General features: G+C 55.9%; 290 protein-coding genes, 7 tRNA genes, 1 rRNA gene and 4 pseudogenes (1 of these 302 only partly in view). 114 read left to right on the top strand and 188 right to left on the bottom strand.

Going from position 1 to position 350,562, the window contains the following annotated elements:
* The 19 genes from rrf to der form a co-directional block, all read left to right on the top strand.
* Window positions 1-72 (top strand): 5S ribosomal RNA (gene rrf, locus JMN36_RS11060); the annotation flags it as partial.
* Between the two features lie 347 nt (window positions 73-419).
* Complete coding sequence (locus JMN36_RS02945; RefSeq protein ID WP_204088400.1) at window positions 420-1,340, top strand: tetratricopeptide repeat protein; 921 nt, start codon at window positions 420-422, stop codon at window positions 1,338-1,340.
* 67 nt (window positions 1,341-1,407) lie between these two features.
* Window positions 1,408-2,511 (top strand): HAD-IIA family hydrolase, encoded by a 1,104-nt coding sequence (locus JMN36_RS02940; RefSeq protein WP_204088401.1) that lies wholly within the window; start codon window positions 1,408-1,410, stop codon window positions 2,509-2,511.
* Window positions 2,502-2,708 carry a hypothetical protein gene (locus JMN36_RS02935; RefSeq protein WP_204088402.1) on the top strand — a complete coding sequence of 69 codons (207 nt, stop codon included), beginning with the start codon at window positions 2,502-2,504 and terminating at the stop codon, window positions 2,706-2,708. The genes JMN36_RS02940 and JMN36_RS02935 overlap by 10 nt, the downstream gene beginning before the upstream one ends.
* Window positions 2,701-3,531, top strand: a complete 831-nt coding sequence (locus tag JMN36_RS02930) for a TlyA family RNA methyltransferase (protein WP_414017592.1) — start codon at window positions 2,701-2,703, stop codon at window positions 3,529-3,531. Before JMN36_RS02935 ends, JMN36_RS02930 begins: the two co-directional genes overlap by 8 nt.
* Entirely contained in the window at window positions 3,528-4,442 is a 915-nt protein-coding gene (locus JMN36_RS02925; protein WP_204088404.1) for an NAD kinase, read from the top strand. The genes JMN36_RS02930 and JMN36_RS02925 overlap by 4 nt, the downstream gene beginning before the upstream one ends.
* An 89-nt stretch (window positions 4,443-4,531) precedes the next feature.
* Window positions 4,532-6,241: a DNA repair protein RecN gene (gene recN, locus JMN36_RS02920; protein WP_204088405.1), complete on the top strand. Its 1,710-nt coding sequence runs from the start codon at window positions 4,532-4,534 to the stop codon at window positions 6,239-6,241.
* A 111-nt stretch (window positions 6,242-6,352) separates the two neighbouring features.
* Window positions 6,353-7,546 (top strand): putative cytokinetic ring protein SteA, encoded by a 1,194-nt coding sequence (steA, locus tag JMN36_RS02915; RefSeq protein WP_204088680.1) that lies wholly within the window; start codon window positions 6,353-6,355, stop codon window positions 7,544-7,546.
* Between the two features lie 28 nt (window positions 7,547-7,574).
* Window positions 7,575-8,534, top strand: a complete 960-nt coding sequence (locus JMN36_RS02910; protein WP_204088406.1) for a copper transporter — start codon at window positions 7,575-7,577, stop codon at window positions 8,532-8,534.
* A 222-nt stretch (window positions 8,535-8,756) separates the two neighbouring features.
* Complete coding sequence (locus JMN36_RS02905) at window positions 8,757-10,421, top strand: CTP synthase (RefSeq protein ID WP_204088407.1); 1,665 nt, start codon at window positions 8,757-8,759, stop codon at window positions 10,419-10,421.
* Window positions 10,422-10,557: 136 nt separating this feature from the next.
* A complete protein-coding gene (locus JMN36_RS02900) occupies window positions 10,558-11,217 on the top strand; it encodes an NUDIX domain-containing protein (RefSeq protein ID WP_236881925.1) in 660 nt (219 codons plus the stop codon).
* Window positions 11,218-11,356: 139 nt separating this feature from the next.
* Entirely contained in the window at window positions 11,357-12,259 is a 903-nt protein-coding gene (locus tag JMN36_RS02895; RefSeq protein ID WP_204088682.1) for a site-specific tyrosine recombinase XerD, read from the top strand.
* A gap of 286 nt (window positions 12,260-12,545) precedes the next feature.
* The gene (locus JMN36_RS02890) at window positions 12,546-13,445 is read left to right on the top strand and encodes a ParA family protein (protein WP_204088408.1); all 900 of its coding nucleotides are present in this window, start codon (window positions 12,546-12,548) and stop codon (window positions 13,443-13,445) included.
* A 17-nt stretch (window positions 13,446-13,462) separates the two neighbouring features.
* Window positions 13,463-14,278 carry a segregation and condensation protein A gene (locus JMN36_RS02885; protein WP_204088683.1) on the top strand — a complete coding sequence of 272 codons (816 nt, stop codon included), beginning with the start codon at window positions 13,463-13,465 and terminating at the stop codon, window positions 14,276-14,278.
* A gap of 66 nt (window positions 14,279-14,344) precedes the next feature.
* Complete coding sequence (gene scpB / locus JMN36_RS02880; RefSeq protein WP_204088409.1) at window positions 14,345-14,929, top strand: SMC-Scp complex subunit ScpB; 585 nt, start codon at window positions 14,345-14,347, stop codon at window positions 14,927-14,929.
* Window positions 14,930-14,944: 15 nt separating this feature from the next.
* The gene (locus JMN36_RS02875; RefSeq protein WP_412728568.1) at window positions 14,945-16,279 is read left to right on the top strand and encodes an adenosylmethionine--8-amino-7-oxononanoate transaminase; all 1,335 of its coding nucleotides are present in this window, start codon (window positions 14,945-14,947) and stop codon (window positions 16,277-16,279) included.
* A gap of 67 nt (window positions 16,280-16,346) precedes the next feature.
* Window positions 16,347-17,039, top strand: coding sequence for a dethiobiotin synthase (gene bioD, locus JMN36_RS02870; RefSeq protein WP_204088411.1), 693 nt, complete (start codon window positions 16,347-16,349; stop codon window positions 17,037-17,039).
* Between the two features lie 250 nt (window positions 17,040-17,289).
* Complete coding sequence (locus tag JMN36_RS02865) at window positions 17,290-18,126, top strand: pseudouridine synthase (protein WP_204088412.1); 837 nt, start codon at window positions 17,290-17,292, stop codon at window positions 18,124-18,126.
* Window positions 18,127-18,222: 96 nt separating this feature from the next.
* On the top strand, window positions 18,223-20,577 hold the full coding sequence (gene der, locus JMN36_RS02860; protein WP_204088413.1) for a bifunctional cytidylate kinase/GTPase Der: 2,355 nt from the start codon (window positions 18,223-18,225) through the stop codon (window positions 20,575-20,577).
* Between the two features lie 6 nt (window positions 20,578-20,583).
* Here the strand turns inward: der and JMN36_RS02855 are convergent, their stop codons facing one another.
* The 3 genes from JMN36_RS02855 to rraA form a co-directional block, all read right to left on the bottom strand.
* Window positions 20,584-21,438 carry a class I SAM-dependent methyltransferase gene (locus JMN36_RS02855; RefSeq protein WP_204088414.1) on the bottom strand — a complete coding sequence of 285 codons (855 nt, stop codon included), beginning with the start codon at window positions 21,436-21,438 and terminating at the stop codon, window positions 20,584-20,586.
* Window positions 21,439-21,537: 99 nt separating this feature from the next.
* Window positions 21,538-21,611, bottom strand: a tRNA-Pro gene (locus tag JMN36_RS02850).
* Window positions 21,612-21,669: 58 nt separating this feature from the next.
* Window positions 21,670-22,206, bottom strand: coding sequence for a ribonuclease E activity regulator RraA (gene rraA / locus JMN36_RS02845; RefSeq protein ID WP_221923803.1), 537 nt, complete (start codon window positions 22,204-22,206; stop codon window positions 21,670-21,672).
* Between the two features lie 186 nt (window positions 22,207-22,392).
* On the opposite strand from rraA, the gene secA2 reads away from it, so the two are divergent.
* From secA2 to JMN36_RS02815, 6 genes are all read left to right on the top strand, one after another.
* A complete protein-coding gene (gene secA2 / locus JMN36_RS02840) occupies window positions 22,393-24,642 on the top strand; it encodes an accessory Sec system translocase SecA2 (protein ID WP_204088416.1) in 2,250 nt (749 codons plus the stop codon).
* Window positions 24,643-24,872: 230 nt separating this feature from the next.
* Window positions 24,873-25,613 carry a CDP-alcohol phosphatidyltransferase family protein gene (locus JMN36_RS02835; protein WP_236881924.1) on the top strand — a complete coding sequence of 247 codons (741 nt, stop codon included), beginning with the start codon at window positions 24,873-24,875 and terminating at the stop codon, window positions 25,611-25,613.
* A gap of 283 nt (window positions 25,614-25,896) precedes the next feature.
* Window positions 25,897-26,328 (top strand): oxoglutarate dehydrogenase inhibitor Odhl, encoded by a 432-nt coding sequence (odhI, locus tag JMN36_RS02830; RefSeq protein ID WP_012731510.1) that lies wholly within the window; start codon window positions 25,897-25,899, stop codon window positions 26,326-26,328.
* A 5-nt stretch (window positions 26,329-26,333) separates the two neighbouring features.
* A complete protein-coding gene (gene ftsR / locus JMN36_RS02825) occupies window positions 26,334-27,047 on the top strand; it encodes a transcriptional regulator FtsR (protein WP_012731511.1) in 714 nt (237 codons plus the stop codon).
* A gap of 64 nt (window positions 27,048-27,111) precedes the next feature.
* A complete protein-coding gene (locus tag JMN36_RS02820) occupies window positions 27,112-27,768 on the top strand; it encodes a bifunctional nuclease family protein (protein WP_204088418.1) in 657 nt (218 codons plus the stop codon).
* Window positions 27,769-28,123: 355 nt separating this feature from the next.
* Window positions 28,124-28,657 (top strand): MerR family transcriptional regulator, encoded by a 534-nt coding sequence (locus tag JMN36_RS02815; RefSeq protein WP_221923835.1) that lies wholly within the window; start codon window positions 28,124-28,126, stop codon window positions 28,655-28,657.
* A gap of 41 nt (window positions 28,658-28,698) precedes the next feature.
* Here the strand turns inward: JMN36_RS02815 and JMN36_RS02810 are convergent, their stop codons facing one another.
* The 5 genes from JMN36_RS02810 to gndA form a co-directional block, all read right to left on the bottom strand.
* Window positions 28,699-30,381 (bottom strand): vWA domain-containing protein, encoded by a 1,683-nt coding sequence (locus JMN36_RS02810; RefSeq protein ID WP_204088419.1) that lies wholly within the window; start codon window positions 30,379-30,381, stop codon window positions 28,699-28,701.
* Between the two features lie 9 nt (window positions 30,382-30,390).
* Window positions 30,391-31,323: a 3-methyladenine DNA glycosylase gene (locus JMN36_RS02805; protein WP_221923834.1), complete on the bottom strand. Its 933-nt coding sequence runs from the start codon at window positions 31,321-31,323 to the stop codon at window positions 30,391-30,393.
* Window positions 31,324-31,388: 65 nt separating this feature from the next.
* On the bottom strand, window positions 31,389-32,447 hold the full coding sequence (locus JMN36_RS02800) for a hemolysin family protein (RefSeq protein ID WP_204088420.1): 1,059 nt from the start codon (window positions 32,445-32,447) through the stop codon (window positions 31,389-31,391).
* The gene (locus tag JMN36_RS02795; RefSeq protein ID WP_221923802.1) at window positions 32,448-33,845 is read right to left on the bottom strand and encodes a hemolysin family protein; all 1,398 of its coding nucleotides are present in this window, start codon (window positions 33,843-33,845) and stop codon (window positions 32,448-32,450) included. It lies immediately after the preceding gene.
* A gap of 68 nt (window positions 33,846-33,913) precedes the next feature.
* Complete coding sequence (gndA, locus tag JMN36_RS02790; protein WP_204088422.1) at window positions 33,914-35,377, bottom strand: NADP-dependent phosphogluconate dehydrogenase; 1,464 nt, start codon at window positions 35,375-35,377, stop codon at window positions 33,914-33,916.
* A 67-nt stretch (window positions 35,378-35,444) separates the two neighbouring features.
* On the opposite strand from gndA, the gene JMN36_RS02785 reads away from it, so the two are divergent.
* The gene (locus tag JMN36_RS02785; RefSeq protein ID WP_204088423.1) at window positions 35,445-35,966 is read left to right on the top strand and encodes a PaaI family thioesterase; all 522 of its coding nucleotides are present in this window, start codon (window positions 35,445-35,447) and stop codon (window positions 35,964-35,966) included.
* Here JMN36_RS02785 and JMN36_RS02780 read toward each other — a convergent pair.
* Window positions 35,932-37,368, bottom strand: coding sequence for an NAD(P)/FAD-dependent oxidoreductase (locus tag JMN36_RS02780; protein ID WP_204088424.1), 1,437 nt, complete (start codon window positions 37,366-37,368; stop codon window positions 35,932-35,934). The two genes, JMN36_RS02785 and JMN36_RS02780, sit on opposite strands and share 35 nt — an antisense overlap.
* A gap of 394 nt (window positions 37,369-37,762) precedes the next feature.
* Here JMN36_RS02780 and JMN36_RS02775 point away from each other — a divergent pair, with 394 nt between their 5' ends.
* The gene (locus JMN36_RS02775) at window positions 37,763-39,040 is read left to right on the top strand and encodes an SAM-dependent methyltransferase (protein WP_204088425.1); all 1,278 of its coding nucleotides are present in this window, start codon (window positions 37,763-37,765) and stop codon (window positions 39,038-39,040) included.
* Here JMN36_RS02775 and JMN36_RS02770 read toward each other — a convergent pair.
* The 3 genes from JMN36_RS02770 to JMN36_RS02760 form a co-directional block, all read right to left on the bottom strand.
* Window positions 38,979-39,746 carry a DedA family protein gene (locus JMN36_RS02770; protein WP_221923801.1) on the bottom strand — a complete coding sequence of 256 codons (768 nt, stop codon included), beginning with the start codon at window positions 39,744-39,746 and terminating at the stop codon, window positions 38,979-38,981. The genes JMN36_RS02775 and JMN36_RS02770 overlap by 62 nt on opposite strands.
* Window positions 39,747-39,899: 153 nt before the next feature.
* Window positions 39,900-40,436: a phosphoribosyltransferase gene (locus JMN36_RS02765; protein ID WP_012731523.1), complete on the bottom strand. Its 537-nt coding sequence runs from the start codon at window positions 40,434-40,436 to the stop codon at window positions 39,900-39,902.
* Between the two features lie 207 nt (window positions 40,437-40,643).
* On the bottom strand, window positions 40,644-41,966 hold the full coding sequence (locus JMN36_RS02760) for an MFS transporter (protein ID WP_236881922.1): 1,323 nt from the start codon (window positions 41,964-41,966) through the stop codon (window positions 40,644-40,646).
* 322 nt (window positions 41,967-42,288) lie between these two features.
* Here JMN36_RS02760 and JMN36_RS02755 point away from each other — a divergent pair, with 322 nt between their 5' ends.
* The 4 genes from JMN36_RS02755 to JMN36_RS02740 all read left to right on the top strand — a co-directional run bounded on the left by JMN36_RS02755 (window position 42,289) and on the right by JMN36_RS02740 (window position 46,672).
* Entirely contained in the window at window positions 42,289-43,674 is a 1,386-nt protein-coding gene (locus JMN36_RS02755; RefSeq protein ID WP_204088427.1) for a TrkH family potassium uptake protein, read from the top strand.
* Window positions 43,675-43,775: 101 nt separating this feature from the next.
* Window positions 43,776-44,462, top strand: a complete 687-nt coding sequence (locus JMN36_RS02750) for a potassium channel family protein (RefSeq protein ID WP_204088428.1) — start codon at window positions 43,776-43,778, stop codon at window positions 44,460-44,462.
* A gap of 1 nt (window position 44,463) precedes the next feature.
* The gene (locus JMN36_RS02745; RefSeq protein ID WP_221923800.1) at window positions 44,464-45,963 is read left to right on the top strand and encodes a SulP family inorganic anion transporter; all 1,500 of its coding nucleotides are present in this window, start codon (window positions 44,464-44,466) and stop codon (window positions 45,961-45,963) included.
* A 13-nt stretch (window positions 45,964-45,976) separates the two neighbouring features.
* The gene (locus JMN36_RS02740) at window positions 45,977-46,672 is read left to right on the top strand and encodes a cation efflux transmembrane domain-containing protein (RefSeq protein WP_330927125.1); all 696 of its coding nucleotides are present in this window, start codon (window positions 45,977-45,979) and stop codon (window positions 46,670-46,672) included.
* A gap of 21 nt (window positions 46,673-46,693) precedes the next feature.
* Here the strand turns inward: JMN36_RS02740 and JMN36_RS02735 are convergent, their stop codons facing one another.
* From JMN36_RS02735 to JMN36_RS02710, 6 genes are all read right to left on the bottom strand, one after another.
* A complete protein-coding gene (locus JMN36_RS02735) occupies window positions 46,694-47,860 on the bottom strand; it encodes an ABC transporter permease (RefSeq protein ID WP_204088431.1) in 1,167 nt (388 codons plus the stop codon).
* The gene (locus JMN36_RS02730; protein ID WP_221923799.1) at window positions 47,857-48,741 is read right to left on the bottom strand and encodes an ABC transporter ATP-binding protein; all 885 of its coding nucleotides are present in this window, start codon (window positions 48,739-48,741) and stop codon (window positions 47,857-47,859) included. The genes JMN36_RS02735 and JMN36_RS02730 overlap by 4 nt, the downstream gene beginning before the upstream one ends.
* A gap of 94 nt (window positions 48,742-48,835) precedes the next feature.
* Window positions 48,836-49,330, bottom strand: a complete 495-nt coding sequence (locus JMN36_RS02725; protein ID WP_204088433.1) for a pyrimidine dimer DNA glycosylase/endonuclease V — start codon at window positions 49,328-49,330, stop codon at window positions 48,836-48,838.
* Window positions 49,331-49,608: 278 nt separating this feature from the next.
* Window positions 49,609-49,794: a hypothetical protein gene (locus JMN36_RS02720; RefSeq protein WP_204088434.1), complete on the bottom strand. Its 186-nt coding sequence runs from the start codon at window positions 49,792-49,794 to the stop codon at window positions 49,609-49,611.
* Window positions 49,794-50,477, bottom strand: a complete 684-nt coding sequence (locus JMN36_RS02715; RefSeq protein ID WP_306421632.1) for a YceI family protein — start codon at window positions 50,475-50,477, stop codon at window positions 49,794-49,796. The genes JMN36_RS02720 and JMN36_RS02715 overlap by 1 nt, the downstream gene beginning before the upstream one ends.
* A gap of 27 nt (window positions 50,478-50,504) precedes the next feature.
* On the bottom strand, window positions 50,505-50,867 hold the full coding sequence (locus JMN36_RS02710) for a hypothetical protein (protein ID WP_012731534.1): 363 nt from the start codon (window positions 50,865-50,867) through the stop codon (window positions 50,505-50,507).
* Between the two features lie 203 nt (window positions 50,868-51,070).
* Between JMN36_RS02710 and JMN36_RS02705 the strand changes: the two genes are divergently transcribed.
* Window positions 51,071-51,460, top strand: a complete 390-nt coding sequence (locus JMN36_RS02705; protein WP_046202337.1) for an RNA polymerase-binding protein RbpA — start codon at window positions 51,071-51,073, stop codon at window positions 51,458-51,460.
* Between the two features lie 86 nt (window positions 51,461-51,546).
* Here JMN36_RS02705 and JMN36_RS02700 read toward each other — a convergent pair whose 3' ends face one another.
* From JMN36_RS02700 to cobN, 3 genes are read right to left on the bottom strand one after another with little or no spacing between them, the layout of a single operon-like run.
* On the bottom strand, window positions 51,547-52,365 hold the full coding sequence (locus tag JMN36_RS02700) for a polyprenol monophosphomannose synthase (protein ID WP_204088436.1): 819 nt from the start codon (window positions 52,363-52,365) through the stop codon (window positions 51,547-51,549).
* A gap of 22 nt (window positions 52,366-52,387) precedes the next feature.
* Window positions 52,388-54,373, bottom strand: a complete 1,986-nt coding sequence (gene lnt / locus JMN36_RS02695) for an apolipoprotein N-acyltransferase (RefSeq protein ID WP_221923798.1) — start codon at window positions 54,371-54,373, stop codon at window positions 52,388-52,390.
* Window positions 54,374-54,429: 56 nt separating this feature from the next.
* Window positions 54,430-58,149, bottom strand: a complete 3,720-nt coding sequence (gene cobN, locus JMN36_RS02690) for a cobaltochelatase subunit CobN (protein ID WP_221923797.1) — start codon at window positions 58,147-58,149, stop codon at window positions 54,430-54,432.
* 193 nt (window positions 58,150-58,342) lie between these two features.
* On the opposite strand from cobN, the gene JMN36_RS02685 reads away from it, so the two are divergent.
* From JMN36_RS02685 to cobJ, 3 genes and pseudogenes are all read left to right on the top strand, one after another.
* Window positions 58,343-59,566, top strand: coding sequence for a nitrite/sulfite reductase (locus tag JMN36_RS02685; RefSeq protein WP_204088438.1), 1,224 nt, complete (start codon window positions 58,343-58,345; stop codon window positions 59,564-59,566).
* Window positions 59,559-60,335, top strand: a complete 777-nt coding sequence (locus tag JMN36_RS02680) for a precorrin-8X methylmutase (protein ID WP_204088439.1) — start codon at window positions 59,559-59,561, stop codon at window positions 60,333-60,335. Before JMN36_RS02685 ends, JMN36_RS02680 begins: the two co-directional genes overlap by 8 nt.
* Window positions 60,332-61,875: pseudogene (cobJ, locus tag JMN36_RS02675) on the top strand (precorrin-3B C(17)-methyltransferase). Before JMN36_RS02680 ends, cobJ begins: the two are co-directional and overlap by 4 nt.
* Before the next feature lie 18 nt (window positions 61,876-61,893).
* Here cobJ and JMN36_RS02670 read toward each other — a convergent pair.
* From JMN36_RS02670 to JMN36_RS02610, 13 genes are all read right to left on the bottom strand, one after another.
* Window positions 61,894-62,616: a cobalt-precorrin-6A reductase gene (locus JMN36_RS02670; RefSeq protein ID WP_204088440.1), complete on the bottom strand. Its 723-nt coding sequence runs from the start codon at window positions 62,614-62,616 to the stop codon at window positions 61,894-61,896.
* Between the two features lie 62 nt (window positions 62,617-62,678).
* On the bottom strand, window positions 62,679-63,455 hold the full coding sequence (gene cobM / locus JMN36_RS02665) for a precorrin-4 C(11)-methyltransferase (protein WP_204088441.1): 777 nt from the start codon (window positions 63,453-63,455) through the stop codon (window positions 62,679-62,681).
* Between the two features lie 54 nt (window positions 63,456-63,509).
* Window positions 63,510-64,823 (bottom strand): precorrin-6y C5,15-methyltransferase (decarboxylating) subunit CbiE, encoded by a 1,314-nt coding sequence (gene cbiE, locus JMN36_RS02660; protein WP_204088442.1) that lies wholly within the window; start codon window positions 64,821-64,823, stop codon window positions 63,510-63,512.
* 13 nt (window positions 64,824-64,836) lie between these two features.
* Window positions 64,837-66,072, bottom strand: coding sequence for a M24 family metallopeptidase (locus tag JMN36_RS02655; protein WP_236881917.1), 1,236 nt, complete (start codon window positions 66,070-66,072; stop codon window positions 64,837-64,839).
* A gap of 36 nt (window positions 66,073-66,108) precedes the next feature.
* Window positions 66,109-68,976 carry a DEAD/DEAH box helicase gene (locus JMN36_RS02650; protein WP_204088444.1) on the bottom strand — a complete coding sequence of 956 codons (2,868 nt, stop codon included), beginning with the start codon at window positions 68,974-68,976 and terminating at the stop codon, window positions 66,109-66,111.
* A gap of 119 nt (window positions 68,977-69,095) precedes the next feature.
* Entirely contained in the window at window positions 69,096-70,343 is a 1,248-nt protein-coding gene (gene tatC / locus JMN36_RS02645) for a twin-arginine translocase subunit TatC (protein WP_221923796.1), read from the bottom strand.
* 220 nt (window positions 70,344-70,563) lie between these two features.
* Window positions 70,564-70,839 (bottom strand): Sec-independent protein translocase subunit TatA, encoded by a 276-nt coding sequence (gene tatA, locus JMN36_RS02640; protein ID WP_221923795.1) that lies wholly within the window; start codon window positions 70,837-70,839, stop codon window positions 70,564-70,566.
* An 84-nt stretch (window positions 70,840-70,923) separates the two neighbouring features.
* Window positions 70,924-73,011: a WYL domain-containing transcriptional regulator gene (locus tag JMN36_RS02635; protein WP_204088447.1), complete on the bottom strand. Its 2,088-nt coding sequence runs from the start codon at window positions 73,009-73,011 to the stop codon at window positions 70,924-70,926.
* A gap of 18 nt (window positions 73,012-73,029) precedes the next feature.
* The gene (gene pafA, locus JMN36_RS02630) at window positions 73,030-74,463 is read right to left on the bottom strand and encodes a Pup--protein ligase (RefSeq protein ID WP_236881916.1); all 1,434 of its coding nucleotides are present in this window, start codon (window positions 74,461-74,463) and stop codon (window positions 73,030-73,032) included.
* Window positions 74,460-74,648 carry a ubiquitin-like protein Pup gene (locus JMN36_RS02625; RefSeq protein WP_046202329.1) on the bottom strand — a complete coding sequence of 63 codons (189 nt, stop codon included), beginning with the start codon at window positions 74,646-74,648 and terminating at the stop codon, window positions 74,460-74,462. Before JMN36_RS02625 ends, pafA begins: the two co-directional genes overlap by 4 nt.
* Window positions 74,649-74,765: 117 nt before the next feature.
* Window positions 74,766-76,328, bottom strand: a complete 1,563-nt coding sequence (gene dop, locus JMN36_RS02620; protein ID WP_204088448.1) for a depupylase/deamidase Dop — start codon at window positions 76,326-76,328, stop codon at window positions 74,766-74,768.
* The gene (gene arc, locus JMN36_RS02615; protein WP_204088449.1) at window positions 76,318-78,036 is read right to left on the bottom strand and encodes a proteasome ATPase; all 1,719 of its coding nucleotides are present in this window, start codon (window positions 78,034-78,036) and stop codon (window positions 76,318-76,320) included. Before arc ends, dop begins: the two co-directional genes overlap by 11 nt.
* A gap of 152 nt (window positions 78,037-78,188) precedes the next feature.
* Window positions 78,189-79,025 carry a tRNA (adenine-N1)-methyltransferase gene (locus JMN36_RS02610; protein WP_204088450.1) on the bottom strand — a complete coding sequence of 279 codons (837 nt, stop codon included), beginning with the start codon at window positions 79,023-79,025 and terminating at the stop codon, window positions 78,189-78,191.
* Window positions 79,026-79,139: 114 nt separating this feature from the next.
* Here JMN36_RS02610 and JMN36_RS02605 point away from each other — a divergent pair, with 114 nt between their 5' ends.
* Window positions 79,140-79,952, top strand: coding sequence for a RecB family exonuclease (locus JMN36_RS02605; RefSeq protein WP_204088451.1), 813 nt, complete (start codon window positions 79,140-79,142; stop codon window positions 79,950-79,952).
* Window positions 79,953-80,005: 53 nt separating this feature from the next.
* Here the strand turns inward: JMN36_RS02605 and hisG are convergent, their stop codons facing one another.
* The 6 genes and pseudogenes from hisG to JMN36_RS02575 all read right to left on the bottom strand — a co-directional run bounded on the left by hisG (window position 80,006) and on the right by JMN36_RS02575 (window position 88,204).
* Window positions 80,006-80,860, bottom strand: coding sequence for an ATP phosphoribosyltransferase (hisG, locus tag JMN36_RS02600; protein ID WP_204088452.1), 855 nt, complete (start codon window positions 80,858-80,860; stop codon window positions 80,006-80,008).
* A 90-nt stretch (window positions 80,861-80,950) separates the two neighbouring features.
* A complete protein-coding gene (locus tag JMN36_RS02595) occupies window positions 80,951-81,214 on the bottom strand; it encodes a phosphoribosyl-ATP diphosphatase (protein ID WP_204088453.1) in 264 nt (87 codons plus the stop codon).
* 41 nt (window positions 81,215-81,255) lie between these two features.
* On the bottom strand, window positions 81,256-81,945 hold the full coding sequence (locus JMN36_RS02590) for an HAD family hydrolase (RefSeq protein WP_204088454.1): 690 nt from the start codon (window positions 81,943-81,945) through the stop codon (window positions 81,256-81,258).
* Window positions 81,946-82,043: 98 nt separating this feature from the next.
* Entirely contained in the window at window positions 82,044-85,706 is a 3,663-nt protein-coding gene (gene metH / locus JMN36_RS02585; protein WP_204088455.1) for a methionine synthase, read from the bottom strand.
* Window positions 85,707-86,154: 448 nt separating this feature from the next.
* A pseudogene (gene mshC, locus JMN36_RS02580) lies at window positions 86,155-87,342 on the bottom strand (cysteine--1-D-myo-inosityl 2-amino-2-deoxy-alpha-D-glucopyranoside ligase); the annotation flags it as partial.
* 34 nt (window positions 87,343-87,376) lie between these two features.
* Window positions 87,377-88,204 (bottom strand): undecaprenyl-diphosphate phosphatase, encoded by an 828-nt coding sequence (locus tag JMN36_RS02575; RefSeq protein WP_204088689.1) that lies wholly within the window; start codon window positions 88,202-88,204, stop codon window positions 87,377-87,379.
* 439 nt (window positions 88,205-88,643) lie between these two features.
* On the opposite strand from JMN36_RS02575, the gene JMN36_RS02570 reads away from it, so the two are divergent.
* On the top strand, window positions 88,644-89,828 hold the full coding sequence (locus tag JMN36_RS02570; protein WP_221923794.1) for a YncE family protein: 1,185 nt from the start codon (window positions 88,644-88,646) through the stop codon (window positions 89,826-89,828).
* Window positions 89,829-89,830: 2 nt separating this feature from the next.
* A complete protein-coding gene (locus tag JMN36_RS02565; RefSeq protein ID WP_204088458.1) occupies window positions 89,831-90,991 on the top strand; it encodes a quinone-dependent dihydroorotate dehydrogenase in 1,161 nt (386 codons plus the stop codon).
* Between the two features lie 7 nt (window positions 90,992-90,998).
* Here the strand turns inward: JMN36_RS02565 and JMN36_RS02560 are convergent, their stop codons facing one another.
* The 4 genes from JMN36_RS02560 to JMN36_RS02545 form a co-directional block, all read right to left on the bottom strand.
* Window positions 90,999-91,601 (bottom strand): YbhB/YbcL family Raf kinase inhibitor-like protein, encoded by a 603-nt coding sequence (locus JMN36_RS02560; RefSeq protein WP_204088459.1) that lies wholly within the window; start codon window positions 91,599-91,601, stop codon window positions 90,999-91,001.
* Window positions 91,602-91,640: 39 nt separating this feature from the next.
* On the bottom strand, window positions 91,641-92,144 hold the full coding sequence (locus JMN36_RS02555; RefSeq protein ID WP_221923793.1) for a hypothetical protein: 504 nt from the start codon (window positions 92,142-92,144) through the stop codon (window positions 91,641-91,643).
* Window positions 92,145-92,313: 169 nt separating this feature from the next.
* A complete protein-coding gene (locus tag JMN36_RS02550; protein WP_221923792.1) occupies window positions 92,314-93,246 on the bottom strand; it encodes a hypothetical protein in 933 nt (310 codons plus the stop codon).
* 190 nt (window positions 93,247-93,436) lie between these two features.
* Window positions 93,437-93,976 carry a hypothetical protein gene (locus JMN36_RS02545; RefSeq protein WP_221923791.1) on the bottom strand — a complete coding sequence of 180 codons (540 nt, stop codon included), beginning with the start codon at window positions 93,974-93,976 and terminating at the stop codon, window positions 93,437-93,439.
* A gap of 509 nt (window positions 93,977-94,485) precedes the next feature.
* On the opposite strand from JMN36_RS02545, the gene JMN36_RS02540 reads away from it, so the two are divergent.
* Window positions 94,486-94,571: transfer RNA gene (locus tag JMN36_RS02540), tRNA-Leu, on the top strand.
* Between the two features lie 72 nt (window positions 94,572-94,643).
* Here JMN36_RS02540 and meaB read toward each other — a convergent pair.
* From meaB to JMN36_RS02525, 3 genes are all read right to left on the bottom strand, one after another.
* The gene (gene meaB / locus JMN36_RS02535) at window positions 94,644-95,786 is read right to left on the bottom strand and encodes a methylmalonyl Co-A mutase-associated GTPase MeaB (protein WP_204088461.1); all 1,143 of its coding nucleotides are present in this window, start codon (window positions 95,784-95,786) and stop codon (window positions 94,644-94,646) included.
* 312 nt (window positions 95,787-96,098) lie between these two features.
* Window positions 96,099-98,348 (bottom strand): methylmalonyl-CoA mutase, encoded by a 2,250-nt coding sequence (gene scpA, locus JMN36_RS02530; protein WP_221923790.1) that lies wholly within the window; start codon window positions 98,346-98,348, stop codon window positions 96,099-96,101.
* 23 nt (window positions 98,349-98,371) lie between these two features.
* Window positions 98,372-100,234 carry a methylmalonyl-CoA mutase family protein gene (locus JMN36_RS02525; RefSeq protein WP_204088463.1) on the bottom strand — a complete coding sequence of 621 codons (1,863 nt, stop codon included), beginning with the start codon at window positions 100,232-100,234 and terminating at the stop codon, window positions 98,372-98,374.
* Window positions 100,235-100,583: 349 nt separating this feature from the next.
* Between JMN36_RS02525 and JMN36_RS02520 the strand changes: the two genes are divergently transcribed.
* Window positions 100,584-101,423, top strand: coding sequence for a TVP38/TMEM64 family protein (locus tag JMN36_RS02520; RefSeq protein WP_236881914.1), 840 nt, complete (start codon window positions 100,584-100,586; stop codon window positions 101,421-101,423).
* 13 nt (window positions 101,424-101,436) lie between these two features.
* Window positions 101,437-102,042: a MarR family transcriptional regulator gene (locus JMN36_RS02515; RefSeq protein ID WP_204088464.1), complete on the top strand. Its 606-nt coding sequence runs from the start codon at window positions 101,437-101,439 to the stop codon at window positions 102,040-102,042.
* On the opposite strand, the pseudogene JMN36_RS02510 reads toward JMN36_RS02515, so the two are convergent.
* The 3 genes and pseudogenes from JMN36_RS02510 to JMN36_RS02500 all read right to left on the bottom strand — a co-directional run bounded on the left by JMN36_RS02510 (window position 102,043) and on the right by JMN36_RS02500 (window position 104,609).
* Window positions 102,043-103,231 (bottom strand): annotated as a pseudogene (locus tag JMN36_RS02510) (SPFH domain-containing protein).
* Between the two features lie 60 nt (window positions 103,232-103,291).
* Entirely contained in the window at window positions 103,292-103,726 is a 435-nt protein-coding gene (locus JMN36_RS02505; protein ID WP_204088466.1) for an NfeD family protein, read from the bottom strand.
* A 52-nt stretch (window positions 103,727-103,778) separates the two neighbouring features.
* Window positions 103,779-104,609: a DUF3097 domain-containing protein gene (locus JMN36_RS02500; RefSeq protein ID WP_204088467.1), complete on the bottom strand. Its 831-nt coding sequence runs from the start codon at window positions 104,607-104,609 to the stop codon at window positions 103,779-103,781.
* Between the two features lie 81 nt (window positions 104,610-104,690).
* Here JMN36_RS02500 and JMN36_RS02495 point away from each other — a divergent pair, with 81 nt between their 5' ends.
* Window positions 104,691-105,470, top strand: coding sequence for a hypothetical protein (locus JMN36_RS02495; protein ID WP_204088468.1), 780 nt, complete (start codon window positions 104,691-104,693; stop codon window positions 105,468-105,470).
* A 39-nt stretch (window positions 105,471-105,509) separates the two neighbouring features.
* Here JMN36_RS02495 and JMN36_RS02490 read toward each other — a convergent pair whose 3' ends face one another.
* Both JMN36_RS02490 and JMN36_RS02485 read right to left on the bottom strand, forming a co-directional pair.
* Entirely contained in the window at window positions 105,510-106,691 is a 1,182-nt protein-coding gene (locus JMN36_RS02490) for a ferrochelatase (protein WP_236881913.1), read from the bottom strand.
* 156 nt (window positions 106,692-106,847) lie between these two features.
* Window positions 106,848-109,295: an NlpC/P60 family protein gene (locus tag JMN36_RS02485; RefSeq protein WP_237786128.1), complete on the bottom strand. Its 2,448-nt coding sequence runs from the start codon at window positions 109,293-109,295 to the stop codon at window positions 106,848-106,850.
* 1,016 nt (window positions 109,296-110,311) lie between these two features.
* Here JMN36_RS02485 and acnA point away from each other — a divergent pair.
* From acnA to JMN36_RS02460, 5 genes are all read left to right on the top strand, one after another.
* Window positions 110,312-113,101 (top strand): aconitate hydratase AcnA, encoded by a 2,790-nt coding sequence (gene acnA / locus JMN36_RS02480; protein WP_012731579.1) that lies wholly within the window; start codon window positions 110,312-110,314, stop codon window positions 113,099-113,101.
* A 30-nt stretch (window positions 113,102-113,131) separates the two neighbouring features.
* Complete coding sequence (locus JMN36_RS02475) at window positions 113,132-113,692, top strand: TetR/AcrR family transcriptional regulator (protein WP_046202311.1); 561 nt, start codon at window positions 113,132-113,134, stop codon at window positions 113,690-113,692.
* Window positions 113,693-113,870: 178 nt separating this feature from the next.
* On the top strand, window positions 113,871-114,140 hold the full coding sequence (locus JMN36_RS02470) for an ACT domain-containing protein (protein WP_041629296.1): 270 nt from the start codon (window positions 113,871-113,873) through the stop codon (window positions 114,138-114,140).
* 12 nt (window positions 114,141-114,152) lie between these two features.
* Window positions 114,153-115,511, top strand: coding sequence for a PFL family protein (locus tag JMN36_RS02465; RefSeq protein WP_204088470.1), 1,359 nt, complete (start codon window positions 114,153-114,155; stop codon window positions 115,509-115,511).
* A 68-nt stretch (window positions 115,512-115,579) separates the two neighbouring features.
* Window positions 115,580-116,320: a glutamine amidotransferase gene (locus JMN36_RS02460; RefSeq protein ID WP_204088471.1), complete on the top strand. Its 741-nt coding sequence runs from the start codon at window positions 115,580-115,582 to the stop codon at window positions 116,318-116,320.
* On the opposite strand, the gene JMN36_RS02455 is transcribed toward JMN36_RS02460, so the two are convergent.
* Window positions 116,300-116,971 carry an NAD(P)H-binding protein gene (locus JMN36_RS02455; RefSeq protein WP_204088472.1) on the bottom strand — a complete coding sequence of 224 codons (672 nt, stop codon included), beginning with the start codon at window positions 116,969-116,971 and terminating at the stop codon, window positions 116,300-116,302. The genes JMN36_RS02460 and JMN36_RS02455 overlap by 21 nt on opposite strands.
* Before the next feature lie 54 nt (window positions 116,972-117,025).
* The gene (locus JMN36_RS02450) at window positions 117,026-118,654 is read right to left on the bottom strand and encodes an ABC-F family ATP-binding cassette domain-containing protein (RefSeq protein WP_204088473.1); all 1,629 of its coding nucleotides are present in this window, start codon (window positions 118,652-118,654) and stop codon (window positions 117,026-117,028) included.
* Between the two features lie 150 nt (window positions 118,655-118,804).
* Between JMN36_RS02450 and JMN36_RS02445 the strand changes: the two genes are divergently transcribed.
* Window positions 118,805-120,139, top strand: coding sequence for a lycopene cyclase family protein (locus JMN36_RS02445; protein ID WP_221923788.1), 1,335 nt, complete (start codon window positions 118,805-118,807; stop codon window positions 120,137-120,139).
* Here JMN36_RS02445 and JMN36_RS02440 read toward each other — a convergent pair.
* The 7 genes from JMN36_RS02440 to JMN36_RS02410 form a co-directional block, all read right to left on the bottom strand.
* Window positions 120,136-120,597, bottom strand: a complete 462-nt coding sequence (locus JMN36_RS02440; RefSeq protein ID WP_204088475.1) for a metal-sulfur cluster assembly factor — start codon at window positions 120,595-120,597, stop codon at window positions 120,136-120,138. The genes JMN36_RS02445 and JMN36_RS02440 overlap by 4 nt on opposite strands.
* 136 nt (window positions 120,598-120,733) lie before the next feature.
* The gene (sufU, locus tag JMN36_RS02435; RefSeq protein WP_204088476.1) at window positions 120,734-121,234 is read right to left on the bottom strand and encodes a Fe-S cluster assembly sulfur transfer protein SufU; all 501 of its coding nucleotides are present in this window, start codon (window positions 121,232-121,234) and stop codon (window positions 120,734-120,736) included.
* Window positions 121,231-122,502 carry a SufS family cysteine desulfurase gene (locus tag JMN36_RS02430; RefSeq protein WP_204088477.1) on the bottom strand — a complete coding sequence of 424 codons (1,272 nt, stop codon included), beginning with the start codon at window positions 122,500-122,502 and terminating at the stop codon, window positions 121,231-121,233. The genes sufU and JMN36_RS02430 overlap by 4 nt, the downstream gene beginning before the upstream one ends.
* A gap of 105 nt (window positions 122,503-122,607) precedes the next feature.
* Window positions 122,608-123,366, bottom strand: coding sequence for a Fe-S cluster assembly ATPase SufC (gene sufC, locus JMN36_RS02425; RefSeq protein WP_204088478.1), 759 nt, complete (start codon window positions 123,364-123,366; stop codon window positions 122,608-122,610).
* A 57-nt stretch (window positions 123,367-123,423) separates the two neighbouring features.
* Window positions 123,424-124,686 carry a Fe-S cluster assembly protein SufD gene (gene sufD / locus JMN36_RS02420; protein WP_204088479.1) on the bottom strand — a complete coding sequence of 421 codons (1,263 nt, stop codon included), beginning with the start codon at window positions 124,684-124,686 and terminating at the stop codon, window positions 123,424-123,426.
* Window positions 124,687-126,141, bottom strand: coding sequence for a Fe-S cluster assembly protein SufB (gene sufB, locus JMN36_RS02415; protein ID WP_204088480.1), 1,455 nt, complete (start codon window positions 126,139-126,141; stop codon window positions 124,687-124,689).
* A 75-nt stretch (window positions 126,142-126,216) separates the two neighbouring features.
* Window positions 126,217-126,951: a helix-turn-helix transcriptional regulator gene (locus tag JMN36_RS02410; RefSeq protein WP_204088481.1), complete on the bottom strand. Its 735-nt coding sequence runs from the start codon at window positions 126,949-126,951 to the stop codon at window positions 126,217-126,219.
* A gap of 449 nt (window positions 126,952-127,400) precedes the next feature.
* On the opposite strand from JMN36_RS02410, the gene mptB reads away from it, so the two are divergent.
* The 4 genes from mptB (at window position 127,401) to JMN36_RS02390 (ending at window position 132,327) form a co-directional block, all read left to right on the top strand.
* Window positions 127,401-129,248, top strand: coding sequence for a polyprenol phosphomannose-dependent alpha 1,6 mannosyltransferase MptB (gene mptB / locus JMN36_RS02405; protein ID WP_204088482.1), 1,848 nt, complete (start codon window positions 127,401-127,403; stop codon window positions 129,246-129,248).
* 53 nt (window positions 129,249-129,301) lie between these two features.
* Window positions 129,302-130,300, top strand: a complete 999-nt coding sequence (locus JMN36_RS02400) for an ABC transporter ATP-binding protein (RefSeq protein WP_204088483.1) — start codon at window positions 129,302-129,304, stop codon at window positions 130,298-130,300.
* Window positions 130,301-131,158: an ABC transporter permease gene (locus tag JMN36_RS02395; RefSeq protein WP_221923787.1), complete on the top strand. Its 858-nt coding sequence runs from the start codon at window positions 130,301-130,303 to the stop codon at window positions 131,156-131,158.
* A gap of 125 nt (window positions 131,159-131,283) precedes the next feature.
* Window positions 131,284-132,327, top strand: coding sequence for a COX15/CtaA family protein (locus tag JMN36_RS02390; protein WP_046202298.1), 1,044 nt, complete (start codon window positions 131,284-131,286; stop codon window positions 132,325-132,327).
* A gap of 189 nt (window positions 132,328-132,516) precedes the next feature.
* Here JMN36_RS02390 and JMN36_RS02385 read toward each other — a convergent pair whose 3' ends face one another.
* Complete coding sequence (locus tag JMN36_RS02385) at window positions 132,517-133,542, bottom strand: heme o synthase (RefSeq protein WP_275414851.1); 1,026 nt, start codon at window positions 133,540-133,542, stop codon at window positions 132,517-132,519.
* Window positions 133,543-133,967: 425 nt separating this feature from the next.
* On the opposite strand from JMN36_RS02385, the gene tkt reads away from it, so the two are divergent.
* From tkt to pgl, 5 genes are all read left to right on the top strand, one after another.
* Window positions 133,968-136,043, top strand: coding sequence for a transketolase (tkt, locus tag JMN36_RS02380; protein WP_221923833.1), 2,076 nt, complete (start codon window positions 133,968-133,970; stop codon window positions 136,041-136,043).
* A 74-nt stretch (window positions 136,044-136,117) separates the two neighbouring features.
* Window positions 136,118-137,326 (top strand): transaldolase, encoded by a 1,209-nt coding sequence (gene tal / locus JMN36_RS02375; RefSeq protein ID WP_221923832.1) that lies wholly within the window; start codon window positions 136,118-136,120, stop codon window positions 137,324-137,326.
* Window positions 137,327-137,656: 330 nt separating this feature from the next.
* Window positions 137,657-139,138, top strand: coding sequence for a glucose-6-phosphate dehydrogenase (zwf, locus tag JMN36_RS02370; RefSeq protein WP_412728574.1), 1,482 nt, complete (start codon window positions 137,657-137,659; stop codon window positions 139,136-139,138).
* 61 nt (window positions 139,139-139,199) lie between these two features.
* Window positions 139,200-140,396, top strand: coding sequence for a glucose-6-phosphate dehydrogenase assembly protein OpcA (locus JMN36_RS02365; protein WP_204088486.1), 1,197 nt, complete (start codon window positions 139,200-139,202; stop codon window positions 140,394-140,396).
* A 62-nt stretch (window positions 140,397-140,458) separates the two neighbouring features.
* Entirely contained in the window at window positions 140,459-141,307 is an 849-nt protein-coding gene (pgl, locus tag JMN36_RS02360; protein WP_204088487.1) for a 6-phosphogluconolactonase, read from the top strand.
* 216 nt (window positions 141,308-141,523) lie between these two features.
* Here pgl and secG read toward each other — a convergent pair whose 3' ends face one another.
* Entirely contained in the window at window positions 141,524-141,757 is a 234-nt protein-coding gene (gene secG, locus JMN36_RS02355; RefSeq protein ID WP_012731604.1) for a preprotein translocase subunit SecG, read from the bottom strand.
* 178 nt (window positions 141,758-141,935) lie between these two features.
* Between secG and JMN36_RS02350 the strand changes: the two genes are divergently transcribed.
* Window positions 141,936-142,943, top strand: coding sequence for a PI-PLC domain-containing protein (locus JMN36_RS02350; protein ID WP_221923786.1), 1,008 nt, complete (start codon window positions 141,936-141,938; stop codon window positions 142,941-142,943).
* Between the two features lie 94 nt (window positions 142,944-143,037).
* Here the strand turns inward: JMN36_RS02350 and tpiA are convergent, their stop codons facing one another.
* The 28 genes from tpiA to pyrR form a co-directional block, all read right to left on the bottom strand.
* Window positions 143,038-143,820, bottom strand: a complete 783-nt coding sequence (gene tpiA, locus JMN36_RS02345) for a triose-phosphate isomerase (RefSeq protein WP_204088489.1) — start codon at window positions 143,818-143,820, stop codon at window positions 143,038-143,040.
* An 83-nt stretch (window positions 143,821-143,903) separates the two neighbouring features.
* Entirely contained in the window at window positions 143,904-145,115 is a 1,212-nt protein-coding gene (locus JMN36_RS02340) for a phosphoglycerate kinase (RefSeq protein WP_046202292.1), read from the bottom strand.
* Between the two features lie 99 nt (window positions 145,116-145,214).
* Entirely contained in the window at window positions 145,215-146,219 is a 1,005-nt protein-coding gene (gene gap / locus JMN36_RS02335; RefSeq protein WP_012731609.1) for a type I glyceraldehyde-3-phosphate dehydrogenase, read from the bottom strand.
* Between the two features lie 242 nt (window positions 146,220-146,461).
* Window positions 146,462-147,466, bottom strand: a complete 1,005-nt coding sequence (whiA, locus tag JMN36_RS02330; protein ID WP_221923785.1) for a DNA-binding protein WhiA — start codon at window positions 147,464-147,466, stop codon at window positions 146,462-146,464.
* Between the two features lies 1 nt (window position 147,467).
* Window positions 147,468-148,571 carry a gluconeogenesis factor YvcK family protein gene (locus JMN36_RS02325; protein WP_204088491.1) on the bottom strand — a complete coding sequence of 368 codons (1,104 nt, stop codon included), beginning with the start codon at window positions 148,569-148,571 and terminating at the stop codon, window positions 147,468-147,470.
* A gap of 63 nt (window positions 148,572-148,634) precedes the next feature.
* A complete protein-coding gene (rapZ, locus tag JMN36_RS02320) occupies window positions 148,635-149,588 on the bottom strand; it encodes an RNase adapter RapZ (protein ID WP_012731612.1) in 954 nt (317 codons plus the stop codon).
* Window positions 149,589-149,598: 10 nt separating this feature from the next.
* Window positions 149,599-151,716: an excinuclease ABC subunit UvrC gene (gene uvrC / locus JMN36_RS02315; protein ID WP_204088492.1), complete on the bottom strand. Its 2,118-nt coding sequence runs from the start codon at window positions 151,714-151,716 to the stop codon at window positions 149,599-149,601.
* A 3-nt stretch (window positions 151,717-151,719) separates the two neighbouring features.
* Window positions 151,720-152,283 (bottom strand): PH domain-containing protein, encoded by a 564-nt coding sequence (locus JMN36_RS02310; RefSeq protein WP_236881911.1) that lies wholly within the window; start codon window positions 152,281-152,283, stop codon window positions 151,720-151,722.
* A 65-nt stretch (window positions 152,284-152,348) separates the two neighbouring features.
* Window positions 152,349-152,828, bottom strand: coding sequence for a 6,7-dimethyl-8-ribityllumazine synthase (gene ribH, locus JMN36_RS02305; RefSeq protein WP_204088494.1), 480 nt, complete (start codon window positions 152,826-152,828; stop codon window positions 152,349-152,351).
* 100 nt (window positions 152,829-152,928) lie between these two features.
* Window positions 152,929-154,314: a bifunctional 3,4-dihydroxy-2-butanone-4-phosphate synthase/GTP cyclohydrolase II gene (locus tag JMN36_RS02300; protein ID WP_236881910.1), complete on the bottom strand. Its 1,386-nt coding sequence runs from the start codon at window positions 154,312-154,314 to the stop codon at window positions 152,929-152,931.
* Window positions 154,315-154,339: 25 nt separating this feature from the next.
* Window positions 154,340-155,056 (bottom strand): riboflavin synthase, encoded by a 717-nt coding sequence (locus JMN36_RS02295; RefSeq protein WP_204088495.1) that lies wholly within the window; start codon window positions 155,054-155,056, stop codon window positions 154,340-154,342.
* Window positions 155,057-155,114: 58 nt separating this feature from the next.
* Window positions 155,115-156,188, bottom strand: coding sequence for a bifunctional diaminohydroxyphosphoribosylaminopyrimidine deaminase/5-amino-6-(5-phosphoribosylamino)uracil reductase RibD (ribD, locus tag JMN36_RS02290; RefSeq protein ID WP_204088496.1), 1,074 nt, complete (start codon window positions 156,186-156,188; stop codon window positions 155,115-155,117).
* Window positions 156,188-156,967 (bottom strand): ribulose-phosphate 3-epimerase, encoded by a 780-nt coding sequence (gene rpe, locus JMN36_RS02285; RefSeq protein ID WP_204088497.1) that lies wholly within the window; start codon window positions 156,965-156,967, stop codon window positions 156,188-156,190. Before rpe ends, ribD begins: the two co-directional genes overlap by 1 nt.
* A 9-nt stretch (window positions 156,968-156,976) precedes the next feature.
* Window positions 156,977-158,551, bottom strand: coding sequence for an RsmB/NOP family class I SAM-dependent RNA methyltransferase (locus tag JMN36_RS02280; protein WP_204088498.1), 1,575 nt, complete (start codon window positions 158,549-158,551; stop codon window positions 156,977-156,979).
* Window positions 158,548-159,585: a methionyl-tRNA formyltransferase gene (gene fmt / locus JMN36_RS02275; protein ID WP_204088499.1), complete on the bottom strand. Its 1,038-nt coding sequence runs from the start codon at window positions 159,583-159,585 to the stop codon at window positions 158,548-158,550. Before fmt ends, JMN36_RS02280 begins: the two co-directional genes overlap by 4 nt.
* On the bottom strand, window positions 159,585-160,121 hold the full coding sequence (def, locus tag JMN36_RS02270; protein WP_204088500.1) for a peptide deformylase: 537 nt from the start codon (window positions 160,119-160,121) through the stop codon (window positions 159,585-159,587). The genes fmt and def overlap by 1 nt, the downstream gene beginning before the upstream one ends.
* Window positions 160,122-160,254: 133 nt before the next feature.
* Window positions 160,255-162,369, bottom strand: coding sequence for a primosomal protein N' (locus JMN36_RS02265; RefSeq protein ID WP_204088501.1), 2,115 nt, complete (start codon window positions 162,367-162,369; stop codon window positions 160,255-160,257).
* Between the two features lie 79 nt (window positions 162,370-162,448).
* Window positions 162,449-163,651 carry a methionine adenosyltransferase gene (gene metK / locus JMN36_RS02260; RefSeq protein WP_204088502.1) on the bottom strand — a complete coding sequence of 401 codons (1,203 nt, stop codon included), beginning with the start codon at window positions 163,649-163,651 and terminating at the stop codon, window positions 162,449-162,451.
* Between the two features lie 112 nt (window positions 163,652-163,763).
* Entirely contained in the window at window positions 163,764-165,059 is a 1,296-nt protein-coding gene (gene coaBC, locus JMN36_RS02255; RefSeq protein WP_412728575.1) for a bifunctional phosphopantothenoylcysteine decarboxylase/phosphopantothenate--cysteine ligase CoaBC, read from the bottom strand.
* A 151-nt stretch (window positions 165,060-165,210) separates the two neighbouring features.
* Complete coding sequence (rpoZ, locus tag JMN36_RS02250) at window positions 165,211-165,498, bottom strand: DNA-directed RNA polymerase subunit omega (RefSeq protein WP_012731626.1); 288 nt, start codon at window positions 165,496-165,498, stop codon at window positions 165,211-165,213.
* Window positions 165,495-166,070 (bottom strand): guanylate kinase, encoded by a 576-nt coding sequence (gene gmk, locus JMN36_RS02245; RefSeq protein WP_204088504.1) that lies wholly within the window; start codon window positions 166,068-166,070, stop codon window positions 165,495-165,497. Before gmk ends, rpoZ begins: the two co-directional genes overlap by 4 nt.
* 3 nt (window positions 166,071-166,073) lie before the next feature.
* Window positions 166,074-166,400, bottom strand: coding sequence for an integration host factor, actinobacterial type (gene mihF / locus JMN36_RS02240; protein ID WP_012731628.1), 327 nt, complete (start codon window positions 166,398-166,400; stop codon window positions 166,074-166,076).
* 205 nt (window positions 166,401-166,605) lie between these two features.
* A complete protein-coding gene (gene pyrF / locus JMN36_RS02235) occupies window positions 166,606-167,634 on the bottom strand; it encodes an orotidine-5'-phosphate decarboxylase (RefSeq protein WP_221923784.1) in 1,029 nt (342 codons plus the stop codon).
* 54 nt (window positions 167,635-167,688) lie between these two features.
* Window positions 167,689-171,162 (bottom strand): carbamoyl-phosphate synthase large subunit, encoded by a 3,474-nt coding sequence (gene carB / locus JMN36_RS02230; RefSeq protein WP_221923783.1) that lies wholly within the window; start codon window positions 171,160-171,162, stop codon window positions 167,689-167,691.
* Complete coding sequence (gene carA, locus JMN36_RS02225; RefSeq protein ID WP_204088507.1) at window positions 171,163-172,410, bottom strand: glutamine-hydrolyzing carbamoyl-phosphate synthase small subunit; 1,248 nt, start codon at window positions 172,408-172,410, stop codon at window positions 171,163-171,165.
* The gene (locus JMN36_RS02220) at window positions 172,410-173,774 is read right to left on the bottom strand and encodes a dihydroorotase (RefSeq protein WP_204088508.1); all 1,365 of its coding nucleotides are present in this window, start codon (window positions 173,772-173,774) and stop codon (window positions 172,410-172,412) included. The genes carA and JMN36_RS02220 overlap by 1 nt, the downstream gene beginning before the upstream one ends.
* A gap of 1 nt (window position 173,775) precedes the next feature.
* Window positions 173,776-174,732 carry an aspartate carbamoyltransferase catalytic subunit gene (locus JMN36_RS02215; protein WP_204088509.1) on the bottom strand — a complete coding sequence of 319 codons (957 nt, stop codon included), beginning with the start codon at window positions 174,730-174,732 and terminating at the stop codon, window positions 173,776-173,778.
* Window positions 174,729-175,382: a bifunctional pyr operon transcriptional regulator/uracil phosphoribosyltransferase PyrR gene (pyrR, locus tag JMN36_RS02210; RefSeq protein ID WP_204088510.1), complete on the bottom strand. Its 654-nt coding sequence runs from the start codon at window positions 175,380-175,382 to the stop codon at window positions 174,729-174,731. Before pyrR ends, JMN36_RS02215 begins: the two co-directional genes overlap by 4 nt.
* A 534-nt stretch (window positions 175,383-175,916) precedes the next feature.
* Between pyrR and JMN36_RS02205 the strand changes: the two genes are divergently transcribed.
* Window positions 175,917-176,975 (top strand): phosphatase PAP2 family protein, encoded by a 1,059-nt coding sequence (locus JMN36_RS02205; protein ID WP_236883121.1) that lies wholly within the window; start codon window positions 175,917-175,919, stop codon window positions 176,973-176,975.
* A 720-nt stretch (window positions 176,976-177,695) separates the two neighbouring features.
* Here JMN36_RS02205 and nusB read toward each other — a convergent pair.
* From nusB to aspS, 19 genes are all read right to left on the bottom strand, one after another.
* A complete protein-coding gene (gene nusB / locus JMN36_RS02200; protein ID WP_204088511.1) occupies window positions 177,696-178,274 on the bottom strand; it encodes a transcription antitermination factor NusB in 579 nt (192 codons plus the stop codon).
* Between the two features lie 11 nt (window positions 178,275-178,285).
* Entirely contained in the window at window positions 178,286-178,849 is a 564-nt protein-coding gene (gene efp, locus JMN36_RS02195; protein ID WP_204088512.1) for an elongation factor P, read from the bottom strand.
* A gap of 147 nt (window positions 178,850-178,996) precedes the next feature.
* Entirely contained in the window at window positions 178,997-180,058 is a 1,062-nt protein-coding gene (locus tag JMN36_RS02190) for a M24 family metallopeptidase (RefSeq protein WP_204088513.1), read from the bottom strand.
* 39 nt (window positions 180,059-180,097) lie between these two features.
* Window positions 180,098-180,559, bottom strand: a complete 462-nt coding sequence (gene aroQ / locus JMN36_RS02185) for a type II 3-dehydroquinate dehydratase (protein ID WP_204088514.1) — start codon at window positions 180,557-180,559, stop codon at window positions 180,098-180,100.
* A complete protein-coding gene (aroB, locus tag JMN36_RS02180; RefSeq protein WP_204088515.1) occupies window positions 180,549-181,748 on the bottom strand; it encodes a 3-dehydroquinate synthase in 1,200 nt (399 codons plus the stop codon). The genes aroQ and aroB overlap by 11 nt, the downstream gene beginning before the upstream one ends.
* On the bottom strand, window positions 181,745-182,320 hold the full coding sequence (locus tag JMN36_RS02175) for a shikimate kinase (protein ID WP_204088516.1): 576 nt from the start codon (window positions 182,318-182,320) through the stop codon (window positions 181,745-181,747). Before JMN36_RS02175 ends, aroB begins: the two co-directional genes overlap by 4 nt.
* Window positions 182,321-183,541: a chorismate synthase gene (gene aroC / locus JMN36_RS02170; protein ID WP_204088517.1), complete on the bottom strand. Its 1,221-nt coding sequence runs from the start codon at window positions 183,539-183,541 to the stop codon at window positions 182,321-182,323.
* A gap of 138 nt (window positions 183,542-183,679) precedes the next feature.
* On the bottom strand, window positions 183,680-184,186 hold the full coding sequence (locus JMN36_RS02165) for a prepilin peptidase (protein ID WP_204088518.1): 507 nt from the start codon (window positions 184,184-184,186) through the stop codon (window positions 183,680-183,682).
* A 119-nt stretch (window positions 184,187-184,305) separates the two neighbouring features.
* The gene (locus JMN36_RS02160) at window positions 184,306-185,286 is read right to left on the bottom strand and encodes a shikimate dehydrogenase (RefSeq protein WP_275414846.1); all 981 of its coding nucleotides are present in this window, start codon (window positions 185,284-185,286) and stop codon (window positions 184,306-184,308) included.
* The gene (gene mltG, locus JMN36_RS02155) at window positions 185,276-186,442 is read right to left on the bottom strand and encodes an endolytic transglycosylase MltG (RefSeq protein ID WP_221923782.1); all 1,167 of its coding nucleotides are present in this window, start codon (window positions 186,440-186,442) and stop codon (window positions 185,276-185,278) included. Before mltG ends, JMN36_RS02160 begins: the two co-directional genes overlap by 11 nt.
* A 159-nt stretch (window positions 186,443-186,601) precedes the next feature.
* A complete protein-coding gene (gene ruvX, locus JMN36_RS02150; protein ID WP_204088521.1) occupies window positions 186,602-187,138 on the bottom strand; it encodes a Holliday junction resolvase RuvX in 537 nt (178 codons plus the stop codon).
* Complete coding sequence (alaS, locus tag JMN36_RS02145; RefSeq protein ID WP_204088522.1) at window positions 187,104-189,764, bottom strand: alanine--tRNA ligase; 2,661 nt, start codon at window positions 189,762-189,764, stop codon at window positions 187,104-187,106. The genes ruvX and alaS overlap by 35 nt, the downstream gene beginning before the upstream one ends.
* A 312-nt stretch (window positions 189,765-190,076) precedes the next feature.
* Complete coding sequence (locus JMN36_RS02140) at window positions 190,077-191,045, bottom strand: glycine betaine ABC transporter substrate-binding protein (protein WP_422387125.1); 969 nt, start codon at window positions 191,043-191,045, stop codon at window positions 190,077-190,079.
* A 107-nt stretch (window positions 191,046-191,152) separates the two neighbouring features.
* Window positions 191,153-192,004 (bottom strand): ABC transporter permease, encoded by an 852-nt coding sequence (locus tag JMN36_RS02135; RefSeq protein ID WP_204088523.1) that lies wholly within the window; start codon window positions 192,002-192,004, stop codon window positions 191,153-191,155.
* On the bottom strand, window positions 191,997-193,259 hold the full coding sequence (locus tag JMN36_RS02130) for an ABC transporter ATP-binding protein (RefSeq protein WP_204088524.1): 1,263 nt from the start codon (window positions 193,257-193,259) through the stop codon (window positions 191,997-191,999). Before JMN36_RS02130 ends, JMN36_RS02135 begins: the two co-directional genes overlap by 8 nt.
* A 2-nt stretch (window positions 193,260-193,261) precedes the next feature.
* Window positions 193,262-193,903 carry an ABC transporter permease gene (locus JMN36_RS02125; RefSeq protein ID WP_204088525.1) on the bottom strand — a complete coding sequence of 214 codons (642 nt, stop codon included), beginning with the start codon at window positions 193,901-193,903 and terminating at the stop codon, window positions 193,262-193,264.
* 150 nt (window positions 193,904-194,053) lie between these two features.
* Window positions 194,054-195,442: a replication-associated recombination protein A gene (locus JMN36_RS02120; RefSeq protein WP_221923781.1), complete on the bottom strand. Its 1,389-nt coding sequence runs from the start codon at window positions 195,440-195,442 to the stop codon at window positions 194,054-194,056.
* Between the two features lie 19 nt (window positions 195,443-195,461).
* Window positions 195,462-196,739: a phosphotransferase family protein gene (locus JMN36_RS02115; protein ID WP_221923780.1), complete on the bottom strand. Its 1,278-nt coding sequence runs from the start codon at window positions 196,737-196,739 to the stop codon at window positions 195,462-195,464.
* Between the two features lie 86 nt (window positions 196,740-196,825).
* Window positions 196,826-198,619: an aspartate--tRNA ligase gene (gene aspS / locus JMN36_RS02110; RefSeq protein WP_221923779.1), complete on the bottom strand. Its 1,794-nt coding sequence runs from the start codon at window positions 198,617-198,619 to the stop codon at window positions 196,826-196,828.
* 162 nt (window positions 198,620-198,781) lie between these two features.
* On the opposite strand from aspS, the gene ypfJ reads away from it, so the two are divergent.
* Both ypfJ and JMN36_RS02100 read left to right on the top strand, forming a co-directional pair.
* Window positions 198,782-199,627, top strand: a complete 846-nt coding sequence (gene ypfJ, locus JMN36_RS02105) for a KPN_02809 family neutral zinc metallopeptidase (protein WP_204088529.1) — start codon at window positions 198,782-198,784, stop codon at window positions 199,625-199,627.
* A 113-nt stretch (window positions 199,628-199,740) separates the two neighbouring features.
* A complete protein-coding gene (locus JMN36_RS02100; RefSeq protein ID WP_221923778.1) occupies window positions 199,741-201,201 on the top strand; it encodes an FAD-binding oxidoreductase in 1,461 nt (486 codons plus the stop codon).
* Here the strand turns inward: JMN36_RS02100 and hisS are convergent.
* Window positions 201,190-202,470, bottom strand: coding sequence for a histidine--tRNA ligase (gene hisS / locus JMN36_RS02095; protein ID WP_221923777.1), 1,281 nt, complete (start codon window positions 202,468-202,470; stop codon window positions 201,190-201,192). The genes JMN36_RS02100 and hisS overlap by 12 nt on opposite strands.
* Before the next feature lie 90 nt (window positions 202,471-202,560).
* Window positions 202,561-203,274 carry an MBL fold metallo-hydrolase gene (locus JMN36_RS02090; RefSeq protein ID WP_221923776.1) on the bottom strand — a complete coding sequence of 238 codons (714 nt, stop codon included), beginning with the start codon at window positions 203,272-203,274 and terminating at the stop codon, window positions 202,561-202,563.
* 135 nt (window positions 203,275-203,409) lie between these two features.
* On the opposite strand from JMN36_RS02090, the gene JMN36_RS02085 reads away from it, so the two are divergent.
* Entirely contained in the window at window positions 203,410-204,267 is an 858-nt protein-coding gene (locus JMN36_RS02085) for a peptidylprolyl isomerase (RefSeq protein WP_221923775.1), read from the top strand.
* A 141-nt stretch (window positions 204,268-204,408) separates the two neighbouring features.
* On the opposite strand, the gene JMN36_RS02080 is transcribed toward JMN36_RS02085, so the two are convergent.
* Both JMN36_RS02080 and JMN36_RS02075 read right to left on the bottom strand, forming a co-directional pair.
* Complete coding sequence (locus JMN36_RS02080) at window positions 204,409-205,074, bottom strand: MBL fold metallo-hydrolase (protein ID WP_221923774.1); 666 nt, start codon at window positions 205,072-205,074, stop codon at window positions 204,409-204,411.
* 2 nt (window positions 205,075-205,076) lie between these two features.
* On the bottom strand, window positions 205,077-206,213 hold the full coding sequence (locus JMN36_RS02075) for an S-(hydroxymethyl)mycothiol dehydrogenase (RefSeq protein ID WP_221923773.1): 1,137 nt from the start codon (window positions 206,211-206,213) through the stop codon (window positions 205,077-205,079).
* Window positions 206,214-206,435: 222 nt separating this feature from the next.
* Between JMN36_RS02075 and JMN36_RS02070 the strand changes: the two genes are divergently transcribed.
* Window positions 206,436-207,245, top strand: a complete 810-nt coding sequence (locus JMN36_RS02070) for an Fpg/Nei family DNA glycosylase (protein WP_221923772.1) — start codon at window positions 206,436-206,438, stop codon at window positions 207,243-207,245.
* A gap of 5 nt (window positions 207,246-207,250) precedes the next feature.
* Here the strand turns inward: JMN36_RS02070 and JMN36_RS02065 are convergent, their stop codons facing one another.
* From JMN36_RS02065 to JMN36_RS01960, 22 genes are all read right to left on the bottom strand, one after another.
* Window positions 207,251-209,521 carry a RelA/SpoT family protein gene (locus tag JMN36_RS02065; RefSeq protein ID WP_221923771.1) on the bottom strand — a complete coding sequence of 757 codons (2,271 nt, stop codon included), beginning with the start codon at window positions 209,519-209,521 and terminating at the stop codon, window positions 207,251-207,253.
* The gene (locus JMN36_RS02060; RefSeq protein ID WP_221923770.1) at window positions 209,514-210,065 is read right to left on the bottom strand and encodes an adenine phosphoribosyltransferase; all 552 of its coding nucleotides are present in this window, start codon (window positions 210,063-210,065) and stop codon (window positions 209,514-209,516) included. The genes JMN36_RS02065 and JMN36_RS02060 overlap by 8 nt, the downstream gene beginning before the upstream one ends.
* Window positions 210,066-211,979 (bottom strand): ABC transporter substrate-binding protein, encoded by a 1,914-nt coding sequence (locus JMN36_RS02055; RefSeq protein WP_221923769.1) that lies wholly within the window; start codon window positions 211,977-211,979, stop codon window positions 210,066-210,068.
* Between the two features lie 245 nt (window positions 211,980-212,224).
* Window positions 212,225-213,466, bottom strand: coding sequence for a protein translocase subunit SecF (secF, locus tag JMN36_RS02050; protein ID WP_221923768.1), 1,242 nt, complete (start codon window positions 213,464-213,466; stop codon window positions 212,225-212,227).
* Window positions 213,466-215,412, bottom strand: coding sequence for a protein translocase subunit SecD (secD, locus tag JMN36_RS02045; RefSeq protein ID WP_221923831.1), 1,947 nt, complete (start codon window positions 215,410-215,412; stop codon window positions 213,466-213,468). The genes secF and secD overlap by 1 nt, the downstream gene beginning before the upstream one ends.
* A gap of 235 nt (window positions 215,413-215,647) precedes the next feature.
* The gene (locus JMN36_RS02040; protein ID WP_221923767.1) at window positions 215,648-216,106 is read right to left on the bottom strand and encodes a preprotein translocase subunit YajC; all 459 of its coding nucleotides are present in this window, start codon (window positions 216,104-216,106) and stop codon (window positions 215,648-215,650) included.
* A gap of 118 nt (window positions 216,107-216,224) precedes the next feature.
* A complete protein-coding gene (ruvB, locus tag JMN36_RS02035; RefSeq protein ID WP_221923766.1) occupies window positions 216,225-217,349 on the bottom strand; it encodes a Holliday junction branch migration DNA helicase RuvB in 1,125 nt (374 codons plus the stop codon).
* Between the two features lie 3 nt (window positions 217,350-217,352).
* Entirely contained in the window at window positions 217,353-217,976 is a 624-nt protein-coding gene (ruvA, locus tag JMN36_RS02030; RefSeq protein WP_221923765.1) for a Holliday junction branch migration protein RuvA, read from the bottom strand.
* A gap of 59 nt (window positions 217,977-218,035) precedes the next feature.
* A complete protein-coding gene (gene ruvC, locus JMN36_RS02025) occupies window positions 218,036-218,554 on the bottom strand; it encodes a crossover junction endodeoxyribonuclease RuvC (RefSeq protein ID WP_221923830.1) in 519 nt (172 codons plus the stop codon).
* A 121-nt stretch (window positions 218,555-218,675) separates the two neighbouring features.
* Window positions 218,676-219,428: a YebC/PmpR family DNA-binding transcriptional regulator gene (locus JMN36_RS02020; protein ID WP_221923764.1), complete on the bottom strand. Its 753-nt coding sequence runs from the start codon at window positions 219,426-219,428 to the stop codon at window positions 218,676-218,678.
* 126 nt (window positions 219,429-219,554) lie between these two features.
* Window positions 219,555-220,190 (bottom strand): pyridoxal 5'-phosphate synthase glutaminase subunit PdxT, encoded by a 636-nt coding sequence (gene pdxT, locus JMN36_RS02015; protein ID WP_221923763.1) that lies wholly within the window; start codon window positions 220,188-220,190, stop codon window positions 219,555-219,557.
* Window positions 220,191-220,195: 5 nt separating this feature from the next.
* Entirely contained in the window at window positions 220,196-221,155 is a 960-nt protein-coding gene (gene pdxS, locus JMN36_RS02010; protein WP_082089835.1) for a pyridoxal 5'-phosphate synthase lyase subunit PdxS, read from the bottom strand.
* 121 nt (window positions 221,156-221,276) lie between these two features.
* Window positions 221,277-221,777, bottom strand: a complete 501-nt coding sequence (locus JMN36_RS02005) for an NUDIX hydrolase (RefSeq protein ID WP_236881902.1) — start codon at window positions 221,775-221,777, stop codon at window positions 221,277-221,279.
* Complete coding sequence (locus tag JMN36_RS02000; RefSeq protein WP_221923762.1) at window positions 221,774-222,919, bottom strand: glycosyltransferase family 4 protein; 1,146 nt, start codon at window positions 222,917-222,919, stop codon at window positions 221,774-221,776. The genes JMN36_RS02005 and JMN36_RS02000 overlap by 4 nt, the downstream gene beginning before the upstream one ends.
* Window positions 222,920-222,934: 15 nt before the next feature.
* Window positions 222,935-223,831: a phosphatidylinositol mannoside acyltransferase gene (locus tag JMN36_RS01995; RefSeq protein WP_221923761.1), complete on the bottom strand. Its 897-nt coding sequence runs from the start codon at window positions 223,829-223,831 to the stop codon at window positions 222,935-222,937.
* A 9-nt stretch (window positions 223,832-223,840) separates the two neighbouring features.
* Entirely contained in the window at window positions 223,841-224,494 is a 654-nt protein-coding gene (pgsA, locus tag JMN36_RS01990; protein WP_221923760.1) for a phosphatidylinositol phosphate synthase, read from the bottom strand.
* Window positions 224,495-224,503: 9 nt separating this feature from the next.
* On the bottom strand, window positions 224,504-225,091 hold the full coding sequence (locus JMN36_RS01985) for an ATP adenylyltransferase (protein WP_180962455.1): 588 nt from the start codon (window positions 225,089-225,091) through the stop codon (window positions 224,504-224,506).
* Entirely contained in the window at window positions 225,078-227,069 is a 1,992-nt protein-coding gene (gene thrS / locus JMN36_RS01980) for a threonine--tRNA ligase (protein WP_221923828.1), read from the bottom strand. Before thrS ends, JMN36_RS01985 begins: the two co-directional genes overlap by 14 nt.
* Before the next feature lie 241 nt (window positions 227,070-227,310).
* Window positions 227,311-228,579 carry a Dyp-type peroxidase gene (locus JMN36_RS01975; RefSeq protein WP_221923827.1) on the bottom strand — a complete coding sequence of 423 codons (1,269 nt, stop codon included), beginning with the start codon at window positions 228,577-228,579 and terminating at the stop codon, window positions 227,311-227,313.
* A gap of 378 nt (window positions 228,580-228,957) precedes the next feature.
* Window positions 228,958-229,635: a copper chaperone PCu(A)C gene (locus tag JMN36_RS01970; RefSeq protein WP_221923759.1), complete on the bottom strand. Its 678-nt coding sequence runs from the start codon at window positions 229,633-229,635 to the stop codon at window positions 228,958-228,960.
* A gap of 100 nt (window positions 229,636-229,735) precedes the next feature.
* On the bottom strand, window positions 229,736-230,410 hold the full coding sequence (locus JMN36_RS01965) for a copper resistance CopC family protein (protein ID WP_221923758.1): 675 nt from the start codon (window positions 230,408-230,410) through the stop codon (window positions 229,736-229,738).
* A gap of 343 nt (window positions 230,411-230,753) precedes the next feature.
* Window positions 230,754-230,825, bottom strand: a tRNA-Val gene (locus JMN36_RS01960).
* Between the two features lie 263 nt (window positions 230,826-231,088).
* Between JMN36_RS01960 and JMN36_RS01955 the strand changes: the two genes are divergently transcribed.
* From JMN36_RS01955 to msrB, 6 genes are all read left to right on the top strand, one after another.
* Window positions 231,089-231,161: transfer RNA gene (locus tag JMN36_RS01955), tRNA-Gly, on the top strand.
* An 81-nt stretch (window positions 231,162-231,242) separates the two neighbouring features.
* Window positions 231,243-231,317, top strand: a tRNA-Val gene (locus JMN36_RS01950).
* Between the two features lie 57 nt (window positions 231,318-231,374).
* Window positions 231,375-231,450, top strand: a tRNA-Gly gene (locus tag JMN36_RS01945).
* Between the two features lie 92 nt (window positions 231,451-231,542).
* Window positions 231,543-231,613, top strand: a tRNA-Cys gene (locus tag JMN36_RS01940).
* Window positions 231,614-231,685: 72 nt separating this feature from the next.
* The gene (locus tag JMN36_RS01935) at window positions 231,686-232,588 is read left to right on the top strand and encodes a dihydrofolate reductase family protein (protein WP_221923757.1); all 903 of its coding nucleotides are present in this window, start codon (window positions 231,686-231,688) and stop codon (window positions 232,586-232,588) included.
* 153 nt (window positions 232,589-232,741) lie between these two features.
* A complete protein-coding gene (gene msrB, locus JMN36_RS01930) occupies window positions 232,742-233,173 on the top strand; it encodes a peptide-methionine (R)-S-oxide reductase MsrB (protein WP_221923756.1) in 432 nt (143 codons plus the stop codon).
* Window positions 233,174-233,256: 83 nt separating this feature from the next.
* Here the strand turns inward: msrB and hemQ are convergent, their stop codons facing one another.
* The 3 genes from hemQ to hemE all read right to left on the bottom strand — a co-directional run bounded on the left by hemQ (window position 233,257) and on the right by hemE (window position 236,763).
* Window positions 233,257-234,018, bottom strand: coding sequence for a hydrogen peroxide-dependent heme synthase (hemQ, locus tag JMN36_RS01925; RefSeq protein ID WP_236881944.1), 762 nt, complete (start codon window positions 234,016-234,018; stop codon window positions 233,257-233,259).
* Between the two features lie 127 nt (window positions 234,019-234,145).
* Complete coding sequence (hemG, locus tag JMN36_RS01920; RefSeq protein WP_221923755.1) at window positions 234,146-235,615, bottom strand: protoporphyrinogen oxidase; 1,470 nt, start codon at window positions 235,613-235,615, stop codon at window positions 234,146-234,148.
* Window positions 235,609-236,763 (bottom strand): uroporphyrinogen decarboxylase, encoded by a 1,155-nt coding sequence (hemE, locus tag JMN36_RS01915; protein WP_221923754.1) that lies wholly within the window; start codon window positions 236,761-236,763, stop codon window positions 235,609-235,611. The genes hemG and hemE overlap by 7 nt, the downstream gene beginning before the upstream one ends.
* A 430-nt stretch (window positions 236,764-237,193) precedes the next feature.
* Between hemE and JMN36_RS01910 the strand changes: the two genes are divergently transcribed.
* Complete coding sequence (locus JMN36_RS01910) at window positions 237,194-237,775, top strand: DUF3000 domain-containing protein (protein ID WP_102215147.1); 582 nt, start codon at window positions 237,194-237,196, stop codon at window positions 237,773-237,775.
* Window positions 237,717-239,165: a ribonuclease D gene (locus JMN36_RS01905; protein ID WP_221923753.1), complete on the top strand. Its 1,449-nt coding sequence runs from the start codon at window positions 237,717-237,719 to the stop codon at window positions 239,163-239,165. The genes JMN36_RS01910 and JMN36_RS01905 overlap by 59 nt, the downstream gene beginning before the upstream one ends.
* Before the next feature lie 112 nt (window positions 239,166-239,277).
* On the opposite strand, the gene JMN36_RS10970 is transcribed toward JMN36_RS01905, so the two are convergent.
* From JMN36_RS10970 to dut, 4 genes are all read right to left on the bottom strand, one after another.
* Window positions 239,278-240,669, bottom strand: coding sequence for a class I SAM-dependent RNA methyltransferase (locus JMN36_RS10970; RefSeq protein ID WP_221923752.1), 1,392 nt, complete (start codon window positions 240,667-240,669; stop codon window positions 239,278-239,280).
* 9 nt (window positions 240,670-240,678) lie between these two features.
* A complete protein-coding gene (locus JMN36_RS01895; protein WP_370659518.1) occupies window positions 240,679-241,374 on the bottom strand; it encodes a DUF3159 domain-containing protein in 696 nt (231 codons plus the stop codon).
* On the bottom strand, window positions 241,358-242,335 hold the full coding sequence (locus JMN36_RS01890) for a DUF3710 domain-containing protein (protein ID WP_221923751.1): 978 nt from the start codon (window positions 242,333-242,335) through the stop codon (window positions 241,358-241,360). The genes JMN36_RS01895 and JMN36_RS01890 overlap by 17 nt, the downstream gene beginning before the upstream one ends.
* 129 nt (window positions 242,336-242,464) lie before the next feature.
* Entirely contained in the window at window positions 242,465-242,950 is a 486-nt protein-coding gene (gene dut / locus JMN36_RS01885; RefSeq protein WP_221923750.1) for a dUTP diphosphatase, read from the bottom strand.
* A gap of 254 nt (window positions 242,951-243,204) precedes the next feature.
* Between dut and JMN36_RS01880 the strand changes: the two genes are divergently transcribed.
* Complete coding sequence (locus JMN36_RS01880; RefSeq protein WP_221923749.1) at window positions 243,205-243,714, top strand: DUF3093 domain-containing protein; 510 nt, start codon at window positions 243,205-243,207, stop codon at window positions 243,712-243,714.
* A 154-nt stretch (window positions 243,715-243,868) separates the two neighbouring features.
* On the opposite strand, the gene JMN36_RS01875 is transcribed toward JMN36_RS01880, so the two are convergent.
* Both JMN36_RS01875 and JMN36_RS01870 read right to left on the bottom strand, forming a co-directional pair.
* Window positions 243,869-244,165 carry a DUF4193 domain-containing protein gene (locus JMN36_RS01875; protein ID WP_041628833.1) on the bottom strand — a complete coding sequence of 99 codons (297 nt, stop codon included), beginning with the start codon at window positions 244,163-244,165 and terminating at the stop codon, window positions 243,869-243,871.
* A 230-nt stretch (window positions 244,166-244,395) separates the two neighbouring features.
* Window positions 244,396-245,490, bottom strand: a complete 1,095-nt coding sequence (locus tag JMN36_RS01870) for an inositol monophosphatase family protein (RefSeq protein ID WP_236881943.1) — start codon at window positions 245,488-245,490, stop codon at window positions 244,396-244,398.
* 38 nt (window positions 245,491-245,528) lie between these two features.
* On the opposite strand from JMN36_RS01870, the gene ppgK reads away from it, so the two are divergent.
* A complete protein-coding gene (gene ppgK, locus JMN36_RS01865) occupies window positions 245,529-246,284 on the top strand; it encodes a polyphosphate--glucose phosphotransferase (protein WP_221923823.1) in 756 nt (251 codons plus the stop codon).
* A 476-nt stretch (window positions 246,285-246,760) separates the two neighbouring features.
* Window positions 246,761-248,575, top strand: a complete 1,815-nt coding sequence (locus tag JMN36_RS01860) for an RNA polymerase sigma factor (RefSeq protein WP_221923822.1) — start codon at window positions 246,761-246,763, stop codon at window positions 248,573-248,575.
* A 137-nt stretch (window positions 248,576-248,712) separates the two neighbouring features.
* On the opposite strand, the gene JMN36_RS01855 is transcribed toward JMN36_RS01860, so the two are convergent.
* Window positions 248,713-250,440: a DEAD/DEAH box helicase gene (locus tag JMN36_RS01855; RefSeq protein ID WP_221923748.1), complete on the bottom strand. Its 1,728-nt coding sequence runs from the start codon at window positions 250,438-250,440 to the stop codon at window positions 248,713-248,715.
* Window positions 250,437-250,676 (bottom strand): DUF3039 domain-containing protein, encoded by a 240-nt coding sequence (locus JMN36_RS01850; protein WP_012731701.1) that lies wholly within the window; start codon window positions 250,674-250,676, stop codon window positions 250,437-250,439. The genes JMN36_RS01855 and JMN36_RS01850 overlap by 4 nt, the downstream gene beginning before the upstream one ends.
* Before the next feature lie 145 nt (window positions 250,677-250,821).
* On the opposite strand from JMN36_RS01850, the gene JMN36_RS01845 reads away from it, so the two are divergent.
* The 5 genes from JMN36_RS01845 to JMN36_RS01825 all read left to right on the top strand — a co-directional run bounded on the left by JMN36_RS01845 (window position 250,822) and on the right by JMN36_RS01825 (window position 255,746).
* Complete coding sequence (locus tag JMN36_RS01845; RefSeq protein ID WP_221923747.1) at window positions 250,822-251,295, top strand: DUF3099 domain-containing protein; 474 nt, start codon at window positions 250,822-250,824, stop codon at window positions 251,293-251,295.
* Window positions 251,296-251,464: 169 nt separating this feature from the next.
* The gene (locus JMN36_RS01840; protein WP_221923746.1) at window positions 251,465-253,066 is read left to right on the top strand and encodes a DUF7782 domain-containing protein; all 1,602 of its coding nucleotides are present in this window, start codon (window positions 251,465-251,467) and stop codon (window positions 253,064-253,066) included.
* Window positions 253,063-253,539 carry a D-aminoacyl-tRNA deacylase gene (dtd, locus tag JMN36_RS01835; protein ID WP_221923745.1) on the top strand — a complete coding sequence of 159 codons (477 nt, stop codon included), beginning with the start codon at window positions 253,063-253,065 and terminating at the stop codon, window positions 253,537-253,539. The genes JMN36_RS01840 and dtd overlap by 4 nt, the downstream gene beginning before the upstream one ends.
* Window positions 253,540-253,919: 380 nt before the next feature.
* On the top strand, window positions 253,920-254,900 hold the full coding sequence (locus JMN36_RS01830) for a sigma-70 family RNA polymerase sigma factor (protein ID WP_204088561.1): 981 nt from the start codon (window positions 253,920-253,922) through the stop codon (window positions 254,898-254,900).
* Between the two features lie 171 nt (window positions 254,901-255,071).
* Entirely contained in the window at window positions 255,072-255,746 is a 675-nt protein-coding gene (locus tag JMN36_RS01825) for an iron-dependent transcriptional repressor DtxR (RefSeq protein WP_012731706.1), read from the top strand.
* A 121-nt stretch (window positions 255,747-255,867) separates the two neighbouring features.
* Here JMN36_RS01825 and JMN36_RS01820 read toward each other — a convergent pair whose 3' ends face one another.
* Window positions 255,868-256,467 carry a neocarzinostatin apoprotein domain-containing protein gene (locus JMN36_RS01820; RefSeq protein ID WP_221923744.1) on the bottom strand — a complete coding sequence of 200 codons (600 nt, stop codon included), beginning with the start codon at window positions 256,465-256,467 and terminating at the stop codon, window positions 255,868-255,870.
* A 351-nt stretch (window positions 256,468-256,818) separates the two neighbouring features.
* Between JMN36_RS01820 and JMN36_RS01815 the strand changes: the two genes are divergently transcribed.
* From JMN36_RS01815 to JMN36_RS01805, 3 genes are read left to right on the top strand one after another with little or no spacing between them, the layout of a single operon-like run.
* The gene (locus tag JMN36_RS01815; protein ID WP_236881941.1) at window positions 256,819-257,907 is read left to right on the top strand and encodes a heme/hemin ABC transporter substrate-binding protein; all 1,089 of its coding nucleotides are present in this window, start codon (window positions 256,819-256,821) and stop codon (window positions 257,905-257,907) included.
* The gene (locus tag JMN36_RS01810) at window positions 257,901-258,992 is read left to right on the top strand and encodes a FecCD family ABC transporter permease (protein ID WP_221923743.1); all 1,092 of its coding nucleotides are present in this window, start codon (window positions 257,901-257,903) and stop codon (window positions 258,990-258,992) included. Before JMN36_RS01815 ends, JMN36_RS01810 begins: the two co-directional genes overlap by 7 nt.
* 38 nt (window positions 258,993-259,030) lie before the next feature.
* Window positions 259,031-259,798: a heme ABC transporter ATP-binding protein gene (locus JMN36_RS01805; RefSeq protein WP_221923742.1), complete on the top strand. Its 768-nt coding sequence runs from the start codon at window positions 259,031-259,033 to the stop codon at window positions 259,796-259,798.
* Window positions 259,799-259,985: 187 nt separating this feature from the next.
* Here the strand turns inward: JMN36_RS01805 and JMN36_RS01800 are convergent, their stop codons facing one another.
* Complete coding sequence (locus JMN36_RS01800) at window positions 259,986-262,448, bottom strand: neocarzinostatin apoprotein domain-containing protein (RefSeq protein WP_221923741.1); 2,463 nt, start codon at window positions 262,446-262,448, stop codon at window positions 259,986-259,988.
* A 642-nt stretch (window positions 262,449-263,090) separates the two neighbouring features.
* Here JMN36_RS01800 and galE point away from each other — a divergent pair.
* Entirely contained in the window at window positions 263,091-264,083 is a 993-nt protein-coding gene (gene galE / locus JMN36_RS01795) for a UDP-glucose 4-epimerase GalE (protein WP_221923740.1), read from the top strand.
* Window positions 264,084-264,149: 66 nt separating this feature from the next.
* Here the strand turns inward: galE and JMN36_RS01790 are convergent, their stop codons facing one another.
* Window positions 264,150-265,889: a hypothetical protein gene (locus JMN36_RS01790; protein ID WP_221923739.1), complete on the bottom strand. Its 1,740-nt coding sequence runs from the start codon at window positions 265,887-265,889 to the stop codon at window positions 264,150-264,152.
* 338 nt (window positions 265,890-266,227) lie between these two features.
* Here JMN36_RS01790 and JMN36_RS01785 point away from each other — a divergent pair, with 338 nt between their 5' ends.
* Together JMN36_RS01785 and JMN36_RS01780 are read left to right on the top strand one after the other, a co-directional pair.
* Complete coding sequence (locus JMN36_RS01785) at window positions 266,228-267,295, top strand: PAC2 family protein (protein WP_221923738.1); 1,068 nt, start codon at window positions 266,228-266,230, stop codon at window positions 267,293-267,295.
* A gap of 22 nt (window positions 267,296-267,317) precedes the next feature.
* Complete coding sequence (locus JMN36_RS01780; RefSeq protein WP_221923737.1) at window positions 267,318-269,870, top strand: DEAD/DEAH box helicase; 2,553 nt, start codon at window positions 267,318-267,320, stop codon at window positions 269,868-269,870.
* A gap of 41 nt (window positions 269,871-269,911) precedes the next feature.
* Here JMN36_RS01780 and JMN36_RS01775 read toward each other — a convergent pair whose 3' ends face one another.
* Window positions 269,912-270,868, bottom strand: a complete 957-nt coding sequence (locus tag JMN36_RS01775; RefSeq protein WP_221923736.1) for a hydrogen peroxide-inducible genes activator — start codon at window positions 270,866-270,868, stop codon at window positions 269,912-269,914.
* A 119-nt stretch (window positions 270,869-270,987) separates the two neighbouring features.
* Here JMN36_RS01775 and JMN36_RS01770 point away from each other — a divergent pair, with 119 nt between their 5' ends.
* From JMN36_RS01770 to hrpA, 8 genes are all read left to right on the top strand, one after another.
* Window positions 270,988-271,584: a peroxiredoxin gene (locus tag JMN36_RS01770; protein ID WP_012731717.1), complete on the top strand. Its 597-nt coding sequence runs from the start codon at window positions 270,988-270,990 to the stop codon at window positions 271,582-271,584.
* Window positions 271,585-271,659: 75 nt separating this feature from the next.
* Window positions 271,660-272,184, top strand: a complete 525-nt coding sequence (ahpD, locus tag JMN36_RS01765) for an alkylhydroperoxidase, AhpD family (RefSeq protein ID WP_012731718.1) — start codon at window positions 271,660-271,662, stop codon at window positions 272,182-272,184.
* A gap of 274 nt (window positions 272,185-272,458) precedes the next feature.
* On the top strand, window positions 272,459-273,292 hold the full coding sequence (locus JMN36_RS01760; protein ID WP_221923735.1) for an ATP-binding cassette domain-containing protein: 834 nt from the start codon (window positions 272,459-272,461) through the stop codon (window positions 273,290-273,292).
* Window positions 273,283-274,020 (top strand): ATP-binding cassette domain-containing protein, encoded by a 738-nt coding sequence (locus JMN36_RS01755; protein WP_221923734.1) that lies wholly within the window; start codon window positions 273,283-273,285, stop codon window positions 274,018-274,020. Before JMN36_RS01760 ends, JMN36_RS01755 begins: the two co-directional genes overlap by 10 nt.
* A gap of 1 nt (window position 274,021) precedes the next feature.
* Window positions 274,022-275,386, top strand: coding sequence for an MFS transporter (locus tag JMN36_RS01750; protein WP_221923733.1), 1,365 nt, complete (start codon window positions 274,022-274,024; stop codon window positions 275,384-275,386).
* A complete protein-coding gene (locus JMN36_RS01745) occupies window positions 275,383-276,927 on the top strand; it encodes an ABC transporter substrate-binding protein (protein ID WP_221923732.1) in 1,545 nt (514 codons plus the stop codon). Before JMN36_RS01750 ends, JMN36_RS01745 begins: the two co-directional genes overlap by 4 nt.
* 61 nt (window positions 276,928-276,988) lie before the next feature.
* Complete coding sequence (locus JMN36_RS01740; RefSeq protein WP_221923731.1) at window positions 276,989-278,740, top strand: ABC transporter permease subunit; 1,752 nt, start codon at window positions 276,989-276,991, stop codon at window positions 278,738-278,740.
* 77 nt (window positions 278,741-278,817) lie between these two features.
* Window positions 278,818-283,044 carry an ATP-dependent RNA helicase HrpA gene (hrpA, locus tag JMN36_RS01735; protein WP_221923730.1) on the top strand — a complete coding sequence of 1,409 codons (4,227 nt, stop codon included), beginning with the start codon at window positions 278,818-278,820 and terminating at the stop codon, window positions 283,042-283,044.
* Between the two features lie 30 nt (window positions 283,045-283,074).
* Here hrpA and nrdR read toward each other — a convergent pair whose 3' ends face one another.
* On the bottom strand, window positions 283,075-283,527 hold the full coding sequence (gene nrdR / locus JMN36_RS01730) for a transcriptional regulator NrdR (protein ID WP_012731725.1): 453 nt from the start codon (window positions 283,525-283,527) through the stop codon (window positions 283,075-283,077).
* A gap of 788 nt (window positions 283,528-284,315) precedes the next feature.
* Between nrdR and lexA the strand changes: the two genes are divergently transcribed.
* Complete coding sequence (gene lexA, locus JMN36_RS01725; RefSeq protein WP_221923729.1) at window positions 284,316-285,047, top strand: transcriptional repressor LexA; 732 nt, start codon at window positions 284,316-284,318, stop codon at window positions 285,045-285,047.
* Between the two features lie 120 nt (window positions 285,048-285,167).
* On the opposite strand, the gene ptsP is transcribed toward lexA, so the two are convergent.
* Window positions 285,168-286,850, bottom strand: a complete 1,683-nt coding sequence (ptsP, locus tag JMN36_RS01720) for a phosphoenolpyruvate--protein phosphotransferase (RefSeq protein ID WP_221923728.1) — start codon at window positions 286,848-286,850, stop codon at window positions 285,168-285,170.
* A gap of 320 nt (window positions 286,851-287,170) precedes the next feature.
* Between ptsP and JMN36_RS01715 the strand changes: the two genes are divergently transcribed.
* From JMN36_RS01715 to JMN36_RS01700, 4 genes are all read left to right on the top strand, one after another.
* Entirely contained in the window at window positions 287,171-287,950 is a 780-nt protein-coding gene (locus JMN36_RS01715) for a DeoR/GlpR family DNA-binding transcription regulator (protein WP_012731729.1), read from the top strand.
* A gap of 92 nt (window positions 287,951-288,042) precedes the next feature.
* Window positions 288,043-289,197, top strand: a complete 1,155-nt coding sequence (locus JMN36_RS01710; RefSeq protein WP_221923727.1) for a 1-phosphofructokinase family hexose kinase — start codon at window positions 288,043-288,045, stop codon at window positions 289,195-289,197.
* Complete coding sequence (locus tag JMN36_RS01705) at window positions 289,194-291,461, top strand: PTS fructose transporter subunit IIABC (protein ID WP_221923726.1); 2,268 nt, start codon at window positions 289,194-289,196, stop codon at window positions 291,459-291,461. Before JMN36_RS01710 ends, JMN36_RS01705 begins: the two co-directional genes overlap by 4 nt.
* A 283-nt stretch (window positions 291,462-291,744) precedes the next feature.
* The gene (locus JMN36_RS01700; protein WP_221923725.1) at window positions 291,745-292,014 is read left to right on the top strand and encodes an HPr family phosphocarrier protein; all 270 of its coding nucleotides are present in this window, start codon (window positions 291,745-291,747) and stop codon (window positions 292,012-292,014) included.
* Between the two features lie 86 nt (window positions 292,015-292,100).
* Here JMN36_RS01700 and JMN36_RS01695 read toward each other — a convergent pair whose 3' ends face one another.
* From JMN36_RS01695 to JMN36_RS01675, 5 genes are all read right to left on the bottom strand, one after another.
* Window positions 292,101-293,402 (bottom strand): uracil-xanthine permease family protein, encoded by a 1,302-nt coding sequence (locus tag JMN36_RS01695; protein WP_221923724.1) that lies wholly within the window; start codon window positions 293,400-293,402, stop codon window positions 292,101-292,103.
* Between the two features lie 82 nt (window positions 293,403-293,484).
* Window positions 293,485-294,891: a GTPase HflX gene (gene hflX / locus JMN36_RS01690; RefSeq protein ID WP_236881947.1), complete on the bottom strand. Its 1,407-nt coding sequence runs from the start codon at window positions 294,889-294,891 to the stop codon at window positions 293,485-293,487.
* Between the two features lie 222 nt (window positions 294,892-295,113).
* Window positions 295,114-295,539: a FeoC-like transcriptional regulator gene (locus JMN36_RS01685; RefSeq protein ID WP_221923722.1), complete on the bottom strand. Its 426-nt coding sequence runs from the start codon at window positions 295,537-295,539 to the stop codon at window positions 295,114-295,116.
* A 40-nt stretch (window positions 295,540-295,579) separates the two neighbouring features.
* Window positions 295,580-297,679 (bottom strand): ferrous iron transport protein B, encoded by a 2,100-nt coding sequence (feoB, locus tag JMN36_RS01680; protein ID WP_370659542.1) that lies wholly within the window; start codon window positions 297,677-297,679, stop codon window positions 295,580-295,582.
* 177 nt (window positions 297,680-297,856) lie between these two features.
* The gene (locus JMN36_RS01675) at window positions 297,857-298,141 is read right to left on the bottom strand and encodes a FeoA family protein (protein WP_221923720.1); all 285 of its coding nucleotides are present in this window, start codon (window positions 298,139-298,141) and stop codon (window positions 297,857-297,859) included.
* A 310-nt stretch (window positions 298,142-298,451) separates the two neighbouring features.
* Here JMN36_RS01675 and JMN36_RS01670 point away from each other — a divergent pair, with 310 nt between their 5' ends.
* A complete protein-coding gene (locus JMN36_RS01670) occupies window positions 298,452-299,267 on the top strand; it encodes a hypothetical protein (RefSeq protein ID WP_221923719.1) in 816 nt (271 codons plus the stop codon).
* A 2-nt stretch (window positions 299,268-299,269) separates the two neighbouring features.
* Window positions 299,270-299,935: a hypothetical protein gene (locus JMN36_RS01665; protein WP_221923718.1), complete on the top strand. Its 666-nt coding sequence runs from the start codon at window positions 299,270-299,272 to the stop codon at window positions 299,933-299,935.
* Here JMN36_RS01665 and dapF read toward each other — a convergent pair.
* Genes dapF through JMN36_RS01650 form a run of 3 tightly spaced genes read right to left on the bottom strand, consistent with a single transcriptional unit; the run spans window position 299,899 to window position 302,669 of the window.
* Complete coding sequence (gene dapF, locus JMN36_RS01660; RefSeq protein WP_221923717.1) at window positions 299,899-300,879, bottom strand: diaminopimelate epimerase; 981 nt, start codon at window positions 300,877-300,879, stop codon at window positions 299,899-299,901. The genes JMN36_RS01665 and dapF overlap by 37 nt on opposite strands.
* A 9-nt stretch (window positions 300,880-300,888) precedes the next feature.
* Window positions 300,889-301,848 (bottom strand): tRNA (adenosine(37)-N6)-dimethylallyltransferase MiaA, encoded by a 960-nt coding sequence (miaA, locus tag JMN36_RS01655; RefSeq protein ID WP_370659517.1) that lies wholly within the window; start codon window positions 301,846-301,848, stop codon window positions 300,889-300,891.
* Window positions 301,824-302,669 (bottom strand): hypothetical protein, encoded by an 846-nt coding sequence (locus JMN36_RS01650; RefSeq protein WP_221923716.1) that lies wholly within the window; start codon window positions 302,667-302,669, stop codon window positions 301,824-301,826. Before JMN36_RS01650 ends, miaA begins: the two co-directional genes overlap by 25 nt.
* A 113-nt stretch (window positions 302,670-302,782) precedes the next feature.
* Here JMN36_RS01650 and JMN36_RS01645 point away from each other — a divergent pair, with 113 nt between their 5' ends.
* Entirely contained in the window at window positions 302,783-304,105 is a 1,323-nt protein-coding gene (locus tag JMN36_RS01645; protein ID WP_221923715.1) for a DUF349 domain-containing protein, read from the top strand.
* Window positions 304,106-304,236: 131 nt separating this feature from the next.
* Here JMN36_RS01645 and JMN36_RS01640 read toward each other — a convergent pair whose 3' ends face one another.
* Window positions 304,237-305,025, bottom strand: coding sequence for an Rv2732c family membrane protein (locus JMN36_RS01640; RefSeq protein WP_221923714.1), 789 nt, complete (start codon window positions 305,023-305,025; stop codon window positions 304,237-304,239).
* Between the two features lie 50 nt (window positions 305,026-305,075).
* Window positions 305,076-306,692, bottom strand: coding sequence for a tRNA (N6-isopentenyl adenosine(37)-C2)-methylthiotransferase MiaB (miaB, locus tag JMN36_RS01635; protein WP_221923713.1), 1,617 nt, complete (start codon window positions 306,690-306,692; stop codon window positions 305,076-305,078).
* Window positions 306,693-306,976: 284 nt separating this feature from the next.
* On the opposite strand from miaB, the gene JMN36_RS01630 reads away from it, so the two are divergent.
* Genes JMN36_RS01630 through JMN36_RS01615 form a run of 4 tightly spaced genes read left to right on the top strand, consistent with a single transcriptional unit; the run spans window position 306,977 to window position 310,325 of the window.
* Window positions 306,977-307,705 carry an amino acid ABC transporter ATP-binding protein gene (locus tag JMN36_RS01630; protein WP_221913179.1) on the top strand — a complete coding sequence of 243 codons (729 nt, stop codon included), beginning with the start codon at window positions 306,977-306,979 and terminating at the stop codon, window positions 307,703-307,705.
* A gap of 15 nt (window positions 307,706-307,720) precedes the next feature.
* Window positions 307,721-308,689: a glutamate ABC transporter substrate-binding protein gene (locus JMN36_RS01625; protein WP_412728546.1), complete on the top strand. Its 969-nt coding sequence runs from the start codon at window positions 307,721-307,723 to the stop codon at window positions 308,687-308,689.
* Window positions 308,690-308,697: 8 nt separating this feature from the next.
* The gene (locus JMN36_RS01620) at window positions 308,698-309,387 is read left to right on the top strand and encodes an amino acid ABC transporter permease (protein WP_221913013.1); all 690 of its coding nucleotides are present in this window, start codon (window positions 308,698-308,700) and stop codon (window positions 309,385-309,387) included.
* Window positions 309,387-310,325 carry an amino acid ABC transporter permease gene (locus JMN36_RS01615; RefSeq protein WP_204088595.1) on the top strand — a complete coding sequence of 313 codons (939 nt, stop codon included), beginning with the start codon at window positions 309,387-309,389 and terminating at the stop codon, window positions 310,323-310,325. The genes JMN36_RS01620 and JMN36_RS01615 overlap by 1 nt, the downstream gene beginning before the upstream one ends.
* Before the next feature lie 12 nt (window positions 310,326-310,337).
* Here JMN36_RS01615 and JMN36_RS01610 read toward each other — a convergent pair whose 3' ends face one another.
* Complete coding sequence (locus JMN36_RS01610) at window positions 310,338-310,961, bottom strand: regulatory protein RecX (RefSeq protein ID WP_204088596.1); 624 nt, start codon at window positions 310,959-310,961, stop codon at window positions 310,338-310,340.
* Between the two features lie 23 nt (window positions 310,962-310,984).
* Complete coding sequence (gene recA / locus JMN36_RS01605) at window positions 310,985-312,124, bottom strand: recombinase RecA (protein WP_204088597.1); 1,140 nt, start codon at window positions 312,122-312,124, stop codon at window positions 310,985-310,987.
* A 481-nt stretch (window positions 312,125-312,605) separates the two neighbouring features.
* On the opposite strand from recA, the gene JMN36_RS01600 reads away from it, so the two are divergent.
* Genes JMN36_RS01600 through JMN36_RS01590 form a run of 3 tightly spaced genes read left to right on the top strand, consistent with a single transcriptional unit; the run spans window position 312,606 to window position 314,544 of the window.
* Window positions 312,606-313,103, top strand: coding sequence for a biotin transporter BioY (locus JMN36_RS01600; protein WP_236881946.1), 498 nt, complete (start codon window positions 312,606-312,608; stop codon window positions 313,101-313,103).
* On the top strand, window positions 313,103-313,831 hold the full coding sequence (locus JMN36_RS01595) for an energy-coupling factor ABC transporter ATP-binding protein (RefSeq protein WP_204088599.1): 729 nt from the start codon (window positions 313,103-313,105) through the stop codon (window positions 313,829-313,831). Before JMN36_RS01600 ends, JMN36_RS01595 begins: the two co-directional genes overlap by 1 nt.
* Window positions 313,832-313,836: 5 nt before the next feature.
* Window positions 313,837-314,544: an energy-coupling factor transporter transmembrane component T family protein gene (locus tag JMN36_RS01590; RefSeq protein WP_204087075.1), complete on the top strand. Its 708-nt coding sequence runs from the start codon at window positions 313,837-313,839 to the stop codon at window positions 314,542-314,544.
* A 58-nt stretch (window positions 314,545-314,602) separates the two neighbouring features.
* Here the strand turns inward: JMN36_RS01590 and JMN36_RS01585 are convergent, their stop codons facing one another.
* The 10 genes from JMN36_RS01585 to dapB all read right to left on the bottom strand — a co-directional run bounded on the left by JMN36_RS01585 (window position 314,603) and on the right by dapB (window position 327,276).
* Window positions 314,603-315,517 (bottom strand): PspA/IM30 family protein, encoded by a 915-nt coding sequence (locus JMN36_RS01585; protein WP_204087076.1) that lies wholly within the window; start codon window positions 315,515-315,517, stop codon window positions 314,603-314,605.
* Window positions 315,518-315,619: 102 nt separating this feature from the next.
* Entirely contained in the window at window positions 315,620-316,033 is a 414-nt protein-coding gene (locus JMN36_RS01580; RefSeq protein ID WP_412728576.1) for a helix-turn-helix domain-containing protein, read from the bottom strand.
* A gap of 73 nt (window positions 316,034-316,106) precedes the next feature.
* Window positions 316,107-316,706, bottom strand: a complete 600-nt coding sequence (locus JMN36_RS01575) for a CinA family protein (RefSeq protein ID WP_328145396.1) — start codon at window positions 316,704-316,706, stop codon at window positions 316,107-316,109.
* Window positions 316,707-316,756: 50 nt separating this feature from the next.
* Window positions 316,757-317,434, bottom strand: a complete 678-nt coding sequence (gene pgsA / locus JMN36_RS01570; protein WP_390885157.1) for a CDP-diacylglycerol--glycerol-3-phosphate 3-phosphatidyltransferase — start codon at window positions 317,432-317,434, stop codon at window positions 316,757-316,759.
* Window positions 317,435-317,518: 84 nt separating this feature from the next.
* Window positions 317,519-318,541 (bottom strand): TerC/Alx family metal homeostasis membrane protein, encoded by a 1,023-nt coding sequence (locus JMN36_RS01565; RefSeq protein ID WP_046202209.1) that lies wholly within the window; start codon window positions 318,539-318,541, stop codon window positions 317,519-317,521.
* Window positions 318,542-318,886: 345 nt separating this feature from the next.
* A complete protein-coding gene (locus JMN36_RS01560; RefSeq protein WP_204088715.1) occupies window positions 318,887-321,988 on the bottom strand; it encodes an FtsK/SpoIIIE family DNA translocase in 3,102 nt (1,033 codons plus the stop codon).
* A 661-nt stretch (window positions 321,989-322,649) separates the two neighbouring features.
* Window positions 322,650-324,809 carry a ribonuclease J gene (locus JMN36_RS01555; protein WP_204087077.1) on the bottom strand — a complete coding sequence of 720 codons (2,160 nt, stop codon included), beginning with the start codon at window positions 324,807-324,809 and terminating at the stop codon, window positions 322,650-322,652.
* On the bottom strand, window positions 324,809-325,714 hold the full coding sequence (gene dapA / locus JMN36_RS01550; protein ID WP_204087078.1) for a 4-hydroxy-tetrahydrodipicolinate synthase: 906 nt from the start codon (window positions 325,712-325,714) through the stop codon (window positions 324,809-324,811). The genes JMN36_RS01555 and dapA overlap by 1 nt, the downstream gene beginning before the upstream one ends.
* A 38-nt stretch (window positions 325,715-325,752) precedes the next feature.
* The gene (gene thyX / locus JMN36_RS01545) at window positions 325,753-326,523 is read right to left on the bottom strand and encodes an FAD-dependent thymidylate synthase (RefSeq protein ID WP_204087079.1); all 771 of its coding nucleotides are present in this window, start codon (window positions 326,521-326,523) and stop codon (window positions 325,753-325,755) included.
* Window positions 326,524-327,276: a 4-hydroxy-tetrahydrodipicolinate reductase gene (dapB, locus tag JMN36_RS01540; RefSeq protein ID WP_221923712.1), complete on the bottom strand. Its 753-nt coding sequence runs from the start codon at window positions 327,274-327,276 to the stop codon at window positions 326,524-326,526.
* Between the two features lie 307 nt (window positions 327,277-327,583).
* Here dapB and JMN36_RS01535 point away from each other — a divergent pair.
* The 4 genes and pseudogenes from JMN36_RS01535 to JMN36_RS01520 all read left to right on the top strand — a co-directional run bounded on the left by JMN36_RS01535 (window position 327,584) and on the right by JMN36_RS01520 (window position 333,164).
* Window positions 327,584-328,567: pseudogene (locus JMN36_RS01535) on the top strand (ABC transporter permease).
* Window positions 328,568-329,428 (top strand): ABC transporter permease, encoded by an 861-nt coding sequence (locus tag JMN36_RS01530; protein WP_204087082.1) that lies wholly within the window; start codon window positions 328,568-328,570, stop codon window positions 329,426-329,428.
* Window positions 329,425-331,362 (top strand): ABC transporter ATP-binding protein, encoded by a 1,938-nt coding sequence (locus JMN36_RS01525; protein ID WP_204087083.1) that lies wholly within the window; start codon window positions 329,425-329,427, stop codon window positions 331,360-331,362. Before JMN36_RS01530 ends, JMN36_RS01525 begins: the two co-directional genes overlap by 4 nt.
* Before the next feature lie 14 nt (window positions 331,363-331,376).
* On the top strand, window positions 331,377-333,164 hold the full coding sequence (locus tag JMN36_RS01520; protein ID WP_236883130.1) for an ABC transporter family substrate-binding protein: 1,788 nt from the start codon (window positions 331,377-331,379) through the stop codon (window positions 333,162-333,164).
* 45 nt (window positions 333,165-333,209) lie between these two features.
* Here JMN36_RS01520 and JMN36_RS01515 read toward each other — a convergent pair whose 3' ends face one another.
* The 4 genes from JMN36_RS01515 to JMN36_RS01500 all read right to left on the bottom strand — a co-directional run bounded on the left by JMN36_RS01515 (window position 333,210) and on the right by JMN36_RS01500 (window position 338,205).
* On the bottom strand, window positions 333,210-334,082 hold the full coding sequence (locus tag JMN36_RS01515; RefSeq protein WP_204087084.1) for a YwiC-like family protein: 873 nt from the start codon (window positions 334,080-334,082) through the stop codon (window positions 333,210-333,212).
* A 112-nt stretch (window positions 334,083-334,194) separates the two neighbouring features.
* Window positions 334,195-336,477, bottom strand: a complete 2,283-nt coding sequence (locus JMN36_RS01510; protein ID WP_236881796.1) for a polyribonucleotide nucleotidyltransferase — start codon at window positions 336,475-336,477, stop codon at window positions 334,195-334,197.
* Window positions 336,478-336,752: 275 nt separating this feature from the next.
* Entirely contained in the window at window positions 336,753-337,022 is a 270-nt protein-coding gene (rpsO, locus tag JMN36_RS01505; protein WP_012731767.1) for a 30S ribosomal protein S15, read from the bottom strand.
* 217 nt (window positions 337,023-337,239) lie between these two features.
* Entirely contained in the window at window positions 337,240-338,205 is a 966-nt protein-coding gene (locus tag JMN36_RS01500; RefSeq protein WP_204087085.1) for a bifunctional riboflavin kinase/FAD synthetase, read from the bottom strand.
* A 310-nt stretch (window positions 338,206-338,515) separates the two neighbouring features.
* On the opposite strand from JMN36_RS01500, the gene JMN36_RS01495 reads away from it, so the two are divergent.
* Window positions 338,516-339,526: a tRNA pseudouridine synthase B gene (locus JMN36_RS01495; RefSeq protein WP_221923817.1), complete on the top strand. Its 1,011-nt coding sequence runs from the start codon at window positions 338,516-338,518 to the stop codon at window positions 339,524-339,526.
* A gap of 40 nt (window positions 339,527-339,566) precedes the next feature.
* Here JMN36_RS01495 and JMN36_RS01490 read toward each other — a convergent pair whose 3' ends face one another.
* From JMN36_RS01490 to rimP, 8 genes are all read right to left on the bottom strand, one after another.
* A complete protein-coding gene (locus tag JMN36_RS01490) occupies window positions 339,567-340,316 on the bottom strand; it encodes a 4'-phosphopantetheinyl transferase family protein (protein ID WP_204087086.1) in 750 nt (249 codons plus the stop codon).
* 5 nt (window positions 340,317-340,321) lie between these two features.
* The gene (locus JMN36_RS01485) at window positions 340,322-341,668 is read right to left on the bottom strand and encodes an MATE family efflux transporter (RefSeq protein ID WP_236883129.1); all 1,347 of its coding nucleotides are present in this window, start codon (window positions 341,666-341,668) and stop codon (window positions 340,322-340,324) included.
* Entirely contained in the window at window positions 341,665-342,732 is a 1,068-nt protein-coding gene (locus tag JMN36_RS01480) for a DHH family phosphoesterase (RefSeq protein WP_204087087.1), read from the bottom strand. The genes JMN36_RS01485 and JMN36_RS01480 overlap by 4 nt, the downstream gene beginning before the upstream one ends.
* Window positions 342,722-343,189, bottom strand: a complete 468-nt coding sequence (rbfA, locus tag JMN36_RS01475) for a 30S ribosome-binding factor RbfA (protein WP_204087088.1) — start codon at window positions 343,187-343,189, stop codon at window positions 342,722-342,724. The genes JMN36_RS01480 and rbfA overlap by 11 nt, the downstream gene beginning before the upstream one ends.
* 99 nt (window positions 343,190-343,288) lie before the next feature.
* Window positions 343,289-346,396 (bottom strand): translation initiation factor IF-2, encoded by a 3,108-nt coding sequence (gene infB / locus JMN36_RS01470; RefSeq protein WP_221923711.1) that lies wholly within the window; start codon window positions 346,394-346,396, stop codon window positions 343,289-343,291.
* A 219-nt stretch (window positions 346,397-346,615) separates the two neighbouring features.
* Window positions 346,616-346,945 (bottom strand): YlxR family protein, encoded by a 330-nt coding sequence (locus JMN36_RS01465; protein ID WP_275414836.1) that lies wholly within the window; start codon window positions 346,943-346,945, stop codon window positions 346,616-346,618.
* A gap of 156 nt (window positions 346,946-347,101) precedes the next feature.
* Entirely contained in the window at window positions 347,102-348,088 is a 987-nt protein-coding gene (gene nusA, locus JMN36_RS01460) for a transcription termination factor NusA (RefSeq protein WP_204088720.1), read from the bottom strand.
* A gap of 113 nt (window positions 348,089-348,201) precedes the next feature.
* Window positions 348,202-348,771 (bottom strand): ribosome maturation factor RimP, encoded by a 570-nt coding sequence (gene rimP, locus JMN36_RS01455; RefSeq protein WP_204087091.1) that lies wholly within the window; start codon window positions 348,769-348,771, stop codon window positions 348,202-348,204.
* A gap of 70 nt (window positions 348,772-348,841) precedes the next feature.
* Here rimP and JMN36_RS10965 point away from each other — a divergent pair, with 70 nt between their 5' ends.
* Window positions 348,842-349,987, top strand: a complete 1,146-nt coding sequence (locus tag JMN36_RS10965; protein ID WP_204087092.1) for a DUF4439 domain-containing protein — start codon at window positions 348,842-348,844, stop codon at window positions 349,985-349,987.
* Between the two features lie 27 nt (window positions 349,988-350,014).
* On the opposite strand, the gene JMN36_RS01445 is transcribed toward JMN36_RS10965, so the two are convergent.
* On the bottom strand, window positions 350,015-350,562 hold the end of the coding sequence (locus JMN36_RS01445) for a proline--tRNA ligase (RefSeq protein ID WP_204087093.1). Its footprint extends 1,225 nt past the window's final position; the window shows 548 of its 1,773 coding nt (coding positions 1,226-1,773); the start codon falls outside the window, past its right edge — the gene reads right to left on this strand; its stop codon occupies window positions 350,015-350,017.

Raw genomic sequence — 350,562 nt, 5'->3', positions numbered from 1 at the left:
CCGGAAGCTAAGCCTGCCTGCGCCGATGGTACTGCACCTGGGAGGGTGTGGGAGAGTAGGTCGCCGCCAACCTTGACGTTGGAATAATAGAATATGGCGTGTTTGTGTTTGTGTGTGGTGCGAGCCCGAACCCCCTGCGCGGGGATCGGGCCACACCACACACATTTTTGTATAGGCACACCCGAGGTAAGTGCATCATTTAAGAAAACCAGGGGGATAAAGTTTTCTACCCATTCGGTGCGTATTCAATCCGCACAGGTTTCAACGTGATTCCGTCCACCATCCGTTCCGCTGAAAGTACTCTTTTAACCTCTGCTATTATCTTTTCGGTTAACCCATTGCTGTCATCGGTGCTTCAGCACATCAAACACAGTGATGACACCTGTTTTACGAAAATCTGTTAAGAAGTGAGCAGTACTATGAACGAATCCGAATCAAATAAACGCCACAGCGGGTCTGCTGCCCACCGGAAACACGGTTCGGGTGGATTCAGCGGTGGCGGCAATCGCGGAAAGCGCTACGACAAGTCCGGTTCTAGTGACAGGAAGCACCGCGGCAATAATCGCGACTTTAATAAAAAGATCTCCCACCGCGGCAACAATCATAAGGCGAAGTACGCGTCAGGACGTTCGGGTCCGAAGAAGAGCGGTTACCGGGAAGAGCGGTCAAAGAAGCACCTCAATGAACCGTCACTTCCACCCGACATCTCTGAACGCGATTTAGATCCGACCGTCCGACAGGACCTTCGCAGCTTATCGAAGCAGAACGCTGAGGTCGTGGCGAAACACATGGTAGCCAGTGCCTTAGCCATGGAAGAGGATCCCGAGCTCGCTCTTAAGCACGCTCGCGCAGCGAAAGACCGAGCAGGACGAGTGTCCATTGCCCGTGAGACCTGTGGCATCGCGGCTTACCATGCCGGCCAATGGAAAGAGGCTCTTTCCGAGCTCCGCGCGGCGCGTCGAATCTCCGGGGGACCGGGCCTACTCGCCGTCATGGCCGACTGCGAACGCGGACTAGGACACCCCGAGAAAGCCATCTCCCTTGGCACATCGGATCAGGCGAAGCTCCTTGACTCAAACTCCGCCGAAGAACTCGCGATCGTCGTGGCTGGTGCCCGTCGAGACTTAGAGCAATACGACGCAGCCGTCGTCGGGCTTGAACAAGAGAATCTCGATGAGAAGCGGAAAGATGAGGAAGCTCCGCGGTTGTTCTACGCTTACGCCGATTCGCTAGCTGCTGCAGGGAGAACTGCAGAAGCGAAGGCCTGGTTTCAAAAGACAATCGATCATGACCCCGACGAGCTTCTCGACGCAAAAGAACGCTTAGCTGAGCTCAATTAAGATAAACACACCGTACGGTGTCGTTATGCACTGATCTCTACGGATGATATCCAGTAAGGAAGATTTGATGGCCGCCTCAAGCAATGACAGCGCTGGTACGTCTGAAGAGCGTTTGATCGACCGCACCGACGCGTTACTCCTCGATCTCGACGGAACCGTTTACCACGGTGCACGACCAATTCCGGAAGCAGTATCGGCTCTTAATAAGGCCCGCTCCCACGTCGGTTTGAAGTACATAACGAACAATGCGTCCCGCTCACCTAGCGCCGTTGCCGAGGCTCTGCAGGAGATGGGTATTCCCGCCTCTGAGGACGAAGTCTTAACCTCCGCGCAAGCTGGAGTAACGCTGCTGACCAGCAAAATTCCCGCAGGCTCGCGCGTCATCGTATTGGGATCAGACTCACTCAAAGAACTCGTCAGCGGAGCCGGGTTTAGCGTCGTCACGTCGGCCGACGATCGACCAGCTGCTGTGATTCAAGGCCACGCGACGACGACAGGCTGGCCCCAAATGTCAGAGGCTGCACTGGCAATTAATAACGGTGCGGTCTACGTGGCGACGAATATGGACACCACGTTGCCCACTGAGCGTGGCTTGACCGTCGGAAATGGGTCGATGATTGCCGCGATTACCACGGCAACGGGAGTGACCCCTGATTCTGCCGGAAAACCAGCCGGTGACATGTTTACCCAGGCGGCCGAAGAACTCCATTCTGATTGCCCCTTGGCTGTGGGCGACCGTCTTAACACTGACATTGCCGGAGGTGTTGCGGCTGGAATCCCATCCTTGATGGTCATTACCGGTATATCAGGGCACAAAGACCTTCTGACTGCGGATCCTGCTGAGCGTCCCACATATATCGCCGCCGATATGATGGCCTTGTTCGACCCGGTCGATAGCTCGATGCCTGGGCCGAAGGCAGGGTGGAAAGCAGAGCTGGCGTCGGATGGCGTTCTGCAGCTTTCGTCCGTTGACGGCGAGGTTTCTGGGGGCTCGTCCGAAGAATCCCTGGGTGGTGCGGATTCATCTCAGCAAGCTCGCTTTTCTGATCGACGCTCCCACGACGCCTTGTTGACTGCGATTGCTGCAGCATGGGAAGAAGGAGCTCCCGCCGTGACGCAGGTTACGGCGACTGATTCGACTGCGCAAAGCGTGATCGATACATGGCGATAACACCCGGCGACGTCCAGCGTCTCAGGCAGGAACGTCTGGCTGAAGCGAATAAAACGCTCGAGGAATTAAACGCCGAATTATCAGCGCGCATGTACGAAATCCTCGACGGAGACCCCTCTGATCTCTTTGCAGAAGCTGAACGTCTCGAGAAGGCTCATGATCTTCTTCATCAGGCCTTGGAGGATTCCCGTGACTAAGCAGCCTAGTCGACGCCGCCTCGACGCTGAGTTAGTAAACCGTAAAGTTGCGCGATCACGTGACCAAGCCGTAGAGATGATTCGCAACGGCCGCGTTATGGTTAACGGATTTCAAGCCACCAAGCCAGCAACCCGAGTTGAACCGGGTATATCCATCAAAGTGGAGAAAAGCGTCGACGATAATTGGGCATCGCGTGGGGCTCACAAACTTCTTGGCGCGTGTGATGCTTTTGAGCCCGAAGGCCTGTCCTTCGAGGGACGTCGGGTTTTAGATGCGGGAGCCTCAACAGGAGGGTTTACCGACGTTTGTCTCAAGCGCGGAGCTCGCGAAGTCGTCGCTGTTGACGTCGGCTATGGGCAGTTGATCTGGCGTCTACAAAATGATGACCGAGTCCGTGTAGTAGACCGGACGAATGTACGACACCTGACACCGGAACTGACAGGGGGACCATGTGATCTGATGGTGGGGGACCTGTCGTTTATCTCTCTGAAATTGATTCTCCCAGCGATCGTTGAGTGCATGGGTGAGGGAGCAGATCTCCTACCCATGGTGAAGCCACAGTTTGAGGTAGGGAAAGACCGTTTAGAGCACGGTGGTGTGGTCCGCTCGGAAAGCCTGCGGACGAGCGCAACAGTGGATGTCGCCCAGTATGCTCAAACTCTTGGGCTATCACTCCGTGGTGTGGTTGCCTCGCCTCTGCCGGGGCCCAGCGGCAATGTGGAGTATTTTTTATGGCTTGTTAAGGATGGTGGGGTCCGGGCCGTAGAACCCGGTAAACTTGAATCCATGGTGTCGGCAGCAGTGCAGGAAGGACCTCAATGACGGAGAAGAATCGGGAAATTCTGCTTGTTGCAAACACAGGGCGGGATTCAAACTTGGCAGCGGCAGCGGAAGCTGCTGAATATCTGAAGGACGCAGGACTGACCGTCTGGGTCCTCGCCAGTGAGTCGTCGGACCCCATTACGAAGCACCCGGTCCTCGGCGCATTTCCGATTTTTCGATCAGGAGAAGTTGATACGGCTCGGATTGAGCTAGTACTCGTCCTCGGGGGCGACGGAACCTTCTTACGTGCCGCCGATATTGCTCATGCTGCCGATTTACCCGTTTTGGGGATCAACCTTGGTCACGTCGGTTTCTTGGCTGAATGGGAGCAGGAGTCCCTGCCCGAGGCGCTTCAGCTTGTTATCAACCATAGCTGGCGTGTCGAAGATCGTATGACGCTCTCGGTCAGTGTTCATGGTCCCGACGGACGGAACCTCGGCCGTGGGTGGGCCCTTAACGAAGTGGCCGTGGAGAATGTAGATAGACAAGGCGTTCTCGACGCAGTGTTGGAAGTCGATCAACGCCCTGTGAGTTCCTTCGGGTGCGACGGAGTGTTGGTTTCTACTCCCACCGGGTCCACCGCATATGCGTTCTCAGCCGGCGGTCCTGTTCTATGGCCATCGCTGGACGCCATCCTTGTTGTTCCGAATAACGCCCACGCACTGTTCGCAAGGCCTCTGGTGGTGAGCCCCTTCTCCGAGGTCGCCATAGAGACGAACACATCGACGCAGTCGGCGACGGCGAACCTAGATGGGATCAGAAGAATCCCTATCCCGCCCGGATCCAGGGTAGAAGTGCGCCGCGGCGATCAACCTGTCAGGTGGGTCAGGCTAGATGCGGCACCTTTTACGGACCGTTTAGTGTCGAAGTTTCGCCTGCCTGTGTCCGGGTGGCGGGGGCCGAAAAAGTAGCACACGAGCCTTGGTCGGCAGAGCTGGGAGACGATGCGGATGTCGAAAGAGTATTCGGCCGGCACGCACGTGTATGAAAGGGGAAACTAGTGCTCGTTGAACTCAGCATTGAGAACCTGGGAGTTTTGCCTAGCGCTACCGCATCATGGGCACCCGGCCTTACTGTTCTCACTGGTGAGACCGGCGCAGGTAAAACCTTTTTGCTGTCAGGCCTCAAACTCATTCAGGGGGCACGGGCGGATTCATCGCGCGTCAGGGAAGGCCAGTCCCAAGCATTCGTCGAGGGCATCTTTGACTTTTCAGAGATTGACGACGCCGATCGTGCTGCCATCACGGACGAAATCGAAAACGTCGGCGGGGATACCGAAAACAACGAAGTCGTCGTGTCCCGATCAGTTTCGTCAAAAGGTCGTTCACGTGCCCACGTCGGCGGGCGGACCGTCACCGCAGGACGGCTGGCTGCCGTTGTGGATAATTTGCTAGTTATCCATGGTCAAAATGATCAATTGCGTTTATTGTCGACGGATCAGCAGCGGGATGCCCTCGATTCGTTTGACCCCGAGATCGCGACCATTAAGTCGCGCTACCAAGTGTTGAGGGACCAGTGGCGATCAGTGACGCGAGAGCTCACTCGGCGCCAACAGCACCGTCGAGAAATGGCCCAGGAAGAAGATCGGCTCCGATTCGCCCTCGACGAGATTGAGGCCGTGAGCCCCTCGCCGCACGAAGACGAACTACTCGTCGACAAGGTTAAGCGACTCCAGGATGTTGATTCGCTCCGAGACTCCGCGGGGAGAGCTTTTCAGGCCTTGAGTTCCGACGATACCGAGGAAACGTCATCGGCTATCGACCTCCTGGGGGAAGCCCAATCAGCGTTGGCATCCAGCGGTGATTCGCAGCTGGTTAACCTGGGAACGCAAATTCACAACCTGCTCGAACAGGTAGGAGACATTTCATCTGACCTCAGCAGATATTTGGGCGGGCTCTCATCTGACCCCGGTGAACTCGATGCTGCACTTCAGCGCCAGGCACAGTTAAATGAGTTGACGAGAAAATATGCAGCGAACATTGACGCGGTCCTGGAATGGCGTGACAACGCCTACAAGCGGTTGGAAAGCCTCGATACCTCCACCGAAACAATTGAAAAACTAGCCAAGGAAGCAGAAGAAGCAGGCACCAAGACCCGCGAGATCGCCGAAAAACTAACCGCTGCTCGCCGACGTGCGGCACGGAAACTCGAACAAGCGGTCACCGAAGAAATGAGAGGCCTTGCGATGCCGACCTCGTCGCTCGACATCGCAGTAACAACAAATACCGTCTTCCGAAAAAATGGGACCGATGAAGTCGAATTTCGACTGCGATCCTATGACGGCGCCGAACCCCGTCCACTGACACAGGCGGCTTCGGGCGGTGAACTATCCCGAATCATGCTCGCCCTTGAAGTTGTCCTGTCCGCTGAACGACGCGGCACCACGATCGTCTTCGACGAAGTTGACGCCGGCGTGGGAGGACGCGCCGGGGTGGAGATTGGTCGACGTCTTATGCGGCTATCGCGACAGTGCCAGGTGATTGTTGTTACGCACCTGCCACAAGTAGCGGCTTTCGCCGATCAACACCTCGTTGTCACGAAAAGCGTCGATGCCTCTGTGGCAGCGACGTCGGGCATCAAAACCCTAGTGGAGAGCGAGCGCGTTGAGGAGCTTGCACGAATGCTCGCTGGTTTGGACCACACTGATACTGGACGTGCACATGCCGAGGAATTGTTGGCCACCGCAGCCCGCGAACGCTCGCAAGCGTGAGAAGTGTCCGTGAGAAGCGTCGGATTTATAATCCCCGTACCAGCAGATATCTGTCCGAGATGATCCTTTAGTCGGCGCGCCTCTGTGCATAACGGTTGGTAATCAGGAATGATGGCTCCCATGAAACTGTTCTCTCGGTCGCAGTCGGATCTGCCGGGGCTTAACGCCACGGTTCGAGATATCGCTCATTCCCCCAAAGAGCTGCGCAAGCTTGCTGAAGGCGATATTGTCATCATTGATGGGCCCGAAATCCCTCGAGGCCTGGCCCAGCGCCTTATTGACATGCATGTTTCCGCAGTCGCGACAGAGGTAGAAACAGAGCAGGGGAGTATCCCTCGCTTCGGCCCCCAGATGCTTATCGACGCGGGCGTTGTTTTTATCGACGGTATCGGCTCCGATGGGCGGCAGGCTCTCCAATCTGGGAAGAAATATCGCCTCGACGAAGGCACCTTCTACCGAGGAGATGACGAAGTCGCTCGCGGTAAAGAAATTACTCTCGACCGGGCCGTAGCGGTCTTTGAAGATTCCCGTGAACAGCTTGCGGATCACATGGAAGCGTTATCCGGCAATGTGACGGAATTCGTGCGTTCCGAATCGCCGCTCTTCATCGATGGTTTAGGCATCCCAGATGTCGATGTCCCCATCCAAGACCGAAAAGTTATCGTCGTCAGCCCGTCTGCCGACGTCGAGTCGCAGCTTAAAGACTTGCGCTCGTTCATTCGCGAATATGATCCGCTGCTTATCGGTGTGGAAAATGCAGCTGACGTCTTGGTGGAGAAGGGATACAAACCGTCGATTATCGTCGGTGATCCTGAGCTCATTAACGACCGTGCGTTACGCTCCGGAGCGACGGTGATCTTGCCCGCCGATCCTGACGGGCACGCTGCAGGCTTGGAGCGAATCCAGGACCTGGGCATCGGCGCGATGACCTTCCCAGCGGCCACAGACTCAGCCACGGATTTGGCGTTGCTCATCGCCAGCTATCACGGCGCCTCACTCGTCGTTAATTGTGGTTCGCCCTTTGATATTGAGACATTGTTCGATGAGAATCAGCGGGATGCTGCTCCGTCAGCTTTGCTGACTCGTGCGCGTGTCGGTACCCGTTTGGTCGATGCCTCCGCCGTGAATGAGCTTTATTTGGTGCGGTCGTCGGGCTTGGGATGGGTGTGGGCAGTCATCGCCGTTATTATCGCCCTCGTCACGATTATTCTTATTTCGGGGTTGTCAGGTGATGATTCATTTATCAACAACCTGATAGATACGTGGAACAGTTTTGCAATTAGTGTTCAGGATCTGTTCAAGTAAGGCATTTTTACAGCCATAGGAGCGCAGTTTGTCTCACAATCGATCAGGCATTGCAGTTGCTGGCGCGGCGTGCGGAATTGCGCTGGGAACCGTCTTCGGTGTGTATGTCTTAGGCCCACACTCGGGCGCGAGCAGCCACATTACCCGGCACAATGTTGATACCGAACGCAAGGTCGACTCAGTCACCGCGGAGCGTAACCAGGCTAATAAGAGTGTTCAGGCGGCCGATCAACTCGGGGTGACCCTTGCACCAGATGCGGTCAGAGGGCGTTTGCAGGATAAGGCTGTGCTGATCATCACCACACCTGACGCCAATAAAGATGACGTGAAGGCCGTTAACGGCCTCATTGAGCCTTCGGGTGCCCACGTCGCTGGCACTATTGGGCTGAAAGACAAATTTGTTTCTCGCGACGGTGGCGATGACCTCAAGTCCATCGCCGCGACGACGCTACCGGCAGGCGTCCAACTCTCTGAGAGAAATTCGTCACCTGGCTGGCATATCGGACAACTGATGGGCGGTGCCTTCTTGAAGAAGAGTGAAGGCGCAGATAATGCTGAAGAGCAATCGACAGGCCCGGAAAGAAAAATAGTCAGGGATGCGCTAACTCAGGGAGATTTCCTGACTGCCGACGGCCTGGATGAGCCGGCTGATGTGGCTATTCTCATCACCGGGGGGTCTGATGGCAAAACGGGAAACCATGATTATGTAGCAGGCTTCCTCCGTGATTTCACTGAAGGCCTTGGCCACAATGGGTCCGGTGTCGTTGCCGCCTCCCGTCCCGGCGCGGCCGAAGACAACGGGGTGATCGCCCGACTTCGCGATTCCCACGATGGGCAAGAGGGCTCCCAAGCCAAGATCTCCACCGTCGATGACATTAACCATGTCACGGGGCAGGTTAGTGCAATTCGTGCCTCAGCTGATGTCATCACAGGGAAAACTGGCTCTTACGGAATTATGGATGGTGCAAAGGCGGCCGTCGCGCAGTAAGGCCTCTTCTTGGCCAGTGTCCCCGCGGCTGTGGCTGGTTGTGTACCGCGACATGACGATGGTGAAAGTTTCGTGTTAGGCTGAAGTCCCGAGGGATTGTGGATATCTACCGATAATTGCCACTTTGACCGATGGATTTTCCGTTAACTGGCTAGCCCTAAGAAACCAGTTGCGGTTGTCCTGCATTGATCACCGTCTATCATCGATCCTCGGGAGAGCATAGTGTCGCAATCGCGCGCCGAGCATGTCACCAAATTTGTATTCGTCACCGGCGGTGTTGCCTCATCGCTGGGTAAAGGATTGACAGCATCCTCATTAGGTCAACTGCTGACGGCACGTGGCCTGAAAGTCACCATGCAAAAGCTTGATCCCTACTTGAACGTGGATCCGGGGACGATGAATCCGTTCCAGCATGGGGAAGTGTTTGTGACCGACGATGGTGCGGAAACCGATCTTGATCTCGGGCACTATGAGCGTTTCTTAAACCGCAACCTGTCGGGGAACGCGAATGTGACTACTGGTCAGGTCTATTCCGAGGTCATTGCCAAGGAGCGCCGTGGGGAATACCTCGGGGATACCGTGCAGGTTATTCCCCACATTACGGATGAAATCAAGCATCGTATTTTGACGATGGACCGTCCGGATGAAAATGGCGTTCGCCCCGATATCGTTATTACGGAGATCGGTGGAACTGTCGGTGACATCGAATCTCAGCCATTCCTTGAAGCTGCACGTCAGACACGGCACGACGTGGGGCGAGAGAACATCTTCTTCATCCACGTCTCCCTTGTTCCGTATCTTGCGCCATCCGGCGAGTTGAAGACCAAGCCGACACAGCATTCAGTGGCTGCCCTGCGATCGATCGGTATTGTTCCAGATGCATTGGTTCTTCGGTGTGATCGTGAAGTTCCGGAGCCGCTCAAGGCAAAGATCGCTTTGATGTGCGACGTTGATCAGGAAGGCGTCATTTCCTGCGCTGACGCCGACTCCATCTACGAGATTCCGAAAGTTTTGCACCGCGAGCACCTGGATGCGTTCCTCATTCGTCGGCTAGATTTGCCGTTCCGCGATGTTGATTGGGAAGAGTGGGACTCGTTGCTTCGGAAGGTCCACGAGCCGGAGCACGAATTGACCGTGGCTCTGGTGGGCAAGTACATCGATCTTCCCGACGCGTATCTCAGCGTGACAGAAGCTATCCGCGCAGGTGGATTTGCGAATAATGCTCGTGCCCGCGTGAAGTGGGTCCCCTCGGATTTGTGCCAGACCGAGGAAGGCGCAGAAAAAGAGCTTGGAAACGTGGACGCCATCGTCGTACCGGGTGGCTTCGGTATTCGTGGAATTGAAGGCAAGATCGGCGCGGTCCGCTACGCACGTACCCATCGCATTCCATTCTTGGGCCTGTGCTTGGGCTTGCAATGCATGGTGATTGAGGCTGCGCGTGCGGCGGGAATTACCGACGCGTCCTCAACCGAGTTCGATCCCGAGACGACAGAACCTGTGGTCTCAACGATGGCCGAGCAGATGGCTGCGGTCTCCGGCGAAGCGGATCTTGGTGGGACCATGCGTTTGGGTGCTTATCCTGCTGTGTTGGACAAGGGTTCGGTGGTAGCCGAGGCCTACCAGACGCTAGAGGTCTCGGAGCGTCACCGCCACCGTTATGAGGTCAACAATGCGTACCGTCAGCGGATTACCGATGGTGTTGGACTGAAGTTCTCTGGTACATCTCCCGATGGGAAACTTGTTGAGTTTATTGAGTATCCGGACCATCCATACATGGTCGCGACGCAGGCTCACCCGGAATATAAGTCCCGTCCGACAAAAGCTCATCCATTATTTGCTGCCCTGATTAAAGCTGGGTTGAAGCACGAGAATGATGAGGAAAAGTAGTTACGGTAAGTGAGGAGGACTAGCCACGAATCCGTCAGACAACACATCTGATTCTGGCTCATTAGATGAGGGCGCGAACCCGTCGACTCAGAGCCGTCCGGGGTCGTATGACTTCACGGTAGAGAAATCTACGTATTTGCTCGACAAACCGATTATTGCGGTTCGGCAGGATACTGTCTCTATGCCGGGTGGATTATCCGCACGACGTGAAATCGTCGAGCACTTTGGTGCCGTCGCCGTGGTGGCTTTCGATGGGAAACGCGTGAAGTTGATCCACCAATATCGGCATAGCGTGGGACGACGGCTGTGGGAATTGCCTGCTGGACTCTTGGACGCTGCAGGTGAGGACCCTCTTCAGGCTGCGTCCCGTGAGCTGCAGGAAGAAGTTGGCCTAGCCGCCGAGCGTTGGGACCTGTTGTCGGATCTTGTGTCGTCGCCAGGATTCTGCGAAGAAGCCGTCCGGATATATCTTGCGCGGGATCTTAGCAACGTCGATCGTCCAGAATCGGATGATGAAGAGGCTGATTTGACGTCGGCGTGGGTGGATCTGGACACTGCCATTTCTCAGATCATGGATGGGACGATTTGTAATGCGATCGCTACATCCGGAATCTTGATGGCTGCACAGGTTATACGAAACGATGTTTCCACACGGAGCGTCGACGAGCCCTATACGTTGCGCCCGTATCGATTGGCTGAGCGCCGTGAAGCGCAGTTGCGCGAAGCGGGGAAATCGACTGCGGATCTCAAGGTGACCGTTACAGATAAACTGCCCGGAGACACCCACCATGCGTGAGTGCGACTCACGCATGTAGTTGAGTTCTCTGCGCACAACGAAGTGTGAGGTTATGTCTTCTACGTCGACTCCAGGGCCGCTTACCCCCTCTGCGGATGAGCCTCACGGGGGGCGGAACCCGGGAGCGGACGCGTCCCACATGGTGGCTGCTTATATCGATCACCTCGCGGTGGAGAAGAACGCGAGCCCGAATACGTTGTCGAATTACCAACGTGATTTGAATAAATATGTCGCGTGGCTGGATCTGCATAACCTCAGCATCGATAGTGTCGATGAACCTGCTATCGAGCAATTTATTGCGGATTTACGGCGAGGGGACTCGACGTTGGGGTGGTCGCCTCTGGCCGTATCGTCTGCTGCACGTGCGACCGTCGCCGTTCGTTCTCTGCATCGGTTTTCCCACGAGGAAGGGCAACTAGCTCGGGACGTCACCGCAGGAGTAACTGTTCCGCGGGCCGGTCAATCGTTGCCTCATGCTCTGACTGTGGAACAGGTCAATCGGCTCATTGAGGCGTGTCCGGTGAATGAGTCGAGTGACCCGATTGCTCTTCGCAACCGTGCCGTCATTGAGCTGCTGTATGGCACGGGCATGCGAATTAGCGAGGCTCTTAATCTCGACGTCGATTCGATTGATCGGAATCACGCGTTTGTCCGTGTTGTGGGAAAGGGGAGGAAGGAACGACTCGTTCCGATCGGTGCGCCGGCACTTCACGCTATTGATGCCTGGCTAGTCCGTGGTCGCCCCTCGATGGTCAAACGAAGCGATAAAGCGTTATTTTTGAATGCCCGGGGTAACCGTTTGGGCCGGCAATCTGTATGGAAGTTTCTCCACGCAGCAGCGGAACGCTGTGGGCTCGGCGATTCAGTGGGGCCTCACACGTTGCGACACTCGTATGCGACTCACCTTCTTCAAGGTGGCGCAGATATTAGGGCGGTTCAGGAACTCTTGGGGCACGCAAGCGTGACGACGACCCAGATCTACACCGCCGTGTCTATTGATAATCTTCGGGAAGTGTATGCGACGTCTCATCCACGGGCATAAGCCGGCAGTGGAATAGTCTCGACCTTGACTCTACGTATGTTCTTCGTCGTTGGCCCGTTTTTCGGCATAATGCCACGTTAAGTTCTCAATACGAACTTGAATTATGTCAAGCTTTAATCCTTGACATCTGCGCCATAGCCCCTTCGTATTGTAGAGTAATAGTCGAATTACATCGATGATTTTCATCGTTGCTGCACGGTACGCATGATGACCGAATGCATCGCATTGCTCCAGACAATGGCCAGCGTGCGTGTATCGACGACAAGTTCCGGAGGAAGGATTGACTGTGGTTGCATCGTCTCCACATGAGTCGGATAAGGGTGATGGTCTTTTCGACGACCCGACGCCCGAGCTGGGCCTGACTGGTCGCCCACGCCGACAGATTCCGGAGCCACCTCAGCTTGATCGCCATGGTCCAGCAACGATCGTCTCGATGTGTAATCAGAAGGGTGGCGTCGGCAAGACGACGTCGACCATTAACTTGGGAGCTGCTTTAGCAGAATATGGGCGACGGGTCCTCCTCGTTGATCTCGACCCTCAGGGGGCACTGTCAGCTGGCCTGGGTATTCCACATGATGAATTAGATCTCACGGTATTTAACTTGTTGGTGGATCCGTCGACGTCGATTCTTGAGACCATCCATCGGACTGCTGTCTCGGGCTTGGATTTAGTTCCTGCCAATATTGACTTATCCGCCGCGGAAATCCAGTTAGTCAATGAAGTGGGCCGCGAGCAATGCCTGGGCCGCGCTCTTCGGCCGGTGATGGGCGAATACGATTACATCATTATTGATTGCCAGCCGTCACTTGGTTTGCTCACGGTTAATGCCTTGGCCTGCTCGCAGGGAGTCATTATCCCGATGGAATGTGAGTATTTTTCCTTGCGTGGCCTTGCTCTCTTGACCGATACCGTTGATAAGGTTCGCGATCGACTGAACTTTAACCTGGAAATTATCGGAATACTGGTTACGATGTTTGATCGACGAACTCTTCACGCGCGGGAAGTGATGGAGCGCGTGATTGAAGTCTTTGGAGACCAAGTTTTCGATTCCGTTATTACACGGACCGTCAGATTCCCCGAGACGTCAGTAGCGGGAGAACCTATTACGACCTGGGCGCCGACGTCGGAAGCTGCGGAACAATATCGGGGCGTTGCCAGTGAAATGGTGGAGCGTCTGAGTAAGTGACCGACGCGGATGCTGCGATGCCCACTAACGGTCAGGGCGTCCAAGAGGAAATCACAGGTTTCCGTGTGGCCCTCGCGAATTTTACGGGCCCGTTTGATCTCCTCCTTCAACTCATTCACAGTCACAAAATGGATGTGACCGAGGTTGCTCTTGCCCAGGTCACGGACGAATTTGTCAGCTATACGCGGAGCCTGAGTAAAACTGAGGACCTCGATGAGATCACGGAGTTCCTCGTTATTGCGGCGACCTTATTGGATTTGAAGACGGCGCGCTTGTTGCCCCGGGGTGAAGTCGATAGCGAAGAAGATCTGGCGCTCTTAGAAACCCAAGATCTGCTGTTTGCTCGATTGCTTCAATATCGTGCTTATAAGGAGATCGCCGACGAGTTGCGCGTGCGGCACGCTCATGCAGCCCGACGTTATCCGCGGGCGGTTGGGATGGAAGAAAAATTCGCGTCTCTGTTGCCGCCGGTACGGATTGATCACACCCCGCAATCGTTTGCAGAAATGGCGGCAGCGGTGTTCCGCCCCCGACCACCTGAGACAGTTAATACATCCCATGCCCACTCTGTGGCCGTGTCTGTCCCGGAGCAAGCCGGGCGCATCCTTTCCATGCTGCATTCCGTCGGTGCGTATTCGTGGTGCTCATTTGAGCAATTGACCTCTGACTGCACGGTATCGATGCAAGTCGTTGGTAGGTTCTTAGCATTGTTAGAGTTGTTTAAAGCTCATGCCACTGACATCGACCAAGAAGAGCCTTTGGGAGAAATGTTAGTGGCGTGGACGGGTCTTGAGGTTGATCCAGCAGTCGTCGCGGCCGCGAACTGGGAGTAGTTTTCGGTCCGAGACTAGGGGTCAGTACCTCACACACGAGGATTGGCAGACACGAGGATCGGCGAAGTGACAGATAACACCACGAACCCGAATATTTTACCGAAGATCTCTGCGCTTCGTGCGGCAGTGGAGTCGGTGATGTTGGTGTTGGACGATCCTGCCCCTATCTCTGACATTTCCCGCGCGGTGGGTGCGTCGGAGGAAGACACGCGCGCGGTCATCGACGAGTGGAGGGACGAACTCGATCAACGGGGCAGCGGCATTGAACTGCGCCACGTCGGCGATGGGTGGAGGCTCTACACCCGGGCTGAGCACGCGCCCGCCGTCGAGGCATTTTTGCTGGACGGAGCACAAACAAAGTTGTCGCGAGCAGCACTGGAAACCCTCGCGGTGGTGGCCTATCGTCAGCCAGTCACTCGCTCCCAAGTCGCAGCTGTCCGCGGCGTGAATTGCGACGGGGTCATGCGAACCTTAGCGCTGCGTGGCTTGGTGAAGGAAGTAGGGGAGGAACAGACCTCGGGGGCCCACTTATATGCCACAACTGAGTTGTTCTTAGAGACGATGGGCCTGTCGGATGTCTCTGAACTGCCAGACTTGGCACCTCTATTACCTGATGTGGAAGCGATTGATGAGGCCATCGCAGATTACTGAACACTGTTCAGTAGGGTGGCAAGTATGGAGGATCTTGCACGTTTCGACCAAGAACATATTTGGCATCCATACGGCCCGATGCCAGCAGCAGTCCCTTCCATCCCTGTGACGTCCGCGGAGGGAGTTACGCTGCATCTTGACGATGGTCGAAACATCATTGACGGGATGAGTTCCTGGTGGGCTGTAGCACACGGACATCGCCACCCGCACTTGGTTGAGGCCGCGCACAGGCAAATTAATCAGATGCCGCATGTGATGTTTGGCGGGCTGACTCACAAACCGGCGGTGGATTTAGCCGAGTGGCTGGTAGATATCACGCCAGAGGGTCTTGACCTGGTTTTTTATTCTGATTCGGGATCGGTCTCTGTTGAGGTCGCCATCAAGATGGCCCTCCAATATCAGATGGGGCATGGCCACCCAGAACGGAACCGGCTCGTGACGTGGCGACGTGGGTATCACGGCGACACTCAGGGGCCCATGAGTGTGTGCGACCCCGAGGGCGGCATGCACTCACTGTGGCGGGGCACCTTGGTGGAACAAGTTTTCGCCCCCGAACCTCCAGCTGATCCACGATGCGACGTGGACTATTCTTCCGGTGACGACGGTGACGGTGGTGTGCGCCTCAGCGACGATGAGATCGAGTCTTATCTACGTGAATTTGCAACATATATCGACGACACCATCGCGGGAGTGATTATCGAGCCTGTCGTGCAGGGGGCCGGCGGCATGCGATTCCACGACCCACGATTGGTTGCTGGCCTTCGCCGCGTGTGCTATGACCACGACATCCTCCTCATTGCCGACGAGATCGCCACAGGTTTCGGACGCACGGGAAGCCTCTTTACCTGCGAGGCGGCCACGATCACCCCGGACATTATGTGCGTCGGCAAAGCCCTGACCGGGGGAATGATGAGTTTTGCCGCCACGCTGACCACCCGGCGCGTGGGCGAGGTGATTTCGACACCCCAGGGTGGCGGAGCTTTGATGCACGGGCCGACTTTCATGGGCAACCCACTGGCATGCTCGGTGGCTCGCGCCGCGGGCGACCTCATTGATGACGGCTACTGGCGATCGACAGTTCCCCGTATTGAACAGGAATTACGCCACGGTTTGGCCCCGCTTGCCGATGCCGAACAGGTGTCATCAGTGCGTGTCCTGGGCGCTATCGGCGTCGTCGAACTAGCTCAACCTGTCGATATGAAGGTCGCGACGAAGGTAGCCGTGGAGTCGGGGGTGTGGCTTCGACCTTTCGGAAAACTGGTTTATAGCATGCCGCCGTTTATATCGACCAGCAGTGACATCGAAAAAATCTGTGCAGCGATGCGGAACATTGTCGCTGCGTCGGCCTAAGTGACCGGAGTCATCACAAAGGTTTTCGGTCAGGATTATTCACTGACCTAATGAGAGGAGATTGACAATGAGCATTGTCATTATGACGGGAACAGGGACAGATGTTGGCAAGACAGTCGCTACCGGAGCAGTTGCCTGCGTCCTTCAGAAAGGGGGATATGAACCCTTCATTGTGAAGCCGGCGCAAACTGGCGAACCCGAAGGCAAAGGCGACGCTCCCCGTATTACCGCCTTGACCGGTATTGATAATGCGGAGACGCTATACCGGTTCCCCGAACCGCTTGCCCCAGCGACGTCGGCGCGCCGGGCGAATATGCCATACCCCGAGCTCACAACCGTTGCTGAGAAGATCAAGTCTTTTGACAAGCCTGGCCGCGTCGTTCTCGTCGAGGGGGCTGGTGGGCTCCTTGTACGTATTGGTCAGGACTGGACCATTGCTGATTTAGCTCGAGAACTGGGTGCCCCGGTTATTGTTGTGTGCTCAACAGGCCTCGGAAGTTTGAACGAGGCTGAATTGACGGTGGAAGCTGCCGCGCGCCGGGGTCTGACCGTTCTTGGTTTAATTGGTGGGTCCATTCCGGATTCCCCAGATTTGGCGACGCGGTGTAATAAGGAAGACTTGCCGGTGGTTACCGGGACCGATGTCTTGGGCTACATACCCGAGGGAGCGGGCGGGTGGTCTCAGCAGCGGTTTGTACAGGAGGCACCGGGGTTTTTCGTACTAGATGTTGTCGATCGGGTGACTCGTGAGAGTGATTAACTGCTAGAGGTTGACTGGCGACGTCACCGCGTTTGTCGCCCGGTGAGTGTGCGCTCGGCAGATCTGCTGCAGTGCGATTGCGTCGCCACGCTCGTCAAGATGATGACACGAGTAAAGAACGTGATAGACTCACCGGTCACCATATGTTTTCCGTGGACGGCCGCTTATTTTTCATGCTATGAAACGGCGCCACGTTATCCTCTGTTTTTCAAAAGTGTAAATAACGCATAAATACGGAAAGGTCCACATCGTGGCTTCTACCGCTCGCCGTGACGGCACACCGGAATACGTACCCAAGGCCAAGCCCGCCCGCCATCAACACGTCAAGGGCACATCACCCGCCCATCATTCAGGCGAGGGCATTCGCCTGCAGAAGGTCTTGGCTGCTGCTGGCGTCGCCTCGCGAAGGATGTCTGAAAAGCTCATCGACGAGGGACGCGTCGAGGTCAATGGGGACATTGTGACCCGTCAGGGTGTTCGCGTAGATCCCGATCATGACGTAATTCGTGTTGATGGCAGCAGAGTCGTCGTCGATGAAACGATGCAATACTTCGCGTTGAACAAACCACGCGGTGTTCAGTCCACCATGCACGATGATATGGGCCGGCCCTGCGTCGGCGATATTGTTGGTGAGAAAGTAGACGCTGGTCAGAGGCTTTTCCACGTCGGTCGTTTGGATGCTGCGACACAGGGGCTTCTCCTCTTGACCAATGATGGCGAGCTAGCGAACCGGTTGATTCATCCCAAATACGGAATCAAGAAAACCTACCTCGCGACTGTTCTCGGCGAGGTCGATAAGAAAGATCTCCGACGCCTGACGCAGGGGATTGAATTGGACGATGGCATCGCTCGCGCCGACGACGCCGACATCATCGACGTCTGGCAAGGCCGTTCGCTCGTGAAAGTGGTTCTTCACGAGGGGCGCAAGCACATCGTGCGACGGATGCTCAAAGCAGCTGGTTTCCCGGTGCAGGAGCTGGTTCGAACCAAAATCCATACGGTGCAGTTGGGAGAACAAACTCCGGGAACTCTGCGTGCGCTGAACCGTTCGGAACTGACCAGCTTGTTTAATGCTGTTGATATGTAATAACCCGTACTATGTAGAGCTTTCGCGTCCAGTCTCGTGTGATCCGATGTGACAGGGATTATGCAATGGCAGAACGGATTAATTAGGAGTTTAGTGATGTCAACTACTCGTACATCGGATGACTCAACACTCGCCAACACTCCAGAGGGAGGGTTGATCGTCGCGGTCGATGGACCATCCGGCACAGGCAAATCGACGGTCTGTCGTACCGTCGCCTCGCGATTGAACGCGTCCTACTTAGACACCGGAGCCATGTACCGCGTGGCCACCCTCCACGTTCTTAATGCCGGAATCGACCCCGACGACTCGGACGCTGTCATCGAGGCAACGTCTAGCCTCCCCATCACCATCAACGACGACCCGCACTCCACCGAAGTCATTCTCGACGGGACGAACGTGGCCGATGACATCCGGACGGCACGAGTGACTCGGGCCGTTTCGTCGATCGCAGCGATCCCTGAAGTCCGCCAGAACCTCGTAGCACTGCAACGCTCATTGGCCCACAAGGCCGGACGATGCGTAGTCGAAGGACGAGATATCGGCACCGTCGTTCTAGCCGACGCACCCTGCAAAGTCTTCATGACGGCTGAGCCGAGCATCCGGGCCCAACGCCGGTACGACCAGGATCGTGAAGCCGGCCGAGACGTCACCTTCGACGAGGTTTTACGGGACGTTCAAGAACGCGACCGTAAGGATTCATCGCGGGCAGATTCGCCGCTCATGCCAGCCGACGACGCCATCGTTGTTGACACGAGCCACCAGGGCATTGATGACGTCGTCGAGACCATCATCTCCCTTGTTCGCCAATCGAGCAGCGATAACGACCGAGCCGACGACGACCGGCCTGATGAGGACGGTTCACTCGATGACCTCGTCTTCACCACGACAGAAGGCCAGGCTATTGCCGACGAGGACAGCGCCGACACGGGGGAACAGGCTAGCCCCGAACAGGCTGACTCTGAATACGACCGAGCCGACGACGGCGATGACACTGACCAAACCAGCGGCGATGCAATCGACGGTGACATCACCGACGATGAGGTCAACAACCTCCTCGTCACCTCCGACAGTGACACCGATTGGCACTCCGTAGAGGAAGCATTCGGTGTCTTCGACGACGCCGGATACACCTCCGAAGCACTGTGCACAGTCGCCATCCTCGGTCGGCCCAACGTCGGCAAATCCACACTCGTCAATCGCTTTATCGGACGCCGTGAAGCCGTCGTCGAAGACTTCCCAGGAGTCACACGCGACCGCATCTCATACCTCGGCGAATGGAACGGCCGACGCTTCTGGGTACAGGACACCGGCGGATGGGACCCCGACGCTAAAGGCATGCACGCGGCCATCGCCCGCCAAGCCGAAGGTGCGATGAAAACAGCCGACGTCATCGTCTTCGTCGTCGACACCCAAGTCGGCATCACCGCATCCGATGAAATGCTCGCCCGCAAACTACACCGCGCCGAGCAACCCGTGGTCCTCGTCGCCAATAAATTCGACTCGCCCACGCAGTACGGCGACCTCGCAGAATTCTGGGCACTCGGGCTCGACAACCCCTACCCGGTGTCGGCCAAACACGGCCACGGCGCCGCCGATGTCCTCGATGAAGTCATCCGACTCTTCCCGGACAAACCACGGCAAGAATCCATCACATCGGGGCCGCGCCGGGTCGCCCTCGTCGGCAAACCTAACGTCGGTAAGTCGAGTTTGCTCAACAAAATGACAGGGGAGGATCGGGCCGTCGTCGATGATGTTGCGGGCACGACCGTTGACCCTGTGGACTCGCTCGTTGAACTTGATCAAAAGACGTGGACCTTCGTCGATACTGCTGGTATTCGGAAGAAAACGAAGAAGGCAACGGGGCACGAGTATTACGCGGGCCTGCGTACCCGGGGAGCGATCGATGCGGCGGAGGTCGTTGTCTTCATTGTCGACGCCTCTGAGCCGGTGACTGAACAAGATCAGCGTGTCCTACGTATGATCTTGGATTCCGGCCGCGCGCTCGTGGTTGCCTACAACAAGTGGGACATGGTTGATGAGGATCGACGGGATATGCTCGACCGCGAGATTGAGTTGCAGCTCTCGCACATCCCGTGGGCCCGGCGTGTGAACATCTCGGCGAAAACCGGGCGGGCGATTCACAAGCTCGAGCCCGCAATGATCGAGGCCCTAGAGAGCTGGGATGGGCGTGTTCCTACAGGTCAACTCAATACGTGGCTGCGGGCGGTCATTGCTGAGACGCCTCCTCCGATGCGGGGTGGTCGTTTGCCGAGAGTGTTGTTTGCGACGCAGGCATCCACACGGCCGCCGGTTATCGTGCTGTTTACCACTGGCTTCTTGGAACACGGGTACCGACGTTTCCTCGAACGGAAGTTCCGGGAAACCTTCGGCTTTATAGGCTCGCCCGTGCGCATTGCTGTGCGTGTACGGGAAAAGAGAGGGAGGAAGTAGTCCCTGTCACGCCTCGTGCTGGCGGCGCATAATGAATGCGTCCGTCCTATAGGGCAACTCGATTGGCTGATGTTGAGGTAGTTCAAGGTGCTGGTAGAGATACCAGCGAAGATTATTATCGACGTGCTCGCGCGTTGTTTCCGTGGACCGTAACCAATAGGACCGGGTATGGGCCAGGTGGATAATGTTGTGTGCCGTGATGGCCTGGTTGAATGTACCACGCCATTCGTCAGTAATAGTCCATGGTGGCGCGACCTGAGGGATGAAACCGGGGCGCAATATATCCCCTGAATGCATAATCCTCGCTAATCGATGCACCCAGGGGACACCGACATCGAGTGTGTTCCATACAAGCAGACACACCCCGCCAGCAATCAGAACCCTGTCCAGCTCACGGCATGCCTGGTCTGTATCGAGCCAATGCCACGTTTGTGCACACGTTGCCGCAGTGAGGCACGAATCGGTGAGCCCAATCGTCTCCGCACGAGTTCGAAGGACCGGGATATGGGGGAGACGCGCCATACATAAATGGGTCATCTCAGGCGAAGGATCGGATGCGAGGACGCCACCTGGAAAACGTTCGTCAAGATCTATTGTCAATGAGCCCGGGCCTGCGCCTATGTCCAGTATCCGCAGTGGAGCGTTGAACTCGCGGTAATCGGCCTTGCCAATGTGGCGCGCGAGGAGATCAACAACATCAGCGGGGTAGCCAGGCCGCACAGAACCATAGTCCGAAACGCCACGATGAAAGGAGTTGGCAGCTTCCACGCGGTTCTCAGATGAGACAAAGGCAGGGCGATTACGTTGAGATCGGGTAGGAATCTGCTGGCCGGGAGAATACGCCGGCCTAGATGGTGTCATGGCGGGCGAATCACCATCAAGAGAGTGAGAAGAACCGCGTCCATCAGGGTCTATATGCACAACACATCCCCATATGTAACGGTCCAAATTGTTATCGTGTCGGACTGACAGGATTTGAACCTGCGACCCCTTGACCCCCAGTCAAGTGCGCTACCAAACTGCGCCACAGTCCGATCACCCCATGAGAGGCAACCACTGCAGCATACCGCAGCTGGTTGCGACCGCAAAAAACTAGGTCTGAGGTGGGGAGACAGGCCTCTCAGTGACGACGATCCCATCGGCATCGCATGTCACATACTGGCCAGGAATAAAATCCACTCCGCCAAAGTTCACGACAACATCGCGCTCACCATCACCAGTTTTGCTGGATTTCCGCGGATTCGTGCCCAGAGCTTTCACACCGAAATCCATATCCTTGATCTCCGCAGAGTCACGGATAGCGCCATAAATAATGATCCCAGACCAACCATGATCATGCCCAAGTGCAGCGACGTTATCCCCCATCAACGCTGTGTGGACGCTTCTGCCACCATCCACAACAAGCACACGACCGTCTCCGGCAGTACCCAACACAGATTTAAGAAGGGCGTTATCCTCATAACACCGAACCGTCGAAATCTGGCCGGCAAACTCAGCGCGGCCGCCGTAGTTGAAGAATTGCACATCACACGAGCGCACCGACGGGCCAACAACGTCGACAATATCGGCTGTGGGAATAATCTCCTGGGCGCCCGCACTGTCATGAGCGGACTCACGTTTACTATTCATAGCCAGAAGATTAACCCGAATCGTTCCCACCTGGTGGGACTTTGCCAAGAAACGACTCCCCATCGCCACCACCATCTAGACTACGCTGGGTGGACGGCCCGGTCTCACCGGACACGGAACATGATGCCAAATAAAAAACGCTAACGTAATCACCCGTAATCTTTTCACGTAGCAAGGACGACCTCTATGGCCACATGGCTTCGGAAACTCACCGGTTCCCGGCGAAAAAACACAGCTGAGCTCTCTCGCGCCACTACGCTAGGAGACCACACAGCCACACTTACCGACGCCGACCTCCGAAGAACCTTCGACACCGCGCTACGGGACGAAGACCATGCCACCATGTTCGCAACGCTCCGAGAAGCCTCCACGCGAACAATCGGACTCACCCCATTCGACTGCCAACTCCGAGGAGCCCAGGAACTCCTTAAAGGTAATGTCATACAAATGGCCACCGGCGAAGGAAAAACACTCGTCGGGGCACTGGCGGCGATCATCTATGCCCATCAGGGGCGAAAAATCCATTGCATCACCGTCAACTCCTACTTAGCAGGACGCGACGCCGACTGGATGGGACCACTGTTCGATTTCTTTGACGTGACCGTCGGTGCCATCCAAGAACACATGACCGCGGACCAACGCCGCGCCACATACTCTAACGACATCGTTTTCGGATCAATCAATGAAATAGGATTCGACGTCCTCCGCGACCACTTGATCACACGCCGACAAGACCAAGTACAGCCCACACCAGACGTCGCCATCGTCGATGAAGCCGACTCAGTCATGGTCGACGAAGCCCTCGTTCCTCTCGTCCTGGCCGGCAGCGCACCCGGTCACGCCCCTACCGGCCGCATTAGTGAAGTCGTCCGACGACTGATCAAAGACGAGGATTACAGCGTTGACGACGACCAACGAAACGTGTTCCTTACTGACAAAGGCGCTCACACCGTCGAAAAACGTCTCGGCCTCTCATCGCTCTACGACGCAGAAAACATCAGCACCACGCTCGTCCAAGTCAACGTCGCCCTCCACGCCAAAGAACTCCTTGTTAAGGATGTTCACTACATCGTTAGGGATGGGAAAGTCGCCCTCGTCGACAATTCAAAAGGGCGCATAGCCGACCTCCAACGCTGGCCGGACGGACTACAATCCGCCGTCGAAGCAAAAGAAGGACTCGACGTCACCGACGGTGGGCGAGTGCTCGACACCATCACCATCCAAGCGCTCCTCGGCCGCTACACCAACCTGTGCGGAATGACAGGAACGGCCACCGCCGCCTCCGAACAACTCCGCCAATTCTATGGCCTCGGCGTTGCCGTCATTGACCCCCATGTTCCCTGTATTCGCGACGACGAAGCAGACCGAATCTTCAGCACCGCCGACGACCGACGCCGCGGCATCATCGAACACATCCAACAACTCCAACAAGCCGGCCGCCCAGTCCTCGTCGGAACCCACAACGTCGCCGAATCCGAAGACATCCAAAACGCACTCCAAGACATCGGAGTCGACTGCGTCGTCCTCAACGCAAAAAACCACGAAAAAGAAGCACGCATCATTGCCGACGCCGGACTCCCCGGACGCGTCACCGTATCCACACAAATGGCCGGACGAGGAACAGACATCAAACTCGGCGGAGCACACGAACAGTACCGCGACGACGTCGTTGCAGCCGGAGGCCTCGCCGTCGTCGGATTCGGACGCCACCGCAGCGCCCGTCTCGACGACCAACTCCGCGGCCGCGCCGGGCGGCAGGGCGATCCTGGGTCCAGCGTCATTTTCGTCTCGCTCGAGGACGACGTCATCGCAGTCGGTGGAGCGGGCGAATCCATCAATGCAATTCCCGATAACAACGGGCAATTGACGCAGAAAAAGGTGTATTCCTTTGTGGATCACTGTCAGCGTGTCACTGAAGGACAAATGCTTCAGATTCACGCTAATACGTGGAAATATAACAAGCTCATCAATGAACAACGGGTCATTATTGACGAGCGGCGTAGCGATATTCTCGATTCCGACGTTGCCTTGAAGGAATTACAGCGCCGTGCTCACCGCGATTTGACGGTGCCGCATGATGTCCAAGTTCAGGCGGCCCGTGACGTCGAGCTCTTTCACCTCGACGAACATTGGGCACGGCACCTCGAATATCTGGATGACATTCGGGAGTCTATTCACCTTCGCGCACTCGCCCGAGAGAATCCGGTCGATGAATTTCACCGAATGTCGATTGCCGAGTTTAAGAATCTTGCCACCGGAGCCGTTGATGATGCGGTTGAAACGTGGAGGCATGTCACGATCGATAACAATGGTGCCGATCTCGGCGAGCGCGGTCTTCGTCGGCCTAGTTCTACCTGGACTTATATGGTTAATGACAATCCTCTGTCCGGGAATAATGGATCGGTCGTGGGGTCAGTTGTTAACTTATTCCGATAGGCTTGCTTTACAACCGTGGTATGTAGGGCAATATCGGATGAGCAATGAAATGCTGACAGCCGGCCACATATAGCTACATTTAGCAATGAGTACGTAACGAGAGGATAAGTCCGATGGAGTATGACGAGCATCGTGATAACCCCGAAACCCCTCGTTATGAACAACCTGTTGGAACCAAAAAACAAGGAACTCAGAGTGCTCGGAAGTCGCGTCCTACTCGGAGTACGCCGGTGAGCAAAGTAACCCGCGAAACCCGACTCCGGGTGGAAGCGCGGATGGACAAGATGCTTCCCACACCGGACGGGCACACTGCCCGGGCAGTACCGCCTGGTATGGAACCGCCGGGTATGCGGGAACAAGTGACAGTTCACCCCGCGGGATACTCGCGGATCCTGACCGTTCCCAACATCCTAAGCATCGTGCGTATCTGCCTGGTGCCCATTTATGCCTGGTTCCTCATCGGCCCGGGAGAGTATGGGTGGGCACTCGCCATCGTGGCTATTTCGTCGTTCACCGACTGGCTTGATGGAAAAATCGCGAGGATCTGGGGCCTGACCACGCGGATAGGGCAGTACCTCGACCCAGCCGCCGACCGATTGTTTATCCTTGTCACCCCCATTTGTTTCGCTATCGCGGGGCTGCTGAGTTGGTGGTGGGTGGCAGTTCTCTTCGCTCGTGACCTTATCCTTTTCCCGACGATGCTCATCTATCGGAATCGTGGAATACGACCGAAGGTTATGTACCTCGGAAAAGCTGCGACGTTCGCCCTCATGTGGGCGTTCCCGCTGTACTTAGCGTCGGCTGCAGCGTGGTCCTTTTCACATTTCTTTACCCCCTGGGCGCGAGCTCTTTTCCTGTGGGGGACAGTTTTGTACTTGTGGACAGGGGTTTTGTATTTGTACCGGGCAGTGCTTGTATCGAGGCGATTTCCTGTTACGAGGGGGTGGAATCGCCCCACTGGTTCTTCATGATAAAAAGAGTCTTTGGGGGTGATACTTACCCGCACCGCGCGCATGCCACCATCCTATGGATTAGGCTGGGGGAGTGAATATAACATGCCCCTCGGCACTATGTGGAGGGGCATAAACGGCTACTATGGGCGCTAAATCTGTATAACCCAGTGGAAGCGGTTCTCAGCTAGTTTAGTGGCAGGCAACCGCTCGAGCGTCTGGCTATCATCTCTATATGAGATAGTCGGTCGCACAGGGCAGTGGCTAATACGAACCGTTGGTCGAACTTAAGGAGGCAGAATCGATGAGTGACAATAGCGATTTTTCAGAATCTTCGGTGGAAACTACCTCGGTCTTCCGTGCCGATCTTTTGAAAGAAATGGAATCGGGTGCGTCCGATTCCTCAGCCCCAGGCGTTGATGGTTTACCCGAGGGCTCCGCATTGCTCGTCGTCAAACGTGGTCCGAATGCAGGATCCCGATTCCTCCTCGACCAGCCGACGACAACAGCAGGCCGTCATCCTGATAGCGATATCTTCTTGGACGACGTTACCGTGTCCCGTCGTCACGCTGAATTCCGCAAGAATGATGACCAATTCGAAGTCGTCGACGTGGGATCTCTGAACGGCACGTATGTCAATCGTGAGCCCAAGAACTCATCAGAGCTTTCCAATGGTGATGAAATCCAAATTGGTAAGTTCCGCCTCGTGTTCCTCAACGGTCAGAAAGATTCTTAAGAACAGTGTCAGCTCTACGGAAAACGGGCCCGCTGCCTGAAGTCCGTCATGACCGCCCTTCCACGTTGTCGATCGGGGCGGTTCTTAAGCAACTTCGTCGCGAGTTTCCCGATGTCACGGTCTCTAAGCTCCGCTTTTGGGAGTCTGAGGGGCTTGTCTCCCCGGCGCGTACAGAGAAGGGTTACCGACGCTACTCGTCCGCTGATGTTCAGCGCCTACGTTATATTCTGACGACGCAGCGTGATAACTATCTGCCTCTGAAAGTTATTAAGCAGCGCCTGGATGCGATGGACGAGGGCAACGTCACCCCTGTTACGGGATTGATTTCTGCCGAGCAATTCAAGCAGGAAAATACCCGCTTGACCCATTCTGATGTGTGTGCTGCTGCTGAGATCGATGACACTTTCCTCACCCAACTTGCCAAGGCGGGTTTTGTTAATGCCGACAGGTCAGGCCTCTACTGCCAAGACGATGTGTCGATCGCGCGGACAGCGAGCCAATTGGTCGGGTTCGGGCTCGATGAGCGGCACTTAAAAACGCTGCGAGCTACGGCCCAAAGGTATGCGGGGGTGATTACTCAAGTCAGCGGCCCGCTGGGCCATGCCAAGAGTAGTGATGCGAAGGCCAGATCAGAAGAGACAGCCCGCGAGCTTTCTGCATTAATCGTGAGCTTACAAGCGGCGTTTATTAAAGCTTCCCTGCGCGGCGAATTCGATTAGAAACTGAGTGCCGTTGACCGATTGAACCGATTGGTCGGAATGAGGATGGAGGCCACATATCATCATGGTTGAACTCGAGTATTTAGGGTTGTTTCTCCTCGGCCCAGATCGCGATCCGGCAATAGTGTTTTTGTGGCCCCAGCGCCGACGCATCATGACGGTGTTTGTCGGTGCATCTTCCGCAGCCATTCTTTCGGGCAAAGACATCGGCGTAGAGCCGCGGCGGCCGACGTCGACAAGTGTTATTGTCGACGTTCTAGAAGCGCACGATGATGCGGTAGTGAATATTTCTATCGATGCCGTCAACCACGGCACTTTCTACGCAACGATCCATTGCGAGTCAGGGAACAACTTTGACATCCGGGTATCGGACGCCATTGATCTTGCTCTTAATGAAGACGTGACCATTTACGCCGAGGAATCGATTGTCAAAACCTGGTCGGTTCCGGTCACGGCTGAGGTCGTTGAGCACCTTGATAGTTCGAATCAGGCTTTGTCTGGACGACGCGAATCGAGCCTATCGTTGCTGGCTGACATGACGGGAGACAATTCCGAATCAGAGGGCAATGATCAAGAGCATCTGTCGGAAGACTTGGGTGATCTTGCCGTCGGCGATGCTGATTTCGAAGAACTCATGGGGCACTTGGGTATGAGCGAGAATGATCTTACCCAAGGCAGTGATGATGATCGCCGTGGTGAGAACGGTTCTGAGGATTCGTAGGCACGACGTCGTCGACACGAGATTGGCAGATATTAGATCGGCAGAGACTGCTGGAGTGTGAACGGGACAGTCCGTCGGCTGAATGAGCGTGAGCACAACTTGACAGTGTGACTAGTGTGAAAGTTGTTAATTACAATATAGTAAGTTAAGCATGTGATTTGATGGACGCATGTGAAAAATGTGCCACATGTGTTGCGTGTCGCGTTGACTCGAAAGAATATTGGCATAACCTAGACGTCATCGAACTACATGAGTGTGAGTATTCCCGCTCTCTTGCTCAACACGTACGACCACAGAAAGCGAGCCTGCAGTGAAACAGGAACAGGCACCCGTCCAAGGCGCACTCTTTGACGTCATGGATTCGGACGATGAAGTCGGCTACCGCGTTCCCATCGCTTGTCAGGTAGCGGGGATAACTTATCGGCAGCTTGACTACTGGGCTCGTACAAAGCTCGTCCAGCCATCCATTCGATCCGCACACGGATCCGGAACCCAGCGGCTGTACTCGTTCCGCGACATCCTTGTTCTCAAGATCGTTAAAGGTCTGTTGGACACGGGCATTTCGCTGCAGAACATCCGGCGTGCCGTAGAAAAGTTGAGCAACTTGGGCGTCGATGATCTTTCCACGATTACGCTCGTTTCTGACGGAACGACGGTGTATGAATGCCGTTCCAGCGAAGAAGTCTTTGATCTTTTGACCGGCGGACAGGGCGTATTCGGAATTGGGGTTCCGGGTATCGTCAAAGAACTTGCCGGGACGATTTCAGAATTTCCGGCGGAAAAAGTTGTCCGTGCGGGAAGTGCCGACGACAGCGCTGAAGGAGCTTCTCAGCACAACGTCGCTGGTTTCGACGAACTCGCAGAACGTCGGCGCCGTAAAACCAGCTAGTTAGCTGGCTAGAGCGTTTGGCTTTTCAGTCAGCTACGAATCTAACCTGCCAGGGCGTCGGTCATTGCTTGGGGGAATGATTTGTCTGTGGCATTCGGGATAGCGTGGTAACGACCGTTGGTTAATTGGCTCACTTCGCGGAGCCACGGGTCCACCTTGTCGCCGAGAGCGATGACATCGACTTGTACAGAGGATTGCTTGTTGATGATATCGGCCTGAAGGCGAGCGTTAGCTGCGTTCATGGACTGTCCCGCATTCGTTGACCCCGTCACGATAACGACGCGCTTGGGAGCAGGTCCGCTAATTGACGCATTGAGCATCGCTGCGACGGTCGATTCATACAGGAACGGGGTGCCGCCCGTCGTGAGCCCGTTAACCATCGACGCACTCCGAGCCCCGTGGTCACCGATGCTGAGGTCAACATGGTTTCGATAGGGTTGGACCCTTTCCATGGGCGAGGAAAAACTCCATAACGACGTCACCCGCCCGTACTGTCCCGCTTCTTGCAGGCTTCGGGCACTCTCGCGCTGGATAACGCCAAAATAGTTGCGCATAGATTCCGACGTGTCGATCAGCAGTAGTGTCGACGCCGGGGCAGGACGTTGTTGATTCGCCTTATCAGGTTTTTGTTCGGACTTAGCCTGGTCCTTTGCCGCGTCCTTCTTTACTGGGGACTGTTGAGCGGTCGCTTTATCGGTTGTGGCCTCGCCATCAGTGTTCCCTGAAGCCTGACTATTCATCTCCCTCGTGGTGGAGTTAGTCACTGTCACCGGTGGAAGCTCGCCACTGACCTGGTTCGACGCAGCGTAAGCCAGTTCTTTGGTGTCGTTCGATAGGGAACCATGGGCAGGAGTTTTCTCAGCAGCCTGCGATTCCGAATGAGAGCGGGCGAATTCTGAAAAATCCGCGGCAGCCCGTGCTTGGTATTCGGTAACCCGAGGGCTAGAGCTCATTGTCAGAAGTGGGAAATCAACCGTCGCGTCACCGATCGGTGAGAACGCCGTGTTGTCGCCCCCAAGCGACTGCGGAGCCGCTACAGAAGAATTTCCCTTCCCACTTGAGACGGACGAGACCGCATCCGAAAGAGAAGTGGGGGAAAGGGTGGCAGCAACTTCACGTGCCGACGCATCACGCGCTTGAGGATCCATGCCGGCTGGATGATCTTTAGCGAATTGGGCACTAGCCGCATAAGCAGACCACGTCGAGTCGCGCGGATACGCCGGTGCGCCCGGTGCTTTGTCTTGTGCCGAGTTCTTGGAGTGGATCGCCCCCAATTGTTGGCGATCAACGAGCACCGACGAATCGATTTCTGCTTCGCTGCCGTCCAAAGCGGTCCCACCGGGATTATCCTGCGTTGAACCCGGGAGGCTACCAGCGGGTATCCACGCCGCGGGGAGATCCCCCTCGGGCGAATGGAACAAAGCTATCGTTTGCGCTGTATTCGCATATGTGATCTTCGGTGTGATACACGAATCATGGGTGGACGGATTCGACTTCGAATAGTCCGACGTCAACTTCTCAGCCGTAGCCTTGGCCGAAGGGTCAGCAATGACGTTGAGAACCGTCGACCGGTCACACTCAGCAGCGTTAGACGACGATTTATTCCGACTGACGAAAACCACAGACAAGGCAGCGAGAAGTGCGAGCACGATGACAATAACAAAGGCCACCCACACCCATCGTGCAAAGCGTAATTGCCGTGTTCCTGATCGATGATTCGCCATAACGCAATGTTACAACGTTAAATCTGAGGTGCGAATGATATCAATGAGCTTCGTCCGTAGGTCGGAGGCGCGCTGAGAAAATTCGCGTTGGGCAGCGACATATTGTGCTTTCCCCTCGGGCGTCTCAATGGGCACCGCGGTAAAACCCCACTCGGTGAGGTCATAGGGTGAGGCTTCCATATCCAGTTTCCGGATATCGCATGCTAAACGGAATGTATCCAGCCAGAGTTCACCCGGCACGAGGGGGCCTAATTTCGTTGCCCATTTATATAAATCCATGTTTGCGTGCAAGCATACGCCCTGTTCACACAGTGGTTGTGTTTCCCGCGATGGGTGGAACTTATTGCGGGGGACGGCGTCGGGGGTGAAGAATCGAAAAGCGTCATAGTGCGTGCACCGCACGGAATGAGTTTCAACCACCCGGTTCGTCGCCTCTGGTCCTAGCCTGAGCGGTTCCGGGTGCCGAGGTCGTCCTCGATAAACCATCGCCCATTCGTGGAGGCCAAAGCAATCAAAGTGCGTGGGGTTGGACAGTGTTTGGGTCAGCAGATTCTCAATGTAGCGGAACGTCGAGCCTCGATCTGCCCACAACGCAGCAGTGTCCAATGTCGTGACGGTATGGCCATGGAGCTGATCCGCAATGATACCAGCGTCCTCAAGCGCAACGGTGGGGATAGATTCGCTATCAACTGCGGTGAAATACTTCATAGCAGGAGCATCAACGAGATACACACCGTGGCCAGGTGACCAATGACTGAGTTTCCCTGGGGTGACAGGGTAGTAATGGAAGATAAAGTCCCACACCGGATGCCGTTGTCCGCGAGAGGCGCGTTCAAGGTGATCTTTAGTCAACCTTGTGACCGTGTCCTTATGAGCATTCCGACGCATTACCCACTCTGATGGGAAAAGAATGGTGGGGCGAAATGTTGTCCAAGTCAGCATAATGTCTGAGGTCGAATTCCTTTGCTGTCGTGGGGTAGTAGCCACGTCGGGGTTAGTCGTCTGCCTTAGTCATCGTGGGTACTATCGCGCACGGTTCCTACATATTCCTCGATCAAATCCTCGAGGGTCACGATTCCGTATTGATGCCCGCCATCTACCACTTGCGCAATATGACGAGAGCGTCCACGCATGAGCCGCAGCGCTTGGTCCATAGGAGTAGAGGGGGAGAAGGTGATGAGCGGTCGGATTTCCCTGCGCGCTAACACCGTTTTCGGGTCAGAGTGGGGTGGGATTTCGCGGTCCAAAATGTCTTTGACGTGGACGTAGCCTAAGTAGGTGCCATCTCTGCCTGTCACGGGGAAACGTGAAAAGCCAGTATCGGCGACGGCCTTTTCCACATCGCCCATCATCGGACCACTGCCGCGCAAAGGCACTGTACGGACTTCGTCGGCAGGGATGAGGACCTCGTCGATATGCCGACGTGGGGACGCTAAGGCCTTGTTCAGCCGAGAGTGCTCTTCTGCGTCGATCAGGCCTTCCTGACGTGAATCAGCGATCATGCGCGCTAGTTCCGACGGGCTAACAGTGGTGTCCAGCTCATCCTTCTGTGTGATGCCAACAGCTGCCAGCGTGATACGTGCTACCCAGTTGAAGAAAAGAATGATGGGACGCGTTATTTTCACGAACATAACGTGGATAGGCACGAGCCACATCGCGACGTTTTCTGGGCCTGCGAGCGCAATATTCTTCGGCACCATCTCGCCCAGAATGATGTGAAGAATAGAAACCAAGAGTAGTGCGAGCGCAAATCCAATGGGATGTAGTAACTCGTCGGGGACGCCGAGAGCCGCTGCGGGGGTTTCAATGAGATGGGAGACGGCTGGTTCGCCAACCTTGCCGAGCAAGAGGCTAGCAACAGTGACGCCGAATTGAGCTCCGGCTAGGTTCATGGATAGGTGCTCGGTGGCATTAATCACTGCGCGTGCTCTGGTATCCCCGGACTCGAGGATCGATTCCAGCCGGTCTTTACGGGAAGAAATGAGGGCAAACTCTGCTCCCACAAAGAATGCGTTCAACGCGATAAGGAAGAGGGCGAATACGAGAGCCCATAGGTCGCCGATCATTTATTCCCCCTCTCGCAGTGGCAGATTGTTGTTGTTTTCTGCACTTGTCATCGCAGATGCTTGTTCGGGAGCGATGGGGGTAAGAAGCACCCGATCTACTCGTCGGTCATCCATCGATGTCACTCGGGCCGACCAGGATAAAGGATTAGTTTCGACAACATTGGTGTCTGGATTTGGCAAAACGATGATGTCGCCCTCGACGGGAATCCGTTTGAGGTTCGTCATGACTAGGCCACCCAGAGTTTCATAAGGCCCCTCCGGGGCCTTATAGCCAAGCCGAGACTCCAACTCATCAATGCGCACGAGCCCAGAGCAATCCCACGACGTTCCCGATTGCCTTATCTCCGTCTCAGTTTCGGTGTCATCGTGTTCGTCGAAGACAGCGCCGAGGATTTCTTCGACCATGTCCTCAATAGTGACGATGCCGCTCGTTCCGCCATACTCGTCGGCAACCATGGCCATTTCGCACCCTGATTGTCGAACAATTTTCAGGACACTGTCACCGTCGAGACTAGTGGGCACGACGGGCGCAGGATCGGCGTAATCGATCACTAATGTTGAATCGCGTTGATCCGTCGGAAAGGTGAATGCCTTTTTAACGTGGATGACGCCGAGAGTGTTATCGAGATCGCCGTCTGTGATGGGGAAGCGAGAGTGCCCTGTCTCCATGGCGAGGGTAAGCAAATCTGTCATTGAGGCGTCTTTTTCGAGAGCCTCGACTTTGGCACGAGGAGTCATAATTTCGTCGGCCGAGACATCGCCGAATTTGAGCGATCGGTCAATGAGTGTGGCTTGATTTTTTGACATACCTCCATGAAGAGCCGAGTTTCGCACCAGCGCACCCAGCTCCTGGGGTGAGCGTGCCGACGCTAGCTCGTCGGCGGGCTCGATCCCCATTTTTCTCACCAAATGATTGGCGGACCAATTCAACGTTTTAATGAATGGCGAGAAAAACCGGTTGAAATACACGACTGGCCGGACCGTGATCTTAGCGGCTTTCATGGGATTGGTGATCGCTATATTCTTTGGAACAAGCTCACCATAAACCATGGACAGAAGTGCCGCGATAATCATCGCGATAATCAACGCGATGGACTGCGAGGCAGAGGGGGAAATCCCGACCACTTCAAGTAGCGGAGTAATAAATGTGGACAGCACCGGCTCTGCTAAATAGCCTGTGGCCAGCGTCGTTAATGTAATACCGAGCTGTGCCCCGGACAAATGAAAGGAAAGGTTTTGATGTGCCTTTCCCACCAGTTTGCCCAATGGGGAGGTGTCTTCCTGAATAGTGGAATTTTCCAGACCAGTGAGCGCGAATTCCACCGCCACGAATACTCCCGTGCCGGCGGTCAACGCGATGAAACCGATAATGCCCAGAATACTTAATGCAATGTCCATAGTTGGTAGCTAGTGTAGATCCGCCAGACGACGGGAGTAATCCCGACAGGGGAGTGACCGGTCGTCAGTTACGCTTCAACCTCTGAGCGATCGCCCGACCACAGCGTGTGGAAGGAACCATCTTTGTCGATCCGGCGGTAGGTGTGGGCGCCGAAGAAATCACGCTGTGCCTGAATGAGTGTCGCGGGAAGCCGCTCAGCACGGAGCGAATCATAGTATGACAATGACGACGCGAAGACGGGGATAGGTAGCCCCATTTGCGTCGCAGATACGACAATGCGTCGCCAGGAATCCACCAGGTTGGACATCTGTTCCGTGAAGTATGGATCCAAGAGGAGGAGCTGGAGATCCGGGTTCTGGTCATACGCTTCGCGAATTCGGTTGAGGAATTTCGCGCGAATGATGCAGCCGCCTCGCCAGATCGTTGCTAAGTCACGGGGATCGACGTTCCATTCGTGCTCTGCTGACCCGGCCTTAATTTCATCGAAACCTTGGGCATAGGCCACCATCTTCGATGCGTAGAGTGCCCGTCGCACATCCTCGATGAAGCTCTCCCGTTCCTCAACAGAAATGGGTGAGTGGAGAGAACCGCTGGGGAGATTCCCCTGTGTGGCGGTGCGTTGTGCAGTAGCGCCAGACAACGCGCGTGCGAAGACCGCTTCGCCGATACCTGTGACAGGAATTCCCAGGTCAAGGGCAGCTTTTACTGTCCAGCGGCCGGTTCCCTTCTGGCCTGCGCTGTCAACGATGACGTCAACGAGCGGTTTCCCGGTTTCACTATCAACATGGGAGAGGACTTCTGCGGTGATTTCAACCAGGTACGAGTCCAGATCACCCTTGTTCCATTCCCGGAAAACGTCGGCGATCTCTGCTGGTTCCATGTTCGCGCCGTAACGGAGCAGGTGGTAGGCCTCGCCAATGACCTGCATATCGGCATACTCAATGCCGTTGTGGACCATCTTCACAAAGTGGCCCGCACCATTAGGACCGATGTGTGTGCAGCACGGTGTGCCGTCAACCTGTGCGGCAATAGATTCCAGTAACGGGCCGAGAGACTTATATGACTCTTCTGGGCCACCAGGCATGATGGAGGGGCCGTTGAGAGCGCCTTCTTCGCCACCGGAAATTCCAGCTCCGACGAAGTGCAATCCGCGAGCAGCAATTTCCCGTTCGCGGCGGATGGTATCCGTGTAGAGAGAGTTACCGCCATCAATAATGATGTCGCCTTCCTCCATAGCATCGGCCAGCTGTGAAATGACGGCATCGGTCGCCGCACCAGCTTTCACCATGATGAGGGCGCGACGCGGGCGCTCAAGAGAAGCAACGAATTCTTCAATCGTCGACGACGCAATGAATGAACCAGTGTCACCAAAGTCCGACATAAACGCGTCAGTTTTTTCGTGAGAACGGTTGTACACCGCGACCGTGTAGCCGTGCGATGCAAAATTACGGGCAATATTTGAGCCCATCACTGCGAGCCCGACGACTCCGATATTGGCTAGGTTGCCTTGTGCTGTGGAGGTATCACTCATGACCCCTGAGTCTAGCGTGTTCTATTTTCGACGTCTGACAGTGCATATATCAGTACGATGGTGATCTATGAGTTTTGTCGAAAAATTCGGAATTTCCACGCAGCGTCAACTAACTGATGAGGAATTAGCTGAGCTCAATGGCGGTGCCGTGTACGGAGAGGAAACTCCTGAAGCAGGATCGGGCTCTGCTCTTCCGCACGGTTTAGACCAAACCCTGGGCATGACCTTTACTGCGGTGGGTCCCGAAAGGGTTGAGGGCAGGATCGTGATCGATCAGCGCCACGTTCAGCCATGGGGTGTGACGAATGGTGGCGTGTACTGCGCGATTGGTGAGTCTATTGCGTCTATCGCGGGATTTATCGCCGCTGGGGGACAGGCAACTGTGATGGGAGTAAATAACAACACAGATTTCTTTCGCCCGTCGCGCCCAGGGGATATCTTGCGCGCGATCGCCAGGCCGGTGAACCTTGGCCGAACTTTCCAGGTATGGGAAGTCCTTATCGCGAATGAACGCACTGAGAAGCTTGTTGCTCGGACAAACCTTCGAACGTCGGTTATTCCGCAGTCTTCCACTTCTCAGCAGGGTTAGGGGTACCCAGTTTCCGGGTCTCCCGGACCTCTGCAGCCTTGGGGGATTCGACCGCTAGTTTGTCGAGCCCGTTGCGTGCATACAGCTGCTGTTGCGTGGTGTCCAAGTGCCACCGTTTGGGGGAGATGGAATTGAGTCCCCAGCTGACCATCGATACTAGCCTGTTGCGGAAGCCCACAATGAAGGCCAGGTGAACCAGCAGCCACGTGACCCACCCAAAGAATCCAGCGAACTCAACTTTATCCAGTTTAACGACTGCCTGGAACCGGGAGACTGTGGCCATGGAGCCCTTATCAAAGTACTCGAAGTCAGGGCGCTCCTCGTACGACCGTCCCCGTGTTTCTTGGGCGATCTGTTCGGCAGCATACTTGCCCCCCTGGATAGCCACCTGGGCGACACCGGGAAGCTTATCGAGTGACATCATGTCGCCGACGACGAAGATATCACGATGATTGCCCACGGTGAGGTCAGCATTGACGGGTACACGCCCGGCGCGGTCAACGTCGACACCACTTTGTTTTGCGATGATGGCACCCAGGGGAGAGGCTGCCACGCCGGCAGACCAAATCTTGCATGAGGCCTCGATGGTTGTCTCTTCGCCTGACTCGAGATTCTTGTACGTCAGACCGCGCTTATTGACGTCCGTCACTATTGAGCCGAGAATAATTTCGACTCCCATACGCCGTAGCTGATTAGCGGCTTTTCTACCCAATCGTTTGCCAAACGGCGGAAGTACTTGAGGTGCTCCGTCAATGAGGATGATGCGCGCGTCCGCAGGGTCGAAGTTGGAGTATTCTCCCGTCAGAGTCCGGTTCGCCATCTCGGCAACCTGCCCGGCTAGCTCCACACCGGTGGGACCTGCGCCGACAATGGCGAAGGTGAGAAGGCGATCGCGCTCACGCTGATCGGTCGTCATCTCGGCACGTTCGAATGCGCTAATAATGCGGGAACGGATCTCAAGGGCATCGTCGATGCTCTTCATCCCCGGTGCGTACTTCGCGAATTGGTCGTTGCCGAAGTAGGACTGGCCTGCGCCCGCCGCCACAATTAAAGAATCGTAAGGAAATACTAACTCGTGACCATCTTGCGACGCTGTGACGGTCTTCGCTTCTGCGTCGACATCCTGGACTTCGCCTCGAGCAACATGAATGTTGGGATCGGCATGGAATATTTGCCGAATCGACGAAGCGATTTCACCTGGGGAGAGAATGCCGGTTGCCACTTGATACAGCAGTGGTTGGAAGACGTGGGTATTGTTTCGGTCAATGATTGTGACGTCGACATTTTCGTTGGCAAGTCGCTTCGCCGCGAAAATCCCGCCGAACCCGGCGCCGATGATAACGACGCGGTGTTGAGAATCGTGGGAAGCGGGGGTGTTGTGGTTCGTTGTTTCGGAGGGCATAGGTCTCCTTCGGTGGGATATATCGTGCTTGGTCAGGGGATCACGAAAAGTGTCGCCACACATCAGTGTATGTCGGATCACACAGTATGTAACCAATCACACTATAGTGTCAGGCGTAAGTGTGGTAATTGCCGGGTTCATTCGCGAAGCTAGTCAATGGTTACTTAGTAACTCATGACGGCCCGCGGGGACGTGTGGCGTGGTGCAAACCACCAAGCCCTTATCCGCGGTAGTTTTAGGGCGGGTAGAAAGTAGACAAAAGGCGCATATACCAGCACTAAATGGGGTCAGCGTCGGCACGAAGAGTCGGAAGGGAGTAGCCGCACAGGTGAAAAACAAAGGGCATATTGACCCCACAACGTGGCCTAACCTCGTCCGAGAACCCTCCGCACCCATGATGGGGGCGAGAGCTAGTGCAGTCCACGATCGACTCGAAGAATTCCTCGACTCCGTAGATATTTCTGTGCCGGACGAACCCATCGGAATTGGAGACATCGATCCCGAACCACCTATTGCCTACAACCCTGAAGCAATATTTTCGTCGGAACCGATGCGGATGTCGGTCTATGACCCCAATGTCATGAACCGCATGGTCGACTCCGGTTTCCTCGGACTCGGCGAGGGATATGTCGCGGGAGAATGGGACGCGATACCTCTAGCCGACGTACTAGCAACGCTGCTCGACCACGACATTGAGGCCGGATGGGGGAAAATGCTGTCCCGATGGTCGCGGAACAAAGTGACCGGCGTACCCCGTGCAGGTGAACTGCCCCTCGAACTCATCGAACTGTGCACCGGCCCCTCAAAAACATGGGGAAGCCCCCTGTTCGCGACGAGCTCGCGAACATCGGTCACCGAGACGTTGAATTGGAAAAACAAAACCACCATTGTCGACGTGACACGGTACGAATCGCCGCAGTCAGTGTCATATGACGATATCGAGTCCGCCCAGTACCGACGCGTGAACCAGATGTTGGATGAATGCCGCGTCGGACCTGGCTCGCGGGTGCTCGAGTTCCCGGCTTCAAGTGCGACGCTTGCCGTGACTGCTGCTCGACGAGGCGCCACCGTCGATGTTCTCACCTCGGACCCCGTTTACGCTGAGGATATACGGCGCATTGTGCGGGAAGAGAAGCTGGCGGGCGCCGTTCACGTGGAAACCATCAGTGGGCCGATACCGAGCCCGCGGCAATGGTCGGGTGTGTATGACGCCATCATGTCGGTTGAACGCATGGAAACGATGGGAATAGGAGGCTTGCGCCCGTTTTTGCGAGCAATCGGTCGGATGCTGTCCCCCGGTGGTCGGGCGTGCATACAGAGCGTTATTAACACTGGTCTGTCGGAGAACTCTCTCCAAGCTCTTGGGATCATGCGGGGCTATGTGTGGCCAGCGTTGGAATATCCGACGGTGGAAAACGTCCGTGATGCGTTAATGCGGTATACCGATCTGGTGGAACGGGCGGAAGTTCATTGCGGCGATCATTTGCGTGTCACGCTGCCCCTATGGCGACGTGAATTCGCAATTAATCGCGATGCTGCAGCAGCTGCTGGTTTTGATCGTGTTTACCGACGTTTGTGGTTCTATGTCTTAGCGCTGCAAGAAGCCTTGTTTATGCGCGGTGAATTGGATGTCGCTCAGTTTGTTCTTCTAAAGCCGAAGAAGAGCGAGTAGAGGAAGAGGCGTTGGAAGGCTCGGCAACGAATTCCGACGCAACGTCTGCGGAGTCTTCCTTAGCGTCCTGGGTGCCTTGGGCATTCTGATCGGTCTGATCCCGATTACTGCGGTGCTTCCTCCACGCGAGTTGGGTGGCCTTGACCAAAGCCGGTATGACGACGGACAACAGTCCAAGGACAATAAACCAGTGAACGTATTTGTCGATTAGAGGAATACCCCCTAACCAGTACCCAATTGCGATCACTCCTGCGCCCCATACCGTGCTACCGATGACGGACCAGAGAGTGAACGTTCGGTGTTTCATGCCAGAAACGCCCGCAACGACGGGTGTCAGAGTGCGCACCACGCCGATGAAACGCGCGAGCATCACGGTGGGAGCGCCGAATCGATCAAAGAAATGATGGGTGCGATCAAGAGCTCGGGGCCCCATCCAGGTCATCGCTCTGGATTCGAGAATTCGTGGGCCAACCTTGCGCCCAAACAAGAAGCCGACCTGGTCGCCTGCGATTGCGGCGAGGGGAACGGTGAGCATGAGTTGCCACACGTGCGCGAAGGGGTGAGGCTGGGCTGCCAAAATACCCGCGGTGAACAGCAGAGTATCACCGGGGAAGATGAAGCCAATGAGCATGCCGGTTTCCATGAAGATGATGGCGAGGACGCCAATGAAGCCGAAAGCATTGATCAGCATATTGACGTCGAACATGCTTCGCTCACACCCCAATCAACTCAGATCGTGTAGTCGTCGACGGGAGCCCCGCCATTAGTCTTGCTCTCAAGCGCTCTAGGCTACTCCATGTTGCCTGCGACGCGCAGTGGAGCTGCTACGGCGAGCATCCCGTTGCTCATGGGGCAAGGATTACTTGTTAGTGGGCTTAACCGGGGGCAGAGTCGACCACGGGAAATTAATCCACTTATCTGTGTATTTCCATACGTAGTCAGATTTAATGACGGACTGAGGCTTTTCGTAAATAACCGCGGTGCGGGACTCTTTGACCGTTTCTTTGCAGAATTCCTGCACGAGCTCCAGTGTTTTTCCAGTATCGGCGACGTCGTCGGCAATGAGGACTTTCATTCCCGTGAGATCTACCGCGTCCGGAGTGGGTGGCAGCATGATGGGCGTTTCAAGACGCTCATTGATGCCGGTATAAAACTCGACGTTGATGACGGATACGTTCTTAATCCCCATGGCGTATCCCAGCGCGCCACCGATCAGGAGACCACCGCGCGCGATGGACAAGATGAGGTCAGGCTCGTAGTCATCAATGACCGTTTGAGCGAGCTCACGCATGGCGCAACCGAACTTTTCGTATGTCAGCTCCTCGCGGTCGCCTTCGGTTGCTCCGTCGATAACTGGGCCCTTGTTTTTGTCTGATGAGTTTGTTGACGCCGTCATATCCTTGTCCTCGTTGTCGCAGGGAACTGATCCGTGCCAGCACGTCGGCCACATGATCGACGAGTCACACTGGCTCCGGCTGAAAAGCCGTGTACCGATTGTAAAACAGACCGTCGCGTCACCAGGAATAGGAGAGTGGGGGAGAACGAAACGTAGAGGCCGTTGGACTACGTCCCTCTACGTCACTTTATGTCCCACTATGTTTCACTACGTTTCGCTCATGTCTTTGTGCTTGGTTTCTGGGATCACCCAAATCGCAATCATGGATATCACGGTGGTGACAGCGAGGTATACACCGACCATGTCAACACTGAACCGTGTGACCAGCCATGTCGCGATGAAGGGTGCGATGGCAGCTCCCAGAATCGATGCAAGATTGTACGCGATTCCCGAGCCGGTGTAGCGGACGTTAGTGGGGAAGAGTTCCGGCAGAACTGCGGACATGGGGCTGAAAATGCACCCCATCACGCCCATTCCCACGATGAGGAAGATCAGTACCGTCATTTTGTTCGCTGACTCGGAATTCAGTAACACGGGGAACAGAGCCGCGAAAATGAGCATGGCGATCGATGACGTGAGTAGCGATTTCCGACGGCCCCGTTTATCGGCGCCCAGGGCTGCAAATGGAATGGTTCCCATAAACATCAATACTGAGATGAGCTGTAGAACAAGGAATTCTTCGTAAGGAATTCCCAGCCCAGCTGAATCCTCGGGTTTTCCAATGCCGTACGACAAAATCCACGTCGTAATGAGGTAGAAGAGTGTGTAGCAGGACACCATAACTAAGGTGCCTTGGATGATTTGGACCCATGACGTCTTGAAGACTTCCGCGAGTGGTGCGTCGACCCGCTTGCCGGATTCAACGGCTTTCTTGAAGACGGGGGTTTCTTCTAATGAGAAGCGAACCCATAGCCCGATGATGACCATGACTGAAGAGAAGAGGAACGGAATACGCCATCCCCACGACATGAATGCGCCAGACGTGTCACCGATGGTGTAACCCAATGTGGTTGCGAGGATGAGGAAGGATCCGTTGGCCACCAGGAAACCAATCGGTGCTCCCAATTGCGGCCACATCGCAGCCCACGCTCTTTTATCTTTTGACGCGGTTTCTGTGGCCAGAAGTGCTGCCCCCGACCATTCTCCGCCGAGGCCGAGCCCCTGGCTGAACCTCATGAGTGCTAAAAGTGCAGGCGCGAATAAGCCGATGGTCCCATACGTCGGTAATAAACCAATGATAAATGTCGCTATACCCATGGTGAGTAACGAGGCGACTAGCGTTGCTTTGCGGCCGATTCGGTCGCCGAAATGCCCAAAGACGACGGAGCCCAGTGGCCGACCGAGAAAAGCGAGCCCGAACGTCGCAAAGGATGCGAAAAGTTTAACGGTCGGGTCGTCATTATCTGGAAAGAATAAATAGGGGAAAACAGCTACCGCAGCTGTGGCGTAAACATAGAAATCATAAAACTCGATTGTTGTTCCCACCATGGATGCGACGATAATTTTCCGACGCATCGACGGGTCTGTCATTGGGGAGACTGTACCAGGGGAGACGGTAGTGGAACCCGGCGCTCGGGTAGCAGAAGTCACGCGAATAGTCCTTATTACTCAATACACGCTTTAGGTATGTACATGCTTCACGTATTTATGGGCAGATGACTGATATAGCAAAGAGGTTGGCTATAGGACCTTGGATGACTAGTAGGCAGGGGTGGCGCCATCTAGGCACGTCAAGTAGGCATAGAATACTTTCCCGAAATATGAAAAACAAGTCTCATATAATGGAATTATCTGCTAGGGCTTTGTGGATCCGACTAGCACCTAGCGGCATGCAGGCCTACTATTCCCTCTCGTGGCAAAGAGAAGGATAGGTGGGCGCTCCCTTAATCCGACACAGTTAGTGTCCATCGGGTTCTTTGGGCTCATCGTGATCGGCGCTCTAGCGCTGATGATGCCGTTTTCCAGTGCTACGCACACGGTGACGGACCCATTAACAGCAATTTTTACGTCGACGTCGGCGGTCTCGCTGACGGGTCTGACCGTCGTGGACACGGGAGGTCATTGGAGCATTACGGGCAAGATAATAATTGCCACCCTCATTCAGCTGAGTGGTCTGGGAATCATGAGCTTGACGTCTCTAGCCGGGATGATTCTCACGGGCCGGTTCGGTCTACGACTGCGGATGAATGCTGCTGCGGAAGGGCGCACATTATCCATTGGTGACGTGAAGTCCACTCTCATTGCGACTCTTGGTTTCACAGCCTTGGTAGAAGGCGTTGTGAGTCTGATGTTGGCATCGCGATTTGCCAATAAGTACGGAATGTCGGTTGATCGCGCGATGGGGGAAGGCCTCTTCCATGCAATTTCATCATTTAACAACGCGGGCTTTGGCCTTCGAAAAAATAATCTCGTTCCGTATGCCGCGGATGCGTGGATCCTCCTTCCTCTGGCTGGTGCCATCATCATTGGCGGATTGGGCTTCCCGGTCCTCCGCGAACTCGTCACGAGGCTGAGGATTCGTGTGTTACGAGGCTGGAACTGGTCAAGCAGAGATAAGCGACTAGGCCATCTCAGTGTGACTTCCCGTCTAGCTCTAATTGGAACAGCCGTTTTGGTTCTAGGCGGCTGGTTTGTGATTGGTGTCCTGGAGTGGAACAAAGCCATGGCTGGAATGCCGATCGGTGAAAAAATTCTCACCGCTTTTTTCCAATCCGTAACCCCCCGTACCGCAGGTTTTAACTCAGTAGATTACGGGCAGTTTCATCCGTCGACACTTTTTATCACTGATATTTTTATGTTCATCGGTGGTGGTTCGGCAGGAACCGCGGGTGGCATTAAAATTTCAACGCTTCTTGTTCTCGTGGCAGCGATGATTGCAGAATTCCGTGGCGAGACCGACACCGTCATTGGCCACCGAAAAATCTCCTATTCGGTTGTCCGGCAGGCGATGACAGTATTCGCGTTGGGAATCATGTTGGTCGCGGTCGGTGTCATCTCGTTGATGTTGATCGAAAACAAGTTCACTGGTTCCCAAATTCTGTTTGAAGTCACCTCAGCATTCGGCACTGTCGGTTTGACGACCGGTATCACGCCATCGTTGCAGGGCTCGTCGCAAATTATTTTGTGCTTTATTATGTATCTGGGGCGCATTGGTCCGATCACCTTGGTGACTGCGCTAGCCGGTCGGGATAAAGCGCGGCGCTTTTCCTATCCGGAAGAACGGCCGTTCATTGGCTAGACGCTGGGACGAGAGTAGTTTTTAAAGTCCTGGTGAGGTGGAATAGCGTCGTCCACCCGCGTCAGGATTAGTAAAATCGCAACTAGGGGAGGACAATCCCGATGGTGCATTTCATTTCATCAACAACCCGTCCAAGGATGAATCTGGCGCCGGTAGTTATTGTTGGCTTAGGCCGCTTCGGCTCTGCAATGGCTAGGGAACTGACGGACCACGGTGTCGAAGTGATGGGAATAGACAGTAGGCAGCGGATGGTCCAGAACGCGGCCGATATCGTCACGAATACTGCCGTCGCTGACGCTACTGATATTGAGGCCCTTCGTCAGTTGGGTGTTGATCAGGTTGGCCGAGCTGTTGTTGCGATTGGATCTAATCTTGAGGCCTCAATCTTGACCGCATCGAATCTGATGGAACTAGGGGTTAAGGATGTGTGGGCCAAAGCGGATTCTAAGGCCCATGGACGAATTTTGACTCAATTGGGAGTTCACCACGTGGTCCGCCCAGAGGCCGATACCGGCCGTCGGGTAGCGCACATGTTAGGGGGCCATATTCAGGAATTCGTCCAGTTCGACAAGGGCTATAGCATGATTATGACGAAGCCGAATAAAGTGCTTCTTCGCGATCCATTGGACAACCGTCGCTTGTGGGAGGATTACAAAGTGCACGTCGTCTCAGTTCGGAGCGATGGTGGCCAGTGGGTTCCGGCGACTGATGGTCGTGATTTTGAATCTACGGATGCACTCATCGTGGCAGGAAGTCCAGAGCGGATTGAAACATTTGCTCGGAAATAGTGTGAAGGATGCTATTACCGACCATCCAGTGACGATCGGTTCTTTCCGGTCGGCTTTGTCCTCATGGGATCGGTTCCGTACGGAGATCTTCGGCGGGCTGGTGACCTCACTCGCTCTTATCCCAGAAGTGATTTCTTTCTCGATCGTTGAGGGTGTTGATCCGCGAGTTGGCTTATTCACATCCTTCGTCATGTGTGTGGCGATCGCTTTTACCGGCGGCAGGCCCGCGATGGTCACTGCGGCGGCAGGATCAGTGGCATTAGTCGTGGCCCCGCTGGTGAAAAACCACGGAGTGGAGTATCTGGTCCCCGCGGTGTTGTTGGCGGGGATGATTCAGATTGCTCTGGGGCTCGGCGGCGTCGCCAATTTAATGCGCTTTATTCCGCGAAGCGTGATGAACGGGTTCGTGAATGCCCTGGCTATCCTCATTTTTCTCGCTCAACTCCAGCATGTCATTCATGTGCCGGGGATGGTCTACGTGCTGGTTGCCATAAGCCTTGCCATTATGGTTATCTGGCCGCGCGTGAACAGAGTCATTCCAGGTCCCTTGGTGGCCATTGTGGTGGTAACAGCGTTGGCCATTCTGGGGCATATCGACGTTCCCACCGTCCGTGATCAGGGAGAACTGCCCCATGGGGTCCCGTCGTTGATCATTCCGGATGTGATGTTCGGCTTTCGCCATTTCGGGGTTATCGCGCCGTATGCCCTGGGCGCTGCCATCGTTGGGCTGATCGAGTCGTTGCTTACCGCGAAACTTGTTGATGACATCACAGACCAACACTCTGATAAAACGAGGGAGTCATGGGGACTGGGGATCTCGAATGTCGCTAGTGCCTTTGTCGGAGGTCAGGGTGGCTGTGCGATGATCGGGCAGACGATGATCAATGTGCGGCATGCCCAGGCTCGTACGCGCTTCTCGACCCTTCTGGCTGGCATATTTCTTCTCGTGCTTGTGGTTTCACTCGGGGAGATCGTCGGACAGATTCCGATGGCGGCATTGGTCGCTGTGATGTTCGTCGTCGCCTTTTCGACGATGGACTGGCACTCGGTCGATCCGAGAACGCTCAGGAGGATGCCGCTGAGTGAGACGGCGGTGATGGGTGTGACGATTATCGCGACAGTGGTTACCAACAACCTAGCTGTCGGAGTCGTGTGCGGGGTAGTGGGTGCCAGTGTGATGTTTGTTCGTCGCGTTGCCCATATGGTGACCGTGGAGCAGGTGGACAATTCCTCCGACACCAGTCGATATCGAGTTCGGGGACAGTTGTTTTTTGCGTCGAGTAACGACGTGGTGTTCAGCTTTAATTACACTGACCCTGCGAAAATTATTGAAATCGATGTCTCCGAGGCCGAAGTGTGGGATTCTTCCGCCGTATCTGCTTTGGAATCCATCGCCTACAAGTACCGTCAGCGCGGTAAACATGTTCACGTCGTTGGAGCAACGGGCGCCAGCTTAGAGCGTCTGCGTCGATTGTCCTCACTGGCGATCGCTGAAGAGTAATCATCGCAGGCAGGTGGGGTGCGGATGTGTCGTTTCCGGCCGAGGAGCGCACAATAAAGCTGTGAATGAAATAGGTAGTTCCCGCCGTGTTCACCAGTTACAACGTCGTATTCGTTTTATAGTCGCGTTTACGATTGCATACAACATAGTCGAAGCTGTGGTAACAGTGAGCGCGGGACGGCTTGCCTCCTCGGGCGCGTTGGTGAGTTTCGGTCTCGATTCGACGATTGAAGTTGCCTCTGCAGTAGCAATCGCGTGGCAATATAGCCGACGAGACCCTGAGCGGTGGGAGAAACCCACGCTGCGGTTGATCGCATGGTTGTTCTTCTTACTGGCCGCGTACGTCGCTGTGGAGGCAGTGATCACTTTGGTGAATCATCGGGAACCTGATCACAGTGCTGTCGGATTAGGCATGGTGATAGCAAGTGTCATCATCATGCCCTTGGTGTCATTCCTTGAAAGAGACGCAGGCCGGGCCTTAGGTTCCTCGAGCGCGGTGGCTGACTCTAAACAAACTTTGGTGTGCGCGTACTTGTCAGTGACTGTGCTGGTCGGATTGCTTATGGATTGGCTCTTCGGATGGTGGTGGGCCGATCCTGTAGCTGCATTGGTCGTGGCTGCTCTTGCTCTTCATGAGGGAAAGGAAGCGTGGGAAGGGGAATCGTGCGCTGCCTCGTCACATGAGGCGCTTGCCGCCACTGAGGGATAGCAGTTTAGAGGTGAGTCTCTTTTACTCATTCCGCGCACGCAGGGCCTGGGACCACTTAATAGCCTGCCCTGTACGAAGGATCGAGGGCTCATAGATAGCCGACGCGAACCAGATCGCCAGTGCGGTCGTCACAAGCAGGATACCGAGGGAGAGCAGATGATCCCAGATCGTACCCTGGCCCAAGAACACGCGTAGTGGCGTTGCCACGGGGGCAGAGAAGGGGATAAGCGCCATGATCTGCAGTGCCTCTGGGTTGTCATTGAAGAAGATCACCGCGAAATACGGGATCATAATCAGCATCATCACGGGCATCGACGTCGAACCGATGTCCTCCTGACGAGAAACGAGAGAGGCGGCCGCGGCGTACAGGGAAGCGACCATCACGAACCCGATCGCGAATAACACCACGAACCATAGGATCGGTGCTCTGAGACCATCGAGTGGCAGAACAGAGTCGTTGAACCGCATACCCAGCAGGAGAACACCGGCGATCAGCACCACTTGCAAGAAAGCCATCACGGAGTTACCGATGACTTTGCCGGTCATCAGGGCCTTCGCCGGGATTGCCGCGAGAAGAATCTCTACGATGCGAGACTGTTTTTCCTCGATCACTGAGACTGCGATCTGTTGGCCGTAGATGATAGCGATCATAAAGAACGCGATTCCGAACCCGAGGGCGATGAGATATCGTACCCCCGGGTTAGGAGCGTCCGGATCCAACAACTCTACATGTGGAGATACTGACAGAGCCTGGACCATATTCTCCGGCGTGGAATCCAGCCCGACGATGGTGATGCCGGCAGGGGATGCCTTATCCGTGATCACCGCGGCGTCCGCGTCGCCGTTACGTACGGCATCCTTTGCGGCTTCCGTGGAATCTACGACCTGAGGTTTGGAGGAGTCGCCAAGGCCTTGTACCACCTGGGAAGTTTCGGCAGTCACGGCCACCTTCTTCCCGTCGCCATCGAAGAGATCTCCCAGGCGCGGAGCCAAGAGTACGCACAGCATGAGCAGGCCGAGCACGATCACCGTGGTCACTACGAACGCTTTGGACATCATCTTGACTTTCATCTCACGGCCGGCCACAAGGCCAACGGCAGTCCAGAACGACGTACGTTCGGCACTGCCGGAGGTGAGATGACCATTCTCATCGGCGGGGGAAGAGTCAGTCTGAGCTGGGACGTTCATCGGGTGACCTCCGTGAAAATCTCATGCAGGGAATGGCGGACGGGGCCGAAACTGTGGATGGGGCCGCGGGAGGTGGCCTCTCGGAGAACCTTGTTGGCGACGTCCACCGAGTCGGCGTGGAATCGGACCTGCCCCTCGTCGGCACTGGTCATGTCCGCGCCGGGTACGGAGCGAACCCAGTCGGTGTCCGTGGTGGTGACGAGCTCCCACTCGGCCTCGGTGTGTTGCTCGATGAGCTGATCGCGGGTGCCGCTAGCCACCACGCGGCCGTCGGCGAGAATGATGAGCACATCGCAGAGCCGTTCCACTACGTCCAGCTGGTGGGAGGAGAACAGGACGGGAATACCGGTGTCGGCAGTCTCCTGCAATACCTGCAGAGTGATGTCCACCGCGTGCGGGTCCAGGCCGGAAAATGGTTCGTCTAGGACAAGAGCGCTGGGCTCGTGTACTAAAGCGGCAGCTACCTGGGCGCGCTGCTGATTACCGAGAGAAAGCTCTTCGAGCTTGTCCTTGGCACGGTGGTCGAGGTCCAAGCGTTCTAGCAGGTTCATTGCTCGGGCCTTCGCACCCCTTGCGGAGGATCCATGTAGACGAGCAAGATACACGAGCTGGTCGATCACTGGCATTTTTGGGTAGAGGCCGCGTTCCTCGGGCATGTAACCGATGCCCGCACGGTAATCGCTGGTGATGGGTTCTCCATCCACGAGAATCTCACCTGAATCGTGGGAGAGTACGCCAAGCAGGATGCGCATAGTGGTGGTCTTGCCAGCACCGTTGCCACCCACGAAGCCTGTCATTAGTCCAGGCTTAATATCAAACGATAAATCGTGGAGGGCGCGCTTGCCGCCAAAACTCTTATTGAGCCCTCGGACGCTGATCATGTCGCCAGGGTACAGGACGGGTCTAGGCCCGGCCACCGGACGACGGCGAACCAGAGGGCACCAGGCTAAAGGTAAAAATACCTAGTTTTGTAGGTCAGATATCTTTAACCTTTTCCCATGATTCGATGGGGCCTTCAATAACAGTGAATAGCGGATGAGCTGGGGGAATGGCTAGATTTTCGTCACTGTCAGTGGGCTGGAGATAACTGTTGAGAGTGGACGACAACCACTCGGGATCTCGTCTGGCCACCTTTGTACCGAGAAAACGAAGTTCGTAGCAGAGCTGGCCTGTTGTTACAGGTATTGAATTCTGAGTTTCCGCGGTCGGGGCTATATCGTCTGAGTTATAAGCGATACGGTCGCGGTTGAAGTTATAGCCACGAGAGTCAGCTTCGTCAGCGAGCCCGTGTAAATATCGTGCAACCGATAACGCTGGATTGGCGGTAGCTTTAAACCTTTCCAGTTGCGGATGGTTCGTGTAGCCCTTAGTGAGTTCACGAAGAACTTTTTGCGCTAGTAGAGTTTCCCGCCAGCACGCAACGAGTCCGCGACGGTCGAGCAGGCTGGGGTGTAGCGACCAGATACGCATAGTTTCAGTGTTCCTCGCAATTACAGTATGGAGTATTGGACCGTGGCAACGAAGTATCCGTAAAGTGACATAATGTAGATTATCGGCTAAATATGTAGTGGCGTTTTACCGCGGGGTGTGAACGATACGCGCCTAACCGGCCTCGACGACGAATATCCCTTCACGACTCTCCCTAACGCTCTTTCTGTCACAGTGACTTAATAATCGTGTGTAACGAGATGTCGTACTCGCACGGCCACGCATCACCAAAGCGCGCAACATCAAGACTTCGGAGATCGTCATTGAGCGGGCCGCTGCTTATTCTTCGAGCGATACACCTGGCGCAGCTGGACGATGGTGAGTACGAACAACACCGCGAAGACAACCAATATGATCCACAACTCCTGAATAAGCGCGATCACGATGAGAACGGCCAAGACTGCTAATCGCAGCCACCGTGTCCAAATTAGTGTTTCGTCACTCATTACTGCTTCTCCATAGTCAGCAGCAGATTGATCTCGCCTGTTTCGTCAATCTTGGCTGCGACGAATTGTGGCGATTCAATGTCATAGTCGCGCCTATTGATCGGAATAGTACTCGAAACAATCAGTTTCTTACCCGTACGCAGTGCTTTTAGTTTGACGTCGATGTCTTTTTTCACACCGTGAATTTCCATGGTCCCCGGCACAGTAATTTCATCAGCGTGCCCGTCGCCTGGCAACGATGAAACGTCGACTGGGCCTGTGATTGTGAACACGGCCTTCGGGAACTCGTCGGTGTTTAGGATGGTTCGTCGGACGTTGATATCGCGTTTCTCAACATCACTGGAAATCGACGTCAGATCAGTAGTTGCTGATCCTTCTGTTAACTTTTGATCCGACACAGTAAATGATCCGTCAACTTTATTCGTTGATCCGCTTGTTTCCTTGGATTTACCAGGAAGAATCTCGTGGAACGTATATCCGGCAGACGTTGCGTTCTTCCCTGAGCCCCGCACAATCTTCCAACTGCCGTTGATATCTGTGCTTGCTGCCTTGGCATCACCGTCTGTGAGCGATTCAGTTTTTGTCCCCCGGTCGGTAGCCGCTTTATAAACGACCGGCCCAACAGATGCTAAGACAATGGTGACAATTGCTATGACAACCAATGTGATCCAAGGCTTCTTCATAAGCGCCATGGTACTAGCCGCAAATATTTATGTATTAGCTTGCTCAACACCCAGGCGGATGGACTCGATATCTCGCGCTAAGGACACAAGATCCCCAGTCATAGCGGCAAGCTCACTTGACGTTGCACCTTCTTGTGCCGCCGTGTTGATATCCTCTGCAGCGCAGCGTAACTCAAAGAGTGAATCGAAGAGGTATTGTGCTTTCTTGCCCCGCAAGACGATGTCTGAGTCTGATATTCCGACGCCACGGCCCTCATGGCGCTGCTCGTAGGCTCGTTGTCGGCAGGATCGTGAGCAGTATTTAGGTTTGCGTCCACGCCCCGAGTACTCGACTGGGTTCCCGCACCACTGACAACGGACTTCCTGTGTTGAACGTTCCTTTTCCATCATTATCTTCCATCATTATCCGTGGTCTATGACGCTTAATGATCGACGCTATGTACCAATCATGGAACAGATCTGCCGCTAACATCGTTATATCTAACGATGGTTATAATGAGTAACTGGTTTCTTTAGACCTTAGCGCGAAATTACGCTCAAGTTGTAAAGCTTTACCAGTACGTACCCCAATGACGTAAGGACTGATTCCCCGCATGGCAGATCGTGTTCTCCGTGGCAGTCGAATGGGCGCCGTTTCCTACGAAACGGATCGTGACCATGATCTAGCCCCTCGGCAGCTTGTCAAGTACCGCACCGAGGACGGAAAGATATGGGAAGTTCCTTTTGCCGACGACGCTGAAATCCCAGGTGAATGGCCGTGTCAGAACGGCAAAATCGGTGAGCTCGTAGAAGGTGAAGGCACAGAGGCTAAGCCCGTCAAACCACCCCGTACACACTGGGACATGCTTCGCGAACGTCGCAGCATCGATGAGCTCGAAAAGCTTCTCAACGAGCGTCTCGACATGCTCAAACAGCGCCGTCGTATCGCGGCCAAGATGATGAAGGAACAAAAAGAAGCCGAAGAGAAAGCCAAGTCGAAGTAACTCGGCTCCCCCTCGCCTTTCACAAACGGATCCGGCCCCCGCAAATATACGCAGTCAGGGGCCGGATCCGTTTTTCGTTGGGACGTTTACGAGTTGAAACGTCGCTTTTGCTTTTCGATTAACTCATGCACTTCGTGCTTGATCAAACGCTTCGATGACGTGAACAGCTCTTTCGCTTGCTCGGCTCGATACGCCGCTCCCCACTTGGTTACTTCGAGGAGGGAATCTTTCACGAAATTCCCCGAGAGCTTTGACTCCCCCAGCTCGCGCTCGGTGAAGGTAATCGGCACCTCCCGAACATCGTAGCCTTTCTGGAGAATCCGCCAGGCAAGGTCCGTTTGGAAGATATAGCCTGCATTACTCAATTCGTCGAGATCCACGGCCTCGAGCACAGACCGTCGATAAGCCCTGTAACCAGCGGTAATGTCGCGGATCCCCGCCCCCAAGACGACATTGATGTACGTGTTTCCACCCCGGGAAAGGAATTGGCGATACGCGGGCCAATTCACGGTTTCCCCGCCCGGCACATACCGCGAACCAATCGTCAGGTCCGCACCATCATTGACCGAGTCGAGCAAAAGATGGAGTTGTTCAGGCGCGTGGGAGCCGTCCGCATCCATCTCACAGATCACGTCGTAATTCTGATCAAGCCCCCACCGGAAACCAGCGACATACGCTGCGCACAGGCCTTCTTTCCCCTTGCGGTGCAAGACATGGATATGGGAATCTTCGGATGCCATCTGGTCGGCAAGATCACCAGTGCCATCGGGGCTATTGTCATCGACGACTAAGACGTCTACGCGGTCAGGCTCTGCTTTGCGCAAACGGCCCACGATGAGGGGCAAATTATCCTTTTCGTTGTACGTCGGGATGATGACCAACGTGTTGTCGCTCGGTTGAGTCAACGGTGATCCTCTCTCTTGATAACTACTTTGACTTTACCCGTTGTGGCTTCCGTTGTGAGATAGCGGCGCCCAGAGCCACGACAACACCAAGCCCGCAGAGTGTCCACTCGATGATCGTGGCCGAGTATGAAGCAATGGTTCGCGTCGAACGGAGTGGAAGCTGGGCATGCAGAATCCCCTCCGTGAAAATCTGGGTGCGCTCAGACACTCGACCGTCTGGCCGAATGATAGCGGACACGCCGGATGTCGCGGCAACGACCGTGGCGCGGTCATATTCCACAGAACGCAATCTGCTCATCGCCAACTGTTGGTAGGACATGTCCGTAAAACCAAAGGTCGCGTTATTCGTCGGGACTGTGAAGATTTGCGCACCACCCTCCACAGCATGTTGGAATGCGCCATCAAACGCGACTTCATAACAAGTGCCGACGCCCACCGGGATGAGAGCATTCGTTTTGCCCGACCGAACATGAACGACGCCGTTATCGTCGCCAGGGCTGAAATTCCCCGCCATATCCACGTATGACGAGAAGTGCCGGAAAAAGCCCCGCCATGGCATGTACTCTCCGAATGGTTGGAGATAGACCTTATCGTGCCTCTCCCCTGGCCCGGTTTCTGGATCCCAGACGACGACGGTGTTGCGCTCCTGATCACCCGGGTGCGTGAGCGTACCGACGAGAATCGGGACCCCCACAGCTTCCGCTGCTTGTTGAATCTCATCCCGGGCAAGCGGATCGAGAAAAGGATCGACGTCCGACGAATTCTCCGGCCACACAACAAAATCTGGCTTCGGCGATTTATGGTCCTCAATGCGACGCGCCAAGGCCAGCGTGGCGTCACGGTGATTCGCCAACACGGCACGCTGCTGGTCATTGAAATCGAGCCCCAACCGCGGAACATTTCCCTGCACGACCGCAACCGTCACGAGATTCTCGGGTGACGACGAATCGCTGGCCTGGTAGTAGGTGATACCTGATTCTTTGGACACCATTTGTATCGATTGTGCCTGGGTGCCTGACTCGTGGGCTTGTGCCCCGTTGTCTGCCCCGTTGTCTGCCCCGTTGTTCGATGCCGCGACATCGTTCGACTTCGCGAAAGAATCGATGCGCTCGGTCGACGGATTCGGGCCCGCGTCCACCTGCGACCAGGCCAATCCCGCAACGATCGGGATAACAAGAGTAATGACCAAGCCCGGGATCCATATCCGACGGAAAATGATGGCTATTCCGACACCCATCGTCACGGTTGCCACAGTGATCAATGCGGGTCCACCAATTCGGGCAAGAGAAAGCAAGGGGCCAGAAACTTGTCCCCACGCAAGCCGGGTCCATGCGAAGCCACCGAAGGGCCAATGCGACCGTGCATACTCGACGGCGAGATACCACGTAGGAATCCCGATGACAGTAAAGAGGAACTCGTTGGCGGTAATCGTACGATGGACGCGAACACGGCCACGACCACTTAAACGATCCTCCGACGAGGAACCCTTCTTCGACGTCGAGCTCTCTCGGGCAGCCTTCGAGCTCCCATTCTGAGAGCGAGCAGATGATACACGCGGCTCCCGCTTCCGGGCAGCTCGCCCGGCGCGGAGGAGAAAGACAGTTCCCGCGCCGAATGCCAGTGAATATAGGGCTTCGACGATGGATAAGGCGATCCACGGTAGTGAACCGACGTATTCCCCGATCCAGGGCAGGTAGAAGAGGTAGGTGATGAGGCCTTGGGTGAAGGCGATGAGGGCGCCGAGCCATGCGCCGGGTGCGGGTGATTTATCGCCCCATGGTTGGAGGGCGATGATCAGCAAGGCAATGCCGAGTGGGGCTGCGAGCCATAGGCCGTTTGGTTCGTATGACGCGTAGACGCACAGCCCTGCGAATGCGGCGAGCGAGAGTCGTATGACCGTGTAGAGGAATCGCTTGCCGCGGTCGGCTCTGTGTGTGGCTTCGTACAGGCCGGGTGTGTGCGCTGCCTCGTCCCATCGGGGTGTTGATCGTGGGCGCGGTGTAGGCATGGCGTCAAGATTACTACTTGGTGGGCCTGTACTTGGTTATCTCGGTGGCGGTATTTTTAGCGGTCTTCCATTTCTCCTTCGGTTTCTAGTAGGGCTTCGGTGAGTGCGTCGAGGCGGTCTTGGTCTGGGTTTTTCCATAGTCCGCGTTGGGCGGCTTCGAGGAGTCGTTCGGAGATGTCGTGGAGTGCCCATGGGTTGGATTGGCGGAAGAATTCCCGGTTTTCTTCGTTTTCGACGTATTCCTGGGTGAGTTGTTCGTACATCCAGTCGTCCATCATTCCGGCGGTGGCGTCGTATCCGAAGAGGTAGTCGACGGTGGCTGCCATTTCGAATGCGCCTTTGTATCCGTGGTTGCGCATTGCTTCGACCCAGCGGGGGTTGACGACGCGGGATCGGAAGACGCGCCGGGATTCTTCGTGGAGTGTGCGGGTGCGGATGGTGTCGGGGCGGGTGGAGTCGCCGATGTAGGCTTCGGGTGATTGGCCTGAGAGTGCTCGGACTGTGGCGACCATGCCGCCGTGGAATTGGAAGTAGTCGTCGGAGTCGGCGATGTCGTGTTCGCGTGTGTCCGTGTTTTTTGCGGCTACTTGGATGCGTGTGTAGGCCTGTTTCATGTCGTCGGCGGCGGGTGCTCCGTCGACTCCGCGTCCGTAGGCGTAGCCTCCCCAGGTGCTGTAGACCTCGGCGAGGTCGTCGTCGCTGCGCCAGTTCCCTGCGTCCATGAGCTCGAGGAGGCCTGCGCCGTAGGTGCCGGGTTTTGATCCGAAGATGCGGCGGTGGGCGCGTTCGGCCGGGGTTCCGTTGGCTGTGTCTTCGTTGACGTGGGTGGCGACGTAGTTCATGTCTGCGGGTTCGTCGAGGGCGGCGACCATTTGGACGGCGTCGTCGAGAAGGGCGACGACGTGGGGGAAGGCGTCTCGGAAGAAGCCGGAGATGCGGACGGTGGTGTCGATGCGGGGCCGTCCGAGTTCCTCGAGTGGGATGACTTCTAGCCGTGTGACGCGTCGGGATACTTCGTCCCATATCGGTCGGACGCCGAGGAGTGCGAAGACCTCGGCGATGTCGTCGCCGGAGGTGCGCATGGCGGAGGTGCCCCAGGCGCTGATGCCAACGGATACGGGGTATTTTCCGTCGTTGTCCTGCTTGTAGCGTTCGATGAGGCTGTCGGCGAGGAGTTGTCCGGTGTCCCAGGCTAAGCGTGAGGGAATCGCTTTGGGGTCGACGGAGTAGAAGTTTCGGCCGGTGGGCAGGGTGTTGATGAGCCCGCGGAGGGGTGATCCGGATGGGCCGGATTCGATAAATTTCCCGTCGAGTGCTCGGAGGACTTGGTCTAGTTCTCGGCTTGTTTGGCGCAGCCGCGGGACGATCTGCGTGGTGGTGAAGTGCAGGATGTCCCGGACGGCGTAAACATCTGCGCTGTCTGGGAGGCCGAGCTCGCGGCGAATGTCGTCCAGGACCGTGTCGACGGCGTTATCGTCCCAGTTGTGGTCTGCCAGGGAGGTAACGAGTGCCGAAGCGATGTTCTCGATGTCATCGGTGCGGTGCCGTGTTTCCGAACCGTCTTCGTTGAGGCCGAGGGCCTCGCGAAGTCCGGGAAGAGTGTTGATTCCGCCGAAGATTTGTCGAGCGCGCAGCATGGCCAGGACAGTTTCGACGAGCTGCTTGCCTTCGGGCGCATGCGAGAGGATATGCAGCCCGCCGCGAATCTGGGCGTCCTTGATTTCGCATAGCCACCCGTCGACGTGCATGAGCATGTCGTCGAAGACGTCTTCGTCGGGGCGTTTCTCCCAACCCAGGTCCTGGTCCATTTTTGCCGCAGTCAGCAGTGTCCAGATTTCTTGCCGAATAGCCGGTAGCTTCGCGGGGTCCATGGCGGCGATGTTGGCGTGCTCATCGAGGAGCTGCTCGAGCCGGGTGATGTCCCCGTAGCTTTCGGCGCGGGCCATGGGTGGGATGAGGTGGTCGACGAGGGTGGCGTGGGCGCGGCGCTTCGCCTGAGTGCCCTCCCCTGGGTCATTGACGAGGAAGGGATAGATCAAGGGCAGGTCGCCGATGGACTGGTCGGTGCCGGAGTCTGGCCCGAGGGCGACGGTCTTGCCGGGCAGCCACTCCATGTTTCCGTGTTTGCCGACGTGGACGATCGCGTCGGCACCGAAGCCGTGACGGTCCGGGGTGCGGCGGATCCACTCATAGGCTGCTAAGTAGTGGTGGTTCGGGGCCAGGTCGGGGTCGTGGTAAATGCCGACTGGGTTGTCGCCAAACCCGCGGGGTGGTTGCACCATCACAACGATGTTTCCGAAGCGTAGCCCGGCTAGGTAAATGTCTTTTGTCTCTGGGTGGACGTAGAGGTCTCCGGGGGCTTCTCCCCAGGTCTCAATCATGTCTTTTTGGAGGGATTCCGGAAGAGTGTCGAAATACTCCTGGTAGTCGGCTGCTGAGAGGCGGAGCTCATTGGCCGCCATCACCTCGTCGGTGAGCCAATCGGGGTCTTGGCCACCAGCGTCAATGAGCGCATGCATAAACGCGTCCGAGTTCTCGCTGGTTTCGTCGCCCGAGTCAAGCCAGCCGGGGATCTTCGACGTATCCCCCAGGTCGTATCCCGCGTTGTGGAGGGCGTGGAGTAACACCAACACAGAGGCCGGAGTGTCCAGGCCGACGGCGTTACCGATCCGGGCGTGCTTCGTCGGGTACGCCGACAACATCACGGCGATGCGCTTGGAGGCATTGGCTTTATGCCGCAATACCGCATGTCGATCCGCGATGCCCGCCAGACGTGCGCACCGCTCCGGATCGGGGTTATACGAAATGAGGCCGTCGTCGCCAATTTCTTTGAATGAGAAGGGGACAGTAATGATGCGCCCGTCGAACTCCGGGACCGCGATTTGAGTAGCAACATCCAATGGTGAGGCACCGTCATCATTGTCTTCCCATGTGCTGCGCGAACTGGTCAGAGCGAGCCCCTGGATAACGGGCAGATCGAGCTCCGCCAATGCAGAGACATCCCACGCTCCGTCGTCGCCGCCGGCTTGTGCAGTGGCAGGCTTTGTTCCACCCGCCGCGAGAACCGTCGTGATCAGAGTGTCCATCGTCCCGAGGAACTGGAGAAGATCATCGGACGCCTGACGAAGCGACGCCGTGAAAATCGGAACCGGCACTGCCCCACGGTCGGCAATGGCCTCGCACAGCGCGTCGATATAACGGGTATTACCAGCTAGATGCTGCGCACGGTAATACAAGACAGCAATGCGTCGAGTATCAGACTCCCCCTCAGACTGAAGGCCTGCCGTGCGGCTATCTTCCCAGCCTTCCAGTATTCCCCATTCAGGCAGATGGATCGGGGCGTCGAAACCCAGGCCGGTGAGAAGCAGAGTGTCGGACAGGAAATTATGAAGGTTGATGAGGTTATTTTTCCCGCCCTCAGCAAGATAACGGTGAGCGGTGGTGACCACATTCGACGGCGCAGTGGAAAGCTCTGTGAGCTCTGCGTCCATAGTCTGTTCACCAGAAACAGCGATAGTCGGGATACCCGAGGCGAGAAGCTTATTCAGCCCTTCTTCCCAGGCTCGCCGTCCACCTAAGAGCCGGACGATAATGATGTCTGGCTGGGAATCCGTAGCCCCACCGGATCCCGGAATAGGTGTGCCAGCGAGGAGAGCATCAACATCGTCAAGCATCAATCGCGCCGGATTAGCCCAGCGGAACTCCACGTCGGGGTGCTCATTGGCCGCTTTTGCAGTAAGCAGATCGGTGTCAGAAGTGGACAGCAGAAGAATCATGTTTTCCTTTCCGGATACCGCGCCGGACGTTGTTCATATACGGGGTCTGGCTTGACAGTGGCGCGACCGCTCCCTGAGGGATTCCCGTTTCCCGCAACTATCTTAGAGGTCGGGTTGACTATCGGTGGCTGCGACCTTTCATCGAGGTCTCATAATACTTTGACGCTGCGTGCACGGGGGTACGGTAGAAACCATGCACAGTGACGGTACTCAGACGACGACTCGGAATCGGGGAGACATGTGCCCCGGTACATTGCGTCTTTTTACTGCATCCGACGGGATGATCGGCCGCGTTCGGTCCCCCGGCGGGTATATCCAGCCGCACCAATGGACGGCATTAGGCGCTATGGCTGACGACTTGGGGGACGGCGACGTCCACATCACGTCGAGGGGAAATATCCAGATCCGTGGTGTGGAATCGGTTGATGACTTTGCTTCTGCTGTGACTCAGGCAGGATTGCTGCCATATCCACGGCATGACCGGATGCGTAATTATCTTGCCTCTCCCCTGTCAGGGCGATCTGGTTCTGTGGGCGATGTACGTTCCTTGGTCCGCGCTGTGGACCGCGAACTCATTCAGTATGACGACACGGCAGATCTCCCTGGCCGAACCCTCTTTGCTTTCGACGACGGACGTGGCGACGTGATTGCCGAGCGCCCGGATTTCGGTGTCATCGCGACGACGAAGACGCGACCGTCAGATGCTCATGACTTCTTCGACGTCGTGATCGGAGGAGATTACCTGGTGGGGTCACTTCCCCGGGCGCGCGTGGTCGATAGCGTCGTCGAGTTGGCGCGCCAATGGCAGGCTCGGCGCGGGAAGAATTGGCGGATCGAGGAGACCCCCGGCGTGGCTGAGGATCTTGCTCGGTGGACTCGTGAGAACCTTGTGGGCCTGGAGGATCCGGTTCATGATGTGCTTCCGGTGTATGAGGAGTCTGCGGACAATGAGTTGGGCTTGCGTCAGCCGATGGGGTGGATTGATCAGGATGATGGGCGCGTGAGTTTGGCTTGTGTGTTGCCTTTTGGCCGGATGGATTCGGCGTGTGCGCGTTTGTTGGGTGCTGTGGGTAAGCCTTCGACGGTGACGTGTTGGCATGGTGTGGTGGTTCATGATTTGACCCCTGCTGAGGCGGATGAGGCTGTGCGTTTTTTGGCTCCCCGCGGTTTGATCTTTGATGCGGCGTCGCCGTTGGCTCGTGTGACAGCGTGTACGGGCTTGCCTCAGTGTCGGAAATCTCGTGATGATGTTCGTTCTGATGCGGTGCGGGCCATTAATGCTGGGTCCCTGCCTGGTGGGCGTGTGCATTTTGTGGGGTGTGAGCGTCGTTGTGGTGCGCCGAATATGGATTACACGGAGTTCCTCGCTGAGGGCGATGGTGTTTATGAGACGTCGGAGGTGACTCATCATGCCTGATGTCGTGGGGTCGGCACGTTCGGAGAGGACTGGTGGTGCGGTGTATAGCCGGGATCGCTATGTTTCGCTGGGGAATGATATTTATCGACGTTCGTTCGCGATTATTCGTGACGAGAGTGATTTGAGTCGTTTTTCTCCCGACGAAGAGACAGTGGCGGTGCGGATGATTCACGCCGCCGGGGATGTGTCCTTGGCCGACGACATTGTGTTTTCCGACGGTGCTGTCCAGGTGGGGCGTGCTGCCTTGGAGTCGGGTGCGCCGATTTTTACGGATGTCCGGATGGTGTCGAGTGGTGTGACGCGTCGGCGTCTTCCAGCGGATAACGACGTGGAGTGTTTGCTGAATACTCCGGGTGTTGCGGAGAAGGCGCGTGAATTGTCGACGACGCGGTCGGCGGCGGCTATTGACTTGTGCGCGGATCGGTTGGGCCGCGCGGTGGTAGCGGTGGGGAATGCTCCTACTGCGTTGTTCCACTTGATGGATGTGTTGGCCGCGCGTCCTGATCTGAAGCGGCCGGCGGTGATTATCGGCATTCCTGTTGGTTTTGTGGGTGCGGCTGAGTCGAAGTCTGAGCTGGAGGAACGTGCCGAGTCGCTGGGCGTTGAGTTTATTACTGTTCGTGGGCGTCGTGGTGGTTCTGCGATTACGTGTGCTGCGATTAATGCTTTGGCCCGGCGGAATGAGCTCATGGATGAGCCTCAGACTCCGACGAAAGGCGCGGCGGATAGTAACGTCGCCGCCATGAAGGGTGAGGCGGAAGACCGGTGACAGAGTCGGGGCATTTGTATGGCGTAGGGCTAGGCCCGGGAGATTCAGGCCTGGTCACGGTGGCGGCGGCGAAGATCATTGGGTCGGCCGATGTGGTGGCATTCCATGCTGGCACGCATGGCCATTCGACGGCGCGGAGTATCGCCGCCCCGTATTTGGGCAGCGACAATCCAGATCAGATCGAGGAGCTACTCACCTATCCGGTCACGACGGGCGTTGCTGACCATGCTGGTGGCTATGCAGGAGCTTTAGGAGAGTTTTACGCCAGCGCCACCGCTCGTTTGGCTCAGCATCTTGACCAGGGGCGCTCCGTCGCAGTTCTCAGTCTCGGGGACCCCATGCTCTACAGCTCCTACCAACATCTTCATCGTGCTTTAGCAGACCGTTACCCCACTACTGTTATTCCTGGGGTCACATCGATCACTGCTGCCGCAGCCTCCGTCGGGCGGCCGTTGGTTGAAAAGGATGAGACGCTGGGGGTTGTCCCAGGAACATTATCTGAAGATGAGCTGGTGCAGCGGTTATCGCAGTCCGACGGTGCCGTCGTTATGAAGTTGGGGCGAACTTTTCCAACGGTTCGTCGGGCACTTGTGCGCGCTGGCCAGGCTGATCGTGCCTATGTTGTTGTGCGGGCCACAATGGAGGGTGAGCAGGTTATTCCTCTGCTGGAGGTGGACCCTGCCGCTGTGCCGTATTTCGCTGTTGCGGTGGTGCCGTCACCGACAGATAGTGAATTGCGGCGATTGACAGAAGGAAGTAAATGATGATGGAACACACATCAATGGGAGAGGTCGTTGTTATTGGGCTTGGGCCCGGCAACTCTGACTGGATTACTCCGGAGGCGTCAGAAGAATTGGCCCAAGCCACCGATGTAGTGGGCTACTCCACATACGTCAAGCGTGTTCCTGAAATTCCAGGCCAGCGACGGCATCTCTCGGACAACAAAGTAGAAGCGGTTCGGGCGGCAATGGCTTTGGACATGGCCCGACATGGCAGCCGGGTGGCTGTGGTGTCCTCTGGCGACCCTGGAGTGTTTGCCATGGCTGCTGCTGTTCTAGAGACGGCAGATGATGATCAATGGCGTGACGTTCCGGTGAGAATTGTGCCGGGAATGACCGCAGCCCAAGCGGTGGCGAGTCGCGTGGGAGCACCACTGGGCCATGATTTTGGCATGGTGTCACTGTCGGATCGGCTAAAGCCGTGGGATGTGGTGGTCAAACGCGTTCGCGCTTTGGCGGGCGCGGATATGGCCTTTGCTGTCTATAACCCGGCGTCGAAATCGCGGCGGTGGCAGGTCGGCGCCTTGCGGGATATCGTGCTGGATTTTCAGAAGCCAGATACCCCGGTGATCGTGGCCCGGGCAGTGGGGTCTGCGGATGAATCAGTGACCGTGACGACGTTGGCGGAGCTAGACCCTGATGTCGTGGATATGCGGACGATGCTGATCGTGGGAGCATCGACAACGCATGTGTACGACGGGCCGGATGGTCGTCGCGTCTTTACTGCTCGGCATTATGAGGCGCCCGCTACAGACGACTGAGTTCCCACGCCAGGGGCATCAAAGATGACTGAGAGCCTCGACGGCTTCATCCGCTGAGGTCACAACCCATGAGGCCGGCAGTGGTGGCCGATCAACGATAATGACCGGAATATTAAGGCTCCGCGCGGCCTCAAGCTTGGGATAGGTTGATCCCCCGGAGTTCTTGGTGATGACAACATCGATTTGGTTGTCAATGAGCGTCTTCTTCTCCGAGGAGAGGCTGAAGGGGCCGCGGTCAAGAATAATGCGGTGCCGGGCGGGCAACGGCGCTGACGGCGGTTCAACGCTGCGGATGACGTAGAGGTTATCCGGGTCGTCGGCAAAGGGAGCGAGCTGCTGCCGGCCAATCGTCAGAAATACATGAGCGAAACGCTGAGCTTTCTGCGCTGCCTCACGCATGGTGGAAACGTGAATCCATCGATCCCCCGACTGCTCCTCCCAGGCGGGGCGATGAAGCGCCAATAAGGGAACGTGCGTCGCACGAGCCGCCTCATAAGCGGAGGTACTAATGCGCTCGGCGAAGGGGTGCGTGGCGTCGACAATAACGTCAACTTTTTCGTCGAGTATCCACCGTGCCAGACCGGATGGCCCACCGAAACCACCGATACGGACCTCCCCCGCGGGAAGTCGGGGATGTTTCACTCGCCCAGCTAACGACGTCGTGATATGCCACCCTTTATTGACTAAAAGAGTAGCGAGTTCTCGAGCTTCAGCGGTTCCACCAAGTATGAGAGCGCGCATAGGTGAAGAAGTGTCCTTAACAGTCATTGAGCCGGAATCTGATCCGAGGGCTCGGTGCCGGTTTAGTCGTGGCTACAGGGGATGGTACGTCCGTGGGCGTCGCGGGGTCGGTCGTCAGAATAAAGGAAGCTATCGGGGAACTCGTCTGCGGCCAACGTCTGCCCCACGGTAATGACCGCGGTCCGCGTGATGCCTTCCGTGGCAATATCGTCGGGAAGTTTGCCGAGGGTCGTGCGAAGAACACGCTCATTCGGACGAGAAGCGAACGCAACAACAGCCACAGGACAATCGGCGCCGTATGTTGGGGTGAGTTCATCGCTGATGCGCTGGGCGTCGTGTGCCGCCAGATGAATACACATCGTCGCACCATGTGAGCCCAATTCCGGCAACGACTCCCCCTCCGGCATCGATGATGCACGGCCCGAGATCCTCGTCAAGATCACCGATTGACCAATGGTGGGAACGGTCAGCTCATGGCCTAATGACGCAGCCGCGGCAGAGAAAGCCGGAACCCCCGGAACGATTTCATAGTCAATATTCCGCTCCACGAGTCGACGCGCCTGTTCGGCCAGGGCAGACCAGAGCGAGGGATCTCCCGATTGCAATCGAGCAACGTCCTTGCCTTCACTATCGGCCTTCGCGATGGTCTCCACGATGGCATCCAGAGGCATCCGTGCAGTGTTAATCACATCGGCACCTTCGGGGCAATGCTCCAGAACCTCGGGCGGGACGATAGATCCGGCGTAGAGGCACACCTCGCAACGCCGGATCAACGCATCCGCTCGAAGGGTGAGCAGGTCAGCCGCGCCGGGTCCGGCACCAATGAAATAAACAGTCATGAGAACACACCTTTTCAACCAGTAGTGATTCGTCAGCGGAAGCACCGCTGCGCCCTACACCGCCGGTTTTGTTGTTACGAAACGAATAATCGGAAGGGCGGGCCGCCACGCATGGAACGACCCCAAGGCTGAATGATGAGAAACCTCAAAGCGCGTTAACGAGCCACCCCACTTTTCCTGAAGCTGGAGCACCATCTGCTCCGACTCCACCGTGACAGCGTTGGCGACAAACCGCCCACCAGGGCGCAACGCCTCCCAAGCACGGTCGACGACACCGGGGTGCGTCAGTCCCCCGCCGATGAAAACCGCATCGGGGGACGGTAAATCGTCAAGAGCTTCGGGCGCCTTCCCGTGTACGACAGTGACCGGGTAGCCCAGTGAATTTGTCGTAATCCGTGCAGCTCTCTCATGGACGTGCTCAATCACATAGGACTCTGCATTCCGCGCGAGCCGGCACCACTCGACGCTGACCGAACCCGATCCCCCACCGATATCCCAAAGAATCTCTCCCGGATGCGGCGCTAGGGCAGCCAAGGTCAGCGCGCGAATGTCGGACTTAGTTAACTGACCATCATTTGCATAGGTCTCATCCGGTCTACCCGGTGCACGACTGAGCCCAGCTTTCGTGGGCGTGACTGCGACAATGCACAAATTCGACTGGGCATCGAGCGCCTCAGGCTGACGCGCCGTAGAGACCGTATGAGTCTCATGTGACGAGCCCAAATCTGACAGCAGATCAACCCGCGCGTCACCCAGCCACCGCGAGCACAGATAGTCGCAGATATCCGCCGGTGAATGGCTATCGCGGCAAAGGACGAGGAAAGGGATTCCGTCGTCGCATAGTGGGCCGAGTATTTCTACGGGCTTGGTCAAGAGGCTCACGACAGGTGTTGTGTTAAGCCCCCACCCTAAACGCGCACATGCCAAACTTGCCGACGATGCTGCCGGGATCACAGTGAACGCATCGGGCCCGAGAATCCGCGCCAGCGTCGTACCGATGCCGAAAAACATCGGGTCGCCACTGGCCAGGACAACAACCCGGTGATCCGCGAGGGAGTCAAACAATTCCGCAATGTGCGGAACCAGCGGTGACGGCCACGGTTTCTTCGTTGCCTGACAACTATCCGGAACGAGTTGAAGCTGCCGCCAGGATCCGACGACGACATCAGCGTTCGTGATGGCCCGGTGGGCGCGCTCGCCTATGCCGTCCATTCCATCGGCCCCAATGCCGACGACGATGATCCATCCACTGCCGTCGTGCCCCAATAATGGGTTACGCCGGTGCGGATTGATACCGGATAGGGGCGAATCTGAATCGTCGCCATCGGGTGGCGGAGTGTCTACCGCCCGTAGAGGTGAGCTTGTCATGACAGTGCGCTCATTATTTTTCAGTTCGAACGAGGTCATGGGTTTGGTTATTGACTGACGTGGCACCGTCGTCGGTAATGATCAGAATATCCTCGATGCGGGCACCCCACTCGCCTTCCAGGTAAATCCCGGGCTCCACCGAGAACGCCATTCCGGGTTCCAGGACCAATTCATTGCCTGTCACGATAAACGGTTCTTCGTGAGTGGACAGGCCTATACCGTGGCCGGTCCGGTGAATGAAGTTGTCGCCATATCCCGCCTCGGTGATGACATTTCTGGCAATGGCGTCAATTTGGGAGGCGGATACACCGGGCTTCGCCGCTGACACGGCTTCTTTCTGTGCCTGGTGGAGGACATCGTAGATTTCTTGTTGCTTCTCGGTTGGCTCATCCACAACATATGTGCGTGTGCAGTCCGAGTGATAGCCATTAAGTGTTCCGCCAATATCGACAACTACGACGTCGCCCGCGGAAATGATGCGGTCGGAGTATTCGTGGTGTGGATTCGCACCGTTCGGCCCTGATCCGACGATGATGAAATCGACGGCTTGGTGCTCTTTGAGGATGAGCCGTTCGATATCGCGAGCGACGTCACGCTCAGTGCGGCCGTCGCGGAGTAGGCCCGGGACTGCTGCGTGGACTCGATCGATGGCCTGGCCCGCTGCAGTGAGCTGCTCAATCTCGTAGGAATCTTTTCTCATCAATAATTCGCGGAGCACGGGGCCGGCCAGTATCCAGCGATAGCCGCGGTCCTGCAGAGGGAGAAGATGATCAGCAGTCATCGTAGAGCCGACACCCACTGTCCCTGACGGGGTCTCCCCTTCGTCATTGCGGGGGTTGCTCGATGTCAGCACATTAATAACCAGGTCATGAGGATCTTGTCCATCGACCCAATAGTCGACGGTGACCTCAGACCGGGGAACGTAGCTGTCCTCAATTTCTCCGCGTTCGACGGCCGGAGCCACCAGAACGGCACGATCTCGCGTAATGACCAAAGCAGTTAGGCGCTCATGTGAAAACAATGGCGTCCCGATGAAATATTCCAACTCGACGCCTGAGCCGAAAACGAGGCCCTCCAGCTGGTTGTCTTTCACCAACCGACGGGCACGCTCGAGGCGGCTCGCGAACGCCGCGTCACGATCGTGCTCACTGTTCGTGCCCGACTGCGCTGCTGGAGAACCAGCCACGTCGCTCGATGAATTGTCGTCAGAGGAAACGTCGTTTGTCGTTTGCGAAATCGATTGAGTCATATCTAAGACACTACTAGGCATTTTCGGTGATCGCGCTTAACTCCCCATGGCAACGACGCCTCGACGCATGGTCTCCACCGCTTGCCGAGCATGTGCGCGAATATCGTTGGAATATCCTGCTGTTTTAATTTGATTAAGCACGTCGATGACTTGTCGACACGATCGGACGAAATCACCTGGTGTTAGTGATGTCCCGTTCGCGGCGGCGGCTTGAACGCAATACGCCAAAGGTGCGCCGGCCGTCCACTGATGCATCGCCGTGGCCAGCTCGGTCTCGATAGGCCTGGTCATCGGGAGATGATGACGCTCTTCATCTGTCACGATCTCCTCCCAGAGACGCTCAGTGTTCTCTATCGCCGTGGCTAATGGCTCCGTCGGGACCTCAACGTCTCCCGGAACCGACTTACGATTCTCGAAGACGCAGGTGCTCACCACCCCTGCTAGCTCAGCGGGGTCCAAATCATCCCAAATCTTCCGTCGCAAACACTGAGCAATGAGCAGATCGGACTGATTGTGAATACGTGCCAGACGCAGGCCTTCTTCGGTCAACGACAAGTCAGGGGTGCCATTGGAGCCTTCCTGGGCAGCGTCGCTGGAGGCCACAGCATCGGATTCGTCATCGATGGGCGGATCCACATAGTCCATCTCACGCAGCAGCGCGATCATCCTATCGAAGGTAGAGACCAGGGTATCCGCATCGAGCACTCTTCCAGACGCGCCCGAACCCGACTGTGTGTCCGAATGATCTGCTATTTTCTCCCGCGTGTGTGCCAATCGGGCATAGGCACGGACGAGTTCCTCCCGGTTCTCCCACTTGTGTACTGGGTGGGCACGCAGCTCTTTCCTCAACGACTTGATCGTGGCGTTCTTTCTCACACGGGCTTTGGGCTTGAGAGATCGAGGCCGATGAAAAGATTGTCGACGGAACTCAGAGCGGACAAGTGAGCGTGCCCGCTTGGGATGGCGAGACACATCTCGAGGAAGACGCATCCGCCCAACCGTCATGGGCACATTGCCCAGCTCATCTGCATGAAGCTGCCCCACTCGCCCATCTTCCGTGATCACCATCGGCCGTGGATCCTGACCGTCCATGTCTGGGTTTTCACGGTCATGGTGTCGACGGCGGCCGCGGTAGCGTCGCGCCGAATCGTGACGGTGCTTCTCTTTAGATGATGCCTTACCCGCTCCAGCGGCTCTGACGCACACCGCCAATGCGGGGTTGCGCCCCTCCGGAAGTGCGATCACATCACCTACGGTGAGCGAACGGAGGCAACGAGAGATTTCTTTAAACCGTTCTTTCCGGTTCTCAGCCTGGGCTTTCTTCTCTTCATGGGAGAGGTTTTTGCGAATAGCGACGTATTCTGCCAGTTTGTTTTCAGACCTGTGTCCGAGGAGGCCCAGGAGCTCATCATGCTGAGAATCTGCGTGACGTTGATGAGCGCGTCGCTCATGAGCACGAGCAACCACGTCCTCATTTGCTAAGAACTGAGCGAATGATCGCTCCAAAAGGCGGTGTGATTTCTCAACCCCCAGCGTATTGAGCAGATTGACGGACATGTTGTAGCCGGGGCGGAACGTCGAAATCAGCGGATAGGTTCGTGTCGACGCCAACCCGGCGACAGCTTCTGGATCCATCGACGGCTGCCATAACACCACCGCGTTTCCCAACACATCGATACCGCGACGCCCGGCGCGGCCGGTGAGCTGGGTGTATTGGGCAGGGGTGAGATCAACGTGGGCTTCGCCGTTGAATTTGACGAGTGATTCGAGGACGACGGTGCGGGCAGGCATGTTGATCCCGAGCGCCAGTGTTTCTGTGGCGAAGACGACTTTGAGCAGGCCACGCACGAATAGTTTTTCGACGATGTGCCTGAAGGCGGGCAGCATTCCTGCGTGGTGTGCCGCAATTCCCCGCGAGAGGTTGGTCCGCCACCGGCGGAACCCCATGAGGTCCAAGTCTTCTTGAGGGATGTCAGCGGTGTCGGCGTCGATAATGGAGAGAATTTCGCGTGCTTCGTCGCGCGTGGTGAGTTGTACTCGCGCTGTGTAGCACTGGGCTAGCGCTCCTTCGCAGCCTGCTCGGGAGAAGATGAAGATGATCGCGGGGAGCATGGATGCTGCCTGCAGCTGCCCGATTACGGCTGGGCGGTGTGGGCGTTTACGTCGGCCGTTACTCCGTCGTTCCGCGGCCGCGCATCGTGAGACTAGTTCTGGGTTGATCGGGGCTGATAGTTCCTGCGTAGCGTCGTCATTGTCTCGCGAAAATAGCGGGATAATTGAGTTTCCTAGCAGCATGTATTGGTGAAGTGGGACGGGGCGGTGTTCCCAGACGATGATGTCGGTGTCGCCGCGGGTCATCTTTATCCACTCACCGAATTGTTCGATATTGGACACCGTGGCGGAGAGAGCGACGATGGATACCGACTCGTCAAGGTTGAGGATGATTTCTTCCCATACTGGGCCGCGTTCGGGGTCGGCAAGGTAGTGAACCTCATCCATCACCACGTGGGAGAGGTTGTCCAGGGAGTCCGCGTCGGCGTAGATCATGTTGCGCAGGACCTCAGTGGTCATAACGATGACGTCGGCTTCCCGATTGATGGAGACGTCCCCGGTCATGAGGCCCACTCGGTCATCACCGTAGGTGGCGCGGAGATCGTTGTATTTCTGGTTCGACAGTGCCTTGATAGGCGTGGTGTAGAAGCAGCGTTTGCCTGTTTCTAGTGCGAGAAATACGGCAAATTCCCCGACGATTGTTTTTCCGGAGCCTGTTGGTGCGCTGACGAGTACTCCGCGGCCGCGTTCGATGGCGTGGCATCCGTCAATTTGGAATCGGTCGAACGGGAAATCGTGCTGGTGGGCAAAGCGGTGGAAAATAGGAAGGTCCTCGGCTGACGCTTCGGTCACACTTCTCCTTATCGATTGTCACTGTCGATTGTTACTTGTTAATTGTGGTGTCGGTTACGAGGTTTGTGGTGTTGTGCGGTCGCTGCGCATCCACGATGTTCGTGTGCACAATGTAGCCGTTAGAGGACGTCGTCGAAACTGCTGGATTGGATTGTGTCATGCCCGGGCTTACCGTCGTTGTCTACAGTGGAATCGTTCCGTGAGCGCGGGCCCCGACGGAGCACTGCTGCTGGTGGAGCGTGGTGTGAGCCTGAGGTCGGAGATGCGTCAGACGGTGCCGGGCTCGGCGTCGGCGTGGGCGGCTCACCGGCCGACGGGGCGCCCGATGGAGCTGTCACGGGCGAAGGCTTTGGTATGGGCCCTGACCCTCCCGCGGGGTGGGCATCTGCCCCGCCGGCAACACCTTTCCGCTGTCCGTCGTAAATTGATTCGGCTGCGGGGATCGACGAAGGAGCAACCTTCAGTGGGGAGGCTTCGTCGTCGCTCAGTCCCTCCCACTCGGACACGTGACGGGCAGCGCGGCGGTCATGGATTCGGGTGAATTGCAGGGCTAGCTCCATCAGGACAACCAGTGTGAGGGCGAGCACCAGCATGGAGATCGGATCCTGTCCTGGTGTGGCGATGGCAGCGAAGATGAAGATCACGACAATCATGATTCGCCGCTTGTCCTTGAGCTGCTCATAATGCACGACCCCAGCAAGGTTAAGCATGGCCGTAAAAAGTGGTACTTCGAAGCTCAAGCCGAATACGAGTATCAGCGCGATAACGAAGTTGAAGTATTTCTCACCGGTCAGTGCGGAAATCTGAGTGCTATCGCCCAAATGAAGCAGAACATCCAAGCCCATGGGAAGGACGAGGTAAGCAGCAACAACGCCCAAGACGAAAAGAAACCCAGCGATGGTTCCGACGGACAAGGTCCAGCGTCGCTCGTTTTTCAACAGTCCCGGGGTGATAAAGCGCCATATTTCGATAAGCCAAATGGGGCACGCCATGACAAGTCCTGCCAATCCGCCCATCTTCATACGAAGCATGAACATTTCGAAAGGACTCGTGGCAAGAAGACGGCACTCGTTATCCGCAGAAAACGTTGCCCGGGCCGACGGGGGTAATGAACAGTACGGCTCTTTGAGAATCTCGCCGAGACTAGGGAGCCGCGGTACGTGGAGGGGTCCGATGGCCCAGGCCGGGATGCCGTGTTCGTACCAGATAAATCCGATGATTGTGGTGACGGCAATGGCTGCGAGAGCCCGCAATAGCCGTGTACGGAGTTCGCGCAAGTGATCGACGATGGACATGGTTCCATCTGGATTCTTCTTGGCTTTGCGAGACACGCGTCCACCCTTGCTTACCGACGTTGATTGAGTCACGAGCACCTTGTCTTCCCGTGGTTCTTAACGCGAGCGTCCGCGCCGGGATGCACGTCGTCATGAGCACGACAGCCAATCTCTTTATGCGGCGAATACACCCGGCATCGGTCACTGCGCGGAAAACAAGGGTCTCTCATGCTCCAGCTATTGGGAACAGCTGTAGAAAACAGCTACAGAGAACATAAACGTGACAGTGTTATGACAATACTGTTGTGTGCCTTTAGGCGGGATGCTTCTTTTCGTCGTTGTACTCCACCGTCACCGTTGGCTGAGGTGTGTCGGTTGACGATGCTGAGGTGATCTCATCCGTCTTGGTCGACGCGGCCGAGGTCTTTTCTGCCTCTGCTCCATCGTTCTTCATTTCTGAGACCTCAGATTTGAAGATACGCATGGAACGACCAACTGAACGCGCAGCGTCAGGAAGTTTCTTCCATCCAAAGAGGACGAGTATGACGACTGCGATGAGAACGAGTTCTGGAAACCCTAGGTTAGCCATGGTGTACACCTTACGACGTGTCGGTGAGTAACGCAGAAGCCACCCCCGCAGCTTTGTTGATGCGCGGGAGCGACTGGACGGTGCCTAACGATACCGGAGTAATCCGTCTTCTGCACGGTCTCTGACGGAATCGCGCAGGTCCGTCGGTTCAAGGGGAATGATCGATCCTCCGTGCCTGAGTATGAAGCTGTGAATCCACTCGGGACGCCCGGGAACGTCGATAATAAGGCCGCCTTTGAATTCAGAAACAGGCCACACATGTTCGTAGTCGACAACCCATCGCGCCTCAGGAGCGACCCACACTCGAGCCCAATGCGGGCTTTCCCGAAAACCGAAGGGGTCAAGCGGATTAAGCCTGGAGCGTAATCGGTCTCGCTGTTTAGCACTCAGTGTCGACGGTTCCCGTTGCTCCAGTGATTGGATTCGGTCGATGCGGAAGTGTCGGATCCTGTCTCCTTGAGCCTGAGCCTGAGCTTCGCCCGTGGACTGGTTGTCCCCCGCGTCTGCGTGGTCGTGCGCGCCAGTCAGGGATAGTCCTCGGAGATAGCTCACTCCATCGACGACCATAATCGAGAGCGGATCGACGAGACGTGGTGTTGCCACCGCATCGCCGAGGGAATCGGCGTACGTGATGGCGATGGTTGTGCGCGTGTTTACAGCGTCGGCAAGGTCGTTGACCAGCGAATTGCCACCGCCTTGTGTCGCGCGGGCAATGGCGTCGGCATGATTGCCGGCCATCGTTCGCAGCTTGTCTTCGGTGCGATGAATGACGTCGGCGTCGGCAATCCCCGGAATAGAGTCAATAGTCTCCAACGCCATGAGGATCGCGCTGGCCTCTTCCATCGTGAGCCCCACCGGCGCGGTCAGGCCTTGATCCGCCCACAACGAAATGTGCCGGGGATCGGCGTCGATGTCGATCAAGTCCCCGCCGGATAATCCAGGAAGGCCACAGAACGTGAGTGTGGTGATATCGTTCTTCAGCTGCGTCGGCGACATCGCCAGGTCATGCGCTGCCTCAAAGAGAGTGACACCGGGGTGCTGCCGAAGATAAGGAACAATCGTGAGGAGACGTAATAGTTCCGTGTGGTGCTGATCCGAAATACTCACCGCAGCTGGCGCGTCGACGGAATGGTCGGTCTCGTCGAGCGCGGGCACAGTCGACGGCAGGGTCCACTTTGCGGAGCTCGTTATCTCCGTGACCAGGGATTTCAATTGGTTCGCGATGGTGACCCGGTAATCCTCAGGCTCCTCGATGACGATCTCCGGCACCTCTGCGAGGGCACACGATCGGAGCTGCCCCGCGTCATCAGTAATGACCCAGCGCGTGTCAGTACGTTTCTCCGCATGAAGGTTGTGCGAGCGCAAGAGCTCAATAATTCGCCCGCTAACATCTGGCGACACGCTGATCACTGCGTGGGTAGATCGACCATCGCCGTCGCGGTGAAGCTGCGACCGGACAAGCTCACTAGGAGCAATAGCGGCCCGTTGATCGGTGTGAGTGGCCGGTGTGTTGGTTTCCTGAATGGAGTTAATTCGAGCGAGTCGGAAGCTACGTGGCTTCTCGCGTTCACGGTCGAAGCACGCGAGGTACCACCGTCCACTCTCAGGCACGAGTGCCCAAGGCTCAACAGTGCGCAGCGAGGGCTCGTCTTCGATCGACGGGTAGTACAGGAAATTAACGACGGTGGACTCCGTGATAGCCCGCAACAACGTGGAAAAATCAGGCCCCGTCAGGTCGGTACTGTCCGGCACTCCATGTATCGGCGCTACCGTCCCCAGTGATCCTGCCGCCGAAAGTTTGACCCAGGCCCGCCGCCCCAGTGCGGCTAGGTCCCCAGACAAGGCGAATTGGCTGGCCAGAGCGATGACTCCCATCTCTTCTTGTGTGAAATGGATGTCGACAGTTTGGGTGAAGTCCATCAAGTAACCGTCATCGGTGGCGTCGATATCGAATCCGAGCTCGCGGAGTTGGGCAATGTCGCGGTTGAGCTTCCTCCTGCGCGACTCCGGCGATCCATCTTCATAACCGCTGACATGCTCAATGAGCCACTTACCGTTGAGAGGCCGGGAGGAATCCTTGAGTGCGAGCACGAGGTTGATGAGCCGCTCGTAGGTGGCTTGGTTGCGTCGGGACGTCGAACTGGTCTGAGAGCGGTCACTCAGTGGAGTCATGGCTAATCGCCTCGTACCTTATTGGTCAACAATCGAACTGATCATGTCATCGACCCGCGAATCGTGCGCGGCAAAGGGGTCGAGGAGCGCAATGTCGTGGGGTTCTGGGCGGTTGATTTTCAGCCGTGTCCAATCGACAGACACATCGGCATCGTTCTCCTGAGCAACACAGAGAAAATCTCCCCGCATTTTCGCTCGTGTGGTCTGCGGCGGTGTATCGGCTGCATCGGTGATAGGTGAATCCGCACCGTCCAGCCACCGTGAGACACGGCCACGCTCTTCAAGAGTCCGGAAAATACCTCTACCAGGCCGAATATCGTGATACGCGTAGTCGATCTGTTGGAGTTTCGGATGGGTAAGGTCCCAGCCGAACTTGTCTTGATATCGGTCAATAATGTTCTTCTTAATCACCCAGTCAATATCTGCTGCGATCGACGAGGTGTCCCCAGAATCAATGGCAGTGAGAACTTTCTTCCACAAGTCGACGACGCGCTGCATGTCGGCATTGGGTGTACCGTGCTGCTCCTCGGAGCGCTCGTCGAGCCACTGCTGAGCTTTGTCAGCAAAGGCCTGTTGGATCTCAAGAGCGCAGCTCATCCGCCCCGACCGGAGCAGAACTTCTGCCCGTCCGGTGAGATTACGGCTGATATCGCGAATAGTTTTTGACGGGTTAGCGATTTCCCACTCGTCGAAAGAGTAGCCAGCTTCGAGCATTTCGAGGACGAGGAGCGCTGAACCGATCTTGAGAGCAGCCGTTGTCTCCGACATGGACGAATCCCCGACGATGACGTGAAGACGTCGGTACATTTCGGAATCGGCGTGAGGTTCATCGCGGGTATTGATGATGGGTCGTGAACGGGTTGTCGCCGACGACACCCCTTCCCACACGTGGTCGGCACGTTGGCTGAGCTGATACACAGGGGTGGTGTCCCCATCGGAAAACCGCGAATGAGGGCGCGCAATGTGCCCGGCGCCGCAGATTAATTGCCGGGTAATGAGGAACGGGAGGAACTCTTGCCCCAGTTTCTTCAGAAGAATCGCCCGGCCCACAAGGTAGTTCTCGTGACACCCGTATGAATTCCCGAGGGAATCTGTGTTGTTCTTCATCAAATGGATCGCGCCCTCAATGTGTTGGTCAGCGAGGGCGTGTTCTGCCTGGTCAGCGAGCCGGTTGAGCGTCACTTCCCCAGCCCGGTCATAGATGAGCAGTTGATTGAGGCTGTCGCACTCCGGGGTGGCGTACTCCGGGTGCGAACCGACGTCGAGATATAAGCGTCCGCCGTTGAGCGTGTAAATGTTGGAACTACGGAAACGGTCGACGATCGGCCGAAAAAGTTGACGCGCGATGTCGTCTGGAGCAACTGCTTGTACTCCGTCATGAGTACAGGTAATCCCGAATTCGGTTTCAATTCCCATGATCCGGCGGGTGAAAACGGCCTTGTCAGCGCTCACTGTCCACCCTTTTGAACGTAGGAACGAACGAATTCTTCTGCGTTCGATTCCAATAAGCCGTCGATTTCGTCAAGAAGATCGTCGGCACCCTGTCCCCTAATCTGTGACTGGCCGGCGGCGTTCTCGGGCTCATCGGCGTTGTCGTCGCCGGGCTTGGAGCCGTGAATCTGCGATGATTTTTCCATGCTTAAAAGCCTTCTTAAGTGTTCTCACTATGTGTGATCCATTATAATCTGACGATCTCAGTGCCCGTTATAACCTTATGGCGAATGAGTGGCCCAAAACTGCCTATGACTCACAGATTATGGACTCGGCAGCGGAGTGACGTCACAAATATCCGACGACGTGAGATAACGCGTCACATCATCGATGTTCTGAGCGCTTTCGGTGATGTCGTAGGTCGTCGTGGCGTTGGCGGCTGTCGGTGAGCTCAGGTCGATTCGTTGTGGGTGGGCTGGCGTGACGATGAGATTATCCCAGTTCGCCGCGATGACCTCACTGGAAAAACGGTCCACCAATCGTCCTCTGAGCCACGCCCGTGTATCGGTGGGCGGCGTGTCGATCGCTGCCGTCACGTCGTCGGGGTCAACGAGTGTTCGAATCTTCCCCCGTCGTATCAGGGCATAATAGAGCCCCTTCTCGGGATCACAATCGCTGTATTGCAAATCAATGAGGGCCAGACGGGGATCATCCCACTCCCCTGTCCCGCGCTGTCGAAAACCATCCAACAGCGCATATTTCGCCGTCCAATCGAGACGATCCGCCGTCGACAAGGGGTCTGACTCCAAGTCATCAAGTATCTCGCCCCAGACCTCTATCACTTTCTTTTCGACGTCGCTCAGGCTGATGGCCCCGCGATCGGCCGCATCCATCACCCGATCCCGGTAGATACGCTGGATGTCGATGGCTGTGCGCTGGGTCTTTCGATCCTCCCCGCGCAGGGTCGCAGTGCAGGTGAGGTCGCGTGAGATGCGATAGACGTCGTCGACCGGTGATTCGAGGGCGAGATCGGAGAAATCAACACCGGCCTCGATGGCGTCGAGAACAAGTGACGTGGTGCCAACCTTGAGGAACTGTGAATACTCGGACAGGTTCGCGTCCCCAATGATGACGTGGAGGCGTTTCCATTCGTCGGCATTGGAGTGCGGCTCGTCGCGGGTATTGATGATGCCCCGGTTCAGCGTGGTCTCAAGCGATACCTTGGTTTCGATGTAGTCAGCACGCTGCGAAATCTGGAAGCCGGCGGTATCCCCCTGCTGCCCGAGGCCGACGCGACCAGACCCGGTCATGATTTGTCGAGTCACGAAGAAAGGGATCAGTCCTTGTTCAATCGTGGCCATATCGGTGTCGCGGCGGTACAGGTAGTTCTCATGGGTTCCGTATGAGGCACCCTTGCCGTCCACATTGTTCTTGTAGGTTTTGAGAGCCCAATGCTCTTGATCTTGACCAATTCCGGCCTGTGTGGCAGCGCGCGCCGCCCGGTGCATAATGATCTCTCCGGCTTTATCCCAGATCACCGCCGACAACGCATCTGTGACCTCGGGGGATGAATACTCCGGGTGCGCGTGATCCACGTAGAACCGTGCGCCATTGCGAAGGATAATATTTGCCGCGCCCATGGCATTGGGTTCCAACACGGGCGCGTGATTCATAGCGTATCGACGAAGATCAAACCCTCGTGCGTCACGAAGAGGCGATTCAGGCTCATAATCCCAGCGCGTCCGCCGAGCACCGAGCCCCAGCGCGTCGGCATACGACATGACAGCAGCCGTCGATGTCAAAATAGGGCTGACTGCGGGGTTCTCGGGACACGAAATCCCGAATTCGGTTTCTGTCCCTATCACTCTGGGTTGGTTATGAAGCATCGGTATGTCCTTTGCCCGAATCGGTATCTTCTGGCTCGGTATCTTCTGGCTCGGTTGTGGTCTTCCGGTTATGGTGCGCCACCGTTACCTCTGTGACACGCTGGCCAGTCCGCCCAGAGATCCGTGCCCATTCGTCGGGATTAGCGGTGTTGGGCAGGTCATCATTTTCGGTGAACTCCTGGTCAACTGCCGTTCTGACATCCTCGAGCGAGACACCATGATTATCAGGCTGCCCCGACGCTAACGCCCGCTTCAGCGCATTCTTCTTTGCACGGTCGACGATATTGGCAATCATCGCGCCAGAGGCGAAGTCACGGTAATAGAGCACCTCGCGGCTACCATCCACGAAAGTGAGCTCAACAAATTCATTATCCGAGTGTTGCGCATACATCCGACTACTGAGCTCATCGATCAGCGCAGCCACAGCAGCATGGCGGTCTCCTGTGTCCTCAACCAGGTCCGGATCCAACGGAAGCGTATCCACCAGATACAGCTCTGCAATTTCGCGAGCCGATTTTTCATCGGGACGCTCAACGCGGATCTTCACATCCAACCGACCCGGCCGAAGAATAGCCGGATCGATCATTTCCTCACGGTTGGAGGCGCCAATAACGATGACATTGCGCAGATCCTCAACCCCGTCGATTTCAGACAGAAGCTGCGGAACAACAGTGTTTTCCAGGTCGGAGGAAATACCCGAGCCACGAGTCCTAAAGATCGCATCCATTTCATCGAAGAACACGATGACCGGCCGCCCGTCCTCAGCGATCGATCGAGCACGGTCGAAAATCTGCCGAATCTGCCGCTCCGTTTCGCCCACAAACTTATTGAGCAGCTCCGGGCCCTTAATGTTCAGGAAGTAACTCTCTCCTCCGCTCCCCATTTTTTCCGCTAACGAATGGGCCACAGCCTTGGCAATTAAGGTTTTGCCACAGCCAGGTGGGCCATAAAGCAAAACGCCTTTCGGCGGCTGGAGATCAAACTTCCGATACAAGTCAGGATGAGTGAAGGGCAGCTCAACAGCGTCATGAATCATCTCAATTTGGTTGTGCAGACCCCCAATGTCCTCATAGGACACCTCGGGGATCTCTTCCAAAATAAGATTTTCGACGTCGGCCTTCGGGATGGATTCGAAGGCGTAGCCCGCCCGATAATCAACCAGCACCTGATCCCCCGCGCCGACGTTCTTCTGCGACCACAATTCGTAGAGCGGTGCGGCAATCTTGAGGACTCGCAAATCGCCCATCGTGTCGGCGACGACGACCCTCGAGCCGCCGGGGAGAAACTCCTTAACCACGGCGATATCGCCGAAATCACTGAAACCACAATGCTCGACGACTTCCTGCCCCTCCCCCAACCGAACAAGCGCGCCGGGCGTTAATTGTGAGGTATCCACCCCGGGAGCAACCACTAAACGCATTCGTCGATTAGATGTAAATACTTCGGCGGAATGACCACCGGGATTGAGTTCGAGGAGGGTGCCGTACGTACTCGGCGGGTCGGATAAGGCCCTAATTTGTTCATTAAGAGCGTCTAATTTGTCGCGTGATGCCTTCAGCATCTCGACGAGTTTGGCGTTGCGTGTCCCTAAGGTCCGATTGGCTAATTGTAATTCTTTCAGCGACGGGGTCGCGTCGTTATTGTTGCTCTTTCGCGCGGTGCTCGATGCCGTGTTGTGGGATGAGGTTTGTTGTGAAGCTCTCGTCATAACTCCCAGTCTACAAAGACGATCAAGCTCCATACTGGTGTCGGTTCTAACCTCTTTGAGGGCGAATGCTAAGCCCAGGCTCACCTGGATTTATGACCTCGTCATCCACCCTCATCGCGTGCTATTCCCTGAGGCAGGTACCTCTGAGATAACTACTTTTGGGGGCGACGCTTGGGCTTGGGAGGAACAGTGCCATCAGCCAGACGACGCGCCCATACCAAGAATGCCGTGTGCGCATTCATCCGATGCTCGGGACGGGTCGCCAGCCCATCGACCTTCCATTCGCGAACCAACGATTCCCACGCTCGAGGCTCCGTAAAACATCCGCGGGCCCGAATTCCCTCCATGACCTTCATCAATTGGGGCACCGTCGCTACATAAGCCATCAACACCCCACCAGGCAGGAGCAGATTCTGGCACGTTTCCAAACATTCCCACGGCTCCAACATGTCTAGAATGATCCGATCGACGGGGCCATCGAGGTCATCGACGGTCACGTCGCGAAGATCGCCGAGCCGAGGCTGCCAATTATCCGGCGCCGACCCCATGAATTCGGAGACATTCGACAACGCGTACTTCAGGTGATCGTCGCGAATTTCATAGGAGAACACCTTCCCGTGCTCCCCGACAGCGCGAAGAAGGGACAAGGTGAGCGCTCCCGAACCAGCACCTGCTTCAAGGACTCTGGCACCGGGGAAGATGTCCCCCTCAATCACTATTTGAGCAGCGTCTTTGGGATAAATAACTTGTGCTCCACGAGGCATGGACAGAACATAGTCCACCATCAGGTGCCGGAAACATAGATATTGGCCACCTTCGGTAGAAACAACCACCGTTCCTTCGTCCTTACCGATGATGTCGTCGTGAGCAATGGCCCCCATGTGCGTGAAGAATTTCTCCCCCTCCGCCAGCTCAATGGTGAAATGACGACGCTTCGCGTCGGTAAGTTGAACGCGATCTCCGGGGCGAAAGACACCCGTATAAGCCATTGAGCAAGCTCCTTCACGAAGAGAAATGACGGTTGTGTTAGCAGTCTCACGGTAGTTCACGGATAGTCTACGGGGTGCATAGGTGATGACGGTGATGCGCTAGGGTCATGGATCATGAGAGCTCGACGTCGTATGGCTTTATCCCCTTCCCGGGCAGGAGATTACCGGCAGTGCCCTCTGCTGTACCGGTATCGTGCCATTGATCGGCTCCCTGAGCCGAAGACGATTGCGCAGGTCAAGGGGACTTTAGTGCACGCCGTACTAGAGAATATGTACGGCCAACCACGTCCAGAGCGCACGTACCCCAAAGCCACCAAAATGCTCAAACCACAGTGGGCAGAGATGGTTGATAAGGATCAGGACCTACGAGAGCTTGTGCCCGATGACAAGCTCCTTCCCTTCTTAGTGGAATGCCGGTCCCTCTTGAAGGGGTATTTCGCCATGGAAAACCCCGAAAACTTCGACGCTGACGAGTGCGAAATGTTGGTCGACACCACGCTTCCTAATGGCGTTCCCGTGCGAGGGTTCATTGATCGTGTCGACGTCGCTCCGACGGGAGAAATTCGCGTGGTCGATTACAAAACTGGCAAGAAACCCATACCGCGTTTTAGTCAGCAGGCCGTATTTCAGATGCGGTTTTACGCGCTCGTGTACTGGCGTTTGTTCAATGTCATCCCGACGCAACTGCGCCTCATGTACCTCAAGGTGATGGATTCTATGTACCTGGCCCCCTCCCAGGTCGAGCTGGAGTACTTTGAACAAGACGTTGGCGACCTGTGGTCGAAAATTACCCGCGATGGCAAGACTGGCCGGTTTCTGCCTAAAGAATCCAAACTGTGCGATTGGTGCTCTTTTCAGTCTCTCTGTCCCGCTAAAGGTGGAACGGAACTGCCCTATCCGGGTTGGCCTGACGACGCGCGGAGCTAGCGCCACGCGCTGTGCACATGTCCGCCCGATCACTGAGCCACATATGGGCGTTTCTACCGAGTAAGGCGGGCAATACGAATATCCGTTGCCAAAATTGCTTCAGCGCCCAATGCAGATAACCGGTCCATAAGCTGGTTAGCGTCCTTGCGCGGAGCCATCGCGCGGACAGCGACCCAGTCGTCGTCGGCAAGTGGTGAAACCGTGGGCGCAGATAAGCCAGGTGTGAGCTTGGTAGCCTCAGCCAGAAGTGACTTCGGGCAGTTGTAATCAATCATGAGGTAATTCTTCGCGTGCAGAATGCCCTCAATCCGTCGCAACAGGATCTGGTGTTCATCGGTGACCGGCTGATTGTGCCGGCCAACAATGATCGCTTCGGACGTACAAATCACGTCCCCGAACGGCGACAACCCCTGTTGACGCAACGTCCGTCCCGTAGAGACAACATCGGCGATGATGTCAGCTACCCCGAGGCGAATAGAAATTTCGACTGCCCCATCCAACCGGATAACGTCGGCCTGGATGCCCCGCTTCGCAAGGTCAGCACTGACGAGATGCGGATAGCTCGTCGCGATGCGCTTTCCTTCGATCTTGTTAAGATTCCACTCCTCATTGTCGGGAGCCGCGTAGCGGAAGGTCGACGCACCGAAGCCAAGGGCAAGGAGTTCATCCACTCCATTCGCAGCAGAATCCGCAGCTAAGTCACGGCCGGTTATTCCCAAGTCAAGGTGGCCTTTAGCGACGTAGATGGCGATATCTTTGGGGCGGAGGAAGAAAAACTCCACGTCATTTTGTTCGTCCCATGACGTGAGGTCTTTGGAATCTCGGCGCATCCGGTAGCCCGCCTCCTCCAAAATGTGGGTAGCAGTCTGAGACAGAGAACCCTTGTTGGGAACGGCGACGCGAAGCATGGAATAAAACTCCTGAAGGAAAGAAAGAGAAAGTGGACAAGGGGGCGAAGCGGAGTCGCTGTGGTTGCTGAATAGCTATAGGTCGGAGGACTACAGATACCGGTAAATATCGTCCAAGGACAGACCACGTTTAACAGCGACAACCTGTAGCCAGTAGAGCAATTGGCTGATTTCCTCAGACAGTTCGTCGTCTGACTGATATTCAGCGGCTAACCACACTTCGCCGGCTTCCTCGACAACTTTCTTTCCAAGGAAGTGGAGGCCCTTGTCCAGGGCTTCAACAGTTCCTGAGTCTTTGGGGCGCTGTTGTGCGCGGTCGGTGATTTCAGCGAAAAGCTCATCAAAATTCTTCACAGTCGTCATTCTTTCATATGCTCGTCGTGGCGTACGCACATCTAGAGTTCGTTCCACAGCTCTTGGAAATCGTCAATCCTCCACGGATGCCCATCGCGGGGAGCAAAGCTGGTCACTCCGCGTAGTTCATGGAGGGTTTTAATTCCCTCAGGCAGCTCTAAGCCTGGCTCCACCGGAACACCGAGGACACGACATCCTGCCGCACGAGCTGCAGACATTCCTGTGGGTGAGTCTTCTATCACGAGGACGTCGTCGGGATTGACGTCCATCAAGTCGCATGCTCGCGCGTATCCGTCGGGATAGGGCTTTCCGCGAGGAACTTCGTCCCCGGCTACCGACGTCGCAAAAAACTCGTCGCCGATAACGGGTAAACAGTGGTCGACCAATGCGCGGGCCGTGTTGGTGACTAGTGCCTGGGGGATACCTGCGTCGTGAATATCGTGCAAGAGCGCGGGAAAACCAGGCCGAAAGTCGAACCCTTCGGAAAGAATCTCGCCCATTCGCGCGAAAAACCACGTTTTCCAGGTGTCAATGAGCTCCGGGTTCGGAGTCTGCCCAGCGAATTCCAGGCATGTTGAAATGGTGTGTTCCGCAGTTCCGCCGACGGTGACCGCTCGTTGTTCGGGTGTGAGGTCTACGCCCATCAACGTGGCCATCTCATAGGTGGCTATCCCCCACCGCGGTTCAGTATCGACAAGGGTTCCATCCATGTCCCAAGCAATCGCACGCATGCAACACAGTGTACGGAGTGGCACTGCACCACAGTGCGAGGAGTTCACGCAGTGGCGCGTCGTGTGGCTTTCACGACGGTCACAGTCGCGGCAACGAATTAGACGTTAAAGTACTTTGCCTCCGGGTGGTAGAGCACGAATGCGTCGGTTGACTGCTCAGGGTGCAATTGCAGTTCCTCAGACAACTCGACGCCAATCCGTTCGGGGCGCAAAAGGTCCACCAACGCCCGGCGCGATTCGAGGTCGGGGCATGATCCGTAGCCGAAGGAGTAGCGTGCTCCTCGGTATTTGAGGTCGAAGAATGCCCGGTCTTCGGTGCCGTCGTCGTCGCCGGCATGGGTGCCGTCGGCGAGGGCGAGTTCGGCTCGGACGCGGGAGTGCCAGTATTCGGCGAGGGCTTCGGTGAGTTGGACGCCGATGCCGTGGAGTTCGAGGTATTCGCGGTAGTGGTTGTCTTTGAAGAGGACGTTGGCTTTGTCCGCGATGGGTTGCCCCATGGTGACGAGCTGAAGTGGGAAGACGTCGGTGCGCCCTGTGCGTTGGGCCTCTTCGCGTGAGCGGATGAAGTCTGCGATGCAGAGGAACCGTCCTCGTTGTTGGCGTGGGAACTCGAATGATGTTACGGGTTGTGCCGCGGGATCTGGTTCTTCTGCCTCGTTGGGCACGGGCAGGATGTGGACGGTGTTGCCTTCTGAGACGGCCGGGAAGTAGCCGTAGACGACGGCTGAGTGGTTGAGGATTCCCTCTGCTTTGAGGTCGTTGATCCATGCTCTGAGCCGTGGGCGTCCTTCGGTTTCGACGAGTTCGTCGTAGGAGGGGCCGTCGCCGCCGCGTGTTCCGCGTAGTCCCCATTGGCCCATGAAGAGGGCGCGTTCGTCGAGGCAGGTGAGATAGTCTCTGACGGGGAGGCCTTTGACTATTCGTGTGCCCCAGAATGGTGGAATTGCGATGGGGGTATCGGTGGCGACGTCGGAGCGATCAGGGATGACCGCCGGGGCGCTTTCTGCTTTCCGCTTTGCCGCGATTTTCCGTGAACGTTCGTGCCTGGCTTTCCGTTCTTCTTTCTTCTTTTGTGCGCGGGTGGCGGCGGCGATTTGTTCCTCGGTGAGTTCGCGCTGTGAGCCGCGCTTCATGGACATGATCTGATCCATCAAGTTGAGTCCTTCGAAGGCGTCGCGCGCATAGTGGACATCGCCCTGGTAGAGCTCATCGAGGTCATTTTCGACGTAGGTGCGCGTCAGTGCTGCTCCGCCGAGGAGAACGGGGTAGTTGGCTGCTCCGGCGGAGTTCATTTCGAGGAGGTTGTCTTTCATGACGACCGTCGATTTCACCAGGAGTCCGGACATGCCGATGACGTCAGCCTGGTGTTCCGATGCGGCGTGGAGAATGTTGGAAATGGGTTGCTTGATGCCCAAGTTAACCACGTCGTAGCCGTTATTGGACAAGATAATGTCCACGAGGTTTTTCCCGATATCGTGGACGTCGCCTTTGACCGTGGCCAGGATGATCTTTCCCTTGGACGCGGAGTCGTCGGTGGCCTCCATGAACTGTTCCAGGTGGGATACGGCGGCTTTCATCGTTTCAGCTGACTGCAGCACGAAGGGAAGCTGCATCTGCCCTGAACCGAAGAGGTCTCCGACGACTTTCATCCCTGCGAGGAGGTCTTGGTTAATGATCTCGAGGGGGTCTTTCTCATCGCGGGCGAGGTCGAGATCAGCTTCAAGTCCGTTCTTTTCGCCATCAATGATGCGCTGCGCCAGCCGCTTAAAGAGCGGGAGCGCCTGCAGGGCTTCTGCCCGTGCGTCCTTGGCGTCGGCGGCGGACACGCCTTCGAATAACTCCATGAAGGTTTGCAGCGGATCGTAATCCTCGTCGGCTGTTCCGCCTCGTCCTTCCGTTCCGCGGCGGTCATAGACCATGTCCAGGGCGACATCGCGTTGATCGTCGTCGATGCGGTTCATCGGCACGATCTTGCTGGAGTGAGCAATGGCCGTATCCAGTCCGGCCTCGATACATTCATTCAGAAAGACCGAATTCAAGACTTGGCGTGCTGCCGGATTGAGACCGAACGAAATATTTGACAGGCCCAGAGTGGTGTGGATGTCTGGATGACGCGAGGTAATTTCCCGAATGGCGTTGATCGTCTCGATGCCATCGCGCCGGGTTTCTACTTGACCAGTCGAAATCGGGAAAGTAAGGCAATCGACAATGATGTCGCTTTCGCGAAGCCCCCAGCGCGTGGTGATGTCCGCAATGAGGCGTTCAGCGATCTCGACTTTCTTCTCCGCTGTCCGCGCCTGCCCTTCTTCATCAATCGTAAGGGCCACGACCGCCGCACCATGCTTCTTGACCAGCGTCATAATCCGGTCATAGCGTGACCCTGGGGCGTCACCGTCCTCAAAATTCACCGAGTTAACCGCGCACCGGCCACCCAGGTGCTCAAGCCCCACACGGATGACATCGGGCTCCGTCGAGTCCAACATGATCGGCAGCGTCGAGTTCGTCGCCAAACGGCTTGCAAGCTCGGCCATGTCTTGGGTGCCGTCACGGCCTACATAGTCGACGCACAGGTCGATCATGTGGGCACCGTCGCGAGTCTGGGCCTTAGCGATATCCAGGCACTTATTCCAGTCGCCCTCGAGCATCGCTGTGCGAAAAGCCTTTGACCCGTTGGAGTTCGTCCGCTCCCCAATCATGGTGATCCCCGTGTCCTGAGTCAGCGGCACGGCTGAATAGAGGGATGAAACATTATCGTCGAAATCGTGGTGGCGCGCCGGGCGTGTGACGGCAGGAGACTCCGAGGCGTCCTGTTGTGAGGATGGCGAACCGATCACGGCGTCGCGAACGGCGGTAATGTGCTCCGGGGTTGTCCCACAGCAGCCACCAACCATGGAGAGTCCATAATCACGCACGAAGTGGACACTGGCCGCGGCAAGTTCGTCGGGAGTCAAGGGGTAGACAGCCCCGTTGGCTCCGAGCTCGGGCAGGCCAGCGTTCGGCATGACTGATACCGGCATGGGGGCATGTGCGGATAAGTACCGCAGGTGTTCATTCATCTCGTCGGGGCCGGTTGCACAGTTCATCCCGATGACATCAATGCCCAGGCGTTCCAGGGCGGTGAGGGCTGCGCCGATTTCTGACCCCAGCAGCATTGTGCCGGTGGTTTCTACCGTCACGTGGCACATGATCGGTAAGGTTGTCCCGCAATCGTCGAAAGCCTGCTGGACGCCGTGTACCGCGGCTTTGACTTGCAACAGGTCTTGCGCGGTCTCGATCAGGATGGCGTCTGCCCCACCGCGGACTAATCCGCGGGCTGCTTCCGTGTATGCATCGCGAAGATCTGTGAACGGAGCATGGCCGAGAGTCGGGAGCTTTGTTCCTGGCCCTAATGATCCAAGAACGAAGCGTCTCATGCCTTCTCGGCCAGGCCCCATGTCATCAGCAACCGACCGAGCGATCTGGGCGCCTGCGTAGGCAATCTCCTCAATGCGATCTTCGATACCGTAATCGGCAAAGTTAGGGAGGTTGCAGCCGAAGGTATTTGTTTCGACGGCATCGGCCCCCGCCTCAAAGTATCGGCGGTGAATGTCGGCCAAGATATCGGGGCGGGTGATGTTGAGAATTTCATTGCAACCCTCGAGCCCGTGGAAATCTGCATCCAAGTCAAGGTCAATGGCTTGAAGTTGCGTCCCCATGGCTCCGTCACCGATCAGCACCCGGTCATGGAGGGCCTGGAGAAACTCGGATTTCGTAGGATTCAAAGGTTGACGCTCATCATTCACAAATAGACAGCTTAGTCTATTGTTGGGGTGCTCGACCAAATCTGTCGGTGACCTACAGTTTTAGCCCCAGTAGAGCATCAACACACCCTGCAACGAGTGCTGCAGCGGGCGAGAGATGAGAATACAGGGCCGAAGGGTTCTCTCCGCGCTGATGGGTGGCGGGCAACAGGTCTACCGTAAGCTCCCCTGAGGCATGCGAGTGGGCCCCGCACCGCTGGGTACCCGCCGTTGCAGACGCAAGCTCCACAGACTTGGCGTCCGCTTCGCTATCTTTCCCGTCGTCGAGAATCGTGATCTTCCCTTGAGCAACACTGAGCTTGTCATCCGTCGCTGGCGCTGCGCAGGGAACGGGGACAGAGAGGGACTCATGGGCGTTCTTCCCGTCAACACCAGGCAGATCCCAAATCTTCTCCTTGTCGACGATCCCGCCCGCCCATTCGTCGATGAGATCGACAGCAGCTGGCGTGTCCAGATCAGTGGCGAGGGCCTGGCGTACGTCGTCGACTAATCGACGAGCTCGCGCTTCAGAATCAGCATCGTTATGAGTATGAACTGTTTCGACGGCTGTGCGCCACAGAGCCAAACGTCGTGAAGCGGCAGCCAAAAGAGCATCCGACCAGTTGCGCTGATCACGATAATGCCCTGCGTAGAGGGCTAAACGGATGGACGATGGGTCAGTTCCGGCATTACACAACCGGGATACAAACACAAGGTTGCCCAACGACTTGCTCATCTTGACGCCGCCCAGAGCGATAAGCCCGGTGTGCATGTAATGGTCAGCCATGCGCTCCACGCCGCATGCCGCTTCCACGTGGGCGGCAGAGTATTCGTGGTGGGGGAAAATGAGGTCCTCTCCCCCGCCTTGGACATCAAAATGGCTGCCCAAATACCGCGCTGCAATAGCGGCGCACTCGATGTGCCACCCGGGCCGTCCGCGTCCAAAGGGTGAATCCCATGCTGGTTCACCGGGTCGCTCTGCGCGCCAGAGCAGGGAATCTAACGGATCTCGCTTGCCAGGACGGTCTGGATCGCCACCTCTCTCCGCGAAGAACTGCTCCATCGTGGCTTCGTCGTACCGCGACTCGTAACCGAATTGCGGGGTCGCTGTTCGATCGGCATAGACATCCGGATATGTGGGATCATCCACAACATAGGCTGACCCGTTGTCGAGCAACGTGCTCACCATGTCGATGACATCGGGAATGGCCTCAACTGCACCGACATATGACGTGGGTGGGATCACCCCAAGGTTCGCCATATCCTGGCGGAACAGATCGGTTTGCTCCTCCCCCAGCTCCTGCCAATCCACTCCGTCGCGTTGGGCTCGCTCGAACAGCGGATCGTCCACGTCAGTGACATTCTGCACGAAGTTCACGCGGTGACCATTCGCCAATAACTGCCTATTCAAAACATCAAAGGTGACGTAGGTGGCAGCATGACCCAAGTGCGTCGAATCATAAGGGGTTATTCCGCAGACATACACCGTCGCCTCGTCGGACGGTGTGAGAGGGGTGACTTCACGGGACGCCGTATCCCACATGTGGAGAGGAACCGGTTGGTCCTCCCCGACGACGGAACGGAAATCAGCAACAAGGGGTTTTTGCCACGACTGCATGAGCCTTAGTCTACGGCCCTCCTGGCGATATGGCTTAGGCGGCTGCCATCACGCCCGTAGCCAGGAGAATCATCACGATAATCCCCACCGGGATGCGGTATGCAGCAAACCAGGCAAATGAATTATTGGCGACGAACTTGAGCAACCACGCAATAGAGACGTAGCCCAGAGCAAACGCGATTAACGTGCCCACCAACAGCTGCGGGCCGGAAGCGATTTGCCCGTCGGTCGGATGAAAGGCATCAGGCAGGGAGAAAAGCCCGGAAGCCAGGACAGCAGGGATAGCTAGCAAGAATGAAAAACGTGTCGCGGCCTCGCGGTCTTGATTAAGGAAGAGCCCCGCGGACACGGTGCCACCCGAACGAGAGACGCCGGGAATGAGCGCAAGGCACTGAGCGAACCCCATGATGACGGCGTCACGCATGGTCAAGTCTTTCTCTGTCCGTGTGTGACGTCCCACCCGTTCGGCCCAAATGAATACGAACGAGAACAGGATGAGAACCGCGGCAGTCACCCACAAGTTGCGGAAATTGTCTCGGATGAAATCTTTGAGGACGTATCCAAGAATTCCCACGGGAATGGTGCCCACAATCACCATCCACCCCATGCGGTAGTCGGCCCCGCGCTTGGTTTTATCCATCAGACCAGCGAACCATCCAGTGATGATGCGCCAAATGTCCTTGGCAAAAAACACCAATACTGCCGCTTCTGTCCCCAACTGAACGACAGCGGTGAATGAGGCACCCGCATCTTGGTTCCACAGAAGTTGGGACACGATCCGGAGGTGGCCCGACGATGACACAGGCAAGAACTCTGTGAGGCCCTGGATGATCGACAGGATGATCGTTTGTATCCAACTCATGTGAGTTTCGGTGCCGGCGGCCGCAAGATCACTGGCCACGTGGGCATGGCTAGCAGCGTGGGCGGATGCGCCCGTCTGGCTCAGCCACGAGGCTGGCGACTGCGCTAATGAGGATGCGGTTTCGTGGATCCTTCCCGTCGCTGATCCAAGAAAACCGTGAGCCTGATGGAGTTGATGGACGTGCGTGAACGCGTCGTGAACTACCCCTGAGATAGAGGTGAGTGCCGAATTGGCCATAGAAACTACCTGTCGTGTAGCCCGGACCAGGAGCCCGGAAATGGATAGAGACACGGCAAGTAGGCTAGCAACTTTATGGCCTCACCGTTATCTTCCAGCGTATGGGTCATTCGTGGAGACAAGAAAGCGCGTGAGAATCACTGCCCATCCCCGGCAGTCGCCTCGGTGTCTTAGCTCCGTGACCTGTAGTAGCGTTACGAGAGTGATTTCCGACGGTACTCCTGGTCAATCGATTCGTACTGGTACATTGCTGACGCAGCGCAAACAACGACGCCTCGGAGCGCGAGTGTTAAGCGTCGCGTGTTGTAGTGGGCTGGCCGTCACGATGCTGGCGGGTTGCTCACGCAGCGATGATCAAGAAGCACTGTCGAAGGCAGAAGACGTTTCTCCGACGTCGGTACCTGCCGCGGAACTCCCGTCGGGAGATACTCGCGATGTCGATCTTCCCGGTGACGGTATTTCCGATGTGGTGGTAAGCGGTCAATCCGACTCGCCAGTCATTGCCGGGCTGTCCGGTGGAAAAATGGTGATTGGGACGTCCTCGGATTGGACGAACGGCAAGCCTAAGTCGGTGGATCTTGGCAAGGATTGTAAAGATCTGTCTCGCGCTGCGGGCGGCGGTTTTTCTGTCGCATGCGAGAACCATGTGCTCGTTTTCGATGGACAAGGCAAGAAGGTTCACGATCTCGAGGTCGACGGCACCGCGACGACCGCAGCTGTGACCAACGATGTTGCCAGTGTGACTTTCGCCGGTGAGAAGAAAATCAAGTACTTCCCTCTGGACGGTTCCGATAAGGATGGGGAGTCAACTGTTTCGATCGGCGAAGGAGCGATCCAATCACTGATTGTGGATCCTGATCCTAAATCTGGGTCAGATAAAGAGATGTCAGCGGTGTTCGACAAGAAGCAGTCGAGTTTAACGGGTGTCTATCCCGGCGAGAACAAGGAAGGATCGTCGCTGCGGATCGGCCAAGGTGCTGGGAAAATTGCCGGTGGGCAGGATGGCGTCGTCGTAGCGTCGTCAACCAAGTTGAACTCGATTGAAATTTTCACGGCCGACGATATTTTGAGGAAACACCAAACAATCCATACTGATTCTGTCCCGTGGGGTGTGGCGTGGGATGCCAACACGCGCACGGTATGGGTGACGTCGACGGGTAAGAACACTGTCATTGGGTATGACATCTCGTCGGGTGTCCCGGTCAAAGTGGCGACGATGCACACGATTCCCGATGCTCAGTCGGTTGTTGTTGATGGCGATGGGGGCTTGTTGATTGCGTCGCCGCAGTCCTCGACCGTGCAACACATATCGAAGGATCAGGTGAGCGAGGCACGACATGAGGAGGCCTCGAGTGAGCCGAGTTATCCCGTGAAGAAGGAAGCATAATTATGCCGTTGACCAGCACTGATAATATTGATGACGATCTTGAGGATTGCCGAAAATCACACCCCGTACGGAGCGCTATCTACTCTTGGTCGTTGCGGCAAATGTTCCGCTTGGACCCTGAGACTATTCATTCATTAATGACGAAGGCCTTGGGCATTTTTCAGCGCATGCCGATAGCTAATCGGGCTCTTGAACGATGGTGGGCTGTGCATGACACAGCGCTGGAACAGACTGTTTTTGGTGTGAACTTCCCTCGGCCCTTGGGCTTGGCTGCCGGGTTTGATAAGAGCGCAACGTCCCCGGATGTGTGGGCTCCTTTGGGGTTTGGATTCGCAGAGCTGGGTACTGTGACGGCGGAAGGGCAGCCTGGTAATCCCTCCCCCAGGCTTTTTCGGTTGCGACGTGACCATGCGATTTTGAATCGGATGGGCTTTAACAATGAGGGTGCCGTGTTGTGTGCGCGGCGGATTGCTCGCCGCCGAAGCCGTGATGTGATTGCGGTCAATATCGGGAAGACGAAGAAAACTCCGATTGATGAGGCTGCGGAGGATTATCGCTTGTCGGCTCGTTTGCTGGGGCATCACGTCGATTTCGTGGTGGTGAACGTGTCGAGCCCGAATACTCCAGGGCTGCGAGATTTGCAGGCTGTGGATTCGTTGGAGCCAATTGTGGACGCGGTTCTTGAAGAGGTTGACGGCACACCCGTGTTGGTGAAAATCGCCCCTGACCTGTGTGATGATGACATTCTCGCGGTCGCGGATTTGACCCAGGAGAAGGGGCTGGCCGGGATTGTGGCGACAAACACAACTATTTCACGTGAGAGTTTAACGACGCCGTCCTCTGAGGTTGAGGCGATGGGCCCTGGTGGTGTGTCGGGTCGCCCGGTGGCGGACCGTTCCCTGGAGGTTCTGCGTTTGTTACGCAAACATGTGGGCGAGTCGTTGACTCTTGTCTCTGTCGGCGGAATTGAGACCCCGCAGCAGGCATGGGAGCGTATCGGTGCCGGCGCGAGTTTGCTCGAGGGGTACACTGCGCTGATTTATGGTGGCCCCGATTGGATTCGCGATATCCATCGTGGTTTGGCACAGCAGGTTCGACGCCATGGGTTGGGCTCGATTGCTGATGCTGTCGGCCGGGAGCTCCCCTGGATCCCGGCCTCGTAGCGGCTTCTTAGTTTTCTGCCCAGCCCCAAATTATTGAGCGTGCGAGGGTGTGGAAGTTGAGGTTGAACCCGAGGATTGTGGGTGTTGAGTCCTCGGGGATGTCGAGCTTGTCGACGTCGACGGCGTGGACGGCATAGAGGTAGCGGTGTGGACCGTGCCCTTCTGGAGGCATTGCGCCGTAGTACCCGCGTTTCCCTGAGTCTCCCTTGAGTGTTTGGGCGCCTTCCGGGAGGGATGGTGTGTCTTCGGATCCGGCGTTCTTGGGAAGCTCTGTGAGATCTGCTGGGAGATTGAATACTGCCCAGTGCCAGTACCCGGAGACCGTGGGGGCGTCGGGGTCATAGACGGTAACTGCCAGTGATTTTGTTCCTTCGGGGAGATCGGACCACGACAGTTGGGGTGAAACGCCGTCGGGTCCTTGTAAGTCAGCTGGTAGCTCATCGCCGGACGAGAAGTCGGCACTGCTCAGCGGAAATGTCGGCACGTCCGGTAGGTATGCGTATGGGTCCGCGGCTTTGAATCGCGGGTCAACGTAGCTTGGCGTGCTGGTCGCTGTGGTGCCAGAGGTGGGTTCTTGCGTGTTGTCGGTTGCCTGTTGTGAATCGCTCATGACACCAGTATGCCCGGATATCTGTTCCGGTGCAGTGGTTCACCTGTTTTCCCGCAGTTGCGCGCCGATGACGTGTGGTGTGGTGAGACCAATATCTCCCCGGAGTTGCCGCAGGTTGTATTCGGCCTCGAATTCGCTGGTGATGGGCTTGTATTTCCCTTCCGGTTCTTGTTTTTGGTTTTTAGAGGAGTTGCCGTAGCCGCCCATGGGTGCGATGCCCGTCCTGCCCATCGCCGGGCGTGAACCGTCGTGACCGGTGGGATGTGAGGAGTTACTTCGTCCCGGTGAATGTTCGTTATGGCCGTAATTTCGATCGTTGTATGGGTTTCCACGGTCCGTCGTGTCACTGTGTAAAAACTTATTGCGGTCGTTGCCGTGGGATGGGCCGTGGTCGTGAGGACCGGGGTGCACTATGACGCTGCGCGGCCGAGGTTCGTTGGAAGGACTCGAAAGGCGTCCACCGGGATGAGATGTTGTTGTGCCCGGCTTGTAGTAGTCGCCGGCGTTCCTCCGGTTCCACGGATCTTGGGACCTGGGCATCATTGTGGGATTGTTGCGGCCACTGTTATACGAGGTCCGTGGGGTGTGAGGTGCGGTGGCACGTGGCGACTGATTGACCGCGTTAGTGGTCGGCGGCCCATACGGCGTTGGTGTGTGGGTATGTCCGGATACTCCGGGATTGGTGTGCGAAAGGGGTAAACCGTTCGTTTTCCTAGGCGGTCGGAATTGTGAAGGGACCGCTGCGGGGATGGTATTTGCCGAGTTCGGTGGTGTGGTGGGGCTGCCAACTACCCCTCCGCCCGCTGGTCCTCCGCCTGTGCTGGTCGTTGTTCCTCCGACCGTTGTTCCCGGTCGTCCCGACGGCTGGTGTCCCGTGTGCGGCGCTCATGACGCTAGTAGGGGCAACTTCGGCTGCACTGGTGTGTATGGGTGTTGGTGCATGTGCAGTGAGGTGTCCTCCTCCCTGGCCGACGTTGGGTCGTTCGGCGAGATTGCGTAGTGGTGGTACCGCCGCGGTGAGCATGGCCTGATAAGGGCCGGTCATGAACTCTCGAGTGGCTGCCCGTGCTGCTTCCCCGGCTGCGCGAACCCCAGCAGGGTTGGTGGCTGCGGTGACAGCTGCAGTGCGTTCGGCTTCGATGGCAGCGATCTGGGCGCGGGCAGCCTGCCGAATATGAGGCAGTTGGGAGACTGACGCGTGCATGGCGGTGGCGTTATCGGCGAAGGATTGGGCCGTGGCCATCACCTGGGTGCAACACGAGGCTGCTGCATCAACGGCTTCTCCTGTGTTTTCTTCCAATTGGGTGCGGGCTCGTGCGAGGGCGTCGACAGTCTTGTTTAAAGAACTGGACAGGCTGCGCCAATAGTCGGCAAGAGCATAAATGTCGCTATCGTTCCCGGCATCGAGCATGGCCACGATAGCTGCCGGGTCATCGGTGCCACCGTGAGTGGGGTCAGTGAAATCAAAGGGGCTAAATGCTCCATCTGGACGTGTCGGGAAGGTGAATTCTGTGTCCTGTAGCGACTTCAGCCCGCATAGTATGGCTGCTGAGGCATCGTCTTGGCCGACGAAAGCACCTCGCATCGCCCTCGTGCCCTCAGCCAACCAGCGGATGAGATGCCGGAGCTGCCGCAAAGTCTGCATCGCGCTGCCGGTTTCACCGTCAATTACCTGACAATGTTGCTCCCCCAACATTCGCAACCCAGGCTCACCAGTGTAATCCCCAGATAATTTTCTAGAATATGAGATGTACTTTCTATCAGATATATCCTTTCCAGTCTCTAGGAATTCTAGAGCCCTATCGAGGGAACAGGTATCAATCGAAATAGTCACTTTAAGTTAACCTCCCATTCATTTCCTGCACTAACTCACATAATTCTTTTTGGCTCAAAGTGCGTGTCTCATCTATAGCTTGAACTGCGACACGTCCGAGCTTGGTTTCGGTGTAGACCACGCAATGGGGATCTCCTACTACGCTTCCCCAACGTGTAAAGGTTGTAGGATTCTCGTTCTCAACCCTTTTTCCTGGGACTTCTTTTCGACTTCGTCTATCGGTTCCGAAATTGATCAACAAGGGTTGTGTTTCGTATACCCTTTTCAAAAGGCAGTCATTAAAATGCAAAAATTCATCTTTGTCGGATGATTTCTTTATGAATCCCCTACTCTCCCAATACCCTGGTGGAGCATCTTCGCAGAGGTCGGCGTTCTCAAAACGTGGGTCTGAGTAGTCATAGGAGCCATCGGTGTTTTTCGTTGCTTTCACCGGATATTTAGCCAATATTTCCGGGCGCTCCCATAATGGAACCTCATCATTATTCTTCTTTGATCCATATTTCCCTACAGGTGATTGTGAAGAAATGGGAGGATGCGTCATTGCAGAACTACTCACCGTCGTCTCGGAAAGGCCCGAATTTATTTCACTGCTCTTGTTAGTGGTTGTGTGGCACCCCGCTAACATCCATACGGCCGCAGCGATACAAATAAGCTCAGCGAGCCTTTTCTTGCATTGGTTGTAAGGCGGTAGCGACGCTGCAGGCACACGATATCTTTTAGAACTTCGATTGAGTGATGAACACGCCATCGTGGATAGAGCCCCCAAACTTTATTCCCCCATTGCGCTCCACTTGCCTGTCCCCCAGGGTACGGTGCGAATCTGGCCTAATAGTAGCGCACTAAGGTGCCCTTGCCTAGCATCAATCGGTGGATGAACGGTCATCGATTGGCCCCGATGCGCAGGGGAAAGTAAATTCCATTGCCGCGGGTCCGGAACCGCGTGGGACCTTCAAGGGGTGTGTCACGAATTGTGACCAGCAGATTTGTGTACAGACTTCGACACAACTAGAGTATTGCCTCGTGCTCAGCTAATTGCTGACTGTTTACCCTGTCCGGGTGGCGGAATGGCAGACGCGCTAGCTTGAGGTGCTAGTGCCCTATTAACGGGCGTGGGGGTTCAAGTCCCCCTCCGGACACAGAATAAGCCCGGTTTCTCATCAATTCCTGATGAGAAACCGGGCTTTGCGATGCTCGGAACACTGCCCTAACTACTCGCGTTTATTCAGCTGACTGTCAGTCGTCTCTCCGGTATCAAAAGCCTTGAGGATGCGCTCCGCTGCAATTGTCGGCGTTACCTGCCCGGCGCGAAGCTGCCTTTCAATCAGCTTCTTCTCCTGCTTCACTGCCTCAGATGTGTTCAACCGAGTCAGTAAAGTTTCATGGACCATTTGCCATGTCCAGCCAATTTGCTGGTTTCTCCGTTGCTCATCAAATCGGCCCTCGGCCACCATTTGATCGTGGTGCTCTTCGACCACTTTCCAGAATTCTTCGACACCATTGCCTTCAGCGGCAGACATCGTCATTGTCGGAGGTTTCCATGATGCATTTGCTGGTCGAACCATGCGCATCGCTGCACCTAGTTCTCGTGCAGCCCTCTTTGCACGGCGAACATTATCCCCATCTGCTTTGTTGATGGCGACGAGGTCGGCGAGCTCAAGAATGCCTTTCTTGATGCCCTGCAGCTGGTCCCCGGCGCCTGCTAGAGCTAGGAAGGTGAAGCAGTCGACCATCTCGCTAACAGCGACCTCCGACTGCCCCACACCAACAGTTTCGACGAGGATGACGTCATATCCGGCGGCCTCCATGACAATCATCGTCTCGCGGGTTGCTTTAGCGACACCGCCGAGTGTCCCGGCGCTTGGGGATGGTCGAATGTAGGCGTTCTCGCTTTGCGAGAGCTTCGTCATTCGGGTTTTATCTCCCAAGATTGATCCACGTGAACGGGTTGACGAAGGATCAATGGCGAGCACCGCGACTTTGTGGCCGTTTTCCACAAGGTACAAACCGAGGCGTTCGATGAATGTCGATTTACCGACGCCGGGCACGCCCGTAATACCTACTCGTAATGCCTTTCCGGAGAAAGGCAGCAGCTTCACCAATAGTTCTTGGGCCAAGACGTGATGCGCCGGCGCGGAAGACTCAAGCAAAGTGATGGCCCGAGCAAGCTGGGTTCGCTCATTATTCCGTACGGAGGTGAACAAAGCATCCACGTCAATGCGGTGGCGGGCTCGCTTAACCGCTTCCGGAGCAACTGCTGATTTTCCTGGAACTTCGGTCCCCGCAGTCGTCGTTAATGACCCGAGGGTTGACTCGAGAAACTCATCTCCCCGCGCTTGGCTATCGGAAGACATTGATATCTCCGCCTTTCTACGAAGAGCTCGTAACAAAAAGTAGTTTTATAAGTAAATTATTTAATTAATTATGTATTTGTTTGAAAACTCGACAGACCGCACGACGTTCGACAGACTGTGAGTTGCTCGACGAATCGCGTGACGTTTGACGTTTCTGTCTCCATAATGCCCACCATGAGGACAAAGCGCTCCCTTCCCCACCCCAATTGGCCGGGAAAAGAGCGCTCATCATGCAGCTAAGGAATCTCGGAACATCCCGGAAGAATCACAACCGGGAAGAATAGTGGTGCCGTAATTCCGTCGCTTTATGCCTTAGGCCTCCGTTTTGTCCTCAGCCTCAGAGTCGTCCGATTTTTCATCGTCATCGACATGAAGCTCGATTCCCATGTGCGCCGACAGTTTGGTCAGCATGTCGATCACAGAATCTGCGATAACAGTGCCCGGCGGGTAAATGGCGGCAGCACCGTCGTCGTACAGTTCTTGGAAATCTCCTGGAGGAATGACGCCACCCACGATGATCATGATGTCTTCGCGGCCCAGCTTCTTCAATTCCTCGCGAAGCTCGGGAACAATCGTCAAGTGGCTAGCTGCCAGCGACGACACGCCGACGACGTGAACGTCGGAATCGACAGCAGACCGAGCAGCTTCGGCAGGAGTTTGGAAGAGTGGTCCGACGTCAACGTCCATGCCTAGGTCAGCATAAGCGGACGCAACGACTTTCTGTCCGCGGTCGTGACCGTCCTGGCCGATCTTCGCAATGAAAATACGTGGCCGGCGACCTTCCTCCTCGGCGAATGCATCCGCCATAGCGGTTGCTTTAGCGACATTACCCACGGTACGGTCCTTACCTACCTCGTCTTTGTACACACCCGAGAGCGTGTGGATCTCTGCCTGGTGGCGACCGAATACCTTCTCGAGAGCATCAGACATCTCGCCGACGGTGGCCCCAACACGGGCAGCGTCGACAGCAAGCTTGAGAAGGTTGTGCTCGAGATTGCCGTGGGATCCATCCATGCCTGCAGCTCCGGTTAGAGCATTCAGAGCTTGGTCGACGGCACCTTGATCACGCTCAGCACGAAGCTTCTCTAGCTTGTCATGCTGTTCTTGGCGAACGCGGCTGTTTTCAACCTTCAGGACTTCGATGGCTTCATCCTCGACGCCCACGTACTTGTTGACACCGATGAGAGCCTGACGGCCTGAGTCAATACGGGCCTGAGTACGTGCTGCAGCCTCTTCGATGCGCAGCTTCGGAATGCCTTGCTCGGTGGCCTTCGCCATGCCGCCGGCTTCTTCCACTTCGCGAATGTGCTCGCGAGCTTCCTCGACCAACTGGTTGGTCAACCATTCGACGTAGTAGGAGCCAGCCCACGGATCGACCGGGCGAACCGTATTGGACTCTTGCTGCAAAATCAGCTGGGTGTTACGGGCAATACGAGCCGAGAAATCTGTTGGGAGCGCGAGAGCCTCATCCAGAGCATTCGTGTGCAGTGACTGCGTGTGTCCCTGCGTTGCCGCCATAGCCTCGATGCAGGTACGCCCAACGTTGTTATAAACATCCTGAGCGGTGAGCGACCATCCCGATGTCTGAGAGTGCGTACGCAGAGCGCGTGACTTCGGATTTTCGGGATTAAACTTGCTGACGATTTCGCTCCACAGAATACGGCCAGCACGGAGCTTCGCAATTTCCATGAAGGTATTCATCGAAATGCCCCAGAAGAACGAAAGGCGAGGTGCGAAAGCGTCGATGTTAAGGCCAGCATTCAGTCCAGCGCGAATGTACTCAAGGCCGTCCGCCAGGGTGTAGGCCAACTCGAGGTCAGCCGTCGCTCCAGCTTCCTGAATGTGGTAGCCGGAAATCGAAATGGAGTTCCACCGTGGCATCTTGTTAGAGGTGTATTCGAAGATCTCCGAAATAATCCTCATCGACGGCTGCGGAGGATAAATATAAGTATTACGGACCATGAACTCCTTCAGAATGTCATTCTGAATCGTTCCGGCCAGCTTCTCCGGAGGAACACCCTGCTCTTCGGCGACGATAATGTACAAAGCCAAAATCGGCAGGACAGCACCGTTCATGGTCATCGACACGGACACGCTGCCGAGGTCAATTCCCTCGAACAGCTGCTTCATATCCAGGATTGAGTCGATGGCCACACCAGCCATACCGACGTCGCCCTGAACACGCGGGTTGTCTGAGTCATAACCACGGTGAGTGGGCAGGTCGAAGGCCACCGACAAACCCTTCTGGCCGGCGGCCAGGTTACGGCGGTAGAACGCGTTCGACTCTGCTGCTGTGGAGAAACCCGCGTACTGGCGGATTGTCCACGGGCGGTTCGTATACATCGTGGGATACGGACCACGCATAAACGGCTTAATGCCGGGATACGAATCGAGAGGATGCCCCGCCTTGAGGACGTGTTCCCTATCCTCGCCGTTGTAGACGCGTTTGACGTCGAAACCCTCGGGGACTGTCCATGTCCCCTTATCTTCTTCAGCTGATGTCGTCGCTGCCTTCTCTGTAGCTCGCGAAACATCGGCAAAATTCGGAATACTTGTGCTCATTGTTGTCACAGTCCTAACAGCGATTATGCGCCGAGCTCATCGAGCAGGCCCGACAACGTCGAGACTGCATCAATCTTCATGTTCAGGTAGTCATCAGGCTTCGAAGAATCATCGAGATTCTCAACGGCCTTCGGAGCGCCCGCCAGGAGAACTTTCTTCACTCCTGCAGCTCGTAGGGCATCGATTGCGGAACCAGCGTTCTCTGCATATTCCGCATCCGTACCGCAGACGACCACGATGGGGGCGTCCTTGAACTGAGTTGCGAAGCTCTCGTCGTCCGGGGTGACTTGACCTGGGTTATCCGCCTGGATACCGCCAGAGGCCAGGAGGTTGGTGGTGAAACCAGTGCGGATATTGTGCTTGGCCAGCGGACCAAGAGGTGCCAATTTAATGACAGGCCGCTTCTCTTCCTTCTCGAAGAACGCATCCGACCTGTTCCTCAGTGCCTCAAAATCAGCTCCCCAACGGCGAACACCTGTTGGCTCGATGCGCAGATCAGCCGCCAGCGGCTTTTCCGCCAAGTTCGGGAACTCGTTGATCGCTGTGACTTTGGTGCGGCGGTGGGCAATATCGTCGCGCCGCTTTTCATACGACTCATCGAGGAGCTTTTGAATATCGCCGTTATCAGTTTCAGCGATGAATCCATCCTTAGATTCGACGTCCGTCAAGACGCCCCATGCCTTCTCCTCGAGCTGATCGGTGAAGAACTCAGCGTAGTACGAGCCACCAGCAGGATCAGCAACAAATCCCAAGTGAGACTCTTCCAAAAGCAGAAGGTTGATGTTTCGCGCAATGCGATGAGCGAAGCTGCGTCGAGCTCCCGGCAACCCATTCTTGATTGCATAGTCGAAGGGGTGAACCAGCACACTCGTGGCCCCGCCGACGCCCGCCGCAAATGAAGCGATCGTGCACCGAAGGATATTCGTGTACGGGTCACGCTGAGCGAACATCACCGGCGCTGTTTCCGCGTGGATCGCGGGCAGAGGATGATCCACAATGCCCAGCACTTCCCACACCCGCGCCAGAAGTGACCGCAGTGCACGGAACTTACAGATCGTCGAGAAGAAGTCGTCGGTTGCAGCGAGGCGGATCGAAATCTGATCGACTGCGTCTTCAACAGAGAGACCAGCGTCGGTAAGCTTCCGCAGGTACTCCAGTGTTGCAGCCAGAACCAGCCCAATCTCCTGGGAATCGGTAGCACCCTGGTTGCTGAGCGAGACACCATTCACAGTGATGGCATGCACTGCCCCAGGAAGTTCAGACGCTTCCTTTGCCCATGCAACGGCCGTGTCGAGATCAACACTCTGCGAGGAATCGAACCCTGCCGTCAGCGGTGAAGCGCCGAGGTCAGCGGTCGTCTTCTCATCGCCATTGGACTCGAGGAAATCGAGGAAAGCATCTCCCAATTCTTTCGAGGGAGTAGCAAGCGCGATCGGGGCAAGGTCAAGATAGACGTCGTTGAGCACTCCCGGGATGTCCGTGGGCTGGATTCCCTTGAGCTCAATGACTGTGGTCCCAACATTCAGTGCGTGAAGAATTCGCTTGTTGATGTCTTTTGCACTCTGTCCGCCGGCAGTTGCATTAACTTCGACGGCAGGTCCGAAAACCTCGCGAATTCCCCATCCGGCATTGTCGGCCTCAAGGAGCTTGGCTCCACGTGTGTATGGGAATTCACCGGGAGCAGATGGTTCTGGTCCTTGATCGGTCCGCATATAGAGCGGTTTGACATCTATTCCGTCGTAAGTCGGCTTGATGAGCTTCTTCCACACATCATCCGGAACGTCGGAAGGATCCTGCTTGCGGGTTCGGGCAAAAACTTTCGCAACTGCCCGATACCATTCGTGCTGCAGGGCGGCATCTTCCGTGCCAACCTGTGAGTCAGTCACAACTGACCCTCCGTCCTGGTCGTTCAAAGTAGATTAATCATTTCAGGTGAACCGGTGCAGTGGTCTAGCTCAGCGATGTTGTGGCAACACCATACATAACGGTTATCTTGCAGGTGTTTTCGTTAAACACAACGGAGCCTGCACGTCGTCCACTCCCTTCTCAGGGTAGTCCCCATTGGTTGATATTTTCCCGACTACACGTCGTTATCGCCCGCTTGATAGCGATTTATCTGTCAATTTCAGCGCGATGTGACGTACTTCTCCCCTATGTGTGGTGAATAGTGTGAGCCACAGTCTGGGGTCACCTTTCTCATCCACCGAGTCACCAGAAGGTAGGCTTGCCCACGTTATGCAACGACGTGACGTGGTGACTCAACCCGATCCTCAGGCCGAACCACCTAGCCGACGATCCTGGATTCATCGTGCCGTTACAGCAACGTCACGAGCATTGGCGCAGTTCCTCAACATCATCGGCGTCATCATTCGTGACGTGTGTCATGGGTGGTTGCGCTGGACGCGTCTCAATCAAGTACTGAGTGTTGTCATCCTTGTTGTACTGGTGGCAGCGCTATTCGTCGTTCCACTTCCCTCGGTGACCACCTTCAGGGATTGGTCCGTGGGAGCTGGATGGTGGTTTCCCTTTGCCTTTTCGACTGTTTATATTCTCGCTACCCAATTTCCGATACCCCGGACGGTTTTTACCCTCAGCTGCGGCGTGCTCTTCGGTCCACTCATTGGCATAGGTGTCGCGCTGATATCGACGGGGTGCTCAGCGTTATTATCCCTACTCATTGTCCGCCGCCTCGGACGAGACTGGGTGCAGTCCCGTCTCACCCACCCCGCTGTCGACGGGGTTAATGCCCATTTACGACGCCGGGGCTGGCTGGCGGTTGGCTCCCTCCGTATGATTGCCGCCGTCCCATTTTCCGTCCTGAACTACGTGTGCGCTCTGTCGTCGATCAAAGCGCTTCCCTTTACTTTGGCGACGATAGTCGGATCCGCTCCTGGCACGATCGCCACCGTTCTCGTTGGCGACGCCGCGGCGGGACAAGGTAGCCCCTTAACGATTTTGATCAGCGTCGTACTTTTTGGGGTCGGCCTGACCGGCTTGATTACGGACATCGCGCGGCCGCCACGTGTGAATACTGACGACACGACGACTGGAACGCATATGAATAGGACAAGCTAGTATCCTTGACTCCATGGCAATGGCTCACACGCGAGGAACGTCGGCTCGATCACTTTTTGCAGTGCACGCTCGGTTCCGTGGACGGACAATGAGACGGGCGGAATACGTGAAGAATAGTGCTCAGGCTATGGAGCACCTGCCGGGCGTTCTCAAGTCCACCGTGGAAGGCGTGGAAGAGATTTCGCTCCTTACTCGCGACGCAGAATCTGAAGCCCAAGTAGTGATGGCTTTCCTGTCTGCCGGTGAGTGGGCCATCGGGATTGGGATCGGAGGGCACGATCCGTCCGTTGTCGCCCGTAGCTGTACAGGTAAACGTGCCGGTACGGTGGGCGCGTCAATAGCCACGATCTCCCAGAACTCTTCCATCGCAAGTTCAGAGCTCGCTTCAGATATTTCCGCGGCGTTTTCTTTGATCGGCCATGTGCTAACCCGGAGGACTGAGGAAGGCCGAGAAGCAACAGCGCTTATGCGGCAGGGATATACACAAAACGACGCTGCGGCAGAGCTCGGTATCTCTAAGCAAGCAATGTCACAGCGTCTCGTTGCCGCGGGCTGGCAGGCAGAACAAGCAGGATGGGACCTTGCCGTCCACCTCTTAACCCGGGCAGAGGAACTTTAACTACTTCTCCGACGTGTCCTCCGGCGAATCGACGTTCGGTTGATCCTCAGAATCGGCAACGTCGATGCTCTCTGAACCCGCAGTGGAAGGATCTTCTCCCAGCTTCTTCGCCGTGTTTCGCTTAGCGGCCAAAGCGCTGTCTAATGGATCATCCACCGTTTTGTTCGCGACCGCATTTGCCTCAGCGACGGCTTTGGCGATTTCAGGGGCAGACTGAGTGGTAAACCAATCGTCATCCTCATCCGTCGCTGCCTCAGCCTTGGTCTCCTCGTCGACACTAGGAGCTTCATAGCGGAATACCCCATCGGAATCCTTGTCCGAGAACTGCTTGGTGAAGGACTCCAGGGCATCACCGAATTGCGACGGAATCAACCACATCTTGTTGGCAGATCCTTCAGCCATCTCAGGAAGCTTTTGGAGGTATTGGAAAGCGAGAACATCCGGCGTGACCTGCGAGGTTTTGATCGCAGCATTCACCTTACGAATGGAGCGCGCTTCACCCTGTGCGCGTAGGTAACGGGCTGCTCGCTGTCCTTCGGCGCGAAGGATCTCAGCCTGGCGCTCGGCTTCCGCTTGCAAGATGGCAGCATGCTTTTCGCCTTCGGCGGCAAGGATACGAGCTTGTTTTTCACCTTCGGCAGTCTTGATATCAGCCTCGCGCTGACCCTCCGCAGTCAAAATCATGGCGCGCTTTTCGCGGTCTGCTTTCATCTGCTTTTCCATCGACTGCTGAATCGACGGTGGCGGATCAATCGCTTTAAGCTCGACTCGACTAATACGCAGCCCCCACTTTGTCGTGGCGTTATCCAGTTCACCACGGAGCCGTCTATTAATGACCTCGCGCGACGTTAAAGTCTCTTCCAGCGTCATCCCACCCACGACATCACGAAGCGTCGCCGTCGTGGTCTGCTCAACACCGGTGAGGTAGTTATCCACGCCGTAGATGGAGTGCATGGGGTCGTTTATTTGGAACGTCACCACGGTGTCAATTGCCACGGTCAAGTTATCCTGCGTAATCACCGCCTGCGGCGGGAAGCTGACCACACGTTCGCGAGTATCCACACGGGATCGAACACGGTCGACAAATGGAATGAGGAACGTTATCCCCCCCTTCGACAGTTTTGGTATACCGCCCGAGCCGTTCAATAACTGCCGCTGTCCCCTGTGGGACCAACTTGATAGACATCATGATGATCAGGACGATGACCACAATGATGGCTGCGATCACGATAGTGCCAGCGCTCATGAACTAATCCCTCCTTTCTAAGACAAAAGCTGTGTTGCCTTCAATGCGGCTCACCACGACGGTGTCACCAGGTTTGAAAACGTCGTCATGAAAGGCACTTCGAGCGGACCAGAAATCCCCATTGAGCCGAACGATCCCCGATGACGACGAAATCTGCTCGACGGTCTCCCCTGTTGTTCCCACCAAGGCTCGCGTTGAGAAATCCGCTGTTTCGGTCTTTTCAGTCAGTTTGCGCTTTAAAAACGGACGAAGAACGAACATGAGCGTTAATGACACAACAGCGAAAACAACGACTGAGACCCAGAGTGGGGCCTGGAAAAAGGACACACCTGCTGCGGCGAGAGCACCGCCGGCCAACATCAGTAGTGCGAAATCGCCACCGAAAAGCTCCAGCACAGCCAGAAGTACCGCACCGATAAACCACACCAAGGCATTCACGGTGTCCAGCGTACAGAAAGGCTATGACAGAAAACAGGGTTGTAGTTTCTGCCTACTTGGGTCCGACGGTGACAAAATCGACCAGTCGTTCAACTGCGCCAATGAGCGATGAATCGACGTCTCGGAACGAATTCACGCTGTTATAGACGCGGTTCCACCCCTCTTTGGGATCCGACCATCCGAGCCGTCGGCACACACCCGTCTTCCAATCCTCACCATAAGGAACGTCGGGCCACGCCTTGATACCGATGGAGGATGGTTTGACGGCCGCCCAGATGTCGATAAACGGGTGACCAGTCACCATGACATGCGGACCGAGCTCCCGGGTCAATAGCGATTCCTTTGAACCCTCAACTAAGTGGTCGGCGAGGATACCGATACGACGCTGGGCGGTGGGATGAAATTCTTGTACCCGTTGTGGTGCATTATCGAGCCCCTCCAGATACTCCACGACGACGCCTTCTACGCGAAGATCATGGCCCCATATACGCTCCACAATTGCTGCGTCATGGACGCCTTCGACCCAGATTCGTGATGGCGCAGCCACTTTGGCACGCAAATTTTCTACACGCCGTGATCCGGATGCGCTCCGTTGTTGTCGAGGACTTTTTGGTGGAACATAGTGGACTAATGTGACGGGTTTTCCCTCGTAGAGGAACGCGCCTTTGCGCATTTTGAACAGACGCGTTCGTCGGTATCGGTCCTCCAACCGAACGAAATCTCCGTCGTATGTCCGCTCAAATTCGACGATCGCTCCCACATAACCACTGGCGATATCTTCAACCACTAAGCCAGGTTTAGCTGGGAGTACGGGGAACTCGCGCGGCTTGGAGTGCGGATGCCCGGCATAGATGTCACCTGAATAGCGGTCGTGGAAACTCATACCGAGGAAGTGTACTGAGGTGACGCGAACCTGATGAGATGAGGACACGGTATTCCGTGCGAGGTGCTATGGTGGCACGCCATGAATGTGTCAACTATCTCGGGCCTATGCAATGAGTGGGCGCGCATCCACCGTCTAGCAGCATGGACAGCGTTTTGGCTCATTGGTGAGGCGTCGACGGACGACACTATTGATGCGTGGCATGATCTTTATTCACTTCCGCGCAACGAGATGGTCCACTTCTTGGGTGAACTCCGACAGGCCGCGTCGGATTATTCGGATCACACTGCCGACGACCCGCTCGTCCGTATAGTTTTGGCAGCGCCCGGTGATCCTCCGCACGTGCCCGGTCATTCGGATGACCAGAAGGCTATTTCCCGCGCGGGAGCGGGATTGGTGATTTCGTCTGGGGATCCAGATTCGCGCGTATTGGTTATTCCCTCTCGTTCCGACGGGATCCCACGTTTAACGGCGTCGTCGATTGGGGAAGACGTGCCGGCTCCTCCGGCACCAGCGATTGGTGAAGCTGATTTAGCTCTTTCTGAGGCTACGAGGAACGCTGCGTCGATGATTACATCGATGCGAGCAGCTATTGCTGATGTCCCGGATGTGCGGCTTCGGGTGGGAACTCTGACGGATTTTTATGACTCCGCTGGTTTTCCTGCAGGTTTTAATCCGAGAGCAGAGAAACTCTCTGCGCGGGCTGATCATTTGTCAGCAATTATTGATACCGCGCGCGCTACCGACAATGGAGCAACGTGGGACGAACACGTCCTCCCCTTGCTCAGGGTTATTCGGCAGGCGCGGATAGCCTCGCTGGATTACGCTGTCCGCGAGATGCTTCGTGCGGTACCTAGGTAATCGATACCAAGATGATCGATCCCTAGGTAATCTCTGTGGCTATTTGTGGTGCTTATGCTTTGCTGGGGGAACACAGCAGTTATCAAAGCACGGGACTCCGTTGAGGCTGCACCCATGCTGGGGCTCGACGCCGAGGCGGAGAGGCTCTCTGCCTTCGATGTATTCATCGATCAAATCGATGATCATCCGGGTGAATCGCTGCGTTGGCCCCACCGTTGCTGCCCGCTCGATGGCCATATCAAAATCTTTTGCCTCATGAGCAAGTTCAGTGTCAAGGTCCCATGCCACTTCTACGTGGTCCGATACGAACCCAATAGGAGATACAACCGCAGCCGGAATCCCCTGGTCATGGAGTGCTGAAATATGATCCACAATATCGGGTTCCAACCACGGGATGTGTGGGGGGCCGGAACGCGATTGCCACACGAGGTCGAAATCATCGTCCGACAGTCCAAGTTTGGCGGCAGTTAAATGTGCTGCCTCATAAATCTGTCGTGAATACAGGTAGTCCCCATCACCTGGGTTTCCGGACGTCTTATCCGCGGAGACCGGAATAGAGTGAGCTGTGAACACTATTCGACAGTTCTCTCTCTTGTCACTGGGTATTTTGGCGAGTGCCTCTTGGACCGCTTCTGCCTCAGCCTCGATGAACTCTGGGTGGTCATAAAACTGACGCAGTTTCGTTAAATCCGGGGGCGTAATCCCCTGCTCCTGGCAATGACGCCGTGCTTTTTCAATGTCCTCGTCGTATTGACGGCATCCCGAGTACCCAGCCCATGCAGAGGTGGCAAATACAAGCGCATGGCGAATTCCGTCGTGAGACATCTTCTCGATGGTCTCATTCCAGAATGGATGCCAATTGCGGTTAGCGAAATACACAGGGAGATTGCGCCCCTGCTTTTCAAGTTCTTCTTCGACGTGTCTAATGATTTCGCGGTTTAGACCGTTCAGAGGGCTGATGCCGTTGAAGTGGTGATAGTGCTCTCCCACTTCGTCGAGACGCTCGGGAGGGATGCCACGACCCCTGGTTACATTTTCGAGAAAAGGACGAATATCGTCCAGCCCCTCCGGGCCACCGAATGAGGCAACAACGATAGCTTCAACGGGATACTCACTGGTCTGTGAGTTGCCACAATTGTTGGCGTTGATCTGGTTGTGTGCCGGTCGATCGTCCTTCCGGCCAGGCCGTTCTGTCAACGCCGGGGCATCGTTTATGGCCATCTCAACAGTCTCAATTCTCAGTAGACAATGGTGTTAACGGCAAAAGCCACACGCTGCGCTCGTGCCGTGCCAGTACACGACCGTACCGGCAAGGTGATCCCCGCGTCGATAAGGACGCGAGTGAGCAGTGCGTGTGGAGTGCAGACCTAGCCTAGTTTATGAGATGAGCCGGACAACGTTCGGAGTCATGCCACCATAGCGAACTGGGCTGATCTTGACGACTGAGCCGGACTCAGGTGCCTCAATCATCTGGTCGTTGCCCAGGTAGATCGCGACGTGCTGGCTAGCGTTAGGACCGTAGAAGATCAGGTCACCGCGCTTCATCTGGGAAGCGGGATACTGAGTTCCCGATTGGTATTGCGCTCCTGTGTAGTGCGGCAACTTGAAGCCAGCGATGTAGAAGGCGTACAGAACCAGGCCGGAGCAGTCGAAACCAGCGTGAGCGTAATCGCCGTATTGGTCAGCGACTCCACCATCCCTAATGCCGACGGTCGGACCGTAGTAGTTTCCGCCACCCCAGGAGTAACGCACTCCTAGCTGTGATTGCGCACGAGCGATGACGGCGTTAATCCGGGTTTCTGCAGAACCACTAGTTGCGGTTTGTGCATTGTCGCCCGTGTTGGTCGTTCCTGTCGTGGAGCTATTTGCTGAGTTTCCTCCGCCAATTGAGGTAGCGAGTGATGCTTGGTCAGTACCGTCGGTCACTCGGTTCAAGGCGTCAGAGTTGTTCTTGAGACCGTTGACTAGTTGCGAAGTAGTCGACGTGGATTCGTCGTCTGAGTCGGATCCATCACTATTGGTATCAGTGCTGGTTGAGCCAGTGTTACCCGACGATGTTGAGCTGCCGCTCTGATCATTACTCGAGTTGTCAGACCCTGTCGTACTGGAACCAGAGGTTGTGGACCCACTGTTGTCGCTACCGGTGCCACTGCCAGTGGTGCCCGTTGCAGTAGACGCAGATCCCGAGCCGGTGTTAGTGCTACCGGTGTTGCCGCTGTTATCCGACTGATTCTGAATCTGGTTCCACGCTTGGCGCGCTTCCTGACGTCCGCCATTAACAGCGGCAGCAACCGGGTCGTTTCCTTCCTGGCCTGCCTTCAGGCCGGCTGCTAAGGCCGCCAGACCGCTCGACGTGAGTCCGATGAGCGCCTTGTCAGCGTCGTTAGACGAGGAATCAAATGCAGCACCCAGAATCTGCCGCAGCTTTTCGGTCAACTCTTCTACACGCTTGACCGCCTCAGAAGCGATCGTCGCAAGGTTGGCTGCATTTTGACGTGCCTGCTCAACGGTTGGATCGCCGTTGTCTTCCTTCTCCTTGGCATCCTTGGCGGCAGCTAAAGCGTTATCAGCTTTCTGTTTCGCGTCGGCGGCAGCTTCGGACCGCTCTTTCTCGGTTTGGTCTGCAGCAGCGTAGTCGATGCTCTGGTCAGCTTTAGCGCCCTGGTCGTCCGCATTATCTGCATCACTGGAGCTGTCTGCCTGGTCATTCTGCGCAGAATCCTGCTGATCCTGGGCAGAGTCCTCCGACGAAGCCGTGGCTGGCTCATCCGAGGATGACTGGTCTGACCCACTAGCAGTTGCATCCGACGAGGGCTCGGTGGATTCCTGTGTGGGCTCGCCGGTCCCCGCATCAGCGTCATTAGCCGTGTCGTACGCTAATTGCTCCGTTGTAGGCGCAGAGCTTGTGCTCGATTGGTCGTCAGACGAAGCACCGTCCGACGAGTTGTCCTGGTTGTCAGCAGCGTTATCAGCTGATGGCGCAGAATCCGAAGCCGGTTTGTTGTCCTGCGTTGCCGAAGCAGAGGTGGAAGGACCTGCCACACTTGTGTCACTGGCGTTGTTCTGAGCCGGTGCCGCAGGTGAATTGCTAGAGGAACCAGTCTTGTCGCCCTTTACTTCGTCGAGGCGTGACTGGATCTCATTCTTGCGAGCTTCAGCTTCCTGGATAGATTTCTGCAGGTCTGCTGCTTTTCGTGACGCTGTCTGAATCGCTTCAAGAGCCTTATCCTTGGATTCCTTCGCGTCCTTACGCTTAGCGGACGCGTCGGCAAGCAGCTTGCGGAGAGAGGACTCCTCATTAGCAGCTTGAGTACGCACCTTGTCTAACTGCGAGACAACTTTGCGCTGCTTCGCTGCCTCTGTGCGCAAGTATGAAGCGCGGTCAAGAGTATTAGCGACGGCATCTTCCCCAGCTGCCATCGTTACCGCATTGGAATCCTGTCCCTGCGTGTACTGCGAACGCGACAGGGAATTTAACTTGTCCTGGGCTTCCTCGACATCCTTTTGGGACTTATCGAGCCTCGCCCGTGCTTGGACAACCTTCTCCTGTGCATCGTTTGCATCGCTGGTGGCCTCATCCAGCTCATACACAGTTTTATTTGCTTCTTGACGGATGCCGCCTTGTTCATTTTGCAGCTCAGTCAGCTTTTTCTGTGCCTGAGTTAAATCGTTGGCAAGCGACGCGACAGAATTGGGGTCGTCGTTCGGCGCTGCCATGGCATGTGGAGCAGAGGTTACCCCAAGCCCGGCACACAGCAAGACGGCCGCAAGCCGAGTGCGTGCATGTCGCGGATGGGACGTCCGGAAGGCCCTGCGGTCTACCACGCCATTTCTCCTTTGATCGGAAGCATTCATCGTCTGAGCTATGCCTGAAGCCGTCAGTCAATAGAGGTAGAAACCCGATAACCAGCCTTGTTACGGAACCTAGTGACCCACGGAAGTGTTAACAGGAAAGTCAAGTTTTAAAGCTTGACGATTTTCTGCCCGCTGTAGCCACGTCGGCGTGCCGATCCTCTCACCTTCTGTCAATCGGGCATACTTCCCCGCATGCCCGGTTGGTCAATGGTTGAAGAGTCTTCTCTAGCCTCAAGGGTTGACTCGTATCGACTTTGGTTGCACAGCTTTATTTTTTTGAACAGTGCCACCGTAGAGCACGTGAACATCGGAAGAAACTCTAATCACATAAAAAACAAGTTTCACATCCTGACACGAGTCTCGATTAAAGGCTTGACCAGGGATGATAACGGAATAATTACGAAGTGTGATTTACGCCACGTTTTGAATATTCTCGGCGTGTCAACTTGAACCTCAAGTTGAGGTTGAAGGTCACGGAACACCGTGGCGCTTCCCCTTAGCTTGTGGATGAGCTAATAAATGCGCCAGAAAAGGGCGCTCTCGGGCCTCTTTAAGTCCTCTACCCTAACCCGGAAGTCGCCGACTGTTACGCGATAGCAAGTGCTCTATTTGTGGCGCACATCTTTAATTCTTCCATGCGTTTGTCGACGCTGCGTCCCGCGTTGTAAGTGAAAAGAATCGATGCTTCACAAGGGGCCTCCCGATCTACCGGGATTAACTCTCGGCCCCGGAAGTAACTTTTGGGGGTGAATAACGCCCCAGATTCGCTTACAGTACGTCTGTACTGTTAGAGTTTGGGCTGCAATATGCTGGGCAAACCCCCTTGTCGTGGGATTCTGAGAGCAAAGTTCAAGGTATTGCGCGCAGGCGGCCTTGAATGCTGCCACAATGGATCATGAGGAATCACGACGTTGTGCAGCTTTGTCAGTAGTTTTCTGACAGCTGTAACCCCTGAAAGTCGAAAGAGAAGAGGACTGGAGCTCGCTGTGTCAGAAAGTAAGAACTCCTTTGATGCCAAATCGACGTTGAAGGTTGGAGATAAGTCGTACGACTATTTCCGTCTTTCCGCCGTTCCTGGCATGGAAAAATTACCGTACTCCCTCAAGGTTTTGGGAGAGAACCTCCTCCGTAACGAGGATGGCAAGAACACTACTGTTGACCACATCAAAGCTGTTGCAAACTGGGAACCGAGCGCAGAGCCCGATACTGAGATTCAGTTCACCCCAGCCCGCGTCCTTATGCAGGACTTCACGGGTGTCGCCTGCATCGTTGACCTCGCTACCATTCGCGACGCGGTGGTCACTCTGGGTGGTAAGGCAGAATCGGTTAACCCACTCAACCCTGCAGAGATGGTCATTGACCACTCAGTGATTATCGAAGCATTCGGCTCTGAAGATGCCATCGAGAAGAACGTCGAAATTGAGTACCAGCGCAATGACGAGCGCTACAAGTTCCTCCGTTGGGGCACTGGCGCCTTTGACAACTTCCGGGTTGTCCCCCCGGGAACAGGCATTGTTCACCAGGTAAACATCGAGTACCTCGCCCGCGTCGTGTTCGACCGTGACGGTCTTGCCTACCCGGATACATGTATCGGTACTGACTCCCACACGACGATGGAAAACGGCCTCGGAATTTTGGGCTGGGGCGTCGGCGGTATTGAGGCTGAGGCTGCCATGCTTGGCCAGCCGGTGTCGATGCTGGTGCCACGTGTCGTTGGATTTAAGCTTACGGGCGAGATTCCCGCCGGTGTGACCGCAACGGACGTGGTCCTCACGATTACTGACATGCTCCGCCAGCATGGCGTCGTCGGTAAGTTCGTTGAGTTCTACGGTCAAGGCGTTTCTTCGGTGCCGCTCGCGAACCGTGCGACCATCGGTAATATGTCGCCAGAATTCGGATCGACGGCGGCCATCTTCCCGATCGATGAAGAGACAATCAGGTATCTACGCTTGACTGGCCGCTCTGAAGAGAAGTGCGCTCTCGTCGAGGCTTACGCTAAAGAACAAGGCATGTGGCTTGACGAGAATACTCCGGAGGCAGAGTACTCCGAATACCTCGAATTGGATCTGTCGACGGTCGTAGCATCCATCGCTGGACCTAAGCGCCCACAGGATCGCATTGAGCTCACCGATTCGAAGGCCCAGTTCCGCAAGGACCTTCACAACTACAGTGATGGCGAAGTCAAGGACGTCGTCGAAGCAGACGCTCCTGCTAAGGAAGATGTCGCCGACTACAACGAGTCCCGGCCTGGCCATGGCGAATCTGCCGCCGAGGGCGCTGAGGGTCGCCCCTCGTCCCCGATCGTCGTCAAGTCCCCTGAAGGTGGCGAATACACTCTCGACCACGGCATGGTGGCGATTGCGTCGATTACCTCGTGTACTAACACCTCCAACCCTTCAGTGATGGTTGGTGCAGGTTTGCTCGCGCGTAAGGCTGCTGAAAAGGGACTGCACGCGAAGCCATGGGTCAAGACCATTTGTGCCCCTGGTTCGCAGGTTGTTAATGGCTACTTCGAGCGCGCTGACCTCTGGAAAGACCTCGAAGCCCTCGGTTTCTATCTCTCTGGCTTCGGTTGTGCAACCTGTATCGGTAACTCCGGTCCGCTGCCCGCCGAAATTTCCCAGGCCATTAACCAGGCTGACCTTGCCGCAACGGCTGTGCTGTCCGGTAACAGGAACTTCGAAGGCCGTATCTCGCCAGACGTCAAGATGAACTACCTTGCATCGCCCATCTTGGTTATTGCTTACGCAATTGCCGGGACGATGGATTTCGATTTTGACGAGCAGCCTCTTGGCCAAGATCAGGACGGTAACGACGTCTATCTCAAAGACATTTGGCCCTCGACGGATGAGATCGAATCTACGATTGAGTCCAGCATTTCTCGCGAAATGTACGAGACTGACTACCAAGATGTCTTCGCAGGCGACGAGCGCTGGAAGAACTTGGATACGCCGGATGGAGAAACATTCGCGTGGGATGATGAGTCCTCCTACATTCGCCGTGCTCCCTACTTCGATGGCATGTCTGTCGAACCGGATCCGGTTGAGGACGTGAAGGGTGCTCGAGTCTTGGCGCTGTTGGGTGATTCAGTGACCACTGACCACATTTCCCCGGCATCGGCAATTAAGCCCGGTACCCCGGCGGCCCAGTACCTGGACTCCATGGGGGTGGCCCGTAAGGACTACAACTCATTGGGATCCCGCCGTGGTAACCACGAAGTCATGGTTCGCGGTACGTTTGCCAACATTCGTCTGCAGAACCAGCTCCTTGATGGGGTTTCCGGTGGATACACCCGAGACTTCACCCAAGAAGGCGGACCGCAGTCCTTCATTTACGACGCTGCCCTGAACTATGAGAAGGAGAAGACTCCTCTCGTCGTCTTGGGCGGTAAAGAATACGGCACCGGTTCGTCCCGTGACTGGGCAGCTAAGGGCACCCTGCTGCTGGGTGTTAAGGCCGTCATTGCCGAATCCTTCGAGCGTATTCACCGCTCCAACCTGATCGGTATGGGTGTCATCCCGTTGCAGTTCCCAGAGGGCGAATCCTGGAAGTCGCTGGGGCTCGATGGTACGGAGACCTACGACATCGAAGGCATCGAGAAGTTCAACGATGACACCATCCCGAAGACGGTCAAGGTGACCGCCACGAAGGAAAACGGTGAAACCGTCAACTTCGATGCAGTTGTTCGTATCGACACACCCGGTGAGGCGGACTACTACCGGAACGGAGGCATCCTCCAGTACGTCCTACGTCGGATGATGAAGGAAGACAGCTAAGGCAGACTGCCTTCGCAACAGGTATCGGTCATGCCTAAAGTCAGTGACGTTGACCTCGAAAGAAGAAGGTCACAGATTCTCGACGCCGCGCGTACATGTTTCGCCGAATACGGCTACGAAGGCGCAACAGTACGACGGCTCGAGGAGGCGACCGGACGAACCCGCGGAGCTATCTTCCACCACTTTGGCGATAAGCAAGGTCTGTTTTTTGAACTAGCGCGCGAAGACGCGATTCACATGGCAGACATTGCGGCCTCTCACGGACTGATCGACGTCATGCGAAACATCGTCGACAATCCTGATGGATACCAATGGGCATTAACCCAGCTCGAAGTGGGAAGACTCGTCCGTACTGACCCATCATTTCGTTGTCGTTGGAATAGCGAACACAAGCGTATCGACGATGCGGTGCGGCGACGGGTTTCCCAGCAGATAGACGACGGTGTCATGCGCACCGACGTCAGCCCGGAGGTCATTTGTTCGTTGCTGATCGTCGTTTTTGATGGGGTGCTCTCTGCCGTTGGTGCAGGTGATACTGCTCCGGAGTTACCCCTCGCTCTTGATGTCTTGGAAGACAGCTTGCGCAAATAGGTCGTGATAGCCATACACAGAGGTGCTGCGTTACGTAGCACCTCTATTTCATACCTTCATGCCTTTGACGGTGCTGCGTGAGACTTCCAGGTGCGAGCAAGAACTCCACGCACGAGGCACGTATGAGAGCGGAAGCACAGTTGTTTTCCTGCTATGCCTTCCCGCTATTCTGTATAACATGATCGCGATCATGACCGTCACCGGGTTAGATCACACCGGAATTATTGCTGCTGTGGCCACACAATTGGCAAAAGTAGACGCGAACATTACTAACGTGTCTCAAACAATTATGGGTGATTATTTCACCATGATTCTGCAAGTAGATTTTGATGAGAATTCTCAAAGTCTCGATGCTCTACAGGATGCTATGAAACCCGTAGAGGTAGAGCAGAAACTCAAGATACGTCTTCAGTCGGAAGCTATTTTCCGTGCCATGCACGAGTTATAGGCCGGTATTGGTATGGATACAAAGCATAATATTCTCGAGACCATTTCCATGATTGAGGAGCAGCGTCTCGATATTCGCACCGTGACCATGGGGATCAACATTCTCCACTGCGCGAATTCTGATATCGACAAAGCTGCCACTCATATTTACGACACCATTACGGCGTGTGCTGAGCATCTCGTTCCGGTGACCGAAGGTATTTCCCGAGAACTCGGAATACCTATTGTCAACAAGCGCGTATCGGTCACCCCCGTGTCTCTCGTCGCCGCTGCCTCAGACTGTGTGGATCCGACACCCCTCGCCCACGCCCTGGATAAAGCAGCGAAAACCACCGGTGTGGACTTCGTGGGCGGCTATTCTGTCCTCGTCGAAAAGGGAATGACGAAATACGATCGGGCGCTTATTGATTCCATTCCCGAAGCTCTAGCATCCACCAGGTTGGTATGTTCGTCGGTCAATATTGGCTCTTCGCGTGCAGGGCTGAATATGGACGCCATCGGGCGGATGGGTGAAGTGATCGTTGAATCAGCACACTCTGACACGGAGAACTCGGTATTGGGGCCAGCCAAACTCGTCGTCTTCTCCAACGCTGTTGGGGACAACCCCTTCATGGCCGGCGCATTCCATGGAATTGAAGAGCCCGATTGTGTGGTTAGCGTCGGCGTATCAGGCCCCGGGGTTATCCAACGTGCCCTCGCAAAGGTGCCTGATTGCTCATTTGATGATATGGCGGAGGTCATTAAAAAGTCCGCTTTTAAGGTGACTCGAATGGGCCAGCTCGTAGGGACACTAGCTGCAGACCGCCTAGGCAAACGTTTTGGAATTGTCGATCTCTCCCTCGCCCCCACTGCTGAAATCGGCGATTCAGTCGCTCACATTCTCGAGGAAATGGGGCTTGGCAAGGTCGGGACGCATGGCACGACGGCTGCCCTGGCTTTGCTGAACGATGCGGTCAAGAAGGGCGGGATGATGGCCTGCTCGCATGTCGGTGGTCTATCAGGTTCTTTCATCCCGGTTAGCGAAGATGCTGGCATGATTGATGCAGCCCGTGAAGGGGCTATCACCCTAGATAAACTCGAGGCAATGACCTCGATTTGTTCAGTGGGCTTGGACATGGTGGCGGTCCCCGGCGATACTCCTCCGGAGACGATTTCCGGAATGATTGCCGACGAAGCTGCAATCGGTATGATGAACCACAAAACAACTGCTGTACGAGTTATTCCGGTTCCCGGGAAGACTGTGGGAGACGACGTCGATTTCGGTGGCCTTCTAGGGCGAGCCCCGATCATGCCCGTTCATAGAGCATCGTCAGCAACGTTCATTCGTCGTGGCGGTCAACTCCCTGCGCCTGTTCATGGCTTTAGGAATTAATCTCTGGCATTGTTTGGCCTTGAAAAGCGAATTTACAAGATCTACGGATATAGACTAAGCTGTCTGCTATGAATTTTGTGCTGTTCTCGCCTCGTCACGGAGCTGATGTTGCCGCAAGCGAACTTTATGACTTCATGAGCGCTAGCGGCCTCCAACCTCACGAGCTTGAACAGCGAATGCTTGATAGCGAATCCGCCGAATTGGGAGACCTCCACGGGATCGATGGCATCTTCGTCGGTGGATCGCCTCATACAGTGACTAATCCCCAGAAAGACGAGGAGCAGAAGCACGTCGAGCGCCTTTTGAGAGCGCTCACTGGGACCAGGATTCCTGTCATAAATATCTGCTTCGGCGCCCATGTCCTAGCGGATACTCACGGCGGAACTATTGCCCGCCTCCACCCCGAAGATTCCGGGCCAACGCAGGTTCGATTGACCGACGCTGCCGCGTCGGACCCGCTGTGCCGGTCGCTTCCATCAACGTTCCAAGCGTTTACCGGGCACACGGAAAACATCGAGATCCTCCCTCAGGACGCCACCCTGTTGGCATATGGCGATGCCTGCCCAATCCAGATTTTCCGGGTTGGTCAAACACAGTGGGCGACGCAATTCCACGCGGAAATGGATGCGTCGGGGCTGCGCCAGCGGATGGAGTTCTATCGCAACTACGGTTACTTCGGCGTCGACGAATTCACGTCCATCGTCGACGCTACCGCGAAAGTCGATGTATCCCCCGCGCGGCAGATTCTCGCGAACTTCGTCGACTTCTGCCGCTCATACTCCCGGGAGCTATCCCAGAGCGTCGCCTAGCTGCGAATCACCGTCGGCGAACGGAATGATCTTATTCGGTGCGGTTGGTGCCTCAACCTCATACGCTGCTACGTGAGCGACGAGCTCTCGGGACGTATCGGCGGGGCGCTCTTGGTTTGCGGTGTCCTCTACGGTGTGGACGTCGATTCCCTTGGCGCGGTCCATAGTGAGTGCCGTCGGTGCCAGGACGGCGAAATCTAATGAGGAATCCAACAGATGTTGGTCCGCAGCACGCTTGGCTAACGAATAGTGATAGAGCGAGTTGTCCTCGGGCAGGTCGACGGTTGTTGAGCCCCAGAAACTCACCATGATGTAGCGCGGGGAGCTCTCTGCCCGTTGAGCAGCATCAATCGACGCTATTGCCGCGTCACGGTCGACGGCATAGGTCGCCTCGGTGCCACCTTTTCCACCAGCTCCGGCGCTCCATACGATCGCGTCGACACCAATGAGAAGCTCATCCCATTCTTCAGTGGTTAAGGAGGTGACATCTTTAACAACCGGGTTTGCGCCAGTTTTGGTGATATCTTCCCGCTGATCTGGATTCCGAATGAGTGAATGAACGCTGAAGCCATCTCTCACCAGCAGAGGTGCGAGCTTCAGCGCGACTTTACCGTGTCCACCAATGATTAGTACATTCTTCTTATCAGACATACATCCACTCTAAGGACTATCTTCTGATTCTGCCAGGGTGGTGCGCCCAGCCATCTACGTGAGCTCCACGATCTCCATGTATTCGTCATTCCACATGTCCTCGTCACCATCGGGAAGGACAATGACACGCTCTGGATTAAGAGCTTTGACTGCTCCAGGATCGTGTGTGACGAGGACAACGGCACCCGTGTATGTCCGTAAAGCCGCAAGGACTTGCTCACGTGAGACAGGATCAAGGTTGTTCGTCGGCTCATCTAAGAGCAAGACGTTCGCGCGAGAAGCAACAAGAGCCGCCAGCGCAAGCCGGGTTTGCTCACCACCGGACAAGGTGCCAGCCGGCTGCTGAAGCTGATCGCCCGAAAACATGAAAGCACCAAGGAGACCGCGCAGGTCTTGTTCACCGGAATCGGGACACGCCTGAACAGTGTTTTCCCACACGGAGGCGTCGGGATCGATCGTGTCATGCTCCTGCGCGAAATAGCCGACTTTAAGCCCGTGGCCAGTAACAATTCCTCCTTCCCCATCGCTTCGTTCCACACCTGCGAGGAGCTTAAGCAGCGTCGTCTTTCCTGCGCCGTTATAACCCAAAATGACGACGCGGGATCCTTTATCGATGGCTAAGTCCACCCCAGCGAACACTTCGAGAGACCCGTACATCTTCGTTAAGCCGTGGGCATTGAGCGGAGTTTTACCGCAATGAGCAGGTTCAGGAAATGAAATATGCGCAACTTTGTCCGAAACATGAACCTCATCGAGTTCGCTGACGATGCGGTCTGCGCGCGCTAGCATCTGCTTGGCAGCAGCTGCTTTTGTTGCCTTCGCCCCGAACCGTGCAGCCTGAGCCCGTAGCGCCGCGGCTTTCTTTTCCGCATTCGCCTTTTCACGTCGACGACGAGTCTCGTCGGTGGCGCGTGCCTGTTGGTATTTTTTCCACCCCATGTTGTACACATCGGCTTCAGCCCGCGTCGCATCCAGGAACCACACCTTGTTACACACGGCCTCGAGCAAGTCGACGTCGTGGGAGATAACCACTAAACCGCCGTCATGCTTGCATAAGAAATCGCGCAACCACGTGATGGAGTCTGAATCCAAGTGGTTCGTTGGCTCGTCGAGGAGCAGCGTAGTGTCGGATTTTCCACCTCCGGTGGACGCTGCGAAGAGGATCTGTGCTAATTCGACGCGACGCCGCTGACCACCGGAAAGGGTCTTGAGAGGCTGATCCAACACGCGTGCGGGGAGGCCGAGAGCGTCGCAAATCCGCGCGGCCTCAGCATCAGCTTCATACCCGCCTAACGAGTGATAACGCTCTTCGAGGCGCGAAAACTTGCGGATCGCTGCATCGCGACGAGCGTCGGTACCGGTCTCCATGATTTCCTGCTGCCGATCCATGGAAGAGCGAAGCCGATCGAGCCCACGGGCAGATAGCACTCGATCCCGCGCTGACTGTTCGATATCGCCTTCTTTTGAATCTTGGGGAAGGTACCCAATATCGCCGGACCGGATAACAGTTCCACCGTAAGCCTGTGTTTCTCCCGCCAAAATACGCATGGTCGTTGTTTTGCCTGCACCATTGCGGCCCACAAGACCGATGCGATCCCCGGCTTGGACGCGCAGATGGTGTCCAGGTGCTGTCAGAAGTGTTCGCGCGCCGACGCGAACGTCAAGATCCTCGGTGGTAATCACAAGCCGGCAGTATATCGCGTGGAAGCGGCTTTGTTCACACCGTCGACTGCCCTCTCACTCCTAGTGAACTACTCGGTGGTTCACAAACGGTGCTGTCCCACGTGATCGCTCGTTGCAGTTTCGACGATGCTCTGACGATACAGTGAGGTTATGCATTTTTCGGTGGTCGGGTTAGGTCCTGCAGGAACAGCAGCGTCTGTTGCTGTGCTCCGTTCCGGTCATTCGGTCGAGTGCTGGGACCCCCATGGCCCGCATTACCCGCCGACGATGGGTGCGTGGACACACCAAATACCGCAGTGGCTAGTTCAGCATCCGCAGCCATATCTTTCCCAGGCTCGGCCACGCGTGTGCGGCGACGGGTGGGAAGCCGTCCTTCCGGAGACCTATGTCATTCTCAATCCGGAGACGTTACGCGACCAGTTGCGGAACATGGGTGACGCGCAATCCCTCTCTATCCACGACCAGTGGTATGACGCCACGAATGACGACGCGCGCGTAGTCATTGATACACGTGCTTCGAGCAGTGGTTTCGCCCCAGTCCGTCAACTCGCGGTAGGGCTAGTCCTCCCTGAGCGCCTTCTTCCCAACGACCGCCGTCAACCAGTGCTGATGGACATGCGAACAATACCCGGCACTCCTTCAACCCACCCGACATCTAACGACGGTGTATCAACGACGGCCTACCCCGCAGCCGATGCACCTTGCCGTATGACGTTCAACTACCGGATGCCAGTGGGACAAAGCCAATGGCTAATCGAGGAAACAATTGTCGCAACACTGTGCCGAGGTCCCGAGCGCTCGCCCCATTCTGAAACAGCACAATTGGAATACTTGCGGTGGGCGCTGGATAGGAGACTCGAGCAGCTCGGTATTGATCCAGAAATCGCGCGTCGGCACGCTGTTCGAGAGGAAGTCGTGAGTTTTCCCGTCGCACCCCTACGCCGACGGCTCCCGCACGTAGTACGTCGAAACAATGGTGTGACAAGCATTTTTCCATGGGGTTCGGCTTCGGGATTGATGCACGCTGCCACTGGATACAGTATCGGATCTGCGGTAGATCGCGCTGATGAGGAAATCAGCTGGGCTGCCCATTGGGCCCGATACCCGGGCCTTCTTCAACGCATCGTCGGAGCGATGCACGGGCCACCCGGAGGATGGGTGGCAGGATGGCTTCAACGCCGTGGTTTGGGCGCAACTCTCCAACTGGAACCAGATGAAATGCGCCTGTTTTACCGCGAGTTTTTCGCCATGTCTCCGCCACGGATTCGCGACTACCTGACGTCCTCTCACGGGTTGGATATCACGCGGTCCATGGTATCCGTCGTCGCTCGCCTTATTTGGGTGATGATTAAACCGGACGGACATTCGCGACAGGAACGTAGAACTCAACGTTCACTGGCCCGGCGCACGTTCATGTCTTTGTTGCGTGGGAGTGTGACCCCGCTCCCACGTCGGCAAGAAATGCCCGAACTCAAGCCGGGTTAGACAGCGAACCCGAGGGCACGGAGTTGTTCTCGGCCTTCTTCAGTAATCATGTGTGGCCCCCACGGCGGAGTCCACACCCATTCGATACGCATATTGTCAGCAATACCCCGGCCGACAACGGCATCCGTTGACTGGTCTTCCAGCATGTCCGTGAGTGGACAGGCAGGAGAGGTCAAAGTCATGTAGACCACAACACTGCCCTCCTCGTCGACCCAAATGTCGTAAACCAACCCAAGATCAACAACGTTGATGCCCAGCTCAGGGTCGACGACATCGTACAGACTGTCCTGGACAGCATTAGCAATTTTCTGCTGATCATCGCCCATCGGCGGTAGGTCAGGAACGCTAGGGACGGATCCGTCCATTCCTGTGCCCGGTCCGGTTACTGAACCTGCGTCGTCATAGGATTCATACGAACTGGCAGCTTGATCTTGTGTGGTCGTGTCGTCTTGTGCCATTGGAACTCCTCGTTCTTCCTGAGTATGCACTGTCTACGGGGATCACCCGGCTGTCATTGTTTCCACTTACCGCTTTGTCCCATGATGCATCGATGATGCCCGGCTTGGCATAACCACTAGCCGCTATCAACCGAAACTAGGAACTTGTTGTTGGCGACGATGAGTTCAGCTGTGCTGCGGCTTTGTCGTGTCCCGCATCAGCCATCGCCTCAGTGGCAGCGGCTTGAAGAGCTTTCCACGCTAACAGCGCGCACTTCACGCGAGCAGGATATTGAGCAACACCGGCAAATGCGATCCCGTCTCCAATGAGATCCTCATCGCCCTCAACCTGCCCACGGGACGTCACCATGCGTTCAAACTCAGCCAGTTTCTTCGACGCGTCGTTAACACTTTGACCGATCAATTCCTCGGCCATCACCGACGTCGACGCTTGGCTGATCGAGCACCCCGACGCCTCGTAGGAGATGTCTTGGATCGTTGACCCATCGTCGGAGAGCTGGACACGCAGAGTTATTTCATCACCACAGGACGTGTTGACGTGGTGTACCTCTGCATCAAAAGGTTCCCTCAAGCCTGCATGTTGCGGATTCTTATAGTGGTCCAGGATCACTTCCTGGTACATGGATTCGAGTCTCATCGCGTCACCCCAAAGAAGTCTCGTGCACGACAAATAGATTCTGCCAGCTTATCCACTTCGTCGAGAGTGTTGTAAATATAGAACGACGCGCGTGCCGAAGCCTGGATCCCCATCCGACGGTGGATGGGCCACGCGCAATGGTGACCAGAGCGGACAGCGATGCCGTCGTCGTCGAGAACCTGGCTGAGATCGTGAGGGTGGACCCCCTCGAGAGAGAAGCTCACCGAACTACCACGGTGCTCCGGCGTTGTCGGGCCAATGATGCGCAGCCCATCAATATCGTTGAGTTTCTCCAAAGCATATTCAGTGAGCATGTGCTCGTGCTTTTCGACAGCGTCCATACCGATGGCCTGGAGGAATTGCACGGCAGCCCCGAGACCGACAACTTGGCTGGTCATCTGTGTTCCAGCCTCGAATCGCTGTGGTGGCTCCGTGTATCCAGAATGGTCCATCTGGACTGTCGTAATCATGGAACCACCAGTGAGAAAGGGCGGCATCTGGGCAAGGATGTTCGCCTTACCGTACATGACTCCTACCCCATTCGGGCCCAGCATTTTATGTCCCGAAAACGCCGAAAAATCGACGTCAAGCGCGTGGAAGTCCACTGCTTTGTGCGGTACGGACTGGCATGCATCGAGCACCGCCACGGCCCCAACACTATGGGCACGCGACACCAGCTTTTCGACGTCGGGCTGTGCACCAGTCACATTCGATTGATGCGTAAACGCGACAACCTTTGTGCGGTCGCTCAACGTCAGGGAATCGAGGTCCACCCGTCCATCGTCGGTTGCTGAATACCACTTCAGGTGGGCACCTGTACGGCGGCACAATTCTTGCCACGGAATCAAGTTGGCGTGATGCTCGATTTCCGTGACAACGACTTCATCGCCCTCTTTAACCTGGAACTCCCCGGCGCGGTCATCGCCTAGAAGGTAGGCGACTTCATTGAGCGCCTCTGTGGCGTTCTTGGTGAACGCAATTTCTGGTTCATCGGCCCCGACGAAGTGAGCGATGCGTTCACGCGCATCCTCATAGGCTTCTGTCGCTTCTTCCGCGAGTTGGTAGGAGCCGCGGTGAACGGGCGCATTGGTGTGGGTGAGGAAGTGAAATTCTTCGCGCAGCACACGTTCCGGTCGTTGTGATGTGGCACCGGAGTCTAAAAAGATGAGGGGTTTATCGTCGCGAACAGTACGGTGCAGGATGGGGAATTCCGCGCGTACTGCGTCGACATCCAACACCCCGTTTCGTGTGAGCTCTGGAATTTCCACCGTCAGTAACCTTCCTCCTGCAAGCTTTCGCTGGTTGCATCTAAAAAGTGTGTGAATAAAAAGTGAATGGCGACGTCGTCATGATCGCCATTCACTATGGGCTGGTTAGCCTACGAAAGCGTCGTAGCCCTCTTCTTCGAGCTTGTCGGCAAGCTCAGGGCCACCCGTCGTGACGACGCGGCCGTTGGCGAAGACGTGCACAAAGTCAGGGCGCACATAGTTCAGAATGCGCTTGTAGTGCGTAATGAGCATGATTCCGCCGTTGTTCTGCTCTTTGTAGTCGTTGATCCCCTGGGACACGATCCGGAGGGCGTCGACGTCGAGTCCAGAGTCTGTCTCGTCGAGAATGGCGAACTTGGGCTTGAGCAACGATAGCTGCAGAATCTCGTGACGCTTCTTCTCGCCGCCGGAGAACCCTTCATTGACGGCACGCTCGGAAAATGAGGTGTCGATTTTGAGCTCTTTTTGGGCGTCTTTAACTTCCTTGATCCAGTCACGTAGCCGTGGAGCTTCTCCACGTACCGCGGTTGCGGAGGTGCGGAGGAAGTTAGCCATGGACACGCCGGGAACCTCAACCGGGTACTGCATGGCGAGGAACAAACCGGCTCGGGCTCGTTCATCCACAGACATGTCGATGATGTTTTCGCCGTCTAACAGCACTTCCCCGCCGGTGATTTCATACCGCGGATGGCCGGCAATCGTGTATGACAGGGTCGATTTGCCCGAACCATTGGGGCCCATGATCGCGTGGGTCTCACCTGAGTTGATGGTTAGGTTGACGCCGTTGAGGATTTGCTTTGGCTCTTCCCCTGGTTCGGTGGGCTTGACGACGGCTTCGAGGTCGCGAATTTCGAGGGTACTCATTGTTCTCCTTGTGTTTGATGATCCGTGAGATACAGCTTGTGACGCACGGTGGATGGATTAGCTCAGTGAATTCAGCTCGTCGAGGCTGACAGTGTCGAGTTCCTCGGAGACGCGTTTTTCGAGTTCATCTTGGACGGCCGGTATCGGGATTCGTGAAATGACTTCGGTGAAGAATCCGTGGACGATAAGGCGTCGAGCAACGGGCTCGGGGATCCCACGGCTCATCAGGTAGTAGAGCTGTTCGTCGTCGAAGCGTCCGACGGTGGCCGCGTGACCAGCGCCGATGATTTCGCCGGTGGCGATCTCAAGGTTCGGAACGGCATCTGCGCGGGCGCCCTCGGACAAGACGAGGTTCATGTTTTTCTCGTACGTGTCCGTGTTGTCGGCTTGTGCGCGGATGAGTGCGTCGCCAACCCACGCTGTGCGTGTTTCGGGGAGATCTGAGTTGGGATCGCCTTGGAGTGCTCCTTTGTACATCACGTTGGAGCGGCAATTCGCCTCAGAGTGGTCAACGAGTAGGCGTTGCTCAAAGTATTGCCCGTCGTCGGCAAAGTACACACCGGAGAGTTCGCAGTCAGCCCCGGGCGCTTTGAACGCTACGTGGGAGATATTGCGAACCACGGAGCCACCGAAGGCGCTGTATCCATGGCGCATGACGGCGTCACGATCCAGTCGGAGCTGCTCATTGGCCAGGTGGACGGCGTTGTCCTCCATGTCGTCGATAATGGCGACGTTGATATGCGCACCTGTTCCAATCGAGTATGAGTGGAAATCTGCGTAGTTGCCATGCCCCTCGAATCGGAGGACGACGTTGGCTTCGGCATGTTCACCAGCGACGACGGCGAGCGCGCCGAAAGACGTGGTGTCGGGGCCAGTACCCGTGAATGTCAACGTGATGTCGCCGTCGACAACTGTGTTGTCGTCGATGGTGAGGACGGTTCCGCGTTGAAGGCTGGCGAAGACCTGTGCACCGACGCGATCGACCGGGGCTCCGGCTACGCGAAGGCGGTCATCGTCGGCCGGAACTTCTTCTACGTGTATGCCGGATGTTCCCTCAGGGATATTTGCAGTGACCGGGTTCGGCGCGTGTTCACCGGGAAACGACCCGTCGTGAAGCCCGTTGAGCCGTCGCAAAGGAGTGAAACGCCAATCCTCGTCGCGGCCGCGAGGGACGGAGAAATCGTCGACATTGAACGACGTGAAGACGTCGCCTTTGGTTTTTGCCCCTGTGGTGTTGGTTGTGTTGGCGTCGAAAGCTCCGACTTCTTTTGCCTTGTCGGCGGCAGCTTCGACATCCTCGGCCTTGAGTACGTCAGTCATCTATCCCACGGATCCTTCCATTTGCAATTCAATGAGGCGATTGAGTTCGAGGGCGTATTCCATGGGCAACTCTTTCGCAATGGGCTCGACAAAGCCACGGACAATCATCGCCATGGCGTCGTCTTCAGCGAGGCCTCGGCTCATGAGATAGAAGAGCTGATCCTCAGACACTTTGGAGACCGTAGCCTCGTGACCAAGGGATACGTGGTCATTGCGGATGTCATTGTATGGATAGGTGTCCGACCGCGAAATCTTATCGACCAGCAAAGCGTCACATTCAACATTGGCCGTGCAGTGATGCGCGTTTGGGTTGACTTTGACTAGGCCACGGTAGGCCGCACGTCCGCCACCACGAGCGACCGACTTCGACACAATGTTGGAACTCGTGTGAGGAGCCATGTGCACCATCTTGGCGCCAGTGTCCTGGTATTGGCCTTCGCCAGCCATCGCGACGGAGAGGACCTCGCCGCGGGAGTACGGCCCAGTCATCCACACTGCAGGGTATTTCATCGAAACCTTGGATCCGATGTTACCGTCGATCCACTCCATGGTGGCACCCTCTTCGCACTTCGTGCGCTTGGTGACCAGGTTGTAGACGTTGTTAGACCAGTTCTGGATGGTCGTGTACCGGCAGCGACCGCCTTTTTTAACAATGATCTCGACGACAGCTGAGTGCAGCGAGTCCGTCTTGTAGATAGGTGCCGTACATCCCTCGACATAGTGGACATAGGCATCTTCGTCGACGATGATCAACGTGCGCTCGAACTGGCCCATGTTCTCCGTGTTAATGCGGAAGTAGGCCTGAAGCGGGATTTCGACGTGGACGCCCTTCGGCACGTAAATGAATGAACCGCCTGACCACACCGCGGTGTTCAGTGCAGCGAATTTATTGTCACCGGCTGGAATAACGGTCCCGAAATACTCTTTAAACAATTCGGGATAGTCTCGCAGAGCCGTGTCGGTGTCAACGAAAATGACGCCTTGTTTTTCCAGATCCTGGCGGATTTGGTGGTAGACAACCTCAGATTCGTATTGTGCAGCAACGCCAGCGACGAGGCGCTCTTTTTCCGCCTCCGGGATACCAATGCGATCGTAGGTGTTCTTGATGTCCTCCGGGAGGTCATCCCACGTCGCGGCTTGCTTTTCTGTGGAGCGGACGAAGTATTTGATCTGGTCGAAGTCGATTCCGGACAGGTCAGCACCCCAGTTGGGCACCGGTTTCTTTTGGAAGATGGACAGAGCCTTGAGACGGTTCTTCAACATCCATTCCGGCTCACTCTTTTTTGCTGAGATGTCCTTAACAACATCTTCATCAATTCCGCGCCGCGCGGAGGCTCCGGCTGCATCGCTGTCATGCCATCCGTAGTTATATCCACCTCCGATGGATTCAATGATCTCTTCATCACTTTGGGGTGATGATTGTGGCCCGGCAGGAGCTGTCGGTGTTTGGGTCATGAGCTGTGACTCCTCTTATGTTGCGTGTGATGATGGTCAATTTTCCGGAAGTGAAAATTAAGGCAGATTATGGACTCATGGTGATGTCGACGAAGCTGGCTGGCGTCCACCGCCACTCCCCTTGTCGCGTTTCTGATTGATAACGGGTTCCAGGGGGATGTGCGTTGTGCACACCCCGTTCCCGTCGACGATGGTGGCTAAAGGTTGAGTGTGGTGGCCTAAGACCTCGCGAACCGCCTGATGTTCAGCGGCGCACATCTCAGGAAAGTGCTCGGCGACTCCTTGAATAGGGCAATGATGGCGACAGATTTGGATTCCACCACCAGCTTTGTCCACAGTTGCTGCATACCCGTGTTTACTCAGGGCATCGGCAACTTTGGTGACCATGGCCTCGACATCGTCGGGGTCGGTAAGGTCGGAAACCTCGTCATCCAGCCCCGCTTCGCGAAGAATATCGCTCATCCGTTGCTGGGCGAAGTGAATAACAGCGTTAGGACCACCGGCATCTCGTAGGGCCTCGAGAGCTAGTACCGCGACGCGGTCATAGTCGTAGCCGAAGTTGCCTCGTCCTTTATCCGTTAACCGGAAAACGCGGGCTGGGCGGCCACGTCCGCGAGGCGCTCCACCTGTTGCTGGGGCCTCTTCCGCTAAGCCGTCTGACACCAGATTGTCGACGTGGCGTCGAACTCCTGCAGCGCTTAACTTCAGCTCTTTGCTTAGCTCGGATGCGCTCATTGTTCCGTGGTGAAGGAGGAGGGACATGATGCGTTGACGAGTCTGACCCTCTGGTCCGGGGGCATGGTCGTTCATAGCGCCTTCCTCTCTCACGAAAACGAAGCATCCGACAGGGCGGAGTTTCGTCGCTGCTTGTCATCCGGTGTGTAAGCCCAGGATCGCTTTGTGTTTCACGCCGTCACACGTGAAGTGTCGTGAGTATGAGGCCACACACGGAGGTCTCTGCCCACGACGGTGCATAGCGTGGGGCTGTCCCCACCTGCGCTATCACACTTTACACAACATTAGTGTGTCGGAATTCTATTCCTATACAGAGGGGGTGGATTACGGTTTGTTTTGCTAGTCCGGACGGGGGGATATAAAAACAGTTCAGCCGGCGACGTTGACTACACTCGACGTGATGGCAATGGCTTGGAATAGGCCGTGCTTGAATGTGTTGGGCTCAACGCGCTTGAACGTGCAGCGCGCGGGCCTTATGCACTGATGGTAAGAAGCTGATGGGGAACTGATGGGAGGACCTACACATGGGCACTCGTGGACCATCGATCTTCCATCGACTCCTGGACATTAGCCGGCGTGAAATATCCTCCGTCGTCCCGGAGTTTGGGGTTGCTGGTTCACGATCTGCAGAAGTTTTTCATGGTGAAGGCCCGGCGCGGCCCCGCCTCAAGCGTTTCGGGGTTTCCGATCTTCGTCGATTCGCGCTTTTGCGGTGGCTTGGCAGCTTCGGATCCGTCTTAATCATGATTGGCGGCTGGGGTGCAGGTGCGATGCCTGTGGTCGACAACACGCTCTGGGACTTCCCCATTGCTAACCTCATGGGACGAATGCTGTTGATGTCGACTGTCCTTGTGTTCGTCGGCATCGGTTTTCTTGTCACGGCGTGGGCACTCATGGGTTATTTCGCGTTAGCCGGGCCACGAGAGCAGGGTCATGGTTGGGCTACTGCACCGGTGATGGTTCGAACTTTTGTTGCGTGGGTCATCCCTCTGGGTTTTACCGCTCCGCTTTTTACCCAGGACATTTATTCGTACATAGCTCAGGGTGCGATTGCAGCTCGAGGGCTCAACCCGTATCAAGGTGGTCCGGTTGATTTATTAGGCGTGGCAGATCCTCTTGCCCGTTCAGTGCCTTTAGTGTGGTCCCATTCGCCGTCCCCCTATGGGCCCGTCGCCATCATGGGGGGTCAAGTGATCTCGTGGTTAACCAACGAGAACATTATGGCGGCTGTTTTCCTCTACCGGCTGGTGTCAATTATCGGCCTCACGCTGTGTGCGTGGGCTGTCATCAAGCTTGCACGCCGCTGTGGTGTGGAGGCATCGGCTGCGCTGTGGCTTGGCGTGTTAAACCCGTTATCGCTTCTTCACCTCGTCGGCGGTATCCACAACGAGTCAATCATGCTTGGTTTGTTGATGGTTGGCATGGAATGGTGCTTCAGGGCTTTTGAACGCCCACTGGACGAGTCCCCGTCCGGGTCCGAGCTCCCCTCCCTAGTTTCTGCAGAGCCGACGACGTCGGCGTCGACACTGTTCACGCGCCGAAGCATACTGTATTTCGTTGCCGGCGTCGGAGCGATCTGTTGCGCGATCATGGTCAAAGTGACCAGCATTGTTGCGCTGGGTTTTGTCTGGGTCACGCTCATCCGTTCGATTCATCGCAAACATGCGTGGCTCCTCGCCACTGTGATCGTCGGGTCCCTGTTGATGCTCTTCGTCGTCGGGCTCTCTTTTGCCTCTGGGCTCGGCCTCCAATGGCTGACGGTGCAAGGTGGAGCAGCCGATATCGTCAGCTGGATGTCGATTACCACGCTTCTCGGTATTTTTGCTGGGTTCCTAGGAAGTTTGCTCGGGCTGGGTGACCACACCGAGGCAATGACGTCGTTTATTCATGGCGTGGGGTTGGCTGTTGCTGCGCTGTGGATGGTTCGCATGCTCGTGGCTACTTATCGCGGTCGCCTCCACCCCGTCGGCGGATACGGAGTCGGGATGCTCGTGCTAGTCCTTCTTTTCCCCGTTGTTCACCCCTGGTACGCATTGTGGGCCATTATTCCGCTAGCGGCGTGGGCGAACCGCGCTCTATTCAGAAATACGGCCGTCATCTATTCCATCATTCTCAGTTTCTTCGTTCTGCCTCGCGGACTGAAGTTGCCTGCGTGGAGCGTGACACAGACATATATCGTCGCCGCAGTGAGCTTCGTCGTCTTGGCAGCGCTGGGGTATTTCATCCTCAAAGTCATCGAGGTTCGATCCCCAGGGATCGTGCTCGGCCATCAGGATCCGGCCCACACCCCTAAGGCCAAATTCTCACGAAGCACCCACCACAAGACCACGAAGAACACGGACAATCGTGACCGGTCGCGTTCACTGCGGTAGCTACCGCTGAGTCTCTCTGTCGGTATCAGTTCGTCGCGCTACACTCGTACCCTGTGACTCACTCGAAAAATTCGCGTGGTGATGCGTTAATCCTCGATTCCGTCGTGCGGACTTTCAAGTCCCGGCGGGCCGTCGATGGCATCAGCTTTTCAGTTCGTCGTGGCGAAGTTTTCGCTCTGCTAGGCCCAAACGGTGCCGGTAAAACCACGACGATCGAAATGTGTGAGGGATTCCAGACTCCCGATTCCGGATCGATTGAGCTCCTGGGAATGGACCCGTCGACGCAAACTGACGAGATTCGTGCCCGGATCGGCATCATGCTCCAGAACGGGGGTTCGTACCCAGGCATACGGGTCAAAGAGATGCTCTCTCTGTTGGCGAGTTACAGCCAGAATCCGTTAGATCCCTCCTGGCTCCTGGAGATCGTCGGGCTGACTGACCATGCTCAAACGCCGTATCGTCGGCTCAGCGGTGGTCAGAAGCAGCGGCTCTCGTTGGCATGCGCATTAGTTGGCCGGCCGGAAGTGATCTTTTTAGACGAACCCACTGCCGGTTTGGACGCTCAGTCACGATTGGCTGTGTGGGATTTAATCAGCTCACTCCGTCGCGATGGGGTGACCGTATTGCTTACCACCCACATGATGGATGAGGCGGAATCATTAGCGGATACCGTGTTGATCATTGACCATGGTCGCGTCGTCGCCCACGGGACCACACAGGAATTAACGAACGCAGATGACGCACGAATTTCCTTAACGACGTCGGGCGCGCTGGATTTGTCGGCTGCCAACAGTTTCCTGGCAGAGAACACCCACACTGGCACTACCCACGCAGGGTCCGATGACGCGCCGACAGTGAGCCAGCCACCACTTCGTGTCTCGGCTGTGCGCCCACAGCATTACCGCGTGGATGGACAGGCGAACCCAGAAGCAGTGAGTGCTATCGCAGCCGCTGCTAGTGCTCAAGGAATCCTAATTACCGATCTAACGGTGGACCATCGGAGTCTTGAGGACGTCTTCTTGGATATCACCGGACGAGAGATGAGGTCCTAAATGATGGCAGACAATCGCGGCACAAAGTCTCTTACTGACGCCCAATCCCTCACTGAGGCCTCTACTCGAGACGCAGAGACCACCGAGGATTCGCGCTTCGCGCCGGGGACGTTTGAACCACAGCCCCGTCGAGCGTCGACGACGAAGCTTGTCTCTGCTCAAGCAAGAATGGAGACTCTTCTGTTCTTGCGTCATGGTGAGCAGCAGCTTCTCTCGATGGTTATCCCCATTGCGATGCTCATCGGCTTCACATTGATGCCGTTTCTCGACCTCGACGATCCGATCGCGCGGCTGTTCCCCATGGTCTTAGCCGTCGCAGTGATGTCCGCAGGATTTACGGGTCAGGCGATTGCCGTCGTCTTCGACCGTCGATATGGAGCCTTGAAGCGAATGGGAGCCTCGGCCCTCCCCAAGTGGGCGATTATTGCGGGTAAAGCGTGTGCCGTTGTGGTCGTGGTGTTACTGCAAACCCTGGTTCTGGGTGCGATCGCCATGGTCATGGGATGGTCGACGACTCCCCTCGGCGTCGTGATGGGGATTGTTTTCCTCGTTGTGGGAGCTGTCGCGTTCACCGCGCTAGGGCTGTTATTGGGCGGCACCCTACATTCTGAGGTTGTTCTAGCGCTGGGGAATCTCCTGTGGTTCGGGCTCATGGGTGTTGCGGCAATTGTCGCCATGGAGCCGGGAATCCGCGAGGGGATCCATGCACTGCTCATGCTCTTCCCCTCGGTCGCCTTGACTCAAGGACTTATCGACGCGTTCCACGGGAGTTTCAACGTCTTTGCTCTCGTGATCATGCTTATGTGGTCTGCTCTCGGCGGTTTCGCTGCGAGCAAGCTGTTCCGTTTCACCGCGTAAAACGTCGCCGTCGTCGGCTAGATCTGGATGATCGGAGACCTGCAACTTCGCGTGAGCATTTTCGTGAATAACCCCACGTGTGTGCGATCGTGGTGTTCGACGTGCGGGCTGTAGGCTGGAGAATCGTGAGTGCAATTCAGACTAATGATGCTCGGCGTGACGAACCGACACAATTAGGTCCCGGCTCCCGTGAAGATGCGACTACTCCTCCATCGACGGCAGGAGGATTCGTCCGCGGCTGCTATTCCTTTGCTCGTCGTACCCGCTTCCCTGTGTGTACTGTGGCCCGCCAGCGATTGTTTGCACTGGCGTTGTTAATTGCCCAGATCGGCATCACATTCACGGGCTCGATTGTTCGTGTGACAGCTTCAGGGCTGGGGTGCCCGACATGGCCCGAGTGCCAACCGGGATCGCTGGTTCCAGAATCTGGATCAATCCCATGGGTTCACCAGCTCATTGAATTCGGAAACCGCACGCTCACCTTCGTTCTGACCATTTTCGTCATTTTGGCGTTTCTCGCGGTGTCGCGTGCCAAACGGCGTTCAGAAATCATCGTCTTGGCGTTCATCCAAGGAATCGGTGTGATAGCCCAGGCGGTCATCGGCGGTATTTCCGTGCACCTTGATCTGGCGTGGTGGATGGTTGCCCTGCACTTTTTGCCCTCGATGGTGCTCGTGTGGCTGGCTGCCTTGCTGTGGGTTCGCATCGATGAACCCGACGACGGTAAAGCTCAGGTGATGTACCCGCAGCCTTTGCGGTGGCTGGCTCTCATGTCGTCCATCGCCATGGGGATCACCTTGATCACAGGAACCATGGTGACGGGTGCTGGCCCTCACGCAGGCGACTCGGAGGTTCCGGCCGATTCCCGCCTTCAAATCCCACTTGATCTGATGGCACACCTGCATGCGCACGCGATGTACCTGTACCTGGGCCTCGTAGCAGGTTTATTGTTTGGGCTTCTCACTGTTCGAGCTGACCGCGCCATCATGAAGACGACACAATGGTTGGTCGTCTTGATTGTTCTTCAGGCTGGGGTTGGCATCGTCCAGTACTGGCTGGGTGTTCCGCGGTGGACTGTTCCGCTTCACGTTATTGGCTCTGGTGTGATTTGTGCTGTGACAGCTGTGTTGTGGGCACAGGGCAAACGGCGCGCTGCCCCAAGGATTTAGGCTAAAGATTTTAGGAAGCCCGCTGCGCATTGGCGGTTTCCGTTGATCATTCTCTTGTCCGCCGAGGACTCCCCACCTCCCCGTGGAGGTGTCACTGGTTTATGTGTATCGGGGGTCCCGGCGGACTTTGCTTTGTCTACTACGCGAATTCTTTTTGTTGTATAGATGATTGTGCTCGGTGATCAGACCTTAAAAACCGAGAACTTCGTGAAGCGGTTGTAAATTGATCACCGCATCAATGGAGAGACCAACGAATAACAACGACAAGTAGTTATTCGACAAAATAAATAACCGAATAGGTTTTACTGGTTTACCAGTAGAAATTCGCTTGTAGAGGCGAGTGGCACTGATAATGAACCATGCCCCTGCCCCAATTGCGGTGAGAGTGTAAAACCACCCAGAGGCGAAAATAAGGGTGAAGGAGGTGAGGACAGTAAGCCAGGTATAGAGAAGTATTTGTTTCGCAACCTGAGCTCGCGTTTTCACTACTGGCATCATGGGCACCCCGGCGCCGCGATAATCCTCTTCATATCGCATACCTAGAGCCCACGTGTGCGGCGGTGTCCAGAAGAAGATGATCATGAATAGCGCGACTGCTTGTAGCCATCCAGTCACCGAATGATTAGACGTGTTATCAGCAATAACTGCCCAGCCGACAATGACGGGCATGCACCCTGCTGCCCCGCCCCAAATCACGTTCTGCCAGGTCCGGCGCTTCAGCCATTTCGTGTAGACGAAGATATAAAAGAGGATGGTCAGCATCACGAAAACTGCTGCTAAGAGCGAATGGCACAAGAATGTGAGAAACAAAAAGCTCAGCACAGTCATCGATGAGGCAAAAACCTTGGCCTCCGTAAGAGTCAGCCGTCCGTCCACCAAGGGACGGTTCTGCGTCCTCTTCATAACCTTGTCAATGTCGCTATCGACGATCATGTTGAAAGAGTTGGCAGCCGCAGCTCCCATCCATCCCCCGACAAGCGTTAACAAAATGAGCCAGAGGTGGATAGTACCGCGATCCGCCTGAAGCATGGCGGGAATCGTTGCGACCAGGAGAAGCTCAATTACCCGTGGCTTCGTAAGCGCCACATACGCCTTTATCTTCTCCACTTGCCTCTTTTTCCTCCATGTCCGCTGACAGTCCTCATCGCTGACTGATCGTTCATGCTTGTCTCGGCACTGGTGATGGGCATCTGTGCGTCGTAGCCATGACCATATTTAGGACAGTCACCGCCCTAGTCTAACAATCGCGATGTTATTCGTTGACTTGCCACGGGATTTTTACGTGAGGAAGAAACTCCATCCTGAACACGCGACACCGACGGGGCTCGGAGGCGCCGTGTTCCATCAGGCCGCGCTGCCCCTCTGAAGAGGGTGCCTGAGGCGGGCATGAGAGCCTGCAAAGATACCCTTTGAATAGCTTCGTAGACCGCGATGAAACTTCAGCCTAAACTGGTGTTCGTTTACTCCGAGGAGTTTTATTCCGCGGGAATGTTGCTTCAGCGGGAACCAACTTAGCGGTCGGTACTTAGACGGTAAGCATGTCTACGGCACGCGCACAGAAAGGTGATCAGAAGGTGATTGATAAGACTTCGGCAGTCATCAAGCGATATGCAGAAGCTCGGGAGCTCGTTCCCGACCATATCCGCAGAGCCGTGGAACCAGCTTTCCCCAAAGACTGGGATGAGATCGACTCGCGATCAGTCGACACAGTCCGCGTCTTAGCTGCAGATGCTGTTCAGAAGGCAAAATCCGGTCACCCCGGCACGGCGATGAGCTTGGCTCCCCTGGCCTACACCTTGTTCCAGCGAACAATGCGCCATGACCCCTCGGATTCCGACTGGGTAGGCCGCGACCGATTCGTCTTATCCTGTGGGCATAGTTCGATGACTATTTATGCCCAGCTCTTCTTGGGCGGATTTGGCCTAGAGCTCGACGACCTCAAGCAGCTCCGTACCTGGGGATCCTTGACTCCCGGCCATCCGGAGTACGGGCATACGGCAGGGATTGAAATTACGACCGGTCCCCTCGGGCAGGGTTTGGCCTCATCCGTCGGTATGGCCATGGCCGCTCGCCGCGAGCGAGGGCTTTTTGACCCTGATGCTCCGGCAGGACAGTCACCCTTCGATCACTTCATTTATGTGATTGCTTCCGACGGTGACCTTGAAGAAGGCGTGACCAGCGAGGCGTCATCACTTGCAGGGACGCAGAAACTCGGCAACCTCATCGCTTTTTGGGATGACAACCGCATTTCGATCGAGAACGATACGACGATTGCGTTCAATGAAGACGTCTGTGCCCGGTATGAAGCCTATGGATGGCAAGTTCTTAATGTCGAGTCCGGTGAAGATATTCAGGCGCTTGAAGCCGCGATCACGTTAGCTCAGCGCGAAACTGATCGTCCGACGCTCATCCGCGTTCGAACCGTTATCGGTTATCCGTCCCCCACCAAGATGAACTCCGGCGCTGTTCACGGAGCAGCACTGGGTGATGATGAAGTTGCCGCCGTTAAGCGCATCTTAGGTTTCGATCCTGATCAGACCTTTGAAGTCTCTGATGACGTTCTTTCTCATACGCGGTCACTCCGTGAACGAGGTGCCCGCGCTCATGAGGCCTGGTCGGCCGACTTTGACCGGTGGGCCAAGGAGAATCCTGATCGGAAAGCCCTATTTGATCGCCTGTTCGCCCGGAAACTTCCCGATGGCTGGGATGCTGATTTGCCCGAGTGGGAGGCTGATGGTTCCGGAATTGCGACGAGGAAAGCCTCGGAGCTCACTCTTCAGTCGCTGGGTGCGACCCTACCGGAGCTGTGGGGAGGCTCTGCCGACCTAGCCGGATCGAATAACACAACTATTAAGGATGCGGATTCGTTCGGCCCGTCGACCATTTCTACTGATTCATGGAATGCGCAACCCTATGGCCGGGTGCTTCACTTCGGTATTCGTGAGCATGCGATGGGTTCTATTCTCAACGGGATTGCTCTCCATGGGCCGACGCGCCCCTATGGCGGCACTTTCATGGTCTTCTCCGACTACATGCGCCCTGCAGTACGTTTGGCTGCGTTGATGAAGACTGACGTGTACTACGTGTGGACACACGACTCTATCGGGCTGGGCGAAGACGGCCCCACTCATCAACCTGTGGAACATCTTGCTGCCCTGCGCGCCATCCCCGGCCTTGCAGTCGTGCGTCCTGCCGATGCGAATGAGACTGTCTCCGCATGGCGAGCAGCGATTGATTCGCCGGCAGGACCTAAAGCGCTGGCATTGTCCCGCCAGAACCTACCCGTGATGAAGGGAACCAAGGAACTCGCTCGGGACGGTGTCCGTCGTGGCGCGTACGTCCTGGTTCGTGAGTCGGCGGAAAGCCCACAGGTCATCGTGATGGCCTCGGGTTCGGAAGTCCAGCTCGCTGTCGAGGCTGCCAAAGTTTTGGAGTCTCGCGGTGTAGCAACACGTGTTGTGTCCGTGCCATGTATGGATTGGTTCTTGGAACAAGACAAGTCATATCAGGACGAAGTCCTTCCTCACGACGTCACCGCCCGCGTATCAGTGGAAGCGGGCATCGCAATGCCGTGGTATCAGCTTCTCGGTTCGCACGGTAAAGCCGTCAGCCTTGAACACTTCGGAGCATCAGCTGCCGCTAGTGAGCTCTTTGAAAAGTTCGGCTTTACCGTCGACGCCGTCGTCGATGCTGCCACCTCTGTTGTAGAGAACTAAGACCATCTACGTCATATCTGCGCGTTACGTGATGAAAGGATTTGATCGTGACCTCTGATAACGCACCCCACGTACTGGGAGGCGATTCGAGTTTTCCCTCCGAGTATCTCCCCTCCTCAGCCAATGAGAATGTCCGTCAACTAGCCGACGCAGGCACGTCGGTGTGGCTCGATGACCTTTCTCGTGATCGTCTGAACTCTGGGAATCTGAACGAGCTCATTGCCGACGCGGGAATCGTCGGTGTGACGACGAACCCGGCGATCTTTTCGAAAGCCATGACTGTTGGCACCGCGTATGACGACCAGCTAGCGACTCTGAGTTCGCAGGGGCGTTCGGCGTCGGAAGCGGTCTTTGATATGGCTATCGACGACGTCCGTGATGCCTGCGAAGCCTTCAAAGATGTATATGAGGCATCGCAGGGGCAAGATGGACGCGTATCTATTGAGGTCGACCCCCGTTATGCGCATGACCCTGAGAAAACGGTGGCACAGGCTAAAGAGCTGTGGGATCGCGTGGGAAAACCCAACGTGATGATCAAAATTCCTGCGACAAAGCAAGCTCTACCGGCGATTACGGATACTATCGCCGCGGGAATAAGCGTGAACGTCACCCTTATTTTCTCAGTGGAGCGATACAAGGAAGTCATCAAGGCCTTCATTGACGGTCTTGAACGCGCTCAGTCGGCCGGCGAGGATCTGTCCTCTATTCACTCCGTGGCTAGTTTCTTCGTCTCTCGGGTCGATGGTGCCGTCGATCATAAACTTGCTGATATCGCACCAACCGCATCTGGTGATGTAGAGACGCTCAAGGGAATGGCGGGTATTCATAATGCGCAGCTAGCTTATGAAGCATTCCGTCGTGTTTTCGGAGGCGACGACGTTGAAACCAGCGCCGCTGCCAATAACAACGATCTCTCGTCAGAGGCTGAGCGTTGGCAGAAACTTGCGGGTGCGGGGGCTAACGTCCAACGGCCGCTATGGGCGTCGACCAGCGTAAAGAACCCGGATTACACACCCACGTTGTACGTCACTGAGCTTGCCGGTGCTTGCACCGTCAACACCATGCCAGAGGGGACGCTGGACGCTCTTCAATCCGATGGTGGCGTTCACGGGGACGCGCTCACTGGCACAGGAGATGACGCCCGAGCATATTTTGACGATCTCGAATCACTGGGCATTGATTTCGCTGACGTGGTGAATGTGCTTGAGGATGACGGCGTCGCTAAATTTGTGGATAGTTGGAATGAATTGATCGCCAATATTGATTCTCGCTTATCCAGCTAACCACTCAGCGAGTTGTTTACCGAAAGTAGCTGTTGCTCCCCCAGCATGGTGACACTGCCGAGTCGGGGTCAACCAAGGACCTGATGAGAAAGGCATGGACAATCGACCGTGAATAATCCCAACGCGGCCGCCGCGTCACACCGGCAGACCTACACCCCAGAAGGAGAAACCGACAACGACGTGAACAAAGGTCATGCTGCGGCTCATCAGGAGCCATCCGCCGAAGAGCAGCTCAACCGGGTGACAGTGGAGTCCAATGAAAACCTGCTGGACACTAGCGGTTTTCCCGATAACTGGACTAATCCGCTCCGCGACCCCAGGGATAAGCGGATGCCCAGGATCGCGGGACCATGTGGGCTCGTCATCTTCGGTGTCACAGGCGATCTAGCACGAAAGAAACTTCTCCCTGCGGTATATGACCTTGCCAACCGCGGCCTGCTCCCCGCGGGATTCACCCTCGTGGGATACGGCCGTCGTGACTGGACCAAAGAAGATTTCATTAAAAAGGTGTACGACGACGTTCGCGTGGGATCTCGTACCCCCTTTAGGCGATCGGTATGGGAACGCCTGGCTGAGGGGCTGATCTTCGTCAAAGGCACTTTTGACCAAGATGAGTGCTTCGATGCGTTAGCCGAAACTCTGGCGGAGGTCGATCACACTCGTGGCACCGCCGGAAACTGGGCCTTTTATCTCTCTGTTCCTCCTGCCTATTTCCCGAACGTGTGTCACCAACTTCAACGATCAGGCCTCGCTAAAGATAGTGCTGGCGGTTGGCGTCGTGTGGTTATTGAGAAACCTTTTGGCCATGATGAGGAATCAGCTCGAGAGCTGAACCGCATTGTCAACAGCGTTTTCCCTGAACGCTCAGTTTTCCGTATCGACCATTACCTGGGCAAGGAAACAGTCCAGAATATTATGGCCTTGCGCTTTGCGAATCAGCTGTTTGAGCCGCTGTGGAGCGCATCCTTTATCGACCACGTCCAGATCACCATGGCCGAGGACATTGGTCTAGGCGGACGGGCCGGTTATTACGATGGCATCGGCGCTGCGCGGGACGTCATCCAGAACCACCTCATCCAGCTTCTTGCGTTAATCGCCATGGAAGAGCCTCTGGCCTTCACGCCCCGCGATCTGCAGACTGAAAAGATAAAGGTTCTGAGAGCGACCAGTGCTGTTCCCCCGTTCTCCAAAACGACAGCCCGGGGCCAGTACACCGCAGGATGGCAGGGCTCTGAATTTGTCGGCGGTCTTCGTGATGAAGAAGGATTTGCCGAAGACTCGAAAACTGAAACCTACGCGGCCTGCACATTGGAGATTAATTCTCGACGCTGGGCGGGCGTCCCATTCTATTTACGCACTGGCAAGCGACTGGGCCGACGAGTGACGGAAATCGCTTTGGTGTTCAAAGATGCGCCCTATCTTCCTTTCGACGCTGATGAGACGACTGCTCTTGGCCCCAACGCGGTCGTTATTCGTGTGCAACCCGACGAGGGAGTGCTGATGCGCTTCGGCTCGAAGGTCCCCGGTTCCGCTATGGAAGTTCGTGACGTCAACATGGACTTCGCCTACTCGGAGGCGTTTACCGAGGCATCCCCCGAAGCCTACGAGCGTCTGATCCTCGATGCTCTCTTGGATGAAGCTAGCCTCTTCCCCACCAATGAAGAGGTTGAGCTCTCGTGGAAGATCCTTGATCCCATCGTCAAGTATTGGGCTGAACGAGGACGTCCTGACGATTATCCGGCGGGAACGTGGGGCCCTGAAAGTGCTGATCGCATGCTTTCGCGGTCAGGACGCACCTGGCGGCGCCCGTAAACCTATCACCGCTCGTCCTCACATCACACGCTCCATTTTCAGGGAATGAGAAAACCGACGCATGATCATTAACCTCCCCAATACAACAACCCGCGACATCTCTAAACGCCTCGTCACCGTCCGTGAGTCGGGTGGCGAAGTCACGACCGGCCGTGTACTCACTTTGATCATCGTCGCGTCAATTAACGACGATTACGAAACGTTTATTACGGCGGCAAATGAAGCCTCGCAGGAGCATCCGTCTCGTATTCTCGTGTTGCTTACGGATGATTCCTCCTCAACCGCGAGCCAATCTGATAGTGATGACAACGGCAATTCGCAGACTGGGCTTGCGGACTATGAGAATCTCGAAGAGTTTGAGCGTGCTCTCGACGCGATGCCCACCACGACGCAACCCGGAACGTCCGACGAGGAAACCGCGCAGTCAAGTGCCACAGACGACGTAACGTCCAGCGGGCGCGTTGATGCCGAAATACGCATGGGAGGCGACGCTGGTGCCGCAGAAGTCCTCGTCATGAAGTTGTATGGCGCTGTTAGTCAGCATCTCGCAAGCGTTGTGATGCCGATTCTGTTGCCAGACACTCCGATTGTGGCGTGGTGGCCGGCCAGCCGTCCTCCAGTCCCCGCGACCGATCCGATCGGTCGTCTTGCCGGACGACGAATTACTGACTCCCTATCGTCAAGTATTGAAGACGGGATCTTTAGGTGCCGATCGTCGTATGCGCCCGGTGATTCCGATCTTGCCTGGTCGCGTATCACGCAGTGGCGTGGAATTTTAGCGTCAGCACTGGATCAGCCTCCGTTTTCTCCCATCCGCGGAGTAACTATTGCTGGCCCATCGGAAGACCCGAGCGTTGATATAGCTGGTGGATGGCTTGCGGACCGTTTAGGGATGAATGTCACCCGTGAATCCACGGACTCGCCCAAGGTGCCTCTTGATTCCGAAGGTCGACCGACTATCGGCGTGCAAAGCGTGACGATCCATCGTGATAGTGGCGATCTGATCCTCCGCACCTTTAGCGCACATACGCTGACGATCACACGCGAAGGATCAGGCCGCGAAAGTCGCGTCGCCCTCACACGACGCGGAACAGCTGACTGCCTCGCGGAAGAGTTGCGTCACCTTGACCCAGATGTCATCTACGCACAAGCTCTCCGAGGGCTATCCAGAGTTCACCGCGTCGACGCGTTCGATTCAGACGAACCATACTCGCCTGACGACGCGAACGACATTGTCGTCGAAACAGACCGTGAATAGGCCGTAGGCAGTGCAATAAACCCCATCGTTGTGTGATAGACCGCAAGAAGAAAGGCGTATGGATGAGCGAAAAGTCTTGTTCTGATTCAGATGTCCGTATTGTCGCGTGTGCAGATCAAGCAGAAGTGGCTATGCGAGCAGCCCGCGATGTTGAAAATGTCATAGTCAGTATTCAGGAAGGACGTGAGGGTGCTAGTAACACCATCGGGGTTACCCCGGATGGGTACGCCCGGCTGGTGGTCACGGGTGGAAGCACGGGTATCGCGGTCCTCCACCAGCTGTATATCGATAGTGAAGCCGGTAACGCTGGTATTGACTGGCACCGCGTCCACGTGTTCTTCGGTGATGAGCGCTGGGTGCCTGCAGACCATCCGGAGCGGAATGACAAACAGGCAACGGAAGCGCTCTTCAGCAACATCGATATCCCGCAAGAGAATCTCCATCGCTTCCCTGCCCCATCATCCGACAGCGCGTATGGAGAGACCGAAGGATCTCACAGTGGGAACGTCGACGTCGCGGAGCTCAAGGATGCTGCTGCATCGTATGCGGACACCATCACTACGTACGCTCCCGATGGATTCGACATCCACCTCTTAGGAATGGGGCCGGAAGGGCACATTAACTCCTTGTTCCCCCATACGCCTGAGTTGACGAGCGATGACACCGTCGTATCGGTAACTGATTGCCCCAAGCCACCGCCCACGCGTTTATCGCTCACCCACCGTGCGTTGAATTCATCGACACGTGTGTGGTTCGTCGTTGCTGGTGAAGCAAAAGCTGAGGCCCTCGGGCACGCAGTCTCAGGCGACGATGCAGACATGTGGCCAGCTGCGGGTGCACGTGGGCAAGAAGATACTGCCGTCTACGCCGACGCACCGGCCTTATCTCAGCTGCAGGACCCATCTTCATAGGCCACCAAAAACTGCCGACGAATACAGCGCATCTCTACTCGGTCTGAATAAAGATTGCGGTGTCCGTCGGCAAAAATAAGTAGGCCCTTCGCGTGATACGCTATAGGGCCTCTTTTACGCGGCATTGTTGCCGTCGCTAGATTTCATCCACCGCTGGATTCCACCCACCTTAAGCTCGTCAGGGTTGGGAAAACGTGGAGGGCTAACCGTCGATGATTATCCGTACGCCTGAAGTAGATTCAGACCGATCACTGCAGCTAACCAGATAATTGCGCAGACGATGGTAATGCGGTCGAGGTTCTTCTCTGCAACCGTCGATCCCGAAAGATTGGATTGCATTCCGCCACCAAAAAGGCTGGACAGTCCGCCGCCCTTGCCTTTGTGCAACAGGACGAACAGCCCCATGAGCAGGCTGAACACAACCAAAACGATTTGCAACGCGAGATGCATTGGTGTGGGTGCTCCAATCAGGAAGTAATGTCACCGACCGTTAATAACCACACCAGTGTAACGTACTGACGCCGTGGAGTGAATGTGCCCCACTCCATGTGTCACATGAAGCCGCAGCACTGGGTTGCGTAAGGCCCACGAGATTCGTTCGCGGACAGGGGAAGGCATAATAGGGATTGTGAGAACTCGAGCTCGCCTACTTTCTTTGACGGACCACTTTCATGCTGCAGCTCAGGGGGTTGGAGTAACCGTACATGCCATTGCCGACGCACTCATTCGTCGGTTGCATCTTCAGCGGGTGGTAGGTGCACTTCCTTTTATTCCGCCTGGGTTACGAGCTGCTCTCGGCTACCTGGTTCCGCTGAAGCCGGCGGATCTTCCAGAGCGCCTCCCCCATGTACACGCGCATAACGACAGTTCCCACAGGTTTCCTCTCCGCGAGGCACTGCTCCGCGGCTTTGCCTCAGTGGAGGCTGATGCCACCCTGTACCGCGGGCGATTTCTCCTGGGCCACAGTGTTTTAGAAAAAAGCCGGGGTTTGGATTTAGAAAGAGACTATCTCGAACCACTCGCCACTATGGCGCGACTAGGGCCCCTCTTCCCCACTGAAAGCAATGACACCAGCAACACCCTGGCAACTCCGCAACCAGGTAATGAGGAACCGGTTTGTGTCCACGTTGATATCAAATCGGCCGGGCTCCCTGCGTTGAAACAACTCGAAGCTATCGCGTCCCGCTACTCGGATGTGCTGAGTGAATGGACCGGGGAAAAATTTATCCCCCGACGCCTGATTCTGATTGCGACGGGAAATAGCCTGAGAGCGGCCGATGAATGGTGGACACAACCACCGACGAAAGACCACCATCGTCGGGTATTCCTCGATGGCCGCCCGGAAGATTTGGCTGCCTGTCCTCCAACGTGGCTGATGCCCATCGTGAGTACTGATTTCACGCACTTGTCAGCGTGGCGGGGTTTCCGCACTATCGCGGCCTCGGAAGAAGCTGCGGTGAGGGAATTCGTGTCCTCTGTACACGAGCAAGGGCGCCAGGCACGGTTATGGGGTATTCCGACGTGGCCCTACGCCCACCATGCACGAGTAAGCCGGTGGCTCCTCAATGCCGGACTCGATTGGGTGAGTGTCGACAATTTACGAGGAGCACACCGGCTCATTCATTCGGCGCTTTAGTACAAAGACTAGCACGAGCACTAACTAGCATTCGCGTTAGCGCCGTGACCCGCCTCCCCCGGAGCTACGTTGCTCCGAGTAGGCAGAAGAGGTCTTAAACGCTACCGTCGGCAGCGAGGGCAGAGAGCTTAGCGAAGTCTTCACCATCGAGTGAAGCACCACCAACAAGTCCGCCGTCGATATCCTGCTCAGCAATCAGTTCAGAAACATTGCCCGTCTTCATGGAGCCGCCGTACAGGACGCGGATTGAGGACGCCGTCTCCTCGTCTGTCAGCTCGGCGAGGGCACCACGAATAGCGTGGCACACTTCCTGTGCATCCGAGGCAGATGCGGTCTTACCCGTTCCGATCGCCCAGATGGGTTCATAAGCGATAACAGACTTTGCGATTTCGTCCTTGCTCAACCCGGCAAGTGACTCTTTGACCTGGTCGACGACGAAGGAGACGTGCTTGCCTGCCTCGCGAACGTCGAGAGACTCACCGACACAAACAATCGGGGTCATACCGGCGTCGAAAGCCTTCTTAGCCTTCGCAGCAACGATCTCGTTGGTCTCGGAGTGGTAGTCGCGGCGCTCTGAGTGCCCCACGATAACCCACGAGCAGCCCAACTTGGACAGCATCGACGGAGCGATTTCACCGGTGTACGCACCGGAATCGTGGGTCGAGATGTCTTGAGCACCATAGGTGACGCGCAGCTTGTCGCCATCCACCAAGGTCTGCACCGAACGAATATCGGTGAACGGAGGAATGACCGCGACATCAACCTTGTCGTAGTAGTCCTTGGGGAGTGCAAAAGCGAGTTTCTGTACCACAGAGATGGCCTCAAGGTGGTTGAGGTTCATCTTCCAGTTACCAGCAATAAGTGGTTTACGAGCCATGAACAGTCCTTTCGTACAAAGGTGAGCCCCGGGTTAACAGTGGTGTCAACCGGGGAATAGAAATTCGCCTAGCAGTCGAGTGCTTAGCGGTCGAGTACAGCAACACCCGGAAGGGTCTTACCCTCGATGAGCTCAAGTGAAGCTCCGCCACCTGTGGAGATGTGGGAGAATGCTTCGTCAGCGAAACCGAGGTTACGGACGGCTGAGGCGGAGTCGCCACCACCAATCACGGAGAACGCTCCGTTCTTGGTTGCCTCTGCAATTGCCTCAGCAAGACCCTTGGTGCCATTAGCGAATGCTTCGAACTCGAACACACCCACTGGGCCATTCCAGAAAATGGTCTTGGCCCCGTTCAGACGCTCGCCGAAGGTCTTAATCGACTCTGCGCCAGTATCCAGGCCCATCCAGCCGTCTTCGATACCGTCGGCAGATACTGTCTTGTGCTCGGTGTTTGCATCGAATTCCTTGCCGACGACGATGTCTGACGGCAAGACGATCTTGTCCGAGTACTCGGAGAGAAGGTTCTTGCACTCGTCGATCATGGACTCTTCGAGTAGGGAGTCTCCGACGCCGTAGCCCTTGGCCTTGAGGAATGTGTAGCACATCCCGCCACCGATAATGAGGGTGTCAACTTTCGGTGCGAGGGCTTTAATAACTCCGAGCTTGTCGGAAACCTTCGATCCGCCGAGGCAGACCGCGTAAGGATGCTGAGGATCATCGGTACACTTCGAGAGCTGCTCGAGCTCCTTCTCAACGAGGTAGCCGACGTACGCCGGCAGTTTCTTGGCGACGTCGTAGACGGAAGCTTGCTTACGGTGGACAACTCCGAAGCCGTCAGAAACGAAAGCGCCATTATCGCCCGTCAGAGCTGCGAGCTCAGAGGCCAGTTCCTCACGCTCAGCGTCGTCTTTGCTCTTCTCACGAGGATCGAAGCGAACGTTTTCGAGGAGCAGGACGTCGCCGTCATTGAGACCGTTGGCACGTTCGTGGGCGTCTTCGCCGGAAACATCCGATGCCAGTGCAACGTACTGGTCTAAGCGCTGGGACAGAGCCTCAGCAACAGGTGCCAGTGAGAATTGGGTGTCCTGCGGTGATTTCGGCCGTCCTAAGTGAGCCGCAACGATCACACGCGCTCCTGCTTCAGTAAGAGCCTTGATCGTCGGGAGGGACGCGTCGATGCGACCGGGGTCGGTAATGACCTTATCCTTGAGCGGAACATTGAGATCGGCGCGTACGAGGACGTGACGTCCTTCGACACCTTCCTTGAGTAAATCAGCGAGTTTCTTTACTGCCATAACAACTCCTCGTTAGTTTTATTGATATATAAAAAGACGGGCCGACGGCGTGCCGTGGCACAGCCCCCGGCCCGCTAGTTCACTCGGGCGAGTGGAGGATTAGAGACGCTGTCCGATGTAATCGGTCATGCGAACGAGCTGGTTGGAGTAGCCCCACTCGTTGTCGTACCAGGAAACAACCTTGACCTGGTTGCCGAGAACACGGGTCATCTCAGAGTCGAAGATCGAGCCGTGCGGGTTGTGCTGGATGTCAGTGGAAACCAGCGGCTCGTCAGAGTACTCGAAAGCAACGCTGAGCTTCTCGTCCTCGGAAGCCTTCTTCATCGCAGCGTTAACTTCCTCGACGGTGACGTCCTTCTTCGGAACGAAGGTGAGGTCAACGAGCGATCCGGTCGGTACCGGTACGCGAACAGCGAAACCATCGAGCTTGCCGTTGAGGTCCGGAAGAACCAGTCCGACAGCCTTAGCAGCACCGGTAGTGGTCGGAACGATGTTCAGAGCAGCGGCACGGGCACGACGCAGATCCTTGTGAGGAGCATCATGCAGACGCTGGTCACCGGTGTAAGCGTGGACGGTGGTCATCAGGCCAGACTCAATGCCGAAGGCATCGTCGAGAGCCTTAGCCAGCGGAGCCAGGCAGTTGGTGGTGCAGGATGCGTTCGAGACGACGGTCATGTCGTCGGTGTACTCCTCGTGGTTGACACCGTAAACGAAGGTGCCGTCAACCTCCTTACCAGGAGCCGAAATAATGACCTTCTTGGCGCCTGCCTCGATGTGAGCCTTGGCAGCTTCGCCCTTGGTGAAGAAGCCGGTGGACTCGATAACGATATCGGCGCCTAGCTTGCCCCAGTCGAGGTTCTTCGGGTCCCGCTCTGCGGAAACCGCGATACGGTGGCCATCAACGGTGATGGACTCGTCATCGTACTCGACCTTCGCGTCCAGCGGTCCCATGATGGAGTCGTGCTTCAGAAGCAGGGACAGGGTGCGGTTATCGGTCAGGTCGTTGACGCCAACAACCTCGATGTCTGCACCCTGCTCACGGATAGCGCGGTAGAAGTTACGGCCAATACGACCAAACCCATTAATACCGACACGAACGGTCACGGTAATTCTCCTTAGCTATGTAGCTGTCTAGGTTAAGGACGTAATCAGGCGATCTTCGTATAGCCTTTCCGTCCTTGCACTGACTACTTTACAGCTGAACTGAGATATATGCAGCAGTCAGAGCAGAATGAGACAAACAACACTTTTGTATAACCGGACATTTGATCCCACGAAACGGACATGAACGCACATTTGGTGCTTAGCGACGGAGCTCTAGCCGCACAAAAGAGCCAGTGACGCGACTAATCCTCGTCAAAAAGGTCACTCGTCACGGCAGAAAAAGTATCGGGAACTCCTAATTCAGCTGCTCGTCTATCCGCCAAAGACAGCAGACGCCGAATCCGTCCCGCAATGGCGTCCTTACTGATCGGAGGATCGGCCAGTTCACCGAGTTCTTCAAGCGACGAGTGACGATGCTCTGTGCGCAACCGCCCGGCAGCCGCAAGATGCTCCGGGATGTCATCGCCCAGAAGCTCAGTGGCGCGCTGAACTCGGGCCGCGGCCGCAGCAGCAGCCCGGGCCGAGCGTCGTAAATTGGCGTCATCGAAATTCGCCAACCGATTCGTCGATGTATGGGCCTCACGACGTTTGCGCTGCTCGCCCCATTCGATCCGTGTGCGATGAGCCCCCATCCGGCTTAACAAAGCACCGATAGCGTCGCCCTCGCGAACCTGGACCCGCTCTGCCCCTCGGACTTCACGGTTCTTCGCGGCAATACCTAGTCGACGTGCACAGCCAATCAAACCGATGGCGGCCGCGGTCTGCGGCGCGATCACCTCGAGGGCCGACGACCGGCCCGGCTCCGTCACCGATCCCCGAACCAAGAACGCGCCCCGCCACGCTGCTTCACAATCGACAGCTGTTCCGTGAACAATTCGCGGTGGAAGCCCCCGGACAGGACGGCCAGCCCGATCCAAAAGACCAAGGCGCCGCGCAACCTCGAGCCCCTCGCCCCGGCGGTTCCATTCGACCTCAAACACCGGTTTCTTGGATGATTGCGTACGGTCCGACACAACAGCGTGAATGTCATACAGATCGACAATGTGTTGACGCGCCCGCTCTGCGACGTCGGACGAATCGACGTCCAACGAAACCACCAATGACTCCGGCGACCGGCCAGGGTTATTGTCGCCCAGTCGAAGCTTGCCAGCGAAGCGGATCATCGCGCCGACTTCGGAGCGTCGAGCATTAGACGCAGTGACCGTGGTACCGGCGATTTCGGCTTTAATATCGGCTGTTAAACCCACGCTATTTGGTTCTCCTTACCGATTTTTGTTCTTGAGCTGCCGAATACACCTCAGACAGCACGCGGGCCAATTTCCTCGGAGAATGGGTGCTCAGCCACCGCCCTTGTTCATCATCATGGCGGACATCGCCGATGGTCAGTTCAGCACCGAAATTCGCGGCAGCGCGGCTCAAGTGCATGCGCTCTCGTGTCCCCGTCACCGAATGCTCGTCGACAATGACCGTATCGAGCGAAAGATCCTGACAATGCTGTTGAAGCATGTGGAGGTGTCGCTCAACGGTGAAGCCCGGGGTCTCCCCTGGCTCCGCAACGAGATTAACGACGACAACCTTATGGGCTTGAGTTTCCTGGAGCGCTTTCACAACGTCGGGAACCAAAATGTGAGGAACCACGGACGAAAACCAGGATCCTGGACCTAATGTCACCACGTCGGCGTTCATGATCGCGTCGATGACAGCGGCACTGCTCGGCGGATTCTCGGGGATCAATTTCACGCGTCGGACCTGTCCCGGTGTAGTAGCCACGGCGACCTGGCCTCGCACCGGAGATACAACGCGAGGATCGTCCTCCAGTCCGGCCACTTCAGCTTCAATATCCAGGGGTTCTGGGCTCATGGGAAGCACCCGGCCGCGGATGCGCATGAGCTTCGCTACCTCAGCTAATGCCTCAACCTCATCCCCCATCACGTCAATGAGCCCTTGAATGATGAGGTTTCCGACCGCATGGCCGGCCAAAGCGCCGCGTCCACCAAACCTGTGCTGAAGGACGCTTTCCCACAAGCGACCCTCGGGATCATCGGCTGCTAATGCGGCTAAGGCCATTCGCAAATCGCCCGGCGGGATTGAGTTGAACTCCTTACGCAGACGTCCTGACGACCCACCATCATCCGCCACAGTGACGATTGCCGAAACATCATCGGACAAGGTACGCGCTGCTCGAAGCGTCGCGAAGAGTCCGTGTCCACCACCTAAACACGCCATCCGAGCGATATGGGATAGCTGCGTCGGAGAGGTTTCCGCAGAAGAGTCGTCGTGAGAGGACTCGTCCTTATTAGCGTGAGTCAAGGGTTCGTCGCTCATCGATGTTTGAGGAGAAGCAGCATTCATACAAACTCAATTCCAATAATGATTACTCGGTTTTATGACATCAACGGCTAGCGCCAGAGTGGCCTAGTCACGGTCAAAGTCGCGGTGGGTCACGGTGACATCGTCACCTTGAGCACGTAAGCGTCGAGCAATCTCCTCGGCTACGGCAACGCTACGGTGGTGGCCGCCGGTGCATCCGATAGCCACCGTCGTAAAGCTTTTCCCCTCTTGTTTGTAGCCTTCCTGCATAACGTTGAACATGTCCACAAAGGAATTAATGAAACGGTCAACATTTTCATGGCTGAGGACATAATCAGCGACTTCATGATCGGTTCCCCGGAATTCCCGCAGATGAGGAACCCAATACGGGTTGGGGAGGAAACGAACGTCGAGAACGATATCGGCATCTCGAGGAATCCCGTGCTTAAAACCGAACGACTGAATAGTGACATGCTGGACATTGGAGTCGAGCGCATCAAAACAACGCTCAATTTCCCGACGCAGGTCATGGACAGAAAAATTGGTCGTATCAATGACTATGTCGGCTTGATCACGAATGTCCTCCAGCACTTCACGCTCGCGCGCAATCCCCATGTGGAGGGTGTCGGTGCCCTGGAGCGGGTGCTTGCGGCGGACTGTATCGAACCGCTTAATGAGTGTCTCATCGTCGGCATCTAAGAACATGATGATCGGCCGTCGGCCATCTTCTTCTAACGACGACAACACGTCCCCGAGTGACCCTGCAAAGTCGCGTGACCGCACATCCGTGACGATCGCCAAGCGCTCGATCGGCGAGTCAGGAGAGAACGAGAGCTCAACCATGCGCATGATTAGCTCCGGCGGCAGATTATCGGCAACATACCATCCCATTTCCTCTAGGACGTTCGCTGCGGATTGCCGGCCTCCCCCAGACATGCCAGTGATGAGGACCAGCGAATTTTCGGCCACATGGTGTGGACTTTGGTCCTCAGGAGAAATCCCGTGTGCTGGGGTGATATCCGTGGCAGCTGTACTCGAAGAACGCGCAGAGTCAGGCATACTCATTACTTTACTTGTTTTGGTTCCTATTTTTCGGGGCGGGATCCTCCGAGGCACTAGTCGGCCCGTCAGAATCCTGATCCGACTTTCCGTGGAGGCCCTCATACACCAAGGCAGCGAGTGCCGGACCGATGCCATTAGCAGTTGTCAGATCATCAATACTCGCTTTTTTAATCTGCGCGACACTGCCGAATGTTTTTAATAAATCAGCCTTCCGTTTTTCTCCCAGTCCTGCGATGTTATCCAGTTCTGATTGGCGCAGCCGGCCCGTCCGTCGCGACCGCTGATACGTAATTGCCACGCGGTGTGCCTCATCACGAATGTTTTGGAAGAGGTACAAACCCTCGGAACGACGCGGCAAAATCACCGGAAATTCCTCGTGCGGTAACCACACTTCCTCGAGGCGTTTCGCAATACCGCACAAGGTGACGTCGGTAATTCCCAACTCATCTAACACCTCTTGAGCAGCATTAACCTGAGGTGCGCCACCGTCGACAACAAAGAGCTGAGGAGAATACGCAAAACGCTTCGCCGCTGACGGATCGGCCAAATCAGCATTGGTGTCAACCTCAGCCACCTCAGACGGAGCCAGCTTGCTTTCTTCAGCCGCGATACTATCCGCCACAGCACCGTCGTCGGGAACTTCTGTGGAACCCTTCTTGTACCGCAAAAATCGTCTGCGAACTACTTCTTTAATACTTGCAACATCGTCGGAATGTCCCTCCCCTGCTGCTTCCTTAATCTTGTAGCGGCGGTAGTCCGATTTCTTCGGTGCCCCATCTTCGAAAACGACCAGGGAAGCCACAACGTCGGTGCCCTGGAGGTGGGAAATATCGGTGCACTCGATGCGAAGCGGCGGCTCTGCCATGCCCAAGTTTTCTTGGATTGCTTCGATGGCAGCGCTACGGGCTGTGAGGTCCCCGGTTCGCCGAAGTTTGTGCTGGTGGAGGGACTCGGCAGCATTACGAACGACGGTGTCCATGAGGGCTCGTTTGTCACCACGTTGAGGAACGCGAATGTCAACGTGCGCGCCCCTCAACCCCGACAAATACTCACCGATCTGCGTGATGTCCTCGGGCTCGTCCATAACCAGGACCTCACGCGGTACCGGTTGGCGAACGTCGTCGAGAACCCTGGAGCCCTCAACAGCCGTCGTCTCTTCTACGGTCTCCTGAGCGCGCTCGACTTCATCGCTGTAGTACTGCAGCAAAAACTCACGAATGAGCGCACCGATGGAATCCTCCGAATCACCGCTGCGCTCCACTACCCAGGCACGCTGGCCGTGGATTCGTCCGCGTCGAACAGTGAAAATCTGGACCGCGGCCTCCAGTTCATCTGCAGAAACACCGATTAGATCGGTATCGGTGTCCTCGGGGAGCACAATGGCTTGTTTTTCCGACACAGCTTTTATCGCTTCGATGTCGTCGCGAAGATGGGCAGCTTTCTCAAAATTAAGTTCCGTCGCTGCCGCTTCCATGTCGGCCGTCAGACTTTTAATGATGTCACGGGAATTACCTGCAAAAACAGAGCATAAGCCAGTAATTAGTTTGCGGTGGTCTTCCTCAGAGATACGCCCGATGCATGGTGCAGAACACTTGTCGATATAGCCCAGAAGACAGGGCCGCCCCAGTAGCTCGTGGCGGTGGTACACGCCTTTTGAACAGGTCCTCACGGGGAAAACCTGAGTAAGTGATTCGAGGGATTCCCGGACAGCCCATACTTTGGGGAAAGGACCGAAATACCGCACACCTTTCCGGCGAGGTCCCCGGTAGACCCAGGCACGGGGGATTCGCTCCCGTTGAGACACCGCGAGCATCGGGTAGCTCTTGTCGTCCCGGAAGACCACGTTGTATCGCGGGTTAAACCGCTTGATCCAGGTGTATTCGAGGTTGAGAGCTTCATCTTCCGACGCCACCACTGTCCACCGAACTTGGGACGCGGCAAACACCATTTGGCGCGTTCGTGGATGGAGATGCTCGGGTGTCTGGAAGTAGTTAGATAACCGAGCCCGAAGATTTTTTGCTTTTCCGACGTATAACACGCGGTCTTCTGGATCCCGGAATGTATATACTCCCGGCTCGGTGGGAATGGTCCCTGCTGCCGGGCGATACGTGGCGGGATTGGCCACAGGCTAGTCCTCCGGAAGGTAGGCGTCTTCTAGTAAGCGGAAATTGTTCACGGCGTCGACAACTCGATTACCGTCGGCAGCTTGGAAAGCCCACATGGACACGAACTCGAAATCAGGGAGTTCCAGCCGTGCAGTGCGCGAGTTTTTCGGAAAGCTTAACCCGTGCACGATCTCCCACGGATAAAACTGGGGGTTGAGGAAATTACGTACCTCGACGCCGTCTTTATTGACGCGGACCCGTGGTCGTAGCCCCAGCATCCATATTCCCGAAAAGATAATGCCGATCCCGATAAAAGACCATTGATCCACAGTGGTCACTGCCGCACCTGTGTAACCGAGACGGACGACCAGGGCCATAAAGATGTGAATGGCCATGATGACAACGACGCCGGCCCAGGTCCACTGCTTTAATTTTGTGGACGTCACTACGAGTTCCCATGGTGCGGTGCTCGTGGTGGGCGTGTCATATGCGAGGTAGTCCTCAGACATGTTCGTTTCGCTCACACCATTACTCACGGCTCCGACCCTACCTTTTTTCTTCACTGTTACCGAATTAGTGCTCGGCATGGATACTGTTCGTGGATACTGCCTCTGTAGTCAGAACACTGCGGGGTTACTCTTTTAATCCACCTTTAATCCGCAGCCATGCTTTTTAGTGTTTGAGCAGTATGAATGGCAGCAATCATGGCCTCAGCGCCTTTATTTTCATGCGCTGTCGGGCCACCAGCCCTGTCGACGGCTTGTTCATGGGTGTTGCAGGTCAGAACACCATTTCCGACGGGTGTTTCTGTCTCCACGGCAATTTTTGTCAATCCGTACGTCACCGCGTTACACACGTGATCAAAGTGAGGGGTTCCCCCTTGGATGACACAGCCCAGGGCGACGACAACGTCATACGCTCGGGTGGCTTTCTTGACGACGACGGGGATTTCGAGTGCACCGACGACCGGAATGACGGTGACCTCCGCCCCGGCTGTCTCCCCTGCTTGACGTGCCTGAGATGCTAATTCATCGGTGATGTCTCGATTCCATTCCGAGACAACGATGGCGACACGGAGTCCGTGTGCAGATCCAGGTTCGATGGTGATGGTGGGGCTTCCCTCGCCACTCATGAGTTATTCCTTTCGGTGGTAAGTGCGGTAGTGACATGTGCTTGCGCGAGTTTATGTTCGTGTTCACGGCACGGAGATGGATGTAAAAACCGATGCGCCTTTATTCTGGCGGGTTGTCAGACGGTCCTGCGTGCCCTGGCGTATGAGCGGCTTCCCAGGCATTCAAACTAGGTAAATCGTGGCCCATCTTGTCACGCTTTGTACGAAGATAGTTGAGGTTTTCGGGGTACACATTGACCTCAATACTTCGACGGCCGCTGATTCGTAAGTCATGCCCCTTCAGCCCCGCTCGTTTCGTCGGATTATTAGACAAGAGAATCATGGATTTAACGCCGAGATCGGAAAGTATGGCGGAACCTGTCCCGTATTCACGCGCATCAGCTGGCTTACCAAGTTCAATATTGGCGTCAACTGTGTCGTAACCGTCATCTTGCAGCTTATAGGCCTGCAACTTGTTCAGAAGACCAATGCCCCGGCCCTCGTGACCGCGCATATAAAGAACGACGCCGCGTCCCTCCTTGTACACCTCTTCCATTGCTTGATGGAGCTGATCGCCACAATCACACCGGCGGGATCCAAAAACATCTCCGGTGAGACACTCGGAGTGGACTCTGACGAGGACATCTTCCCCGCCGTTATCAGAGGGATCACCGACGACGAGGGCTACGTGCTCGAGTCCATCAATGACGTTTCTATATCCGATGGCGGTAAAACGGCCATAAGACGTCGGAAGCGTGGTTTCCACAACGCGCTCAACAAGTTGCTCCGTGTTCCGTCGGTAAGCGATGAGCTGGTCGATGGAGATCATCGTGAGCGAATGCTCGTCGGCAAACCGACGTAGCTCGGGTCCCCGTGCCATGGTGGTGGGATCTTCTTCGCTCACTACCTCACAGAGCGCACCGGCTGGATTGAGGTGAGCCAGTCGCGCAAGGTCGACGGCAGCCTCGGTATGCCCGGCGCGAACAAGGACTCCTCCTGGTCGGGCTCGAAGAGGGACCACATGGCCGGGTCGTGTGAAATCCGCGGGGCCGGAATCAGGAGACGCCAGTAATCGAATGGTATGCGCGCGATCGGTGGCTGAAATGCCGGTGGTTCCGCCTTCTGCCGCGTCGACAGTGACCGTATAAGCCGTGCTTTTCTTGTCCTGGTTTCGCGTAACCATGGGCGGGAGGTCGCACCGGTCAGCGTCCTCATCAGTCATGCCGACGCACACATACCCCGACGAATACCGCACCATGAACGCGAGCGACGTCGCGGTAATACGATCGGCGGCGATGATCATATCGCCTTCGTTTTCGCGATCCTCGTCGTCGACGACGATCACCGGCTTGCCTGCTGCAATGTCGCGGATAGCCTCGTCAATGGTGTTGAGCTGGATGTTTCCCCGGTACGTATGTGAATTCTGAGAATCAGAGCCTTGATCGTGGGAGTGACTGTGGGGCTCTGCGAGATCGTTGTGTGGTGTAGTCACGGCGTGTTGTTCCATCGTCTTCTCTTGTTTCCATCTTCTATTATTTCGACTGCTGAGCTGTTGGGTCGGTCACCGCGTGGAGATAACCACTGACATTGGCATTGCGTTCGATGTATTTGGCGACAATATCGACCTCGATATTGACCGGGGCATCCACTGCGAGCGAGCCGAGGATAGTGTCCCGCATGGTGGTGGGGATTAATGAGACCTCAAACCACGGGTCGGGAGTGTCGGGAGGTGCTACCGCGGAGACAGTGAGTGATGTCCCGCTGACGGCGATAGATCCCTTTTCAACAACATATCGAGCTAAATTCGACGGAAGACTGAAGCGGAAGACCTCCCATTTATCGTGAGGGTCTCGTGAGAGTAACCGGGCTGTTCCATCGACGTGGCCTTGAACTATATGCCCGCCGAGGCGCTGTGATGGTTGGACTGCCCGTTCAAGGTTCACCTGGTCACCGGGGTGAATATCGCCCAGTGTTGTGCGATCAAGTGTTTCGCCCATGACGTCCATGATCACCGCTGTTCCCTCATGACCAGCGTCCGTCAAGCACACACCGTTGACTGCGAGTGAATCTCCCTTGGAGAGGGTATCGGTGACTCCTGGTGCGTCAACAGTAAGCCTGATGAAATCGGGGGTATTTCGCTCTTTGTTCGACGACGATGCCTCAGCCTGATCTGAGGGCGATTCCGCTCCCCGATCAATAGCGACGACTGTTCCAAGAGCTTCAACGATGCCAGTAAACACGATTGCCATTCTATCTTTCTGTGTCTGTCTTTCGGTGCTTAAGCATTCCGATAATGCTCAGGGTGATTTACTCTGACGACCCCTTAGCCTGCCGGTGAGCGTCGATGAGGAGATCAGGGCCGAGCTGACTGATGTGTTCGGTGGTGAAGTCACGTCTGTCGGTGAGCGTTGATACGTGAGGAATGTGTATCGCGGGCAGCCCGGAACCAAGAATGCTGGGCGCAACATACCAGTGAATGTGGTCAACAACCCCCTGCTCTAGTGCAGCGGAAGCCAACGTCGGCCCGCCTTCAATGAGGAGATCGACGTACCCCTGCCGGGTTAGCTCCTGAATGACGTGGGATAGATCGTGGGTAACAAAGTGCCGCGACCGTGCGTGCGCGAATATCTTCGCTTCCTCCGGAATCGGCCGAGAACCAATAATCACGTGATCGGGCTGATGTGCATAGAGAGTCCCGTCCGGTTTGCGAGCCGTCAATCGCGGGTTATCGGCTATCACGGTCCCCGTTCCGACGATCAGCGCATCGCGGGTAGCCCGGTCGCGATGAACATAGTTACGAGCCTCAGCAGAGGTGATCCACTGTGATGTTCCATCAGGCGCGGCAACTCGGCCATCCAAGGTGGCAGCAACTTTCAGAGTGACCATTGCTCGGCCAGTATCAATCCGATGCAGCCAGGAACGTAGCGCGCCGCGACGCACCTCATCAGCATGAAAACCACCAATGACAGTGAGACCCGCTCCGGCTAATACCTCATGCCCGCCATGAGCGATCGGGTTCGGGTCTGGCACTGCATACACGACGGTGGATATCCCCGCGGAAAGGAGCACGTCAGTACAGGGGCCAGTCCGGCCGGTGTGAGCGCACGGTTCCAAAGTGACGACGGCCGTAGCACCGGCTGTCGCATCGCCAGCATCGCGAACCGCCATGACCTCCGCGTGCGGACCGCCCGCCGGTTGTGTACACCCTTGGCCAACAATTCGCCCGTCGGCATCAATGATGACAGCTCCTACCGGCGGATTTGGGCTGGTCGCCCCCTTGGCTGCCCACCCGAGCTCGGCAGCCCGATCCATGGCATGCGCGATAACGTTCGCCGGGTGCCGGCCGATTATCTCACCACGGGATGGCGTCGACTCGTGCATTAGTTCTGAGGTACGCCGAAGTGTTGAGTTCCGCGGCCCGCCGACGAATACCCGGCACGCGCATGCTCGCGAAGTTCATCAATGGCAGCGTTGGGGGAATCGGCTTTATACACCGCCGATCCAGCGACGAAGACATCAACACCGGCTTTGGCGGCGCTGGCAATGGTGTCGGCGGAAATTCCACCGTCTATTTCGATAAGACAGCGCCCGTCCACACTATCGTCGTCTGTTTCCTTCCCCCATATCTTGTCGGCCCGTTCACACAGAGCGCGTACTTTGTCGAGAACCCCGGGCATAAATTTCTGGCCACCGAACCCAGGCTCCACCGACATGACGAGAACCATGTCGAACTCTTCGAGGTGCGCGAGAACCTCATCAACTGGTGTTTTCGGCTTAATACTGATCCCGGCGCGCGTACCTGCCGCCCGCAATGTTCGTGCCAACGCGATAGCGGCGTCAATATCATCGACCGCTTCGGCGTGGAAAGTGACGGAATAGAATTCGGCGTAATCGGGAGCCCATCGTTCGGGATCGTCAATCATCAGATGGCAATCCAGAGGGAGCTGAGTTTCCCGCGCAACCCCTTGCGCAATGGGCAATCCGAAACTGAGATTCGGCACGAAATGACCATCCATCACATCGACATGGATCCAGTCAGCGTGAGAAACCGCGTTAAGGTCCCTTGCGAGGTGGGCAAAGTCTGCTGAGAGGATCGATGGGGCGATAAGTGGGGTGGCCTGTGCGGATACCCCAGCGGATGGTTCCAGTCGTGATGTCATGGCAACATGTTACCGCTCTAGCGTCGTGCTCCGGCGGAAAATTTGAACGAACATTGCGTCCGTTCCGTGGCGGTGCGGCCACATTTGGACAGCATTCTCGCCAGCGCGGCAGTGTTCCATTCCACACATATAGTCAACGGTATCTAAAGGTTGAAGTGGGCAATTCTTTTCCGCCCAGTCGACAATCTTGATGGTCTCTTCGATGTGGGGCGAGCACGTTGAATACACCACTATTCCACCGGGGCGAGTGAGTTCAGCTCCTGCAGCCAGCAGCTCTCGTTGCAACGTAACGAGCCCGGGGAGGTCGTCCGGGGACTTTCGCCAGCGCGCTTCGGGCCGACGTCGGAGCGCTCCGAGTCCTGTACATGGAGCATCGACCAGCGTGCGATCATAATGTGCCTCGAGGCCCGACTGCCGCCCATCGACCGTGTGGACGGTCACAGGAAGACCGGATGTCGTTTTTTCGACCAACCGCGCCCGGTGAGGAACAGGTTCGACGGCATCGACGTGGGCACCATCAATGCGCGCAAGGCACGCCATCAACGCGGTTTTCCCACCCGGACCTGCACATAGGTCGAGCCACTGTCCTGTCTCATCTCCCTCCAGAGGTGCTTCGGCCGCAGCACGAGCGATCAGTTGCGATCCTTCATCCTGAACCGCAGCCATACCTTCACGAACAGCGGGAATAGCGCCCGGATCGCCCTCCTCGAGGACCACGCCATAGGGCGAGTACGACGTTTGCTCACCACCAGTGACGAGCGCCAGCTCTTCCGCAGTGATTTCGCCGGGACGGGCGACGAGGTGCACACGCGGCCGTGCATCGTCGGCAATTAACGCGTCTGATAATTCGGAAATGGCGTAGTCACCCAGCGAATCGCGGAACACTTTCACGATCCACTCGGGGTGAGCTGTTGCCAGCGCCATGCGTTCAAACGGATCCGCGTTCTTAGTGAGATGATCTATCCACTCTGATTCAGTTCGCTGCGCAACGGAGTGCAGAACAGCATTAACAAATCCCTTAGCTTTCGGTTTCTCGACCTCTTGGCATAAATCCACCGACGTATTGACTGCGGCATGATTGCCGACGCGCATACGCAGAAGCTGGTACGTACCCAGGCGGAGCACAGCAATGACGGCAGGATCAATGGCCTCAAGGGGGCGGCTCGAACACTCACCGATCACTGCGTCCACAAGCCCTTGGGCGCGCAGTGAGCCGTAACCCAACTCGGTAGTGAATGCAGCATCCCGACCCGTCAGGCCGTATTCCTTCATGAGCGACGGAAGAACGATGTTGCCGAAAGCGTTTTCGGTGTCTACACGGAAGAGCGCTTGCCACGCCACATAGCGTGGTACATCGCGATGATGCTCACGTGCAGGTTTTCTATTTGTCTTATTCCCACCCGATGAGCCCCGTTGGCCCTGGTGGCGCTTGGTATTGTCATTGCGCTGGCGGTGTTGCCGTTGCTGTGGCGTTTTTCTATCCGAGTGCGACGCTCCCCTATCCGACGGTGTCTGCTTCGCCCCCTTGACATCAGACTTGAGGTGACGCGCTGATTCACTGCGCGAACGAAATCCTCCACTCATTGAAAGCGCGTCCCTTCATGCGGTGTGTCGTCGTACGATTCATCTCGTTCTGCTGGATTATTCTGAGCCGATTTATTGCGCGTCGACTTATCGTTGTCGAGGCCATTGGCAAGATGCGCGCCCCTCACCCACGCTCCGGCCTCCATCATCTTCTTACCAGGCGCCTGGACAGAGCCAAGTTGCACAGGATAATCCGCGGTTCCCACCCATACGCGATTCTTTTTCCACGCAATCTCTCCGGGCGCTAATGACAGCGATTTTTCGATAGGGTCCCGCGGATCAGTGATAGGCCGCACAGCTCCGACGCGGATTCGGTCATCCTCAAGTAGTGTCCATGCTCCGGGATCAGGCGTGACCGCACGGATTGCCTGGTCAACCGTCGATGCCGGCTTATTCCAGTCGATGCGCGTGTCCTCAGTCGAGATTTTCTTGGCATACGTCGCACCGTCGTCACTTTGCGGTGTCGGTGTTGCCGTTCCATTCTCAATAGCGCCCAGGGTGTCGACGAGCATCTGGGCACCCTGATCGGTCAGCCGTTCCATGAGTGAACCGGCAGTGTCATCGTTGGTGATATCGGCGGGCGCAGAGGCAAATATGTCGCCCGTGTCCAGCCCTTCCTCAATGCGGAAGACGGTCACGCCTGTTTCCCTGTCCCCCGCTTCAATGGCGCGCTGCACAGGAGCTGCACCTCGCCATCGCGGTAACAACGAAAAGTGCAGGTTGACCCAGCCCCAGCGAGGTAGTGTAAGTACGTTTGGGGGCACTAAAGCACCATAAGCGACGACGGGTATGCAGTCCGGCTTGTATTCCGCGAGGGAATCAATGACCGACTCGTCCTTTAACGTAGAGGTTTTGATGACAGGGACGTCGTGCGCTTCGGCGAGCTCGGCAGCAGGGCTGGGATAGAGCCGACGACCACGGCCATGAGGAGCGTCGGGACGTGTTAAGACGGCAACAACGTCGTGATGTGAATCAAGCAGTGCTTGTAAAGCAGTCGCTGCTGGCGTCGGGGTTCCTGCAAAAACAACGCGCATTAGTTCTTCACTCCATCTTTATCGCGGTATGCCAGCTCAGGGTGAGCGAACCACTCGGCGGTACGGATCTGCGCCATCGTCTCTTTACGAATATCTGGTTCCAGCCTGCGCATGTACATCACACCGTCGAGGTGATCGGTTTCATGCTGGATGCAGCGTGCCAGAATACCGTCGGCCGAAAACGACACCGGGTCCCCGTCGACAGTTTGCCCGGTGACGGAAACGTTCATCCATCGTCGAGTATCGGCGTGGATCGACGGGACAGAAAGACAGCCCTCCGGCCCATATTGGGTTTCGTCACCCTCGTGTTCCCACACCGGATTAACGATGTGACCGCGTCTGCCCCCACAGTTATAGACGAAGACTCGTCGCAAAACCCCTACCTGATTCGCCGCAAGACCGGCACCTCGGTAGTGATCCATGGTCCCCATCATGTCGTCGACGAGGGTCCGCAATGGCTCGTCAAAGTCGGTGACCGGTTCTGCCGGTGTCGTCAATACGGGGTCTCCAAAAATCCGGATACGACGAAGACTCATAACGACGCAACACTCCCAACAGCGACGATTAACGACAACTAAAGACAACGAACGACTATGCAGTGAAGATCGCTTACAACAGTAAGCATGTGAGCATCATGCCACCCACAAGCGACATAAACGCGGTCATAGTTTAGCCGATGTGAATGGGGTCCACGATCACCCGAATAGCTAAGTCCACCTTATTCACTGCGGCTTTAATCCGTGCAGCACGCAGCGCTGAGCCCAAGGCGAGTGGTCCGTGGCTCGTATTCGCTCGAATGAGCAGACGAAGACAGTCGTGCGCTGGTGTGTTAGCGGGCGGATCTATTCCCGGTGGCAGCGGAACCGGTCCGAGAAACTGGGAATCCGCAGGGACATCGATGAGGCGCCTGAATTGTGAAATATCGCGCTCTGTCCCATCGATGGCCGCCATATGCACGGCAGGCGAAAACCCAGCTTCCCGACGGTGTTCCAACTCGACAGCGGCAGCACCGACGGGGTCCCACCGGATCAATGACTGAACCACCGGAGTCTGCGCATCAGCAACCACAACGACTTCTCCCCCGTCGTTATGCGACTCGACCAAGGACGCGACATCGAGCCAGGATGTGAGCGCTTCCTCATGAGCACGAACATCTTCACGTTTCAGCTCCGACCACGTATCCAGAATCACCGCAGCCCCAAATTTCTTGTCCTCGGCGACGGGAGCAGAGCCTGGCGTAGCAATCACGAGGCTCGGTTCGTCCGGGATAGATGCGATGATGTTGTCCCCCGTACTGACGACGACGGGGATGCCGGGGAATGAGCGTCCCAATTCTTCAGCGGTACGGTCCGCGCCGACGATCACCGCGCGGATCCTTGTCGAGCCGCAATTGTCACAGCGAAAAGACGGATCAGGCCGCCCGCACCAGCGGCAGGTTGGGTAACCCGCATCAGATGCTTGTTCACCAACAGGAGATGTAGCAGTTCCCTGTCCCGTCTGGCCTGGCAGACCTAGTGGCCCGTTACAGTATCGGCACCGTGCCGGCTCGCCGCAGCGCTGGCACGCCAGCGTCGGAACATACCCTTTTCGAGGCACATGGATGAGTGCAGAACACCCTCGACGATGGCTGGACCGTATCGCCTCAAAGGCAACATGGGGAATTCGGGCGCGTTTCGCCGCCGGGTCCTTCGCCAGTTCAAAATCAGTGTCGCCGATGGCGCGAATCCGGGGCATAGCGGCACGAATAGCCTCCCGTGGTGACACCAAATTGTGCGCCCACCCGGATTCGACGAGGAGTTGAGCTTCCGCAGTTCTCCCGACGCTTCCCACTATCATCGCTGCTTTCTCAATACTCGCCCGTAGCGTCAATACTTCACGGGCGTGGACGTAGGGAGCTCGCGGATCGACGAGGTTGTCGTCGCCGTCGTCGAGAATAACGATGAGGGACAGGTTTTTCACGGGAGCGAACGCTGCTCCTCGTGTGCCGACCACCACCCGATTGACCCCGTGGAGGATGTCGATAAATCGACGGTATCGGGCGTGGCGGCCCAGGCTCGCGGTTAATTGTGTCCACTGGCGGGAGCTGAGCTCCTCTTTGAGGGCATGAGAGAGGCGGTTAATGGTTCGCTGATCAGGCACGATGATGAGAACTCCGCCGCCACCGCGAGCGGTCCGTGCTGCTAGTTGAGCGATGCGCATGGGCCACTCGTCCCCCGGCGCGATCTGCCATACTGCTCGGGGAGCTTTGCCGCGCAGCACGGCCTTCACGAATGATGGCCCGAACCGGTAGTGTGACCATGCCTCATCGAGGGCCGCATTGTCGTCGGTGTTGTTATCCGCGGCGTCGCTGGTGTCGGCGTCGTCAGTAGCAGACGCCCATGGATCATCCCCGTGCTCTATAGCTTCCAGGGCTGCTTTTTCTGCAGTGGCATGACGGGGAGGGAGAGCGGACCGAATAATGTCCGACCGCAATCCGCCGTACCGCTGCGCCAAGGTAAAAACCAGAGTCCGAAATGTTTCAGGTGCAACGATCTCCCGGCTAATCACCCGATCGATCCACGAGAGACGACCGGCGTGATCGGACTCATCTTTGCGCGACAACACCAGCGCATCAGTGAGCCGACCTGAAAAGTGGACTCGCACCATAACCCCCGGTTTGACGTCCTCATCGACGGCCGCATCAACGAGGTAGTCGAATTCACGGTCGAGGTGCGCCACCTTGAGAAGCGGAAGCACCCGAGCCACAGGGCGGTCGGGTGCAGGGGTATGGGGCGAAATAGACACGGCTACATCCTAATGGAGTCGGCCCCTACCCCACTTCGCACTAAATGTGGTTGGCCGGTCCATCTATTTTGCGTGCTACTTACCGTGAAATAGCGGCTTTGAGGTCATCAACCCGATCCAACCGCTCCCACGGCAGGTCGAGATCTGTTCGACCAAAGTGGCCATATGCGGCGGTTTGAGCATAAATAGGCCGCTTGAGGTCCAGTTCCCGGATAATCGCCGCCGGTCGGAGGTCAAACACTTTCTGCACGGCTTCCTGGATTGCTGAGATCGGCTCTTTTTCTGTGCCGAAGGTCTCAACATACAAGCCCACCGGATTTGCGCGCCCGATAGCGTAAGCGACCTGCACTTCACACCGATCTGCTAATCCAGCGGCAACGATATTCTTCGCGACCCACCGCATAGCGTAGGCAGCAGAGCGGTCAACCTTACTCGGGTCTTTGCCGGAGAACGCTCCGCCACCATGACGGGCCATACCACCGTACGTATCGACGATGATCTTGCGGCCAGTGAGACCCGCGTCGCCCATGGGCCCACCGACGACGAAGGAACCGGATGGATTGATCAACACGGTGAGTTCGTCGTCGACGAGGTTCTCCACCCCGGCGTCCTTGATGACTGGGGTGATGACATTCGTGCGCAACTGTTCTTCCAGCCATTGCCGGGAAACGCCCGGATCGTGCTGCGTGGAAATAACGATGGTGTCAATACGAATCGGGTTATTGTCATCGTCGTACGCGAGCGTGACCTGTGTTTTTCCGTCCGGACGAAGATGCGGAACGATATCGTCTTTGCGCACCGCCGTGAGACGCCGCGCGAGACGATGTGCAAGAGCGATAGGCAGCGGCATGTATTCGGGGGTTTCATTGGTTGCGTATCCGAACATGAGGCCCTGGTCGCCAGCGCCTGCACGGTCATCGTCCTCAACTTCAGCACCGTCGCGCGCTTCGAGTGCGGTATCGACACCTGCGCCGATCTCTAACGACTGTTCACCAATGGAGACGGATACACCGCACGTTGCCCCGTCGAAACCCATATCGGAGGATAGGAAGCCGATGTTCCGGAGTGTTTGCCGGACCAGGCTGGGAATTTCTACGTATCCGCGGCACCGAACTTCACCGACAACATGTACTTGTCCTGTCGTCACGACGGTTTCTACAGCGACGTGGCTGTCGGGATCCACTGCGAGCATGGCGTCCAAAATTGAATCGGAGATTGCGTCGCAAATCTTATCGGGATGTCCCTCGGTGACAGACTCGCTGGTGAATAGTCGTTGAGTCACGGTTCCTTCTTCCTTGATGAGGTGGCGATACCACGTATTTTATTAGATGTTTTGTTGGATGATGTGTTGGCTACTGATGTAATAGACCAAGCTGTCTAGATCCTCATGTAGCTTAGCGCACTCGGTCCTCATAGTTCGCAACCGCATCCCACACTGAATCCGCTAAGCCAAACTTCGATGTCGACGGGATATCGGTGACCTCTCCGTCTCGTGACAAGACCCAGCCTCTGTTCGTATTACGTCCGAATACTTTCCCTTGGCCTACGTCATTACAGACCAATAATTCGCAGCCTTTATCCTTCAGCTTTAACTGAGCATGCTCTAACGGGGTGTGGTGCGGGTCCCCCGTCTCTGCAGCAAAGCCAACAATGATGGTCGGTGTCGTGCTGTTCGGAGTCGAGCTTTTGTCCGGCCCAGCGTGGTCTTGGGTTGCCCTTTCTTGCCGACGAGCGACAACGCTCTTGAGGATGTCCGGGTTCTCCACCATCGACAACGTCGTGAGGGAAGTCGACTCCCTGTCCGCGGATTTCTTCATCTTCCAACCCTTTTCTTCGGCCGGACGGTAATCCGCAACAGCTGCAGCGCACACGACGATATCCGCGTCCTCATCGCGCTTCTCAACCTCCCGGTACATATCCCGGGCCGATTCCACGCGAACAACCTCAGATCCAAGCGGAGTTGGAAGCTCGTGCGTAGCCCCCGCAATCACAGTCACCTCGGCACCACGAGCTGCGGCAACCTCGGCAAGAGCAAATCCCTGTTTCCCCGACGACCGATTGCCGACGAAGCGCACGGGGTCTAAATTCTCGTGCGTCCCTCCTGCGGTAATGAGAACCCGGCGTCCTTCTAAGTCGCGAGGAAACTGAGTCTGCCGTCGGGCTACGGACAACGCCAAGTTGACCACCTGCTCAGGCTCGGCAAAGCGCCCCGGGCCAGAATCGGGCCCCGTTAAACGGCCATGGGCAGGATCGACAACGGTGACGCCCCTCTGGCGAAGGGTTGCGACGTTGGCCTGCGTCGCCGGATGAGTCCACATCTCGGTGTGCATCGCGGGAAAAACAGCGACGGGGCACCTCGCCATTAATGCCGAGGCTGTGAGGAGGTCGTCGGCCCGGCCGTGAGCTAAGCGAGCTATCACATCGGCCGTTGCCGGAGCGACGATGAATAACTCGGCGGTGTGCCCAATACTCACGTGCCGGACCTCGGGGACGCCGTCGAAAACTGATGTCGAGACGGAATTCCCAGAGAGCGCCTCCCACGTTGCTCGCCCGATAAACTGCAGCGAGGTTGCCGTCGGAATAACGTGAACGTCGTGGTCTTGCTCTTTAAGTAGTCGGACGACGTGACAGGATTTAAACGCGGCAATTCCACCTGAAACACCGAGAACGATCTTCACTGCTTCCTCAATTCAGCTGTCGCTATGCAAAAACCGCTGATCACACCGTGGGTGGCGTGATGCAGCGGAATGCTAGGTCGATGATGAGATGAGTACGAGCGGAAACACGTGCAGGCATTGGCTACCCGTCATGTGTACTCCGCTGGCCCTCACCGTAGAACTCTTAGCCCTCGGTGTGGTCGAGGAGGCCGTCGTTAATCTCACGCAAAGCAATCGAGAGCGGCTTCTCACCAGGCTCGGGGGTGACAAGTGGGCCAACGAACTCAAAGACCGAGTCATCGACGCTCTTGAAGTAATCATTGATCTGGCGAGCTCGCTTAGCAGCAAAGATGACAAGGGCGTACTTTGACGACACCTTGCCCAGTAGCTCGTCAATCGGCGGGTTGGTAATACCTACCGGCGGGTCAAATACATTGTCGTCATTGACAGAAGCCAAATTAGGTGTAGTCACGATGTCCTTTCGGCCGTGAGTAGTGCGGCAATAGCGCGAACAGCGTTGTCCACGGAGTCATTAACCACGATGTGGTCGAACTCATCCTTGGCGGCCAGCTCTCTATGGGCAGTCTCGAGGCGACGTTCAATAACATCCGGCGGTTCAGTGCCCCGACCTGTCAAACGCTCGACGAGAACCTCCCACGAAGGTGGCATGAGGAAAACGGTGTGAGCCTCCGGAAGAGTTTTCTTCACATTCCGAGCACCCTCAAGGTCTACCTCGATGAGGACTGGCCGGTTACTGTCAAGAGCGTCACGAACGGGGCCAGCCGGTGTGCCAGAACGCTGAAGACCACCATGGATTTCAGCCCACTCCAACATATCCCCAGCTTCAACATGGCGGGTAAATTCGTCGTCGGAGACGTACAAATAATCCACGCCATTTTCCTCGCCGGGGCGGGGGGCCCGTGTCGTCATAGACACGCTGAAGTACAAATCGGGCACCGTTTCACGCAGACGATGAACCACTGTGGACTTTCCTACTGCGCTGGGTCCCGCGAGAACCACAAGATTGCCACGATTTGTTGTCAAGGTTTATTTCTCCGGATCGAAGCCAAAGCGCTCAAGCAGAGCACGACGCTGACGCTCACCTAAGCCACGCAAACGACGTGTCGGGGCGATTTCCAGCTCTTTCATGATTTCCTGAGCCTTAACCTTACCCACCTTTGGCAACGCCTCGAGCAAAGCCGAGACCTTCATCTTGCCCAGGATTTCGTCCTCGTCGGCCTTCTTCAACACCGCCTGAAGGTCGGTCTCACCTTTCTTGAGCTTTTCCTTGAGCTCGGCACGTGCCTTGCGAGCTTGAGCAGCTTTCTCGAGTGCAGCAGCACGCTGTTCGGGCGTTAACTGGGGAAGGGCCACGGTTCCTCCGTAATGTCAATCGATGAATACTTCACTTACTGATGTTCGGGTTTCGGTGCGGGTCACAAGGTGACCGCGTAATTGTCTCCAGGTTCGTTGAAGCACCCGACCAACTTCGCAAATAGTGAGCCTGGCAAACAGCACCAATGACTATAGACGCTGACCAGGTCAAAGTTAAGTCTGCCCCTGGTTGAGACAACGCGAGTCATTCTAACACCATACCGGGATAGTCCTGGGCATTCGCCTCTACAGCCTTCTGCAAGCTACCTATATCTGGGCCATGTTTCAATATTGCCCTCGATATATTGGGGAAAGCTAGGGGTTCGACGTGTGTCGTAAGGCGACGGACATCATCCGCGCTCGCCCCTTGAGCCCCTACCCCAGGAAGAAGGACAGGGCCGTTGAGCGCAGACAGATCCGGAGCCTTGCGCACCGCGTCTGATCCCTGTGTGGGTAGCCCTAAGGTAGCCCCCACTACGACACCAACGTTTCCGAATCGGCTACCGGTTTTCCGACGGTACAGCTGATTACGCGTAGCGCATTCGTCGACGATGTGTTGGGCGACGCTGTCGCCGTCGTCGGCATTGGGCGAATCGTCCTGACGACGCTGGTCCTGACGCTGTGAGCCACGAGAGCGTCTAATCCGCGCCGATTGGAGGGTCTCAGCCTCCGGATTCGACGTTGCCGCCAAGACGTACACACCCTGTCCTTGACGCTCTGCAAGGTCCAGCACAGGCTCGAGTGCGCCAAAGCCGGTGTAGGGGCTGACGGTCACCGCGTCGCATCGCAGCGGCGAGGTCTCCCCCAGCCAGGCATCAGCGTAGGCTGCCATCGTCGAACCAATATCGCCGCGTTTGGCGTCGGCAAGAACAAGTGTCCCTGCCTCGTGGAGGGCAGCGATGGCCTTCTCCAATACTGCGAAGCCTCGCGAACCATACGACTCGAAGAAGGCTACTTGCGGCTTAACCAAGGCGACTGTCGTGCCGAAGGCCTCGACGCATCGCATAGTAAAGCTCTCGAGCCCATCAACTGTCGCGGGAAGCCCCCACTGGTCAAGGAGACCCGGGTGGGGATCGATTCCGACACATAGTCGCGAACGATTCAGAGCGCCTTCAGCAAGGCGATCACCAAATGACGCATGCCCACCTGAGACATGCTTTGACGCGGATGGCTCTTGTCCCGCCGATCCTGAATCGCCCACCGAGGACGACGCCGACGGCTGTCGATCACACATATTTACCCTCTCTCACGAGCCTTTCTCACGAGCTTCACTAACGGGTTGAACAACTCATGCATGAAGATCCTGGATTGCTGCCACCATCAGCGATGTATTTGGCCTGCGATCATCCTCTTCAGCACCGTCCTGTCCTGGTTGCTGGTTGCCTTGTTCATCGCTCTCGTGCTCCTTTGGAGCCGCCTCGGAGATGCCATGGATGGATTCGATCGCCTGGACCGCTGCGACTGCCGCCTGGACCGTCGTAATGCAGGGGATCTCAGCGTTCAAAGCTGCCGCGCGGATCTCGTAACCATCGTGGCGGGCGCCAGAACTCCCAGCTGGTGTGTTAATGATGAGATCAACCTGTCCGTCCAAAATAAGGTCGACGATGGACCGGCGGCCGTCCTTATCCCGATGAACGGTCCCCACTTCAACGTGATCGACGCTGGGGTTGTCTTCATGGACTTGCGATTGCTTAGCGACGACTTCACACGGGATTCCATTGCGACGGAGCATCCCCGCAGTGCCCTCCGTCGCCAGCAGCGAAAATCCCAGCGTGGCTAAACGTTGGATGGGGAAAACCATGGTCCGTTTGTCGTGGTTGGCGACTGACACAAACACCGTCCCCGATACGGGGAGTCGTCCGTAAGCCCCAGCCTGTGACTTGGCGTAGGCTGCACCGAACGCGCGGTCAAGCCCCATGACTTCACCGGTCGACTTCATCTCTGGGGACAAGAGCGAATCCAATAGTGAACCATCCTGCCGACGGAACCTCCGGAACGGCAACACCGCTTCCTTGACCGCAATCGGCGCGTCGAGAGGAAGTGAACCGCCGTCGTGGTCTGTGGGGATCATTCCTTCCATGCGCAGCTCATGGAGCGTGGCGCCGACAGATATGCGGGCGGCGGCTTTCGCCAACGGAACGCCGGTCGCTTTGGACACGAAAGGCACCGTCCGCGAGGCTCGCGGGTTCGCTTCGATGACATAGAGAGTGTCATCTTTCAGGGCGAACTGGACGTTCATGAGTCCTCGTACGCCGATTTCACGAGCCAGCGCTGCTGTGGACCGTCGAACAGTGTCGATATCCTCTGTGCCCAGGGTCATGGGCGGAATAGCGCAGGCTGAGTCGCCCGAGTGAATACCGGCTTCCTCAATGTGCTCCATGACGCCAGCGAGATAAACCTCGTCACCATCGCATAAAGCGTCGACGTCGATTTCAATGGCATTGTCCAAGAATCGGTCAACGAGGACGGGATGATCGTGGGTGATTTCGGTCGCTCGGGAAATGTAGTCGGCGAGAGAGTCATCATCATAGACAATTTCCATGCCGCGGCCGCCCAACACGTAGGAAGGCCGGACCAGCACTGGATAGCCAATTGACGACGCTACCGCCTGAGCTTCCTCGAGGTTCTTCGCCGTCCCATAGGCCGGTGCCGGAAGTCCAGAGCGTTGGAGAACCCCTCCGAACTCACCGCGGTCTTCCGCCAGGTTAATGGCCTCGGGAGTTGTTCCGATCACCGGAACGCCGGCCTCTTTGAGCCGCTCAGCAAGGCCTAGCGGTGTCTGCCCGCCCAACTGGCAGATGACGCCTGCCACATTTCCCGACTCGGATTCGGCGTGGTAGACCTCCATGACATCTTCAAAGGTCAACGGCTCAAAGTAGAGGCGGTCAGCGGTGTCGTAGTCGGTCGAGACAGTCTCAGGGTTGCAGTTAACCATGACCGTCTCATAGCCGATGCGTGAGAGTTCCAATGCCGCGTGAACACACGAGTAGTCGAACTCAATCCCCTGACCAATACGGTTGGGGCCAGAACCGAGAATGAGGATCTTCTCTTTCTCTTTCTGCGGAGTCACTTCACTTTCAGCGGCCGGATCAAGTTCATACGCGCTGTAGTGATACGGAGTTTTCGCCTCAAACTCCGCCGCACACGTATCCACCGTTTTGAATACCGGGCGAATACCGAGAGACCACCGTAGTGTGCGCACCCCATTCTCTCCGGCGAGTTCAGGCCTCACACTGGCGATTTGCGCGTCAGAGAGCCCAAGGTACTTCGCTCGACGCAACAGGTCTTCGGTGAGCACCGGCGCCGCTTCTAGTTCCTTACGGAAAGCCACCAGTTGCTCGATTTCCGCGATAAACCAGGGGTCAATGCCGGACGCTTCGTGGACCTCGTCGACGCTGGCCCCCAGCCGAAGAGCAAGTTCAACAAGGTACAAGCGTCCTTCTTTGGGCACGCGGAGCATGTCCACGACAGCCGCTTTGTCCTTAGCCGATTCGCCAGCAAAGTGTTCGTCGGGATACGTCCAGAAGCCGGTTTCTTTGTTCTCCAGGGAACGAAGAACCTTGTTCAGGCCGGCAATGTAATTGCGCCCCAATGCCATCGCTTCGCCCACCGACTTCATGGACGTGGTCAGGGTGTCGTCGGAACCAGGGAATTTTTCGAACGCAAAACGAGGAGCCTTGACGACGACGTAGTCCAGCGTCGGCTCAAATGCCGCCGGGGTCACACCGGTGATATCATTGCGGATTTCATCTAAGGTGTATCCAATTGCCAGTTTGGCCGCGATTTTCGCGATGGGGAAACCGGTTGCCTTCGATGCCAATGCCGATGAACGTGACACGCGTGGATTCATCTCGATGGTGACAATGCGCCCATTGTCAGGGTTCACCGCGAATTGGATATTGCACCCGCCTGTATCGACGCCGACCTCGCGCAGAATGGCGATGGCCTGGTCACGCATGACCTGAAATTCGCGGTCGGTCAGAGTGAGCGCAGGTGCAACAGTGACGGAGTCCCCTGTATGAACGCCTACCGCGTCCACGTTTTCGATTGAACAGACGATGACAACATTATCGTTGCCATCCCGCATGAGCTCAAGCTCATACTCTTTCCATCCCAGAATGGATTCTTCGATGAGCACATTTGCCTCGGGCGAGGCTGCTAATCCGCCGCCGGCGATGCGGTCGATGTCGTCGTACGTGTAGGCAAGGCCGGATCCCAACCCACCCATAGTGAATGAGGGGCGAACAACAACAGGAAGGCCGAGCTCAGCGACGGTTTCGTGAACTTCCTCCATGTTGTGGCACACTCGTGATCGCGCCGACTCGCCACCAACTTTTTCGACGATATCTTTAAACTTTTGCCGGTCCTCCCCCCTTTCAATTGCCTCAATATCAGCACCAATGAGTTCCACGTGGTGTTTGGCCAGGATTCCCCGCCGGTCAAGCTGAATGGCGGCGTTGAGAGCTGTCTGCCCACCAAGTGTGGCGAGCACAGCATCAATGGGGTGCCCTTCGGCAGCTTCTTTTTCGAAGATCTTCTCGATGTATTCGGGATCGATCGGTTCGATATAGGTATGGTCCGCGAACTCAGGGTCGGTCATGATGGTCGCGGGATTGGAGTTAATTAAGGTGACGCGGAGTCCTTCTTGTTCGAGGACTCGACATGCCTGAGTTCCGGAGTAGTCAAATTCACATGCTTGGCCGATGACAATAGGGCCAGACCCGATGACCAGCACGTGGTTAAGGTTTGTACGGCGTGGCATTTACTTGGCCTTTCCTTCTTGCATAACGGTCACGAACTGGTCGAAAAGCGGATTCGCGTCATGGGGACCCGCAGCCGCCTCTGGGTGGTACTGCACAGAGAAAGCCCGCCCATCGTTGAGAGCAACGCCTTCTACCACGTTGTCGTTAGGGCAAATGTGGGTGACGTGCGCAGGTCCGAAGGGAGTATTGAAACTGGCTGTCAGCTCTTCGGTGCTGAGTTTTTCCGACGCGTCGTCAACATGCGGAGGAAGCAAGGCGAATCCGTGGTTTTGGGCGGTGATGGAGACACGTCCCGTGGCGACGTCGACTACGGGGACGTTAATTCCGCGGTGACCAAATTTGAGTTTGTAGGTACCTAAACCTAATGCTCGGCCAAAAATCTGGTTCCCGAAACAAATTCCGAAGAAGGGGATTTTCGCTGAAAGAACCTGGCGGACAATATCGACCATGATGTCCGCCGTCGACGGATCCCCCGGACCATTGGAGATAAACACCCCGTCAGGGTTGTACTTCTGGATGTCGTCGAATGAGGTATTCGCCGGGACAACGACTGTCTTAATGCCGCGTCGCGAGAAGTTTCGCGGCGTATTGGTCTTAATTCCCATGTCATAGGCGACGACGGTCAGAGTATCCGACTGCGACGACGTTCCCTCGGGCTCAACGATATAAGGCTCGTCGGTGCTCACTTCTTCAGCAAGGTCCTGGCCAGCCATTGACGGAATCTCGTTGACGATAGACAGAAGCTCGTCGACGGGTTTTGCAGCCTCATCACCAGTAAATATCCCAGCGTTGACTGATCCTTTGTCGCGCAGATGGCGAACCAATGCACGGGTGTCGACGTTCTTAATGCCGATTATTCCCTGTGACGCCATTTCGTCTTGGAGGGAACGCTTGCTCCGCCAGTTGGACGGGCGGGCGGAAAGGTCACGGATAATCAAACCTGATACCCAGATAGTGGATCCACGCGACTCATCGTCTTCGTCATTCCACCCGGTGTTTCCGATTTGTGGCGCGGTCGCGCACACTAACTGACGACGATACGACGGGTCCGTCATCGTTTCCTGGTAACCGGTCATGCCCGTGGTGAAGACGGCCTCGCCGAGGGCACGGCCTGTGGCCCCGAAGGATGTCCCGCGGAAAACGCGTCCATCAGCGAGAACGAGAACGGCGGGACGATTCCCCGACTGTGCGTCGGTATTCGAGGAAAGAGAGTCAGTCGTGTGTAGCGATGTGGGCGATGTACTCACTAGTGAACCTTTCTGTCCAAGGGCTGGGAGGCTTCACCGTCTAGGCAGGTGATGTGCCCACGGAGAATCGTGGTAGTGACTTTGGCGCGAAACTCCATACCCTCGTACGGAGTGTTATCCGCTTTGGAAGCGAGAGCCTTCCCGCTCGTTACCCACCGGTGATCGGGATCAATGGCGGTCAAGTTGGCTGGCTCGCCAACCGCGATAGGACGGCCCTGCCCTGGAAGTCGGACGATTTCCGCCGGGCGCTCGGACATCACTGTGGCAACAAAACGCCAGTCTTCTAATCCCGTTTCGACAAAGAGCTGAGAGATGATGCTCAGCGATGTTTCCAGCCCGAGCATCCCCGGACGGGCATGGTCGAACTCACAGCATTTCTCTTCGGATCCGTGCGGGGCGTGGTCGGTGGCGACACAATCGATAATGCGGTCACGCAGTGCATCACGAAGCGCGAGAACATCCCGCTCTTCGCGAAGAGGCGGGTTAACTTTGTTGACGCCGTCATAGGTGCGGAGGCGCTCATCGGTAAGGATCAGGTGATGAGGAGTGACTTCGGCGGTGACAGGAAGCTTCTGCTCTTTCGCCCATTTCACCAACGAGACCGTACCTTCAGTGGACGCGTGACAAATATGGACGCGGCCGCCATAGTCCCTGGTCATGATGGAATCACGAGCGACAATTGATTCTTCCGCAACGCGTGGCCATCCTCGAAGCCCGAGTTCGGCAGCGATTGTCCCCTCATGGGCAACAGCCCCCTGTGTTAACCGTGCGTCTTCACAGTGTTGGGCTAGTAAAACGTCGAGCCCCTTGGCATATTCCACAGCTCGACGCATCACCTCGGGGTCATTCACGCATGTTCCGTCGTCGGAAAACATCCGAACTCTAGCTTGTGAATCCCGCATCATGCCGAGTTCAGCGAGCTCTTTCCCCTCACGTTGTTTCGTGATAGCTCCGACGGGATGGATGTCGCAGAGGCCGATATTTTGTCCCTTGTACCACACCGATTCGACGATGGATGGGTCGTCCATCACCGGTTTGGTATTCGGCATGGTGAATACCGCAGTAAAACCCCCTCGCGCGGCAGCTTGGGACCCGGTTAACAACGTTTCGGTGTCTTCACGACCCGGTTCGCGCAGGTGGACGTGAATGTCAACGAAGCCTGGCAACAACACCTGACCGGACAGGTCTAGGACTCGAGCGTCCTCAGGCGCATCGATTGTTGGGGCAATTTCCGCGATGATGCCGTCGGTAATCAGAACCGACGTGGGGTCGCCTTCACCGTACGGGCGCACTCCTGTGAGAAGGATCGAACCGTGTGCAGGTGGTGCCTGTGTGCCGGTTTCCGGCCACGACTGAGCACTCAATTTATGACTCCTTCGTTGTGTGAGATTGTCCGTGGGTACCGATGATCAGCGAGAACAAGACCGCCATGCGCACATGGACACCATTGTTAACCTGTTGCAAAACCGCAGTTCGGGGGGCATCTGCCACGGAATAATTAATCTCCATGCCACGAAGCATGGGCCCCGGGTGCATGATGATGGCCTTATCTTTCATCTTGGCCTCCCGCGCAGTGCTCATTCCGTATAACGTGGCGTATTCGCGGTGGCTGGGAAAGAACCCTCCGGCCATGCGTTCGGCTTGAACGCGCAACATCATGACGGCATCGGCGTCGGCAAGCTCGGAATCCATGTCATAGGAAATCCGGACTGGCCACGTATCTACCCCATACGGGAGCAGCGTCGGTGGGGCGACATAAACGACTTCCGCCCCCAGTTTCGTCAATAGTTCAGCATTAGAACGCGCGACGCGCGAGTGGAGGATATCCCCCACGATCACGATTTTTCGCCCGTTGATTCCACCGAGGCGTTGACGAAGAGTGAGCGCGTCCAACAGTGCCTGCGTCGGGTGTTGATGGGCACCATCACCAGCGTTAATGACGCTGGGACCGTCTCCGTTGGGAGCCACCCAGCGGGCCAATTGTTGCGCCGCTCCGGAGCTGGGATGGCGAATGATGAGTGCGTCGGCGCCAATTGCTGTGAGAGTTAGGCCGGTGTCTTGGAGTGACTCCCCTTTTTTCACGCTAGATGATGATGCGCTGATGTTAATGACGTCGGCGCTCATCCACTTTCCTGCTGTTTCAAAGCTGGATCGTGTGCGGGTGGAGTTTTCATAGAACACGGTGAAGATTGTGCGGCCTCGGAGGGTGGGCAGCTTCTTGAGTTCGCGTCCTTCGAGAGCTTCTTTGAAGTTCTGGGCTTCGTCTAGGAGGCCAGTGATTTCATCGGCAGAAAGATCCGCCATCGAGAGAAGGTGCTTCATGAATTGCTCCCCTCATGAGTGGAGTTCTCCCCCGCTGCTTCGTCCGCCGACGACGATGAACCGCCAGTAGTTGGCCGGCGCAGAACAACACCGTCATGGCCGTCGAGTTCTTCGAGGAAGACGATAACGTCTTCTGAACGGGATGTCGGAATATTTTTCCCGACGTAGTCCGGGCGGATGGGCAGTTCGCGATGGCCTCGGTCCACCACGACGGCAAGTTGGACGATGCTGGCGCGACCGATATCACGTAACGCATCTAGCGCTGATCGCACGCTTCGACCGGAGTACAGAACATCGTCGACAAGAATGACGGTCTTTCCGTCGATTCCGTCGTCGGGAATTGATGTGCGTTGGAGAGCTCGGTGGGGTTTATGACGAAGATCATCGCGGTACAGGGTGATGTCCAATGCCCCCGTGGCTACTGTGACTCCCGCGAACTCGTGAATGAGGTGAGCTAATCGCTCAGCTAAGGGAACGCCCCCACTGGGAATTCCCAAAAGGACGACGCGCTTGGCGTCGTCGGCATCCAGTGCTGTTTTTTCGATTATCTGGTGCGCGATGCGTGCAACAGTACGGCCGACGTCGTCGGATGAGAGAATTTCTATCTCCATCGCGTCGGTTGTCGGCGTAGACGTACGTGCTGTATTCATCGTGACCTCCTTCCCTGCCTCTCGGTGCAGTCCGTTAAAGGATGTCACTCCTAGTGATGTGAAATTGTTGATATCGCCCAGGACTTTACCACGGTCATGAGGCGATTGCAGGCTTTCTCAACCTTCATTTGTGTGTACCTGTGTGTATCGGTTCACGTGCTTTGACGCATATGAACAGTGTTTCTGGATTACGTCGAGTGAAGCCGAGTACCCTCAACACGTTATCTTTTGTCGGTCGACTCTGCTCAGCATTGTCACCTTTTGAAGAGTAAGGATGTCAGGACTATGGCAGAAGGAGAACGTCCCACCAGCGTTCAATCTGTGGAGCCCACACACGAAGCTGAGCGATCTCAATCTTCTCGGCCAGCGAAACAGAGTCCGAAAGAGTTTCGCCCCATCCTCCCACCGTTCAGGTACATGTCGACGAAACAGCTCAGGTTTACCCGTCGACTTGCCGTCTCTGTTTGGGTGCTTGGACTCATAATGTGGATCACATTTCGAGGATGGCCTTTTGGCCGTTCAACGCTCTTTATTGTGTTGACTAGCGGGCTTGCCGCACTGTCGATCGGGCGCCGCCATCTCTATCAATTGATCGTTGATTGGAGCCCGTTCTTCCTGTTTCTTGTTGCTTATGACAACACGAGAACGTGGTCTTTGCAGCTTGGACTGCCCGTCCATTGGCACTTAGCCCCGGATATCGATAAGGCGATGTTCGGAGTCGTCCCCACGGTCTGGTTGCAGGAGCAGATTCGCTTCGAGGAACCGCCGTGGTGGGAACTCATTCTGGCCATTGTCTACATTTCTTACTTTGTGACACCGTATATCATGGCCTTCGGCGAATGGCTCCGGTCGCGCGCCGATTTCGCGCGTTTCGCTGCTGGTATGTTGACGGTGTCGTTCATTGGTCTTATCGGCTATGTGTTCGTTCCTGCCGCACCCCCCTGGGCTGCCGGGCGGTGCGCACCCGCGGATGTTGCCGACGGGCCACGTAGCGTCCGTTGCATGTTCGTCGACGATCATGCTGGTGAGGGTTCCATCCTCGGCCCTGTTAACGGAAAGCATGATGACACTCACCCGTGGGTTGAGCGCCTGAGTGCTCGCGGCTGGGAGAAGCTTAATCACCTCAGGTTCTCGGCGGCCGTAGCCCATGCTGAAGAAAGCCCGAGCGATGATGAGCCCAAGACGGTCGCGGCTGATACGTTGAATGGTGACTCACAGTCGTCGACCTCAGACGAATCTTCAGGGATTGGTGCGCTGATCGAACGTGGTCAAAAGGAATCGAACCTTGTGGCGGCTATCCCATCCCTACACGCTGCGCTCACCATGTACTTAGCGACCTACATGTTCGCGCGACGACGCAAGAAACTCGGTGTTGTGTGCCTTATCTACGCCTTTGCGATGGGCTTTACGCTCGTCTTTTTTGCTGAGCACTATGTGTTCGACATTTTGCTGGGTTGGGGTATTGCGATCGTTGTTCCCCTCGCCGGCGTCACCCTCGAAAAGTGGTGGACTCGGAATAATCTGAGTAGCCGTCTCCCGTGGAAACGTGGCGTATCGAATCTGAACCGCGACGTAGCCGAATCTCTGAGCTAGTGCCCAAGCCTCTATCTAAGCCCCCTAGTGGGGCTTTTTATTTCGCCCTCGTATGAGTGCAAACGGAGCCACAGCCGGGGTGTCATCCGCCCCCTCCGACCTAACGCGTCTGTCGCGATCCGCATTTCTCTATCGACCCAGATAGAGCCCCTCCTGCGGCGCGACGCGCTGTAGGGCCGGGATCCACAATGGTGACACCACGTCTACCGCTCCTTTGGCCCCCTTGATGAGCATGGCCCGGAATAGTGGGTAAACGCTGACTGGCTGTGGCTCCGTCGGCATGACTAGGTTATACGAACGGCAGTCGTTTTCTACATCCAGTTTTACAATGTCTTTCAATAGACCTTTCTGTCTGTTATCAGATTAATCTGGCACCGATTGCATAACGATAAGTTATTCCTATTCCAGCCATACCAAAACTCCAGCTCGTTGCTGTTATCAATCTGTAACTCGTTTGTTACATTGCTAATCGTAGAAATGTCCCTCAGGTCCCTTAACTGAAATTATGGCGCGAGAATTACCCCATTTCGGGGTTAATTGAGGTGGCAGGAGGGCCGGGATAGACCGTCCCGCTCACCTGTCATCGTGACTCACGCATCGTGGTAGCGGACCACCGCACCATAAGAAAAAGGCATAGAAAAACTCCGCCGGTGAGTACCGACGGAGCTAATCGACTATGACCATTCCAGGCGCAGATACTTCCCTACCTCGCGCCGAATGTCATGATTCGTCATTCGACTGCGAACGCTGCACTTCTCCAGCGATATCATCCAAAACTGCGTTGACATACGCCGGGGCAACATCCGTTGAATACTCGGAAGCCAACTCGATCCCTTCAGAAACTGCGACCTTCGGAGGCACTTCCTCATTGTGAAGCAACTCCCACGTCGACACCCTCATGACAGCTCGGTCAACAGCAGGGATACGGTCCAAACGCCACGTCGAGGACAAATGAGAGGCAATCGCGGAATCTATGCCATCCAGGTTCTCTGCGACGCCCGACACGATCGTCGCCGTGTAATCGGACACGGGTAAGACACCAGATTCCGGATCCTGAGACAGTTCTCGTCGCTGCTCGACGACATACACAGGATCTTGATCTCTAAATTCCGCCTCGAACAAAACATCGACCGCGCGACGTCGGGCTTTATATCTCGACCCATGCCTCTTAAATCCACTACGAGTGGACCTTGGTCGCTTCTCGGCGGAAGGCTGGCCACCCTGCCGGGTATGGTCACCCGCCTCATTCTCTATGGGCGTGTCCGCAGATGAGGACGCTCCAACGTTGTCGTCTGCCACGTCCACGTTCCTTAGTTATTCACGCGTGAAAGGTAGGAGCCACCACGCGTATCGATTTTCAGGACATTGCCGGTCTCAATGAAGAGAGGAACCTGCACCTCTGCTCCAGTCTCGAGGGTCGCTGGCTTCGTGCCACCTGTCGAACGGTCACCCTGCAAACCGGGATCGGTGTGCTTGACCTTCAGTTCCACGGAAACCGGCAACTCAACGAACAGCGGTTGATCCTCATAGAAAGAGACCTGGACGGGCATGTTTTCCAATAAGAACCGAGCACCGTCACCCATCAGCTCCGGCGAAAGAGGAATCTGCTCGTAGTTCTTATCGTCCATGACCACGTAATCAGTGCCATCGTTGTAGAGGTACGTCATATCACGGCGGTCTACCGTCGCGGTCTCGACCTTGACACCAGCATTGAAAGTCTTATCGACGACTTTCCCGGATACAACATCCTTGAGCTTGGTACGGACGAACGCTGGCCCTTTACCCGGCTTGACGTGCTGAAACTCCACAATCTGCTGAAGTTTGTTGTCAAGTTTCAGAACTAGCCCATTTTTGAAATCGGCAGTAGTTGCCACTGGAAACTCCTCATCCTTCAGGACACACCATGATCCTGAGATATCGATTTCACATAACCTTGGCACTTCGTGAGTGGATATCGACAATCCGCGGTGACTTAGCCGATTCCACTACCGTGACGAAGACCTCGTACAGGGTCTACCCTACTAGACGACCGTCAGCGCCGGACTGCTGGTATTGAGTGGGCGCGAACCGTCCTCTGTGACCACCAACGTGTTTTCAATTCGCGCTCCCGAGAGGCCGGGCACGTAAATCCCGGGTTCGATGGTCAGAGTTTGGCCGACGTCGATGGTCTTTGATTTATCGGTACGTGAAGCAGAGTATGGCCTCTCATGGACGTCGAGCCCCACTCCATGGCCAGTCGAGTGAACGAAGTATTCGCCATAGCCAGCGTCGTCGATAATGTCTCGGCACACCTTATCGATAGCGAACAGACCTGCGCCTGGCTGCAACGCCTCACAACCGGCAAGGAAAGCACGGTAGACAGTGTCCGCAATCTCGCGCTGCTTCTCCGGGGGCTCCCCGACCGACACCAATCGAGTTTGATCCGAAGCGTAACCGTTGAGGTACACACCAAAATCAATGGTGATGAGGCCCTTCGGGATCGGATCAGTACTTGCGCTGTGGTGCGGTTTTGCACCATTAACTCCCGACGCCACAATCGTCTCGAAGGAGATTCCGTCTGCGCCGAATGTCCTCATGCGGTACTCAAGTTCGGCAGCCACGATGTTTTCAGGAACGCCCTCGCGGATGACTTCATCCTCAAGGAGCGACAACCATGCCTTATCGGCCACGGCAGCTGCAGCGTCAAGAGCAGCAATTTCGGATTCGTCTTTGGTCATTCTCAGATCTTCAATGAGGTCTTGAGTGACCGTGTACTCGCCTAAACGCTCTGCTTCACCAAGGCTGAGACTGGCTTCAACGCCTATTTTCCCATCGAATGCTTTCCGAACAGCAGGAACTGTGTCCCGTTCGATAAGAACTTCAATGCCGGGGGCTTCGTCGGCAACCTGGGTGGTGTATCGACCATCGGTACCGAGGAGTTCCTTGCCATCAGTGGTCAGAAGGAGTGCTGCGTTTGAGCCACTAAACCCCGTGAGATAACGGACATTTTTTAAATTAGTAACTAAAAGAGCAGGTACATCGGCCTTGTTAAGCAACTCTCGCGCTGCGTCCCGACGCTGAGCATAAAGTTTTTCACGATCCATCAATCAATACCTCCTGAGTAGTGAAGTATTAGCAAAGTTTTACTTGTCACCGCGCGCAAGGAAATCCAGGGCGTAGGCGTAGCCCTCAACTCCCAAACCTACAATAACCCCGCGGGCAATCGGGCTCAGATAGGAATGCCGTCGGAAATCCTCACGAGAATGCACATTTGAAATGTGGACTTCTATAAAGCCCGCACCGTCAGCGATCTCAGCCAACGCATCGCGGAGGGCCACCGATGTGTGCGTCCATCCCCCCGGATTAATAATGACAGCTTCGCCCTCATCGGCGGCATGATGAATACGATCGATCATGTCCCCCTCATGGTTCGACTGATAAAAGCTCACGTTAATGCCGAGGGATTCAGCGCGTTCGCGGAGCATATTTTGGACGTCCTCGAGCGTCGTGGATCCGTAAATATCCGGTTCCCGTTTGCCCAGACGATCCAGGTTGGGACCGTTGGCAACTAATACTCGTAAAGCTGTCTTGTTATCAGTAGTCACTACGACTCCCCCTTTTATTCATGCGAATAAAGGCAGCCTGAAGGTCCTCGTAACTAGGCCCAGCTAGCCGAATAGGGCGTGGGACCTGGCTGCAATTGTCCTCGGCCGACAACCCACTACCCGTGCCAGAATCGAGGGAATCCGAATCATGGGAAGAAAGGATCACGAATCGGATCTTCCCGTCCCTGTTCTTCTTATCCATCTTCATCGCATCGATGAGATCATCGAGCGCAGCAGCATCATAGTGCGTAGGCAAACCCAATGATTGAAGAATCGTTCGATGCTGCTGCACGACCGCTTCACTGAGGTGCCCCGTCACGCAGGCAAGTTCTGCCTCAAAACACATTCCCACAGCAACCGCATGACCATGAGGCCACGTGTAATGCTCGACCTTTTCAATAGCGTGTCCAAAAGTGTGACCGTAATTGAGAATTTCACGCAAGCTTGATTCTTTAAGATCGTGCGAGACAACCGACGCCTTAACAGCGATGCTTCTGCGAATTAGCTCGGGCAAATCCCCGGCTACATCGAGACAGCGATCGGGATCACGCTCATAGAGTTTGGTGATCTCCGGATCCGCGATAAACCCGGTTTTCACGATTTCTGCGCTACCAGCGACGATCGCCTCACGAGGAAGATCGTTAATAAAGTCGAGATCAACGAATACAGCCGATGGCTCATGGAAAGCCCCAACCAAGTTTTTCCCAGCCGGTGTATTAATTCCTGTTTTCCCGCCGACGGCCGCGTCGACCATTCCCAACACCGTGGTCGGCACTTGAATGACATCGATACCACGCATCCATGTCGCCGCGACGAATCCACCGACATCAGTTGCCGCGCCGCCGCCCACGCTGATAATCGCGTCTCGCCGGCCCACGCCATGTTTGGCGCACTCGTCCCAACACCGAGTGACGACGTCGAAGGTTTTCCCTTGTTCAGCGTCGTCAATTTCTACGAGGAAGGAGGATATATCGCGTGCCGCCAATGTATCGGCTATGCGATGGGCTGCGACGGCAACTGTGGGTTGGTGGATAATTCCGACTTTTGAGTAGGAATCGGCTGCAGCTCCGGTTGAGCCCACGAGGTCGTGGCCTATCACGACGTCATACGGTTTATTGCCGTTCACCGGGATTGTCCACGGCCCTGTTCCGCTTGCCGTGTCGATCGACTCACGACTAGGTGTACTCATAGAAATTCCTCTACTGCAACAGCGGATTCGTCAGCGGTGTCGGGGATCATCGACCCCCTGGACTCACTGGTTTCCAGATAATTCAGAATGCTGGCGACGACTTTCTGGGGGCCACGGCGATCACTCCGAATGCGAAGAGTCGCGACCTCTTCATAGAGGGGCCGACGTTGCTCATCCAAATCGCGATAGCGCTGCTCTGGATCCTCTGACTGCAGCACCGGCCGGGTGAGGGAGTCGCGGGTGCGTCGATAACCTTCTTCTGCGGACACATCCAGGAACACCACTTCATGGCCGACGAGGCGTCGGCGAGTCACCGGCGAGACAATTGCCCCGCCACCGAGTGCAACGATGCCTCCCGTGGTCAAGGCGTCGGCAATGACGTCCTCTTCGACTAGTCTGAATTGCTCTTCACCCAAATGGTCATAAATTCGGCCACACGTCATTCCGCCCCACCGTTGTTCAATGAGCCCATCAGAGTCAACGAGGTCGAGGCCGAGAGCACGGCTAAGCCGACGTCCGATAGTGGACTTCCCGGCACCAGGAAGACCAATCAATACAACCCGTGGTTTCATTCACTCTCCTACCCCAGAGTCAAAGCTCAAGCATTGACTCACCTGATGAAGATAGCTTTGAACATTGTGCTTGGTTTCCGCAAGGCTGTCGCCACCGAATTTATCCAAAGCGGCCTGCGCCACAACAAGGGCTACCATCGCTTCCGCGACGACGCCGGCGGCGGGAACAGCACACACGTCGGAACGCTGGTGGATGGCAGATGCCGCGTCACCAGTCTCCATATCAATGGTGGATAGTGCTCGCGGGACGGTGGATATTGGTTTCATCGCGGCGCGCACTCGGAGCGTTTCGCCATTGGTCATTCCGCCTTCGAGGCCACCGGCACGGTTCGTCAGCCTTGCGACGTGCCCGTCGTTGCGAACCATTTCATCGTGAGCTTCCGATCCACGCCGACGTGCTTCGGCGAATCCATCGCCTATCTCGACTCCCTTAATGGCCTGAATACTCATCAACGCACCGGCTAAACGGGCGTCCAAACGAGTCTCTGCCGACACATGCGATCCCAATCCGATAGGTAGGCCGCCGACAATAACCTCAACGACGCCGCCCAAAGTGTCACCGGCTTTTTTGGCCGCCTTGATCTCGCTAATCATGGATTCTTCGGCCCGCGGGCTAAAAGCGCGTACAGGGGATTCGTCGATGCGTGTGAGATCGCTAAAGTGCGGCTGGGCTGTCTCGTCGACCTCTGACGCGCCAATACTGACGACGTGGCTAAAGACTTCAACGCCAAATAGTTCACGGAGGAAAGAGCGAGCAACGGCGGCGATAGCTACTCGGGCAGCAGTTTCCCGCGCAGAGGCCCGCTCCAAAATATTTCTCGCGTCATGGGCCCCGTACTTCACCATGCCAGCGAAGTCTGCGTGACCAGGACGTGGCCGAGTGAGTTGCGCTCCCCGGCCGGAGTTCATGGCTGCCTGGACCTCTGGATCGTCACGGTCAATTGGATCTTGCGCCATGACCGTGGTCCACTTGGGCCATTCCGTATTGCCAATCACGATAGTGATGGGACTACCTAACGTGCGGCCGTGACGTACACCAGTGAGAAGTGTGACTTCATCTTGTTCAAATTTCATCCGTGCACCACGGCCGTACCCCAGACGACGTCGTGCTAGATGATAAGCCACGTCCTGTGTTGAGAGTGGGACGCCAGCAACCATGTTTTCCATTGTGGAGACAATCGCTTGACCATGCGATTCTCCGGCGGTGCTCCAACGCAACATACAGTCATTCTTCCACGTAGTAGCCATGTAAAGCTATCAGAATTCTAAATCTACAAGCTTGGGTTCTCAGAGGGGCGATAACGGGTGCATCGTTCCTCGCGGGACTGACTCCGTCTGCCCGTATTGAATGTGACCGTTTTACATCATCCCCGTCATAGTGGCGACGACTACCCCACCCATCATCGCTGGAATGTGGGCTATTTCTGGTGGACCATGGCGATACACGGTGTACAGGCTGTATACGACCGAAATGATGTTGGCGCAACCTATGGCCACAATAACCAGCACCACTCCCCCATGTGTGAGCCATGCTCCGCATGCCGCACCAACTAAAATATCTGCGCCACCAATTCCCGGCCGTCGAGAACCAAGGGATGCCCCCACGAGGGCAACTGAGGCATAGAGACCTGACCAGATGGCGGAACAGCACAGCACGTCCGTCCACTCGTGAAAAAGTAATGATTCTCCGGCGATGACCATCCCAGAACCGATCAGGGTTAGACGCCATGGAATGAGGCGATATCGGCAATCGAACCACACTACCCCCAGCGCCCAGAGGATACTCACCACAACGAAAGCGGCCACACAAATGTCATGGGGCAAGAGGGCCGGGCCTAGTAAGAGCGGATGCTCACTCTGTTGCATGGTCGCGATTTCATCACGATCAGGGAGGGTAGAGTGATTCTATTCGCGCTCACGAACACCGAAGCTGTGGATAAAACAAACCTGTGGATAAACTGCGGTACCACTCCGCGCGAATATCCTTAGCTCGCACTCCCCGGAGCGTTGAGAACCCCGACGGGTACCCCGGAGGCTTCTTCCAAGGCCTGTCGCATCGCCGCTTGAGGAGCTTGATGCCCGGTGAACTGCTCAAATTGGCTGAGCGATTGGTAAAAAAGCATCGTCGTTCCGCCGACGCACGGCGTTCCTACCGCAAGGCAGTGCGATATCAGTGGCGTCGGCCATGGACTGTAAATCACATCGCATACCGCCGATGCCCTCGACAACAGGTCTGCGTAGGGTTCGGCTGCTACAGATGGGACTGTTGACACCAGGACGTCGGCATTCGCACACGCCTTCTCAGAGTGCTCGAACAGTGTCCATGAAAAGTCGATACCCAGTTCTTCCGCAAGCGGGCGAAGCTGTTTCGCGCGCGATGATCGAGCTACTACAGTGACGTTGCGGCACCCCAACTGCGCAAGAGCCCATAAAGCAGGCCGGGCGGTGCCACCGTTACCCACGATGACAGCGTTCGTCACCATCACTGAATGGGAGTCGTCTCCGGAGGACGACGAGGTCTTGGCTGTGAGAAGCTCCCGAACGGCGCCTACTACGCCCTCACCATCGGTATTGTCTGCACGCCACTGAGTCGGTCCAGAGACACCATTAGTTGACCGTCTATCAGCGCTTGCTCGGTGTATTTTCACCAGCGTATTGGCAGAACCGATGAGCTTTGCGCGTTCAGTGACTTCGTCCGCAAAATCGAGAGCTTCAAATTTGCCCGGCATGGTGACTGAGAAGCCCTCATACTCAGGACCCAGAGAGTTGATCGTACTTTCAAGTTCGCCTTTGGGGCACCGGATACGCTCGTACGACCAGCGGTCCAAGCCAGCCGCCCGAAAGCCGTTGTCGTGGAGCACGGGCGAAAGAGAATGCTGGATAGGATCTCCCAGCACTGCGGCATAATGCCGATTGAGATCCTTTCGTCTGTCGCTACCTCGACACTCTTCGGAACTAACGGGCACTGTCAAGCACTCCACTTTCTTGGGCTTTTTTAATCGCGGCCTCGTGATCGGAGAAATCGTGGCTAAACACGGTTGTCCCATTCTTGTCGATCGTCACGAAGTACAGCCAATCGCCGTCAGCAGGCTTTTCCATCGCGTGCACCGCAGATAACGATGGCGATGCGATGGGTGTCGCAGGCAATCCTTCCATTGCGTACGTGTTCCACGGAGTCTTTTTCTCGCGGTCCTCGTTAGTCGTCGCGACTTCTTGTTCATCCAACCCGTAGTTAACTGTCGAGTCGAACTCGAGTTTCATCGGTTTATCGAGGCGGTTCTTAATAACTCGCGCGACCTTCGCAAAATCCTGCTGGGGCGCTTCACGCTCGACGAGTGACGCAGCTGTCAGTAGTTGATATTCGGATAGCCCCACGGTTTGCGCTGCTGACGATAATCCGGTGCCTTCGTATGCCTTAGCACCTTCGGTGACCAGTGTTTTGAGAATATCTGTGGGCGATGCAGTGGGGTCAAAAATGTGGACGCCGGGGTTGATAAGCCCCTCCAACCGTTTGGAATCGTTTCCACGCGCAGACACTGCTTTGGATGCCCATGATGGAACGCCCAATTCCTCTAAACTGCTATTCGCCGCGGCTTTTTCAAGATCACTAGTAGAAACACAGTCACTATCTTTAGAAACGCACGCTTGTTTAGCAACTAAAGAAAAAATGCCTGCCCGTGTCTCTCCACCTACAACATGGACATCGTGCAAAGTAGCCCCGGTCGGAATGTCGACGACCCCTCGTCGAGCTTCGTCAGACATCAGCGCGTCGATAGCAGCTTGAGACGACATTTTTTGGTGTAGGACATAATAGCCTTGCTGCAAGTTAACAGCATTGCCCTTGCTCTTTGCCGCATTCATCAAAGAACGACGCGACGACACGATCTTCTTGTCCACCAACGTCGAGGACAGCGAGGAAATCGTGTCACCTTCATCCACTCTGACCAGGGCCGACGTTGAGTTTCCGTTCCCCGAAAAATCGTCCTTGTCCCCCGCTACGTTGTGGTACACGACGTAAGTAATCACGCCGGCCAACAACACAGCTAATGCCACCGTCACGGCTATGGCGTTTTGTTTATGCCCAGCAAGATGACGGCGACGACGTGTTCGGCTCGATGGCACAAATTCTCCTAGCTCCGGGGACAGGGAAAATAGATACAGGACAAATAGATAACTATAGCCATTCCACTAAATCAGAGAGCGTGGACGTATTCAACTACCACAAATGCTCTCTGACTGTCGAAGAATTGCTACTTTTGGTTGGCGGTCAACGCCATTCCGCTAACGTCGCGGACGCTGATCTAACCAGGTCTGGAGGATCTCAACCGCCGCAGCCTGATCGATAATCGATCGCCCCTCTTTAACACTGATACCAGCGTCGTGGAGGTTGGATTGAGCCATTACGGTAGTCATGCGTTCGTCGACATATCGAATCGGTACATCGACGCCGTCGCGTTCCAGTCGACGACGGACGCGGAAACCCACATCCTGAGCGTGTTTAACCGATGAGCCTGCGGATCCGTCCAACATCCTTGGCAACCCCACGATGACTTCAACCACCGAGTAGTCGTGCGCGAGCTGAACGATGGAATCAATGTCTTCGCCATCGGGCCCACGCCTCTTAGTCGTCCGCGCGACGGTAGAGACCGGCGTGGCAAGAATGCCATCGGGATCACTCACAGCAACGCCGATACGAACCGTGCCGACATCCAACCCCAAGCGGCGACCGGGTCCAGGATCATCCTCTCCTGGACGGTCAGGGACAATGTTTTTCACCAATAAATTATCCCTGCTTCTTAAGGTTATCAAGGACGGCATCCAGTGCGTGCGAGATGCCGGTGGCGTCACTACCCGAGCCCTGGGCCATATCGGGCTTTCCGCCGCCGCGACCATTGACTGATTGGCCGATGGTTTTCACGAGCGAGTTCGCGTTGATCCCAACACCGGTTGCCTGTTCGTTCGCTGACACGACGAAGGGCACTTTATCGCCAGTAGAACTGATCAAAATGACGACTGCAGGCTCATTGCCTAACCGGTTTCGGACGTCTAGCGCCATCGGACGCAAATCCTTGGCCGCCACGTCCGACACGCTCTCAGCTACCACCGTCACGTTGTTGAGACGCTGGGCATGAGCCACGAACTCGTCCGCCTTAGATTGGAGAGCCTGCTGGTGGGCACGTGCAACAGCACGTTCAGCGTCGTGAAGGCGAGCAGCTAACTGGTCGACGCGCTCAGGAACGTCATCGGCCGGTGCCTTGAGCGACGTCGCCACTGTGGTCAGCGTCGACTGCTGCTGAGCCAGGTAACGGAATGAATCCATACCGGTATAGGCTTCGATGCGGCGCGCACCGGATCCCACCGACGATTCACCTAGAACAGCGATGGGGCCAACTTGTGATGCGTGGTCGACGTGCGTGCCACCGCAGAGTTCCATAGAGAACGGGCCACCAATTTCGACGACGCGAACCCAGTCACCGTAGCTTTGACCGAAGAGCGCCAAAGCCCCCATCTTCTTTGCCTCGTCGAGGGAGGTCTCAATGGTGTTGACGGTGTAGTCGGCGTCCACCGCGGAATTGGCGATGTCCTGAATATCTTTCAGTTGGCCATCAGTAAGCGGGCGGTTGAAATTGAAATCGAACCGCAGGTAGCCAGGCTTGTTCATAGACCCAGCCTGGACCGCCGTTGGCCCCAACACCTGCCGCAACGCAGCGTGAATCAGGTGCGTACCCGAATGGGCTTGCCGTGCAGCGTGCCGCCACTGGGGGTCAACCTTGCCCTCCACTTTCATTCCGACGGCGATCTCGCCACCGGTTACCTCGGTCTTGTGCACCCACAGTTTCTTGCCAATCTTCTGCACATCGTTGACCTTCAAGCGGGCACCGGCCGTCGATAGTTCTCCATGGTCAGCCATTTGCCCGCCGGACTCTGCATAGAAGGGAGTGCGGTCAAGAATGACATCGACGTGGTCGCCCTCGGTTGCTTTTTCAACGAGTCGACCATTGGACACCATCCCCAGGATGGTTCCCTCATCTTCCAGGGTGTCATAGCCGGTAAAGACCGTCGCATGGTTGTCGACGAAGGGGCGATACACCGACAGGTTAGCGTGTCCGTGTTTCTTCGCACGGTTATCGGCCTTAGCCCGCGCTTTCTGGTCTTGCATGTGACGATCAAAAGCGTCACGATCTAAGGTCAGCCCTTGTTCATTAGCCATTTCTGCAGTCAGGTCGACGGGGAAACCGTGCGTATCGTGCAGGATAAAGGCGTCGGAACCGGGGAAAACAGTCTCACCGCGGACTTTGAGATCCTGCGCAATGGTCGTGAAGAGCTTTTCGCCCGATTCCAACGTCGCCAAGAATGCGCGTTCCTCGGCTACAGCGGTTGACCGGATGCGCTCCCAGTTGTCTTCGATCTCAGGGTACGACGGGGTCATGGTGCGACGGACGGTTTCCATGAACCGTTCCATGGTTTCGTGCGTTGCGCCCAAAAGACGAGCGGACCGAACGATTCTGCGCAGGAGGCGTCGCAAAATGTAACCGCGTCCCTCATTACTGGGAGCAACTCCGTCGAGAATGAGCATTAACGCGGTACGGCAGTGATCAGCGATAACTCGGAATCGGACATCATCTGCGTGACGTGCGCCGTAGCGAGCTCCCGTCAGTTCTTCGGCAACGTCGATAACTGGGCGGAGAAGGTCGGTCTCGTAGACGTTATCAACGCCCTGCAGGATGCAGGCGACTCGCTCGATACCTAAACCAGTATCAATGTTCTTCTTCGGGAGTGGCCCAAGAATCTCGAAATTTTCTTTGCCAGTCCCCTCGCCGCGCTCTTTTTCCATGAACACGAGGTTCCAGATTTCGATGTAGCGAGTGTCATCGACAACAGGACCGCCTTCTTTACCGTATTCCGGTCCGCGGTCGTAATAGATTTCGGAGCTGGGGCCACATGGTCCGGGGATTCCCATCGACCAATAGTTATCCGCCATACCCAGCCGCTGGATGCGCTCACGCGGAATACCTATCGTGTCGTGCCAAATGTCGCCGGCTTCGTCGTCATCCTGATAGATAGTGACCCATAATCGATCAGGATCAAGGCCGAATCCCCCGTCGTCAATTGAACTGGTGAGTAGCTCCCAGGCGTGGGTAATTGCGCCTTCCTTGAAGTAGTTTCCGAAAGAGAAATTGCCCGCCATCTGGAAAAACGTGTTGTGACGCGTCGTGATACCGACTTCGTCGATATCCAGTGTGCGCACACATTTCTGGATAGAGGTAGCCGTGTTAAACGGAGGGGTTTGTTGACCCAAGAAGTACGGCTTGAAGGGAACCATTCCCGCGTTAACAAAGAGCAGGTTCGGATCGTCCAGGATCAGCGACGCGCTGGGGACGGACGTGTGCCCAGCTTTAACAAAGTATTCCGTGAACCGTTCCCTGATCTCGTGTGTGTACACGAACGAACCTCGCTTTATACATGGTGAAGCTCCACAGTCTATCGGCCGGCGTACGTCCCCCAGAGGGCGAAGCCACGCAGCGCATGAGCGCCTGATGGTTAACATCCTCGGATGACCGTAGTCCGACAGGTGCGGAGCTGACGTTAACAAAATGGTCGGTAAACACTGTACCGTCTAGCCAACAGAGTACAGCGTGCCGCAGTGCTAAGGACAACGGGCTTCGGACTATACATAACGGGATAGACCAATTGCGTTAGCCGCCGGATCACTGAGCCGCAACGCGCGCAGCATGTTTGGAAAGTTGCGCTTGGTCTACTTCACGAAGCCCTCCTCGCGGAGCCAATCCCACGCTACCTCAGAGGGTTCATCGCCATCCACGTCAACTTTCGCGTTGAGATCTTGAAGAACGTCATTGGTCAGTTTTTGCGCCACCGGTTCAAAGAGAGGCTCTAGCTGCGGATACTTCTTGATGAGATCAGTCCGGAATACGGGAGCCACATTGTATTTGGGGAAGAAATGCTGGTCGTCTTCCAGAGTTCGCAAGTTCAGCGCTTTAATACGACCATCCGTTGTGAAGACTTCACCAAAGTTGCATCCCCCACGGTCAGTTGCGGAATAAATAGCACCTGTATCCATTAATGAAATGTTGGACGAAGGCACTGGTGGAATCCCGTACTTCGCGAGCATCGGCTGGAAACCGTCATTACGATTGGCGAATTCCGCCTCTAGACAGAACGTTCGCTCATTCAGCGGAAGATCCTTCAGCTGAGAAATCTTCGTGATATTGAGCTGCTTAGCCTTCCCCTGCCGTATTGCTAACCCATACGTATTGTTCATAGGAGCTGGCGGTAACCAGGTTAAGCCATTCTTTCTATCAGCATCGCGAACGGCAATGTACTGCTGATGGCTATCCTCAATAGGATCATCGTGACCGAGATACGAGATCCATCCTGTACCCGTGTATTCCCATTGCATGTCAATATTCCCGCGAAGCATCGCAGATCGAGCGCTATTTGATCCCGGAATATTGGTCAGATCGTCAACATGCGCACCCGCAGATTTGAGAAGTGTGACCGCAATTTTCCCCAATATAATTTGCTCAGTGAAGTTTTTGGATCCCACGGCGACATGGGCTCCATCAACAGACTTCCCCTCGACGGGACCCGCTAGCTCACCATTGTGGGTGAACCCTCCCGACGTGCCCAATCCGCACGCAGTTAGCGAACCGATTAAGAACACCGATAACACGGAAGCAACGATCGTGTACGCGGCCCTCCGCACTGAATAAGTAACGCGCTCACCTTTAACCGGCCATCTTCCGCCGTCCGGGGTTCTTGTGCTGGATGGATCTACACCGAAGTTCTTTGAACGGTTGTGTGGGCCGGATCTCATGATATTCCCTTCGGAGTCACTGCAATCTCAACTATTCGGCCGATCCAATCCACAAACAATGCCAACAATGCGACGAGTATCGCTCCAGAAACCAAGACGCGGTAACGGAATAAGACGATTCCGGATTGGATCAGAGCACCGAGCCCACCAGCATCAATAAAGGTGGCGAAGGCTCCGACGCCCACTAATAAGACCAACGCAGTGCGAACACCATTAAGAATGACAGAGGAGGCCAGAGGAATTTCAATTCGCCACAGAATCTGCCACGGCGTCATTCCCATGCCCCGAGCGCTTTCAATGAGGTCTTTGTCCACGCCCTGAAGTCCGGCGATGGTATTCGCCAATACGGGGAGAAATGCATACAAAGATAGGGACAAGATAGCGACCGGAGTGCCAAAGCCCAACCACATCGCCAGGAGCACGATCACACCAATAACAGGTGCCGATTGCCCCGCATTACCGATTCCGGTGACGATGGGGACTAAAAACTTCATGCGCTGTCGCGTGAGCACGATCCCCAGAGGCAGGCCCACAGCGAGCACAATAATCGCTGAGATAACGACGATGCGAAGATGCTCCAGAGTTCGACGACCAACCACTGACCACGCCAATTGACGCATTTCGACATCTGTCAGCGTTGTGGTCGTCCGCCATATGAACCAGGCCCCGAACACCACGAGGATAAGGATGGGCGTCCCAAAGACAAGGAGCTTGTCCTCCTTAGTCATCTGCAAATTGCGCATCTTGCTGGAGAGCCCACGACGTGGTGCGCGATGGGTATTGTGCGATTGCTCTGGTTGAAGGCTTCGTGCCGTGGACAAGTCTTGTTGGTCCGTCACTTTAGACATCGACATCACGTTCCGAGCCCGAGTTCCAGAGGATGGGTTTTGCCTCATGATCCGGTCGTGTTTGCTGGTGGACATACTGATTAACTTTTTCGTAGTTAATAGTGCCGACGTATCTGTCGCGATCTGTCACCATTGCACCCCCATGACTCGAGGACAGCATGGAATCTAAGGCATTGTTGAGCGTAGATCGGAGGTCGACGACTGTTTGAAGTTTCACCGTTGGTGTCGGAACGTAGTCAAACCGTGAAATACCGTCGAGATAAACCCAGTCTTTAGGCCTTTCGCGCTCGTCGAGAATGACTACAGAATCTTCTCCAGCACGTGTGACCCGTTCGGTAACCTCATCGACTCGATCACCTATGTGACATATTGGAGGCTGATCGAGTTCCATATCCGATACCCTAAGAAGCGCTAACTGTTTTAACCGAGATCCTGATCCCACGAAATCAGCGACAAAGTCATTAGCCGGTGATGACAAAATATTTTGGGGCGTGTCGTATTGCTCGACAACACCACCGACGTTAAAGATGACGATTTTGTCACCGAGTTTGATTGCTTCATCGATGTCATGAGACACGCAGATGATGGTTTTATGAAGATCTTCTTGAATAGAAAGAAGCTCATCTTGCAGATGGTTTCGTGTGATGGGGTCAACGGCCCCAAAAGGCTCGTCCATCAGGATGACCGGCGGATCAGCTGCGAGACCACGGGCAACCCCCACACGTTGTTGCTGACCACCAGAGAGCTCACGCGGGTAGCGATCCCGATAGACCGATGGGTCGAGGCCAACCATGTCTAGAAGCTCGTCCGTTCGAGCGCTGATATCACTCTTTTTCCACTTCAAAAGTCCAGGAACAAGCCCGACGTTATCCCCCACTGTGAGATGCGGAAGAAGACTTCCGCCCTGAATAACATAACCAATTTTTCGTCGAAGCTCCGTGGCATTTTTCTTCGTCACATCGTCCCCGTCAATAAAAATATGCCCCGACGTAGGTTCAATAAGCCGATTAATCATTTTAAGAGAAGTGGTTTTCCCACAACCCGACGGTCCGACGAACATAACGGTGTTACCGGCATTAATGGTGAGATCTAAATGCGTGACAGCCGGCGTCTCTTGGCCCGGAAATCTTTTCTGTACACCGTCGAGCACAATGTCGACGCCTGATCGACCGGAGGTTCCGTCGACAGGCTTTGATCCTTGTCTCGCCTGTCCCGAGTCTTGGATCCGATGATGATGGGTATTCGATGATGACATTTTTACCTTCTCAAGCCTTGCGGTATTGTGAGCCGGCCTAATCCAATTAACGCAAAATCAACAATGAGTGCGACGATAACAACGCCGACTGTTCCGACTACCGCGTAGTTCACAGCGTTCGCACCGCCAATTTGGCTCAATCCGGTGTAGATGTAGCCACCGAGACCAGGCCCTAATGCGTAGGCAGCAATAGCGGCCACTCCCATCGACATTTGAGCCGATACACGAATGCCGGTCATGATAACTGGCCAGGCGATAGGTAACTTTGCTTTGGTTAAAATTCCAAATGAGCTCATACCTTGCCCGCGGGCAGCCTCAACTAACGTCGGACTAACTCCATCTAAACCGACCACCGCATTTCGAAGTATCGGTAACGTGGCATAAAAACACACGACGACGATAGACGGTAAAGTCCCAATTCCGACGATTGGAATCAACATTCCCAATAGCGCGAACGATGGGATTGTGAGCCCAATAGCAGAAATGGCATTTGCGATAGGCGCTAGTGTGCGAAAAGACGTGACAATAACTGCCAAAATTAAAGCGATAATGGAAGCGATAATCAGCGACTGGATAACGAGACTTCCATGTTGGTAGCACCGGAAAAGAATGTCTTGCCACCGCGCAGAAATAAATTCCGCCATGCTGTGGTCAACTCCTCGATGACCACGCCACCGCGATAGTCATCAATCGTTAGAAGTACGTAGTGACCACTATAGGCCCGATCAAAGAATTCTGCAGAGTATCGAAAAAGAACAGTAAATGAATTTTTCGGGCGTCGAAAAACACAACAGTTACGAATTTTTTCCTCTCACGATTTTTTCGATGGCCTCGAGACGAGATTGTAAGGCTCGCTCTTCGCCATGCGCAGTAGGCACGTAATAGTGCTGGTCTACCACCTCATCCGGCGGATATTGCTGTGTGACCACGCCACGAGGATCATCGTGCGGATACACGTAACCAACAGCGCTACCGATACGCTTCGCACCTTCATAGTGGCCATCACGCAAATGCGAGGGGATAGCTCCGGCCTTCCCCTTCCTCACATCCTTAATCGCCGAGTCAATGGCGACGATCACCGCATTTGATTTCGCAGCAGTAGCAAGGTGAATGGTCGCTTGAGCAAGCGTGATACGCGCTTCAGGCATGCCGATCATGGATACTGCGTGCATCGCCGCGACGGCAGTCTGGAGTGCGGTGGGATCCGCCATCCCGATATCTTCACTCGCAAGAATGACGAGCCGGCGCGCTATAAATCGTGGATCCTCCCCCGCTTCTACCATCCGCGCTAGATAGTGCAAGGCAGCATCAACGTCAGACCCACGAATTGACTTAATGAAAGCACTAATCACGTCATAGTGTTGATCACCATCACGGTCGTATTTCACGAGCGCGCGATCAACATTATTGGCGACGATCTCCGGCGTTATAGTCTCGCCATCGGTCAATGACTGTGCTGAGGCCTCCACATAAGTCAGCGCACGTCGGGCATCGCCCCCTGCCATCGCGACAATCGAAGTCACAGCGTCGTCGTCGATACGAATTCTTCCAGCGAGCCCCCGCTGTGATGAGACAGAGCGGTTAATGACCGTGCGTATAGCCTCGTCATCCAAAGGCTCCAACTGAACTAGCAATGACCGTGAGAGCAGTGGCCCGACGACGGCGAAATTGGGGTTCTCAGTGGTCGCGGCAACGAGCAGCACTGTTCGGTTTTCGACGGCCGCGAGAAGCGCATCCTGCTGGGTTTTTGAAAACCTATGGACCTCGTCGATAAAAAGGACGGTCTGAACGCCGTCGATAAGGGCTTGACGGGCCTCCTTGAGGACGCTCCGAATCTCTTTGACTCCGGAACTCAGAGCAGAGAGCACCCGGAAGCGACGCCCCGTCGTGGAAGAAACAAGGGACGCGATCGTCGTTTTACCGGTCCCCGGTGGACCAAAGAGAATAACCGACGAATCCCCCGCCCCCTCAACGAGACGCCGTAATGGCGAACCCTGCCCAAGAACGTGCTCTTGGCCTACGACCTCATCCAAATTACGTGGCCGCATACGCACTGCTAGAGGCGCCGACGACCCGGGATGAAAATAGTCCGTCGACGACTCCGTTGAGGAAGAAGAAGAAGAGGTGTCGAGCGGGTTGCCGAACAATCCGGACTGACCCGAGTTCGTGTCATCATCCGTCATATATGGGGTTCCTCATAAGTTACGAGCCGGAGCGCTCCAGATTTCTTACTGCCGTGCAGACCTCTCGACTAAACGCTGCGACTGCGGGGAATCTGGGATCCTGGCCGCGCTCGGCTAAAGCTCCGAGAGCTTCAAACGTCTGAATAATGTCGCGACGAATGACCAGTTGATCTCGCGTTCGGGCGCGACCGTGGAGGATATGCTGTCCTCTAAAGTCAACAGACCGGTCCAGATCCGAATCCTCAGAGTCCTTCGTGCCGACGGCTCTACCGGCAGATGCGTTGTCTTCGCCGCTATCAGTGGTGAACCGTACTTTATCTATCAGCGCGGTGAGTCCTCCAGCTTCCAAGATGGCTAGTGACAGAAGCGACCACCCCACCAGGGCGGTGACTATTCGCGCCCGCAAGCGTTCATCGTTGAGGACATTGGGCCACATTCCACTCACTTCATGACGCCACGCATCAACAAACTTACGGCTGAGTTCTCCGTTAAGAGCAGTGCCCTCGGCATATTGCGGGAAACCAGCAATAACGCACGCAACGTCGAAGGTGACATCGCGGAATCCGGCCCACTCGAAGTCGAGGTACGTGATCCTGTGGTTACCGCACAGAATGTTGTCGGGTGAGAGGTCGAAGGGAGTAAAGGCTCTATGCTGCCCCGACGCCAACCGTCGTGATGAATCGGCGGCAAAGTCTGACACTTCTGCCGGAACAGAAACACCGAGCTTCCCCACCATGCTCAATCCGTAGTCGATGGCGTCAGTAAGGACACGTCCGCGGGCGACGACTAACTCACGGCCTGCTTTCGCACGGGACATCATGCGACGAAGGAGAGTGGCGAAATCATCTTCTGCCCCAGCGGTCGCACGGTGCATGCGCCCTAACGACGTGCCGAGCCGCCTCACCAACTTCGCTTTATCGTCGTCAGAGCTGGTGTTCCATACGTCGATTAGATTGTCGACTGATCCAGCGTCGGTGGTGACCATCAACCTTTTGTCCAGGTCATATGCCAACATGACCGGACCAGGACGAGATTCATTAGCCAGCGAATTGGTGAATTGATACGCGACGATCTCACGAACGAGTGCTGGATCAGGGCCGCTCAGCGACTCTGGCGGCAGTTGCTTAATGATTACTGTTCGTTCATGCAAGAACGGGTTAGTGGCGACGCGCGCACGCAAGACTAACGCAGACCCTGACCCTCCTAGATCCTCTGGATCGGACAGGTGGGGTTGGCCACCAAGCCTGTTACCCAATAAGTCAGAGGCTGCGCTCATGACCGCATCAGTGGATAGCACTGTGTGCCACTACTCCTTGTCTACGCCGGGACATTCCCGTTCCATCACGTACAGTAAACCCGCCGAAACGCTGTTCGCATGGAAAATCAGTTCTTCGTTTCTTTCTTCTTCGGTTTAGCGTCGATGCCTGATTCTTTTCGCTGCTCTGGGGTAATGGGTGCTGGTGCATCGGTAAGTGGATCGACGCCACCACCGGACTTCGGGAATGCAATGACATCGCGAATGGATTCGAAGCCACCCAAGAGGGAGACGATACGGTCCCATCCGAAGGCGATACCACCGTGCGGTGGCGCACCGAACTTCATCGCCTCAAGGAGGAATCCGAACTTCTCCTGCGCTTCTTCGTCCGAAATTCCCATGACGTTGAACACACGCTGCTGCACGTCCGAGCGGTGGATACGGATCGAGCCACCACCGATCTCGTTTCCGTTACAGACGATGTCGTACGCATAAGACAGTGCGGACCCAGGATCCTTATCAAAGGAGTCCATGCACTCTGGCTTCGGGGATGTGAAGGCGTGGTGGACAGCGGTCCATGCTGAGTGACCTAACGCCACATCACCTTCTGCCGTTGCGTCAGCTGCAGGCTCAAAGAGCGGAGCATCCACAACCCAGGTAAATGCCCAATCGCCTTCCTTGATAAGACCAAGCTTCCGGGCCACTTCACCGCGGGCTGCGCCCAACAACGCGCGAGATGACTTAGCATCTCCGGCCGCGAAGAAAATACAATCGCCAGGCTTGGCTCCTACGTGGTCAGCGATACCTTCGCGTTCAGCGTCGGTAATGTTCTTAGCGACGGGGCCGGAGAGCTGCCCGTCGTCGCCGACGAGGATATAAGCCAAGCCTTTGGCGCCACGCTGCTTTGCCCAGTCCTGCCAGGCGTCCAGCTGACGTCGTGGCTGGGAGGCTCCGCCTTCCATGACGATTGCGCCAACGTAGGGGTTCTGGAAGACGCGGAATGTGGTGTTCGCGAAGAACTCCGTGCACTCCACAATTTTGATGTCGAACCGGAGATCAGGCTTATCCGACCCGTAGTACTTCATGGCGTCGGCGTAGGTCATGCGCGGGATCGGAGTCGAAATGTCGTAACCGATCTCTTTCCAGATGGCGGTGAGGATTTCCTCCGCAACAGCAATCACGTCGTCCTGGTCGACGAAGCTCATCTCGACGTCGAGCTGCGTGAACTCAGGCTGGCGGTCGGCGCGGAAATCTTCGTCCCGGTAGCAGCGAGCGATCTGGAAATACCGTTCCATGCCGCCAACCATCAGCAGCTGCTTGAACAGCTGAGGGGACTGCGGAAGGGCATAGAACGATCCCGGACGCAAGCGAGCGGGAACGAGGAAGTCACGAGCACCCTCCGGCGTCGACCGTGTCAACGTGGGAGTCTCGATTTCGTGGAAGTCGTGATTGAGGAGCACTGACCGCGCCGCCTGGTTGACATTCGAACGGAGAACCAAGGCATCATGCTGAGTTTTCCGTCGAAGATCCAGGTAGCGGTATTTGAGGCGAGTTTCCTCACCAACCTCCCCGGACGAAGACTGATCATCAATCTGGAAAGGCAACGCGTCCGACGCATTCAAAATGGTCAGCTCATTGACGTTCAACTCGATAGCGCCCGAATCCAAGTTAGGATTCTCGGAGCCCTCGGGACGAGCATCGACTACCCCCGTCACCCGGATACAGTACTCGCTGCGAAGGTGGTGCGCCTGTGCAGCAACATCAGAATCGCGGAAAACAACCTGCGCCAAACCCGATCGATCGCGTAAGTCAATGAAAATCACGCCACCGTGATCACGACGACGAGCGACCCAGCCACTCAGTGTCACGGTCTGGCCTACATGGTGAGAACGAAGTTCACCGGCAAGGTGTGTGCGATGCACAGGGCAGTCCTTCCAAAATATCGTAAGAGATCTATCACTAGAGTGAGGCGATACCACCTATAAACGGTTGTTGGCACACTCGGCCCCTCACTCTACCCGATACCCAATCCTATTTGGCGTCCGGCTCTCTACTTCTGTGCAGCATTTGGCAGAATATGAGATGTGACGTTTAAGAATGATTTTCAGGCCTCGGGCTCGCGCGCTTCCCACGGCGGTGGACGGATCGCTGCAGGTGGCGGCATAGGCTCCATCGTTATAGTCGGCTTATACCTCCTACTTGGTGGAAATCCGGCTGATCTCATTAATAGCAGTGGCAGGGGTGGACACGACCAAGCCAACCGCGAGGAATGTAAATCTGGTGCTGACGCGAACAAATATGACCACTGCCGTGTCGAGTACACAGGCATTTCCCTGGACAGGGTGTGGAGCAGGATCTTGCCCGAACAGGCAAATATCGACTACACCAAGCCGGGCTTAACCCTGTTTTCCGGATCAACCTCGACGGGGTGCGGACAGGCTAGCTCATCAACCGGCCCATTCTACTGCCCGTCAGACTCCACAGCCTATTTCGATACGTCATTCTTCCAACAGCTGAAAGACATGGGCGGCTCTAATGGTCCTTTCGCGCAGGAGTACGTCGTTGCCCATGAATTCGGACACCATATCCAAAACCTTCAGGGCACGCTGGGATTAAGCGACTACAACAACCCGGGAGAAGACTCCAACGCTGTCAAGATGGAGCTCCAGGCAGATTGCTACGCCGGCATATGGGCGAACCATGCTGCTCAGGGCGATGACGCGATCCTTGAACCACTCAGCGATGACCAGGTCCAGCAAGCAGTGACTACTGCCCAAGCTATTGGCGACGACGCCATCCAGAAACAATCAGGCCAGTCCGTTAACCCAGATCAGTGGACACACGGATCATCAGAAGAGCGTAAAAGTTCTTTCCTCAAGGGATATAAGAACGGCACGATGAGCGCGTGTAAACAATCGTTTAACGAATAACACACAGGCCGCTTTTAGTCGACGACGTTACCGCCGTTTTTGTGCCTTTCCTGGCTGACTAATGTCCTATAACTACCGTCGAATACTGATTTACTAATCCTTAGGAGTTCACTATGCCCGTCCGCGTCCCGACCCCGCACTCGTCGGCTGACTCAGATTCACCAGAATCAGATCGTGATAGGTTGGCTCGCGAGCTCGCCATCCTCGTCGACGATTTTGACGGCACTATTACTTTTGACGACGATGTTATCGCTGCGCATTCCCACGACGAGGCTCCCCAACCGACAAGTGGTCGCGCCTTGGCCCTCGTGAGAGCCAGGAGCATCGCCGACGTTCAAGCTGTCGTCCGGTTCGCATACGAACACGGCATTCCCGTCGTGCCTCAAGGAGCCCGAACCGGCTTAACCGGTGGAGCTAATGCTAAAGAAAACTGCATTCTGCTCTCGGTGAAGTCGATGGATCGTATCCTCGAAATTAGTGAACTCAACCAGACGGTCACGGTAGAGCCCGGCATTGTTAACCAGGACCTTAAAGATGCGCTCCGGCCGCATGGGCTACTGTATCCACCCGATCCGGGATCGGTGGGAATGTCCACTATCGGGGGAAATATTGCGACCAATGCCGGCGGAATGTGCTGCGTCAAATATGGCGTCACCCGAGATTTCGTACGTGAACTCAAGGTTGTCCTCCCAGATGGAACTCTGACTCGGGTTGGCCACAAAACTGCGAAAGGGGTTGCAGGCCTCGAGCTCGCTCAGCTTTTCGTCGGTTCAGAAGGAACCCTCGGCGTCATCGTCGAGGCCACTCTTCGACTAATCCCCCTACCATCCACTCCCCTCACCGCAGTGGCCACATTCACCTCGGAACGGGACGCAGCGGAAACGGTTGCCGCGTTCATGGGAGCCGGGTATCGGCCATCCATGTTTGAGATGCTGGATGGTCTCACTATTTCCATGCTCAATGAGCTCGGAGATTTCGGTCTCGACGAAAATGTCGGCGCCATGCTGATCATGCAGTCTGATTCGACGACGGCGAAGGAAGACACCGAAGAATTCACAACGATTGCGGACAAGCACAATGCCATCGACATTGCGTTTTCGGATAACCCCGCAGACAACGACGCCCTTGTTGCTGCTCGACGAATGGTTCATCCGGCCAACGAGCTGTACCAGCGTAATCACGGCGGTGGACAGCTGATTGAGGACATATGTATTCCTCGTTCCTCCATGGCGGATTTCTTCGACGGTTTGGCCGCGATTCGGAAGAACACCGGGGTCGTCATAGCGGCCATCGCACATGCCGGCGACGGTAATACGCACCCGGCCCTATTCTTCGACGCTGATGACCAGGAATCCTGCGCTCGTGCCCAGGATGCGTTTGAGCAGATTATCCATCTCGGGTTGTCTCTCGGGGGCACGATTACGGGCGAACATGGCGTCGGGGATCTTAAAAGCAAGTGGCTCCCCCATGAGTTGGACGAGGGAGCGCAAAACCTACACCTTGCTATCAAACAGGCGGTTGACCCGGATTCCATCATGAACCCCGGGGGTATGTACCACTATCTACGCCGATAGCCGACCACGAATTTCCTGAACAACCTGATCAAGCGGGACGGCGGTTTGTTCACCTTCGTGTAGATCCTTGACCTGCACAATGGATTTGGCCAGTTCGTCTTCCCCAATGACCAGGGCAAAACGCGCACCTGCGCGGTCGGCGGCTTTCATCGAACCTTTGAGCCCACGGTGGCCATAGGACATGTCCGCGCGCACTCCGGATTGACGGAGATCATTAATGATGACAGGCATGCGTCGGTGCGCCTCCTCCCCCATGGCCACCCCGTACACGTCCACTCGGCTCCCGTCGGTCACCGTCTTTTTCTCAGTTTCCAACGCAAGAAGTGCGCGTTCTACGCCGAGCCCGAAGCCCACACCAGAGAGGTCCCGACCACCGAGTTCAGCCATCAGACCGTCGTACCGGCCTCCCCCGCCAATACCAGACTGTGCGCCGAGGTCATCGTGGACGAACTCGAAACACGTCTTCGTGTAATAGTCCAGGCCACGCACCATGCGCGGATTGATCGTGTACGGAACTGACAGGTCATCCAAAATCCCAGTGACCGTCTCAAAATGCGCGCGAGCCTCGTCGGAAAGATAATCAAGCATGAGTGGTGCGTCGGCCGTCATTTCTTTGACTTCGGGACGTTTATCGTCCAGAACCCGGAGCGGATTAATCTGCGCACGGTGCTGTGTCTCTTCATCCAGAGGAAGCGAGGTCAAGAAAGCCTGCAGTTTCTCTCGGTATGCAGGTCGACAGGTGGAATCCCCCAACGAGGTCAGCTCCAGCCGGAATCCCGTGAGACCCAAAGAGGTAAAACACCGATACGCAAGTGCAATGACTTCGGCATCGAGGGCGGGATCATCAATACCAATCGCCTCAACACCGACTTGCTGGAATTGCCGATACCGCCCGGCTTGTGGCCGCTCATAGCGGAAGCACGGACCTGCATACACGAGCTTTGCGGGGAGCTGACCACGATCAAGTCCGTGCTCAATGACTGCCCGCATCACCCCAGCTGTGCCTTCGGGGCGAAGCGTCATCGAGCGCCCGCCTCGGTCTTCGAAGGTGTACATCTCTTTGGTAACGACGTCGCTGGACTCCCCGACTCCCCGAGCAAAGAGTGAAGTGTCCTCGAAGATCGGAAGCTCAACCGGCTCGTACCCAGCTACTGTCGCACAATGCTGAAAAGTCGAGCGAACAGCGTTGAACTCGTGAGAATTCGGCGGAACATAGTCAGGAACGCCTTTGGGAGCAGTGAATTTACGTGGCTTCGAGGATGTACTCACGGGTTCACACTATAGCGAATAGGGGCAATCGGCTGGCTGACCGACGGCGACCCCGTTGTCTGTGACCGCCCCTCAACGAGGTGACACGTGCTATAGGCCACGGAGAAATGGGTTCTGCTGAAGCTCCTCCCCGATGGTGGTGCTCGGCCCATGTCCGGGGAGAATCACAGTCTCTTGCGGAAGTTTCTTAACGACGTCGGCCAACGTCGATTTCATGGAATGTGGGTTGGAACCGGGCAAATCCGTCCGGCCGATGCCTCCGCGGAAGAGAACGTCGCCTCCGAAACACGTTTCCCCCCGGAAAAGCATGGTTGATCCAGGGGAATGCCCGGGTGCCCCGACGATTGTGAACGTGCCGACGGCTGTCTCGAGGGTAGTCTGCCCGCCAATAACGACTTCGGGATAGATGCCATGTTGACGATCGGTGACGGAGTCATCCATCCACGAAATGTCGTAATGCTCTACACGTTCGGGCTGTTCCATGTGGGCATGGTCGAGGATGCGATCAATGTCCCGGAAGGCGCCATCGCTGTCCTCGAGCATGAATACATCGGCCTCATGGAGCCAAACCGGAACTGAAAAACGGTTGGCGATGATTCCCGCATCGCGACTGTGATCCAGATGCCCGTGCGTCAAATACACTCCAGTCACGGTGAGGTCATGGTCTTCCATATACGATAAAACGGGTACATGGGCTCCGTGCCCTGGATCAATAACGATGGCCTCGTTGCCACGCGTACATATGTAGCAATTCGTGCTTAAGGCTCCCACTGTGGTCATGGTGATAGTCACGTCGTTAGTCATAAGACCATGGTAGGCATAGTAGGATGTCGGAGCGGGAAAGCCAGTCGCCGCCGATCACGTGCAATTATTATCACGTGCAACTATGGTTCTGCAGCCCCAACCGTCATTCACAAGACTGATAGAAAGTGATTGTTTGTGAGCACCAACAAAGAAAGGCGCGAGGAAGCCTTCTCAGCGCTAGAAAAAGAGCTGAAAAAGCGTAACCGTGTGGAGAAAGCACGGCCCCTCGGAGTCGTCGTCGCTACTGTCGTCATTCTCGTTGCAGTAGCTGGGGGGATTTATTGGGCAGCAACGTCTGGCGGTGACGACCACGACAACACGGCGGCATCCGCTGATACAACCACGACTGAGCAGCAAAAAAATCAGGATCTTCCAGCCGTAAAAGCGGACTATGGCGATTCGGTAACCTGTGACTACACCAAGGCCGACCAGCCTGATTCGAAACAGGCCGATCTCCCTCAGAGCGACAACGTCCCGGCAAAGGGAACGGTGAACGTCACCTTGCACACGAACCAGGGCGATATTCCGGTCACCATGGATCGTTCCAAATCCCCCTGCACAGTCAATGCGATTGAGGCTCTCGCTAAACAAGGCTTCTACAACGATACAGTGTGCCATCGACTCACGACAGAAGGCATTTTTGTCCTTCAGTGCGGTGACCCCTCAGGCACAGGCAAGGGCGGCCCGGGCTTCACGTTTAAGGACGAGTACCCCTCGAACTCTGTGTCCGACAACGACAAGGAGGGGACCTTTAACTATAAGCGCGGGACTCTCGCGATGGCGAACTCCGGTGAGGACACCAACGGATCTCAGTTCTTCCTCGTTTATAAGGACTCACCACTTCCCCCCAAGTACAACGTGTTCGGTTCGATTTCCGACGACGGTCTGAAAACCCTCGACGGTATTGCTGACAAGGGCGCAAAGCCTCAGGATGAAAGTGGCAATACTGCGCCCAATGAGGAAGTCAGGATTACCAGTGCTGCAGTGAGCTAACGCTTAAAACTCCATCACGATCGGGCTTCAGAATGCCGGCATCACCCCCGATGCCGGCATTTTCCATATATAAAGCGCTGCAATACAAAAATGCCGCGTGACAGCATCTGATCACTATGTCACGCGGCAGCGCATCCCTCGTTAGTATCCCCGTTCAATCCACTCTTCGAGGTGAGGCGCTTCCTCACCGATCGACGTCGCGTCACCGTGCCCCGTGTACACTTCTGTCTGCTCTGGAAGAGTCAAGATACGGGTCTTCAACGAATCGATAATCGTCGGGAATGATGAAAACGATCGTCCAGTCGCGCCAGGCCCACCGGCAAATAATGTGTCGCCGGAAAGAAGGACATGTGCCTCGGGAAGATAGAGGCAGCACGACCCCGGTGAATGGCCCGGAGTGTTAATGACCGACATCGCTGTGTCCGCGATGCTGAACTGTTGCCCATCGTCGAGGTCCTCGTGAGCGACTCCGGGATGGGTTTGCTCCCACAACATCTGGTCACCGGGATGGACAAAAATTCGCGTGTCCAGTTTTTCTGCCAACTCTGGAGCAACCGTGATGTGATCATTGTGCGCGTGGGTGCACACAATGCCCTTCACCGTGCGACCAGCGACAGCATCGACGATCGGATCGGCCGTGTGGGCGGCGTCGATAATGATGCATTCAGAATCGTCGCCGATGACCCAAATGTTGTTATCGACTTCCCACTCGCCACCGTCGAGTGCGAACACACCGTGTGTGACGACCCGGCTAATTATTAGGCCCGATTCGCTCTGGCCTTCGGTTGTCAATTTCCAGGAATCCATCGTTATACCACCACCACAGAGCGCAAAACATTGCCCTTCTTCATGGTCTCGAAAGCGTCCTCGACCTCGTCTATGCTGACGCGCTCGCTGACGAACTTGTCCAAGGGAAATTTCCCCTGTTGGAAGAGAGACACGTACATGGGGAAATCGCGTTCTGGTAGGCAATCTCCGTACCAAGATGGCTTGATGGCTCCCCCGTGGGAGAAGACGTCCAAGAACGGTAACTCTAGTTTCATGGTCGGTGTTGGAACACCAACGAGAACGACGCGACCAGCGAGATCACGCATATAGAACGCCTGGGTGAAGGTCTGCGGAACGCCGACAGCGTCGATGGCCACATCGACACCAAAACCATCTGTGAGGTCCTTGACCGCCTTGACGACGGGTTGCTCTTCGGGGGAGACATCATCGTCGTCGCCCTCGGAGTCCAACGACTTGGGGTTGATCGTGTGCGTCGCACCGAACTCCTTGGCTTTTTCTAATTTGTCGTCGGAGACGTCGATAACGATGACCTTGGTCGCACCAGCTAAGGCTGCACCCGCAACGGCTGCCATACCGACACCGCCAGCACCGATCACGGCGACGGATTCACCACGCTTGACCTGCCCCGTATTGACGGCTGCACCGAGTCCTGCCATCACACCGCACCCCAACAAGCCTGCGGCGGCAGGATCGACGTCGGGATCAACCTTCGTGCACTGCTTCTCGTGGACCAGGGTCTTTTCGGCAAAAGCACCGATTCCCAGCGCTGGTGTCAGTTCAGTTCCGTCGGTCAATGTCATGGGTTTCGACGCATTGAACGTGTTGAAGCACAAGTGCGGCTCGCCACGTTTACACGCACGACACTCTCCGCACACTGCACGCCAGTTCAAAACGACCGTGTCGCCCTCGGCAACGTGAGTAACTCGCGAACCGATCTGTTCGACGACGGAGGTCGCCTCATGTCCGAGTAAAAACGGGTAGTCGTCGTTGATACCGCCATCGCGGTACGCCAAGTCCGTGTGACAAACCCCGCAGGTTTTAACGGATACAATAACGTCGTTATCGCCCGGTTCCGGAATAACGATGTCTGTTAGCTCAACAGGCTCCTTTTTTGCCCGGGAGATAACGCCCTTCACTGTTTGTGATCCCGCAGTCATTAAATATCGCCCTTTCTCAATAATGGACCGTCATCGAGTGTAATGAAGTCTTGTGCACTCCGCTGTGTCATAGAAAAAGGAGACCAATCAGGGCTTATGTGATCGAGGCCAACATCGTTGTTACCAGCTAATACACATTGCTAAATATAAATAATTTTCAATAAAACACTGTGGCGCTCACTTACACCCCATCCAGTTACACCCTCTGAAAGAAGTTCAGGAATGCCAGAAGGCCACGTCATTCACCGGCTCGCTTCATCGCTGAACCGCGAATTTGCCGGACAGGAAACTGCTGTTAGCTCGCCACAGGGGCGATTCGCAACAGAGGCTGATCAACTCAACCACACCGTCCTCAAGCATGCCGAAGCGCACGGAAAACACTTGTTTATTGACTTCGAGGCCAATCAAGCGGCACATATCGTTTATATTCACTTAGGTCTCATCGGAAGCCTTCGTTTCTCAGACCTCGCGGAGCCACGCGGTCAAGTTCGTTTACGGATAGCATCCGACTCACGGGCAGCTGATTTACGCGGTCCACAGTGGTGCAGGCTCATTACCGATGAAGAAAAAGACACCGCTATCGGAAAACTCGGCGCTGACCCACTCGACCCCCACGCAGATCCCAGCCGCAGCTTTCAGCGAATCAAGCGGTCGTCGAAACCGATTAGTACCTTGCTCATGGATCAGCACATCTTCGCAGGTGTCGGAAATATTTACCGCGCCGAAACGCTATTCAGGTTAGGTCTTAACCCTGAGCTGCGAGGTAAAGATCTTACCGACGACGACCTTCACGCGATATGGAACGACCTCGTCGAAACGATGACGAGGGGGCTCCGCGTGGGGAAAATCGACACCGTTCGGCCAGAGCACATGCCTGAGGCTATGGGGCGTGAACCACGCGTCGATGCCCATGGGGGCGAAGTTTATGTTTACCGACGTGCCGGGCTTCCTTGCTACGTCTGCGGAACCGCTATTGTCGAGCGAAAGGTCGACGGCAGAAACCTCTTTTGGTGCCCCACGTGTCAGTCGTGACGCCACTAACCACCCGACGTGACCCGGAAAACGTCGAAGACACCTTCAATGTTCCTTAGCTGGGTCATCAAGTAGCCGAGCTGTTTGACGTCAGAGACCTCGAAGGTGAAACGGACGACCGCAACGCGATCCTCAGCAGTGTGAGAATTCGTCGCCAAGATAGCGACTTTCTGTTCTGACACGGCCCGGGTGACGTCAGACAGCAACCCTTGACGGTCAAGCCCTTCGATTTGCAACGTCACTGTGAAGACAGCTCCACTGCGCTCTGCCGCCCACGACACGGCAATCAGGCGTTCAGGCTCTTCTTTTAGCTTCGGAGCATTAGTGCAGTCTGTGCGGTGGACACTCACCCCACCACCCCGGGTCACGAATCCGAAAATTTCGTCGCCGGGAACGGGGGTACAGCACTTGGCCAGCTTCGCCATGTAGTCGGCGTCGCCTTCAACAAGGACCTCCGCCGAATCGGCACGAGAGTTCTTCTTCGACCTGAGCTGAGACAAGGGAGTGCGGGCGGCAAGCGCATCTTCCGCCTCCTCCTGTCCCCCAAATTGCTCCATCAGCAGATTAACGACGCGACCAGCCGTGATGTTGTTATTGCCAATCGCTGTGTACAACTGATCGACGGAATTAAAACTCAGTTGACCTGCAATAGTTTGCATCGACTCGGGAGTAAAGAGCCGATGCATGGGCAGCCCGCCACGCTGGATTTCTGCGGCGAGGGCATCCCGGCCTGCCTCTAAAGCAACTTCTCGACGTTCCTTCGCGAACCACTGTCGAATCTTCGACTTCGCACGTGGCGATACGACGAACGATTCCCAATCCTTGGATGGGCCTGCGTCCGGATCTTTCGAGGTAAATACTTCGACACGATCGCCAGTGTGGAGTTCTGACTCGAGAGCAAGAAGCTTGCCGTTCACCTTAGCGCCGATACACCGGTGCCCCACTTCGGTGTGCACAGCGTAGGCGAAGTCGATGGGAGTCGACCCCGATGGCAGGGTGATCGCGTCACCTTTCGGGGTAAACACGAAAATCTGGTTTGAGGAAAGGTCAAACCGCAGATTCTCCATGAATTCGTTGGGGTCGGCAGATTCCCGTTGCCAGTCGAGAAGTTGGCGCATCCATGCCATCTGGTCCAGTTCTTTTGCAGAACCTTTGTTGTGTCCCTTGGTCTCCTTGTATCGCCAATGCGCCGCAATGCCGAATTCAGCGTTGTAGTGCATTTCGTGAGTCCGGATTTGGATCTCGAGCGGTTTATTATCCGGGCCGATCACCGTCGTGTGGAGCGATTCATACACCCCATATCGAGGCGTAGAAATATAGTCTTTGAACCTTCCGGGCATCGGCTGATACAGCGTATGTACAGCGCCCAGCGCGGCGTAGCATTCCTGCACGGAATCGACGAGAACACGGAGTCCGACGAGATCGAAGATTTCGTCAAAATCTCGGCCGCGAACGATCATCTTTTGGTAGATCGACCAGTAGTGTTTCGGTCGCCCCACTACCTCTGTACTGATGTGATAGTCCTTGAGTCGTGCTTGTAGCTCTTTAGACACCCGGGCGATATATTCATCGCGCTTCGGTGCCCGATCGGCCACCAACCGAACGATTTCTTGGTACTTCTTGGGGTACAAAATAGCGAAGGAGAGATCTTCCAACTCCCACTTCACCGTCGCCATGCCCAGCCGGTGAGCCAGCGGAGCAATGACCTCCAAGGTTTGCCGAGCTTTCCTTGCCTGCTTTTCCGGCGGGAGGAAACGCATTGTGCGCATATTGTGCAGGCGATCAGCAACTTTAATGACCAGCACGCCGGGATCGTCGGCCATTGCGACAATCATTTTCCTGATTGTCTCGGCTTCCGCGGCTGACCCCAAGGCCACTTTGTCCAGCTTGGTGACCCCATCCACCAGGTGAGCCACTTCAGGGCCAAAGTCGTGCTCGAGTTGTTCGAGCGTGTAATCAGTGTCTTCCACCGTATCGTGCAGCAGCGCTGCGACAATCGTGGTGGTGTCCATGCCGATCTCAGCGCAAATCGTTGCTACGGCAAGAGGGTGAGTGATGTACGGTTCGCCAGATTTACGAAAAACACCGTCATGTAATTGCGCCGCGGTCTCATAGGCACGGTTGATGAGCGCAACATCGGCTTTTGGATGAACCTTGCGATGAATAGTCAGCATCGGTTCCAAAACCGGATTATATTTCGCACGATTCTGCCCCGTCAGGCTTCGCGCCAGACGTGCACTCACCGAACCAACCCGCGAGGGCGACCGATCACTCACTACGCTCCCCCACCACCGTTAGAGGAAGGTCGGCCAGACGCTTCCGGCCTTCCAACGCTTCAACTTCGAGAATGACGGCCAAGCCGGCGACATTCGCCCCGGCTTCCTCCAGGAGAGCCCGAGAGGCACACAATGTACCACCTGTGGCAAGAACGTCGTCGATAAGAACAATATTCTTTCCCTGAATATCTAGGCCATCTCTGGGAATTTCCAGTGCTGCATGGCCATATTCCAAGTCATAGCCTCGATGGAAAACCGGTGGCGGGAGCTTGCCTTCCTTGCGCACTGCCAGGATCCCGAGTCCCAGTTGATACGCCACAGCAGACCCCAAAAGGAATCCACGAGCGTCCAGCCCGCCGATGATGTCTGCGTGATAACTCCGAGCAGCCTCGGCTAATTCGTCGACGATTAATCGGAATGCGCCCGCATCTGCCAGCACCGGAGTGAGGTCTTCAAAAACCACACCTTCAGACGGGAAACCGGGCACGCGGCGAACTAAGTTTGCCACTGCATCGGCTGCGGATGAATACTCACTGTCGGTCATCTAATTCTGATCTTTCTTCCATCGATCCATGTTCCAGCCGACCCCAACATTCGAGGTGCTAGGCACTAGATTACTCACTGCGTTGTGTACGACCACGGCGCGGGGTTCAGCAGACAACGGGATCGTCGGCATACTATCCCATAATTCTTCTTCCGCTTGCCGACGCTCATCGATGGTTCCACCGACGAATGTCGAGGTTGAGAAGTATGTTGTGGGGTCAACCGCCTGGAGGAAGACGTCAGCCCGGTCTGTCAACGCAGTGCTATCAACATGGTCGGTCGACACATCGTCGACGGTAATTCCACTCTCCTGGCAGGACTCGCGGATGGCGTTTGCCATAGCGACATACCGACCATTCGTGTGGTCATACGATAAGCGAATTGTGGACGACTTCGCTGCTTTGCGGGCGGCAGCGGTGTCGTAATTTCCACGTTGTAGTGCAATATCACTAACTGCATCAAAGGATGAACTCGTCGGGGGCGTCAAACGAAGTCCGTAGGCTGGAACCTTCATTGATGAGTGGGCTGACGATGCTTCGGCAACAGCTGCCCGGTCGATACACTGCGATACCGCCCCACGCATACGCTTACTTGCCATGACCCCGTGGTCGGCAGGGATGAGCGAGTCAATCCGGCGTGAGAGCATGGTCATCACACCGTATTTCTCCGAATCCACTGTTAAACGGGATGCAGAGGCCGAGGAGCCACCGTCGTGCGGAACCGAGAAAGCGGGGAATCCCTCATTATCGTTCGTCGCTGGTTTATTTGCTTCCGACGACGGCATCGATTCGCTTGGAGCGTTTGAGGCTGAGGAGGTTGGCGTCTGCGATGATGAGGCAGCTGACGACGACGTTTCAGATGCTGACGATGTCGCGGATGGAGCCGTCTCGGACGATTCTGCCGTGGATGGTCCTGGCTCAGATGGTTTTGCGGAACCTTTCCCTTGCGATAAACGGAATTCGGAGGGAAGAGCTTGATCATTATCAACGACTCTGAGTGATTTGTGGTGCGCAAGGTCGCTCAGGGAGGCTGAGCGAGGATAAACCACGATGTCATCGATTTCCGCCGGGTCGCCCCACCAGTGAGGATTCTTTTGCAGCGTTACTGACCTCGTATGAGTAGTCGGATCCTTATCCGTGATCGACTTCACCGAATATGGTCCAGTGGACACAATATTCTTAAGATTCTCTTCCTTCAGGAGAAAGCGATTTTTCCACAGGTCACCCACTTTTTTGACCATCTGGTAGTCCGCAGATTCCAGCGCACCAGTTAAATCGTCAACCCCAGCGTGTGAGGCAATGATGTGGGAAGGCATAACCGATCCGGCCGGAAAAAGACTCTGATACCGGGCCCCGTACCCGCGAGAAAAATTAATTCGAAACTTTTTCTCATTATGCCGACAAGTGACTGATTCAACCTGCTCCATAAGAGGATTATCAGAATCGAAATACTCTTTCTTATGTTGTGCGAACCATACCAAGTAAAAGTCATCGCAGGTAACCGGTTTGCCATCCGAATATTGGGCTCGTGGATTGATGACGTATTCCGCACTTCGGTTCTCATCGGGTGCCTGGATTGACGTAAAAAGATCATTATTGACGAACGCCTGACCGTTGGGACCGTCGATGAAAGCGCCGGGATATAAGCGGACGGATAGCCGCGCTGCATCGGACGCCTGTCCTTGCGAACTAGCACCGTTAACCGTGGTGAGAGTACTGCTGCTGACGTAGGCAAACCCGGCGTTGGTATGGTCATCGCCTGCATCGTTATTGCTATCGCAGGCCGCTAAACCAGTGACTAATAAGGCTCCCGACATTGCCGTCACGATCTTGCGGACGCGGGCACGTGGGGAACGCAGTAGTGAAGGCATTGCCGACGGGAACTGGGGACGTGACTTCTTGAATCGCTGTAACACGGATGGAGCCGTTCGTGTCAGAAAATGGACGTACAAAGCGCACTAATGCCGTATTCGTAAGAACACAGGATGTGCTGTTAAGAAAAGTTTAGCGCCCTTGCTTCGAATTAATGAGCAAGGGCGCTGTACGGCGGAAATTCTAACTACACGACCGGTAACGAACGTGCCATGTGGAGCGCTAAGCCAGGAAACACAATGCGTAGATCTTCTATCCGAAGAATACGCGTTGGGTACCGACTCAGCTTCTAGTTTCCATCAAAGGGTGAGTTGTTGCGACGGCGGTTGTCCTCGGGACGCCATGAGGCGCCGCCCCCCTCACGACTGTGGAATCTGCCCGCCTCGGGATCTCGGTCGGAGTGATGAGCGATACGTGACGATCCTCCCCGCCGTGACGAGGAGCGTGCCGATGGTTCAGAACCGGCACTTTCACTAGAAGTTATCTCCGCTCCACCACTGGTTACGGCAACCCGTTCATCCTTTTGGTTCGATGATTCAGCTTTACGAGATTCCTCCACACGTTTGGTGTGCTCGGAATACTTCTTCTGACGAGACTTGAGCGAAACCAAAATTGGCGTCGCTAAGAAGATGGAGGAGAACGTTCCTTCTATAACACCAAGTAGCTGAACGAGCGAGAGATCTTTTAGTGTGCCTACCCCCAGCAACCAGACCGCAACCACCATCAAAGCGCCGATGGGGAGGATCGAGAACAATGACGTCGAAATGGAACGCATCATCGTCTGGTTCACAGCGAGGTTAGCTTGCTCGGCATAGGTCGACGTCGTTGTCTTTGTCAAGCCGGCGGTGTTCTCGTGAACTTTGTCAAACACGACCACGGTGTCGTAAAGAGAGTAGGACAGGACTGTCAGCAAACCGATGATCGACGCTGGTGATACTTCGAAGCCAATGATCGAATACAGCCCAGAAACCACAATCGCGTCAACCGCGAGTGCTGATATAGCTGCAATAGCCATATCACGTTCAAAACGAACTGTGATATAGAGGAAGATCAGCGCAAGGAAGACGATGAGCGCTAGGGCCATACGGTGGGTAATCGTCGATCCCCACGAGTTACTGACGGTCGAATCACCAATAGAGTCGGGAGTTTCTTTACCCGAGGCGTCTTTCGGGTGATACTTCGAGAATAACGCTTCCCGTGCCTCGGAAATCTCATCATCATTAAGATGCTTTGACTCGATTTCCACATTGCGAGCGTTACCAGAGCCAATAATCTGGACTTGCTGGGCCTCGACTCCTGTGGCCTCGTGGAAGGTATCGGCGACTTCGGTCTTAGAAACGTCACCGGCGGGCATCGTCATCTTGGTGCCACCCTCAAAATCGATGCCCAGGGTAAATCCACGGAAAATGATGGATACGAGGCAAATCGCCAAGATGATGGCGTAAATGCCGTACCAGCGACGGCGCAGAGATACGAACTCAATTCCGCCTTCACCGGTGTAGATACGTTCGAAGAAAGGCCGTTTACTCATTACTTCTCCTCCTTCGAGGTATCGACACGCGATGAGCCGCCCGACGATGACTCATCCGTTTCTGAGAGACTATCCGCGAGCTTGATGTGCCGACGTACAGGTTGATCCTCTTTGGCGTTTTCAGCGCGCTCAACGTCATACGGAAGCTTGATACCGGCAGCGCGACGGCGCTCCGCAACGCGCATAACCGCTCCGAGCCCGTTCACAGACGGCTTAGAGAAGAACGGCTTGCGCGAAGCCAGAATAATCAGCGGTGCCGAAACCAGGAACACCACGAACAGGTCAAAGACCGTCGTTAAACCAAGTGTGAAGGCGAAACCCTTAACGTCACCAACAGCCAAAATGTACAACACTACGGCTGCGATCAGGGAGACCAAGTTACCGGACAGGATAGTGCGGCGAGCACGCTCCCAAGCCTTTGGTACTGCAGATCTGAACGTTCGGCCATCACGTATCTCATCTTTAATACGCTCGAAGTAGACCACGAAGGAGTCCGCAGTCGTACCGATACCGATGATCAAACCGGCGATGCCCGCGAGGTCAAGGCTGTAGCCGACCCACCGTCCGAGTAGGACAAGGCTGCCGTAGATGAGTAGCGCCGAGAGCAGCAGCGAGAAAATCGTGATAACGCCGAGTCCTCGGTAGTAGGCCAGCGCATAGAGGGCGATCAAGATCAACCCGATACCGCCTGCGATGAGTCCTGCTTTCAACGAAGCAAAACCAAGCGTGGCGGGAATGGTTGTGGCGGTACCACCCTTCTCACCGTTCTCACCAGCGAAGCTGATGGGCAGCGCACCATATTTAAGGTTGTTTGCTAAGTCTTTGGCCTCGGCCTCGGAGAACTTACCGGTAATCTGCGTCGTCGAGCCGGCAGGCGTCGGTGACTGAATCGTCGGAGCAGAAATCACTTCGGAGTCGAGGGTGATAGCGACCTGCTGCCCCTGATACTTTTGCGTCACTTCGGCCCACGTGTCGCCACCCTTATCTTTATTGGATGTCTTGAACTTGAACGTGATAGCCATTTGCCCGCTGTTGGAGTCGTACCCACCAGTAATCGGAGAATTGGTATCGATCTCCTCGCCTGTGAGCCGCTGGGGATCTTTCTTTCCCTCCTGCCCCACTAATACTGGTGCCGCATCGAGCAAGTGGACGTTCTTATCTTGATCACACGTCACGAGAGGCTTAGCCGGATCATCCTGGCCTGCCAACGGATCCGAACCCTTACACTCCAACAAGGATCCCGCTGCTTGCAAAGTAGTCGGATCCTCTGATTGCCGATCCTTGAGCAGCATGGCAGATGTTTGTTCACGCTGCTTGTTTTCTTCGATGGAGTTGGCTGGTTTAGCCTCTGGCTTCTCCGTGATCTTCATCGACTCGGGAATAGTAAAAGCCTCTTGCCCCTGAGCTTGACCACTGCTGTTGTATTGCTCCAACTGCTTCTTCAGCTCGTCGAGGGCCTTCTGGGCATTATCCGGCGAAATCACATCCGCTTTCACCCATCGATTAGCCATATCGACGACGGTGGGTGCCAGCTTGCTCCGATCAACTTCCTGGGCAGCAGCTTGTTGGTTAAGCACTGGGCGAAACAACAACTGGGATGTTTGTCCCAGGTTGCGCGCTTGAGCGGAATCATCCCCCGGCACGGTAATAACGAGTGTGTTCCCGTCGGTCTGCACTGTCGCCCCGGACACGCCCATGCCATTGACGCGGTTTTCTAGAATTTTCCGGGCCTGCTCAAGCTGATCATTGGAAGGCTGAGAACCTTGAGGCACCAAAGTCACTCGGGTTCCACCCTGAAGATCAATGCCTAACTTGGGTTCAGGCTTTTTATTCCCCGTGAGGAACACCAGAAGGTACACCGCTACGAGGAAAATGACGAAGATACCGATGGCACGATACGGCCATCGGGATTTTGTGGAGCGAGCTCTGTTCTTCCGGGCTGCCAAAAGAGTCTCCCGTCGTATGAAGGTCACATTAGGCTCATGTCGGCCTATTCAAACTTCAGAAAGTCTACCCCTTGACTTCACGCTGCATCGTCTTACCCCAAGGGTTGGCGTTTTGGGTCGAGTGTTCGAACCAGCATGAAGCCGAAGGTTATGTCATGTCTGCTGCCGATGTACTGTACTCGCGAATCTTCTATACACGATTATCAGTCACGACCGGACACTATCGATTGCGATTTTACTTATCGGTGGTCGACGAGTCCGTGGAGGCATCGGTGCTGCCGTTGTTCTTCGCCGACGAAGGTCGGTGGGAATTCGCAGCGGTGTCCTCACTAGCGCTCGGTTCGACGGTGGAACCGTGATCCGTCGTCGGCTCCTCCGTCGACACAGTCGCCTGCCCCTGTTGCCCACTAGTCGTCGGCTCAGTGGTGTTTGGCGATTCCTGTTGTGCAACTGGTCCCAAAATGCCTTTCACGGCCCACTCAACGACGACTCCAGGCGAAATTTGCAAGTCGAGTACGTCGCCTCGCACGGCAACGACGCGACCGTGCAAGCCTCCGGCTGTCTCGACAGCCATGCCAGGCTGCAGTTGGGAGCGAAACTCCTGGATGCGCTTCATGCTCTTGTTCTGCCGGACAATTTGCATGATGGGCAACGCCAGGAAAAGGATGAGGATAATTATCCATAGACCGTTCATGGCACCATCTTGGCATAGAGCAGGGACATTGAGTCAATTCTTTTAACTTGGCGGACTATTCGGTGAGCGTCACAGAGAGCTTTACTCCTGGATAACGCTGTATCGATCCAGAGGTCCTTTAGAAGAAGGCGCCAATTGTCCCCTCTGGAGGCTCCAGTCCCTGATGTTTCCATGCTTCGGCTGTGGCAACACGGCCTCGTGGAGTGCGAGCAATCATCCCAGCCCTAATCAAGTACGGTTCGCAGACCTCCTCGACAGTGGTGGGCTCTTCGCCTACGGCGAGAGCTAATGTCGACACACCAACAGGTCCGCCCCCATGGCCGCGTACGAGCGCATCGAGAACAGCACGATCCAGCCGGTCGAGGCCTTTTTCGTCGACATCAAAAACTAAAAGCGCAGCTTTGGCTGCTTCTACTGTGATCACGCCCCCAGAGTGGACGTCGGCGTAGTCCCTCACCCGTCGCAGCAAGCGGTTAGCGATACGGGGTGTACCTCGACTCCGTGACGCAATTTCCTTCGCAGCATCGGCCTTAATATCAATACTGAGTAGGCGGGCAGCACGCGTCACAACTTTCGTGAGATCCGCCGCCGAGTAAAACTCCATCTGCGCAGTGAATCCGAAACGATCACGCAGCGGCCCCGTTAACATTCCTGCGCGGGTGGTCGCACCCACCAAAGTAAAGGGAGGTAAGTCCAAGGGGATGCTCGTTGCACCCGGGCCTTTTCCGACAATGACGTCGATACGGAAATCCTCCATCGCCATGTACAACATTTCTTCCGCCGGGCGCGCCATGCGGTGAATCTCGTCGATAAAGAGGACATCCCCCTCCATCAAATTCGACAACATGGCAGCCAGGTCACCAGTCTTTTCCAGGGCGGGGCCCGACGTCATCCGCAATGACGTACCCATCTCCTGGGCGATAATCATCGCCATAGTTGTCTTGCCCAACCCGGGCGGGCCAGCCAAGAGAATGTGATCAGGGACAACTCGACGAGCCTTAGCGCCAGAAAGGACCAACTCTAGTTGTTCGCGGACCTTGGATTGCCCAATGAATTCATCCAAGCTACGCGGGCGGAGTGACAATTCGGCGTCCGCATCGTCGCTCTGCTCGGTTGGATCGACGGGACGAATTCCGGAAGCAAATTCGTCATCGTTTCCCATCGTCGGCACCTGCCCACCCCGATTCGAGGAACCACCTTTGTCATCCGGCAGCTGGAACTCAGTCTTTTCGATGTTGCCCATCTTCTAGTTCCTCTCGGATGACATGGATCGCAAGGCGCGCTTCAGAATCTCTGGCACAGATCCCCCGTCAGCCGCAGCGGACGTGGCAGTCTTTTCGGCCTGTTTTTCGGGAAAACCTAGTTCGACAAGAGCTTGAGTAACCGTACCCACAACGCCACTGTCTACGTCGGCCTCCGAATTTCCGTCCACCCCCGATTGTAGTTCGCTAGCCGAATCTCCAGAATCGAATACAGCCACCTTCGACTTTAAATCGACGATGATCCTCTCCGCTGTTCTTTTACCGATGCCCTTGACATTTCTTAGTTCAGCGTCATCCTCGTTGGTAATTATTCGAGCAAATTCGTCGGGCCTAAAAATGGAGCAAATTGCCATTGCGGACGTAGGCCCCACCCCCGACACCTTGCGGAGCATCGCGAACATCTGACGGGCCTCGTCGGATTCAAAAGCATAAAGGTCAATCCCATCGTCGCGAACATTCATCGTGACAAGGATTCGGGCGTCCTCCCCTTTTCGCAGCGTCCCCAGCAATGAGGGCGCAGCAGTAGCTCGGTAGCCGACGCCTGAACATTCAATCACGACATAATTAAGACCGACATGAAGAACCTTGCCATGTAATGAATCGATCACAGGGACCCCTTTTCTCTACTCACGATCGTCACACCACGACATCGGCCGCACCTATGACGTCACTTATGCCGTGAAGCGCTCCAACCCGGATTCTGCCCACCGGATAGCCCCAACATGGGAGCGCGCCAGCAATGGCAAATAGCGAGCGCCAGAGCATCGGCCGCATCGGCGGGACGCGGTGGTTCAGCCAAACCCAAGACCCGCGTAACCATCGCGGTGACTTGTTTTTTATCTGCACGTCCGTTCCCCGACACAGCTTTTTTCACTTCACTGGGCGTGTACATATAAACCGGAATATCTCTCCGCGCTGCACAAACAATAATTACACCCACCGCATGGGCGGTGTGCATGACAGTAGAGACTACACCACGTTCAAATACACGTTCGATTGCCAGCATATCCGGATGATACTCATCCATCCACTCATCAATCTTCATGGAGATGTCGAGAAGACGGGTAGAAAGATCGTCGGATGCGTCTGTTCGAATAACTCCCACTGCGACAGGTAGGACGGAGCGCCCCCGCCCAGCCTGAACCGTAGATATTCCGCACCGGGTTAACCCGGGGTCAACCCCCATGACGCGGGTCCCCTCTAAGGAGCGCGATCCACCCTTAGACGTGGTATTCACGGGCACTGGATCGCCACCCCTATCTGCACCATCGCCAACAGCCTATTCGGCACACGCTGAGGGCTTTCACTTAGTTATCGAGTTCAGCCAGAACCTCGTCGGAAAGATCCATATTGGTGTAGACGTTCTGGACATCATCCGACTCTTCCAGTGCATCGATCAGGTGGAAGATCTTCCGAGCTCCAGACGCGTCAAGTTGAACCTTAACGTCTGCTCGGTAGTCCGGCTCTGCAGAATCGTACTCCAGCCCGGCTTCCTTCAATGCGTCACGAACCGCAGAGAGATCCCCGGCTGCGGACACGACCTCGAAGTTCTGGCCGAGGTCATTAACTTCTTCAGCGCCCGCATCCAGGACGGCCATCAGGATGTCATCCTCAGTATTGCCTTCTTTCGGCAACTGAACGACACCTTTACGGTTGAACATATAGGCGACGGACCCTGCATCCGCCATGTTGCCACCGTTCTTGTTCATTGCGGTACGGACGTCCGTCGCGGCACGGTTGCGGTTATCGGTCAAGCATTCGATGAGGATCGCTACTCCACCGTTGCCATAGCCTTCGTACGTAACGGTCTCCCAGTCCGCGCCACCGGCTTCCTCACCGGAACCGCGCTTGCGGGCTCGCTCGATATTGTCGTTGGGAACCGACGCCTTTTTGGCCTTTTTAATCATGTCATCCAGCGTCGGATTCGCTGAGGGATCACCGCCGCCGGTGCGAGCAGCTACCTCAATGTTCTTAATCAGCTTGGCAAATTCTTTACCACGCTTGGCATCGTTCGCAGCTTTCTTGTGCTTCGTCGTTGCCCATTTAGAGTGCCCACTCATATTTTTTGTACTCCCTCAGTTGTTACCACACGTGCAAGCCCCACGAAGGGGATAATCGCAACCAGTCTAATACCCGGTCCCGACATCCCCTGGCATGGCACTGCCACCAATAAGTCTTTAGTTGGGTTACGCCATCGATTCCTCGACCATCGACACAAAATAGTCGTGGACACGGTCGTCGTCGGTCACTTCAGGATGGAACGACGTAGCAAGTACGTTTCCCCTGCCATGGCCGGAACGAACTGCAACAATGGCGCCCTTGTCGTCGTCGGCAGGTACACGAGCAAGAACCTCAGTGTCGTCGCCGACCGATTCGACCCACGGTGCACGAATAAAAACGGCGTGGACAGGTTGACTAATCCCTTTAAAATCGAGATCCGTTTCAAAGGAGTCGACCTGACGACCGAATGCGTTCCGGCGCACCGTGATGTCTAGCGCGGATAGGCAGTGAGCATCCGGGCGTGTCCCCTTAACCTCACTGGCCAGCAAAATCATACCGGCGCATGTGCCGAATGTCGGCGTCCCATTGTGAATCTTTGCCGTCAGGGGCTCCAGTAATCCGCCCAGCTCAAGAAGCTTCGACATGGTCGTCGACTCTCCCCCAGGGAGAATTAACCCATCAACTCCGTCGAGATGAGCAGGACGGCGTACAAGACGCGACCGAACTCCGAGGCGCTCTAGAGTGCGCTGGTGTTCGATAACGCCCCCCTGTACAGCAAGAATCCCGATAAGTGGGGTTCTCTCTTCGTTGCTACTATCCACTCGTTTTACCAACCACGCTCTGCTAAACGGTGCGGCTTCGGGATCTCGTCGACATTGATGCCCACCATCGCTTCGCCCAAGCCACGCGAAACATTGGCGATCGTCTCGGGGTCATCGTAATTCTGCGTTGCCTGAACGATGGCGCGCGCACGATGCTCCGGGTCGCCAGACTTAAAGATGCCCGAACCGACGAACACACCCTCAGCGCCAAGTTGCATCATCATCGCTGCATCGGCTGGGGTGGCAATACCGCCAGCCGTGAACAGCACAACCGGGAGGGATCCACGCTCAGCTACCTCACGCACCAACTCGTACGGAGCTTGGAGCTCTTTCGCGGCGACATACAGCTCATCAGGCGCCATCGACTTCAATTTATTAATAGAAGCGCGAATAGTCCGCATGTGGGTCACGGCGTTGGACACGTCGCCAGTACCCGCTTCGCCCTTGGAACGAATCATGGCAGCGCCCTCATTGATGCGTCGAAGTGCTTCGCCGAGGTTGGTCGCTCCACAGACGAATGGCACCGTGAAGTCGAATTTATCAATGTGGTTGGAATAATCGGCTGGCGTCAGCACCTCGGATTCGTCGATAAAGTCAACGCCCAGCGACTGCAAAACCTGCGCCTCAACGAAGTGACCGATGCGGGCTTTCGCCATCACAGGGATGGACACAGCGTTAATAATGCCTTCGATCATGTCGGGGTCCGACATGCGAGATACTCCACCCTCAGCACGAATATCAGCTGGGACACGCTCCAGCGCCATCACGGCTGTTGCGCCGGCATCCTCAGCGATCTTGGCCTGCTCAGGGGTGACGACGTCCATAATGACGCCGCCTTTTAACATCTCCGCCAGGCCGCGCTTTACTCGTGCAGTCCCGTGGGTTGTCTCATTCGAGGAGGAATGGGCAGCCCCGCGTGGATTGTCCGTAGCATGCCGTCCGTTTTGATTTGCATTATTGCTCATATTGTCGTTCTTCTCCTTAAAACTGGACTGGCCTGTCTAGAATACGCTGAAGCCTACAGTGTACTTACTCGCCTCTGGAGCCGGAAAACTCCCCAACCAATTCTTGAGGCTACATAGTGATTTACGACGCCGGAATGTCGGATTCAATACCAGCCACCTCAAAATACTCTGGTGGCGACGCATGACCGCCGAGATGAAAAAACCTCACGAGCGGGCGTAGCCGCAACGTCCGGGTGTCCGAGACGGCATCATTATAAAAGCGCATTGCGAGTTCTACTCGTGTGCGAGCGTCGGCTAGTGTTCTCGCACCATTGACCGTCACCGATTCGTCATCGAGATCGTGAATGCGCATAGCAAATCTGTTCTCCGCAAGTGCACGATCCGTCGTGCATGAAGTATCGAAAGCGATACGTTCCGTTGCTTCGGCCTCGTCCGCAAGTTCTGGCCACAATGCTGACACCACCGCAGCCCGACGCCCCAAGGCAGCATCCAGGCTTAACGCTGCTTCATCCGTCCGGATATTCAATCGATGCAAGCGAGTGGCTATAAACGATGCCCACATTCCCGCTAATAGAACGACCATTAGGCCAACGATGACGATGGCGACCCATACCGGTATCACGACGAAAAGTTCCTTTCCCCCTGAGGACCCAATACGGTTTCATATACCCTCTCGACTTCTGTCGTAACGTGGCTCCAATCAAACCGTTGGGACCGCTCAATGCCCTTATGCGCGAGTTCTTGCCGCTTGTCTTTGTCCGAAAACAACTCGGTGACAGCCGCCACCAAGGCATCCGTATCCCCAGGGGGAAATAGCCAACCAGCGTCGCCGTCATCGCACACAGCACGAAATGCCGGAATATCACTGGCGACAACCGCCGCACCGGCAGCCATCGCTTCGACGAGGACGATCCCAAAGCTCTCCCCACCGAGATGAGGTGCCACATAGACGTCCGATGCTTTAAAGGCTCGAGCCTTGTCACTATTAGACAATCGACCAAGAATGGTGATCGAATCCCGGACATGGGCTACGCGCCGCGACAAAGCCTTGGCATCACCAGTCCCCACGACAACGACTTCGATTCCTGGAATGGCTCGTGAGATCCGTGGCATTGCTTCGATCAGCACATCGAGCCCTTTACGTGGTTCATCAAAGCGCCCCAAAAAGATAATTCGCGGGCGGTCTGGATCGAGGCGAGAGATCGCATCATCGGCTCCTGACCATGGGTCCGCCGATGAGAAAAACTTCGTATCGACGCCGTTGGGGATGAGAATGGGATCTCCCCCCAGCTGTTCCACTTGCCACCGACGGGCCATCTCCGAGACCGCGATCCCTGCACGAACGCGCTCGAGCATCGGCGTGAGAACCGGAATAAACGTTTCCAACACACGAGACCGATCAGCCGATGCGTGATACGTCGCCACGACGGGAATCTTCGCCATTTTCAGGGCGATCATGGACACGCTTGGGGCGTTCGGCTCATGTATGTGGACAAGGTCGAATTCGTGATTATTCAACCACCTACGAACAGCATGAAATGCCGACGCTGTGAAGCTCAGACGGGCGACCGATCCGTTGTACGGGATAGGAATTGAGCGTCCGGCCCGGACGACGAAATCCGGGACATGAGTTTTCAGCGACGCTGGAGCCAGTAGGCTTACGGTGTGACCGCGCCGGATTAACTGTTCCGATAGCTCAATTGCGTGAGCTTGAACACCGCCAGGGTCGTCCATGGAATACGGACACACCATCCCGATTCGCACTCGGCCTCCACACTCTCAGTCTTCGTTCCAGATGCGTTGGAGCATATGCCAATCCTCAGGATGCTCCGAAATATTTTTCTCAAAAACGTTTGCGAGGTCTTGAACAACCTCGGGTATTGGCTTATCGGTATTCAGTGGCTCACCGACGCTATGACCCCAGCCATCCGGGGTAAACCAGCAGTGAACGCCGTGTAAGGCCGCCCCCGTTTCTTGAGCAAGCCGTACCGCCCCCACCGGCATGGTTGTTCTAGAACCGAAAAAGTCAACGCTGACACCGTGATGGGAAAGATCACGTTCGCCCAATAAGGCCACGACTCCGCCTGACTCTAAAGTTGCGCGGAGGCCGTCCATCGGCTTTTGTGAACCACCGGTGAGCGGGAACACGGTAAAGCCGAGTTCTTCGCGATAGTCCACGAATGCATCGAACAATTTCTCCGGCTTGAGCCGTTCTGCCACAGTAGAAAACGTACCGTAGCGCTGGGCAAGCCACAGCCCAGCCATATCCCAATTCCCACTGTGTGGCAGAGCGAGAATCACTCCCCGCCCCTGGCGATATGACTTATCAAACAAGTCCACGCCCTGGATACCTGACTCGATTGTGTCCACTAGTGAGTCCAGGGACGATGAGTGAATGATGGACGGCAAGCGGAAAGCTTCCATCCAATATCGGGCATATGATCTCATCGCGTTCCGCACTACGACATCAAGCTCTCGGTCATCCGTGAGACCGGTCACCTTGGCAAGGTTCGACCGTAACCTCGCCGGTTGTTTCCCCCTGTGAGAAGCAATATCGGCACCGAGCATGAATAATTTCCGCGCGACGGGGGCGGGAATTCGGGTGATTACTTTCCAGGCCCACACATACGACTCCGCGATAAGATCCTCTTTCGATAAGCCGAAGGGTCGTGTCACGTGTCGTCCTTACTTCGTGGGGAATTCTTTGGCCCCATGGGGCGCGGCGATTTTATCATTCGCGTGCGGAGATTTGCTGGCCATAACCATGCGTTGGATCACCGTGAAGATGGAGCCTATTGCAAGAATCCAGAGCGCAATACTTAACACATGCGGAACCCCCAAGCCTTCAAGGCCTAAGCCGACCAAACCGATGATCAGCCGTTCAGGGCGCTCCACCAATCCCCCGACGATCTCGAGACCGCCCGCCTCTGATCGAGCTTTGACATAAGAAATGACCTGGCTGGTGACCAACACAATCAACGCAGCGATCAGTTGGTGACGTTCTCCCTGCTGAGCGGAGACGATCCACCAGACGATAGCGGCGAAAACAGCACCGTCGGTAATCCGATCGCAGCTAGCATCCAGCGTCGCTCCGAACGTCGTTCCCCCGCCACGTATACGAGCCATGGTGCCGTCGACCATATCTACAGCTGTTAAGAGCCCGATAATTATTGCGGCGGCAAAAAGATGGCCGGTAGGGATCAGGATTAACGCTGCTACGCACGCACCGAGAGTACCGACGACGGTCACTGTGTTGGGGGAAATTCCCGCCTTAACCAGTGATCGGGCAATCGGTTCGATGACAACTGCAGCCGGTTTTCGGCCATGAACGCCAAGCATTATTCTCCCTTATTCCGACTCGGAAGCCGACTGCTCAGCAGACGGTTGATCATCGGAAGTGTCCAATGATGCCCAGGCTTCCGCAAGCAACGACCGTGTCTCACGGAGGAGCTGTGGCAGGACCTTCACGCCACCAATGACGGTCATGAAGTTAGCATCGCCAGCCCATCGCGGAACTATGTGAACGTGAAGATGCTCCTCGATCGAGCCACCTGATGCTTTACCCAGGTTCATTCCCACATTAATGGCATGAGGATGCGACACAGCTTTTAGCGAACGGATAGCTTTTTTCGTGAAAGCCATCAGTTCGGCCGTCTCATCAGGGTTCAAGTCCTCGAGGTTCTTCACCCGACGATAAGGAACAACCATCATGTGCCCAGAGTTATAAGGGAACAGGTTGAGCAAGCAGTACACGGTCTCACCGCGCGCGATGATCAGCCCTTCTTCGTCCGAGCCTTGGGGAATGTCTTCGAACGGATCACTACTGTTCCGATTGTCGTCGGCAATATACGACATCCGGTAGGGTGCCCACAGCCGGGTCAATCGGTCAGCGTCACCAGCTCCTGAGTCAACAAAAGTATCGTTATCCGCGGACACGAGACTCAATCAACTCCTTCGTCGGCTGCTCGTTGTTATGCTCTTGAATCCACGTTGAGATCACATCAACAGCCTTCTCGACGGGAACGCCATTCACCTGCGACCCATCGAGGAACCGGAAACTCACCGCGCCTGCTTCCGCATCGCGTCCGCCAGCAAGAAGCATGAACGGAACTTTATGAGTTGTATGGTTGCGGATCTTCTTCTGCATCCGATCATCCGAGGTATCGACCTCAGCACGGACACCCCGAGCACGCAGCTTATCCACGACCTCACCCAAGTATGGCGAAAACTCATCGGCGACGGGAATTCCGACAACCTGATGTGGAGCCAGCCATGCTGGGAATGCTCCCGCATAGTGTTCCAGGAGAACCCCAAAGAAGCGCTCGATAGAACCAAAGAGCGCGCGGTGGATCATAATGGGGCGCTGCTTAGAGCCGTCGGGAGCCGTGTACTCCAATTCGAAACGCTCAGGCAGATTGAAGTCCAACTGAACAGTCGACATCTGCCACGTACGCCCAATCGCGTCACGAGCCTGAACCGAAATCTTCGGACCATAGAAAGCAGCTCCACCTGGATCCGGAACAAGGTCGAGGCCGGATTTATCTGCTACACGCCGGAGAATCTCCGTCGAGCGCTCCCAGATTTCATCAGAACCGACGAACTTGTTTGGGTCTTTCGTCGACAACTCAAGGTAGAAATCATCGAGCCCGTAATCCTTCAACAGCGAGATGATGAAATCAAGAACCGTGCTTAATTCATTCTCAAGCTGATCTGCGGTGCAGTAGATATGGGCATCGTCCTGCGTGAATCCTCGGGCACGGGTGAGACCGTGAATGACGCCAGATTTTTCATACCGATAGACCGTGCCAAACTCGAATAGGCGCAGAGGCAATTCGCGGTATGACCGCCCTTTGGATGCAAAAATCAGATTGTGCATCGGGCAGTTCATCGGCTTGGCGTAGTAGTCCTGAGCCGGCTTCGTGATGTTCCCCTCGGCATCCCTTTCCTCATCCAACTTCATGGGAGGGAACATGCCGTCCTTGTAGAAATCAAGGTGGCCGGATTTTTGGAACAAATCTCCCTTGGTCAGATGCGGAGTGTAGACAAAGGAATACCCAGCTTCGATGTGACGACGCCGCGAGTGCTGCTCCATTTCATTGCGGACGATCCCGCCGTCAGGATGGAAGACAGGGAAACCTGAGCCGATTTCATCCGGGAAGCTGAAAAGATTCAATTCAGCGCCGAGACGACGGTGGTCCCGGCGTTCTGCTTCCTCCATCCGCTGCTGATACTCTTGCAGCGCTTCTTTCGACTCAAAAGCCGTCCCGTAGATCCTTTGCATACCGTCGTTGTTTTGGTCACCACGCCAGTAAGCTGCAGAACTCCTCTGAAGGGCAAAGGCGGCGATGTATTTCGTCGTCGGTACGTGGGGGCCACGACACAGATCGAACCATTCGACCTCGCCGGTACGAGGATTGACGTTGTTATACGCAGTTAACTCGCCAGCGGTATCGAGATCTGCGTCCTCATCAAGAACGGTGCCTTTCGACTTATCATCGATGAGCTCCAACTTGTATGGCTCATCTTTCAACGCTTCGCGGGCGTCATCGAGAGACTTCCATACAACGCGCTCGAACCGCTGTCCCGATTTAATGATCTTCTTCATACGCTTTTCGATGCGTTTGAGATCGTCGGGAGTAAAGGCGTGGTCGGTGCCAAAATCGTAGTAGAAACCGTCCGCTATAGCGGGCCCGATTCCGAGCTTGGTACCTGGAAATTCCGCCTGAACTGCCTGCGCCATCACATGAGTACAACTGTGTCGAATGACAGCTCGTCCTTCATCGCTCGCTGCGATGACCGTGGTGACCTCAGTGTCCTCAGTAGGGGCAAATGATAGATCGTGGATGGTTCCATCATTAGTCTTCACGCAAACCACTGCTTCTGGCCCTTTGGTGGGAAGGCCCAGTGGCTTCATCGCGGCCCCAGCTGGTGTACCAGCGGGGACCTGAAACGATACTGATGAGGCGCTTTTTTCCGATGACGACAGTGCAGACACTGATTGCACTCCTTAGTGGTGACATGGCTATCACATACCTGGTAACAGCCGGGGACGGATCAAAACTCTACCGCATGACCGGACAGCACGCGTAGCACCGTCGCGGAACCGGACGAACACAGCCCTTGTGGCGACCATTCGTCGTCACGAATGGAGCAGGTCACGCCAAGAGATCATCCGCCCAATAATTGTCTTCACCTGCGGTGCCGTGAGGAACGGCGTAGACAGCAGAACCGATGTGGGTTATCCACTCATTGAGACGATCTGACTGATCTAACCGTTTTTGAATTGGTGTGAATTGAGTGTCTGGATTCTGCTGGAAGCAGGTAAAAATCAATCCAGCGTCAGAAATCGGCGAGTGCGGCCCAGACACCGGAAGGCTGTAATTGAAGGCACGACGCAATATCTGCTCGTGAGTATTGTTCCCCTCATAGTGGGCTCGTGCCATATGCGATTCCGGATCAATGATCGGAAGACCTGTGCTATCGACTTTGTCGAAATCGGGGTCGTCGAACTCTTTCTCCCCTGTAAGAGGAGCCCCGGATTTCAGTTTTCGCCCGAAGACTACTTCTCGCGATGAGCGATCCAAAATGTCCCAGCTATCAAGATTGAGGGAAATACGACGGATGACCATCGCCGTTCCCCCTCGTAACCAGGCAGGCCCATCATTAATCCACACGATATCGGACAGTTCCTTATCGGAACGCGGATTAACTGTGCCGTCGAGAACACCGAACAAGTTACGCGGAGTGGAACCTTTCGCTTGGGCACCCGCCGCATAAAGAAAGCCCTGTTGTTCCCAGACAGGCTCGGTGTACCGTTGCCCGGCCCGAAGAATGAACCGTCGTGCATGAGCCAGTGTGGTGGGGTCATCTGAACAGATCTGCAATGCTAAATCCGTTTGGCCCCACGCATCGTCGAGACGGTCCCGATCAAAAGCAGGAATGTCATGAAGCCACGACGGGATCTTGTCGTGCATCTGTAGCTTGTCGAGCAAAGGACGGCCGAACCCAATAGTGACAGTGAGGTTGGCGGGCCGAGAGACCATCTCCGGTTCAAGTTCAGCCAGCGGCGGTTGACCTTGGGTCAGCTTTCGGGACGTAGACGTCCATACCTCCATGAGGCGCTGCATGGCCTTCTTATCGATGCCCTCAATGCAATTAATCCCCACGACGTTGACATACGCTTGCGAGGGAGTATCGATACCCGCCTGATGCGGTCCATCGAATGGGACAGTCTGATCAGCAATTCCCGTGAGACCTGCTGCGTTACAGACCGCGTCCGCAGCATTTTTCTCCCGCTGATCTAAAGCTTCCGACGACGACGTCGTGGCGTTATCGTCTTCGTGGCCACAGGCAGCTAATCCTGATGCCCCCAGCGCAACTCCGGCCCCTAGGCCACCGGTGAGGAAAGAACGGCGTCGTAGCACATGGCGAAGAACGTTGCGTCGGGCGCTCTCTGCACCTCGGTCGTTTCTTTCGTCCGGTGTATTGCTTCGTTCACCATCGCTCGAGCGCTCATCGTCGTTAGAGCGTTGTACACGAGCGTTTGCGTCATCCGCGGAATTATGAGGCAAAGAGTTCATCTTCTTCGTCGAAATGATGTTGTCTCGAAATCATGTTGTGTGGGGTAAAAATTCCTGCTGACCTTGAGTTTTCCCTGATCGCTGGACGACACCACACAGCTTGGGACGCCGACCGTAACCGCAGGGGCGGATAAGGCCAGCGCTCAAACGTCGGCATCAGCAGAAATCAGTAACCAGATGATACCTCGAATATCGCGACATCAACCGGCTGATGTAGCTGATCTAGTGGGAATGCCCGTGCATGGAGTGGTCTGCTTGGCCACCCATTTCTTGGCCACCTGGCTGAGCTGAATCGCTCATACCTGGCATGTCTGACATACCTGACATGTCAGAGCTGTCGTCGCCGCCGTAGTTTTCTTCACCCGAGGGCTGTTCACGGACAGGAATAGACACTTTCTCCGTGGAACCGTCTTTGAACTTCAACTGCACATTAACTTTGTCCCCGGCAGCTAATTCATCATGATTATCCATAATCATGATGTGCTCTCCGCCTGGTTTCATCTCCAAAGTCCCATTTGCAGGGAGCTTAAACCCCTCTTTTTGCTCAACCATTTTTCCGTCGACAACGGTGTGTAGTTCGAAATTACCTTTGACATCGGACGACGAGACCGACTCGAGGACTTTCTCTTTATCGGTGTTGTTCTTCAGAGTTCCGAAAATCGCGGTCATCGCTTTATCCGGGGTCTTCGACTTCACATAGCCCTGATCCAGTGAAACATCGCCGGAAGCTTTTTCTGTGCTGCTCGCGGACGACGACGTTGTGGTCGTTGCGGCCGATTGTGAGCCGTCTTTATCCGAATCTTCGTCGACAGAACACGCAGCGAGCCCCAGTGACAGGGCCAGAACTGAAGCTCCGGCGACACGAACAGCCAGCCGAGATGTTGACCGTGATGTACTCATTTTCTATAACTCCTCATTTTCGTTTATGGAACAGAACCCGCCCCACAATGTGATAGTCGGATTTTCGGAGACGTCCTTCGAGGACCTACTGCATGGTGTTTTATCGTGAGTCTCGATCGTCAGAGCTTGAGTCACGAAGACGTCGTAACGCAACCACGAGAGCACCGATAATGACGATGATAACGGCGATAGATAGCCACAGGGCTTTCGATCCAAATGACGACGAAGACGTCGAGGATGATGAGTCTGTGTCTTGGGAAGATCCGCCGTTAGCGTTCGCGGAGGGGACAGAAGAACCGCCGGATTCATCCGTGTTCTCCTCCGACTTCCCCGTCGACGCGGACTGCTCTGCAGATTCTCCCCTGTCAGGATCCCCAGAATATGTGAAAGAAATTGACCCACGCGTCGAATGCCCATCGGAACTAGTGATCTGGAATCCCACGACATATGTACCCGGCGACGCATCGACATCCTCAGGAACTGTGAATGAAATAACATTCCCCGAAATAATGGGTGTTCCTTTAGCGATGACCTTCCCGGACGACTTGTTCGACACCGCTATGGTGTTGAAATTATCTCTCGGGTTACCCGACATTGTCAGCTGAATGTCGTGAGGAAACTCCGATACTGTCGAACCATCCTCGGGCGACGACGACACCACACTGTCATGAGCCCAGGCCTGCGGGGAAAATGCAACCGCCCCCACCACGATCAGGATGAGGGATACGATAAGGCCACCCGCACTTCGGAACCGTACAGTTCGACTGTCGCTCATCTCAGCCCTCCCAGAGCTGTGTAAAACCAACTACTTCTCTCCATCGTGGCACACAAAATCTCTTAACCTCTACACGCCACGCTGCCACCTGGTGCTCAGGTACGAAACCACCACGGATGTGGCGGTATATAACGCTTCCAAGCTGCCCGGTGCCCACTCGCGAACCGCGTAGACACTAGTCGTCGAAATACGTCAGGAAGTTCCCCGCTATCCACGCCACTTCACCCCCACTATATTTGCGCCGGCTGCCGGGTTCAGGCCACCCGCCAAGCAACCAGTAGCCACCAGCGGCAGGACCCGGATATGCGAAAGCCCGGACACTGCGCGGTGCCCGGGCTATCTGTGGTCTCAGCTGGGATCGAACCAGCGACCTTTCCGGTGTGAACGGAACGCTCTTCCACTGAGCCATGAGACCGACAAGCCAAGAATCTAGCACGATACGAAGACTCGAACAAAAATGACGTTGACACGCTCCCGCAGTCCAATGCGCCAAACGCGGTAAGCCTGTGAAGGCGCGCATGGGTTCGATACAGAGAGCCTACGTAGTTTTCCGTAAGCAAACCCCGGAAAATGATCATGCTAGAGCCCTTTTTCCTGGGGATTTGTGCATTAGCTATCGCTACGGCTAGTGTTTCTTTCGCGTGTTACGGGCTTCCGAGCCCCAACACAACGCGTCTTGCGGATGTAGCGCAGTTGGTAGCGCATAACCTTGCCAAGGTTAGGGTCGCGGGTTCGAGTCCCGTCATCCGCTCAACTGAAATAGATTTTTCAGTTATTTAGGTTGACTTTCGACGATGGATCTCTCCAAGTTTCATGGTCTGGTCGGCTACACGCGCGATTAGCTCAGCGGGAGAGCGCTTCCCTGACACGGAAGAGGTCACTGGTTCGATCCCAGTATCGCGCACCACTTATCGCAGCAGATTACTTAAACAGGCTTTCACCCTTCTGCTGCACGATGAGTCTTGCGGATGTAGCGCAGTTGGTAGCGCATAACCTTGCCAAGGTTAGGGTCGCGGGTTCGAGTCCCGTCATCCGCTCCATGCACCAAGGTGTAAAAGGGCAGATCACTGCCCTTTTGTGCTATCGTGCATCATGATGCGTGAGTGAAATCCTTTCCTCATCATCGTCGAATGGTGGAATGGCCGAGTGGTGAGGCAACGGTCTGCAAAACCGTGTACACGGGTTCGATTCCCGTTTCCACCTCAAGCTCAACATTTTCATTTCTTCGGGGACTTTCCACAAAATTCAAAGGTCATTCCTGCCTACTCTGGAGCTATGAAACAATCACCCACAGTCACGGTTTTCCCGCCAGAGAACGATTCTGATACCGACAGCGCATTAGAGCGCTTCCTCCCCTTCCCCGCGCCACAGTCACTGAACATTCGTGCGATCATGGTATCCACCATCGATGGCGCTTCCGTAGCACCAAGTGGTAGGTCAGGAGAGCTCGGCGGCCCGATTGATACCAAGCTTTTCGCCCTGCACCGACGGCAAGCCGAAGCCGTCATAGCAGGCCTATCCACGGCCCTCGCTGAAGGCTATGGTCCCATCGAGTTCAGCACGAATGGAGTCCAAATCCGATCGCGCCATGGATTGCCACCAACCGCAGACTTGGTCCTCACTACCCACCAGTTGGATGATAAAAAGCTCTCGGACATCCTTGGATCTCCCCTCACCACCGCTGACGACACCAATGACGACCAGTCGAAATCGGTAGACGGAGCCGAAGGTTCTGACGACCATCCGTCCGAGGAAATCCAGCACGGGGGCTCAGTTGTCATCCTCACCGATCGAACTGCGTCAGAAGCATCGACTTTTAGCAAGAACCGGACAATTCTGCGGAACCACGGCATAAACGTCGACGTCCTCGACAAACTCGACGGCACACATATCCGTCAATGGTTAAGCGACCGCTACAGCGTCGTCGATTGTGAAGGCGGGCCTCGCTTTCTGGGATCACTCATATCATCACGCGCCATAGATGAAGTGATCTTGACAATTCATCCCGGTGTACAGGCCGGCAATGCACCGCGAATTGCCTACGGAACCTCCGACGGAACCGACGAAGACGCCAAGACGGTCACTGGCACACCGACAGATGGTGAACTCCTCGCAATAGGGTATGACCAGGACGGAGCTGTGTTCCTTAGGTACGGTCTACGCAACGAGCACACCTAGACCACACGGACGGTAGTGCAATTAGCCCCTTTTCGGAGATGGCGAACCAAAGCTTTTATACAGCCCCGTGAAATAACGAACCTTAACGCGGTGTTGAAATGAGTTAAAACAGTAACCTCTGTTAACAATCTCTCACGACGCCGGAAGGAAAGAATGACTGACAAAGATGAGCAACACGAGGACTTTCGTCGCCTTAGCGATGATGAATGGCGAGCCCGGCTCACCAATGCCGAATACCGGGTCCTCAGAGAAGCGGGAACCGAAGCTCCTTTCAAGGGTGAATACACCGATACCGAAACTGAAGGGGTCTACCGGTGTCGAGCCTGCGGTTCTGAGCTCTTCCGATCCCGCGAGAAGTTCCACAGTCACTGTGGTTGGCCATCATTCTTCTCCCCGCTAGCCGGAGACCGGATCATTGAAGTCGCTGATAATAGCCACGGGATGCACCGAGTTGAGGTGAAATGCGCGCAATGCCATAGCCATCTGGGCCACGTCTTCGAAGGCGAAGGCTATGACACTCCTACGGATTTACGCTATTGCATTAACAGCATTAGCCTCACGTTAGAACCGGCAACCAAGGATTAGCATCCAAAAATCAAGCGAGGGCGTACCGCTCCCCCTAGCGGCACGCCCTACGCCTTCGTAACGACAGCTCGTTGACGAAACGATTATGGCAAGAGATCGGTGACCTCAGCGATATCGTCAACTCGTCGTCCAGTGAAGAACGGAATCTCTTCACGGACGTGGAGCCGCGCCTCTGTGTAGCGCATGTGGTGCATGAGATCAACGATGCGGTCCAACTTCGGCCCTTCGAAGGCCAGAATCCATTCGTAGTCGCCCAAAGCGAAAGCCGGAACGGTGTTCGCACGGACATCCGGGTAATCACGGCCCATCTTTCCGTGGTCAGCCAGGATCCGACGACGATCCGCAGGATCCATCACGTACCAGTCATACGAGCGGACGAACGGGTACACAGCAATCCAGCGCTTCGGTTCTTCTTCCGCGATGAATGACGGCACATGGGACTTGTTGAACTCGGATGGACGGTGGAGCGCTGCCTGCGACCACACGCTTGTACATGCACGTCCCAACGTCGTCGTACGCAGGAAGCGATTGTAAGCGTCCTGCAGATCTTCCATCTTTTCAGCGTGCCACCAAATCATGATGTCAGCTTCCGCACGAATACCGGAAACGTTGTAGATCCCTCGTATGGTGAGATCTTCGTGCTCATAGGAAGCAATAAAGTCACGCATTTCCTGGGCCACTGTGTCCCGGTCTTCACCCAATTTACCGGGGGCAACCTTGAAGACCGACCACATCGCGTACCGAACAGTCGCATTCAGCTTCTTATAATTCAGACGATGCTTGTGCTCAGTGCCAGCAGAGCTATCACTATTTTCTTGACGAACGTCGTCCTGGTTTTCAGTCATGGTCAACCTCTTCTTTTTCTTCGTAAACTACCGGAGCTTCGTGATGTGACGACGAAGCTCGATGCACACGACATATGTGGAACTTTGTTCTTGACTCCCCGCGAAGGGAGGAGCCTTCTGATCACTGTCACATAACCGTATCCATCACCTTCTTCGCCGCCTCACGCGCTTGCGCGATACACGCTGGAACGCCGACGCCGTGCCAGATGGCACCTGCAGCTTCTAGCCCCTCGACTTGACTGATGTCCTTAAGCGCCACATTAATGAGTTCATCGTGGCCCATGCCGTAACGCGGCAAACCACCCCACCACTTTTGAAGCACCGTCTCTTCGGGGTGCAGACGTTGGCCCGTAATGGTTTCGAAATCGTCGATAGCGTATTTCACCAGCGTGTCTTCGTCTTCTCTGACGAGTGAATCGTCGCCCCAATGGCCGAATGAAGCCCTGATGAAAGCACCAACGTGATCGTCGACGTGGGGCCACTTCCGCGATGAGAAAGTAAAGGCTTTAGCGTGAAGTCCGGCATCGGGTGACACGAGAATGCCCGTTTTCTCTGGGATAGCCTCGTCAGTCGGTAGCCGCAGACCAAGAACAACACTCGACGCCAGATCCATCGACCCCAAAATGTCTGCTGCCACGGGGGCAACCTTAGCGAGCTGCTGGCCCGCGACATCTGCTGGGGTAGCAACGACAACAGCGTCGAAGTCTTCAGTCTCTGTCGACGACGAACCACTCACGACGCGGAAACGACGGGAACTTCCTGCCTCCGCGGGTAAAACCGCAGCGACAGGACTATCCACACGAATAGTGGCTGACGACTGCTCAACCAGCGCATCGATCAGATCGCGGTAACCCCCGACAAACGACGCAAACACCGGCGGCTTTTTCGCCGACGCACTCGGCGACTCCTCATCTGCCGCGCCTCCAGCCACCCGGGCCTCACGCGCTTCATCGCGCTGCTGTAGAACAGCAGCAGCCGCTCGCGTTAATGTCACCGGTTCGCCATGGTTGGCAAGATCATCCATCGCCCCAGCTAATTCCGGGATCGTCGCGCGTAAGCCAAGATCTTCGGCACGGGACGAATACACCCCACCCAGCAACGGGGAAACCACGTGATCCACGACCTGCTGCCCCATCCGCTCGGCAACCAACGCGCCGAGCAAGGCATCTTCACCTTCCACCCACGGTATGGGGTACGCCTCCCCCTCGGCATCAATCCGTGCGCAGGTCTCGGAATCGACGAGGTCTTTCACAGAGGAACTATCAGCAGGAATTCCCATCACGGTTCGCGACGGAACTGAGTGCAAGGTGCCGTCGCCAATCCATAACCCGGATTTGAGGTCGGACGGATAGCGGAGCCGGTCTTTCAGCCCCAAGGATGTAAAGAACCGGGTGGCATCGGCACGGAAGGCGAGGTACGCCTCCGCCCCCACATCAACACTGCCGGTGGCTAGATCAACGGTCTTAAGTTTCCCACCTACCGCGTCGGATGCTTCATAAACAACGACGTCGGCATTGGGGTCGCGACGGCTGATTTCATACGCCGCGACAAGTCCCGACAGTCCTCCACCAATAACCGCAACACGCGTCTTTACCACGAATGCACCTTTTCTACGATGTGAGAAATAATGTCCGGGTCAGTGTCTGCGAGAACACCATGCCCCAAGTTCACAATATGACCTGAAATCTTCCCTTCGGAGATAAGCTGATCCGTGGTGGTCAACAGCTGATCGATTTCCTTATCAACCGCTTCTTTACCTGCAAAAAGTAAGGCTGGGTCAATATTCCCTTGAAGCGCCAACTCACCAGGACCTGTGTCCCCGTTTTTGTCCGCTAAAGCTACGTTAATGCGCTGTGCCGCAGTAGCCATGTCCACCCGCCAGTCAACCCCCATGACATCGGGGCCCGTTTGCGCCATAGGACCGAGCAGCTCCCCCGTCGTCACGCCAAAATGAATGCGCGGAATAGGCCGACGGCCACCTCGTGAGGATCTCTCGGACACGAACCTAAAGATTTCGGCCGAGTACGGGGCAACCAGATCGGTATAGTCCCGTGCGTGCAAGTACCCCGCCCAGGAATCGAATAGCTGCATGGCATCAATTCCCGCGTCGATCTGTACCCCGAGGAAAACCTTGACGTAGTCCGTCAACACCCGCATGAGGGCGTGCCATGAATCAGGATCAGCATGCATCATGGCTTTCGTATGTTGGTGGGTTTTCGACGGTCCGCCCTCAATCAAATAGGACGCAATGGTAAAAGGAGCACCAGCGAAGCCAATCAAAGCCTGATCATCGCGAAGTTCCCCAATGATTTCTCGGACCGCTTCGCCGATGACCGAAATGGAATCCGGATCCAACTCAGGAAGCGAGTCAATGTCCGCCCGTGACCGAATGGGACGATCGACGACGGGGCCACGACCGGCAACAATCTCCACCCCGATTCCCGCGGCCTTCAGCGGCACAACGATGTCTGAGAAAAAGATCGCAGCGTCGACATTATGTCTGCGCACAGGTTGCAAAGTGATCTCAGCAGCGGCATCAGGGGTAAAGCATGCCTCCAGCATCCCGATGTTCTCCCGGAGCTTCCGATATTCCGGAAGTGAGCGCCCAGCCTGCCGCATAAACCAGACAGGCTGATGATGCGGGGTGGCTCCATTCGCGGCGTCGAGTAACGATGACTGCGACAACGTGCGGCGCGACGACGTTATATCTGGAGAATCGCCGGAATTCGTACTCATTCCATGCATACGGTTCATAGTGCCAGGTCTCGATCTGAATCGAACACTCGCGACAATCGCCCCTACCGGGTGTACCCCATCGTCGCTAAAATTCCACTGGCACAGGCGATTTCGCGGTCCCCCCGTCGTTAAGTATTTTTTGCGACGCGGTAAGCCTGCCAGTGCGCAACGTTCAACCGATTACACATCAGCATCCCGCGCGTTTCAGCCCACATCACCGTTTCACCAAGCTAAACCAAGCTGGTACGCGACGGGAAACGACGCACAGGACTCATCGCTAGCTGGGACTTTGACATCGAACCCCGGCGCGCCTCCTGAGGAAACACGGCGGAAAACTGTACCGTGCCCAAGTGTGAGCATTGATCAGCCATTGCACGACGACAATTCTGCTTCCCACCGGTTAAACGCTGCTACTCCTCGTAAGGAGACCTCAGCATCCATGAATCATGATGGATCCACCGACGAACCCCAGGTTTTCCATGACGCGGTGGCTTCCATGCATGCGGCTTCATTGCGTAAGGAAATATCGATGGGGTCGATTCGTCCACCCCAGCGTTTAGCTCCATATAGCTACGCGGTGGGATTAGAAGTGGATCACGAGCAGTCACGCACTATTCCGCGGGATACGGACGGCGATGCTTTTGGGCGGCTGATCCTCCTTCACGATCCTCGGAGCGACGGAAACTGGTCCCAGGCTCTTCGCCTTGTCGCGTATATCCAGGCAGACATGGATCCTGAGGTCGCGTCGGATCCGCTGTTGCCTGATGTCGCGTGGCAGTGGCTTTCTGAGGGGTTAACCAGTGAGGGGGCACATTATTCGCAGCTCGGGGGCACGGTGACCTCAACATCATCGGCCCGGTATGGGAATATTGGGGGCCCGGGTAAGGCGTATCAGATTGAGCTGCGTGCGTCGTGGACAGCGGATGATACTGATCTTGCTTCCCACGTCGAGGCGTTCGCTCATGTTCTCGCGTCGGTGGCGGGACTTCCTCCTGAAGGAGTCGCTCAGCTTGGACAGTAGGATGCTGCGTTGTGGCTTGTCCGGAGACAATGATCTTCCCGACGACGGTGACGAGGCTCTACTAGGCGATTGGTACATCTCTCCAGCTCCCAAGCCCTCTCCTACTTTTCCTTTATCGCCACAATCTGCTTCTGTGCCGTTATCGACGCCATCGGGCGGAACTCCGTCGTTAATCTCTACCGCAGACGAGCTGAAGAATGCTGCCCGTGTGTTGGCAAATGGCCACGGCCCGCTCGCCGTCGATACTGAACGAGCGTCGGCTTACCGTTATGGCGATCGCGCCTTTCTTCTTCAACTGAAACGTGCTGGTAGCGGCCTATTTCTTGTCGACGCTGAAGCCTGCCGCTCCGATATGGGGCTCCTAGCTCCCGTCGTCAACCGGCTAACGTGGATTATCCATTCTGCACGGACCGACTTGCCTGCTCTTCTTGATATGGGGCTTACTCCTCATCGTCTTTGTGACACCGAACTGGGTGGCCGCATAGCTGGGCTGAAGAAGGTCAACTTGGGCGACATGGTGGATGGTTTAGTCGGCTACCGCTTGGCCAAAGAACACGGGCACGAAAATTGGTCCCGACGACCCCTTCCCGACGAATGGCTCGATTACGCGGCCCTGGACGTCGAATGCCTCCTTGAGCTTTCCACCGCAGTGGCTGGTTTGCTTTCGGAATTAGACCGTTTCGCGTGGTGGACCGAAGAGTGCGAGTATATTCGCACGTCTACCCTGGCTGATGCCCCCTCAGTGGAACCTTCACTGCGGGTGAAGGGACTCAATAATCTGTCTACCCCTGCTCAACATGAGCTTGCCTTTACCTTGTCGCTCGAACGGGACCGGCGGGCGCGGGCGGTAGATCGCTCTCCTCATCGGGTGTTATCAAATTCCGACCTCATAGCGATTGCTCGAAAGAATCCTCGGACTTTTCAAGACATGATGGACGCGGCGCACTTCCGATCGATGCGGAACGCGCGCTCATGGTGGAGCGTCATCCAAGGGGAGCACAACAAGACCACCGCATCCCCATCAGAGAACGCGCACCCTCATTGTGCAACCGACGACGACCGGGGCCCGTCACGACACCTGGGACATCACTCAGATACACAGTATGCGGGAGGACGTCGATTCCCCAATTCTGACCGCGGGCAGAAAGCTGAAGAGCTGTATTCCCTGTGCTCAGAGGCCATTAATGTGGTGTCTGAACAAACCGGTATCCCCCATGAAGTGATCATCACCCCACAGATAGTGAGGCTCATGGCGTGGCATTTTTCGTCGGAACCACAGGCCCATGCGACGGATATCGACATGTTCTTCGCCCGACATGGCGTCCGACGGTGGCAACGACGGATTGTGTCCCCCGTGTGTGCCAACGCTCTTGGAGACCATAACCGCTAAACACGACGTGTCTGGCCACCGCGCAATTCACGGAGAACGCGCAATGCCCGCCCTCGTTTTCTTCGCTTCCACCAGCACTTTCACCACCGCCCGGGGCATGGCACCCGCGGAGCTACGACCCCTTGGTAAAAACAGTGATGATCTCCATGTGATGGGTACCGGGGAACGCATCAATGACACTCATGGAGGAAATCTCATAACCGTGGTCTAACCAGGCCGCATAGTCACGAGCACCTGTCGCCGGATCGCAGGCGATGTGTACCACAGCGTGGGGGTGCGCCGCGGCTATCTGACCAATCACCTTCGTGCCCGCACCTTTTCGCGGAGGATCAAGAACAACGAGGTCCACTCCTCCCTTGTTGTTTCGTCGGAGCGACGACCATGCGCGATCAACCCTGGAGGTCAGAAATCGGATCGACGACGGGCTGAATGAGGGCTCAGCCAGGGTGTTCAAGCTACGTCGACCCCACGTGCGAGCATTTTTATCAATCTCCACGGAATCAACAGGACCTCGTGTTTTTTCGGCCAAAATGTCGGCGAACAGCCCAATCCCACCGTATAGATCCCATGCAGCCCCACCATGAACCTCGGGGAGGAGTTCACGAACAAGCTCGCGATACCGTGTCGGAGCGGCACTATGGGCTTGCCAAAAAGCGGTTGGCGGAAGGACGAAGGTTCGACCCTCCGTGGAATGAGCAGCTCCCTCCGCGGCACCACTGTTCTCAGCCGGGTTATTACTTAGTTCCGACGGAGTTGAGGCGGCATTATCGGATATCCGTTCAACGCAGTAGTTTCCGCCCTCAATTACCGTGCTGTGCCCCCGTCGTCCACGACGGGATGTACGTGAACGCGCCGTACCGGAACGTTGTTTCGACGACGCACCACCATCGACTTCGACAATATGGCGGATCCCATTGGAATCGAGCGCAAGTATTACTTCCGCGCCCGGAGTAAAACGCATGGCATCCAGGCCGTCCATCAAACCAGGCGCGGCTTGGGAACACACTGCATTCGTCACAATGCGATGCCCGGATTTGACGCGGAGACCAGCGCGTCCTTCGTCATCGACGGCCAACCGCATTCTCGTACGCCACCCGCGATAGGGAGACAACGTCTCAAACGTTGGTTCAACGTCGAATTGCCCGATCCGACGCATTTGATCGGCGGTGATGCTGGCTTTTACCTCGGCGGACTTATCTGGCGCAACCTCTAAAAAGTCACAGCAACCAGCACCTTTCTCTGCGGCTGGGCACGATATCGTTCCATCGCCCCGTAGAGGCGAGCGGTGACCAATTGTTCGAGCTTCACCCCTCCACAGAGATGCTGAACTGTGCTCGACATCAATATCGACGGCGACATCACGATCGCCAGCTACAGCACCGTCAACAAAAACCACGTGATTGTCGACGCGGCCAATCCCCTGCCCGCCGTAAGCAAAATCGGTGATATCCAACGTGACATGTGATGGAACACCATCGTGTGGGTGATTCTCAGTGTGCGTCACTCGCCTACCTCACTCGTCTGTATTGGACGCCATTTCATCGATTTCATCAGCCGCGTCATCGTCCTTAACTGCATCCGCCCTGCGCACCGCCCAAACGGTCACAACCATAACGAGAATAGTCAGAGGCCACCCCATCGCAATCCGCGCGACCGCCAGGATATTCGTCGTCGACGATCCGTAAAGATGATTCTGAACGAAGAACCGTGCCGCAAAAACACAGGCCCAGGCAATGGTCGCAAGAACGAAATAACGGCGTTCCGACGTGTTCTCACGCCATCGCGTCCCGCGACCATTGAGCCCACGCCAGATAACTCCCACGGCAGGCCAGCCGACAAGGCAGGAGATGAAAAACACCACCCCCACGACAGCCGAGTACCAAATGCCGTAAAGGAAGTAACCTTTAGCAGACCCGACGTACCACGCAATGGCCGCAGCGATAAGCACACCCATGACACCGGATATGGCGGGCTGCATGTTTTCGTGCCGAACAAGGCGCCACACGCAAATAAGAAGTGAAACCGCTAGTGCGGAGATCAAAGCCGGAGTGAGCCCCCACCACGAATTCACTGGGACGAGAACAAGAATCGGCACAGTGGATGACACTAAACCGGAAATCCCGCCCAGCTGTTCAAGAAGAGTCGGGCTATCACTCGAGGCCGACTGGTCTTGCTGTTTTATCTGGCGTCGTTCAGTACTTGTCATCATCTTCTTCACGGTCGAGCTCATCCATCGCGGATTCCATTCGCGCGGAGGCCTCACCGCCAGTTGAACGACGACGGCCAGCGCTCTCTGAATCAGCACTTTCCTGCCCCACATCGGATGCTTCGTCATTTCCGCCTGGAAAGCCCGCGGAATCGTCGGCACTATTCCCTGACGACGCTGCACTCTGCGGATTTTCTTGTGTTTGCTGAGCTTCGGCGACGCGCTGGGCTTCCGCGGCACGCTGAGCCATTGCTTTCTGAAGCTCTTGAACCATGTCTTGGGGCAACGCGACGGGAAGCGTTTCACCAGCCGGCATTGGACCGTCGCCTCGTTTCACAATGGTACGAGCGGCGATCCCACGCGTGAGGGCGACCAACTGATCGTGAGACTCCTCTGGTCCTACTGCTGTCAGCCGTAGCATCCACCCGGGCCCGTTGACACCGATCATGTGCATCATTCCATGGGGCCCAACACCGGTAATCTCTATTCCCCACGGGCCAGACTCATGATGGGATTCGAGCCCATCGTTAGTAATCTGTTGTTCAACTTCGTTTAGCTGTTCTTCCCACAGGCCGCCGGAGCGAGGAGCAGCGAAAGCAACTGGTGTCACGCGGCCATATGGGCTGGCAACGTGAACCGCGCGTGGCCCCTCCTGGCTAACCTCCACCTGGATCTCAGCCTCATGAGGGATCGGGACAAGAAGCGACCCCAGGTCAATGTCACCCTTGGCGAAGTCGCTGAAGTCAAAACGGTCGAGATCTTCGCGTCGAGAATCGAACGGGCCCGATTCGCCCTCCATTGCATCGAACGTCGAATCTGAGGGCGCTGCCCCGGATAGGCCGTTATTGCTGGTGGTATCAGGTCCTTCATCACTAAATTCATTGCGCTCGTCGCGTGAATTAGTGTGAAAATCCGATTCATTAGTTTCGTCGGGTTGTTTATTTTTCTTCCCAAAGGGCCACATAGGCAAACTCCTTACCAAGAATTCATGTCATGGCTGCATTGACACGAGCGTGATCGCCTTATTTTTCTGGGCACCGCTCTGAACTGCTCGTATTAATTACTCATTTTCTCTGCCTTGAACATAAGGCCTCTACTGCTGCGATCGTAGAACATGATCTACGCCATCTGTGGCTCCAACGCCCGTAGATCCATAGCCGCCCTGGCCTCGTTCTGTCTCATCAAGATGGTCAACCTCGACGACGTCGCTCAGTACAACTTCCTGGACGACAAGCTGAGCGATCCGGTCCCCTCGTGAAATGGTGACCGCTTCATGCTGATCAAGGTTGATCAGACACACCTTGATTTCGCCGCGATAATCGGCATCGATGGTGCCCGGCGTATTGACGATTGAGAGTCCCTTTTTTAGCGCTAACCCGGACCGGGGATGGATGAGCCCCACCGTTCCTACCGGTAAACCAATTGCTATGCCTGTTCCGACCAGCTTCCGCTCACCTGGCTGGAGTACGACATCATCGGTCGACATCAAATCAATTCCCGCATCGCTGAGATGAGCGCGTCGCGGGAGATCAAGGCCGGTATCTAGTCGTTGTACGCGAATACTGGGTGTCTTAGTCACGTTCTTAGACTAACCGAGTGGCGGATGAACATAGCCATTAGCGTTTTTCGCCGACTCAGGTCATCGACTCAACGTATCGACGTAGGTTAAGAGCTTGGGTGATGCCATGTTGTGGCTCATCTTTCCGTTATTACTGGTCATTGCCTTGTTCATCCGCGGTTCATCCACATAAAGGCGCATCAAGACTTCACGATAAAAACACAGAGGACGGCGAAACCGCGAGTGAAAATATAGGCACGCTAGACTAGGGAGCTGTGAATGAACAGCGTGATACTCCCTCACAGAAATCAACCCGCAGTGGCGACGTTCTGTACCGAGAGCGCCAGTGGATCCCGTTTTACTGGTGGGTTGCTGTTCTAGGCCTTGTCGTGCTGCTGTCCTACGAATTAGGACTCAATCGCCCCTGGTATTGGACACTCATCGGAGCGATCGTCTTCGGAGCAGCAGCGTTATGGTCCCTCATTTCCCTATCGGGGAACGTCATACGGGTTGAGAAAACGTCTCACGGGGAGCGCTGGCTCTATGTGGGACCAGCGAAACTTCCTGCGTCGGTAATTGAACGAACACTTGCCGTTCCTGCCACAGCAAAAAGCGCCGCTATGGGAAGGCAATTAGACCCGGAGGCTTATGTCGTTTCCCATGCCTGGGTGCCCGAGATGGTGATGTTGGTGCTGAATGATCCGCACGATCCCACGCCATATTGGCTTATCAGCACCAAGGACCCCGACGCACTTCTCGAAGCGCTGGATCGTCCCATCTACTAAGCGGTAGCCAGACTTGAACGACGGGTCACGTTCAGGAATGACCGTTATTTACACGAGCGTGCGGGCATGCCGAGTAATCACCCCAGCGCACCGTGGCTACAAAGCATGGTGGTAACAAAGTGCTACCGCTGACGGATTTGTAAACGGTCAGCGACTAAGCGCAATCGCGACACACCATCGTGCCGTCATTTTCGGTGTAGGCCAACCGATTCCTGTGCTGAACTAGGTAGCACACGCCACAGGTGAATTCGTCTGATTTCTTCGGCACAACATCGACCGAAATCTCTTCATTGGAATAGTCGAAGTCAGGAAGATCGATAGGCTCGACGATGTCGCCATCGTCGGTATCGTCCACTGGTCCTTTTTTATTCTCAGCTGCTTGAAGTCCTTCAAGCGAGTCTGTGTCGAAATCTTGCCTGTCCCCACGAGGGGCGTCATAGTCCTTGGGCATGTCAAGCGACCTCCGAAATGATGAAACTGCCGGTCGGACGCGCACTTTAGACCAATTTCTTAGCATTGTCACGTCCTACGCGGCCGCACCATATTTCACAGGTCTGCTACATCCGGCTCAATTCACGAAACCGCTGTTCAGAGGGTATGCGCCAACTGATATTTAAAGAGGCGAGAGGGGGGAATTTTGACGTCCTATACTCCCCCACCCCCGGGGCTTGCTTTCGTCTACTACTCAGACGGTATTGGGTCGAGTCCGCCTGCTCGGGCTAACCCGTCTTTAAGCTCGTCAAATAGCTCAGGATGGGCCGCCATCAGTAACTCACCGTCGCTCCCAGGGCTCGTCCGCTGAGGCACAGAAATGCGTGCCCCGGCCTCACGAGCAATAAGAGCGCCGGCCGCATAGTCCCACAAATTCAACCCATGCTCGTAGTGTGCATCGACACTACCCTCTGCAACATGACATAAGTCCAGGGCCGCCGAACCCAGCCGCCTGATATCGCGGACAGTCTCAAGCATCGCGCTTACCACTGTCCCCTGCACGTGCCGTCGGGAAGCTGTATAACCAAAGCCCGTAGACACGAGAGCGTGCGACAAATCGTGTTTACGCGATACCGACAGCTGCTTATCAGACGCGACGACGCGGGGCTCGGTGGTCTCGTGCTCCAAGGCACCCTTCCGCGCATATGCACCACCGTCGCGTGAGGCGAAGTAAGTCAGATCGTGTGCGACATCGACAACAACCCCGGCAACGGTTTCGCCATTCACCTGCGCAGCTAAGCTCACCGAGTAAAAAGGTATCCCGTACAGAAAATTGACGGTGCCGTCGATCGGGTCGACGACCCAGACAGTTCCCTCTTCAGGCAGTTCTCCGCCCGATTCCTCGCCAAACACGGTGTCATTGGGCCGGACCGTCGACAATAATCGCCGGACTAATTGTTCGGTCGATGTATCTACTTCTGTCACCGGATCGTTATCGGATGACTTCGTAGCTACCGAAGCGGAGAGGTCAGCGATCTTTGCCCGCTGGTCGCGCACGTGTCGTCCTGCAGCAATGGCTACTGACAGGGCTACATTAAGCTCTGAGCTCGCTTCATCGGTCAACGTGGATGGGTTCGACGTGTTCGGATCTGCTAATTGTGGGTTGGCATCCGAAGGATCATTGTTGCTTTCGGCATAGTTTTCTGGAGAAGTCATACGAACCACGGTAACCATTTTCGCCCCTTGCTGCAGCCCAGTATCCCCGAATTCCACTGACGACGGCACGGCGTACGCCGCCATTTTCTCAGACGAATACTCCGATAACGGCTCGATCGTCGAATTCATCCGGAGTTGCCGTCATGAAATCCGCTACTATCGAAGTTATGGATAATTACGGCTTTGGTATAGACGTCGGCGGAAGCGGAGTAAAAGGCGCAATTGTTGATCTCGATAACGGGACTTTCGTCGGAGAGCGAATCAAGATTCTTACACCAAAGCCGTCGACTCCTGACGCTGTTGCTGACACGTGCCGTCAGATCGTTGAACAGGCAGAATGGACCGGCCCTGTTGGGATTACCATTCCCGCAATTGTGAAACAGCAGCAAGCTCGTAGCGCAGCAAATATCGACAAATCATGGATCGATACCGACGTGTCGGAGCTCTTTCATCGCCATATTGGGCCAACCCGCGATATCGCTGTCCTCAATGACGCGGACGCTGCCGGAATAGCAGAGGTGGCCTACGGGAACCCTATTGCACGGAAAGGCTCGGTCATTTTCCTGACTTTTGGCACAGGAATCGGCTCCGCCTTGCTCATTAACGGGCAACTGTATCCCAATAGTGAGTTAGGTCATTTAAACATCGATGGTAAGGAAGCTGAACGACGCGCCTCCTCGGCTGTCAAAGAGCGCAAAGACTTGTCATATAAAGAATGGGCAAAACGCGTGGACCGAGTACTCAAAGAGTACGAAAAACTCTTTTCTCCCACGACGTTTGTGGCCGGGGGCGGCATATCACGCAAGCATGAAAAATGGATTCCACGATTGACATGCGAAACGACAGTCGTGCCGGCTGAGCTTCTCAACCGAGCCGGAATTGTAGGCGCGGCGATGGCAGCGCGTGACCATATTTGCCCATAAAGTAGATACGTTTAAGGACACAGAGTCGGAGCCGCTCGACGTGGAGCGATGTACGTAGGTTGTACTGGGCGGTCGATCCAGCTCGTTGCGCACATGAGTGACTCTGGCTGCCATACACCTTCATTACGCTCAGGCTACATCCTGGGCGTGTGACACGATCGTCAATCGCCATCTCGCGGGACCAACCCGCGACGGCGACGCGCTATCTGGGGTAGGCGCCAGCGCTTGACATGCGGAAACAGTCAAATCTGTGCGCAGCACCAATCGAAATCTTCATCGATCAGGAAGGGCCATGTGGACATTATCGAGCAACCCCGAGTAGTCGCATTGACGTCAATCGGGAGATCGCAAGATAGGGAGACCGCCTCTGTCGGCCAGGAACCGAGTCTTCATGGAACTCTAGGAATAACCACGGCGCGCATAAGGTTTAATGACGGTGAAGGGGCAAAGCGATAGTGGAGACAGCGAAAACAGGCATGACTGAAACACCGAAAAAGGCTGTAGCCAAAAAAGCGGCCACGAAAAAGACGGCGGCTAAGAAAACTGCTGCGAAGAAGACCGCGGCCAAGAAAGCCACAGTGAAGAAGACTGCCGCGAATAAGGTAGCCAAGAAGCAGGCCTCGGCATCATCCGTCCTCCACGAAGATACGTTGGCAGCTGCGAACGAGTCTTCTTCATCGTCCCAGGAAAAGGCTGCTCCAAAGAAGTCCACCGCAAAGAAGGCAACCAAGCGGACAGCAGCTAAGAAGTCGTCGGCAAAGAAGACCGCGGCCAAGAAAACCGCAGCTAAAAAGACCGCCGCGAAAAAGACTGCTGCGAAAAAGACAACGACGAAGAAATCCACCGCTAAGAAAACGGCGTCGAAGAAATCAGCTGCGAAAAAGACCACGAAGACCGCCAATAAGCGGTCCTCCGCAAGCCGTAAGTCGACTAAGGACACAGCAGCCGAGAAGAATGCCGACGTAATCACGTCGGATGATCAGGTTGTCGACGAACATCCTGATCAGGATGCGTCGAATGATGCGGATACCGATCTCCATCATGATGGAGACGATTTCGAGCTGCATGATATCGATGATGACGATGACATCGATATGGATCACTCCGACTTGGATGATGATCTCGATGAAGACGTTGACCACGACGATCTCGATCACGATGATGACCTCGACAGTGACGACTTAGATGACGAGTCGGGACTGGACGAGGACGAGACGGATGGCGACCACTCGAGCTCGCCTATTAAACGCACTAATGATTCGTCGACTGACGACGATGATGACGATGACGATAGTGACAATGGCAACTTCGTGTGGGACGAGGATGAGTCGGCAGCGCTGCGCCAAGCTCGGAAAGATGCTGAGCTGACAGCCTCCGCGGATTCCGTCCGCGCTTACCTGAAGCAAATCGGTAAGGTCGCACTGCTTAACGCAGAACAAGAGGTATCCCTCGCGCAGCGGATTGAGGCTGGCTTATACGCGAACCACAAGCTTGAGGAGCTCAAAGCGAGTAACACCAAGCTCAGCCCGGCGCAATCGCGAGACTTGCGATCAATCGCCCGTGATGGCCGCAAAGCAAAGAACCATTTGCTGGAGGCCAACCTTCGTCTTGTCGTGTCCTTGGCAAAGCGATACACGGGCCGTGGAATGGCCTTCCTCGACCTTATTCAGGAAGGCAACTTAGGCCTGATCCGTGCCGTCGAAAAGTTCGACTACACGAAGGGCTACAAGTTCTCCACGTACGCAACGTGGTGGATTCGGCAGGCCATTACGCGCGCAATGGCTGACCAAGCTCGGACAATCCGTATCCCCGTCCACATGGTGGAGGTCATTAACAAGCTTGGTCGTATCCAGCGTGAGCTCCTCCAAGACCTGGGCCGCGAACCAACCCCCGAGGAATTGGCCCGCGAAATGGACATTACCGAGGACAAAGTCCTGGAAATCCAGCAGTATGCTCGCGAACCGATTTCTCTGGACCAGACCATCGGCGACGAAGGAGATAGCCAGCTCGGTGACTTCATCGAGGACTCCGAAGCAGTTGTGGCTGTTGACGCGGTCTCCTTCACCCTCCTCCAAGACCAGCTCCAGGATGTTCTGAAGACCCTGACTGAGCGAGAAGCAGGAGTTGTTCGACTCCGCTTCGGCCTCACAGATGGGATGCCACGAACATTGGACGAGATCGGCCAAGTCTACGGCGTGACCCGTGAACGCATCCGCCAGATCGAATCGAAGACAATGTCGAAGCTGCGTCACCCGTCACGTTCGCAGGTTCTCCGGGATTATCTCGACTAGTCTGCGCACATTAGCCCGTGCGTTTTACCTAGTGTCGCCCGCATCCAAATCCCACAGGATGATGCGGGCGACAATGTATATCAAGCCTCATAGCACCGTCCATGCAGGCAATACACGACGGCTGAGCGGCACGCAGATCACCATTTGCGCAGATAATTAATTCGGCTCCGCAGCTGGTCAGCGGTGCATAACGCTGTTTGCGGTCCCCCACATGCCTGGCGGACTTCATTGTGCACCTGCCCATGCGGACGGCCGGTTCGCGCGGCAGAAATCGACACCAACGCGTTAAGTTCTTTTCGTAGGCGCGGTAGATCGTCAATCACACCACGACTGCTATCGGGGTTGTGGCAATTGTCGTTCCCCTCACCGTCGCGCGGATCGTGGAACCGACGCCGTGCTTCGTCGGCTTTCTTCTTCTCCCGCTCCCGAGCTTTCAACTGCTCTTGCTGATGGTTTTGTAGCAGTTGTCTCATCTGGTCCGCATTCAGCAGACCCGGGAGCCCCAGGTACTCTGCTTCCTCCTCGGACCCCGATAATGTTCCGGTGCCGTAGGACGAACCGTCATAAATGAGGTGGTCCAGTTCCGCGTCTGCGCCGAGCGACTCATACTTTTTGAGGTCATCCGGTTCGGACTCAGTTTTGTTCGCTTGCGCCACCAACTCATCATCCCAGCCCTCATTGGGCCGATGCGGTTTACCCAAAACGTGGTTGCGTTCAGCTTCCATTTGGGACGCCAAGTCCAAGAGCACCGGGATCGATGGTAAGAAAATTGACGCTGTTTCACCGGGGACGCGAGCCCGAACAAATCGCCCTACAGCCTGCGCAAAAAATAGAGGTGTCGACGACGCTGTCGCATACACACCGACAGCGAGCCTAGGCACATCGACGCCTTCTGACACCATTCGAACAGCAACAAGCCACCGCTCAGTAGATCGAGAAAACTCTTCGATTTTACGAGAGGATCCGGGCTCGTCGGACAGAACAACAGTCACCGGTTCTCCCGACAAGCGCTCAAGAATCTTCGCGTAAGCACGCGCCGTCTTTGTGTCCGTGGCTATGACGAGCCCTCCAGCGTCGGGAATGACACGTCGGTACTCTTTGAGACGAATATCGGCAGCACGCAGCACCGATGGAATCCACTGCCCTTTGGGGTCAAGAGCAGTTTTCCACGCTTTGGCCGTGTGCTCAGCGCTGAGCGGCTCGCCTAGCCTGGCTGCAAACTCCTCCCCCGCACTGTCCCGCCACCGTGCTTCCCCGGAATACGCCATGAACACGACCGGACGCACAACCCCGTCCCGCAAGGCGTGGGAATAACCGTAGGTGTAATCCGCCCGGGATACCTGATGGCCATCTCCGTCTTCGATATACCGCACAAACGGAATCGGAGCATCGTCGGAACGGAATGGCGTACCCGTCAGCTCAAGGCGCTTCGCGGAATCGGAGTAGGCATAGCGGATTCCGTCGCCCCAACTCTTCGCATCCCCACCATGGTGGATCTCGTCCATGATGACCAGGGACTTTGTCCTCGTAGCCAAGGAGTTGTGTTTAAACGGGTGCATCGAAACCTGGGCGTAAGTGACCACCATCCCGTCAAAAACAGGGTTGAGGGTCCCCGCTGAGTTCGTGAAGTTGGCATCCAGCGCAATCCCCATCCGCGAAGCCGCGTCGGCCCACTGATGTTTCAAGTGCTCAGTGGGAACAACCACGATGATGCGGTTGACAGCTCTCCTATCAAGGAGACGCCGAGCAAGTGTCAGCGCGAAGGTTGTTTTGCCTGCTCCCGGCGTTGCAACTGCTAGAAAATCGTCCGGATCTGCGTCAAAGTACTGCGAGAGCGCAGCTTGCTGCCATTCGCGGAGTTTCACCGTCGGCGCAGCCCCCGATAAATGCGCTCACATTCTGGGCACACCGGCGAGCCCGGCTTGGCTTGCTTGGTGACGGGAAAAGTTTCCCCACACAATGCCACCACGTAATTACCATTCACAGCTGATTCCACTATCTGGTTTTTCTTCACGTAGTGGAAGTACTTTGGTGTGTCCGAATCAGTTGTTTGTTCTTCGGTCTTGGTGCGTTCAATCGTGGTTGTCTGCGGTGTTGTCACGGTTCAATCATGCCTTATACGTCAAGTCAGGTGGAGAGTCCCGAGCCACCCCATGTGATGTTCGGGAATCCAGATTGCCGGTTAGGAGCTACCTACCCTACCGCTAACGCTTCGTGATCGCAGTCGAGGGGCTACGGTGGGGAGTATGTTCCACCGACGCAAGCACGTCGCACTTATTACCGACGCCCAGAGGTCGCCAGTTGAGGATTGGCACCGCAGGCGGCGTGAGTATGCCGTCTTGCAGGGATCGCGTATCCCGTTCCTCTTGCTCGCCGCGTTGGCGTACATGCTGTTGCACAACTTGGTGCTGGCGGCCATTTTTACTGTGATCTCTGTCCCCCTTCCATGGATCGCGGTCGTGATAGCGAATGCCGTGGGTGAAACACACGATCCGAGGAAGCCACAGGTGTACAAGCCTGCCGTGAATAGAGACGCTTATTACGCATTTCACGGTCTTGTCGACGGAGAACGCGCCCGTGAGTTGGTCGCCGGGAGTGAACGGGCCGCATCACGTGAATCAGACGGATCAGGGGCAGCCACTGATTCAAGGACAACGACGGTGGATGTTGATCCTGGCGAGGCCGAGCGGAATAACGCTGATCCTGACAAGACCGTGTAACGGTTCCGCGCAGGGTGCGCTACCCACGTCTCTTCACTTAGGATTCTCACTTACGGTTTTTAGCCATCCGCCCGCACTTTAAGTGCCCGTATTTTTATCCGCTCGCACCGTAAGCTCCATGTGCTTTAGGTGCTTCACGTTCTGATGAAAGGTTGGAGAACAGGCCACAATGGTGAGCACGCTACCTGATATCTCCGAGCTGCCGCGCTACGCCACAACCCTTGCGAAACGCCTGAAAGAACTCGGCTATTCGTCGTCGGGCTTACACCGTGTTCTCGGCGATGATGGTCTGGCAGCCTTGGATCGGCACGAACCCGCCGCTGTTTCTTTCGCCTGCCATCGCTCCGAGCACCAAGCCTCGAGTGAGCATGATCGCCGCCTCGCCCGCGCAGTTCGGTTACTCATTCTTCGCGAGCCACAACAGCGCGACATGTTCGTCGACACTTTCGGCGACAGTTTCTTCACCGACGCTCTCTCTGCCGGCGTTGTCGTCGGCGAGCCAGATACAGATCCAGAGCGTTTTCGCATTGCAATTGATATCCGCCCTCTGCACGTCGGTCCGTCGGAAAACTCTGACTTCCTCGTTTTTAGCGATGCTGATGCCTCGATGGTTGATCATTCGGCGGGTCCCGACCACGTCGTGGGCGTGGGTGCTGCGTCGCGGTCACTTCTTCAGGCAAGGGGTACGTCCCGCGTCGGCTCAGTTTTAGATCTAGGGACCGGATCCGGAGTTCAAATTATGGGCCAGTGGGGACGAGCCGACTCGGTGACGGCAACGGACGTCAGCCCGCGCGCGCTCCTCTTCGCTGAAGCTACGTGCGCTGCCGCCGACGCTGTTTCGACCTCCGAGTCACGTACGAACGTGGAGTTCAAGCAGGGCTCGTGGTTCGAACCCGTCCGTGATCAGACATTCGATCGCATCATCGCGAATCCGCCTTTTGTGGTGGGTCCACCGACGTTGCGCCACGTGTATCGCGATTCTGGAATGGAGCTCGATGGCGCCACCGCTAAGCTCATTCGCGGTATTCCGGAGCACCTGGCCGCTCATGGTCAGGCATGCGTATTGGGCGCGTGGATCCACTCAGATGACCAGGCCTGGCAAGCGCGGGTAGCATCATGGATCCCGGACCATGGTTATCGCGCATGGGTGTTGGAGCGTGATTGCGTCGACCCCTTGCATTATGTGGGCACGTGGATCAAGGATGAGTCTCTCGATCCCCGCAGTGAGCTCGGCCGATCGCAATCAGAGGCGTGGATTGACTATATGGATCAGGCCGGCGTGACAGGAATCGGCATTGGTTTTATCGCGCTGACTCCGATTGATCCTGAGAAAAATTCCGAGGTTGTGTGTGAGGAATTCACTCAGCCGTACACCGACCCTCTCGGCCCGGAGATTGAGGAATATTTCCGACGCTGCGCTTGGCTTGATGCGCGTACTCCCGACGAGATCCTGGACAGTCGGTTTAGTGTCAGGCCCGGCCTAGCCCTGGAAAAGGTTTCTCTCGCCGAGCCGGAGGCGGACTCCACCTTTACCGACGTCGTCACGCGAGTCACGCGGACCGACGGGCCACGTTTCTCCCACGAGATCGATGACAACGTCCTGCGCATCCTTCGCGGTTTAGATCCGAATGGATTGTCAGCGCGCGATGTGTGCGAGATTGCCGAACTCGTTACCCCTACTACAGAAGCCCAGAACCTGGCCGACCAATTTCTCCCTATTCTTGTCGATGCCATTCGCCACGGGCTTGTTATACCTGGAGATCTTGAATGAAAGCCGTAGTCACGCGTGTTCGTTCCGCGTCCGTTGTTGTTGATGATTCAGTGGTTGGATCAATCCCGGACTCGGATGTGGGAGGGCTCCTTGTTCTCATCGGGGTAGCCACCGGAGATACCTCAGCCACAGCCCGGGCTATGGCGGAAAAGCTGGCTCGGCTGCGGATCTTTGAGGGTTCGACGGCTGAGGGGCGCCCGACTGAGGTCTCTGCGCTCGACGTCGGTGCGCCCATGCTTGTTGTGTCACAGTTCACGTTGATGGGTGATACTTCCCATGGCCGACGCCCGTCGTGGTCTGCTGCGGCGAAACCGGCCGAGGCTGAACCCATCTTCAACACATGCGTAGAGGAACTCCGCGACCGTGGGCTGAGCGTCGATACGGGCGTGTTCGGCGCCTATATGGCCGTCGAGTCGGTCAACGATGGCCCGTTCACCGTCCTCGTCGATATTCCGTGTGGAGATCGCTCGTAGTCGGTTAATCACCATGGAAGCCCAGTCACGCAGACAACCCCGAATAGGGGTAGGCGGGAGCGAGGGAGTCAATTCTGGCGTATAGAGCTTTTACCAGCACTTTTGCGGACGTAAATCACACTCATGTGACTTCAAACCCCGTCACACACGATGCCTATCCGCCCCCAACGGCGACCAAGAGCCATGCGGAAAACTGCTTATGGAACCTTTTCACCGACCCATGCGTTGGACTAACTGAATGCGATCGTGACAGCTCGACATTCTGTAGGGACGTTAATCAGGTGGCGTTCGACGACATACGTCCACATCGCCACCCCGTTCCAACCAGCCGTCACATTGCACCGCTATCGCGACACCGAGCGCAGTTAAGGAGCCAGCACATGGACGAAGCGCACGTCAGTACGACAACCGAAGTTAATGGTGATCCTGGCCGGCGGGCCAACAACAATGAAAATCCTTCAGCTGATTTAGTTCGGGTTTACCTCAACGGAATTGGCCGTACCGCACTTCTTAACGCGGAAGACGAAGTCGAGCTTTCGCAACGGATTGAAGCTGGCCTCTACGCACAACATCTCCTTGAATCTGACGAACAGTTCACTCCGTCGAAGAAGCGGGATCTCAAGGCTATCGCTAAAGACGGGCGCGCTGCGCGAGCTCACCTTTTGGAGGCCAACCTCCGACTCGTCGTCTCATTAGCGAAGCGCTACACGGGGCGCGGAATGCCTCTCCTCGACCTCATTCAAGAGGGGAACTTGGGCCTCATTCGCGCCGTCGAAAAGTTCGATTACACCAAGGGCTTTAAGTTTTCGACGTACGCGACATGGTGGATTCGACAAGCCATTACACGCGGGATGGCCGACCAGTCCCGGACAATTCGCCTTCCTGTCCACCTCGTCGAGCAAGTGAACAAGCTCTCGCGCATTAAGCGCGAGATGTACCAGCACTTGGGCAGGGAAGCTACCAATGAGGAGCTCGCGGACGAGTCTGGTATCGACGAATCAAAGATCGATCTTCTTCTGAAGCAGTCCCGTGACCCGGTGAGCTTGGATATGCCGGTCGGAACGGATGAAGAGGCACCGCTGGGAGACTTCATTGAGGACTCCGAAGCGACCGATGCGGAAGAAGCCGTCGTAGCATCTCTCCGCCACTCCGACATTAGAACTGTTTTGGCGACCTTAGAGAAGAGGGAGCAAGACGTCATTCGTCTCCGCTTTGGTCTCGACGACGGTGTCCCCCGAACTCTTGATCAGATTGGTCGCGAGTTTGGGCTCTCTCGTGAGCGGGTCCGCCAAATTGAACGTGAGGTCATGGCGAAGCTCCGAAAAGGAGAGCGTGCGGATAAGTTGCGGTCTTATGCTTAAGTGCTGAGATGCTTATCTCGCATTCTGGCTTTTAGCGTACCCACATTTATTGCCAGCGAAAGTGGGTAAAAACGCCCCGGGGAAATATTTCCCGGGGCTCTTATGTTAAGGGTAAAGTAAAAACTAGTACCGTCGTCTTATTTATCGAACTACTTGAGAAAGGCGTCCATCATGAAGGATCTCGTCGATACCACCGAGATGTATCTCCGGACTATTTATGAGTTGGATGAAGAAGGTATCACTCCCCTGCGCGCGCGCATCGCGGAGCGCTTGGAACAATCAGGCCCCACGGTCAGCCAAACGGTAGCTCGCATGGAACGTGATGGGCTCCTCCGCGTCGCAGAAGATCGCCACCTCGAGCTTACCGACGCAGGCCGCCAGGTTGCGATCGCGGTTATGCGTAAACACCGCTTAGCAGAGTGTTTACTGTCTACTACCCTCAAGCTTCCTAAAGAGAAAGTGCACGAGGAAGCCTGTCGTTGGGAACACGTCATGAGTGACGACGTTGAGCGCCGTCTTTACGATGTCCTTGATGCTCCGACTCACAGCCCCTTCGGAACCCCGATTCCGGGGCTTCCGCAGCTCGGGGTCAATGGCAGTGAACCGCAGATGGAGGGCAAGCGACTCACGGATCTCGCTCGCAATGAACTCGTCACTGCGAAGATCCTCATGTTTAACGAAGTACTTCAGTCCGATTCCGCTGTGATGGCCAATCTTCGGAACGCCGGAATTGTTCCTGGTAAGAAGATCCACGCGGTCGTCAATGACCGTAATGCCACGGTCTCGGTTGGTGATGAAACAGTGGCCATTCCTGTCAGCTTGGCCCACGCTATCGTCGTCGAGTAAAAAATCGAGTCCGACCTGGCTCAAGTGAGTGGACCCTAGCAGAAGTAGAAACTGAGTAGGGTGGTGTGCCTTCGAGCGCCCCACCCTACTTCCATATTTGCGGTGAAAACTCACATATCCATCACTGGAAAGTGACCGGAATATCCGCTACGTCAACGAACCCGTTGCTATGGTCACCAAAGAGCTTGATGACACACTCTTGGGTTTTGCAGTCGATCTCGTCTCCACCAGTACTGACATTCTTCTGGTTGACGGTTATCTCTTCACTGAACGAGCCATCGTCCGGAATGGCTCCGTCCTCATTTTCGTTAGAGATCCACTTTTGTGCATTCGGATCCCCGTGAGCCCCCAGACAATCGGGAACATCTCCGGTTTGCTCTTTCGCACACAGGGCGAGGTAATACCCCATGTCCGGATCCGCATCCTTAACATCTACCGTGACTTGCTGCCCGTCCCGCAGATCCTTTGCTTGCGACACCTTCATAACGACGATGTCATCGGTTCCGGTGACTTCTGTGCTTGCACTGTCATCAGTGTCGCTAGCTTTGGCGGACTGACCACTCGACTTAGCGGCAGACGCTGCACCGGATGATGAATTATTCGAGTCGTTATCATTGGAGCACGCAGCCACTCCGAGTGCACACCCCAAAGTGACGACGAGTGCACCGGCCCGCATACCCATCGTTAGTGCCGGTCGAGTGGAATGAGTGTTGTGTTTCATCGCGGAGGGCTCCCTCGTAGGGTTCATAAAGTCGTACAGTGGTTAACCTTATACAAGAAAAGTATAATCATCGGCTAAGACAAATAACTTGTCTACCTTCTGTGCATCTTAACGCACACGTCAACACCCCCTCACTGCATAAGGGTGGTGTGGCCTTTTCCTCTACCCCACCTATAGGTAAGCTAAAGCCTCGACGTGGAGGCCCAGGCTTCCAGTGTTGTCTGTAGTTCGACTCTTCCACAATCGCTGTACTGATCGTTGCCCGTGAAAGCTGTGACCTTGCATTACCCCTCAGGTTTCTTATCGGCCGGCCCTTGTAAAGCTGGCCGCCACCCCTTCAAACCCCTAACCATGCTCGTGGGCGCCATGCTCGTCATTGGTTTAACAACCACCGCGTGCGACGTCCCGTCACGCGACGGAGAATCGTCGTCTAGTCAGTCGGATAGTTCGGCTCACCCGGTCCATGCGGAAGGGCTCGTCAATGCGTCATTGAACACTGGTGATCCCCAAATCCTTGCCCAGATTAAGCCCAATCTTCCGGCCGAGACGACGTCACAGGGCAAGAAAGTGACGGTGAAAAAGGCTGATCGCATTCTTGGGCTTGACCGATCTGGGGCTATGGCGGCATCTCTATGGTCCTTGGGCATGGGCGATAAACTCGTCGGAAGAGATATCTCCACTGATTTTCCGTCGGCTCAGAAGCTGCCTTTGGTAACGCCGGGTGGGCACTCTATTAATGCGGAGGCCGTTCTTGATCTCAATCCCGACGTCATTTTCACCGACGGAACAATCGGGCCGCAATCCGTTTTCCGCCAATTGGAACAATCCGGGATCACAGTTGTGCGTACTGATCGAGACAGGACCCTTGATAACGCGGACAACCTCATGAAGGAGATCGGTCGTGCCTTAGGCGACGAGGATGCTGGCAACCAAGCAGCGCAGAAGGTGCGGGACGGTATTGAGTCCGCAAGCAAAGCGGCCAAAGCGGGATCTGACCATCGCCGCATGATCATGCTGTACCTGCGTGGGACGAATGTTTCAATGATCGCCGGACCAAAGTCTGGCGCACCTGACCTCATTAAATCACTCGGTGGCGTCGATGCCGGTGAGGGGCTCGGGCTAGACAAGGCCTTTACTAACCTGACATCAGAAGCATTGGTCAAGGCCGCACCCGATACGATCATCGTGATGAAGGAAGGGCTCGAGTCCATCGGCGGCTTGGACGGTCTCCATAAGCTCCCTGGTTTTGATCAGACTCCAGCCGGGGCCCATAACAGCGTGCTGACTGTCCCCGACTCTCACCTGTTATCGTTCGGGCCTGACGCGGGCAATGTGATCACAGCAATGGCTCAGGCCCTGTATGGCGACTCGAAGTCGCCATCGTCAGCTGCGCCGTCCTCAAACGCTACACCTGAGGCCCTGGAGCGTCGGTCATGGTGAAACACTCACGCACACAGTCGTTCCATCAAACGCGAGTTGTCGCGACCGTCATCTTCTTCCCGACGATCATCGCCCTCCTCGCCATCAGCCTGGTGTGGTCAGCCACCGCCGGACAAGTGGAGACAACCCCCACTCAAGTGATGGGCTCGTTGCTCCACTCCATGAGAATATCCTGGCTAGACGGCCCCGATCACGCTAATGCCGAAGCCGCACTATGGTACGTCCGCTTCCCACGAATCGTCGTAGGCGCCATTGTTGGCGCAGGTTTGGGAGTATCAGGTGTTCTTTTGCAAGGCGTGTTTTCTAACCCGCTTGCTGAGCCGGGCATCATCGGTGTGTCCTCTGGAGCAGCCGTCGGGGCCTCCGCGGCAATCGCTCTGGGGGCATCGACGACCGCGGCTCATCAGGGGCTCGGCCCGTGGATGGTCACGCTCGCGGCTTTCATTGCAGGCCTGTGTACTACCGCGTTTATATACTTTGCGTCCCGTCGTAACGGCCGAAGCGAAGTTGTCACTCTCATTCTGACGGGTGTCGCCACCAATGCCATGGCCGGCGGCATTATCGCCTTCCTTACCTTTATTGCGGATAATGCAGCTCGCGATCAGATCGTGTTTTGGCAAATGGGCTCCATTGCAGGCTCATCATGGACAGCAGCAGGAATCATCTGCGTCGTCACTGTCCCAGTCAGCCTTATCGCCTGGACTTTGGCTAAACCGCTTGATTTGCTCTCCTTGGGCGAGAGTCAGGCTCATCACCTAGGGGTCAATGTTGAGCGTCTTCGCGCGTCGATCGTCGTTATTGTCTCGCTGCTCGTTGCGGTAGGAGTGGCCTTCACCGGCATCATTTCATTTGTGGGACTTGTTGTCCCTCACGCTCTCCGGCTCATCGTCGGCCCCGGACACCGCATTCTTATACCAGCCTCGGCCCTGGGAGGTGCGCTGACACTAACCATTGCCGACGTTGTCGCCCGGACTGCTATTCGCGGTGCTGACCTTCCTCTCGGGATGCTGACAGCGCTTATTGGTGGTCCCGTGTTCTTCTACCTACTCCGACGTTCTCGTGGCCACTCTGGTGCATGGCGCTAGCGTCTGCGACGAAGAGCGATCTGTTAGGAAGGTTGTCCATGCTATCTCTTGAGTCAGTGTCCTTACGCCGAGGTTCACGCGTCGTTCTTGATGCAGTTAATATCTCGATCGATCAAGGCGAAGTTGTCGCCATCGTCGGGCCGAATGGTGCTGGTAAATCAACATTATTGGGCGTAGCTGCAGGCGATCTCACTCCTGATTCAGGAACGGTTCGGATAGAAGACCACAACGTATCGACGACATCTGCGCCTGATTTAGCCCGACTGCGGTCAGTATTGACCCAATCGAACACGGTCGGTTTTTCCTTTACCGCCGGCGAGACTATTGCGATGGGGCGCGCGCCCTGGGCCAAAACCGAAACTGCCGACGAGGCAGCTGAGGCGATGAATACCGCAATCGAAGAGACCGGCGTTCGCGAGTTTCTTTCCCGCGAATTTCATCACCTCTCTGGCGGTGAGAAAGCTCGAGTATCTCTTGCTCGAGTTCTTACCCAAAACACTCCGTTGATTCTTCTCGATGAACCGACGGCCGCGCTCGATATTCGTCATCAAGAAGATGTGATGAAGATTTGCCGACACCGAGCTAAGAACGGTGCCGCGGTGGGGATAGTCCTCCACGATTTGTCTCTTGCCGCAGCGTGGAGTGACCGCATCATCGTGCTTGAACATGGTCGGGTTGCTGTGTCTGGAAACCCCGACGAGGTATTACAGCCCGCGTTGCTGAGCAGAATTTACGGCTGTCCGATGCAAGTTTTTCGCGGGCCGGATGACTCCCCCATTGTTGTCCCGCTGAGAAAGACACAATAAGTTTCTCCCGCAACCATTGCGCGCGGTCGGTGTTTGGCACGGCTTGTGATCGCTGAAAGGACCACTGTTGTGACGTGACTGGCGCTGGCTGTTATGACTAAACCCCACCTCACGGTACAAACCACGAGATGGGGCTGAGTCACACGCCGATGCTATCCACGGGATGATCCCATGGACGACGGCTTAGCTATTCGTTGCCTGCAGAGTCGTCATTGGACGAATTTGGCTGCTGGCCTGCGGAATTCCTCCGCTTTTCGATGCCGAACAGCGCAGCGAACACAATGGCGAGAGTGCCAAGGATGCCGATGATAATTCCGTAAAGCCATCCGTGATCTGAACTGGTGTTCTCGGAGTCGATGGCTTGGTTACCGTCGGCGTCTTTAGAACCTTTAGAGTTCTTGTTCTTATTCTTCTTCTTGGCTTCGCGGGCTTTCTTTCGCGCTTCTTCTGCCTTCTTCTTTTCCTCGGCCTTCTTCTCGGCTGCCTTCACCGCGGACTGCTTTTCCTGCTGAGTGCCGCCAACAGTAATGTCCGTCACCGTGTCTTGGCTGCGGTCTGTCGAACCGTGTGCTGCGAAGGTGAAGATGGCGCACTGGTTCTTGATGCAGTTACCGCCATCGAAAATCGGCTCAATGTTGAGCGTGGTGCTGAACGATCCGTTTGATGAGATCTGCTGTGGGCGTACCCAGTTCGTCGCTCCGAAGACAGAAGCGTCTGTGAATGAGAACTTCGACTTCTCGGCTACCCCGACATAGACACCGTTGCCACCGGTCTTGAAGCCTTGGCCGGTCACCGTAACAGGAGTTTTTCCGGTCGGCGAGATCGTGGTCCGTGATACCGAAACTCGCGCTCCGCTGCGTGACTGACCCGACGTGCCACTTGCGTCCGAAGCTTGGCTGAGGCCATATCCGCCACTCGAGCTGCCTGAACCTGAGCTACCCGAACCCGAGCTGCCACTCCGGCTAACACCTGAGGCAACCGACTGCGCTGCTTGCTGTGCGCTTGATGCAGCAACTCCACCCGCAAAGCTAACCGGCGTGGCCGTATCTTGACTACGGTCGCTCGACCCATGTGCGGCAAAGGTGTACACCGCGCACGCATTCGTCAGGCAGTTCGCGCTACCAAATGTTGCTGACACGGGAAGATCAACCGAGAATGATCCATCAGCATTGAGGTTGCCTTTTTGGTTGGAGACCCATACTGTCCCGGGACCGAAGACATCAGCATTGGTCGTACTGAATTGATCCTGCTGAGCGATCCCAACATAGACGCCATTGCCGCTGGTCTTGAACCCTTGACCGCTAACCCGGATGGTGTCTCCACTCGGATTAAGGTTTTGAGTCTTAGACAATGTGACTGCCGCGCCACTCGAGGAATGCGCCCCGGTAGGTGCCGGTGCCGGTTGAGCAGGCGCTCCTCCCTGAGGAGCCGCGGAGCCTGAGTTTCCGTTGTTGGACTGTCCGTTTCCGCCCGGGTTCGCTGCGGGTGCAGCCTGGCCGTTGTCATTTCCGCCCGACGCTGCCCCGTCACCGGAGGTAGCAGGGGGCGTCACAGCCCCATCTTCCTTCTTCGCTACCCCACCTTTGAAGGAGACAGGCGTTGCGGTGTCCTGGCTCCTATCCGAAGATCCGTGTGCAGCAAGCGTGTAGATCGAGCAGTGGTTGTCTTTACAGTTCGCGTTACCGAAGGTCGAGCTTACGGGCAACTCAATGGAGAACGAACCATCGTCGTTCAGATTCCCCTTGCTCTTCGAGACCCACTTAGTATCAGGGCCGAAGGCTTCGGCATCAGTGGTACTGAACTGGTTATCCTGGGCGATACCTACATAAATGCCAGGCCCATCCGTCTTAAACCCTTTACCTTCAACCCGAACAGTATCCCCACTCGGATTGAGGTCCGTGGTTTTACTTACTGAGACAGTCGCTCCGCTGCTTGATGTACTGCCCAGGGAGCCCGAATTGGGCTGAGAATTGCCACCATTATCCTGGCCGGAGTTTCCGTTGTCGCTGCCACCATCGCCGTAGTGACCGCCCTCGGTGTCAACGGTGACCGGGCTCCCATTACGGAAGCTAATGGGTGTCCACGCATCCTGGGAGCGGTCGAAGAGCTTCGGGAACGCAGTGAATGACGCGACATAGCACTGGGTAGTTGTGCAATCGACATCCCTGAACTTGGTATCGACGGTCAAGTCGGTCGTGAAATTACCCTGGTCATCGGCTTTTACCTTGACCGCTTTGCCATAAGTTTTTGGGTATCCGGACGCGGGCTTTTCAATTGTCTGAGTGACATAAATAGATTCACCAGGCTTGTAACCCTTACCCGTCGCTTTGAGGGTATCCCCGCCACTGATGTCTTTATCTTTATCCAGAGTCAACGTCGGTGATTGGGTTTGCTCATCTCCCCCACCACTATTGAGGAATCGACCAAGATCAGGCGATCCGGGGAATCCCAGGTCATTGATCGCGTCACTCAACGAAGACAAATCAACTGCCGACGCAGCAGGGGCAGCAGCTGATCCCATCCCAATGAGAGACACCGTTGACAAGGAAGCAACGAGGGCACGAGCCGCGGTACGACCATGCTTTTTCTTACTCGTGTTGCGTGAGCCACTGGGTGCGTGGGTCTCGGAGTGATCTCCGGTGGGAAGCATGAACTCTCCAGGTAATCGAGGGGGCATTTCGAACTCGCCCGGCGCTGCGATCACGACGATGTCCCGTTTACCAGTCCGGCGTGAGGGAGGGCGTCGTTAGGGAACGCTGGTGCATCAAGAGGTGGCGTTCCATGGCTATCACTTCCCATGCTCAGTCATGCAAATGACAGCCAAGGTTACGCATCTATCCTGATATGAAGGTAAAGCTTACTTGCTGTTAAGTCAACATTTTTCTGCCCTGTGCCTCCCCATTATTTCGCGCTCCATTGGACGGAAATGAAAATAATCACATAACCACGCGATTAGTGGGGCACGTGTTAACAATGTGGCGTACAAAACCCGTTTTCGCGCCCTTTTCTCAGCCTTTTTAGGGGGTAACTGCGTGAAGAGTTTTCTCCTAGTGGTGTGAGTAACGTCAGCGATTTCTCAGTTTGTCGGAAGCATGTGCCATTCATACGAGGGCTAAACTGAGGACCCACACCATGCGGCACCCGACCGCGACGGTTGAACCTCACCCCGTTCCCCTTGCAGTGAACGCACCCATGGGGTTGATCAGTGGCACGTCGCGTGAAAATTGGGTGCCCCGTAAATACAAATAAACAGGCTGAGGCTCACCACCCCATACGGAAGGTAAAGAACAGTATGAAGATTCTTGTAACAGGCGGCGCAGGATACGTTGGCGGTACCGTCGCCAAAGTGCTCCTTGAACAGGGCCATTCCGTGACCGTTATTGACGATCTCACGACGGGCAACACCGACCTTATCCCCGACGGCGCAAACTTTGTCCGGGGAGATGTCCGCGATGTCGCTGCAGACGTCCTCGCTGATGAGAAGTTTGACGGCGTTGCTCATTTCGCCGCCCGTTCGCTCGTCGGCGAATCTGTTGAGCGGCCCCAAGATTATTGGCACCACAACGTTGTGACGACATTGACGCTCCTCGACGCGATGCGCCATTCGCATGTCAACAACTTGGTTTTCTCGTCCACTGCGGCCACATATGGAGAACCGGAGACGATCCCTATTACTGAAGAGTTCCCCACGCGGCCGACGAATCCATATGGTGCGACAAAACTCGCTATCGACCACATGATCACGTCATACGCCCACGCTTTCGGCCTGGGAGCAACATCGCTGCGCTACTTCAATGTCGCCGGGGCCTACCACGGTCAAGGCGAAAACCGCCCCGTCGAAACCCACATAATTCCCATAATTCTCCAAGTAGCTCTAGGCCACCGCGACGGAGTGAAGATCTTTGGCGACGACTGGCCGACGAAAGACGGCACATGCGTCCGAGACTATATTCACGTCAAGGACCTCGCCGACGCTCACCTCCTGGCGCTTCAAACCAACAAGCCCGGTCAGCACGGGATTTACAATCTCGGATCCGGCGACGGGTATTCGGTCCGCGAAGTCATAGAAATGTGTCGAAAAGTGACTGGCCATCCGATTCCCGCAGATATTGCTCCACGCCGTGCCGGGGACCCCGCGATTCTCATAGCGTCCAGCGACAAAGCTCATCACGAACTCGGGTGGAACCCGACGCATACAGACCTCGAGACAATTGTCTCTACAGCGTGGGACTTCGCTCAATCCCTAGGCGATCGTGCACATTCTTTGCCCAAGACGACGTCGTAGATAACAAACAAGCGAAACGGCACCATACGTAGGAGTCATAAGCAGAGTGCGCACCATACGGTTGCGTCACTCTCGCCTAGCCTTCGCATTGTCTTCGACGGGATCGTGCCCCCACCGCTGTAAGCGCCGAGCTGCTTGGACGCCCTCCGACAGTGTCGATGCCCACGGCTCGGAGCGGAACTTGTGGAACTCGGCGATGATGGCGTCGAAATCGATTGCCCCTAGAAGCTTCGCTATTATCTGTCGTTCAATCGCGACATAGACTCCATGTGCGTCGAGGGCGTCGATGGTGGTTACGAGATCATCGAGCGATTCAACGCTCAAAGCGGTGAGCAGCGCTATCCCCGAATCGGTTTTCTGCCCCCGATGAAGAGCAAGGAGCGAATAGGGCAACGACGCTCCCTCGTCGAATTTCTGTTCCTTTAAAGCGCGACGATAGGCAACTCCTGCCAAGGATTCATGTTCATTCCGATCCATAATCCCCCACATACATAGAGCAAATGAACGTGATTGGGATAGGAAGGCCTGGGCTGTGCTCAAGAAAATATCTCGAAGGGTGTGCCGCAGTGGCGAATAGCGAAGACCGTGGCTGATGTCCCGCAGGCTGCCAGTGTTTAGAGCTTGAATCCAGCGTTGAGCCACGACGGGGTCACTAAAGTCAGGTTGCTTGCCTTCTGATGATGCACTGGCAGCAATATCGTCAGCTATCTCGTCGATCAGCGTGATGAAATCTCGAAAACTATCAAGACATAGTGAAATCAGCGCGCTACTGTCTAGATGCTCTTCGCTGCCAAAAGCCGTGTTGAAACAATTCCTCTCCCCTAACGTATTAGCGGTGTGTCCGCCCCTGGGAGATTCACTATCCGTGTTCAGACCGGGGTCAAATTCGACGCCTTCGGTGAAGTGACTAATGAACTCACGAATGTAGATATCGCTGAGCTGCGCCTCTTCAGCAATTTCATTCCCCGCCTCGGGCGGAAAAGGCAGCACCGATTCGTCTGCGTCAAAAATGCTAGCGGCGTCACTTTCCGACAGCGATGGATCTGTACTAGCTCGGAGATCAGCGAACCAGCTCTTCATGGCTTCGCCGTTGCCGACGCAACCAGTGTCGAAAAAGCCGCCTCCGTCAAAAGACATCACAGCAAATTGCTGTCCTGCCCGGAGCGTGTCAACGCCAACAACTGCTGTGACCTCGACGCCTTTCGCCCACAAAGTCGACATAATCATGTTGATTGCTCGGATCGTGTCCACTGATCCGCATTTGGCGCGATCATCGACAGCCACCGTTGCGCTGGGACTATCGTCGCCGACGCGCTTTGTGACGGAAGCGGTCATGAGTGTCGCGCCGGGCAGCTCGTTGTTCGCTACTCCCGCGGCCCTCGCCCGTCGTCGGCGATCGTTATTGGACTTCCCAGATCGGGCATTCTTCATCATCGACGTCACAAGATCGACAGCCCCGGGTTCGTCGATAATTAACCAGCATGCTGATGAGAGAGGGATATCGAGGGAGCCCAACGCGCGGTCGAAGTTATCTGCGTTATCAACTGGAGAAGAGAGTACACACACTCCGCTCGACATCCGTTCTGATGAGGATTCTCTGTGACCGGCGAATGTCTTGGTACCACCACAGTTTTCGCAGCGGGAGTCGCCGATCAGGATCAGGTTTTTCTTGGTTGAGTTCTCTCCGAGTATTCGTGGCAACGCGCCTAGAACCGCGCTGGTGGTGTCAGAGGATGGACGGGGTCGGGCAAAAATAGAAAACACGTCGGAGGTATCGGTGATACACGAGGAATGGCAATGTGTCATGGCCGCTAGTCTGGCAATTAATGTCTCACCGTCACCGCCGAGACGACGGTAAAACTGCGCACGCTGTGGATAACTATTACCCTGTGGATAACTGGTAGAGCACCACCGATCGAGACCTCACACAGAGCACTGGAAGATCCCGTAACCATCGCTATTATTGTGAACTACTGTCGATACGGGGTGAAACGTGGCAGTACACGGAAACAGGCACGACGGGGTTAAATTCGTGGAATACCACTACTTATCATGGTGTTGTGGTTAGTGTCGCGTTAATATCTACCCTTTTAAATACCGAGAAATTAAATCACGAAATCGACAAATGATATCGAGGACTAATAATGACAATGGATAACGACGAAACAATGTACGAGCTTGAATATCCTGAGCCGGAAACACAATCCGACGCTAGTAACGGCCTATCACTCGTCGTAGCGCTTCAAGGCTATGCTGACGCTGGCCAAGCTATTGATAACGCAGGGTCGCACATAAAAGCAGCCTTGGAACATGCACCATTAGCGACATTTAATAACGATCTCCTTATTGATTATCGTTCACGGCGTCCTGCCGTGCATATCCTCGACAATGAGTTAGCACCTGCCGAAAAGACAGAACTCTCCTTAGACGTCGTACGTGATAATGCAGGAACTCCGTTCCTTCTTCTATCCGGGCCGGAACCCGACTTACGGTGGAATGCGTTTACGGAGGCTGTCACCGACCTATCTAAACGTTTTAAGGTGACAAAAGCGGTGAGCCTTTATTCCGCTCCGATGCCGGTTCCCCATACCCGTCCACTTATCGTGACCCAACACGGCTCATACAAATCGGATCCGCTCCGGTATCCGCGCTTTGATGGGCGTATTACCGTACCGGGGTCCGCTCAGCTCGAGCTCGAGATGAAAATGGCCAAAGAAGGTATTGAGACGGCAGGGTTTACAGCTCATGTTCCGCACTACATTGCGGCCTCGGAATACCCGTCTGCAGTCGTCAAACTCCTCCAAGCTGTGGAAGAAACAGCAGGTGTTTCTATCCCGTTGCAAGCCTTGGAGCGGGAATCCGAAAAAGTCGAGCGCGAACTCGAAGAGCAGGTTGAGGAGTCGGGTGAGATAGCTGCCGTCGTCCATGCTCTCGAAGCCCAGTATGACCAAGAAACCGCACGGTATAGGGAGCGCCATGACCGCGGTTTGCTCAGCTCTGATGGCGAGGTGCCCACTGGGGATGAGATCGGCGCAGAACTAGAAAAGTTCCTTGCGCAGGTTAACCGCGATAAAGATACTCACGATGACGGTGCTGAGGATAACGGTGCGGGAGACTGGGACGAGTCGGATGCTCCGCGTTCTCATGACGATGACAACCATGGTGATCATCGGCCGCGCTCCGATGGAGGCGACGACTCAGACGAAGCCTAGACGAGACGATTAGGATAGAGCCGTGAACCTAGCTAGTTATCTTCCCGACCTTGCTGACGTCCCCGAATCCTTATATGACGAAGCAATTTCTGATTCATTTCGAAGCTGGGTTCGCTCGCGAGGAATTACCCTCTTCCCTGCACAAGAAGAAGCAATCCTCGGAACAGAAGCCGGTGATAATGTCATCGTCGCCACACCCACCGGTTCTGGAAAATCACTTGTCGCCTTGTATGCGCATTTCTTCGCCCTTGCGCATAACAGGCGAACATTCTATACAGCACCAATTAAAGCCCTGGTCAATGAAAAATTTTTTGCCCTGTGCGACGCCTTTGGTGCGAAAAATGTCGGGATGATGACAGGAGATGCCACTGTCAATGGCAAAGCTCCGATTATTTGCGCAACTGCCGAAATCGTAGCCAATATTGCCCTCCGCGATGGTCCCGATGCTGAGATAGACCAGGTAGTGATGGATGAGTTCCATTACTATTCCGATCCCCAACGAGGGTGGGCATGGCAAGTTCCGCTCCTTGAACTTCCATCGACACAATTTATTTTGATGTCTGCCACATTGGGAGACACGAGTTTCCTGCGTAAAGACTTAAGTGCTCGAACGGGACGAGATACAGATCTCGTCGATGGAACTGAACGGCCCGTTCCCCTGTCTTTTTCTTACGTCTACACACCTATTCACGAAACAATTGAAACGCTTATTAAAGAAGATAAGGCGCCCATCTATATTGTTCACTTCTCCCAGCGAGAAGCGGCAGAACGAGCTCAAGCCCTCAAAGGCCATGTGAAGATTTCGGCAGAGACGAAGGAAAAGATTCGTGAAACAATCGGAGACTTTCGTTTTTCCTCGGCGTTTGGGCGTCAATTATCCAGTCTCGTCCGCCAAGGCATTGGTGTCCATCACGCGGGCATGCTGCCGAAATACCGTCGTCTCGTCGAAAAGCTTGCCCAGGCAGGCTTATTAACAGTGATTTGTGGAACTGACACACTCGGTGTGGGGATCAATGTTCCTATTCGCACCGTACTTTTTAGCGGGCTGGCGAAATACGACGGTCAACGCCACAGGGTGTTACGTTCCAGAGAGTTCCACCAGATTGCCGGACGAGCCGGTCGCGCTGGTTTTGATACGGCCGGTTATGTCGTTATCGAGGCACCTGAACACGAAATTGAGAATTATCAGGCACGGCAGAAGGCCGGGAGCGATCCCAAAAAGCTTAAGAAGCTGCGGAAGAAATCAGCACCCGAGGGTCGCGCAACATGGGCCGAAAGCACTTATGAGCGCCTCATTAACGCTGAGCCAGAACAGATGACCAGCCAATTTGCGGTATCTAGTTCCATGTTGCTCAACGTTCTGTCCCGACCGGGGAACGGCTTTGAGGCCATGAAACGCCTAATGCGTGGCAATCACGAAACCCGTGCAAAACAAAACCGGCATATTCACATGGCTATTGATCTCTTCAGAGGTCTTAAGCAAGCCGGAATTATCGAGCAATCTGATACACCAGATGAAACCGGTCGTTATTGTCACGTGACCGATGAATTGCAACGTGACTTTGCATTGAACCAACCGTTATCGCCATTTGCCGTCGCTGCTTTGGAGATTCTCGATCCAGATAGCGAGACTTTTACGCTCGATATCATCAGCGTTATGGAGTCGATTCTCGACGATCCATCTCCGCTACTCCGAGCCCAAGAAAAGAAAGAGCGAGGCGAAGAGATCGCCGCACTCAAAGCCGAGGGCGTCGACTATACCGAGCGAATGGCGATCGTCGAGGATATAACGTGGCCGATGCCCCTCAAAACGGAGCTTGACCAGGCGTTTGAGACATATAGTGAAGGACACCCCTGGGCGCGAGAATTCTCCCTTTCCCCCAAATCTGTTGTGCGCCACATGATCGAACGTGCTATGAACTTCTCCGACCTCATTGCAGCGTATGGTTTAGCCAGGTCAGAGGGAGTCATTCTTCGTTATCTCACGGACGCGTGGCGGACTTTGCTCAACACAGTCCCCGCGGAGTATCACACTGATGAGTTAGACGACATCATTGATTGGCTATCCGAGCTCATTATCCAAGTTGACTCGTCATTATTGGATGAATGGAACCGTATGGCGGATCCTGACACTCCGATCACTGATGAGGAAGTTGAAGAACGAGCCTTCGGTGATGGTAGTGAACACGTACTCACTGCCAATAAGCGAGCGTTCACGCGCATGGTTCGGAACGTCTTCTTCCGTTTTGTTGAGCTTTTTGCCTTCGAGAAAGAGGACGAACTCGACGAGCTCACCGACCGCGTAGCAACCGAAGACCTAACAGACACACCCGACTGGCCAGCAGCACTCGACGATTACTTCGACAATTTCGCCGATTTAGGCGTGGACGCATCTGCCCGTTCCGCGGACATGATCATCATCAAAGAAAACGGGCGCTCCTGGTCGGTTCGACAAATTATCGACGACCCCGACGGCAATCACGATTGGGCCATCACCGGAACCGTCGATCTTGATGTGTCCGATGAGGCGGGCGATGTTCGGCTCTCTGAGCTCAGCATCGTTGAGGGCGATTAGTTTCAAGAGCTCCGGCCTTCACCCCAGTCACGACGCCTCAATCAGGACAGAGCATTCGCGTTCCGCGACACCTCTTCGAAAGCCCGCGTAATCTGACGGCCGATGTGTTGAAACTGCTCTCCCCTACTTGGAGACGTACTGGAACGATAAGCCAATCCGATTTCGCGATGGCAGGGCACAGACCCTTTCTTAAACTTCGCGATCGCGATGTTTTCCTGGCGTCCTTCCACGGGCAAGGCAGAGGCAGGCACCAATGTGGAACCCAATCCACCAGCAACGCACTGCACAACCGTCGTCAAACTAGCGACTCTTGTGACAGCCTGGTTTGCTTTGGAACCCTTCCCAGTACGGCGGCAGAGATCCAGAACTTGATCACGTAAACAGTGGCCGTCGTCAAGAAGAAGAAGGTTGAGGTCTTCGAGTACCTTCGGGTCGACGTTCGTCTTCCCAGCTAATTCGTGGCCCTCTGGTACGACGAGGAAGAAGTCTTCGTCGTAGAGGTGCTGCTCGATTAATCCACTCTCACCAGATGGGAGGGCCAAAACGGCGACATCGATCGTCCCTTGCTTCAGGCTTTCAACTAAATGATGGGTTTGTTCTTCGACGATATTCGGCTGAACTTCCGGCATCTCAAGGTTGATGAGCTGAAGAAGGTGCGGAAGGATATAAGGCGCGACGGTGGGGATAATTCCAATCGTGATCGGTCCCGAGGGGGAATCGCTCACGCCTCGAGCATGAGCGACGAAGTCGTCGGTAGTATCCAAGGCTGCACGTGCGTAAGGAAGGAGAGCTTGCCCAGCCGAGGTAACAATGACCTTCCGTGTTGAGCGTTCAATAAGCTGTAGGTTCAGGCCGCTCTCTAAAGCAACGAGTGCCTGCGACAGGGATGGCTGGGAGATCCCCAAACGCGCTGCTGAAGTACTAAAGTGACGGTGCTCCGCGATGGTCACGAAGGCACGAAGTTGGGCAATTGTCGGGCGATACTCTCTATTATTCATGGTTATAACTGTACACTAGATATTTAAGTTTTACCTCTTGACACACCCGATAAATCATGCCATGCTTTATAGCGTCAGATAATTAACCAATCGATGACGCTAACCAGTAGGAGGAAGCAATGGCATTGCTGACCATCGGTGACCAGTTCCCTGATTTCGAATTGACCGCACTTAAGGGCGGAGACCTGCGCGAGGTCAACGCCAACCAGCCGGAAGACTACTTCGAGGAGATCAACAACCAGTCCTACGAGGGCAAGTGGCGTGTCATCTTCTTCTACCCGAAGGACTTCACCTTCGTATGCCCCACCGAAATCGCAGCATTCGGCAAGCTCAATGACGAGTTCGAAGATCGCGACACCCAGATCCTCGGCGGCTCCGTCGACAACGAGTTCTCCCACTTCAACTGGCGTGCAACCCACCCGGATCTGAAGACGATTCCGTTCCCGATGATTTCCGATATCAAGCACGATCTCATCAAGGCTCTTGGTGTGGAAAATGCCGACGGTGTCGCAGACCGCGCTACCTTCATCGTCGATCCTGACAACGTCATCCAGTTCGTATCCGTCACCCCGGACGCTGTTGGACGTAACGTCGACGAGGTTCTGCGTGTCCTCGATGCACTCCAGTCCGAAGAGGTTTGCGCCTGCAACTGGCAGAAGAATGACCCCACCAAGAACATCGACAAGATGGATGTTCTCAACGAAGAGCTGAAGTAAGCACTCGCTTCCAGCTTCAATCGACTGTCACAGTCGTCACCGAAACTATCTCGCCATCACTAAGGACGGTTCATAATGGCACTTGACAACCTTAAAGAGGGGCTCCCGGAGTACGCGAAAGACCTCAAACTGAACTTGGGCACCCTCTCGCGCTCGACCGAGCTGTCGGAGCAGCAGCTATGGGGCACGTTCCTTGCCACTGCTGCAGCGACGCGGAATGACACCATCATCTCGGAGATTGCTGAGGAAGCATCGCAGCACCTTTCCGATGAGTATGTCAACGCCGCCTACGGCGCAGCGTCGATCATGGCCATGAACAATGTCGCGTACCGCGCGAAGTCGTTCCTTGGCTCCGACTATGCCCAGGTCCGCATGGGTCTGCGGATGAACATCATCAACAAGTCCGGGATCGACAAGGTTGACTTCGAGCTCATGGCTCTCGCCGTGTCGACCATCAACGGTTGCCACGACTGCACCAAGGCTCACGAGAAGACGGTGACGAGTGAAGGCCTAACCAAGGAACAGGTTTTCGAGGCCGTTAAGATTGCCGCAACCATTCAGGGTGTAGCGCAGGCAATTCAGATCGAGGCTGCTCGGTAGAGTTCCGTCCCTTTGAGTTCAGTGTGACTCTCTGGGCTTTTTCTTCCCTGGCGTATTAGACGCCAGGGATTTTCTTATGTCCAGCGCGGGCCAAGTTCGCACCGGTGATGGTTGCACAGGCCATGGGTTCACAACCGCGCGATATGCTGCCAATCCTCCCTCACATACCCCTTATTTGTTCTCCTTGCAATACTTTATCGACAATTATTTGCGGTTGATTTAAGATCTTCTACGTCCCAATTTTTGCCCGATGTACTGAGGAGAACGTTAGCCTGTGGCCCGGCCCGCGCATCTCAGCACAACAACTCGTACTCCTGGAGGTTTAGGCTGCTCAGAGGAGTCGGTCTCCCCTCATTCGGCCCATTCTCGTGGCTCGATTGACTTCAAGGATTTCTCGCTCATCCCCCTGAGCGCCGAACCGACTACTACCCCAGCCGATCCTCGGCCTTCCCGCCCGCTATTGCACGTCAGTGACCTGCATATTACCCCCGGGGAATGGGTCGTCGTTTCGGGGCCATCTGGAGCAGGCAAAAGTCTCTTCCTCAACTCAATTATCGAAGCGGGTGCCCGGCCGTCAGCGAGTTCAGCAAGCTCAGTGCAACACCAACATTCCCAGCACGCGGGACTACAAACCACTGGTTACTGTTCGGTCTCAGGGACTCTTGGCTTTTGTGCTCAAAATTCGTCGACGTCACTTGATCCTCTTACCTCTGTGGGGACACAAATTTCATACGCTCTACCAGGAGAATCTCGACGAGAAGCGATCGATCATGCGGATGCTCTACTCGATCGCGTGGGTCTGGATGGCTCCCGTTACCCCCTGGAATTATCCGGAGGCCAACGGCAGAGAGCCTGTCTTATCCTGGCATTGATTCACCAACCCGACGTTCTTATCGCGGATGAGGTGACCAGCGCGCTGGATCCTGTCACTTCGTTAGCAATAAGCGATATGCTGTGCGAGTTTTACGAGACCTCTCACCCAACAATCGTGATGGCGACACATGACGTCTCTGGCTTCGTTCCTCTAGCAACACGACATCTACACATTGATGACGGTGTTGTCGTCGACCATACGGATAGCGCAGGTAGAGGAGCCACATGCCAGTAGTTTCCTCCTCCAATCAGTCGTCGGAGCTCTCCGGATCTCCTCTTGTCTCTTTACACGACGCCACGTGCGAAGGGCGTTTTCATCGTTGTTCGTGCGATCTCTACGCCGGCGAAAAAGTGGGGTTCGTCGGCAAGTCAGGCTCGGGAAAGACCAGCCTCCTACGAGCGATAATGGGCAGTCTTCCGCTAAACGACGGTCATCGCACAGCTCCCGACCACCGCGGATGGTGCGCATTTGTTCCGCAACAACCCGACGCCACCTTGCATCCCCTGATGACGGTTCAGTCCATCATCCGGGAAGCGACGCTGATCGCAGGAGTAGAAGCGCCAGACTATGAAGAACTCGTCGGCTCTTTAGGGCTCCCCGCGGATGTGTTACGTCGGCGGCCTCACCAGTTATCAGGAGGTCAACGTCAACGTGTTGCTTTAGCTCGTACACTAGCAACCCGCCCCTCTGTCGTCCTTGCCGATGAAATTGTGTCTGCCCTTGACACCGAGAGCGCGACAACAACCATGAGCGTTCTGAACACTTACCAGCAAAAATCATCGTGCGCAGTGGCGGTAACAGGTCACGACTTGAGGTTCATGGTCTCGACGTGTGACCGCATCATCGTTCTTGACGATGGTCGCATTGTTGATGATCAAGCCGCAGCAGAGATTGGTAGCTCAAATGTTCCGCCGACCGCGGAATTGATTCACGCTGATCGCATTTTTCGAGGAGGTGCATGACGTGAAAGCTTCGTCGCTATTCGGAGGTAGTCGGAAATCTGGGAAACCGCTCCCCGCGTATATCTACCTGCTGTTGATCAGCCAACTGCTGTTCAATATCGGTTTCTATATTGTCGTTCCCTTCTTAGCGGTCGTCCTGGCAGATGGCTTTGCTCAAGCCGGAACGATGATCGGCTTAGTCCTCGGTTTGAGGACGTTTTCGCAACAAGGACTGTTCTTTCTCGGCGGAGGGCTCACAGATAAATATGGGGCGCGCCCGATCCTGTTGACGGGAATTTCTCTGCGTGTACTTGGATTCATCACAACGGGATTGACCAGCCATTACGCCACAGCCAACGGGAAGAGCGACAATCTGGCCAACACATGGTCACTCGCCGGATTCATAGGTGGCGTTGTCATTATTGGTTTTGCTGCCGCATTGTTCTCGCCCGCCGTCGAAACATCATTGGCCGACTCGGGTGCCCGCCTCGAAGCTCAAGGAACGAGCACGAGAGCCCACATCTTCGCCTTAGATTCTGCGTATTCAACCGTCGGTTCTGGACTAGGCCCACTTATTGGAGCGCTCCTTCTTCCTCTCGGATTCGACATTTGCTGCTATGCGGCAGCTGCCATCTTTGTCTTTTTGGGCATAACCCACGTGATCATGCTCCCGACGTCGGTTCACCCGGCCCGGCGCGAGCCGATCACACAAGACTGGAGCCATGTTCTCCGAGACCGCCGTTTCCTTGTTCTCGCAGCGGCATATTCCATGAGCCTCGTCGCCTATAACCAGATGTATCTTTCCCTGCCCGTTGAATTGACGCGTGGGACGGGATCGGATCAATCAATGGGGATCATGTTTCTCATTGCTGGGGTGTGGGTCATCATTCTCCAAGTCCCATTGGCCCGGATAGCGGCTCGGTATAACCCCACGCGGGCGGTAGCCGTTGGTTTTCTTATCATGGCTGGCTCGTTCGCCATCGTCGCAGGGTGCGCACCCTGGTCTCGAAGTTTGGCTCCCGCCATCGCCTTCGTCGTCGTCCTCAATGTGGGCAACATGATTGTCAGCCCGATTGCACGCGACCTCGTCGGGGTACACGCGAAGAACATCAAGTTGGGTACCTACTACGGCGTCCTCAATTCGGTTGGTGGGGCGGCCGTTCTTATCACTTCGCCGCTTCTCGGAAAGCTACTGAACAATGCCTACCACCCCACGCGATCAGCAATGATCCCGTGGATCGTTCTTGCCGCCGGGATGGTGGGTGCTGCCATCACCATTTACGTGTGGGGAAGACGCACGGCGAAGCTTTCACAACAGCTGCGTCATGCCGATGCGCCTAATAACTCGTCACAATTAACTGATCAGATAGAGGAGTTCTCATCGTGAAACGACTGTCGCTATTACTTGCCATTCCTGTGGCCGCGACTGTGCTCACCGGATGCTTCAATAATTCGAACTCGACCGGTAGCGACGGAGCAACAATCGGATTGGCCTTCGCTCCAGTGGCAAGTATGTCGCCCTATTCTGACGACGCCGTTCTAGCGAGTCGGATGGGCGTCGGAGAAACCCTGGTCACGTTAGGAGACAATGGCGATATTAAGCCTTCATTGGCCGAATCATGGTCGGATGAATCCCCACGTTCTGTGACCTTCCACCTCCGTAACGCTAAGTTCCATGACGGAAAGCCACTGACCGCGCAGGCTGCGGCCACCAGCCTCACCCACGCGTGGAACGCCACCAACCGGCCGAAAGCCCTTGGCAAAGCCAACCTTACGTTTGAAGCTTCCGACGACCACACGCTGGTAGTGACGTCGGAAAAGGACGACCCCATCCTGATTCAGCGGTTCGCCGATCCGGGAACGATGATTCTGTCACCTGATGCTTTTAACGGCGACGCTAAAAAAGATGGAGAAAAGAACGACGGTAAGGACGCAGAAGCAAAAGAGAGCTCCTCTGATGGCGCACCTGACCTGGTGAAACACGGAACCGGACCATTTTCGCTCGACAAAGAAGCTAGCTCGACCCAAGCGGACTTGAAGGCAAATGACGATTATTGGGGCGGCAAGCCCAAGCTCGGCTCAGTCACTGTCAAGTTCATGACAGATGCGAGTGCACGTACTGCCGCTTTCCGTTCAGGAGAGGTTCAGCTCGCCACGGCTATTCCCACCTCCCAAGTTTCGGAAATTGAAAAATCAGCGAGTGAATTAAAATCAACGCCACTTCCCCGCGCGGTCCTCCTCCATCTCAATACGAAGAAGGGCGTATTCACCGATCCTGGGTTACGAGCAGCAGCGCGGGAAGCCATCAATAGCAAAGCCATCACGGACTCCGTCTTTGAAGGAAAAGCGGATGCTGCAACCGACCACCTATTCAATCCGGCTGAAGAATGGGCTCGTACCCCGGATGACGCATCGAAGAGCGCTGTTCCCACTACGCAACCGTCACAGCAAAAGATCAAGCTTGCCACCTGGACTGAGCGTGGCGAACTGCCAGAAGTCGCATCTATTGTTGCTGACCAACTACGTCACGCGGGCTTCGTCGTCGATGTGACGACGAAGGATTACGATTCACTCGAAAGTAGCCTTCTTGATGGCCAATTTGATGCTGTTATTGGGAGTCGTAATTACCTGATCGGCGCAGCTGATCCTGTTTCCTACCTGCAATCCGACTACACGTGCGACGGCACATATAACTTGTCGCAGCTGTGTGATCCGGGCATTGATGAACATATCTCGCGGGCAGATGCTACGTCTGATCTCAATGAACGGCGCACGCTCGCAGCAGAAGCGGGAGCGAGCATGGTTGCCGACAATGCGGTGATCCCCATCGCCTACCCGCGCGGTTACATCGCGATGAAGGGGATGAAAGACGTCAGCGTGGATACGTTTGAACGACAATTACTCACTGCTAAGACTCAGCGTGACTAGTTCATCGACGCACCCGCGCCAATCCCTCTTGTCCCTACGGATCCCCTAGTTATCTCTCATCATGCCTTCACGACACCGTACTACGCGCTCGTACCACTCTATCCTGGGCCTTGCAGGAACAACTGTCCTCATCGTGCTCGGAGGACTTCTGTTTGCTGCCGTCCTTCCGTGGCTTTCCGGGCGCGATATTGCGGTGTCTATCTTTCGAGCACGTGAGTCGGAACGGACTCCCAATCCGGAGGTCATAGAAAATATCCGGCATGAACTGGATCTACCGTCGAACCCTATCGAGGGGATTCAGCGATTCTTTGTCGGCTTCGTCCATCTCGACTTCGGTGTCTCATGGGTAAATCCATCTAACTCTGCATGGCACACTGTCTTGGCAGGGTTCGGTCCATCCGTGTTCTTAGCAGGAACGGCCACTCTACTTGGCACTATGATCGCGTGCGCTCTGATCTGGCCACGGATTTACGCTTACTCTCAGGGGCGCAGATCCCACGCGGGTTTACTCTCGAGCGCAGTTTTATCATCCGTCCCCGAATTTGTCCTCGCTAGTCTGCTGATCAGCTTTATTGCCATTCAGTTGGGGTACTTGCCCGCCACCGGGTGGGATGGCCTCCGGTACGCAATTCTTCCGGTCATATCCCTCACCGTCCCCATTTCAGGAATGCTCTCACGCATTCTGCTGATCGCCGTGGACACAGCAGCGGCCGAGCCCTGGGTGAAAACCTGGTTGGTTAACGGCATACCCGGTTACCGAGTTCGCAGGAGCCTCGTTCGACGAGGATTTGCGACATTAACGCCACAAATCTTCCTCTTTTTCGCCGGCACTTTAGCGTCAACGGCTCTCGTGGAAAACATTTTTTCCATTCCCGGAATTGGACGGATCGCTGTCCAAGCGGCAACGCATCAAGACGTGCCCGTCATGCAAGCGCTGCTGACCTTGGTTCTCTTCATTGGTGTAGCGTGCGGATTTCTCTCGCGATGCATCTACTACTTCATGATGCGTCCAGTTGCTCGATCCCACGAAGCCGGGCTCTCCCATGGGCAGGCACATATCGACGTCGGATGGGCGCCCCCACTCATAGCCATCATCCCTTTAACACTCGCGCTCGTCGTCGGTAGCTTTCGATCCTCGGCTATCACGCCCACCGCCCGTTTGGAGTCTCCCTCTTTTAGGCATCCGCTAGGCACCGATCAGGTGGGGCGAGATGTACTTGCCAGAATGGCCGACGGAGCAATACCCACCGTCGGAATCGCTCTTATCACGACGGTGGTCTGCGTAGTCATTGGTGTCATCATCGGCCTCAGTGGGGACTGGGCACGCGTCCTCGGTGATACGTTAAATGCTCTCCCCGCTGTTTTTATCGGACTGGTTATTGCCTCCGTGTTTGGAACCTCTGTATGGACAGCAGCTGTGGCCGTCATGGCTGTCGGCTGGATTCCGATAGCAGCACATTGCAGTGCGTTAGCCCTCGACATACGACATCAAGGTCACTACGAGTGGGCCCGAGATATTGGGGCCGGACGATGGAGATTACTCATCGTCCACACCATCCCCTTCGTTGTACCCGCTGCACTCCGCCACGGTGCGACTCGTCTAGGGCATAATATTTTGGCTCTTGCCGGACTGGCGTTTCTTGGTATCGGCGCCGGACACGATTCTCCACAGTGGGGCACGATGCTCAGCGAAGCCGCTCCCTATGCAGACCGGGCCCTATGGTTTGCCCTCTCCCCCACATGTGCCCTCATCCTGGTCGGGCTATCGACGACTCTCCTTGCCGACCATATCGTTAGCCGACGCCGTTCTTAATTGCCGGATGCGTAATCGTCGGCCGAGCAGCCAGCAGCCGAAGCAAGCATCGTCGTCCAGGTAGACTGTGGGAAGTCATGACGAACAAATCCAACCGCCACACCACCGATGCTCGGACGACAACCACGTCGACACCCGACACAATCCCCAGTGCCCCATCACGCAAAGAACTCTATGCTCAGCTCAGCGAGATCAGCGCGGCTGATGAGCACCGGTTTCGTCGTCGTCTGAAAAAAGCCCGATCTGACCGGGCCCGGCACGCCATCGCTCGTGACTTAGCAGTGGCACGGACTCAATTCGCCGCAAAAATCGCAACGCTTCCGACTATCACGTATCCCCCTGATCTACCCGTAACCCAGCGAGTCGACGACATTGCCGAGACCATTCGAACTCATCAGGTCACTATCGTCGCTGGTGAAACCGGATCGGGAAAAACAACACAGATACCCAAGATTTGTTTAGCTTTAGGGCGTGGCCGGAAAGGCATGATCGGGCATACCCAGCCGAGACGGTTGGCTGCACGGACGGTAGCCGAACGAATCGCCAGTGAGGTTGGCCAAGATATCGGCCAAAGCGTTGGATACGCCATCCGCTTTGATGACCGCGTCGGCCCCTCAACGGCCATCAAGCTCATGACCGACGGTATCCTCCTCGCAGAGATGCAACGCGACCGGCTTCTGCGAGCTTATGACACGATCATTATTGACGAGGCTCACGAACGAAGCCTCAACATCGATTTCATTTTGGGCTATATCAAACGACTATTGCCACGACGCCCGGACCTCAAAGTCATTATCACCTCCGCGACAATCGATCCTGAAAAATTTGCACGTCACTTCGCGGATGCGGAGGGAAATCCGGCACCCATTATCGAGGTCTCGGGACGAACCTATCCTGTCGAAATCCGGTACCGGCCCCCGTATATCGAACGCGAACGCAAGGATGGCTCCGTCAAGCGGATTGAAAAAGATCCGCAGGAGGCTGTGTGTGAAGCATGTGAGGAGCTCATGGCTGCGGGGCCTGGGGATATTCTGTGTTTCTTCCCCAGTGAACGCGACATTCGCGAAGCCCAGGATGCCATTGAGGCAAAGAAATGGCGCGGTGTTGAGGTCACACCACTTTTCGGGCGTTTATCCAATGCGGAACAGCACCGCGTTTTTAGCCCACACCGCGGTCGTCGGATAGTACTGGCAACCAACATCGCTGAGACGTCTTTAACCGTTCCCGGAATTCATTATGTTGTCGACACCGGAACGGCACGCATTTCCCGCTACTCGACTCGGACGAAAGTCCAACGGTTACCTATTGAACCAATCAGTCAGGCGAGCGCGAATCAACGATCAGGCCGCTCCGGGCGTATAGCGAAGGGGATTGCTATACGGCTGTATTCCGAAGAAGACTTCGAGTCGCGGCCCGAATTCACTGACCCCGAGGTTTTACGCACCAATCTCGCCAGTGTGATCATCACGATGGCCTCGTTGAAACTGGGCGATATCAATGAGTTCCCGTTCATCGATCCGCCAGAGCCCCGAGCTATTCGCGATGGCATGATGGTGCTTCACGAACTCGGCGCTTTGGGTGAGGGCGAGCGCGATGGCTCCCCGGTGCTGTCGTCCATTGGTCGCGAAATCTCACGCATTCCCGTCGACCCCCGGCTAGCTCGAATGCTGGTTGAAGCGCATCACCGCGATGTTGTGGAAGCTACTTCTGTCGTTATCGCCGCATTATCTATTCAAGATGTCCGCGAGCGGCCCACGGACCATGAGCCCCAGGCGGATCAGGCTCACGCGCGGTTTAAGGACACAGAAAGCGACTTTGTGTCGTATCTCCGCCTATGGGCATATCTGACGTCCATCAAAAACGAATTATCGGGCAATGCGTTCCGGAAACGATGTCGCGCAGAGTATCTCCATTACATGCGGGTCAGGGAATGGATGGACTTCGTTCGACAGCTCCGTCGAGTTACCGAAGACCTCTCGTGGTCGTGGGACCAGAATCGTCTTACTCCTGTCATACCTAACGACGACGAATCGACGACGACTTCCACGAAAAAGCGCTCGCGCCCGAACAAAAAGACGAAATCGCAGAACGATAACGCCCGTCCCGATATGCCGATGCTCACTGTCGATCACGATGGGCTCCACCGATCTATTCTTTCCGGGATTCTCTCTCAAATTGGCCTGCGTAGCGAGGTGAAAAAGGAGTATCAGGGCACTCGGGGGACCCGGTTCTTCATCTTCCCGGGGTCATCGCTGCATAAAAAGCAGCCCCAGTGGCTGATGGCCGCCGAGATCGTCGAGACATCGCGAATGTTCGCACGTGATGCTGCCGCGATCCAACCGCGCTGGATTGAGGAGCAGGCATCGGATTTACTACGCCACCAGTATTCAGAACCCCACTGGTCACGCAAACGATCTGCGGCAATGGCGTACCAACGGTCAACCCTGTGGGGTTTACCGGTAGTCACCGATCGGCCGATCTCATACCATCGCATCAACCCGCGCGACGCCAGAGAGATCTTCATTCGCAGTGCCCTCGTCGAAGGCGATTGGGTTACGCGACACAAGTTCTTTCACCACAATCGCGACAAGCTAGCCACTGCCGGAGAGCTTGAGGAAAAGACGCGTCGCCGTGACCTACTTATCGACGACGACACTCTGTACGACTTTTATGATTCACGGATTCCCGCCTCGGTGACGACGGGCCGCCATTTCGATGCGTGGTGGAAGAAGCAATCGAAAAAAGATCCTCATCTCCTTGATTTCGATCCGGATAAGCTCCTCCATCCTGAAGCGCACACCATTAGCGAGGACGATTTCCCGGACCGCTGGCGAGCTCATTCCACGGACCTCGAACTGACATACAAATTCGAGCCAGGAGAAGGTGACGACGGGGTCAGTGTGCGGATTCCGCTTCCCATCATTGGGTCCTTATCGTGGGATGATCGGTTCGACTGGAATGTTCCTGGTTTACGACGCGAACTAGTGACGGCTCTTATCCGCAGTCTTCCGAAGCCATTGAGAACCACCGTCGTTCCTGCCCCCGACTTCGCGCGGCGAGCCATTGAGATGATGGATCCGTACGCGCAGCCACTCACGGATTCACTCGCCGACGCGCTCAGAGCAGTCGGAGGCTCGGGCATGACTGCCGCTGACTTCGATGTCGCTAAGCTTCCTCTTCACTTGAGGATGAATTTCCAGGCTGTCGATAGACACGGGAAGGTCATCGATCAAGATCGAGATCTCGATGCGTTGAAGAAGCGACAGAGTTCAGCGGCAACGCAGGCAATGTCTGCCGCGTTCAAACGAAGCAAAGTCGGTTCGACTCTTTCTCGGGATCACTCCGACTACGACGGTTCTGCCCATGACTTGCCAGGGACACAAGCTGATTCCCGAAGCAACACCGCCCGTCCTTCCGATGAGGACGCGACAGCTGTTCCTGATCTCGGGAAGGTGTATGCGGAATGGACTGATAAAGGCATCGGCACTCTCCCCGAGAGCGTTCAAACCACGATCGACGGGCAGCCAACAACAGCGTATCCAGCGCTTAAGGTCACGTCGAAGGGCATCGAGGTGGTGACATCCGCATCTCAGTCCACTGCCAATTCCATGATGTTCACTGCAGTACTCACCTTGTTAGTGCAGTCCATCAAGATCAATGAGAATCAAGCGGTGAAGGGGCTACCTTTACAGCAGCGAGTAGCCGTAGAGCACTATCCCCATGGCGGTTTGAGCGGACTGGTCAACGACTGCCGAGTTGCGGCGATCAAGGATGCGCTGGTGGATCACGGTGTCATCGAGCGGTCTCCCGAGGCTTTCGAGGCCCTGAAAAAAGAAATGTCGCACGCAATCCCTGCGGCAACACGGCGCATGGTTATTGCCATGGCACCTGGGCTCGTGGCTTATGAGTCTATGGCTGAAGAGATCAAGAAGTGGGACGGACCAGCTATCGACGATATTAAACGTCAGCTGAATATTCTCCTTCCGCCGAATGCGGTGACATGGTATGGCACCGGTCATCTCAAGCACCTCCAGAGATATATGAAAGCGGTTGAGATTCGTCTCGAAAACATGGAGCGCGACCCTGACCGGGACGCGGATGGGCAGGAGGAGATTAATAACCTCGAACGTGCTTTCCGATCAAAGCTCAACGGGCTACCTCAGCAGCGCGCGAAGTCGTCTGCAGCGCGAGCCATCATTTTCTCTCTACAAGAACTACGCGTCCAAGTGTTCGCAGAGCGTTTAGGCACCGCGCAGAAAGTGTCCCCCCAAAGAATTACTAAAGCCATCAACAAGCTCCGTTAAGTCTGGGCCCATCCGATGGCTAGCTATTCCCTACTGTGAACGCCGTGCCTTGAATTCTGTGATCTCTCGTTCGAAGTCCTCCATGCTGCTAAATGACTTGTACACGGAGGCGAAACGCATGTAGGCAACTTCGTCGAGTTTTCGTAGAGGCTCTAGTACTGCAAGACCTACATCATTTGAGTTAACCCGTGAACCTCCTTGCGCACGCAAGTCGATTTCCACTTCTTGGGCAAGGAGTTTTAACGCATCGTCAGAGACATTGCGCCCTTGACAAGCACGTCGCACACCACGGATTAACTTGTCTTTACTAAAGTCCTCTGTCACTCCGTTTCGTTTCTCAACCAACAACACAGATTTCTCAACAGTAGTGAAGCGTCCGTGACACTTGGTGCACTGCCGTCGACGGCGAGTAACAAAGCCATTTTCCACGGTCCGCGAATCAATCACCCGAGACTGTGGGTGGTGACAAAACGGGCAAAACACGACGATGATCTCCTATCTACACGGATAACGCCGGAAAACACCGCCAGTATATTAACCCTCACCAGAGGGCGTGACGATCACTGATTGACTATATGGTGTTTCCTGATTCATGTCCGCATCCCGCGGTTCTTCCCAGGCGTAATACAGGCTCGCACCCATGAGCAAACCGATTACGACACTGTACGCTGCGATTCTACGTCGCTCAGGAAAAACTGACCGTCTACACGGTTGGGCATACCTTCTCGACGGGTACGCCCTCACAGCCGGACCTCCCCGATGAACTCTGGGATGAGGTCGGTTCTGCTGCACTACTCTACGGTTGGTGGCAGACTCTACACGCCCATTCTTACGTGAGACATGGCGTTGGACGGGCTGAGCTGGATAACGGCGGGTCAATGTCGGGGTTTGTGTAGGCATGGGACATCCTTTCGACAATGTCGCGAATAAAAAATAATCGAACGTCTCATCCCTCATTGAGGGACATCGCCATGACATCATGAGGGCCGGACATAAGAGCGCATCGTAGCTCGTATTTCGAACAGGCAATTCTATTTAACGAGTATACGACCAGTTTTTATTCGAACAATGACCACTTTTTAGATCTACACAGGGCCGCCTATCCCCTCGTTTTAACGACCGCTTTTCCCGACAGCGCTCTATGTCATCGAACGCACGTCCACGTGCCGTGGGGTGATGTAAACTGATCTCAACATCGCGCACGCGGCGCACAGTACGGCCAAAAATAGCCATAACGACCTCTAGATCTAGAACTGGGAGAGACCAGCCCCATGCCTGCAAAGAAATCCCGGAAGTCGACGAAGCCTGACATGGATTCGTTGACGGACCGGCAACATCGCATCATCGACGTCATTCATGATGCAATAGTGCTGCGTGGCTACCCGCCGAGCATTCGAGAAATCGGCCAAGCCGCTGGCCTGACCTCGACTTCATCGGTGGCATACCAACTCAAAGAGCTCGAGCGTAAAGGATTTCTGCGGCGAGACCCCAATAAACCTCGAGCGGTGGGCTTGAAGATTGCGGATCCGACGAAACCCGCTAGATCCTCGCTACACCACGAGGATGAAGAATCCACACCGTCCACATCGGATGAGAGCGCGGACAGCAATATTGAGTCCAACCACCCCACCCCCGTCTTTATTCCTACGATTGGTCGGATTGCCGCAGGTACACCGATTCTGGCAGAACAAGAAGTTACCGACGAGTTTCCCCTCCCCCGAGAACTTACTGGCGAAGGGGACCTATACATCTTGTCGGTTGTCGGTGAATCCATGAGAGACGCCGGAATCTTAGACGGCGATTACGTCGTCGTGCGATCACAAAATGTGGCCGAGATCGGTGATTTCGTCGTCGCCATGATTGATGGAAATGCGACGGTAAAGGAATTTCACCGGGACCGAACTGGAGTGTGGCTCCTGCCCCACAACGACGCGTTCGATCCGATCCCCGGTGATGAGGCAACTATTCTCGGCAAGGTAGTCACAGTCCTTCGGTCACTATGACGCCCGCCAACTAGGCCCACCCCTAATTAACTAAGCCGAATTACCTAGCGACGATCCCCCCGGCAGGAGCAGGAAGCGTGATCCTGCTCCGGCACTGTGCTTCTACACAGCTTGTGCCTTTTAGACAGCGTCAGCAGCTGCTTTCTTCGCGTCGACGGCGGACGTAGCGGCAACCGCGGCGGCCGCCATCTTCTGGCATTCCTCGAGGGTACGATCGCCAACCTGGGCCCCAACCCCTGCAGCAGAAGGCGCAGCAACGGACAAGGAGTTAACACCCAAGCCCGTCAAGACGCAGGCAAGAAGCGGATCGGAAGCGGCCTCGCCACAAACTCCGACGGGAGTTTTCGTCTCCGCGCCGGCCTCACAGACCATCTTAATGAGCCGCAAAACAGCAGGCTGCCACGGGTCATTGAGGTGAGCCAATGGAGAGGACAAGCGGTCAGCCGCCATCGTGTACTGAGTAAGGTCATTCGTTCCGATCGAAACGAAATCAATTTCCTGCATAATCTCCCGAGCACACAGCGCAACAGCAGGAACTTCGACCATGATCCCAGGCGTCAAGCCACGCTCGTGGCACATACCAGCAAACCACCGGGCTTCGTCGGCAGTGGCGACCATCGGCGCCATAACCCAGGTCGGAGCCTCGCCGCGATCGTTATCTCCGACCGCTTTAGCGATCGCATCCAACTGGCGCTCCAGAATGTCCTGACGATCCCACGCAATGCGCACGCCACGAACACCCAGAGCCGGGTTGTCTTCTTCCTCCGCCTCGACGAAGGGAACGGGCTTATCCGATCCGGCATCGAGAGTACGAACAACGACCTTGCCCTTCGGGAACGCATTCAGCACACGGCCATACGCCGCGGCCTGGTCGTTTACCGACGGCTCCTTCGTCGACGATAAGAACAGAAGCTCAGTGCGGAACAGGCCAACTCCCTCAACTGCAGTCGACGCGGCCGACGCAGCCTGGGGACCATCCTGAACATTGGCTAATAACTGAACTCGGTGACCATCTTTAGTCTGAGCAGGGCCTTCCCAGTTTGCGATCTTCTCTGCAAGCTGCTCCCACTCATGAACTGCCTGCTTCGCGGCGTCCTCATCCGGGTTGACCGTGAGCTCTCCGGCAGCACCGCTAATCATGCCTTCAGTCTCGCCTGAGGAAATCTCAACATCGGTCGGTCCAGTTGCAACAACGCAAGGAATATTGAGCTGACGGGCAATAATTGCCGTGTGCGAGGTCGGTCCACCACGACGCGTGACGATGCCGATGACTAAGTCCGGATTCAGCGTTGCCGTATCCGCGGGTGCGAGATCGTCGGCCCACAAGATAGATGGCGTTGTGAGGACCGGGAGTCCAGGCTCCGGAAGGCCCTGGAGGTGGGCCAAAACACGGTCGCGGACATCTTCCAGGTCGGCGACACGCTCCGCAAAGACTCCGCCGTTGGCGGTAAACATTTCAACGAATGACGCGGTAGCAGTGACTGTTGCGTCGATAGCATTACGCCCCTGCTTGGTGATCTTCTTAACTTTCCGACGCCATCCGCGGTCAGAAGCGAGCCCCGCAGTTGCATTAACAACATCTGCAGCGTGCCCCTCGAGGCTCTTGGCACGTTCCTTGAGAGCCTCGGTGACTGCATTAGCCGCTTGTTCAAAACGTTCGTACTCAGCCTCGCGCTGACCTTCGTCAACCTCAGCCCCAGCTTCCGGAACAGCGGGACGCGGCGCCACCACTGCGATTGGACCAAGGGCGACACCAGGTACTACGGCCTTACCTTTGATCACGGCAGTTTCTTGGGTGTCCATTAAAGTCGCTCCTCATGTCGGATTTCTTTAATCCAAGTCTAACGGGTGATTCCAGAAATATACCATCATTCAGAGTGGGAAAAGTCACAAAACTATGCCCAAATGCTCACGTTCACAGTAAAGTAAACGTAAAACCACAGAAAAGCCACTGATTGGATGGCCTCTTTATGTCCGATCGGGGGCATTCAGACACGGTCTGATGACCGTTTGAAAACGAAACGCGTACTCTTAGGAGCGAAGAAACATGAAGACAACGTAAAACCAACGAATCAAGCGCAGACTCAGCGTGAACCAGACGTGAAAGGACAAGTGACACAGACATGTATGCAGAGGAACGACGGAGACAAATCGCTTCTCTCACCGCCGTTGAAGGCCGCGTCAGCGTCACAGACTTGTCCGAACGATTCTCAGTAACAGCAGAAACGGTTCGTCGAGACCTTGCTCAACTCGATCGGGAAGGCGCTATCCATCGCGTGCACGGCGGTGCTGTGGCGTCCACCAATTTCCAGACATTAGAGCTGCCCATCGACAGTCGCGCAAGGGCCGCGTCCGGCGCTAAGGCCGCTATCGGCCGAACCGCAATGGATTACCTCCCACCACAAGGTGCGGGCATTTTTCTTGACGCGGGGACAACAACAGCGGTCTTGGCTAATCACATCGCGGATTTGTCGTCGGGACGCGGATGGCCCATCGTCACCAACTGCCTTCCCATTGCGATGAATCTGGCAAGCCGGAACTTAACCGATCTTCAGCTACTCGGTGGCCAAATTCGTGCGATTACCCAAGCCGTTGTGGGCGATACTGCGCTGCGTACGCTCGCGCTCATGCGTGCTGACGTGGCGTTTATTGGCACGAACGCGCTGACGATTGACCATGGCTTATCGACGGCTGACCCCCAGGAAGCAGCTGTCAAGAGAGCCATGATCACTAATGCCAATCGCGTCATCGCCATGTGCGATTCGTCGAAATTTGGCCGTGATTATCTGGTCAGCTTTGCTGCACTGAGTGATATTGACGTTCTCATCACTGACTCTGCCGCCCCGGAAAGTTTCCTTTCCCAACTTCGCGAACATGAGATCGATGTCGTCGTTGCACAGTAAGCGCGTGTAAAAGAACTCGACGCTTTTACGAACACAGCAACTTACAAACACAACAACGATGTCGATCCACCGCCACCACGTCTAGAGGAATAATGTCTTCACACTCATCATCGCCGACTCCACAAGAAGGCGAAACACACGATGGCTCTAGTCCATCCGGCATTGAAGCATTAGATAGTCAGTCCTTGCGAATCCCCGACAATGCTGTCGTCACAGTGACCCCTAATCCCTGCATGGATCGCACGGCTGCAATATCCACCCCACTTGATCGAGGTGGAGTAAACAGGATCACTGACGTTACCGATGTACCAGCCGGCAAAGGCATCAACGTAGCGATGGCTACCTACAGGGCCGACGAACCAACCGTCGCCATTGCCCCGGCATCTGTAGGCGATCCCTTTACTTCTTTAGTTCATAAAACAGGTCTCAGTTTTGTACCGACGCCAGCTGACCATCCCGTCCGCGTCAATCTCACTGTCGCGGAACCCGATGGCACGACAACGAAACTGAATGAGCCAGGCAACCCTCTTGAGCAAGATCACGTCGACACACTGACCCGAGTGATTTCGCAGGTCGCGCAGCGTGCATCATGGATCGTTCTCTCTGGTTCACTGCCACCTGGACTGCCTACATCGTGGTACGCCGACATGGTCGGAGCGATTCGTAAGAGCGCCGACGGGCACGACGTCAAAATAGCGGTCGACACGTCAGATAAACCGCTTGAGGAACTCGGTGCCCGGATGCTGAAGGACCCGGCTGTGGCCCCCGACCTCCTGAAACCTAATGGTTTCGAAATCGGCCAGATCCTCGGCCTCGACGGGAAAAACATTGAACATGAGGCATCGCAGGGAAATCTCAAGCCCGCGACAGAAGCTGCGCGGCTTTTGGTTGACCACGGCGTGCGTTATGTCCTGCTCACACTCGGTGCGTCGGGCGCGGTCTTAGCTACCCAACAAGGGACCTGGTATGCCTCTCCGCCTCCTATCACTCCGGTGAGTACTGTCGGAGCGGGTGATTCAAGCTTGGCCGGCTTCATTATCGGTATCCAAAGTAGCGGTCACAGTAACGGAACGAGCTCAGCTACAGACAGTTCAGTTGAGAAAACTGCACTTCAATACGCTGTAGCCTACGGCTCTGCGGCAACGTCGCTGCCCGGAACGACAATCCCCTTCCCCTCCCAAACACAACCTGAATCCGTCACCGTCATGGCTGGCGCTGAAGCAACAGCCTTGAAAGGAGTGTCATGACATCATCGAGCGGTTCCGGATCTACTCCGAACAAACCGACACAAAAAGAAACAGCACCAGCGGAGGGAACGCAGGCGAACTCCTCGGAGCCACCAGTAATTACCCCGGAGCTCATCATGCTCGACGTGGCTCCTGGTGACACCAAGGAAGCCGTTATTAAGGCTTTGGCTTCACATGCGACGGTGGCCGGTCGCGCTGACGACGCCGAGGGGCTTACCTCCGACGCCTTGACTCGTGAATCGAAGTCAGCCACGGGTGTCCCTGGCGGCGTGGCAATTCCACACTGCCGCACCAGCCATGTCGAAGTTCCGACGCTGACCTTCGCGCGTCTCTCGAAGCCTGTTGACTTTGGTTCGGCCGATGGCCCCGCCGACCTGGTTTTCCTCATTTCCGCTCCGATGGGCGGAGGGAAAGCGCACCTGCGGATCCTTTCGAAATTAGCCCGAAGCTTGGTTAAGGCCTCCTTCCGGGACTCGCTGCGCGAAGCATCCGACGAGAAGGACGCAGCCCAGCGCATCCTTGACACCTTGGCTGCCAAGCCGAAGAAGAAGTCCGCATCAACCGCGTCGGCAAACAAGAGTGCAGACGCGGCTGCGGCAGGTAGCGCTGCGGGTTCGACGCCCGTCGGAGCAGCGGGAGCATCAGCTCACAGCGCCGACAGCAGCGGTAACGCTGGCGGATCCGGACAGGCTGTCACCCACCTTGTCGCGATTACAGCGTGCCCGACCGGTATTGCGCACACCTACATGGCTGCGGATTCTCTGTCGCAGACGGCCGACGCACGCGACGATGTCGAGATCACGGTTGAGACTCAGGGATCGTCGGGAGTCACTCCCCTTCCCTCCGAGGTCATTAAGAATGCGGATGCCGTCATCTTTGCAACTGATGTTGGGGTCAAGGATCGGGAGCGTTTCGCTGGCAAACCGGTGATCGAATCTGGCGTTAAGCGGGCTATTGATGAACCCGCCGTCATGATCGATGAAGCCATCGCGGCATCGAAAGACCCCCATGCACGCCGCGTTAAGGGGAAAGCGTCATCGTCGGCTGAGAGCTCTCAAGAAGAGGGTGAGGGCCTCGGCTGGGGTAAGCGTATTCAGCAAGCCCTGATGACCGGCGTGTCGTACATGATTCCCTTCGTGGCAGCAGGCGGCCTCCTCATGGCGCTGGCCTTCGTGCTGTCTGGTGCGGATATCGCCAAGGTTTACGAAACCGTCGTTAACCACAATGCTCTCTGGAACCTTCCTGGGCAGCACATTACTGTCGACGGTGAAACGTACAACTTCAGCCAGGCTCCTCTACTGATCTATCTTGGTGCTGTATCGGCCTATGTCGGCACACTGGGTATGAACTTCCTCGTTAGTGCTCTATCGGGGTATATCGCCTATGCTCTCGGTGGTCGGCCGGGTATCGCTCCAGGATTCATTGGCGGTGCCGTGTCCGTCGCTGTGGGCGCAGGGTTCATTGGTGGCCTGTTCACCGGTCTCATCGCTGGTCTCATCGCAATGTGGTTCAACACGCTTAATCCGCCACGGTGGCTAGCAGGGTTGATGCCTGTTGTGATCATTCCTCTGGTGGATTCACTGATCACTGGCTTCGCCATGTTTATCCTGCTGGGACGCCCAATCGCCTCGCTGATGGACGCTCTGCAGCACGGGCTGAACTCGATGTCTGGCTCGTCCGCGGTTCTCCTCGGAATCATCCTGGGTCTCATGATGTGCTTCGACCTCGGTGGCCCGATCAACAAGGCAGCGTACTTGTTCGCCACGGCGGGCCTGAATGTCGACGATCCTGCGTCGCTGAAGATCATGGCTGCTGTCATGATTACTGGTATGGTTCCGCCTCTGGCCTTGGCTCTTGCTACGACTCTGCGTCCTAAGCTCTTCAATAAGGCGGAGCAGGAAAACGGAAAGGCGGCATGGTTGCTAGGCCTGTCCTTCATTTCTGAAGGCGCTATCCCCTTCGCCGCTGCGGACCCGCTGCGCGTGATTCCGGCTACGATGCTCGGCGGCGCAGTCTCCGGGGCTATCTCGATGGCAGCTGGCGTTGAACTGATGGCTCCTCACGGCGGTGTGTTCGTGATTTTGGCCGTCACCCACGTTCTCATGTTCTTCGTCTCACTGGTCGTTGGCGTGGTCATCGCTGCGGCTGGTGTCATCGCCCTGAAAACGTGGTGGCCCGTAAAGACGCGCGATGCCGCGAAATCGCCGGCGTCGTCAGCACCGTCAGCGCAGAACAAAGAGGTTTCCGCCAAAACCACAGCGTAAAGCCGAAGCTCGGCCATTACACTGACATTGGCTTAAAGATTGGGCGGGTGCACGCTAAACAACAAACCAGCGATACTTCCCAATCACCAGATACGGAAAAGGCTGTGACACATGGCACTTTCCGTATCTGAACTACCACACTTGCAGCAACTTATCCGCTACGATAAGTACCGCTGTAGAAATAAATAAAATGCTTTGTGCAGGAGGACTTTAAGTCCGTTATTCTGGCACAAGAGGATCCCGATGATCCACACCTTGTTTTGATTAACAGAAAGGTTCACTTATGGCTTCCACAACCGTGACTGTCGGTTCTACCGTTGGTCTTCACGCTCGTCCCGCAGCTGTTATCGCCGAGGAAGCATCTAACTATGATGACGAGATCTTGATCTCGCTTCCCGACGATGATGATGCAGAACCTGCCGACGCCGCTTCTTCCCTCATGATTATGGCCTTGGGCGCTGAGCACGGTGACACCGTGGAAGTTTCGTCTGAGAACGCCGAAGCTGTCGAGAAGATTGCGGCCATGGTCTCGCAGAACCTCGATAACGAATAATCCACTAGTTGTCGGGACCGCCATTGTGCGGTGACCAACGGCACTATTGATGGGGATGACCGAATATTTCTGGTCATCCCCATTTTTTAATACTGACGCTGGCTGGCATCCTGCCCTTCCCCAACGTGCTCGAAAAGATAGCGCAATAGCGGATAACCAACGATAATTCCCACTGATCCCCACGCGATGCCTTCAATATCCACTGACCCCACCCGCAATGTGAGATTTCCTATCCCCGCTATTAATGCCACTGCGGCCGCGGTCAGATTGACGGGATTGGTAAATCGAACATTGTTATCTTGCCAAATACGAATTCCAAGCATTCCGATCATGCCGTATAAGACCATGGTCGCACCGCCCAAAACTCCCGTGGGAATAGTGAACACTAAAGCGCCGAACTTAGGAATAAAGGCAAGAATTATTGCGGTCGCAGCAGCAACCCAATACGCAGCCGTCGAATAGACTCTCGTAGCCGCCATAACACCAATGTTTTCGGCATAACTGGTTGTACCCGATCCGCCGCAGAATCCTGCCACCGTCGTCGCGATACCGTCAGAAAATAAAGCCTTCCCCGCTAAGTCATCCATATTTCTTCCCGTCATCGCAGAAACAGCCTTCACATGACCGACATTTTCTGCGATTAACACAACGACGACGGGGATCGTCGAGATAACGATTCCCGTGTGAAAAACGGGAGAATGGAATTGTGGGAAACCAATCCATGCGGCATTCTCTATCGTCTCTGAGGTACCTGGCGCTAAATTACCTGTCAGCGACGCGAAAACCCATCCCACAACGACACCAAAAAGAATTCCTAGCCGCGCGATCATCCCCCGGCCCGCCACAGTGAAGAGCAGAATAGCCGCCAGAGTGACGCCGGCGACTAATGGCTGTTTTTGCACGTTGGATGTGGCGGCAGGGGCCAGATTCAAACCGATGAGTGCGACGATTGCTCCCGTGACGGGCGGAGGCATCACGGCACCGAGGGCGTGTTGTCCCACGGCCATCACAACGAGCCCCACGACAGCGAGCGCTAATCCTGCGGCAAGCACGCCGCCCAGCTGGGCAGACAGCCCTGCGCTATGTGCAGCGGTCAACGGAGCAATAAACGCAAATGAGGACCCTAAATATGAAGGAAGGCGATTCCTCGTGATGAGGAGAAATGCCATCGTCCCCAGACCGGAGAACAACAGGGTGGTATTGACGGGAAACCCTGTGAGGGTGGGGACTAGAAGCGTCGCCCCGAACATGGCAATAACGTGTTGCATCCCCACGCCGATAGTTCGAGGCCAACTTAATCGCTCATCTGGTGCCACGACAGCACCAGGCCGGGATGTTTTTCCGTCACCATGCACGGACCACGGTAAAAGACTCTTTTTTGCGCTCACGCTTTCTTATTATTCAACCTGAGCAGTTAGACCCTTACCATGACCCCTATCAACACGGTCACGCTCCTGTAAGCAAAGAAAATTATGAGTATTCGTCCGCTTGAATAAACTCTTTCACCTCTTGAGCAATACGAGCAGGAACGCGTACATCAAGGACAGTGCCCTCGGTATCGTATTGTTCGTCGATAACGGTTCCATACTCATGGACTTTCGCTACGATGTCACCACGGGTGTATGGGACATGAAGCCTCACATGGGTATCCAGAGTGTTTAAGAACAGTTCGATTCGTGATGCGAGTTCATCGAGATTCTCGCCGGTCTTCGCTGACACGAAAACAACGTCGTCAAGCTCGTGGCGAAGCTGTGCGAGCACAATAGGGTCAGCCTGATCTATTTTGTTCACAACAATGATTTCAGGCGGCATGGTCTCGGCCCCACTGTTGCGAACGTCGGCAAGAACCTCGTGAACTGCAGCTATTTGCTTCAGCGGGAAGGGATCGGAACCATCCACAACATGAAGCACCAAGTCTGCCGACGCAACTTCCTCCAGGGACGATCGGAACGCCTCCACCAGCTGTGTGGGCAGGTGCCGAACGAACCCAACGGTGTCCGAAAAGATCACTGCCCGGCCGTCGGCAAGTTCTGCACGACGTGTCGTGGGGTCCAAGGTGGCAAACAGGGCATCCTCCACCAGCACCCCTGCTCCGGTGATGGCATTGATTAGCGAGGACTTTCCAGCGTTCGTGTACCCGGCAATCGCGATTTGCGGAGTGGTGGAGTTATCCCGCCGATCTCGCTTAATTTCGCGAGCGGTCGTCATGCTCCGCAATTCTGCGCGCAAACGAGCCATATCTTTACGCAGCCGTCGGCGGTCGGCCTCAATCTTCGTTTCACCAGGACCACGGAGGCCAACACCGCCATTAGAGCCGGCACGTCCACCCGCCTGCCGGGACATCATATCGCCCCAGCCACGGACTCGTGTATAAAGATATTCCATCTGAGCGAGGGAGACCTGCGCTTTTCCCTCTTTGGACTTCGCATGCTGAGCGAAAATATCGAGAATCAGCATCGTGCGGTCAATAACCTTGACATCGAGCTGTTTTTCTAAAGCGATGAGCTGTCCCGGGCTTAGTTCACCGTCGCAAATCACTGTATCTGCGCCCAGTGATCGGACCGAGTCACGGAGCTCAGCGACCTTGCCGGATCCGATGTACGTGCCCGCATCGGGCTTCTCGCGCCGCTGATAAAAAGACTCGAGGACCTCAGATCCGGCTGTCTCCGCGAGGGCACGGAGTTCTTCGAGATTTGCTTCGAATTCAGCGGTCGTCCCGGAGGTCCATACGCCGACCAGAATGACTCTTTCTAGCCGCAGCTTTCGATATTCGACGTCATAGCCGTCGGATTGCTCCGTGGTGTGAGCTTGGCTACCGCGCGACAGCGCACGGAGTTCGTCACGCTCGCTAAGGTCGAGTTCGCCCGCGGTGGGCATGTGCGCATGGCGAACTCTTGTGTCGTTATGTAGGCCTCCCCCGCGTCGGCCATGGTCATCGGTGAGGTGAGTGTCGTTGTCCAAATAAGACGGATAATTATGTGAACGTTCAGTCATTGCTCACAAGTGTCTCACGACTAGCCCTCACGCGGTAGTGCGTTCGCTATAGGCTGATGAACCTGGCGTGCATGGACTATGCCCACACAGGTCACGACTCTATACCTAGTGCCGGCCCGCGGAGCTAACAGCTTCAGGCACAGCCGACGTGGACGCAGCCGGCCAGCAGTGTGGGCGACGGGTTAAGACCAGCGCAACCGGACCCGTTCCGCCGATGTGCGATCCGCATCCAGCCCCTCCATCGGCCTTACCCAATGGGCAGGATGAACATCCCCCGCCGGGGCAGGATGTTCCCAGTGGCTTCTTGGTTAACCAGCCCATGCGTTCGAGGTGCTCGATGGAAGCATCGACGGTAGTTCGGGCAAGGCCCGTGTTTTCAGCGATCCGTGACCGGTCAACGGCCCCAGAGGCAATAGCGTCACGAACCATGGCAAGCGGACCTTGTGAAGCCGACGATGCCGATGCACGCCCGGAGGAGTCACCCCGCGAAGGTAGGCGTCGCGATAAATCTCGTTCTCGACGAAACAGCATTGCTATCACTGCTCTCACGAATCAATGTAGAGGAAATGATCTAGAAGAAAAGACGTAGTGCCTGGAACGTGATGACGGCCAAAGCCCAGGCCACTGTCAGCTGTATGGCTATCCCCACCAACGTCCATTTCAACCCGATTTCTCTCTTTTGGGCAGCCAGTGTAGCCACGCATGGAGTGTACGCCAACAGGAAGACCATGAAGGCCCACACTGCCGGGTACGTGTGACCACCTGACGAGTGGTTAAAGTCTTCGCGAATGGCCTGAGCCAGCGCAGAGTGCCCCTGGTCCACGGCATCTTCATCCGACGGGTCCTGCAGGGCGTATGTCTGAGCCCACGACGAAATCACTGCTTCCTTGGCGACGAAGCCCGTAATCAGCGGACCGGACAGCGACCAGGAATCGAAGCCAGCCGGGGCAAACACAGGTGCCACTGTTTGCGATACCGCGCCGTAGACCGAATCCTGCGGGTCGAGTTCGTCGTCACCCCAGCTGTGACCGCCGACGACGGGAGTCGACTGCAGCAGCCACACGACGATGACCGTCGCGACGATGATCCCGCCAGCCGTGTGCAGGAACCCTTTCAAACGCATCCACATGGCGGACAGTGCCAACCGGGGCACTGGCAACTGGTACACCGGCAAGTCGATGACAAGCGGTTCCGAACCCATACGCCGCCACAAAGTGTTTTTGATCAGCAGCCCTGTGAGCACAACCAGCGCGATAGAGATGACGTACATGGCGAACACAACAGAACCACTGTTGTGGGGGAAGAAGGTCGCGGCCAGCATGACGTACACGGTCAGCCGGGCGGAACATGACGTGAACGGCACAAGCAGAGCAGTCAAAATACGTTGACGAGCGTTGCCCAAAACCCGTGTTGCGGAAATGGCCGGAACGTTGCATCCAAATCCCACGATCAGCGGGATGAAGGCCTTACCTGGCAGGCCAATCGCTCGCATGAGTCGGTCCGCAACTACTGCGGCACGAGCCATGTAGCCCGAATCCTCCAGCACAGCCAGGCACAAGAACATTAACGCCATCAGCGGCGCGAAGGTCAGAACCATTCCCACGCCACCGATAAGACCGTCGATAATCAACCCGTGAACAAACGGATAGTCAAGTCCCAAGGCCTGAAGTAAGGATGTCGCCCCATCACTGACGGGACCGCTGAAAAAGTTATCCAGCCAATCCTGCAGAGGCGCGGCCACCGTCGTCGTGATTTCAAAGACGCACCACATAGCCGCGAGGAAAATAAGCGGCCCTGCGATGGGATTAAGAACAACGCGGTCGATTTTTTCCGAGACGGACCGGGTGTGATCGTTATGGATCGTTGCCTTCGAGACGGCTTTGTCAATCCAGCTGAAACGTGCGTCGGAAACAGCCAGCTCTCGGTCCGGCCCCTCTAATTCATCGGGAATGTGCTGGCAACACATTGGCCGAACGGTATCGGCAGGCATCTGTAGCTGCCTTTCAACTGCGGATGCCAATTCACCGACGCGACGTTTACGCGGATCGACCGCTACGACGGGAACCTGAAGCTTCCGCGACAGCACATCAGGGTCAATCTCAAACCCCTGGTTTAGCGCAACATCGCCCTTGGTGAGAACGACAACCATACGATACGGGTGCTCGGCTACTTGAGCCGCGAGATAGAGGCCACGCGAAATCGTGGCGGTATCTGCAACGACGATGACCAGATCCGGCCGCTCCTCCACGTCACGTTCCAAAAGGAGTTCACGTGTGAGAGCTTCATCAGGGCTCATCGGGTCGAGAGAGTAAGCACCCGGAAAATCGATCACGTCATAGACTGTTTCACCCGAGCCGTGTGACGTCTCGGAGTGGTGTCCGCCCTTTGTCAATTCTTCTGCCTTCGGCTCCTCGTGCTCGCTGGAGCAGTGAGGGCATGCATCTGCCGAATCGACCTGAACGGAACCCGCGTGCTCATCACACGTATCTGCGTGATCGAGAGCGCTGTGCTTGTCCTTCTTGACTTTCCATGCACCGCGAGACACCGAGACGGTCGTTCCCGGCCAGTTGCCCATTTTGGCTTTCGCGCCGGTAAGAGCGTTGAACAAGGTTGACTTGCCGGCATTCGGCGCACCGACGAGCGCGATGACTGGTGAGCCCTTCGGAGCCATGGCCGTTCCGTGGCTTTCGCAGTGACATGATGGTGCGTCGGCGAATTGTGTTGTGAGGTCCTTGGTAGATGTGGACGTCGCCGTGCTGGACGTTGCGACACCGCCCTCCGTCTGAGGACCTAAAGAGTCATTCATTTTTTCCTCCGAGAATCCCCTACCGTCATGGGGAAATGACCTCTATGACGAGGTCGAGATGGCAATGTGCTTGAGAGTAAAAGCATCGAGCGCGTATCGAGCGTCAAGAACCTTCACGATGCGGCCCCCGCCTGCGGCGTTTTGAGCCACATGAACGGTAGTACCTTCGCGCAACCCCAGTTCACGGAGTCGACGAGCAAAAAGGACATCGACGTCGGAACCCACGATTGTTGCGGAATGTCCTGGTGGCACGTCGTAAAGAGTGCTCATGGCGGGCGAAGAAGTAGTTGCGTGACGGTCCGAGCGACTCATGGAAATCTTTCCCATTCCAGGTCTCCTCATCGGCGTGCACCATGCACTACCTTTCACAGTGCACGGGGACCGCATTTCCATACTTGCCAGAGAGAGGGAGCCATCTGGAAGGCTCACCGAGGGGTGGTCTGCGGGTGGTTGTCCTCGGTCTGGTTTTCCTTAACTTATTTCCAGGTCTATCAGAATTGTGGTTCCGTTCGGCCTATAACAGTTTTCATGGTAGCACGACACAAACGGGCATAAACAAAAAAATGAGGGAAACAAACAAACACTGTGAGCAAACCCGTGAACGGCTGAATTCATAAGAGAGCTAGAATCGACTTCTATGAGCACACCTACCGAAACCCCCGCTGACTCCCAGACTGCGGGAGCACGCACCACCACGGGGCTCACAGCACTTGGAATGGGGGGCGTCCCCTGGCAAGAGCTTTTGGAAAAAGCCTACTCAACCGGCACTTTGTCTGTCACCGGTGAACTATCAGGTGGACAATTGCTCGCGTTTAATGACGCCAGTGGAGCACAGTTATTCATCCTTGCCGCCCCACCGTATGCCGCGTATGCCGGCTTCGATGCATTGACCGAATGCGAAGCAGAAATATCGATGTTATCCGACGTCTTGGCGCTGCTCAGCGTTCATGACGACGAGGGCAGCATTGTGTGTGACATTGCTGCCAACCTCGCCCAAGGTCCGCTTCTGGTTGATGAACCCACCCAATTGGGAACGGTCAATCTTTCTGCTCTTGGTGTTGATACCCACGTCTACTCCGACGAAAAAGCGTTCTCCGACGCCGGCGGAGCAACGACCGGTTTTGTTATCTCGCACGGTGCAGCCGTGGTCAATGCGGGATCGGGCGATACCGAGCCGTCAGCCGCAGGTGACGTATCACTCGTCGTGACATCCGCAGAAAAACGGACGAATGGACTCACGGGCGAATCATTCTGGCACGTCAATGTCGACGCCCCATTCCCCGTCGATCTGTGTCTTCCTGAATCTGCCGCCGAGAGCATCACTAAGGGCAATATTGTCGCTGGGCGAGTGCTATTCACAGCGTCCGTCGCGGCCGATACCAGCGCTGGCGGGTGCTGCGGTGGCGGAGGCGGCGGCTGTGGCTGCGGTGGCTGCGGATGTGGTGGCCATTAAAAGTGACCAGCTCCCCTACCGATAAGGATGGTGTTCCGGCGCTGACGTCACCTCACAGTGATGTCCGGGTATGGCGTCTTATCTCTCTGAGCACCATCCTCACCGTTATCGCCCTGTGTCTGATCATTATTTTCCATTGGCTCGGCTTTGGGCTTGTTCTCGCGTGCGCTGTCGTCGCCATCGTTATCGCACGAACGTCAACATTCTCCGCCGAACAAGAACAAGTTCGTCAGTCCATTGAGTTGTCAGCTGCAGACATCACTGCAGTTCTGGACCAGTGGGAAGCATTTCAGAATGGCACGTCAGCCGAGGCTGTTACCGATCGATCCACGCATTCCGTGCTCTTGGATGAATCTCACCAGGAGAATCCGATCATTAGTCGGTTCCACAAAGCCAGGGTGTCGAGCGAATTGTTTATCGACGATCTTGAGGGTGTCGTTACTCACGCACGCACCATTCACATGCTGGAGCACATCCTCTCAGCAACCGATGAGATGGCGCGCGAACTACAGGAAGCGTGGGTTGAGGCTCGACAGTACGCTAGCCAAGTAGACAGCCCGGTGGTACGGCTTCCTGAAAACCAGAAACGTACTAGCCCGTCCACCTATGGATGGACACCTGGGGCTTCTAGCTATAGGTCGTCTTTCCCACGCAATGCCGGCGCATAATGCGCCGATGCGTATTCACGCAACTGGTCGATATTAATTGTTCCTGACGCAACAACGACCGACGGACCTTCCAAGGTAGCCTGCTCATCTTTGATAGTTACCGTGACCTCGCCACCAGGAACGACGACGCGGACCGTGCCGTCGACCTGACCTCGGTCAGCCAGTGCCGCCACTGCTGCCGCGACCGTTCCCGTCCCGCATGATCGCGTCTCCCCCGACCCGCGCTCATGGACGCGCATCGAGACCATGCCATCACCATCACGGCTTTCATCCGCGCGAAGAGGAGTGAGAACCTCGACATTGGCTCCGTGCGGGAAGAACTCCTCGTCGAGAACAGGCTTGAGGTGAAGAGGACGCTCGCGCAGACCAGCGTCGTCAAGATCGGGAATAACACATGCTAAATGGGGGTTACCTACATCAATTCCCACACCGGCAAACCTCTGTCGATCAAATGCAGCTACGGACTGACCAATAATGCCCACACGGCCCATATCGACGGCGATCCGTGCTGATGAGTCAGTCGCTTGTGAGGGGTTGACGACGGTCAAGCGCTTCACTCCTGCTCGCGTGCCAATCGAAAACTTCGGCGGATCACTCACGAGGTGATGCGCGAATAGATAGTGCCCAAATACGCGAGAGCCATTTCCACACATTTCAGCGATCGACCCATCGGCATTGCGGTAATCCATGAACCACTCGGGTGTATCTTCTGGCGCCCCATCGCCGGACTCACCAACAGCCTCTCGTGCAATGATGCCTTTATCGATCAAGGCTTCGGTGCGAGCAATGCGGATCACGCCGTCAGCTCCCAACCCGGCGCGTCGATCACATAAAACCCGGACGAGCGCTGGGTCGAGGTCGATATCGGCGTCGAAGTCTGGCAGGAGGATGAAATCATTCTCTGTGCCGTGGCCTTTACTGAAGGGGGTTGTCTGTTCGGGCATGGGGCCATTCTAGACGTGGTTGTCGATGATCGACGTGGCTTCGCTGACGGTGTCCCCGGCCGCGTCGATCCAGTGGGTTCGTGGGTCGCGACGGAACCAGGAGCGCTGTCGTCTGACATAGCGACGGGTTCCTGTGATGGTGGACGATATGGCGTCGTCGGTTGTCATGTCGCCGGCCAGCATGGCAAGTACTTGGGAGTATCCGATCGCTCGCCCAGCGGTGGACTGTGCAATGAGCCCTTGCTGGGTGAGGCCGTCGACTTCGTCGATGAGGCCCCGGTCGAACATGGTGTGGGTGCGTAATGCTATTCGCGGGTTCAACCACTCTGATGATGTTCGTAATCCGATGATGAGTGTTCCCCATCGTGCTGGCGCGTTGATGGGTGGCTGCGATGCCGCGAACGGCTTCCCCGTTAATTCGATGACTTCCAGGGCGCGGACAGTCCGACGCGGATCATTGACTTCGATAATGTCGGCAGCCGCTGGGTCAATAGCAGCAAGTTCCTTGTGCAGCTGTAGAACACCTATGTCGTCGAGGCGCTGTTGCCATTTAGCCCGAACTGTGGGGTCGGTAGGCGGGAACTGCCAATCATCGACGAGCGATTGGACATACAGCATGGAGCCACCCACCAAAATTGGCGTTTTCCCTCGTGAACGGATGTTTTCAACATCGTCGACGGCAGATCGTTGATATTGTGCGACGCTCGCCCGCTGGGTGACATCAAGTTTATCGAGCTGATGATGCGGGATGCCCTCGCGCTCTTCAGGAGTCAGTTTTGCCGTGCCGATATCCATACCGCGATAGAGCTGCATGGAATCGACGTTGACGATCTCTCCGTCATAGCGGTGCGCGAGAGCAAGACCCAACGCCGACTTGCCCGACGCTGTGGGGCCGACGATGGCCACGGGGAAAGGCAGAGATGCGGGCACGTTATCATCCTGTTCTACATCACGGTGGTGAGCTGCCATACGCCACAATGGAAACCTATTCCTCCATAGGCTGGCGGGCTATCCTGCGCGGGTGGGCCGTCGTGTGTGCGCGGATCATCGTGTTGCTCGGCGGCGGTATCGGCGCGGTCATCGATGGAGGACCAGTGATACAGAGTACTCACACTGGAAGGGTGGGATCGACAAAAGTCAGCCCAGGCGATCCACGGTTCCGGGTCAATCCCGCAATCCGCTGCAGCAGCCACGTCAAACAATGGTGCCGACGCCTGAGTCACGGGATCGATAACGAAGCGCCGAAGCTGCTCCTCGAGGGCCCACGCTTCGGGGACGTCGCCTAAAGGAGCGTCGGGGTGAAGTCCCGCTCCCCCGTCGGCGGCAATTAGAAGTGGCCCATCCAGCAGCGACCCATCGTCGGCGAGAAACTGCGCGTCGTGAATGTCTACGCTAACGATCTCACCATCGTATCCCCACCGTCGAAGAAGAGCCCGCAAAACAAGATCGGGCAAGTACGTTCCAGCTCCCACGTTCACGTCAATTCCCCATGCCTTGAGAGACCCGACGTGACACGTCGCCATGGAATCGTCGGGGTGGAAAGCAATAGTGATGGGCCCGTCGGTAGGGAGCATCCACTGCCGGGCACGGTCAATTTCTGTGCGGAGTTGTGCCGGGTACTTGGCGTGACCAGTCGCTTCGGGGATAAGCAGAGGAGTTGGCGGCAGAAGCGCGACAATGCGTTCCCAGTGCGTCCCAGACTTGGCGTCGGAGATATCTGTTGGATCGGGTCGTCGATGCGACGCGGGTGTGGTCGACGAAGCCGGTGAAGCCGAGTGGGAATGGGTCACATCACTACCCTAACGGGTAGACTCTCGGCGGGAAGTCGTGCAGTCTAAACAGTGGATTGTGTTTGGCAGCCGTGCCGCGCGGCAAAGAAAGAAAGAGTGAGGAACACCGGCCCATGACTACTTCTTCGGTCCCTTCAGCGCCTATCCCTGGACCCCGAGGCGCTCATCCCACACCGGCATCCATGTCTGGCCATGCAGCGACGACGACACCGCCACGTCGGACAAACAACCCCGAAGACCACGGGCGTATCGACGATGATGGAACAGTCTGGCTAATCACTCGTGACGGTGAGCGCGCTATCGGTGAGTGGAAAGCTGGCTCGAAGAGCGAAGGGTTCGCTTTCTTCGGCAAGCACTTCGAGAGCCTGCAAACTGAGGCGGATATCCTCCGCGTACGTCTCCACACCCACCCCGAAGAGGCTGCCAACACTCGCAAGTCCGCCGAGGAACTACAGGCTAAAGTCGCCGATTCAGCTGCTCTCGGTGATGTCGATGGCCTTAATGATCAGCTCAGTTCAATTATCGACGACAGCTACACCGTCGCTGAACAGGCCGAAACTGAAAAGAAACAGCGCCGGGAGAACGCGATTGCCCAACGTGAAAAGCTTATCGACGAGGCTGAGCGCATTGGTTCGGATTCGACGGAGTGGAAAGAATCCGGCGATCGTCTGCGCGAGATGCTGAACGAGTGGAAGAGCATCCACGGTATCGACCGGAAAACTGATGATGCGCTGTGGAAGCGTTTCTCTGCTGCTCGTGAGCAGTTTTCTCAGCGCCGCGGCGCGCATTTTGCCGAGTTGGATCGGAAGCGCGATGAGGCCCGTCGCCTCAAGGAAGATATCTGCGAACGGGCGGAGAAGATCCAGGATTCGACGGAGTGGAGAGACACCGCGCGTCAGTTCCGCGACCTTATGACGGAGTGGAAAGCTGCTGGCCGTGCACCACGTGGTATCGATGACAAGCTGTGGAAGCGCTTCCGTCACGCCCAAGACACGTTCTTCTCGGCACGGAAGGCCGTTAATGAGGCTAAAGACCGTGAGTATGAATCCAACGCTGAGAAGAAAGACCAGCTCATAGAGCAGTACAGCGACAAGATTAACCCTGAGGAGAACTTGGACGCTGCTAAGAAAGCTCTTCGTGAATTGCAATCGCAGTGGGAAAGCATCGGATACGTGCCGCGGGGTCGTGTCCGCGAGTTCGAGGATAAGATCCGTGCGCTCGAGAATCGGGTCAGCGACGTCGAGAATGAGCAATGGCGGAAGACTGATCCCGAACGGCAGGCTCGCGTCGCCCAGTTTGAGGCTAAAGTCAATGAGCTTTCAGCGGCAGCGGACAGCGCTGAAAAAGCTGGGAACAACAAGAAAGCCGCAGACCTTCGGGCTCAAGCCGAACAGTGGGCGCAATGGGCTCAGACTGCTCAGCAGGCAGTGGACTAATTAGCGACGGGCGACGGATGCAATAACCAGCACGCAGAGAACTGAAAAGCCCCACGAGTAACCGGGCGTCGTGCTCATTATTGATTCGTGGGGCTTTAGTTCTGAGTTGTGGGAGTTCTGAATCAAGGATCCTATTTATCCGCGGGCGGTTGTTTCCGCTTACGTTGGTTTTCCGCCACTTGGTGTGCGCGCTCTCTTGCACGTGCACGTCGGTTATCCACCGGCTCCCTGTACTCCTGAACAGTCAACCCGGTCCGAAGATGCTGCTGGGCAGCCCGCGCTTCATCATCGCGGTCGGCTTCTTCACGCCGGATTTCTGCCAAAACACGCTGGAGAACTGACCGGCGGAAAACGACGGTAGAGATGGTTGCGAAAACAACGATGATCGCAGCGAACCCAATGATAAGCCCGAACGAGGGACCGGATCCCGGCTCTGTCGGTGGACGTGACTGCCGCATCCAGATCGCGAAAATACCGAATACCCAACCAACTCCGGACACAACCCACGTCACCCAAGCTACGAGGGTGGAGCGTGAAACGATCACACCAATGGGTAAGAAGATTCCCCCGACCAGCGCCAACCATACGTAGATACGCTCGGGCCACGTCGTGACCATCTCTTGAGCGCGGTCAGAGTAAAACAGCACGTCAAAGCCATACACGCTCCCCGAGTGCGGGAGGAAAATGGCGAACAACGTCCCCAACATCCCGAGCAAGAAAAAAGGAAGCTGACGGTTGATTACCACGGTTCTCGACGCCAAGCGTTCTTCCACATTGATGTTGGCGCGTTTGCTTTCGCCGAAAGCTCGGAGCGCTTCCCTGCGCTCCTCAGCCGTCATCTCTTGGGGCTTTTTCGCAGGTTGATGCCGCTGAGCCGAGCCGTCGCCATCACTACGTCCAGACCTCTTCTTCATTGCCATGCCTCTTACCCTAATCCGTAAACGTCATTCGTGATGCTTACCAAGCTTGGCTACCTTTTCATCGTCTTGATCGTCGGCATTCCCAGCCCCACACCACGTGGCGTTGGAGCAGAGGCAGCTCCGGTCCGGTCCCCCGCCGGCATACGACGGTGAGCAAGGACGCCCGAGTCAGACAACAGGAAGTGAGACCGTGAATCAGTGATACGCACCCACACCACGTCTCCCGCGCGGATCGCCTGATCAACACCAGGTTTCACGCACTCTTCGACGGACATTCCGCCAGGATTCGTCGGATGCGCCATAGGGGTTGCCCCGATCGAATTCCATGCCCGCGCGGTTTCCTCCATCGGCGCAGCATCAGGGGCAAAGTGCACCAGGCGACCATCGCGTGTTCTCCCTGACAAACGATGTGTTTGAGCCGACCGTCGACCGTCGTCAGCCTGAACCAGGACCTCGACGACATCCCCAACCAACTCAGCATTGAGCTCAGCACTGATTCGCTCTTGAAGCTCAACCAGTCGCTCATACCGATCCTGCACCACGGCCTTCGGTACCTGATCCTCCATCGCCGCGGCGGGCGTCCCGGGACGCGGCGAGTACTGGAACGTATATGCGCTCGTAAACCGTGCTTTTTCGACGAGATCAAGCGTCTGTTGAAAATCTTCCTCAGTTTCTCCAGGGAAGCCAACAATAATGTCGGTCGTAATAGAGGCCTGAGGGAGCTTCTCACGAACTTCGTCCAGAATCCTCATAAAACGCTTCGTCCGGTAAGAACGACGCATCCCTTTGAGCACCTTGTCTGAACCCGACTGCAAAGGCATATGCAGCTGCGGGCACACATTGTGCGTCTCCGCCATCGCATCGATGACGTCAGAGGTGAACTCGGCAGGGTGTGGGCTGGTAAAGCGGACCCGCTCCAGGCCCTCGATATCGCCACATGCACGCAATAGCTTTGAAAATGCGCTGCGGTCACGCTCTAGCGTCGGGTCCTCAAAGTGAACTCCATAGGCGTTGACGTTCTGGCCCAACAGCGTCACTTCGCTCACGCCATCGTCGACAAGAGTTTGTACCTCCGCCAAAATGTCACCTGGCCGGCGGTCCTTCTCTTTCCCGCGGAGGCTCGGGACGATGCAGAATGTGCAGGTGTTGTTGCATCCGACAGACACACTCACCCAGCCGGAATAGGCGGAGTCACGCTTCGCGGGAAGGACGGAGGGGAACTGCTCTAGCGCGTCGGCTATTTCCACCTGGGCCTCATGATTGTGGGCCGCGCGCGCTAGAAGAGTCGGTAGCTTCCCAATGTTGTGGGTACCGAACACCACGTCGACCCAAGGAGCTCGCTTAACAACGACATCCTTGTCCTTTTGCGCCATGCACCCCCCGACCGCGATTTGCATGTCGGGCTTCGTATCTTTGACCGATTTCAGCTGGCCCAAGGTGCCATACAGTCGGTTATCCGCATTTTCACGTACCGCACACGTGTTGAACACGACGACATCGGCAGGGTCGTCACTGCCTACGGGAACGTAGCCGGCTTCCTCCAAAAGTCCGGCCAGCCGCTCCGAATCATGCACATTCATCTGGCACCCGAAAGTACGCACCTCGTAGGTGCGCGGGCGGGTCGTTGTCGAAACCGTTGAATGAGGCGAAGCAGTGAAATGGTTCATGGTCTGTAAATGATTGATTGACATATCAGGGGTTGTGCCGTTCATCGCGGACTATCGTACTGGTCACCCCCGACAGACGGGGAATTGGTTACGGTGTTGTTAAGTTTTTGTTTCCCGCACAGCTTTGGCTAAAGAAACCCTTTAAGTTTTTCCGTATGCCAGAAGTTTCCGGATCCGACGTCACAGCGCCGTCGACACAGTCCATTCCCGCACACGCTGCAGACAGCTCTGCACCTCATTCCGACGCTAAAACGGCTACCAAAGATCCAGGGCATCGCCCGCCGATGATCTCCATGTCCCATGTCAACAAGTATTTCGGCGACTACCACGCACTCCGCGATATCAATCTGACAGTCCCTGCAGGACAGGTCGTGGTCATTCTCGGCCCCTCAGGTTCGGGGAAATCGACGTTATGTCGAACGCTCAACCGGCTCGAGACTATCGATGATGGCGAGATCATGATCGATGGTGAGGTGCTCCCCGAGGAAGGGAAGAGCCTGACCCGACTGAGGGCGGAAGTCGGCATGGTGTTCCAACAGTTCAATCTTTTTTCACACAAAACGATCCTCGACAATGTCACTCTTGGCCCTATCAAAGTGCGGAAACGGAGTAAGGCCCAAGCTAAGGATCGGGCTATGGCCCTGCTCCGCCGGGTCGACATTGATAGCCAGGCACACAAGTATCCCGCCCAGCTATCCGGTGGCCAACAGCAGCGTGTTGCCATCGCACGGGCCCTCGCCATGGACCCCAAAATCATGCTTTTCGACGAGCCGACCTCTGCTCTCGACCCGGAGATGGTGAACGAGGTTCTCGACGTCATGGTCGGACTCGCTAGAGAGGGCATGACGATGGTGTGCGTGACCCACGAGATGGGTTTCGCCCGACGAGCCGCTGATCGTGTGTTGTTTATGGCCGACGGCGCCATCGTCGAAGACACCGATCCGGAATCATTCTTTACGAATCCCCAGACGGACCGGGCCAAAGATTTCCTCTCCAAGATCCTCGGCCATTAAAAAGGGGCGTGAAGAATGACACGAATGCACTTCGCCGGCCGTCATATCGGCCAGTTTGTTACCTATTTCCGACGGGGTACTCGCCCACGCCACTCTTTCCAACGCCACACGCGCGTGCGCGCGATCATGGCCGCGGTGACCGCCCTTGTTTTCGCCACCCCGACGCTCACCGCGTGTGGGTCGTCGGAACCCGTGAGTGTTCTCGACGAAATTCAATCTGGGCATATCGTCGTCGGCACGAAATATGACCAGCCGGGAATGGGAATGCGCACACCGGATAAAAAATTCGTCGGTGTGGATCCGGATGTCTCGCGGTATGTCATTAATCACATCGCAGAGAAAAACGGTTGGGATAAGCCGAAGATAACGTGGCGCGAAACGCCATCTGCCCAACGAGAAACGCTGATTAAGAATGGCGAAGTGGGCATGATTACGGCCACGTATTCCATCAACAAAGGGCGCGCGAATGCTGTCGCTTTTGGTGGGCCATACCTGGTCACCCATCAGGCGCTACTGGTGAGGGATAAAGACACGGGAATCAAGTCTCTGACGGACCTGAATAAGGGGAAACGTTTGTGCTCTGTGAGTGGGTCTACTCCTGCCCAGAAGGTCAAAGAGGCGCTCCCCGAGGTCCAATTACAGGAGTTCGATTCCTACTCGTCATGTGTGGAAGCGCTCCACCAAAAGAAGGTTGACGCCCTGACTACCGACGCCACCATTTTGTATGGGTTTGCAACCCAGTATCCGGGCGAGTTTCGCGTCGTCGATATGAAACAGGATGACGGATCGTGGTGGACCGATGAGCACTACGGGATCGGACATGCGAAGGGCGACACCAAGTCGACCGAGGCAATTAATGATGCTCTGAAAGATATGTGGGCGTCTGGAGCTTACGCGTCCATTGTTCATAAGAATCTTGGCAACGACTTCCCCGTGGGCGATGAACCCGCCATCGGCGATCTCAGCTTTTTGCAGAAGGGATAGGGGGATCAATGGAGACAACGACTTTATGGGGTGACCTCAGCGGCACGCTATGGCCTGCATTCTGGGTCACCATCAAACTCACGGTGTACTCAGGGATAGGTTCACTGATCCTGGGCATCATTCTGACCGCCATGCGCGTGTGCCCCGTCGGGATACTGCGTACCTTATCTTCGCTGTTCATTACTGTGTCGAGGAATACTCCCCTGACCCTGATTGTGTTGTTCTCATCAATCGGGCTCTACCAAAACTTGGGCCTGACGCTTGCCCCCGAGAACGACAACTTCATTAAAAACAACAACTTCTGGTTGGCTGTGCTGGCCTTTATTATCTACACCTCGGCTTTTGTCGCGGAATCCTTGCGGGCGGGCATCAACACAGTGCCCTTCGGGCAAGCAGAGGCTGGTCGGTCGCTGGGGCTGTCTTTTGGACAAAATTTCTCTGCCATCGTGTTTCCCCAGGCGTTTCGCGCGTCGATTGTTCCGTTGGGCAACACCTTGATTGCGTTGTCCAAGAACACGACCATCGCGTCCGTCATCGGTGTGGGCGAGGCATCTCTGTTGATGAAGTCGACGATCGAGAACCATGCCGACCAGTTGTTCTTGGTGTTCGGCATTTTTGCTCTCGGCTTTATCATCTTGACACTGCCCATGGGATTGTTCTTCGGCTGGGCTGGTAAACGATTGGCGGTGAAACGATAGTGAGTACTCGCGCAACTGTCCTTTATGACAACCCTGGCCCACGCGGGCGTCAGATCAACCGCATCCTCACGGCCATTACTGTCGTGGTTGCTGCTCTTGTCATTGGGTGGACGATCTCGGTGCTGGCCAAGAACGGTCAGCTGGAGGCATCCAAGTGGGATCCCTTTATTAAGTCGACAACCTGGACGACGTATATTCTCCCCGGTCTGTGGGGAACGCTGAAAGCCGCCTTTGTGTCCATTATTTTGGCTATGCTTCTTGGAGCGGTGCTGGGAACCGGGCGTCTACATCACCGGTGGATCGTTCGCCGGATCTGCGGGGTAATCGTCGAGTTCTTCCGCGCTATTCCCGTGTTGATCTTGATGATCTTCGCCTACCAGCTTTTCGCTGAATATGCGGTGTTCCCCTCAGAGCAGTTGGCTTTCGCTGCCGTTGTTTTTGGGTTGACCTTGTATAACGGCGCGGTGATTGCCGAGGTTCTTCGTTCGGGGATCGAGGCGCTCCCTAGCGGGCAATCGGAAGCTGCTTTGGCGTTGGGGTTGACTCACCGGCAGACGATGCGAATCATCCTTCTTCCTCAGGCTGTGGCCTCGATGCTCCCTGCCTTGATCGCGCAGATGGTTATTGCGCTCAAAGACTCCGCATTGGGTTATCAGATCGGGTATGTGGAAGTGGTGAGGTCTGGCATTCAGTCAGCTTCGTATTATCGAAACTTCCTTGCGGCGCTCGTTGTTGTTGCAGTGATCATGATCATCGTCAACATTGGGTTGACGAAGTTCGCGGAGCGAATCGAGCTTCAGCTGCGGGCTGGGCGTGCTCGGCGCAATATTGTGGCCCATGTTCCCCACCAGAAAGAGCAGGGCGTGGAAACCAAGGATGAAGCCGTGGTCGACTGGCATGATCCGGCCCACCGCGATCTACGCAGCACTTTCGAATAAGTCCCGGCGGTGTTATTCCCCGTCGGGATCGCTGCTCAGCTCGGTGATTCTCTCCTCCACGACGTCATGAGCGATGCGCTGCGACATTCCCGCTGGAAAGCCCCGCCGTGCCAGCGCCGCGGCAATCCGTCGGAGATGGGCATATTTTTCTTTCTGATCGGTGGGAACCGTCCGAATCCGCCGCGCACGGTCTTCAGCAACACGACGAGCTAATTGCTGTTCATCGTCGTCACTGACATCGGCTAGTGCATGATCGCAGTCGGCATCGGAGACCCCTTTTCTTCGGAGTTCTTCGCGCAGGACACGGCGAGATTTTCCGCGACGTGTCCTGCGTTGCCTCACCCATTCTTCGGCAAATCGACGGTCATCAATCAGTCCGTTTTCGACGAGGTCGGCAATGACTGTGTCCACGCTAGCCTGGGGAAACTCGGCTTCGAGAAGACGATCCCTCAGTTCCTGTTTTGATCTTGCCCGGTGATCCAACAGACGCAATGCTCGCGATCTAACAGGTCGTACAGCATTTTCTTCGTGCGCAATAGATCTGCTGGTGTCCACGCGAGAGATGGCTTCACTGAGATGCCCGATAATGTCAGCGGTGGACTCAGCAGAGTTATCACTGTCACTGGACTTAGGCATCGCCTAATTTAGCCCTTTCACATTTATTCGTCGTCGTCATCGAAGTCCACATTAGGGACAACATCGATCGGATCGTCGTCAGAGCTATTGTTCTCTGATTCCGCTGCGTCATCATCAGTGACATTCGCGTACGGTCCGACCTTGGCGGCCCTCATGATTTTATCTTCGATAGTCCCGGCGAGGTCACTATTACTCTTGAGATAATCGCGGACCTTTTCTTTACCCTGGCCAAGCTGTTCGCCTTCATAGGTGTACCAGGAGCCTGATTTCTTGATAATGCCGTAGTCAACGCCCAGGTCAATAATCGAACCCTCCCGCGAAATACCTTCGCCATAAAGGATGTCGAACTCGGAAACCTTGAACGGTGGCGACACCTTGTTTTTGACAACTTTTAGTCGTGTCCGGTTACCAATGACGTCTTGGCCATCTTTCAGTGCCTGAATACGGCGAATATCACAGCGAACGGAAGCGTAGAATTTCAGCGCCTTACCACCGGTGGTGGTTTCGGGCGACCCAAACATCACACCGATCTTTTCACGCAGCTGGTTGATGAAAATGGCGGTTGTGCCCGACTGAGACAGCGCGCCTGTCATCTTTCGAAGAGCCTGGCTCATCAAACGAGCCTGAAGCCCCACATGACTATCGCCCATCTCACCATCAATTTCCGCCTTCGGGGTTAGTGCAGCCACCGAGTCGATGACGATGATGGCTAAAGCACCCGACCGGATGAGCATGTCGGCAATCTCCAAAGCCTGCTCACCTGTGTCTGGCTGCGCAACAAGCAGCGCGTCGGTATCGACCCCGAGCTTACGGGCATATTCAGGATCCAGAGCGTGCTCAGCGTCGATAAAAGCAGCAATGCCACCGTCTTTTTGAGCTTCAGCAATCGCGTGAAGAGCTACCGTGGTCTTACCTGACGATTCTGGGCCGTAAATTTCTACAACTCGGCCACGGGGGAATCCGCCAATCCCTAACGCAACGTTAATCGCAATGTTCCCTGATGAGATCGAGCTAATCGGAGGACGCTTATCATCCCCCAAACGCATGACTGCGCCTTTACCAAAATCCTTCTCGATCTTCGCTAAAGCCGTGTCAAGGGCTTTCAGGCGTCCGTCGCCACTACTCTGATTTGTTTTCTTTTTCGTTGCAGTTTTACCTGCCATTGTCCACCAATCCTTCATCGAAGTCAGAGCACTACTGCTGGTATCTAGCAACCTGACCTAACAACACAACATCTACCTGATGACAGCCACTCGCCCGGTCACAGCACAATACGTTCTCAAACCAGCACGACTGTCCTCATCACACGGAATAGACGATGTTACTCCGGTTCTGGTTCCAAGATAGAGAATATTCTGGCGTCGGACACGGCAACACCGCTCTTCATCATACGCAAACGTATGTTCGATTCAAAACGCCGCCGTCCAGCGCCTAGCTCTCAGCCGTGAGCCACTATCAACGTTCATTCGTCGAGCAATACTAGTGTTAGCCATACTTTTTATTACGATGTCAGCTATGGGTGATAAAACACATAACGCTGGTTCTACCTCCACCTCTGCTCCCCACCAGCAATCATCACGCCGATCTTCATGGACGAGCCGGGACGTCGCATATGTAGCAGTCTTTGCTGCACTCTTCATTGCCATGGCCTTCGTCTCTATCCCGATAGGAGTGGCCGGCGTTCCTATTGTCATGCAGAACGCTATCGCGATTATGGCCGGAATGATTCTCGGACGACGCCGCGGAACAGCTGCCATCGGGCTTGTGCTTATTCTTGGCCTTATCGGTCTGCCAGTACTTGCAGGTGGACGATCTGCACTGTCGGCTTTCGCTGGCGTTAGCGGCGGATATGTTATTGGCTACTTGGTTTCGGCATGGGTATGTGGGGCGATCGCAGAAATAACTCCGCGTCGTCGGCCACTCCAGACGGTTCTCTTTGTCATTGTCAGCGTGCTCGGAATTTTCGTCCAATACTTTTTTGGCGCCATATGGATGGTTGTCATCAAAGGCTTTAGCCTGAAGGCAGCATTGACAAGCCAACTCGCCTTTATTGGCCCTGACCTAGTGAAGATGATTGTTGTCGGACTCATTGCTTCAGGAGTCGCGGCTGCTTTCCCTCGTTTACTACCCGAACCTCGCTAATGAATTCATCCGTCACCCCACCCATTATTCAGTTCGACAATGTCACAGTGGCTTTTGATGAACGCACAATTCTCAATGACATCTCTGTTGAGCTTTCGGAACGACGAATAGCCATTATCGGAGCAAATGGATCCGGAAAATCCACCTTCGTGCGCATGATTAACGGATTAGGAACGCCAGATAACGGAACAGTCACCGTTAACGGGCTCAATCCTCAGACCGACGGCCGCGATGTCAGAAAAAAGGTTGGGTTTGTTTTCTCCGACGCTGAAAATCAAATACTGATGCCGACGGTGTACGAAGATATCGAGTTTTCCCTACGGAACATTCGCGTAGATGGCCATCGCCTTTCTCGTCGTGAAAAGAACGATCGTGCCATGGCGATGCTCAGCCGGTTTGGATTGGATAACCGTGCGCAGGCATCGCCGTACCGTTTATCCGGTGGCGAGAAGCAAATGCTGGCACTGGCCGCGGTGCTCATCGGGCAACCACTCACCATTATTGCCGACGAACCAACAACGCTTCTTGATCTATCCAACAGGCTCAAACTTGGACGCTTGTTCGATAGCCTCCCCCAACAATTAATTGTCGCTACCCACGACTTAGATTTTGTTTCCGATTACGACCGTGCACTCTGGATCGACGGGGGACATATCCGGGCGGATGGGCCCGCGAATGAGGTGTGTAAAACATACGAGGAAGCAATGCGCGCTAGGGACCAAGCCTGACAAAGATGAAGAACAAGAGTAATTCTCGTACTCCCCGACAGTGGTTGACTATGCCTCTCGGCCACTACGTTGATAAAAATACCGTCGTCCACCGGCTTAAACCCACCACTAAGATTATGTTCATCATGGTGATGGTGGTGGTTATCACAGTCCTGTCACGGACGATAGGGAGCCACGTCACCACACTCGGCCTAGCGATTCTCGGAATTGAAATTCTCGTGACCGTCGGTGTTTTTGCCCTCGCCCGCATACCACTCAGCGTCGCAGCATCACAGCTATTGCCCGTGATCCCTGTTCTTGCGTTTATCACCGTATTTCAGGCTTGGAGCGCGGGATGGTGGTCGGCTCTGTCACTGGCCACATCATTGTTGGTCAGCGTAGCTCTGGCATTAATTTTGACTCTGACAACGCGCATCGGCGACATGATCGAGTCGCTCGACCGAGCTCTCCGCCCCCTTGCGCGTTTTCACGTCCCTGTGAACGCAATCAGCGTGGCCATTGCCATCACCATCCGCCTAATCCCCCTTCAGATGGAAAACATCCGGGTGGTCATTGAAGCTCGCCGTGCTCGATCCTCACGGGGATTACGTGCCTTCGCTTTGGCGGTCATTATCCATTCGATTCGACGTGCCGAAGCGATGGGAGAAGCCTTAGAAAGCCGCGGATTTGACGACTGGGATCCGACGTCGTCGGAGCCTGACTCTCAGGGGTAGCACTGAAAAAGCGCGGTAGCCCCCCTCACTACCGCGCCTATCAACGTAGCTATGTAGGCTAGTTCCCTTCGCGTAACTGCCGCAGCTTCTCAGCCACTGCATCCTGGGAGACATCGTCGCCACCCTGGGAAGAGCGCGTAAATTCCCCATGAACGGAATTATCGATATCGCTACCGTTCTGGGGCGGCTGCCCCAGTGACCGCTGGGAGGAACCGGCAATGCTGCGGTCAGCATTAGCACCGTAGCGGCCACCGCTATTCATCGACGCACGAATTTCTTCCAAGCGAGAGTGCCCTGCCATCTGCACGCTTGCCTGCTGTACCTCTACCATGCGGTTTTCGACTGAATTCTCCGCCAGTTCGGCCCGCCCCAAAGCATTTGAATAACGCTTCTCGATCTTGTCCCGCACCTGGTCCAGGTTCGGCGAGTCATCGTTGGCGGTCAGCTTGTTCATCGAGGAGATCGAATCCGCAACCTTCTCCTGCATCTTGGCCTGTTCTAGCTGGCTCAAGAGCTTTGTGCGCTCCTCGGTCTTTTGCTTCAAGGCCATCGCGTTACGTTCAACCGCGGCTTTTGCCTGCTGAGCTTGCTGCAGGGCCTGATCATGGAGCTGTTTGAGATCTTCTACCGACTGTTCTGTCGTTACCAATTGCGCGGCAAAAGCCTCCGCTGCGTTTTCGTATTCGACAGCCTTCGATGAATTACCTTCACTCCGGGCTTTATCCGCTAATGACAGAGCCTGGCGGGTATTGCCCTGCAGCTTTTCCACCTCTGCCAGCTGTCGGTTAAGTTTCATTTCCAGTTGACGCTGGTTGCCAATCACCGCTGCGGCCTGCTTCGACAGTTCCTGGTGTTGTTCCTTCGCAGCCTGAATGGACTGCTCAATTTGTACTTTAGGATCAGCTTTCTCTTCGATCTTGTTGTCGAAGAGAGCCATCAAGTACTTCCACCCTTTTGAAAACGGGTTCGCCATCGTGAAAACCGGGACCTTTCTACACAGAGCTGCTCAGCAACCGATGCTGACGATAACAACGTGAATGAACAACAAGGATGGCACAGAGCACGTGGGTGACTACTACACGGTGGCGTCGAGCTCGTGCCTGAAATCAACTGCTTCCGCCTCCAGGGCCATAATGCTAATGCACTCCAGAAGAACATCTGAAACGCGGACTCCAAGAGCATGGCAGACAGAGGCTAAGAGTTCAGACGACACTTCTTTACGGCCACGTTCAATCTCTGACAGGTAACCGGGGCTCACCGACGCAACATCCGACAGCTCCCTGAGCGTCATAGACGAACGAACACGGAAAGCTCGGAGCGCCTCACCCAACGTCTCACGCAGGAGAGGTTCAGGTGTTCCTGCCGACGAACCGATAGCGCCGTCGAGAGGGTTTTCACTGTCATGGCGGACTACGGGGCTATTGCCCTGTGATTGACGGTGCGGAAAAAGAGCAGGATTATCTAGAACGGTGGTCTGAGTTCTCATCACTGTGTGTAACGAATCTTTGCCCACTTTTGTTCCCATCATTGCTATTTTCTATCGACGCTGTTTTCCGTCGACGCTATTTCCCATCGACATCGAATTCCGCTAACCAATCGCTGCACGAAGATAACGCCGCAGATACAGACAAGCGTCGAATCGTCTCACGATCTCCACCGATAAGGATATCCGACGTAGCTCGTTTATCTGCATAATTGTGGCGAAAAAGCACATTACCAGCAAGCTGTGCCGTGGCTTTTTTGCCATCTGCGATGCCAATGAATACTTGTCCCACCGGCTTGTCCTCTTGAGGCTCCGGCCCGGCAACGCCAGTCAGGGCGACCCCCAGCGTGGCCCCGCATGCCTCGCGGATATGAGCGGCTAAGTACCGCGCGGTGGTTGGTGCCACTGCCCCGTCGGCGTCGAGGACGTCACGGGGCACCCCACCAAGGCTCGCTTTAAGCTCTGTCGCATACACGACGATGCCGCCACGCAGGACGGCCGACGCGCCGGACACGGTCGCCACCGTCGCGCTCAACAAACCGGCTGTTAACGATTCTGCACACGCAATAGTCACGCCCGCTGACGAAAACCCGTGGACGACGCGTCGGGCGGCCTCAGACAGCTCGTCATCGGTAGGGCGAGCGAACTCAATAGTGCTATGAGGCGCAGGATTTGGCACCAAGACCACTTCTTTCCATCCACTAGTGGATGACTATGAACATCGCGCGACTACGCCGACGTCGTCGCAGATAGTGCTGCTCGTGATTGCCGCGAATCGAGCAAATATTGAATACCGGTCACCACAGTGACGATGACAGCGGCGGCCATGACGATACCGGTGAGCCAGTCGGTCCATCCCGGCAGGGGCATGAGGAACAAGCTGACGGCTAGCGACTGTAGCGCCGTCTTCAGCTTCCCGCCCTTAGATGCAGGAACCACTAGCCCGCGGTGAAGCATCGCCATCCGCCACAGGGTGATACCAATCTCGCGGATCACGATCAGGCAAGTCACCCACCACCACAGGTGGCCGATGATATTTAGCCCCACCAGTGCAGAGATCATCAGAGCCTTATCGGCAATGGGATCCGCAATCTTGCCAAAGTCGGTAATGAGGTTACGTGATCTGGCTAGTCGTCCGTCGACAAAGTCGGTGACCATGAGCGCGATGAACATGAGCAAGGCCAGCCAACGCGATGCAGCAGATTCTCCTCCGTTCCGGAGGAGGAGCCATACGAAAACCGGAATAAAGACGATGCGGATGACCGTGAGAACGTTGGCAATATTCAGCAGCTTGGCGCTTTCTTGCGTGTGACGTGGAGCTGGCTGCGTGTAGTCACTCACCTCGTGGTTGTCACTCGCAGCTTCCGAAACCGTCGGCCCATGAGCCTTGTCGTCTGACGCGTTCACACTTAAACCTTACCGCTTACTACAACGATGAAACCGTTTTATCACCAAAATTGGTTAGCAGCCACCCGTATCGTTCGACGGACCTCACATGCGATTACGGACGGAGATACCTCCGGCCTCACGATCCCGGCGATCCTTAATAACGCTCGCTACCACGGTCACGGTCAGCGTAACGACGATGACTCCCAATGACAAAACTGTCGAGATTTCTGGAACGTGGACATCCTCACCGCCATTGATGAAGGGCAGATTGTTCTCCTCCAAGGCGTGGAACAGAAGTTTCACGCCAATGAAGCCGAGGATGACCCCCAGTCCGTACGGAAGATAGACCAGACGCTCCAAGAGGCCGTCGAGCAAGAAGTACATCTGACGAAGCCCCATGAGGGCAAAGACGTTGGTTGTGAACACGATGTAGGGTTCCTGGGTCAAGCCATAGATCGCGGGAATGGAGTCCAGGGCAAAGAGAAGGTCGATAGCACCGAGGGTCACCAGCGCCAGCAGCATCGGTGTAACCATGCGCTTGCCGTCCACTTTTGCCACCATTTTGTGGCCAACGAACTCGGACGACACCGGAACAAAGCGTCGGAGCGTCCGAACAACGAACATGTCATCAACATCGGTTTCTGGCGCGTCGCGGACTTCGTCGACCACCAATTTGATGGCCGTGTACAGCATGAAGATACCGAATAAATAGAAGATATCCGACCACGCGTTAATCGCTGCAGCACCCAGAGCGATGAAGATACCGCGAAAGACGATCGCCAGCGCGATGCCATAGGCCAGGACTTTTTGTTGCAACTCTCGCGGGACTTTAAACGAGCTGATGATTAGGGCGAAGATGAAGAGATTATCGATACTCAGACTCAGCTCGGTGAAGTAACCAGAGAAAAACTCAAGCCCGTGCTTGTGCGGATCTCCCGGGGCCGGCCAGGACACCCACAAGAAGATCCCAAATATCGTGGCCAGACCGACGTACATGCCCAACCACAAGCCAGCTTCTTTCATGCTGGGTGTGTGGTCCCGCCGGACGTGCCCGACGAAATCGACCAACAAAATTCCAACGAGGACGACGATTGTGATCGCCCACGTTAACCCATCTACATGCATTAAATACCTCCGGTCGTCATTACCAAGGACCGGAGGTCTTTCCCACTAGGCTCACCACAACATCGACCATTGACAACCACGCGGACGCACCGCCTTGTGTCTTACACAGAAAGCCGTGTGCCCTCGGCTGATCATGATCGGCCTAGCCGTTGATACCGGGTGCTGCTGTGCTCGTTCACCTACTCACATACTCCACACGAACACAGGCACCGTGTTGACGACACCAACGCGACGGGGATACTCCCCTCCAGCTACTAGAGGGTACATGAACCATGTGTAAAAACCACGATCATGGGGCGCAACCAGCCAAGACAGCATTACAGGCCGGAAGAAACGAGTACCCAATCAGACGATGCCGCTCGACGGGTTGGCGCTCACTACTTTTGTCGTTGAGGCGGAAGCTCCGCCTGGTGCAGCGTCAGCTCCCTCGTTGTCACTCGGGTCTTCTTTCGGCGCCTCAGCGGGATCGGCACCTTTGATCATCCACAAAATGGTGTCCAGCTCCTCCGGTTTCACCAACACCTCACGCGCTTTCGACCCTTCTGACGGGCCAACAATTCCGCGTGACTCCATCAAATCCATCAAGCGACCAGCCCGAGCAAATCCCACGCGAAGCTTGCGTTGCAACATCGATGTCGAGCCATACTGGCTGGTCACAACGATCTCGACGGCTTGCAACAGGTCCTCGAGATCGTCGCCAATGTCCTCGTCAATCTTCTTCTTCGAGGATTCAGCCTGCTCGACCACCTTGGGATCGTATTCCGGCTCACGCTGAGCCTTCGCCGCATCGACGACGGCCTGCACCTCAGTGTCAGTGACAAACGCACCCTGGATACGCATCGGCTTGCCCGCGCCTTGGGGAATAAAGAGGCCATCGCCCATGCCAATGAGCTTCTCAGCCCCACCTTGGTCAAGGATGACTCGCGAGTCTGTCAGCGACGAGGTCGCGAAGGCCAGGCGCGAGGGAACGTTCGTCTTAATCAAGCCGGTGACAACGTCGACCGACGGGCGCTGCGTCGCCAATACTAGGTGGATACCCGCAGCACGAGCTTTCTGGGTGATCCGGACAATCGAGTCCTCAATCTCTTTTGGAGCCGTCATCATCAGATCAGCGAGCTCATCGACTACACAGACGATAAAGGGGTAAGGCTTGACTTCGCGTTCAGAGCCGAGAGGAGCTGTGTACTCGCCCGTCTCCACCTTGCGGTTAAAGTCCTTGATGTGCCGGACACCGGCGGACTTCATATCCATGTAACGCTGTTCCATTTCATCGACCAACCACTGCAGCGCGCTCGCAGCTTTCTTGGGCTGAGTGATGATTGGAGTGATGAGGTGCGGTACTCCCTCATATGGCGTGAGTTCCACCATCTTTGGATCCACCAGGATCAGACGGACGTCCTCCGGCGTCGCGCGCGTCAGCAAGGAGACCAGCATGGAGTTCACAAATGCAGACTTACCTGAACCGGTAGCACCAGCCACCAGCAAGTGAGGCATCTTCGCTATCGAGTGGGCGACGAAATCGCCTTCGATGTCTTTACCCAGGCCGATCAGCATCGGGTCAGTGTTCTGCATGACCTCAGGAGCATGCAAAACGTCAGAAAGTCGGACCATTTCACGATCGGCGTTCGGCACCTCAATCCCCACTGCAGACTTGCCGGGGATCGGGGTGAGCAGACGCACGTTGTCCGTCGCTGCCGCATAAGCCAGGTTGGACTGCAGGTTCGTAATCTTGGATACCTTGACGCCCGGCCCGAGCTCAACCTCATACCGCGTCACTGTCGGCCCACGCGAATAACCGGTGACCTTCGCATTGACCTTAAACTCCGAGAAGGTCTCCGAAATCGCGGCAATCATCCGGTCATTGGCTTCGGTCCGAGTCTTCGCCGCTTTGCCCGGAATGAGCAGATCCGCACTAGGCAGCTCATAGTGATGTCCCGCCTCCGATGACGATGCGGCAGTACTGCGGTCTTGGCTCCCCGAGGCCGACTTCAACGCCGCCGAGGCACGCTGCGATTGCTTTTTCCCGGGCGCTTTACTTGCCGCATCAATACCCGAGCGCGCAACAATTGCCCGACGCATGGCCTCACGACTGGCACTGACCGCGTCCGTACTGCTCTCGCCGTGTTCACCGTCGCCATCGTCCACCAGCTCAGGCGCGCCTTCACCCCCAGCATTGACTTTTACTGCCGACGATTGAGGCGAACCCTCATTCACTGCGGAGGGAACATCGTCATCCTCGGTGAGAGAGGCGTCAACCCGCGTGGTGTTGACGTTATCTCGTTGCTGGCTAGCGTCTACGGACGTCGGCATTCCACCATGGAAACCGGCGATGTCAACGTCGGTGGGCTGATCGTCCAGCGTCGGCGCAGGCCTTCTCCCCGAAGTATTGCGGGACGAGCGACCACGATCACCAGCCCTCAACCCCGATGAGAACACGCGGGTCGACGCAGCATCTTCGTCCAAGGGATAGTTATCCATCGGCGTATTGCCATACGAACCGTACTGCTGAGCACCAGACGGCAGCTCGTCATCGTCAAACCCGGAGCCGTCGTCGATGATCGCGTGGGAAGAGGACTTCTGCGCTCCCTCCCCGACGATGAGGGGCTGCCCGTCTCTGTGTACCCGAGGATCGGAAGGTACGTTGCGCGCTGGGTAGTGCCTGCGCCCTGAATCGTAAGGAGTTAGGTCGCGGTTAGAGCGGGCATACCGACGATCGGCTCCAGCGCCATCGTCATAGTCGGCACCCTCATACTCGGAGTCGATGTCATAACCGGATTCGTCATATTCGTCGGGGCCATAGGAGTCGTACGAAGCGTCGTCGTATGCTCCCCTGCCCCAGCGGAAGCCCATCCAGTCGGACACAGCGTGAACCGTATCTTTAATGGTCGTTCCAGCAAGTGTGATTGCCGACCAGATGATAATAAGGAGCAAAATCGGCACAGCAAGCCACACCGAGAATCCGGTTGCCAAGGGAGTTCCGGAGAACAGACCTATGGCACCCCCGGCGTGGCTCCGCCCTACCCATGTCGACGGTTGGCCAGCGAAAAGGTGGGCCAGCCCCAGCATCGCAATCAACAGCAGTGCCAGTGCCCCTCCGGACCGAAAATGGTTGACTTGACGGACGGTCACGCCCACCATCAGTACCCAGGCGACGAAAAACAGAGCGACAGGAACCAGATACGCAGCTGCGCCGACGACCATCATGAGGCCGGTGGACAGGGCGCCACCCACCGGACCGCCAATTCCGAACCACAGTGATCCGGCGGTGATGAGTCCGAGGGCGGCGACGATCAAGGCGGGGGTGTCGTAACCGCCACCGATCACTACTCCGGCATCGTCGGCGTAGGCATCACGATCCTGGTCGACGCTCTCATCCATGAGACCACGCTGTGCGGAGGAGGCGCGCCGTCGACTGCTGCCACCACGCCTATGTCCCCCCGACGACACGTTTTCTCCTTCGGAATAATCGTCAAAATTCTCTTCGCTATCGGCAGTATGCCGGTCTGAGGGCTCCGACGCCTGAGATGCCCGACGGAACCGGCCACGCCCCCGTCGCGGTTCCCGGTCAAGGCTCTGGTGATGACTATCAGGGGTGCGACCGTCTGAAATGTCACCAGTGTCGGCACTATCGTCTAAAAGATCGTCATCATTCGACCCTCGGACACTACCTTGTGGTCCTCGAACGGAAGCGACTTTGCGGGTCAGACTTCCCAAGCCCCGCGCTGTACTACTGAAAAACCCGGCCAGGCCGGAGCCCACGGCCGAAAATGCGCTGCCTGTGCGCTCGAATTCCTGGGTAGGAATTAGTTCTTCGCCGCGATTAGCGGGTCGGGATCCCCCTCGTGGTCTCGATGCTGGCGCACCCCTTCGGGACCGTGCACGCGTAGAACTCGCAGGGTGAGTCTTCCGGTTACGTGTACTGGTTTTCCGAGGGGCAGTCATGCATGCCACTTTAGACTCTCAGATCACATCATTCACATTATTAACCTACGCAGGGCGTTTAGATGGCTGCTGTGTGGCCGCCTACCGCGCACCTCATAATGAAAAAAGTCCTGACCCCAATTTCATGGGACCAGGACTCTGACCAGGCTATGAGGTAGCGCCTACATCACAGCGATTCGCGTGTACCTGTCACATCGGACACCAGCGGCTCGTCGGATGTCATGGGAACGACCGTCGGGACAACAAATGGCTTCCTGCGCCACTTCTCGCCCACGAACTTGGTGATCCGACGCTTGATCTGCTGAGCCATTCGGTAAGGATCGTTTTCGCCCTCACCTGACAAATCGAGCAAGGTGTTATCGACGAGATCCTCGACCTCATGCATCATCTCGCGCGACTCATCTGAGAAACCAGATGCCACAACGCGAGGCTTCTCCAACGCCATGCCCGTCCGGTTATCGATCACGACGGTGACAGAGATGACGCCGCCTTCGCCCATCTGGGCGCGGTCTTCCAGAACCTCGGCGTTCACATCGCCCATGGTGACACCGTCGACGTAGAGGTTTCCGACGGGGATCTGCCCAACAACGTCGGCGTGTTTATCCACGAGATCAACAACCACGCCATTTTGTGCCAGCACGGTGTGGTCCTCACGAACACCGGTCGATATGGCCAGTTGCTTGTTGGCCCTCAAGTGACGCCATTCACCATGCACAGGCATAAAGTTCTTCGGGCGGGCTGCGTTGTACAGGAACAACAGCTCACCGGCGAAACCGTGACCCGAGGTGTGGACCTTAGCGTCTTTACTGGTCACCACGTGGGCGCCGATCTGCGAGAGCATGTTGATCACACCGAACACAGCCTCTTCATTGCCCGGCACCAGTGACGACGACAGAACAATGAGGTCACCATCGCGGACAGTGATCTGTCGGTGTTCACGCCGTGCCATACGGGACAGCGCGGCCATGGGCTCGCCCTGCGTACCCGTCGTGACGAGCAGAACCTTGTGCGGAGCCATCTTCGCGGCGTCGTCCATAGAAACAATGGTGTTTCGTGGAACGTCCAAGTAGCCCATCTCTTCCGCAATTTGCATGTTGCGGATCATCGACCGGCCATTGAACGCAACCTTCCTGCCCGCCGCGACGGCTGCATCGACTGCAGCTTGGACACGGTACACGTTCGAGGCGAAGGAAGCGATAATGACGCGCTGCTTCGCTTCGGCAACGAGACGTTTCAGCGTCGGGGCCACATCGGCCTCCGACCCTGAGAAACCAGGCGTAGTCGAGTTCGTCGAATCCGCCAGCATGATGTCCACGCCCTCATCACCGAACCGGGACAATGCCGGCAAATCGGTGGGACGGCCACCAGTCGGGGTCTGATCGAGCTTGATATCGCCCGTATGAATCAGAAGCCCGGCCCCAGTCTTCAGCGCAATACCGAGGCAATCCGGAATGGAGTGGTTCACATTCCAGAAGCGTAGATCAAAGGGACCATACTTCTCATGAGACGTCTCATTAACTTCGATCAGCTTCGGGTGCTGATGGTGCTCACGGCATTTCGCCGCAATCAAAGCACACGTAAAGCGCGAGGCCACGATGGGAATATCAGACCGCAGTTTCAGCAACCACGGGATCGCACCAATGTGGTCCTCGTGGCCGTGAGTAACGACCAGCGCCTCGACACGATCCATCTTGTCTTCCAGATAGGAAAAATCAGGAAGAATCAGATCGACGCCGGGTTCGTCGGAACTTGGGAAAAGAACGCCACAGTCAATGATGAGAAGCCGATTGTGGTATTCGAAAACGGTCATATTACGGCCGATTTCGGAAATACCACCCAGAGCGACGATGCGCAGACCGTCTTTTGGTGCCTTGGGGGGCTCAGGCAAGCGCTGAGTGAGGTCAGCTCCCTGCATGGATTTCACGACAGAGCGGTTCTTATTGTGTCCCCTGTTGCGGTCACGGCCTCGTTTATTGGGGCGATTGTTTTTCCCGTTCTTATTCGAGTTCCGGGAACCGCCGCGCTCTGAACGACCATTGTCGTTTTTATTGTTGCTACCACGGTTGTTGCGGCCTTTATTACCATTGCCGCCACCGTGCTTGTTATTGCCACCACGATTCGATCGGCCCGATGAACCATTGCGATTTCCATCACGTCCATTGGCTTTGTTGCCGTCGGCGTGGCCTTGATTGTCATCGGACGATGGTGAGGACTGACTATGCGTAGTGGCTTTCGGCTCTGTGAACTCTGGACGCTGAGCTGCGTCAACATCAGGCGACCCGGCCTTACGCGTCGATCGCCGACCGCGAGTGCGGTTATCTGGCACTACAGAACACCAGCCTTTCGCATATCATCAGCAAGCTCATCGAGCTGTGACGGACTGGGGGAAATTTGAGGCAAACGAGGTTCTCCTACATTAATGCCCTGCAAGTGCAGAGCTGCTTTGGCAAAACTAACCCCGCCGAGTCGTGCTTGTGCATGATAGAGCGGGGACAACGATGCTGATAAACGCTGAGCTTCAGGGAGATCTCCGGAGTCATACGCGTCGTACATTCTCCTCAGCACGGGAGCAGCAATGTGTCCGACGACAGAGATAAGACCCGTGGCACCAACCGACAACCACGGAAGGTTGATGGGGTCGTCTCCGGAATACCAGGCCAATTCAGTGGACTGAATAAGCTCCAAGGCCTCTGCGAGATTCCCTTTCGCATCCTTAACAGCTGCAATACGCGGGTGCTCGGACAAGCGAGCCAGCGTCTCCTTTGCAACCGGAATAACACTACGCGATGGGATGTCATAAATCATGACAGGCACGTTCATAGCGTCGGCAACGGCCGTAAAATGCTGATAAATGCCCTCTTGACTTGGCTTCGAATAGTACGGAGTCACAACGAGGAGCCCATCCGCGCCAGCCTCCACTGATGCGCGGGATAACTCGATACTCGTCGCCGTATTGTTTGTTCCCGACCCCGCGATAATGCGGGCGGAATCTCCCACCTCTTGTTTAACAGCCTTGAGCAACCGCAACTTCTCTTCGACGGTCGTCGTCGGAGACTCTCCTGTAGTTCCAGCGAGAACCAGGGAATCACACCCTTGATCAACGAGGTGCTTAGCCAACGACACCCCTGCGGATATATCGACGTGACCGTCGCTATCGAAGGGCGTCACCATTGCTACGGCAATAGTTCCGAAAGTTTCGGCGCCGGCCCGTGTTGCAATACCAGTGCTCATATCGGTCAAGGGTACCCGCGGGGCACGGGCACAAACAACTAGCTTTCACTAACAAACGGGCTTGTTGCGACCTCAGTCCCGTCGCTGAGCTCGGTCACAGAAAAATCACCGAAAGCATGAGGTGCGACCGACTGAAGCTCTTTCAAGATCGCAATAGCTAAGTGCCGGATCTCTTGATCCGCATTTTCCGTCGCTCTCATCCCAATAAAGTGACGCCACGTCCGAAAATTCCCCGTGGCCACCAACCGAGTTTCGGTTGCCGACGGCAAGATCGCCCGTGCCGCTTGCCGCGCTTGCTTCTGGCGCAAGAGGGCATTCATGCGCCCCGACGCCGCGCCCGGAGTCTTTTTCTCGAGGCTACTCAGTAGCTCCGAAAAGGTATCTCTGGCTACATCACACGCTTCGAGGAACAAATCTGTTAACTGTTTGTCTTTCGCAATCTCTGCGGGGACAACGACATCAATGTCATCGTCCGGCGTGAAGCGTTGTGAGAGTTGGGAAAAAGACAAGTGGCGGTGCCTCATAAATTCATGGGCACATCCCCGAGAAAGCCCCCGGATATAGAACGTCGCCGTCGGATGTTCAAGTAGAGCGGTATGCCCTACCTCCATAATGTGCCGGATATAGGCTTCATTCGAAGCTGTGTGGGGGTTCGGGCGATCCCATGTTTCGTAGCAAGCGCGACCAGCAAACTCGACTAATGAATCCGCATCGGAAGAGTCTTTAATAAAGCCCAAGTCCATACCCAAGGGAAGAGTAAAAGACGTGTGGGCAATAAGAGACACTTCACATGGCTTAGGTGTTGCCATTTACAGCCCCAAGAAAGAATCCAAACCGATGGTTAAGCCTGGGTGTTCAGGCACTTTGCGCACGCCCAGGAAAACACCGGGAACAAATGAGGTGCGATCATAGGAATCTTGGCGGATAGTCAAACTCTGCCCCTGGGAACCGAAAATAACCGCTTCGTGTGCAACGGCACCTTTCATCCTGATGGCGTGGACAGGAATTCCGTCTACCGACGCTCCGCGGGCTCCGTCAAGTGCTTGTTCGGTAGCGTCCGGCTGATCGCCGCAACCAGCCTTGTCCCTCGACTGAGCAATTGTTTGTGCCGTGTGAATGGCAGTACCCGACGGCGCATCCTTCTTGCCTGGGTGGTGCATCTCGACCACTTCAGCAGAATCGAAATACGGCGCAGCTATTTCCGCTAATTTCTCCGTCAATACTGCGGAGATAGCAAAGTTCGGAGCAACTAAGACACCAGTGTTGGGCGAATCCTTGAGCCATTCGCGGACCTGGTCATAACGATCATCAGTCCACCCCGTCGTGCCGACGACTGCGTGAATTCCATGGTCAATGAGGAATTTAACGTTATCCATCACAGCTGAGGGTGACGTGAAATCGATGGCGATTTCCGCACCTGAATCAACCAGCGTGTCCAAAGAATCATCGCGGTCAACCGCAGCAACGAGTTCAAGGTCTGACTCCCCCTTCAATGCCGCAACGAGTGTCTGTCCTACATTCCCCGAAGCACCGATGACACCGACTTTGAGTGGTGAAGTCATTATTTCTCCCATCATTAGTGGATATATCTGTCATGTGGGTGGCGGCTGCCACCGCAACGGCGTTAGTCTACCCCTTCTCTCCCGATATCGAACTACCCCCGGACGGTAGCCCCACTGCCCGAGTGGCCACGATCAACGTCACGAATCATATTCATGTTCTTCCAGCTCAGCTTGATAGAGACCGCGACGTAATACAACCGAAACATTTTGTAACCTCTTTGTTTCGACATTTAGCAACGCCTCGTCATCAATCAGTTTTACATTTCAACGCGTAAAGCTTGTCTTCGTGACGATGAGGCCCCTGACCATGACGAAATATTTGGTGAAGAAGCTAGGCGGATGGCTCGCCATCATCTTCATTGCCACTAACATCACATTCTTCCTTGCGACTGCATTCCTGGATCCCAAGTCAAACTATGTCGGCAGATGACCTCCGCTGCCAGAGGATCAAATTCAACGCACACTTCAGCCGCTAAATCTCTCTGATAACACCCCACTCTTCGAGCGGTGGTGGACATGGTTATCGAATATCTTGTTTCACTGGGACTGGGGAGAGTCTCCCCTCGGCGAGTCTGTTAACCAGCAGATTTCATTTCGTATTTGGGTCTCGGCAGAACTCCTTCTGCTAGCAACAGTGTTATCCGTCATCATCGGTGTCGCCATCGGCGTATATACCGCCAGTAATCAATACAAAATGGGCGATCGTATTTGGCAAGGAATTTCGATTGTCACCATGAACCTCCACATCGTTGTTGCATCGATTATCACGGTGGCCTTTGGTTTATGGGTCAACCGAATCACTGGTTCCCGAATTTTTTATGTCACCGGCGCATCGAAATATGGCGTCCACGGATTCTTTCCGACGCTCCTCGACTTTCTTCAACACGTCGCGCTACCGACGTTCTCACTCCTGTTGGTGAGTTACGCGGGCTACCACATGATGCAGCGATCCCTACTCCTCGATAACCTCAACGCCGACTATGTCCGCACGGCCCGGGCAAAAGGTCTGCCCCAGCGTAAAGCTATCCGGAAACACGCCTTGCGTACGTCGATTATTCCGGTGGCTACCTCAGTGGCGTTCTCCATTCCGGGGATTTTCACCGGCGCCATCATGACCGAGAAGATTTTCGCCTGGCAGGGAATGGGCGATTATTTCATTACAGCGTTATCGCACAATGACATATATGGAACCGTAGCCGTTGCCGCCTTCGGCGCTTTCACAACCGCGGTGGCAGCAATTCTCGCAGATATAACTGTCGTGATCTTAGATCCCCGGGTAAGGGTGAGTTAAATGGCTCAGCATAAAACTGCCTTATACGCGCGTCGTTTCGCACGAAACAAACTGGCCCTTATCGGCGTCGTGGGTTTTCTTATTTTGGTTTTCGCTTCGATCTTTGGACCATATATTTCGAAGTGGAGTTATGAGGAACCGGATTTTCTCCACCTTGCCTCTTCCCCCAGCGCTGAACACTGGTTTGGGACCTCAGACTCAGGAAATGACCTCTTCGCCCAGACAATCCACGGGTTAGGACGGTCACTCATTATCGCTGTGACAGTCTCCCTCGGTGTGTCTATTCTCTCCGCACTCATCGGATGTATCGCGGCACTCTTGGGTGGCATCGCGGAAAAGATCATTTTGACCTTCATCCACTTTATGTTGGCCATTCCCTCCTTCTTGATCATTGCTTTATTAGTGTCTGGTTCGGGTGGAGACTGGAAACTATTGATCTTAGTTCTGATCATTTTCGGATGGATTTATCCCGCCCGCGTCATTTGGTCCATGGCGTTATCAGTCAAACAGAATGACTATGTCAAAGCAGCCCAATATATGGGTGTCAACACTCCCCGCATCGTGATAAGGCACCTTATTCCCAATATTGGTTCGCTCTTAATTATTCAATTTGCACTCGGAGTTCCCGCGACGGTGATGACAGAAACCGGCTTGTCATTCCTCGGGCTAGGAGTGAAGCTCCCCGACGTGTCCCTGGGCACTTTGTTAACAGTCGGTACCGGAGCCGTCGACGCATCACCGTGGCAGTTCTACTTCCCGGCCCTGATTCTTACACTCCTGACAATTTCCATGGCGTTTATCGCTGACGGCCTGCGCGATGCTCTGGATCCCTATTCTGCTGCTGGAGGACATGTCTCATGACATCTGAAGCGTTGTCATCTACTCAGACGCGGTCGACTGAAAAAGCTGAAAAACCTATTCTCTCCGTCCGTGAACTCACCATTCGTTTCCCCTCCGAGGCGGGAACTGTTCACGCCGCCCGCGGCGTTGATTTCGACCTCTACCCGGGACGCACGCTCGGGATCGTCGGCGAATCGGGATCGGGTAAATCCGTCACTTCTCTAGCTGTCATGGGGCTTTTGCCCGATTCGGCGGCGATTTCCGGCTCAATCAAACTTGACGGCCGCGAGCTCATCGGCATGAACGATAAGGACATGAGCGCCATCCGCGGGAAAGACATCGGCATGATCTTCCAGGATCCGCTGTCGTCCCTCACCCCTGTGTTCAACGTCGGTGAACAAATCGTTGAGGCCATTCAATGCCATTCCTCCATGTCAAAGTCCGACGCCTGGAAGCGCGCTATTGAGCTACTCGATATGGTCGGTATTCCGGAACCGCACAAGCGTGTGAAAGCCTTTCCGCATGAGTTCTCCGGTGGTATGCGGCAGCGCGTCGTCATCGCCATTGCGATCGCTAATAATCCGCGCATACTTATTGCCGACGAGCCCACCACCGCTTTGGATGTCACCGTCCAGGCGCAGATTCTGGACCTGATCAAGGTGGCGCAGAGGGAAACAGGCGCGGCGACGATCATGATCACACACGATATGGGCGTCGTCGCGGAAACTGCCGACGATGTGCTTGTCATGTATGCCGGCCGCCCCGTGGAACGCGCCGATGTGTCGTCGATTTTTCACAACCCAAAGATGCCGTACACGATTGGGCTGCTGGAGTCGACTCCTCGTGTGGACAAGCAGTCAGGAGGAGCGCTCCCCACTATCCCTGGGCACCCGCCGATGCTGATCGATCTCCCACAAGGATGCCCCTTCGCGGCCCGCTGCCCCGTCGTTATCGACAAGTGTCGGGAAAAAGAACCTCTCGCGATTCCCCTCGACGATAAGCCCGACCACAACACAGCGTGCTTCCGCTCCCACGAAGTTGTTGATCAAATGATCGACAATACGAGGATGTATCCGCCTCCTGTCCTCGCCGATGACATTCTCGCCGGAACGCCACGGAACGAACGGTCGACAGTGTTGTCTGTGACGAACCTCCGCAAGGAGTTCCCGTTACTCAAAGGTGCCCTCGTTAAGCGCCGAGTGGGTACGGTTCACGCTGTTCGGGGCGTCGATATCGATATTAAACAAGGCGAATGCTTTGCGATCGTCGGTGAATCGGGATCCGGTAAAACAACCACACTCTTAGAGATCATGGATCTGAATCCGCCTGAAGGAACTGCGATCGAACTGTGCGGAGAATCCGCGGCTCGTTTCACTCGGAAGTCACGCCTGAAGGCTCGCCAGAATATTCAGATCGTCTTCCAGGACCCTATGGGTTCTCTCAACCCGCGCATGACGGTGCGCGAGATCATTACCGAGCCATTAAAGAGTCTTGGTTTCGACGGGGACGTTAACGAGCGCGTGACCGAGTTGATGAAGCTTGTTGGCCTCAACGCAGCACATATCGACCGCTTCCCCAGTGCGTTCTCTGGTGGTCAGCGGCAGCGCATTGGTCTTGCCCGTGCTCTGGCAACAAATCCTGCGCTCATCGTGCTGGACGAACCGGTATCGGCCCTCGACGTTTCGATTCAAGCCGGGATGATCAACCTTCTCGACGACCTCAAGCGTCGACTAGGACTTTCCTACCTGTTCGTCGCCCACGATCTGTCCGTCGTTCGACATATCAGCGATCGTGTCGCGGTGATGTACCAAGGAGAGTTCGTCGAACAGGGAAATACCGATGACATTTTCGACAACCCCCAGCACCCATATACGAAAAAGCTGTTGGCTGCTATCCCGATTCCGGATCCGCACGCAGCGCACGACCGGGCCGTCCACACTGTGGATGCCAAGTAGTGAGTGTCGTGGCCATGCATCGTGATCGAGTGATCCATCAACCCGCCACATCTTCGTCGGAAGGTAAAACCGTGAACGTCCCCTTACTCGCGCCTCTGCGGCACTCCGTTCGACACGCACGCCGGCGCGTGCGCGCGAAGGTCATCATGGCCCTCGTCGTGATTGTTTCGACATCAAGCATGTCCCTGACTGCCTGCGGTTATAACGATGACGCTGACGGCTCTAACCGAGGATATGACCAAATTGCCGACTACAAACCGACGAGCCGAGACCAAATAAAAGATGGTGGTCATCTCAATTTAGCTATTGACGAATTAACGACCCAAGAGAATCCTTTCCATGGTGACGGTACCGCGTACACCACCACGATATGGTCGTATTACAACCCTCAATTGGCTATGTACACCCCGCGTGGTGAGTTCTCTCCGAACCATGACTATGTGACTGATATCAAGGAAGACACAAGTTCTGGCAAGACGGTTCTGACCTACACCATCAATCCGCGTGCTGTGTACAACGACGGCACACCGATTGACTGGCGCGCCTTTGAAAACACGTGGAAAGCAAACAACGGGACTGATGAGGATTACATCCCCTCCTCCACCGACGGATACAAGCTCATCGAATCTGTTACCCCCGGCGAGAATGATAAACAAGCAGTAGTGACGTTCTCCCAGGTTTATCCCTGGTGGAAAGGACTATTCAACATCCTGCTTCCCCCACAAGTTTCGGATGCGAAGAAGTTCAATAACGCATATAAAAGCGCTCTGCATCCGGAATGGGGCGCTGGGCCCTATACCGTTGACCACGTCAACTTTAAAAAAGGCGAAGTCGTCTTTAAACGGAACGATAAGTGGTGGGGCGATAAAGGAAAACTCGATTCCATTACGTTCCGGCAAATGGAACCACAGGCCTCGATCAATGCCTTGCGTGCCGGTGAAATCGACGCTACCTCGGTGGGTAGCCGTGAGCGGCTCAAAACCGCAGAAAAGATGGGCAAACTTGTCGACATTCGTACCGGGGCCGCACCGTTTACATCGCTGATCACTCTCAATGCGAAGTCAGATATTCTCTCCGACATTAATGTGCGTAAGGCGGTCATGACGGGAATTGATCGGTCACAGCTCGCGACCATCAGGTTCAACGGCATGGGGTACTCGGAGAAACTGCCTGGTTCGTTCCAGCTCTTCAGCCGTCAGAAGGGATATGACGACAACTTCGGTGCCGTCGTGAAGTTCAATAAAGACGAAGCACAACAGATACTCGAACAGGATGGGTGGAAACCTGGGTCCGACGGTGTCCGGAGGAAAGACGGTAAGAAACTGCAGCTGAAATATGTGCTGCTTGGCGATGACAGCCTCTCTCGGGCAACGGCCCAAGCAACACAAAAGATGATGTCCGATATCGGTGTGCAGCTATCGATCCAGGAACGGCCAAGCTCGGAGTTTTCCGACGTTGTTACGCGTCGTGACTTCGACATGTTCCCGATGGGATTTAGCCAGTCGGACCCGTATGGCGTCGCGTATTTCCAGCAGACCTATGCCTCTGATTCTCAGCTGAATCGATCCGGAACTGGTACCGCAGAGATGGATGAAAAGATTAATGAGCTGCAGAAACTTCCCACCGAAGATGAACAAATCCGTCGGGCCAATGAACTCGAAAAAGAGGCGTTCGCGCGGTACGGGATTATGCCGGTGACCAATGGGCCATCCATTACTGCAGCTAATCCGGACCTCGTTAACTTCGGCCCTAAGTTCTTCGGCAGTGTCAAACTGCAGGACATCGGTTGGAAGAAGAAGTAGGGGCTCGCGGTAGGACCCGTGCTGGGGCCTGTGCGAAGCTAACCCCTACAGTACGAGTGCTATGCCGACACCAAGGGTAACGAGCTGCTCAGTCTTCCCGACCCGCTTTGGCGTCCACTTCCCACCATTGTGCGCCGAGTGGGGTACTGCCCAACTGCGAAACAGTGATATGGCGGCCGCGACTACAAGCAACCAGGTTCCCACGGTCCACCACAGACCTGTATAGGGCGAGAATCCTGTGACAACCCCACATGAAGCTAAGACAGCAAACACAAGGGAAATAAGAACAAATACCGCGTGATATCCGACACTAAACGTCAAATAGCGCGGGTTGTTGCGCTCACGAATCATCGTTTTGACATAAATAATCGTGCCCGTGAAGTAGATGCCCAACATGAGTGCCCACCACCACGCGATTCCGTTAATACTCCCCCGGATCGTGTGGTCGGCCACGGGAACCATTAAAACGGACGCAACCACCGTCGCTATACCTGAAAGCAAAGAACGAGGGCGTTTTCTGACGACTTCCCACAGAGCAACACCCATAACAATGGCGAACACAGGTGCCCACAGCAACAGGCTCGGACGAAGCACCACAGTAATGAGCGCTGCCACGAGCGTAATTGCGCAATACGTAGCCGTCGCTACAAAAGCCTTCTGTTTACGCTCGGATGACTGGCCGTTCCGCGATGGCGGTATCTTAACCCAGAGCCCCCACGCGAAAAACGCAAAATAGGCGACGACCCAGGCTATTAATAACACCACCGACCGGGCTACCCCCATGATCACTGCACCGGCCGATGATGAGTCATTCACCAAAGTACAAATGCCTAAGCCCATTCCCATGATGATGGGAAGCAGAAGCATTGCCCACGCCCCATGTTGGTTAGGTACCCAGGGACTAACTGCACGTGCCATGCGAATTAGTGTATAACCGTTAGCCGAGCCTTAACAAGAAGCTGGAAAGTACATGGGAGGACCCATTAAAGGCGACCCACTCTGGTTATCCCAGAGCGGTTATTAGCCAAAATTAGTCGTCGACGGGAACCAGCGAGATCTTCCCGCGGTTGTCGATATCGGCGATCTCGACCTCGAGTTTGTCGCCGACGTTGACGACGTCCTCGACCTTCTCGATGCGTTTCTTGCCACCGAGCTTCGAGATGTGCACGAGCCCATCTCGGTTGGGAAGGATTGACACGAACGCCCCGAATGCCGTGGTCTTCACCACAGTGCCCAAGAATCGCTCCCCTACCTTCGGCAATTGAGGATTGGCAATCTCGTTAATCCGGTCGACCGCAGCATCAGCGGAGCCACCGGAGGTTGCGGAAATGAACACAGTACCGTCGTCCTCGATGGACACACGGGCACCGGTATCTTCCGTGATCTGGTTAATGTTCTTGCCCTTCGGGCCGATCACTTCACCGATCTTCGAGACCGGCACAGAGATCGTCGTGATGCGCGGTGCATAGTCACTCATCGGGTCGGGCTCATCAATAACCTCAGCCATCGTGTTGAGGATCTCGAGCCGAGCCTCGCGAGCCTGCTTCAGCGCGCCGGCAAGAACATCCGACGGAATGCCGTCGAGCTTGGTATCCAGCTGGAGTGCGGTAATGAAGTCTTCCGTGCCCGCGACCTTGAAGTCCATATCGCCGAACGCATCTTCAGCACCCAAGATGTCCGTGAGGGTGACGTATGTCATCTTCCCCTTGACTTCGCCGGACACCAGGCCCATTGCGATACCTGCGACCGGAGCCTTCAGCGGAACACCAGCGTTGTACAGGGACAACGTCGACGCGCACACCGACCCCATTGAGGTGGAACCGTTAGAGCCCAATGCCTCTGAAACCTGACGGATGGTGTACGGGAAGTCATCGCGCGACGGGATCATCGGCTTCAGAGCACGTTCTGCCAACGCACCATGCCCAATCTCACGACGCTTCGGGGAACCAACACGGCCCGTCTCACCGGTGGAATACGGCGGGAAGTTGTAGTGGTGGATGTAGCGACGGTGATCAACAGGGCCCAAGGAGTCAACCTGCTGCTCCATCTTCAGCGTGTCCAGCGTCGTTACGCCGAGGATCTGCGTTTCACCACGCTGGAACAGTGACGAGCCGTGGGCACGAGGAACAAGATCGACCTCAACATCGAGATCTCGAATATCCTCGACGCCACGACCATCGATGCGGAAGCCGTCGGCCAAAATACGCGACCGGACGACCTCTTTGGTCACGGCGTTATGAGCAGCACGGATCTCGGCTTCACGCTCCGGGAACTCTTCGAGCAACGCCTCAACCGTGTCATCCATGTCCGACGAGAGGGCTTCATCGCGCTCCTGCTTATCGGCAATGGACATGATGTCACTGATGCGGCCTTTGGCCTCAGAATCGACAGCGGCCAAAACGTCGGCACCATAGGGCGGGAACAGAGGAAATTCCTCGGTCTCCGGATCCACAGCCTGACGAAGAGCCTGCTGAGCGCCACATAGTTCAGCAATGAACGGCTTTGCTGCCTCAATTCCCTCCGCGACGACGGACTCGGTGGGTGCAGGCGCACCATCATTGACACGCTCGACGACGGTTTCCGTCGCTCCCGCTTCCACCATCATGATCGCAACATTGTCGGTCTTCTTCCGGGGACTCGACTTGCGACCGCGACGACGTCCCTTGCGTGGCTTCTCCGGGACCTGTTCGTCGGTCAAACGGCCGGCAACGACCATCTCAAACAACGCGGACTCGTGCTGTTCGCGGGTGGGGAATGCAACCCACTGACCATCCTCATGATCGTCGTCGACGATGAGAGCCATTCTCACGCCACCGACCGGGCCCGACACGGGCAAGCCCGAAAGCTGGGTCGACGCCGACGCCGCGTTGATCGCGACGACGTCGTACATGTCTTTGGGGTCCAAGGACATCACGGTGACGATGACCTGGACCTCGTTGCGCAGCCCTTTCACGAAGGTGGGGCGCAACGGGCGGTCGATCAGGCGGCACGCCAAAATAGCGTCGGTGCCTGGGCGGCCTTCCCGGCGGAAGAAAGAGCCAGGAATACGGCCAGCGGCGTACATGCGCTCTTCCACATCAACAGTCAACGGGAAGAAATCGAAGCCCTCGCGGGGTTTGGATGATGCGGTCGTCGTCGACAACATCATGGTGTCTTCGTCGAGATACGCGACGACGGAGCCATTTGCCTGGCGAGCTAGTTGTCCGGTCTCTAATCGAATAGTACGTGAGCCGAAGTCGCCATTGTCAATCGTGGCTTCGACAGAATGGGTGCCAAACTCTTCGTCATAAAAAACGGAGTGATTATTGGTCATAAAAGGGGGAATCCGTCCTTCTCTATGGGTGCCCCGGGCGATCATCGGTGTCGCCAACGAGAAATCTCTTCTTCATATATCTTCAGGCGACCTCATCTTAGCAGGTGAAACCTGGAAGAGCAGGACAACGGGGTATGAACACGCCGAGCTACCTCTACGGGAGGCTTCATTACCGATACCACAATCATGTCCGAGCACCGCCGACGAGCTCCAGATATGAAAAACTCGGCCCCGCCGCACTGTGCAGAACCGAGTCAGAATGGCCGACGCCGTAATTAACGGCGGAGGCCCAAACGAGCAATCAGGTTACGGTAACGATCGACGTTGTTAGCAGCCAAGTACTTCAACAGACGCTTACGACGACCGACCAAGAGCATAAGGCCACGACGTGAGTGGTGATCGTGCTTGTGCTCACGAAGGTGCTCCGTCAGCTGACGAATGCGCTCGGTCAACAAGGCAACCTGAGCCTCGGTTGAACCGGTGTCGGTCTCATGAAGACCGAACTCGGAAAGGATTTCTTTTTTCTTTGCAGCGGACAAAGCCATAGGAAAACTCCTAAAATTGAGGTCGTTATTTCAGTCCGTATGCGCCGTGCCGCAAAGAGGCACAGCTTTCACAACTGCAACGGACCGCAGTTGATACTCGGACGAGGCTACCACATGTTCGGAATGGACCCGAAATACCATCTGACAGGGCCCAAACCACGGGAATACAAAACCGAGGAATACTGAAGCGCCGGACTCTTGCTCCAGTTTTCCGAGCCTATTTACGAGCCGTCATCGCCCGTACCGCGTCAACGTCGCGGTGCATGGCAGCAAGGAGCTCGTCAACACCCGAAAATGTTTCCATACCCCGGACGTAACCAATGAACTCGACCGTCGCATACAGCCCGTACAAATCCGCGTGCCTATCCAGCACAAAAGACTCAACCGACCGACGATCGTCGTTAAATGTCGGGTTCATACCCACAGAAATGGCGGTCGGATACCGGACTCCCGGCTCCATGTCTCCATCGACGGTCTCACCAGGATCAATTGTGAACCAGCCGGCATAGACGCCATCTGCAGGCAGCGCGCGCTCCGGGCTGATATAGAGATTGGCCGTGGGGTAGCCCAGTTCTCGGCCACCGCGCCCGGCGCCGTGCTCGACCTCGCCATAGACGGAATATGGGCGCCCGAGAGCCCACGCGGCCTCGTCAACATGCCCTTGATCGAGTTGAGAGCGAATGAATGTCGAGGAAATCGTATGGCCGTCCTCGCTCAAGAGCGGGACGATGTCCACATCGCAGCCATACCGAGGCCCCTCGGTTTCCAGTGTCTGAGACGTCCCTGCCGCTTTGTGACCAAAGGTGAAGTTCTCGCCAACCACGATGGCTTTGGCATGAAGCTGATGGACAAGCACCTGCTCGATGTACTCAGTGGGGCTCAAGGCGGCCAAGCTCCGCGTGAAATCAACGGTCAGGAAGTAGTCCACGCCCAGCTCTTCCGCCATCGCTTGACGGTCCTTCAGACTCCCCAAGAGTCGTGGGGTACGTTCCGGTGCGAACACCTTGACCGGGTGGGGTTCGAATGTCATCAACACGCAGGGAACATCTAGTTCACGAGCACGACGGACAGCAGTACCGATAAGCCGACGATGCCCACGATGAACACCATCGAACACACCAATAGTGACGACGGACGCGTCGAGGGACTGCGGTATGTTATCCAACCCGTGCCAAATATCCACGTGAATAGCGTACGTCACAGGGGCGAAGTTCTGCGATACGGCCCCGATATAAACAAGAGTGCCGACGTCCCCGCCGCGGCTTACGGTCCCCGCCCCATAGTCCTCTCAGCCTCATGATCCTTCGCGCTCCATGAGGAAGACGTCAACTACGCTAAACCCCGTGAATGCCTCAGAGAACCCCGGCCAGTCCTCTACACCACGTCCACGTACGCAGCGTCCGCGCGGCGAAACATCACACACCGCCAGTTCGTCGACGCATTCATCGGTGCTGGACCGCTCTGGCATTGTCATCGTCGATAAGCCCGCAGGAATGACGAGCCATGATGTTGTCTCGGCGATGCGCCGCCTGGTGCGGACGCGCAAGGTTGGGCACGCTGGAACGCTCGATCCGGCGGCCACCGGCGTCTTGATCCTTGGAATTGAGCGCGGCACAAAATTTATGACGCACTTAGTGGCGAACACGAAGTCGTACGACGCCACAATCCGCCTAGGTTTCGCCACCACAACCGACGATGCGGAAGGCGAACCGATCCCCTATCCCTATGACTCTGAGGAGAATTCCAGCCAAGCAACAGCGCGTCCCCTCATTAGCCCGGCCACTCGCGAGCGCCTGTCAGTGTTGCTTTCTGAACCCGAGCGGATAGAACGGGCCCGCGAGCAACTCACCGGCGATATCATGCAAAGGCCGAGCAGCGTGAGTGCCATCAAACTGGACGGACGTCGTGCCTATGACCGTGTTCGGTCTGGGGAGACAGTCTCTCTTCCCCCGCGGCCCGTCACCGTCTCGACCTTTGATATTCGCAACGTGAGAACGGCGACTATCGATAATGGCGATGACAACAATGGCGAAGAGGATGTCATCGTGATCGACCTCGACGTTACTGTCGATTGTTCTTCGGGCACGTATATTCGCGCGCTCGCGAGGGACTTGGGCGAAATACTGGGAGTCGGAGGACATCTGACGGCACTTCGTCGCACGCGCGTCGGCTCTTTTAGTCTCGACGACGCCAGAACACTCGACCAATTGCGCGACGAGCAGTCCCTAGCCGAGCAGCGGATCCGCGACAAACAGGTGACTGGCGAAACTCCACGGGCATCGCTCAGCTATTCCCTCGACCAGGCCATCACCCGGTCCTTCCCTATCCGACACTTAAGTGACGACGAAGCCAGCGCGGTCTCCATGGGGAAGCGTATTCCTGCGTCGGATCTGAAGGATGTCTACGCGGGGGTGTCAGCCGATGGACACGCTATAGCTTTAATGAAGAACGATGGGAAGATAGCGAAAACGGTGTTCGTCGCCCGCCCGGCAACCTTGTCATAAACGCACCTTGTCATGAACGTCACCGCGGGCGGCGATCAAGCTAGGCGATCGACGTAATCCACGTACTTGTCACGACGTACCCTGAGCCGACCATCCATCGCCCCGGTATCGTCCGGGGCACCACTCCACTAGCCACATCATGATGGACGAATGCAGTTAATGTTCCGTCGCGGTGGAGTTCAATGTCTGCCTGGGAAAAATCGAGGAAGACGCGGGCTAACGGGAACCACGATTTATACAGCGCCTCTTTCGCAGAGAAGACCACTGTTTCCAAGATCTTTTCTGCCGGAAACAACTGTAGATCTCCCTCGTGGTGCCGCACGTGGTGTTGCCCGTGTTGGTGTAGAGCATCGATATGTTGCAGGTCGCGAGGGGTAAGAACAGCATCGGACACACCGTCAAGTAGCGGCTTGGCTACTTCCGCATCCACGCCGACGGACTTCAGCGTATCTGTTCGCGCGACGACCGCTGCACGGAAACCGGTCGTGTGAGTTAGCGATCCGCCGACGCCGCGCGGAAAGAGAGGCATTCCGCGCTCGCCTTTCCCGATGACAGTATCAGCGTGGTCATGCCCGGTGAGATCCGTTAAAGCGTTTCTGGCGCACGCGCGTGCATCAGCGAATTGCGCCCGCCTGAGCGGCACAGCGTCGCTAACATAAGCGCGTTCTTGGGGATGCAAATTGTGCCAATTCCTGCTGCTGATGGGCGGCCACTGCGCGTTGCGTGACGGCTGCGTCGGCTCAGAAACAAGCAATTCAGACCAAGCACAGCCGTCGGGAAAGAACCCCATCGGGATCACTGCGCGCCCACCCGGGCCCAGTTTCCGCGGAGGAATCGGAGCGTGGTCGTCGCCAAGCGGAACAAGAAGAAGGTGATAAGACCCCACCAAACACCAACCAGTCCCCAACTTTGGCTCAGGGAAATCCAGGTCAGCGGCAGGAAGCCCACTAGGGCCGACACGAGGGTGGCGTTACGGAGGAAGATGGCGTCGCCGGCACCGAGCAAAATCCCGTCGAGGGCGAAAACAAAACCGCCCAGAAGGACCAGAACAACCAGCTGCCACCACGGACCCGACATCGCGTCGAGCACACTCTCCGAATGGGTGAATTGGCGGGGAATCCAGTAGTACCCCGCGGACATGCCACCGGCGAGAACCACGGCGAAGAGCGACGACCACTTAATGATGGATCGCCCCACGGCCTTCGCATTAGTCGACTGTCCTGCCCCGAGAGCAGCGCCGACAAACGCCTGCGCGGCAATAGCCAACGAATCGAGAACCATGGTTAGGAAGTTCCACAGCTGCAATAAAATCTGGTGGGCTGCCAGCGATGCTGCGCCGAAACGACCAGCAACAGCGGCCGCCGAGATAAAGGAAAGTTGGAAACTCAGTGAGCGTGCGATCAGGTCACGCCCCATCACCAATTGGTCTTTCATAATCGACCATCGCGGTTTCCACGAATTCTCGTACTTGCTGTTCTCCCGTATTAGGCAGACGAGGAAGCACAATGAGGTAATAGTCTCACCCGTGACATTGGCCAGGGCGGAACCGACAATCCCCAACCGCATCACCAATATCGGCACCAGGATAAGTGCTGGGCCAACTCCCGCCAAGGTGAAATACAGAGGGTACCTAGCATTTTGGACCGCCCTCAGCCAACCGTTACCCGCCATTGTCATGAGAGTCAGGGGCACCGCTGGCGACGCCACGCGCAGCCATCTCGTCGCCTCTCGCCCTACCCCGGGATCATCGGCCAGCCAGTTTGTCAATACCGGAGCCAGGATCCAAATCACCGCAGCTAAGGTGATTCCTACGAAGACAGCGATCCATGTCGACTGCACGCCTTCTTGAATCGACTTATCCCGTCGGCCTGCACCATAAAAACGCCCCGCGCGAGCAGTCGTCCCATAGGACAAAAAAGTCAGCTGAGTGGTGACTTGGGCAAGAATGGTCGTTGCTGCAGCAAGAGCAGCCAAATCCGTCTTACCTAACCGCCCCACCACGGCCGTATCAAATAAGAGATAAATAGGGGTGGCCGCCAGGACACCCAGAGATGGAAGAGCGATCGATAAGATCTTCCAAACACCAACCCCGTCGCCATTCCTGCCGGAATCGACAGAATGATCGACGTTATCACTACTCATCGACCGTTTTTCTCCTCTTGGTTCACACACTGTCGAAAAGCATCCACAAAACCGTCCCGAGTGCCTTGCCAGGTTAAACCAGCGGCCTGTGCATGGCCCCCGCCCCCTAACTCTTCTGCCACCCGTGCGACATTAACCGCACCACGGGACCGCAGCGACACCACAATCTCGCCCGGCCGATATTCCTTCAAAACCATGGCGACCTCGGCCTCCGACGCTGTCCTAACCACGTCGATAACTGATTCGACATCGCATTCAACAGCCTCTTGAGCTTGGCTGTCGGTGACAACACCCCACACCAACCCACGGCCGTTCACTGCCGACGGCTCATACACCAGGTCGGACAACACGGCACCCAACATCCGCAGATACGGAACGGAGTGGTCATCAATTAACGACGACGAGATGCTCCGTGTATCAATTCCCGTTGAAACCAGCCGATGGGCCGTCGCGAATTGGCTGGGGCCACCCCAGCGGAAGCACTCCGTATCGGTCACAAGACCGGCGTAGAGTGCCGTCGCCATGGTCCGGTCAATCGTTTCCGAATACATGTCGCACAAGGACGTGAGCATGCTCGTCGTGGAATCGGCGTCCGCATGGACCCAGTTAATGCTGCCAAAATTGGTAGCGGTCTCATGGTGATCAATCACCAAGGAGCGCCCTTTCTCTGTGGCGCGCTCGACCATCTCGACGGCGACTCCGCACCGATCAAGGGAAGCCGTGTCAACGCACACCACCGCAATGGGATCACGCGGGATGTCCTCAAGGGGGACGTACACATCCTCCGTATTCAGAACAGAGAAAGCAGACGACGGCACTCCACCGTCGGCGTCCACGGCCACAGCAGTGCCGCCCCATCGACGGATGAGATGGACAAGAGCGCAGGCCGACCCGACAGTATCCGCGTCGGGGCGCACGTGACTGATCACAACGCAGGGGTGCAGAGCGCGTTCATCGTCGGCAAGAGCATGAGACTCCCAGGCCATGGCCTGCAAGAATACCCATGCGTCCCGATCTGTCACCGGCAGCCCGCGTGGGATGAATGCTGAATCGTTACCATCCATCCGCTTCGCTCTCAGGACGTCCCTCGTGCGTCGAGGTTTTGTACGGATTGGCGTCCCCAGCTGGGGTTGCTCCTTCAGCTTGACGCGCCACTTCCTGGTCCCGCTGCCGAGCCTGAGCCAAAAGCTCCTCTAAGCGGGCACTCGTTTCGGGGACAGTGTCAAGGGTGAATGTTAAGGTCGGAGTGAACCGAACTCCCAGCTGGTCCCCCACGGCTTTCCGTAGTTGACCGCGTGCCCGGTGAAGTGCTTCGGCCGCTTGTTCACGGTCGGGTTCCTCGTCGAGAGTGCGCCCACGGACCGTGTAAAAAACGGTAGCGTCGTGTAAATCGCCGGTGAGCTGGGTATCGGTGATGGTAACGAGCTCTAAACGGCGGTCCTTCACACTATGTTCGATGGTGTTCGCCACGATAGTTTGGATGCGCTTAGCCATGCGCGCAGCGCGAGCGCGATCAGCCATTAGAAAAACTCCCTCCATTATCTACGTGGAGGGAGTTTACCTGACGATCAACCCGATCACCCGATCAGGAGACCGCCCTGGCCAACGAAGGGCTTGTGCTTACTTGCTCTTCGAGGCCTTCTTGTTCTGCTTGTCCCGAGGGACCTCGACCAATTCGTAGGCCTCGATCTTGTCTCCGACAGAAATGTCGGGGTAGGACAAGACCATACCGCACTCGTAGCCGTGCTGAACTTCTTGGACATCGTCCTTACCGCGGCGCAGCGATGTGACGGTTGCTTTATCGGCAACAACATTGCCATCGCGAACCAACCGGACTGTCGCATTTCGCTTGACGACGCCTGTCTCAACCATGCAGCCGGCAATAAGGCCAACTGCGGAGGCCTTGAACAGCTGACGGATCTCGGCTGTACCCAGGTCACGCTCTTCGTAGATCGGCTTGAGCATGCCGCGAAGAGCAGCCTCGATTTCTTCGATGGCCTTGTAGATAACCGAGTAGTAGCGGACATCGACGCCCTCTGCGTGGGCGGCCTCTGTGGCTTTGCCTTCGGCACGAACGTTGAACCCGATGATGATCGCATCCGAGGCAGCTGCCAAGTGGACATTTGTCTCGGTGACGGCACCGACGCCGCGGTCGATGATGTTGAGCTCAACTTCATCTCCGACGTCGAGCTTAAGCAGAGCATCTTCCAGGGCCTCGACGGTACCGGCGTTGTCACCCTTAAGGATGAGGTTCAGGCTGCTGGTCTCCTTAAGGACCTTGTCCAGATCCTCAAGGGAGACACGCTTGCGGGAGCGTGCTGCCAGGGCGTTACGACGCCGTGCGTCACGACGATCCGCAATCTGGCGGGCAGTGCGATCGTCCTCGACAACGAGGAGGTTATCGCCAGCTCCAGGAACACTGGTGAGTCCCTGAACCTGCACAGGCACCGATGGACCAGCATCGGTGATGTCATTGCCACGTTCATCGGTCATACGACGGACACGACCATGCGCGTCACCCACGACGATCGAGTCACCCACGTGCAACGTACCGCGCTGGACGATGACGGTGGCCACCGGTCCACGTCCACGGTCAAGGTGGGTTTCGATGGCAACACCCTGAGCATCCATGTCCGGGTTAGCCACCAGCTCGAGCGATGCATCCGCGGTCAACAGAACTGCTTCAAGCAACTTGTCGATGTTCTGGCCCTGCTTCGCAGAGATATCCACGAACATGGTGTCCCCACCCCATTCTTCGGGGGTGAGACCATATTCGGTCATCTGGCCACGGATCTTCTCCGGGTCCGCACCTTCTTTATCAATCTTGTTGACAGCGACGACGATCGGGACGTCGGCGGCTTTCGCGTGATTGATTGCCTCTACGGTCTGGGGCATAACACCGTCGTCGGCAGCGACCACCAAGATGGCGATATCTGTGGACTGAGCACCACGAGCACGCATGGCGGTGAACGCCTCGTGACCCGGGGTATCCAGGAAGGTCACCAAGCGGTGCTCGCCATCCAAGTCAACCTTCACCTGGTAGGCACCGATGTGCTGGGTGATGCCGCCGGCCTCGCCCGATGCCACATTGGCTTTACGGATCGTGTCCAACAGGCGAGTCTTACCGTGGTCAACGTGACCCATGACGGTAACCACCGGAGGATGCTTAGTCAGATCCTCTGCGCCACCTTCGTTCTCACCGAACTGGAGGTCGAAGGATTCGAGGAGCTCACGGTCTTCATCTTCAGGTGAGACAACCTGAACCTTGTAGTCCATCTCGTCGCCGAGGAGCATCAAAGTCTCGTCAGAGACCGATGCCGTCGCGGTGACCATTTCACCCAAGTTGAACAGAGCCTGGACCAATGCGGCTGGATCAGCATCGATCTTGTCCGCGAAATCAGCCAAGGAGGCACCACGGGCGAGACGAATAGCCTTGCCATGACCGTTGGGCAGCTTGACGCCACCAACGACGGTCGGGGCCTGCATTGCCTCGTACTCGTGCCTCTTCTGCCGCTTCGACTTACGACCGCGACGGGGAGCGCCACCGGGACGTCCGAATGCACCTGCGGTTCCACCGCGACGGCCTCCGCGGCCACCGCGTGGACCACCACCGTGTCCGCCACCTGGTCCATGTCCGCCACGGCCCCGGCCGCCACCAAAGTGGTTCGAGGACTTAGATGGCATCTGACCCGGGCTCGGATGGGATGGCATCATCGCGGGGGTAGGAGCGTGCCCACTGCTCTGCTTCGAGGAGCGCTCGTTGCGGTTACCACCGCGACCACGACCGCTCGGCTTCGGGTGTCCACCAGGGCGTGGTGAGTGCTGACCGCCACCGCGCTGGCCAGGCTTACCCGAGGTTCCACCAGGACGTGGCATATCTCCACCACGCGGGCGTGGGGCAGGCCGTGTTCCCGAGGAGAACGGGTTATTCGCTACACGAGGAGCTCGCTTGCCACCGGGTTTAGCACCTGGCTTCGGAGCGCCTTGGCCCGGCTTCGGGGTCGAACGCTGGGAACGCGAAGCCTGATCACTCGGGTTCGGGCCGGGCTTCGGAGACTTCTTCCCCGCCGCCGTCGGTTCTTCAAACCGTGGCTGACCGGGCTTCGGTGATGATTTCCCAGCCGATGGCTTGGGCGATGCCGCTGACTTGGAAGCAGACGGCTTTCCAGCACCCTGAGCGGACGACTTGCTATTGTTCTGTGCGGGGCGGGGAGCATTCGGACTTCCCGACGCACGGGCAGCTGTACCCGGAGTTGGACCAGATGGACGACGCTGCTGCCCCGGCGTCGGCGCCGACTGACCAGCTGCTGAGGAAGCCTTTCCGCTAGCTTTCTCAGCAGATGCGGAAGCTGCAGCGGAATCCGACTGCGCACTACCAGCCGACTGGTTCGACTTGGAGTTTTCTCCGCCTTTGGCATTCTTCCGATTGGCCATCGCCGCAGGCGACGGCGATGCCGACGGATTCCTACGATGCGCCGCTGCGGCGGCAGCTGCGGCAGCGGCGGCCGCCGGATTCGACTTCGATGACGGTGACCCGGAGGACTTATCAGCCACCCCGTAGTATTCCTTCATCTTTTTAACGACGGGAGGCTGGACCGTCGACGACGCGGTCTTGACAAATTCTCCCTGCTCTTCGAGCGCAGCGAGCAGCTTTTTACTTGTTAATTTAAGACTGCTGTCTAGCTGGTTGAGCTGTTTCACGAGCTCGTGGACACGAAGCTTTGGCACTACTCTCCTCACTTGTGGAGTCGAGGGCCTTCATGCCGCGTCGACTCCGGGGTTAACTGTTGACATTCATCGCTGATGCTTCATCGTGTGCTCATCAGTGTTCAGGTCTTCCTTCGTTCAATGGTTCCTACTGAGTGTGCAGAGTTCGGGGTAGTTTTACTGCCATTCCTCTCAATCCTTGTGCGGAAAAGAGAAAGCCACGGGTAAAACCGGCGTGGATTAGGTGGCAGTAACGCTCCCTGACTCCAATGACTCGATGTATTCACCGATCTGGCGGGTATCAGCCTTACCTGATACCCGGAGGGCGCGCTCGAAAGCACGCCGCTGACGGGCCCGTTCAAAGTTTTTGGTTGTGGGAATAATCCATGCCCCTCGACCTGGTAAGGACCGGGAGGGATCTGGAATAATCACAGCCTCTTTCTTCGACGAGCCATCCTGTGATGCACCGTCTTGCCTTAGGACGACACGCAACATGCGAGTGTCAGAGCACCGCGTCCGAGTAGCAATGCAAGTGCGTATGCGGACGGGGGTTGAACCCTGGCGATGCACTCTCTGCCACTCTCCTATCGCAGTAACTCTGTGTATGACTCTCTGTTGTGACTACTACGCACTGAAGGCCATCAGAGCGTGCGTCATCGTCCCTCGTCATGGAAGGGCATACAACAGTGTAACGTCACAGACTGATTTACGCGAACTTACCAGCGTTTATTCAGTATCCGAGTGTATGTCGATACGCCATCCGGTTAGACGTGCAGCAAGACGGGCGTTTTGCCCTTCCTTACCGATGGCCAGGGACAGCTGATAATCCGGAACAGTCACCCGCGCGACTTGTTCCTCCGGATCAACAACCTCAACTTTAAGAACCTTCGACGGAGCCAAAGAATTCCCGACGAAGGTAGCGGGGTCCTCGTCGAAGTCGATGATGTCGATCTTTTCGCCGCCGAGTTCGTCCATGATCGCTCGGACTCGCTGCCCACGAGGGCCGATGCAAGATCCTTTAGCGTTCACGCCATCGATGGTCGATCGCACGGCAACCTTAGAGCGGTGGCCAGCTTCACGAGCAATGGAAACAACCTCGACGGAACCGTCGGCGACCTCAGGAACCTCGAGTTCGAACAGGCGATGCACGAATTCCGGGTGCGTCCTGGAGATCATGATCTGCACGCCGCGCGGCCCACGGTTGACGTTGACCACGTAGAACTTCAGGCGCTTGCCGTGAGGGTATTTCTCGCCTGGTATCTGCTCGGCGGGGAGCAGCGTTCCGTCATTCCCGTGTGCTTCCGTACCAAGGCGGGCGATAACGATCCCCTTCGCCCGCGCGAAAGAGTCTGCCTCAACGATGCCTGTGACGACCTTCGAGGTCAGCGACGCATATTCTTCGTAGGTCTGGTCTGCTTCTGCCTCTTGCAAACGAGCCACCATTGCCTCGCGGACAGTGCCAGCAAAGGAACGGCCAAAGTCCGACGGGGTTTCGTCAACTTCCGCGATGACGTTACCTTCTTCGTCTCGCTCAGTGACGATAACGGCCACATGCCCATCGTCGGGATCGACATCGACGCGCGCTTCTGAATCACCCCCCGAAGACTTCTCCCACGCTTCCAGCAGAGCCTTCGCGATGGTGGCTGTCATGTCTTCCACGGACACCCCGCGCTCACGTTCAATCGCGCGCAGCGTGCTCAAGTCGATGTTCACTTGTAGCCCTTCGATTTTTGTACCTGCAACCTCAACTTCCCATAGGCTACCCACTGGTCGTTTGGTCGCAAAATGTGGCCCGTGGCGCAATCATGTGCAGCTATTCTGAGGCGCTATCCCAACTGATCAAAGGGCGTGTTAGCGAGGACCATTTCGGCCTCGGGCGGAGTCGAAAACTCGACTTCTAGCTTCGCTTCACGGATCTGGTCCAGTGGGTAGGTCTCCACCGACGGTTTCTTCTTCCCGGGGAGAATTACTGCCAGCTCGGTCTCGTCAGCGTTCAAAGCGCCGATTCGGGCGACGAAGCGAGTTTCACCGGCGCTGCCTCCACCATGAGCGGCGTCGCCCTGGTTGAGAACAAACGTGGCAACGTGCGCACGTTGACGTCGAAAATGACGAGCTGCGACCAAAGGTTCATCGAAACCTGGGGTCGAGACCTCAAGACGGTAACCGGCGCCGAAGTTCAACTCCCCATCACGTTCGGCGGCGTCGAAATTGCGGGAAATCTCGTCCGAGAGTTCCTCGATAACATCCAGATCAGGGCGCTGGTCACCGTCGATGCGGATAATGACGGCAGACTTCGCGCCCGCTTTTTTAATATCGACCTTTTCAACATCAAACCCGCGCGGACCCACGATGTGTTGCACGCGCTGTGTAATCTCTTCTGCCGTCGGGAAAGCCATAAAAACAGGATAACGAGTACCAGCCAAGCCCACTAACCGCCTGTGAGAGACTAGAACGGTGATGAGGAACGTGAAAAGCCCGAAGACGACGAGGAATAGCAGTGCTGAGCAGCTGAAACAGAACAGCTCACGTGAAACCCGCGGTACTGCCTTATCTCGGCGGGCTTTCTTCGGACGCTCCGCGCAGGCCATAGGTGCTGCCGTCGCCGTTACGGTGCTCTCCGGAAGCGGCCTGCTAGCCGGGTGCGAATCTACGCACACCAAGCCTGACCAGAAATTATCTGACCTCTACGCGCAGGCCAACTCTGTGGCGGGCTCACTTGACGCGTCAGAACACCACGATGCCGCGGTCTTTGTTCATGCCCACGCGGATGCTCTCCGGCAAGAAATCCGACGCATATGTGGCACGGATAAAGACGGGAATTCTCCGTCAACGTGCTCGGATTCCACATTGGATTCTGAAGGCAACAGCGGTAATCCACAACCTGCTGGCGGCAACAGTGACGAAGAGTTATCCCAAAAGCTGAAGGATTTACGGTCCTCGGTTGTCTCGGTGGCATCTCAAGCGGACACGAAACGCAATAACGGTTTGCTTGTCTCTATTGCCTCATCACTGTCAGTTATCGCCGCGCAAACGTCGTTGGGTGACTCGGACTCGGCTAACACGGGGACGGCGCAGGACAACGATGCTGCTTCGCAATCCAGCACCACTGCAACGTCGGATTCATCGAGTGGCAACCGTCGTCCCAATAAAGCTGATGTCACCGCAATGACCACCCTGCTCACGACGGAGTATCAAGTCATCTATGGTTTTGGGTTGGCTCTGCCCTTCGCGGACTCTGCACTGAGAAAGAGCATCGAGTCTGCAGCGAATAAGCACCGCGCGACGCGGGATCGCATCATTTCATGGCTCGAGGACCAGGCTAAGGTCTCGCAGAAGAACATCCCCCTCGCCGATGCTGCCTACTCGTTTGCTGCCCCGCCGACAGACTCGGAAACCGCCTACCAATTCCTGATTAACCTGGAGCTCTTTGCGTGTGCCCGAACGTACGACCAAGCGCGGGGTATGAATACAGGGAGCGCGATGGATATAGCTTCCTCGCTAATCACGCATTCAGCCGTGGACGCCGCATACTTCATCGACAAAGCCGGAGGAAACGCGATGAATGACGATCGCCTCCACCTGCCAGGGATGGGGACGTCGGCAAATATCTAGCCCCACCCCCGAGCAGTTCTTCCGACGTTAGCTCTTCACGAGCTCAACGATATGCTCTGCCGCATCGTCGACAGGGACAGTCTCCACAGAATCGGCCAACCGGTCGCGCACCTCAACTTTTCCTTCCTTGAACGCGCGACCTAGCACCACAACGTAGGGCATACCCAGCAGTTCCGAATCCTTGAACTTCACACCCGGGCTGACCTTCGGCCGATCGTCGAAAAGAATGTCGAGCCCACGGTTAGATAGTTGCTCCGCAAGGGTAGACGCCGCTTCCGCTGCCTCCGCATCCTTATTGGCAATCACCAGATGGACGGGGAACGGTGCAACACTGACCGGCCACTTCAGGCCCTTATCGTCGTGGTACTGCTCAGCAACGACGGCGACCAACCGCGAAACTCCGACCCCATAGGATCCCATCGTGGGGCGCGAGCGCTTACCGTTCTCGTCCAACACATCGAGCTCGAAGGCATTGGTGTACTTCCGGCCAAGCTGGAAGATGTGGCCAATCTCAATGCCCTGCTTGAGAAGCAACGTGCCGGTTCCATCCGGTGCAGGATCTCCCTCTTTCACCT

Origin of the sequence: Corynebacterium pseudokroppenstedtii (assembly GCF_019754945.1) — a bacterium.
In the GTDB taxonomy this organism is placed as follows: Bacteria; Actinomycetota; Actinomycetes; order Mycobacteriales; family Mycobacteriaceae; genus Corynebacterium; species Corynebacterium pseudokroppenstedtii.
The sequence above is the reverse complement of the archived record's forward strand: the minus strand, read 5'-3'. Positions and strand labels throughout refer to the sequence as shown.

What these genes read in the sequence shown, in the direction of transcription:
- JMN36_RS02945 (WP_204088400.1), top strand. Translation starts at nt 420, where the DNA reads ATGAACGAATCCGAATCAAATAAACGCCACAGCGGGTCTGCTGCCCAC.
- JMN36_RS02940 (WP_204088401.1), top strand. Translation starts at nt 1,408, where the DNA reads ATGGCCGCCTCAAGCAATGACAGCGCTGGTACGTCTGAAGAGCGTTTG.
- JMN36_RS02935 (WP_204088402.1), top strand. Translation starts at nt 2,502, where the DNA reads ATGGCGATAACACCCGGCGACGTCCAGCGTCTCAGGCAGGAACGTCTG.
- JMN36_RS02925 (WP_204088404.1), top strand. Translation starts at nt 3,528, where the DNA reads ATGACGGAGAAGAATCGGGAAATTCTGCTTGTTGCAAACACAGGGCGG.
- steA (WP_204088680.1), top strand. Translation starts at nt 6,353, where the DNA reads ATGGCTCCCATGAAACTGTTCTCTCGGTCGCAGTCGGATCTGCCGGGG.
- JMN36_RS02895 (WP_204088682.1), top strand. Translation starts at nt 11,357, where the DNA reads ATGGTGGCTGCTTATATCGATCACCTCGCGGTGGAGAAGAACGCGAGC.
- JMN36_RS02885 (WP_204088683.1), top strand. Translation starts at nt 13,463, where the DNA reads ATGCCCACTAACGGTCAGGGCGTCCAAGAGGAAATCACAGGTTTCCGT.
- bioD (WP_204088411.1), top strand. Translation starts at nt 16,347, where the DNA reads ATGAGCATTGTCATTATGACGGGAACAGGGACAGATGTTGGCAAGACA.
- der (WP_204088413.1), top strand. Translation starts at nt 18,223, where the DNA reads ATGTCAACTACTCGTACATCGGATGACTCAACACTCGCCAACACTCCA.
- JMN36_RS02855 (WP_204088414.1), bottom strand. Translation starts at nt 21,438, where the DNA reads ATGACACCATCTAGGCCGGCGTATTCTCCCGGCCAGCAGATTCCTACC.
- rraA (WP_221923803.1), bottom strand. Translation starts at nt 22,206, where the DNA reads ATGAATAGTAAACGTGAGTCCGCTCATGACAGTGCGGGCGCCCAGGAG.
- secA2 (WP_204088416.1), top strand. Translation starts at nt 22,393, where the DNA reads ATGGCCACATGGCTTCGGAAACTCACCGGTTCCCGGCGAAAAAACACA.
- odhI (WP_012731510.1), top strand. Translation starts at nt 25,897, where the DNA reads ATGAGTGACAATAGCGATTTTTCAGAATCTTCGGTGGAAACTACCTCG.
- JMN36_RS02820 (WP_204088418.1), top strand. Translation starts at nt 27,112, where the DNA reads ATGGTTGAACTCGAGTATTTAGGGTTGTTTCTCCTCGGCCCAGATCGC.
- JMN36_RS02815 (WP_221923835.1), top strand. Translation starts at nt 28,124, where the DNA reads ATGGATTCGGACGATGAAGTCGGCTACCGCGTTCCCATCGCTTGTCAG.
- JMN36_RS02810 (WP_204088419.1), bottom strand. Translation starts at nt 30,381, where the DNA reads ATGGCGAATCATCGATCAGGAACACGGCAATTACGCTTTGCACGATGG.
- JMN36_RS02805 (WP_221923834.1), bottom strand. Translation starts at nt 31,323, where the DNA reads ATGCTGACTTGGACAACATTTCGCCCCACCATTCTTTTCCCATCAGAG.
- JMN36_RS02800 (WP_204088420.1), bottom strand. Translation starts at nt 32,447, where the DNA reads ATGATCGGCGACCTATGGGCTCTCGTATTCGCCCTCTTCCTTATCGCG.
- JMN36_RS02795 (WP_221923802.1), bottom strand. Translation starts at nt 33,845, where the DNA reads ATGGACATTGCATTAAGTATTCTGGGCATTATCGGTTTCATCGCGTTG.
- gndA (WP_204088422.1), bottom strand. Translation starts at nt 35,377, where the DNA reads ATGAGTGATACCTCCACAGCACAAGGCAACCTAGCCAATATCGGAGTC.
- JMN36_RS02785 (WP_204088423.1), top strand. Translation starts at nt 35,445, where the DNA reads ATGAGTTTTGTCGAAAAATTCGGAATTTCCACGCAGCGTCAACTAACT.
- JMN36_RS02780 (WP_204088424.1), bottom strand. Translation starts at nt 37,368, where the DNA reads ATGCCCTCCGAAACAACGAACCACAACACCCCCGCTTCCCACGATTCT.
- JMN36_RS02775 (WP_204088425.1), top strand. Translation starts at nt 37,763, where the DNA reads ATGATGGGGGCGAGAGCTAGTGCAGTCCACGATCGACTCGAAGAATTC.
- JMN36_RS02770 (WP_221923801.1), bottom strand. Translation starts at nt 39,746, where the DNA reads ATGTTCGACGTCAATATGCTGATCAATGCTTTCGGCTTCATTGGCGTC.
- JMN36_RS02765 (WP_012731523.1), bottom strand. Translation starts at nt 40,436, where the DNA reads ATGACGGCGTCAACAAACTCATCAGACAAAAACAAGGGCCCAGTTATC.
- JMN36_RS02760 (WP_236881922.1), bottom strand. Translation starts at nt 41,966, where the DNA reads ATGACAGACCCGTCGATGCGTCGGAAAATTATCGTCGCATCCATGGTG.
- JMN36_RS02750 (WP_204088428.1), top strand. Translation starts at nt 43,776, where the DNA reads ATGGTGCATTTCATTTCATCAACAACCCGTCCAAGGATGAATCTGGCG.
- JMN36_RS02735 (WP_204088431.1), bottom strand. Translation starts at nt 47,860, where the DNA reads ATGAACGTCCCAGCTCAGACTGACTCTTCCCCCGCCGATGAGAATGGT.
- JMN36_RS02730 (WP_221923799.1), bottom strand. Translation starts at nt 48,741, where the DNA reads ATGATCAGCGTCCGAGGGCTCAATAAGAGTTTTGGCGGCAAGCGCGCC.
- JMN36_RS02725 (WP_204088433.1), bottom strand. Translation starts at nt 49,330, where the DNA reads ATGCGTATCTGGTCGCTACACCCCAGCCTGCTCGACCGTCGCGGACTC.
- JMN36_RS02720 (WP_204088434.1), bottom strand. Translation starts at nt 49,794, where the DNA reads ATGAGTGACGAAACACTAATTTGGACACGGTGGCTGCGATTAGCAGTC.
- JMN36_RS02715 (WP_306421632.1), bottom strand. Translation starts at nt 50,477, where the DNA reads ATGAAGAAGCCTTGGATCACATTGGTTGTCATAGCAATTGTCACCATT.
- JMN36_RS02710 (WP_012731534.1), bottom strand. Translation starts at nt 50,867, where the DNA reads ATGATGGAAAAGGAACGTTCAACACAGGAAGTCCGTTGTCAGTGGTGC.
- JMN36_RS02705 (WP_046202337.1), top strand. Translation starts at nt 51,071, where the DNA reads ATGGCAGATCGTGTTCTCCGTGGCAGTCGAATGGGCGCCGTTTCCTAC.
- lnt (WP_221923798.1), bottom strand. Translation starts at nt 54,373, where the DNA reads ATGCCTACACCGCGCCCACGATCAACACCCCGATGGGACGAGGCAGCG.
- cobN (WP_221923797.1), bottom strand. Translation starts at nt 58,149, where the DNA reads ATGATTCTTCTGCTGTCCACTTCTGACACCGATCTGCTTACTGCAAAA.
- JMN36_RS02685 (WP_204088438.1), top strand. Translation starts at nt 58,343, where the DNA reads ATGCACAGTGACGGTACTCAGACGACGACTCGGAATCGGGGAGACATG.
- JMN36_RS02680 (WP_204088439.1), top strand. Translation starts at nt 59,559, where the DNA reads ATGCCTGATGTCGTGGGGTCGGCACGTTCGGAGAGGACTGGTGGTGCG.
- JMN36_RS02670 (WP_204088440.1), bottom strand. Translation starts at nt 62,616, where the DNA reads ATGCGCGCTCTCATACTTGGTGGAACCGCTGAAGCTCGAGAACTCGCT.
- cobM (WP_204088441.1), bottom strand. Translation starts at nt 63,455, where the DNA reads ATGACTGTTTATTTCATTGGTGCCGGACCCGGCGCGGCTGACCTGCTC.
- cbiE (WP_204088442.1), bottom strand. Translation starts at nt 64,823, where the DNA reads ATGACAAGCTCACCTCTACGGGCGGTAGACACTCCGCCACCCGATGGC.
- JMN36_RS02655 (WP_236881917.1), bottom strand. Translation starts at nt 66,072, where the DNA reads ATGACTCAATCGATTTCGCAAACGACAAACGACGTTTCCTCTGACGAC.
- tatA (WP_221923795.1), bottom strand. Translation starts at nt 70,839, where the DNA reads ATGGCTAACCTAGGGTTTCCAGAACTCGTTCTCATCGCAGTCGTCATA.
- JMN36_RS02635 (WP_204088447.1), bottom strand. Translation starts at nt 73,011, where the DNA reads ATGACTCCACTGAGTGACCGCTCTCAGACCAGTTCGACGTCCCGACGC.
- JMN36_RS02625 (WP_046202329.1), bottom strand. Translation starts at nt 74,648, where the DNA reads ATGGAAAAATCATCGCAGATTCACGGCTCCAAGCCCGGCGACGACAAC.
- dop (WP_204088448.1), bottom strand. Translation starts at nt 76,328, where the DNA reads ATGCTTCATAACCAACCCAGAGTGATAGGGACAGAAACCGAATTCGGG.
- arc (WP_204088449.1), bottom strand. Translation starts at nt 78,036, where the DNA reads ATGACGAGAGCTTCACAACAAACCTCATCCCACAACACGGCATCGAGC.
- JMN36_RS02610 (WP_204088450.1), bottom strand. Translation starts at nt 79,025, where the DNA reads ATGGCTTATACGGGTGTCTTTCGCCCCGGAGATCGCGTTCAACTTACC.
- JMN36_RS02605 (WP_204088451.1), top strand. Translation starts at nt 79,140, where the DNA reads ATGAGAGCTCGACGTCGTATGGCTTTATCCCCTTCCCGGGCAGGAGAT.
- hisG (WP_204088452.1), bottom strand. Translation starts at nt 80,860, where the DNA reads ATGCTTCGCGTCGCCGTTCCCAACAAGGGTTCTCTGTCTCAGACTGCT.
- JMN36_RS02590 (WP_204088454.1), bottom strand. Translation starts at nt 81,945, where the DNA reads ATGCGTGCGATTGCTTGGGACATGGATGGAACCCTTGTCGATACTGAA.
- JMN36_RS02575 (WP_204088689.1), bottom strand. Translation starts at nt 88,204, where the DNA reads ATGAGTTGGATACAAACGATCATCCTGTCGATCATCCAGGGCCTCACA.
- JMN36_RS02565 (WP_204088458.1), top strand. Translation starts at nt 89,831, where the DNA reads ATGCCGTTGACCAGCACTGATAATATTGATGACGATCTTGAGGATTGC.
- JMN36_RS02560 (WP_204088459.1), bottom strand. Translation starts at nt 91,601, where the DNA reads ATGAGCGATTCACAACAGGCAACCGACAACACGCAAGAACCCACCTCT.
- JMN36_RS02555 (WP_221923793.1), bottom strand. Translation starts at nt 92,144, where the DNA reads ATGATGCCCAGGTCCCAAGATCCGTGGAACCGGAGGAACGCCGGCGAC.
- JMN36_RS02550 (WP_221923792.1), bottom strand. Translation starts at nt 93,246, where the DNA reads ATGCAGACTTTGCGGCAGCTCCGGCATCTCATCCGCTGGTTGGCTGAG.
- JMN36_RS02545 (WP_221923791.1), bottom strand. Translation starts at nt 93,976, where the DNA reads ATGACGCATCCTCCCATTTCTTCACAATCACCTGTAGGGAAATATGGA.
- meaB (WP_204088461.1), bottom strand. Translation starts at nt 95,786, where the DNA reads ATGTCTTCCGATAGCCAAGCGCGGGGAGATGAGTTTCTCGAGTCAACC.
- scpA (WP_221923790.1), bottom strand. Translation starts at nt 98,348, where the DNA reads ATGAGCACAAGTATTCCGAATTTTGCCGATGTTTCGCGAGCTACAGAG.
- JMN36_RS02520 (WP_236881914.1), top strand. Translation starts at nt 100,584, where the DNA reads ATGCAACGACGTGACGTGGTGACTCAACCCGATCCTCAGGCCGAACCA.
- JMN36_RS02515 (WP_204088464.1), top strand. Translation starts at nt 101,437, where the DNA reads ATGGCAATGGCTCACACGCGAGGAACGTCGGCTCGATCACTTTTTGCA.
- JMN36_RS02500 (WP_204088467.1), bottom strand. Translation starts at nt 104,609, where the DNA reads ATGAGTTTCCACGACCGCTATTCAGGTGACATCTATGCCGGGCATCCG.
- JMN36_RS02495 (WP_204088468.1), top strand. Translation starts at nt 104,691, where the DNA reads ATGAATGTGTCAACTATCTCGGGCCTATGCAATGAGTGGGCGCGCATC.
- JMN36_RS02490 (WP_236881913.1), bottom strand. Translation starts at nt 106,691, where the DNA reads ATGGCCATAAACGATGCCCCGGCGTTGACAGAACGGCCTGGCCGGAAG.
- JMN36_RS02475 (WP_046202311.1), top strand. Translation starts at nt 113,132, where the DNA reads ATGCCTAAAGTCAGTGACGTTGACCTCGAAAGAAGAAGGTCACAGATT.
- JMN36_RS02470 (WP_041629296.1), top strand. Translation starts at nt 113,871, where the DNA reads ATGATCGCGATCATGACCGTCACCGGGTTAGATCACACCGGAATTATT.
- JMN36_RS02465 (WP_204088470.1), top strand. Translation starts at nt 114,153, where the DNA reads ATGGATACAAAGCATAATATTCTCGAGACCATTTCCATGATTGAGGAG.
- JMN36_RS02460 (WP_204088471.1), top strand. Translation starts at nt 115,580, where the DNA reads ATGAATTTTGTGCTGTTCTCGCCTCGTCACGGAGCTGATGTTGCCGCA.
- JMN36_RS02455 (WP_204088472.1), bottom strand. Translation starts at nt 116,971, where the DNA reads ATGTCTGATAAGAAGAATGTACTAATCATTGGTGGACACGGTAAAGTC.
- JMN36_RS02445 (WP_221923788.1), top strand. Translation starts at nt 118,805, where the DNA reads ATGCATTTTTCGGTGGTCGGGTTAGGTCCTGCAGGAACAGCAGCGTCT.
- JMN36_RS02440 (WP_204088475.1), bottom strand. Translation starts at nt 120,597, where the DNA reads ATGGCACAAGACGACACGACCACACAAGATCAAGCTGCCAGTTCGTAT.
- sufU (WP_204088476.1), bottom strand. Translation starts at nt 121,234, where the DNA reads ATGAGACTCGAATCCATGTACCAGGAAGTGATCCTGGACCACTATAAG.
- sufC (WP_204088478.1), bottom strand. Translation starts at nt 123,366, where the DNA reads ATGAGTACCCTCGAAATTCGCGACCTCGAAGCCGTCGTCAAGCCCACC.
- sufD (WP_204088479.1), bottom strand. Translation starts at nt 124,686, where the DNA reads ATGACTGACGTACTCAAGGCCGAGGATGTCGAAGCTGCCGCCGACAAG.
- sufB (WP_204088480.1), bottom strand. Translation starts at nt 126,141, where the DNA reads ATGACCCAAACACCGACAGCTCCTGCCGGGCCACAATCATCACCCCAA.
- JMN36_RS02410 (WP_204088481.1), bottom strand. Translation starts at nt 126,951, where the DNA reads ATGAACGACCATGCCCCCGGACCAGAGGGTCAGACTCGTCAACGCATC.
- mptB (WP_204088482.1), top strand. Translation starts at nt 127,401, where the DNA reads ATGGGCACTCGTGGACCATCGATCTTCCATCGACTCCTGGACATTAGC.
- JMN36_RS02395 (WP_221923787.1), top strand. Translation starts at nt 130,301, where the DNA reads ATGATGGCAGACAATCGCGGCACAAAGTCTCTTACTGACGCCCAATCC.
- zwf (WP_412728574.1), top strand. Translation starts at nt 137,657, where the DNA reads ATGCCCAGGATCGCGGGACCATGTGGGCTCGTCATCTTCGGTGTCACA.
- JMN36_RS02365 (WP_204088486.1), top strand. Translation starts at nt 139,200, where the DNA reads ATGATCATTAACCTCCCCAATACAACAACCCGCGACATCTCTAAACGC.
- pgl (WP_204088487.1), top strand. Translation starts at nt 140,459, where the DNA reads ATGAGCGAAAAGTCTTGTTCTGATTCAGATGTCCGTATTGTCGCGTGT.
- secG (WP_012731604.1), bottom strand. Translation starts at nt 141,757, where the DNA reads ATGCATCTCGCGTTGCAAATCGTTTTGGTTGTGTTCAGCCTGCTCATG.
- tpiA (WP_204088489.1), bottom strand. Translation starts at nt 143,820, where the DNA reads ATGGCTCGTAAACCACTTATTGCTGGTAACTGGAAGATGAACCTCAAC.
- JMN36_RS02340 (WP_046202292.1), bottom strand. Translation starts at nt 145,115, where the DNA reads ATGGCAGTAAAGAAACTCGCTGATTTACTCAAGGAAGGTGTCGAAGGA.
- JMN36_RS02325 (WP_204088491.1), bottom strand. Translation starts at nt 148,571, where the DNA reads ATGAATGCTGCTTCTCCTCAAACATCGATGAGCGACGAACCCTTGACT.
- rapZ (WP_012731612.1), bottom strand. Translation starts at nt 149,588, where the DNA reads ATGCCTGACTCTGCGCGTTCTTCGAGTACAGCTGCCACGGATATCACC.
- JMN36_RS02310 (WP_236881911.1), bottom strand. Translation starts at nt 152,283, where the DNA reads ATGCCGAGCACTAATTCGGTAACAGTGAAGAAAAAAGGTAGGGTCGGA.
- ribH (WP_204088494.1), bottom strand. Translation starts at nt 152,828, where the DNA reads ATGAGTGGCGAGGGAAGCCCCACCATCACCATCGAACCTGGATCTGCA.
- JMN36_RS02300 (WP_236881910.1), bottom strand. Translation starts at nt 154,314, where the DNA reads ATGGAACAACACGCCGTGACTACACCACACAACGATCTCGCAGAGCCC.
- JMN36_RS02295 (WP_204088495.1), bottom strand. Translation starts at nt 155,056, where the DNA reads ATGGCAATCGTGTTTACTGGCATCGTTGAAGCTCTTGGAACAGTCGTC.
- ribD (WP_204088496.1), bottom strand. Translation starts at nt 156,188, where the DNA reads ATGCACGAGTCGACGCCATCCCGTGGTGAGATAATCGGCCGGCACCCG.
- rpe (WP_204088497.1), bottom strand. Translation starts at nt 156,967, where the DNA reads ATGACATCACGACTGGAACCATCCGCTGGGGTATCCGCACAGGCCACC.
- JMN36_RS02280 (WP_204088498.1), bottom strand. Translation starts at nt 158,551, where the DNA reads ATGAGTGGAGGATTTCGTTCGCGCAGTGAATCAGCGCGTCACCTCAAG.
- fmt (WP_204088499.1), bottom strand. Translation starts at nt 159,585, where the DNA reads ATGCGCGTTGTTTTTGCAGGAACCCCGACGCCAGCAGCGACTGCTTTA.
- def (WP_204088500.1), bottom strand. Translation starts at nt 160,121, where the DNA reads ATGAGTCTTCGTCGTATCCGGATTTTTGGAGACCCCGTATTGACGACA.
- pyrF (WP_221923784.1), bottom strand. Translation starts at nt 167,634, where the DNA reads ATGTGTGATCGACAGCCGTCGGCGTCGTCCTCGGTGGGCGATTCAGGA.
- carB (WP_221923783.1), bottom strand. Translation starts at nt 171,162, where the DNA reads ATGCCACGCCGTACAAACCTTAACCACGTGCTGGTCATCGGGTCTGGC.
- JMN36_RS02215 (WP_204088509.1), bottom strand. Translation starts at nt 174,732, where the DNA reads ATGAAGCACCTTCTCTCGATGGCGGATCTTTCTGCCGATGAAATCACT.
- pyrR (WP_204088510.1), bottom strand. Translation starts at nt 175,382, where the DNA reads ATGAATACAGCACGTACGTCTACGCCGACAACCGACGCGATGGAGATA.
- JMN36_RS02190 (WP_204088513.1), bottom strand. Translation starts at nt 180,058, where the DNA reads ATGGATCGTGAAAAACTTTATGCTCAGCGTCGGGACGCAGCGCGAGAG.
- aroB (WP_204088515.1), bottom strand. Translation starts at nt 181,748, where the DNA reads ATGAGTACACCTAGTCGTGAGTCGATCGACACGGCAAGCGGAACAGGG.
- JMN36_RS02175 (WP_204088516.1), bottom strand. Translation starts at nt 182,320, where the DNA reads ATGAAACCACGGGTTGTATTGATTGGTCTTCCTGGTGCCGGGAAGTCC.
- aroC (WP_204088517.1), bottom strand. Translation starts at nt 183,541, where the DNA reads ATGTTGCGTTGGAGCACCGCCGGAGAATCGCATGGTCAAGCGATTGTC.
- JMN36_RS02165 (WP_204088518.1), bottom strand. Translation starts at nt 184,186, where the DNA reads ATGCAACAGAGTGAGCATCCGCTCTTACTAGGCCCGGCCCTCTTGCCC.
- ruvX (WP_204088521.1), bottom strand. Translation starts at nt 187,138, where the DNA reads ATGCCGTCCTTGATAACCTTAAGAAGCAGGGATAATTTATTGGTGAAA.
- JMN36_RS02135 (WP_204088523.1), bottom strand. Translation starts at nt 192,004, where the DNA reads ATGTCTAAAGTGACGGACCAACAAGACTTGTCCACGGCACGAAGCCTT.
- JMN36_RS02130 (WP_204088524.1), bottom strand. Translation starts at nt 193,259, where the DNA reads ATGTCATCATCGAATACCCATCATCATCGGATCCAAGACTCGGGACAG.
- JMN36_RS02125 (WP_204088525.1), bottom strand. Translation starts at nt 193,903, where the DNA reads ATGGCGGAATTTATTTCTGCGCGGTGGCAAGACATTCTTTTCCGGTGC.
- JMN36_RS02120 (WP_221923781.1), bottom strand. Translation starts at nt 195,442, where the DNA reads ATGACGGATGATGACACGAACTCGGGTCAGTCCGGATTGTTCGGCAAC.
- JMN36_RS02100 (WP_221923778.1), top strand. Translation starts at nt 199,741, where the DNA reads ATGCCCGTCCGCGTCCCGACCCCGCACTCGTCGGCTGACTCAGATTCA.
- JMN36_RS02090 (WP_221923776.1), bottom strand. Translation starts at nt 203,274, where the DNA reads ATGACTAACGACGTGACTATCACCATGACCACAGTGGGAGCCTTAAGC.
- JMN36_RS02080 (WP_221923774.1), bottom strand. Translation starts at nt 205,074, where the DNA reads ATGGATTCCTGGAAATTGACAACCGAAGGCCAGAGCGAATCGGGCCTA.
- JMN36_RS02075 (WP_221923773.1), bottom strand. Translation starts at nt 206,213, where the DNA reads ATGACTGCGGGATCACAAACAGTGAAGGGCGTTATCTCCCGGGCAAAA.
- JMN36_RS02070 (WP_221923772.1), top strand. Translation starts at nt 206,436, where the DNA reads ATGCCAGAAGGCCACGTCATTCACCGGCTCGCTTCATCGCTGAACCGC.
- JMN36_RS02060 (WP_221923770.1), bottom strand. Translation starts at nt 210,065, where the DNA reads ATGACCGACAGTGAGTATTCATCCGCAGCCGATGCAGTGGCAAACTTA.
- secF (WP_221923768.1), bottom strand. Translation starts at nt 213,466, where the DNA reads ATGAGTAAACGGCCTTTCTTCGAACGTATCTACACCGGTGAAGGCGGA.
- JMN36_RS02040 (WP_221923767.1), bottom strand. Translation starts at nt 216,106, where the DNA reads ATGAACGGTCTATGGATAATTATCCTCATCCTTTTCCTGGCGTTGCCC.
- ruvB (WP_221923766.1), bottom strand. Translation starts at nt 217,349, where the DNA reads ATGGGCAACATCGAAAAGACTGAGTTCCAGCTGCCGGATGACAAAGGT.
- ruvC (WP_221923830.1), bottom strand. Translation starts at nt 218,554, where the DNA reads ATGGGGGTTGACCCCGGGTTAACCCGGTGCGGAATATCTACGGTTCAG.
- JMN36_RS02020 (WP_221923764.1), bottom strand. Translation starts at nt 219,428, where the DNA reads ATGAGTGGGCACTCTAAATGGGCAACGACGAAGCACAAGAAAGCTGCG.
- pdxS (WP_082089835.1), bottom strand. Translation starts at nt 221,155, where the DNA reads ATGAGCAATAATGCAAATCAAAACGGACGGCATGCTACGGACAATCCA.
- pgsA (WP_221923760.1), bottom strand. Translation starts at nt 224,494, where the DNA reads ATGCTTGGCGTTCATGGCCGAAAACCGGCTGCAGTTGTCATCGAACCG.
- thrS (WP_221923828.1), bottom strand. Translation starts at nt 227,069, where the DNA reads ATGAAGCCACTGGGCCTTCCCACCAAAGGGCCAGAAGCAGTGGTTTGC.
- JMN36_RS01970 (WP_221923759.1), bottom strand. Translation starts at nt 229,635, where the DNA reads ATGAGTACATCACGGTCAACATCTCGGCTGGCTGTTCGTGTCGCCGGA.
- JMN36_RS01965 (WP_221923758.1), bottom strand. Translation starts at nt 230,410, where the DNA reads ATGAGCGACAGTCGAACTGTACGGTTCCGAAGTGCGGGTGGCCTTATC.
- JMN36_RS01935 (WP_221923757.1), top strand. Translation starts at nt 231,686, where the DNA reads ATGAAACAATCACCCACAGTCACGGTTTTCCCGCCAGAGAACGATTCT.
- msrB (WP_221923756.1), top strand. Translation starts at nt 232,742, where the DNA reads ATGACTGACAAAGATGAGCAACACGAGGACTTTCGTCGCCTTAGCGAT.
- hemQ (WP_236881944.1), bottom strand. Translation starts at nt 234,018, where the DNA reads ATGACTGAAAACCAGGACGACGTTCGTCAAGAAAATAGTGATAGCTCT.
- hemE (WP_221923754.1), bottom strand. Translation starts at nt 236,763, where the DNA reads ATGCATGGAATGAGTACGAATTCCGGCGATTCTCCAGATATAACGTCG.
- JMN36_RS01910 (WP_102215147.1), top strand. Translation starts at nt 237,194, where the DNA reads ATGAATCATGATGGATCCACCGACGAACCCCAGGTTTTCCATGACGCG.
- JMN36_RS01905 (WP_221923753.1), top strand. Translation starts at nt 237,717, where the DNA reads ATGTTCTCGCGTCGGTGGCGGGACTTCCTCCTGAAGGAGTCGCTCAGC.
- JMN36_RS01895 (WP_370659518.1), bottom strand. Translation starts at nt 241,374, where the DNA reads ATGATGACAAGTACTGAACGACGCCAGATAAAACAGCAAGACCAGTCG.
- JMN36_RS01890 (WP_221923751.1), bottom strand. Translation starts at nt 242,335, where the DNA reads ATGTGGCCCTTTGGGAAGAAAAATAAACAACCCGACGAAACTAATGAA.
- JMN36_RS01875 (WP_041628833.1), bottom strand. Translation starts at nt 244,165, where the DNA reads ATGCCCAAGGACTATGACGCCCCTCGTGGGGACAGGCAAGATTTCGAC.
- JMN36_RS01870 (WP_236881943.1), bottom strand. Translation starts at nt 245,490, where the DNA reads ATGAATTCGACGATCGAGCCGTTATCGGAGTATTCGTCTGAGAAAATG.
- ppgK (WP_221923823.1), top strand. Translation starts at nt 245,529, where the DNA reads ATGGATAATTACGGCTTTGGTATAGACGTCGGCGGAAGCGGAGTAAAA.
- JMN36_RS01860 (WP_221923822.1), top strand. Translation starts at nt 246,761, where the DNA reads ATGACTGAAACACCGAAAAAGGCTGTAGCCAAAAAAGCGGCCACGAAA.
- JMN36_RS01845 (WP_221923747.1), top strand. Translation starts at nt 250,822, where the DNA reads ATGTTCCACCGACGCAAGCACGTCGCACTTATTACCGACGCCCAGAGG.
- JMN36_RS01840 (WP_221923746.1), top strand. Translation starts at nt 251,465, where the DNA reads ATGGTGAGCACGCTACCTGATATCTCCGAGCTGCCGCGCTACGCCACA.
- dtd (WP_221923745.1), top strand. Translation starts at nt 253,063, where the DNA reads ATGAAAGCCGTAGTCACGCGTGTTCGTTCCGCGTCCGTTGTTGTTGAT.
- JMN36_RS01830 (WP_204088561.1), top strand. Translation starts at nt 253,920, where the DNA reads ATGGACGAAGCGCACGTCAGTACGACAACCGAAGTTAATGGTGATCCT.
- JMN36_RS01825 (WP_012731706.1), top strand. Translation starts at nt 255,072, where the DNA reads ATGAAGGATCTCGTCGATACCACCGAGATGTATCTCCGGACTATTTAT.
- JMN36_RS01820 (WP_221923744.1), bottom strand. Translation starts at nt 256,467, where the DNA reads ATGAAACACAACACTCATTCCACTCGACCGGCACTAACGATGGGTATG.
- JMN36_RS01815 (WP_236881941.1), top strand. Translation starts at nt 256,819, where the DNA reads ATGCTCGTGGGCGCCATGCTCGTCATTGGTTTAACAACCACCGCGTGC.
- JMN36_RS01810 (WP_221923743.1), top strand. Translation starts at nt 257,901, where the DNA reads ATGGTGAAACACTCACGCACACAGTCGTTCCATCAAACGCGAGTTGTC.
- JMN36_RS01805 (WP_221923742.1), top strand. Translation starts at nt 259,031, where the DNA reads ATGCTATCTCTTGAGTCAGTGTCCTTACGCCGAGGTTCACGCGTCGTT.
- JMN36_RS01800 (WP_221923741.1), bottom strand. Translation starts at nt 262,448, where the DNA reads ATGCTTCCCACCGGAGATCACTCCGAGACCCACGCACCCAGTGGCTCA.
- galE (WP_221923740.1), top strand. Translation starts at nt 263,091, where the DNA reads ATGAAGATTCTTGTAACAGGCGGCGCAGGATACGTTGGCGGTACCGTC.
- JMN36_RS01790 (WP_221923739.1), bottom strand. Translation starts at nt 265,889, where the DNA reads ATGACACATTGCCATTCCTCGTGTATCACCGATACCTCCGACGTGTTT.
- JMN36_RS01785 (WP_221923738.1), top strand. Translation starts at nt 266,228, where the DNA reads ATGACAATGGATAACGACGAAACAATGTACGAGCTTGAATATCCTGAG.
- JMN36_RS01775 (WP_221923736.1), bottom strand. Translation starts at nt 270,868, where the DNA reads ATGAATAATAGAGAGTATCGCCCGACAATTGCCCAACTTCGTGCCTTC.
- JMN36_RS01770 (WP_012731717.1), top strand. Translation starts at nt 270,988, where the DNA reads ATGGCATTGCTGACCATCGGTGACCAGTTCCCTGATTTCGAATTGACC.
- ahpD (WP_012731718.1), top strand. Translation starts at nt 271,660, where the DNA reads ATGGCACTTGACAACCTTAAAGAGGGGCTCCCGGAGTACGCGAAAGAC.
- JMN36_RS01755 (WP_221923734.1), top strand. Translation starts at nt 273,283, where the DNA reads ATGCCAGTAGTTTCCTCCTCCAATCAGTCGTCGGAGCTCTCCGGATCT.
- JMN36_RS01740 (WP_221923731.1), top strand. Translation starts at nt 276,989, where the DNA reads ATGCCTTCACGACACCGTACTACGCGCTCGTACCACTCTATCCTGGGC.
- hrpA (WP_221923730.1), top strand. Translation starts at nt 278,818, where the DNA reads ATGACGAACAAATCCAACCGCCACACCACCGATGCTCGGACGACAACC.
- lexA (WP_221923729.1), top strand. Translation starts at nt 284,316, where the DNA reads ATGCCTGCAAAGAAATCCCGGAAGTCGACGAAGCCTGACATGGATTCG.
- ptsP (WP_221923728.1), bottom strand. Translation starts at nt 286,850, where the DNA reads ATGGACACCCAAGAAACTGCCGTGATCAAAGGTAAGGCCGTAGTACCT.
- JMN36_RS01715 (WP_012731729.1), top strand. Translation starts at nt 287,171, where the DNA reads ATGTATGCAGAGGAACGACGGAGACAAATCGCTTCTCTCACCGCCGTT.
- JMN36_RS01710 (WP_221923727.1), top strand. Translation starts at nt 288,043, where the DNA reads ATGTCTTCACACTCATCATCGCCGACTCCACAAGAAGGCGAAACACAC.
- JMN36_RS01705 (WP_221923726.1), top strand. Translation starts at nt 289,194, where the DNA reads ATGACATCATCGAGCGGTTCCGGATCTACTCCGAACAAACCGACACAA.
- JMN36_RS01700 (WP_221923725.1), top strand. Translation starts at nt 291,745, where the DNA reads ATGGCTTCCACAACCGTGACTGTCGGTTCTACCGTTGGTCTTCACGCT.
- hflX (WP_236881947.1), bottom strand. Translation starts at nt 294,891, where the DNA reads ATGCCCACCGCGGGCGAACTCGACCTTAGCGAGCGTGACGAACTCCGT.
- JMN36_RS01685 (WP_221923722.1), bottom strand. Translation starts at nt 295,539, where the DNA reads ATGCTGTTTCGTCGAGAACGAGATTTATCGCGACGCCTACCTTCGCGG.
- feoB (WP_370659542.1), bottom strand. Translation starts at nt 297,679, where the DNA reads ATGGCTCCGAAGGGCTCACCAGTCATCGCGCTCGTCGGTGCGCCGAAT.
- JMN36_RS01675 (WP_221923720.1), bottom strand. Translation starts at nt 298,141, where the DNA reads ATGGGAAAGATTTCCATGAGTCGCTCGGACCGTCACGCAACTACTTCT.
- JMN36_RS01670 (WP_221923719.1), top strand. Translation starts at nt 298,452, where the DNA reads ATGAGCACACCTACCGAAACCCCCGCTGACTCCCAGACTGCGGGAGCA.
- dapF (WP_221923717.1), bottom strand. Translation starts at nt 300,879, where the DNA reads ATGCCCGAACAGACAACCCCCTTCAGTAAAGGCCACGGCACAGAGAAT.
- miaA (WP_370659517.1), bottom strand. Translation starts at nt 301,848, where the DNA reads ATGGCAGCTCACCACCGTGATGTAGAACAGGATGATAACGTGCCCGCA.
- JMN36_RS01645 (WP_221923715.1), top strand. Translation starts at nt 302,783, where the DNA reads ATGACTACTTCTTCGGTCCCTTCAGCGCCTATCCCTGGACCCCGAGGC.
- JMN36_RS01640 (WP_221923714.1), bottom strand. Translation starts at nt 305,025, where the DNA reads ATGGCAATGAAGAAGAGGTCTGGACGTAGTGATGGCGACGGCTCGGCT.
- miaB (WP_221923713.1), bottom strand. Translation starts at nt 306,692, where the DNA reads ATGAACCATTTCACTGCTTCGCCTCATTCAACGGTTTCGACAACGACC.
- JMN36_RS01630 (WP_221913179.1), top strand. Translation starts at nt 306,977, where the DNA reads ATGATCTCCATGTCCCATGTCAACAAGTATTTCGGCGACTACCACGCA.
- JMN36_RS01625 (WP_412728546.1), top strand. Translation starts at nt 307,721, where the DNA reads ATGACACGAATGCACTTCGCCGGCCGTCATATCGGCCAGTTTGTTACC.
- JMN36_RS01620 (WP_221913013.1), top strand. Translation starts at nt 308,698, where the DNA reads ATGGAGACAACGACTTTATGGGGTGACCTCAGCGGCACGCTATGGCCT.
- JMN36_RS01610 (WP_204088596.1), bottom strand. Translation starts at nt 310,961, where the DNA reads ATGCCTAAGTCCAGTGACAGTGATAACTCTGCTGAGTCCACCGCTGAC.
- recA (WP_204088597.1), bottom strand. Translation starts at nt 312,124, where the DNA reads ATGGCAGGTAAAACTGCAACGAAAAAGAAAACAAATCAGAGTAGTGGC.
- JMN36_RS01600 (WP_236881946.1), top strand. Translation starts at nt 312,606, where the DNA reads ATGGCCTTCGTCTCTATCCCGATAGGAGTGGCCGGCGTTCCTATTGTC.
- JMN36_RS01595 (WP_204088599.1), top strand. Translation starts at nt 313,103, where the DNA reads ATGAATTCATCCGTCACCCCACCCATTATTCAGTTCGACAATGTCACA.
- JMN36_RS01590 (WP_204087075.1), top strand. Translation starts at nt 313,837, where the DNA reads ATGAAGAACAAGAGTAATTCTCGTACTCCCCGACAGTGGTTGACTATG.
- JMN36_RS01585 (WP_204087076.1), bottom strand. Translation starts at nt 315,517, where the DNA reads ATGGCGAACCCGTTTTCAAAAGGGTGGAAGTACTTGATGGCTCTCTTC.
- JMN36_RS01565 (WP_046202209.1), bottom strand. Translation starts at nt 318,541, where the DNA reads ATGCATGTAGATGGGTTAACGTGGGCGATCACAATCGTCGTCCTCGTT.
- dapA (WP_204087078.1), bottom strand. Translation starts at nt 325,714, where the DNA reads ATGAGCACTGGTATTGCAACACGGGCCGGCGCCGAAACTTTCGGAACT.
- thyX (WP_204087079.1), bottom strand. Translation starts at nt 326,523, where the DNA reads ATGGCAACACCTAAGCCATGTGAAGTGTCTCTTATTGCCCACACGTCT.
- dapB (WP_221923712.1), bottom strand. Translation starts at nt 327,276, where the DNA reads ATGACTTCACCACTCAAAGTCGGTGTCATCGGTGCTTCGGGGAATGTA.
- JMN36_RS01530 (WP_204087082.1), top strand. Translation starts at nt 328,568, where the DNA reads ATGGCTCAGCATAAAACTGCCTTATACGCGCGTCGTTTCGCACGAAAC.
- JMN36_RS01525 (WP_204087083.1), top strand. Translation starts at nt 329,425, where the DNA reads ATGACATCTGAAGCGTTGTCATCTACTCAGACGCGGTCGACTGAAAAA.
- JMN36_RS01520 (WP_236883130.1), top strand. Translation starts at nt 331,377, where the DNA reads ATGCATCGTGATCGAGTGATCCATCAACCCGCCACATCTTCGTCGGAA.
- JMN36_RS01515 (WP_204087084.1), bottom strand. Translation starts at nt 334,082, where the DNA reads ATGGCACGTGCAGTTAGTCCCTGGGTACCTAACCAACATGGGGCGTGG.
- JMN36_RS01510 (WP_236881796.1), bottom strand. Translation starts at nt 336,477, where the DNA reads ATGACCAATAATCACTCCGTTTTTTATGACGAAGAGTTTGGCACCCAT.
- rpsO (WP_012731767.1), bottom strand. Translation starts at nt 337,022, where the DNA reads ATGGCTTTGTCCGCTGCAAAGAAAAAAGAAATCCTTTCCGAGTTCGGT.
- JMN36_RS01495 (WP_221923817.1), top strand. Translation starts at nt 338,516, where the DNA reads ATGACGAGCCATGATGTTGTCTCGGCGATGCGCCGCCTGGTGCGGACG.
- JMN36_RS01490 (WP_204087086.1), bottom strand. Translation starts at nt 340,316, where the DNA reads ATGGGGTTCTTTCCCGACGGCTGTGCTTGGTCTGAATTGCTTGTTTCT.
- JMN36_RS01485 (WP_236883129.1), bottom strand. Translation starts at nt 341,668, where the DNA reads ATGAGTAGTGATAACGTCGATCATTCTGTCGATTCCGGCAGGAATGGC.
- JMN36_RS01480 (WP_204087087.1), bottom strand. Translation starts at nt 342,732, where the DNA reads ATGGATGGTAACGATTCAGCATTCATCCCACGCGGGCTGCCGGTGACA.
- rbfA (WP_204087088.1), bottom strand. Translation starts at nt 343,189, where the DNA reads ATGGCTGATCGCGCTCGCGCTGCGCGCATGGCTAAGCGCATCCAAACT.
- rimP (WP_204087091.1), bottom strand. Translation starts at nt 348,771, where the DNA reads ATGGCTTTCCCGACGGCAGAAGAGATTACACAGCGCGTGCAACACATC.